Here is a 383,916-nt window from a genome sequence, read left to right as displayed (position 1 = left end):
CTGCTCCCGGCGGATCGGCCCGGACGGCCAGTCTACATCCAAAGGCCGCCACGACCCCCACAAGGGTACAGGGTGGGCAAAGGCGCGCTCTTCGCGCCGTGCCCACCACCTTTCACCATGAGCAAATGGTGGGCACGCTTGCGCTTTGCCCACCCCACGCAGCTACGGCGGCACCACGCTACACCGCCGCGGTCGCCACCACCTGCGCCAGCAGCTGCTCGCGCCTTGCCTGCGAGCGCTGGCCCTTCATGGTCGCGGCGAAGCGCTCGAGGATGCCGTCCTCGAAGGCGGTGACGATGGTGTCGTGGACGTAGCTCTTGCGGCAGATCGCCGGCGTGTTGGAGAGCTTGTCCGCGGCGGCGCGGATTGCGTCCAGCACCTGCTTCTTGCGGCCGCGCTGGCTGGTCGCCGGCGTGATCCGCGACAGCGATTCCACCACGACGGCGGACGCCATCAGGGTGCGAAAATCCTTCAAGGAGATCTTGATGCCGGCGATCTCGCGCAGAAACGCATTGACCTGCGTGGTGTTGACCGCCCGAACGATGCCGTAGGCATCGCGATACTGGAACATGCGCTTGCCGGGAACGCCGCGCAGAATGCCGATGGCGCGCACCAGCTTGGCCGCGTCGCACTCCTTGCGCACCGCCTTGCCGCCCTTGGCCTTGAAGGTCAGCACGAAGCTGTCGTCCTCCAGCGTGACGTTGGACTTCAGCAGCGTGGTGGCGCCGCGGGTGCCGTTGAGGCGGGCATAGGATTCGTTGCCCGGACGGATCGCGGTGCGCGCGATCAGCTCGATCACGGCCGAGAGCGCGAACTCGCGCGTCGGCGCGTCGCCCGACAGGAACGCCGAGACCTTGCGCCGGATTTTCGGCAGCGCGCCGACGAGCTTCTCCAGGCGGTGCGCCTTGCGGTGCTCGCGGACCTTCTCCCAATCGGCGTGATAGCGATATTGCAGCCGGCCCGCGGCATCGCGGCCCACGGCCTGAAGGTGGGAGCTGGGATCGGCGGAGTAGCGCACCTCGCGATAGGCCGGCGGCACCGCCATCGCATGCAGCCGGCGGATGGTGCGGGCATCGCGGATATGCGCGCCATTGGGACGGACGAAGGAGTAGCCCTTGCCGCGCTTGATGCGGCGGATGGTCAGCTCGTTCTGGTCACCGAGCCGCAGGCCCAGTTCCCTGGCAAGCGCCTCGACCGTCGCCGCGGGCGCCGCGTCGAAGACCTTCTTCGGGCTCAGGCGCCTGAAAGGGGCCGGTTTCGGCCATTGTCCGAGGGCTTTGGCGAGGGCAATGGCCGCAGGATCGGCTGACGCGGGCCGCATCGTCCCGAAATTCCGCTGATCCATCATAGTCTTATGCCTTAGCCCTGCCTGTTATCGATCAATGCCAACGTTCTGATTTTTGTTCCGAGGGGTCTCTTTGGGCCCGGGTTGGCCATTTAGGGTGTTCCGAACCGTATTGCGAGTCCCGAATCAGTGAGAAGAGGTCTCTAAATACCTCTATCGATGCATGAGGCTCTGCGCCGGGCTGTTCCGCGCAAAAGGGGTAAACACCCCCAAAAGGCGCCCGCGGGCGTGTTTCAGAGCTGCGACAGTCGCGGCAGGTGGCCTTGATCCTTCGCATGGCCGGCAGCCCGCCGAAGGTCCAGCTTGTGCTCCTTGTCGGGTCCGGCTAGCCCGACGCATAATCAGTCAATGATCAAGTCGGCTCGCCGATCGCTGGCGTTCGGCCTGCCGCATGTGGAGGGAAGCATGTCCGAGAAGATCTACGACGTCCCCGCAGAGTGGGCGAAACGCGCCTGGGTCGACCAGGCCAAGTACAAGGAGATGTACGCCCGCTCGATCTCGGACCCGAACGGTTTCTGGGCGGAGCAGGCCAAGCGCATCGACTGGATGAAGGCGCCGACGAAAATCGAGAACGTCTCGTTCGCGCCCGGCAATATCTCGATCAAATGGTTCGAGGACGGCGTCCTCAACGTCGCCCACAATTGCATCGACCGGCATCTTCACACGCGCGCCAACCAGACCGCGATCATCTGGGAAGGCGACGACCCCTCGCAGTCCAGGCACATTACCTACAAGGAGTTGCACGACGAGGTCTGCCGGATGGCCAACATCCTGCGCACCCGCAACGTCAAGAAGGGCGACCGCGTCACCATCTACCTGCCGATGATTCCCGAAACCGCCTATGCGATGCTGGCCTGCGCACGCATCGGCGCGATCCACTCCGTGGTGTTCGCGGGCTTCTCTCCGGACAGCCTCGCCCAGCGCATCAATGACTGCCAATCCAAGGTCATCATCACCGCGGACGAAGGGCTGCGCGGCGGCAAGAAGGTGCCGCTGAAGGCCAATGTCGACGCGGCGCTCGCCAAGACGGAGGGCGTCGACTGGGTCGTCGTGGTCAAGCACACCGGCGGCAAGGTCGACATGAACCCGACGCGCGACCTCTGGTACCACGAGGCGGCGGCGATGGTGACGACCGAATGCCCGCTCGAGCACATGCACGCCGAGGATCCGCTGTTCATCCTCTACACCTCGGGCTCGACCGGCCAGCCCAAGGGCGTGCTGCACACCACGGGCGGCTATCTCGTCTATGCCGCGATGACGCATCAATACGTCTTCGACTATCACGACGGCGACATCTACTGGTGCACCGCCGACGTCGGCTGGGTGACCGGCCACAGCTACATCCTCTACGGACCGCTGGCCAACGGCGCGACCACGCTGATGTTCGAGGGCGTGCCGAACTATCCGGACAATTCGCGGTTCTGGAACGTGATCGACAAGCACAAGGTCAACATCTTCTACACCGCGCCGACTGCGATCCGCGCACTGATGCAGGGCGGCGACGAGCCGGTGAAGAAGACCTCGCGCGCCTCGCTTCGCCTGCTCGGGTCGGTCGGCGAGCCCATCAATCCCGAAGCCTGGGAGTGGTATTACCGCGTCGTCGGCGACGACCGCTGCCCGATCGTCGACACCTGGTGGCAGACCGAGACCGGCGGCATCCTGATCACGCCGCTGCCGGGCGCAACCAGGCTCAAGCCGGGCTCGGCGACGCAGCCGTTCTTCGGCGTGGTGCCGGAGATCGTCGATGCCGACGGCAAGGTGCTGGAAGGCGAGACCTCCGGCAACCTCTGTCTGACGCGGTCCTGGCCGGGCCAGATGCGCACGGTCTACGGCGACCACGCCCGTTTCGAGCAGACCTATTTCTCGACCTACAAGGGCAAGTATTTTACGGGCGACGGCTGCCGGCGCGATGCCGACGGCTATTACTGGATCACCGGCCGCGTCGACGACGTCATCAACGTCTCCGGCCATCGCATGGGCACCGCGGAAGTCGAGAGCGCGCTGGTCGCGCACGAGAAGGTGTCGGAAGCGGCCGTGGTCGGCTTCCCGCACGACATCAAGGGCCAGGGCATCTATGCCTATGTCACCCTGATGGCCGGCGTGCAGCCGACCGAGGATCTGCGCAAGGAGCTCGTCACCTGGGTGCGCAAGGAGATCGGCCCCATCGCCTCGCCGGACCAGATCCAGTTCGCACCCGGCCTGCCCAAAACCCGCTCCGGCAAGATCATGCGCCGCATCCTGCGCAAGATCGCCGAGGACGAGCCGGGCAGCCTGGGCGACACCTCGACCCTGGCCGATCCCGCGGTGGTCGACGACCTCGTCAAGAACCGGCAGAACCGGAAATCGGCGTAAGTCATCGCCGTCATTCCGGGGGGATGCGTGAGCATCGAACCCGGACCTCGCAGTATTGAACTTCATGCCGGGGCCACGCTTGCGTGGCCCCGTGGTTTTTGGCCCATCGTCGCCAACCCTGCAATGTTGCTCGCGAAAGATTCCCGGACTAACCTGAAGTTGTTATTCCAGGACGATTATTCGAGGGCTGGTGCTTGGCCGATATCTTTTTCAGCTATGCCAAGGTTGATCGCGCGCAGATCGAGCCCATCATTCACGCGCTCGAAACCGAGTGGACGGTGTGGTGGGACGACGATCTTCAGATCGCAAGGTCCTTCAGCGAGGAGATCGAGGAAGAGCTGAATAGAGCTTCGTGCACGATCGTCGCGTGGTCGAAAGCCTCGACGAAATCCAAATACGTTCTTGATGAAGCCGGGCTCGCCAACGAAGCGGGCAAGCTCGTTCCGATCTCGCTGGACAGCGCCAAGCCGCCGCTGGGTTTCCGCGGTATCCAGACAGGCGATTTTTCGAAATGGCAAGGAGAACGCAACGCGCCGGAGTTCATGAAGCTTCGTCAAGCGGTTCAATTGAGAGTGGGAGTTCAACCAGCTCCAGCCAAGCCGACGTCATCGCCTGCCAACGAACTTCCCGGTTCGACCAGCTCCACTCCATTGCAAGAGCGACAGCCCGGAGATGAGCCTGAGCCCTCAAAACCAGGATCGGGCGGAGGAAAGCCAGGATCATTTCAGGGTTGGTTGATCGCATTGGCAATAGTGATGACAGCAAGTGTCGCGGCCGTCATCGTCATGGCGAACTGGCCGCAGGCAGGACGCCCTTCACCTGACGTGACCCCGACGCCGAGCCGTGCGGCCGCATCGACGGCGACTGCCTTCAATGGAATCGCGATCTACCTGCATACCAAACGTCCTCAGCAGCAGATCGATGACCTTTCTGCGAAGCTGCGTGAGGCCGGCTTCGAGCAATTCCATTCGGATGGTGACGTCGACAACGACAACAAGCCGGACAGCGTATCGCCACGTTCGGGGGTTGATTACCGCGCGGGGGATGCGAAGAGTCTCGCTGCCGCCACCAAAGCCGCTCAGATCACCAACGAGTTGCTCGGTACCGGCATCAAGCCGCGGCCGCAGACGATGGAAGCCAACAAGCTCGGCATCTGGCTGCCATACCGGGGCGACTACACAGCCTCGCTCGTATTTGCCGGCGACTTCAACCGCGACCGCGACATCAGGCCGTTCGCGCGCGAGGTGGGGGCGCTTGGCTGGAAATGGCAGGAGCCCACGGCCGGCGGTGGCGCCAGGAACGAGGCGGCGGCGCGGATGTGCGAAGTGCGGTATGGATCCCCGTCCGACCGCCCGTACGCTGAACTGCTGGCCAAGGACATCTCGGGGATCGCCGCCCCTGCCGGAGCCACACGCGTTGCGCCCGGTGGGGTGAGCGTGAAGGTCGATTCCAGCGTCGCCGCGAGCAGTCTGCAGATCTGGATCGGCTCTGGAATCTGCAAATAGCTGCAGGCTCCTCGGACCAAACCGGCTCCTCCGGGCACCTCCTCGCGCAATTGTCAGAGCGGGCGGTGCCCCCCCGCGTCTTTCCCGCCCTGTGTTGTTTTCAGGTCATTTACTTTATTTCGAACATTTCCTTTGTTCCCGCTGCTGACTGGCCCTCGGCGGCCGTGCGTGGAAACCATCCGGTTAACGGGCGCGGTTAACAATGAGCGTTGACGAGGGCGCGGCGGCGATTGCCGGGTTCTGCGTCATTTTGAACGATCCGTTTTGGGCGAGGGGAAGCATCGATGTCGATGAGGATTGCGGTGGCGCTGGCCGCCACCATCGGGGTTGGGGTCTTGATGTCGACGGCGGCAGAGGCACGGCCGGAGCTGGTGGGCGCACACCTCGCCGATTATTCGCCGGGCACCATCGTGGTCAAGACCAGCGAGCGGCGGCTCTATCTCATCCTCGATAACGGCCACGCCGTGCGTTATCCGGTCGGCGTCGGCAAGGCCGGCAAGCAATGGGCCGGCACGACCAAGATCGACGGCAAGTATCTCAATCCGGCCTGGGCACCGCCCGCCGAGGTGAAGCGCGACAAGCCGAATATCCCCGACGTCATTCCGGGCGGCTCGCCGCGCAACCCGATGGGCGTTGCGGCGATGACGCTCGCCGGCGGCGAATACGCCATCCACGGCACCAACGTGCCGGGCTCGATCGGCGGCTTCGTCTCCTACGGCTGCATCCGCATGCTCAACGACGATATCACCGATCTCTATGGCCGCGTCTCCGTCGGCACGACGGTGGTCGTGACGCGCTGATCGCCTGAACCAGTCAAGATGAAAGGCCGCGTCTTTCGACGCGGCTTTTTTGTTACCAGAAGCGCCAGCCGCGCGCGCACCAGCCGTCGCGATGGCCGCCATTGTAGCTGCGCACGTAACCGCTCGCGAGCAGCGTCGCCGCGACGTTGGCGGTGCGCCTGGTGGCAGCATCGGCGAGAACGCGGCCGTACTTGTCCTGACCAAGATTGTAGATCATCACGCCGCCCTGGCCGAGCAGGTTGCGTAGCGCATCGCTGGCGGCTTCGGCCTTGTCCAGCTCGTCCCGGCAGGAGGCTTTCATCTCGGGCGCATCGATGCCGCGCAGCCGAACGCGCGCGACGAGATCGCGGCCGTCGCGCTGATGCACGCGGGCAAGGAACGTATCACCGTCGATGGTGCGGACGACCTCGACCGGTTGCCTCGCATCGGAATTGCCGGACTGCTGCAGGATGATTTCGGCATTTCGCGATTGTTCGTCATCCACACGCGGAATGGGCCAGATCGTTCCGTGGCGGAAGCTGAGCACGACGGCCGTCACGACGCCGACCACGAACATCCACGGCAACAGTCCGGAGAAGCGACGGCCGAACGGCGAGCCGCTGTATGAAGACCGGTATGGTCGACTGGGATCGAAGCGCGACATCCGCGCACGCTAGGGCTGAGTCGGCTGAACCGGCAAGGTGGCTTATGGGGAGCGTGCGTAAAGCGGTGTCTCAAAAGTCCGAAGCGATGCCCTTGCGCTCCCAATCGCCGTAGCGGGTGGGCTCCGGCCCCTGCGGTCCCTGCAACTCCTTCGCCCTGGTCCCGTCCTTGGCCTGGGCGGCCGCAGCCTGCCGACGCGCCTCGGCTTCGGCCAGCGCACGCTGTGCGGCCGGCGACAGCGGCTTGCGCTCGGGAACGGGGTCACTCATCGCCGGTCTTTCTAGCGCAGGACCGGGCGCAACGCGATGCCCAATAACGCATTCCTGAAATCGGCTCAAAGGGCTGAAAAACCCGCAAGCGATTCTTACATTTGGCATATTCGCGTGTCAGAGATCGCCTTCTCAAGGCATGCGCCCTTTGCGGCGGAACTGCCGCTCGCTCAGAACCTTGCTTCCGCATGCCACCTCAACGTTTCGTCCCTCCATCCGAAGTGCCTGGTCTTGCGGCACGGCGGATTGCCGCCGACATCGTCGACGGCGTGCTGCACAAGCACCGCACGCTCGACGACCAGCTCGACGGCGGCGGCGCTCATCCCGGACTGAAGACGCTGGCCGACCGCGACCGCGCGCTGATGCGGCGCCTCGTCGCCACCGTGCTGCGCCGGCTCGGCACGCTCGGCCATGTGCTGTCCCGCCTGCTCGACAAGGGCATTCCCTCCGATGCGCCGCGCGCGCAGAGCGCGCTGTTGATCGGCGCCGCCCAGATCCTCTGGATGGACGTTCCGGATCACGCCGCGGTCGATCTCTCCGTCCGCCTCGTGCAATCCGACCGCCGCGCCGCGCGCTATGCCGGCCTCGTCAACGCCGTGCTGCGCCGCTGTGCGCGCGAGGGCAAGGCGCTGGTCGAGGAAGTTGCCACGCAATCGCTGGATCTGCCGCCATGGCTGCTCGCGCGTTGGAGCGCGCATTATGGCGAGGCGACCGCGCGAGACATGGCGCTGGCGCTCGGCCACGAGCCCTCGCTCGACCTGACAGTGAAATCGGATCCCGCACAATGGGCCAGCCGCCTGCATGGCGAAACACTGCCGACGGGAACGGTGCGGATGCTGCTGCACGGCTCGGTGACCATGCTGCCCGGCTTCGCCGAAGGACAATGGTGGGTGCAGGACGCCGCCGCCGCGTTGCCCGCCCGGCTGTTCGGTGACGTCAAAGGCAAGTCCATTGCCGATCTCTGCGCCGCCCCCGGCGGCAAGACCGCGCAGCTGGCGCTATCAGGCGCGCATGTCACGGCGATCGACCGCTCGCCTGCGCGGGTGGCGCGTTTGCGCGAAAACCTGGCGCGACTGTCGCTCCAGGCCGAGACTGTCGTCGCTGACGCCGTGGAATGGGCCGGCCCGGCCGAAGCCTTCGACGGTATTCTGATCGATGCGCCCTGTACCTCGACCGGCACGATCCGCCGTCATCCCGACGTCGCATGGCTGCGGCAGGAATCCGACATCGTCGCCCTGGCCGCGCTCCAGCAGCGGCTGCTGAGGAAATCCGTCTCGCTGCTCAAGCCGGGCGGCACGCTGGTCTATTGCACCTGTTCGCTGGAACCCGAGGAGGGTGAGCAGGCCGTGGCGGCGCTGCTCGCCGCCGAGCCTGCGCTTCGCCGCGTCCCGATCAAGGCGTCGGAGGTCGCGGGCCTCGACGAAATCATCACCGCCGACGGCGACCTTCGCACCCTGCCCTGCCATCTGCCGAACGCCGATCCCAAGCTCGGCGGCCTCGACGGATTTTTCGCGGCCCGGCTCGTTAAATCCTGATTTTGCACTGGATTTTGCGACCACGACGCTGATTCGCGCCGTTCAAGGTGGTGTCAGGCGTCCGATTTTGGGATTAATAAGGATTCGTCGGAATCCTCTCTCCCCCATCAAGGCAAGGCGTGTCGGTCGCTCAACGCAGACGTATCTCGACGCTGGTCATGAACCGCTTCGCGCGGAACATGCTCGCGCGCGCGAGCGGCGGTTCCGTTGCGTTGTCGCGGGTCTGGCCCAGCCGCACCGACCGGCTGATCATCGCGCCGCATGATCTGCGTACGGCGGATGCGACCCGCGCCGCCGAGATCTATGCCGGCCGCTTCGTCTTCGCGGGCAAGATCGTCAATTGCCACGGCCGTTCGATCTTCGACCTCGAGCCGCCGTCGGAGGATTGGGAGGTCGCGCTGCTCGGCTTCGGCTGGCTGCGTCATCTGCGCGCCGCCGACACTGCGTTGACGCGGGCGAATGCGCGCGCGCTGATCGAGGACTGGATCGCCAACCCCGCCAACAAGCGCCGCCCGGTCGCGCGCCGCGCCGACGTGCTGGCGAGGCGCGTGATCTCGCTGCTGTCGCAGGCGCCGCTGGTGCTGGGCGAGACCGACAACAAATTCTACCGCCGCTACTTGCGCGCCCTCGCACGCGAGATCCGCCTCCTGCGCTATACCATGCTCGACGTTCCCGACGGCGTGCCGAAGCTCCAGGTGCTGATCGCGCTGTGCTACGCGGCGCTGTGTCTCGCCAACCAGACACGTCACATCCGCAACGCCTCGAAGAAGCTGTCCGACGAATTGCAGCGGCAGATCCTGCCCGACGGTGGGCACATCTCCCGCAACCCGGGCGCGCTGATCGAGCTCCTGATCGACCTCTTGCCGCTGCGACAGACCTTCGCCGCGCGCAACATCGCACCACCGCCGGCGCTGCTCAACGCGATCGACCGCATGATGCCGATGCTGCGCTTCTTCCGGCACGGCGACGGCAATTTCGCGCTGTTCAACGGCATGAGCGCGACGCCGTCCGACCAGCTCGCGACGCTGCTCGCCTATGACGACACCCATGGCGCGCCGATGGCGAACATGCCGCATACCGGCTTCCAGCGCCTCGATGCCGGCCAGACCACTGTGATCATCGACACCGGCCCGCCGCCGCCGGCCGGCGTCAGCCATGACGCCCATGCCGGCTGCCTGTCGTTCGAACTGTCGTCCGGCATCAGCCGCATCGTCACCAATTGCGGCATGCCGACCACGGGCCGCGACAACTGGCGGCCGTTCGCGCGCAGCACGGCGGCGCATTCGACGCTGACCTATCACGACACCTCGTCATGCCAGTTCGTCGAGATGTCGGCGATGAAGCGCCTCCTGCACGGCGCGCCCGTCACCAGCGGCCCGGTCGAGGTCGAGAGTTATCGCGAGGTCGTGCAGAACGGCACGCTGCTCACGACCTCGCATGACGGCTATCTCTCCAAATTCGGCGCGATCCATCGCCGCGTGCTGATGATCGCCAATGACGGCGCGCGCATCGACGGCGAGGACACGCTGTCGCCGCCGCAGGGCGGACGCTTCAAGGGCGCGGACGCAGATTTCGCGCTGCGCTTCCATCTGCATCCAGCGGTGAAGGCGAGCCGGCTGTCGGATGCCCGCGGCGTCATGCTGGTGCTGCCGAACCGCGACGTCTGGACCTTCGAGGCGCTCGACGACAAGGTCGACCTCGAGGACAGCGTGTTCCTGGCCGGCAATGACGGCCCGCGCCGCACCGCCCAGATCGTGATCCGGCAGGACGCGCGGCAGGCACCTTCGATCCGCTGGAGCTTTATCCGCTCGACCGCCTCGCCCGCAGTCACCAATGCCCGCCGCAACGCCAGGCGCGAGCCGGAACTTCCGCTGTGAACGCACGAATTCGGCACCATCTCGTCATTGTGAAAACGGCCAAAAGCTGCTATCGAGCCCTCGCTCGCGCGACTGGCGACCTTGGATGGAGCACCATCGGGAAGCGCGGGACATAGCAGCCGCGCGCCTGGGCATAGACACTCCCTGAAGAGGATCTTGCTCATGACTGACCATCCCCGCCGCGTCACCCGCGCACTTCTCTCCGTCTCCGACAAGACCGGCCTGATCGAGTTCGCCAAGGCGCTCGCCGCGCATGATGTCGAGCTGGTCTCGACCGGCGGCACCGCCAAGGCCATCGCCGCCGCCGGCCTCGAGGTGAAGGACGTCTCCGAGCTGACCGGCTTCCCCGAGATGATGGACGGCCGCGTCAAGACGCTGCATCCGAAGGTGCATGGCGGCCTGCTCGCGATCCGCGACAACAAGGAGCATGCGGAGGCGATGAAGGCGCATGGCATCGCGCCGATCGATCTTCTCGTCGTCAATCTCTATCCGTTCGAAGCGACCGTCGACAAAGGCGCCGGCTTCGAGGATTGCATCGAGAATATCGACATCGGCGGACCCGCGATGATCCGCGCCGCTGCGAAGAACCATGACGATGTCGCCGTCGTGGTCGAGGCGCAGGACTATCAGGCCGTGCTCGACGAGCTCGCCGCCAACAAGGGCGCGACCACGCTGAAGCTGCGCCGGCGGCTTGCCGCAAAGGCCTATGCCCGCACCGCGGCCTACGACGCCGCGATCTCGAACTGGTTCAACCGGCAGCTCGAAATCGACGCGCCCGACTTCCGCGCCTTCGGCGGCCGGCTGATCCAGTCGCTCCGCTACGGCGAGAACCCGCACCAGACCGCGGCGTTCTATGCGACCCCGGACAAGCGTCCGGGCGTCTCCACCGCGCGGCAGCTGCAGGGCAAGGAGCTCTCCTACAACAACATCAACGACACCGACGCGGCCTATGAATGCATCGGCGAGTTCGACGCCAAGCGCACCGCGGCCTGCGTCATCGTCAAGCACGCCAATCCCTGCGGCGTCGCGGAAGGCCCGAACCTCGTCGAGGCCTATCGCAGGGCGCTGGCCTGCGATTCCACCTCGGCGTTCGGCGGCATCATCGCGATGAACCGCGCACTCGACGCCGACACCGCGCGCGAGATCACCAAGATCTTCACCGAGGTGATCATCGCGCCCGATGCCAGCGAGGAGGCGATCGGCATCATCGGCGGCAAGAAGAACCTCCGCCTGTTGCTCGCCGGCAGCCTGCCCGATCCGCGTGCGCCGGGCCTCACCGCCAAGACGGTCGCCGGCGGCCTGCTGGTGCAGAGCCGCGACAACGCCGTGGTCGATGACATGACCTTCAAGGTCGTGACCAAGCGTGCCCCGACCGATGCGGAAATGCGCGACCTCAAGTTCGCGTTCCGGGTGGCCAAGCACGTCAAGTCCAACACCATCATCTACGCCAGGGATCTCGCCACCGTCGGCATCGGCGCGGGCCAGATGAGCCGGGTGGATTCAGCGCGGATCGCGGCGCGCAAGGCGCAGGATGCAGCCAATGAGCTGAAGCTCGCCGAGCCGCTGACCAAGGGTTCGGTCGTGGCGTCGGATGCGTTCTTCCCGTTCGCCGACGGCATGCTCGCCTGCATCGAAGCCGGTGCCACCGCGGTGGTGCAGCCCGGCGGCTCCATGCGCGACGACGAGGTGATCAAGGCCGCCGACGAGCACGGCATCGCCATGGTGTTCACGGGAACGCGGCACTTCAGGCATTAGGCCGCGCCACGAGCGTAGCCTGGATGGATCGCAGCGAAATCCGGGTCAGCGCCTCCGCGTCGACAGGTTTCCCGGATTGCGCTTCGCTCCATCCGGGCTACAGGACGACGGCGGGAGTTACGACTCCCGCACCCGCATCAACAGCGCGAGCCCCGCGACGAAGAACACCACCAGCACGGCCATGCCGGCCTTCTGGCTCGCAGTCACCGCGGTGATCATGCCGATCAGGAGCGGGCCGATGAAGGACGTCACCTTCCCGGTCAGTGCGAACAGGCCAAAGTACTGCGCGATGCGGTCTTTCGGTGCGAGGTGGATCAGCAGCGTGCGGGAGGCGGCCTGCAGCGGGCCGCCGGCCGCACCGATCAGGCAGCCCAGCACGAGATAGGCGCGCTCCGCCGCGCTCGAGAACAGGGGAGCGCCTGTTTGCGGCGGCGCGACCTTGATGAAGAAGATCGCGTCCTTATCGACCAGCAGGATCGCCGCCAGCGACAGCAGCAGGACCAGCAAGCTGCCGGCGATGACGCGCTTCGGTCCGAGACGATCGTCGAGCTTGCCGCCGAGCCACGCGCCGAATGCGCCGGCAACCGCGAGCATGATGCCGAATGTGCCGATCTGGATCGTGTGCCAGCCGAACGTACCTGCGGCATAGATGCCCCCAAACGCGAACAGCGACACCAGACCATCGGTGTAGATCATGTTGGCGAGCAGGAATGCCGCGAGCGACTTCCGCTTGGGCAAACCTTTGATCGACCGCCTGAGCTCCGACAGGCCCTCGCGCAGCGCCGCGCGCAACGGGCGCCTCGCCGGATAATCCGGCGTGAACAGGAACATCGGCGTCACGAAGATGATGAACCACAGCGCGGTCAGCGGGCCGGCGGCACGGTCGCCCTGATGCGTGACGGGATCGAGCCCGAATAACGGCGTCAAGCCGAGCAGCGTGCGGCCGGTCTCGGGATTGGCGGCGAGCAAGCCGAGCACGATGATCAGGCTGACGATGCCACCAATGTAGCCCGTGGCCCAGCCGGTGCCGGAGAGCCGGCCGATCCGTTCCGGCGGCACCAGGGTCGGCATCATCGCATTGTTGAAGAGAGTGGCGAACTCGGCACCGACGCTGGCGAGCGCCACTGCGGTGAGTAGCGACGGAATGACGGCGTAGTCGCCGGGTTTGCCGATCCAGAGCGTGCAGGACGCCAGCACCAGCACCGCGCCGAAGCCCGCGATCCATGGCTTCCTGCGGCCAGCCGCGTCGGCGATGGCCCCCAGCACGGGCGACAGCAGCGCGATCGCAAGGCCCGCCGCGGCCATCGCAAAGCCCCACAGCGACTGGCCAGTGGCGGGATTTGGCGCAACACTGGTCGCGAAATAGGGCGCGAACACGAAGGTCGTGATCAGCGTGAAATAGGGCTGCGCGGCCCAGTCGAAGAAGATCCAGCTGACGACAGCGACGCGCGGCGGATAAATCCGCTGCGCGCTGGCCGTGCGCACATCCGGGGCGATCGTCGTCATCACGCAGTCCTCATCACGAACAGTTTTGCCTCTATTTGAGCAAACGGTATAGCATTGCCGCGAGGCGTGTGAACTGGCCCTAGGCCGCGGCGGAAATTTTGATGATGTCATCATATTCGACACGGCGGACATTCTTCGCCTTCATAGCCACTCTGGCGTTTGGTCTCGCTCCCGCGGCCGCTCAGGATGCACGGCGGGGCTATGTCCCGCCCGCACGCGACATGGTGCGCGCCGTCGCCGCCGAGCACGGCATGGTGGTGGCGCAGGAGAAGATCTCCGCGCAGATCGGCGCCGACATCCTGCGGCGCGGCGGCAATGCGGTCGACGCTGCGGTCGCGACCGGCTTTGCGATGGCGGTGACCTACCCGCGTGCCGGCAATATCGGTGGCGGCGGCTTCATGGTGATTCATTCCGCCGATCGCAATGAAGACACCACGATCGACTACCGCGAGACCGCGCCGGCCGCGACCACACCGCAGATCTTCCTCGGCGCCGATGGCAAGCCTGACGCGACGAAGTCACGCGATTCCGCGCTTGGCATCGGCGTGCCCGGCACCGTCGCGGGTCTCGCGCTCGCACTGGACAAATACGGCTCGGGCGAGTTCACGCTGGCGCAACTGCTCGCGCCCGCCATTGCGCTCGCACGCGATGGCTTCATCGTCAGCGACGACATGGCCGATACGCTGCCTGCCTGGCACCGGCGGCTGGCACGCTGGCCTTCCTCGGCCAGGATCTTCTCGCGGCCTGATGGCACGCCGCTGGGCGAAGGCGACCGGCTGGTGCAGGGCGATCTCGCCGAGACGCTGTCCGCCGTCGCCGCACAGGGGCCGCGCGGCTTCTATGAGGGGCCGGTCGCGGAGAAACTCGCCAAGGCCGTGACCGACGCCGGCGGCATCATGACGCCGGCCGACCTCAAGACCTATCAGCCGATCATCCGCGCGCCGGTGCGCGGCACCTATCGCGGCTATGACATCGTCTCGATGCCGTTGCCATCGTCCGGCGGGGTGGTGCTGATCGAGACGCTGAACATTCTCGAAGACTTTCGTCTTGCCGATTTGAAGCAGGGATCGGTGGCGTCACTGCATCTCTTGATCGAGGCCATGAAGCGCGCCTATGCCGACCGCGCGCGCTATCTCGGCGATCCCGCCTTCGTCAATGCACCGATCGAGACCCTCGTCGCGAAGGACTACGCCGCCAAGCTGCGCGCGGGCATTTCTGCCGAACGCCCCACGCCCTCGAAGGAGCTCGTGTCCGCTTCTGCCACGCCGCGCGAGGGCAGCAACACCACGCATTTTTCCGTCGTCGATGCCCGCGGCAACGCCGTCAGCAACACTTACACGCTGAACTTCAGCTATGGCGTCGGGCTCGTCGCCGACGGCACCGGCGTGCTGCTCAACAACGAGCTCGACGATTTCACCGCGGCGGTCGGCGCTTCCAATGCCTATGGCCTCGTCGGCTTCGAGGCAAACCTGCCCGGACCGGGCAAACGGCCGCTCTCGTCGATGTCTCCGACCATCGTGCTGCGGGACGGCAAGCCGGTGCTGGTGACGGGCTCACCCGGCGGCAGCCGGATCATCTCGACTGTGCTCCAGGTGATCGTGAACGTCCTCGACTACAAGATGGATGTTGCGGCGGCCGTCGCAGCGCCGCGGCTGCATCATCAATGGTTGCCGGATGAGGTGCGCGTCGAGCGCGGCTTTCCCGACGACGTGCTGCTCGAGCTGAAGACGATGGGGCACCTCGTCGTCGAGCCGATGGGGCAGACATCCGCCAATTCGATTCTCGTGACGCCGAACGGACCGCTCGGCGCGGCCGATCCGCGCACACGCGGCGCGGAGGCGGCGGGGCAGTGACCTGCTCCCGGAATGACTGGGTATGGGACGTTACCGCCCGACCTGATACGGCCCGCCCCTCTCCAATGCGCGCGCATACGCAGGCCGCGCGTGGATGCGTTCGAGGAACGCCATCGCCTTGGGATGGCCCTGCTCGAGCCCGCCGCGCGCTTGGGCAGCTTCCAGCGGAAAGCTCATCTGGATATCGGCCGCGGTGAATTCGCTGCCGGCGAACCATTCGCTCTTGGCAAGCTCGCCTTCCCAATAGTCCATGTGCTGCTTGAGCTGCGGATTGACCAGCGCGGTCAGCGCCTGGTTGCAGACCTTGCGCACCAGCGGGCGCAGCAGTGCCGGCGCGCGCTTCGGCATCAGCGTGAACAGCAGCTTGAGCAGCAGCGGCTGCATCGCGGATCCTTCCGCATAGTGCAGCCAATAGGTGTAGCGCAGCCGCTCCGGCGCGTTCGGCGGCGGGATCAGCCGGCCGTTGCCATAGGTGGCGATGAGATACTCGATGATCGCGCCCGACTCGGCGATGGTGTTGCCGTTGTCGGTGATGACGGGCGACTTGCCGAGCGGATGGATGGCGCGCAGCTCCTTCGGCGCGCGCATGTCCGGCTGGCGCTGATAGCGCACGATCTCGTAGGGAACGCCCAGCTCCTCGAGCAGCCACAGCACGCGCTGCGAGCGGGAATTGTTGAGGTGGTGAACGGTCAGCATCGCGGGGTCCTCAAGGCTTGGGCGTGTCGATCAGCCGCGCCGTTCGTGCCAGCCCGGAAACACATTGTCGAGCCATCGCTGCGGATATTTTCACCCGGGTATATTGACACAGAGAATTTACCCGGGTATTAAGCTGCCAACACGATCAATATGGCAATGATTCCAATGCAAGGGACCTACACAGCCTTCGTCGGCCAGCGCCGGCTGGCCTCCGGCACGGCGGGCGATGTCGCGCTTGCCGTCAAGCGTGCCACGCAGCCGCTGGACCAGCCAATCATCATCTTCGACGACGGCACCGGGCGGTCGATCGATTTCGACCTGCGCGGCGATGATCGCGAGGTGCTGGCGCGGCTGGCGAAGCTTGCCCCGCCGCCGACCGAGGCGACCGAAGCACCCGCAGAGCCGCGCGGACGCGGCAGGCCGAAACTCGGCGTGGTCGCGCGCGAGGTGACCCTGCTGCCGCGGCACTGGGAGTGGCTCAACGCGCAGGCCGGCGGCGCCTCGGTCGCGCTGCGCAAGCTCGTCGACGAAGCCAGGCGCGCCAGCGGCGACAAGGATCGCGCGCGCCAGGCGCGCGATGCGGCCTATCACTTCATGTCGACCATGGCCGGCGATCTGCCGCAGTTCGAGGAAGCCTCGCGGGCCCTGTTCGCGGACGACCGGCGGCGCTTCAGCGGGCTGATCGCGGACTGGCCGACCGACATCCGCGACCACATCGTCAAGCTCGCCTACAGCGACCGCGCTTAAGCCGCGCACCGCTCTTCACAACCCCATCGACGGCCGAGCCGCGCCTTGCGCGGCAACGGCTTCGCACGCCCTGATGAAAGGCCAATCCATGTCCGCCGCAAAACCGCTCTGGACCACATTCCTCCGCTTCCTTGCTCCCCTGATGCTGAGCAACGCGCTGCAATCGCTGTTCGGCACCGTCAGCAACGTCTATCTCGGCCAGATGATCGGCGTCGACGCGCTCGCCGCGGTCTCGGCGTTCTTCCCGGTGATGTTCTTCCTGTTCGCCTTCGTCATGGGCCTGAGCACCGGTGCCACCGTGCTGATCGGCCAGGCCTTTGGCGCGGGCGACCACGGCCGGATCAAGATCATCGTGGGTACGACGCTCGCAGTCGGCCTGCTGCTGTCGACTTCGATCGCATTGATCGGCGGGCTCTTCAGCCGGCCATTGATGATAGCGCTCGCCACGCCCGCGGACATTCTCGATGAGGCCAGCGCCTATGCGCGCATCATGCTGCTGACCATGCCGCTCGGCTTCGTCTTCCTGCTGATGACGGCAATGATCCGCGGCGTCGGCGACGCAATGACGCCGCTGCTGGCGCTGGCGTTGTCGACGGCGATCGGCCTGATCCTGACGCCATTGCTGATCCGCGGCGCGTCCGGATTTCCGGCGGCCGGCATCACCAGCCCGGCATGGGCGGCTGCGATCTCGAACACGCTCACGCTGATCATGCTGGCCGTCTACCTGCTGCGGAAGAAGCATGCGCTCGCGCCGGACGCTGCATTGCTGGGTCATCTGCGCCTCAATCGCGCCGTGCTCGGAAAAATCCTCGGCATCGGCCTGCCGAGCGCGATCGGCATGATGGTGATGGCGATCGCCGAGCTGGTGCTGCTCGGCCTCGTCAACGGCTATGGCTCCGACGCCACGGCCGCATACGGCGCCGTCAACCAGGTGATGGGCTACACGCAGTTCACGGCGATGTCGATTTCGATCGCGGTCTCGATCCTCGGCGCGCAGGCTGTCGGCGGCGGCGACCGGGCGCGGCTCGACGGCATCGTGCGCACCGGCCTTGCGTTCAATCTCGTCCTGACCGGCGGGCTGGTGGCGCTGATTTACCTGGCACCGCGCGCCGTGCTCGGCATCTTCATCACCGAGGGCGCCGTGCTCGACCTGGCGAAAGGGCTGCTGCACATCGCCTTGTGGAGCTCGGTGCCGTTCGGCCTCGCCACGGTGTTTTCCGGTGCGATGCGCGCGGCCGGCGTCGCCTTCACACCGATGCTGCTGTCGATCTTCGCGATTGTCGCGATCGAGCTGCCGGCCGCGGTGATCCTGAGCCGCACGGTCGGCCTCGAGGGGGTATGGGCTGCCTACCCGATCGTGTTCTGCGCCATGTTCGTCTTGCAGATGGGCTATTACCTCCTGGTGTGGCGCAAGCGGGCGATCCGGCGCCTGACCTGACCCGCAATGTATTATGACCATCATTAAACGGTGGACCTGTGGCGCGGCCTACGCCACAATGGTCGAAAAGCGACGTCAGGGAGAATGATATTGACCCGCACCGCCCCGCAATTCCTGTTCGACTTCGGCAGCCCGAACGCCTATCTCAGCCATCTGGCGATTCCGGCGATCGAGCAGCGGATCGGCGTCAAGTTTGAATATGTGCCGATCCTGCTCGGCGGCATCTTCAAGTCGACCAACAACAAGTCGCCGGCCGAGACGCTGGCCGGCATCAAGAACAAGCGCGAATTCCAGCAGGTCGAAACCGAGCGCTTCATCAAGCGCTTCCATGTCCAGCCCTATGTCTGGAATCCGCATTTTCCCGTCAACACGCTGAATTTGATGCGCGCGGCAATCGCGGCGCAGCTCGAAGGAGTCTTCGAAAAATATGTCGAGGCCGCCTTCCATCACATGTGGCGCGAGCCGAAGAAGATGGACGATCCTGAAATCGCGGCAAAGGCGCTGGCGTCCTCCGGCCTCGATGCGAAAAAACTGTTCGCCCGTGCCGGGGAACCGGAGGTGAAGGGCAGGCTGATCAAGAACACCGAGGAGGCGGTCGCCCGAGGCGCCTTCGGCGCGCCGACCTTCTTCGTCGGCAACGAGATGTTCTTCGGCAAGGAGCAGCTTCGCGAGGTCGAAGAGATGATGAAGGGCGAGTAGGGAATGGCGAGTGGTGGAGACGTTACTCGCATTCCAGGGCGTGCTATCCTATTCGCTACTCCCTATTCGCCATTCGCCTTCTTTCTGAAGAACAACAACAATAACGGAGCTCTCTCATGCGTATCCTCGTGGTCGGCGCCGGCGCCATCGGCGGCTATTTTGGTGGCAGGCTGTTGCAGGCCGGCCGCGACGTCACTTTCCTGGTGCGGCCACGGCGCGCCAGCGAGCTCCAGAGCGCCGGCCTCGTCATCAAGAGCCCGAATGGCGACGTGACCTTGAAAAATCCGCCGACCGTGCAGGCGGGCGCGCTCAAGGACAAGTTCGACGTCGTGCTGCTCAGCTGCAAGGCGTTCGACCTCGAGGACGCCATCCAGTCGTTCGCCGCGGCGGTCGGGCCTAACACGACCATCATTCCGATGCTCAACGGCATGAAGCACCTCGACACGCTGGATAGCAAGTTCGGCAAGGACCGCGTGCTCGGCGGCCTCTGCGCCATCGCCGCGACACTGAACGAGAAGCGCGAGGTGGTGCAGCTCCAGCCGATGCAGTCGATCAATTACGGCGAGCGCGACGGCAAGATGTCGGACCGGGTGAAGGCGATCGACGAAGCCTTCAAGAGCGGCATCACTGGCGCCACCGCCAGCCAGAACATCATGCAGGACATGTGGGAGAAGTGGGTGTTCCTCTCCTCGCTCGCGGCATCGACCAGCCTGATGCGCGCCTCGGTCGGCAACATCCTTGCGGCTCCCGGCGGCCGGGATTTCCTGCTCGGCATGCTGGATGAGACCAGCGCGATCGCCACCGCGTCGGGCTATCCGCCGGGCGGGCCGTTCTTCGAGCGGGTGAAGGGCAACCTCACCACCGAGGGCTCGCCGATGACGGCCTCGATGTTCCGCGACATCAAGGCTGGCCTGCCGGTCGAAGCCGATCACGTCGTCGGCGATCTCATCGCGCGCGCCGATGCGGCCAAAGTGCCGGTGCCGAAGCTGCGCATCGCCTATACGCATCTGAAGGCGTATGAGAAGCAGCGGGCCGGGTAGCTCGCGCTCAACACACCGCTGTCGTCCCGGACAAGCGTAAGCGCCGATCCGGGACCCATAGCCACAGGGTGTGGTTATGAGGCGCGCCGGCAACTCCGAGTCTTCGCCAAACTTGATCCTGCGGTTATGGGTCCCGGATCTGCGCGCGCTTGGGGCGCGCTTGTCCGGGACGACGGTGGAGTTTGTGGCTACACCTTCCGCTACTGCAAATGCGCCAGATAGTGCGAGACGGCGGTGATTTCCTCGTCACTCATGTGATAGGCGACATCGGCCATCGCCGCGACGCCGCCGCCGACGCGCTGGCCGGCCTTGTAATCGTGCAGCGCCTTGACGAGGTATTCCTCGCGCTGGCCGGCGAGCCGCGCAACCGCCTTGGTGCCGGCATAGCTATCCGTATGGCACGAGGCGCAGCGGCGGCCGGCGGCAGCCTGCGCGCCCTTCTTCGACAGGTCAGGGTCCTTGTCCTCGGGTCCCTTCGGCGGCGTCAACGAGGCGAAGTAGGCGCCGAGATTGCGGATGTCCTCGTTGCTGATCTCCTCGACGATCGGCTGCATCTGGTCGTTCTTGCGCGAGCCGGCGCGGAAGAACACGAGCTGCCATTGCAGGAATTGATCGGGCTGGCCGGCGAGCGAGGGGACGTTCTCGGTCTGCGAAATGCCGTTCTCGCCGTGACAGCCGGAGCAAGCGGCGGCCTTCTCCCTGATCGCGGCATTGTCTGCCGCGCTTGCGGAACGTGCGCCGAGCGCCAGGAGCGCAACCACGGTGATTGCGTGCAAGATGAACTGCCGGCGCATGATTGGGATTCCGATCTATCTAGCTGGTCATTCCGAGGCGTGCGAAGCACGAGCTATGATGCGCAATTGCGCATCTGAGAATCCATAACCACGGATCGGGGTTATGAGTTCCGGACTTGCGCGCAAGTCGCGCAATCCGGAACGACAGTGAGTCAAACAGAAGAGGCTGCGGCAGCTGGCGGCCACCGCAACCTCTGTTCTACCCGCGCCGCTACTTCTTGCTGAAGCTGACGCGATAGATCGCGCCGGCCCAATCGTCGGCAACGAGGATCGATCCGTCCTTGGCGAGGATGATGTCGGCGGGACGGCCGAGATAACCCTGATCGCCCTCGAGCCAACCGGAGGCGAAGATCTCCTGCTTGGGGTTCTTGCCGTCGGGCCCGACGATCACGCGCATGATGCGGGCGCCCTGGTACTTGTGCCTGTTCCAGGAGCCGTGCTCGGCGATCAGGATGTTGTTCTTGTACTCGGCGGGGAACTGATCGCCGGTGTAGAACTTCATGCCGAGCGGAGCGACGTGGGCACCGAGGTTCAGCACGGGCGGCGTGAACTCGGAGCATTTGTGACCCATCGCGAACTTGTCGTCAGGCAGATTGCCCTGGTGGCAATAGGGATAGCCGAAATGCTCGCCCATCTTGCTGATCATGTTCAGCTTGTCCGACGGCAGATCGTCGCTGACCCAGTCGCGCGCATTCTCGGTGAACCAGTATTTGCCGGTGCGCGGATCGACGTCGCCGCCGACCGAGTTGCGGACGCCGAGCGCATAAATCTCGGCGTTGCCGGTCTTGGGATCGACGCGCCGGATCTGCGACACGCTGGTCGGCGGGATGCCGATGTTAAAGGGCGGTCCGAACGGAATGTAGAACCAGCCTTCCTTGTCGACCGCGATGTACTTCCAGCCATGCGCGGCATAGGACGGCATGTCGTCATAGACGACCTTGCCCTGGCCGAGATTGTCGAGATTGGCTTCGGCGTTGTCGTAGCGGATCAGCTTGTCGACGGCGATGACGTAGAGCGCGCCATCCTTGAAGGCGAGGCCGGTGGGCATGTTCAGCCCCTTGAGGACGGTCTTGACCTCCTTCTTTCCGTTGTTGTCCTTGATGGCATAGACGTTGCCGAGGCCGAACGAGCCGACGAACAGCGTGCCCTTGTCGCCCCAGGCCATCTGCCGCGCGGCCAGCACGCCCGAGGCGTAGACCTCGATCTTGAAGCCCGGCGGCAGCTTGATCTTCTTGACGATGTTGGCGAGCTCGGCGTCGGAGGCGCCGGTCGGCGGACCCGAGGGCGGCGCAAGGCCCTTCTGCGCCTCGGTCTCGTCGCCGAGGAACCAATCGTCCGGCGGATGGGTCCAGAACTCCTTGGTGCCGGATTCGTATTTCTTCAGCGTCTTGTTCTTGTCCTGCTGTTGCGCGTTGCCCGCGCTGGTCCCCGCGAGAAGGGCCACAGCCGCAAGCGCCAACACGGATCGATGGAACATCGATGTCATCGCGTCACTCCCCTAAGGCAGCCGTCAGGGCTGCGATTTATTTTGTTTTGCTAGTCGAGAGGCGAAGGTTTGAGTCCGTCGGGACGACAGACGCAAAAAGGTTAGCATATCTGCCAACAGTGAGAAGCGCGCTGGGTGCAGCGCGGCCGCGCTCGTCAAAAATTGAGACGGAATGTCAATGAAGGGACGAACGCTGCGACGACGACGCTCTCGCTGCAACGCGGAATCCAATTCTCGCGTGGATCGGTTTCTGTCGGCACGAGGGGTGGACATACAAAAGTGCGAAAACAACCCCATGCACAGTAGAACGCCCCAGGCTGGCCCGCTCCCGGTGACACCGGGCAGACATTTGAAGCGTCGAGCAAAATAGCAATCGCGGCGCTACGAGGCGACGGGGTAGGGCCCATCGTCGAACACCGTGTCATGATAGCCTTTCGATCCGATCTCGCGTGCCAGCGTGCTGCGAAAATCGCGGTCATCTCGCAGGCTGCGCAGCACATGCGCGAAGTCGAATTCGGGCCGCCAGCCGAGCTCCCGCCGCGCGCGCTCGTTGACATAGACGCGGTCGATCGCGGGGAAGAGGCGCCAGCCGCGCGCCGCATAGAGCTGCGCACACTCCGGATAGAGCGCGCGCACGACACTGGCGGCATCGCGCGCGAGCGCGGCGAGATGACGTTGCTCGAACGGGCTCGTGGCCGAGACGATGTAGCGGGCGAACCCGATTCCGGGCGCGCGCTCGACGGCGAGCAGATGCGCGCTCACCGCATCCGCGATATCCAGCCGGCGATAGAGCAGCTCGTTGGCCTGCGCGTTGTCCAGCGGATAGGCCGACCGCATCGCCGGATCGTCGTCGTCCTCCGGAAAGAAGCGCGAGGTCCGCAGGATGACGACCGGCAGGGCGCGCTCGCGAAAGAACAGCTCGCAGAGGTTCTCGGCCATCAGCTTGGTGGTGCCGTAGATGTTCTTCGGCACCGGCGGCAGCTCCTCGGCGACCCACACGGCCGCCTGCCCCGCCTCCGGGCGCAGCTGCGAGCCGAACGCGCTGGTGGTGCTGGTGAAGACGAAGCTCTTCACGCCGGCCGCCGCGGCCGCCTCGAGCAGGTTGAGCGTGCCGGTGACATTGGTGTCGACGAAGTCTTGCTTGCCGTGGGTCGCCACATGCGGCTTGTGCAGCGTCGCCGTGTGAATCACGGCCGTGACACCGTGCATCTGGCGCCGGACGAAATCGGGATCGACGATCGAGCCGACGGCATCGGTAAAGGGGGAGGGCTTCAGATCAAGCCCGCGGGCAGGCGACCCGCGCCCACGGAGCGTCCGCAGAATGGCCTCCCCGAGGTGACCCGCGCTGCCGGTGACCAGGATTGTCATTGCAAACCTAATACAGCGGCGAGCGGCACAGAGAACCACGCTCCGTTCCGATGGATGCTGCGGTCGCGCCTCTGCAAATCAATGCCGACGCTGCTGTTGGGTTAGCCGCTTTTCTGCGCATCACCTTGCCCGCCCTTGCGCTTTGCTTCTTGCGCTTCATATTGCGCCTTGAGCGTTGGATTGCTCGTCTCGCCTGCGACCGTGTCCGCGTTGCCGCCGTCCAACCCCGGCGCGGCCTTGATCGCGTCCGCAATGTCTTTCACCTCCGAGCCTGTGCGGATAAATGGCTTGAGGTGAGCGTCAAGTTTGCCCTTGCTCGGCTCTTCAAGTTCCTGCGTCAGTGCGGCGAGATATTGGTCTTTGTCCGTGGCGCCCCAGTCAATGCCGATGTTTGCCCGGCGCGCAAGTTCGGCATGAACCAGCATGATAGTGCGGCCATTGCCGTCAAGGAAAGGGTGGCCATAGGCAAGATAGCCCATCACTTCGCCGGGCTTTTCCGCCATGAACGCCTTGTCTTGTCCCTTTTCCAGCGCGTAGTCGATAGTTCTGCGGATGTCATTGGGGTGGGCGAAGATGACAGAGCCCTTCTTCACAAAAACATGGGACGCGTTCGCATGGCGATCCTCTCCAGCCCATGGGAACACACCTTCAAAGAGCGTTTTGTGCGTTTTTAGAACGTCGTCGTAGCTCAGCGAAGGCCGCGCCGTGAGATGATCCAAGGCTGCGTCGATGCCGGTCAGGAAAGAATTGTGCAGGAGGCGCTGAACGATTCCGGGATCTTTGGCCTTCGCGACGTTGCGCAAATAGCCGCGCGTCGCAAAGTCCCCGAATGGATCAAACGTCACGGACGGCTTTCGCGAAGATAGCGTGCCTGAAGGCGTACGGCCTGAACACGATCCAAAATCCCGGCGCGCTGGAGCGCGACGATGGTATTCTCGATAGGATCGAAGTTCACGTCATCGCCGGAGAGCCGTGTCACGTGATGGGCAAAGACGTCGTTCGAGGTCACGACCACCGCCACGTTGTTCGCGGCCGCTAACCGCTGGATTACACCAGCAGTATACCGGGCCTTGGTCGCGGAACGTTGGGCGGACATGGATGCTCCTGCCCCTAGAATATAGTGCCCGAAGGCCTGAAAATCCATTGAGTTGCAGCCTTCGAGGCCCTTGCGAGCCCGTAGGCCCCTGAAGACCCTCGAACTTGCTACCAACCTTCGTCCGAGGCAGCTGGGAAAGCGTACATGGCAAAACGCCGTTCGAGATGACGCAAGCCTGACAGCGGCTTGCACTTCCTCATTCGGAATATCTGACGATTTTCATACAGCCCTCCCGGGAATGGAGAGCACTTCACAATACCAGCCTTGGGAAAAACTGGAGCGGGCGAAGGGGCTCGAACCCTCGACCCCGACCTTGGCAAGGTCGTGCTCTACCACTGAGCTACACCCGCATCCTGTGTCGGTCGCGTGACGCGCCGGCAACGGCTGTCGTATGCCAAAAGCGGGAGGGGAATGCAACAGCTACCGGCGGCATAGATTTGCAATTGAGGGCCCTATATGGACCCCGAACGTGGCCAAATCGACCGGAAAAGCCCCGGAACCGGCGAATCGGGGCGCCTGGATTGAAATTCGGCCCATTCGGCCCAATTTAGGAGCCGACAACAAGCATATGATGCGGCGGCGTGCTAAAGAGCGGCCATTCCAGACATGACGAGGGGATCCCGTGACGATCATCGACCAGGGTAACGGAGCGGCGGGCCCGGCTGCGGCCGACCTGATCAAGGACACCACCACCCAGACCTTCGTGAAGGACGTCATCGAGGAATCGAAGCGCCAGCCGGTGCTGATCGATTTCTGGGCGGAGTGGTGCGGCCCCTGCAAGCAGCTCACCCCCGTGCTGGAGAAGGCGGTGAAGGCGGCCAAGGGCAAGGTCAAGCTGGTCAAGATGAACATCGACCAGCATCCGGCGATCCCCGGCCAGATGGGCATCCAGTCGATCCCCGCCGTGATCGCCTTCGTCAACGGCCAGCCGGCCGACGGTTTCATGGGTGCGGTGCCGGAGAGCCAGGTCAATGCCTTCATCGAGCGGCTGACCAAGGGCGTCACCGCGCCGGGCGAGGTCAACGTCGCCGAGATCGTGCAGGAGGCCGAAACGGTGCTCGCCGAGGGCGACACGGCGGCGGCGGCGCAGATCTATGCCGAGGCGCTCCAGCATGATTCGACCAATATCGCGGCGCTTGCGGGCCTTGCGAAGTGCTACGCCGTCTCCGGCGCGATGGAGCAGGCCAAGCAGACGCTGGCCATGGTGCCGGAATCCAAACGCAACGACCCGGCCGTGAAGGCCGTGCAGACCGCGATCGATCTCGCCGAGCAGGCGAAATCGCTTGGACCGGTCGCCGAACTGGAACAGAAAGTCGCCGCAAACCCGCTCGATCATCAGGCCCGATTCGACCTCGCCACCGCGCTCAACGCGCAAGGCAATCGCGCGGCTGCGACCGAGCAGCTGCTCGAGATCGTCAAGCGCGACCGCAAATGGAACGACGAGGGCGCCCGCAAGCAGCTGGTGCAGTTCTTCGAGGCCTGGGGCGGCACGGATGATGCAACCGTCGAGGGACGCAAGCGTTTGTCGACGATCCTGTTTTCGTAAGGCCCTCTTTTGAGCATGATCTGTTCGGAAAACCGCTCGACACTTTTCCGGATCATGCGCTAGCAACGCCAGGGGGACCGGGCAGATGCCGATCAACATCGAATATCGCGGGCCCGCCGACCTCCCGGAGATCGTCCCGGTATTTCCGCTGCCGGGCGCGCTGCTGCTGCCCCGCGGCCAGATGCCGCTCAACATCTTCGAGCCGCGCTACCTCGCGATGGTCGACGATTCCTTCCGCGACGGCCATCGCCTGATCGGCATGATCCAGCCCGACGTGGCGCACTCGCCGAAGAATTCCGACAAGCCGGCGCTGTTCCGCGTCGGCTGCGTCGGCCGCATCACCCAGCTCGCCGAATCCGGCGACGGCCGCTACATCCTCGAGCTCACCGGCGTTGCGCGCTTCAAGGTGGTCGAGGAGCTCGAGGTGCTCACCGCCTACCGGCAGTGCAAGGTGGATTTCTTCGCCTTCGTCGACGACTTTACCGCGCGCATGGGCGAGGACAAGGTCGATCGCGAAGCGCTGCTGGCCGTGCTCGCCGACTTCCTGAAGGCCAACAATCTCAAGGTCGACTGGGAAGGCGTCGAGAGCGCGCCCAATGAGGCGCTCGTCAACGCGCTGGCGATGATGTCGCCCTATGGCCCCGCGGAGAAGCAGGCGATGCTGGAGGCGCCCGACTTGAAGACCCGCGCCGAGATCCTGATCGCCGTCACCGAGATGGACCTCGCCAAGAAGCGCACCAGCGGCGATCCGCCGCTGCAGTGAGGGTCTGAAGCTCACGCAGCGCGGATGGCTGCTTCGTCCCGCCGCAGTGTTCTGGCGATGTCGGATGCAGGCATCGGCCGGCTGAAATAATAGCCTTGCGTTTCGACGCACCCCTCTTCGCGGAGGATATCGAGCTGCTCCTTCGTCTCGACGCCTTCGGCGGTCGTGGTCTTGCCGAGGCTGACTGCGAAACGAACCACTGCTCGCGCGAGATGATTCGCCTCTGCCCGCGCGCTGGAGAGTTCGTCGACGAAACTGCGGTCGATCTTGATCTTGTCGAACGGGAATCTCTGCAGAAAGCTCAGCGAGGAATAGCCGGTGCCGAAATCGTCCAGGGCGATTCGCACGCCGAGCTCGCGCAACTGAGCGAGCACCGTAAAGACGGCTTCGCTGTCATGCATGATCACCGTCTCCGTGACCTCGAGTTCGAGCCTGTGCGGCGCGACTCCTGAACTCGCCAGCGCGCCGACAATGACCGGAACAAGCTCCTTGCTCCTGAATTGAGCGGGGGACAGGTTGATCGCGATCCTGACATGTGAAGGCCATTTGGCTGCTTCCGCGCAGGCGGTCCGCAAGACCCATTCTCCCAGAGGCACGATCAAGCCGGTCTCCTCCGCAAGCGGGATGAATTCGCCCGGCAGCACCAGGCCTCGCTGCGGGTGATGCCAGCGCAGCAAGGCCTCGAAGCCACTGGTCTTGCCGGTCGCGGCGCTGACGAATGGTTGATAGTGAAGCTCGAACTGTCGCCCGGCAAGCGCATCCCGCATCTCGCGCTCCAGGTTGCGTCGCGCATGCATGAGCTGGTCGAGTTCCGGCTCGAAGAAGCGGAATGCACCACGTCCATCGCTCTTGGCGGAGTAGAGGGCGAGATCCGCGCTCTTCAGGATCACATCTGAATCGTTGCCATCTCGCGGCGCGATGGCAATGCCGATGCTGGTGCCCACGGTGACCCGGTGATCGCCGAGATCGAAGGGTTCGCAAAGCGCCTTTCTGATGTTCTCGGCAAGGGCGGCGGCCTCCACGGCCGGGCTGGTCACGTAGTCGATGACCGCGAACTCGTCGCCGCCCAGTCGGGCAATCAACGCGGTTTCCGTGACGCATTCGCGCAGACGCGCGGCGACGGCGCGCAGCAGGGCATCGCCCGCCGGATGTCCAAGCGTGTCGTTGACTTCCTTGAAGCGATCGAGGTCGAGCATGAGCACGGCCAGATCGAGGCCGCCGTTGCGCGTCACCGCAATCGCATGCTCCATCCGTTCCCTGAGCAGCACGCGATTTGGCAGATCGGTCAGCGCGTCGTGCTGTGCCATATGGATGATCTTGGCCTCGGACCGGCGTTGCTCGGTGACATCGAGATGCGTGGCCACCCATCCGCCACCGGCCATCGGCTGTCGCGTCACGCAGATCAGCCTGCCATCCGCAAACTCGTCGATCCTGCTCGAGACTGCATCGAACGGCAAAGCCGCCAGTTTCGAGATGAATCGCTCGGCAGCCCCCTCGCTGGGATCGCCCTTGAGAATTCCCTTCACGATACGGTGCCTGATGATATCGGTGTGCGATGTCCCCGTCCTGAGCAGTTCCGGCGGCAGCTGATAGAGCCGGGCATAACGCTCGTTGCAGACGACAAGCCGCTTGTCGGCATCGAACATGCAAAGGCCTTCAACCATGTAGTTGATGGCCGTGTCCAGCCTGAGCTTCTGTTCCCGCAGTTCGTTCTGCGAGCCTTCGAGTTGCTGCCGGGCGACCGAAAGCTGGCTGATGATCTCTTCAAACTTGGCGGTTCTGGTTGCCAGACGACGATCGGCCAGCACGCCGATCAGGCTCATTCCCAGCATGGACAATGCCACACCGGCGATAGCGAGCGCGAGGAAGGCCGGAGAAAGCGAGAGGGTATCGGTCGCGAGCGTGGGATCTGGCGTGATCTGAACGGCACCCATGGCCGTGAAGTGATGCGACACGATGGCGAGTGTGAGCAGGACGGCCGCTCCCAGCGTGCCCCGATAGTCCTGGTAGGTGAGGGCGACTGCCAGCGCGGCGTAGCCGAAACACATGCCCAGGACGATCGAGGCGAGCACGAGATCCACGGACCAGGAGACTCGACCCGGCACTTCGAGGGCCCACATCCCCAGATAGTGCATGCTGGCAATGCCGCCGCCGATGATGACGCCACCGGCCGCCGCGCGCCACCGGCCGGAGGTGCCGACCGCAACGCGGAAACCGACCGAGGTCAGGAGCATTGCCGCAGCAAGAGAAGACGCCGTCAGCACGATGCCATAGCCCATGGTAACGCCAGGCTCGTAGGCGAGCATCGCGACGAAATGTGTCGCCCAGATTCCGTATCCGATGGCCGCGCCGGCAATCGTGATCCAGATCCACCGCGTTCTCGCGCGCGTCGCGATCGCACGATGAAAGATGCTGACCGCGACAATGCTGGCAACGAGGCAGACCAGGCCAGCGAGCACGACGAGCCGCCAATCGTGCTCGACCGCAAGGCAGGAGAAAACGCGGAACATGCAATATCGCTCCATCGTCAATACTGTCGATGGTGGATGGGCTAAACGTGCTTCGCGTTAATTTTGTGCAACGTATGATTGCATGCTTACCGGCAGGTAAACGTTGGCCGCGCAATCTGACCTGTCGCGCATCTGCGCATGAAGCCGCAGCGCGATCGCGCCCGACCTGAGCGACACGAAAGGCGCGCAACGATTGGCAACGAACTTAGAGATGGCCGCGGATACGCTTGCGTCCGGTGATCATCGCGCGGATCAGGTTCTCGCGCTGCAAAATTCCCATCAGCACCACGCCCGCGACGTGGAGCACGACCAGGACGATGACGGCATCCGATGAATAGCGGTGGGCGTCTTCGACCCACCACACGCCGAAGAATGTGACGGTGACCGACATCGCGCCGGTGATCGTCGAGACCGCGAGCGAAACCAGCAGCGCGACCAGCATCAACGTACCGGCGGGATTGAGCCCGATATAGCGGCCGGTGATGCCGCGACGCAGATTCCAGAGATAGCGAGGCGAGGCGCGCAGCCTGACGCCGACCATGCGGAAGCGCGAATAGCGGCTTCCCCAGAGGCCCCAGGCCACGCGAAAGGCGAGAAGCCCCAGCACCGCATAGCCGACCGCGCGGTGAAGGCCGTCATAAACGGTCGGCGTGAACCACGCGGCCAGAACGCCAGCCGCGAGAGCCCAGTGCCAAAGGCGCAGCGGGAGGTCCCAGACCGCGATCGTCCGCGGAGCGGTTCGCTCGGCGGGGGTCCGGTCGGACACCCCGCGCGGGTCTGACGCTTGCTCGATCAAGCGAGGACCACCCTCAAGTCTTGCCCTGCGCAGATCGCGTCAAGCGATCGGCGCATTCTACTTGGCGATCGTGTGCTTCAGGCTGAGATCTTCGGGGCTGTAGAACAGCTCGTAGAGCTTGCCTTCCTTGACGCCGTAGACCTCGTAGCACGAGCCCTCGACCTTGGAGCGCCGCACCTCATAGCCCAGTGCCTTGGCCTTGGCTTCGGCTTCGCTGGCCGACTTCCACGACGCCTTGTCGAGCTTGGTGCAGTCCTTGAAACCGTCGGCCATGGCTGTCGACCCCGCGCCAATCCCGACCGTCAGTGCAATGGCAACAACACGAATGACCTTCACGAACTTCTTCTCCTCTGTCGTGGGCGCTGCGCGGAGCCGCGAGCGAGACCGAAGGAAGCAAAGGAGGAGGTGAAGTCAATCCGGTTCGGGCATGGATCGCTTTAGATAAGTTCTAACATTGGCCGAAGGCCGAGCTCTCTCCGTGCGCAGTGCGCATTTGACCCGCCTCTGCGGCCTTACGCCTCACAGGCTCGTGGCGCACCGCTGGCCCGGCCAGTTGTGCCAGGCTACGCCTCACGCCGCAGGATAGTTGCGCCGCAGCCAATCCGCCCAAGAGAGCTGTCCGCGAACACCTTGGCTGACGACGAAGCCCATGCCGCGCGCCCTCGCGTCCGACAGGTTCATCGGCAGGATTTTTTGATGCCATCCCCGGGCGTCCTGATAGCGGCGGGCCAACGAGACGAGCTCGAGATCTTCGGGACCACCAATCTCGACACGCTCGCCACGCATTCCGTCGAAGCTGCAGGCCACGACGTGGTTGGCGACGTCCGACGTGTCGACCGGGTTGAACCGTGTCGTCGGCACCGGCCACATCGGAAGCCAGCTGAGGCCCGCGAGCAGCCGGTCGAGAAGATAGTAGAACGGCATCGCGCGAACGACGGACCAGGACAGTGCTGACGCACGCACCAGCCGTTCCCCGGCGAGCTTGACCCGCGCATAGGGCAAGGTTGCCTCATCGAGGCCGACGATCGAGACGTGGAGAAAGTGCCGCACCTTGGCCTCCCCGCAGGACGACAGCAGCCGTTCGGTGCCCTCGACGTCCACGGCGGAGGGCGACGTGAAGAAGTCTCTCGGACGAATGCCGCCGCGCCGCGCGATCGGGGAACAGGTCGCCGCATGGATCACGGTATCGACATCGTGCAGCGCGTCCCGCAACCCGGCGCCCGTCGCGAGGTCGCCGATCGCCCATTCGACATCCGATCGCGTGCCCGGCGCTCGCGCAAACACCCGAACCTGACGTCCGTCGTGAACGAGACGATCGACGATATCCCGGCCAAGATGGCCTGTGCCCCCGGTGACGAGTGTCAGCGTCATGCCTCAACTCCGATTCGATGATCAATAGCCGGCCACCGCCATCGCGACGACCGCACTGAGCATCATCCAGCCGAAGTGCCGGCCGCGCGTCGCCCAGGCGTTGGCGAGAGCGGAGAAGCCGAACACGCAGGCCATGGTGACGACGATCCAGTGGCGCGCCGGCTCCGAGCCCATCCAGGGCGTCGCGATCAGGAGCACGCCACCGCCGATCCAGGCCACGGTCGAGGCCTGCCAGACCAGGCGGATCAGGGTGCGCAGCCGTTCCGGCTCGATGCGGGCGCGGACGAATACCTTGGCCTCGCCGAGGTAGCCGTGGATGAGAGCCGCGGCAACGGTCAGGACGCCGGCGCACTGGAGCAGGAGATCACGCATCAACGCCTCCATACAGTCATGTATGGTGAGATAGGCGCTGGCCTGCCGCCTGTCAATACACTAGTGTATGGTTCATCCCGGGAACCGACATGACCGAGCAGCTCTCCGCCGACGACTGGACCAGCCAGGGCCTGAAGACGCTCGCCAGGAGCGGCTTCACCGCGCTGAAGGCCGATCCCCTTGCCAAGGCCATGGGGGTTTCGCGCGGCAGCTTCTATTGGCATTTTGCCGATCTCGGCGGGTTCCACGCCGCGGTGCTGAAGCGCTGGCGCGAGATCGCGGCCGAGCAGATCATCGCCGACGTCGAGGCCGCCGGCGACGAGCCGCTGCAGGCGCTGCTGCGCAGGTCGTTCGGCGCGCGGCTCGATCTCGAGCGCGCGGTGCGCAACTGGGCAGCGTTCGATGCGGCAGCGCAGGCCGCAGTGCGCGCGATCGACCGCCGCAGGCTCGACTATATCGAAGGGCTGCTGCAAAAGCGTGGGCTCGCCCCGGCGACGGCGCAGGCCCGCGCGCAGATCCTTTATTGGACATTTCTCGGTTTCGCGCTGTCAGGCCCGTCGCTGCCGGCGGCGCGGCTTCAGGCCCTGCTCGACGAGCTCCTGGCGATGGTCTCCGCTTGAGCGGACACGATGGGCGCAGGCAAATTTCTGTGCTAGAGGCAACCGATTGCCGGAGACCCCGATGAATACGCCTACCGAACGTCCCGAAGCCAGCGTCGATCCCAAGCTGCTGGAGATTCTGGTCTGCCCGCTGACCAAGGGCCCGCTGGAGTTCGATTCTGCAAAGCAGGAGCTGATCTCGCGCAGCGCCAAGCTCGCCTATCCCATTCGCGACGGCATTCCGATCATGCTGCCGGAAGAGGCGCGCAAGATCGATTGAGTTGAGGCGCGACGGCCGGGCGGCGCGACCGGTGTCATCCCCGCCTAGTGCGCAATTGCGCACGGGGGGCGGGGATCCATAACCACAGGGCGTAGTTATGGCGCGAAGCTGGTCACTCCGGGTCTTCGCAAAACGATTGCTGCGGCGTATCGGTCCCGGATCTGCGCGCGCTTGGGGCGCGCTTGTCCGGGACGACAGTGGAGGGTGTAGCGCCGGCGCCCCTTACAACGCCTCGCCCTTCAACAGCCGCGGCACCTCGCCGGTGAGCCCCGCGGCCTGGCGGATGAAGAGGTTCTTCAGCGGCGGGGCGCGGTCGACCAGGCCGAGGCCGATGTCGCGCACCGTGCGCAACAGCGTCGACTGGTTGGAGAACAGGAAGTTCAGCGAGTTGGTGGCAACGCCCATCGCCATGGTGTCGAAGCGGCGCCAGCGCTGGTAGCGCTCGAGCACGTCCGCTCCGCCGATGTCCATGCCGAGCCGCGCGGCATCGACCACCACCTCGGCCAGCGCCGCGACGTCCTTCAGCCCCATGTTGAGGCCCTGGCCCGCGATGGGGTGGATGACGTGGGCGGCATCGCCGACCAGCGCGAGGCGCTCGGCGATGAAGGAGCGCGCGACGAAATAGGACAGCGGAAACGCGCGCGGCTTGTCCAGCGCCTTCACCTCGCCGAGATGCAGGCCGAAGCGCTGCTCGAGCTCGCCGTGAAACTCCTCCTCGCTCAGCGCAACGATGCGCGCGGCCTCGGCTCGGCGCTCGGTCCACACCAGCGAGGAACGCTTGCCCGAGAGCGGCAGGATCGCAAAGGGACCTGCGGGCAAGAAGTGCTCTTCGGCGCGGCCTTCGTGATCGCGTTCATGCCCGACGGTAACGACGATGCCGGACTGGTCGTACTCCCAGCCATGGGTGACGATGCCGGCACGCTCGCGCAGCTTCGACCGCGCGCCGTCGGCGGCGACCAAGAGGCTGGCCGCGATCACGCTGCCATCGCCGAGCGTCACGTCGATGCCGTCGCTCCGCGCATCGTAGGATGCGACCATGGTGGCGCGAAGATCGATGCCCTCGGCCTCGGCGCGCAGGACCAGCGCATCGATCAGGCGCCGGTTCTCGACCATATGCGCGAAGGGCTCACCCGGCGCGACATCGCCGGCGAAGTTCAGGAACACCGGACGGGTGGCGTCCTCCAGCTTGGAATCGGTGACCACCATGTCGAGGATCGGCTGCGCTTCGCTCCTGACGTCGTCCCAGGCGCCGATCGCCTCGAACAGGCGGCGGCAGGCGGCCACGATCGCGGTGGCGCGGGGGTCCCGGCTCGGCCGTGTGCTGAGCGCGGGATCGGCGACGATGACGGGAATCTCGGGACCCAGCCCCTGGCGCAGCGCCAGGGCCAGCGCGAGCCCCGCAAACGCGCCGCCACCGATGACAATGCTACCCTGTACCGACATACCCAAGCTTCCCGGTCAATTCTCGGCCTTGCTAGCAGACTTGAGCTGGGCGAAACAGTGCGGTGAAACGAGGGCGGCGGGCCCCTATTGTGTCATTCCGGGGCGCGACGAAGTCGCGAGCCCGGAATCCATAACCACGAGCGGGGGTTATGGATTCCGGGCCTGCGCCGTTCCGGCGCATCCCGGAATGACGACTTCAGAGAGCTGTGTTCATGTCCAAAAGCCTGATCGACCTGATCTCGATCCTCGACCTCGAACAGCTCGAGGTGAATCTGTTCCGCGGCAACAGCCCGAAGACGAGCTGGCAGCGGGTGTTCGGCGGCCAGGTGATCGGGCAGGCGATGGTCGCCGCCTGCCGCACCGTCGAGGGCCGGCTGCCGCATTCGCTGCACTGTTATTTCATCCTGCCGGGCGATCCGCAGATCCCGATCATCTACCAGGTCGAGCGCCTGCGCGACGGCAAGAGCTACTCGACCCGCCGCGTCACCGCGATCCAGCACGGCAACGCGATCTTCTCGATCATGGTGTCGTTCCACGCCGAGGAGGAGAGTCCGTTCGATCATCAGGACAAGATGCCCGACGTGCCGCCGCCGGAAAAGCTCACGGCGGAGGAGGTGGCGAAGCAGCCGATGTTCAAGGAGATGCCGGACTTCATCCGCCGCTACTATGAATCCGACCGGCCGATCGAGCTGCGCCCGGTCGAGCTCGGGCGCTATTTCGGCCAGAAGATCGAGGACGGCCGCATTCACGTCTGGATCAAGACCGCCGCGAAGCTGCCAGACGATCCGGCGCTGCATATGTGCGCGCTCGCCTATGCCTCCGACTTCTCGCTGCTCGATGCGATCATGGCGCGCTACGGCCGCACGCTGTTCGACAAGCGCATGATGCCGGCGAGCCTCGACCACGCGATGTGGTTTCACCGCCCGTTCCGCGCCGACGAATGGCTGCTCTACGCGCAGGATTCGCCGAGCGCGCAATCGGGCCGCGGCCTGACCCGCGGCTCGATCTTCAAGCCCGATGGCACGCTGATCGCCTCGGTCGCACAGGAAGGCTCGGTGCGCGAGCGGAGGAGCTGATCATCTCAGGCGCGGTTCACCGCGCTTGAGATTTCTCGATCACACCGACCCGCGCGGAGCGAGCTCGGTCTGCGACGCGAACCAGTTCATGATCCAGCGATACACCCACGGAATCGGGATGATGAGGCTGCACAGGATCGCAGCCACGATGCCGCGCCAGAGGATGTCGAGACCCGAGCCCTTGAAGACGATCTCGCGCCGCGTGCCTTCGATGCTGCGGCAGAACCAGCGCATCTGCGCAGCGGCGACCCAGGCCCAGCCGATGATGGTGATGATCGAGATCGCGAACAGCAGGTTCCAGCCGATATAGGCCCAGATCGAGCCCGTGAAGCTCAAGCCCAGCGGCTGCTCGTTGGAGGCAAGGTTCGCGACCATCCATTTGATCAGGAGCCAGTAGAGAACGATCTGCACGATGAACAGCAGGTTGCTCAGTATCTCGCTGCCGATGAAGGCGAGCGCGATGGCGAGAACGATGAAGCCGAAATACCAGGGCACCAGCTCCATTTCGTGTACCAGACGAAAACCCACGGCGCCGGGATGATGAAGATCATGCCGATCAGCAGGACAATGCTGCGCCAGGTAAACTCGAGGATGCCGAAATCGACCGAGAGCGATCCTCCGCTGCCGGCCGCAGCGCCGCCATAGCCACCGCCGCTCATCATCGGCGGGCCGCCGCCCGGAATCATCGGCGGCGCACCGCCGCCAATCAGGCCGGGAATCTCGGCGGCCTTCTGCCAGCCGGCCATGCCCTCGGTCCAGACCAGCGTGTCGGGACGGACGATGCCCTGGGCGACCAGATCGCGAAATTGCCCCTCCGGAAAGGGCCCCTGCTGCTTGCCCTCGGATGCGTAGAACCAACTCGCCATGAAGCGTCCCCCTCGAACATATTTATGTGCCGGCCGGGACGCTTCGGTTCACCGCATCCATGCCGAAAATGCATTGTGAAGGATGAACGGATGCCCTGTACAGAGGCGGCCGTTCACATGGCCAGACGTTTTTCCGCTTCAAACTGCAACTTTTTTGTGCCATTTGCCCGGAAAGATGCCAGATTGACGCGGCGCCGGGGACATACGGCGCGGCGCATCCCGGGGAATAGGCCTGACCATGAAACTCGTCGTCGCGATCATCAAACCCTTCAAGCTCGATGAGGTCCGCCAGGCCCTGACGGCGATCGGCGTCCACGGCATGACCGTGACCGAGGTGAAGGGTTACGGCCGGCAGAAGGGCCACACCGAGATCTATCGCGGCGCCGAATATGTCGTGAACTTCCTGCCCAAGCTGCGCATCGAGATCGCGGTCGCCTCCGACGTCGCCGACAAGGCGGTCGCCGTGATCACCGCGACCGCGCGCACCGGCCAGATCGGCGACGGCAAGATCTTCGTCACGCCGATCGACCACGCGCTGCGCATCCGCACCGGCGAGACCGACAGCGACGCGCTTTAAGAGAACTTCTTCGATCGCGCCGGGCAACGACGCCACAGCGTGCGACGTAATTTCTATGCCGGGGGGAACGATATGGCGGGATTGTTGCGCCGCGCAGCTGTTATGGCTGCGCCAATCGGATTTGTGTCCGTCGTAGCTTCGCCGGCGCACGCCGCCGCCTCCGAGATCAACACCGCCGACACCGCCTGGATGATCGTCGCCACCGCGCTGGTGCTGATGATGACGATCCCGGGGCTTGCGCTGTTCTATTCCGGCATGGTGCGCAAGAAGAACGTGCTCGCCACCATGGCGCAGAGCCTCGCTGCGGTGACGATGATCTCCATCCTCTGGGTCGCGTTCGGCTATTCGCTGTGCTTCGTCGGCGATGGCCCGTGGATCGGCACGCTCGACCGCTGGTTTCTCGCCGGCATGACCATGGACAGCGTCAACCCTGCGGCGAAGACCATCCCGGAATCGCTGTTCATGCTGTACCAGATGACGTTTGCCATCATCACGGTAGCGCTGGTCGCGGGCTCGGTCGCCGACCGGATGCGGTTCTCTGCTTATCTGTTGTTCTCCGTCGCCTGGTTCATCTTCGTCTACATTCCGCTGGCGCATTGGGTGTGGGGCGGCGGCTTCCTCGCCAGCATGGGCGTGCTCGACTTCGCCGGCGGCCTCGTGGTGCACCTGTCGGCCGGCACCGGCGGCCTCGTTGCGGCCAAGGTGATGGGACGCCGTCACGGCTACGGCACCGAGAATCTCTCGCCGTTCGATCTGTCGCTCGCGGTGATGGGCACGGGCCTGTTGTGGGTCGGCTGGTTCGGCTTCAACGGCGGCTCGGCGGGCGCGGCCAATTCGCGTGCGGTGATGGCGATCATCGCCACTCATCTCGCCGCCTGCGCCGGCGCACTGACCTGGGGCGCGATCGAATGGTCGACGCGGCGCAAGCCGTCCGTGCTCGGCATGATCTCCGGCGCGGTGGCGGGGCTCGGCACCATCACGCCGGCCTCCGGCTTCGTCGCGCCCTGGCACGGCATCGTCATCGGCATCATCGCCGGTGCGGTCTGCTACTGGGCCTGCACCTGGCTGAAGCACCGCTTCGACTATGACGATTCGCTCGACGTCTTCGGCGTCCACGGCATCGGCGGCCTGACCGGCACCCTGCTTGGCGGCGTGTTCGCGACCAGCGCCATCGGCGGCACCGCCGGCCTGCTGGAGGGCCATCCTCAGCAGCTCCTGATCCAGTTCTACGGGGTCGCCGTCACCTTCGTCTGGTCGGCGGGCGTGAGCTTCATCCTGCTCAAGCTGGTCGGCCTGTTCGTGCCCTTGCGCGTATCCCGTGAGCACGAGCTCGAGGGACTGGATATTTCGCAGCACGGTGAAGCCCTGCAATAGGCGCTGATGCTACGAAATTACCTTCTCGCTGCACGGCACATGAGCAACATTGTGTCGACAGCCTGTCGTGCCCTCGTTTTGAGCAGGTGTGACCACGTTTTGAGCGCGACGTAATAGCGCACTGCACCGCAGTACCCGTCAAACGCGAAAACACCCGCTTTCATAATCCATTAGGCAATACGCCCGATCTGGCACGGCATTTGATTCTAGGGGTCCGGCTGTGCCCGCGTAGTGAAACTTCTCCCTCGTGGCGAACCAGTCGAGAAACGCCCGGCCACGTCCGGACCGGGCCCAAGCGGGGATAGGACCCATGAAAATTGTTATGGCGATTATCAAGCCATTCAAGCTGGAAGAAGTCCGTGACGCCCTGACCGCCATCGGCGTTCACGGTCTCACGGTGACGGAAGTCAAGGGGTATGGCCGCCAGAAGGGCCATACGGAAATCTATCGCGGCGCCGAATATGCCGTGAGCTTCCTGCCCAAGATCAAGATCGAGGTCGCTGTCGCCTCCGACCAGGTCGACAAGACCATCGACGCCATCACGTCCGCGGCGAAAACCGGACAGATCGGCGACGGCAAGATCTTCGTCATCAATCTCGACCATGCGGTTCGCATCCGCACCGGCGAGGCCGATGCCGCGGCCCTCTGATTTCGCGCTCAACCTTATCCAAGCAGGAGTAAACAATATGACGTTCAAGCGTCCCTATGGCGCGGGATTGGCGGCTCTCGCAGTCGGCCTGTTCGCTGCGACCGCAGCCTACGCCGAGCCAACGGTCAACAAGGGAGACAACGCCTGGATGCTGACATCGACAGTGCTGGTGCTGTTGATGACGATCCCCGGCCTCGCGCTGTTCTATGGCGGTCTCGTCCGCTCCAAGAACATGCTCTCCGTCCTGATGCAGGTGTTCTACACCGTCTGCGTCGTCACAGTGATCTGGGCCGTGTACGGCTACAGCCTCGCCTTCACCGGCGGCTCCGACTTCATCGGCGGCTTCTCCAAGGCCTTCATGATGGGCGTCACCACCGATTCGAAGGCCGCGACCTTCTCGGTCGACGCCAACATCTCGGAGCTCATCTATATGTGCTTCCAGATGACCTTCGCGGCGATCACGCCCGCCCTCATCGTCGGCGCCTTCGCCGAGCGCATGAAGTTCTCGGCGATCGCTCTGTTCATTCCGCTCTGGGTCACGCTGATCTACTTCCCGATCGCGCACATGGTCTGGTACTGGCCGGGCCCGGACGTGATCCAGGACGCGGCCAAGGCTCTGGCTGCGGCGGGTGATGCGGCGGCGAAGACCGCGGCGCAGGCCAAGCTCGACGAGATCAACGCCGACGCCGGCTGGATCTTCAAGATGGGCGCGATCGACTTCGCGGGCGGCACCGTGGTGCACATCAACGCCGGCATCGCCGGTCTCGTCGGCGCCCTGCTGATCGGCAAGCGCGTCGGCTACGGCAAGGAGCTGATGGCTCCGCACTCGCTGACCATGTCGATGATCGGCGCCTCGCTGCTCTGGGTCGGCTGGTTCGGCTTCAACGCCGGCTCCAACCTGGAAGCCAGTGGCGGCGCTGCCCTCGCCATGACCAACTCCTTCGTCGCCACCGCAGCCGCCGCGCTGTCGTGGATGTTCGCGGAGTGGATCATCAAGGGCCATCCGTCGGTCCTCGGCGTCATCTCCGGCGCTGTCGCGGGCCTCGTGGCCGTCACGCCTGCGGCCGGCTTCGCCGGCGTCATGGGCGCGATCGTCCTCGGCCTGATCGTCGGCGTGGTCTGCCTGTTCTTCTGCACCGTCGTGAAGAACGCGCTCGGCTACGATGACTCGCTCGACGTGTTCGGCGTGCACTGCATCGGCGGCATCGTCGGCGCCATCGGCACCGGCATTCTCGTCAACCCCGCCCTCGGCGGCGCCGGCATCGTCGACTACACCGCGATCCCGCCGAAGGTCGCCGATTACGACTTCACGGTCCAGGTGCTTGCTCAGCTCAAGGCTGTCGCCACCACGCTGGTGTGGTCGGGTGTCGGTTCGGCGATCCTCTACAAGGTCGTCGATGTGATCGTTGGCCTTCGCGCCAATGTCGAGACCGAGCGTGAAGGCCTCGACATCACCGAGCACACCGAGCGCGCCTACAACATGTAGCTCTCCTCCCGGGCGCGGTCTCCTCGGGAGACCGCGTCTACAACTACGGTTCGGGCACATACCCGGCAATGCCCTGACCGTTGAGGGGCTCCAGCGCAAGCTGGAGCCCCTTTCTTTTGATCGGGGGTTGAAGAAAAAGATTGCCATTCCGCACCGCCGGCGCAGAAATATCGACCATAAAGATAACAACCGGGAGGTCGTCATGCGTTTGGAAGGCGGATGCTATTGCGGCGAGGTGCGCTATGTCGCCGAGGGCGACCCGATGATGCAGGCGCAGTGTCATTGCCGCGAGTGCCAGTACATCTCGGGCGGCGCGCCCAACACCTTCATCGCGATGCCGGCCGCCGGCTTCTCCTACATCACCGGGCAACCCAAGCAGTTCACGCGCAAGGATCTCGCGCGCGCCGTCACGCGGGAATTCTGCGCCGAATGCGGCACCCATCTGGTAACCAAGGTTCCGGGCCTGCCCGCCGCAGTCCTGAAGGTCGGCACGCTGGACGAGCCGGGACAGTTCCATCCGCAGATGGCGATCTACACCTGCGACATGCAGGAGTTCCACGCGATCCCCGCGGGCATGAAGACGTTCGAGAAGCTGCCGGGGCGCTGAGCGCGCTTATGCCGCCAAACTCGTCATGCCCGGGCTTGTCCCGCCTGCGCGGCCGAAGCCGCTTTGGCGAGGCGAAGGCCCGGGCATCCACGTTCTTGGATGTCGCCGGAAAGGCCGTGGATGGCCGGGACAGGCCCGGCCATGACGTCGCCGAAACATCCGTGTCTCGACAAGAGCATGATCAGCATCCCGTTGTTATCCGGCCTCACTATTCCCGCTCTGGACGGCGGCGGTGGCCGATGGTTAATCGCGTCTTAACCTCGCCCTATCTATGGTGAACTGAACCGCTTCCCGCCGGCGCCTTGGTGCGACCGGCCGTTCCAAGAGTACTGGCGCCCAGAATGGCTCTGACCGCTTCATCCCGTGCGCCGCAGGGCGGTGGCAGCTCCGAAACCGAACGCTCGCCCTTCGTCCGGCTGAACGAGCTTTTGGCCCCGCATAAGCCGGGCAAGCCTTTGATTTCGCTTGCGGTCGGCGAGCCCCAGCATCCCGTGCCCGACTTCGTCGGCCCGGTCCTGGCCAAGCACATCGCCGAATTCGGCCGTTACCCCGCGAACAAGGGCACCGATCCCTTCCGCAACGCCGCCGGCGCCTGGCTGTCGTCGCGCTTCAGGCTGCCGCGGCCGCTCGATCCCGAGAGCGAGATTCTCGTCCTCAATGGCAGCCGCGAGGGGCTGTTCCTCGCCGCGATCGCGGCCGCGCGCTATGTCGGTCCGCGCCCCGGCAAGCCTGCCATCCTGATGCCGAACCCGTTCTATCCGGTCTATGGCGCCGGCGCCCTCGCAGCAGCTTGCGAGCCGGTCCATCTGCCGACAACAGTCGAGAACGGCTTCCTGCCCGACCTCGACGCCATCGACGAAGCGACGCTGGCGCGCACGGTCGCGTTCTATCTGGCCTCGCCCGCCAACCCGCAAGGATCGGTCGCCAAGCCCGACTATTTCAGACGCTTGAAGCAGCTCGCCGATCGCTACGGCTTCGTGATTCTCAGCGACGAGTGCTATTCCGAGATCTACACCCGCGAGGCCCCGGGCAGCGCGCTGGAATGCGCCGGGCCCGACTTCACCCGCGTGGTCGCGTTCCAGTCGCTGTCCAAGCGCTCCAACCTGCCGGGCCTGCGCGTCGGCTTCGCCGCCGGCGACAAGAGGTTCATCGGCATGTTCCTCGAGCTGCGCAACATCGCAGCGCCCCAGGTGCCGGTGCCGCTCCAGCATGTCGCGACCGTCGCCTATGGCGACGAGGCGCACGTCGAAGAGAACCGCAGGCTCTACCGGATCAAGTTCGATCTCGCCGACCAGATCATCGGCAATCGTTACGGCTATCGCCGGCCCGATGGCGGCTTCTGCGTCTGGCTGAACACCTCCGAGATCGGCGACGATGTGTCGGTGACGCTGAGACTCTTCAAGGAAGCCGGCGTGCGCGTGGTGCCCGGCAGCTTCTTGGCGCGACAGCAGCTTGACGGATTCAATCCCGGCGCAGGCTACATCCGCCTCGCGCTGGTGCAGGATGGTGAAACGACGGCGCAGGCGCTGCACCGTCTGGTCGAGACTCTGGGTTAGGCGGAGCCCGTGAGCATGTCGGCAATCGAACGTGTCATTCCACTGGTCGGCCATCTGCCGCCCGCGATCCGCGAGGGGCTGGCGCGACGCATGCGCGAGCTCACCGGCCTCGGCCTGATCGCGCTGGCGGGCGTCGCTTCGGCGGCGCTGATGACCTGGTCGGTGCAGGATCCCAGCCTCAGCCACGCCACCTCGCGGCCGATCCGCAACATCCTCGGCTATGCCGGCGCGATCGGCGCCGATCTTGCGATGCAGATCCTCGGGCTCGGCGCGATCATGCTGGTGCTGACCGTCGCGGTCTGGGGCTGGCGCATGATGACGCATCGCCCGTTCGACCGCGAGGCGCTGCGGCTCGGCTCCTGGATTCTCTGCACCGTGATCGCGGCGGGCTTCGTCAGCTGCTGGCCGCATGGCGGCGCATGGCCGCTGCCGACCGGACTCGGCGGCGTGGTCGGCGACGCGCTGGTGCGCGCGCCCGCGGTGATCTTCGGACCGGCCGGCACGATCTATCGCATCGTGCTGGGCACGATCCTGTTCGCCGCGATGACGGCGACCTTCCTGATCGCCTGCGGTCTCGGCGCACGCGAGCATGACGAGGAGCTCGCCGAGATCGAGGATGACGACAAGCCGCTCGACGAGGACGAGGAGAGCGATCGCGGCTCGGTGTCGCTGGGCTGGCTGTTCCATGCGCTGATGAGCACCAAGGCGCGGCTGATCTGGCTGCTCAGCGCGGCCTACCGCTCGCTGGTGTCGAGCGGACCGAAGACCAAGGCCGTCGCGTTCAGCCGCCAGGAGCCGAATCTCGGCGGCGGCCGCGCCGCGCCCTCGATCTCGCCGCAAGCCGAGGACGAGGACTACGAGGAGGAGCACGAGGAAGAAGCGGACGACGAGGAGGAGGAAGAGGAGCAGCCCGCCGCGCGCGCCCCGCGCAAGAAGGCGGCGCCGAAGGCTGCGGCGAAAAAATCCTCCGACAAGTTCGACCTTCCGTCCGTCTCCATGCTGGCCGCGCCGAAGGCCGGCGATCGCCAGCCGCTCAGCAAGGCTGAGCTGGAGACCAATTCCCGTTCGCTCGAAGGCGTGCTGCAGGATTTCGGCGTGCGCGGCGAGATCGTGAAGGCCAATCCGGGTCCCGTCGTCACGCTCTACGAGCTGGAGCCGGCGCCCGGCATCAAGTCCTCGCGCGTGATCGGCCTTGCCGACGACATTGCCCGCTCGATGAGCGCGCTGTCGGCGCGCGTCGCCGTCGTGCCCGGCCGCAACGCGATCGGCATCGAGCTGCCGAACGCGCATCGTGAGAAAGTCTATTTGCGCGAATTGCTGGTGGCGAAGGAGGCGACCGACACGGTTGCGAAGCTGCCGCTCTGCCTCGGCAAGACCATCGGCGGCGACCCCGTCATCATCGACCTCGCCCGCACGCCGCACATGCTGATCGCCGGTACCACCGGCTCGGGCAAGTCGGTCGCGATCAACACCATGATCCTCAGCCTGGTCTACCGGCTGCGGCCCGATCAATGCCGGCTGATCATGGTCGATCCGAAGATGCTCGAGCTCTCCGTCTATGACGGCATTCCCCATCTGCTCACGCCCGTCGTGACCGACCCGAAGAAGGCGGTGGTCGCGCTGAAATGGGCCGTGCGCGAGATGGAGGAGCGCTACAAGAACATGGCCAAGCTCGGCGTGCGCAACATCGACGGCTACAACACGCGCCTGCTCGAATTGAAGGCCAAGGGCGAGGAGCCGACGCGCACGGTGCACACCGGCTTCGACAAGGAGACCGGCAAGGCGATCTACGAGGAAGAGAAGCTCTCGCTCGATCCGCTGCCTTACATCGTCATCATCGTCGACGAAATGGCCGACCTGATGATGGTCGCCGGCAAGGACATCGAAGGCGCAGTGCAGCGCCTGGCGCAGATGGCGCGCGCCGCCGGCCTGCACGTGATCCTGGCGACGCAGCGTCCGTCGGTCGACGTCATCACCGGCACCATCAAGGCAAACTTCCCGACCCGCATCGCCTTCCAGGTGACGTCCAAGATCGACAGCCGCACCATTCTGGGCGAGATGGGCGCCGAGCAGTTGCTCGGTCAGGGCGACATGCTCTACATGGCGGGCGGCGGCCGCATCAGCCGCGTGCACGGACCGTTCGCCTCCGACGAGGAAGTCGAGAAGGTGGTGCGTCACCTCAAGACGCAGGGACAGCCGGAATATCTCGAAGCCGTCACCGCCGAAGAGCCGACCGAGGACGAGGACGGCGCGGTGTTCGACGCCACCGGCATGGGCGGGGATGGCGGCGGCGATCTCTTCCAGCAGGCGGTTGCGATCGTCAAACGCGATCGCAAGGCCTCGACCAGCTACATCCAGCGCCGTCTGCAAATCGGCTATAACCGCGCCGCATCGCTGATGGAGCGCATGGAACTGGAAGGCATCGTCGGTCCCGCCAACCACGCCGGCAAGCGCGAGATTCTGGTCGAGGAAGAAGACAGCCATATGTGAGGCGAGCAGCCTCAATTCATAATTTCACGCGAAATCGTTATCTGCTTTTGCCCGAAATCACGCTAAAAAGGCGCCCAGCCATACAGGACGACGCGTTGATCAGACATCCGGACATTCGATTCGCTGCCATCATCGCCGCGCGAAGCGCGCGCGTGGCCGGCGTGCTTCTCGTCACCGCCGCGATGGTGACCGGTGCGTCGTTCGCGCAGACCGTGCCGGTGCCGAAGCCTGCACCGAAGGGACGCGACGGCGGCACCTCCGCCGGTGGGCCCGCTGTCACCGGCGCGACGCAGACGCCGCCGAATCCGGTGATCCCGGATCCGCGGCGCAACGTGCCGAGCAGCATCTTCCAGACCTTCGACGCCAACCAGAAAGCGCAGGCGGCCAAGGTCAGCGCCTATCTGTCGTCGCTGCAGACATTGGTCGGGAATTTCGTCCAGGTTGGTCCCGACGGCAGCAAGACGCAGGGCGATTTCTACATCCAGAAGCCGGGCAAGGTGCGCTTCGAGTATGACGCACCGAGCCCGATCGACATCATTGCGGACGGATCCTCGCTGGTGGTGCGCGATCGCAAGCTCGCGACCCAGGACGTCTATCCGCTGTCGCAGACGCCGCTGCGTTTCCTGCTGTCCGACCGCATCGACCTGATGAAGGACACCAACGTCGTCAACGTCTCGGCCGACGACGTCTTCGTCAGCGTCACCATCGAGGAGAAGCAGGCGCTGGTCGGTACCAGCCGGCTGCTCCTGATGTTCGGCGCCAAGGACGGCCAGCTCAAGCAGTGGACCGTCACCGACCCGCAGGGCTACGACACCACGATCGCGGTCTACAATCTGGATTCGAGCAAGAGGCTCGACCCCGGCATGTTCAAGATCGATTTCACAAACTACGGCCAGTCGCCGGGTTGACGGTGCGTAGGGTGGGCAAAGGCGCATTTGCGCCGTGCCCACCATCTCTCCCCCTCACGATCGGCACGTGGGCACGCTTCGCTTTGCCCACCCTACGATTCCACGCCTGTGGACAAGCATTTTCCCCGCGCCAATCCATGCTAAGACGCATTTCCCATGCGTCTTTCCCTGACAACCTGGAACATCAATTCGGTGCGGCTGCGCATCGACCTGGTCGCGAAATTCCTCAAGAGCGCGCGGCCGGAGGTGCTGTGCCTGCAGGAGACCAAGTGCATCGACGACGCCTTTCCGCTGAAGCGCTTCAAGCGGCTCGGCTACGAGCACGTCGCGCTGAACGGGCAGAAGGGCTATCACGGCGTCGCCATCGTCTCGAAGGTTCCGTTCGAATCGAAAGACATCCGCACCTTCTGCGACAAGGTGGATTCGCGCCACATCTCGGTTTCGTTCGGCGAAAAGGCGGGCATCGCAAAACCGCTGGTGCTGCATAATTTCTACGTGCCCGCCGGCGGCGACATTCCCGATCCCGCGCTGAACGAGAAGTTCGATCACAAGCTTCGCTTCCTCGACGAGATGACGGCGTGCGGGCCGCTGCATCCGCGCGGTGAGGACCGCCACATCCTGGTCGGCGATCTCAACGTCGCTCCGCACGAGAACGACGTCTGGTCGCACAAGCAGCTTCTGAAAGTCGTCTCGCACACGCCTGTCGAAACCGAGAAGCTGAAGGCGGCGCTCGCGGCCGGCGAATGGGTCGACGTCGCGCGCGAGCGCATTCCGATGTCGGAGAAGGTCTATACGTGGTGGAGTTACCGCTCCGCCGACTGGACCGTCGGCGATCGCGGCCGCAGGCTCGATCACATCTGGGTCTCGCGCGCGCTGAAGGACGCAGTCAGCGATTTCAGGATTCTGCGCGATGCGCGCAGCTGGGAGCGGCCGTCGGACCACGTGCCTGTCACGGTGACGCTGGAGGTGTGAGCCACCGCTGTCATTCCGGGGCGCGTTGCGCGAGCTATGGTGCGCAATTGCGCACCTGAGAATCCATTGAACGGCAGAGACGGTGGATGAATGGATTCCGGGCTCGCGACTTCGTCGCGCCCCGGAATGACAGCGGAGAGACCTACGACGTCAGCTTCGCGCCGGCCATCAATATATCGCTGGCGATCTGGCTGGAGCGCACCGCGAATTCGTCGCGCAGGCGGACGGCGGCGGCGGGATCGCTTTCGAGCACGCGCTGGAACAGGCTGCGCGAGACGCGGATGACGGAGGAATGCTCCAGCGCGATCGCGCTCGACGGCCGCTTCATCGGCACCACCAGCGCGAGCTCGCCGATCAGCGCGCCGGGGCCGGCGATCATCTCGGCGCCGGCGCCGTCTTCCACCCGGAAGGCGCCGCGCTGGACCACGAAGCCGGCATCGGCGTCGTCGCCGAGATTGAACAGGACGTCGCCGCGGACGAAGTCACGCTGCTCGGAACCGATCGCCAGCATGCGCAACGAGGCGTCTCCCAACAGGCGCAGTGTCGGGACACGCTCGAGAAGCGCTACGTCGTCGTCGATTGACATTCAGGTCCGAGGCTCGATGGCACGCGATCTAAAACGATTCGCACGCCGTCGAAGCGTATCACGGCACCAGCTTGTAGCCACCGGCTTCCGTGACCAGGATTTCCGGGTTGGCCGCGTCCTTCTCGATCTTCTGGCGAAGGCGATAGATGTGGGTTTCCAGCGTGTGGGTGGTGACGCCGGAATTATAGCCCCATACCTCCTGGAGCAGGGTCTCGCGCGACACCGGCATCTGGCCGGCGCGGTAGAGGAAGCGAAGGATGGCGGTTTCCTTCTCGGTGAGGCGGACCTTGCGCGCATTGGCGGCGGTCAGCATCTTCGAGCCGGGACGGAAGGAGTAGGGGCCGACCGAGAACACCGCGTCCTCGCTGGCCTCGTGCTGGCGGAGCTGGGCGCGGATGCGGGCCAGCAGAACGGCGAAGCGGAAGGGCTTTGCCACATAGTCGTTGGCGCCGGATTCCAGGCCCAAGATCGTGTCGGAATCGGTGTCGTGCCCGGTCAGCATGATGATCGGGGCCTTGAAGCCGCCCTTGCGCAAGGAGCGGACCACCTCGCGGCCGTCGGTGTCGGGCAGGCCGACATCCATCAGAACCAGATCGGGGGAGTTGGCCTTGGCGGCGCTCGCGCCCTTGGCGCCGGTATCGACGGCGGAGGCTTCGAATTCTTCGTGTAGCGATAATTGCTCCACCAGCGTGTCGCGCAGATCGGTATCGTCATCCACGATCAGGATCTTGCGGGCGTTGGGCATGGGAGGTCATCCTTTTAGGGTCCGGCTCGGCGCGCATCCATGCCGCACCCAGCCGCGAGGGGAAGTTTAGGGTCGCCGTTGTTATTGTTGTTCGTGTTGAAGTAGTGGGCTGCTACCGATTCTCAAGCCAGAAGCACTCTAACCCAGAATAGCAGGGCGTTTTGATGAATGTCCTGTAATGAATCCGACATTGCACGTTCACATGAAAAACAAAGCAGCTTCAGTTGGTTACGTCAGGAATCGAAGCGCCGGGCCGCTTTCCGCGATCCGCGTTAAGCCTGCTGCCGGTAATCCGCGCCGGGGTTGGCTGACAGCCGGAGCGCTGACCATCCCGGTTGCGCTGGGGCGGGGCGGCATTCTCGCCAACAAGCGCGAGGGCGATGGCGGTACTCCGAGGGGTAGCTTCCATCCCAGGCGCCTGTGGTGGCGCGCCGACCGGCACAGCCGCCCCCGAACGTTCCTGCCGGCGCGGATCATCACCGGCGCGGACGCCTGGTGCGAGGATCCACGGGACCGCCATTACAACCAGAGCATCCGGCGCGGCGAGGGGCAGGGCGGCGACCGGCTCGAGCGCGCCGACCATCTCTATGACTTCATCATCGAGATCGACCACAACACGCGCCCGCGCATCGCCGGCCGCGGCAGCGCGGTGTTCCTGCACCTGGCCCGCGACAATTTCGGCCCGACCGCCGGCTGCGTCTCCATGACGAAATCCGCGATGCTGCAATTGCTGCGGCGATTGGGCCCGCGAACAAAAATCATCATCGGGTGAGAGGCATGCTCGACACGGATCAGATCGCCGCGGCCTCACATGTGGGCTCGCACGCCGCCGTCATTGCGAGCGTCACGCTTCGCGCTCGTGCCCCGGACGCAGCGCAGCGCTTCTTCAGCGGTGCGCTGCAGAGCCGGGGCCCATCTCGCCGCAATGTGCATATCGCCCTGGGTCCCGGCTCTGCGCTGCAACGCTTTAAGCGTTGCAGCTTGTCCGGGACACGAGCGTGAGCGTCGGCGATGCACTTTGCTCCGTCATTGCGAGGAGCCGTTGCGACGAAGCAATCCAGACTGCCGCCGCGGAAGACTCTGGATTGCTTCGCGGAGCCTGTCATCGGGCCGCGCTACGCGCGGACCCGGTGGCTCGCAATGACGAACTTGAAAGCTATTGCCGGAGCGAGAGCTTCGCCGACGGCCTCTACCTGTGCCCGAAGATCGCGCTGCCCACGCGCACATGGGTGGCACCTAGCATGATCGCTGTGGCGAAGTCGGCGCTCATGCCCATCGAGAGGTTCTTCAAGCCGTTGCGCGCGGCGATCTTGGCGGTGAGAGCAAAGTGCGCCGCCGGCGGCTCGTCGACCGGCGGGATGCACATCAGTCCGGAGATCGTCAGCCCATAGGTGTCGCGGCAGCTCGCGAGGAAGGCGTCGGCCTCGCCGGGCGCGACGCCGGCCTTCTGCGGTTCCTCGCCGGTGTTGATCTGGACGAAGAGCTGCGGGTGCTTGTTCTGGGATTCGATTTCCTTGGCTAACGCTCGGCAAATGCTCGGACGGTCGACCGAATGGATGGCGTCGAACAGCGCGACCGCCTCTTTCGCCTTGTTGGACTGCAGCGGCCCGATCAGGTGCAGCGCGATATCGGGGTAAACAGACGTTAACGCCGGCCACTTGGCTTTGGCCTCCTGCACCCGATTCTCGCCAAATACGCGCTGTCCGGCGGCGATAACCGGGATAATTGCATCCGCGGCGAAAGTCTTGGACACCGCGATCAGCGTGACGGAGGCGCGATCGCGCTGCGCATCCTTGCAGGCGCGTGCAATTTCGGCTTCGACCGCGGCGAGCGCGTTTGGTGAATGGCCGGTTACCGGCGCGGTGTTGGCTTCTGTCATGACGTCTCTTGGCTGTGATCGTAGCCCGAGTTAAGTCCAATTTTACCGAGTTCAAGAAACAGTTTTTGAACCCTTCGCTTTACCTTAGCCCACGGGGTGGGTAGCGAAGATGGCAAGCGTCAGTCTCAACCGCAAACGAGCGAAACTCAAGCAGGTTCTCGGAATCCGGGCGCGGCTTGCGTTGCTCGCGGTGATTCTCGTGACGCCGTTGATGCTCGAGCGCATCCGTTCGCTCGAAAACACGCGCGTGCGGCAGATCGCGCAAGCTGCGGCCGAATTCACCACGGTGGCAAGGCACAGCGCCGACGCGCAGCGTGAGGTGATCTCGTCGGTCGAGACCATCCTGAAATCGGAGGCCTTCATCCGCGCGTCCGCTGGCGGCATCAGCAAGAGCTGCGACGTGCTGCGCGCGAGCCTGCCGTCGAGCCTTCCCTGGATCCGCACGCTTCTGATCGCCGGCCAGGACGGGCGCATCCAATGCGCCACCAACAACATGTATGTCGGCCTCGATCTCAGCGACCGGCCTTACTTCCAGCAGGCGCAGGAAACCGGCCGCTTCATATTGAGCGACTTCATCATGTCGCGGCCGGTGCCGTCGCCGACGGTGATGGCGGTTTATCCGGTCTCCGCCTTCAGCGGGGTACCCGATGCCGTCGTGCTCGCCACCGTCAATCTCGACTGGATGTCGAAGGTCATGAGCAATCTGGGCGGCCGCGCCGGCATCACCGCGGTGCTGGTCGACAGCGCGGGCACCGTGCTGGCGGCCCCGGCCGATCAGCACAGTGCAGTCGGCCGTCCGCTCGACAACCTGCCCCTGATGTCCGCAATCGCCGACAAGGCGCTGCGGTCCAACCAGGATGAGGGATCACTGTCTTTCCTCGCCGCCGACGGCTCCCGCCGTGCGGTCAGCTATATCCGCATCGCCGGCACCAATGCTCGCCTGATCGCCAGCATCGACGAAGACAAGGTGTCCGAAGCGGTCAGCCGCGACATCCGCACCGCATATCTGCAGCTCGCTTTCGTCCTCATGTTCGTCCTGCTCGGCGCGCTGATCGCCGCCGAGAAGCTGGTGATCAAGCCCATCGAGATGCTCGCCGACATGGCCAAGCGTCTCGGCGAGGGCGACCTGTCGGCCCGCGCAGCACGCAATCGGCTGCCGTCCGAGTTCGTGCCTCTGGCCCGCGCGTTCAACGCGATGGCTGCTCAGCTGAGCCAGCGCGAGCGCGAGCTGATCGCGAGCAACGACCGCCTGACGGTGATGGCTTCGATCGACATGCTGTCCGGTCTCGCCAATCGCCGCGGTTTCCAGAGCCGGCTCGACTTCGAGTGGATGCGCGCGCAGCAATATGGCAGCGAGCTCGCGCTTCTGATGATCGACGTCGACCATTTCAAGCTCTTCAACGACACCTATGGCCACCTCGAAGGCGATTCCTGCCTGACGCGGCTCGGCGAATCGCTGTCCGGCATCGCCGCCGACACGATGGGCTTTGCGGCGCGCTATGGCGGCGAGGAGTTCTGCCTGTTGTTGCCGAACACCGACGTGGTGCGTGCCGTTGGAATCGGCGAGCAGGTGCGCGCGGCGGTGCTGAAGCTGTGCCTGCCGCACATCACCTCCGCCCACATGATCGTCACCGTCTCGATCGGCGTCGCCGCGACGAGGCCGAACGAGTCCTTGCGTCCCGGCGACCTGATCGAAGCCGCCGACGCCGCGCTCTACGCCGCCAAGCATCGTGGCCGCAACAATGTCGTCGAGCACGGCGTGCAGGCGATCGCGACCGGCACGGCCGAGATGATGATGGTGGCGAGCGCCTAACCCACGCGGCCAACTCTCTTCACCTCGCCCCGCTTGCGGGGAGAGGGAGCGCACCGTCATCGTCTCACCCGAAGCTACCCCGCAGCCCCGGCCCGCTCGAGCTCGACCTCCGTCACCACGCGATTGCGGCCGCCGCCCTTGGCGAGATAGAGCGCGCGGTCGCAACGCTCGATCAGATCGGTGATCGCCTCGCCGGTCCGGTACTGCGCCACGCCGATCGACACGCTGATGTTGGGCAGGGTCTCGCCGGTCGAGCGGCGCGTGATCGTGCATTCGGCGATCGCGCGCCTGATGCGTTCGGCGATCTCGGCGCAAGTGGCGAGACCGGCGTCCGGCAGCACCGCGATCAGTTCCTCGCCGCCATAGCGGGCCGGCAGATCCTGCGCGCGAACCTTGTCGCGCAGCACCTTGGCCATCAGGCGCAGCACCTGGTCGCCGACGCCGTGGCCGAAATTGTCGTTGAAGGACTTGAAGTGGTCGATGTCGAGCATCAGCACGCTGAGCGGCTCGCCCCATTCCGCAGTCGTCTGCGCCTTGCGCAGGAATTCATCGAGCGCCCGCCGGTTCGCCAGGCCCGTCAGCGTGTCGGTCCGGGCGCGCTGCTCGGACCTCGACAGCGAATCGCGGATCACGTCGAGCTCGCGGGTCTTTTCCGCAAAGCCTGCCTCCAGCTGCGTCGCCCTTGTGGCGGCCCGCGCCAGCTCGTTCATGAGCTGGGCGACCAGCAGTTTTGGATCGACGCCGGCCCTGCCCTGGTCGGCCACCTGGCTGATGACCTGCATCTGCGAATGATTGTCGGCGATCGCAGTCGCCAGAAACTCCTTCGCGGTCCCCATGAGCGCCTGCAGCCGCTCGGAGGTGTCGACCACGGCGGCACTCACCTGGGGCGCGACGTAGGTCTCGAACAGGTCCTGATTGGTTCGGGCGTCGAAGGGACGATTGTGGTCGATGAGGAGATCGATCGCATTGCGCAGATCGTCATGGCTGCCCTCAAAATACTGGAACCAGACGGCAAAATTGGCCGGGGTCGGTGCAATCCGCTGTTCGGCCATGCTCCGCATCGCCCGTCCGGCGATGGACGCGGCATAGTCGTAATCGGGATCGTCGAAGCTGGAATCCATCGCGCTCATGCGGCCTTGTCGGGCCGCAAATTGGCATCGACCCCTTAATCCCACCCCAACGGCGGCCTCGGTATTTCTGCGGAGCAGTCCAAAAGGTTCCCAGGCTGCGGCAACCCATTGACCCCTTGCGGACTTCTATGGCCTAGTCCGCCGTCTTGAGACGGCCGAATCCACGAAAAACCCAACGATTCCATGACCTCCGAACGCTATAACGCCCGCGACGCCGAACCGCGCTGGCAACGCCTCTGGGACGAGCAGGCGATCTTCGTCTCCAGGAACGACGATCCGCGGCCGAAATACTATGTGCTCGAGATGTTCCCCTACCCGTCCGGGCGCATCCATATCGGCCATGTCCGGAATTACACGCTCGGCGACGTGCTGGCCCGCTTCATGCGCGCCAAGGGGTTCAACGTGCTGCATCCGATGGGCTGGGACGCCTTCGGCCTTCCGGCCGAGAACGCCGCGATCGAGCGCAAGGTCGCGCCCAAGGCCTGGACCTACGACAACATCGCCGCGATGAAGAAGCAGCTCCGCTCGATCGGGCTGTCGCTGGACTGGTCGCGCGAGTTCGCGACCTGCGACCCCAGCTACTACAAGCATCAGCAGAAGATGTTCCTGGACATGCTCGCCGCGGGCCTCGCCGAACGCGAGAAGCGCAAGCTCAACTGGGATCCGGTCGACATGACCGTTCTCGCCAACGAGCAGGTGATCGACGGCCGCGGCTGGCGCTCGGGTGCGATCGTCGAGCAGCGTGAGATGAGCCAGTGGGTCTTCAAGATCACGAAGTACTCGCAGGAGCTGCTGTCGGCGCTGGACGGGCTCGACCGCTGGCCCGACAAGGTGCGGTTGATGCAGCGCAACTGGATCGGCCGCTCCGAGGGCCTCTTGATCCGCTTCGCGCTGGATGCGGCGACGACGCCCGCCGGCGAGAGCGAGCTGAAGATTTTCACGACGCGCCCCGACACGCTGTTCGGCGCGAAGTTCATGGCGATCTCGTCGGATCATCCGCTGGCGCAGGCAGCCGCCGCCAAGAACCCGAAGCTTGCGCAGTTCATTGCCGACATCAAGAAGATCGGCACCGCGCAGGAGATCATCGACACCGCGGAGAAGCAGGGTTTCGACACCGGCATCCGCGCGGTGCACCCGTTCGACCCGAGCTGGAAGCTGCCGGTCTATGTCGCCAACTTCGTGCTGATGGAATACGGCACCGGCGCGATCTTCGGCTGCCCCGCGCACGACCAGCGCGACCTCGACTTCGTCAACAAGTACAGTCTCGGCAACACGCCGGTGGTGTGCCCGGAAGGGCAGGATCCCAAGAGCTTCGTCATCACCGATACCGCCTATGACGGTGACGGCCGCATGATCAATTCGCGCTTCCTCGACGGCATGACCATCGAGCAGGCGAAGGAAGAGGTGGCGAAGCGTCTCGAGAGCGAGCTGCGCGGCAACGCGCCGGTCGGCGAGCGTCAGGTCAACTTCCGCCTGCGCGACTGGGGCATTTCGCGCCAGCGCTATTGGGGCTGCCCGATTCCCGTGATCCATTGTCCGAAGTGCGACGTGGTGCCGGTGCCGGATGCCGACCTGCCCGTGAAGCTGCCTGATGACGCGACCTTCGACAAGCCGGGCAACGCGCTCGATCATCACCCGACCTGGAAGCACGTGACTTGCCCGCAATGCGGCGGGAAGGCGCAACGCGAAACCGACACCATGGACACCTTTGTGGACTCGTCCTGGTATTTCGCGCGCTTCACCGATCCCTGGAACGAGACCACGCCGACGACGCCTGCGGTCGCCAACCGGATGCTGCCGGTCGACCAGTATATCGGCGGCGTCGAGCACGCGATCCTGCATCTGCTCTACAGCCGCTTCTTCACCCGCGCGATGAAGGCAACCGGGCACATTGCGCTGGACGAGCCGTTCGCCGGCATGTTCACGCAAGGCATGGTGGTGCACGAGACCTACCAGAAGGCCGACGGCAGCTATGTGCAGCCGGCCGAGGTGAAGATCGAGGTCGGCGGCAACGGCCGCCGCGCGACGCTGCTGTCGTCGGGCGAAGACATCGCGATCGGCCCGATCGAGAAGATGTCGAAGTCGAAGAAGAACACGGTCGACCCCGACGACATCATCGAGACCTATGGCGCCGACGTCGCACGCTGGTTCATGCTGTCGGACTCCCCGCCCGACCGCGACGTGATCTGGAGCGACGAGCGCGTTCAGGGCGCCTCGCGATTCGTGCAGCGGCTGTGGCGGCTGGTGAGCGATTCCGTCGAGCTCGGCAAGGCTGCGCCGGCAGCCCGGCCGGCCAGCTTTGGCCCGGACGCCACCGCCTTGCGCAAGGCCGCCCACGGCGCGCTGGACAAGGTCACCACCGGGATCGAGCGGCTGCACTTCAACGTCTGCCTCGCCCATATCCGCGAGTTCACCAATACGTTCTCGGAGGTGCTCCAGCGCCCCGCCCAGCCCCCAGCCGATCTCGCCTGGGCAATCCGGGAGGCCAGCCAGATCCTGGTCCAGCTGTTCTCGCCGATGATGCCGCATCTGGCCGAGGAGTGCTGGCAGGTTCTGGGCCCGACAGGGCTGGTTTCGGAGGCCAATTGGCCCCAAATCGAACGCGATTTGCTGGTTGAAGACAGCGTGACCCTGGTGGTCCAGGTCAACGGCAAGAAGCGGGGTGAGGTCACAGTTGCAACAGTGGCCCAGAATCCGGAAATCGAGGCTGCCGTTTTGGCCCTCGATGCGGTAAAGCTGGCCCTGGACGGCAAGCCCGTCCGCAAGGTGATCATCGTCCCCAAGAGGATCGTGAATGTTGTCGGCTAGGATCCGCATCGCAGCCCGCTTGCTCGCGGTCGCCGCCCTCGCGGCGCTGACGGCCGGCTGCTTTCAGCCGATGTATGCCGAGCGTGGCGACGGCACCCCCGGCCTGCGCGAGAAGCTGATGGGGGTCGAGCTGCCGCCGATCAGCAAGCCCAATGCCTCGCGCGAGGCCCGCGTCGGCGTCGAAATCCGCAATGCGCTGGCCTTCAAGCTTTACGGCACCGCGACGGGCATGCCACCGACCCACCGGCTGGACATCCGCTTCACCACCAGCCGCTCCTCACTGATCGTCAGCGCCACGACGGGGCTGCCGACCAGCGAAAATCTCGGCATCGACGCCCAGTACAATCTGGTCGAGGTCGCAACCGGCAGGTCGGTCATGACCGGCTCGACCTTCTCGCGCGTGTCCTATGACATGCCGGGGTCCTATCAGCGCTTCTCGCGCACCCGCGCCGTGCGCGATGCCGAGGATCGTGCCGCCAACGAGATCGCCGAGAACATCACCACCCGGCTCGCCTCGTTCTTCACCGCGGGCACGTAGTTCATTCCCGTCATTCCGGGGCACGCGGAGCGTGAACCCGGAATCCAGAGATTGTTGATCGAGATTCTCAGGCGCGCAATTGCGCGCCGTAGTTCGCGCTTCGCGCGCCCCGGAATGACAGTTGGGCCCGATGGTCGCACTGCGTGGAAAAGAGATCGACGCCTTCCTCGCCCGCCCCGATGCGGGCCGTCCGATCATCCTGCTCTACGGTCCCGATGCCGGCCTCGTGCGCGAGCGCGCCGATGCGCTGATCGCTTCCAGCGTCGACGATCCCAATGATCCGTTCTCGCTGGTCAAGCTCGACGGCGACGAGCTTTCCGCCGAGCCCTCGCGCCTCGTCGACGAAGCCATGACGGTGCCGCTGTTCGGCGGCCGCCGCGCCATCCGCGTTCGCGCCGGCTCGCGCAGCTTTGCCAGCGGCATCGAGACGCTGGCCGAGATGAGCGTGAAGGATTGCCGCATCGTGATCGAGGCCGGCGAGCTTCGCCCGGAATCGCCGCTGCGCAAGGCCTGCGAGAAGGCCAAGACGGCGGTGGCGATCGGCTGCTATCCCGACACCGAGCGCGATCTTGCCAAGCTGATGGAGGACGAGCTCCGCATCGCAAACTTGCGCATCGCGCAGGACGCCCGCGCGGCGCTGATGTCGTTCCTCGGCGGCGACCGCCAGGCCTCGCGCAACGAGCTGCGCAAGCTGACGCTCTACGCCCACGGCAAAGGCGAGGTCACGCTGGACGACGTGATGGCCGTGGTCGCCGATGCCTCAGAGCTGAAGCTCGATCCGATCGTCGACGGCGCCTTTGCCGGTCGGCCCGACATCGTCGAGACTGAGTTTGCAAAAGCCATGATCGCCGGCACCTATCCCGGCGTGATCATCTCCGCCGCGCAGCGCCAGGCTGCGTGGCTGCACAAATCCGCGCTCGCCATCGCCGACGGCACGCCCGCCTCCGCCGTGCTCGATGGCGGCTTTCCGCGCCTGCATTTCTCGCGAAAGCCCGCGGTCGAAACCGCGCTGCGCAATTTCAGCCCGGCGCGGCTCGCCGCCATCATCGAGCAGCTCGCGACCGCCGCGCTCGACACCCGCAAGCAATCCACCCTTGCCGCCGCCATCGCCCAGCGCGCGCTGATGGCGATTGCCGCGAATGCGAAGCGGCGGGGCTGAGTCTCTCCACGTCATTGCGAGCGCAACTGCTTCCACATCGTCATTGCGAGCGCAGCGAAGCAATCCAGAGTCCCTCCGCGGAAAGATTCTGGATTGCTTCGCTGCGCTCGCAATGACGAGTGGAGAGAGCTGGGCCCGCAACGACGGAGCGACGCGTCAAATCCGTCATCCTGAGGTGCGAGCCGCGCGACGCAACGCGGCGCGCGGGGAGCCTCGAAGGATGAACGGCCAAGATGCAGCCGGGCCGTCGCCCTTCGAGGGCCGCTGAAGAAGCGGCCACCTCCAGCGACAACGGCTTCGCCGTTGCGCGGGGGTGACGGTGATAGAGCGTTGCTGCGACCTACAGCGCGCCCTTGGCCAGCCGCTTCATCACCTCGTCGAGCTGGTCGAGGTTACGGTAGTTGATCTGAACCGAGCCGCCGGGGTCGCGGTGATTGACGGTGACCTTGAGGCCGAGCGCATCGCTGACGCGCTTCTCGAGATCGATCGTATCCGGATCCTTCTCCTTGCCCCCGGTGCTGCGTGCCTTCTGCGGCTTGCGCTCCGGCACGCCTTCCTCATGCGCCAGCGCCTCGGCCTGGCGGACGTTGAGCCCCTCCTCGACGATGCGCTTGGCGGCGGCGAGCGGATCGGGCACGCCGATCAATGCGCGGGCGTGGCCGGCCGTCAATTCGCCGGTCGCGATGAAGGCCTGCACCTCGGCCGGCAGCTTGGTCAGCCGCATCATGTTGGCGACGTGGCTGCGACTCTTGCCGACGACCTTTGCGATGTCGTCCTGGCTGCGTTTGAACTCGTTGGCGAGCGCGTGATAGCCCTGCGCCTCTTCCATCGGGTTGAGGTCTTCGCGCTGCACGTTCTCGACGATCGCGAACTCCAGCGCGTCGCTGTCGCTGATGTCGACCGGCACGATCGGCACTTCGTGCAGGCCGGCCATTTGCGAGGCGCGCCAGCGCCGTTCGCCGGCGATGATCTCGTAGCGGTCCTGCGCGCCCTTCACCGGACGCACCACGATCGGCTGGATCACGCCATGCTGCTTGATGGAGTCGGAGAGCTCCTTCAGCTCGGCGTCCGAGAACGTGCGGCGCGGATTGCGCGGATTGGCCTTGATGAACTCGATCGGCACCTTGCGCTGCGCGCGCGGACGATCGACATGCTGGGCCTCGCCGCCGACATCCCCGATCAGACTTGCAAGACCCCGGCCCAGTCGCGAACGCGCTTCGTCGGCCATCGCCAGCTCCCTTGGATTCACGGTGCAGCACTCCAGAACTGAATTATCGTAGGGTGGGCAAAGCGAAGCGTGCCCACCGATTGTGTGCGGAAGACGGTGGGCACGGCGAAGACGCCTTTGCCCACCCTACGAAATCCTCAATGCGTGGTGCGCAGCTCGCGCTCGCGCTGGATCACTTCGGTGGCGAGCCGCAAATACGCTTCGCTGCCGACGCATTTGAGATCGTAGACCAGCACCGGCTTGCCGTAGGACGGCGCTTCCGAGATGCGCACGTTGCGCGGGATCATGGTCTTGTAGACCTTCTCGCCCATGAACTGGCGGACGTCGGCGACGACCTGGTTCGAGAGGTTGTTGCGCGAGTCGAACATGGTCAGCACGATGCCGTGAATCGACAGGTTCGGATTGAGCGTCGAGCGCACCTGCTCGACGGTCTGCAAGAGTTGCGACAGACCTTCGAGCGCGAAGAACTCGCATTGCAGCGGCACCAGGATCGCGTCGGACGCGGCCATCGCGTTGACCGTGAGCAGGTTGAGCGAGGGCGGGCAGTCGATCAGCACATAGGTGTAGTCGGCGTCCGGCGAGACGTTGTTGTTGAGCGCGGCGATGGCGTCGCGCAACTTGAAGGCGCGGCCGGGCGTGGTGCCGAGCTCGAGCTCGAGGCCGGAGAGATCCATGGTCGAGGGCGCGATGTGCAGCCGCGGCACCGCGGTCGAGACCACCGCCTCGCGCAGGGCGGCTTCGCCGACCAGCACGTCATAGGTCGAGCAGGAGCGGTTGCGGCGATCGATGCCGAGGCCGGTCGAGGCGTTGCCCTGCGGATCGAGATCGACGATCAGGACGCGCTCGCCGATCGCCGCGAGCGCCGTGCCGAGGTTGATCGCTGTGGTTGTTTTTCCCACGCCGCCTTTTTGATTCGCCAGCGCCAGGATGCGCGGATGGCCCTGCGGGACTTCGGCTGGCTGTTCCTGGGCGGTCTGGTCTTGGGCGGTCTGGTCTTGCGGCTCGTCAGTCACGCTCATCGAAATTCCCCATTCACCCCTGAACGTCTCAGCTGCGCCGTTCGGCGGCATTCAGCTCCACGATCCAACCGTCGCCGGTGCGGCTTGGGTGGAGCTGCGGCTGAATATTCCAATATTTAGCGGCTTCGGTCAATTCAGCCTCTACATCTTGACCCTTCGGAAATAGCGCCTTTGCGCCTTGCCGCATCAGCGGCTCCGCAAAGCCGATGAGTTGATGTAGCGGAGCCAGCGCACGCGCGGTGACGCAATCGACGGGGCCGGTGATTCTATCCACATTATCCCCGATCTCAGCGAGATGTACGACTCCCGGAGATGTGGTGACGCGAACAGCTTCGCGCAGGAACGCCGCCTTCTTGGCGATTCGCTCGACGAGGTGGACGCTCGCGCCCGGCATCCCCGCCATGGCACATGCGAGCACGACGCCGGGAAAGCCGCCGCCGCTGCCGAGATCGGCCCAGCGCCTTGCGCTCGGCGCCAGATCGACGAGTTGAAGCGAATCGGCGATGTGCCGCGTCCAGAGCTGCGGCAAGGTCGAGGGCGCGACGAGATTGGTCTTGGCCTGCCACTCCCGGAGCAGCGCGATGTAGCGATCGAGCCGGGCTTCCGTTTCATGTGAAACGGGCGCGAGCTTAAGCGCCGCGATCTTGTCGGCGGCGATGATGGCATCGAGCGATTGATCGTTGGCGCTGGCCTTGTCGATCCTCGATCCGACCGACGCCGGCTCGGCTCGGCGATTGGCGCCCTCGCCTGCTCCGGGTCGTCGCGATAGCGGCTTGTCCCCGCCCGATCCGCGCTGTTTCACGTGAAACGCCTATGCGATTGCCTTGGAGCTCTTGCGTGCCTCGCGGCGCAGATAGGCTGCGAGGATGCCGAGCGCCGCGGGCGTCATGCCGTCGATCCGGCCGGCCTGGCCGACGGTGAACGGCCGGGCCTTCTCCAGCTTGGCGCGGACCTCGTTGGAGAGACCCGGGACGAGGCTGTAGTCGACCTCCGACAGCACCATCCCCTCGTCGCGCCGGAAGGCTTCGACGTCGGCGCTCTGGCGCTCCAGATAGACGTCGTACTTGGCATCGATCTCGAGATGGGTGGCGATGACGGGACCGATGGCCGACAGCTCCGGCCAGATCGCGCGGACCTGGCTCCAGCCGATCTCCGGATAGGCCATCAGCTCGAAGGCGGAGCGGCGCTGGCCATCCCGGTTCAGCGACAGCCCGTGCTTGATCGCTTCGTTCGGGGTGATGGTCAGGGCCTTCGAGAGCGTCCTGGCGGCGTTGAGGGCGTCCATCTTGGCGCGGTGATGCCGGGTCCGGGCACTGCCGACACATCCCAGCGCGATCCCCTTCTCGGTCAGGCGCTGATCCGCATTGTCGGCCCGCAGCGTCAGCCGATACTCGGCTCTGGAGGTGAACATCCGATAGGGCTCGCTGATCCCGCGGGTGACGAGGTCATCGATCATCACGCCGAGATAGCCATCCGCACGGTCGAACACCGTCAAAGCGGCGCCGCTGGCGGAGAGCGCCGCGTTCAGGCCGGCCACGATGCCCTGTCCGGCGGCTTCCTCGTATCCCGTGGTGCCGTTGATCTGCCCGGCCAGGAACAGCCCGCGCAGACGCTTGGTCTGCAGGGTCGGATCGAGCTCGCGGGGATCGATGTGGTCGTATTCGATGGCGTAGCCCGGGCGGACCATCTTCACCCGCTCCAGACCCGGGATGCTGGCGAGGATCGCGAGCTGGACTTCCTCGGGGAGCGAGGTCGAGATGCCGTTGGGATAGACTGTGCTGTCGTCGAGCCCTTCCGGCTCCAGGAAGATCTGGTGGCCGTCGCGGTCGCCGAAGCGGACGATCTTGTCCTCGATCGAGGGGCAATAGCGTGGACCGGAGCTCTTGATCTGGCCGGAGTACATCGGGGAGCGATGGACATTGGCCCGGATCACCTCATGGGTCGCGGCCGTGGTCCGGGTGATCCCGCACTGGATCTGCAGGGTCGTGATCCGCTCGGTCATGACCGAGAACGGCTCCGGCGGCTCATCTCCGGGCTGCATTTCGACCGCCGACCAGTCGATCGTGGTGCCGTCCAGACGCGGCGGCGTCCCGGTCTTGAGCCGTCCAAGGGTGAAACCGGCACGCTCGAAGGAGCCCGAAAGGCCCATCGCAGGGGCCTCGCCGACCCGTCCGGCGGGCCAGTTCTTCTCACCGAGATGGATCAGACCGCGCAGGAAGGTGCCGGTGGTGACGACGACGGCCCCTGCCCGAAGCTCCCGGCCGTCGGCCAGACGCAGTCCGGTCACCCGCCCCTCGACCACGATCAGCTCATCCGCCTCGCCTTCGATGACGGAGAGGCCCTCAGTTTCCCGGATCGCGGCCTGCATCGCCGCCGCATAGAGCTTCCGGTCCGCCTGAGCCCTGGGGCCGCGCACGGCCGGACCCTTGCGGCGATTGAGCACCCTGAACTGGATGCCGCCGGCATCACCGACACGGCCCATCAGGCCATCGAGAGCATCGACCTCACGAACCAGATGGCCCTTGCCGAGACCGCCGATGGCGGGATTGCAGGACATGGCGCCGATCGTGGAGAAACGGTGCGTCACCAGAGCGGTCGCCGCACCCATCCGGGCAGCGGCAGCCGCAGCTTCACAGCCGGCGTGGCCGCCGCCAATCACGATGACGTCGAAACTTGCTCGCTCTGTTCGCATGGGCCGACTTCTAACTCAGAGGCGGGACAGCCGGAAGTGGAAACTGGGCGAGGGTGTTTCACGTGAAACAGAATGACTCCAGGGACGAGGCATTTTTTGGCGAAAACAACCCCATGCACAGTAGGAGGCGCGTTGATCCAGCGCATGTTTCACGTGAAACAAAACGGCCCCCAGGAGCCGGACCGGTAACGGCGGGACTGTGATGCCACGATCTTGGGTCGATCGTCGGAGAGCGCGATCGGTATCACTCGCCGTCATTGCGGCCCGGAGCCGGGGCCCGGCGAGCTACAGGTTAAGCTGCGGATAGATGGGCCCCGGCTCTGGAGCGCAGCCTGCCGCACCGCTATCTCCATATCATTGCTTCGTCGCAAGGGCTCCTCGCAATGACGAGACTGAGGTGCGGCCGCGGGCCGCCCACTCCTCGTGAAGCGACATCAATTGACGCGGGGCCATTAAGTCTAATGGAGCGAAGGCGCCGCCGCTGTTTCACGTGAAACAAGCCGCGCGAGCAGATCGGAACTCTCGCCCGCAGTGTTTCACGTGAAATGCAAGAACTGGAACAAGCGCTAGTTCTACAATGAAGAACTAGCGCTACTTTCCGATGCAGAACTTCTGGAAGATGGCCCCGAGGACATCCTCGACGTCCACCCGGCCCAATAGGCGACCCAAGGCGTAGGCCGCAGCACGCAGCTCTTCGGCCGCGAGCTCTTCGCCCTCTTCTACAAGCTCCAGACTCCGCCGCAAGCTGTCTGACGCCTGACGCAACAGGTCGCGTTGGCGGGCCCGGGTCACCAAGGCACCCTCGGTCGTCCCGAAGAAATTGGCGGCGAACTTTACGAGCGCATCGATCAATTCGGGAATGCCATCGCCCCGGCTTGCCGAGATACCGAACTCGCCTGCCAGCTCGGCTCCTCCGGCCCGGCCAAGGGCGATGCCAAGATCGATGCCCGGATCAATGCCAAGGTCGATCTTGTTGCGCACGATCCAGACCGAGCCGCGGGACCGATCGTTTCCGTCGCCGGGCGTCCACAGCGGCGGCCCTGCGCCCTGCTCGACCGACCGACCGCCCTCGACCAGCCACAACACCAGGTCAGCGTCCTCGGCGCGCGCCCGCGCCCGGCGCACGCCCTCCTGCTCCACGGGATCGTCGGTCTCGCGGATGCCCGCGGTGTCGATGACAGTGACGGGATAGCCGTCGAGATCGAGCTGCACCTCGATGACGTCGCGCGTGGTGCCAGCATACGGCGAGACGATCGCGACCTCGCGGCGCGCCAGCTGATTCATCAGCGTCGACTTGCCGACATTCGGCTCGCCCGCGATCGCAACCACGAGGCCATCGCGCAGGCGTTCAGAATGTCCCTGCGCTGCAAGGACTTTTGCAATTTCGTCGTGAAGCGTTTTGATCGCTTTCACCGCCGGCGCCCTCAGCTCCGCCGGCACATCGCCTTCATCGGAAAAATCGATGCCGGCCTCGATCAGCGCGGACGCCCCGATGATGCGCTCGCGCCAGTCGCGCGCGCGGTCGCCGAGCAGGCCCTGCAACTGGCGCAGCGCCTGGCGACGCTGCCGGTCGGTGTCGGCGTGGATGAGGTCGTCGAGGCCCTCGGCCTCGGTCAGGTCGAGCTTGCCGTTCTCGAAGGCGCGCCGGGTGAACTCGCCGGGCTCGGCCGCGCGTGTATTCGGAATATCTGAAATCGCGGCGAGGAGCGCCGCCAGCACCGCCCGACCGCCATGGACGTGAAATTCGACGATGTCCTCGCCGGTCGCGCTGCCCGGTCCTGGAAACCAGAGCACGATCGCATCGTCGATCGGCTGGCCCGCGCCGTCCCGGAGCAGCCGGCGGCTCGCCTGTCGCGGTGCCGGCAGCCGGCCCGCGAGCCTCGTCAGTACCAGGCTGGCCTGCGAGCCCGACACGCGCACCACGGCGATCGCGCTGGGCGCCCGCCCGGATGACAGCGCAAAAATGGTCTGGTCTCGCGGATGCATGGCCTATTTGTCCGGCTCCCGGCGAAAAGGCAAACATCCGTTTTTAGCCAGTCAACGGCGGGATTTTGCTGCACCAGATCTCGCAGCGACGACCTTACTGCAATGCAACATAACCACCGCATTTTTGCTGCAGGAGTGTCTGCTCGCACGGAGGCTAGGCCGAGCAAATTTCTAGTATTATTTTTAAATATCAACAAATTAGAGGAAACCGAGGCGAGGTGGCGAGCCAGTCCCTTCATGCTGCACCTCCGCTGCAGCAAAGCCGCACAAAAAAGGGCGCCCGAAGGCGCCCCCAATTCTTGCTGCAGTGCACTCAGGTGTTCATGGAGTCGAAGAACTCCGAATTGCTCTTGGTCGAGCGCAGCTTGTCGAGCAGGAAGTCGATCGCGTCCATCGTGCCCATCGGATTGAGGATGCGGCGGAGCACGTACATCTTCTTCAGCACCTGCGGATCGGTGATGAGTTCCTCCTTGCGGGTACCGGAGCGCGAGATGTCGATCGCCGGGAAGGTGCGCTTGTCCGAGACCTTGCGGTCCAGGATCAATTCCGAGTTACCTGTGCCCTTGAACTCTTCGAAGATGACTTCGTCCATGCGGCTGCCGGTATCGACCAGCGCGGTCGCGATGATGGTCAGCGAGCCGCCCTCCTCGATGTTACGGGCGGCACCGAAGAAGCGCTTCGGGCGCTGCAGCGCGTTGGCGTCGACACCGCCGGTCAGCACCTTGCCGGATGAGGGCACGACGGTGTTGTAGGCGCGGCCGAGGCGGGTGATCGAATCGAGCAGGATCACGACGTCGCGGCCGTGCTCGACCAGGCGCTTGGCTTTTTCGATCACCATCTCGGCGACCTGGACGTGGCGCACTGCGGGCTCGTCGAAGGTCGAGGACACCACCTCGCCCTTCACCGAGCGCTGCATGTCCGTGACTTCTTCCGGACGCTCGTCGATCAAGAGCACGATCAGATAGCATTCGGGGTGATTGTGCGTGATCGAGTGCGCGATGTTCTGCATCAGAACGGTCTTACCGGTGCGCGGCGGCGCCACGATCAAGGCGCGCTGGCCCTTGCCGATTGGGGCGACGATGTCGATCACGCGTGCAGAAAGGTCCTTCCGCGTCGGATCGTCGATCTCCATGCGGAAACGCTGGTTCGGAAACAGCGGCGTGAGGTTGTCGAAATTGACCTTGTGCTTGGCCTTTTCCGGGTCCTCGAAGTTGAGCGTGTTGACCTTCAGCAGCGCAAAGTAGCGTTCGCCCTCTTTCGGGCTGCGGATATGGCCTTCGATGGTGTCGCCGGTGCGCAGGCCGAAACGGCGGATCTGCGAGGGCGAAACGTAGATGTCATCCGGGCCCGGCAGATAATTCGCATCGGGCGAGCGGAGAAAACCGAAGCCGTCGGAGAGCACCTCGACGACGCCTTCGCCGACGATGTCGGTCTCGGCTATCGCAAGCTGCTTGAGGATGGCAAACAGCAGCTCCTGCTTGCGCATGGTGCTGGCATTCTCGACCCCATGCTCTTCCGCGAACGAGACGAGCTCGGCCGGGGTTTTCGACTTGAGGTCCTGAAGTTTAATTTCCCGCATTGGGGTGGTCCTGTGGGGTAACCTGAAAAAGAGGGGGTGCGAGGAGGCTCTGAAATGCGGACGCGAGCAGGTGCAGGTAAGGTCCGCAGGTCTGGCAAGGTTAAGTGCCGGTGGAGGCTTCAAACCTGATGCGGTGTCCGGCCTCTGGAAAGCTCGGACACAACCACATCCGCCTGCGTTGGGTGGGATATCGACAATATAGAAAATCGCCCCCCACTCCGCAAGCCGAAGCGCTGAGCTAATCGTCGCGCGACCTGCCTAGAACGGCTTCACGATCACCATGATGACGATGAGAATCATCAGGACGGTCGGCACCTCATTGATAATCCGATAGAATTTCTGGCTGCGCGGGCGCCGGTCGGCGGCGAAATCCTTCAGCCAGCGTGAAAAAAAGCCGTGGACCGCGGACAGCACCAGGACCAGTGCCAGTTTTACGTGCAGCCAGCCGAACGTGAACCAATGGCCGGACCAGGCGAGATAGAGCCCGGCGAGCCAAGTAACGATCATGGCGGGATTGATGATCGCCTTGAGCAGCCGACGCTCCATGATCTTGAACGTCTCGGACTGCTTCGAGCCGATTTCGGCCTCGCAATGATAGACGAACAGACGTGGCAGATAGAGCATGCCGGCCATCCAGGAGATGACGGCAATCACATGCAGCGCCTTGATCCAGAGATAGACGTCTTCGAACATTTTCGCGGTCCGGATTGATGCCCAGCTCGGGGAACGCTGGGGATAGTAAGAACTCGTTAAGGCCTTACCCCGCACACATATCCGTCCGCAGCGCCTTCCTCAAATCTAGAATCTTAGATTCTTAAGGTTTGAGTCTATGTGACCGTGGATTGGACTCACGCAATTCCGTCCGCGCGTTCACGCGCGCTTGTTCACATCGATCCACATATCCCTGACAGCTCTGGCGACTTCCGATAAGCCAGTCGGCTACAAGGGCTTGCGCGTTTCTGTCGGCAGCTTATCAAGGAGGTTGTCCGCGTAATCCCGTTTCCGTCTCGGATGGGCGCCGGACTTGTTCTGACGGGCAGCGGTGTGAAGAAAATCGGCCGTTGTCCCGTCCCTGGTGTCGCAGATCCCTTTCCGAGGGGTTAAGCTCCACAGAAATCCACAAACCACCCCAACGAAATTCAAAGGGTTTTTGTGCCGACCTCGAGCAATTATTTCCATCTGCACCTGGTCTCGGACTCCACGGGCGAGACGCTCATCACCGTGGCGCGCGCAGTTGCGGCCCAATACGCCAACGTGACGCCGGTCGAGCACGTCTATCCGCTGGTACGCAGTCAGAAGCAGCTCGACCGCGTGCTCGACGAGATCGAGGAAGCGCCGGGAATCGTGCTGTTCACGCTGCTCGAGAAGGATCTGGTCGCGAGACTCGAGGACAAGTGCAAGCAGATCAACGTTCCGAGCCTGTCGATCATCGGTCCGGTGATGCAGCTGTTCGAAGCCTATCTGGGCGCGGCGACCACGGGCCGCGTCGGCGCCCAGCACGTCCTCAACGCGGAATATTTCAAGCGCATCGACGCCTTGAATTACACGATGATTCACGACGATGGTCAGCACGTCGAAGGTCTCGACGAGGCCGACGTGGTGCTGGTCGGCGTGTCCCGCACCTCGAAGACGCCGACGTCGATCTATCTCGCCAATCGCGGCATCCGCACCGCCAACGTGCCGCTGGTTCCGGGCATCCCGGTGCCCTCGCAATTGGAGACGCTGACGCGGCCGCTGGTCGTCAGCCTGCACGCGACGCCGGAACGCCTGATCCAGATCCGTCAGAATCGCCTGCTCTCAATGGGGGCCGAATCCGGCAGCGATACCTATACCGACAAGCAGTCGGTCACCGAGGAGGTCGCGTTTGCTCGCAAGCTCAGCGCCAAGCATGACTGGCCGCTGCTGGACGTCACGCGGCGCTCGATCGAGGAAACCGCGGCGGCGATCATGAAGCTCTACAGCGATCGCCAGCGCAACCGGCCTTCGGAATAGTCTCCGCCATGGCTCTGTGGCGCGGCACATCCCCGTTGATCCTGGCCTCGCAAAGCAGCGCGCGCAAAATGCTGCTGGCCAATGCCGGGCTCGAATTCGAGGCCGTGACGGCCGATATCGACGAGCGCGGCATTCAGGCGAGCTCCAATCTCAGCAATCCGCGCGAGATCGCCCTGTTGCTGGCGCAAGAAAAGGCCAAGGCGGTTTCGGTGGGCCATCCGGGGAGCTACGTGATCGGCGCCGATCAGACATTGGCTCTTGGGATGGGTCTCTTCAACAAGCCTGCAGGCCGCGCCCAGGCGCTGGCGCAATTGCGGGATCTCGCCGGTCAGACGCACGAGCTGAATTCAGCCGTAGCCGTGGCGCAGGATGGCAGGATCCTGTTCGACTACGTTTCCGTGGCGCGCATGACCATGCGGCCAATGAGTGAAGCCGAGCTCTCGGCCTATCTCGACGCCGCCGGCGAGGCCGTGACCAGGAGCGTCGGGGCCTATCAGCTCGAGGGCCTCGGCATCCATCTGTTCGAGCGCATCGAGGGCGACCATTTCACCATTCTCGGCCTGCCGCTGCTGCCGCTGCTTGCGTTCCTGCGGAGTGAACAGCTAATTGCGGTGTGAATGACAGAGATGACTGGGCGCTGATGCGGATCCTGGGACTGACCGGCTCGATTGGGATGGGCAAATCCACCACCGCGAAATTGTTCGCGGAGGCCGGCGTCCCTGTCTACGATGCCGACGCCGCCGTGCATCAGCTCTATGAGGGTGAAGCTGCCCCCGCGATCGAGGCCGCCTTCCCCGGCACCACCGTGAACGGCAAGGTCGACCGGCAAAAACTGTCGGCGCGCGTCGTGCATGATCCTGCCGCGATCAAGCAGCTCGAGCAGATCGTTCATCCGATGCTCGGCGCCTCCCGGCAAAAGTTCTTTGCCGACGCCGAGGCCGCCAAGGCGCCGGTGGTTGTGCTGGACATTCCGCTGCTGTTCGAGACCGGCGGCGAGAAGCGGGTCGACGCGGTGGTCGTGGTGTCGACGTCGCCGGAGCTGCAGCGCGAGCGGGTGCTGGCGCGCGGCACGATGGACGAGGCGAAGCTCGATGCCATCATCGCCAAGCAGACGCCCGATGCCGAGAAGCGCAAGCGGGCCGATTTCGTGGTGGATACCTCACACGGACTTGAGCCGGTGCGCGCTCAAATCAAGCACATCCTGGCCGAGGTCGTTAAGATGCCGCAGCGGCGAGCCTGATTCGCCGTCTCACACGGCCTCCCGATCATGCGCGAAATCGTCCTCGACACCGAAACCACCGGCCTCGATCCGCTTCGCGGCGATCGTCTGGTCGAAATCGGCTGCGTCGAGATCCTCAATCGCATGCCGACGGGGCAGACGTATCACGTCTATATCAACCCTGAACGGGACATGCCGGCGGAAGCCTTTGCGGTGCACGGGCTGTCGGCCGAATTCCTGTCGACCAAGCCGCTGTTCCACGAGGTCGCCGATGCGTTTCTGGAGTTCATCGGTGATGCGCCGCTGGTGATCCACAACGCCTCGTTCGACATCGGCTTCATCAATGCCGAGCTCGACAAGATCAAGCGCGCGGCGATCCCGCGCGAACGGCTGGTCGATACGCTGTTGCTGGCGCGTCGCAAGCATCCCGGCGTGTCCAACCGGCTCGACGATCTCTGCTCGCGCTACGCCATCGACAATTCACGCCGCACCAAGCACGGCGCGCTGCTGGACGCCGAGCTGCTGGCTGAGGTCTATGTCGATCTGGTCGGGGCGCGGCAGTCGCAACTGCTGCTGGCTTCGGACACCCAGGAGCTTCGCGTCAGTGCGACCGGCGATGCGCCGCGGCGGCAGCGTTTGCAGCCGCTTGCGCCGCGGATTTCGGAGGCCGAGCGCGAGGCCCATCGGGCCTTCATCGCGACGATGGGCGACAAGGCGATCTGGAACGAGTACCTGCCCGCTCCAGCCGCAGCGGCGGCGGGTCAGGCCTGACCGGCTTGTCCCTGAGCGGCCATTTGCCGCTCCATATTCTGGCGATAAAGACCGACGAAGTCGACCGGATCCAGCATCAGGGGCGGGAACCCGCCGTCGCGCACTGCGGTCGCGATGATCTCGCGCGCGAACGGGAACAAGAGACGCGGACACTCGATCATGACCAGCGGGTGCAGGTTCTCCTTGGGCACGTTGACGATCCGGAACACGCCGGCATAGGCGAGCTCGAACGAAAACATCATCTTACCTGCAGTCTCGGCCTTGCCCTCGACCGACAACGTCACCTCGAACTCCTGTTCGCTGAGGTTGTTGGCGCTGACATTGATCTGAATGTTGATCTGCGGCGGCTGGCCCTGCTGCTGGAGCGAGCTCGGCGCGTTGGGATTTTCGAACGAGAGGTCCTTGGTATATTGCGCCAGCACGTTGAGCTGGGGAGCCTGGGCCGCCTCGGGAGGGGTGCCGTTACCGTTGGTCATGAAAGTCTCTCCTTACCCGATTGGGGCTGAATTTCGCGGCGGTTGGCTAACATAGGGCCGCCTCGTTCCACAAGGACGAACGGTCCCGGATCGGGGATCAGGGCCGCGCCCGCGCCTTGGACGTTCATCCTGCCTTTTCCGCGAAATTGCGCCTTAAACGATTGAAGATGCGCGATTTCCGGGCAGGAACGGGTTTCCCCTTAAGCATAAAACGCGCTACACTCGACGCTGTGCCAAAAGGCGCCATTGGCCGGGCAAGATTTCGTGCCTACATCCCACGGACCTGATGTGGATCCAGAATGGTGATGTAGACTTGCCGTTTCCGAAAGGAACGGTCTACTGGCCGGATTGATTTTCCCGGCAACGACCCCTGAAAAGACCAGAAAGCGAATACGACGTGGACATCTACACCATCATATTCCTGGCGCTGGCAGTCTTCATCTTCTTGAGACTGCGCAGCGTGCTGGGGCAGCGCACGGGCAACGAGCGGCCGCCGTTCGATCGGACCGCCGCCCGCAATGCGCTGGGGGGTGCCCAGGACAACAACGTCGTGACCATGCCGGGCAAGGTCATCGACCAGGCCCCGCTGGCGCCGACGGCCGAGCCGACCGCGCCCTCCGATCGCTGGAAGGAGCTGGCAGAGCCGGGCACTGCGCTGGCGCAGGGCCTCGACGCCATCGTCGAGAAGGATTCCAGCTTCGACCCGCGCCATTTCCTGTCGGGCGCCCGCGGCGCCTACGAGATGATCGTGCTGGCCTTCGCCAATGGCGACCGCCGCGCGCTGCGCGACCTGTTGTCGTCGGAGGTCTATGAGAGCTTCGACGCCGCGATCAGGGAACGCGAGAAGAACGAGCAGAAGACCGAGACGCGCTTCGTCTCGATCGACAAGGCCGAGCTCGTCGGCGCCGAGCAGCGCGACCGCACCGCCCAGCTCACTGTGCGCTTCGTTTCGCAGATGATCTCGGCCACCCGCGACAAGGCCGGCAACATCGTCGACGGCAGCGCCGACACGGTCGCCGACATCACCGACATCTGGACCTTCGCCCGCGACACCTCCTCTCGCGATCCGAACTGGAAGCTGGTTGGCACCGGAAGCGCGAATTAAGACTTTCCTGAAGACCGGCGCGACGGCGCTTTGCGCAGGTGCCGTCGTGCTGTCGTCGTTTTCCCTCGGCGCCGAGGCGGCGCGGCGCCACCATCGCAGCCATCGCCATCATCTGCCGCAAGTACCTGCCGCTCCGCCGCGGGCCTTGCCCTATCCGCAGCTCTCCCTGCCGTTCGAGATCTCAGGCGCGCAATATCTGCCGCTGCCCTGGGCGGACGTGAAGGGTTGGGGCGACGACGATCATCTCGCCGCCTACAAGACCTTCCGCGCCAGCTGCCGGTCGATCAATGCGCAGAACGGCGCGGCCGAACCCAAGGTCGAATCCAAGGCTTTGGGCGCCTCGCTGAGCGAGCCTTGCCGGTCTGCCAAAACGCTCGATCTCTCCGACGATGCCAAAGCGAAGACCTTCTTCGAGGAGAACTTTGCGCCGCTGCGGATCTCGCGCCTCGGCGAGCCCGATGGTTTCGTCACCGGCTATTACGAGCCGGTGCTGGAGGGATCGCGCACGCAGACCGACGTCTACAACGTGCCGATCTATCGCCGTCCCTCGAATCTGTTCGTGCGCGGCTACAAGCAGGATTCGGTCAGCCTGCCCAACAAGGGCCCGGTCTATCGCAAGATCGGCCGCCGCAAGCTGGTGCCCTATTATGACCGTGGCGAGATCGAGGACGGCAAGATCGCCGGCCGCGGGCTGGAGATTGCCTGGCTGAAGGACCCGACCGAACTCTTGTTCGCCCAGATCCAGGGCTCGGCGCGGATCAAGTTCGAGGACGGCGGCACGGTTCGGCTCAATTACGACGCCTATAACGGCTATCCCTACACGGCCGTCGGTCGCATCCTGATCGAGCGCGGCATCATCCCGAAAGAGGAGATGTCGATGCAGAAGATCAGGGAGTGGATGGCGCAAAACCCTGACGGCGCCAAGGAGCTGCGCCGGCAGAACCGCGCCTACATCTTCTTCCGCGAGGTCAACCTCTCCGACAAGGACGAGGCGGTGGGTGCGCAGGGCATTCCGCTGACGGCCGGACGCTCGATCGCGGTCGACAAATCGCTGCATGTCTACGGCACGCCATTCTTCATCGAGGGCGAGCTGCCGATCGAGTCAGAGCGCGCCAAGACGCCGTTCCACCGGCTGATGATCGCGCAGGACACCGGCTCGGCCATCATCGGGCCTGCGCGTGCCGATCTGTTTTTCGGGGCTGGCCAGGAAGCAGGCCGCATCTCCGGGCGGCTGCGCCACCCCATGCATTTCGTGATGCTGGTGCCGAAGAGCCTCGATCCTGCCCCGCGCGCCGCGAAGCTGCCGATACCGGACCCCAGGCCCTCGGAGAAGATCGCAAAGCTGTTTCCGCAAACCGGTCCGGCCAAGACGGGCACGCCTGTTGCCGCCGCGGCGCAAGGCAAGAACGAAACGGTCGCCATCGCCGATCCCGTTCCGCTACCGGTGCCGCGTCCCGCGATCGAGCCCGCCTCGGAGCCGCGTCGACCGGTGAAGAATCGTCCTCATCGCCAGCAATGAAACGATCGTCCCGTCCGCCCGTGCTGGAGCCTCGCCCCTCGCCGCGCCGCCGCGCGCTGAGCGAGGAGGAGCGCGAGCTGTGGGACCTCGTTTCGAAACAGGTCAAGCCGCTGCGGAAGCATCGCGTGGCGAAGGCGCATGCCACCCCGCGCGCCGAGTCTTCGTCCGGGACCCAGGTGACCAGGCCTTCGCCACCGGCAAGGCCGGTTGCCGCTGCACCGGCGCCTCGTGTCGCCAGGCCGACTGTCCCGCCCTTGGCGCCGCTCGGCAAGCGCGAGCGGACAAAGCTCTCGCGCGGCCGCAGCGAGATCGAGGCACGGCTCGATCTGCACGGCATGACCCAGACTCGCGCCCATCGCGCGCTGGCCGGTTTCCTGCACCGCGCCCATCAGGACGGCCTGACCTTCGTGCTCGTCATCACCGGCAAGGGCCGCAGCGGCGGCGAGAGCGGCGTGCTCCGCCGCCAGGTGCCGGAGTGGCTCAGCCTGCCCGAATTCCGCACCTTCGTCGTCGGCTTCGAGACCGCGCATATCGGCCACGGCGGCGAGGGCGCGCTGTATGTCCGGATCAGGCGGGCGCGAGGTTAGTGGCCCCAACGCGTGCGGGAGAGGGAGCGCACCTTCTAAAACGGACGAATGATTCCGACACGCGGGATCAGCGTGAGTATCACCCCGAAGATATTCGTCTTCCGGTCCTCCGTCGGAATCAGCGCAGCTTCCTGCTTTGCCGGCAGCATCTTCACCGCATGCAGGATCAGGAACATGCAGACCGCCCAGTTCGAGATCCAGCGTGAATAGTCGAACACCATCGCGAACATCACGAGATAAGCGAGGCTGATGCCGATCAGCGCTGCGATGACGAGCCGCTTGTGCATCTCGCTCACGAGCGCGCCGATCAGGCGCGCGAGATAGCGCCACAGCGGCGTATGCAGCCAGATCAGCAGTACGAACACGGGCACGCCGAGAATGTTGTGCGGCAGGCGGCCCCAGGTGTCGGCAACCTCCTTCGCCAGCGGCTGGTACCAGATGTAGGCGAATTGCAGCAAGTCGGTGCGCGACGGGTCGGCCATCCGGCTCTTCAGATACGCGACGAAATCCGCCTCAGGGATCGGCATCGTTCCCAGGAATTGCGCCGCAAAGAACAGCGCGGAGACGATAAGCAAGGCAACGGCGCCGAAAGCGACGTTGCTGCGGCTGCTGCCGTAGGTCAGGTAATGCCTGATCGCGACGATGGCGATGATCGTCGGCACATACATCAAGAGATGAATGTGATGGATCAGCACCAGCACGATCGAGAACAGCGCGGCCGTGGCAACGAACAGCAGCGAGCCCGCCGGCATCAGCAGCAGCACGATCGCCAGCGCGCAGCCATAGATATCGAAATGGCCGAGCGTGTGCATGAAGTTCTTGAGGAAGAACGGCGAGCCTGCGGTGAAGACGAACAGCGGCAGCGTTCTTGCGGTGAAGCCGAACGTCTTCTGAAACAGTTTTGCATAAAGCCCGAGCGTCACCAGCCAGGTCGCTCCGCCGAGCGCGAACACCAGCCAGACCGGCACCTTCGCCGTGAATAGCGCGACGGCTGCCCCGATCAGCGCGCGCTTGATGAAGCCGAAATGATAGTCGACGAGGAGGTGGATGTAAGGGACGTAAGGCGGCAGCTGGATCTTGTGAATGAACACGCCGACGAGGACGACGACGTTGATCGCGAGCAGGAGGCGCCAGGGGTTTTGCAGGATTCGTACGGTCACGCCGCATCAATAGCGTGACCGCCCCGAATTACAAAATGAACCGGCTCAGATCCGCGTTCTTGGCGAGGTCGCCGATGTGCTTTTGCACGTAGTCCGCATCGAGCCGGATGGTCTCGCCGTTGCGGTCCGGGGCGGTGAAGGAGATCTCGTCCAGCACCCGCTCCATCACGGTCTGGAGCCGCCGGGCGCCGATGTTCTCGACGGTGGAATTGACGGCGACCGCAATGTCGGCCAGCGCATCGATGGCGCCGTCGGTGATGTCGAGCGTCACGCCCTCGGTCTGCATCAGGGCGACATATTGCTTGATCAGCGAGGCCTCGGGCTCGGTCAGGATGCGGCGCATGTCGTCGCGGGTCAGGGCCTGCAGCTCGACGCGGATCGGCAGGCGGCCCTGTAGTTCCGGCAGCAGGTCGGATGGTTTTGCGACGTGGAAGGCGCCGGAGGCGATGAACAGGATGTGGTCGGTCTTCACCGCGCCGTGCTTGGTCGAGACCGTGGTGCCTTCGATCAGCGGCAGGAGATCGCGCTGCACGCCCTCGCGCGAGACGTCGCCGCCGACGCGGCCGTCGCGGGCGCAGATCTTGTCGATCTCGTCCAGGAACACGATGCCGTTGTTCTCGACCGCGCTGATCGCTTCCAGCGTCAGCTGCTCGGTGTCCAAGAGCTTGTCGGATTCCTCGTTGACGAGGATCTCATGCGAGCTCTCGACTGTCAGCCGCCGCGTCTTGCTGCGGCCGCCCAGCTTGCCGAAGATGTCGCCGATCGAGATCGCGCCCATCTGCGCGCCCGGCATGCCCGGGATCTCGAACATCGGCATGCCGCCGCCGGACGACTGCGTCTCGATCTCGATTTCCTTGTCGTTCAATTCGCCGGCGCGCAGCTTTTTGCGGAACGATTCCCGCGTGGCGGAGCTCGCATTGGCGCCGACCAGCGCGTCGAGCACGCGCTCCTCGGCGGCGAGCTGCGCGCGCGCCTGCACGTCCTTGCGCTTCCTCTCGCGCACCTGCGCGATCGCGACCTCGACGAGATCGCGCACGATCTGCTCGACGTCGCGGCCGACATAGCCGACCTCGGTGAACTTCGTCGCTTCCACCTTCAGGAACGGCGCATTCGCAAGCTTGGCAAGCCTCCGCGCGATTTCCGTCTTGCCGACGCCGGTGGGGCCGATCATCAAAATGTTCTTCGGCAGCACCTCTTCGCGCAAGGAGCCGTCGAGCTGTTGCCGGCGCCAGCGGTTGCGCAGCGCGATCGAGACGGCGCGCTTGGCGTCGTCCTGGCCGACGATGAAACGGTCGAGTTCGGAAACGATTTCGCGGGGGGAGAAGTCTGTCATGGCACCTTAGCTAGGGTCAGATGCGGGCCGGGACAAGCCGCTTTTTTCGATCGTCAGATGATCGGCGGGCCGGATTGCCATTGTTTCACGGCCTCGAGCGGATGGATCAGCATCAGGATATTGAGCGTCAGATTGTCGCGAATGTGGAGCGCCAGCATGATCTCGAAGGCGAGTCCGAGCAGGACGGTCGCGGTGACGGGCAGCATGCGGGCAGCAAGGAACCCCAGGATCATGGCCAGATTGTCCGAGACTGAATTGACGATGCTGTCGCCGTAATAATCCAGCGAGATCGTGCCCGCGCGGTAGCGCTCGATGATGAAGGGCGAGTTCTCGACGATCTCCCAGGCGCCTTCGATCAGCATGGCGATGATCAGCCGGGCCGGCCAGGACAAACTTCGAAAAGACAAAGGCAGGAACGGCAGCCTTGCGAACAGCAACCAGGTCAGGCCGTAGAACAGGAAGCCGTGCAGCACGTGCGAAAAGCTGTACCAGTCGGCGATCTGCTGGGAATTCTCCGAGCTGTTCACCACGCCATGCCAGAGCTTGATGGTGCCGCAGGTGCAGATCGGCACCCGCCCCATCGCGAACAGGATCGAGGCCTGTAGTGCCAGCAGCAGCAGCGCGATGCCGGCCCAGGCGAGCGGCGGGACCGCGACCTTGCTGTCGCTCGTCTGCACCAGCGTCACGGTTCGCGCACCATCAGCAGTGCCGGACCGTCCGGCGTCTCGACCATGCGGTCGCGGATGAATCCCGCCTTCTCGTAAGCGCGTATCGCGCGCAGGTTCAGCGGGTCCGGATCGGTGACCATGCGCGGCAGAGCATGCCGAAAACGTTCATCGACGAATTGGCGAATGAACGCCGAGCCGTGGCCGCGCGCGATCATGTCGCCGGCGCCGATGAACAGGTCGATCCCACGCGTGCCCTCCGGTTGCGGCCCGAAGCCCGTATTCCAGGCGGTCAGGCGGTAGCACTGAAGATAGCCGAAGGGCTTGTCGCCGGCCAATACGATGAACTGGTCCATCGCTGGCTCGTCGAGATCGCCGCTGACGAGTGCAAACTGCTCATCCGGATCGCCCCACCACTCCCGCACATGGGCCTCGCCCAGCCAGCGCCGGATCAGCGGCAGGTCGGCCGTGCTCATCGGGTGGAAGGTGTAGGTGGTGGCCATTTAGTTACCACGGCGGTGCTGCGCCCCCTCGCCCGCTTGCGGGAGAGGGTCGGGGGGAGGGTGTCTCGGCAACGGGATAGCCTCCCAGAGGAAAGAGCCCTCACCCGCGCCTTTGGCGCGACCTCTCCCGCAAGCGGGCGAGGTTGCAGCCAGTCCGGAGCTCGGCCGTTCAGCCGCAAAGCCCTACCCGCTCGCCAGGCTCTCGATGGTCACATTCCGGTTGGTGTAGACGCAGATGTCGGCGGCGATGTCGAGGGAGCGGCGGACGATGGTCTCGGCGTCCTTGTCGGTGTCGAGCAGGGCGCGCGCCGCGGCCAAAGCGTAGTTGCCGCCGGAGCCGATCGCCATCACGCCGGCCTCGGGCTCGAGCACGTCGCCGGTGCCCGTCAGCACCAGGGAGACGTCCTTGTCGGCCACGATCATCATGGCCTCCAGACGCCGCAGATACCGGTCGGTGCGCCAGTCCTTGGCGAGCTCGACCGCGGCCCGGGTCAGCTGCCCCGGATATTGCTCGAGTTTGGCCTCCAGTCGCTCAAACAGGGTGAAGGCGTCGGCCGTGGCGCCGGCGAAGCCGCCGATCACATCGCCCTTGCCGAGCTTGCGGACCTTTTTGGCGTTGGACTTGATCACGGTCTGGCCGATCGAGACCTGGCCGTCGCCGCCGACCACCACCTTGCCGCCCTTGCGGACCGTCAAGATCGTGGTGCCGTGCCAGTGAGGCGAGCTGTTCTGGGAAGCCTGCATGAGTGACCCTCGTTGTCCGGCCTGATTTAGGCGGTCAGGGCTGGGCGCACAACGGGCCGCTCCGGGCCCAATTTCGCTCACCATAGGCAGAAGTAGGGCCCCGGCCAGCCGTTCCCGCAGTAGCGAAGGCGTCATTTGGCTGTTAAAAGACCGCCGTTTTCGGCTCCAAGCCAGGATGAAAGCCAGCTTTCAATGCGCACCGCGACGATCAAGCGCAAGACCAAGGAAACCGACATCGAGGTCACCGTGAACCTCGATGGCACCGGCGCGGCCAATATCGCGACCGGCATCGGCTTTTTCGACCATATGCTCGATCTTCTCGCCCGCCATTCCCGCATCGACCTCACGGTCAAGGCGGTGGGCGATCTGCACATTGATTATCACCATACCACCGAAGACACCGGCATTGCGCTTGGCCAGGCGGTCAAGCAGGCGCTCGGCAACATGGCGGGTATCACCCGCTATGCCGGCGTGCACATGCCCATGGACGAGACGCTGTCGCGCGTGGTCATCGACATCTCGGGCCGCCCGTTCCTGGTGTTCAAGGCCGACTTTCCCCGTGACAAGATCGGCGAGTTCGACACCGAGCTGGTGCGCGAATGGTTCCAGGCCTTCGCCATGAACGCCGGCGTGACTCTCCACGTCGAGACCCTATATGGCGATAACAGCCACCATATCGCCGAGTCCTGCTTCAAGGGTCTGGCGCGGGCGCTGCGCACCGCCGTTGCGATCGATCCGAAGGCGGCGGGCGAAATCCCGTCCACCAAGGGCTCGCTCGGCGGCTGACATCTCCGTCTTGCGGCGAACGCCGCCGGCGGCATCACTGAATTCCTAGGAACGGGGCATCGCCATGCCTGTCTACACAGTCCATGCTCCCTACCCTGCCGGAGCCGATCTGCGCGCGACCGACAAATTCGTCTTCGTGCGCGACGGCTTCCATTTCTGGGCGATGATCTTCGGTCCGCTCTGGCTGCTGTGGAATCGGCTGTGGCTGGTGCTGATCGGCTGGCTGGTCTTCATGGCGGCATTCCATGCCGGCCTCTCCAGCCTGGGTCTCGGCCGGAGCTCGATCTTCTTCGCCGACATCGTCGTCGCGCTGTTGACGGGGCTCGAGGCCTCCAGCCTGCGACGCTGGACATTGTCGCGCGGCAAGTGGCGGCAGCTCGACATCGTCGTCGCCGACGACCATGACACGGCCGAGCGCCGCTTCTTCGAGCGCTGGAGCCAGAAGCAGCAGGGCATCGCTGGCGATCAATGGGCCGTCGATCGCGGCGGTCCGCCGCCGACCCGCGGCGTGCCGGGTCAGCAGTTCTCGAACCCGCCGCCGATTCCGGCCGGCGGCATCATTGGATTGTTTCCAGAACCGGGAGGGTCAAGATGAGCGTCGCCATCATCGATTACGGTTCCGGCAATCTGCATTCCGCGGCCAAGGCCTTCGAGCGCGCCGCGCGCAGCCTGGAGAGCCCGCAAAAGGTCTTCGTCACCAGCGATCCGGACCAGGCCTACAGCGCCGACCGCCTGGTGCTGCCGGGCGTCGGCGCCTTCGCCGATTGCCGGCGCGGGCTGGATGCCGTCAACGGCATGGTCGAGGCGATCAACGAAGCGGTGCGCGTCAAGGCGCGGCCGTTCTTCGGCATCTGCGTCGGCATGCAGCTGATGGCGAGCCGCGGCAAGGAGCACGTCATCACCGAAGGCCTGAACTGGATCGGCGGCGACGTCGAGAAGATCACGCCGCGCGATGAAACCCTGAAGATCCCGCACATGGGCTGGAATACGCTCGAGGTGCTCAGGGAGCATCCGGTGCTGAACAAGCTGCCGCTCGGCCCCGGGGGCCAGCACGCTTATTTCGTGCACTCCTATCATCTCAACCCCGCCAGCGAGGCGGACGTGCTCGCCCGCGCCGATTACGGTGGGCCCGTCACCGCGATCGTCGCGAAGGACACCGCCATCGGGACCCAATTCCACCCCGAGAAGAGCCAGCGCTTCGGGCTGGCCCTGATCTCGAACTTCTTGCGATGGAAACCGTGATTCTCTTCCCCGCGATCGATCTCAAGAACGGCCAGTGCGTGCGCCTCGAGCAAGGCGACATGGCGCGCGCGACCGTTTTCAATCTCAATCCCGCAGCCCAGGCGCAGAGCTTTGCCGAGCAGGGCTTTGAGTATCTCCACGTCGTCGATCTCGACGGTGCCTTCGCCGGCAAGCCGGTGAATGCCGAGGCTGTCGAGGCGATGCTGAAGACGATCAAGATCCCGGTGCAGCTCGGTGGCGGCATTCGCGATCTCAAGACCGTCGCAGCCTGGCTCGACAAGGGCATCACCCGCGTCATCATCGGCACCGCCGCGGTGCGCGATCCCGAGCTGGTGAAGGCTGCGGCGAAGCAATTCCCCGGCCGCGTCGCGGTCGGGCTCGATGCCCGGGACGGCAAGGTCGCGGTCGAAGGCTGGGCCGAGACCTCGCAGGTCACGGTGCTGGAAATCGCAAAGCGTTTCGAGGATGCCGGCGTTGCCGCCATCATCTTCACCGACATCGCGCGGGACGGCCTGCTCAAGGGCCTGAACCTCGATGCGACGATTGCGCTGGCCGACGCCATCTCCATTCCCGTGATCGCTTCCGGCGGCCTCGCTTCGATCGAGGACGTCAAGGCGATGCTGACGCCACGCGCCAGGAAGCTCGCCGGCGCGATCGCCGGCCGTGCGCTCTACGACGGCCGGCTCGATCCCGCCGCCGCCCTCACCTTGATCCGCAACGCGCGCGCCTAGGAGCTGACCCATGTTCAAGGTGCGCGTGATCCCCTGCCTCGACGTCAAGGACGGCCGCGTCGTCAAAGGCGTCAACTTCGTCGACCTGCGCGATGCCGGCGATCCCGTCGAAGCCGCGATCGCCTATGACGCCGCCGGCGCCGACGAACTCACCTTCCTCGACATCACCGCGACCCATGAGAACCGCGGCATCATGCTGGACGTGGTCCGGCGCACGGCCGAGGCCTGCTTCATGCCGGTCACCGTCGGCGGCGGCGTGCGCGAGGTCAACGACATCAAGACGCTGCTGCGCGCCGGCGCCGACAAGGTCTCGATCAACAGCGCCGCGGTGGCGCGGCGCGAGTTCGTCAAGGAAGCTGCCGAAAAATTCGGCGAGCAATGCGTGGTGGTGGCGATCGATGCCAAGCGGGTGAAGCGCCCGGGCGGCGACCGCTGGGAGATTTTTACCCATGGCGGCCGCAATTCCACCGGTATCGATGCCATCGAATATGCCCAGGAAGTGGTCGCGCTCGGCGCCGGTGAAATCCTGCTCACCTCGATGGACCGCGACGGCACCCGGCAAGGTTTCGACATTCCGCTGACCCGTGCGATCGCCGACAGCATTCCCGTTCCGGTGATCGCCTCGGGCGGCGTCGGCAATCTCGACCATCTCGTCGACGGTATCCGCGACGGGCACGCCACCGCCGTGCTGGCCGCCTCGATCTTCCACTTCGGGGAATTCACCATTCGCGAAGCCAAGGAGCACATGGCGCGGCGCGGGCTGCCGATGCGCCTGGATGCCTGACGACTCCGGTTCATAACAATGCTACATTGGCAGACGGGAATGGCCGCCGTGGCCAAATGTGTTGCCAAGCGTGTTTCTGAGTAAGTCCGATGCCGCGTTTCACGATCCATGATCTGGCCGAGACCATCGACGCCCGCGCGGCTTCCGGTGGCGAAGCGTCCTATACCCGCAAGCTTCTCGACAAGGGCGCCGAACATTGCGCCAAGAAGTTCGGCGAGGAAGCAGTCGAAACCGTAATCGCTGCAGTCGAAAACGATCGCGCGCATCTGATCGCTGAAAGCGCCGATCTGCTCTATCATTTCCTTGTGCTGCTCAAGGCCCGCGGCGTAAAGCTGGAAGAGGTCGAAGCCGCGCTGGACAAGCGGACGAATATGTCAGGGCTGGAAGAGAAGGCGTCGCGCAAGGGCGGCAACTAGCCGAGGTGGAGAGGTCGCGTCATGGATATCCGCGCACCGGAGCAGCAATATAATCCGTACCGCGTTTATACGCGCGAGGAATGGGCGCGCCTGCGCGACGATACGCCGATGACGCTGGAGCCTGGCGAGTTCGACCGGCTGCGCTCGCTGCACGATCGCCTCGACCTGCAGGAGGTCGAGGACATTTATCTTCCGCTGTCGCGCCTGTTGTCGATCTACGTCGATGCGATGCAGCGGCTGTATTACGCGGAGCGCCAGTTCCTCAACATCCGCGACCGCAAGGTGCCCTATATCATCGGCGTCGCCGGTTCGGTCGCGGTCGGAAAGTCCACCACGGCCCGCGTGCTCCAGGCGCTGCTGGCGCGCTGGTCGCCGCGTCCGAAGGTCGACCTGATCACGACCGACGGTTTTCTTTACCCGAAGGCCCTGCTCGAACAACAGGGCATCCTGCAGAAGAAGGGCTTTCCGGAGAGCTACGACCTGCCGCTGCTGCTGAGCTTCCTCTCCGACATCAAGTCCGGCCGCCGCCATGTGCGTTCGCCCGTATATTCACACTTGACCTACGACATCGTGCCGAACGAATGGTCCGAGATCGACCAGCCCGACATCCTGATCGTCGAGGGTGTCAACGTGCTGCAAACCGGCAAGCTGCCGCGCGACGGCAAGGCAGTGCCCGTGGTTTCCGACTTTTTCGATTTCTCGGTCTATATCGACGCCGACGAAGCGGCGCTGCGGCAATGGTACATCAAGCGCTTCCTGGCGCTCCGCGACACCGCATTCACAGATCCAAAGTCCTATTTCCACCGCTACGCGCTGTTGTCGGACGAGGAAGCCACGGCTACTGCCACTGCGATTTGGGAGCGCACCAACCTCGCCAATCTCGAAGACAATATCTTGCCGACCCGTCCGCGCGCGACGCTCATCCTGAAGAAGGGCGCAGATCACGCAGTGGAGAGCGTGGCGCTCAGGCGGCTGTAATCGCGCCGATGGACGTGGGCCCGAGTTAAATCCGGGCCTTAGCTCATTCTTCAGACTGAGTATCTTTCGTTGCAGACCAACGAAGGGTATTCCGTTATGGCCTTCGAGAACGCGAGGAGGCCCCATGGTTGATCGTCTCAGAAACGCCGCGGAGCAGCTGGAAGCACCGGTCTGCTCGGACTGCCATATCGAGATGAAGTGGTTCCGCTCGGAACTGCTCGCGGACGAGCCGACCCCGATCATCGCGCATCTCTTCGTGTGCCCGCACTGCAAGCGCACGGCGCGGGCTGACACCATCTTCCGGGGAAGCCAGGCGACGCCGGACAAGCTGTCTGCGCCGCGCTTTATTGCCTATGCTGCATAACGTTCCGGGTCGGCCGGATCCCAGGCCCGGCTGGTGCCCATCGCCCACTCCAGGCTCGGAATGACGATCATTTTCGGGCTCCCTGTTGCGCCTTCGAGACGACGAAGATGTGCCACGTCGTCAGAAACATCGCGGCGACGAGCGGGCCGATGACAAAGCCGTTCGCTCCGAAGGTCGCAAGGCCGCCCAAGGTGGCAAGCAGCACGACATAGCTTGGCATCTGGATCGACTGGCCGACCAGGATCGGGCGGAGAAAATTGTCCGCAAGCCCAATCACGAAGGTGCCGAAAGCGAGCAGGATCAGGCCCTTCGTGACTGCGCCTGCCACAAGCAAATAGAGTGCGACCGGAACCCAAGCCAGGGCGGAGCCGAGCACGGGCAGCAGCGAGACCAGCGCCATGAGCGCGCCCGCCAGCAGCGGCGCCGTCAGGCCGAGCAGCCAGAAGATGAGCCCGCCAAGCGCCCCCTGAATCAGGGCGACGAGAACGATTCCCTTGATCGTCCCGCGAACCGCCAGGGTGAACACATCGAGAATTTCGGCGGTGTGGCTCGGGCGCAGCGGGAGTGCGTCCCGAACGCGGGCGTTGAGCTCTTCGCCGTCGCGCAGCAGGAAGAACAGCAGGTACAACATCACGAGCAGGCTTGCGACGAACTCCAGCGTCACCTGACCGATGTTGAGCGCATGCCCGGCCAGCTGTTGGCCGGCAGGGACGACCAGACCCGACAGGCGTTCCTTCAGGGACGAAAGATCGATGCCGGCCAGGCGATCCAAGAGGGACGTAGCCCAGTCGGGCAGCGCGGATTTCAGCTGCTGCAGGGGATGAGTGAGGCTGATCTCCCCGCTCTGAACGCGCTGATACAGCTCCCCGCCCTGGTCGACGAGCGAAGCGATCACGATCGCCACGGGGATCAGGACCATCACGACCACCACGACGACGGTGACCAATGCGGCAAGGTTGGGCTTTCCCGGGAAGGATTTCAGGACCCATCGATAGAATGGGGCGAAGATGATGGCCAGCAGCGTGGCCCACAACAATGCGCCGGAGAACGGCCAAAGCACCCAGGCGAACGCAACGGAGATCGCGCCAAGCAGGATGAGGAATGAACGGTCTTCCGATGCTCTCACGTGTTCGCCAGCTCTTTACTCGTTCGTCAGACGACGTCCGTAGCACAACATCGTGGCGGAGCGGCAATCCGTGGCGGCCCATCGCCCCGTCACGCGAGCACTCGGCGATGCTGGTTGCCGGCAGCCCGGGCCGCGAGGTCCGTGACTGTTCTCGCGATATGGCGCGCCGCCTCCCTGCCCTTGTCGCTGAGCTGACGCCGGGCGTTCATGAGGATGGTGACGCGCAACGCGGCCGATTTCAATTACCGATTGTCGGCCGAAGGAGGTTCCCGTGAGGTTCGGGACTGTCAGATGCAGGGACGCGGCCCAGCTCGGCCAGTGCCTCCTCGAGCTTCTCCCGATCGAGCGGCTTGATCAGAAATCCGTTCATGCCCGCCTCGAAACAGGCATAGCGATCCTCCACCAGCGTGTTGGCGGTCAGCGCCAGGATCGGCGTGTGGTGACCGCCGGTGGCGGCCTCTTGCGCGCGGATGCGTTTTGTCGCCTCGATGCCGTCGAGCTGCGGCATCTGGATGTCCATCAGCACGAGATCGTAGGGCGTGCCGGCGGATGAGGCGGCGAGCCAGGATTCCAGCGCGGCCTCGCCGTGGACGGCGATGACGACGCGATGGCCGAGCTTGGTCAGCAGCGAGCGCATCAACAGGGCATTGATCTCGTTGTCTTCGGCGACGAGGATCGACAGGCCCTTCGCCGGTGCTGTGCGAGCGGATGCAGCCGACGGCTCCGGCGCGAGATCGGGCGAGGCGATCTCCGGCGTCAGGGCGAGGCGTGCGGCGAGCGAGGCCGCGCGCAGCGGCTTGACCAGAAACCCGGTGAAGGCCGGCGACAGCTTCTCGTGGCGCGAGCTCGACGTCAGCAGCACGAGGCGCTGCAACGCATGTGCGCGGGCGGCGTCACCCAGATGGTCGGCGATGGCAGGACCGATCGCGCGATCGATCAGCACCGCGTGCCATGAGCGTTCCGGCAGCAGTGCTTCGGCGACCGCCGCGTCCGCAACCAGGCAGGTCTGGCCGCCCCAGCGCTCGAGACGCCGCGCGATCAACGAGGCCTCGATGCCGTCGGCGACGAGGAGCATCGACTTGCCGGTGAGATCGGGGCTCGGAAATGCAGTCTGCCCGGCGCTGGCTCGCGATGGCGGAAGCGGCACGGCGACCTCGAAGGTCGAGCCCTTGCCCGGCTCGCTCGTGAGCGTGATCCGGCCGCCCATGCGCTTGACGATGCGCTCGCTGATGGCAAGGCCGAGCCCGGTGCCGCCATAGGTGCGGGCGACGCGCTCGTCGGCCTGCTCGAACTCGCGGAAGATGCGCTGCTGTGCTTCGGCTGCAATGCCGATGCCGGTATCGCGGACCAGGAAGCTGATCTCGTTCGGCCAGATGCCGGGCTCGACGATCAGCGCGACGCCGCCATTGCTTGTGAACTTGATGGCGTTGCCGGCGAGGTTCAGCAGCACCTGGCGCAGTCGCGCGGCGTCGCCGACCACTTCCAGCGGCAGGCGCTCGTCGACATAGGCGGCGATCTCGAGCGTCTTCGCCTGCGCGCGCGGCGCCAGCAGCTCGGTGATCTCCTCGACCAGGGTCGAGAGCGCGAAGGGGCGTTGATCGAGGTCGAGCTTGCCGGCCTCGATCTTGGAATAGTCGAGCAGTTCCTCGATCAGCGCCATCAAGGCTTCGCCCGAGGTTTTCACCGCCCTGGCATAGGTCGCCTGCTCCGGCGTCAGAGTGGTGTCGAGCAGGAGGCCGCCCATGCCGATGATGCCGTTCAGCGGCGTGCGGATCTCGTGCGAGGCCATCGCGAGGAAGCGCGATTTGGCGCGGTTGGCGGCATCGGCCTGGTCGCGCGCGTCGGACAATGCGCGTTCGGTCTCGGTCCGGTCGGTGACGTCGCGTCCCACGCTCTGCAATTCGGCGGGCTGGCCGGCATCGAGGCGGACATAGCCCTCGCGCCAGGCGATCCAGCGCGCGCCGAGCGGGGTTGCGATCTTCTGGTCGTGGATGCGCGTGCCGCTGCTCTCGCGGGTACTGTCGCCCTGCTCCAGCACGTCGAAATCGAAGCGCGTGCCGACCAGCGCGCTCCGCGCCTGTGCTGCAAGTAGGCAATAGGCCTCGTTGGCAAAGGTGATGCGGCCCTCTGTGTCGCGCAGCACGATGAGGTCGCCCTGCTGCTCGAACAGGCTGCGGGCGCGCTCTTCCGCTTCCTTCAGCTCCCAATTGCGGTCGATCAACGCCTCATTGTGGGCGGCGAGCGTCCGCAGCCGCTTGCCCACGAAGCGCAGGCGTATGCTCAGCGTCGCAAGGCCGAGGCAGGCGAGCGCGAACAGGAAGCTCGCGCCGATCGCAAAGGCATGGGGATCGTAGCCGGAATTCTCGGACCTGCTGCCGGACACGAAACCATAGGCGCCGCCGAACGTCGCCGAGAAGATCATGAAGGAGCGGATCGCGAAGGCTAGCCTGGGATGCTGCCGCCTGAAGCGGCGCATGCGCACCTTGATCCGGAACGTCCGACCCATCGCAACCGACCCTTGCCTGAAACCCCCGCCGCCGCGTGCGACGATGACCCGCCGACCTTGCGAACAGCTTGAGGTTTTGGCGCTGCCTCCAAACAGGGTTGACGAGGTGTTAACGGTTCAAAGCGAAGCCGCCTGGAAGCGGCCATGGCCGCCGCGGGCGCCGACGATCAGCGCCGCCGCCTCCTGATGCGAGAACGTCTTCGAGCGCACATAGATGCGGTAATCCGCCGGTCCTTCGCTGGAGAGATAGATCACCTGGCCGCCATCGACCGGCTGCGCGGCAATCGAGACCAGGCGGGTCGACGGATTGGCCTGGCAGGAGTCCGGCTCGGAGCCGAGGCCGTCGTCGACGACGGCGAAGTCCGCAGCGTCGGCATCGTCGGTGATCTGGACCCGCACCGTGGCCCGCGCAGGATCGTCGGTGAAGGCGACGTGGACGCCGGCGGTCCAGAACAGGGAGGTGAGCTCGACCGATGTTTCGCCCAGCGCGATGCAGGGATGCGAAACCGATCCGATCTCGGTGCGGGCGAACACCGCAGCCGCCAACAGGGGAACAGCCGAGGCCAGGAACTTGAAACGCAACATGACGCTCTACTCGCCAGGCCCTTGTGAACCTCACAACCGAAACGCGTTGGGCCTTATGGTTTGCAGAGCGTAAAGGAAACTCGTTACCGCCGGGTTGACGCGTGGAATGATCACGCCATCTGGCGCACATCCTCCGCGAGTGCGCGGTAGGACAGGGCTTCGGCGAGGTGCAGCCGGCCGATCTTGTCGGCGTGATCGAGGTCGGCGAGCGTGCGCGCCACCCGCAGCACGCGGTGATAGCCGCGCGCCGACAGCCGCATGGTCTCGGCGGCGTCGCGCAGCAGCTTGGCGCCTTGCGCATCCGGCTTTGCGATCTCCTCCAGCACGGAGGCGGGCGCCTCGGCATTGGTGCGAATCTGGGGCAGGCCCGCATCCGCATAGCGCGCCAGCTGGATGTCGCGCGCCGCCGCCACGCGGGCGGCGACCTCGGCCGAACCCTCCGTCGGCGGCGGCAGGATCAGGTCGGCGGCAGTCACCGCCGGCACTTCGATGCGCAGGTCGATGCGGTCCATCAGAGGACCGGAGATGCGCGCCTGGTAATCGCCGGTGCAGCGGTCGATGCGGCCGCGCTTGCAGGCATAGCCGGGCTCGAACGCATTGCCGCAGCGGCAGGGATTCATGGCCGCGACCAGCATGAAGCGGGCAGGGTAGGTGACGCGGTGATTGGCGCGCGACACCGCGACCTCGCCGTTCTCCAGCGGCTGGCGCAGCGAATCCAGCACGCGCGGATCGAACTCCGGCAGCTCGTCGAGGAACAGCACGCCCTGATGCGCCAGCGAGATCTCGCCGGGCTTGGCGCGCACGCCGCCGCCGGTGAGCGCGGCCATGCTGGCGGAATGATGTGGCGAGCGGAACGGGCGCCGCGCCGTCAGCGCGCCGCCTTCGATCTCGCCGGCGACGGACGCGATCATCGAGACCTCGAGCAGCTCGCCCGGCGACAGCGGCGGCAGGATCGAGGGCAGGCGCGCGGCCAGCATCGATTTGCCGGCGCCGGGCGCGCCGATCATGAGCAAATGATGCCCGCCGGCGGCCGCGATCTCCAGCGCGCGCTTGGCGCTTTCCTGGCCCTTGATGTCGCGCAGATCGAGCGTGAAGGCGGGGGCTTCGTGCACCTTCGGCGAGGGCCGCGACAGCACCTGCGTGCCCTTGAAATGGTTGGCGATCTGGATCAGCGATTGTGCGGCGATGATCTGGATATCAGGGCTCGCCCAGGCCGCTTCGGAGCCGCAAGCCGCCGGGCAGATCAGCCCTTCCTCGCGCATATTGGCGCCGATCGCGGCGGGAAGGACGCCGGCCACCGGTGCGATCGAGCCATCAAGGCCGAGCTCGCCGAGCACGGTGAAGCCGGCCAGCGCATCCGGCGGGATCGCCCCGATCGCCGCCATCAGCCCGAGCGCGATCGGCAGGTCGTAATGGCTGCCTTCCTTCGGGACGTCGGCCGGGGCCAGATTGACGATGATCCGCCGCGCCGGCAACGCCAGCCCCGAGGCGATCAGCGCCGAGCGCACCCGCTCGCGCGCCTCCGACACCGCCTTGTCCGGCAGACCGACGATGGCGAAGGCCGGCAGGCCCGGGGCGACCTGCACCTGCACGTCGACCGCGCGGGCCTCGATCCCCTCAAAGGCGACGGTAGAAACCCGCTGAACCATGCTCAAACCAGCCTGCCCTTTCCTGCAATTAGGGGTAGCAGAGGGCTGCCGTTTTCGCAAGAACAATACGGGAACGATCTGCAGGAGGGCAGCGCAAATCCTAACCAGGCGTAAACGCGGCGCGGAGACTACGTCTCGAATGCGGTCGGCTGTCCTCAGCACATCCCAACGAATGTCCGCTACTCCTGAAGCTGCGGGATGGGCCGTGGTCTAATGGGTGAACAATTCAAATGCTTGCAAATCGCCGGAGAAGCGAACGTCGGGTGTGCAGCCGGCTCGCCAAGATCCATTTTGGGGCGGGCTCGCTGCCGCGGGATTGCACGATCACGGATATTTCGGATGGCGGCGTGAAAGTGGTCGCGGAATTCCTGGAAGTGCCGCCGCAATTCACCATCATCTTCGCGCCCGACTATTCCCGCCAATGCCGCCTGCGCTGGCGCATCGGCTGCGAGTTCGGTGCCGAATTCGTCGACTGAACCTCAACAGGACCGCCTCCTTAACGGGACTTTAGCGTTAATCGGTAAGCATCTCTGATCAGTTGCCGAGTGATCAGAGTATGTCCAAGCGTTCGTTCCTCGCTTTTCCCCCGGCGAGATATCTGTGTTCCGCCGTTCTGATCCTTGCCCTCGGCGGCTGTCAGACCACCGGCATTGAGGACGTCACCGGTGCGCTCGGCGGCAAGCAGGAGTCCGTCGCCAAGGACGCCGCCAAGGCCGACATCAAGGCCGACGCCAGGCCGGAGATGGACGCGCTTCGCGAGCGTTATCGCGCCAAGCCCAGCGATCCCGCAATTGCTATCGAATATGGCAAGGCGCTGCGCACCAGCGGCCAGCGTGCGCAGGCGGTCGCGGTGCTCGAGCAGGCCGTGCTCGCCCATCCCGGCAACAAGGCGCTGCTCGCCGGCTATGGCCGCGCACTCGCCGACAACGGCAATTTCCAGCAGGCCTTCGACGTCCTCGGCCGCGCACATTCGCCCGAGGATCCCGATTGGCGCATCCTGTCGGCGCAGGGCGCGGCGCTCGATCAGCTCGGCCGCAACGAGGAGGCGCAGCAATATTACGCCGCGGCGTTGAAGATCGTGCCGAACGAGCCGACCGTGCTGTCCAATCTCGGACTGTCCTATGTGCTGCAAAACAATTTGTCGAAGGCCGAACAGGTGCTCGGCCGCGCTCATCAGCGCAATCAGAACGATGCGCGGGTCCGCGCCAATCTGGCGCTCGTGCTGGGATTGCAGGGTCGCGAGGCCGAGGCCGAAATCCTCGTGAAGGCAGATTTGCCGCCGGACCAGGCCGCGGCCAAGGTCGCGGCGCTGAGGCAGCTGCTGGCGAAGAAGCAGCAGCGGGCGGACAAGTAATCCGCCCTAGAGCATGATCTGGAAAAGTGTGAAGCGGTTTTCCGAAAAGATCATGCTCAAATAAGCTACGCTTACGACGCCTTGCGATGCGGGGCTGAGCCGCGCCCCGACCGGCCTTTCAGTTTCTTCAAGAGCGGCTCGAGCAGCGAGCGCTTCGGCTTCTTCACCTCGCCGCGGCCGGCGAGTCGGTTCGCCATGTTCTGGAACAGAAGGGTGGTGCGGTGGGTCTTGGAGACCTCCGCGATCATCTGGCCGTTGTTGGCCGCGGTCGAGAACAGTTTCGAATCGAACGGGATCACCGCGATCGGCTGGCTCTCCATGGTCTTGGCGAACGCCTTGACCTCGATCTCCGCGCGCTTGTGCATGCCGACCTGGTTGAGGCAGTACAGCGGCGGCCGGTCGTTCGGCCGCGCCGCCTTCAGCACGCTCAGCATGTTCTTGGTGTTGCGCAAGTTGGCGAGATCGGGCTCGGCCACGATCACGATGTCGTCGGCGTTCACCAGCGCGCGCCGCGTCCAGCCGGACCATTGATGGGGAACGTCGAGCACGATGCAGGGCGTGGTCATGCGCAGCGTGTCGAACACCGCATCGAAGGCCTCGGCACCGAAATCGTAGACGCGGTCGAGCGTGGCGGGCGCCGCCAGCAGGCTGAGGCGATCGGTGCATTTGGCGAGCAGGCGCTCCATCAGCGCCGTGTCCGGCCGGTCTTGCGACAGCACCGCATTGGCGATGCCCTGCACCGGATCCTGGTTGTAGTCGAGGCTCGCCGTGCCGAAGGCGAGGTCGAGATCGATCACGACGGAATCGAGCGAGAGGTCCCGGGCAATGGTCCAGGCCAGATTATGCGCGACGGTGGACGCGCCGACACCGCCCTTGGAGCCGACCACCGCGATGACGCGGCCGGTGATGATGGCCTCGGAGGCCGAAAACAGGCTGCAGATCGAGCGGACGACGTCGAGGGTTTCGACCGGTCCGACCACGTAGTCGTTGACGCCGCGGCGCACCAGCTCGCGATAGGGCGCGGTGTCGTTGGGGCTGCCGATCACGACCACGCGGGTGCCGGGATCGCAGACGCCGGCGAGGTCGTCCAGCCCCTCGAGGATGTCGCGCGTGCCGTCGGACTCGATGACGATCACGTTCGGCGTCGGCATCGATTCATAGGCCTCGATCGCTGCGGCGAGGCCACCGTCCTTGGCGGTGAGGTGGGCCTTGGCGAGCCGGCGATCCTGGCCCGCCGCGGTCACCGCCTTGAGCGTCTGCTCGGTCTCGCAAAAGGCCTGCACCGAAATGCGAGGAACCGGCGCGATGTGTTCCTCGGGGTGCCCTAGATCGTCCGCGTGTTCGTCGTGGATGCCTGTCATTTGCCGGTATCGCTGAGTTTGGCCTTGTCGGATTCAGACGAGGGCGTCGCGATCGGCGTGCCCTTGCGGTAACGCTCGAAGGCGATGTCGCGCCGTGCCGTATAGGCTGGCGTCTCGGCGCGCGGCTGCTCGAGGTCGGCCGGGTTGTCGATCATCGCCGCGAGATTGCGCTGGCTGGCGCAGCCCAGATTGAAATAGGGCCGGTTCTCGTTGTAGCCGGGGTCGAGGATGGTGGGGCCGACGTCTTCCGGCCATAGCCCGCAGGGGCCGGCGACGGCCGCGATCTTCGAATAGCTCAGGCGGATGGTGGGCAGCAGCCCGGGATCCTCGGGACGATAGGGATGCTGGACGATGGCACGCGACGGCACGCCGCCGGACGTGAGCGCGGAGCGGATTTCCTGATAGGTCGCAGCAGCCGCGCGCGAATTGGCGGTGTCGACCGGCACGTCGACGACGACGGAGCCGGTGCCTTCGCGCACCCAGTCCCGCGCGATGCCCGCGACGTCCGCATGCTGTGCGGCCGAGAGGCCGCCTCTTGCCTTGCCGACGAAGATCACGATCGACTTCTTGCCTTCCTGCACCGCGATCGGGTGGCGCTGGCGATAGTCGGTCGGCACCGTCTGGGTGACGATCTCGGTGGTGTTGCAGGCGCCGAGCACGACGGACAGCCCCGTCAGTGCCAGCGCGATCCGCAACTTGCGACGTCGATCGGCTCTCGTCTTCGTCATCGCCTGATCCCCTCTTGCCCCGTTTCTTGCCCCGGTCCCCAAACCGTTCGTTTCAGTCGATGATGAAGCCGAAATCACCGGGCGTGCCGCTGACCGGATCGACACGGCTCGCGATGCCGTAGAGGCGGTTGACCCGCCCGAGCAGCGCCCTCTGCGCGTCCGAGGCCGGCGCGAAGCCGTCGTCAGGCCGCGACAGTTCCTTCTGGGCAACCGCGCGCACCACATAGGGCGTCACGATCACCATCAGCTCGGTCTCGTTGTTGACGAAGTCCTGGCTGCGGAACAGCGCGCCGATGATCGGCACCTGGTCGACACCGGGCAGTCCGTTGATCGCCTGCTTGGTCTGCTGCTGGATCAGGCCGGCCATCGCCATCGAGCCGCCCGAGGGAATTTCCAGCGTCGTTTCGGCGCGGCGGGTCTGGATCGATGGAATGGTGATCGAGTTGTTCGCGAACTGGGACACGGCCTGCGTCAGCGTGATCGAGTTGGTGTTCGACAGCTCCGAGACCTCGGTCATCACGCGCAGGCTGATACGGCCTTCGCTGAGCACGACCGGCGTGAAGTTCAGCGAGATGCCGAACTTCTTGTAGGTGACCTGGGTGGTGCAGACGTGAGTGACCGGATCGCAGGCATAGCCCCCGGGAATCGGGAATTCGCCGCCGGCGACGAAAGTGGCGGATTCGCCCGAGATCGCGGTCAGGCTCGGTTCGGCCAGGGTACGCATGACACCGGCGCTCTCCATCGCCCGCATCGTGGCGTTGACGGTGGCGACGCCCTTGGCGAGCCCGGTGACGCCGAGCCCGTTGCTGCCGACGATCGGCCCGCCGGAGACCGAGAACGGATTTGAATTGTTGAAGTTCACCACCGCCGTGCCGGCATTCAGGCTGGCGCTGAGATCGACGCCGAGCTGCTTGACGATGTCGCGGCGGACCTCGCCGACCACGACCTTGAGCATGACCTGGTCGCGGCCGCGCACGACGATGTTGTTGACGACCTTGTCCGAGCCGCCGACCAGCTTTGCGGCGACGTCGCCGGCCTGCTGGGCCTCGACCGGGCTCGACACCGAGCCGGTCAGCATCACGCTGTCGCCGACGCCTTCGATCTGCACGCCGGGCAGGGACTGGCGCAGCGCTGCACGCATGCCGTTGAGGTCGCGCTTCACCGCGATGTCATAGGAGGCGACCTGCTGGCCGTCCGAGGCGAAGAACACGACGTTGGTCTGGCCGACCTGGCCGCCGATGATATAGGCGCGCTGGGCCGAGCGGATCACCGCATTGGCGATCTTGGGATCGGCCACCAGCACGTCCTTGACCTCGCGCGGCAGGTCGATGACGACGGACTTGCCGATGCCGAGCGACAGAAAGCGCGACCGCGCCGGTGCGATGGTCGCGACCGGCGACACGCTGAGATCCGACGCCTGCATCGGCGCCTGGTCGCCGACCGGCGCCTCCGCAGCAGCCACGGCTACGGGGGCCGCGAGCAGCCCCAGCATCAACATCGTCCCCGCCAAGAACGAGCGCGCGCGCTTCCCCCGAGTGCGCAGGCCCGTCCGATCACCCCCGTAGTTCATGCTGTCCCCATCACCTCTGTGACGTCAGTTGCCGTGCCTGGACGCCGTAACGGATCACGTTCACGCCGCCCGGGCGCCTGATCGCCTGGTCCTCGGGCGTGCCGTCGACTGCGTTGGCATCGACGATGCTGCGCAGCGCGAGTGTCAGAGTGCCGCCCTGGCGTGCGGCCGAAAGCGTGGCGACCTGGTCGGGCCTGAGCTCGAGCGTGACGGTCTTGCCGACCACCGCGTTCTGGCCCTCCTTTTCCTTCGGCGCCTGGTCGATCGCGAGCACGCGGATGTTGGTGAGAATGACCTCGGACAGGATGAGGTCGTTGCCGCCGGTCGGACCGTTGGTGTTGCCGCCGTCGGGATTCTTCAGGCGGCGGGTCAGGACGATGTCGACGCGGTCATTCGGAAGGATGAAGCCGCCGGCGCCGGTTTCGGCTGAAATCTCGGTGGAGACGGCGCGCATTCCGGACGGCAGGATCGCGGCCATGAAGCCGGAGCCTTCGGGCTTGACCAGCTTCTGCTCGCGGATCGGCTCGCCCTGCATCAACGGCACGCGCGCGATCGAGCCGGCGATCTGGGTCTGCGCTTCGGGCCTGCTGTCGCGGCGAATGAAGGCGCTGCTCGCGGTCGCCGCCGGCCAGGCCTGCCATTGCAGGTCGTCGGGCTTGACGGCTTGGCCGAGCTGGATGTCGTTCTTCGCGATGAGGACCTCGACCGTCGGCAGCTTCTCGGCGACGGGGAGGACGGGCGCGGGTGCATTCTGATAGCCGCTCGCCAGATACGCAGCGACGCCGCCGGCGCCGAGCGCGATGACGAGAACGACAATGCGTGCGGTATTCATACGCTTCTACTCTTACGCGGGGCACTCGAACCGCACCTGGCGTGTTCCCCCGCGTCGATGAGTAGGGAGTAAAAGTATAAGGGGTGTTGCAGGACCGAACGCGATGGCCGGCCGCGATGCTGGTTCTCGGCAGATGGTGAACGTCGCGTTATTGGGTCGGCCAACGGCTCCGTAGATTCACCTACGAGGGCACGTCCGTTCGCACGACGCGCGCGGCGTCATGGTGAATACGTCGTTAGCGCGCGATGTGGCCGCGAGCGTCGTCCGTAGCCCGGATGGAGCGCAAGCGTAGTCCGTGGTCGGTGCGAGTGGTAAGCGTCCCGGATTTCGCTAACGCTTCATCCGGGCTACGCGCAGAGCGCTACTTCTTCCGCTTGTGCTCGATCGCGTCCCAGATCTTCGCCGCGACGTCGGGGCCGCCGAGCCGCGAGATGGCGCGGATGCCGGTCGGTGAGGTGACGTTGATCTCGGTGAGGTTGCCGTTGATGACGTCGATGCCGACGAACAAGAGGCCGCGCTCGCGCAGCGCCGGGCCGACGGTGGCGCAGATCTCGCGCTCGCGCGGGGTGAGCTCGGTCTCCTGCGCCGCGCCGCCGCGCACCATGTTGGAGCGCAGGTCGTCGGCGGCCGGCACGCGGTTCACCGCACCGGCGAACTCGCCGTCGACCAGGATGATGCGCTTGTCGCCGTGCTTCACCTCGGGAATGAACTGCTGGATTACCCAGGGCTCCCTGAACGTCACCGAGAACATGTCGAACAGCGAGCCGAAATTCATGTCCTGTGGCATCACGCGGAACACCGCTGCGCCGCCATGGCCGTGCAGCGGCTTCATGACGACGGGGCCGTGCTTGTCGCGAAACGCGTTGATCTCATCCAGGTCGCGCGAGATCAGCGTCGGCGGCATCAGCTGCGGAAAATTCATCACGAACAGCTTTTCCGGCGCGTTGCGCACGGAGGCGGGATCGTTGACGACAAGCGTCTTCGGATGGATGCGCTCCAGGAAATGCGTCGAGGTGATGTAGGCGAGGTCGAATGGCGGGTCCTGGCGGAGCAGCACCACGTCAAAGCCGTTCAGCGCTTCGCGCTTGGACTCGCCCAAGGTGTAGTGGTTGCCGGGCTCGTCGCGCACGGTCAGGAGCTGAACCGGCGCGACCAGCTCTTCGCCGATCATCGAGAGCTTGTCGGGGGTGTAATAGGACAGGCCATGGCCGCGCTTCTGCGCTTCCAGAAGCAGCGCGAAGGTGGAATCGCCCTTGATGTTGATGCGGGCGATGGGGTCCATCTGGACGGCGACGTTCAGTTTCATGGTCTGCCTTTCAGGTCGAGGCGTCGAATGCCGCCAACACATGGCGCGGAAGCGAGCGCGGTGCAATCAGCATGGCGTCGAATCGCAATTCGAATTCGGCATGCTCGGGATGCGCTACGAGCCAGCCTTGCGCCGCGTCGATGATGCGCTGCTGCTGGCGCGGCGTCACGGCGAAGGCGGCGTCGTCCAGCGTCGCCCGCGCCTTGACCTCGACGAAGGCGATCAAATTGCGGCGACGCGCCACGATGTCGATCTCGCCATGCGGGGTGCGGTAGCGTTTGGCGAGGATACGGTAGCCCTTGGCCATCAGATAGGCCGCGGCGCGGCTCTCCGCGGAAATGCCGGTGCGGAACGCGGCGACGCGCTCGGGCGAGGCGACCTTCGGCTCCGCCGGGATCTCAGTCTTCGCCATCGCTGCCTCGCAGATCCTTGTGCAGGTTCTTGTGCAAGTTCTTGTGCAAGTTCTTGGCGAGCTCGAGCGCGCGGGCATAGACCTCGCGGCGCGGCCGGCCCGACAATGCGACCGCATGCGCCACGGCATCCTTGACGCTGTTGGCGGCAAGCTGCTCGCGCAAGAGACCGTCGAGCGCATCCGATGCCATCACGTCGGCGTCGGCGGCAGGCGGACCGATCACCAGAACGAATTCACCGCGCGTCTCCGGCGCGTCCGCTTGCCGCGCGAGCTCGGCAAGGGGAGCACGCCTGACCTCCTCGTGCAACTTGGTCAGCTCGCGGCAGACCGCGGCCTCTCGTTCACCCATGATCTCGCCGAGATCGGTCAAGGTGGCCTGCATGCGATTGCCCGATTCGAACATCACCAGCGTCGCGTCGATGCGCGCAAGCTCGGCCAGGCGTGCGCGGCGCGCCGCAGATTTCACCGGCAGGAAACCCTCGAAGAAGAAGCGGTCGGTCGGCAGCGCGGCGACCGACAGAGCTGCCAGCACCGAGGACGGGCCGGGCAGCGCATGCACCGGATGGCCCGCGGCGCAGACCTCGCGCACCAGCTTGAAGCCGGGGTCGGAGATCAATGGCGTGCCGGCGTCCGACACCAGCGCGACCGAGCCGCCTTGCGCCAGCGCGTGCAGAATCTTCGGGCGCGCCGCTTCCGCGTTGTGCTCGTGATAGGGCTTGAGCGTTGCTGCGATCGCATAGCGTTCGGTCAGGCGGCGCGTGATGCGGGTGTCCTCGCAGGCGATGACATCGACGCCGGCGAGCGTCTGAAGCGCCCGCAGGGTGATGTCGCCGAGATTGCCGATGGGTGTGGCCACCAGATAGAGGCCCGGTGCGGCCTTTGGCGCCGCGAGCCGATGGGCATCGATGGAGAAACCGCGCGAGGCGGCGTCTTGAGCTTCAGGCGTATTTATCGGGGCCGGCTTTGCGCGCATAATGAAGTCAACTTAGGCACGATCCGCAGGGCTGGGAACCGGCTGGCCGAAAAAGATCGCGCTTGAGGTGAGGGCGAGGAACGGACGGGAATGTGATCGATCCAGGATCACGTCGAGAGGGAATGAGGGCCCTCGCGCCATATTCACGACGGAAACGCCGCCTTGATGCTGAATGAGTGACGGCGAACAGCTGCCGGGACGGGACGGATGGCCGCGTTAAGCGGTTGTTATCCTTTTGTTTTGGTTAACTATTTGCCGACAATATGCCTGAATCCGCTGCTTGTGTCGCGGAAGGAATGTCATGACCGGCCGGCGACGGCCGGTCAGAAGAGAAGCTGCCATGGTGGGCCCGCGTCATCCAAAGTCTCCCGTTCCGGGGTCCCGATCGTCGGGGGCGACCCGCCGGAGTGCGCTCGGCCTGTTGCTCGGTGCGCCCGTGCTGTCGGCCTGCGCCGGTGTGCAGCAAAGCCTCAGCCAGTTCTCCAACCCGTTCTCGAGCTCCGCACCGCCGGCCCAGCCGGCAGGTCCCCAGCAACAGGCGACGACCGCCGGCACCGGCGGCGTGAAGGTCGGTCTGATCCTGCCGCTCTCGGCCGCCGGCAATGCGGGCCTCGCCGCGCAATCGATGCGCAACGCCGCCGAGATGGCGCTGGCCGAGTTCCAGAACCCGAACATCCAGCTCCTCATCAAGGACGACAATGGCAGCCCGCAAGGCGCGCAAGCCGGCGCGCAGCAGGCGGTCGACGAAGGCGCCGAGATCATCCTCGGGCCGCTGTTCGCGCAGTCGGTGCCGGCGGTGGCGCAGGTCGCGCGCACGCGCGGCATCTCCGTCATCGCCTTCTCGACCGATTCCAGCATCGCCGGCCGCGGCGTCTATCTGCTCTCGTTCCTGCCGGAGTCCGACGTCAACCGCATCGTCGAATATTCCGCGAGCATCGGAAAGCGCTCCGTGGCCGCGCTCGTGCCCGACAATGCCTATGGCAATGTCGTCGAGGCCGCGGTGAAGGCGGCCGTGCCGCGGCGTGGTGGGCGCATCGTTGCGTTCGAGAAATACGGCGCCGATCGCGCCACGCCGGCGCGCACCGTGGCGCAGCAGCTCGGCAGCGCGGATGCGCTGTTCATCGCCGATGACGGCGATGCCGTCGTGTCGGTGGCGGATGCGATGACGGCCGCGGGCGCGAACCTGCGCAACATCCAGCTGCTCGGCACCGGCTTGTGGGACAATCCGCGCGTCTATGCCAGCGCGAACTTGCAAGGCGGTCTCTACGCCGCGCCCGATCCGGCCGGCTTCCGCGCCTTCTCCGGCCGCTACCGCACCAAATATGGCGGCGAGCCGGTGCGAACCGCCACGCTCGCCTATGACGCGGTCGCCCTCGTCGCCGCGCTCGCGCGCACCCAAGGCACCACGCGCTTCTCCTCCGATGTGCTCACCAACCCTTCCGGCTTCGCCGGTATCGACGGCCTGTTCCGATTCCGCGCCGACGGCACGAACGAGCGTGGGCTTGCAGTGATGAAGGTGACGCAGGGTGGCGGCGTTGCAGTCGCGGGCTCGCCGAAGAGTTTTGGGGCGTAGTTCGGGACGACGGTGCCGTAGGGTGGGCAAAGGCGCGCTTCGCGCCGTGCCCACCATCTGTCCGCAAACGCTGTGAGAATGGTGGGCACGCTTCGCTTTGCCCACCCTACGAGAGCTCGCTACGCCGCGAGATCCGCAACCACCGCATCCAGCACCGGGAATCCGCTGCTGGTCACGCGCAGACGTCCCGTCGCGTCCACCGTGATCGCGCCTTCCTCGCGCAGCAGCGCGATGCGGCGGGGGTCGAGCGGGCGGCCGGCGAGGGCCTTGTAACGCTCGGGATCGATGCCTTCGGCGAGACGCAATCCCATCAGCAGGAATTCGTCGGCGCGCTCCTCGCTGTTGAGGAGATCGTCGGTGACTACGCCGTCGCCGTTGGTCTCGACCCGCATCAGCCAGGCCTCGGGACGCTTCTCGGTGGCGGTGGCATGGCGCACGCCGCCGATGTCGAGGCGGCCATGCGCGCCGGGGCCGATGCCGGCATATTCCTCGCCGCGCCAGTACACCAGATTGTGCCGGCACTCCGCGCCGCGCCGCGCGTGATTGGAGATCTCGTAAGCGGGCAGGCCGAGCTTGTCGCAGGTCTCCTGCGTGACGTCGTAGAGCGCGCGCGCGACGGCTTCGTCCGGCGTCTTCAATTTGCCGGCCCGGTGCAGGCCGAAGAACGGCGTGCCTTCCTCGATCGTCAATTGATAGAGCGACAGATGCTCGGCCGCTTCATCGATCGCGTGCCGCAGTTCGTCGGCCCACATCGCCGGCGTCTGGTCGGGGCGGGCGTAGATCAGGTCGAACGAATAGCGGTCGAACGAGCGGCGTGCGATGGCGACGGCATCGAGCGCCTCGCGCGCGCTGTGCATGCGGCCGAGCACCTTCAACGAGGCGTCATCGAGTGCCTGCACGCCGAGCGAGACGCGGTTGACGCCGGCTGAGCGATAGCCGGCAAAGCGCGTGGCCTCGACGCTGGTCGGATTCGCTTCCAGCGTGACCTCGACGTCGCCGGCGACGGTCCAGTGCTTGCTGATCGCATCGAGCACCGCGCCGACGGTTGCAGGCTGCATCAATGATGGCGTGCCGCCGCCCAGGAAAATCGAGGTGACTTCACGTCCGGGCGCGCGCTCGGCGGTCGTTGCGATCTCACGCGCGAAGGCGGAGGCGAAGCGCGCCTCGTCGATCGCGGCGTGGCGGACATGGCTGTTGAAGTCGCAATAGGGACACTTCGACAGGCAGAACGGCCAGTGCACGTAGACGCCAAAGGCTTCGGATTCCTGTTTTGACGCGTTTTCCTGGCGCGAACCGGTATCCACTTCGCTCGAAAACGCTCTAGCGCGGCTCAAGGCAGATCTCCGCCAGTTTCACGAAGGCGCGGGCGCGATGCGACAGGCCGAGGCCGAGCGGTGGCAGGCCGTGCTTCTCGATGCTTTCCATCTCGCCGAAGGTACGGCTGTGGCCATCGGGCAGGAACATCGGGTCGTAGCCGAAACCTGCAGTGCCGCGCGGCGGCCAGACCAGCGTGCCGTCGACGCGCGCCTCGACCTGTTCGAGATGAGCGTCGGGCCAGGCAACGCAGAGCGCGGAGACGAAATGCGCTCTTCGGCGGTCGGCTGAGGTCGCGCCGCGCTCCTGCAACAGCCGCTCGATCTGGGCCATCGCGGCGTTGAAATCCTTGGTCGGGCCGGCCCAGCGCGCGCTGTAAATGCCGGGCGCGCCGTCGAGCGCGTCGACCACGATGCCGGAATCATCGGCGAAGGACGGAAGCTTCGTCGCCTTTGCGGCCGCGATCGCCTTGATCGCGGCGTTGCTGCGGAAATCGTTGCCGGTCTCGTCCGGCTCGTCCAGGCCGAGCTCACCGGCCGACACCGCCTCGATCCCGTACGGCGCAAGCAACTCCTTCATCTCGGCGAGCTTGCCGGGATTGTGGGTGGCGACGACGAGCCTGTCCGTGATTCGGCGGTGCATGGCCTATTGACTACGCCACAGCCAGTTTCTGCAAGTCCACCAGACGCGCGACGCCCCTGCGGGCCAGCGCCATCAGCGCCAGGAACTCGGCGTCCGTGAACGGCTCGCGTTCCGCGGTGCCCTGCACCTCGATGATGCGGCCATCGCCGGTCATGACGAAATTGGCATCGGTCTCAGCCTCGGAATCCTCGGCATAGTCGAGATCGAGCACCGGCGTGCCGTTGTAGATGCCGCAGGAGATCGCGGCGACGTTGTCGCGCAGCACGTTGGCCTTGACCATGTTGCGTGCCTTCATCCAGTTGACGCAATCGGCGAGCGCGACCCAGGCGCCGGTGATCGAGGCCGTGCGCGTGCCGCCGTCGGCCTGGAGCACGTCGCAATCGACCGTGATCTGGCGTTCGCCGAGCGCTTCGAGATTGATGATGGTGCGAAGCGAGCGGCCGATCAGGCGCTGGATCTCGACGGTGCGGCCGCTCTGCTTTCCGGCGGAGGCCTCGCGGCGGGTCCGTTCCGAGGTCGCGCGTGGCAGCATGCCGTATTCGGCGGTGACCCAGCCGCGACCCTGGCCCTTCAGCCACGGCGGCAGGCGGTCCTCGAGCGTGGCGGTGACCAGCACGTGGGTGTCGCCGAATTTCACCAGGCACGAGCCTTCCGCATATTTGACCACGCCGCGCTCCAGCGTCACGGGGCGCAATTCGTCGGGCGCACGGCGGCTTGGCCGCATGGGAAATCCTCCAAAACTCACGGGAAAAGGCTGTTCGCGGTGCTTGTAGGTGGGGCAGGGGTGGGCGGCAAGGTTTTTTCACCCCCTGATGCCGAGGCTGCAAACGCCACGCTTGTCAGAAGCCCCCCGGATGGACAAATTATGAGCATCTGAGAGGAGTTACCGTCTGTGGCCCATCACGATCCGATCCATCTGATCGCGCCGCGCGCAGGCCTTGCCCAGCTCAACGAGCGTTCCCGCGACATCTTTCGTCAAATTGTCGAAAGCTATCTCGCGACCGGCGAGCCGGTGGGCTCGCGCAATATCTCGCGCCTGATCACGATGCCGCTGTCGCCGGCCTCGGTCCGCAACGTCATGGCGGATCTGGAACAGCTCGGCCTGATCTATGCCCCGCACACCTCGGCGGGCCGGCTGCCGACGGAACTCGGGCTGCGCTTCTTCGTCGATGCCCTGATGCAGGTCGGCGACCTCAACGAGGCCGAGCGGCAGTCGATCCAGGGCCAGCTCTCCTCCGTCGGCGAGGCGCAGTCGGTCGAGGCGGCACTGGACCAGGCCTTGATGCGGCTCTCCGGTCTCACCCGGGCCGCCGCTGTCGTGTTGACGCCGAAATCCAATGCGCGGCTGAAGCACATCGAATTCGTCCGGCTGGAACCCGAGAAGGCGCTGGTGATCCTGGTCGGCGAGGACGGCCAGGTCGAAAACCGCGTGCTGGCGCTGCCGCCCGGAGTTCCCTCCTCGGCGCTCACCGAGGCCGGCAATTTCCTCAATGCCCGGATCCGCGGCCGCACCCTGTCCGAGGCGCGGCTCGAGCTCGAGACCGCGCTCGCCGAGGCCCGTGCCGAGCTCGATCAGCTCACGCAGAAGGTGATCTCGGCCGGCATCGCCAGCTGGTCCGGCGGCGAGAGCGAGGACCGCCAGCTCATCGTTCGCGGCCATGCCAATCTGCTCGAAGATCTGCACGCACTGGAGGATCTTGAGCGCGTGCGCCTGTTGTTCGACGATCTTGAGACCAAGCGCGGCGTGATCGACCTGCTCGGCCGGGCCGAAACCGCCGAGGGCGTGCGCATCTTCATCGGCAGCGAGAACAAGCTGTTTTCGCTGTCGGGGTCCTCCACCATCATCGCGCCCTATCGGGATGCCGCCGGCCACATCGTCGGCGTTCTCGGCGTGATCGGCCCGACGCGGCTGAATTATGCCCGCGTGATCCCGACCGTGGACTACGCCGCCCGCATCGTCAGCCGCCTGTTGGGGGGCTGACCGGCGTTTCCGCCGATCACGGGCGCTTGATTTTCGTGGGCGTAGGCACGATATCCGGGCCAACAATCCCTGAAACGAGTTCGAGATCAGAGCCGATGACCGAGCAAGACCGGCAACCTCAAGACACGACTGCAGCGACCGCCGAGCCCGTGGTGTCGAAACCCTACATCATGCCCGACGATCCCGAGCCCGGTTCGGTCGAGACGTTGCAGAAGGAAGCCGCCGAAGCGCGCGACCGCATGTTGCGGACGCTGGCCGAGATGGAGAATTTGCGCAAGCGCACCACCAAGGAGGTCGCTGACGCCCGCCTCTACGGCATCACCGGCTTTGCCCGCGACGTGCTCGACATCGCCGACAATCTCCAGCGCGCGCTCGATGCCGTTCCGGCCGAGGCGCGTGCCGCGGCCGATCCCGGCCTGATCTCGCTGATCGAGGGTGTCGAGCTCACCGAGCGCTCGCTGCTCAACGCGCTGGAAAAGCACGGCGTGAAGAAGTTCGACCCCTCGGGCCAGAAGTTCGACCCGCACTTCCAGCAGGCGATGTTCGAAGTGCCCGATGCGTCGGTGCCGTCGGGCACCGTGGTGCAGGTCGTGCAGGCCGGCTACACCATCGGCGAGCGCGTGCTGCGCCCGGCCTTGGTCGGTGTCGCCAAGGGCGGCGCGAAGGCGGCGCCGGCGGCGAACAACAATGAGTCGAGCGGGGCGGCGAACTGAGTTTTGATGTCATTCCGGGTTCGGCTCTTCGAGCCGCCCCGGAATGATTGCGCGAAACGCCTACGCGCCCACCGCGATATCCGCGGACTGAATCCGCTTCACGCCCGCCTTGGCCATGTCGGCCCAGGCCTTTGCCAGCGAGCCCTGGGTATCGATACCGCGGCAGGCGTCTTCCACCACATAGACCTCGAAGCCCGCCTTGCGCGCGTCGAGCGCGGTCCAGGCGACGCAGAAATCCGTCGCGAGACCAGCGACGAAGACGCGCTTGATCTTGCGGCCCTTCAGGTAGCCGGCAAGCCCCGTCGAGGTCTTGCCGTCGGCTTCGAGGAAGGCCGAATAGCTGTCGACGTCCTTGTGAAAACCCTTGCGGATGATGAGCTCGGCATGCGGGATCGCAAGGTCCTTCGACAGCGCGGCGCCGTCGGTGCCCTGCACGCAATGGTCCGGCCACAGCACCTGCTTGCCATAGGGCAGGTCGATGGTCTCGAACGGCTTCCTGCCGGAGTGCACTGACGCAAACGAAACGTGGCCTTGCGTGTGCCAGTCCTGCGTCATCACCACGTTGGAAAACGCTTTCGCGATTCTGTTGATGACGGGCACCACCTGCTCGCCCTCTTTCACCGCGAGGCTGCCGCCGGGCAGGAAGCAGTTCTGCACGTCGATCACGAGCAGCGCGGATGCATCGTCCGGCTTGATCGATGCGGCCGCGAACAGCGCGGTTGGCGCCAGCGTCGCAAGCGCCGTCGTTCCAAGCATTGCCAAGACTTGTCGCCGATCCAGCATCGTTCGCCTCCCCTAAAGATGATCCAACGGGAGGGAAGCCTAGTTCCGTTCGTATACGAACAGAAGCCCGAAAATGCGGCCGGTATTGGTGAGGGGTTGGGCTCGCCGCCCCAAACTCGCTGTCGTCCCGGACAAGCGCAGCTCTTGACAACGCGTAGCGTTGTCCAGGGCGGAGCGCTGATCCGGGACCTCCGCGCGAGCGCTTGCGCTCGTCGCGATACCCCCAGGGAGATGTTTGGCGAAGACTCTTCGTTGGTACTGCGACCGACCAAAACTGCGAGATCACGCGGTATGGATCCCCGCGTTCGCGGGGATGACACCGAGTGTGCCGGACCGCCTTCGCCTACCCCTTCGGCTGAATCCCGTCGCGCACGGCGCGGAAGCGGGTGAAGGCGGCTTGCCATTTGTCGCGCGGGGCGCTGGCGATGATGCGCAATGATGCGCCGCCGGTCGAGAAGCGGATCCACTGCACCACGGTCACAGGGACCTTGTCCTTGCCGCTGACGCCGTCGATCCGGGTCTCGAAACCCTGCTGGCCGTTGATGCGGATCGGCTCGGACATGGTGATGCGCGACTCGCGCATGCCGGGAATCTGGAGCGCCGCCTCCCGGGCGAAGCGGGCGCGGTCGTCGGCGGCTTGCGGGGTGGCGCCGATCAGGCCGAGGATCATGAACGGCCTCGACTCGTAGCCCGTGCTCTCGTCGCCGTCGGCCAGGATGATGCTGGAGCCCGGCGCCAGGGTCCGGATGTCCTTGAAGTCGGCGAGATCCGTGATCTTGAACGGCATCAGCGCGATCTGCTCTTCGGCCGAGACCTGCCTGCGCGTGGTGGCGCTCGCAAACATCTGCCGCACCGCTTCATCCGTGTAGATCTTGGTCGCATTCTCCGGGATCTGCACCGCGACATAGCCGGAGAAGCCGGCGCCGGGCACGATCATCGAATAGCGCTTCACCGGGGTATCGCCGGCCTTGCCGCTTTCGGTGGTGAAATAGGCAAGGCCAGCTGGGGTCTCGATCTTGTCCTGCTTGACGCCGCTCGTGCCGGCCGGATTGGAATTGAAGGCGCTCGCGACCTCGCCATAGGCCGCCGGCGGCAGCTCGGTGATCAGCACCTTGACGCTGCCGTCCTCGCTCTCGAAGCCCGGAAAGGTCTTGGCCGTGCTGAGGCCGATCAACGGCACCATGCCGAGACGCAAGCCAGGTGGGAAAACGGCGTCGGCGGCGAGGGCCGGAAACGCGGAGGCGGCGAGGAGGGCGAGCGCGGCGAGGGGGCGGATCAGCTTCATGGGCACTCTGATTGGTTCACATTGAGGCCGTTCGATGGTCGGCCACCGGGCCGCTTTGTCGCGCGGAGCAGCTGCGCTGGATGTCCGGCCGGTCCGCCTTTTAGCGGGTTTGGCCTTGCCGCAACAGGGCGGGGCCGGTTGCGGTCGCGGGGGCTTGCCGAAGCCCGAACCTGTTAATAATTCCTCACCCGCAAGTGCGGTGGAGCCCGGACATGATCTTCCAAAACCCAATGTTTTCGCGGCAGAAACGTAGCTTCGGTCCTTGCGGGCCCCTCCCCCCCTCCTATATGAGCCTCAATCATCGCAATATCGCGGATGTTTGATCTTAGGGGGTTTCGGTTCGGGTGCCTTCTGGGCCCAGCCAACCTGCCGCAAAAAGAAGGATATCAGGACCATGGGAAAGGTCATTGGGATCGACCTCGGCACCACGAACTCGTGCGTCGCCGTGATGGATGGCAAGAACGCCAAAGTCATCGAGAATTCCGAAGGCATGCGCACGACGCCTTCGATCGTCGCCGTCACGGATGACGGTGAGCGCCTTGTCGGCCAGCCGGCCAAGCGCCAGGCCGTCACCAATCCCGAGCGCACCTTCTTCGCAGTGAAGCGCCTCATCGGCCGCCGCTACGACGACCCGATGGTCGAGAAGGACAAGAAGCTCGTCCCGTACAAGATCGTGAAGGCTTCCAACGGCGACGCCTGGGTCGAGGCCGACGGCCAGACCTACTCGCCCTCGCAGGTCTCGGCGTTCATCTTGCAGAAGATGAAGGAGACCGCGGAAGCCCATCTCGGCCAGAAGGTCGACCAGGCCGTCATCACCGTTCCCGCCTACTTCAACGACGCCCAGCGCCAGGCGACCAAGGACGCCGGCAAGATCGCGGGCCTCGAAGTGCTGCGCATCATCAACGAGCCGACCGCGGCCGCGCTCGCCTATGGCCTCGACAAGACCAAGGCCGGCACCATCGCGGTGTACGACCTCGGCGGCGGCACGTTCGATATCTCCATTCTCGAGATCGGCGACGGCGTGTTCGAGGTGAAGTCGACCAACGGCGACACCTTCCTCGGCGGCGAAGATTTCGACATGCGCCTGGTCGGCTATCTCGCCGACGAGTTCCAGAAGGAGCAGGGCATCAACCTGCGCAACGACAAGCTCGCCCTGCAGCGTCTGAAGGAAGCCGCTGAAAAGGCCAAGATCGAGCTGTCCTCGACGACGCAGACCGAGATCAACCTGCCCTTCATCACCGCGGACCAGACCGGCCCGAAGCATCTGACGATGAAGCTCACCCGCGCCAAGTTCGAGGCGCTGGTCGACGACCTCATCCAGAAGACCGTCGAGCCCTGCCGCAAGGCGCTGAAGGATGCCGGCGTCACCGCCGGTGAGATCGGCGAAGTCGTGCTGGTCGGCGGCATGTCGCGCATGCCGAAGGTCCAGGAAGTCGTGAAGCAGCTGTTCGGCAAGGAGCCGCACAAGGGCGTCAACCCGGACGAAGTCGTGGCGATCGGTGCCGCGATCCAGGCCGGCGTGCTCCAGGGCGACGTCAAGGACGTGCTGCTGCTCGACGTGACCCCGCTGTCGCTGGGCATCGAGACGCTGGGCGGCGTGTTCACCCGCATCATCGACCGCAACACCACGATCCCGACCAAGAAGAGCCAGGTGTTCTCGACGGCTGAAGACAATCAGAATGCCGTCACCATCCGCGTCTTCCAGGGCGAGCGTGAAATGGCGGCCGACAACAAGATGCTCGGCCAGTTCGACCTGATGGGCATTCCGCCGGCTCCGCGCGGCATGCCGCAGATCGAGGTGACCTTCGACATCGACGCCAACGGCATCGTCAACGTCTCGGCCAAGGACAAGGCGACCGGCAAGGAGCAGCAGATCCGCATCCAGGCCTCCGGTGGTCTGTCGGAAGCCGACATCGACAAGATGGTCAAGGACGCCGAGGCCAATGCCGCGGCCGACAAGCAGCGCCGCGAGGCGGTCGACGCCAAGAACCATGCCGACGCGCTGGTGCATTCCACCGAGAAGGCGCTGGCCGAGCACGGTTCGAAGGTCGCCGAGACCGAGCGCCGTGCCATCGAGGATGCCGTCAGCGACCTCAAGGAAGCGCTGAAGGGCGACGATGCCGAGGCGATCAAGGCCAAGACCAACACTTTGGCCCAGGCTTCGATGAAGCTCGGCGAGGCCATGTACAAGCAGCAGGCCGAGGCCGACGCCAAGAAGGACGCGGCCAAGGACGACGTCGTCGACGCGGAATTCACCGAAGTCGACGACGACAAGAACAACAAGAAGTCTGCATAAGCCCGAGAGGGTCACGATGCGGACGGCTTGGACCCCACACGCACTACCGGCCTCCTCCTTCGCGGGGGAGGCCGCCGTGTCGGGACGGACGGGCGGTTCGCCCGTTACGATCGATCAATTCCCTATCGTTATGCTGAACGCCGCCACGCTGCCCTCTGCCGCCACGCAGAAGGCTGCCTATATCGTCGTGTGGCGACGTCGTTTCGCTCCGACTTGAATCGCGATTGGATAGACCGAGTCCCACATGTCCACGTCCACCAAGCGCTGCTATTACGAAACCCTCGAAGTCGAGCGCGATGCCGACGAATCCGTCCTGAAATCGTCGTTCCGCAAGCTGGCGATGAAGTTCCACCCGGACCGCAATCCCGGGGATGACACCAGCGAAGTCAAATTCAAGGAAATCAACGAGGCCTACGAGGTCCTGAAGGACAAGGACAAGCGCGCCGCCTATGACCGTTACGGCCACGCCGCGTTCGAGCAGGGCGGCGGCTTTGGCGGCGGCGCCGGCTTCGGCGCGGGGTTCGCCTCCTCCTTCTCCGACATTTTCGAAGACCTGTTCGGCATGGCCGGACAGCGCGGCCGCGGCGGCCGCGAGCGCGGGGCCGATCTGCGCTACAACATGGAAATCACCCTCGAGGAAGCCTTTGGCGGCAAGACCGCGCAGATCGAGATTCCGGTCTCGGTGACCTGCGAGGCTTGTTCGGGCATCGGCGCCAAGGCCGGTACCAAGCCGAAGACCTGCTCGACCTGCGGCGGCGCCGGCCGTGTGCGGCAGTCGCAGGGCTTCTTCACGCTCGAGCGCACCTGTCCCGGCTGCCAGGGCCGCGGCCAGATGATCGAGGACGCTTGCCCGTCCTGCGCGGGCCAGGGCCGGGTCACCCGCGAGCGCACGCTGTCGGTCAACATTCCGCAAGGCGTCGAGGATGGCACGCGAATCAGGCTCGCCGGCGAGGGCGAGGCCGGGGTCCGCGGTGGTCCGCCCGGCGACCTCTACATCTTCCTGTCGCTGGCCCAGCACCAGTTCTTCCAGCGCGACGGCGCCGATCTGCATTGCCGCGCGCCGATCTCGATGGTGACGGCCGCGCTCGGCGGCGAATTCGAGGTGCCGACCATCGACAAGGGCAAGGCCAAGGTGAAGGTGCCGGCCGGAACGCAATCGGGCCGCCGATTCCGCATTGCATCAAAAGGCATGCCGGTGCTGCGGTCGCGCCAGATGGGCGACATGTACGTTCAGGTCGTGGTCGAGACCCCGCAGAACCTCACCAAGAAGCAGCAGGAGTTGCTGGCCGAGTTCGAAAAACTCTCCTCCGGCAACACTCAGCCGGAATCCGAGGGTTTCTTCGCCAAGGTCAAGGATTTCTTCGGTAATCGGGCGAACTGACTCGTCTTGACCGTGCCGCCTTCGGCCTATACGTCTTTATGACCATTTTCTGACACGCCGCGGTCCCGCGGTCCCGTCCGGTCCCGACATGCCATTGCCATCGTCCGCGCGTGCGTTGAAGAAGCCTCGTCTCGATGACGAGGTGCGCTTTCTCAGGTCGTGGATCGAAAAGCCGCTGCACATGGGCGCGGTGATGCCGTCAGGCAAGCTGCTGGCGCGGACCATGGCTCACTATGTTGATCCCGATTCCGACGCGCCGGTGGTGGAGCTCGGGCCCGGTACCGGCGCGATCACCTCGGCGCTGATCGAGCGCGGTGTCGACCAGAAGCGTCTCGTGCTCGTCGAATACAATCCCGGCTTCTGCGCGCTGCTGCGCGACCGCTACCCGCAGGCGAAGGTGGTGCAGGGCGATGCCTATCGCCTGCGCGACACGCTCTGGAATGTCTTGAGCGCGCCGGCTGGCGCGGTCGTCTCGGGCCTGCCGCTCGTCACAAAACCGATGCTGACGCGGCTGCGGCTCATCCGTGACGCCTTCACCGCGCTCGCGCCCGGTGCGCCCTTCATCCAGTTCACCTATGCGGTGGTGCCGCCGATCCCGAAATCGCTGCCCGGCGTGTCCACAGAGGCTTCGGAACGGATCTGGATGAACCTTCCGCCGGCCCGCGTCTGGGTGTATCGCAAGGACTAATTCCGCCGGCTCCTCTTTTTGCGCGGCGGGCTTGTTTCGCCGAGCGCATGGGATCGGATGTCCGCACCCAAAATCCTGATCATTCCCGGTTCGCTGCGCACCGGCTCGCATAATGCGAAGCTGGCGGCGCTGGCTGCCTACGAATTCGCTCAGGCCGGCGTCGACGTCACCCGCATCTCGCTCGCCGATTTTCCGCTGCCGATCTACGACGGCGATCTCCAGGCCAAGTCCGGCGTGCCCAAGCACGCCATCAATCTCAAGCGCATGATCGGCGCCCATCACGGTGTCCTCATCGTCTCGCCCGAATACAACGCCTCGGTGCCGCCGCTCCTCAAGAACGCGATCGACTGGGTCAGCCGTGTGCACGAGCTGCACGAGGCGCGCGGCGAGGTGTTCCGCAACCGCGTCTTCGCGCTCGCCGGCGCCTCGCAGAGCCGGCTTGGCGCCGCCCGCGCGCTCCAGGCCTTGCGGCTGATCCTGACCTCCTGCCACGCCAATGTGATTGCCAGCCAGCTCACGCTCGCCTTTGCCGACCAGGCCTATGACGATATGGACAGGCTCAAGAACGAGGGCGATATCGCCGCGTTGAAGGAGCTGGTCGCGCAGTTGATCGACATTTCCCAACGCATGATGTGAGGTGACATGACGCCAGCCGAGATCGCCCCGAAGGACCGCCTGATCGTTGCGCTCGACCTGCCGAGCGTTGATGCCGCGGAGGCGATGATCGCGAAGCTCGGCGACAGCGTCTCGTTCTACAAGATCGGCTATCAGCTCGCTTATGCCGGCGGACTGCCGTTGATCGGAAAGCTCGCCGACAAAGGCAAGAAGGTCTTTGCCGATCTCAAGATGCACGACATCGGCAATACGGTGACGCGTGGTGTGGAGAGCGTCGCCAGGCTGGGCGCGACCTTCGTCACCGTGCACGCCTATCCGCAGACCATGAAGGGCGCCGTCGAAGGCCGCGGCAGTGCCAGCCTGAAGATCCTCGCCGTCACGGTGCTGACCTCCTACAACGACGACGATTTGCATGCGGCCGGCTATCGGCTCAGCGTGTCGGAGTTGGTCGAGGCGCGCGCGCAGCAGGCGCAGGTGATCGGCGTCGACGGGCTGGTGTCCTCGCCGGAGGAAGTCGGCAGCCTGCGCAAGATCGTCGGCCACCAGATGAGCCTCGTCACCCCCGGCATTCGTCCGGCGGGAGCCGCCAGCGGTGACCAGAAGCGCATCATGACGCCGGGCCGTGCGATCACCGCGGGCGCGGATTATCTCGTTGTCGGGCGCCCGGTGGTGGAAGCCGCCGATCCGAAGGCTGTCGCCGACGCCATCCACGCCGAGATCGCGCAAGCTCTCGGAGCATGATCCAGACCCGAAGGGCCGCGTGAGCGCAAAGTGTGAAGCGGTTTTCCGATCAGATCATGCTCAAATAGAGACCAACAACAAGGGAGAAGAACAATGGCAAAAGGCTACTGGATCGGACGCGTCGACGTGAACAATGACGAGGGCTACAAGCCCTACACCGTCGCCAATGGTTCGATCTTCAAGAAATGGGGCGGCCGCTTCGTCGTCCGCGGCGGCAAGTTCACCACCGTCGAGGGCGCCAGCCGCACCCGCAACGTCGTGATCGAATTCCCGGACTATCAGACCGCGATCGCCTGCTACAATTCGCCGGAATACCAGGCCAACATCAAGGTGCGCCAGCCGCACTCGATCGCCGACCTGATCATCATCGAGGGCTATGACGGCCCGCAGCCGCAGGACGGCTGAGGCACGATCCTGTCTTACCCTCCCCTGGAGGGGGAGGGTCGGCACGCGATCGAGCGAAGCGAGATTGCGTGACGGGGTGGGGTGATCTCTCCACTCGGGCACTGTTCGTCGCGGAGGGACCGTCACCCCACCCCGCTCGCGCTGCGCGCGATCGACCCTCCCCCTCCAGGGGAGGGTAAGCGCGCCTGCGCCCCCGATCCCCCTCGGTTGCCGGAACTGCATCCCCCCGCTACAACGGCCTTTCGAAGAGGATCACACCATGTCCGACATGCGCTTGATTGTTGCTGGGGCCGGTGGCCGGATGGGCCGGGCACTGGTGCGGGCGATTGCCGAGAGCAAGGGCGCGGTGCTGGCGGGCGCGCTGGAGGCGCCGGGCTCCGAGCTGCTCGGCAAGGATGCCGGCGTGCTCGCAGGCCTGCCGGCCAACGGCATCACGCTCTCGGCCGATCTCTGGGCGATGTCGAAGGATGCCGACGGCATCCTCGATTTCACCGTGCCGGCGGCGACCATCGCCAATGTCGCGATCGCCGCCCAGCGCGGCCTCGTGCATGTCATCGGCACGACCGGCCTGTCCGGCTCGGACAATGCCGTGATCAAGAGCGTCACCAATCGCGCGGTGGTGGTGCAATCCGGCAATATGAGCCTGGGCGTCAATCTGCTCGCCGCCGTGGTCAAGCGCGTCGCCAAGGCGCTCGACCAGAGCTTCGACATCGAGATCGTCGAAACCCATCACCGCATGAAGGTCGATGCGCCCTCGGGCACCGCGCTGATGCTGGGCCAGGCCGCAGCCAGCGGCCGCGGCGTCACCCTCGATGACCATTCCGAGCGTGGCCGTGACGGCATCACCGGCGCGCGCCGGCCGGGCAATATCGGCTTCGCCTCCTTGCGCGGCGGCACCGTCGCCGGCGATCACAGCGTGACCTTCCTCGGCCCGTTCGAGCGCCTGACGCTGTCGCATCAGGCCGAGGACCGCATGCTGTTCGCCCATGGTGCGCTCAAGGCGGCGCTGTGGGCGCAGGGCAAGGCGCCGGGGCACTACACCATGGCCGACGTGCTCGGCCTATCCGACATCTGAACCAGAGCATGATCCGGACCCGGAGGGCCGCGTTCGCGCAAAGTGTGAAGCGGTTTTCCGACAAGATCATGCTCAAAACAATAAACGAGATGGAAAGCAGTCGATGAGTGAACGTCTCCTCGTGCTCGTGCGCCATGGCCAGAGCGAATGGAATCTGAAGAACCTGTTCACGGGCTGGAAGGACCCTGACCTCACCGAGCTCGGCGTGAAGGAAGCCAAGGAAGCCGGCCGCAAGCTGAAGGCGCAGGGCCTGGTGTTCGACGTCGCCTACACCTCGGTGCTGACGCGCGCGCAGCACACGCTCGATCTCATCCTCGCCGAGCTCGGCCAGGAGGGTCTGCCGACTTCGAAGGACCTCGCGCTGAACGAGCGCGACTATGGCGATCTCTCCGGCCTCAACAAGGACGATGCGCGCAAGAAATGGGGCGAGGACCAGGTGCTGATCTGGCGCCGTTCCTACGACGTGCCGCCGCCCGGCGGCGAAAGCCTGAAGGACACGCTGGCGCGTGCCTTGCCCTATTACGTGCAGGAGATCCTGCCCGGCGTGCTCAACGGCAAGCGCACGCTGGTTGCCGCCCACGGCAATTCGCTGCGCGCGCTGATCATGGTGCTGGAAAAGCTGTCACCCGAAGGCATCCTGAAGCGCGAGCTCGCCACCGGCGTGCCGATCATCTACCGGCTCAATGCGGATTCGACCGTGGCCTCGAAGCTGGATCTGGCGGGTTAGGCTTTCGCCGCACACGCGGTGCCGTAGGGTGGGCAAAGCGACTTGTCCGCCGTAGCTCGACGAGCGAAGGCGGAAGCGTGTCCCACGCAGCGTCAGCGATTTGAGAAAGATGGTGGGCACGGCGCTATGCGCCTTTGCCCACCCTACGCGTGCTTGTTGCGCCTACTGCACCCCCAGCTGCCCCGCTTCCCAGCCCAGCATCGCCTGCTTGCGGGTAATGCCCCAGTGATAGCCGGTGAGCGTGCCGCTCTTGCCGAGCGCGCGGTGGCAGGGCACGACGAAGGAGACCGGGTTCTTGCCGACCGCCGCGCCGACGGCGCGCGAGGCTTTCGGATTGTCGATGTTGCAGGCGATGTCGGAATAGGACACCGCGCGTCCCATCGGAATTTTCAGCAGCGTCTCCCACACCCGCACCTCGAAATCGGTACCGATCAGGACCACGCGCAGCGGCTGGTCCGGCCGCCACAGCTTTGGGTCGAAGATGCGCGCTGCGAGCGGCGCGGTGCCGTCGTGATCTTCCACATAGGTCGCGCTGGGCCAGCGCCGCGTCATGTCGGCGAGTGCGATCTTCTCTTCGCCGTGATCGGCAAAGGCAAGTCCGGACAAGCCGCGGTCGGTCGCGATCACGATCGCGGTGCCGAACGGCGAGGGGTGGAAGCCGTAGCGCAGGGTGAGGCCGGCACCGCCGTTCTTCCACTCGCCCGGCGACATCGCTTCATGGGTGACGAAGAGATCGTGCAGCCGGCCCGGCCCCGACAGACCGGAGTCGAGCGCCGCGTCGAGGATGCTGGCCGAATCCCTGAGCAGGTTCTTGGCGTGGTCGAGGGTGAGCGCCTGCATGAAAGCCTTCGGCGTGATCGAGGCCCAGCGGCGGAACAGATGGTGCAGCTCATCCGGCGTGACGCCGGCGGCATCCGCCATCGCCTCGATGGTCGGCTGCGCGCGCCAGTTCGCCGAGATGAAGGCGATCGCCCGCCGCACCGAATCATAGTCGCGCAACGCGGCGTTCTGGGTGCCCGGCCTGGCCAGGCGCTGGTCATGTATCGCGAGGGTCATCATGTCCGGAAATGTAGGAGAGGGGCGGGTCTGAAACCACCCGATTTCCGATGCGGGATCAGCTGATCGGGTTGTAGGTCGGCCCGCGTTTGGCGGCGTTCAGGGCCTCAACCAAGCCTTTATAAAAACTTGCCTTTTCCTCGGGTCCCAGGAACCTCGCGATCTGGATCTGGTGGCCGCGCGAGATCAGATAGAGATGCTCGATGCCGAAGTCCTCGTCGATCTCCATGTCGAGGCGGACCCAGAGCGGATTGAAGGTCCATTCGGCGACCTGGCCGCGATGGCTGATGCGTCTCACGCGCAGCTCGGAGGCCGTGACGGTGATCTGCTCGCGCGCCCGCCCGGTGCCGAAATTGACCTTGAAGGCCCACCAGACCACGAGCACGTCGAGACCGAAGAAGCCGAGCACGGGCCAGGCGCCCATCATCAGGAAAGCGAGGCCCGTGACGAAGCTGACGGCGCTCAGGAACAGCATCACGGCGAGAAAGCCGGTGCGGTTCAGCGAGCGGTGCGGCGTCAGCAGTGCGGAGAAGATCTGAGGCTCGTTCTCGCTTTCAGATTGCGCGCGCTCAATTTCGTTGCCTGTGCTCATCGTCCATCAGTATATCCCGATCATGGCGAAAATCACCCGCAAGCCGGTCCCGCGCAAAGCGGCGGTTCCGAAGAAAAAGGCAAAACCGGTCGCGGCCAAGCCGAAAGCGCCCGCAAAGAAATCGCTCAAAGCCACAAGACCCTGGACTCCCGCCGAGGTCCGCGAGGTGTTCAGCCGCTTCCGCAAGGCCAATCCGGAGCCGAAGGGCGAGCTCGAGCACGTCAATCCGTTCACGCTGCTGGTCGCCGTGGTGCTGTCGGCGCAGGCGACCGACGCCGGCGTCAACAAGGCGACGCGCGCATTGTTCGAGGTGGCCGATACCCCGCAGAAGATGTTCGATCTCGGCGAGGAGTCCTTACGCGAGTACATCAGGACGATCGGTCTCTACCGCACCAAGGCGAAGAACGTGATCGCGCTGTCGGCCAAGCTGCTCGGCGAATTCGGCGGCCAGGTGCCGCGCACGCGCGCGGAGATCGAATCGTTGCCCGGCGCAGGACGCAAGACGGCCAACGTCGTGCTCAACATGGCCTTCGGCGAGCACACCATGGCGGTCGACACGCATGTCTTCCGCGTCGGCAACCGGACCGGACTTGCGCCCGGCAAGACGCCGCTGGAGGTCGAGCTTGGCCTCGAAAAGCTGATCCCGGCCGAGTTCATGCTGCATGCGCATCACTGGCTGATCCTGCACGGCCGCTATACTTGTCTCGCCCGCAAGCCGCGCTGCGAGGTCTGCCTGATCAACGATCTCTGCCGGTGGCCGGAGAAGACGGTGTGAGCAGGCCCGTGCGCCGGCCGTCGTCACCGCACCTGGCGCGCCGGCTCGATCAGCTCGGGCCGCGGGCCTGATAGCCGCTTGTGCATGTGAACCATGAAGGCCATGCCGAAGATCGGCGTCGCCAGATTGACGATCGGTATCGAGACGAAGGCGGCGATGAACAGCCCGGCGGTGAAGACGGTCGCGGCATTGTCGCGCCGCATCGCCTTGGCTTCATCCGGGGAGCGGAAGCGCATCGCGGCGAGCTCGAAATATTCACGTCCCAGCAGCCAGGCGGCGGCGAGGAAGAAGATCAGGAAACCTGCGCCGGCGAACAGCACCAGCGGCAAGGCGGCGAGATAGACCAGGATCGTCAAGAGCGCGGTCTTGACGCCCTCGAGGATCGCCTGGCTGAACGGCAGCGCCATGCCCGGCCGCTCGGCGGGATAGTGCTCGCGCTCGACGATGTCGGCGACATCGTCGACGAACAGGCTCGCCACCAGCGAGGTGATCGCGGGCATCAGGAACACGCCGCCGAACACGACACCGAGGCCCGCCGCGATCGAGACGATCCAGGAGAGAACCTCGAGCGACGAATGCCAGCCCGGCCCGAGCAGGCCCTCCAGCCACACCTCGCCAGAGGTCGCAAACCAGCTCAGCAGCCGCTGCAAGCCGATCGCCAGCACGGTGATCAGCACCAGCGCAAGCCCGATCGATCGCCACAGGATCGAGCGCATCGGCGGCGAGATCATTTGCGACAGCGCCTTGATGGCGGCATCCAGCATGGGGGTCCTCTGAGGTAGACACTTTGCGAGAGGTAGAGATGCGAGGCGGCTTCGGCAAGGGCGGCGGTCTGCCGCGAAGGTGGCGCGATCTCTTGCTGACCCTCCCCTGGAGGGGGAGGGTCGGCACGTGATCGAGCGAAGCGAGATCGCGTGACGGGGTGGGGTGATCTCTCCACTCGGGCACGGTTCGTCGCGGAGGGACCGTCACCCCACCCCGCTCGCGCTACGCGCGATCGACCCTCCCCCTCCAGGGGAGGGTAAGATCCAGCCTACTCGTGCCGGTGCCCATGCTTCCTTGCCTTCGCCTGCTTGCCGTCGCCGGTCGGGATCATCACCACGCGGCCGTAGCGCACGCCGCGTTCGGCGATGATGTGGTCGGCGAAATGCCTGACCTCGGAGGCGGCGCCGCGCAGCGCCGTCATCTCCATGCAATTGTTGTCGTCGAGATGGACGTGCAGCGTCGCCAGCGCGAGGTCGTGGTGGCCGTGGAATTCCTGCACCAGCCGTTTCGACAGATCGCGCGCGGCGTGGTCGTAGACATAGACGAGACCGGCAACGCATAGGCCGGTCTGCGCCGTGTCCTCGGTGCTCTGCTGCAGTCCGGCGCGCGCGAGGTCGCGGATGATCTCGGAGCGGTTCTGGTAGCCGCGCGCTTCGGCTGCGGCATCGATCTCCGCCAGGAGATCGTCCTCGATCGTGATCGTAATCCGCTGCATCAGATAGTCCCCGTGGGTCTCGCCTGTGTCCCGTGAACCGTAGCCCGGATGGAGCGAAGCGCAATCCGGGGCGATGCCAATATGTGGGCAGGACCCCCGGATTTCGCTTGCGCTCCATCCGGGCTACGCAGGGTCCTTACAGCCGCGTCGCACGAAGCCGCAGCGCGTTGCCGACCACGCTCACCGAGGACAGCGCCATCGCCGCCGCGGCGATGATCGGGGAGAGCAGCAGGCCGAACGCCGGATAGAGGACGCCGGCCGCGATCGGAATGCCGCCGGCATTGTAGATGAAGGCGAAGAACAGGTTCTGGCGGATGTTGCTCATGGTCGCCTGCGACAGCTTTCGCGCCCGCACGATGCCGACGAGGTCGCCCTTGAGCAGGGTGATGCCGGCGCTTTCCATCGCGACGTCCGTGCCGGTGCCCATGGCGATGCCGACCTCGGCGGCCGCCAGCGCCGGCGCATCGTTGACGCCGTCGCCGGCCATCGCGACGCTGCGGCCGGCCTTTTGCAGCTTGGTCACCACCGCGCTCTTCTGGTCCGGCAGCACCTCGGCTTCGACATCGGCGATGCCGAGCCGGCGCGCCACGGCCTCGGCCGTCGTGCGGTTGTCGCCGGTCAGCATGATGACCTTGATGCCTTCCGCCGCCAGCGCCTTCAGCGCCTCCGGGGTCGAGGCCTTGACCGGATCGGCGATCGCGAACAGGCCGGCCAGCCGGCCGTCGACGGCCATGTTGATCACGGTCGCGCCGTCGCCGCGCAGCCGTTCGGCTTCCGCGTCGAGCGTCTTGGTGTCGATGCCGATCGACGTCAGGTATCTGGCATTGCCGAGCACGATGGTCTTGCCGTCGACCTTGCCGGTCGCGCCCTTGCCCGTCGGCGAATCGAATTGCTCGACCTGGCCGAGGGCGAGCTGCTTCTCCTTCGCCGCGCGCACGATGGCGTCAGCCAGGGGATGCTCGCTGGCGCGCTCGACGGTGGCGGCAAGCCGGAGGATGTCGTCCTCCGCAAAGCCGGCCGCCGGCACGATCGCGACCACCTTGGGCTTGCCCTCGGTCAGCGTGCCGGTCTTGTCGACCACCAGCGTGTCGATCTTCTCCATCCGCTCCAGCGCCTCGGCGTTCTTGATCAGGACGCCCCCTTGCGCACCGCGGCCGACGCCGACCATGATCGACATCGGGGTCGCGAGGCCCAGCGCGCAGGGGCAGGCGATGATCAGCACGCTGACGGCAGCGACGAGGCCGAAGGCCAGCCGCGGCTCCGGTCCGAACCAGGCCCAGGCGCCGAAGGCGGCGAGGGCGACGACGATCACCATCGGCACGAACCAGCCGGAGACCTGGTCGGCCAGGCGCTGGATCGGCGCACGCGAGCGCTGTGCATCCGCAACCATCTGCACGATCTGCGACAGCAGCGTCTCGCGCCCGACCTTGTCGGCGCGCATGATGAAGCTGCCGGACTGGTTCAGCGTGCCGGCAATGACCTTGGCGCCGGTCTCCTTGGTGACCGGCATGGATTCGCCTGTCACCAGCGATTCATCGAGCGACGAGCGGCCTTCGAGAATGATGCCATCGACCGGCACCTTCTCGCCGGGACGAACGCGCAGGCGATCGTCGGCATGGAGCGTGTCGATCTCGACCTCGTGCTCGCTGCCGTCAGCGTCAACGCGGCGCGCGGTCTTGGGCGCGAGCTGCAGCAGCGCCTTGATCGCGCCCGAGGTCGCGTCGCGGGCGCGCAGCTCCAGCACCTGGCCGAGCAGCACCAGCACGGTGATGACGGCCGCAGCCTCGAAATAGACCGCGACCGCGCCCTCATGCTCGCGGAACGTGGCGGGGAAGATCTGCGGCGTGACGGTGCCGAGCACGCTGTAGACATAGGCAACGCCGGTGCCCATCGCGATCAGTGTGAACATGTTGAGGTTGCGCGTCAGCAGCGACTGCCAGCCGCGGACGAAGAACGGCCAGCCCGCCCACAGCACCACGGGCGTGGCGAAGACGAGCTGGATCCAGTTCGACAGCGTCGGATCGATCCAGCTGTGGGGGCCCGCGAGATGGCCGCCCATCTCCAGCGCCACCGGCGGCAGCGACAGCACGCCGCCGATCCAGAACCGGCGCGTCATGTCGGCGAGCTCCGGATTGGGGCCGGTCTCCAGGCTTGCGACCTCCGGCTCCAGCGCCATGCCGCAGATCGGGCAGGTGCCGGGTCCGACCTGACGGATTTCCGGGTGCATCGGACAGGTGTAGATCGTGCCCGCGGGCATCTCGGGCTCGGGCGCCTTCTCCTTGGCGAGGTATTTGGCGGGATCGGCGGCGAATTTGGTGCGGCATCCGGCCGAGCAGAAATGGAAGGTCTCGCCGTGATGTTCGAAGCGATGCTTCGAGGTCGCGGGATCGACCGTCATGCCGCAGACGGGGTCTTTGACCTTGGTTGCGGCGTCACCATGGTCATGGCCGTGATGATCGCCATGTCCGCCGCAGCACGAGGAGGTCGCGGGCTTGGCTGCCGGCGCTGCAGCCTTCGTGGAACAGCCGCATCCGGAATGCGTTTCCGCCTCGTGATGATGCCCGTGTTCGTTGTTCATTGCCATGCTCCGGCCCCTGTGGCTGGTCTTTTACTTGGATCTTGCAACCCATACCCGGTAGGGGTATATAGACCGCATGCGCAAGGACATCAAGGCATCTATCGGAAAACGTCTCGGCCGGATCGAGGGTCAGGTTCGTGGCCTCTCGAAAATGGTAGAGGAAGACCGCTACTGTATCGACATCGTGACGCAGATTTCGGCGGTGCGCGCCGCGCTGCGCCGGGTCGAGGAGGAGGTCCTGAAGGACCACGTCGCCCATTGCGTCGAGCACGCCATCACCAGCGGCGACAAGGCCGACCAGCGCGCGAAGATCGCGGAACTGATGGCGGTGATCGGGCGGGCGGAGCGGTAACGCGCGCTCGTAGCGTTCCCGGAGCCGGCGACCACAGTCTCGTAGGGTGGGCAAAGCGGAGCGTGCCCACCATCCATCAGTGATCGCGTGAGAATGGCGCTTCGCGCCTTTGCCCACCCTACGAGACCGGGCGAGATCTTCCGCACGTCGTCCTGGCCTTCGCCGGGACGACGGTGAACCTAAGCCGCCATCTCCCGCGCCCGCGGGCGATACATCGCGAGCTCGCTCAGCTGCACGAAATGTTCGGAGAAAGCCAAGCTGGCTTGCGCAGGCTGCGCGCTCACTTCTTCAGCCGGAATCTCAGCCGGCGCTTCTTCGTCAATCGCCTCAGGAACGAGCGGCGGCGCACAGTTCGTTTCTGGAAACACACTGAACGCGCCCGCTACCTCCTCGAGCGGCTTCTGCTTGTCGGCCCAGTGCAAGGCCGTGTAGTCGAACCCGTGCACGATGGTGGGTTTGACGACTTCGAAATAGGGCGAGATGTCGAAGTCGCGGGGCATGTAGAGCGAGGAATCGCGGATGTGCAGGATCTCGCGGCGGGCGGCGCGGCTGCCGGCCTTGGTGATCTTCGGCAGGATCGGATAGCGCACCGCGTCGAAGGCCTGCGCGATCAGCGCGGAGCAGATGATCTTGGTCGGGTCGCCCGAGCCGATCGCGATCATGCGCCGCCGCCAGCGCTGCGGTATCGGCAGCGGGAACAGGTAGCGCATGAGATCAACGATGTTCTTGGTGTCGTAGCCGAAGCCGATGCGGTTGATCGCATAGCGGCAGACCGTGGTGCGGTCCTCATAGGACAGCCCGACCGGGCGGCAGACGCGGGTGTGATAGGAGAAATATTTCGACAGCGGTGCCGAGGTGACGCCTTCGCCGATATTGGCCTCGATCAGCACATGCGGCTCACCGTTAGGCTCCTGGGCGCCTTCGATCAGACCGACATAGAGCGCGGCATGCGACCAGGTCGACTGCGTCAGATATTTGATGATGCCGGAGATGCGGTTGTTGCCTTCGACCAGCAGCACGTCGCCGGGCTCGATGAGGCCGCGCAGATGCTCCGGGTCGCTCGGCGTGAACGGCTCATAGCCCGGCACATCCTTCGAGAGGTACGCGGCAATCAGCTTGCCGACTGAATCCAGGACCGTCCCCATTTCGAACTCCCCCACGGCCTTGTCCAGCCTTCGTTTTTCCTTCTCTATCATGGTCGAAACGTGTTGCAATTCGGTTCATCACTCTGTGAGATCAAGCATGATTGATTCACCATGATGGTTGCTGCGCAACATCAGATACGGCAAGGTTCGCGGGCTGTTCCCGTTCGCCGCAAGTCTCCGGAAACCATGACATGACAATCACGCGCCGCGGTTTCCTTGTCGCGTCGGCGGCACTTGCGGCGATCCCGGTCTCGCGCGCATCCGCCGCGCCACTGCCACGCGAGGCCGACATCGTCGTGATCGGTGCGGGCGCTGCGGGAATTGCCGCGGCGCGGCGCATCATGGCGACGGGCCGCAGGGTCATTGTGGTGGAAGCGGCATCGCAAGTCGGCGGCCGCTGCATCACGGACAGCACCACCTTCGACACGCCATTCGACCGTGGCGCGCGCTGGATGCACAATCCCGACACCAACCCGATGATCCGGCTGGCGCGCGGCCTCGGACTCGACGTGCTGCCGGCGCCATCGGGCCAGAAGATGCGCATCGGCCGCCGCAACGCGCGTGCAGGCGAGACCGAGCAGTTCCTGGCCGCGCTGGTGCGCGCCAACCGCGCCATCGACGAGGCCGCACGCGGCAAGCTCGACACCTCCTGCGCGTCCGTGCTGCCGAAGGATCTCGGCGACTGGGTCGGCGCGGTCGAGTTCATGCTGGGCGCGAGCTTCGCCGGCAAGGACCTGAAGGAGCTGTCCGCGATCGACAAGGGACGCGCGCAGGACCGCAACGCGGCGATCGCCTGCCGTCAGGGCCTCGGCACGCTGATCAGCAAGCTCGCCGAGCAGACGCCGGTGGCGCTGTCGACGCCGGCGAGCCGCATCGCCTGGAGCAATCGCGACGTCAGTGTCGAGACCCAAGCCGGCAAGATCGCCGCGCGCGCCGCCATCGTCACGGTCTCGACCAACGTGCTGACATCGGGCGCGATCAAGTTCGCGCCCGACATTCCCAAGCGGACGTTGGACGCGGCATCGAAGCTCAGCCTCGGCAGCTACGATCGCATCGTGCTGCAATTGCCGGGCAATCCGCTCGGCCTGTCGCGCGACGATATCCTCATCGAGCAGAGCAATTCGACGCGCACGGCGCTCATGTTCGCCAATATCGGCGGCTCCTCGCTGTGCTCGATCGATGTCGGCGGCTCCTTCGGCCGCGATCTCTCCGAGCAGGGCGAGAAGGCCATGGTCGCCTTCGCCAAGGAGTGGATCACAAAGCTGTTCGGCAGCGAGGCCGCGGCCGTCGTGCAGAAGACCAGCGCGACGCGCTGGAACGCCTCGCCCTATGTCATGGGTGCGATGTCGGCAGCCTCGCCCGGCGGCCAGCTCTCGCGAAAGACCTTGGCCGACCCGATCGGCAACATGTTTCTCGCCGGCGAAGCCTCCCACGAGACGCTGTGGGGCACCGTTGACGGTGCCTGGGAAAGTGGCGAACGCGCCGCGGATGCAGCCTTGCGCAAGATCGGCGCGATCAAGGACGATCCCGCGGATGTCCCAACGCAGTCGACGAAGAAGCGCAGGGCCAAGCCGCAGTAGGGCAAGCAAGCGGCGACAAACTCCGCCGTCGTCCCGGACAAGCGCGCCCCTCAGGCGCGCGCAGATCCGGGACCCATACCCACAGGGCCTGGTTTGGCGAAGACTCGTGGTGACCAGCTTGCACCACAACTTCTCCCTGGGGTTATGGGTCCCCGCCTTCGCGGGGACGACCCGTGGAGAGAGCTACCGCAACACGCCGTCCAACGCGGGCAACCCAAAGATCACCGCCATCGCAATCAGCGCGTAGCAAATGCCGCGAAACACTCTCTCGCTCGCGCGGCCGAACAGCGATGCGCCGAACGCAACGCCAGCTGCGTAGACCGGGCCGACGATCAGCGACAGCACCAGCGATTCGCGGCTGATCAGGCCGGTCGTCGCATAGCTGACCATCGAGAAGAAATCCGAAGCGCCGAAGAACAGCAAGATATTGGCGCGCGCGACGATCGGGGCGATCGGGCGGCCGAGCCAGTAGCCGACGATCGGCGGGCCGCCGGTCTGCGCGAGGCCGCTGCAGAAACCGGAGAGGCCGCCGATGCCGACCGACAGCCAGGCGTGGTCCTTGCCGCGATAGCGCCAGCCCGACAGCAGCAGAAGGAGCAGCGCCGCGACGAAGCAGGAGATGATCCAGCGCGTGGTGACGGGCTCGAGCACGCTGAGGAAATAGGTGCCGACGGGCACGCCGACGAGCGCGCCCAGCACGATCACCGCGGTGGCCTTGCGGTCGGCCTTCCGCCAGGCGTCAGGGAGCAGCGGCGCGGCCGCGATGAAATCGATCACCAGCAGCAGCGCGGCAACGAGCCGCGGCGCCGCGATGCTGCTCGCCAGCGGCATGAAGATCAGCGCCGAGCCGAAGCCGGAGAAGCCGCGGGCAGCCCCCGAAACGAAAGCGACGGCGCAAAGCGCCGCCGCAATCGTGAGGTTGACGTCCTTCGGAAGGAAGTCAGCGAGCGTCATCCGCGCAAAATACCGCCAGTCTTCTTCGTGACCTCGGCCACGATCTTGGCGCCGACGGCCTCGATCTCCTGGTCGGTGAGCGTCTTCTCGCGCGGCTGGAGCGTCACCGCGATCGCGATCGACTTTCTGCCGTCGTCGATGCCCTTGCCCTCATAGACGTCGAAGACGTTGACGCCGGTGATCAGCTTCTTGTCGACGCCTTGCGCGGCGCGGACGATGTCGCCAGCCTTCACGCTGCGGTCGACGATGAAAGCAAAATCGCGCGTAACGGGCTGGAAAGCGGAGAGCTCGATCAGCGGCTTGGCGCGGGTCGGCTTCTTCTTCGCCTCCGGGATGCGGTCGAGGATCACCTCGAACACCATCAGCGGCCCGTCGGCGCCGAGCGCCTCGAGCGCTCTGGGGTGCACCTCGCCGAAATGGCCGAGCACGTTCTGCGGCCCGATCTGGATCGTGCCGGAGCGGCCCGGATGCAGCCAGCCGGGCCCGCCCGCCACGATCTGAAGCGCCTGCATCGGCGCACCGGCCGCAGCCAGCACCGCCAGCGCATCGGCCTTGGCGTCGAACACATCGGCCTGCGCCGAGCCGGTCCAGTGCCGCCCGAGACCTTCAGAGGAGGCGAAGCCGCGACGCACGCCGCTTGCCGCCATGAACTGGTCCTGCGGACGGTCGCCCTTGAAGATTTGACCAACCTCGAACAGCGCGACATCGCCAAAGCCGCGATCGGCATTGGCCTGCGCGGCCGCGATCAGGCCCGCGATCAGGGTCGGGCGCATGTCGGAGAGATCAGAGGCGATCGGGTTCGCCACTTCGAGCGCGCGCTGACCGCCACCGAACAATTCTGCCGCAGGCTTGGCAATGAACGACCACGTCACGGCCTCGACCATGCCGCGGCTCGCGAGCGCGCGCCGCACGCGGCGGGTGCGCAGCTGCAGCGGCGTCAGCACCGGTTTGCGCGCGTCCTCGCCGCGCTCGAACGGCGTCTCCGGCAGCTTGTCGACGCCGAAGATGCGGACGATCTCCTCGACGATATCGGCCTTGCCGTGCACGTCGGAGCGCCACGAGGGCACCGCGACCTTCACCACCGGGCCGGGGCCCGCCATCATGAAGCCGAGATGGGTCAGGATGCGCTTCATCTCGACCTGCGGCACCTCGATGCCGGACAGGCGCTTCACTTCCGTGACCGGGAAGTCGATGACGCGGTCATCGGCAAAGGCTTTGCCGACCACGACGGTCTCGGACGGCGCGCCGCCGCACATCTCCATCACCAGCTTGGTCGCGAGCTCGAGGCCGGGCACCATGAAGGCCGGATCGACGCCGCGCTCGAAGCGGTAGCGCGCATCCGAATTGATGCCGAGCTTGCGGCCGGTCTGGGCGATGTTGATCTCGTTCCACAGCGCCGATTCGATCAGCACGTCCGTGGTGTTCTCGTCGCAGCCCGAGGCTTCGCCGCCCATGATGCCGGCAAGCGATTCGACGCCGTGCTCGTCCGCGATCACGCAAATGGCGGGATCCAGATTGTAGGTGCGGCCGTCGAGCGCGAGCAGGCTCTCGCCGTCGCGGGCGCGGCGCACGACGAGATTGCCCTTGACCTTCTTGGCGTCGAACACATGCAGCGGCCGCGCGCGGTCGAAGGTCATGAAGTTGGTGATGTCGACCAGCGCGTTGATCGGGCGCAGCCCGATCGCGGTCAGCCGCTTCTGCAGCCATTCCGGCGACGGCTTGTTCTTGACGCCGCGCACGAGGCGGAGCGCGAAGCCCGGACACAGCGTGGAATCCTCGACCGTGACCTTCACGGGGCAGGGGAATTCGCCTCTGATTGGCTTGATCGCGGGGTCTTTGAACTTGCCCATGTCGGCAGCGGCGAGATCGCGCGCGATGCCGTGCACGCCGGTGCAGTCCTGCCGATTCGGCGTCAAATTGATCTCGACCGCGGGATCGCCGAGGCCGGCCCATTCGGCGTAAGCAGCGCCGATCGGCGCGTCCGCCGGCAACTCCATGATGCCGTCATGGTCGTTGGAGATCTGCAGCTCGGCCGCCGAGCACAGCATGCCGCGGCTCTCGACGCCGCGAATGGTGCCGATGCCGAGCGTGATGTCCTTGCCGGGAATGTAGGTGCCGGGGGCTGAGAACACGCTGACGAGCCCGGTGCGCGCATTCGGCGCGCCGCACACGACCTGCACCGGCGCACCACCGTCGCCGGTGTCGACCATGCAGACGCGCAGGCGATCCGCGTTCGGATGCTGCTCGGCCGAGACCACCTTCGCAATGGTGAACGGCTTAAGCGCCTTCGCCTTGTCCTCGATGTTCTCGACCTCGAGCCCGATCATGGTGAGCTTCTCGGCGAGCCTGTCCAGCGGTTCGTCGGTCTCGAGATGATCCTTCAGCCAGGAGAGAGTGAATTTCACGAGCTCAGCCCTCCGGCAAGCGTTGGTACTTCGAGCGGCTTGAAGCCGTAGTGGGACAGCCAGCGGACGTCGCTGTCGAACAGCTGTCGCAGGTCGGCGATGCCGTATTTCAGCATGGCGATGCGGTCGATGCCCATGCCCCAGGCAAAGCCCTGGTACTCGTCGGGATCGATGCCGCAGGCGCGCAGCACGTTCGGATGCACCATGCCGCAGCCGAGAATCTCGAGCCAGTCCTCGCCCTCGCCGAAGCGGATCTCGCCCTTGTCGCGGCGGCACTGGATGTCGACTTCCAGCGACGGCTCGGTGAACGGGAAGAACGAGGGCCGGAAGCGCATGTTGATGTGGTCGACCTCGAAGAACGCCTTGCAGAACTCGTGCAGGATCCATTTGAGGTGGCCGAGATGCGAGCTCTTGTCGATGACGAGGCCCTCGACCTGGTGGAATTGCGGCGTGTGGGTCGCGTCCGAATCGATGCGATAGGTGCGGCCCGGGCAGATCACGCGGATCGGCGGCTTCTGGCTCAGCATGGTGCGCACCTGCACCGGCGAGGTGTGGGTTCGCAGCAGCATGCGCGAGCCGTCCTCCTTCGGATGGAAGAAGAAGGTGTCGTGCATCTCGCGCGCCGGATGGCCTTCCGGGAAATTCAGTTTTGTGAAGTTGTAGTCGTCGGTCTCGATGTCCGGGCCCTCGGCCACCGAGAATCCCATGTCGGCGAAGATCGTGGTCAGCTCGTCCCAGACCTGGCTCAGCGGATGGATGCGGCCGGCATCAGTCGGCGTATCGCGCAGCGGCAGGGTAACGTCGACGGTCTCGGAGGCGAGCCGGGCATCGAGCGCCGCCGACCTCAGCACGTCGCGTCGCGCCGCAAGCGCCTGGCTGACTTCGTCCTTGGCCTGGTTGATCGCCGCTCCTTGCGTCTTGCGCTCGTCCGGCGACATCTTGCCGAGCGTGGCGAGGAGCGCCGAGATCGAGCCCTTCTTGCCAAGGGCTGCAACACGCACGGCTTCGAGCGCGGCCTCGTCGGAGGCGGCGGCGATGTCGGCGATGATCTGGGCTTGGAGCTGGGCAAGATCGGTCATGGCAATCCCTTTTGGCCAGGATGCTGAGCCGATGATCCTAGCCCGTCACGCCCGGCCCAAAAGCGCGAAGCGCGTCTTCGCGTTAGATTCGCCGGGCATCCACGTCGGAGAAGTGTTTGTGCGAGAGACGGCCGGGGCAGTACGGCGCGAGACGCGCCCTTGCCCTGGCCATCACAAGCTGAATGCTGCGCAGAGCACAGTGGGGCAGCTTACGCCGCCAGCGCGGCCTTGGCCTTCTCGGCGATCGCCTGGAATGCCGCGGGCTCGCTGATCGCGAGATCCGACAGCACCTTGCGGTCGACGGTGATCCCCGACTTGGCCATGCCGTCGATAAACTTGCTGTAGGTCAGGCCGAACGGACGGACGGCAGCGTTGATGCGCTGGATCCAGAGCGCGCGGAAGGTCCGCTTCTTACGCTTGCGGTCGCGGAAGGCGTATTGCTGGGCCTTCTCCACGGCCGGCTTGGCGGCGCGGATGGTGTTCTTGCGGCGGCCGTAGAAACCCTTGGCGGCCTTGTAGACTTTCTTGTGCTTGGCGTGGGCGGTCACACCGCGTTTGACGCGAGACATGACGAAATCCTTCAGAGATGACTTTGGTTAGCGGATTGCCGCACGGAATGCGGCAGGGATGGCAGTGATCGTGGACGCGATCAGGCGTTCGGCAAGAAGTACTTCTTGACGTTGTCGCCGTCGGTCTTGAACAGCACGCGGGTGCCGCGGAGCTGACGGATCTGCTTCTTCGTCCGCTTGATCATGCCGTGACGCTTGCCGCGTTGGGCGTGCATCACTTTGCCGGTGGCAGTCACCTTGAAGCGCTTTTTAGCGCCCGATTTGGTCTTCAGCTTGGGCATTTGGCTCTCCTAATGGCCACAGAGATCCGCCCGCAAAGGCGGCTGGCCGTCAAAAATGCTCGTTAGAGCGTTGATTGTGCTCAGGTTTTACGAACAAGCGCGAAACCCGCACGAAACACCGCCACGGCAGCCCTTAATCAGCCGGGCGATGAAGGCTGGGCTTATGACAGAGGACAAGCCAATTGGCAACGATGAACCGCCGAAACCTGCCCGCCGACTATTGGAGGTTGCCACCCCCAATGTCCAAACCTTGTCGCCTGAAGCAGGACCAAAATGGCCCATTTCCCGCAATTTCTTTCTTCGCTGGCGAATTTCGCCCGTCCGCGCCGTCTGGCGCTGTTCGCCGTGCTCGCCACGGCGTCGCTGCCGTCAACTGCCGATGCTCGCGCCAGCGGCTATGACGGCATCTGGAACGTCACCTTCGCCACCACCCGCGGCAATTGCAGCTCGGGCTACAGCGTTCCCTTCACCGTGACAGGCAGCCGCGTCTCGTCCGCCGGCGGTGGCCGGGTCTCGGGCCGGATCAACCGCGCCGGCGCCGTCGCCGTCCAGGTCTCGGTCGGCGCCTCCCATGCCAGCGGCGGCGGCCGGCTCGCCGGCGTGAATGGCGCCGGTTCGTGGAAAGGCATCATTTCCGGCGACCAGTGCAGCGGCACCTGGCAGGCGACGCGGACGTAAGATCATAATCACGGAGACGGTGCGCTCCCTCTCCCGCTTGCGGGAGAGGTGAAAAACAAAACGGCCCGCCGGAGATCCGGACGGGCCGTTGAACTCTTAAAGTTCCAAAGCGCTTGGCGTCAGCGCGGCGCCAGCACCATGACGACCTGACGGCCTTCGAACCGCGCGTCCTGCTCGACCTTGGCGAGCTCGGCGACGTCGGTCTTGATCTTGTCCAGCAGCTTGGTGCCGATCTCCTGGTGCGCCATTTCGCGGCCGCGATAGCGCAAAGTGATCTTGACCTTGTCGCCCTCTTCGAAGAACCGCTGCATCGCGCGCATCTTCACGTCGTAATCGTGATCGTCGATCATCGGGCGGAGCTTGATCTCCTTGATCTCGACGGTCTTCTGCCGCTTGCGGGCTTCCGCGGCCTTCTTCTGAGCGGAATACTTGTACTTCCCGTAGTCCATGATCTTGCAGACGGGAGGGCTGGTATTCGGCGAAATCTCGACCAGATCCATGCCAGCTTCCTGGGCCATCCGGATGGCGACGACGGTCTCGACCGTGCCTTTGTTATCACCGGTCTGGTCGATCAGCTGGATCTGCGCATTGCGGATATCATCATTGATGCGCGGCCCGTCTTTGCTGGCAGCGGGCGGAGCTTTATTAGGACGGCGAATGGGTGGTTCTCCAAAGTTGTGAAAGAAGCGGCTATTTTGAAGGAAGATGCGTTTGCCGGCAAGCAAGTCGCTCGTGCGAGGAGCGAAAAACCCTCAAATGCGAGGCATTTTGGTCACGCCCAACGGCACGGTGCTCGACATAGACACCTTGCTTCTGTTCCGCAAGCGTCCCAAAGGGACAATGCTGATGCCCGGCGTGCTTTCGGAATGAGCCCGGACAGCTCAAACCGCACAGCCAGAGTAAACGTTCCATGACCGATGCAATTTCCGATGCCGTGCTCGACTTCATCGAATTGGGCGAAGGCCCGTCCGCGCGCCGGATCGCGGTGCGCCACCGCGCCGGCAAGGGTCCTGGCCTCGTCTGGCTCGGTGGCTTCAAGTCGGACATGCAGGGCGGCAAGGCCGTGGCACTGGACGCCTGGGCCAGAGACAACGGCCGCGCGGTGGTTCGGTTCGACTATTCCGGCCACGGCGAATCCAGCGGCGATTTCGCCGACGGAACCATCGGAAGCTGGCTCGAGGACAGCGTCGCCGTGTTCGAGCGGTTCTGCGACGGCCCGCAGATCCTGATCGGCTCCTCCATGGGCGGCTGGATGGCGCTGCTGCTCGCGCGCGAGATCAGGAAGCGGAGCAGCAAGGGGTCGTTGGCCGGACTCGTGCTGATCGCGCCGGCGCCCGACTTCACCGAGGAACTGATGTGGAAGAATTTTTCACCTGCGGTGAAGAAGGAGATCGAGACCAAAGGCTTCTGGCTGCGGCCATCGGACTATGGCGACGGCTCGCCCTATCCGATCACGCGGAAGCTGATCGAGGAGGGACGCAATCATCGCGTGCTCGGCAGCGCCATCGATCTCGGCTGCCCCGTCCGTATCCTGCAGGGCGCGCAGGATCCCGACGTGCCCTGGCAGCACGCGTTTGCGCTGACCCACCGCCTGCCGGCCGACGACGTCGTCCTGACCCTGATCCAGGACGGCGACCACCGCCTCTCCCGCCCGCAGGACATCGCGCGCATTCTTGCCGCAGTGGCCGAGATCGGGTGAAGTTGCTGCCCAACATTCGGTGTCATCGCCCGACTTGATCGGGCGATCCAGTACTCCGAGACGGCTGTGATTGAACCGATGGGTTGCGGCGTACTCGATTCCCCGCCCCCGTGCGCAATTGCGCACTAGGCGGGGAATGACAGCGGAGAGTTAGGAGGCGGCTTGCCACTCCTCGCGTACACCCTCGTCGAGTTCGTTGGCGACCGCATCTGTCATGAGCGCCTCAAACTCATCTCGCTCCACCAGCTGCGCCAGCGCCCACACCGCCGCGCCCCGCACCAGTGGGCTCTCGTCATCCAGCAATCTCCGCGCCTCCTCAGCCAGCGCCACCTCACCCGAGTTGCCGATCGCAATCAGCACGTTGCGCAAGAACCGGTCGCGGCCGATGCGCTTGACCGGCGACTTCGTGAACAGCGCACGAAACGCGGCATCGTCGAGCCGCGCCAGCTCGGCGAGATCAGGTGCGCGCAATTCGTCGCGCGCGGCGAGTTTTACCTCGCGCCCCTCTTGCGCAAACTTGTTCCAGGGGCAGGCGGCAAGGCAATCGTCGCAGCCATAGATGCGATTGCCGATGCTCTTGCGAAACTCGCGCGGGATCGGCCCCTTGCTCTCGATGGTGAGATACGAGATGCAGCGCCGCGCATCGAGCTTGTAGGGCGCGGGGAACGCCGCAGTCGGGCAGATGTCGAGACACGCCCGGCACGAGCCGCAATGATCGATCTCGGCAGCATCGCGCGGCAGATCGAGCGTGGTGTAGATCGCGCCGAGGAACAGCCACGAGCCGAATTCGCGCGAGACCAGATTCGTGTGCTTGCCCTGCCAGCCCAGATGCGCGGCCTGCGCCAGCGGCTTTTCCATCACGGCCGCGGTGTCGACGAACACCTTCACGTCCGATGGCGCGGTCGCGACCAGCCAGCGCGCCAGCGCCTTCAGCCGCTTCTTGATGAGGTCGTGATAGTCGTCGCCCTGCGCATAGACCGAGATCGCCGCGCGCGTGCGCTGCTTCAGGATCGCCAGCGGATCGGAGTCGGGACCGTAGTTGACGCCGAGCATGATCACGCTGCGCACGTCGCTCCACAGCCCGCGCGGATCGACGCGGCGCTCCGGCTGAGCTGCGAGCCAGTCCATGTCGCCATGGCCGCCCGAGGCGATGAACTCGAGGAAGTGTTTCCCGGCGTTCTCGATCGTGCCGGGTGCGGTGATGCCGATGCAGTCGAAGCCGAGCGCGCGCGCCTCGCGTTCGAGCGCCGCCTTCAGTTCAGTCGGATCGGTGCTCAGAAATCCAGGTCCACGTAGGTCCGCGACGCCGGCACGCCGGCCAGCCATTCGCTCAGCAGCGGGCGGAACGACGGGCGGGATTTCACCCGCGCGTACCACGCCTTTGCTGCGTCGTCCTCGCTCCATGGCACGTCGCCCAGATAGTCGATCGCCGAGAGATGCGCCGCGGCGGCGAGATCCGCGTAAGTGAGCCGGTCGCCGGCGAGGAAATTGCGCGTCTGCGCCAGCCAGCCGATATAGGCCAGATGATAGCGCACATTGGCTTTCGCTGCGCGCATCACGTCGGCCGAGGGCGGGCCGCCGCCGTTCTCCTCGCTCATGAAACGCTTGTAGATGCGCTCGGTGACGAGGGGATGCGAGACCTCCTCGAAGAATTTTTCGTTGAACCAGGCCATCAGCCGGCGCACCTCGACGCGCTCGGCAAGCGTCTCCGGCATCAGGCGCTTCACGCCCATCCCGCCGCCATAGGCCTCGTCGAGATATTCGGCGATGATGGCCGCGCCCGGAATCGGCGGCTGCTCCTCGTCCACCATGACAGGCGTGGTGCCGGCCGCATTGAGCAGCAGAAACGCCTCGCGCCGTTCCCAGCTGCGCTCTTCGACCAGCTTCAGGTCGAGCCCGTATTCGCCCGCGATCAGGCGGATGAAGCGCGAATGCGGACAGAACGGATGATGAAACAGCGTAAACATGAAGCCTTTGACTATTTGATGGTGCTTAAGAATCCATCAATGTTTGTGCGGCGCCACACTAGTTCCTCAAAACCGCGAAGCAAGAGCGTGATGCCGCATTTTGCGATTGCAGCATTGGGGGGAATAGGCGAGAAGAGCCCCCGCTTTTCCAGCCGAAATGGACCGTAAATATGTCAGACGCAATACGGGCAGTGATCCTCGGCATCATCGAGGGTGTGACCGAGTTCCTTCCCGTATCCTCGACCGGCCACCTCTTGCTCGCGGAGCGCTTCTTCCATCTCGGCGAGGGCGATTTCTGGGATTCGTTTACGGTTCTGATCCAGCTGGGTGCGATCCTCGCGATCGTCGGGTTGTATTTCAGGAAGTTGTGGGAGGTCGTGATCGGCCTGTTCACGGGCGATGTCTATGCGCGCCGCTTCGTGATCGGCGTGCTGGTGGCGTTCCTGCCGGCCGTGATCGTCGGCCTCGTCGCCGGCAAGTACATCAAGAGCGTGCTGTTCAATCCCTGGGTCGTCTGCTTCACGCTGATCGTCGGCGGCGCCGTCCTGCTCTGGGTCGACAAGCTCAATCTCAAGCCGCGCGAGTACGACGCCACCAAGTTCCCGCTGCTGATGTATCTCTATATCGGCATCGCGCAATGCGTGGCGATGATCCCGGGCGTGTCGCGCTCCGGCGCCAGCATCGTCGCTGCGATGCTCCTGGGAGCCGACAAGCGGGCGGCGGCGGAGTTCTCGTTCTTCCTCGCCATCCCCACCATGATCGGCGCGTTCGCCTACGATTTCTACAAGAGCCGCGCCGAGATGACGATGGACCACATGAACGTCGTCGCGATCGGCTTCGTGGTCTCGTTCATCACCGCTATCATCGTGGTGAAGACGTTTTTGACATACGTCACCCGTCACGGCTTCGTGCTGTTCGCCTGGTGGCGCGTCATCGTCGGCACGCTCGGCCTGATCGCGCTGGCGATCGGTCGGTAGACTTTAAGGTCTGTAGATCCGGATGGAGCCAACGGGTCGGCGCGAAGCGCCGCCCGATGACAGGCTCCGCGTAATCCGGGGCTGGTATCACTTGGGGCACGATCCCGGATTACGCTGGCGCTCCATCCGGGCTACGCTTCGACTCCCGGATGGCTCTGCGCCTTCAACGCAAAATAAGCTTTTGATCGCTAGTCAGTTTCCAATGCAGGGCGGCGCGCCCGGCACAGGAGCTGAACCATGACCCTCGTCAGCGGCTGGGGGCGTTTCCCGGTCGTCGATACCGAGATGCTGCGACCGCGGTCGTTCGAGGCCGTAGGTGAAGCCGTGGTGTCCGGCACGGTGGCGCGCGGCAATGGCCGCGCCTATGGCGATGCCGCGATCGGCGCCGCCAGGACCGTCGCGATGACGGGGTTCGACCGGGTCAGGTCGTTCGATTCGGCGACCGGGCGCATTCGCCTCGAGGCCGGCATGCTGCTGTCGGACCTGATCGACACTTTCGGCCCGCGCGGTTTCCTGCCCTTCGTCGTGCCCGGCACGCGCTTCGTGTCGATCGGCGGCGCCATCGCCGCCGACGTGCACGGCAAGAACCATCATTGTGAAGGCGGCTTCGGCCGTTATGTCGACAGCATCCTGCTGCGCACGGGCCAGGGCGAGGTGATCGAAGCCTCGCGCGAGCAGAACTCCGATGCGTTCTTTGCGACCGTCGGCGGCATGGGCCTGACCGGGGTCATCCTCGAGGCGACGATGCGGTTGCGCAAGGTCGAGACGGGATGGATCCGCGAGCGCGTGATCCCGGCATCCGATCTCGATGCCGCGATGCGCGCGCTCGATGCCGGCGATGCCGCGACCTATTCGGTGGCGTGGATCGATTGTGTCGCGCGCGGCAAGGATCTCGGCCGCTCGCTGATCTATCTCGGCGAGCACGCCGGCAAGGACGAGCTCCCTGCCGGCGCCGCCGCGTTTCCCGCCGGGAAGGATCCCGGCCTCGCGGTGCCGATGGATCTGCCCTCGATGACGCTGAACCGCTTCAGCATCCGCGCCTTCAACGAGTTGTATTACCGCATGGGCGTGCGGCGCGCCGGCCGCAGCCATGTGGTCTCGCTCTATCCCTATTTCTTCCCGCTCGACAGCATTGCCGACTGGAATCGCATCTATGGCAAGCGCGGCTTCCTGCAGCACCAATGCGTGATTCCTGAAAACGGCGCGCGCGCCGTGCTCGGCGAGATCCTCGATCGCGTGGCGCGGCGCGGCGATGCTTCCTTCCTCGCGGTGCTGAAGAAGCTCGGCCAGGGCGACGGCATCCTGTCGTTCCCGCTGCCCGGCTACACGCTGGCGCTCGATTTCCCTGTGAAGGGCGACATCCTGACCTTCCTCGACGAGATCGATCGTCTCGTCGTCGCGGCCGGCGGACGGCTTTATCTCGCCAAGGATGCGCGCCAGTCGCGTGCGACGCTCGAAGCCGGTTATCCCGCGCTGTCGCGCTTCAACGCGATCCGCAAATCGCTCGATCCCGCCGGCAACATCCGCTCGAAGCTTTCACAACGTCTGTTTGATGAGGTCTAGGCCGTGACGTCGCGCAAGTCCGTTTTGGTGCTGGGTGGCTCCTCCGATATCGGCCGCGCCGCCGCGCGCGCCTTTGCCAGGTGCGGCTACGATGTCGGCCTCGCTGGCCGCGACGTTGGCGTGCTCGAGCCTGATGCCGCCGATCTGCGCGCGCGCTACAATGTCGATGTCGGCGTCTACAGGTTCGACGTGCTCGACACCGCCTCGTTCGAAGGCTTTGTCGGCAGTCTCCCGGTATTGCCCGATGTCGTCATCTCGATCGTCGGCCTGCTCGGTGTGCAGCAAAATGCCGAGAGCGATCTCGCCCAAGCCACCGCGATCATGCGCTCGAACTACGAGGGACCGTCGCTGATCCTCGGCTTGTTCGCGGAACGATTCCTGGCGCGCGGCAGCGGCACGCTCGTCGGCGTGTCGTCGGTTGCCGGCGATCGCGGCCGCGCCTCGAACTATGTCTATGGTTCGGCCAAGGCCGGCTTCTCCGCCTTCCTGTCGGGCTTACGCGCCCGCGCCAGCCGCGGCGGTGTTCACGTGGTCACGGTGAAGCCCGGCTTCGTCCGCACCAGGATGACGGAAGGCATGAAGCTGATCGGCCCGCTCACCGTCGAGGCGAGCGTGGTTGGCGACGCGATCCTTCGCGCCGTCGAGAACAAGACCGACGTCGTCTATGTCAGCGGCAAATGGCGCCTCGTGATGCTGATCATCAAGACGCTGCCGGAAGCGGTGTTCAAGAAGCTGAAGTTTTGACGCTGTGGGACGGATCAGTCGTCGCGCCAGCGGCAGTGCGCCCCCTCGCCCCGTTCTTACGGGGAGAGGGTTGGGGTGAGGGGCCTCTCTCCACACGTGAGATCGTCGAGGGATCTGTACCCCCTCACCCGGATTGCTGCGCAATCCGACCTCTCCCCGCAAGCGGGGAGAGGTGAAACTCACAGGCTCATGCGCTGGAACTGACCGGCCGCGCGGAAGCGCCAGAGATATTGCGGGGCGATGGCTTCCAGCGAATCGGGCGTGATGCCGAGGCCTTCCAGCGTCAGCCCGGCCGCCTTCGCCGCATCCGACACGACATTGTCGCGCTCGAGCAGCGTGACCTGGTCGGGCGTCAGCTTGAACGCGCCCGGCGCGAATTGCAGGACGTGGGCCTGGAAGCGCGCGAGGCCGAACGGCAGCGGCACCAGCAGCCGCTTGCGGGCGGTCATGTCGAGGATGGTCTGGATGATCTCGCGCATGGTCAGCACCTCCGGCCCGCCGAGCTCGTAGGTGGCGCCCGCCTTGGCCTTGCCGTCGACGGCATCCGCGACCGCGGTGGCGACGTCGCCGACATAGACCGGCTGCATCCGGGTCGTCCCGCCGATCAGCGGCAGCACCGGCGACATCCGGGCCAGTGCGGCAAAGCGGTTGGTGAACTGGTCCTCGGGGCCGAACATCACGGAGGGGCGGAAGATCGTGGCGGAGGGAACCGCGGCCAGGACCGCGGCTTCGCCGGCCGCCTTGGCCCTGGCATAGCGCGAGGGCGATTCGGCGTCGGCGCCGATCGCGGAGACATGCACCAGCTGGGCCCCGGCGGCGGCCGCCACCTTGGCGACGGTCTCGGCGCCCTTGGCCTGGACGGCGTCAAAAGTCTGCTCGCCGCTCTCGGTGAGGACGCCGACGAGGTTGATCGCGACATGCGAATCACGCAGCGCCGCCTCGACCGAGGCCGGATAGCGCAGATTCGCCTGCACGGTGTGGACCTGCCCGACCCGGCCGAGCGGCTGGAGGTATCCGGCGAGTTCCGGCCGCCGCACCGCGACCCGGACCCGGTAATCCCGCTTGCACAGGGCGCGGACGACGCTGCGGCCCAAAAACCCCGATCCCCCGAAAACCGTGACGAGCGTGTCCAGATTCGATGCCATGGGAGCCGTTCCTGCGGAAAAGAGTGCGTCTTGTCAGGCTTGTATCGGGCCGGTTTGCGATGCGCAATCGGCATCCTGAACCGGGCCTCAAGCATGAATTGACAACGGCGTCACCGAACCGTAGTAACCGCCTCCGTGCCCCAAACGGCATGCCCAGGTGGTGGAATTGGTAGACGCGCTGGCTTCAGGTGCCAGTGGCTTAACGGCCGTGAAGGTTCGAGTCCTTTCCTGGGCACCATTGTTTCCGTCCGGATTCCCTTCGAAACGCAAGGCAGGGGACGGCGGGTTGATCCGGTCCGAACCAACACCGCGAAATTGGTCAAATTGGTCCAGGATCGTCAGATCCTGCCCCTTTCCGTGGGCTGCCGCAGTGACGATATTTTCTCGACGAGACCGCGAAGGTTGTGATTTCGTTGGCAAAAGGGCCAAAGGGTTCGGATCATGGCAACGCTCGACATCAGTCGCTTGACGCCCAAGGAACGGCTCGACCTCATCAGTGAGCTTTGGGACAGCCTCTCCGCTGCCGACGTGCGGTTGACCCCGGCGCACGAGGCCGAACTCGACCGTAGGCTTGCGACTTTTGACGCGGACCGCAGAGAAGCGATTCCTTGGGAAGATATTGAAGCCGAGCTTGATCGCCGGTCACGATAGGTGGCCAGGCTCCTCTTTACGACGGCGGCACGAGCCGATCTCGCCGATGCAGTCCGCTGGTACGACACCCACGCCCCACATGTTGTACGGCAATTTCGGGATGCCTTGCGCGCAGCGCTGATCCGGGTCGCGGACAATCCCAAGCAGTTTCCGCTGGCCTACAAGGACACGCGCTGCGCTTTGCTCCGGCGCTTCCCCTACATTCTGGTGTTTCGTGAAACGCAAGATGCCGTCTACGTCGTTGCGGTGTTTCACACGAGCCGCGATCCCCTGACCTGGATAAGCCGCACGTAGCATCTCCGCCGCTGCGAGACGCCCTCACACCACCCGCTTCCCCGTCCGCTCCGCCACCGCCTTCTGCACAAAATACATCGCCACCAGCGTGACCATCGTCGTGGTCACGACGACGTAGCCGATCCGGTCGAAATGGATCAGCGCGCCGTCAGGCGCCTGCGCGATGATTGCGCCGGCGAGTACCGAGCCGAGCCCGCCGGAGAGCTGCTGGAGCGAGGCGCTGACCGCGCTGAACGAGCCGCGCTGGCTCGGGTCGGGGATCGCCGACATCACCGCCTGCGAGGGGATCATCCGCGAAAAGATGCCGACGAACATCAGCACGTTGACGAGGATCGCGGTCGCCAGCGAGACGTGGCCGAGATTTGTGTAGATCAGCACCATGACCACGGTCATCGCGCAGCCGAACACGAAGGTCGGATATTTGCCGAATGCGTCGCTCGCCCTGCCGACCAGCGGCCCCGTGACGATGCTGAACAGGCCGGAGACGAGATAGATCGTCGGCAGATGCGTGATGTCGATGCCGAGATTGTGCACGGTGAAGGCGCTGGAGAACGGCATCAGCATGTAGCCGCCCGTCGCCAGCAGTGTCGTGACGGCGAAGGCGAGCGTATAGCGCGGCTCTGCGACCGTCGCGACCAGATGGTGGAACGGGTTTCTGTCCTGCTTCAGCTTCAGATGCGCGTCGACCGGCGCCATGGCGAAGGCGATGATCGCGATTGCCGCGATCGACAGCACGACGATCGCAACGAAGCAGACTTGCCAGCTCCAGTGATTGGCGAGAAACAGCCCGGCGGGAATGCCGAGCACCTGGCTCGCCGCGAACGCCGTCTGAATGAAGCCCATCACGCGGCCGCGCAGGTGCAGCGGGAACAAATCGGTGATGATGGCGAGCACCACCGAGCCGATCACGCCGCCGAACAATCCGGTCACGATCCGGCCGAGCAGCAGGACATGATAATTCTGCGCGGCGGCGCAGAGCAGGGTGCCGAGCGTGAAGCCGACATAGAAGAACAGCAGCAGGCGCTTGCGGTCGAAGCGATCTGCAAAGCCGGCGGCGAGGATGCCCGATACTCCCGCACTGAACGCGTAGGCCGACACCGCGATGCCGAACTGCCCGGCCGTGATGTCGAGCGCGGGCATCAGGATGGCGCCGAGCGGCGACATGATGATGAAGTCGAGGATGATCGTGAACTGCGTGAACGCCAGCAGAGCGATCAGAAGCACCTGGTAGCGTGAGAAGCCACGCTGGCGCTCTGATGGATCGTCGATCGGCGCGGCGAGCGTCTGTTCGGTCATGGATCTCGATTCATGGTGTGGAGAGAAACTGGCAGATAGGGTGGTTTGGGCCGATTTTCAGGGGCCGCAGGCCACTCGTTGCGTCGGAACATGAAGCTCGCGCCGAGTTGTGGGATCCGTGCAACAGCCGGGCATCCGGCAAACCGTCCGCCTCCTCGCGAAGGGGATGCGCGGACTGAGAAGTTGGGGCATCGGGCAAGCCCCATGAACATGCCCCCATGAATATGGGGGGACGGAATGCCGCGCAGGTCTTCGCGTATCGAGCGTCTTCCCAAAACCACAGCTCGCATGCATTGAGTGTCGCACAAGCGTCAATCGCGTTGACGCAGTGGCGGGGCTGGGGCTGGAAGTGACGGCGGTCTTCATTCTTTCTCTTCTTGCCGGTTGCGAGTTTGGAAGACCGTGGGGAACGAGCATGACGATTTCACCGCGAGCGCCAGTCACCGCTTTTCTCGCAACAGCGCTCATTGCCGTGATCGCGGCCTGCGCCGGCGGGCCGGAAGCCCGGGCTCAGCTCGTGTGCGTGGATGGTGCCGCGTCTGAGCAAGGCGCCACGGCGGCCGGCTCAGGGAGCAATGTTGCCTGCGGGCCCTCCGCTTCCGCTGTGGGTGCGGGCAGCAACAACTCCGCGATCGGGAGCGGTTCTAACGCCAGCGGAAATGCCAGCAGCAATACCGCCGTCGGTTCCGCCAACGCCAGCGGCGACAGCAGCTCCAATATTGCGATGGGAAACAATGCCAACGCCAGCGGCAACAACAGTTTTAACAGCGCGACCGGGACGGAAGCCATCGCCACCGGCGAGGGCAGTCATAATATGGCGTCCGGAAACAACGCCACCGCCAGCGGTGATAACAGCTCCAACAGCGCGTCCGGGTTCAACGCCCTCGCCGCCGGCAACAACAGCAACAATCTCGCGTCCGGATTCAACTCCCAAGCCCAGGGCGATAACAGCAGGAACGTCGCGACGGGTCGCAACGCCATCGCCAACGGCGCCAACAGCGCCAATATTGCAACCGGCTGGAGCTCCAGAGCCAACGGCGACAACAGCAGCAACATTGCGACGGGTCGCAACGCCAATGCTGTCGGCAGCGCCAGCAACAACATTGCGACCGGGGGCAATTCCAACGCGAACGGAGATTCCAGCTCGAACATCGCGTACGGCCTGAACACCAACGCGAGTGGATCCGGGAGCTACAACGTCGCGACCGGCAACGCCGCCATCGCGTATGGCGCCAACAGCTCGAACGCGGCGACCGGCTATGTGGCGAATGCCAGTGGCGCCAATTCGAGGAATATTGCGAACGGTACGCTATCTAATGCCAGCGGGACCGGCAGCTTCAACATTGCGGTCGGAAACGGCGCCAACGCGAGCGGAAACGGTGTCGCGAACACCGCGGTGGGCAACGGCTCCAACGCCACCGGCGCGAATTCCTCGGCCTTCGGCAATGGCGCGTCGGCGACCTTCGCGAACGCCACCGCGATCGGCAATGGCGCCACCGCGACGCGCGCGAACCAGCAGGTCTACGGCACCGCGAGCAATACCTACACGATGACAGGCGTCACGTCGGCCGCGAGCACGGCCGCGCAGTCCGGGCCCGTGCAGCTCGTCACCACGGACGCTGCCGGCAATCTCGCCTCCACCTCGCTCAGTGCGCTCGGGTTTGCGAGCCCCGCGGATATCGCAAACATCAACAGCCAGCTCGCAGGCATCAATGCCCGCCTCAACGACCTCGACGGCAGGACCGGCAAGGCGATCAACGGTGTCGCGATGGCCTTTGCGATGTCCGGCTCGCCCTGGCTGATGCCGTCCGAGAAGATCGCGATGAGCATGAACTGGGGGACGTTCCAGAACACCAATGCGCTCTCCATGAGTGCGGCGCTGCGCGTCAGCGAGCACGTGCAGGCCAGCGGCGGCCTGACCTATGGCACCAATGGCGGCGGATTGGGCGGCCGCGTCGGAATGCGCGTCGGCTGGTAGTGGCGGGCTTTGGCAATTCGATGCGATCGATCGCGCGAGCCGTGATGGCACTGGCGCTGCTGCTGTGCTGCGGAAATGACAGGGCGATGGCGCAGCAGAAGACGCCTGTTCCTGTGCCTGCGCCGGCTGCCGCGCAGCCGTCGCTGCCCGTCACGCTGGAGCAGGCGCTCTATCTGATCCGCTCGACGCTGCTCACGCTCAACGATGCCAACCGCACCGGCAATTACACGGTGCTGCGCGACCTCGCTGCGCCCGACTTCCAGGCGCGCAACACCGCCGCCGATCTCGGGCTGAATTTTCTCGACCTGCGGCGCCGCAATTTCGATCTCTACGGTGCGGCATTGCTGGCGCCGCAATTCGGCGACGCGCCCGCGCTCGATCAGCGCGGAATGTTGCGCCTTGCGGGTCACATCCCGACCCGGCCGCAGCAGATCCAGTTCGATCTCACCTTTCAGATCGTCGCCGGACAATGGCGTCTGTTCGCGATCGCGATCGCGATCGCCACGCCGGAAGCCGCATCAGCACAGCCGCAAGCCCAGGCGACGCCCGCGAAGCCGGCCGTGCCTGCACAGAAGAAGACGCCGTGAGCGTTGTTTGGCGATAACCTATTGATAAGTCTGTGTTTGTCGCCGGATCGGCGGCCGCTCCCCACACCCTTCCCGCTGCGCCTCCAGCCCCGGTTAAGCCGCCTTTAGCGAATGCCCCCTAGGCTCGCGGCCGTCCCTTTCCCTGCTCCCCGGCCGGATGCCGGTCATGTCGCGGCAAGTAAGAGCGTTTTCGGATGGAGCAGCCTGCCTGGAGTTACGATCCTGGCCTGTCCGAGCCGTCGGCAACCCCGGCGGCTGCGCGGACACTCGTGATCGATCTCGAAGGCGCGCTGTTGCGCTCCGAGCTGCTGATGGAGGCGCTGTTCTCCAGCCCGGGCCGCATGCTGGCCCGCTTCGGCGCTGGCGGACGCCCGGGCATGGCGGCGCTCACGGAGATCCTGGCGCGGGCCGAAATCGACTACGCCCATCTGCCCTATGATTCCGACGTGATGAACCGGGCGCTGGCGGCGCGGGCGCGGGGTGAGAAGATCTATCTCGTCGCGGGACGCTTCGCCGGTCATGCTGCTGCCATCGCGGCGCATCTCGGCTTCGACGGCGTCGTCACGCCGGCCGACCTCGCTGCGGGCAGCTTGCCGTTCGATCGTGCCTCGATCGAGCGCATCGAAAATCGCGACGTCCGCAAAGCCAGTCTCAAGACCAGTCTCAAGATCTGGGCCAAGGCGCTGCGCGTCTATCAATACGCCAAGAACACGCTGGTGTTCGTGCCGGCGCTCACTGCGCATCAGATGAGCCTTTCGGCGCTCGGCGACGCACTGCTCGCGTTCCTGGCGTTCTCGGCCTGCGCCTCGGGCGCCTATCTGATGAACGATCTGCTCGATCTCGCTGCGGACCGCCAGCATCCGACCAAGCGCCATCGCGCGCTCGCGGCCGGCGATCTGCCGATCTCGTCGGCGCTGTCGGCGATCCCTGCGCTGTGGTCGTTCGCGGTCGCAGCCAGCCTCTGCATCTCGCCTTTGTTCCTCGGCGTGCTCGGCGTCTATCTCGCCACCACGATCGCCTATTCGCTCGTGCTCAAGCGCAAGATGCTGGTCGACATCGTCACGCTCGCCGGTCTCTACACGCTTCGCATCGTCGCCGGCGCGGTCGGTGTCGGCGTGGTGCTGTCGGAATGGCTCCTGATCTTCTCGCTGTTCGTGTTCACCTCGCTGGCGCTGATCAAGCGCTTCAGCGAGCTCAGCATGCGCGAGAGCGCGGGGCTCGCCGATCCCTCCAACCGCGACTATCGCGTCACCGACCTGCAAATCATCGCCGCGATGGCGGCGGCGAGCGCGATGAACGCGGTGACCGTGTTCTCGCTCTACGTCTCTTCCTCGGCGGTGACGCCGCTCTACAGCCGTCCCTGGATGCTGTGGCTGCTCACTCCGCTGCTGCTGTACTGGTTCGGCCGCGCGTTGATGATGGCGCATCGCCGCGAGATGCCCGATGACCCCATTCTGTACGCCTTCCGCGACGGCCCCAGCCGCATTGCGGTTGCGGCGATGATCTGCATCATGCTGGCGGCGATCTGACCGAACCCCGTGCTTGCGCGGCCCGCCGGCAATGGCTACATCGCGGGCAATCCGAATTAGCTATTGTGCCGACGCAACCGATTCGACCCGAGGTTTTGACCCGCCATGACCGTACGCCTGCACCGCGGCGACCTGCCCGACCTGTCCCGCTACACCGGAGCGGTGGCGATCGACACCGAGACCATGGGGCTGAACCCGCACCGCGACCGGCTCTGTGTGGTGCAGCTCTCGCCCGGCGACGGCAGCGCCGACGTGGTGCAGATCCCCAAGGGTCACACCGACGCGCCGAACCTGAAGGCGCTGCTGGCCAACCCGGCCGTCACCAAGATCTTCCACTTTGCGCGGTTCGACGTCGCGGTGCTGTACCAGACCTTTGGCGTCATGACCGGGCCGATTTATTGCACCAAGATTGCCTCCCGCCTGACCCGTACCTATACCGACCGCCATGGCCTCAAGGACCTCGTGCGCGAGGTGCTCAACATCGACCTCTCCAAGCAGCAGCAGTCCAGCGACTGGGGTTCCGACAGCCTGACCGAGCCGCAGCTCGCCTACGCCGCCTCCGACGTGCTGCATCTGCACGGCTTGCGCGAGCGGCTCGATGCCATGCTGGTGCGGGAAGGCCGCAGCCAGCTGGCGCAGGCCTGTTTCGATTTCCTGCCAACCCGCGCCCTGCTCGACCTCCAGGGCTGGGCGGAAGAGGACATTTTCGCGCATTCCTGAAGGCCTGCGCGGCGATTGGCCTGAGGTTGCCGCCCCGTTTCGGACACTTTCGTAACGGCCTGTCCCCGGCTGCATATTTGGGCGCCGCCGGATAGAATGGGGTGCCCCTCGACCGGACGAGGCGAGCGATACGTCAGGAGCCAGGTAAATAGGACCCCAGTGAATTCGGCCCAGAATCCCACCTACGACGCCGCGCTTGCGGCGAAGTTTGCCAGCGCGGCGCGCCACAGCCGCCTGGTGCGGATTCTGCGCATCGCGGTGCCGGGTGCGGTGCTGTTGTCCATGGCCGCCATCGTCGGCGTCTCCATCTTCAATCCGTTCCGCATGCTGATGCCGAAGCTGCCGCTCGATTCCGGAAACCTGGTCGTGTCCGGCACCAAGATCACGATGGAATCGCCGCACCTCGCCGGCTACACGCCGGACCAGCGGCCCTACGAGCTCTGGGCCAAGACTGCGACGCAGGACATCACCGATCCCGATCATGTCGATCTGTCGGATTTGCGCGCGAAGGTGCTGATGGAGGATCAATCGACCTTGTTCCTCGACGCCCGCACCGGCCGCTTCGACAACAAGCAGCAGCAGCTGGACTTGCACAAGGACATCTACCTGCGCACCTCGACCGGCTATGAGGCGCGGCTGAACTCGGCCTTCGTCGACATGGGCAAGGGCACGGTCACCTCGGACGAGCGCGTCGACGTCAAGCTGACCAACGGCACGGTGAGCGCGGATCGCCTGCGAATTACCGAAGGCGGTGACGTCATTCGCTTCGAGGGCAATGTGGTGATGCACCTGGACAAGCTGGACGAGCCCGCCGCAACTCAGCCTGCGCCGCCCGAACCCGCGCCGGCGAAGACACGCACGCCTCAGAACAAGTCTGCCAATTCGAAGTGATTTTCATGATGTACTGTTTTCCGCGCGACGCTGTTGTCAGCAAGGCCGCGCTCGCCGCCGGGCTCGCGCTGCTCGTCACGGGTGCGGCCCTTGCGCAGAGCACGATGCAAGGCGTGCCCAACGCGATGCAGGGTTTTTCGCAGAACCGCGATCAGCCGATCCAGATCGAAGCCGCCTCGCTCGAGATGCGCGACAAGAAGAAGGAGGCGACCTTCGCCGGCAATGTGAAGGTCGTGCAGGGCGACACCACCATGACCTCGAAGACGCTGGTGGTGTTTTACGAGTCGGGCGGCGGCGACAAGCCGGCCGCCCCGCAGCCTGCGGCGAAGGGCACGAAATCGGCGCCGATGCAGTCGGCGACGCCCGGGCCGGGCGGCAGCTCCTCGATCAAGCGGCTGGAGGCGCGCGGCAATGTCGTGGTCACCCAGAAGGACCAGGTGGTGACGGGCGAGACCGCGGTGTTCGACACCAAGACCAACCTCATCACCATGCTCGGCGGCTCGGGCCAGGTGGTCCTGACCCAGTGCAGGAACGTGCTGCGCGGTGACCGCCTGATGGTCGACATGACGACGGGCGTCTCACGTGTGGAATCCGACAACGGCCGGGTGCAGGCATTGCTGCCGCAGGGCGGCAGCAATGATTGCGGCCAAGGGGGACAGGGGGCCAAACCCGGCGCGGCGCCGCCCTTGCAACTGCCCGGCGCAAGTAAACAAAAGTAAATTCAATCACTTGTCTCGGGTGCTCCCGATCCGAGGTTGAAGCCTGGCGAGCGAGACTGTATCTAGCGCGCAGGGCTTTCGAAGCGGGGCCGCCGCTTTTCGGGCGTGTTTCACTGGGCATGAGACATCCCTTCACTCATGCTGCATCGGCGAATCGAAAGGCCGGTGCGGCAGGTCGCGCGAATTCGCGCAGGATCGTCGCGAAAGGCTAGAAGGCGGGGATGGTCGATCTCTTCAGCATGTTCCGTCGGCGCCCCGCCAAGCGCGGCCGGCCAGGATTTGCGCGTCAGGACATCACCGCGCTCGGTGACAGCGTCGGCGGCCTCGTGGCCAGCCCTGTCAGGGACGCGCCGCCGATCGCCCGCGACCAGCCGCGCGCGCCCGACCAGTTCCAGGGTGACTACGAGGCCGACTATCAGGCCGAGCCGCGTCCGCAGGCGGTTCATCCCGTCAGGAGCGCCGCCAGGTCCAACGGCGCCGGCGGGCCGCAGCTCCTGAAACGGCCGGGCTTCCTGGCTGTGCATAGCGTGGAAAAGGCCTTCGGCAGCCGCCAGGTGGTGCGCGGCGTCAGCATCTATGTGCGCCGGGGCGAGGCGGTCGGCCTGCTCGGGCCGAACGGCGCCGGCAAGACCACCGTGTTCTACATGATCACCGGCCTGATCAAGGCCGATCGCGGCGCGATCGAGCTCGACGGCCACGATGTGACGAAGCTGCCGATGTATCAGCGCGCGCGGCTCGGCATCGGCTATCTGCCGCAGGAAGCCTCGATCTTCCGCGGCCTCACCGTCGAGCAGAACATCCGCGCCGTGCTCGAAGTGGTCGAGCCCTCGCGCAAGAAGCGCGAGCAGCAACTCGATTCCTTGCTCGACGAGTTCAACATCACGCGCCTGCGCAAATCGCCGTCGATTGCGTTGTCCGGCGGCGAGCGCCGCCGCGTCGAGATCGCACGCGCGCTGGCAACGCGTCCGAACTACATGCTGCTCGACGAGCCCTTCGCCGGCATCGATCCGATCGCGGTCGGCGACATCCAGGACCTCGTCCGCCATCTCACCAATCGCGGCATCGGCGTGCTCATCACCGACCACAATGTTCGCGAGACGCTCGGCCTCACCGATCGCGCCTATATCGTTTATGCCGGGGAAATCTTGACCGAGGGGACCCCGGATGAGATCGTTGCCGATCCGGACGTGCGCCGCCTCTACCTTGGCGAGGAATTCCGCCTCTAGCCCTTTTTTCCAATACGTCAAGCCGTGTACATCGTGCCAAGACTAGGATAAGCAAAAATCGGACCAATTTTTGGGAACGGTTCTTGCTTCATGGCTCTCACGCAGAGATTAGAGTTCCGGCAATCGCAGTCGCTGGTCATGACGCCGCAGCTGATGCAGGCGATCAAGCTGCTGCAATTGTCCAACCTCGATCTCACGACCTTCGTGGAAGAGGAGCTCGAGCGAAACCCCCTGCTGGAGCGGGCCAGTGACGAGGCCCCCGCGGGCGACGCTCCGGCCGAGGCCGGCCAGTACAGCGATAACGACGATTTCGGCGGCGGAAGCAGCGACGAACCGGGCGGCGGTCCGGGCGAGGCGTTCGAGCCGGGCCAGGAAGAATGGATGAGCAAGGATCTCGGCACCCGCGCCGAGATCGAGCAGACCCTGGACACCGGCCTCGACAACGTCTTCTCCGAAGAGCCGGCCGAGGCCGCGGCGCGCAACGCCCAGGATGCCGTGCCGACCACCTATACCGAATGGGGCGGCGGCGCCTCCGGTGACGAAGACTACAATCTCGAGGCTTTTGTCGCGGCCGAGACGACGTTGTCGGATCATCTCGCCGAGCAGCTCTCGGTCGCCTACACCGCACCCGCCCAGCGCCTGATCGGCCAGTACCTGATCGACCTCGTCGACGAGGCCGGCTATCTGCCGCCCGATCTCGGCCAGGCCGCCGAGCGTCTTGGCGCATCGCAAGCCGAGGTCGAGGACGTCCTCGCCGTGCTGCAAAAATTCGACCCGCCCGGCGTCTGCGCGCGCTCCCTGAGCGAATGCCTGGCGATCCAGCTGCGCGAGCTCGACCGCTACGACCCCGCGATGCAGGCCCTGGTCGAGCATCTCGATCTGCTTGCCAAGCGCGACATCGTCGCCTTGCGCAAGATCTGCGGTGTCGACGACGAGGACATCGCCGACATGATCGGCGAGATCCGCCGCCTCAATCCGAAGCCGGGCATGAAGTTCGGCTCGGCGCGCCTGCAGACCATGGTGCCCGATGTCTATGTCCGCCCCGGTCCGGACGGCGGCTGGCACGTCGAGCTCAACAGCGACACCTTGCCGCGTGTGCTGGTCAACCAGACCTACTATTCCGAGCTGTCGAAGAAGATCGGCAAGGACGGCGACAAGTCCTATTTCACCGACGCGCTCCAGAACGCGACCTGGCTCGTGCGCGCGCTCGACCAGCGCGCCCGCACCATCCTGAAGGTTGCAACCGAGATCGTGCGCCAGCAGGACGGCTTCTTCACCCATGGCGTCGCGCACCTGCGGCCGCTCAATCTGAAGGCCGTCGCCGACGCCATCCAGATGCATGAATCCACGGTATCGCGCGTCACCGCCAACAAATATATGGCGACCAACCGCGGCACGTTCGAGCTGAAATATTTCTTCACGGCCTCGATCGCCTCGGCCGACGGCGGCGAGGCGCATTCGGCGGAAGCCGTGCGTCACCACATCAAGCAGCTGATCGATTCGGAGCAGCCCTCCGCGATCCTGTCGGATGACACCATCGTGGAACGCTTGCGCGCCTCGGGCATTGATATTGCCCGCCGCACGGTCGCGAAGTACCGCGAAGCCATGCGCATACCCTCCTCGGTGCAACGCCGCCGCGACAAGCAGAGCGCTCTTGGTAACGTCCTCTCCACCGCCTTGTCCGATCGCTCCCGCAATCCCGAACCGGCCTGATTGCGCTGGCGGCAAATCGCGCTACTCTCGATTTCCCATCGAGACCGATCCAAGCTGGGCACCAACCAAGCGAGGCATCACATGACTCTCAGAATCTCGGGAAAAAGCATCAGCGTCGGCGAGGCCCTGCGCGGCCGCGTTGCCGACCGCACCGACGAGGTGCTGCGCAAATATTTCGACGGCAACTATTCCGGCCACATCACGCTCAGCAAGGACGGCTTCGGCTTTCGCACCGATTGCGCCCTGCATCTCGATTCGGGAATCACGCTGGAGGCCGATTCGAACGCGCCGGATGCTTATGCCAGCGCCGACCAGGCGCTGCTGATGATCGAGAGGCGGCTGCGCCGCTACAAGAACCGGCTCAAGGACCGCTCCGCTCGCAAGGCCCATGCCGCCTCCGAAGCGATGGCTGCACTCGACGCCACCAGCTATGTGCTGGAAGCGCCCGGAGAGGGCGAAGAGGACGTCACCGGCTACAGTCCCGTCATCATTGCGGAGCAGACCACGTCGCTGAAGCGTCTCTCGGTCAGCGAAGCGGTCATGGAACTCGACCTCAGCGGGGCACCCTGCCTGGTGTTCCAGCACGGTTCGTCCGGCCGGGTGAACATCATTTACCGCCGGGCGGACGGCAATGTGGGCTGGATTGATCCGCCGGGGGCGAAGGTGGACGGCCGGTCGGACGGTTAGGCCCGTGACCCGGGCCCGTACCATCCCGGCCTTTAACAATGACGGGGGCAAAGCCGCATGCGGGAGTTGGCACCGGGATTGCGTTGGAGTAGAAGCCCCCCACATCTGGACTTGGTGGGACTTTGGGCTAAGTCCCCCTCCTGCTTCATGTTATTGACGCCGGCTCAGCTTGGTCTATCAAGCTGGCCAATTCGGAACCTGACGGTTTAATTCACCTCGGAAACCCTCCATGCCGATTACCGATCTGGTCGCACCCGAGGCGATTCTCCCGGCATTGAAGGTCAACAGCAAGAAGCAGGCCTTGCAGGAGCTCGCGGCCAAGGCCGCCGAGCTGACCGGGCAGAACGAGCGCTCGGTATTCGAGGTGCTGCTGCAACGGGAGAAGCTCGGCACCACCGCGGTCGGCTATGGCGTCGCCATTCCGCACGGCAAGCTGCCCAAGCTGGAAAAGATCTTCGGCCTGTTCGCCCGGCTCGATCGCCCGATCGACTTCGAGGCGATGGACGGCCAGCCGGTCGATCTCGTCTTCCTGCTGCTCGCGCCCGAAGGCGCCGGCGCCGATCACCTCAAGGCGCTCGCCCGCATCGCCCGCCTGCTCCGCGACCAGGACATCGCCAAGAAGCTCCGCGCCTCGCGCGATGCCCAGGCGATCTATTCGGTGCTCGCGCTGCCGCCGGCGACCGCGGCCTAGAGCCGATCGTCGATATCGCCAGGGGCCGGACTGCACCTTTGCCGCGCACTCCGTCCTCATCTTGAGGAGCCCGCCTCAAGCGGGCATCTCGAAGGATGGCCGCAGGGAAAAGCGCTCAAATGCGATAGCCCTGCGCGCGAAAGCGATCGCGGTATTAAGCAAAATATTAACCGTGCTTCAGGAAGGTCAGCTCATGACCAGCCTGCACACCGTCGCGGATTCCGAGGCATACGACAGCGCGATCCGGAAAGCGCCCAGTGCCGGCGTGGAAAAGCTTGCCAGAACCGTGATCCGCGGCTCGATCACCATCAACGTTGTCGCGTCGATGGGCGTCTTCAATCCCGCGCTGCTTCCCGCAGAGTGGAGCTATGTGCAACAGGCCGTTGCGCTCTTGATGTGGATCGTCCTGATCTACGCCAGTGCCTTCGTGCGTCCATGCGTGCGCGTGCAGCCCAATCCCGATCTCATCGCGCTGGTCGCATTCTATGCTCTCGCCGCCGTTTCCGTTCTCTGGACCGGCCTCGCCACCGCGGCGATCATGAAGAGTGCGGCCCTCGTGGTGACGACCTTCGGTGCGTACTGCCTCATCACGCGGATCGACATCGACGAGATCGTCGGATCGACGGCGCTGGGGCTCTTCATGCTGGTCGCCGCCTCGGCCCTGTGTGCGGTCTTCGTGCCCGAGATCGGCGTCGACCAGAGCTGGATGCACAATGGCCAGTGGCAAGGAATATATGAATCGAAGCAGACGCTCGGCTTCATCAGCGCATATCTGATGTTCTTTGCCTGCTATCAGAAGATGACGGGCCAGGGGTGGAGCGTTTTTCTCCTGACGTTTCTCCTGGCATCGACGTGCGTGATCGCTTCGGAATCTCGTGGTGCCGGCGCCGTTGCAATTGCCGCGGGTGGACTGCTCGTGACCTCGATGTGGTCGATCCGCTGCATGAGAGTTTACGCGGTGCTGCCGGTCGTCATGTGCATCCTGGCTGCCCTGCTGATCCTGTATTTCTATGTGACGGGATACGATTCCATCCATCTCGGCGAATCGACCATCAATCTGACCGAGCGGACCTTCATCTGGCAGTACGCCATCAGCCATTTCAACGATGCGCCGCTGCTGGGCTTTGGCATCAACGGATTCTGGACACGCCCTGCGATTTACGACTATTTCAACCAGAACCATGGCTGGGTGCTCGACAATTATCATAGCGGCTACATCGCGGTGGCGATGGAAACGGGATTTCTGGGATACGTGCTGTTCGTCGCGAGCGTCTATCTGTTCTCGGAAAAGGTCCTGTATTTGATCGCCACGCGGTCGATCGATCGGCGCCACTGCGCTCTCATCATCGGATTTGTCGTCCTCAGCTTTCAATCGAATTTCACGGAGACGATGTTCCTGCGCTCGACGATGTTCACGTCGGTGCTGCTCGTCGCATTCTTCTTCGCAGTGTGCAGGCCGGTGCCGCAGCAACCCCTGCAGCCATGATGGAGCAAGCGGGATGAATGCCATCTGCGCCCGCTGGTCGGTAACGTTCGGTCTCGCCTTGGCACTATCCGTGCTTGCGATCCTCTCCCGGGCCGAGGCAGCCGGGCAGGCCACCGCGCCCGCTCCCCCAAAATTGGGGCGCGGCATCAACATTCTTGGCTACGACGGCATCTGGGAGGGAGGCCGGAACGCGCCATTTCGTCTGGACAACCTCACTGCGATCAGGCGCGCCGGGTTCTCGCACGTTCGGATCAATTTCTTCGGCTTCAAGTTCATGAACCCGGGGAACTCGCTGGACGAAGTCGTCTTGGGGCGGCTCGATGCCGTCATCGAGGAGGTGCTCGCCCGAAATCTCATCCCCATCCTGGACGAGCACGATACCCATGTCTGTCAGCGCGACGTCTCCGAGTGCGCCGAGAAGCTGAAAGCATTCTGGACGCAAATCGCCGCGCGCTATGCCGGAAAATATCCGAGGCTTGTCTTCGAGGTCCTCAATGAGCCGGGCGGGCAGATGACGTCCACCAGCTGGAACGCCCTTCTGAACGAGTGTCTCGGCATCATCCGCATCACCAACCCCCGGCGGACGGTCATCGCTGCGGTTCTCAACGTCGATGCCATGCCTGTCGAGGACCTGGTCCTGCCGTCGGATGACCGAAACCTCATCGTGACGTTTCACTATTACGCGCCGATCCGTTTCACCCATCAGGGCGCACCGTGGTCGCCGACGTTCTCGCGGATAGGCCCGCTTGATTGGGGCACTCCGGAGGACGAACGGAAGGCTCGCGCCGATTTCGAGAAGATGCGCATCTGGTCCGAACGGGAAAAGCGCCCGATCTATCTCGGCGAGTTCGGCGTGTACGAGGCCGCTCCAGCCGAAGCTCGGACGAGATATCTGTCGTTCGTGGCGCGAAGCGCGGAGCGGCTCGGCTGGGCATGGGCCTACTGGCAGTTCGACCATGATTTCGCCGCCTTCGACAGCGCGCGTCAGACTTGGAAGCCGGAGATCATGCGGGCGCTGATCCCGGCGGCGCGTTGAGGCGGGAAGCGTTCGCGAGTTGAGCTTCGCCGCGCCGGGCTGTGTCCGCAGGGCTCGCTTCCGCGCTTCAGCAGACCGTCGGCAGCAGGCGCCGGACTTCGTCGAGCAGTTCGGGAACCGCCCTCTTGTCACCCGCGAGGTGCTTGAGCAGTGCACTCTGGAATAGACCGTCGAACAGCGCATAGAGCGCGCCTGGCGATGACGCCGGCCGCTTGCCGCCGAGCTCGGCATAGCGAGAGGCAATGCGCCAGATCATCGCTTCCAGGCTCTTGTCGATCTCGAGTACATCCTTGCGAAACGCCGCCTCGAACATCGCCTGCGAGCGCAGGTCGTACCAAAGCCGGTGCATGCGGGCTTCGTTCTGCAGCGTTGCTGCGAGCTTGGCGAGGAAGCCCTCCGTCAATTCGTCGCGGCTCGTTGCTGTTGCGACGACCTCGTCATAGCGCGTCACGCACTTCGCCTTGTAGTGGCGAACGCAGCAGCAGATCAGGTCGAGCTTGTCGCTGAAATAATAGTGAAACACGCCGTGCGTGAACGCCGAGTTCTGCGCGATCTCCCGCAGGCTGGTCCGGGCGAAGCCAAGCTCTCCAAGCGTTTCGAGCGCGGCCTCGGCAAGCTCGATGCGTCGCGCGTTGAACTTCTCGTCGCGCAGCGCCTCGGCCGCCTCGGCCACACGCCGGGCCGCCCCCGTCACCTGCCGCGCCATGTCGTCCCTTCCTCAGTCCCGTTCTTTCAAGGACTTATACCGCGTCGACCGCGGAATAGCTCCATCCCCTCACAACCACTTCCTTAGACAACTGTCAAATTCGATCTTGACAAGTGTCAAGATTCTGGCGGAGGTTCGCGTCAATAATTTTGGACAGTCGTCAAGACGTCCGACCATGGAGGAACGCTTCGCTGGGTGCGGTCGAAAGGCCTGCGCCTATCGACCTGGCGCGCGCGCCGATTGGCGCAGCACGAATCAATCACCAGCAACGGAGGAGTGCGTCATGAGTGGGAAGAGCCTTGCAGGAAGGAAAGCCCTGGTCACCGGCGGTGCCCGGGGAATCGGCGCGGCCATCGCGCAGGCGTTGGCGCGCGCCGGCGCCTCGATCATGATCGCCGACATTCTGGAGGAGACCGGCCGCGCCAGCGCAGCGGGAATCGCGAAAGAAGACGTCGCGACGGGCTTCGTCCAGCTCGACGTCACCGACGACGCGCAATGGGAGCGGGCGGTGGCCAAGACTGTCGCCACCCTCGGCGGCTACGACATCCTCATCAACAATGCCGGCATTGAGATCACGTCGCTGGTCAGCGAGATCAGAGCGGAGGATGCGCGGCGGATGTGCGACGTCAACATCGTCGGCACCGTGCTCGGCATGAAGCACGCCTTCCGCGCGATGCGGCCGGGCGGAGCGGCGGGCAAAGGCGGCGCGGTCGTCAACATCGCTTCTGTCGCGGCGACGATCGCTTTCCCGAGCATCGCGGTCTATTCCGGCACGAAATCTGCGGTCGATCGCATGACGCGGGTCGCTGCGATGGAGGCCGGCAAGCTCGGTTATGGCGTGCGCGTCAACTGCATCTATCCCGGCTTGATCCCGACCGACATGGGCCTGCAGCTGGCCAACGACATCGTGAAGATCGGCCTCGCGCCCGACGTCAACGCCGCGGTCGGCTCGGTGGTGGAGCAGACGCCTCTCGGCAAGCTCGCGGAGGTCGGCGACATCGCCGACGCCGCGGTGTTCCTGTGCTCGAACGAGGCGCGCTTCATCACCGGCATCGGACTGCCGGTCGATGGCGGCATGGGAATGTGAGCTGCAAACCTGACAACGAACATTTCGGAGGAACGAGAATGAGCGCGAAGAAGCCCGTCATCGTCTATGGCGCGTCCGGCTACACCGGCCGGCTGGTCTGCGAATATTTACGCGAGTACAACATCCCCTTCATCGCCGCTGGCCGCAGCGCGGAGAAGCTCGACGCCGCAATGAAGGCGAACGTGGCCGGCATCGAGACCGCCGACTACGAGGTGGTGGAAGTGCCGCACACCGCGAGCGCACTGACGGAATTGTTCAACGGTGCCTCGGTGGTGCTCAACACCGTGGGCCCCTTCGCCAGGTTCGGCGCCGAGGTGGTGCAGGCGTGTTGGGCGTCCCGATGCCACTACACCGACACCACCGGCGAGCAGGACTGGCTGATCACGCTCGAGCAGGAATGGGGCACCAAGTTCGCCAATGCCGGCCTGCTGCTCGCGCCGGGCATCGCGCAGATGTACACCACCGGCGAGATCGCCGCGCAGCTGTGCCTGGAGACGCCCGGCCTCGACACACTGGATATCGCCGTGTTCTGGGGCGGCAGCCCGACCATCGCCTCGACGCAGACCATCCTGGTCAACGCCGCGATGGCAAAGGCCTACTACTTGGAACAGAACAAGTATGTCGAGCATCAGCCCGATGCTGGTCTCTACAACCTCGCCATCCCCGGCCAGCATGAGTTGGCGCTGGCGCTGCCCTGGGGCGGCACCTCGCACCCGGTGTGGTTCAAGCGCGATCCGCGCGTGGCCAACGTGAAGGTGCTGGGCGGCGTGTTCAACCGCGCGCTGATGCTGGGCGTGCCGCAGATCGTCGCCGCCGCGCTGGAGGCGACCAAGGACATGAACCCCGACGACCGCTATGCCGCGCTGGCGCAGACCGCCGCAGGTGTGATGAACACCATGCCGCCGCGGGAGAACCCGCGCGTCAACAAGTCGCTGGATTCGGTGCATGCCTCCGGCCCGTTGGGGCGCGCGCACTGCGTCATCAACGGCAACAGCAACTACAAGCAGACCGGCTTGCTGCAGGCCTATGCCGCAGCGCACCTGCTGCAGCAGCCGCCCAGGCGCGTGGGCTTCGCCTCTGGTTGCCAGGCGTTCGGTCACCACGAGTTGCTCGGCCAGCTGCGTAGCTTCGGGCTGGTCAGCAGGCCGATCCTCACCGTGCACGACTGAGCAAGATCGCGGGTGGCGCGGTCGCGCGCCACCCGCCAGCTGTTTCGGGGATTGATCATGCGCTTTATCGATTACCTCGACAAAGGTGCCTCGCTCGGCGCCGATGCGCCGTGCCTGACCATGGACGGGCGCGATCTCAGCTATCGCGAGGTGCAGTTGCTGAGCTACCGCGTCGCGCGCGGGCTCGCGCGATCGGGTATTGCTGCTGGCGAGAAGGTCGCAATCCTTTCCGGCAACGATCCGGTCGCGTTTGCATGCGTGTTCGGCATTTCCCGCGCGGGCTCGGTTTGGTGCCCAATCAATCCGCGCAACGAGGCGGCCGAAAACCGGCTCATCCTCGACCAATTCGACTGCAGCCTGCTGCTGTTTCATTCAAGCTTCGCGCCGATGGTCGAGGCGGTGCGTGCAGAGCTGCCGAAGCTGCGCGTCCTCGTCTGCCTCGATGCCGAGTTGTCCTTCGCGCCCTCGTTCGACAGCTGGCTCGCTGGCCTCCCCGCCGACCAATATCAACGCGAGACGGTCGACGATCTCGCGATGATTCCCGGCACCGGCGGCACCACAGGAAAGCCGAAGGGAGTCATGCTGTCGGGCCGCAACATCGAGGCCATGACGGCACTGACGCTGATGGGCTATCCCTTTAGGGGTCGTCCGGTCTATCTCGCGCTCGCGCCGTTGACCCATGCGGCCGGTGTGCTGTGTTTCCCGATCATGGCGCTCGGCGGCCGCATCGTGATCATGCATCGCCCCGACATCGCCGAATTCCTCGATTCTATCGAGCGCTACCATGTCACGCACACCTTCCTGCCGCCGACCGTGATCTACATGCTGCTCGATCATCCCAGGCTCGACTCCGCGAAGCTCGGGTCTCTGCAATGCTTCTGGTACGGCGCGGCGCCGATCTCGGCCGCACGGCTTGCGGAGGCGCTCCAGCGCATCGGGCCTATGGCGCAGTTGTTCGGTCAGACTGAAGCGCCGATGATGATTTCGATGATGGCACCTGGCGAGCACTACAATGCCGATGGCACGATCGCGATGGAGCGTCTCGCCTCGGCGGGGCGGATCAGCCCGTTGGTGCAGGCCGGCATCATGGATGGCGAGGGCAATTTGCTGCCGACCGGTTCACGCGGCGAGATCGTGGTTCGCGGCTCGCTGGTGATGGAAGGCTATTACAAAAATCCCGAGGCCACGGCGGAGGCTTCCGCGCATGGCTGGCACCACACCGGCGACATCGGCTACATCGACGACGATGGCTACCTCTATATCGTCGATCGCGCCAAGGACATGATCATCACCGGCGGGTTCAACGTCTACTCGATCGAGGTCGAGAATGCGCTGCGGGCGCATGAGGCGGTACAGGATTGCGCCGTGATTGGCCTTCCGGACGAGAAATGGGGTGAGCGGATCGTCGCCGTGGTGCAGCCCCGCGCCGGCCAGAGCGTCGATGCGACGGCGCTGGCGGCCTTCGTCAAGCAGCGGATCGGCAGCGTCAAGACACCGAAGCAGATCGAAGTCTGGGACGATCTGCCGCGCTCCAAGGTCGGCAAGGTGCTGAAGCCGGATATCCGTGCGCGGCTGGCAGGTCGCTCAGGCGACTAGTTAGTTAGTTCGAAAGCCGCTCCAGCACGTCGCGCACCAGCCCTTGCAGAAGATCGAGCTTGTAGGCCGTCATCGGCAATGGTTTGGCACCCGAGCTCGCCACTTTCGCCGCTTCTGCGATCGATGCCGCATTGGCAATCTTGCCACTGAGCTGGACTTCCGCGGCGGTGAGGCGAAGCGGCACGGGCGCGACGCCGCCTGCAGCGAGACGCACGAGCTGGAACTTGCCGCCGGCGATCACGACGCGGGCGCAGAGTTCCACCAGCGGCCATTCCGCATAGGTCCGGCTGATCGCCCGCTTGTAGGAAGCGCGCTCGCCCTCGAGCGGAGCAGGAAGCGCAATGCTCTGGATCATCTCGCCTGCTGCGAGTGTATGATCGGCGTGCGCGACCGAGCCGTCGCCGAGCAGGCCGGCAATCGTCAATCCGCTGCGCCGGTCCGTGGTGATGGTCGCATCATAGGCGAGCAGAGCCGCCGCCATGGTCGAGGGATGAGGCGCGACGCACGGGCCGAGATCGAAGGCAACGCCATAGAGATGATTGCCCGAGCGGGCAGGGCAGGTGCCGCCGCCCTTCTTCAGGCAATCGATGTCGGCCCTGCGGAAATACCAGCAGCGCGAACGCTGCGCGAGATTGCCGCCGAGCGTTGCAACCTGGCGCACCTGTGGCGTGGCCAGCCCTTGCGCGCTCGCCGCAATACCGGGATAGGCAGCGGCGATGCGCGCGTCGGTCGCGATCGTGGCGATGGTGGTCAGCGCGCCGATCTGGGCTGCTCCGTCGGCGTCCCAGATGATCGTCTTGTCGCCGGTGGCCGAAATATCGATCAGCATTCCCTGTGACACGCCGCTGCGGCGGCGTTCGCTGAAGTCGGTGCCTCCAGCGCGGAATTCAGGCATGGGACTGGCGGTCATGACGGCGACACTCATGCTGCATCCCTCCCTTTCAGCGCGGCCACCAGACGATCGGGCCGGAACGGAATTTCGGTCAGTCTCACGCCGATCGCATCGCGGATGGCGTTGGCGATCGCGGGCGAGGTCGGCACGGTGGCGACTTCGCCGATGCCAACGCTGCCGCCCGGCACATGCTCGAAACCGGCCTCGTCGAAATGCACTTCCAGTTTCGGCATGTCGGCAATCCCCGGAATGCGGTAATCCTCCATGCTGCCGCTCAGGATGTGGCCGCTCGAAGGATCGGTCTCCCGCGACTCATAGAGTGCGTAGCCGATGCCCTGGATCACCGCGCCCGCGGCCTGGCTTCGCGCCAGCGTCGGCGCGGCGAGCTTGCCGATCGCGAGGCCCGTATAGGCGTTGAGCACGCGCACATGGCCGAGCCAGGTATCGACTTCGACCTCCATCACCTGCACCGAGCTCGGCACGCCGGCGCCGACCACCATGTGGTTCATCAGACGCAGCACCCAACCGAACACCCGGCCCATGATGCCCGCCTCGTGCAGCGCGGGCCTGACGCCGGGCGGCGGCTTGCCGTCCTCCTGGCGTCTCGCCGACACGGCGATGTCGGGAGAAGCCGCGATCATCTCACGCCACGGCGCGTTCGAGCCCGGAGCAGGTGTGCGAGACGCGGTGCGCTTGATTTCCGCTTTCAGCTTGTCGATGGCGAGCAAGGTCGGCGGCACCACCGAAGCGGTGACACGGCTGCCGCCGGAGCCCGGTCCGGGCGGCAGGTTGGAGCGGCCGATGCGAACTTCCACATCCTGCGGATCGAGATCGAACGCCTTCGCGACGGTGTTCGCGATCACGCTGCGCGTGCCCGTGCCGATATCCTGTACCGCGCAGCTTGCGACGATACGCCCGCCCTCAACCGCGAGTTCGACCGAGGAGCCGGTCTGCCAGAGATAGAGCCAGTAGCCGGTGGCGACGCCGACGCCGCGCCGGTAGCGGCCGGTCTGCGAGGCGGCCGGCGTGCGGCTTTTCCAGACGTCGAGGCCGGCAGCCCAGTCGTACAGCCGCTGTCGGTTGGGATCGGGGTCCCAGAGCTTGCGCAGGTGAATCGGATCGATCTTCATGCGCAGCGCCGCTTCGTCGACCGCCTGCTCCAGCGCAAACGACATCGGCGGACCGCCGGGGCCGCGGAACGGCGCGCCGGGCGGCAAATTGCTGAGCACGTCGAAGTCGACGAGCTCTTTTGCTTCGGCCGGATAGATCAGCCGCGCCAGGCCGGCGATCAGCGAGTTCACGGCGGCGCCGGTATCGGCATGGGCGGTGAGCGACAGCGCCTTGAGGCGGCCTTCCGCCGAAGGCAGCAAGGACAGCTTCAGCTCGGCGGCCGGACGATAGCCGGCGACGGAAAGCTCCTCTTCACGATCGAAGGCGACACGCACCGGCGCCTTCGCGGCGCGCGCAAGCTCGATTGCGGCGATGGTCTCCAGCCCAACGCTGCCCTTGGATCCGAACCCGCCGCCGACATGATCGGCGATCACCCGCACCTTGTGGTGCGGAAGGCCATAACGCTTGGCGATCTTCTCCATGCTCTCGTGAATGGCCTGGGTCGAGATGTGCACGGTGAGCTGATCGCCATCGAACCTGGCCACGGCGGCATGTGGTTCGAGGCTTGCGTGCTGTTGCGTCGAGACGCGGAAGGTTTCCTCGACCAGCAGCGGATTGCGTTGCTGACGCGCCTCGTCAAGCCAGCTCTTGGCCTGCTTGGCTTTTTGCGAGAACGGCGCCGAAGGCCCGCGCACGTTGCCCTTCCACGACACCGGAGCGCCGCCGGCGCCTTCGGACACGTTGCCGGCACGCTTGCGGTCCTTCTTTTCGAACACGACTGGTGCATCGTCGCGTCGCGCTGCATCGAGCCCGATCACCGCGGGCAAAGGCTCGGGCTTGAAGCTGATCGCGGCAATTGCCTTCAGTGCGGTGCGGCGATCCTTGGCCGCGACGGCTGCAATCGGCGCGCCGACGAAGCGCACCATGTTGTCGTCGTCGAGCAGCGGAACGACCGCGGCAACACCGGCAATGGCGCGCGCCGGCGCCAGATCAAGCCCGGTGATCCTCGCATGCGCGACGTGCGCGCGCAGGATGACGCCTTCGAGCTGGCCGTCATGGTGGATGTCGACTGTGTAGCGGGCCAGTCCCGTCACCTTGTCGCGGGCTTCCAGTCGCGGCGCGATGGGATCGTTGCCGTCGAAGCGGCCCGAGCATGCTTCGGCGACGGCGCGATAGATGCCTTCATAGGCGCCGCAGCGGCAGAGATGTCCCGATAGCGCGGCGGCGATCTCCTCGCGCGAGGGTGTCGCCGCGCCCTTGGTCGCGCGCCAGCTGTCATGGAAGGCGGTGGCTTCGACGACGAAGCCGGGCGTGCAGAAGCCGCATTGCAGGGCGTCGTGCGCCATGAACGCCTTCTGCACCGGATGCAATCCGGCTGCTCCGACGCCCTCGATGGTCGTCAGCGATTTGTCGGCGGCCGCCTGCGCCGGCAACAGGCAGCTCACGACGGGCGTGCCGTCGAGCAGCACGGTGCAGGCGCCGCAGACGCCGGAGCCGCAGACGAGTTTGGTGCCGGTGAGGCCGCCATCGCGGATCACGTCGATCAAGAGCGCATCCGGATCGTCGGGTAGCACCAGAGGCCGTCCATTGATGGTCGTGGTGGTCATTTTCGAACTCCCGTTTTGCGGTGGGACTTCTTTCCGGACGGCGCCATCGCGCCGGCGATCAGCATGCGCAGCATGGTCTCGAGCTGTTTCAGGAACGCGTCGACCGGCTGCATGGAAGGGAAAGCGGATTTGGTGCCGTGGATCGCCATCTCGACGCAGCGCGCGAGCTCGCGCACGCTGACGCCGCTTTCGAGCGTGAGCTTTCGCTTGCGGCACACCCGCGCGATCGTGGTTGCGATCTCGTCGGCGAAACGATTGGAATAGCTCTGGTAGAGGTCGCGCGCCTGCGCGAGGTGCTCGGAAAACAGCTCCTCGGTATGGGGCGAGTCCTTGAGCGAAGCGAGCAGCGACTGCATTCGCGCGCCGATCTCGGCGACCAGGATGTCGGCAAGCTCGAGGCCCGCTTCTTCCGCCGCCTTCGCTGCCGCGATTTCGGCAGCGAGCCCCTGCTCGTAGATCCGCTCGAGCACGGCGCGAAACAGCGCCTCCTTGGAGGCGAAGTGATGATAGAGCGCCTGCCGCGTCAGTCCGGCTTCCTCCGCCGCCTGCTCGATCGAGGAGCGGCGGAAGCCGTGGCGCCGGAACACGCGCAAGGCGGCGTCGAGGATACGGTCCTGGGGAGGGGCCTTGGCCTGCATTTTGTCAGATTTGACAAATACGATCGAAATGTCAAATCACGGATTGATGACGGTCTCCTGCGCGGCAGGGCAGCGCATATGCCTTCAAGGGGATTGCTGCTGGCTTGCTCCGCCTCTCCCGCTTGCGGGAGAGGCCGACGCGCTCGCAGAGCGCGGCGGGTGAGGGCTCTCGCCGCGCAGGGACATGCTCGGCAAATTCTCAACATCCCCAACGCGGAGACACCCTCTCCCCAACCCTCCCCCGCAAGCGGGGGAGGGAGCCCTCCGCCAATGCCGCCGCATGGTGCACCCTAAGCCCTGCGTGCGCGCACTAGCCAACGCCGCCCCGCACGCGGGCAGGGGCATCACCGAATTCCTGCTGTGGGCCGCGCTTTGCGCGGACCCGCTGGCTCACAATACCGACGCGAAAACATCACCTCTCAAATGAAAACGGGCACGCCTTCGCGTGAAGGCGTGCCCGTTTGAAACCCTATTCGTGCGACGCGTGCGCGCTCAGTGCACGCTCACCGCTTGCAGCTCGTTGCTCCAGGCGTTGGCGACCGCGGCTTCGCGGCTGTCGGTCAGCATGATCGGCGTGCCGTCGGCGGCGTGGAGCGCGAACAGCTTGAGGCCCGGCGCAATCTTGGGCGCCTCGGGAAACAGGTCCGGCACGTCCTCGGAGCGGATCTGCTTCACATAGGCGATATGGCCTTCGCCCAGGGTTGCCAGCGTCTCGGGAGAGACGTTCTTGGCTTCGTATTCGAACGCAACGTGACCTTCACTCATGGTCTCGACTCCTCTGGAACACTAAGCGGTCGAGTCCGCTACTCGTTCCATTATTCGTGCTCATTGATAGCGATTGTCTTAACGATCCGCTCCGGTTCAGGCCGGGCAAGATCGATCGACAACAGCCCGTTCTTCAGATCCGCACCCAGCACCAGCATCCCCTCCGCCAGCACGAAAGTGCGCTGGAAGTGGCGCGCGGCGATGCCGCGATGGATGTATTGCCGGGTCTTGTCGTCCTGCTGCCGCCCGCGGATCACGAGCTGGTTTTCCTCAATGGTTACATCGAGTTGGTCGCGGGTGAATCCGGCAACCGCCAGCGTGATGCGCAAACGCTCGGGCTGGCCGTCCGTGCGGTCGCACCTCTCGATATTGTAGGGAGGGTAGCCGTCGGCGCCTTTGACGACACGGTCGAGCACGCGCTCGATCTCGTCGAAGCCCAGCAGGAAGGGACTGGAGAGCGTTGGAACACGAGACATAGTTTACAAAGTCCTCGCAGAAGCGACTTTGGTGTTTCAGGGCCCGCGAGCGGCACCCCTTGGTCAGCAATATGGGCATATCCCCGTGTAGGTTCAAGGACGTAGCCCGGGGGGCTGTGGATGGGGCATGTCCGTCGCGGTCAGTCCCGATCATCGCCAAGCTGTTTCCGGAGCGTCTGGCCCGGGGGTTGTCCCGGCCGAATCTGCGGACGATTTATCCCAACGAAAACAAGCCCCCTTCTACTGTGCATGGGGTTGTTTTCGCGGTTTTGATTGAGCTCCTTACGGACCCGGTCAGGCCTCGATCCGCTGTCGCCCGTCGCCGCTGAACAGATGCAGCTTCGCCCGCACCGCCGCGACGCGGATTTTCGCGCCGATGGCGGGGGCCTCGGTTCCGGGAATGCGGACGATGACCTCGCCGGGCGGCAGCTCGCCGGGCGTGGCGGCGACCCGCTGGTCCTCCTGCTGGCGCGAGCCGTAGACGAAGGTTTCGGCGCCGACGCGCTCGATCGCCTCCACGGTGAGCGGCAAGGCGACGCCGCCGGCGGGCGTCTCGTCGGTGATGACGAAATCTTCCGGGCGGATGCCGAGGATGCCGGCGTCGACCGCAGCGCTGCCGGCGAGCTGCGAGCGGATCTCCTCGGGCCGCGTCGACATCAAATTCATCGGCGGCGCGCCGATGAAGGAGGCGACGAAGGTCGTCGCCGGCTTCTCGTAGATATCCAGCGGATTGCCGACCTGCTCGACCTCGCCGCCATTCATCACGACGAGAATGTCGGCGAGCGTCATCGCCTCGAGCTGGTCGTGGGTGACGTAGATCGACGTCGTGTTGAGCCGGCGCTGCAATTTGCGGATCTCGACCCGCATCGCGATGCGCAGCTTGGCGTCGAGGTTGGAGAGCGGCTCGTCGAACAGGAACACCTTCGGCTGGCGCACGATGGCGCGGCCCATGGCGACGCGCTGGCGCTGGCCGCCGGAGAGCTGGCGCGGCTTGCGCTCCAGCATCGCGGACAGCTCGAGCACGCGCGCGGCTTCTTCCACGCGGGTCTTGATCTCGGCCTCCGCCATGCCGCGGTTGCGCAGGCCATAGGCCATGTTGTTGTAGACGCTCATATGCGGATAGAGCGCGTAGTTCTGGAACACCATCGCGATGTCGCGGTCGGCGGGCTCGATCTGGTTGACGATTCGGCCGCCGATGTCGATCTCGCCGCCGGTGACCGTCTCCAGTCCTGCGACCATGCGCAGCAGCGTGGACTTGCCGCAGCCGCTTGGCCCGACCAGCACGCAGAACTGTCCGTCGCCGACATCGACGTCGACGCCTTTGATGGCCTCGAAGCCGCCGGGATAAGTTTTGCGGACCTTGCGCAGGGTGACGTTAGCCATGGGTTTTTCCAGCGAATAGCGAATGGGGAGTGGTGAATAGGGAAGGCAAGGAGGCGATGGCGCTATCTTCCATTCGCCATTCGCTACTCACGATTCGCTCTCTCATTTTTCCGTCTCGACCAGGCCGCGCACGAACAGCTTCTGCATGGCGACGACGACGAACACCGGCGGCAGCATGGCCAGCACGGCGGTTGCCATCACGATCGGCCATTCGGTCAGCGCGTCGGTGGTGGTGATCATCTTGCGGATGCCGATCTGGATGGTCTGCATGTCGTCGCGCGTGGTGATCAGCAGCGGCCAGAGATATTGATTCCAGCCGAGGATGAACAGGATCACGAACAGCGCCGCCATGTTGGTGCGCGACAGCGGCACGAGCGTATCCCAGAAGAAGCGCAACGGACCGGCGCCGTCGATGCGTGAGGCCTCCAGCAATTCGTCCGGCACGGTCATGAAGAATTGGCGGAACAGCAGCGTCGCGGTGGCCGATGCGATCAGCGGCAGCGACAGGCCGGCATAGCTGTCGAGCATGTGCAGATCGGCGACGATCTTGTAGGTCGGATAGATGCGCACCTCGACCGGCAGCATCAGGGTGATGAAGATGAGCCAGAAGATCGGCATCCGGAACGGGAAGCGGAAATACACGATGGCATAGGCCGAGATGATCGAGATCGCGATCTTGCCGACGGCGATCAAGAGCGCCGTTATCAGCGAGTTCAGCATCATGTTGCCGACCGGCTCCCGGGTCGAGCCGCTCGTGCCGACGAAGATGGTCTGGTAGTAGGTCTGGAAGAAATGACCGCCGGGCAGCAGCGACATCTGCCCGTTCGCGATCAGCGCGTTGTCCTGGGTCGAGGCGACGATCGCGATGTAGACGGGAAACGCGACGATCGCGATCCCGATCCAGAGGATGATGTGGGCGACGTAGCGCCGAAAGCCCTCTTCCTCGACCATCAGTAGGTCACCTTGCGTTCGACGAAGCGGAACTGGATGCCCGTCAGCACGATCACCATGATCATCAGGATCACCGACTGCGCCGCCGAGCTGCCGAGATTGCCGCCGAGCAGGCCGTCGGAATAGACCTTGTAGACCAGCGTTTCCGTCGACTTGCCGGGACCGCCGCGCGTCATGGTGTCGATGATGCCGAAGGTGTCGAAGAAGGCGTAGACGATGTTGACGACCAGGAGGAAGAAGATGGTCGGCGACAGCAGCGGGAAGGTCACGGTCCAGAACCGCCGCATCGGGCGCGCGCCGTCGATCGCGGCGGCCTCGAGCACGCTTCGGGGGATGCTCTGCAGGCCGGCGAGGAAGAACAGGAAGTTGTAGGAGATCTGCTTCCAGGCGGCGGCGAGGATGATCAGCGCCGCGGCCTGGTCGCCGTCGAGCAGCGGATTCCAGTCGATGCCCAGCGCCCGCAGGTAGCGCGAGAGCACGCCGAGCGAGGGGTGCAGCATGAAGATCCAGAGCACGCCGACGACCGGCGGCGCCACCGCATAGGGCCAGATCAGCAGCGTGCGGTAGAGCATCGAGCCGCGCAGCGGCTTGTCCGCCATCACGGCGAGCAGCAGCGCAAACGACAGCGACGACACCGCGATCGCGAACGAGAAGAAGAAGGTGCGCAGGATCGCCTCGAAATAGGCGCGCTCACTGAACAGCTCGAGATAGTTGTCGAACCAGACGAAGCTGGTCGACAGGCCGAAGGCGTCCTGGAGCAGGAAGGACTGGATCACCGCCTGCAGGGCCGGCCAGTAGAAGAATATCAGGACGATCGCGAGCTGCGGCGCAACCAGCGCATAGGGCAACAGCTTCGACTGGAAAATGGCTTGCTTTTGCATGATGCCCGCGGGGGGCGGCAGGCCGGTCGACCGGCCTGCCGCTTGTCGCCTTACTTCACGGCGGTCTTTTCGAACTGGCGCAGCATGGTGTTGCCGCGCTCGACGGCCGCGTCCAGCGCCTGCTTGGCGGTCTTCTTGCCGGCCAGCGCCTGCTCGATCTCTTCCGCCCAGACGTCACGGAGCTGCACCATGTTGCCGAGGCGCAGGCCGCGCGAATTCTCGGTCGGCTCCTTGTTGGTCAGCTCGAGCAGCGGCGTCTCGAGATAGGGCTGGTCCTTGTAGAAGCCCTCGGCCTTGGCCTTCTCATACGCCGCCTTGGTGATCGGCAGATAGCCGGAGGCCTTGTGGATGTAGACCTGGCGATCGGTGTCCGAGAGGAAGGTCAGGAATTTTGCGACGCCCTTGTACTCCTCGGCCGACTTGCCGCCCATCACCCAGAGCGAGGCACCGCCGATGATCGAGTTCTGCGGTGCGCCCTTGGCGTCCGGATAATAGGGCATCGGCACTGCGGTGAAGGCGAACTTGGCCTGCGCCTTGACGTTGCCGAAGAACGCCGACGAGGTCAGGTAGAGCGGGCATTCGCCTGAGGTGAAGCGGCCTTCGCCGGTGTTGGTGCGGCCGGCATAGTCGTAGGTCTTGTCCTTCTGGAGCTCGACCAGGTTTTCGAGATGCTTGACCTGGAGCGGTCCGTTGAAGGAGAGCACGGTGTCGAAGCCGTCGAGGCCGTTGGCCTTCGTCGCCAGCGGTACGTTGTGCCAGGCGGAGAGCTGCTCGAGATTGACCCAGGTGACCCAGGAGTTGGAAAAGCCGCAGGTGGCGTGCCCGGCCGCCTTCAGCTTCTTGGCGGCGTCGAACACTTCAGGCCAGGTCTTCGGGATCGCGACGTTGGCCTTCTTCAGCTCATCGAGGTTGACCCACATCACGGTCGACGACGAGTTGAAGGGGAAGGACAGCATCTCGCCCTTCGAGGTCGAATAGTAGCCGGTGATCGCGGGCAGATAGGCCTTCGGATCGAACTTCTCGCCGGTCTCGGCCATCAGCTTGTAGACCGGCTTCACGGCGCCGGTCGCGGCCATCATGGTGGCGGTGCCGACCTCGAACACCTGCATGATGTGCGGCGCATTGCCGGCACGGAACGCGGCGATGCCGGCGTTCATCGTGTCGGCGTAGTTGCCCTTGTAGGTCGGGATCACCTTGTAGTCGCTCTGCGCGCCGTTGAAGTCGTTGGCGAGCTTGACGATGACGTCGTTGTTGGCGCCGGTCATCGCGTGCCACCACTGGATTTCGGTGACGGCGAGCGCCGGCGAGGCGCCGAGACCAACCGTGAGTGCGACAGCAGCAGCCGCGCCAAAATGTCGAAGAGCCATCAAGAAAACCTCCCTTGCCCGTCACTAAAGAAGCGCTTGCGCTAGCAGCGCCATATGACGTTCACATGACTGTGTAAGCGGCCGAAACGAAAGCGGCAAGCGCTGGAAAAGGAAAGCCGGAAAATAGGCGAATGCGCAGCGACAGCCGCATCCGTTCGCGCTGCACAGGCGTGCACGCGCCGCAGTGCGGCATTGGTGGCTGTGAAGGTGCGGCGCCCTAGCGCTTGCGCTCGGGGCCGCAGACGGTGCCCTTTTCGACCATCGCGTCGATCTCGGCCTTGGAGTAGCCGAACTCGCCCAGCACCTCCGCGGCGTGCTGGCTGAATTTCGGCGGCAGCCGGCGCAGGCTGGGCTTGCTGCGGTCGAGCCGGATCGGCGAGGCGACGCCCTTGTACCAGTCCTTCTCGATAATATCGCCGCGGTAGATCGTGTGCGGGTTGGTCAACGCCTGGTCGATCTTCTGCACGGGCCCTGCGGGCAGGCCCGCTGCGAGCAGGCGGTTGCACAGCGGCTCGGCCTCGTGCTGGCTGAACACCGCGGCCAGCTCGGCGCGCAGCGCCTCGCGATTGGCGATGCGGTCCTTGTTGCGGGCAAAGCGCGGGTCGGTGCCGAGCTCGGCCTTGCCGATCTCTTTCGCCAGCTTGCGGAAGGTGCCGTCATTGCCGACGCCGATGAAGATGTTGTCGGTCTTGGTCGGGAAGATCGCATAAGGCACGAGGTTCGGATGCTCGTTGCCGGTGAGGCTCGGCGGCTTGCCATGCATGAAATAATTCGCGGTGTGCGGATGCATGATGGCAAGGCCGGTCTCGTACAGCGTGGTCTCCAGGAACTGGCCCTTGCCCGACCGCTGCCGCTCCGAGAGCGCCATCAGGATGCCGATCGCGGCATAAAGCCCGGTGGTGATGTCGACCAAGGGCACGCCGATCCGCATCGGCCCGCTCTCGGGCGAGCCGGTCGCCGCGATCATGCCGGTCATGGCCTGGATGATGGCGTCATAGCCGGGATTGCCGCCGCGCGGGCCGTCGGCGCCGAAGCCGCAGATCCGGCAATGCACGAGGCGCGGGAATTTTTCGCGCAAGCTCTCGTTGCCGATGCCCCATTTCTCCAGCGTGCCCGGCTTGAAGTTCTCGATCAGGACGTCGGCCGTCTCCAGCATCTTCAGCAGCACGATGCGGCCGCCCTCGGAAGCGAGGTCGAGCCCGATCGAGCGCTTGTTGCGGTTGATGCCGACGAAATAGGCCGCGTCCTCCTCGTGGAAGGGAGGGCCCCATTCGCGCACCTCGTCGCCCGCGGGCGGCTCGACCTTGATCACGTCGGCGCCGTGGTCGGCGAGGATCTGGGTGCAGTAGGGACCGCCGAGCACGCGCGTGAGATCGATGACGCGCAGTCCGCTCATTGCGCCCAAAACGGCTTCAGTCATGCCTTCGCTTCCCCTGTGTCGATCTTCGGATCACAGGCCTAGCGAGGTTTGTTTGCGCCAGCAATGGGCCCTCGCGGGGGGCCGTATGCGCCGCTGTGCGGCCTTCCCGCGAGGTGGGAAATCAAGCGGAAGCGGCCGGCCCGAGGGGGATCCCGGGCCAGCCAATCCGCCGTTTCGATCAGACGACCGTCAGGCGAACGTCGACATTGCCGCGCGTGGCATTGGAGTACGGGCACACCTGGTGCGCCTTCGCGACCAGCGCCTCGGCCTCCGCGCGGGCAAGGCCCGGCAGCGAGACGGCGAGGTCGATGTCGAGGCCGAAGCCGCCTTCGGAGCGCGGGCCGATGCCGACGGTCGAGGTGACGGAGGCGTCGGCGGGCACCTTCGGGCCGCCTTGCGAGGCCACGAACTTCATCGCACCGATGAAGCAGGCGGCGTAGCCGGCCGCGAACAGCTGCTCGGGATTGTTGCCGGCGCCGCCCCCGCCGCCGAGCTCCTTCGGCGTGGTGAGCTTGACGTCGAGCGCGCCGTCGAGCGTCGCGGCATGGCCGTCGCGGCCGCCGGTGGCCTTTGCGCTGGTCTTGTAGAGGACGTTCACGGACATTTTCGTCTCCTCGGGTCTTTCCGGGTTGGGGTGCGATCTTTATTGCAGACAATTAGATTGTACGCAATCGAAATATGCATGCCTCACATTTAATTGTTCGCAATTGAATGTTTCCCCGGTCGGCCCCAGAATGGGAAAAACCCGTGAGGTTCTCTATGGCCCGGAAATCATCGGCGGTGGACCCGCTTCGCCTCGACAACCAGATCTGCTTCGCGGTCTATTCCGCCACACATGCCTTCAACCGCGTCTACAAGCCGCTGCTCGATCGGCTCGGCCTGACCTATCCGCAATATCTGGTGATGCTGGTGCTGTGGGAGCACGACGACGTGCCGGTCAAGGAGATCGGCGAGAAGCTGTTCCTGGATTCGGGCACGCTGACGCCGCTGCTCAAGCGGCTCGAGGCCGCCCATCTCGTCAAGCGCACCCGCTCGAGCGAGGACGAGCGTCAGGTGCTGATCGCGCTGACGCCGCAGGGCCATGCGCTGAAGGAGAAAGCGCGCAGCGTGCCGCAGTCGATCCTGGCGGCATCGGACTGCTCAGTATCGGAGCTGGTCGCGATGAAGGACGAGATCGTGGCGCTACGCGATCGGCTGAATGCGGTGATTGGGGAGTAGGGGGATCACGCGATCAAAAGTGCCTCTTCGCGAAAGCGCGCCCTGAGCCCGATTTCAGGTATCGCTCGAACGCGACAGCACGCGTGGCATCATCGAACGCGAAATAGGTCCGAATTCGCCAAGGCCCATATTTCGACGTGTGCGGCACCTCGCCGGCATTATGCTTCGCCAAGCGGCCCCGCAGATCGTCGGTGATGCCGACGTAGAAGTGTTCGGAATCGAGACTTTCGAGGATATAGACGTATTTCATTCTGCTTCCTCCCAGAGGGCAGGATAGCAGGTTGGAGCCAGTCCGGGGCTTGTAGGTGGATCTTGGATAGAGTCCGCCGTCGCCCTTCGGGCTATGGCGGGACAGCCTTCGCTCACTTCGCTACGAGAGAGCAGGGCTGGCTTGCCCAGCCGAAGCTCGCGAAGGCTGGTGGAGCCAGGCGGGATCGAACCGCCGACCTCTTGCATGCCATGCAAGCGCTCTCCCAGCTGAGCTATGGCCCCTTAGTCTTCCAGTTGGGAGGATCCTGGGGGATCCGTCCCGGCCGGCGAGCCTAGGCGACTCGCGCGGTGCACCCTTTTTCACAGATCAGGGCTGATCTCAAGTCTCTTCATCACCTCCGACATCACCAATGATGTCTGTCACGTCCTCATCGCCCTCTTCCTCGTCGGCAATGAAGGTCGAATCATCGTCATCATCGTCGTCGAGGGTCTCATCGACCTCGATATCGTCCTCGGATTCGGGGACGACGGCCTTGACCTTGCCGGTGTTCTCCTCGGCATCGGCCTCCTCGAGCGACACCTCTTCGACCTCTGCCGGCTCCGGCGCGGTATCCGCTGTCGCGGCGTGCCGGGCTTCGGCGCCGCGGGGGACGCGAGCGGGCGCCACCGGGGCGATCGGCACCACTTCGCCGGTGTAGGGCGAGATCACCGGATTCTTGTTGAGGTCGTAGAACTTCTTGCCCGTGGTCGGGCAAATACGTTTGGTTCCGAGTTCGGACTTGGCCACGGCAGGAATCCTGGGAATGTCTGAAAAGCGGTGTTTCACTTGGCTAGTTGGCGGCCCGCTGTCAATAGCGCATTACGGGAGAACGACATGCCCGTGACGGGGGCCAGACCATGTGGTACCTGCGCGCCAGCCCACAGGGCCTATTCAAGGACACAATCTTGACCCATTCCGACCAACCGAGGCCGCTCCAGTCTCGCGCCAGCGGTCCCCTGACCGGGAAAGTACGGGTGCCCGGGGACAAGTCGATCTCCCACCGCGCGCTCATCCTGGGCGCGCTTGCCGTCGGCGAGACCGGGATTTCGGGCCTGCTCGAGGGCGAGGACGTCCTCAACACCGCCAAATCCATGCAGGCACTCGGCGCCAGGGTCGAGCGGACCGGCGATTTCGCCTGGAAAGTGAACGGCGTCGGCGTTGGGGGCTTCGCCCAGCCCAAGGCGCCGCTCGATTTCGGCAATTCCGGCACCGGCTGCCGGCTGGTCATGGGCGCCGTCGCCGGTTGCCCGATCTCGGCGGTGTTCGACGGCGACGCCTCGCTGCGCAGCCGTCCCATGCGCCGGATCCTCGATCCGCTCGAAAAGATGGGCGCGAAGGTCATCTCCGGCGGCGAGGGCGGGCGTCTGCCGCTGACGCTCCAGGGTGCACGCGATCCGCTGCCGATCGCCTACAAGACCCCGGTCGCGTCGGCCCAGATCAAATCGGCCGTGTTGCTGGCGGGCCTGGCTGCCCCGGGCGTCACCACTGTCATCGAGACCGAGGCCAGCCGCGACCATACCGAGCTGATGCTGAAGCATTTTGGTGCGGATATCACCTCGGTGCAGGAAGGTCAGCACGGCCGCCGCATCACGCTGGTGGGCCAGCCCGAGCTGCATGGCGCCAATGTCGTGGTGCCCGCCGATCCCTCGTCGGCGGCCTTCCCAATCGTCGCGGCGCTGATCGTCGAGGGCTCCGATGTCGTGCTGTCTGACGTCATGACCAATCCGCTGCGCACGGGCCTTTTCACGACGCTGCGCGAAATGGGCGCTTTCATCGAGGAGAGCGAAGTGCGGGGCGATGCCGGCGAGCCGATGGCGCGCTTGCGCGTGCGCGCCTCAAAGCTGCGCGGCGTCGAGGTGCCGCCGGAGCGCGCGCCCTCGATGATCGACGAATATCTGGTGCTGGCGGTGGCGGCATCCTTCGCCGAAGGCACGACCATCATGCACGGCCTGCAGGAGCTGCGCGTCAAGGAATCCGATCGCCTGGAGGCCACCGCCGCCATGCTCCGCGTCAACGGCGTCGAGGTCGGGGTCTCCGGCGACGATCTGATCGTCGAGGGCCGCGGCCATGTCCCCGGCGGCGGCACCGTCGCCACCCACATGGACCATCGCATCGCGATGTCCGCGCTGGTGATGGGCTGTGCCTCCGACCAGCCCGTGACCGTCGACGACACCGGCTTCATCGCCACCAGTTTTCCGGACTTCATTCCGATGATGCGCTCGCTAGGAGCCGAGTTTTCATGAGGCCGCGGCTATGAGCGTAGCCTTCGATCGTGACGCCTTGCTGGACGCTTTCGATTCGATCGGCCGTGCTGCGGCCGACGCCGGAACAAAGCTTCAGATCGCGGTCTATGGCGGCTCGGCCCTCAATTTCCGCTTCGCGACCGAAGATGTCGACGTCTCGAAGCTCGAGCGTCCGCTGCCGGATTGGCTGGAAAGAACAACGGCAGATATTGCCGCAAGGAATGGATGGGGTGCCGACTGGTTCAACGACCACGTCGTATTTCATCTCAGCCCACTCGCCGACCGCGCCGCGGATCATCTGGAATTTGGGACCTTCCCGCGCGATGGCACGCCGCCGGGGCTTGAGGTTTGGGTGCCGTCCGCTGAATATCTTCTGGCACTGAAATTGAAGGCGTTCCGCATTACGGATCCCGTTCGAGGGGAGACGGAACGGCTGGATATTTTGAACTTGATGAAAGTAGTTGGAATCTCGACCGCAGAGGAAGCCATCGCTCTGCTTGGCCGGTATTTTCCCGTCAGCGCGGCATCCTCGGAGAAGCAACGCTTCTTGCTGAAGAACATGGATCTCGGGGGAGGAGCGGATGCGCCCGAATACCCTCGCTGAAGCCGTCGATCGCATTCGGGCCGGCGCGCCGCGGGACGCGGTCCTGGCCGAATTCGTGGACACGTTCGATCTGGCAGGGACCGCCCGCGCTCAATACGAGACGATCGAGGACGAGCCGGCGCTGACGCAGGACGATCGGCTCGACGCTCTGGTCGGTGCGATCGCCGAGTATCTGGCCAAGCAACGTCGTCTTGGTCGGGTGCCGGCGTGGGTCTGCGATCCTGCGCGGCGCCTTGCCGAGCCATGGTTCACGACGTCATCGCCGTCCGACGCGATGCGCGAATATCTCACTTTTGCGAGCCCCGCGGAGTTCGCGTCTCGCAACATTTTTACGGAAGAGCGGCCATTGCGACGAGCGCGCGGGCCACAGACAGCCAAGGTTTGAGTAACATGATCATCGCCATCGACGGGCCCGCGGCTTCGGGCAAGGGGACGCTCGGCAAGCGTCTCGCCCACCATTACGGCTATCGTCATCTCGATACCGGCGTGATCTATCGCGCGGTGGCCTACGAGTTGATGCAGTCCGGCCATGATCTCAGGGACGAGGCGGCCGCGGTGCAGGCCGCCTTGGAGCTCGATCCCGAAAAGTTCGGCAATCCCGCGCTGAAGACCCAGGAGGCCGGCGAGGGCGCCTCGATCGTTTCGGCCATCCCCAGGGTTCGCGAGGTCCTGGTCAATTTCCAGCGGCAATTCGCCGCCGACCCGCCCGGAGCCGTGCTGGACGGTCGGGACATTGGAACCGTGATCTGTCCCCATGCCGACGTGAAGATCTTCGTCGTCGCCGACCCCAAGGTTCGTGCCCGCCGCCGGACCATGGAGGCTAGGGCAAGGGGCGAGGAGGCCGATGAGGCCGCCGTGCTCGCCGACATCATCCGGCGCGACGAACGCGACAAGAACCGGCCGATTGCGCCTTTGAAACCGGCCCCGGATGCTTACTTGCTAGATAACTCCCAACTCGATATAGAAGGCGGCGTCCGGGCCGCCATCGACATTATCGAGGCCGTCCGAGCGGGCCGGTTGCGGGGTTAAGCCGCAGCCGTCATTGGAGGAAGCGCCCGCTCCCGCCTCTTTGATGTCGATATCTTCGGCCCCCTCGTTTCGGGGCCGACGCGATCCAGGCTCCGGACATAACATTTCCACGTATCGAACGCGCGGGCCTCAGCCGGCCCGCTTCCGCTGTTCCGCTGCAAAGCCGGAGCAGCGAGCGGTCGCTCGAAGGTCTTGCGGACCTTCCGACACTGCGTGTGCGATGCGCCCATGAACCCAACGGCCGGCAAGACATCCGCAACTGGAGAACAAATGGCTTCGATTTCTGCTGATACCTATAGCCCCTCGCGCGACGATTTCGCCGCGATGCTCGACGAGTCCTTCGCAGGTGGCAACCTGCAGGAAAGCTCCGTCGTCAAGGGCAAGGTGGTTGCAATTGAAAAGGACATGGCCGTCATCGACGTCGGCCTGAAGACCGAGGGCCGCGTCGCCCTGCGCGAATTTTCCGGCCCCGGCCGTGAGAGCGACCTCAAGGTCGGCGACGAGGTGGAAGTGTTCCTCGATCGCATCGAAAACGCCCTCGGTGAAGCCGTGCTGTCGCGCGACAAGGCGCGCCGCGAAGAGAGCTGGGGCAAGCTCGAGAAGGCGTTCCAGAACAACGAGAAGGTCAACGGCGTCATCTTCAACCAGGTCAAGGGCGGCTTCACCGTCGACCTCGACGGTGCCGTGGCCTTCCTGCCGCGCTCGCAGGTCGACATCCGTCCGATCCGCGACGTTGCGCCGCTGATGAACAACTCGCAGCCGTTCCAGATCCTCAAGATGGACCGCCGCCGCGGCAACATCGTGGTGTCCCGCCGCACGGTTCTCGAAGAGACCCGCGCCGAGCAGCGCCAGGAGCTGGTGCAGAACCTCGAAGAGGGTCAGGTCATCGACGGCGTGGTCAAGAACATCACCGATTACGGTGCGTTCGTTGACCTCGGCGGCATCGACGGCCTCTTGCACGTCACCGACATCGCGTGGCGCCGCGTCAACCATCCGACCGAGGTGCTCTCGATCGGCCAGACCGTGAAGGTCAAGATCATCAAGATCAACCACGAGACGCACCGCATCTCGCTGGGCATGAAGCAGCTGCTGGACGATCCGTGGCAGGGCATCGAAGCCAAGTACCCGCTGGGTGCCCGCTTCACCGGCCGCGTCACCAACATCACCGACTACGGTGCGTTCGTCGAGCTCGAGCCGGGCATCGAAGGCCTGATCCACGTCTCCGAGATGTCGTGGACCAAGAAGAACATGCACCCCGGCAAGATCGTCTCGACTTCGCAGGAAGTCGACGTGCAGGTGCTGGAAGTCGATTCCGTCAAGCGCCGCATCTCGCTCGGCCTCAAGCAGACCATGCGCAACCCCTGGGAGGTCTTCGTCGAAGGTCACCCGACCGGTTCGGTGGTCGAGGGCGAGGTCAAGAACAAGACCGAGTTCGGTCTGTTCCTGGGTCTCGAGGGCGACGTCGACGGCATGGTCCATCTCTCCGATCTCGACTGGAAGCTTCCGGGCGAGCAGGTGATCGACAACTACAAGAAGGGCGACATGGTGAAGGCCGTGGTGCTCGATGTGGACGTCGAGAAGGAGCGCATCTCTCTCGGCATCAAGCAGCTCGAAGGCGACCCCTTCGCCGAGCCGGGCGATGTCAAGAAGGGCGCGGTCGTGACCTGCGAAGTGCTCGAAGTGAAGGAGAGCGGTATCGAGGTGAAGATCGCCGGTACCGACTTCACCACCTTCATCAAGCGCTCGGAGCTCGCCCGTGACCGCAACGACCAGCGCGCCGAACGCTTCGCCGTCGGCGAGAAGGTCGATGCCCGCGTGATCCAGTTCGACAAGAAGGCCCGCAAGGTCCAGGTGTCGATCAAGGCGCTCGAAGTCGCCGAAGAGAAGGAGGCCATCGCGCAGTATGGCTCCTCCGATTCGGGTGCGACGCTCGGCGACATCCTCGGCACCGCGCTGAAGAACCGCGACAACAAGTAAGCGAAACGCGCGTTTCGCTGCATCGAAGCCCCGGCGCGAGCCGGGGCTTTTTTGTTGTTGCCTCCACGAACTCCGCTGTCGTCCCGGACAAGCGCGCTCAAAGCGCGCGTAGATCCGGGACCCATACTCCCAGGGAGCGATTTGGTGCGGGCTGGTAACTCCAAGTCTTCGCCAAACTCAATCCTGTGGGTATGGATCCCGGATCAGCGCTCCGCTTTGCTGCGCTTGTCCGGGATGACGAGGAGTGTGGCAGCGTCCGGGCCTCCACCCTGCCCAGGCCTTGTTTTCTTCAAATTGCGCCGCAATTGATGTATCCAGATAAGCCGATGGTCACGCTGTGACGGCACAACGCGCCCAGCCTTTCATTTGGAGATATTCCGATGTCGCTCGATTCGGACATCATCGTCGATCGCCGCAGGATCCGCCGCAAGCTGACGTTCTGGCGTGTGATGGCCGCGCTGATCGCGATCGCGGCGATTGCGAGCTTTGCGCTGATTGCGACGCCCGGAGCGCGCGGCACCTTCGTAGCCGCCGGCTCGATCGCGCGCGTTCATATCGATGGACTGATCCGCAGCGATTCCGATCGCACGCAGGCGCTGGAGCGGCTTGAGAATTCGCAGGCCGCCGCCGTCATCGTTCATATCAACTCGCCGGGCGGCACCACCGCCGGCTCCGAGCAGCTCTACGATTCGCTCGTCCGGCTCAAGGCGAAGAAGCCGCTCGTCGTCGTGGTCGAGGGGCTCGCTGCCTCCGGGGGCTACATCACGGCGATTGCGAGCGATCACATCATCGCCCAGCAGAGCTCGCTGGTCGGATCGATCGGCGTGCTGTTCCAGTACCCCAACGTCTCCGAGCTGCTGAAGACCATCGGCGTCAAGGTCGAGGAGGTGAAGTCCTCGCCGCTGAAGGCCGCGCCCAACGGTTTTGAGCCGACCAGTCCCGAGGCGCGCGCCGCGCTCGATGCGCTGGTGAAGGATTCCTATGCCTGGTTCAAGGGAATGGTGAAGGAGCGGCGTGGCATGGATGACACGCAGCTCGAAAAAGTCGCCGATGGCCGCGTCTTCACCGGCCGCCAGGCGATCGATCTCAAGCTGGTCGACCAGATCGGTGATGAGAAGACGGCCGTGACCTGGCTGGTCGAGCACAAGAGCGTCAAGAAGGGGCTTCCCGTGCGCGATTACAAGCTCCAGCCGCGCTTCGGCGACCTGCCGTTCCTCAAGGCCGCCGCCGCCGTGACGCTGGAAGCGCTGGGTTTGGGCTCGATTGCGCATCAGATCGGGCAAACCGGCGTCGCGCAGGCTGTCGATCGGCTCGGAATGGATGGAATGCTGGCGTTGTGGCAGCCGGCCGCGTCAAACTGACCGGAGACAGGCGAGTTCCGAAAGCTTTTCCCGTCTTGCGCGTGCCGGCTCAGCCTGCTTTTTTGGCATTTGTCACGTATTTTCACGACGCTCAACCTTGATTTAGCGTCTTGACAGATCACGGTATTTTCACGGAAATGGTCATCCGCACGCTTCCGGGTCCTATCTCTCGATGATCAAATCCGAACTTGTTCAGCGTATCGCCGAGCACAACCCGCATCTGTACCAGCGGGATGTCGAGAACATTGTGAATGCGATTCTCGAAGAGATCGTAGCGGCGCTTGCACGCGGCGACCGCGTCGAGCTGCGCGGCTTCGGTGCCTTCTCGGTCAAGCATCGCCCTGCGCGCGCAGGGCGCAATCCACGCACCGGCGCCCATGTGCCCGTCGACCAGAAGAGCGTTCCGTTCTTCAAGACCGGCAAGGAAATGCGCGAGCGGCTGAACCGCGACCATCCGGATCCCGGCGCGCCCGATTAAAGTAGCCGCTGTCGTCCGGGCTTAACCGAACGGCCGCATGATGCGGCAGCAAGCTTGATTCAAGACGAGCGATCGCGATGCGAAAGTTCCTGACCGCGCTGATCGTGATTCCGCTGGGCCTGATCCTGGTGGCGTTTGCCGTCGCCAACCGGCATTTCGTCACGGTATCCTTCGACCCCTTCATTTCCGACGACCCGTCACTGTCGATGACGTTGCCGCTGTTCCTGCTGCTGATCCTGGTGGCGGCGCTCGGGGTTTTCGCAGGCGGCTCTGCCGTCTGGTTCGGCCAGCGGCGCTGGCGGCGCGCAGCGCGCCGGAACGATGCGGAGGCCCGGGCCGCCAGGGCCGAACTGGCCGATCTGCGGGCCCAGGCGACCGCAGCGAAACCCGGGTCCCAGCGCCTTCCCGTTCCCTCCGGGGTCGGCCTGTACGGGCCCGTCGGGCGAGACAAGCAGCGCGCGACGTTGTAGAAGCGGCCCGACCGAAAAACCCTGCTTTCCGGCCGGCTTGCGGCCTCCATTTGCTTTGAGACCATGTCCCTGCTCGTCAAGATCTGCGGCCTGTCCACGCCCGAGACGCTCGAAACGGCGCTCGAGGCGGGTGCCGACATGGTGGGGTTCGTGTTCTTTCCGCCGTCGCCGCGGCATCTCTCCCTGGAGCTCGGCCGTGACCTCGGCCGTCAGGTGAAGCGGCGCGCGCTCAAAGTGGCGCTCACGGTCGATGCCGACGACGCCACGCTCGACAACATCATGGACGCACTGTCGCCGGACATTTTCCAGCTCCACGGCAAGGAGAGCGTGGCGCGGCTGCGCGACATCAAGCAACGCTTCGGCCGCCCCGTGATGAAGGCCGTGCCGGTCGCGACAGCGGCCGATCTTGCCGTGCTGCCCGGCTACGCCGCGGTCGCCGACCGCATCCTGTTCGATGCGCGCGCGCCCAAGGATGCGACGCGGCCCGGCGGCTTGGGCGAGCCGTTCGACTGGCACCTGCTGGAAAATCTCGATCTGAAGCCGCCCTACATGGTCTCGGGCGGGCTGCACGCCGATAACCTGGCCGAAGCCCTTCGCGTCACCCGTGCCGGCGGCGTCGATGTGTCCTCGGGTGTCGAGAGCGCCCCCGGTGTCAAGGACCCCGAGATGATCAAGGCCTTCATCCGCGCCGCGCGCGCTAGCCAAGATACAAGCCAAGAGTTGAGCGTTCGATGAACATCGCCAAACCAAACTCCTATCGCAGCGGCCCCGACGAGCGCGGTCATTTCGGCATTTTCGGCGGCCGCTTCGTGGCCGAAACCCTGATGCCGCTGATCCTCGATCTGGAGAAGGCCTACACCGCGGCCAAGGCCGACCCGGCCTTCCAGGCCGAGATGAACGGCTATCTCAAGAACTATGTCGGCCGCCCTTCGCCGCTCTATTTCGCCGAGCGCCTCACCGAGCATCTCGGCGGCGCAAAAATCTACCTCAAGCGCGAAGAGCTCAACCACACCGGCTCGCACAAGGTGAACAACGTGCTCGGCCAGATCATGCTGGCGCGGCGCATTAGCAAGAAGCGCATCATCGCCGAGACCGGCGCGGGCCAGCACGGCGTCGCCACTGCGACGCTATGTGCGCGCTTTGGCCTGGAATGCGTGGTCTATATGGGCGCCGTCGATGTCGAGCGGCAGCAGCCCAACGTCATCCGCATGGAGATGCTGGGCGCCAAGGTGGTGCCGGTGCAGTCGGGCACGCGCACGCTCAAGGACGCCATGAACGAGGCGCTGCGCGACTGGGTCACCAACGTGCACAACACCTTCTATTGCATCGGCACGGTGGCCGGCCCGCATCCCTATCCGACCTTGGTCCGCGACTTCCAGTCGGTCATCGGCAACGAGACCAGGGCGCAGATGCAGGAGATCGAAGGCCGCCTGCCGGACTCGCTGGTCGCCTGCATCGGCGGCGGCTCCAACGCGATGGGCCTGTTCCATCCATTCCTCGACGATCCCTCGGTCGAGATCTTCGGCGTCGAAGCTGCCGGCCATGGCCTCACCCAGCTGCATGCCGCCTCGATCGCAGGCGGCCGCCCCGGCGTGCTGCATGGCAACCGCACTTATCTCCTGATGGACGCCGACGGCCAGATCCAGGACGCGCATTCGATCTCGGCCGGCCTCGATTATCCCGGCATCGGCCCCGAGCATTCCTGGCTGCACGAGGTTGGCCGCGTGAACTATCTCTCCGCGACCGATGACGAGGCGCTCGCCGCGTTCCAGCTGCTGTCCAAGCTCGAAGGCATCATCCCCGCGCTCGAGCCCGCCCACGCCATCGCCAAGGTGATGGAGCTCGCGCCGAAGCGGCCGAGAGATCACCTGATGGTCGTCAACCTCTCCGGCCGCGGCGACAAGGACGTCCCGCAGGTCGGCGACATCCTGAGGGGCAAGAGCAAGTGACCACGCGTATCGATACCCGTTTTGCCGAGCTTGCGAAGCAGGGCCGCTCGGCTTTCGTCACCTTCCTGATGGCAGGCGACCCCGATCCCGCCACCTCGCTCGAGATCATCAAGGCGCTGCCGAAGTCCGGTGCCGACGTGATCGAGATCGGCATGCCCTTCACCGATCCGATGGCCGACGGGCCGTCGATCCAGGCCGCCGGGCTTCGTGCGCTGAAGGCCGGCATGACGCTGAAGAAGACGCTCGAGCTCGTGCGCGGCTTCCGCAAGGACGACAACGCGACGCCGATCGTGCTGATGGGGTATTACAATCCGATCTATATCTACGGCGTCGACAAGTTTCTCGCCGACGCAAAGAGCGCCGGCGTCGACGGCCTCATCATCGTCGACCTGCCGCCGGAGGAAGACGACGAGCTCTGCCTGCCCGCGATGAAGGCCGGCCTCAACTTCATCCGCCTGGCGACGCCGACCACCGACGACAAGCGCCTGCCGGCCGTGCTCGCCAACACCTCGGGCTTCGTCTACTACGTCTCCATCACCGGCATCACCGGTGCGGCGGCCGCAGACTCCACGGCCGTCAGCGAGGCGGTTGCCCGCATCAAGCGGCACACAAAACTGCCGGTCTGCGTCGGCTTCGGCATCCGCACGCCGGAGACGGCCCGCGCCATCGCGTCCCACGCCAACGGCGCGGTGGTCGGGACCGCGTTGGTGGATGCGCTCAAGAACAGCCTCGACGCCGAGGGGCGCGCGACCGCCAAGACCGTCAACGCCGTCGCGGAATTGACGGCGGCCCTGGCCCAGGGCGTCAAGGGCGCACAGCAGGCGGCGGAATAGGCCATAATTCCGCTCTTGGGACGGGTGACACGGCGGCTTGCCGGGCAGATGTCCGGCCGCCATATATCCTTTCAGGCGATTCCCAGCGGGATCGCACATCGGAGCAAACCATGAACTGGCTTACCAATGTGGTCCGGCCGAAGATCCGCAACATGCTGCGGCGGGAGACGCCGGAGAATCTGTGGATCAAGTGCCCGGATTCCGGGCAACTCGTGTTCTACAAGGACGTCGAGGCCAACCAGTTCGTCATTCCCGGCTCGAACTACCACATGCGCATGGGCGCGGTGGCGCGCTTGAAGTCGATCTTCGACAACGAGACCTGGTTCGACGTAGCGCTGCCCGAGGTCACGCCCGACCCGCTCAAGTTCCGTGATGAGAAGAAATACGTCGACCGCATCAAGGACGCGCGGGCGCGGACCAATCTGAACGACGCGGTCAAGGTCGGCTACGGCAAGCTCGAAGGCTCCGCCGTCGTCGTCGCCGTGCAGGATTTCGACTTCATGGGCGGCTCGCTCGGCATGGCCGCGGGCGAAGCCATCGTGCGCGGGATGGAGCTCGCGGTCGAGAAGAAGTCGCCGTTCATCGTGTTCGCGGCTAGCGGCGGCGCGCGCATGCAGGAGGGTATCCTGTCGCTGATGCAGATGCCGCGCACCACCGTGGCGGTGCAGATGCTGCGCGAAGCAAAACTGCCCTATATCGTCGTGCTGACCAACCCGACCACCGGCGGCGTCACCGCGTCCTATGCGATGCTCGGCGACGTCCAGATCGCCGAGCCGGGCGCGCTGATCGGCTTCGCCGGCGCACGCGTGATCGAGCAGACCATCCGCGAAAAACTGCCCGAGGGCTTCCAGCGCGCCGAGTACCTCAAGGAGCACGGCATGGTCGACATGGTCGTGCACCGGCATGAGCTGCGTCCGACGCTGGCGCGGCTCTGCCGCCTGCTGACCAAGGCGCCGGCGCAGGAAGGCGCTTCGAAGCCGGCGCAGCCGGTGACGAGCCCGGCGCAGATCGTATCGGCCGCCGAGACGGCGCCGGCCGCGCCGCACGCGTGAACGCGTCTCCTGACACTGCAAAAACACCGCTCGGCGAATTGATCGGGCGGCTGTCGGCCCTGCATCAGAAGCGCATCGATCTCGGGCTGGAGCGGATGCACCGTCTGCTCGAGCGGCTCGGCCACCCCGAACGCAAGCTGCCGCCGGTGATCCACATCGCCGGCACCAACGGCAAGGGCTCGACGGTCGCCTATCTGCGCGCGACGCTGGAGGCTGCCGGCCAGCGCGTGCACACCTACACCTCGCCCTATCTCGTCCGCATCAACGAATGTTTTCGCCTTGGCCGCGTCGGTGGCGGCGTGCTCGTCGGTGACGACGAATTGCGCGCCGCGCTGGAGGAGGTCGAGCGCGTCAATGCCGGCGAGCCCGCGACCGTATTCGAGCTGAAGACAGCGGCAGCCTTCCATCTGTTCGCGCAGAACCCCGCCGACGTCGTGCTGCTCGAAGTCGGCCTCGGCGGCCGGCTCGATTCGACCAATGTGGTCGACACGCCGGCGGCCTGCGTGATCTCGCCTGTCAGCATGGATCACATGGATTTTCTCGGATCGACGCTGGCGTCGATTGCCGGCGAGAAGGCCGCGATCGTCAAACGCGGCGTGCCCGTGATTTGCGCCGAGCAAATGCCGGAGGCGATGGCCGTGATCGAGGCGCAGGCGAAGCGCATGCGTGCGCCGCTGTTTGCCGCAAACGAGAGCTGGCACGTCAATGTCGAGCGCGGGCGTCTGGTCTATTCCGACGATCGCGGCTTGATGGATCTGCCGGCGCCGCGTCTGTTCGGCCGCCACCAATTCGCCAATGCCGGGCTCGCGATCGCGACGTTGCGCGCGATTCCGACCATCAAGATCCCTCACGCCGCGTTCGAGGCGGGCATCGTCGGCGCCGAATGGCCGGCGCGGATGCAGCGCCTCACCTCGGGTGAGCTGCTGTCCTGGGGTCCGCAGGGCTCGGAGATTTGGCTCGACGGCGGCCACAACGCCGAGGGCGGGCGCGTTGCGGCGGCCGCGCTCGGCGATCTCGAAGAGCGCGTGTCGCGGCCGCTGGTGGTCATCGCCGGCATGATGGCCAACAAGGACGCGCAGGGCTTTCTCGCCAATTTCGCCGGCCTCACCCGTCACATCATCGCAGTGCCGATTCCCGATACCGAGAACGCGATGCCGGTCGACCGTCTCGCCGATGCCGCGCGCAGCCTCGGCATGCGCGTCGAGCCGGCGCCCGGCATCGAGGCCGCCCTGCGCGCGTTGGCGAAGCTCGCTTATGAGGTGCCGCCACGTATTCTGATCACCGGCTCGCTGTATCTCGCCGGCCACGTGCTGGCGATCAACGGCACGCCGCCTGCATAGGTGGTTTCGTGTCCCGGACGCGGCGCGTCATGCCATGACGCGACGCCGAGCCGGGACCCAGAATGCCGCGGCATGGGCCCCGGCTCTGCAGCGCACCACTGAAGAAGTGATGCGCTGCGTCCGGGGCAAGAGAGAGACCGCCAATGCGTTTTGCCGCGATCGCCGACATCCACGGAAATGACCTCGCGCTGGAAGCCGTCCTCGCCGACATCCGCGCCCACGGCATCGCCGACATCGTCAATCTCGGCGACATGCTGAGCGGCCCGCTCGATGCCCGCCGCACCATCGAGATCCTGATGACGCTCGACGCCGTGCACGTGCTCGGCAATCACGACCGCTATCTGCTCGACCGTCCGCCGGAGAAGATGGGTTCGTGGGATCGTCCGGCTCATGCGCAGCTCAACGCCGCGCAACTCGACTGGCTGCGCGCGCAGCCGATGACGCGTGTTTTCCGCGACCAGGTTTTCCTCTGTCACGCCACGCCCGAGAATGACGAGGTCTATTGGCTCGACACCGTGCACCCTGATGGCACCGTTGCGCTGTCGCCGCTCGATCGCATCGAGGAGCTCGCGCAAGGAGTCACGCAATCGCTGATCCTTTGCGCCCACACCCATCTCGCCCGTGCCGTGCGCCTGCGCGACGGCCGGCTGATCGTCAATCCCGGCAGCGTCGGCAGCCCCGGCTATCGCGACAAGCATCCGTTCCCACATGTCGTCGAAGCCGGCACGCCGCACGCGCGCTATGCGATCCTCGAACGCGTCGATGGTGCCTGGCAGGTGACGTTCCGGCACGTCGCATACGATCACGAGACGATGGCCGCGCTGGCACGGCGCAATGGTCAACCGGAGCTGGCGAACGCACTCGCGACGGGATGGATTGCGTAGTCATGCCTCGTGTCCCGGACGCGGCGCGGCATGAAATGACGCGACGCAGAGCCGGGGCACGAGCGCGGCTCACTTCAACAGCTTCATCGGATCGGCCAAGGGCGGGACGGAACATGTCCCATCAACGCAAAACGGCCGGCTTTCGCCGGCCATTGTCGAAAATTATCCCGCGCAGGGCAGATCAGACCGCGGAGGTGATCCACTGCTGGAGCTTCGCCTTCGGCGCGGCGCCGACCTGGCGCGAGGCCATCTCGCCGCCCTTGAAGATCATCAGGGTCGGGATCGACATCACGCCGTACTTGGACGCGGTCTTCGGGCTCTCGTCGACGTTGAGCTTGACGATCTTGACCTTGTCGCCCATCGCACCGGCGATTTCGTCGAGGGCGGGCGCGATCATGCGGCAGGGGCCGCACCACTCGGCCCAGAAATCGACGACCACGGGGCCGTTCGCCTTGAGCACTTCGGCTTCGAAATCGGCGTCGGAAACCTTGCTAACGGCCATTGGGAGTACCTCACTCGGTTGAAAGAGAATCGGCGCGACTGGGAATCGCGCCCGGGATCATGCGGTCAACCTATGAACGGCTCCTTGCCGGGTCAAGGACGCTCACACCGAGATGAAGGGATGCCAGCGCCGCGTCCAGCGCGGGGGCCGAAATCTCCATATATTCAAGGGCCTCGGTCCAGAGCAGCACGGCCCGGATGGGCTTTTGGGGATAAAGCCGCGCCAGCACCGCGCGGTACAGCGCAAGCTGGCGAACGTAGGCGGCGGGTGCCTCGGCCGCGCTCTTGGGAGCTGCCTGGTTGGTCTTGAAATCGACGATCAGGACCTCCTCGGGGCCAACGACCAGCCGGTCGATCTGCCCCGACACCAGCGCCGGGGTGCGGCCCGGGCGCTCCAGCCGGCCGACGATCGAAGCCTCGGCCCGGCTGCCGGCGGCAAACACCGGGGCGAAACGCGGTTCAGCGATCAAGGCGAGCACCTTGTCGGCCAGTGCGGTGCGGTCGGCCTCCGCCCAGTCCGAGGCGTTGCGCGCCATGAAGCCGAGCGCGGCCTCGCGCCGGCGCTCCATGGCGATGTCGGGCAGGGATTGCAGCAACCGGTGCACCAGCGTGCCGCGTTGCAGCGCGAGGGCGCGGGACTGGATTGATTCGCCCGATCGTACGCTGCGGCCCTCCTCGGCAGACTGGCCGGAGGGACGCACGGGATCCTCGTCAATGGTCTCGCGCGGCGCCGGTGTCCGCAGCCAGTCCGGCAACGCGATGGTCTGGTGCACTGCCGTCGCGGGCGCGCCCAGCGCCGCGACATCCTCCGGCCGGGCGAACCGGGTCACCTTGCCGAGCGGCGTCTCGATCGCCTGCTTGTCCAGGCCCGAGCCGGCGAGCCCGGTGTCGACGAGGTCGTACCAGCTCAGCTTGCGCACCGTCTTCATGTTGCCGGGCATGCAGCCGCCGACGATCAGCCGGTCTGCCGCGCGCGTCATCGCGACATAGAGCAGGCGGCGATACTCGTCCTCGGTCTCCTCGATCATCGCCTTGCGCGCCTCGGCAACGGGCTTGGGATCGTCCGCCTTGCGCCCGGCCCAGACCACGATCTCGCCGCCATTGCCGCGCGGCACCTGGATCAGCCGCAGCCGCTGCGAGTCCGCAGGCGACGACGTCGTGTCGACCATGAACACGACCGAGGCCTCGAGGCCCTTGGCGCCGTGCACGGTCATCACGCGAACCTCGTCGCGCGAGATCTCCATGTCGCGCTTCACCTCGGTGTCGGCCGAGCGCAGCCAGGCCATGAAACCTTGCAGCGAGGCCGGCGCCTTGCGCTCGTAATTCAGCGCCAGCTCCAGGAATTCGTCGAGCGCATCGTTGGCCTCGTGGCCGAGCCGGCGCAGGATGCGGGCACGGCCGCCGTCGCCCCCTAACAGCCAGGCGTAGAACGCGAACGGCGTCTCCTCGCGCGCACGACTCTCGCAGGCCTCGAGCCGGCGCAATGCGGTCGCGAATTTCTCGCTTGTGGCCGCATGCTCGCCGAGCGCGCGGCGCAGCGATCCCTTGCGGTCCCAGGCGAGCCGGAACAGGTCGTCGTCATCGAGCCCGAACAGCGGGCTCTTCAGCGCCACCGCGAGCGCGAGATCGTCCTGGGGCAGCAACAGCGCGTCGGCAAGGTTCATCAGATCGATGATGCCGATGTGCTCGGTGAGCTTGAGGCGGTCGGCGCCGGCGACCGGGATGTTGGCGTGCTTCAGCGCCTGGATCACGGCGTCGAAGGCGTTGCCGCGCCGCCGCACCAGGATCAGCATGTCGCCATAGCGCAACGGGCGGCGCTCGCCCTCGTGCCCCGTCAGCGTGCCGCTCTCGACCAGCCGCTTGATCTCGGCCTGGATGCGGCGCGCGAGTTTTACTTCGGGACTGGTGACGGCAACGCCGTCGAACGGAGCGCGCCATCCCTCGATGTCCTGCCGATCGTCGGCCTCGGCGAGATCCCACAGCTCGATCACGCTCGGCCCGGCATCGGCAAGCGCATTGTGCAGGGGATGACCGATCTCGACCGAGTGGATGCTCTTGTAGATCTCCGGCTCGCGGAAGACGTGGTCGACCGAATGCAGGATCGTCGCGCCCGAGCGGAACGAATAGGTGAAGGCGACCGGATCGAATTTCAGCCCGGCCGCGGTGAACTTGCGGTGCAGCTCGCGCCGGCGCGCGTCGAATTCGTGGGGGGCCGCGCCCTGGAACGAGAAGATCGACTGCTTCTCGTCGCCGACGGCGAAGATGGTGCGGTTGAGCCCTTCGCGCGCGCCTGCGCCGGCCGTGAACTCGGAGATGATGTGCGCGACGATGTCCCATTGCCGTGGACTGGTATCCTGCGCCTCGTCGATCAGGACGTGATCGACGCCGCGGTCGAGCTTGTAATGCACCCAGCCCGAGGAGACGCGGTCGAGCATCGCCAGCGTCTTGTCGATGAGGTCGTCATAGTCGAGCAGCCCGCGCTCCTGCTTCTCGCGGCGGTAATTCGCGGCAGCCGCGGTCGCGATGTGCAGCAGGGCCGCGGTGCGGTCGCGCATGGTCACTGCGCGGCGCTTCTCGATCAATCCGCTGAGGCGCTGCGCTTCGGCTTCGAACAGGCGGGCGACGGACGGGCTGTGGTCGCAAAACTTCTTGGTCAGGACCGCCTTGCGCGGCAGCTTGTCGTCGGTGAGGAAGACGCAGAGATAGGCATCGACCTGCGCGCTGCCTGAAAACACCTTGGCCTCGCGCAGGCGACTCGCCTGGTCGTTGTCGGATTTGCTGCCGTCTTCCAGCGCGAATGCGATGTCGTCCCAGCGCGATCGCGGCAGGAACGGGCCATCCAGAATTTCCGTCTCGACATCCTCGATGCGATCGCTCGCGTCGACGCCCAGCACCGCCGCCATCTGCGCGGCAGCGGCCTCCGCGTTGCCGGCCTCGTCGGTCCAGGCCATGAAGTGATCGCGGCTCAGGCACGCCTCGCGCACGACCTCCTTGAAGGTGACATCGGCGGCGCTTGCCATCGCGGTCAGCAGCGCGCGGCCGGTGACGCTCTCCGGATGGCGCGCGGCCTCCAGCAGCACCTTCAGATTGGCACGCTCCATCATGTCGGTCTGGTCGCGCTCGTCGATCACGGCAAAGCGCGCCGGAACGTTGGCCTCGAACGGAAATTGCTGGAGCAGGCGCGTGCACAGCGCGTGGATGGTCTGCACCTTCAGCCCGCCCGGCGTCTCCAGCGCGCAGGCGAATAGCTTTCTCGCGTCGCGGCGCAGTTTTCGATCCGGATGCGGGATGCCGACGGCGCGGATCGCTGCGTCGAGCCCGGCATCGTCCAGCGTCACCCAATGGCCGAGCGTGGTGAACACGCGCTCCGCCATGTTGGCGGCGGCGGCCTTGGTGAAGGTGATGCAGAGGATCTTTTCCGGCGGCACGCCCGACAGCAGCAGACGGATCACCCGCTGCACCAGCACATGGGTCTTGCCCGAGCCGGCATTGGCCGAGACGAAGGCCGATGCGGTCGGATCGGACGCGCGCGCCTGCCGCGCGCGCACTTCATCCGGGATCGGGCGCGGCAACTTCACCATTCCTCAATCCCCAATCCGCCGGCCGCCGACCATTCCTTGATCCGGGCGAGATCGTCATAGGCGCCGTAGCGGTTGGTCCACATCGGCAGGTTCAGCGAGGTGTAGGCCTGGTTCTCGTCCTCGAAGGCACGGATCAGCGCTTCCAGCTTGGCGCGTGCCTCGGCCGCCGCGATATCCGGAGGTTGCGGTTCATCACCTTGCTTGAACTTGAGCTCGAGGACGCGCTCCTCGCCCGGCGGATTGTTGCCGCTGAGACGGACATAGACGAGCTGGCTCACGGAGGCGCCGGCGTCGATATCGGGAAAACCGCCTTCGCGCAGAATCGCGGCTTCCAGCGTGAGCTGCGGCGACAGGCCCATGCGGACCTGCTTGCCGGTCGGCGGCTGCCCGGTCTTGTAATCGAGAATGGCGTAGCTGCCGCCTTGGCGGCGCTCGATGCGGTCGGCGCGCGCGGAGAGGCGGAAGCTGCGCTGATGATCGAGCATGATCGAGATCTCGCCATGGGTCTCAGCATTGATCGCTTCGATCGCATCGCGCCGCGCCGTCTCCCATTCGCCGAACCAGCGCGCGATGCGCTGGAAGCGCGGCCACCACAGCGCCCTCGCCTCGGGCCGTTCCATCAGCGGCGCAAAATGCTTCTCGCCGATCGCGCGCAGCACGCGCGCAGGATCGTCGGGCAGACGCATCGCATAGCTTTCCGTGAATTCGCCGATCGCTTCGTGGATCGCGGAGCCGCGGTCTGCGGCCGACAGCGGCATGTCGACGGGATCGAGCGCATCGAGCCGCAGGATGTACCTGGCATAGATCGTGTAGGGATCGCGCAGCCAGTCCTCGATCGCGGTGACGGACATCTTCAACGGCCGCGTCGCGCGTGGCGGCCGCGGCTCCGGCTGCTTGATGGGCCTGACCTCGTCGGGCTGGTCCAGTGCGCCGGCGAACTGCACATATTTCTCACCGGCGCGAATGGCTGCCTTCCAGAGCTCGTCGCCTGCCACCGCCTCCAACCGATGCAGAAAGCGCGAGGCCACGGCCGGCGCTCCGCCGGCCTTGGCGGAGTGGGTGAGGATCACTTCATCCCCGCCGAGCAGCTGCGCGAAGTCATGGGCGGAGAGGCCGATACGGCGCTCCGGCAGATCGAGACCGAGCTCGTGCCGCATCGGCCGGCTGAGCCAGGGATCGATGCGCGGTGCCGGCGGCCAGACGCCTTCGATCAGGCCGCCGACGATGATGCGGTCGGCCTGCATCAGGCGCGATTCCAGCGGGCCGTATATTTGCAGGCGCGCGCCCGGCCTGTCGCGTCGCCGCACCGCGCGATCGCCGAACGCGGTCTGGAAGACGTCGGGGTAATCCGGCAGCGGCACCATCAATCCGCTGGTCGTGCCGCCGCGCAGGAGATCGTCAAAGGCGCTGGCGAGCGAAAGACCATCGCGCTCCTCGAAGGCGAGCGGGATGCCCTGCTCGTCGCGCGACAGCTCCATCATGATCTCGCGATGACGGTGCGCGAGCTCGGCGAAGTCATACGGCTTCGACGGCGGCAGGCTCTCGATCGGCGCCAATGCCTTTTGCAGGGCATCGACCAGAGCTTGGATGCGATCGAGATCCTCGGCCTTGAGACGCGCGCGCGGCTCGGCCTTGTGGAGCGCGGAGACCTCGCTGCGCCACAGCTTTGCCAGCTCCTCGCGAAAGCGGTTGAATTCGCGCAGGAGGCCCGCGGTGCCCGCAGGCGGGCGTGTGCCCCGCAGCACCGCCAGCTCGAGGCCCTCGATTGCCATCTTCCACGCGCCGGGCGCGCGGCCGAGCCGGCATAACGGATGCTTCAGCATCGCCAGCAATGTCGGCGGCTCCAGGCCCTTGGTCGCCGCCTCTGCCGCGAGACGCGCAAAAGTGCCGGCGGACGTCTCCATCAAGACGTCGCCGCCGGAATCGTCGAAGGCGAGATCCCATCGGGTCAGCGCCGCCATCACCCGCCGCGCCAGCGCGCGGTCGGGCGTCACCAGCGCCGCAGATTTGTCGAGATGCCGCGCCTCGCGCATCGCAATGGCGATCGCGAGCGCTTCCATTTCCGGGTTGGGGGCCTCGACGACCGCGAGACGTTTCATGCCGCCGGAGATTTTCGCGGCGACCTCAGGCTGCTTCAGCCGGTCGTGCCAGACTTCCGTCTTGGCGGACGGCCGCATCGACTCCGACGCGAGCAGGTCGCGGCCGCCTTCCGCCGGCGGCTGGAGAATCTCGACATCGCTGCGCTTGATGCCGAAGCGTTGCAACAGCGCGTGCATGGCATATTGCGGATGGTTCGAGGCCGGATGCTCGGCGAATTTGCCGAGCGAATCGCGCACGCCGCCGATGGTGCGCCAGGCGTCGTCGTCGAGATCGGTGTCGAGGCCCGGCAGCACCACGGCGCCATGCGGCAGCGAGGCGACCGCGCGCAGGAATTTCGCCGTGGCCGGCATCGACCCGGTCGAACCCGCTGCGATCACCGGCCCGTTCGGATGCGCGGTCAGCCGCTTTGCTTCCGCTTCGATCAGCTGGTCGCGTCGCGCCGCAGGCTCGATCCGGTTGATCTCGGCGAGATGAGCGGGCCAGGCGATGCGTGCGATGCGCAAAAATTCGAGCGAGTGCTGCCAGTAGCGATCGAGGTTATCAGGCACCAGGCCGTCGAGCGCGCTCCAGTCGACGCCGCGCGTCACCATGTCGTCGATCAGGCGGGCGAGATCGCCGGCAAGAGCAAGCGTCGAGGCGGGGCCGCCGACCACCAGCGGTGCCAGCACCGGGCCCTTGGCCCAGGCCGCGACGAGCTGTGCCAGCGTCAGCCGCCGTTCGAGCTCGCCCAGCCGTGGCGGAATGTCGAGCGGCGTTGCGCCGGAAAACTGCTCGCTCTCGCCCGCGAAAGCGAGCTCGTCCTCGTCGATGTCGCCGAGCGCGACGATGCGCGGCAGCACGACGGCGTCCGCCTTCATCTCGTCGAGGAAGATCTCGCGCACGACGCGCATCGCGCGCCTGGTCGGCAAATAGAGCGTGGCATCGGCCAGCCGCGCCGGTTCCTTGCGCGCCTCGAATCCCTCGACCAGCCGGCCGTCGAGCAGCGCCGTGACGACCGTGCGCAGAAACGGAACCGAGATGGGAACGTTGAAAACGCGCATGAGCTGCCTGATTCGAGGGATCAGGCAATATAGGGAAGCGGACTCGAATGGTCATGAGGTGGGGAGGAATCGTCCCCGCTGTTCGCGAGGCTGGCACAGGTGCCGTAGGGTGGGCAAAGCGAAGCGTGCCCACGCATTTTTGCGATCGAGAGAGATGGTGGGCACGGCGCAAGGGCGCCTTTGCCCACCCTACGGCACCGTCTTCAGAGCGCCCTACGCCACGCTCTCCAGGAACGCTTCTTCCGCCGCATGCACCGCATCGGGCGTGCCGACATGCATCCAGACGCCGTCGAGGCGCAGGCCGAACAGCCGCTCCTGCTCGTTGGCGCGGTCGAACATCCTGGTCAGCGAGAATTCGCCCTTGGGCGCGTCCGCAAAGATCGCCGGCGATATGATTGCCGCACCGGCATAGACGAACGGAACGACCTCTTTTTCCTTGCGCTTGCGCAGGGCGCCGTCAGGCAGCATGCCGTAATCGCCGCGGCCGCCATAGCCGATGCTGGTTGCGGTCGGCGCCATCAGCAGCAGGATGTCCATCCGTGCGGGATCGAAGTTTTCGGCAAGGCGCGTCAGATTGGAGCGTACGCCGTCGATCCACAGCGTGTCGGAATTGACGTGGAAGAACGGCGCGTCGCCGAGCAGCGGCAGCGCCTTGACCACGCCGCCACCGGTGCCGAGCACCTGATCGCGCTCGTCGGAGATGGTCACGCGCGGAAGCTGACGCGATGCGGTGTGGTCGATGATCTGGTCCGGCAGGTAATGCACGTTGACCACTGCTTCGGTCACGCCCGCCTGACCGAGCTTGTCGAGCACGTGGTCGAGCAGCGGCTGGCCCGCCACCGGCACCATTGGCTTCGGCATCTTGTCCGTCAGCGGACGCATGCGCAGGCCAAACCCTGCGGCGAGCACCATGGCTTTGGTCGGTTTGACGGACATCCTTTGCTTTCTCAGACCTTTCGCGTTCGCAGCAAATCCTAGCACGGGACTTGATCAGCCGCACCGCGCCTCAACCGCCTTAACCACCCGCCGTGACGGTTGTACGACGGGTGTTGCCGTCACGCCCCAACGGCTGTGGAACGCGCCTTTTTCCTCTTGTCGCCGACCTTGAGGAAATTGACGCCGATCTGGTCGCCATTGACCCAGGCCAGCTCGCAGCGCCGGTACGCAAGTCCCGTGGACGACAGCAGGAGAAAGAATTCCTTCAAGTGCAGGCCTTCGACCGAGCCGTCGATGGTCAGCTTGGCGCCGCTCTCGGAGACGTCCTCCATGGTGCAGTCGCGCCGCCAGGTGCCGTCGATTCCCATCATCTGGGCCGGAATCCCGCGTTCGAAAACAACCCGGCTGTTGCCGCGCTGGTCCGTCTTCACCGCCATCTGCACCGCTCCAGCCCCGTATTTATCCGGCTGCCTCGCCGTCAGAATACCGAGGTCTTGGCTAACAGCCGGTAAATCGGCCCCAAATCAGGCTTGAGACGCCGGTTGCGACGGTTCTTGAGACGGTCCTTGGGGCGGCGGGACGTTGGCGAGATACCAGTCGCGCAAACGGGTGAGGGCGGGATGCGCCAGCGAGCGCTGGAGATAGGTCCAGATCCGCGGCTGATGGCGCAGATAATGCGGCTTGCCGTCGCGGCGGTTGAGCCGGGCGAAGGTGCCGAGCAGGCGCGTATTCCGCTGCGCCGACATGATGGCGTAGAGCTCGGCGAAGCCGGCGGCGTCGAAGCTGGTGTCCTGCGCCCGCCGTGCCTTGATGTAGCGCGACAGCAGCGTCAGCTCGAGACTTTCCGGCACGTCGATGCGGGCGTCCTGGAGCAGCGACACCACGTCGTAGGATTGCGGCCCGAGCACGGTGTCCTGAAAATCGATCACGCCGACGCGTTCGATGCCCGAGCGGCCAGCGAGCCAGATCAGATTGGGCGAATGATAGTCGCGGATGATCCACGTCTTCGGCGCCGCCAACGGCGTCTTCAGCAGTTCGCGCCACATCGCGACGAATTCGGCGCGCTTCTCATCGCTTAGCGGCGCGTTGCGATCGGGCAGATACCATTCCGGCATCAATCCGATTTCGATCAGCAGCGCCTCGATGTCGAAGAGGGGGATCTCGTAAGTCTGCCCGTCCAGCGGCAGCGTCTCCGGCAACGCCCTGCCGTGCAGCATCGCCAGCACGTCGGTCGCGGCCTCGTAGCGCTCGGCGATCGGGCGCGGCGGATCGCCCTCGATCACACCTTCGCTGCCAAAGTCCTCGGTGATCAGGAAGCCGTGGTCGAGATCGGAATGATGGATCGCGGGCGCGGAGATGCCCTGGGCCCGCAGGCCCTCGTCGATGGCGACGAACGGCCTCACGTTCTCGGCGAGATGCACCGCAGCGCTGTAGGATTTTCCGCTGTAGAGGGCCGCGCCGTCGGGCCGCTGCGGGAAGTTCATGAGGATGACGACTTCGTCGCCGCGCAGCAGCCGCGCATAGGAGCGCGTCGAGGCGTCGCCATTCATACGCCGTCGCGTCGCGTCGATATAGCCGGATGCATCGAGGAATTCGCGCAGCGCCTTCAGCCGCGCGACCTGCGCAGCGCCCTTGCCATGGCCGGTGATGTCGGCGGCGCGCGCATTCGATCCCAGCGCCGGCCGGTGCGTCAGCGCGATGTCGATGCGATCCGCGGGCATCGCCGACGGTGCGCGCTCGGGCCATTCGATCAGCACCAGCGTGGCATCGGGGAACGGCGACAGCCCGATCTCCTCGAGCTCGCTCTCGTCCTCGACGCGGTAGAGATCGGCATGCAGCACCGGGAAGGGCGGCAGCTCATAGCCCTGCACCAGCGTGAAGGTCGGGCTCGGCACCTCCAGCGCCTGGTCGTCGGCGAGGTAGCGGATCAGGCTGCGCGCCGCCGCGGTCTTGCCGGCGCCGAGATCGCCGGTGAGGGTGATGACGTCACCGGGACCGACCAGCAGCGCGAGGTCGGCCATCAGCTGCGCAGTGGCCGTCTCGTTGTGAAGCGCGACGGAGAATGTGGTTGTTTCAGTCATTCGGCGGCGTCGCGATGCGCCGCCTGGTCGGTCGGGAAATCGCAGATCACGACCGTGCCCCGGCCGACGATCGAATCCACCCGCACCTTGCCGCCATGCAGCTCGACGAAGGAGCGCACCAGCGATAGGCCGAGCCCGGCGCCGCGGTGACGCGAGCCTTGCGAGCGGCTTTCGAACCAGTTGAACACCTTGTCCTTCATGTCGGCGGGTATTCCAGGTCCGGAATCTGTCACGGTGAAGACCACGCTGCGTTCGGTGCGCCGCGCGCTGATGCCGACGGTGGAATCCTGTGGAGAAAACCCGACGGCGTTGGCGAGGAGGTTATAGAGCACCTGCACCACGCGCTTTTCGTCCCCGATGAAGCTGCCGACATCGGGCGCGATCTCGACCTTGAGGCGGATGCGGTCGGTGGCGAGCCGGTCCTGGATGCCCTCGGCGGCGAGCTCGATGGCCTTGCTGACGTCGACTTGGCCGAGTTCCAGCTTCATCGCGCCGGCGTCGATGGTCGCGAGATCGAGGATGTTGTTGGTGAGCGCGAGCAGCGCGTTGGTCGATTTGGTGACGTAGTCGAGATATTCGGCCTGCTTCGGCGTCAGCGGCCCGGTCGAGGGATCGCTGAGGAAATGTGCAAAGCCGATGATGGTGGTGAGCGGCGAGCGCAGCTCGTAGGAGACGTGGTGGACGAAATCCACCTTCATCTGGTCGGCGGCCTCCAGCGCCTCGTTGCGCTCGCGCAGCGCGCGCTCGACATTCTCGGTGTCGGTGATGTCCTGGAACGTCAGCATGGTGGCGCCGTCGGGCAGCGGCCGGATCATGCCGTCGAGTACGCTGCCGTCCTTGCGCTCCAGCTTCAGCGGCACGTCGGCGCGGTTTTCGATCGAGGTGATGGCCTCGCGGATCTGGCGCCAGACCACGGGTTCGTCGAACAGCTGATGGCACCAGCCTTCCACCGTCTGGATATGCGGCTCGTCGCGCATGGCATCGCTCGACAGCTTCCACATCCGGACGAAGGCCGGGTTGAACAGCTGCGCCTTGCCGTTGCTGCCGAACACCGCAACGCCTTCGGCGAGGCTGTCCAGCGTCTCGCGCTGGACGCGGATCATGCCGTCGAAGCGGCGGGCCAGCTCGAGGCTCTCGGTGACGTCGTCGAATAGATAGGTGACGCCGCCTTCCGGGTTCGGCGTGGTGACGACGGAGAGCGCGCGGCCGTCGGGCAGGTACCAGGTGTCCTTGGCGGTCTCGACCGCGCGATAGGCGTCGTGCAGCTTGGCTTTCCAGGCGCGGAAGTCCGGCTGCTCCGGCAATTTGCGCGCGGCGCGAAGCTGGTCGAGTATGCTGGAATCGTCGGGGTCGGCGTCGAGGAAGGTGCGGTCGAGGTCCCACAGCCGCCGATAGGAATCGTTGTAGAAGGCGAGACGGCGATGGCCGTCGAACACGGCGACGCCGGAGGAGAGCTGGTCCAGCGTGCGGCGATGCGCCTCCGCCATTCGCACCAGCGCCGAGCTCAGCGCATCCGCCTCGCTGGCATCGATGGCGACGCCGACGCTGCCGCTGCCGACATTGAAGGCGCGTACGTCGTAGATGCGCCGCTCGCCGCCGATCACGATCGGTAGCCGCGAGCTGAAGTTGGCCGCGTCCTTCAGCCCCCGCTCCATCGCGGTGCGGTCGGCGCTGTCGAGCAGTTCGAGCTTGCGCTCCTGCGCATCGGTGACGCTGGTCGCCTCGGTGGCACGGACATAGGCCGGGTTGGCGTAGGCCAGCGCGCCGTTCTCGCCCTTGGCCCAGATCGGCCAGGGTGCGGCGGCGGCAAAGCCGCGCAGCATCTCGCTCTCGTCGGAGAGCGCCTTGTAGCGCAGATTGGTCTCGGCCAGATCGCGGCGTAGTCCTGAGAGTTCGCGAATCCGGACAATGGCCTGGCCGCCGATGGCGCGGCCGATGGCTTCCAGCGTGTGGCCGTGCGCCGTGGTCAGCGTCAGCTGGAACCCGTCGCCGCGGTCGCGCAGCGCATCGACCGCGTGGTCCATCTGCAGCGCGGGTTCCGGCGGCAGCCAGGTTCCGAACGCCAGCACGCGCTGCGGCGAGGAGTCGCGCGCCAGCACCATCGAGACGTCGCCGGAAATCTGGGCGCGATTGTCGCCGGCGGGCCAGGAGATCAGGATCTGCGGCTCGGCGAACAGCAGCGCGCCGAAGCGGTCGGCCTGGAGTTGCAGTTCCCCGATCCGGGCGCGCAGCCGCGCCTCGTTCTGCGCCGTGCGCACCCGCGTGCGCATCAACAGGATTGCGGCCATGACCGAGAAGCCGAGCAAGGCCAGCGCGGTGGCGAGCACCGCGAGTTCCTGCCGGTTGAAATCCAGCATGATGGAGAGGGTGTCGACGAGGTCGGCGGCCTCGGCCGGCGCAGCCGGCAGCAGCGCTGCGAGAGCGCCTCCCACCAAGCCGTTGCGCGCCAGCGATGTGCACGACAGCAGCGTCCGACGCATCGACACGATCACGCCTGACATAGTTGCCCCAAGACCGCACGAATTGACGCGCGGCGACCCCCGTCGCGCGCGAATCAAAAGACAATACCCTCACCGCGACTCCGCCGGTAAGAGTCCAGATCGTGAACGCAAAGGAGGCCCCCCAAAAATGCCGGACGCGGTGTTCCGAGTCACGTAATTCTGCGGGTGATTCGGCTGGGATTGCCGTGCGTTAGCGGCCGGTGGAGCCGAAGCCGCTGGCGCCGCGGTCGGTCGCGGACAAGGTCGTCACCGGAACCAGCGCGGCCTGCACCACGGGGGCGATCACCATCTGGGCGATGCGTTCGCCGCGCTTGATCACGAAGGGCGCCGCACCGTGGTTGATCAGGATCACCTTGATCTCGCCGCGGTAGTCCGCATCGATCGTGCCCGGCGAGTTCAGCACGGTGACGCCGTGCTTGGCGGCAAGCCCGGAGCGCGGCCGCACCTGCGCCTCGTGCCCGGGCGGCAATGCGATCACGAGCCCCGTCGGCACCAGCGCATATTGGCCCGGCACGAGCGTCATCGGCTCGGCGTCCGGAACCGCGGCCATCAGATCGAGGCCGGCTGCCTCGTTGGTCTGATAGGCCGGCAGCGCCAGACCTTCGGCATGGGCGAGGCGTTGCAGTTCGACCGTGACCTTCGTGCTCAAGATGCCGTCTCCCGGGATTTTTCGGTCACGCTCCTTGCTATGTGCGCGACCAGTTCGATGGCGACCTGTTCCTTGGTCATCACCGGCCAGGAATCAACTGCAATCTCGCCGTCCTTCGCACCGTTCTTGCGGCTGAGGAGGTGGACCGTGTTGCGGTCGCCGCCCATCACGCCGGTCGCCGGCGAGACGTCGTTGGCGACGATCCAGTCGCAGCCCTTGCGCGCGAGCTTGGTCTTGGCGTTGTCGATGAGATGCTCGGTCTCGGCGGCAAAGCCGATCACCAGCGGCGGGCGCTTGTCGCTGAGTTTTGAAATCGTGGCGAGGATGTCGGGGTTCTCGACCAGCTGAAGCGGCGGCATGCCGGCCGCGGTCTTTTTCAGCTTCTGCTCGCCTTCGTTGGCGACGCGCCAGTCGGCGACCGCGGCGGCGAAGATCGCGATGTCGGCGGGGAGTGCGGCCTGCACCTGCTCCAGCATCTGCCGCGCCGATTCGACATGCTTCACTGTGACGCCAGCGGGATCATCGAGTTCGACCGGACCGCTGACCAGAATCACTTCAGCGCCGGCGGCCTGCGCGGCGGCGGCAATGGCAAAACCCTGCTTGCCGGAAGAGCGGTTGGCGATGTAGCGCACCGGATCGATCGGCTCGTGCGTGGGGCCTGCGGTGATCAGCACGCGCTTGCCGGCGAGCGGCTTCGGCACCGGCGGCCGCAGCAGGCGCTCGGCGGCATTGGCGATCTCGATGGCTTCCGACATGCGGCCGATTCCGGCTTCACCCGCTTCGGCCATCTCGCCCGAGTTCGGGCCGATCAGCACGACGCCGTCGCGCTGGAGCTGCGCGACGTTGCGGCGCGTCGCCGCGTTGTTCCACATCAGCGGATTCATCGCCGGTGCCAGCAGGATTTTTCGGTTGGTCGCGAGCAGGATGGCGCTGGCGAGATCGTCGGCGTGACCGTTCGCCATCTTCGCCAACAGGTCGGCTGTCGCAGGCGCCACCACGATCAGGTCGCAGTCGCGCGCAAGGCGGATGTGCCCGGCGTCGAACTCGCTCTGCGGGTCGAACAGGTCGGTATAGACGCGCTCATGGGAGAGTGCGCTCACCGCCAGCGGTGTCACGAATTGCTGCGCCGCCTTGGTCAGCACGCAGCGGACCTCGATGCGGCGCTCCTTCAGCCTGCGGATCAGGTCGAGCGATTTGTAGGCCGCGATCCCGCCGCCGATGATCAGGGTGACGCTGGCCTCAGGGACGGCGCCGGTGCGCTGAGGCGCCGGGGTGGCAGACGCTGCCGGCGGTACCGCAAACGGCGTCAGCGGCTCCTCGCGGCCCTCGATCAGCTCCCGCAGGATGACCCGGACCTCTTCCTCGACCGACCTGCGGTTCTTGGCCGAGCGCAGCCGCAAATAGGTTTTGACGGCCTCGTCGAGCTTGCGGATGGTCAGGCTTGCCATGACGCCCCTCCAGCACGGAATGATAGCGATGCTATCATTCGCATGATTGCAGTGCAATCATAGATTCCGGACGGCGATCAGGATCCCGATGAAGGTCGCGGCGATGATCCAGAGCGCCACGGTGCGCCAGCGGTTCTTGCGGCCTTCGCTGCGCCCCATCGCCGCGATGCTCTCCGGCGACAGGCTTATGCCCTCGCGCGTCATGGTCTCGAGCTGCTCCAGCACCTTCACCGACCGCTCGGCGATCTCCGGCAGGCGCATCAGCACGCGCGCGATGTCGCCGGTCCCGGCAAGTGCGCCCTGCACCCGGCCGATCGGCCCGAGATTGCGCTCGATCCATTCGCGCACCACGGGGTCGGCGATCTTCCAGATGTCGAGCTTGGGATCGAAGCCGCGCGCCACGCCCTCGACCACCACCATGGTCTTCTGCAGCAGGATCAGCTCGGGCCGCGTCCTCATGTCGAACAGGCCGGTGACCTCGAGCAGCAGCGTCAAGAGCCGCGCCATCGAGATCTCCTCGGCGGTGCGGTTGTGAATGGGCTCGCCGATGGCACGGATCGCCTGCGCGAAATTCTCCACCGAATGGTGCGCGGGCACATAGCCCGCCTCGAAATGCACCTCGGCAACGCGGCGGTAGTCGCGGGTGATGAAGCCGAGCAGGATCTCGGCAAGGAAGCGCCGCTCCTTCATGCCGAGCCGGCCCATGATGCCGAAATCGACCGCGACGAGACGGCCGGTATCATCCAGGAACAAATTGCCCGGATGCATGTCGGCGTGGAAGAAACCGTCGCGCAGCGCATGGCGCAGAAAGCTCTGGATCACCTTGCGGCCGAGATCGGGCAAATCGACCTGCGCCTCTGCGAGGCGCTTGTGATCGTTGAGCGCGATGCCGTCGATCCACTCCAACGTCAGCACGTTGTGCGTGGTGCGATCCCAGTCGACGGTCGGCACGCGGAAATCGGGATCGCCCTGCGTGTTCTCCGCCATCTCGGACAGCGCGGCTGCTTCCAGCCTCAGGTCCATCTCCATCGCCACCGAGCGCGACATGGTGTTGATGACTTCGACGAGGCGCAGCCGCCGCGCCTCGGCCGAATAGGTTTCGGCCCTGTGCGCGACGAAGAAGAAATCGGAGAGATCGCGGCGGAAACGTGCGGCGACGTTGGGCCTGAGCACCTTGATCGCGACCGGCTTGCGGACGCCGTCGCGCAAGACTTCGCCGCGATGCACCTGCGCGATCGAGGCGGCGGCGACCGGCGGGCCGAAGCTCGCGAAGATGTCCTTCAGCGGCCGCTCCAGCGAGGTGGTGATGGCGGCTTCCGCCTCGGCTTGCGAGAACGGCGGCAGGCGGTCCTGGAGGCTTTCGAGGTCGCGCGCCATGATGACGCCGACCACGTCGGGGCGCGTCGCCAGGAATTGACCGAGCTTGAGATAGGCCGGGCCCATCCGTGTCAGCGCGCGCGAGATCCGCGGGCCGTGCTTGACGCCGCGCCGTTCGACGATGCGCGCAAGCTTCAGCGCAAGTTGTCCCGGCGGCGGCACCAGGCTCGGGTCGACCGAGCCGAACACGCCTTCGCGCGCAAACACGAACGCGGCGCGGATCAGGCGCGCAATGTGGGTGAAAGCAGAGATCACAAACGCCAGCCCGAGTGCAGTGCGACGATGCCGCCGGAGAGTGTCTGCCAGCTGACGCGGGAAAAGCCCGCCTCGCGGATCATGTCGGCGAAGGCGGCAGGCTTCGGAAACTTGCGGATCGATTCGACGAGATATTGGTAGGATTCGGCATCGCCCGTGACCATGCGCCCGAGCGGCGGGATCACCCTGAACGAGAATAGATCATAGAGCTTGTCGAGCCCTGGCATCTCGACGGTGGAGAACTCCAGGCACAGGAAGCGGCTGCCGGGCCTCAGCACGCGATAGGCCTCGCGCAGCGCAAGGTCGATCCGCGGCACGTTGCGAATGCCGAAAGCGATCGTATAGGCGTCGAAGCTGCGGTCGGCGAAGCCGAGCGATTCGGCATTGCCTTCGACGAAATCGACCTGGGTCTCGAGATGGCGCTTGGCGGCGCGCTCGCGCCCCACCGCGAGCATGTCCGAATTGATGTCGCAGACCGTGGCATGGAAGCCGGGGCCGGCCACCTTGGCGGCACGGAACGAGATGTCGCCGGTGCCGCCGGCGACGTCGAGCAGGGCGAACGGCCGGTCGCCCTTGGGCGGGTCGAGCGCGGTGATCATGATGTCCTTCCAGACCCGGTGCAGGCCGCCGGACATCAGGTCGTTCATCAAGTCATAGCGCGACGCCACGCTGTGAAACACATCGTTCACCAGCGTCTGCTTGTCCCCCAGGGGAACGTCTTTGAAGCCAAAATGCGTGGTTTCGCCCGGCCGATCCATTACTCTACTCCACTGGGCGGACCATAGCCTGCCCGCCGCAATGGCGCTATCACACCGCCCTCATAAGGTGAATGCCTGACCATGCCCGAATTGCCCGAAGTCGAGACCGTCCGCCGTGGCCTTCAGCCCGTCATGGAGGGTGCGAAGATCCTCAATGCGGAGGCCCGCCGGCCGGATTTGCGCTTTCCGTTCCAGCCGGACTTCGTGGCCCGGCTCAAGGGGCAGGTCGTCACGGGCCTCGGCCGCCGCGCAAAATATCTCATGGCCGATCTCGCCTCCGGCGACGTGCTGCTGATGCATCTCGGCATGTCGGGCTCGTTCCGCGTCATCAAGCCGGAGAGCGACGCGCAGCCCGGCGAGTTTCACTATCCGAAGGCCAAGGATTCCGCGCACGATCATGTGCTGTTTCGGATGTCCTCAGGCGCCGACATCGTCTTCAACGATCCGCGCCGCTTCGGTTACATGAAAGTGATTGCGCGCAATGCGCTTGAAGACGAGCCGCTGCTGCGCGGGCTCGGACCCGAGCCGCTCGGCAACGAATTCGATGCGGCGATGCTGGCGCGTTCCTGCCAAGGCAAGACCACGAGCCTGAAGGCCGCGCTGCTCGACCAGCGCGTGGTGGCTGGCCTCGGTAACATCTATGTCTGCGAGGCGCTGCACCGCTCGCATCTGTCGCCGCGCCGGATCGCCGCGACACTGTCGACCAAGAAGGGCGAGCCGACGGACCATGCAACGCGACTGGTCGGCGCGATCCACACGGTGCTGAACGATGCCATCAAGGCCGGCGGCTCCAGCTTGCGCGATCATCGCCAGACCACGGGCGAGCTCGGCTATTTCCAGCACTCGTTCAGGGTTTACGACCGCGAAGGCGAAAAATGCACGACGCCGCGTTGTGGCGGCACGATCAAGCGGTTCACGCAGAACGGCCGCTCGACCTTCTGGTGTCCGAAATGTCAGAAGTGACGTAGCGCCGTAGCCCGGATGGAGCCACCGGGTCCGCGCAAAGCGCGGCCCGATGACAGGCTCCGCGAAGCAATCCGGCCGGGCTGGTGGCCGGACCGCTTCGTCGCTCGGGCTCTTTCACCGGATGGCGAAGAGCCCGCCTGTCGTCCGAGCGGTCGCCCCGCTCAGGACGCCAGGGTCGTGGTCTCGTCTGCCGCACGCTCGGTGGCGATGTGCGGCATGCCATCCGTAGCCGACATGACCTGGTCGATCAGGACATTGCTCGGCGCTTCGAGCTCGAGCCGGGTCTCGATCCAGTGCCAGAGGCCGCGGATCTCGTCCGCCGACTTGCCGTTCGGCGCGAATTCGCTCACGGCAAGGCCGCTGGCGAGCGCGTCCTGATGGTCGTTGCGCATCACGATCAGCGGGCGCGCGAGCACCTCGGCGAGATCGAGCGCGGCTTCCTCGGCGAGCGCGCCCGCGGCGTTGTCGATACGCTGGCCGCGGATCGGCGTCTGGTTCAGCACGAAGCTGTAGGGCCGCTTCCAGGCGCGCGCGGCGCTGAGCGTCGAGGCGGTGGCCTCGATATCGGCGACGCTCGGGCGGGCCGGGATCAGGCAGAGATCGGAATGGCGGATCGCGGCGGCGGTGGCGGCGCTGAGGCCGGCCGCGGTGTCGACGATCGCGAGCTGGAGGCCGCCGTCGGCGAGCATGTTCAGGCGCGGCGCGATGTCGGCGGCATGGTAGATCGGCTCGACCACGAGATCATCGGCGGCGCGGCGCCGCTGCCAGTTGGACAGGGTGCCCTGCGGGTCGGTTTCGATCAGGCGAACGGTGAAGCCGGCCTGCTTGGCCGCCAGCGCGAGGCCGATGGCGAGCGTGCTCTTGCCGCTGCCACCCTTTTGGGTGGCCAGTACGATCGTGTGCATTGAAGATCAATCCTTTGGAGTGCTGGGTCAGGAATACGCCACGCGAACGTGCATCGCTTCTCGATGCTGAGCCCTTCTCGCTCAGGACGTGCCGGCCCGATCCAAAGGGGATCGCGGAGGTCCGAATCAACGGTAGCGATGATGGCGGAATCGCGAATGCCAGCGAATCCGTACCATTACCGGACCCGTAGTCGTACGTGGGATGGTGCGCAACCGTGCCCCGGACAAAGCGCAGCATGCGCTGCAGCGCCGGGGCCCAGAAAGCCACCTGCACGGAATTCGAGGAAGCATGGGTCCCGGCTCAGCGGAGCGGCATTTCATGCCGCACCGCGTCCGGGACACGAGAATGGAGTGCTTGCAGCGCTTACTTCCGCACGCAGATCACGCGCACGACGGCGGCTTTCGCATCCGTCGACGTGCCGTTTGCGGTGACGGCGTTCGCCTTGACGAAATTGCGCACCGTCTCCGCGGAGACCATCAGCGCCTGTGATGCCGGCACCGACGTTGCGGGCCCTGCGACCATTGCCGGCTTCAGCAGCGCGATGCCGGCGAACTTGCCGTCGCCGTCGATCGCCGGACCACCGGAAAATCCCACCGCCGGTGGCGGAGACAGTGCGGAGTTGCTTGAGGTGACCGGCGCCAGCGACGCCTTGAGGCTCGACACGCCGGCCGCACCGCCCTGGCTCTGCGGATCGGCGATGCCGACGACATCGACATTCGCCTTCGCTGCACCGCCGGCGAGGCTGAGCGGCTTCAGGCCGCGCGCGCCGTAGATGTGCAGGAGCGCGAGATCGTGCTCCTTGTCCTCGGCGAGACGGTCGGCGCTGCCGTGGCCGGCGATCGTGATCGCGAGGCAGCCATCGGTGACGAGGCGGTCGGTGACGATCGCACCATCGTCGCTGACGACGATTCCGGTGCCGTATTCGACGGTCTTGCGCGGCGGCGGCCCGGCCAGCACTCCCGACGGAAATGCATTGAACGCGCTCGACATCGCGATCACGACCGGATCGATCGTGTTCTCGGTCGCCTGGTCGTAGAGGATCGTCATGGTGCGGACCTCGTCGCCCTTGAAGGTGCCGCGAACGTAGAATTTCTTCAGGCCCTGCAATCCCGACAGCACGAAGAAGTCGGGCTTCACCACGGTGTAGTTGACCTTGCGCCCGGACGGTTCCTTCTCCAGGTCGGCAAGCTTCGCCGAGGTCGGGTTCGCCTCCTTGCGGCGGCTGAGCAGCACCTGAACCGTGCCGGTCGGCGAGGTCCATTTCGAGCCGTTGGCGTCGCTTGCCTGCTGCGGCACCAGCTTGCCGGGGATGCCGAGCCGGGCGCCGCTGGTCGGCTCCGTCACGATCTTCCAGCCGACCCCCTCCTGCTTCTTTCGCGCCGTCTCGGCGAGCGCGGCGCGCTCCTGCGGATTGAGCACGCCGGTCGGCTTGCCGCCCTTGGCCTTCTGGTATTCCTTGATGGCGTTGACCATGCGCTCGCTGACGTCGCCGGTGATGGCGCCGTTATATTGGCCGGCCCAGGCGAGGTCGGACTGGAGCGCCAGCCGCTCCGCTCTTGCCATGGCATCGGCCGTCGCCGACGGCGTCTGCATTGCGGGAGGCTGAATCGGTACGGTCTGGACCGTTTTCGGCTTGGCGCCGGGGACCTGTGGCGCCGTCATCTGGGCGTTCGCGCCTGTGGCGGCCGCAAACATCAAGGTTGCCGCAAGCATCGATCTCATGACAAATCCAGCCAGCCCATTGAACGCCAAAACATTGAAAAGCATGCCATTCAAGCACATCTCGTTGGTCGCGAACAATGTTGCGGTGGTTCAGGTGGCTTAGAGAGTCGCGAACTCAAGCCCTCATCCTGAGGAGCGGCCTGAAGGCCGCGTCTCGAAGGATGGCCACAAGCGAGATCGGGGCCTTCATGGTTCGCCCGGCGATGCGGAGCATCGTCCGGAGAGCGCGTTCCGCGCTCCTCACCATGAGGATCGAGAGCGAAGGCGCGATAGGAGAGGCGTACGACGATGCTGAGCCCGGACGAACTCGAACGCTATGCCCGCCATATCGTGCTGCGCGATGTCGGCGGTCCCGGCCAGGCTGCGCTGAAGCGGGCCTCCGTGCTGGTGATCGGTGCCGGCGGGCTCGGCGCGCCCGCTTTGATGTATCTGGCCGCCGCCGGCGTCGGCACGCTCGGCGTGGTCGACGACGACGTGGTGTCGTTGTCCAACCTGCAGCGCCAGGTGATCCATACGACGCCCGATATCGGCCGCCACAAGGTCGAGAGCGCGGCCGAGCGGATTGCGGCCCTTAATCCGCATGTCCGCTTTGTCGGTCACGCCACCTGGCTCAACGCCGACAATGCGCTCAGCCTGATCGGCGACTACGACCTCGTGCTCGACGGCTCCGACAATTTCTCGACGCGCTATCTCGTCTCCGACGCCTGCTTCTTCGCCAAGCGGCCGCTGATCACGGCGGCGCTCGGCACCTTCGACGGCTCGCTCACCACCATCCGTGCGCACGAGACGAACGAGCAGGGCGAGTTCAATCCGACCTACCGCTGCCTGTTTCCGGAAGCGCCACCGCCCGGAACCGTTCCGGCCTGTGCCGAGGCCGGGGTCATGGGCGCACTGGCGGGCGTGCTCGGCTCGATGATGGCGCTGGAGGCGATCCGCGAGATCGTCGGCTTCGGCGACGGCCTCGTCGGCCGCCTCCTGATGATCGATGCGCGCGCGATGCGCTTCGAGACGCTGCGCTACGCGCGCGACCCGGCCAATCCGCTCAACGGCGACGGGCCTGTGTTCGAGGATCTCAGCGTCCATCGCACCTGATTGCTGCGGTTACGCCGTCGCCGGCTTCTCGCTGTCGAGATGCGCCATCTGCTCGGCAGCATAGCGCGTGCCGGCTGCAACGTTTGGCGGGAAGGCTTTTGCCAGCGCCGCCAGATGAGCCTGTGTCAGCGTGACCCTGGTCGCGCCGAGCGCTTCGGTGAGGCGGATGCGGGTTCTTGCGCCGACCAGCGGCACGATCTCCTTACCCTGCGCCGCGACCCAGGCAATCGCGACCTGCGCCGGCGTTGCGCCGATCTCGGTGGCGATCGTACGCAGGGAGTCCGCCAGCGCGAGATTGGCGTCGAGATTTGCGCCCTGGAAGCGTGGCGTCATCAGCCGGTAGTCCCTGCCGGCCTTGCCGCTGTCCTTGGTCCAATGGCCGCTGATCAGCCCGCGCGCGAGCACGCCATAGGCCGTGATGCCGATGCCGAGCTCGCGGCAGGTCTTGAGGATGTCGCGCTCGATGCCGCGCTCGATCAGCGAATATTCGATCTGGAGATCGGCGATCGGATGCACGGCGTGCGCGCGGCGGATGGTGTCGGAGCCGACCTCCGACAGGCCGATATTCCTGATGTAGCCGGCCTTCACGAGATCGGCGAGGCCGCCGATGGTCTCCTCGATAGGCACGCTCGGATCGAGCCGTGCCGGGCGGTAGATGTCGATGTAGTCAGTGCCGAGCCGTTGCAGCGAATAGGCAAGGAAGTTCCTGGTCGCAGCCGGCCTGGTGTCCATTCCCGCGAATTCGCCGGCGGGGCCGCGCAGGGCGCCGAACTTCACGCTGATCTGCACCTTGTCGCGCGCGACGTCCTTCAGCGCCTCGCGGAGCAGCATCTCATTGTGGCCCATGGCGTAGAAGTCACCGGTGTCGAGCAGCGTGATGCCGGCATCGAACGCCGCATGGATGGTGGCGATGCTCTCGCCGCGATCGGAAGGACCATAGGCGTCCGACATGGCCATGCAGCCGAGACCGAGGCTTGAGACGGTGGGGCCGGTTGAACCGAGTGTGCGTTGTTCCATGATGGCTCTCCTCGAAAGGCGGCAAGCTGATTGCGCCGCGTGACGAGGCTGATATGCGTCTGCCCGATTGGGCCGATAAGCTGGACAATCCAGAATGGCTTGTTCACAATGGTGAACAATGGCCGAGCCTGACCTGCGCGATCTCGATGTCTTCGTGGCGGTTGCCCGCACCCGCAATTTCCGGCGCGCGGCGGTCGAAATGCGCGTGTCGGTATCGAGTCTTAGCCAGCGCCTGCGCGACCTGGAGGAGCGTCTCGGCGTCCGCCTGATGAACCGTACCACCCGCAGCGTCGCGCTGACCGAGGCAGGCGAGCTGCTGCTGTCGCGGGTGGCGCCGGCGCTACGCGATGTCGGCGATGCGCTGGACCAGATGCGGGGCCTGCGCGAGGTCGCCTCGGGCCGCCTGCGCATCAATGCGCCGCCGCCTGCGGTCGATCTGGTGCTGGCGCCGATGGCCGGGCCGTTCCTGAGCGCCCATCCGCAGGTCGATCTCGACATCGTCAGCGAAAGCGGCTTCGTCGACATCGTCAGCGCCGGTTACGATGCCGGCGTGCGCTATGGCGAGCATCTCGCGCAGGACATGGTGGCGATCCCGCTGAGCGGCCCGCAGCACTATGTCGTCGTCGCATCGCCCGACTACCTCGCGCGCCGCGGCAGGCCGAACCATCCGAAGGATCTGCTGGAACATGATTGCATCCGCGCGCGCTATTCGAGCGGCGTCATGCACGATCTGGAATTCGAGAGAGCCGGGCAGGTCGTGAAGGTCGATCCGCCGGCGAAGCTGATCTCGACCAATATGAACCTTGCGATGCGCGCCGCGCTCGACGGCGTGGGCATCTGGGCCACGCTCGACGGCTATGTCGGCGATGCCGTGAAGTCCGGCGCTCTGGTCAGCCTGATGGAGGATTGGTGCGAGCCGTTTCCAGGTCCGTTCCTGTACTATCCGAGCCGGCGCCAGACGCCGCCGGCACTGCGCGCGTTCATCGATTTCGTCGCGGATTGGCGCAAGCGCGAAGGGCGCGGAAAGTAAACCTCACAGCATGCTCGGCAGCACGCGGTCCGGCGGCTTGTGGGCGTCGAGGAAGGTGCGGATGTTGATGATCACCTTCTCGCCCATCTCGACGCGGCCCTCGATCGTGGCCGAGCCCATATGCGGCAGCAGCGTCACCTTGCCGGCCTTGGCGAGCCGTACCAATTTTGGATTGACCGCGGGCTCGTGCTCGTAGACGTCGAGGCCGGCGCCGCCGATCTCGCCACCCTCGATCAGCTTGATCAGCGTGTCCTCGTCGGTCACCTCGCCGCGCGCGGTGTTGACGATGTAGGCGTCCTTGCGGATCAGCTTCAGCCGCCGCGCCGAGAGCAGATGGTAGGTCGCGGGCGTGTGCGGGCAGTTCACCGAGATGATGTCCATCCGCGCCAGCATCTGGTCGAGGCTTTCCCAGTAGGTCGCGCCAAGCTCTTCGGCGATGACAGGGGCGACGGGACGGCGGTTGTGATAGTGGATCTGCAGGCCGAAGGCACGGGCGCGGCGCGCCACCGCCTGGCCGATGCGGCCCATGCCGACGATGCCGAGACGTTTTCCCCCGATGCGGTGGCCGAGCATCCAGGTCGGCGACCAGCCCGCCCAGGGCTTTCCTTCCGTCAGGATCGAGGCACCTTCGATCATTCGCCTGGGCACGGCGAGGATCAGCGCCATGGTCATGTCGGCGGTATCTTCGGTCAGAACCTTCGGCGTATTGGTGACGGTGATGCCGCGGGCATGGGCGGCTGCGACGTCGATGTTGTCGACGCCGTTGCCGAAATTGGCGATCAGGCGGAGCTTGCAATCAGGCTGGTTCACGACATCGGCGCTGATCTGATCGGTCACGGTCGGAACCAGCACGTCGGCGGTGCGCGCGGCTTCCGCGATCTGATCGGCCGACATCGGCGTATCGTCGAGATTGATCCGCGCGTCGAACAGCTCGCGCATCCGCGTCTCGATCGAATCCGGCAGCTTGCGCGTCACTACGACGAGGGGCTTTTTCTTCACCGACATGTCCTGCTCTCATGAGGCGTCGCAGGCCGCCTCTGTCGTCAAAGGCCGGTCGTTGAGGCCTCATTAACCCGGTTGTTCGACACTGCCCTTGCCGTGTCCGTCCCCGGCGTTTCCTCCAAGCTCTCCCGACATTTCCGGCTGGAAAATCGGGGCAAACTGGTTGTTCAAGTGCTCGTCCTCTCTAGCAGAAGGCCGGGCCAAGACAAGAACCACGGGCTCAAGGGTTGGAACCCGCGTGGGGCGGGATGCAGGGGCAGACGCGGCAGGGTTTTTGGAATTCGGGGTGAGGATCCGGCCTGGCCGGGTCTTCGACAGGAGACAGGTTGATGGCGTTGGGGCGTTTTTGTTCGGTGTTGGCGCTCGTTTGCACTTGGTTGAGCGCCTCGATCGGCCCCTCGCATTCGGCGAAGGATACTACCCCGCAGACCGCCAGCGGCTTGCCGGTGCCGCGCTATGTCAGCCTCAAATCGGATCACGTGAACGTCCGCGCCGGCCCGACCAAGGACAATGACGTCGCCTGGGTCTACACCCGCGCCGGCCTGCCGGTCGAAATCACCGCCGAATTCGAGAACTGGCGCCGGGTGCGCGATTCCGAAGGCGCCGAGGGCTGGGTCTATCACTCGCTGCTGTCGGGCCGCCGCACCGCGGTCGTCACCATGAAGCACAAGGACGACCTCGCCCCGATCTATGACCGGCCCGATCCCGACAGCGCGGTTGCGGCAAAGCTCCAGGCCGGCGTCGTCACGCAGGTCAAGAAGTGCACCGCAAGCTGGTGCCGCGTCATCGGCAACGGCTTTGACGGCTGGATCCAGCAGGAACGCCTCTGGGGCGTTTATTCGGACGAGCAGGTGAATTGACGCGATAGAAGCGAGCTATTGCTCCAGCGTCATGCTCGGGCTTGTCCCGGGCATCCACGCTCTTCTGACTAGTCCCAAGACGTGGATGGCCGGGACAAGCCCGGCCATGACGACTAAATCAACGGTTTAGGACTGATGCTTCAGCGCTTCTTGCGCAGGCGCACGACCATATCGATGCGGGAGATCTCGTAGCCCTCGGGCACCTCCGGCATCTTCGACAGCGCCAGATGCGGATCCTCGATGTCGACCAGCTCGTGGCTGTTCTCGAGGTAATAATGGTGGTGGGTGGTGACGTTGGTGTCGAAATAGGTCTTGGTGCCGTCGACACTGACCTGGCGGAGCAGCCCGGCATCGGTGAGCTGGTTCAGCGTGTTGTAGACGGTCGCCAGCGACACCGGGACCTTGGCCAGCGTCGCTTCCTCGTAGAGCATTTCAGCCGTGAGGTGGCGTGCGCCCTTGCCGAACAGGAGCCAGCCCAGCGCCATGCGCTGGCGCGTCGGACGGAGCCCCGCGGACTGGAGCATTTCGTTAACGTCGTGCCAGGGGCAGCCGGTCAGGGCCGGCTGGCGGCCGGACAGAAGGGCCGCGGCATGGACGTCGTCGTCGTGATGGGGCGCGGTATTCTCGCTCATTTCCAGATTTCGGGCACGCGTGAACAATATCTCTCTGTAATATAAGAACAGAAAGATGCAGATGCAAGTTTCTCGCAACTAGAGAGGTTCTAATCAGGCTTGGAACCGCCCGGGGAGCGCGTCATTTTAACTTCATGGATGCGCTTTGCCACCCGAAATAGCCTGTGTTAGAGAGCGCGCGGTTCCGCTCAGCCGATTTTGGCGCAGCCGGGCATGAAAGCTTGGGGCGCAGTCCATTCGGGGCTTGCGCGAGTCGCGGCCGGCGGTGGCAATTGGCGTTGCTCCCCGATCGAGACGGGGCCCATTTCGCCAAAAAAACGCCGCTCAACCGGGATTTGAACAGAGGCTCGTGAATGCTGAACAGGCGCAACGGTTACGAATACGAAGATCTGCTGGCCTGTGCCCGCGGCGAGATGTTCGGCCCGGGCAATGCCCAGCTGCCGCTGCCGCCGATGCTGATGTTCGATCGCATCACCGATATCAACGACAATGGCGGCGAGTTCGGCAAGGGCCTGGTGCGCGCCGAGCTCGACGTGAAGCCCGACCTCTGGTTCTTCGGCTGCCACTTCAAGAACGATCCCGTCATGCCCGGGTGCCTCGGCCTGGATGCGCTGTGGCAAATGGTCGGCTTTTATCTGGGCTGGACCGGCGGCGAAGGTCGCGGTCGCGCGCTCGGCCTGAACGAGCTGAAGTTCAGCGGCCAGGTGCTGCCCGAGGCCCGCAAGGTTGTGTACAACGTCGACATCAAGCGCGTGATGCGGTCAAAGCTGGTGCTCGGTATCGCCGACGGGTGGCTTTCGGTCGATGACCAGATTATCTATCGCGCCAAGGATCTGAAGGTCGGCCTGTTCAAGCAGGGCACGAGCCTGGGCTGAGGCGCATCACCAAGAGAGACAACGATTTAGGCGAGGCTGTCATGAGGCGGGTTGTGGTCACCGGGATGGGCATTGTCTCGTCCATCGGAAACAACACCCAGGAAGTGCTTGCGAGCCTTCACGAGGCGAAATCGGGCATTTCGCGGGCTGAGAAATATGCCGAGCTCGGCTTCCGTTCGCAGGTGCAAGGTGAGCCGACGCTCGATCCCTCGACCGTGGTCGACCGCCGCGCGATGCGTTTCCTCGGCCAGGGTGCGGCGTGGAATCACATCGCGATGGAGCAGGCGATTCAGGATGCCGGCTTGTCGCCTGACGAGGTCTCCAACATCCGCACCGGCATCATCATGGGCTCCGGCGGTCCCTCGGCGCGCACCATCGTCGAAGCCGCCGACATCACCCGCTCCAAGGGACCGAAGCGCGTCGGCCCGTTTGCGGTGCCGAAGGCGATGTCCTCGACCGCCTCCGCGACGCTTGCGACCTGGTTCAAGATCAAGGGCGTGAACTATTCGATCTCCTCGGCCTGCGCGACGTCGAACCATTGTGTCGGCAATGCCTATGAGACCATCCAGATCGGCAAGCAGGACGTCATCTTCGCCGGCGGCTGCGAGGAGCTGGACTGGTCGCTGTCGGTGCTGTTCGACGCCATGGGCGCGATGTCCTCGAAGTACAACGACACGCCGGCCACGGCCTCGCGTCCCTACGACCTCAATCGCGATGGCTTCGTCATCGCCGGCGGCGCCGGCGTGCTGGTGCTGGAAGAGCTCGAGCATGCCAAGGCGCGCGGCGCGCGCATCTATGGCGAGATCGTCGGCTACGGCGCGACGTCGGATGGTCACGACATGGTCGCGCCATCAGGCGAAGGCGCCGAGCGCTGCATGCGCATGGCGATGTCGACGGTGAAGACCAAGGTCGACTACATCAATCCGCATGCGACCTCGACACCGGCCGGCGATCCGCCGGAGATCGAGGCGATCCGAAGAGTGTTCGGCGTCGGCGAGAAGTGCCCGCCGATCTCGGCGACCAAGGCGCTGACCGGCCACTCGCTGGGCGCCACCGGCGTGCAGGAGGCGATCTATTCGCTGCTGATGATGAACAACGGCTTCATCTGCGAGAGCGCGCATATCCAGGAGCTCGACCCTGTCTTCGCCGACATGCCGATCGTGCGCAAGCGCATCGACAACGCCAAGATCGGCACCGTGCTGTCGAACTCGTTCGGCTTCGGCGGCACCAACGCCACGCTGGTGTTCAGCCGGCTGGATGCGTGAGGCCAGCACTCTGTCATGCCCCGCCTAGTGCGCAATTGCGCACGGGGGCGGGGCATCCAGTACGCCGCGGCTTCTCGACTTATAACGAACGTCTCTGGAATACTGGATCGCCCGCCTGCGCGGGCGATGACCCCGGAATAGTGGGAGTAAAGAGGCAATGGAAGGACTGATGAAAGGCAAGCGCGGTCTGATCATGGGCATCGCCAATGATCATTCCATCGCCTGGGGCATGGCGAGGACGCTGCATGCCCACGGCGCCGAGCTCGCCTTCACCTTCCAGGGCGAGGCCCTCGGCAAGCGCGTCAAGCCGCTGGCGGAGCAGCTTGGCGTGGATCTGGTGCTGCCTTGCGACGTCGAGGACATCGCCAGCGTCGATGCGACCTTCGCAGTGCTTCGCGAGAAATGGGGCCGGCTCGACTTCGTGATCCACGCGATCGGCTTTGCCGACAAGAACGAGCTGAAGGGCCGCTACGCCGACACCAGCCGCGAGAATTTTTCGCGCACCATGGTGATCTCCTGCTTCTCGTTCACGGAGGTCGCAAAGCGCGCCGCCGAGCTGATGACGGAAGGCGGCAGCATGATCACGTTGACCTTCGGCGCCTCGGAGCGCGCGATGCCGAACTACAACGTGATGGGCGTGGCCAAGGCGGCGCTGGAAGCCTCCGTGCGCTATCTCGCCGCCGATTTCGGACCGCGCGGCATCCGCGTCAACGCGATCTCCGCCGGCCCCATCCGCACGCTCGCCGGCTCCGGGATCGGCGAGGCGCGGGCGATGTTCGCCTTCATGCAGAAGCATTCGCCGCTCCGCCGCGGCGTCACGCTGGACGAGCTCGGCGGCTCGGCGCTGTATCTGTTGTCGGATCTCTCCGGCGGCGTGACCGGCGAGATCCATTATGTGGATTCCGGCTACAACATCATCCTGATGCCGAGGCCGGACGACCTGAAGGCGGAATGAGACGCGCGGCCGATTGAGGTCGTGACGTTTTCTCCCCCACGATCATGGGGCAGACTCAGCCACGAGATCGTGCTTCATCCGCCCCGGGGCGCTGGGTGAATGGCGCGTCGCGCGGTTTTGGGAGTGACGATCTTGCCGAGTGGGCAGGCGATCTGGCGCGCAGGTGCGATGGCATCGGCCGTCGGCGCCGTGTTGCTCTGCGGCAGCCCTCGGGCCCTGGCGCAATCGGCGGTCTGGGATTCGACCCTCTCCAACACGAACTGGTACGTACCGACGCCGCAGCTGCTGGCCTATGCCGCGCCGAGGACCGGCTTTTCCAATCCGATCCCGATCGGCGACCAGACGCTGTGGTCGCTCGCGACCGCGACGAACGGCTCCTTCACCGGCACGAGCGTGGCACAGCTCAAGATCGGGCCCGCGCTCCTGACCGACACCTCGACCATCCAGGGCTTCGTCACGACCTCGGGCCAGATCACGATGCTGTTCACGCCGACCTCGGGCGGCGCTGCGACGGTCGGCCTTGGCCACATGAGGACCGTTGGCGGCGTGACCTCGATGGAGATGCAGATGATCACGGGCGACAGCGTGCTCGTCACTCATTGGGCTTACATGCTTCCTTACGATCCCGCGACCTTCACGCCGCCCGCTTCGCAGCCCGTTCCTGCCAACTCCGTGCCGCAATGGGCGTGGACGTCAGGCACGCCGTGGCGGATCACCAGCAACGCCTTGTTCGGCACGTCGGCGCCCGGGCGCTTCGTCATCACGAACTACCAGAATGGATATTTCTGGGGTGCCGGAGTGGCGCCCGCAGGCAGCAGCGCCGCCAATTTCACCCTGCTGGGCTCGGTGACGCCGGAGGGCAACGTGCTCTTCAACACGCTCTCGCGCGGCACGCTCGCCAGCCTCTACGGCACGGCCAGCGGCGATGCATCGGGCGCGCAGATGCTGGTCAGCACCTATGATCTCTCTGGCAATCCGACCGGCGGCATCGCCTATCTGTCATTGGTGCGGCCGTACGCCGAGACGCTTCAGGCGCAGAACAGCCGTGCCGGGTTAGGCGCGGCCGATATCCTCTACCGCCTGTCTGCGACGTCGCTTGGCTGGACCGGCAGCATGGCCACCGGTTTCACGGCGCTGGACAATCTCAGCGGCTCCGGTCTCGTCAACGCAGTCAACCAGACTTTGCCTGTTCTCACCGGTGCGGCATCGCAGGCGACCTACGCCACGCAGCGAATGTTTCAGCAAGCGATGACGGGACGACTGGACGACGTTCTCGGACTGAACACGGACGTCACACCTGAACGGAATGTCTGGATGAAGCCGCTCGGCGGCAGTATCCGGCAAGGCAGCGTCGACGGCGTCCCCGGCTACAATGCCTCCGGTGGCGGCATGGCCGTCGGTGCGGACGCGATGGTCTCCGCGCGCGCGATGCTCGGCGGCGTGTTCGCTTATTCCCATCAATCCATCACCGGAAGCGAGGACGCGGTCCCGAACCGGCTTGCCATCGACTCATATCAGGCGGGGCTTTACGGCGCCTATGCGCTCGGCCACGGCGTCCAGGTCGACGGCCAGATCGACGGCGCGTTGAACGACAATGGCGAGAGCCGCTCGCTCAGCTTCATCAACGGCACGGCCGGCGCCGGCTATCGATCCTACAGCGGCCATGCGGGCGCCGGCATCCGCAAGCTGATCCCGATCGAGCCGGGACTTGCGATCGCGCCGTCGCTGCGGCTGGACTATGGCAAGGTTCGCTCGCCCGCTTATCAGGAAGGCGGCGCGGGCGGCTTCAGCCTCAACGTGGATTCGCAAACCTATCGCGAGCTGACGCTCACGGCGGGACTGAAGGGCGCCTATAGGATCGCGAAGCAGGTCCATCTCACCGGCGATGTCGGCGTCGGTTACAACACGCTGAACCAGGGACTGCAGATCAAATCCGCGTTTGCCGGCGGCGGCGACAGCTTCGTCACCAACGGTCTTGCGTTGTCGCCGTGGATCTACTCGACCGCGCTGGGCCTCGTCGCGGCGGACGGCAAAGGCTTCGATCTCGGCATCCGCTATGGCGTTGCGGCGACATCCTCCGGACTGCTTCACCAGTCCGGACTGGCCGTCCTCAAGATCAGGCTGTAGGCGGCGGGCTGCTTCATCCCGCCGCGATCTTCTCCGCGCGCTGGAACGCCGGCCGTGCCATGCAGCGCGCCAGATAGGCGTCGAAGGCCGGACGCGACGGCACCATCTTGAACAGGCGTACCGCGAAGTTCAGGCCTGAGCCGACGGTGATGTCGGCTGCGGAAAATTCCTCGCCGAGAATCCAAGGTCCCTTCGCGAGCGCGGCCTCCAGCACGTCGAACACCTGGGTCGCGCTGCCCCAGGCCGCGGTCGAGGTCGGGATCTCGATCTTGGTGAAGATCTGGATGATGGCGGGCTCGATGCAGCCCGGCGAGAAGAACAGCCATTGCAGATAGCGCGCGCGGCGCGGGTCGGTCACAGCGGGCGCGAGCTTGGTCTCGGGATAGCGATCGGCAATGTAAGCACAGATCGCGGCGGCTTCGCCGAGCGCGGCATCGCCGTCGGTCAGCGCCGGCACCTTGCCCATCGGATTGATCTTCAGATAGTCCGGCGCCTTCTGCGCGCCGGTCGAGATGTCGGTCAGCACGCGCTCATAGGGCAGGCCGCTCTCTTCCATCAGCCAGAGCGTCGTGAACGAGCGCGAGCGGGGCGACCAATAGAGCTTGATCATGGAAGTGGACCTTTCATCGGCGCGAAGTGGGCCGGCGCAATTCATCGCGCTTTTGCCGCGCATTCGCAACGCACCACGCCTAGGCAGAAGGCAAGCGGCGTGAACGACATGTGGGTCAACGTTCTTTGGTGTCGCTTTGACGCGCTGCTGGTCGAACCTCGAGCATGAACGGAAGCGTTTTGTCCAGGCTTTCCGCCAGCATGGCGCGCACGCCGTCGCGCAGTGCGGGATTGTCGGCGGCATCTTCAGGGCGCGTTGGAAACGTTTCTGCGGGTAGTTCGCGATAGGGGCCGCTGATTTGCCTGCCCAGAAGCCTCTGCACCACCAGGGAATGATGCACGTTGATCAGCGCAGAGCTCTGTCTGACAACGGAGAAGTCGCGTCCGTCAAAGATGCGGATAAACGCCAGGGCATAAAGATAGATGCGACGCCCTAGCACTACATCCTGGTTGAGGATGCCGAACCCGCGGATCGTATAATTCGATGTCCCGATAGGGCTGATTGAATTGAGGATCTGGATGTAGTGCCGGCAATTCGTTCCTTTCACGACCTCGCGCATGTATCCGGCCAGCTCCGCGTTGAGATCGCGGAATAACCTGTCCTTCAATGTGTCCTTGGACTCATCGCGGGGAGGAAATTTCGCCGGGTTGTAGGGGATTCTCAGAACGGACACGCCGGCAGGGATCGCCGCGCGAGTCCGCGCGAAGATCAGATCGTTGAGCCCCCAGCCCGGGATCGGGATCACCATCTTCTTGTTCTGGAATACGGTGAGGCCGGTCGTCAGCACGGTGAACTCATCGCCGGTGGTGACCACGACACCGAAGCCGCACGAGCCGCCGGCCACGGGAGCGGGCTTGCCCGTCGCTTCACGCCTCGTAGTCGACTTGCTTTTGGCTTGCTTGACGGCCGGTCCTGCCGTCTGCGTCCCTGGTGGTCCCGATTTGGTCTGCGCCGAAGCAGATGTCGAAAAGCACCACAGGACAGCCGCAACGACGACCAACCGGGCCAGAACGTCAAATGCGGCCCGGTCGCAGGAAGCGGACGAGCGGTATTCTTTGTCGCGTCCCGTCGCCAAGGGTGCTTACTCGCCCTTGATGTATGCGGGTAGATACTTGTCCAGCTGGGCCGTGAGCAGGCTGCGTGTGCTGTCACGCAGCAATGCACTGTTGGTCACCTGTTCAGGAGTCTTGGGAAACTCGAGATTGTTGAGGATTTGCATATTGTCGTTCTTGTTGGAAAAACTCGAAGCAAGCACATCTCCGAAGCTCCGGGTGGGCGCTCGATGGATGTCGAAAGTCCGTCCGTCAAAAACGTTGATACGGAAATAGGCAACCACGACGCCGCGCCCGGAAGGGCTCGCCCAATTCTTATAGACCCCGAGGCCCTCGATTGACTGATTGGTGCCATCAACCGAAACGCGGGCTTTCGTGGCTACGACGTAGCGTTCGCAATTTGCAGTTCCGGCGATCTGCCGCACCAGGGCCGTCAGGTCGTCGCGGTCATTGCGGAACAGTTTAGCTTCCGGATGATAGTAAGGCTTGAAAGCTCCGCTTGCGTAAGCGATTTTTCGGACAGCCGTGCCGGGAGCCGCGGCTCGAACCTTCGCGACGAACAGATCATCGATGCCCCACGTCTCGATCGGCGCCTCCAAATACTCGTTGCCGAACATCGTAAGGCCGACATGTTGCACCGAGAAACGGTCTCCGATCGCGGAAATGACGCCGATCTGACACGGGCCGCTCTCCGCCGCGACAGGCTGTTGTGCAGCCGGTTTGGCCTTCGGCGCTGCCTTCTTGACCGCCGGCTTGGCCGGCGCCGCAGTCCGAGCGGGAGGCGCTGCGGGTGTTGGAGGAGTTTGCGCGACTGCCGAGGTCCAAATGGACGAGAGCACGATCAGCGAGACTGCAATGCGGAGCATGGATTCCGGGAGATCAGAGGCAGGAGGTCATCGGTCTCGCCACACTAGGTGGGGATCGTGACAACCGCAAGCTGCAGCCGGAGATCGCTATCTATTCGCCGGGCCGCTGCCGCTTCCACCGGTAGTATTTCATCACGAAGCCGTTCGACGGTTCGAGCTCTTCGTTCTCGAACACAAAACCTTCGCGTTCGTACCAGCGCCAGGCCTTTTCGTTCTCGCGGACGCAGCGCAGACAGATTTCGTCGGGCAGCTGCGTGCGGGTGAAGGCGAGCAGCTGCCGCCCGAGCGATCGGCCCTGATAGTCGGGCGCGACGAAGAGCATGTCGAGATAGAGCTTTGGCAGATGCAGCGCCAGCATCGCAGCGATGGTGCCGTTGTCGTCGGCGACGAACAGGCTCCAGCCGCTCTCGATCTCGCGCCTGATGCGCGCACGCAAATTGGCCAGGAGGAAGTCGCTCGCTTCGGCAAGCCCGGTCGAGACCCAGCTCTCCATCCAGACACGGCCGACCTCGTCATATTCATCCGCGCGGGCGGGACGGATGATCGGATCCGACATGCGCCGCTCAAGCCCGCTGGCTGCGCACGGATTGCCGCGCGCGCACCTTGCCGGCCGACAGGCACACCACCTCGGAAATCTGCAGCAGCTGCCGCGCCAGCGGGCTGGTCTTGCGCCAGACCATGCCGATGGTGCGCGACGGCTCGGGGTCGCGGAAGCGCGCCAGCGAGACCGAGGCCGATCGCGTCTCCACCGGCACCGCCATCTCCGGGATCAAGGTGACACCGATGCCGGCGCTGACCATCTGCACCAGTGTCGACAGTGAATTGGCATCCAGCATCTCGCGCGGCGGCGCCGATTGCATGTTGCAGAAGGAGAGCGCCTGGTCGCGGAAGCAGTGCCCCTCCTCGAGCAGCAGCAGCCGCATCTCGCGCATCATCTCGCGCGACGGCACCGGTGTGCCTTCATCCGCGCCCGGCCGCACCAGCAAAAATTTCTCCTCGAACAGCGCGACCTCGGTGAGCGAGGGCTCGGACACCGGCAACGCCACGATGGCGGTGTCGAGCCGTCCCTCCACCAGTTCCTGGATCAGCCGCGGCGTCATGGTCTCGCGCACGCGGATGTCGAGCTCCGGATGCATGCGCGTGAGATTCTTGGTGATCTTGGGCAGCAGGTAAGGCGCGATGGTCGGGATCATGCCGATGCGCAGGCGGCCGGCGAAGCGGTCCTGCGACGCCCGCGCGAAATCGCCGAGCTCGTCGACCGAGCGCAGGATGTCGCGAACCCGCTGGGCGAGCTCCTCGCCGAACCGGGTCAGCGCGACCTGCCGCGCGCTCCGCTCCAGCAGCAGGCCGCCGAGCGTCTCCTCCAGCTCCTTGATCTGCATCGACAGGGCCGGTTGCGAGATCGAGCAGGATTCAGCCGCACGGCCGAAATGGCCGTGGCGCGCCAGCGCATCGAAGTACCGGAGCTGGCGCAGCGTCAGATTTATCATAAGAAAATCCTATCGCAGCGATCATTAAAGTCAACTTCCCCTGATAGGAGGCGGCGCTTAGAGTGGTTCTACCTGGTCAATGGCGCCGTCGGACGCCACCAGAGGAGGTAATCATGGATGACACTTCGAAGTGCCCGTTTTCGGGCGGAAAACCCACGCGCGTGAACCGCGACTGGTGGCCAACCCAGCTCAGCATCGAGATGCTGCACAAGAATTCCGACCTGTCCGACCCGATGGGCAAGGAGTTCGACTACGCCAAGGAATTCAAGTCGCTGGACCTGAACGCGGTCATCAAGGACCTGACCGCCCTGATGACGGATTCGCAGGAATGGTGGCCCGCCGACTTCGGCCACTATGGCGGCCTCATGATCCGCATGGCCTGGCACAGCGCGGGCACCTACCGCATCACCGACGGCCGCGGTGGCGCCGGCGCCGGTCAGCAGCGTTTCGCGCCGCTCAACAGCTGGCCTGACAACGCCAACCTCGACAAGGCCCGCCGGCTGCTCTGGCCGATCAAGCAGAAATACGGCCGCAAGCTCTCCTGGGCCGATTTGATGGTGCTCGCCGGCAACGTCGCGCTGGAATCGATGGGCTTCAAGACCTTCGGTTTCGCCGGTGGCCGCGCCGACGTCTGGGAGCCGGAAGAGCTCTATTGGGGTCCGGAAGGCACCTGGCTCGGCGATGAGCGCTACAGCGGCGAACGCCAGCTCGCCGAGCCGCTCGGCGCGGTGCAGATGGGCCTCATCTACGTCAATCCGGAAGGTCCGAACGGCAAGCCGGATCCGATCGCCGCGGCCAAGGACATCCGCGAGACCTTCGCCCGCATGGCGATGAATGACGAAGAGACCGTCGCGCTGATCGCCGGCGGCCACACCTTCGGCAAGACCCATGGCGCGGGCGATCCCTCGCTGGTCGGTCCGGAGCCGGAAGCGGGCGCGCTGGAGGATCAGGGCCTCGGCTGGAAGAGCAAGCACGCTTCGGGCATCGCGGGCGATGCCATCACCAGCGGTATCGAGGTGACCTGGACGACGACGCCGACGAAGTGGAGCAACAACTTCTTCGAGAACCTGTTCAAGTACGAATGGGAGCTGACGAAGAGCCCCGGCGGCGCGAACCAGTGGACGGCCAAGGGCGCCGACGCGATCATTCCCGATGCCTTCGACAAGTCGAAGAAGCATCGGCCGACCATGCTGACGACGGACCTGTCGCTGCGTATGGATCCGGCCTACGAGAAGATCTCGCGCCGCTTCCTCGAAAACCCCGATCAGTTCGCGGATGCCTTCGCCCGCGCCTGGTTCAAGCTGACCCATCGCGACATGGGTCCGATCCAGCGTTATCTCGGACCGCTGGTGCCGAAGGAAGCACTGATCTGGCAGGATCGGATTCCGGCAGTGGATCACGAGCTGGCCAACGAGCAGGACATCGCCGCGTTGAAGACGAAGATCCTGGCCTCGGGCCTCTCGGTCTCCGAGCTGGTCTCGACCGCCTGGGCGTCGGCCTCGACGTTCCGCGGCTCGGACAAGCGCGGCGGCGCCAACGGCGCGCGCATCCGACTTGCCCCGCAGAAGGACTGGGACGTGAACCAGCCGGCCCAGCTCGCCAAGGTGCTCGGCAAGCTCGAAGCGATCCAGAAGGACTTCAACGCGTCGTCCGGCGCGAAGAAGGTCTCGCTTGCGGATCTGATCGTGCTCGGCGGCACCGCCGCGGTCGAGAAGGCCGCCAAGGATGCCGGCGTCGACGTCAAGGTCGGCTTCACGCCGGGCCGCATGGATGCCTCGCAGGAGCAGACCGACGCGGAGTCCTTCGCGCCGCTGGAGCCGCGGGCCGATGGCTTCCGCAACTACATCGGCAAGAAGCATCAGTTCCTGCAGCAGGAAGAAGCCCTCATCGACCGCGCGCAGCTGCTCAAGCTTACCGGGCCTGAATTGACCGTTCTGGTCGGTGGCCTGCGCGTGCTCGGCGCCAATGCGAACGGTTCGAAGCACGGCGTCCTCACCGCGAAGGTGGGAACGCTGAGCAACGACTTCTTCGTCAACCTGCTCGACATGAGCGCGCAGTGGACGCCGGTCGCTGACGGCACCTACGAGGCACGCGACCGCAAGACCAACGCGGTGAAGTGGACCGGCACCCGCGCCGATCTCATCTTCGGCGCGCACTCGCAGCTCCGCGCCTTCGCCGAGGTCTATGCGACCTCGGACGCCAAGGAGAAGTTCGTCAAGGACTTCGCCAAGGCCTGGACCAAGGTGATGAACCTCGACCGCTACGATCTCGCGGCGTGAGTGTGCCACCTCTCCCGCTTGCGGGAGAGGTGGCTCCGTAGCCCGGATGGAGCGCAGCGCAATCCGGGACGCCGGTCCCGCATTCCGCTTCGCTTCATGCGGGCTACGGTTGATCGACAAAACGGCCCAAACAAAAAGGGCGGCCTTTCGGCCGCCCTTCGTTTTTCTGGACTGTCGCGAGACCCTACTCGCCGGCCGCTTCGCGCGGGGCCTTCTCGCCCTCGGCGGCCTTGTCCTTGGCCTCGAGGTCCTCGCCGGTGGTCTGGTCGACCACCTTCATCGACAGGCGGGTCTTGCCGCGATCGTCGAAGCCGAGCAGCTTGACCTTGACCTTGTCGCCTTCCTTGACGACGTCGGAGGTCTTCTGCACGCGCGCCGAAGCGAGCTGGCTGATGTGGACGAGGCCGTCCTTGGAGCCGAAGAAGTTCACGAAGGCGCCGAACTCCATCACCTTGACGACGGTGCCGTCATAGATCTGGCCGACTTCCGGCTCGGACGCGATCGACTTGATCCACTTGATCGCGGCCTTCATGGCCTCGCCGTCGCTGGAGGCCACCTTCACGGTGCCGTCGTCCTCGATGTTGACCTTGGCGCCGGTCTTTTCGACGATCTCGCGGATCACCTTGCCGCCGGTGCCGATCACTTCGCGGATCTTGTCGGTCGGGATCTTGAAGGTCTCGATGCGCGGTGCGTATTCGCCGAGCTCGGCGCGGGCGTTGGTGAGCGCCTTGGCCATCTCGCCGAGGATGTGGATGCGGCCTTCCTTGGCCTGGCCAAGGGCGACGCGCATGATCTCCTCGGTGATGCCCTCGATCTTGATGTCCATCTGGAGCGAGGTGATGCCCGCTTCCGTACCGGCCACCTTGAAGTCCATGTCGCCGAGATGATCCTCGTCACCGAGGATGTCCGAGAGCACCGCGTAGCGCTTGTCTTCGAGGATCAGGCCCATCGCGATGCCCGCGGTCGGCCGCTTCATCGGCACGCCGGCGTCCATCAGCGCGAGCGAGGCGCCGCAGACCGAAGCCATCGACGAGGAGCCGTTGGATTCGGTGATCTCCGAGACCACGCGCACCGTGTAGGGGAACTCGTGATGCGGCGGCAGCACCGGATGGATCGCGCGCCAGGCCAGCTTGCCGTGGCCGATCTCGCGGCGCTTGGTGCCGCCGAGGCGGCCGGTCTCGCCGACCGAATAGGGCGGGAAGTTGTAGTGCAGCAGGAACGTTTCCTTGTACGTCCCCGACAGCGCGTCGATGTACTGCTCGTCCTCGCCGGTGCCGAGCGTGGTCACGACCATCGCCTGGGTCTCGCCGCGGGTGAACAGCGCCGAGCCGTGGGCGCGGGGCAGCACGCCGACCTCGGCGATGATGTTGCGCACGGTCTTGACGTCGCGGCCGTCGATGCGCTTGCCGGTGTCCAGGATGTTCCAGCGAACGATCTTGGCTTCGAGCTCCTTGAACACGGCGGCGACGCGGAGCTTGTCGTATTTCGGCTCTTGCCCTTCGGGGAAGTAGTGGGCGATCACCTTTTCCTTGACCTTGCCGACCGCGGCGTAGCGATCCTGCTTGACCGGAATGGCGTAGGCGGCGCGCAGCTCCTGCTCGACGAGGCCGAGCATCTCCTTCTCGAGCGCGGCGTTGTCGATCGCGGTGACTTCGCGCGGCTCCTTGGCGGCCTTCTCGGCGAGCTCGATGATCGCGTTGATCACCGGTTGGAAGTGGCGGTGACCGAACATCACCGCGCCGAGCATGATGTCTTCGTTCAGCTCCTTGGCTTCCGATTCCACCATCAGCACGGCGTCGGCGGTGCCGGCGACGACCAGGTCGAGCTGGGTGTCGACCATCTCGTCGAGCGTCGGGTTGAGGATGAACTCGTCATTGGCGAAGCCGACGCGCGCAGCGCCGATCGGGCCCTTGAATGGAGCGCCGGAGAGCGTCAGCGCAGCCGACGATGCCACCAGCGCGACGATGTCAGGATCGTTCTCCATGTCGTGCGACAGCACGGTGACGATCACCTGGGTCTCGTTGCGCCAGCCGTCGACGAACAGCGGGCGGATCGGACGGTCGATCAGGCGGGAGACCAGCGTCTCCTTCTCGGTCGGACGGCCCTCGCGCTTGAAATAGCCGCCGGGAATGCGGCCCGCAGCGTAGGTCTTCTCCTGGTAGTCGACGGTCAGCGGCAGGAAGTCGACGCCTTCGCGCGGCGCCTTCGCCGCGACGACGGTGGCGAGCACCACGGTCTCGCCATAGGTGGCGATGACGGCACCGTCGGCCTGACGGGCGATCTTGCCGGTTTCGAGCTTGAGTGGGCGTCCGCCCCAGTCGATCTCGACTGAATGCTTATTGAACATGGAGGTCTTCTTTCATGGGTTCTCGAAAGAAGGGACGGCTCTCGAAAAACAAAAACCATGCGCAAGATTGCGGGGCGCTGATCGGAGCGGATGATCAGCGTCCTGCGATCCTGCCATGGTTTTTGGATGTCGGATGGCGTCCATCCTTTCGGGTCATACGGGCGCCTTGCCCGTTGTGCCCAGCCGCCGGATTGCTGCTGGACTGTCAGTCGGCACGAACGCGAACACCGAACCGCGGTCTTCGCTCTTCATGCCCGGATGCGAATCGTCACTCAAGCATGATCCGGAAAAGTGCGAAGCGGTTTTCCGAAAAGATCATGCTCAAACAACAATCCAAAGTGCGCTTCTTATCGCGCTTTGGGCCCGCATCCGACGCGCACGCAGCCTCGATCAAAAAGCTTTAAGGAAGCGCTTTCGTTCGAAACCACGCGCGAAAACGCGCGCCAGTGGCGCGCGCAGGAACTTAACGACGAATGTTGTGCTTCTCGAGCAGCGCCTTGTACCGCGCCTCGTCCTTCTTCTTGAGATAGTCGAGGAGCGAGCGGCGGGTGGAGACCAGCTTCAAGAGGCCGCGACGCGAATGGTTGTCCTTCACGTGGGTCTTGAAATGGTTGGTGAGGTTGTTGATGCGTTCCGACAGGATCGCGACCTGAACCTCGGGCGAGCCGGTGTCGCCGGCCTTGGTGGCATTCGTCTTGATGACTTCCGCTTTGCGTTCCGCGGCAATCGACATCGTCAATTTCTCTCGTTGCGACCGGGGCTGGCAGTCAGGCCGGTCAGGTTGAACACACGCTTGGGGATGATTTCGCCATTGCCAACTTCGGCAAGCGCCAAAAGACGGCCTGCCACCGTGACATAGACTGTGCCGCTACAAGTGGGCGCATCCCGTCCGCGCAACAAAACGGCCTGGCCCCGATGGAGCCTTGCCGCATCAGCCCGAGTGACGGCCAGTGCCGGGATGTCGTCCAGCGCGGTCTCAACGGGCAAAAGCGCGTCGGCGAGGCTGCCCTCGCCGGACGCGGCTCTATCGCACAAAGCCTCCAGCTGATCCAGCGGAATCATGTCGTTTTCGCCAAATGGGCCGACCAGGGTCCGCCGCAGCGCGCAGATATGGCCGTAAGTGCCGAGAATCCGGCCCATATCGCGGGCCAGCGCCCGGACATAGGTGCCCTTGCCGCATTCGGCCTCGAATACGGCCCGGTCGTTATCTGGTTGATCCACAAGGGTTAAATGGTGAATCTCGACCGGGCGTGGCGCCAGTTCCACGACCTCGCCGTCGCGGGCGAGATCATAGGCGCGTTCGCCCTGGACCTTGATCGCGGAATAGCGCGGCGGGATCTGCTCGATCACACCGGTGAAGCGGGGCAGCAGGGCCAGGATCGCCTCCCGGGTCGGGCGCTGGTCGGAGGTCGCCGTCACCCGGCCCTCGATATCGTCGGTGTCGCGCTCCTCGCCCCAGCACACCGTGAACTGGTAGCGCTTGCGGCCGTCCATCACGAAGGGGACGGTCTTGGTGGCCTCACCGAGCGCGATCGGCAGCCCGCCCGAGGCGAGCGGATCGAGCGTGCCGGCGTGGCCGGCGCGCTTGGCGTTGAACAGGCGCTTGAGCACGGCGACCGCCTGTGTCGAGGTCATGCCGATCGGCTTGTCGAGCACGACCCAGCCATGGACGTCGCGGCGGTCGCGGCGAGGCTGGTTGCCCTTCTGCTGCTTGGCGCGCGGATCGTTGTTGACGCGGCGCGGCTCCTGATGCGGCTGAGAATTGCCGCCCATGCCCGCAAAATTATCGTCCGCAAAATTGTCCTTCTGCACATCGCGCTGATCGGCGCCGTTGCCGTCGATCGTGCCGTGAGCCGGGTCCATCGTCATTGCTCTTCTTCCCGATCCGAAGCCGGATTCTGTTCCAGATCCTTGTCCAGGTCTTTGTCCAAGTCCTTCTGCACCGCAGGTGTTCGCAAAAGTTTCTCGATCCGTTCCGCCTCGTCGAATCGCTCATCGACGCGGAAGCGAATGTCAGGTGCAAATTTCAGGTTAACGCGCCGCGCGACCTCGCCGCGCAGGAATTTCTTGTTGCGCTCGAGCGCCGCGATCACGATCTCGGTGTCGCGGCCACCGAGCGGCATCACGTAGACCGTCGCGAGCTTCAGGTCGGGCGACATCCGCACCTCCGGCACGGTGATGATGTGACCTTCGAGATCCGCATCATGCACGTTGCCTTGCGCCAGAATATCGGCCATCGCGTGGCGAACCTGCTCGCCGACGCGCAACTGGCGCTGCGAGCCGCCGGGCGCGGAACTCTTCTTCTGATGATGGCGTGGCATTTTTCGAAAATCACCTCGTCATGCCCGGGCCTGGGGCACGGGCATTGTCATTTGTCCTGTTGAAACGAAGTGGGGTGGATGGCCGGAAAAAACCGGCCATCGCACTCCGCAATTTCAGCTCAAAAAGATCCGAACGCTTCGGTAAGATTTGGACTTACAGGGAGCGCTGGATCGTCTCCACGCGGTAACACTCGATCACGTCACCGGCACGCATGTCGTGATAGTTCTCGAAGGCCATGCCGCATTCCTGGCCGGACTGGACTTCCTTCACTTCGTCCTTGAAGCGCTTGAGCGTCGACAGCTTGCCTTCATGCACGACGACGTTGTCGCGGATCAGGCGCACATTGGCGCCGCGTTCCACGGTGCCGTCGGTGACGCGGCAGCCGGCGACCTTGCCGACCTTGGAGATGTTGAAGATCTCCAGGATCTCGGCATTGCCCAGCATGGTTTCGCGCAAGGTCGGCGCGAGCAGACCGCTCATCGCTTTCTTCACGTCGTCCACGAGGTCGTAGATGATGTTGTAGTAGCGGATTTCGATGCCGTTGCGCTTGGCGGCCGCAGCGGCTTCCTTGTTGGCACGAACCGAGAAGCCGATGATCGCGGCGTTGAAGCCTTCGGCCAGCGTCACGTCGGATTCCGAGATGCCGCCGACGCCGGCATGCAGGATGCGGGCGGCGACTTCGTCGGTACCGAGCTTCTCCAGCGAGCCGAGGATGGCTTCCAGCGAGCCCTGCACGTCGGCCTTGACGATCAGCGGGAATTCCTTGCGGCCCGCCGTCTTCAATTGCGACATCATCTGCTCGAGCGAGCCGCGCATGCCGGAGATCGAAGCTGCCGCGTTCTCGCGCTTCTGGTGCGCACGGTAGCTGGTGACCTGGCGGGCGCGGGCTTCGTTCTCGACCACCGCGAGACGATCGCCGGCCTCCGGCGGACCGTTGAAGCCGAGCACTTCGACCGGCACCGAGGGACCCGCCTCCTGCACCGTCTCGCCCTGATCGGAGATCAGCGCGCGGACACGGCCCATTTCGGCGCCGGCGACGATGATGTCTCCGACGCGGAGCGTGCCGCGCTGCACCAGCACGGTCGCGACCGGACCCCGGCCGCGATCGAGCTTGGCCTCGATCACGGTGCCTTCGGCCGGACGCTGCGAATTGGTCTTCAGGTCGAGGAGTTCGGCCTGGAGCGCGATCATCTCGAGCAGCTTGTCGAGATTGGTCTTGTTCTTGGCGGACACCTCGACGTCGACGACCTCGCCGCCGAAGGACTCCACCTGCACCTCGTGCTGGAGCAGCTCGGTGCGCACGCGCTCGGGCTTGGCGTCGGGCTTGTCGATCTTGTTGATGGCAACGATGATCGGCACCCGCGCCGCCTTGGCGTGGTTGATGGCTTCGACCGTCTGCGGCATGACGCCGTCGTCGGCCGCGACCACCAGCACGACGATGTCGGTGACCTTGGCGCCGCGGGCGCGCATCGCGGTGAACGCGGCGTGGCCGGGCGTGTCGATGAAGGTGATCTTCTTGCCGCTTTCGGGCGACACCACCTGATAGGCGCCGATGTGCTGGGTGATGCCGCCGGCTTCGCCCGAGACGACGTTGGCGTGGCGGAGCGCATCGAGCAGCGACGTCTTGCCGTGATCGACGTGACCCATCACGGTCACGACCGGCGAGCGCGTCTCGGTGTCGGTGGAATCGTCGACGGTGTCGAACAGGCCTTCCTCGACGTCAGATGCGGCAACGCGCTTGACGGTGTGGCCCAATTCTTCGGCGATCAGCTGCGCGGTGTCGGCGTCGATCACGTCGGTGATCTTGTGCATCGCGCCCTGCTTCATCAGCATGCGGATGACATCGACCGCGCGCTCGGCCATGCGGTTGGCGAGCTCCTGGATGGTGATCGCTTCCGGAATGACCACTTCGCGAATGAGCTTTTCCTTCGGCTCGTTGGAGGCATGGCCCTTCAGGCGCTGGGTGCGGCGGCGGAACGAGGCGATCGAGCGCTCGCGCACCTCGTCGGCGTTGAGCGCGGTGACGACGGTCAGGCGGCCGCGCTCCTTCTGCGGGCCGGGCTTGTGGGTGGTCTTGGGGGCTGCCGCGGGACGCGCGGCGCCGCCGGGACCGCGACGGATCTGGCGCGGCGCCTCATCGTCTTCCGGTTCGGCCGCAACTGCGGGGCCGCGACCTGCCGGCCCAGCCGGCCGCTGCGCGGTCGTCGTTGCAGGACGCGCCGTCGTGGTTCCCGGGCGTGCCGTGGTGGTGCCGGGCCGCGGCGCAGGAGCGGTCGGTGCCGCGGTCGCGGGACGCGCGGCGGCCGGCTGCTCGCCTTCCCCGAAACGCTTCTTGGCCTCGGTCTCGGCCTTTCGCTTGGCTTCGTCCTCGTGGCGATGGCGCTCTTCCTCGGCCTTGCGACGGGCTTCGGCGGCTTCGCGCTCGGCGCGTTCGGCGGCCTCGCGGACGGCGCGGCGCTGGGCCTCTTCCTCGGCCTGGCGGCGTTCCTCGACTTCGCGCAGCTTGGCATCGGCCAGCGCGCTGGCGCGAGCCGAACGCTCGTCCTCGGTCAGGGTGCGCAGCACCACGCCGGAACCGGCGTTGCGAGGCGGGGGCGGAACCGGACGCGACGGCGCCGCGGGTGCGGCCGGCGCGGGCTTTGCAGTCACTTCGGGCGCGTGCGGCTCGGGCCCGTCGCCAATGCGGCGCTTGCCGCGCTTCTCGACCACGACCTGCTTGCTGCGGCCATGGCTGAAGCTCTGGCGCACGGTCCCCGTTTCGACGCGCGGCTTGAGCGATAGCGTCTTGCTCGGAACGCTCAGCTTCTTGTCGCCAGGGGTCTTGGTATCAACCATTCAGCAGTCCTAATCCTGATTTATCAGTGTTGTGCGTTGCCGCACCGTCCTATTGGGTCGTCGTTGTCTCTCAGAAATCCTGGCCGGGCTTTTCGGCAGTCTTGTCATCGTCCGCCATCCGGTATCGGACCAGCATCTGGCTACGTGACAGGAATGACTTGCTCGCCGGGCCCGCGAGCAGGGCAGCATGTATCACATTTGACCGGGTCAGTGCCAAATCCAATTCTATCGATTTCAGTGCGGTGACGACGGGAATCTGCGGCTGAGGGCCGTGATTTCCGGCATTTTGACGTGCCAGCATGTCCAATTTGCGGATTCCGTCCGCGGCCCCGTCGCTGGCATGGATCAGGACCTCGACCGTGCCTTCCCGAAGGGCGCTCTCGACCTTGCCGAAGCCGATCACGACCTGGCCCGCCTTGGCGGCGATCCCAAGGGCTTCCGTCACGCTCCGGACCAGGAGCGCCTCGATATCGGTGGGAAGCGTCTGAGGAATGCGCAGGTCGCGCTTGAAGGCCTTGCTGAATTGGTGACGCCGCACGGCTTCCGCAACCACCTTGCGTGAGGCGGTGATCCACATGCCCCGTCCGGGCAGCTTGCGCTTGAGATCGGGAACTATGTCGCCTTGCGGCGAGACGACGAAGCGGATCAGCTCGTCGATCGGCCGGACCTCCCGATTGACCGCGCACATGCGCATGGTCGCGGACCTTTCGGTCCGCGGCCCATGGTCGAGTTCGGGGTCAGTATCGGTGAGCATCCGGGCGACATTCTCCTTCGCCCTTAAGCCGGCTGATCTTCGGTCGCCTCAGCCTCTAAAGCAGGCTTGGCGAGATCGGCCTCGGTGATCCAGCCGGCCTTGACGCGGGCCTGCATGATCATCGCCTCGGCATCGTCACGGGAGATGTCGATGCCGTCGAGCGCACCCGCATATTTGGTCTGCTCGCCGCCTTCCTTGCGCTCGGTCCAGCCGACCAGATCGTCGGTGGCGCAGCCGGCGAGGTCGTCGACGGTCTTGATGTCGTTCTCGCCGAACTTCACCAGCATCTTCGAGGTCACGCCGGGCACGTCCTTGAGCGCGTCCTCGACGCCGAGCTCCTTGCGCCGGGCCTCGAGCTCGGCTTCCTGCTGCTCCAGATATTCGCGGGCGCGGTTCTGCAGCTCCTGCGCGGTCTCCTCGTCGAAACCCTCGATGCCGGCGAGTTCCTTGACGTCCACCATCGCGAGTTCCTCGACCGAGGTGAAGCCCTCGGACGCCAGCAGCTGGCCGACCACTTCGTCGACGTTGAGCGATTCCATGAAGACGCGGGTGGAGTTCTCGAAGTCGGCCTGGCGGCGCTCCGATTCCTCCTGCTCGGTCAGGATGTCGATATCCCAGCCGGTGAGCTGCGAGGCCAGGCGCACGTTCTGGCCGCGGCGGCCGATCGCCAGCGAGAGCTGGTTGTTGGTGTCGGGCACCACGACCTCGATGCGCTCGCGGTCTTCGTCGATGACGACCTTGGAGACTTCCGCAGGCGCCAGCGCGTTGACCACGAAGGTCGCGATGTCGGGCGACCAGGGAATGATGTCGATCTTCTCGCCCTGCAGCTCGTTCACCACCGCCTGCACGCGCGAGCCGCGCATGCCGACGCAGGCGCCGACCGGATCGACCGAGGAATCGCGGGAAATCACGCCGATCTTCGCGCGCGAGCCCGGATCGCGGGCCACCGCCTTGATCTCGACGATGCCGTCATAGATCTCCGGCACTTCCTGGGCGAACAGCTTTGCCATGAACTGCGGATGGGTGCGGGAGAGGAAGATCTGCGGGCCTCTCGTCTCGCGACGGACATCGAAGATGTAGGCGCGGACGCGGTCGCCGTTGCGGAATACTTCGCGCGGCAGCATCTCGTCGCGACGGATGATGGCTTCACCGCGGCCGAGATCGACGATCACGCTGCCATATTCGACCCGCTTGACGACGCCGTTGACGATGTCGCCGATGCGGTCCTTGAATTCCTGGTACTGCCGGTCGCGCTCGGCCTCGCGCACCTTCTGCACGATCACCTGCTTGGCCGATTGCGCGGCGATGCGGCCATATTCCAGCGGCGGCAGGGTGTCGGCGATGGTGTCGCCGACCTGGGCGCCGGGATTGGCGCGCTGCGCGTCGACCAGCGAGATCTGGTTGGAGTGATTCTCGACCTTGTCGACCACCAGCATGTGGCGCGACAGCCGCAGCTCGCCCTTCTTCGGGTCGATCTCGGCATGCACGTCAGTCTCGCTGCCGTAACGGGCCCTGGCGGCCTTGGCGATGGCGTCCTCCATCGCCGCGATGACGATGCCGCGGTCGATCGATTTTTCGCGTGCGACGGCGTCCGCGATCTGAAGCAATTCAAGTCGGTTGGCGCTGACTGCCATGGCTAGTCTCCTTGGTCAGGCTCGGTCTCGCCGCGCCGCGCGCGTTCGGCGGCAAGGCGATGTTTCTTCGTGTTGGTCGGGGCCGGCTTCTTCTTCGGCTTGGTGTTCTTGGTGGTCTTCTCGCTGACCTTGGCGTGCGGCGCCTGTGGCGGCTCGAGACCGAGATTGCGGCGCATCTCGCGCGCCTCGGCCTTGCCGCGGCGCATGGATTCGGCGATCAGCTCGTCGGTCAGCACCAGCCGGGCCTCGCCGATATCCTCCATGGTCAGGAGAACGTCGGGATCATCGCCCGCCTTGACGTCGTCGCGATGCAGATGCACGCGATCGCCCTCGACCGCGCCGAGCGTGCCGCGGAAGCGCTTCCGCCCCTCATGCGCGACCGCCATCTCGATCCTTACCAGATGCCCGGAATAGCGCTGGAAATCGGAGCGGCGCACCAGCGGGCGGTCGATGCCCGGCGAGGAGATCTCCAGCCGGTAGGCGCGATCGATGGGATCGGCGACGTCGAGCACGGGCGACAGTGCCCGCGAGATCGCCTCGCAATCCTCGATCTGCATCGAGCCGTCCGGCCGCTCGGCCATGATCTGCACGGTGCAGCCGGCCTCCCCGGAAATGCGGATCCGCACCAGGCGGTAGCCCATGCCCTGGAGCACGGGAGCTGCCACCGCGGACACCCGTGCCGCGACGCCAGGCTCGACCACGAGCCGCGGCTCGGCCAGCAATTCGGCATCCATGGAACCAGGGTTCGGTTCGGTCATGTCCAGGGTCAGGGCGCTCGTTGGTTAAGGCTTGGGTTAAGGCTTGGTTACGACGTCAAAGCCCGTTTCGGAACTTTCCCGACAGCGCGTCGGGCCGCATCTCCCGCCAAGCCGCGTTCAGGTAATAAAAAAGAGCGGGTCCTTGCGGGCCCACTCTCACTACGCGGATCGTATGAGAAGATGAATTGGCGCAGATATAGCGCTTTCTCCATTCCCGGACAAGGCCCATTGCAGCGGGAACGGGGCCTTTTTACGCCGATCTGCGGACCCTGCTCAACGCTTCCTTCATCAAGCAGGCCTAAATTCCCGGATTGTGGGGCGGCTTGAACCAAGGGCGCACCCGCGGCGTGCCCCGTTCGAGTTGCGTTTCATGACCGTTGCCACGTCGCTCATTCCTGGACTGGACGATATCGTAAAACGCGGCGATCCGCGGCGACGCGGCGAGATCGCGCGGGCCATCGCCCAGTTGTTCTTCCAGGATGCGGACAAGCTCCGCCCCGAGCTGATCGATCTCTTCGACAATCTCCTGATCGATCTCGTCCCGCATGCCGAGCTCGCATCGCGCATCGATCTGGCCGAGCGCTTCTCGTGCCTGAACAACGCGCCGCCGCACCTGGTCAATCAGCTCGCGCGCGAAAACGAGATCATGGTGGCCGGTCCCGTGCTGCGCCGCTCGCCCGTGCTCGACGACGCGGCTCTGGTCGAGATCGCGCGTCTGAAAGGCCAGGGCCATCTCCTGGCGATGACGGAGCGCCCCGCTTTGTCTCCCGTCGTCACCGACGTGCTGGTCGAGCGCGGCGATCGCGACGTGGTGCGCCGCGCCGCAGGCAATGCCGGTGCGGTGTTCTCGCCGAGCAGCTACTCCGAGATGATCAAGCGCGCGGCGCAGGACGGCGTCCTGACGCTCAGGATCGGCCAGCGCAACGATCTTTCCGGCGAGCACCTGAAGCAGCTGCTCGACGGGACGCTCGACGTCATCCGCCGTCGCCTCTCCACCGTGGTCAATCCCGCGCGCCAGGTCGAGATCAAGCGTGCGATGGCGGCGATCGAGGAGGCCGCGCTGCCGCCGGGGCCGCGCCGCGATTTTTCGGGCGCGCAGCGCACCGTGCTGGCCTTGCATCGCGAGGGCCATCTCGGCGAGAGCGCGCTGCTCGGCTTCGCCAAGGCGCACAAATACGAGGAATCGATCGCCGCGCTCTCGGCGATGTCAGGCGTTCGCCTCTCGGTTCTCGACCGCCTCATCGCGGGCGATCGCTACGATCCGCTTCTGATCTTGGGCCGTGTGCTGAACCTCGGCTGGCCCACGGTGCGCGCGCTCATCCTGCTCTGGTACGGTCCGCACCGCACGCCGGCCGATGCCGACATCGAGGCCGCGCGCCTGAACTTCACGCGCCTGATGCCGGCAACCGCCGAACGCGTCGTGAATTTCTGGCGCAACCGGCAGACGATTTAATCAAAGTCCAAGTCTGCGTCGTCATGGCCGGGACAAGCCCGGCCATGACGATCGCGGATGGGGCTCACGAGAAATCTACACCCGCCTGAACCGCAAGTAAGCCGTCTTGCGTCCCTCGCGCGCGGCCTTTCGGCCGTAGCGCGTCATGGTGTAGCCCGGCCATGGCTGCCTGAAATCGTCGGCGCGTTCGGCAAGCCAGACGAAGTCCTGCGAGCGCGAAAGATGCGACAGCGTCCAGGCGCAGTAATCGTCGATGTCGCAGACGAAACGGAACTCGCCGCCGCTCCTGAGCACGCGCGCCATTGCGGCGATCGTCCTGTCCTGGACGAAGCGCCGCTTCCAGTGCCGCCGCTTCGGCCAGGGATCCGGATGGATCAGGTCGATCCGCGACAGCGAAGCCTTCGGCAGCCACGCCAGCAGCTCGGCGGCATCGCCCGCGAACAGGCGGATGTTGCCGATGTTGGCGGCCTCGATCTGTGCGAGGATCTTTGCCATGCCGTTGACATAGGGCTCGCAGCCGATGAAGCCGATGGCAGGGAAGTTTTGGGCCTCGGCCGCAAGGTGCTCGCCGCCGCCGAAGCCGATCTCGAGCCTGACATCTTCGGCTGCGGGCTCGAAGATTTCGCGGGCGTCCGCCGGCGCCTCGCCGTCGATGTTGAGGGCAAGATGCGGCAGCAGCTGCTCGATCAACCCGGCCTGGTGTTGCCTGAGCTTGTGACCCTTGCGGCGTCCGAAGAAGGCGCGCTCGCTGTCCTCGCGATCGGGGTCTGACTTACGTTCGCTCATCGCAGCGTCTGATACAGGCGATGGAGCAGCCGCGCGCGCGGCGCGAGCGAGGAAACATAGAGCTGCTCATAATGGGTGTGCGCGCCCTTGCCGTCGACGCCGAGCCCGTCGAGCGTCGCGGTGTGCGCGGCGGTGAAATTGCCGTCCGAGCCGCCGCCGGTGTGGGTGTCGATCAGCTCGAAGCCGATCTCGCCGGCGAGCGCCTTCGCATGCTCGTACAGCGAGGCGCCTGCATTGCTCTTCTCGTAAGGCGGTCGATTGAGTTCGCCTGTGACCGTGACGGTGACGCCGTCCGTCTTCGATGTCAGGGCGAGAATCTTGCCGGCGAACTCGTCTGCGTCCTCGAGGCTCACGACGCGCAGATCGACTTCGGCGTAAGCCTGTTCCGGCGTGACGTTGGGGCGCGTGCCTCCGCGCACCACGCCGACATTGACGGTGACGCCGCGCGTCAGATCGTTCATCCCTTCCAGCGTCAGGATGACGTTGCCGAGCTCGCGGACGGCGCTGCGGCCGTCTTCGGGCCGGGAGCCGGCATGCGCCGGCACGCCTTTGATGAACACCTGGAAGCGTCCGACGCCCTTGCGTCCGGTGACGATCTTGCCGCCGTCACGCGCCGGTTCGGTCACCAGCACGTATTTGGCCTTGCGTCCCTCCCGCTCGATCAGCGCGCGAGAGGTGGGGCTGCCGATCTCCTCGTCGGAGGTGAACAGGTGCGTGATGCCGAGCGGCGAGCGATCGGCCGTCGCACAAAGCGCGCGAAAGGCGTGATGGGCGATGTAGGCGCCGCCCTTCATGTCGTAGATGCCGGGACCGAACGCGACGTCGCCTTCGACCTTGAACGGCAGGCGCTCGATGAAACCGATGGGGTGAACGGTATCGAGGTGGCTCAGCACCAGGATGCCTGGCCGATCCTGCCCCCAATTCGTGCGCGCCACGAGATGATCGCCGCAGCCATCCACGCCGGCGATGCGCTCGAGCGTGACAGGCAGGTCGCGATATTGCTCCGCGACCACGGAGACCAGCTTGTTGACCTGTTCAGGTGCTTCCGTCGGCGTCTCGATCTCCACCCAGCGGCGGATGCCATCGAGAATAGTTTGTGAATCGAACCAATTGGGGCCGGTCATGGACGCATCTGTGCCTTTGAATCGCATCATCGAAGCGGACGCGCATCAAGGCGCGGTCGTAAATGACGACATAGGACAGATCTGGCGCAGTCTCAAATCGCCATGGACATGCGCTTCAGCGCTTGTCGGGGCCCTCGCGGGCCGCAATCTGCTCGACGAGATCGACGATCGAGCGGCGCATCTTCGAATCGGTGATTCGCGTGAATGCCTTGGTCAAGGCGAGCCCTTCGGAGGTCGCGAGAAAGTCCGAGACGTAAGAGGGCGAGGCGCCTTCGCTGAAGCCATTCGGACCCGGCACGCCGCTCGGGCCGCCCTCGAACAGGAAGGACACCGGCACCTGGAGAATCTCGGCAATTTGCTGGATGCGGCTCGCGCCGACCCGGTTGGTGCCCTTCTCGTATTTCTGAATCTGCTGGAAAGTCAGGCCCAAAGCTTCACCGAGCTTTTCCTGGCTCATGCCCAACATGATGCGGCGCATACGCACGCGGCTGCCGACATATTTGTCAACAGGGTTGGGCGCTTTCGACATTTCCTCAGCCCTCCAAACATCACCTTCGGCGCAATGATCAAGCATGCCTCGGGTGCAACATCGCAAAATCAAACCCTGTTATTGGGAAACATTGCGGAGAAATTTAGCAACGCACCGCTGTCTTTCGCAGCCGGTGCAGAATGGGGAGCCCGCGTGCAGTCTGTCAACCGTGGGACTACGGTTGTCAAAGGATTCCGGCCGCTTCGGCGGCGGTACGATCAGGGCTTGCGCTTGGCGACGCGTCGGCGGACCGCCAGGAGCACGGCCACCGCGACGAGCATGGCTGCGGGCGCATCACCCACCCGTGCATAGACGGTCGGTGGAATCGCGGCCGGCAGGTTTGCATCCAAAACGCCTTCGAGGCCGAGGCCGAGGCTCGCGATCGTGCGCCCGACCGGATCGATCACTGCGGAGATACCGGTATTGGCAGAGCGGACCAGCGGCAATCCGAGCTCGATCGCGCGCATCCGCGACTGCTCCAGATGCTGATAGGGACCTGTCGAGATGCCGAACCAGCCGTCATTGGTGAGGTTCACGATCCAGCCCGGACGTTCGTTGCGTCCAGCCACTTCGCCGGGAAAGATGGCCTCGTAGCAGATCAGCGGCAGCGCAGGCGGCGCGCCGGCGACCGGCAGTGCATGCCGCACGGTGCCGGGAATGAAGCCGCCGCGCACACGCGTCAGTTGCTCGAAACCGAGCTTCTCCATCAGCGCCTGGTAGGGAAGAAATTCTCCGAACGGTACCAGATGCAGCTTGTCGTACACTGCAAGCACGCTGCCGTCGTGATCGATCACGTAGATCGAGTTATAGGCGCGCGTGATCGGCGTGCCCCGCGGCAGGTCGGGCGCGCGGACCGACCCCGTGATCAGCACGGTGCCCTTCGGCAGGAGGTCGGCGATTTGCGCCATCGCGTCGGCTTCGCGGGTCAGGAAGAACGGAAAGGCGGATTCCGGCCAGATCAGGATGGTGGCATCGCGCACGCCGGTGGATTGCGGGCCGGAGGCGCGGTCCGACAGCGCGAGATACGTCTTCATCACCTGCGCTTTGGCGGCGTAGTTGAATTTCGCGTCCTGCTGCAGGTTCGGCTGCATCAGGCGCAGCTTGGCGCCTGATACAATCGTGGTCGGATGCAGCGACAGGCGGATTGCGCCGAAGATGCTCATGGCAATCAGGAGCGTGACGGCGGCGGCCGGCACACGCCATTGCAGGCGGCCATCGGGCGTGCGGTCGATCAGCGTCGCTGGGCTTGCGAAGATCGCAACCGTCAGGAATGTCATACCCCACAGGCCGATCAGCGAGGCCGTCTGCGCCAGCGGCAGTGGCTCGGAGAGCGCGTAGCCGAACGCGTTCCAGGGAAAGCCGGTCAGCGCGTGACCGCGCAGCCATTCGCTGATGGTGAGGCTCGCTGCGAGCGCCAGCACGCGCGTGGCGTTCTTGGTCCAGAGCAGGCGCGCCAGCGCAAAGCCGATCGCCGTGAAGATCGCAAGATAGGCCGGCAGGCCCAGCACGGCGAACGGCGTCAGCCAGGCGAACATGTCGGCGTCGACGAAGAAGGCGTAGCCGATCCAGTAGAGGCCGGGCACGAAATAGCCGAGCCCGAACCAGTAGCCGGTCAACGCGGCGGCGGGGACGCCGCCATAGCGGCCGCCCCCGGCGCCGTCGATCAGCCAGACCAGCACCGGGAAGGTGACGAACAGCACCGGGAAGAGGTTGAACGGCGCCAGCGCCAGCACCGACAGTGCCCCGGCCGCCATGGCGATGACGGCGCGCTGCCATCCCCAGGTGAGGATGACGGCAAGCGCAATCTGCCGAAGTCGCTGCGATGGACTCACTGCGGGCCGGCCCCGTCGCTCGGCGGCGGCGTGGGCGTGTCGCTGGCCGGCGGTTGTCCGCTCTCCGGCGGGGCTTCACGGCGCCGGCTCTCGCGCTGGGTGCGCGGCGCCGGACGCTCCTTCCGCGTCGAGATGCGCAGCCGCTTGACGCGGCGCGGATCGGCATCGAGCACCTCGACCTCGTAAGTGCCGGGGCCCGAGATGACCTCGCCGCGCACCGGCAGACGTCCGACGAAGCTGACGAGATAGCCGCCCAGCGTCTCCACCTCCTCGCCGGCCTCGCCGGTGACGAAGTCTTCGCCGATCACCGAGCGGACGTCGTCGAGGCTGGCGCGGGCGTCGGCGATGAAGGCGTTGTCGGGCAGGCGCACGATCGAGGGCGGCTCGTCGCTGTCGTGCTCGTCGTCGATCTCGCCGACGATCTGCTCGACGATGTCCTCGATCGAGACCAGCCCGTCGCTGCCGCCATATTCGTCGACCACCAGCGCCAGATGGATGCGCGAGGCCTGCATCTGCGCGAGCAGGTCGATCGCCCGCATCGACGGCGGCACGTAGAGCAGCTTGCGGATGATGTGCGCGTCATGAAGCGGCAGCGCGAGATCGACCGCGCGCAGGTCGAGCCCGGCCGGCAGCGGCTTCTTGCGCTTGGTCTTGGTGGCTTCCGACACGCGGGCGCGTGCGGTCATGAAGGCGAGCAGGTCGCGGATGTGGACGATGCCGACGGGATCGTCGAGCGTCTCGTTGTAAACGACGAGGCGGGAATGGCCGGCGCTCTCGAAGCGGTCCATCAGTTCCCCGAGCGGGATGTCGCGCTTCACTGCGACGATGTCGGCGCGATGCACCATGACGTCGGCGATACGGCGCTCATGCAGGCCGAGGATGTTGCGCAGCATGGTGCGTTCGACCGCCGAAAACCCGGTGTCGTCGGGTGTCGTCGCATTCAGCACGATCTGCAGGTCGTCGCGGACCGATCCCGCCTTCCAGCCGAACAGCGTCCGGATGGCGCGCAGCAGCCAGTTGTCCGCCGTCGGGCGCATCACCTCGCCCTGTGTCACCACGGCCGGCAAATTGGCCGTGTTGCGCGGATTGTCGTGGATCGGATCGGAATCCGGCATCTCAATGCGTCCCCGGGCGGTCTGCATAGGGATCGGGTATGCCGAGATGGGCCAGGATCTCACGTTCGAGCGCTTCCATCTCCTCGGCGTCGCCGTCGTTTTCGTGATCGTAACCGATCAGGTGCAGGAACCCATGCACGGCGAGATGGCTCAAATGGTGGTCGAACGGCTTTTGTTCCTCGTCCGCCTCGCGCCGCATGGTCTCATAGGCGATCGCGATGTCGCCGAGCATGCGCGGCGCATCGCCTTCTTTCCATTCGCCTTCCGGCTGCAGCGCGGGGAACGAGAGCACGTTGGTCGGCTTGTCGATACCGCGCCAGTTGCTGTTGAGGGCACGGATGCCGGCGTCATCGGTCAGCATCACAGCCACTTCCGCGTCGGCAACGTCGTCATCGACGCTCTCGGCGGCGGCCGCCACCGCGCGCTGGATCACGGCTTCGGAATCGGGCTCGTGCTGCCAGCAATCGGCGACGACGAGGACCTCGGTCATGGGAAGGTTGGGATGGGACATTGTGTTGTCTCGGACGAAAGGCGCCGTGTTCGCGCCCTCTGGGTCCGGTGTTGCCTCGTCAGGATTGACCGGTGGCCGGCCGCTGCGGCGGCCCTTCGTAGGCGGCGACGATCCGCGCCACGAGTTCGTGGCGGATCACGTCCTCGGCCTTGAAATGAACCTGGGCAATTCCCTCGACGCCGCTCAAGAGGCGGGTCGCCTCGGCCAGACCCGAGGTCTGGCCGTTCGGCAGGTCGATCTGCGAGGGATCGCCTGTCACGATCATGCGGCTGTTCTCGCCGAGACGCGTCAGGAACATCTTCATCTGCATCGACGTGGTGTTCTGGGCCTCGTCCAGGATGATGGCGGCGTTGGTGAGCGTGCGGCCGCGCATGAAGGCGAGCGGCGCGATCTCGATCTCGCCGGTCTGGAGCGCACGCTCGACGATGCGCGCATCCATGAGGTCGTAGAGCGCATCGTAGATCGGCCGCAGATAAGGATCGACCTTCTCGCGGAGATCGCCCGGCAGGAAGCCGAGCCGCTCGCCGGCTTCCACCGCCGGACGCGACAGGATGATGCGATCGACCTCCTTGCGCTCGAACAGCTGCGCGGCGTGGGCGACGGCGAGCCAGGTCTTGCCGGTGCCGGCGGGACCGACGCCGAACACGAGCTCGTGCCGCTTCAGCGCGCGGATGTAGGAGTCCTGCGCGGCCGTGCGCGCGCGCACCGGACGTTTGCGCAGATTGATGCTGTCGAAGGTCGATTTGGCCGATTTGGCGTCGAACTCGAACAGCGAGCCCTGCGCGATCACGGCGCGGATCGCGCCTTCGACCTCGCCCTGGTCGAGATCCTGCCCCTTCACCGCTTGCGTGTAGAGCATCTCCAGCACGCGGCGCGCGGCGTCGCAGCCGTCGCGGGTGCCGCCGATGGTGATGTGGTTGCCCTTGGAATCGACGACCACGCCGAGCCGCCGCTCGATCTGCGCCAGATGCTGGCCATACGGGCCGACCAGCGCGGAAGCGGCGCGGTTGTCGTCGAAGTCGATGACGACCTGGGTCTCGGGCGGAACTTGCATGTCGCGGTCAAATTTGCGGCTGGGAGCGATAGAAGACGAATCCGATGCACTTTTTGGCAAGGGTTCAGGCTCCAGTGGCTTGCGATAAAGCGGGCTCGCGCGCGCCACGCGGCGTCACGAGCTCGCCGAGAAAACTGTAGCGCTCGAGGCTGCCGATGTGGACCGGCAGGATTTGTCCGATGATCTCGGGCGACGCCATCACATGGGCGGGCTGGAGGTAGGCGGTGCGGCCGACAATCTGGCCCTCCTTGCGCGCCGGACGCTCGAACAGCACATCGACCGTTGAGCCAATCGCGGCCTTGTTGAAGGCCGATTGCTGGCTGTCGATCAGTTCCTGGAGCCGCTCCAATCGCTGGTCCATCTCGGCGGGGGACACCGTCTCCTGCATGTCCGCAGCCGGCGTTCCCGGCCGGGCGGAGTATTTGAACGAATAAGCCGCAGCGTAACCGATTTGCGTGACAAGCGCGAGGGTCGCGAGAAAATCTTGCTCGCTTTCGCCGGGGAAGCCGACGATAAAATCTGATGAAAAAGCAATGTCTTGGCGTGCGGTGCGAAAACGGTCGATGACGCGCCGGTAATCATCGGCAGTATGTTTGCGGTTCATGGCCGCCAGAATCCGGTCCGAGCCCGACTGCACCGGCAGGTGCACGAACGGCATCAGGGCATCCAGATCGCGATGGGCTGCGATCAGGCTGTCATCGACGTCGCGGGGGTGGCTGGTCGAATAGCGCAGCCGCGCGATTCCCGGAATCGTCGCCAAATGCTCGAGCAGCCGGCCGAGCGGCCAGGTTTTTCCGTCCGGCCCCTCGCCGTGATAGGCGTTGACGTTCTGCCCAATCAAGGTGAGCTCGCGCACGCCGTTGTCGGCAAGCCGCTTCACGTCGTCGACGATCTTCGCCACGGGGCGCGAGACTTCGGCGCCGCGCGTGTATGGCACGACGCAGAAGGTGCAGAACTTGTCGCAGCCTTCCTGCACCGTGACGAAGGCGGAAATACCGCGCGCGCGGATCGCATCGGGTTTCGGCTGGGCCAGGAAGCCGAACTTGTCGGCGGCCGGAAATTCGGTCTCGATCGCACGGCCTTCATCGCCGGCGCGTTTCAACAGCTCGGGCAGATGATGGTAGCTCTGCGGTCCGACCACGACGTCGACGACCGGCGCCCGGCGCACGATCTCCTCACCCTCGGCCTGTGCCACGCAGCCCGCGACCGCAATCTGCATCGCGCGGCCCCCGCGCGCGGCCTCGTCCTTGGCGACGCGTAAGCGCCCGAGCTCGGAATAGACCTTCTCGGAGGCCTTTTCGCGGATATGGCAGGTGTTGAGGATGACGAGGTCGGCATCCTCTGCGCTCGCCGTCTCCACGAATCCTTCCGGCGCCAGCGTGTCCACCATGCGCTGGGCATCGTAGACGTTCATCTGGCAGCCATATGATTTGATGTGCAGCTTGCGCGGCGGCGTCATGGAACCCGAAAATGGCGGTGGAGGACGGCCATCAGATATAGGCTGAAGGGACGAAAATCCAGCGATTGGGGGCCTGAGCCTGTCATTCCGGGGCGCGACGCAGTCGCGAACCCGGAATCCGGAGGTTTTGGCGCGAGATTCTCAGGTGCGCAGGGGCGCACCAGAGTTCGCCTCTTCGAGGCGCCCCGGAATGACGGCAATCATCAGCCCGCCAGGACGTCCGTCTCGACCCGCCGGACCAGCTCCGGCAGCTGACGCATGTCGGCAAAGGTCAGGTCGGCGCCCGCCTGGCGCAGCGTCTGGGCATAGCCGTCGCGGCAGTGGCTGCCCCCGTAAAAGCCGAACACGGTCATGCCGGCGGCGCGGGCGCCGGCAATCCCGGCCAGGCTGTCCTCGATCACGACGCAGCGCCCGGGCGATACGCCCATTTCGTTCGCCGCGAACAGGAACAGGTCCGGCGCCGGCTTGCCGTTCTTGACCTGTGAGGCCGAGAAGATATTTGGCGCGAGACGCTCATAAAGCCCCGTGCTTCCGAGGCTCACCCGCATGCGCGGATGCGAGCCGCTGGAGGCGACACAGACGGCTTGCGTGACGACATCGAGCACGTCGTGGATGCCGCGGATGGCTTCGAGGTCGGCCTCGAACGATCGGAACAGCTCGTCCTGGAGATCGCCGTGATAGGCCTCGGGCAGCTTGCGGCCGAGCTCGGTTTCGATCTCGAGATTGGCCTGTTTTGTCGAGCGGCCAAGGAAGCGCGCGAACACCTGCTCCGACGTGATCGGATAGCCGTGCCGGGTCAGCACGTCAGCATGCGCACGACAGGAGATCACCTCGCTGTCCACGAGCACGCCGTCACAATCGAAGATGATGAGGTCGATCGGCACTAAGGCATGACCCGGAAAAGTGTGAAGCGGTTTTCCGACAAGGTCATGCCCAATCAAGACGTCGGCTTGTCGTCGTCGAGCGGGACGCAATAGAGCTCGAGCCGGTGGTCGACCAGACGGTAGCCGAGCTTGCGGGCGATCTCCGCCTGGAGCTTCTCGATCTCTTCGGAAGTGAACTCGATCACCTTGCCGTCACGCAGATTGATGAGGTGGTCGTGATGGCTGTCGCGCATCTGCTCGTAGCGCGCGCGGCCCTCGCGGAAATCGTGGCGCTCGATGATGCCGGCATCCTCGAACAGTTTCACGGTGCGATAGACGGTCGAGATCGAGATCTTGTCGTCGACCGCAACGCAGCGCCGGTACAGTTCCTCGACATCGGGATGATCGGCAGCTTCCGCGAGCACGCGGGCGATGACGCGGCGCTGCTCGGTCATGCGCATGCCCGTGGCGGCGCAGCGCGACTCGATATCGGACGCCTTGGATGCAGGAGAAGGTTTCAGTGTGGTCATAGCGTTGTCTGCCTGGCGGGCCGCTTTCTGCCACCAATGTTACGACAAGTCACGTCGCATCAGAAGGGCGTTCAATTGTTCCCCGTCGGGCTGCTTATAGTAGCGATCGCGGCGTCCGACCACCACGAATCCGCACCCGGCGTAGAGCCGCCGCGCCGGCTGGTTATTTTCCTCAACTTCGAGAAATATCGTGCGTACGCCGCGCCCGGCGAGATGGCCGAGGTGGGTCATCAGCAGCGTGCGGGAGAGGCCGCGGCCGCGGTAAGCCCCGTCCACTGCAATCGAGAGAATTTCCGCTTCGTCCGCGCCGATCCGCGACACGGCAAAGCCGATCGTCTTGCGGCCGAGACGCAAGCGATGCACCAGCGTGTTGCGCTCGCTCATCATGCTCTCGAACTCGCCTTCGCCCCAGCCGTGCGCGAAGGAGGCGCCGTGCAGCTGCGCCAGCCGTGCGGCGTCGCGCATGGTCGCGGGCTCGACGGCGGCCGTGCCGCCGCGCCACCATTCCGACAGCCATTTCATCATGAGCTCGCGGCTTGTGCGAGCGGCGTCTGTGCAGCCGGCTTGGCGTCCGGCGCCTTCAGATAGAACGGCCGCGCCGGGTTCGTTTCGGGATCGGCTGCGGCTCCGAGCCATGCGACCCAGCCGATGTCGGGCGCGGGCTGCGCGTCGACCGCGACCGGCTGCGGTCCGTCCTTCGGCCAACGCTCGGCGAGGATGTTTGCGGCATTGCCGACCAGATGCGGCGCGCCGAATTGCGAGGCCGCAATCGCCTCGTCGATGGGCGCGATGCCCGGCCGCACCAGCTGGCTGCCGTCGCCGGCGACGATCTGGAAATAGACGTGATCGTGCCGCGCATCGATCGCAGAGATCACCGGCGCCGGTTTGCCCTGGCCGACGACGGTGGCGGCATAGGCCGACAACGTCGTCAGCCCGACCGCCGGCCGATTCGCCGCAAGCGCAAGGCCGCGCGCCGCCGAGATGCCGACGCGCAGGCCGGTGAAGCTGCCGGGGCCGACGGTGACGGCGATGCGGTCGAGCGAGGTGAAGGCGAGGTTGGCGGATCGCATCACGCGCGCGATCAGCGGCATCAGCGCCTCGGCATGGCCGCGCTTCATGAGCAGCGATTCCTGGGCGAGAAACTCGCCGGCGTCGGTGTCCAGCACGGCCGCCGCGCAGGCCTCGAGCGCAGTATCGATGGCAAGGATCAGCATGAAAAAGCGAATGGCGAGTGGCGAATAGCGAATAGTCTAGCCGATCGGAATGCCATTCGCCATTCGCTACTCGCCATTCGCGGATCGATCACATCGGCCGGACTTCGACCACGTCGGGCACGAAGTGCTTCAAGAGGTTCTGGATGCCGTGCTGCAGCGTCGCGGTCGAGGACGGGCAGCCGGAGCAGGCGCCCTTCATGTTGAGATAGACGATGCCGTCCTTGAAGCCGCGGAAGGTGATGTCGCCGCCGTCATTGGCGACGGCCGGCCGCACGCGGGTCTCGATCAGGTCCTTGATCATGTCGACCGTCTCGGCATCGGCCTCGTCGAAGAACTCGTCCCCGTCGTCGAGATCGGCATCGCTGTGCGCTTCGCCGCCGGCGAGCAGCGGCGCGCCGGACATGTAGTGCTCCATGATGGCGCCGAGAATCGCAGGCTTGAGCTGCTGCCATTCACCGCTCGCCTTGGTCACGGTGATGAAGTCCGATCCGTAGAACACGCCGGTGACGCCGGGCACGTCGAACAGCTTTTCGGCGAGCGGCGAACGGCCAGCGGCTTCGCGGCTCGAAAACTCCACCGGGCTGCCGTCGACCACGACGCGGCCGGGAATGAACTTCAGCGTGGCGGGATTGGGGGTGGCTTCGGTTTGAATGAACATGGTTTTCTCCAGACGTCGCCGGTTCAAGGCCGGCGCGTACGCTCTTCCCTAGCAGATGGCGACGACGAACGCACGATCAAGGGGATGTGAGGCGGTTTCGCCGTTATATCAGCGGGTTAGGTGGGCTCTTACCCTTCCCTGGAGGGGGAGGGTCGATCGCGCGAAGCGCGAGCGGGGTGGGGTGATCTCTCAACACGGGCACTGCCGGATGAGGAGGGACCGTCACCCCACCCCGTCTCATATCTCGCTTCGCTCGACATGAGCCGACCCTCCCCCTCCAGGGGAGGGTAAGGAGCTACGACAGCGAATCCACGCTTTGGTCGCTCAGCGCGCCCGAAATGACCGTCACCGGTACCGGGAAGGTGCCGAGCGCATGCGCTAGCAGCGAGACCAGGGGACCTGGGCCCTCCGCGCCGGGATTGGCGGCGAGCACCAGCATGGCGATGTCGGGGTCCTCGTCGATCACCGCGAGCAGCTGTTCCATCGCCGCGCCTTCGCGGATCACCCGTTCCGGCGTGATCGCGGCGATGCCGTTGGCTCTACCGGCGGCGCGGTCGAGCGCGGCCTCCGCTGCCTCCTGCGCCTCGGCGCGCATGATGTCGGCGACGCCCAGCCATTCCTGGGTCTGCTCCTCGGGCTCGATGATACGCAGCATCACGACGCCGCCGCCGGCACGGATCGCCCAGCGGCTGGCGTAATAGACCGCGCGATCCCATTCGGCGCTGTCGTCGACGATGACGAGGCATTTGGGCTTGTGACCCGGCTCGAAGCAAAGTCGCCTGCTGGTCATGCATGTCCCGGCGTGTGCATGGCCGCATGCTGCCACACTCCCTCCCGCTTGGGGAGAGGAGACGGCCGGCGCCTTGGCGCCTAGCGCCGGCGGATGAAGCCGACGATGTCCTTGGAGAGCTTCATCGTCTCGTCGGCGATGGCGCGGGCCCGGTCGGAACCGTCGTTCAGGATCGCGTCGATATGGCCGGGGTCGGCGACGAGGCGCTTCATCTCGCCGGCGATCGGCGCGAGCTTGGTGACGCACAGCTCGGCCAGCGCGTTCTTGAAGCTGGAGAACTGGCCGCCGCCGAAATCGCGCAGCACGTCGGGCTTGGAGCGGCCGGAGAGCGCAGCGAAGATGCCGACGAGATTGTCGGCCTCGGGGCGCGCTTCCAGGCCCTTCTCTTCCGTCGGCAGCGGCTCCGGATCGGTCTTCGCCTTGCGGATCTTCTGCGCGATGGTGTCGGCATCGTCGGTCAGGTTGATGCGCGAATTGTCCGAGGCATCCGACTTCGACATCTTCTTGGTGCCGTCGCGCAAGCTCATCACGCGCGTCGCCGGGCCCGTGATCAGGGGTTCCGGCAGCGGGAAGAACAGGCCGTCATTGGCGCCGTGGTTGCGGATCGAGTCGCCGAAATCATTGTTGAACTTCTGCGCGATGTCGCGCGAGAGCTCGAGATGCTGCTTCTGGTCCTCGCCCACGGGAACGTGGGTGGCGCGGTACAGCAGAATGTCGGCCGCCATCAGCACGGGATAGTCGAACAGTCCGACGGACGCGTTCTCGCGGTCCTTGCCGGCCTTCTCCTTGAACTGGGTCATGCGGCCGAGCCAGCCCATGCGGGCGACGCAGTTGAAGATCCAGGCGAGCTCGGCATGGCCCGAGACCTGGCTCTGGTTGAACACGATGTGCTTCTTGGGGTCGATGCCAGCCGCGATGAACGCCGCTGTGACCTCGCGGGTGTTGCGCGTGAGCTCGGCCGGTCCGCCCCAGACGTCTACCCCTTGCGTGATCGCGTGCATGTCGACGACGCAATAGATGCAGCTGTGAGTTTCCTGCATCTTCACGAAGTTGACGATAGCGCCGAGGTAGTTGCCGAGGTGCAGATTGCCCGTCGGCTGGACGCCCGAAAAGACCCGTTCAACGAATGGCATGGTCAGCCTTCCCATAGGTATTCGGCCGTCGTTTCCAACAGCGGCGCTGCCCCGTCAAGGGCCTTTCGCCGGGGACGTGGTTCAGCTGGGTCGTTTCAGCGCGTTAACCGCCTCGCGCCAGGAGGCGGCGCCGAGGATTTGCAGCAGCAGGCCGTAGACGACGATCCCCGCCGCGATCTGCACACCCAGCACGACGAATTTGATCAAGCCATGGATCTTGAAGCTATGGATCTTGAAGCTATGGGTCTCGGCAGGCACCAGTCCCGTGGTCAGCCAGAGCAGGGCGCCCATGGTGACCGCGGCCAGCACGATCCGCGGCAATCGCGTGCGGGCGGCCGCGTCGATCGAGAAGCCGAATTCGCTCGTACCTTTCCGGAGCAGCGAGAGCGCGCTGCTCCAGGCGCCGGCCGCGATGCTCGCCGCGATCCCGCTCGCGCCGAAGACATGGCCGAGCAGGACGGCCAGCACGACAGCGACCATGAAACCGATCGCGGTGGCCAGCAGCGGCGTCATCGTGTCGCTGCGGGCATAGAAGGCCGGCGATAGCGCCTTGATCAGCACATGCGCCGGCAGGCCCAGCGCCAGCCACATCAGCGCGCGCGCGGTGGCCGTGCTGTCCTCCGCGCCGAACGCGCCATGCTCGAACAGCAGCCGCACGATCGGCTCGGCCAATACGATCAGGCCGAGGGTCGCCGGCAGCGCCAGCCCGGTCGCAAGCTCCAGTGCGCGGGATTCGGCATGCGCCACCGCGTCGCGATCGCCGCTACTCACGGCGCGCGTCAGCTCCGGCACCAGCACCGTGCCCATGGCGACGCCGACGATGCCGAGCGGCAGCTCGATCAGGCGGTTGGCGAAATAGAGCCAGGACACCGCGGACGGCGTCGCCGAGGCGATGATCGCGCCTGCCACCATCAGCCATTGCGGGCCCGAGCTTGCGATCATGCCGGGGATCGCCTTGGCGAAGAAGCCGCGCATCTCCTTGTCGAAACTGGCGCGCAGCGGCGTGGCAAGGCGCGCGCTCCGCTGCGACAGCAGCATCAGCAGCTGCAGCAGGCCGGCGATGCCGACGGTGGCCGCCAGGATCCACGCGGCGAAGCTGGCGTCTGCGCGCCAGACGAGCAGCATCGCGATCGCGGCGATCAGCGCAATGTTGAACAGCAGCGGCGAGAATGCCGTCAGCGCGAAGCGTCCTTGCGCATTGAGCAATCCCATCAGCACGGTGACGGGGCCGGCGAAGGCGAGATAGGGCAGCATCAGGCGCGCGTTCTCAACCGCGAGATCGAGCGTGCCGCTGCCAAGAAATCCCGGCGCGACGACTGTGATGACCAGCGGCATCAGCAATGCGAGCAGGATCGACATCGCGATCAGGGCCGCGCTGACCGTGCCGAGCACGCGCCCGGCGAACGCCGCTGCGGCCGCCGCCCCGTCGCGATCCCTGATGCGCAGCCAGGCCGGGATCAGCGCCGCGTTCAGCGCGCCCTCGCTGAGCAGCCGGCGTACCACGTTGACGAGCTGAAACGCCGCCAGAAACGCATCCGCCACGGCGCCGGTGCCGAGCAGCGCCGCAATCAGGGAATCGCGGGCAAAACCCAGCAGCCGCGAGGCCAATGTTCCAGTCGAGACGGTGAGAAAGGAGCGGATCATTGCTCTCGAGAATACCGTTGCTTGCCCGCGAAGGCCCGGTCGTGATAGGCCGCGAGCTTGGATTTCAGGCTGACAGGAAGCGGATTTTCCCGGGTATCGCAATCCGGCAAACAGGATCAAGGTGAATGGCTGACGTGAAATATGACGTTCTCGGCATCGGCAACGCGCTGTTCGACGTGCTGGTTCGGACCGACGAGGCCTTTCTGGCCAAGCATGGCATGGCCAAGGGCAGCATGTCGCTGATCGACGAGGCGCGCGCAGCCGCCATTTACAAGGACATGGGGCCGGCCACGGAAGTCTCGGGGGGATCTGCCGCCAACACCATCGTCGGCATCGGCAGTTTGGGGGCACGCGCCGCCTATGTCGGCAAGGTCAAGGACGACCAGATCGGCAACCTCTATGTCCATGACATCCGTGCCGCCGGCGTCGCCTTCAACACGCCCGCCGCCACGGACGGCCCCGCCACCGGCTGCTCCTACATCCTGGTTACCGGCGACGGCGAGCGCACCATGAACACCTATCTCGGCGCGGCGCAGGATTTGTCGCCCGCCGACATCGACCCGGCCGAGATCGCGAGCGCTGCAATCGTCTATCTCGAGGGCTATCTCTGGGACCCCAAGAACGCCAAGGATGCCTTCGTCAAGGCGGCCAAGATCGCCCATGACGCCAGGCGCAAGGTCGCGCTGACGCTGTCGGATTCCTTCTGCGTCGACCGCTATCGCGACGAGTTTCTCTCGTTGATGCGGGGCGGCACCGTCGACATCGTCTTCGCCAACGAATCCGAGCTGCATTCGCTCTACATGACCTCGGACTTCGACACCGCGCTGAAGCAGCTGCGCAACGACGTCAATCTCGGCGTCGTCACCCGCAGCGAGAAGGGCTGCATGGTGGTCTCGGTGGAAGACGCCGTCGCAGCGCCGGCATTCCCGGTCGACAAGGTGGTCGACACCACCGGCGCCGGCGATCTCTTCGCGGCAGGCTTCCTCTACGGCCTGGCGCGCAACCTTGCGTACAAGCAGTGCGGCGAGCTCGGCGCGCTCGCAGCCGCCGAAGTGATCCAGCACATCGGCGCACGGCCGCTCGTGTCGCTGAAGGAGCTGGCGCAGCAGCGCGGGTTGACGGTTTAAGGCGAGGTCGCGCCTAACGCTCCACTGTCATCGCCCGCGAAGGCGGGCGATCCAGTACGCCGCGGCTTCTCGATTTATCACTGCCGCCTCTGGAATACTGGATCCCCCGCTCCAGTGCGCAATTGCGCACAAGGCGGGGGATGACAGTTGCCGTGTGGTGAGAGCCGCGCGTGAAGTCGTCGCCTAAGCCGCCTTCTGCCCGCTCCCCGCATCCAGCCCGGCATAGACCCCGCGCTCGAAGCCCGCGAACGTCTCCAGGCATTTCGCGTCGGCGAACGGCAACAGCTGCATCAGGATCACGCCGGTGACGTCGCGCGCCGGGTCGATCCAGTAATAGGTGTTGGCGAGCCCTGCCCAGGCGAGGCTGCCGGCGCTGCGACCTTCGGCCGTCTTGGCGGTGTTGATCATGAAGCTGAGGCCCCATTTCTTCACCTGCTCCGGATAGAGATCGACGTCGTTGGTATACATCGGCGCCGCCGACGTCATCTTGCCCATGGCGAGGTCGCCGATGTGGTTCTGCCCCATCGTCGCGACCGTCTCGGCCTTCAGCACCTGGTTGCCGTTGCCGCGGCCCTTGTTGAGAATCATCTGGGTGAACTTGATGTAGTCGGCGGCGGTCGAATAGAGGCCGCCGCCTCCCATGTGGAATTCCGGCTCCTGCTCGAGCTCGAACGGGATCGATGCGAGCTGGCCGTCCTCGCCGCGCGCATGCATGCCGACGAGGCGCTTGCGCATGTCGTCGGTGATCTTGAAAGCGGTGTCGCTCATGCCGAGCGGGGTGAACAGATTGTCGCGCAAATAGGCGTCGAGCCGCTTGCCGCTGACGGCTTCCACCGCCTTGCCGACGAAATCGATGTTGGTGCCGTATTCCCAGCGCGTGCCGGGGTCGGTCATGACAGGGGTCTTCAGCGCCGCATTCTGGCAGGTGGTGATGGCGGGAATGCCGTTCTTGTCCAGATAGACCGCGAGATCGCCGTTCCACATATTGTAGCAGAAGCCGGCGGTGTGGGTCATGAGCTGGCGCAGCGTGATCGGCCCCTTGGCCGGGCGCAGCTTGGCCTCGCCCTTGGCATCGAAACCTTCGAGCACTTGCGGCTTGGCGAGATCGGGCAGCACATCGCCGATCGGCGCATCCAGCGACAACTTGCCCTGCTCGACCAGCTGCATCGCGCCTGCTGCGGTCACCGCCTTCGTCATCGACGCGATCCAGAACACGCTGTCGATTGTCATCGCATCAAGCTTGGACAGGTCGCGCTTGCCGAATGCGCCCTGATACAGCACGTCGCTGCCGCTGGCGGCGATGGCGACGACGCCCGGAATCTCCTTGGTCTCGCTCTTCTGACGCAGAATCTCATCGATCTGTGCTTGGCTTTGCATGGCGTTTCCTCGGGTTTGATTATTGTTGGAAGTGATCGATTGTCCTCCCGCATGTCCGGCGCGGCAAGCGCATCGATGGACCTGCGCCGGTCGCGATGTCGTGACTTGACGGTCTTGGTCCCACGCAGGACGACAACGGGGCTGAATGGCGACGCTGCTTCACAATCTGTGGTGGATCGCCGAACTTCGCCCTCACCTGAGGCGGGCTGCAGGCGATATGTTTCGTGAGTTTTCGGACACCTGAAACATTTCGTGAGCTGCCGCGTTCAGCGCCCGGCCCAATCCATGGGCCGATTAAGACTTGATGCAAATGTTGCCGGCCGTGGAAGGGCCGGCGAGGGGGACCTCAGATGATTTCGACCTGGAGCGAATGGAAGCGCTATCCCCGTCCGGGACGCGGCGAGAACCTGGAAGCGCCGATTTCGCCCGGTATTTACGAGGTCCGCACCGCCGGCACCGGCGCACTCTATTCCTTCGGCGCCGTCGACAATCTGGCGCAGGCACTGGCGCTGCTGCCGGTCGGCTCAAAATCCTGGTTCGGCCGCCGCGACACCTCTCACGTCCCCGATCTCGAATATCGGACGTGCGCGACCTCCACCAAGGCGGACGCCAAGGCCGCAGCCGAACGCATGATCGGCCGCCGCGAGACTTACATGAGCGGCGCGGCCTGACGGCTTCCTCGGTCGCGATGCCAAACTTCTCCCTTAGGGAGAGGTAAGGGACCCACGGCTCTCAGTTTAATTCCCAGCAGATGTGCGTTGCGGGGCGGTGCATTGTGCGCCGTCTGTCCCTATATTCCGGCCCGATCGGATCGCCCAGGGAGAAACGCCATGACCCAGACCGCCGCCGCACGCGCCCCGCAAGCCACGTCCAGTTTGCGCGACCGGTTGAAGGACCCCTCGCTCTTGAAGGAGGCCTGCTATATCGACGGCGCCTGGGTCGGCACACCGGTCTTTGCCGTCAACAATCCCGCCACCGGCGTCGAGCTGGCAAAGGTTCCGCAGCTTGGCGCGGACGAGACCACCAGGGCGGTCGAAGCCGCCGCGCGCGCCTTTCCGGGCTGGGCCAAGCACACCGCCAAGCAGCGCTCCAACATCTTGCGCAAATGGTTCGAGCTGATCGTCGCCAACCGCGAGGATCTCGCGCTCATCCTCACCTCCGAGCAGGGCAAGCCGCTCACCGAGGCACTCGGCGAGGTCGATATCGGCGCCGCCTATATCGAGTTCTTCGCCGAGGAAGCGAGGCGCGTCTATGGCGAGACCATCCCGACGCAGCGGCCCGATGCGCGCCTGCTCGCGATCAAGCAGCCGATCGGCGTCTGCGGCGCGATCACACCATGGAATTTCCCGAACTCGATGATCACGCGCAAGGTCTCGCCGGCGCTGGCCGCCGGCTGCACCGTGGTGCTGAAGCCCGCCAACGAGACGCCGCTATCCGCGCTGGCGCTGGCTGTGCTTGCCGAGAAGGCCGGCATCCCCAAGGGCGTGCTCAACATCATCACGGGTGACGCGCCGCCGATCGGCAAGGTGCTGTGCGAGCATCCGGCAGTGCGCTTCGTCGGCTTCACCGGCTCGACCGCGGTCGGCAAGATCCTCTATCAGCAGGCCTCGGTCGGCGTGAAGCGGCTTGGCCTGGAGCTCGGCGGCAACGCGCCGTTCATCGTGTTCGACGACGCCGACATCGACGCCGCGGTCGAAGGCGCGATCGTCTCGAAATATCGCAACATGGGTCAGACCTGCGTCTGCGCCAACCGCCTCTACGCCCAGGACAGGATCTACGACGAGTTCGTGCAGAAACTGTCGAAGAAGGTCGCGGCGATGAAGATCGGCGACGGCACCGAGAGCGGCGTCACGCAAGGCCCCCTGATCAACATGAAGGCGGTCGACAAGGTCGAGCGCCACATCGCCGATGCGGTCAAGCGCGGCGCCAAGGTCGTCACCGGCGGCAAGCGCAGCGAGCTCGGACGCTCGTTCTTCGAGCCGACGGTGCTCGCCGACGTCAAGCCAGATTCGCTGGTATCGCAGGAGGAAACCTTCGGCCCGCTCGCGCCGGTGATCCGCTTCAAGGACGAGGCCGACGTCATCGCGATGTGCAACGCCTCGCCGTTCGGTCTCGCCTCCTATTTCTATTCCCGCGATCTCGGCCGCGTCTGGCGCGTCGCCGAAGCGCTGGAATCAGGCATGGTCGGCGTCAACACGGGTCTCATCACCACCGAGGTCGCGCCGTTCGGCGGCGTCAAGGAAAGCGGCCTGGGCCGCGAGGGCTCGCATCACGGCATGGAAGAATATGTCGAGATCAAATACGTGATGATGGCGGGGGTGTGAGCGGCTCGCTCGCTCCATCATCGTCGAGGAGCACCGATCTCTCCACGTCATTGCGAGCGCAGCGAAGCAATCCAGAATCCCTCCGCAGAGGCAGCCTGGATTGCTTCGTTGCAAGAGCTCCTCGCAATGACGGAGCAAGGGGACTCCGAAGCCTAAATCTTCAGCTCTTTCCCCGTCACGCGCCGATACGCTTCCAGATATCGCTTGCTGGTCGCCTCCACCACGCTCGCGGGCAGTGGCGGCGGCGGGGCGTCGCCGTTCCAGCGGCCGGCGCGGCGTTCGACGTCGAGATAGTCGCGCAAGGGTTGCTTGTCGAAGCTCGCCTGCGGCTGGCCGGGCTTGTAGGCATCCACTGCCCAGAAGCGCGAGGAATCCGGCGTCATCACCTCGTCGATCAGGATGATGCGGCCGTCCTTGTCGCGGCCGAACTCGAACTTGGTGTCGGCGATGATGATGCCCTGCTCGCGGGCGAGTTCCTCGCCGAGCGTGTAGATCGCGCGCGTCATGCTCTCCAGCGTGTAGGCGACCTCATCGCCGACCGCCTCGCGCATCTTCGCGATCGTGATGTTCTCGTCATGGCCGGTCTCGGCCTTGGTCGCCGGGCTGAAGATCGCCGGCTCCAGCTTCTTGCTCTCGACCAGGCCTGGCTTCAGCTTCTCGCCGGCCAGCGTGCCGCTCGCGGCATATTCCTTCCAGGCGGAGCCCGACAGATAGCCGCGGATCACGCACTCGATCGGGAACACGGTGGTCCGCTTGCACAGCATGGCGCGGCCGAGGATCTCGGCGCGGTGCGGTTTCAACGCCGGCACGGCCGCAACGATCTCGTCGGTGTCCGCGCTGATCATGTGATGCGGCACCACGCCTTCGAGCTCGTTAAACCAGAACGCGCTGATCTGCGTCAGCACTGCGCCCTTCATCGGAATGGTCTCGCCCATCACCACGTCGAAGGCGCTGATGCGGTCGGTGGTGACGAGCAGCAGGCGGTCATCGTCGACGGCGTAGATATCGCGCACCTTGCCGCGTCCGATCTTGGGCAGGGGCAGGTCGCTGGAGAGCATTGTGGTCATCGGCAGATCTTTCGCAGGCGAATCTTTTGCAGGCAAATCTTTGCAGATATGGCCTTCGGGCAGGGAGTCCGGACGCGCCGGAGGGCGCAGCCGGAAACCGGATTAGCCTATTCCGGCAGCGGAATGAACTCGTGTTCCTGCGGAACTGCGGCAAAGCGGCCGGTTTTCCAGTCCTGCTTCGCCTGCTCGATCCGCTCCTTGCTGGAGGAGACGAAATTCCACCAGATGTGGCGCGGGCCTTCCAGCGCATCGCCGCCGAGAAACATCATCCGCGTCGCCCTCAGCGCCTTCACGGTGATGCGGTCGCCGGGCCGGAAGATCAGCAGCCGCGGCCCCTCGTAGCGCTCGTTCGCGATCTCGACCTCGCCGTCGACGATGTAGATCGCACGCTCCTCCTGATCGGGGTCGAGCGGCACGCTCGCGCCTTCCGCGGCCGTGACCTCGGTGTAGAACCAGGGCGACACCATCGTGACAGGCGAGGCGATGCCGAACGACGAGCCCGCGATCACGCGTGCCGTAAAATCGCGCTCGGAGATCATCGGCAAGTCGCCCGCCGCATAATGCTGGAACGACGGTTCAATCTCTTCGGAGCCCGCTGGCAGCGCGATCCAGCTTTGCAGGCCGAGCATCTTCTGGCCCGAGGCGCGCTGCGCATCCGGCGTGCGTTCGGAATGGGCGATGCCGCGGCCGGCCGTCATCAGGTTCATCGCGCCCGGCGCGATCTCCTGGACGTTGCCCTCGCTGTCGCGATGCATGATCGCGCCGTCGAACAGATAGGTGACGGTGGCGAGCCCGATATGCGGATGCGGCCGCACGTCCATGCCCTTGCCGGAGACGAACTGCACCGGGCCGAAATGGTCGAAGAAGATGAAGGGCCCGACCATCTGCCGCTTGCCATGCGGCAACGCGCGGCGCACGGCGAATCCGTCGCCGAGATCGCGCGTGCGCGGCACGATGACGAGATCGAGCGCATCGCAGGATTTGGGATCGCCGAGCACGGGATCGTTGTCGGGCATCCAGCTCATGGGTAGGCTCCTTTTTGACTTTCTTGAGCGCGATGGTAGCAGGATTTCGCATCGCCGTCGCGGCAAAGGCCGCTCCACATCCACCGCTGTCATGCCCCGGCTTGACCGGGGCATCCAGTACGCCGCGGCCCATCGATTCAATCACAACCGCCTCGGAGTACTGGATCGCCCGGTCAAGCCGGGCGATGACAGCGGTGGATGCCGCCCTGGCGTGTGGATGGTCCTTGAAAAAAGGGTCGCAACGAACGATGTTCGGCTGATTTCAACCGCGACCGATCGCATCGCCCGATGACACTCGCTGCAACCGAGCTTGCCTTTCGCGCCGCGTCCGTCGCGCTGCTGCTCGTGCTGGCGGCGTCATTGGCCTCCGATTTTCGCAATGTCCTCGCCGCCCGCCTCGGCGCGGCCTTCGCGCTCGGCTCGGCCGCGCACGCCGCGAGCTATTCGGTCGGCGTATCGTCGCTGGTCCCGGCGTGGCACGCACCGCTGATTGCGCTCTCGACCGGCAACATCGTGGTGTTCTGGCTGTTCACACGCGCGCTGTTCGATGACGAATTTCGCCCGCAATGGTGGCACGGGTTGATCTGGGCGGCAGTGACGGCCTTCAGCTTTGTCGGGTGTCTCTGGATCGCACCCGGCGGGAACGCGCGCTTCTCCGTGGTCGCGGTCGATCTGATCGTGCTCGGCTTCATCGCGCTCGCGATAGCGCAGACGGTCAATGCGTGGTCCGTCGATCTGGTCGAGCGCCGCCGCAATGTTCGCGTCTTCATCGTCTGCGCAGCCGCGCTCTATGGCGGGTTGAATGCGCTGCTCCAGATCCTCGTTGCCGGCAGTGCGGGCGAGGTCGCCAATACGATCAATACAGGCGTGCTTGCCGGCATCGTTGCGGCCATTGCCTATGCGATGATGCGCGTCGACGGCGCCGATCTGTTTCCGGTGACGGCCGAGCCCGCACCGGCGACCGCGCCGATCCAGCCCGTGGCCGAAGACGCCGTCGACCAAAAGCTCATCGATGCCCTGATGCGCCTGATGGCGGACGAGCGGATCTATCGCCATGAGAACATCACCATCGGCGTGCTCGCGACCCGGCTCAAGATTCCCGAATACCGCCTGCGCCGGCTGATCAACCAGCGGCTCGGCTACCGCAACTTCAATGTGTTCCTGAACAACCACCGCATCGAGGAAGCCAAGGCCGCGCTCGCCGATCCCGCCCAGGCCGAGGTCCCCGTCATCACCATCGCCATGGATGCCGGCTTCCAGTCGCTGGGGCCGTTCAACCGCGCCTTCAAGGCCGTCACGGGCGTCACGCCGACGGAATATCGGCGGCTGAAGATGAATGCGGCATGAGTTACAAGTCATTGTAATCAAAACGATATTTCATAATCGGCGAGCTTTTCGCGGTTTCAGTAAGGCCATATTCCAAATCCGGCGAGCGCTCCTCCCTTCACGCCAGGCTTCCTCCCGGCACGCACCCAAGCCGGAGAAAGCCCGTGACCCGCCGCCGCAAGATCATCCTCCTCGCCACCACCATGGCCTGTGCCGGCCTCGCGCTCGGCGCAGCCCGCGCTCGCGACGTGCCGAAGGTCGCCACCGGCTTCGTCGCCGATATCCTCTGCTCCGAGACGTTCGTCTCCGGCCTCGATGTCAGGCGCAACTTCGCGGAGACCACCGACGCCATGCCCGGGACCGGCCTGATCAGCTGGGCGATGGACTACAGGGTCGACCTCGTCCGCAAGGATGTCACGGTGACATTGTTCGGCCTCGGCCGCAGCCATGCCGTGTATCGCGGGGGCCTCGGCTGCACGCTCGAGCACGGCGCTGGCGTTGCCGCCGTCGAGCCGCCCGCAGGCGACAGGCAGCCGGCATTGTTGCCCGAGATCGCCGGCCCCGCGATCGTGCCGCCGCAAAGCCCCTCACTGGCCGCCGCGCTCGACCGTGCCTTCACCGAGCCCGCGCAGCCGCCTTTCCGCCGCACCCGCGCCATCGTCGTGATGAAGGCCGGGCGCGTCATCGCCGAGCGCTACGCCGATGGCATCGGGCCTGAGACGCCGCTGCTCGGCTTCTCCATGACGAAATCGGTGGTCTCCGCCCTGATCGGCGTGCTGGTGCGCCAGGGCAAACTGAAGCTCGACGGCCCCGCGCCGGTCGCGGCCTGGAAAGATCCCGATGATCCGCGCCATGCCGTCACCGTCGATCAGCTCTTACGTCACACCGCGGGCCTTGCGCTCGGCAGCTCGCTGCAGGCTTCGCTCAGCTCGGCCTTCGAGCCCGTCAACCGGATGAAGTTCGTGGAGACCGACATGGCCGCCTATGCCGAGAGCATCCCGCTCGAGACCGCGCCCGGCACGGCGTGGAATTACCACGACGGCAACATCATGATTCTCTCGCATCTCATTCGTAACGCCGCCGGTGGCAATCCCGTTGACGCGCTCGCCTTCGCACACCGCGAATTGTTCGCTCCGCTCGGCATGCGCCATGTCGTGCTCCAGCTCGACGGCTCGGGCACGATCGAGGGATCGAGCGAGATGCTCGCGTCCGCGCGCGACTGGGCGCGCTTCGGCCAGCTCTATCTCAATGACGGCGTCGCCGGCAGCAAGCGCATCCTCCCCGAGGGCTGGGTGAGCTACACCGCCACGCCCACGCCAAACGCGTGGGTCGGCATCGGTGCCGGGTTCTGGACCAACCAGGGCGACAGTTTTGGCGCGACGTTTCGCGTGGAGCACGGCTGGCCGCGCGATGCCTTCTTCGCCAAAGGCACGATCGGGCAATACACCATCGTGATCCCGTCGGAGAAGCTGGTGATCGTGCGGATGGGCCGCTCGCCGAACGCGCCGCCGGAGGCGGATGGCGTGTTCGATCTCGTGCGCGACGTGGTGGCAGCGACGCGCACCACCTCTTCGCCTCTCCCCGCAATCGGGGAGAGGCGAAGAGACGGCTCCTACCGCCCCAACTCCGTCGCCTTGGCCACGCGATCGAAGCGCTCCAGCGTCATGATCGCATCGGCAAACTTCTCCGCGCGCGCGTTCAGCACCGGGCGGGCCAGCGTCAAAAACTTCTGCTGCATCGCCTGCGTGTCCGGGAACGAATTCGGCTCTCCCGACGGATCGGCATAGAGCCGCTCATGCACACCATCATCGGTGGTGATGCTGACGCGGGCGCCGAACGGGTGGGTGCGGCCGATCTCGAGGCGATCGTCCTGCACCACGTCGAACTTGTCGGCAAGCGCGTCGATGGCGGCATCGCCGAGCCGGTTGTAATCGTCCCAGCCGAACGAGCCCTGGTCGAGCGCGAGCGCACCGGTGAAGAACATCGAGAACTGGCCGCCGACGATCGAGCGCGGATGCCGCTTGGTCGCGGCGTCGCCGGTCAGCGTGATGCCGTTGCGGTGCAGGCCGATCTCGACGCGCTTGACCTGGTCCGGCGTCAGATTGTGCTCGCGCCGCATCGCGATCAGCGCGTCGATCGCCGCATGGGTGTAGCGGCAGCTCGGATAAGGTTTTACGCCGATCTTCATGGTCTCATAGGTCTTGCCGAGCTCGGCCACCGCCTTGTCCGGATGCGCATCGTCGGTATAGCCGGCGAGCAGGCCGTGCTTGCCTTCGACTGACTCGGTCGCGCCGACGAAATCGTTGCGCGCCAGTGTCGCGGCGATCACCCCGTTCATCGCGGCGGCGCCGACCTGGTAGCGCTTGTTCCAGGCGCCGTTGACCAGAAATTGCAGCGAGCCCGCGGCCTGGCTGCCGGAGACGCCGAGCGCGGCGATCAGCTGCTGCTCGCTGAGGCCGAACAGCTTGCCCGCGGCCGCGGCCGCCCCATAGGTGCCGGCGGTCGCTGTGGGGTGGAAGCCGCGCGCGTAATGCGAGGTCGGGTCGAGCGCATTGCCGAGCCGGCAACAGACCTCGTAACCAGCAACGATCGCCGTGAGCACGTCGCGGCCCGACGCGCCCACCATCTCGCCGACGGCGAAGGCGGCCGGAACCACCGGCGCGCTCGGATGCAGCGAGGAATCGGCATGGGTGTCGTCGAAATCGAGGGAGTGGCCGAGCGCGCCGTTGAGCAGCGCCGCCACTGCCGGCGTCCAGGTCTTGGCATCGCCGAACACGGTGGACTCGCCCCTGGTGTCGAGCGCCAGCGCCTCCAGCATCTTCAGCATCGACGGGGTCGATTCCGCCTCGCGCCGCGCCCGGATCGCGCTGCCGAGGAAGTCCAGCGTCAGCACTTTGGCGCGCTCCAGCACCTCCGCCGGAATATCCTGGTATTTCAAATTGAAGACATAGGCAGCGAGCGTTGCGGTTTCGTGGGCCATCGTGTTTCCTCGTTTTGGCGGGCAAGTTAGGCGGGCTGATTTGGCCTTTCAAGCGGCCTCGCGGGGGCGGGGATCAGCCATGCTTTTGCTCGGCTCAAGAGGATCGGGATATTCCGTATGACGCGCGCAAGGCAGCTGTTCGAGCGGATCCGGTCGCGGCGCACGCAGCTGGGGCTCGCGATCCGGGTCACGGTGGCCGCCACCGCGGCCTATGCGATCGCCACCGCGCTGCATCTGTTGCTGCCGCTCTGGGCGGTGCTGACCTCGCTGATCGTGACCCAGATGAGCGTCGGCCGCTCGCTGAAGGCGACGCGCGACTACATGCTCGGCACCATCGGCGGCGCCGTCTATGGCGGCGCCATTGCGATCCTGATCCCCTATTCCAGCGAAGCCGGCCTTCTCGGCCTGCTCGTGCTGTCGGTCGCCCCACTCGCCTTCATCGCCGCGATCAATCCGAGCCTCAGCGCGGCCACGGTTACCGCCGTGATCGTGCTCCTGGTTCCGACCATGCATCACTCCGATCCCATGGCCTCGGCGATCGACCGCGTCAGTGAGGTCGCGGTCGGTGCCGTCACGGGACTGCTGGTCTCGTTCCTGGTGCTGCCCTCGCGCGCGGTGCGGCAGATCCGCACCAGCGCGGCGACGCTGCTCGAATTGATCGCGGATGCCTTCACCGAGCTGCTCGCGGGTCTCACGCGCGGCCGCGACAGCGACGCGCTGCACCGGATCCAGGATGGCATCGGCACGGCCATGGTCAGCCTCGATGCGATCGGCTCCGAAGCCGAGCGCGAGCGCGCCGCGCGCCTGTCGAGCGGCCCGGACACCGGCCCGTTGTTGCGAACGATCCTGCGGCTGCGTCATGACGTCGTGATGATCGGCCGTGCCACGGTGGTGCCGCTGCCGGTCGAGGTGCAGATGCGGCTGGCAGTACCCCTGACCGAGGTCTCGACCATGATCGCGCGCTTCCTGCGCTCGGCCGCCGCGGCCTTGCGCGAAGGCGCCGGCGCGCCGCCGATCCATCCCGTGCATGTCGCGCTCCAGCATTACGCCGAGGCGGTCGCGTCCGTCCGTCAGGACGGCCTGATCCGCGGCCACCCCGGCGACACCGCCGAGCGCTTCTTCGCACTCGGCTTCTCCCTGGAGCAGATGCACCAGAATCTCCGCGACCTCGACCGCGTCGTCGGGGAGTGGTCGGAGGCCGCAGGCGACGAGTCCGTGCGTGTGGCGGAATAGTGCGCGCTCGGAAGCTTCGGCTTCCGATAGCTGCGCGGACACGATCGGCCGTGTCTCGTGCCGCAGGACAGGTAAATGAGGTCAGACAGAGGAGGAGAGCATGTTGAGAAACGCGAAGGTGGCAACTCGGCTTCCGGCCAAGGACTTGAACCGCGCGCGGGCGTTCTACTCCGAGAAACTCGGGCTAGAGCCGATCGAAGAACGCCCGGGCGGACTTCGCTACATCTGCGCAGGGGGCGAGTTTGCGCTGTTCGTCTCGGCAGGAATTCAATCCGGCACGCACACGCAGATGGGCTGGGAGGTCGAGGATATCGAAGCAACCGTACGCGAGCTTCGCGCGCGAGGGGTCGAATTCGAGGAGTATGACATGCCGGGCCTAAAGACCATTGGGGGAATTGCCGAGATTGCCGGGAACTATCCCAGCAAGGGTGCCGGAGAGCGGGGCGCGTGGTTTCGCGACAGCGAAGGCAACCTGCTGGGAATCGGGCAACCGGTGTGAACTCATAGCTGCCGTAGGAGGTCGACGGACAGCGTCATCGGGCCGGCTCCACGATGCGTCCCATCATGCTGCGGACCACCAGCTTGTGGAAGGGCATGATCAGCGCGAGATAGGTCCGGCCGAGCAGATTGTGCGTGCGCACCAGCGTGGTCGAGGTTACCCGGCGGCTCGCGGCATCGCCTGAAACGTCGACGACGAGGCGGAAGTCGAGATGAGAATCGTTGAAGCCCGCGACCAGCTGCTCCGGCGTCTCGCTCACCACCGGAAACAGGCCGATCAGGCCGTGCGGCGCCGGCGCGCCTTCGCCCGATGTCTTCAGCCCGAACGGCGTCACCAGGATGTTGCGCAGGCGCAGCAGCATGTCGATCCAGCGCGGTCCGTGCAGCACCATCCGGACGCAGGCCTCGCGCGCATCGATCCTCGCCGCGCCGATCTCGACGCGAAACGCATCGATGAATTGGGCGCCTGCCAGCACCGCGCCGGCGTCGACCTCAGGCGTGACTTCGCGGACCGTTCCCTTCATTCCGCCAATCTGCGCGCCAGCATCCGGAAGCGCAAGATCAACAGGGCGGCATAGACGAACGAGCCGATCGAGAACCCGATCCAGACGCCGACCGCGCCCAGTCCCGCGTGGAAGGCAAGCACCCAGGCGATGGGAAAGGCGACGCACCAATAGCCGATCGCCGCGAACACCAGCGTCATCCTGGTGTCATTGATGCCGCGCAGCGCCCCGCCCATGATGGTCTGGAGGCCGTCGGCGATGAAGAAGCTCGCGCCGACCAGCAGCAGCGTTGCCGTCAGCTCGACCGTTGCCGCGCTGGCCTCGCTGCGGCCGAAGAACAGCCGTCCGAGCTCGTAGCGGCCGAGAATGATCGCAACGGTCAGGGCGGCGACGAACGCGATCCCGAGCACCGCTGCGACGAGCCCTGCACGCCGCACCGCGACCATGTCGTCGCGGCCGAAGGCATGGCCGACGCGCACCGTTGCCGCCATGCCGATGCCGAGCGGCACCATGAACAGCACGGCGGTGACCTGGAGCGCGATCTGGTGCGCGGCGAGCGCCGCGGTCGAGATCAACCCCATCAACAGCGCGGCGGAGGAGAACAATCCATATTCCAGCAGCAGCGAAAACGAGATCGGCGCACCGACCGCGACGAGCTGACGCATCAAGGGCCAGTCGATCCGCCAGAGACGGGCGAGCGGATGATAGTCCGCGAACGGCTTGCGCAGTCCTGCGATCGCGAGTGCGGCGAGGAAGGTGCCGAGGTTGACCAGCGTGGTCGCAAGCCCCGCGCCGAACAGGCCGAGCTCCGGCAGGCCGAACAGGCCATGGATCAGCGCATAGACCAGCGCGGCATTCACCGGGATCGCCGCAACCGTGATCCACAGCGGCGCCTGCGGCCGGTTCACCGCGCTCATCATGCTGCGCAGCGCGATGAAGCCGAGCGCCGGCGCAATGCCCCAGGCGAGGCCGTTCAGGTAGCGCTGCGCCAGCGCGGCCGATTGCGGCATTTGACCGAGCGCGAGCAGAATCTGCTCGCCATAGAGCGGCGAGGCCATCATCGGCAGCGAGATCAGGAGCGCGGCCCACAGGCCGACGCGCAAGGAGCGGCGGATGCGCCTGACATCGCCGGCGCCGAACGCCTGCGCCGCCAGCGGCGACACTGCGGACGTCAATCCGAGCCCGAAGGTGAAGCTGACGAAATAGACCGTATGGGCCAGCGCCGCCGCGGCCACCGCATCTTCGCCGAGCCGCCCGATCATCGCGAGATCGGTCGTGATCATCGCGATCTGCCCGAGCTGGGTCAGCATCATCGGCACGGCGAGGCGCAGCGTCTCGACGAATTCTTCGGCAAGATGATTTGGCGGCACGCCGGCTTGCGGCTGCGCATGATGGTGGACGGTGTCGAGCATGGCCGGTCAATAGCACAGCCGGGCGACGAAAACATGGTCACGTGTCCCGGACGCGCGCAGCGCGAGCCGGGACCCAGCAGCTACAGGCTCCGATGTTGCAGCATGGGCCCCGGCTCAGCAGCGCATCACTGACGTGCTGCGCTGCGTCCGGGGCACGAGATGGGTGTGGGATGCTCTATCCGCTAGCTCGGAATCGTAGGGTGGGCAAAGGCGCACTTGCGCCGTGCCCACCATCGATCCAACACCGCAACAGAAGCCGTGGGCACGCTTCGCTTTGCCCACCCTACGATATTGTGGCGCGGAGAGAACGCCTCAGCTCTTCCGCTCCGGCACGCGCTTGATCTTCGCACCCAGCGCGTTCAGCCGTTCCTCGATGCGCTCATAGCCGCGCTCGATCTGGTCGGCATTGTTGATGGTGGAGGTGCCCTCGGCGCAGACGGCGGCGAGCAGCATCGCCATGCCGGCGCGGATGTCGGGCGATGTCATCGGCGCGCCGCGCAGGCGGCTGGGGCCGGCGATGATGGCGCGATGAGGATCGCAGAGAACAATTCTTGCGCCCATCGCGATCAGCTTGTCGACGAAGAACATCCGCGATTCGAACATCTTCTCGAACATCAGGATCACGCCCTCGCATTGCGTGGCCGTGACGATCGCGATCGACATCAGGTCGGCCGGGAAGGCCGGCCAGGGCTGGTCCTCCAGCTTCGGCACGTGGCCGCCGAAATCGTCCTGGATCTTCAAGGTTTGATTGGAGGGCACGATGAGATCATCGCCCTCGACGCGGCAGACGATGCCGAGCCGCTCGAAACCCATGCGGATCGAGCGCAGATGCTCGACACCGGCGCGCGTGATGCGCAGCGGCGAGCGCGTCACGGCGGCAAGTCCGATCAGCGAGCCGACCTCGATGTGGTCGGGCTGGATCCTGTAGGTCGCCTCCCCCAGCGTCGCCTGTCCGTGCACGATCATGGTGTTGGTGCCGATGCCTTCGATCCTGGCACCGAGCGCGACCAGGAAATAGGCGAGGTCCTGGACATGCGGCTCGGAGGCCGCGTTGCGCAAATAGGTGACGCCGTCGGCGGCGACCGCCGCGACCAGCGCATTCTCGGTGGCGGTGACGCTCGGCTCGTCCAAAAACACGTCCGCGCCGGCGAGTTTTGGCGCGCGGAATTCGAGCCGGTCGGTCGCGGTGACCTTTGCCCCCAGCTGCTCCAGCGCCAGCACATGGGTGTCCAGCCGGCGCCGGCCGATGACGTCGCCGCCGGGCGGCGGCAGCATCACTTCGCCGCAGCGCGCGAGCAGGGGTCCCGCAAGCAGGATCGAGGCGCGGATGCGCACGCACAGCTCGGGGTCGAGATCGGCGGCGCGGATGCTCTTGGCATGGATGTGAAGCGTGTTGCGGGCAGTCCATTCCGCCGACGCGCCGACCGAGCGGATCAGCTCGACCAGCGTCTCGGTGTCGCGGATCCGCGGCACGTTCTCCAGCGTGACCGGATGCTCGGTGAGCAGCGCGGCGGCGATGATCGGCAGCGCCGAATTCTTGTTGCCGGACGGCTCGATCGAGCCCGAGAGCCGGTGACCGCCCTCGACGATATATTGGATGGGCGCCACGTCGGTTTTCTCCGTCCTGTTGCGGTGGGGCGGGCTGCTTCGGAGGCGGAAACTACCGAGAATTGAGCAGGGTAGCAATTCTGCACTTGCCGCGGCGGAGCGCCGCTCATCGGACCCGAACGGTCCCGCTGCACCGGGCGTTTAGAACAAGCCGATGATATTCGCCACCACATAAAGGATCACGATCAGCATCAAGACGCCCATGGCCAGGAACGAGATCTCGATGGCGATGGCGCCGGTCCCGAGCGCGGCCGCGACGCCGGCCAGCAGCCTCTCCTCGCGGAATACGAGGGCAAGGACCGAGAACAGGATGGCGAGCAGGCCGAGCGAGATCGCGCCGATCGAGGCTGCCTCCCTCAACTGGCTTCCCGTCGATTTCTCGCGCGGCGGCGCTTGATATTCGACGCCCTTGACCCGCGCGATCAGGCGGTCCTTGAGGCGGTGACCGGTGTCGACGATCACCTTGTCAGCCGGCGGGGGCGGATAGAGCGCCGGCACGACCCAATGCGGCAAGACGGCCGCGACCAGCGCCAGCACGCCGACGATGCTGCCGATGATGCCGAGCCGGCGCGAGGGGAGGGCAGGGCTGACGGTCGCAGAGCTGGTCATGGCATGGCGTTTCCCGGCCGGAGCCGGCCTTGCGGGTTCATGCCGTTTCGTCGCGATGGCGGCTGGTGAGGTTCAGGGGTGCTGTCGCCATGACGGTGGTGTGCTCCCTCCCCCGCTTGCGGGGAGGGTCGGGGAGAGGGTGTCTCAACGGGACAACCCCAAGAGCCCTCACCCCCGACCCTCTCCCGCACGCGGGAGAGGTGCAGCGAGTGCTTGGCTGACAGATCAAACCTAAAGGCAACCGCCTCAAATATCGATCGTCGCGCTCAGCGAGTGTTCCTGGATGAAATCGCGGCGCGGCTCGACCACGTCGCCCATCAGCTTGGTGAAGATGTCGTCGGCCTCGTCGACCTCCTTGACCTTCACCTGCAGCAGCGAGCGCGCGTCGGTGTTCAGCGTGGTCTCCCAGAGCTGCTCCGGGTTCATCTCGCCGAGGCCTTTGTAGCGCTGCAAGGTGATGCCCTTGCGGCCGGCGTCGGTGACCGCCTCGAACAAATCGGCCGGGCCGTGCACCACGTGCTCGGCGTCCTTGCGCCGCAGCTTGCCGGAGCGGGCGTAAACGTCCTGGAGCTTCGTCGTGTACTCGTCGAGCTTGCGGGCCTCGACCGAGCCGAGCAGCGCATCGTCGATGACGGCGGCTTCCTTGACGCCGCGCACGGTGCGCTCGAACAGGAAGCCTTGGCCCTCGACGAACTGCCCGACCCAGCCGCGCTCGACCTCCTCGGCCTGGGTGTCCAGCCGGCTCGCGATGTATTGCGCCGCGGCCGCCGCCTTCTCGGGATCGCCGTAGATTTCCTTGTTCAGCACGCCGGTGATGGCGGCCTGCTCGACCACCTTGCGGTTATAGCGGCTGTGAAGGTTGCGCAGGATGCTGCGGACGACGCGGGCATCGTCCACCAGCGCGCGCAAATCGCGCCCGGAGCGATCGCCGCCGGTGCCGGGGATGTACACGCAATCGTCGAGGCCGGCGTCGATCAGATAGTCTTCCAGCGCCCGCTCGTCCTTCAGGTACTGCTCGGACTTGCCGCGTGAGACCTTATAGAGCGGCGGCTGGGCAATATAGAGATAGCCGCCATCGATGATGTCGCGCATCTGCCGGTAGAAGAAGGTCAAGAGCAGCGTGCGGATGTGAGCGCCGTCGACGTCGGCGTCCGTCATCACGATGATTTTGTGATAGCGCAGCTTCTCGACCGAGAACTCGTCGCTGATGCCGGTGCCGAGCGCGGTGATCAGCGTGCCGATCTGCTCTGACGACAGCATCTTGTCGGGACGGACGCGTTCCACGTTCAAGATCTTGCCGCGGAGCGGCAAGACGGCCTGGAATTCGCGGTTGCGGCCCTGCTTGGCGCTGCCGCCTGCCGAGTCGCCCTCGACGATGAAGAGTTCGGACTTGGCCGGATCCTTTTCCTGGCAGTCGGCGAGCTTGCCGGGCAGCGAGGAGACCGAGAGCGGGCTCTTGCGCGTCAGCTCGCGCGCCTTTCGCGCGGCTTCACGGGCCGCCGCGGCCTGGATCACCTTGCCGACGATCATCTTGGCCTCGCTCGGGTGCTCCTCGAACCAGGCCTGCAGCGCCTCGTTGAGGACGTTCTCGACCACGGGACGCACTTCCGAGGACACCAGCTTGTCCTTGGTCTGCGACGAGAATTTCGGGTCGGGCACCTTCACCGACAGCACGGCCGTCAAGCCTTCGCGGCAGTCGTCGCCGGTGAGCGCGATCTTTTCCTTCTTGGCGTTGGCCTCGGCATAGCCGTTGACCTGGCGCGTCAGCGCGCCGCGGAAGCCGGCCAGATGGGTGCCGCCGTCGCGCTGCGGGATGTTGTTGGTGAAGCACAGCACGTTCTCATGGTAGCTGTCGTTCCACCACAGCGCGGCTTCGACGCCGATGCCGTTGGCTTCCGAGCGCACCATGATCGGCGCCGGCACCAGCGCCTTCTTGTTGCGGTCGAGATATTTGACGAACTCCTCGACGCCGCCGGAATAGTACATTTCCTCGCGCTTCTCGACCGCGTGGCGCATGTCGGAGAGCGCAATGTTGACGCCGGAATTGAGGAAGGCGAGCTCGCGCAGACGATGCTCGAGCGTGGCGAAATCATATTCGATGTTCTTGAAGGTCCCGGTCGAGGCCAGGAACGTCACCTCGGTGCCGCGCTTGCCCGGGGCGTCGCCGACCACCTTCAGTGGGGCGACGGCATCGCCATGGGCGAACTCGATGTAGTGCTCCTTGTTGTCGCGCCAGATCCGCAGGCCGAGCTTGCTCGACAGCGCGTTGACGACGGAGACGCCGACGCCGTGCAGGCCGCCGGAAACCTTGTAGGAGTTCTGGTCGAACTTACCGCCGGCGTGCAGCTGGGTCATGATGACCTCGGCCGCCGAGATGCCTTCGCCCTTGTGGATGTCGACGGGAATGCCGCGGCCGTCGTCGCGCACGGTGACGGAATTGTCGGCATTGAGGATCACGTCGACGCGCGTGGCGTGGCCGGCGAGCGCTTCGTCGATCGCGTTGTCGACGACCTCGTAGACCATGTGGTGCAGGCCCGATCCGTCGTCGGTGTCGCCGATATACATGCCCGGGCGCTTGCGGACGGCGTCGAGACCCTTGAGCACGCGGATCGATTCCGCACCGTATTCGCTCGGATTGGAGGGCTCGTTTTCGGCAGCGGGCTGCCGAGCAGGTTCTGTCATGAGAGGCCTTCGAGATGTCGCCCGAATCAGCGGCGCAAAAGGCGCTGATTTGCGGGGCTATTTGTGCCACGAAAGACCGCTTGCGCCTAGCGCAAAGTATCTCCCGGCAACCCTTTGAGCAGATAGGGTTTTTTGACCAGTTTTCAAGGCTTTTGAAGGGCGATTTCGGGCGCTGCAAAAAGCGCGATTCGAGGGGCCGTTTGGGGCCTCGAAGGGTGTGGATTTTGCGGGGTCAGGAAGGGTGGTTCCGGGCACCTTAAGCTGTATTCATCGGTCGTCGTCATGCCTGGACAAGCCCGGCCATGACGATACCGCGAATCTGAAAGCGCCCAGCCTCAATACATCTGCAGCGGCAGCACGTCGCCGCTCGGGCCCACCAGAAGGCCCCAGGCCTCGCCGGCGGCAACGGTCAGGGACTCGCTACGCGCAGGCCGTCCGGGCAGGCGTAGCGAGTACTGGTACTTGCCGGGCGGCAGGTCGAGCATCGGGCCTTTCGGCGATTGCGGGCCGCCGGCGCCGGCCGCGATCTTCACGGTCTGATTGTTGATCGTGAGCGAGGCTTCCTTCGGGCCGATATTGCCGAGCATGAGCTTCGCCTGTCCTGCCTTCGGCATGATGTCGGCCTTGACCGCGGCCTCCGCATTCTTCTGCGCCAGATTGACCGTGGTCTCGCCCGTGGCGCGGCCGAGCTTGAGCACGGCGGGACCTTGCGGCGAGGTGAAGTCGATCTGCGCGCGTTCCGCGGACACGGCCGCGCCGTCGGTCTTTTCCTGCCAGCCGAGCTTGGACAGCTCCGCACGGTAGAAGGCGAGGACCTCGTCGAGCGAAGCGGGGATGCTGGCTTCCAGCTCGCGGCGCAATGGCGTCTCGCTGCCCGGCGTCTTTGTGGTGGCGAGCGATTTCGACGAACGCTGCGTCGGCACCGGCAGCTGGGATTCGGGATCGGGCTTGAGCGGCTCGGCGGATTTGGCCTGAACCTCCACCTCCGCGCCGGCCGCAGGCTTGGCCGCTTCCGTCACCAGGCCCGATCCGTCGGCGCGAACATTCACCTTCGGGCCCATCTGCATCACCGTCATCGAGATCGACTTGCCGCCTTTCGAGAACGCCATCACCGCCATGTTAGGCTGGTTGATGACGGAGGGTTGCTCCTTCCAGCCCGCACTCTTCAGTGTGGTGCGGTAGAACGCGCTGAGCGCCTTCACGCTCGAGGTGGACGAGAATTCGAGCCTGCCGTCGCCGCCTTCGAACGTCACGTCTTGTGCGGTCTCGGGCAGCGGCACCGGCGTCTTGCTGTCGGCGCGTGCATTGAGCGGCGCATCGGACAGGGAGGCGGCCTGCGTCTTGCGCCGGGCTTCATCGGCAGCAATGAGCTGCTGAGCCGCACCCAAGGCATCGCCGAGGAACCTCTCGTCGGCCTCCTTCTTCGCCTTGGCGCGGGCGGCGAGCGCCGATTCCTTCACCTGCGCGATCAGGCTGATCATGGTGAAATCATATTTGCGGCCGAGCCGCAGCACGCCGGTTTCCTCCGCCGAGGAAATCTTGATCGCGACCTCGTCGCCGGGTGCGAGCGGCGCGCTGCCATCCTCCTGCCAGCCGCGCGCGGCGAGCTCGCGATGATAGAAGGCGCGCACGGCAGGCAGCTCGGCCATCGCGGCGGCCGAGATCTCGCGCTTGTTGGAGCTTGCGCTGCCAAGGCTCCGCGCAGATTTGGTCGGCTTGGGCCGCGGCAGGCCGGCCATGTCATCGTCGGCCTCGAGCACCTCCGGCAGCGCGAACGGCGCCACCCGGATCTCGACATTGGTCCTTCCGTCGTCGCGGCGCGTCAGGGTCAGCATCGCCGGCTTCCGCTTGTAGAATTGCGTCGTGTCGCCGTCGGGATGGTCGTAGAAGACGCGCACGCCGTTCGGCACCGCCCCGCCGAGATCGGCGTTCGGCCAGCGCGCCGCCGTCTCGGGCGTGAGCTTGCGCCATCCCATCGCCGCCATCTCCTTGGCAAAGAACTCCGCGGTCGCATCGAGCGCGCCGGGCGCGATGCAGCCGAGATAGGGCCGGGTCTCGTCGAACACGAGCTCGGTCGCGCCGCCCGGAAACGGCACGTTGGAATAGATCCGGTTCGGCGTGTAGGAGACGGCGGACTGGTCGGGGCGCCCGCGCGCCTGCGTGAAGGAGATGCGCAGTCCCTGCCGCCCTTTCTTGAAAGTCAGCGCGGTGCTCTGCTCGTCCAGCGGATACACATAGGGCACCCAGCCGTCCGCGCTCAGCAGCTTCTTCGTAGCCTCCGACGTGGCGGCAACCGCGGTCGGCACGGTGTACGTCACGCGGTAGGTGTCCGGGCGCGAGGTGTCCTCCACCGCGCCATCCAGCCGCGGCAGGGTATGGACGTCGACGATGCCCTCGTCGGCTGCGCTCGCGGGACGTGGGGCAGGCGCCATTGCGAGCACGCCGCAGGCGAGCAGCAGCCATCTTGCCGGGGCTTGCGCCCCGCGCCGGATCATCGGCATCGTCGAAACTCCCGGATTTTGGCGCGTCGTCATGCCCGCGCAATTGCAGGCTGCGACACCATCGGCGCGGCCTCAGACGAGAAGTCGCGACAGGAACCGGCCAGGTTCAACAGGCGCGGTGGGCGAACAGCCGACAGGGCTCAATACAGCTGGAGCGGTGGCCACGCCTCTCCATCGCGCCCGACTGTGAGCTCCCAGGTATCGCCAGCTGCAACGGTGAGCATGTTCGTGGTGGCCGTGCGGCCCGGCACGCTCAGTCCGTAGGCGTATTTGCCGGGCACGAGGTCCAGCGCGACGGCATTTGCGCCGGCGGGGCGCGGGATCGTCCGCTCGTTGATCGCAAGCACGGCTTCGGTCTCGCCGATGTTGCTGAACACCAGCTTGGCCTGGCCGGGTTCGGGCAGGACGTTCGCCCGGGCCGCGACCTCCGAATTCTTCTGCACGAGCTGCACCGCGGTGCTGCCGTCCTTGCGGTCGAGCTCCAGCGCGGCCGGCCCGATCGGGGAGAGGAAGGCGAGGCGCGCGTGATCGGCGCCGACCACCGCGTCATCCTGCCGTTCCTGCCAACCGAGCTTCCGAAGCTCGGTACGATAGAACGCGAGGACGTCGCTGAGCGCTGCGGGCACGCGCGCTTCGAGCCTGGTCCGGAGCGGAGCTTCGATGCCGGGCATCACCGTGGTGTGGATCGCACGATGGCTGTAGCGGGTCGGTGCGGGCAGCTTGGCAGCGGGATCCAGCGTGAGCGCGGCCGAGAACAGCGGCGGCAGGGTAGACACGAAGGCGCCGGCGCTTGCCGCGAGCAGGCAGCTTGCGACGAGAGCAAGGCCGCACGCAATAAGTTGCCATCGTGCCGGAGCCTGCGCCCCACGCCCCGCCGTCGCCATGCTCACGCTCCAAGGATATCGCGAAGGATATCGCGCCAGTCTGAATCCTGCGCGAGGGCCGCTTCTTGCAGCCACAAGCAGCTAGTCGCGGCCGCAAACGGGCGGGTTCAATGCGCGAGGCTAGCGTCGGGCCGAGACTCGTCCGCTCTCGACGTCAAAGACTTCGCCGCCTGCGCCGATCTCGGCGAAGGCGGCAGGATCCGCGCCGGTCAGCCACACCTGCGCGCCGAGCTTCTTCAGCTCCTCGAACAGCGCCGCACGGCGGTTCGGATCGAGATGCGCGACCACCTCGTCGAGCAGCAGCAGCGGCACGATGCCGGTCATCTCGGCGACCAGCGTCGCATGCGCCAGCACGAGGCCGATCAGAAGCGCCTTCTGCTCGCCGGTGGAGGCATCGCGCGCCGGCATGCTCTTGGGCGCATAGACGACCTGCAGATCGGTGAGATGCGGGCCGTCGGTGGTGCGGCCGGCGATCGCATCGCGCGGGCGGTTGTCGCGCAGGATCTGGCGGTAGCGGTCCTCGACCGAGGTTGCGGTCTCCTGGAGCAGCGCGTTCTCCATCCAGCCGTCGAGCGCGATTTGCGCCGAGGGGAAGGCGGAGGCCTGCGCGCGCGCATTCAGCATGCCGGTCAGCCTTGCCGCGGTCTGGCCGCGCGTGGCCGCGACCGCGACCGCAAGCTCCGCCGTCTCGCGCTCGATCGCGTCGCACCAATGGTCGTCGTAATTGCGCGTCTCCAGCAGGCGATTGCGCGAACGCAAGGAGCGCTCGAGTGCGTTGATCCGGCTGGAATGCTCGCTGTCGATGGCGAGCACCAGGCGGTCGAAGAAGCGCCGTCGTTCGGACGCAGCCCCCATGAACAGCCCGTCCATGGCCGGCGTCAGCCACACCATGCGGATGTGGTCGCCGAAGGCGCTGGCCGAACCCACCGGCTCGCGGTCGATGCGGCAGCGCCGGCTGACTGCGCTGTCGGGGCGCGGCGCGTCGATGCCGGTGCCGAGCGTGGCGAGGCCCAGCGCGCCCTCGACCTGCGCCGACACCGCCCAGGAGCCGTCGCCCTGGTTGTCGGCGACATCCTCCAGCGTCGCGCGGCGCAGGCCGCGGCCCGGCGACAGGAACGAGATCGCCTCGATGCAATTGGTCTTGCCCGCCCCGTTCGGCCCGACCAGCGCCACCATGTCGGCCGTCGTCTCGAGCCCCGCCGCCCGATAATTGCGAAAATGCGTCAGCGTCAGGCGATGAATGCGGGAGGGGGTCATGGGCTATTCGTCATGGGCGCGCGCTCTCCCCTTTGCGGGAGCATGCCGTAGGGTGGGCAAAGGCGCGCTCTGTGTGCGCTGTGCCCACGTCTCGCCGCGATCCGTGCCGCTGCATGGTGGGCACACTTCCGCCTTCGCTCTTCGAGCTACGGCGCAAGCTTTGCCCACCCTACGTTTTCCTCGGGGGGCCGAGAGAGCGTCCCTCACACCCGCATCGGCATCAGCACGTACAGCGCGCTCTTGTCGTCGCGGTCTTGCACCAGGGTGGGCGAGCCGGGGTCGGCGAGGCGGAGCGTTGCGACGTCGCCTTCGATCTGGGCGGCGATGTCGAGCAAATAGCGCGAGTTGAAGCCGATATCGAGGGCATCGGCGGCGTATTCGACCTCGAGCTCTTCGGTCGCGCTGCCGGAATCCGGATTGGTCACCGACAGCACCAGCTTGCCCGCCGACAGCGACAGCTTCACCGCCCGCCCGCGCTCGCTCGAGATCGTCGAGACGCGGTCGACCGCGTTCTCGAAATCCTTCTTGTCGACGACGAGCTCCTTGTCGTTGCCTTGCGGAATCACGCGGCCATAGTCGGGGAAGGTGCCGTCGATCAGCTTCGAGGTCAGCACGACGTTCCCGATCGTGAAGCGGATCTTGGCCTGCGACAGCTCGATCGTCATCTCGGCGTCGGTGTCCTCGATCAGGCGCTGCACCTCGCCGACGGTCTTGCGCGGCACGATCACGCCGGGCATGCCCTCGGCGCCCTTGGGCAGCACCAGGTCGAGCTGGGCGAGGCGGTGGCCGTCGGTGGCGACGCCGCGCAGGGTCGCGGCCTTCGCCGTGCCGGCGGCGTGCAGGTAGATGCCGTTGAGGTAGTAGCGCGTCTCCTCCGTCGAGATCGCGAACTGAGTGCGGTCGATCAGCCGCTTGACGTCCTTGGCGGCGAGATTGAACGAATGCGACATGTCGCCGGCGGCCAGATCCGGAAAATCATTCTCCGGCAGCGTCTGCAGCGTGAAGCGGGAGCGGCCGGCGCGGATCGCCAGCACCGCGCGGTCGCCGTCGGCCTCCAGCACGATCTGCGAGCCGTCAGGCAGCTTGCGGACGATGTCGTAGAACATGTGCGCCGGCACGGTGGTGGAGCCCGCGGTCGCGGTTTCCGCCGGCAGCGTCTCCGTCACCTCGAGGTCGAGGTCGGTCGCCTTCAGTGACAATTTCGCGTTCTCGGCGCGGACCAGCACGTTGCCGAGGATCGGGATCGTGTTGCGGCGCTCGACCACGCGGTGGACGTGGCCCAGCGATTTCAGGAGTTGCGCGCGTTCGACCGTAACCTTCATTGCACTACTCGCCCGATCCCCAAGGAAAACTCAGCGTTGAGAAGGCCGGGCGGCGGGACGCGCGCCACGGCACCGAAGACCCCGACCAAGCCGGATCATCCAGCCGATATGACCAAAGCTGTCAGGGTCGCGCAAGGTGGCGCGGATGGCCCCCGGATTCAAGGGATTGGAGGCAGTTCCCCACGATTTACCGATGTTTCCGCGACGAGCTGAACGTCTCGCCGGGCATGGAGGTCTCCGCACGCGTCATGGCCGGGCTTTGTCCCGGCCATCCACGTCTTGGTCGGCCGTCCGAAGAACGTGGATGCCCGGGACAAGCCCGGGCATGACGGTCTCCGATGCGACTTGGGGGTGCGGTCACCCCCGCGCGAGAGAAATAGGCCTTTATTCCTGAAGCTGGCGCTTCAGCGACTCGACCTCTTCGGACAGCGCGGTGTCCTTGGAGACCAGCGCCTCGATCTTGCGCACCGCGTGCAGCACGGTGGTGTGGTCGCGCCCGCCGAAGCGGCGGCCGATCTCGGGCAGCGAGCGCAGGGTCAGCGTCTTGGCGAGGTACATCGCCACCTGGCGCGGGCGGACCACGTTGGCGGTGCGGCGCGAGGAGAGCAGGTCGGAGCGGCTGACATTATACTGCCGCGCCACCACGCGCTGGATGTCCTCGATCTTGATCCGCTTGGGCTCCTGCGGCCGCACCAGGTCGCGCACCTCGTGCTCGGCCATCTCCAGCGTCACCGGCCGGTTATTGAGCTTGGAATGCGCGAGCAGACGGTTGATCGCGCCCTCGAGGTCGCGGCCGTTATGGGTGATGGTGCGCGCCAGATAAAGCAGCACCTCCTCGGGCACCTCGAACGTCGCATGATGGGCGCGGGCCGCGGCGACCCGCGACTTGAGGATGCCGTGGCGCAGCTCCTCGCCGAGCGAGCCCATCTCGACCACGAGCCCGCCGGCGAGCCGCGAGCGCACGCGGTCATCGAGGCTTTCGAGATCGGACGGCGGACGGTCGGCCGCGATCACGACCTGGCGGCCGGCGTCGATCAGCGCGTTCAGCGTGTGACAGAACTCGGCCTGGGTCGACTTGCCCTGCAGGAACTGGAGATCGTCGATCACGAGCACGTCGATGCCGCGCAGCGCTTCCTTGAAGGCCAGCGCCGTCTGAGTCTTCAGCGCAGCGACGAAGCCGTACATGAATTTTTCCGCCGTGAGATACAGCACCTTGCGCTCGTTGCCGGAATTGCCGGCCCAGGTCACCGCCTGGAGCAGGTGCGTCTTGCCGAGGCCGACGCCGGCATGGATGTAGAGCGGGTTGAACATCACGGGGTCGCCGCGACGCCCTTCGGCGACCTGACGCGCGGCGGCATGCGCCAGCGTGTTGGAGCGGCCGACGACGAAGCTCGCGAAGGTCAGGCGCGGATCGAGCGGCGAGCCGCCGAGCGCGTCGTGATTGGCCGAGACCGGCGCGGTCGCGGTCGAGCGCAGCTCCGGCGTCGGCGTGCGTCGCGTCTCGATTGGCGCGGGGGCTTCCTTCGCCTGCACCACCGGGCGCACGGCCGAACGCACCGTGAGGTCGATGCGATGCACTTCCGGCATCTCGGCCTGCCAGCACGACAGCACGCGCTCGGCATAATGGGCCTGGATCCAGCTCTTCAGGAATCGCGTCGGCACCGACAGCCGCACGCTCTCGTCCTGCACGCCTTCGAGATCCATGCGTGCAAACCAGCTGGTGTAGACGTCCTCGCCGACGCTCGAGCGCAGCCGACCCTTCACGCGTGACCAGCGATCCTGTTCCATTGTCATAGTCAGAAAACTTCTCTTGAGAGATATAGTTGCGTTGTGAGCGCCATGCAGGGTTCCTGCCACGGTCCCTGAAGTGGCGCGACCTCGAGCGAGTCCATCGTCAGGCATGGCTCGACCATTCGGCGCGAACGCCGCAGGTCAGATCAGCGATGTCAGAGATGGAGGGGTCGCGAGGTCAGCGCGTACTCGGCGCTCCGTCACACGCGGGGGGCTGGAGATCCGACGGAGCTGGAACGGCATCGCTTGAATAGGAAACGTGCTTCAATACCGCGTTGAGTCCGTAAGACATGATACCTCCCCGTCCTGCCGTGATCGCCCACGACAAGGTCCTGCGTGTCCTGAAGACAACCGCGCCGTACTCCTGTCGCGGATGCCTGCCCAATGTACTGGTCGTCCGCTCGACTTCGCCACCTTGCGGCGCCGGGGTAGCGTTGCGATGTCTCTCATATGCGCTTGGCGCGAGCGGGAAGATCCCGCTTGGAGACATTCAGACAAAGAGCTACCATTCCCATATTGCTATGGGTTTTGAACCGACATCGCTTGTTGAAGCGTCGCCTACGTGCACACCGCCGCCGATTTGCACGCCCGCCCCGTTTCCTAAACCGCGCTGGTCTGAAGATCGTGGGCGCCGCTGACGACTTAAGGAATACACTAAGCGGAAAGACTCGCAACGAAATTGATTCACACTTGAGCCACCAAAAAACTTGACCTCGGTTAACGCCGCGCGCGACTTGTTCACAGGCTGCGAAGCAAGTTTTTGAATCCGTGCACAGAATCGAGAATGCCGTGCGTCATGTGACAATTCTCGGCCACCGCCAAAATTTTTTTACAAATTCGTCACGCGCTCGACGTGTGAGCGAATTTTCCAAATGCTTGTCGCTGCTATGTTGATAAGTGATTATTGAGTCATCGCTTTTCGAGACTCGTTTTGCAGGGTAACTCCACCGTGACACACATCCGGTGAATCTACGGAGTGCAGAACGCTCCTCGGCTGCCGATTCAATTCGAGCCCGCAGCACAGGGGTTTTTGCAACGCGGTGAAGTTTGCGCTGTTGCAGTACACCGTCCGGTAGAACTACGGGACGAAGAATAACGCAGACGATGCAAATCGTCCAAGCGAAGATCGAGCTTCGCGTGACTGCTTGCGTGAATATGACAGTCAACAAAAAAGCCCGGCGCGATGCCGGGCTGTTTGACGCACTGACCGGATCGACCGATCAGATGATGCTGCGAGATTTCTTCGCGCGATTTCTTCGCGAGATTACTTGGCAAGATTACTTGGCGAGCTTGGCGATCTGCGCGGTGAGGCGCGAGACTTTGCGGCTGGCGTTGTTCTTGTGAATGATGTTGCGCTGGGCGGCGCGCATCAAGGCGGGCTCGGCAGTCGCCAGTGCCTTCACGGCAGCGGCGCGATCGCCGGTCTTGATGGCTTCCTCGACGGTGCGCACGGCGCCGCGCATCTGGGTGCGGCGCGACTTGTTGACGGCGGTGCGGCGGGCGATCTTGCGCGTCGCTTTCTTGGCGGAAGTGGTGTTGGCCATGGTCTCAATGTCCTTTGCGGGTACCGGTCGCGTCTTGGTCGGGTAGCGCCGGCTTGCTTGACCGCGTAATCGACGCTCGGATTTAGGGTGTTCGGTTGCTGGGCCGTTCCCGGAACATGAGCGACGGCCTTGCGGCTGTCTCTGAGGCTCCAAAGCGTCTTCAAGCTCAAGGTGCCTGAAGCTCAAGGTGCCTGCAACTGCTCAAAGAACAGCGGCGGCAGGATTGCGCCCACCGCCAATTGGCGCCCTTATAGAGAGGGTCTTTGGCACCGTCAACGCTTTCGGAGCTGGAAATCCGACCCTCGGCGGCTTTGATGGGCGCCGTAACGCCCTGAAGAGGTTGAATTTCTGCCGTCGCCCGGCTATTGGCTGGCAACGTTCCAAGAGGTCGTCCGACCGGACGACCATCGTAGGTGAGGCATGATCCGCGGCTTTTTCCGACTGATTGGGCTGTTGCTGCTCGCCGGCGGGTTCATCTTCATGGTCTATGACGGCGCCCGCTGGGTGGCCGACCAGACCCTCAAATTCACCCGGTTCGGCCAGTTCTGGAATGACATCAATCAGGCCAGCCAGTCGGCCTTCCGCACCTGGGTCGAGGCCAAGGCGCCCTGGCTCTGGACCTCGGTGATCCGCCTGGTGCTGGAGCAGCCGGTCTTCGCCGTCCTCGGCATTCTCGGCATCCTCCTGATGATCCTGTTCCGCCCGCGCAAGCCCTTGATCGGCTATTCCCGGGATTGAGCCTGGAGCTGGCGGCCGCGTAACATGGCGTGTCCTGTCCGATCGGCCGTGCGTAAGTTCGCCGCGAACGAAGGTGTTGCTTACCCTCCCCTGGAGGGGGAGGGTCGGCGCACATTGAGCGAAGCGAGATGTGTGCCGGGGTGGGGTGATCTCTCCACTCGGGCAGTGCACCTTGCGGAGAGACTGTCACCCCACCCCGCTCGCGCTGCGCGCGATCGACCCTCCCCCTCCAGGGGAGGGTTGGAGCCCCCCCACTCAACGCTTTATTAACCATAACCGGTGCATCACTGGAGCCGTCTCGTTTCGAGGGATAGGTCCGGTGCCGGTTGCACGCGCGTTTCGATGGTCGAACTTGGCGTCCTTGGCAGCGTCCGCCGCGCTTGCCCTGGGTGGCTGCATGCAGACGACAGGTCCCGTCGCGGTAATGCAGCCCCGTCCCGATCTCGATGCGATGGCCTATGGCCAGCCCTATAGCGCGCCGCAACCGGTTGCCGTCGCCGACGGCGCCATCGGCGCGCTGCGCAATTCCTTTGCCGCCGCGCCCGCACCGATGCCGGTCGGCTACGCCGTGCCGATGGCGGCGCCGGTGCGCAATGGCGCCTCCTATCATCTCGACGCCGGCGACAGGCTTCGCGTCGTGGTCTACGGCCAGGAAGGTCTCACCAACAGCTATTCGATCGACGCCGGCGGCTCCATCACCATGCCGCTGATCGGCGCCGTGCCGGCCCGCGGCCGCACCACCGCGGGCCTTGCCGGCGAGATCGCCGCACGCCTGCGCAACGGCTACATCCGCGAGCCGTCGGTGGCGGTCGAGATCGAGACCTATCGCCCGTTCTTCATCCTCGGCGAGGTCCTCGCGCCCGGCCAATATCCTTACGTGCCGAACATGACGGTCGAGAGCGCGGTCGCGATCGCCGGCGGCTTCTCGCCGCGCGCCAAGCGCGACATGGTCACCGTCACGCACACCGAGAACGGCGGCGCCATGCGCGCCGTGGTGCCGCTCGGCACGCCCCTGGCGCCGGGCGACACCGTGTTCGTCGGCGAGCGCTGGTTCTAGGGTTTTCTCCCCTCGTCATTCCGGGGCGCGCGCAGCGCGAACCCGGAATCCATTTCTCCACCATCTCTGTGGCCCGATGGATTCCGGGCCTGCGCCTATCGGCGCATCCCGGAATGACGGTGGAGAGAGACGCGCCCTCATTTCAAATGCTTCGCGAAAAATGCCATGCTGCGCGGCCAGGCGATGTCGGCGCTGGCCTTGTCGTAGCTGGCGCGCTCGTCGCAATGGAAACCATGCTGGGCGCCCGGATAGACGAAGACTTCGACATCCGGCCGCTTCGACTTGACGGCTTCGACGTCGGCCAGCGGGATGCCGGCATCCTTCTCGCCGAAATGCAGCTGCGTCGGCACCTTCGGCGTCTCGTCGGCAAAGCGCACGACCGCGCCGCCGTAATAGCCGATCGCGGCCTTCAGGCCGGTCAATCGCGTCGCCGCGACGAAGGCGACGCTGCCGCCTAAGCAAAAGCCGATGATGCCCACGGGCCCGACGCTTCTGGCCGCGTCGATCGCCGCTTGCGTGTCGCGCAGCATCGCGGCCCAGTCCGGATTGGCCACGAATTTGCGTGCCTCCGCAATCTCGTCCGGCGAATAGCCCGACTGGAAGTTCGGCGACGTCCGGTCGAAGATCGACGGTGCAATCGCGACATAACCTTCCCCCGCAAGGCGGTCGCAGACAGAGCGGATGTGGTGATTGACCCCAAAAATCTCCTGGATCACCACCACCGCGCCTTTCGGCGTGCCCGCGGGATCAGCGCGATAGGCGCCGAGCTCGAAATTGTCGGAGGCCGTCAGCTTGATGTCCTGTCCCACGCGGGTTGTCCTTCTTGGTTGGTCTTCGATTGGGAATTCTGCTCGCTCCACAAACTCGTCATGCCCGGGCTTGTCCCGGGCATCCACGTCCTTCGTGCCGTACGAAAGATCGTGGATGGCCGGGACATAGGCGAGCGGAAGCGACGCCGTCCTTCGGACGGCTATGCCCGGCCATGACGATGTGGCAACATCAACGCATGACGGCGCAGATGCGATTACCTTGCGTCACGAAGGGGCACCTCACTCCCACATCCAGTTCTCGCCGTAATCCTCCTTCCATCCTGCCAGCCGTCCGTGGCGGAATTGCAGGAACAGGCGGTGGCGGTAGGGGATCAGGCCGCTGCCGCCGATGTTGCGCAAAGCGAGATAGATCTCGTTGCCCGGACGTCCCCGCACATATTGCAGCGGCTGGCCGAGGGCGCGCGCGGTCTGTTCGGCATCCATGCCGAAGGCGAGCGGCGTGTTGTTCGACAAGGTCACGACGAAGGGCTGGCGCGGAGCGGCGCCGAACGGCTCGGCCTGCGCAGAGATCGACAGCAACATCGTGCCCGCGGCCAGCATCATCAGCTTCATCGCCCAAATCCTTGCTTGATCGACCTATGCCGGCAAGTTCTTTAGGAAAGGCGCGACCGCGTCAACAAAAGCCTGGGGCTGATCGATGTTGACGGCGTCGCGATCGATCTTCGGCATTGTTTCCGCCCCTTTCTTTTTTCGCCGCTAACTCGGTGCTTCACCCTCCCCTGGAGGGGCAGGGCTATCGCATATGAGCAGTACACTTTTGGGCACGATACTCTCCACATCGTCATGGCCGGGCTTGTCCCGGCCATCCACGCCTTGCTACGCAGCACAAAGAACGTGGATGCCCGGGACAGGCCCGGGCATGACGACCTCTGGTGAAGGTTCATATGCGATTGCCCTGCCTGGAGGGGGAGGGTCGGCTCACATGAAGCGTAGCGAAATGTGAGACGGGGTGGGGTGACGGTCTCTCCACCTCCAACAGTGTTCGTGTGGAGAGATCGCCCCACCCCGCTCGCGCTGCGCGCGATCGACCACGGGCGAGCTACGCTCGTCCCGGACCCCTCCAGGGGAGGATAAGGGTTTGCGTGCGGCTGCACTCTAGCCCGCCAAGTTACCTCGAAGAAACTGCCTGAATGCGATGGCACGCATGTCGGACGCACGCGCTGTTGTGTCCAGTGGCTGCGTCGGTGTCGTTGGCGCGGCGCACAACGAGTGGGTGTGGTGGTGGCTTTTTTCGACTGCTTCCAAATTGCATTTGCTTCCGCGTCTGAACGTGATCATTCTCGCGGGCAAGGCTGACGCCAGCCCGGTGGGCGTCCGCTGCACAAGTTGCCGCCGTAAGCGGCTTCATGCACCGGCAGGGGAAGACGCCTATGCCAACACTCACCATCAACGGGCGGAGTCTGTCCGTGGATGCGGCGAACGACACGCCGCTCCTCTGGGCGATCCGCGAGCAATTGCAGATGACCGGCACCAAGTTCGGCTGCGGTGCCGGGCTGTGCGGTGCGTGCACCGTGCACGTCAACGGCGAAGCCGTGCGCTCGTGCCAGACCATGCTCAGTGACGTCGCCGGCAAGAAGATCACCACCATCGAAGGCCTCTCCGCCAAGGGCGATCATCCCTTGCAGAAGGCGTGGATCGCCGAGCAGGTGCCGCAATGCGGCTACTGCCAGTCCGGCCAGATCATGCAGGCGGCCTCGCTGCTCGCGAAGAATCCGAATCCGACCAGGGAAGAAGTGGTCGCGCATATGGACGGCAATCTCTGCCGCTGCATGACCTATTCGCGGATCCAGAAGGCGATCATGCGCGCCGCATCCGAGATGCGCACCGCGTCCGCCACCTCCAGCGAGCGGAGGCCCACATGAACAGCCACGTGAAGAACCTCACGCCCGAGACGACCGATCTCAGCCGCCGCTCCTTCCTGGTCGGCACCGCCGCCGCCGGCCTCGTGCTCGGCTATGCCGGCGTGCCCGGCATCGAGTCCGCGGCGGCCGCCGCGCCCGCCAATTTCGAGCCGAGTGTCTGGTATGCGATCTCGCCGGACGGGCTCGTCACCGTGACCTGCGGCAAGGCCGATATGGGCCAGCACATCGCCTCCACCATGGCGCAGATCGTCTGTGAGGAGCTGGGCGCGAAGTGGAGCGACATGCGCGTGCAGCTCGCCTCCAACGATCCCAAGTTCAACGATCCCGTGCTGGGCGCGCAGATCACCGGCGGCAGCTGGTCGACCATGATGAACTTCGAGGCGATGAGCCGCGCCGGCGCTGCCGGTCGCATCGCACTGACCGAGGCGGCGGCCGCCGCCATGGGTCTGCCGCCCTATTTTAGGGATCAGCTCGTGGTCCGCGATTCCGTGATCTCGCATCCGAAGTCGAAGAAGCAGATGAGCTTTGCCGAGATCGTCCGAAGCGGCAAGGTGACGAAAACCTTCACGCCGGACGAGCTGAAGGCAATCAAGCTGAAGACGCCGGACCAATACACCATGATCGGCGTCTCGGTGCCGCAGCTCGACATCCCCTCCAAGACCAACGGCACGGCCAAATATGGCATCGACGTGATGCTGCCGGGCATGGTCTACGGCAAGGTGGTGACCCCGCCGGTGCGCTTCGGCGCGACCGTGAAATCGGTCGACGACAGCGAAGCCAGGAAGGTGCCCGGCTTCCTGAAGGCGGTCATCCTCGACGACAAGACCGGAACCACCTCCGGCTGGGTGGTCGCGGTCGCTAACACCTATGCCAACGCCCGCAGGGCGGCGGATGCGCTGAAGATCGCTTATGACAGCGGTCCGAACGCCAAGCTGTCGAGCCAGTCGCTGCTCGATGAAGCCAAGCGGCTTCAGAAGCTGGATGATTCCGGCCAGTTCTTCGTCAAGGACGGCGATCCCGTTGCTGCCTTCGGTTCGGCGGCCAAGGTGGTGGAGGCGGAATACACCACCAGCATCAACATCCACGCGCCGCTGGAGCCGATGAACGCCACCGCGGAGTTCAAGGGCGACATCCTGCACATCTATTCCGGCAACCAGTTCGCGACGCGCTCCGGCGCGATCGCGGCGGGCGCGGCCGGGATCGATCCGAAATTCGCCGTCATGCACCAGATGTGGCTGGGCGGCGGCTTCGGCCGGCGTCTCGATGCCGACATGATGATTCCCGCCGTGCAGGCGGCGAAGGCAGTCGGCAAGCCGGTGAAGGTGATCTATTCGCGCGAGAACGACATGACGATGGATTTCTCGCGTCCGCTCACCTATCAAAAGGTCAAGGCCGGCGTGGACGGCGATGACAAGCTCATTGCGATCAGCCACGATGTGGTCTCGGCCTGGCCGACCGCGCGCTGGGGAATCCCTGACTTCCTGACGCCCTCGGTCGACAAGAAGGGCCCGCTCGATTCCTTCACGGTGAACGGGGCGGACTTCTTCTACACCGTGCCCAACCATTATGTGCGCGCGATCAAGAACGAGCTCGCGCACAATGCCACGCCGTCCGGCCAGCTCCGTTCGGTGGCGCCGGGCTGGACCTTCTGGGCGGTCGAAAGCATGATCGACGAGATCGCGGCGGCGACGGGCAAGGATCCCGCCCAGTTCCGCATCTCGCTGCTCGACGGCGCCGGCAAGAACGACGGCGGCGCGCAGCGCTTGCGCAACACGCTGCTCGCCGCGATGGGACTGTCCGGCTACGGCACCAGGCAATTGCCGAAAGGCGAGGGCATGGGCGTCGCCTGCGTCTCCTCGCAGGAGCGCGCGTCCGCGAGCTGGACGGCGTGCGTCGCTCACGTCGCCGTCGCGGCGTCGGGGGCGGTGACCGTGAAGAAGCTCACGGTCGCAACCGACGTCGGCACGCAGGTGCATCCCGACAACATCCGCGCCCAGGTCGAGGGTGCGGCGCTGTGGGGCCTGTCGCTGGCGATGTACGAGAAGGCGACGCTGAAGGACGGTGGCATCGAGCAGACCAATTTCGACAGCTACACGCCCTTGCGCATGAGCCAGACGCCCGAGGTCGCGATTGCCGTGATCGCCAATGGCGAGAAGGCCACCGGCGTCGGCGAGCCCGCGGTGACGGTGGTGGCGCCGGCCATCGGCAACGCCATCTTCAACGCCAGCGGTGCCCGCGTCCGCGCTCTGCCGATCACGGCGGAGGCCGTGAAGGCGAGCATGAAGGCGTAGGCTGATTGCCGAATGAGATGATCCGCCGGAGGCGAGCCTCCGGCGGATTTGTTTTGGTGTTTGCACTCCACGCTCGGTGTCATGCTCCGCCTAGTGCGCAATTGCGCACGGGGGCGGGGCATCCAGTACGCCGCGGCTTCTCGGCCCTAGCCGCGCCGTCTCGGAGTACTGGATCGCCCGGTCAAGCCGGGCGATGACAGCGGAGGGTGGGGCGGATAGCGTCCAAAATTCCTCTTTCCGATCAATGCCCTTTCTACTGTGCATGGGGTTGTTTTCGCGGTTCTGGTTTGGAGCCGCCACGGAATCCAAATCCCTAAAATTGCACCGAATTCCCCAAGGTCCCATTGAGCACGCCTCTTAAGGCCCGGAGAACCTGATCCGGCTTAGGCTGACGCCAAATCCAGTCCGTGCTTTGGGGAAGTCATGAACGCCTCAGCCAAACCCGCCGCCAACCGTCGGCTTCTGCTCGCCTCCGATCGCAGCGACGGCAGCAGCGAGCTCGCCAGCATCTTGAAAGCGGTTGGCGACGTCTCCACCGTGAAGACGGAGGAGATCCCCGACCAACCGGCGCGCGATCTCTCCGGCCTCGTGGTCGACATCAACCTGCGCTCGCCCGAGAGCGTGCAGCGGGTGCGCAACAAGCTGCGCGGCGATGCCTACCGTTCGATGCCGCGGCTGTTCGTGCTCGCGGACGCCCTGCATCACGGCACCATGCAGGCCTGGGCGCTAGGGGCCACCGACACCATCTCACGGCCGCTCCAGGCGGACGCCATCCTTCAGCGCATCCGCGCCGCCTTCCCGGACACGGCCGCCTATGACGCGACCGATCGCGGCAAGACGCTCAACCGCGGCGTCGAGGCGGCGCATGCGGTGCTGACCAAGATGTTCGAGAAGCTGCCGCTCGGCGTGCCCCTGACCTTCGACGACGTCATCGCCGCCGAGAGCAAGATCCTGAAGGCGATCAAGCATTCCTCGCTGCGCGAATGGCTCACCACGGTCGGCTGCCATCATGTCGGCAGCTATCGCCACTGCCTGTTCGTCACCGGCTTCGCCGTCGCCTTCGCGCAGCATCTCGGCATGCGCGAGGACGACCAGCGCCGCCTGACCCGCGCCGCGCTGCTGCACGACGTCGGCAAGGCCTTCGTTCCGGCCTGGCTGCTCGACAAGCCGGGCAAGCTCAACGACGAGGAGACGGCCGAGGTCCGCCAGCATCCGCGCCGCGGCTATGACGCGCTCGCCGCTCAAGGCGGCTTCCCGCCGGAGATGCTCGACGTCGTGCTGCATCATCATGAATTCCTCGACGGCTCCGGCTATCCGAACGGCCTGTCGTCGAACCAGATCAGCGACATCGTGCGGCTGACGACGATCGTCGACATCTACGCCGCCCTGGTGGAGAAGCGCGCCTACCGCATGCCCTTCACCCACTCCCGCGCCTTCACGATGATGGAAGGCATGGGCGGCAAGCTCGACCAGCAGCTGCTGCAGGCGTTCCGCCCGGTGGCGCTGGGGTCGTTCTGATTTCGGTATCGTAGTATCGTAGGGTGGGCAAAGGCGCGCCCTTCGCGCGCCGTGCCCACCATGCATCCGCGTTCGTGAAATGAATGGTGGGCACGCTTCGCTTTGCCCACCCTACGGCACCTCGCTCACCCCACCAGCTTCCGCAGCTCCGCCTTCGCCACCTTCTCCAGCGTCGAGCGCGGCATGTCGTCGACGAGCCTGATCTCGCGCGGCAGCTTGAAATCGGCGAGGCCCTTGCGGCAGGCTTCCATCACGCGATCATGCAGGTCGGGCGCAGCACCCGCGACGCCGCCCTGCGGGATGATGAAGACGACCGGCACCTCGTCCAGCATCGGATGCTTCTTCGCCACCACGGCGGCCTCGCGCACGCCCGGCACGAGCGCGATCACCTGCTCGATCTCGGAGGCCGCGACGTTCTCGCCGCCGACCTTCAGCATGTCCTTGGCGCGGTCGCCGAACTTGATGAAGCCGTTCTCGAGCCGCTCGACGCGGTCGCCGGTGAGGAAGAAGCCGTGCTCGTCAAAACTCTCGCGCGTCGCCTTCTCGTTGTGCAGGTACTCGGCGAACAGCGACAACCCCGGAATGCCCTTGATCGCGAGATTGCCGGTGTCGCCGACTGCGGTCGGCCGTCCCTCGTCGTCCGTGATGCGGATCCGATACTCGGGCGCGGCGCGCCCGATCGACATCGGGATGTTGGGCTGGTCGACCTCGCCGACGATGCCGTGGGTGATGGTCTCGGTCATGCCCCACCAGCCGATCATCTTGACGCCGAAGGCGGCGAACGCCGGCGGCTCGTTGATCGCGGTGCCCCACAGGCGGAATTTATGGTCCTTCGGGATCTCCTGCTCGAGCAGCGCCTTCATGCAGAACGGAATCGTCGAGGTCCAGGTCGCGCCATGCTCGCGCGCGACGCCCCAGAACCGGCTTGCGGAGAAGCGCGGCTGGATCACGCAAGTCGCCCCGACCCACAGCGTCGCCAGCATGGAATAGGCCAGCGCGTTGGTGTGGAACAGCGGCAGATAGGCCTGGTGCACGTCGCCGGCGTGAAGGTCCTCATGCGCAGCGTTGATCTTGGCTCCCCACAGCGCGTTGGCATGGGTCCACAGCACCGCTTTGGGGCGCGATGTCGTGCCAGACGTGTACTGCACGCTGCATGGTGCGAGCGGATCGGTCGCGCGCCCGGGACGGGCGGCGCTGTCGGCGAACAGCGATTCGAAGCTGTCGCCGCGCGAGACCGCTTGCGCCGGCGCCGCGCCCGCATCGTGCGAGGTCACAGCCAGCCAGCGAATGTTGCGGCAGTTCTGCGCGACGATTTCCGCATAGGCCGGCTGCGTGATCGCGGCGACCGCGCCGCAATGATCGGCGAAATATTCGATCTCGGCCGGCGCCGAGCGGGTGTTGGTGGTGACCGCGATGGCGCCGAGCTCGACACAGGCAAACCAGGCCAGCATCGCCTCGATGCAATTGTCCAGATGAATGAGCACATATTCGCCGGGCTTGACGCCGCGCCTGGCGAGCCCTGCCGCGAGCGCACCGACGCACTCGTGAAACTCGCCGTAGCTCCAGCGCCGCGCCGGCGCGTCGAACGGCGCCCAGATCAGGAACGGATGATCACGCCGGACCTCGGCGCGCAGCTTGAGCAGCCAGGGCACGTCGAGCCCCTCGAACGGTCCGACGATTCCGGGTGTGGTCTGTTGAACTGGCATGGCTCCTCCCCGTGCAGCCCGCATCTTGCTGGCGGCTGTCTTTTGATGATTGCGTCTTCCTGCCATCGGATGACGCCGGGTGCAAATCGGATGATGCGTGTAGGGCTGCGCTCTCTCCCCGTCATTGCGAGGAGCCCTTGCGACGAAGCAATGACGGGTGGGGCTAGGGGCGGAGGCCTCAATCCTCGTACGACGAGATCTCGATCAAGCTGCCATCCGGATCCCGGCAATAGACCGAGCGCAGCGTGCCGCGGGCGCCTTGCCTCGGGCCCGGGCCTGCTTCGATCGCGACGCCATGTGCCCTTAAATGCGCCACCACCTCGTCGGGTGTGGCCGAGGTGAGAAAGCACAGATCCTCGCTGCCGGCGGTCGGGTGGCCGGCGGTGAACCACTCCACTTTATCTGCATCGCGTTGCCGGACGTTGATCTTCTGGTTACCGAATTCAAGCAAAGTGCGGGGCGGCCTGCCGCCGCCGGGATCGAACACCTTGACTTCCATGCCGAGAATCTTGCGATACCACTCCGCGGTCACCGCGACATCGCTGACATTGATCACGAGATGATCCAGTGCATGAACCTTGACCGGCATGTCTCATCCTTTCGTCGTGATGCGCCCCGCGCACTTTCCGCCTGCGACAAGCTTTGTTACAACCGCACCGACGCGACTTTCAAGCTATCGGACTTTCAAGAACAACACTGGGAGAACCCTTGAAATGATCACTCGCCGTACCGCGCTGGGCCTGCTCGCCGCCAGTCCGCTTGCAGCCACCCCGCTGTCGAAGGCCCTTGCCGCCGATTATCCGGCCCGTCCGGTGAAATGGGTGGTCGGCTATCCGCCGGGCGGGGCCACCGACATCCTGGGCCGGCTGCTCGGCCAGCGCCTGTCGGAAAGGCTCGGCCAGCAGTTCGTGATCGAGAACAAGCCGGGCGCCGGGAACAATATCGCGACCGAATCGGTCATCAATGCCGAGCCCGATGGCTACACGCTGCAGCTGGTCAATCCGGCCAACTACATCAACGCCTCGCTCTATGCCAACCTGAAGTTCAACTTCGTGCGCGACATGGCGCCGGTCGCTTCGTTCCAGCGCGTGCCGAACGTGATGACCGTCAACAAGGACGTGCCGGCCAAGAACGTCGCCGAGTTCATCGAATATGTGAAGGCCAATCCCGGCAAGGTGAACATGGCCTCGTCCGGCAACGGCACCTCGGTGCATCTGTCCGGCGAGATGTTCATGGCCATGACCGGCTGCAAGATGCAGCACGTGCCCTATCGCGGCGCTGCGCCCGCGATCACCGACATGATGGGCGGCCAGGTGCAGGTGATCTTCGACAACATGCCCTCGATCATCCAGCACATCCGCTCCGGCTCGCTGCGCGCCATCGGCGTCACCTCGGCGGAGCGTTCGCCGCAATTGCCGGACGTGCAGACGGTCGCCGAGACCGTCAAGGGCTACGAGGCGAGCGCGCTGTTCGGCATGGGAGCGCCGAAGAACACGCCGAAGGAGATCATCGCCAAGCTCAACGCCGAGGTCAACGCGCTGATGAAGGAGCCCGACATGGCCAAGCGCCTGGTCGAGCTCGGCGGCGAGCCTCGCGTGCAGACGCCCGAGGCGTTCGGCGAGGAGATCAAGGCCGAGACCGAGAAGTGGAAGAAGGTCGTCGAGTTCGCCGGCCTGAAGGTCGAGTAGCGATCTTGTGATGCCCGAGAAGGGAGCCCTGCCGTTCGGCAGGGCTTTTTTCTTGTCTGCGTTGCTTCGTTGATCTGGAATAAAACGCTGCGGCGAAACCTGATGATATGTGGGGCCGTACCTCGCACCACGAAGAGAGGAGTTGGAATCATGCGCATGGTGCAATCGGCGTTGCCGGCGCTGGCCACCATGGTTCTCGTCGGTCTCGCCACCAGCACCCCCGCCACGGCGCGCGATTATCCCTGGTGCGCGCAGGGCGGCGAGTATGACTATCCCGGCGAATGCGCCTACAGCACCTATGAGCAATGCCAGGCCAGCGTGTCCGGGCGGCTGCTGTACTGCGATCGCAATCCTCGCTTCGCCTACGGCCAGCAACAAATCCCACAGCCGCGTCCGCACCGGCGCGCGCGGCCTGTCGCGCCCTACTGATCGCGCTTCGTACTGATCGCAACCTGATCACGCAGTCGTGCGCACCCGTGCCCGCGGGTTCGGGCTTGACGGCTTTCCGCTCGCGTCTATACTAAACCAAATGGTTAAGTATCAGGACGAGACGCTGGACCGGACCTTTGCGGCGTTATCCGACCCGACGCGGCGTGCATTGCTGGCGCGCCTAGGCGAGCAGGACGGCCTGTCGGTGAGCGAGCTGGCCGCGCCGTTTCCGGTCTCGCTGCCGGCGATCATGAAGCATCTCGACGTGCTCACGGATGCCGGCCTGATCGTGCGCGAGAAGACCGGGCGCACGGTCGCCTGCCGGCTCACCGCGCGGCCGATGGAGCAGGCGATGAACTGGCTCAATCGCTATGCGCAGTTCTGGTCCCACAATCTCGATCGCCTTGCCGCCTTCGTGGAGGAAGAGACATGGCCAACGCAGCCGCCAACGCCGCCGAACGCCCCGCAGAGCGTCCAAGCCTCACGCTCACGCGCCGGCTCCGCGCGCCGCCGGCAAAGGTCTACGCCGCCTGGACGCAAGCCGCGCAGCTAGCGCAATGGTTCGGCCCGCCGAACATGAAGCCGGCGACGCTTCAAGCGGAGCTCGACGTGCGCGTCGGCGGCAGCTTTCGCATCAGCTTCACCCGCGACGACGGCGAATATTTCGAGGCCGGCGGCTTTTATCGCAAGGTGGTGCCGAACGAGCTGCTCGTCTTCACCTGGGCCTGGCACTCGACGCCGGAACGTGAATCGCTGGTGACGATCTCGCTGAAGCCGGACGGTGCCGGCACCTTGATGATCTTTCATCACGCCCAGTTCTTCGACGAGACCGCACGCGACAACCACCAGCGCGGCTGGAGCTCGTTCTTCGACAAGCTCGATGCCTTCGTCGCCTGAGTTCCAAAGGAGAGTGTCATGCAGCAACATCAGATCGTTTCGCGCGAGCAATGGATTGCGGCGCGCAAGGCCCTTCTGGCCCATGAGAAGGAGTTGACGCAGGCCCGCGAACGGGTGGCCGACGAGCGCCGCCAGCTCCCCTGGGTGAAGGTCGACAAGACCTACGTCTTCACCGGGCCGAACGGCAAGGTCACGCTTGCCGACCTGTTCAAGGGCCGCCCGCAGCTCGTCGTCCAGCACGTGATGTTCGCGCCCGATTGGGACGCGGCCTGCAAGAGCTGCTCGTTCTGGGCCGACGGTTTCGAGCGCATGGTGCCGCATCTGGCCGCGCGCGACACGTCCATGGCCGCGGTCTCGCTGGCGTCGAGCGCAAAGCTCGAGGCCTTCAAGACGCGGATGGGCTGGACCTTCGACTGGGTCTCCTCGGGCGACAACGATTTCAACCGGGATTACGGCGTTACGTTCTCGCGGGAAGAGATCGAGACCGGAAAGCCGATGTACAATTTCGGCACCACGCCGATCTACGGCCCCGAGCTGCCTGGGATCAGCGTGTTCTACCGCGACGAGGCCGGTCAGATCTTCCACACCTATTCCTGCTTCGCCCGCGGCCTCGACATGATGAACGCCGCCTATCAATATCTCGATCTCACCCCGCTCGGCCGTCACGAGGAAGGCCTGCCCTATCCGATGGACTGGGTCCGCCTTCGCGACCAGTACGAGCCGCAGCCGGCGAAGGCGGCGTGCTGCCACGGGTGAGGTTGTACGCCGGATCGGCAACATCGGTGTCATCGCCCGGCTTGCCGCCTTCGCTGAAGCTTCGGCGCGCCGAGCACCCGTGTGAGCCTCGGCGTAGCCTTGGCGGAGCCGGGACCGGGCGATCCAGTACTCCGAGACGGCAGTGATGAATCGAGAGGCCGCGGCGTACTGGATTCCCCGCCTTCGCGGGGAATGACAGCCGAGGGTGATGTGCGGGGTGTGCCTTGCCTCGATAGCTACCGCTTCGCGTCCGCCTGCTCCGTGGCATTGCACGAGATCAGCATCGTGTAGGGCCGGGCGTTGGTGGCGATGTCGGTGGTCTTGAGCTCGCTCTTCGGTTCGGCGGTCTGATAGGGCACAACGGAATTGTCGAGGAAGTCGCGCAGCACGCCGGTCTTGATGGCGAAGTTGATGTTCTCGGGAATGTTGCCTGTCGCTACGGCGATGCGCAATGCCGGGATCTTTGCGGTGACCACGCCCACGACCTGACCGGTGTTATCGAACAGCGGCCCGCCGCTATTGCCGGGCTGTACGGGTGCACTGATCTGCAGGAAGCGCGAGTCGTTGCGCATGCCGCTGAGCGAGCTCACGATGCCGGTCGTCACGGTGAAGTCCGAGGTCAGGATTCCGTGATAGGGAAAGCCGATCGCGACCACGGAATCGCCGGAGCGGATCGAGCGGTCGCGGATCCGGGCAAAGTCCTTGAATGTCGTCGTCGACGGCGCCTGCAACAGGGCGAGATCGTTGTTGGCGTCGCTCGACACCAAGCGCAGCACCATTGCGGCCTCGCCGGTGAGGTTGCCCTTGATGTCGCCGACGCAGCCGTCGATCACATGGTGGTTGGTGACGATGTGCCCGCTCGTGCTCACCACGAAGCCGGTGCCGCTCTTGGCTCTGGCGGGTTTGCCGCCGGCCGGCGATGCCGCCTGCTTGTCCGACGCGGCCTGCGGCTTGGCGGTCATCTTGGTGAAGTCGCCGACCTTGTCCAGCCCGTCGGCCTTGACCCGGGTCACACAATTGCTGACGGCCGCAAGCAGAGGGGCAGTCGATGTCAGGCTGAATTGGAAAGGCGTGCCTCTCGCCACCGCCACCATCAGGCTCGCCTTCTGGAAGGCACGAGCGACGTTCGTAGGCAGAACTGCCGAGACCATGACCTCGGAAAAGGCAGTCGCAAAGAGCCTCACCTCGGCCTGACCGTCGAAGGTCACGTCGATCGTCAGGTTCTCGCCCTTCTTGAACCGAAACGCTGGATTGGCAAAACCGAGCAGCCACGCGTTGCTCGAATCCTGGCCGACAAGCAAAGTCATGCCATTGGCGTAGGGCGTGCTTGCAGCGCAGTGAGTGAACGCGCCGGTCGAGTCATTGGTGAAAGCGCCACCGTTCCAGTTGCCGATGTGGATGGTGCCGAAAGGCCCCGCCGCCTGAACGAGCCCGGCGAGCATCATCTGGAAAACAAACGCGACGACAAACGACCTCAGCCACATGCCAGCCCCCTGGAACGCTTTTGAATCCATCTTATCCGTGAGGGCAGGTGACGCGCAACCGCCAGTTGTCCGTTCGGGCTCGATCCGGCTGGCGCAACATTCGGGCTTGCATTTGCTTTGCAGCGCCATATACTTTGCAATACAAAGTAACGGGGCCCGCAGTCCCGGAACGCCCCGGGTGGAACGAGGTTTTGGCGTTGCCAATGCGCGATCTCGACAAGGCGCTCGCCGATATCGTGGCGATCCGCAGCCAGATCGCGGCCGGCACCGCCTTCCGCGGCTACGGCCCGGCGACGATGGCGGCGACCGGCGCCGTCGCGCTCATCACCGCGGTTCTGCAATTCTGGCTGCTGGACGATCCCACCGGTGAGCCGCTCGGCTTCTTCATCGGCTGGTTCATTGCCGCCGTGCTCTCGGGGCTGATCATCGGGATCGAAATGCGTGCGCGCTCGCAACGCCATCATTCCGGTCTTGCCGACGCCATGATCCACCAGGCGGTCGAGCAGTTTCTGCCCGCCGGCGTTGCCGGCGTGCTGCTCGCGGTGGTGATGTGGAAGTTCGCTAGCGAGACGCTGTGGCTGCTGCCGGGCCTGTGGCAGATCCTGGTGTCGCTCGGCATTTTCGCCTCGGTCCGCTCGCTGCCGCGCACCGTCGCGCTCGCCGGCGCCTGGTATTTCGTGTCCGGCTTCGCGGTCGTGGTGCTCGCGAGCCGAACCCATACGCTGTCGCCGTGGACCATGGGGCTGCCCTTCGTGATCGGGCAATCGGTGATGGCGGCCATTCTGCATTTCGCGTCCGGAGACAACGATGTCGAAGACTGACAGCGCGCCCTTCTCTTATGAAGGACTCGACCGCGTGATCCACGAGAAGGCGAGGCTCGGGCTTCTGACCTCGCTGATGGCGCATCCCAAGGGGCTGGCATTCGGCGATCTCAAGCAGCTCTGCGGCCTCACCGACGGCAATCTCAGCCGGCACCTTGCCGTGCTCCAGGAAGCCGGCCTCGTCGAGGTGACCAAGGGCTACGAGGGTAACCGCCCGCACACGACCTGCCGCCTGACCAAGGCCGGCCGCCGCCGTTTCCTCGACTATCTCGCCGTGCTCGAGCGGCTGGTGCGCGACGCGGCGAAAGCCGCCGGCCGCGAGGCGCCGCCGCTCGGCCGCCTCGGCGTGGTCTCGACCTGATCTTCCCCTTTTTGACCGGAGACTTTGCAATGCAAAGTGAAATCACGTCACGCAACGACAAGCTTCATGTCGGCATCATCATGGACGGCAACGGCAGATGGGCGACGCGGCGCGGCCTGTCGCGCGTACGTGGCCACGAGGCCGGCGTCGAGACCATCCGCCGTATCGTCGAGACCGCGCCCAAGCAGGGCATCGGCACGCTGACGCTTTACGCCTTCTCCACCGACAATTGGCGGAGGCCGAAGGCCGAGGTCGCCGCGCTGATGACCTTGCTGCGCTTCTATCTCGCGAGCGAGGTGCAGAGCCTGGTCAGGAACGGCGTGCGCCTGACCGTCATCGGCCGCCGCGATCGCCTGCCCGAAGGCATCGCCACCGCGATCACCCGCGCCGAAGCGGCCACCGCCGATGGCGGCGCGCTGCATTTGCGCATCGCCGTCGATTATTCCGCGCGCGACGCCATCCTCAATGCCGCGGCGAAGGCGGCCGCGTTGACGAGCCTCACCCGGGAAGCCTTCTCGCAGCTCGTGACCGGCGAGGCTGGCCTTCGCGACGTCGATCTCATCATCCGCACGTCCGGCGAGAAGCGGCTGTCGGACTTCCTGCTCTGGGAAGGCGCCTATGCCGAGTTGCACTTCACCGAGCGGATGTGGCCCGAATTCGAGGCGAGCGATCTCACTGAGGCGCTGGCGGCCTTCCACAACCGTGAGCGTCGCTTTGGTGGCCTGCAGGCCATCCTGCCCGGAGAGGTGCCTTCGCTCTCCCGGGTGTGACGCGCCTCTCGCGCCAGCCGCACCCCCGTTGATTGCCGCGTGGCACGGATCGTGCTCTAGTATTCCGGCGTTGGGTATCCCCGGCGATGGGAGCTTTCGCAAGATGCGCGCGGTCCTGGACTATTGCACTGGCGGAACGGATCGGCAGTTTGCCGCCGACACGATCATCGTCACCGAGGGGGGCACCTCCGGCCATCTCTACGTGCTGATGCAAGGCAAGCTCGAGGTGCTCAAGGGCGAGATGGTGGTCGCCACCGTCACCGAGCCCGGTGCGGTGCTGGGTGAAATGTCCGTGCTGCTGGGCCAGCCGCACACCGCAACCGTGCGGGCCTGCTCCGACGTGGTCGTCTATGAGTTCGAGAATGCCGCCTCGTTCCTCGAGAAGGAGCCGGGCGTGGCCCTGCTGATCGCGAAAATGCTGGCGCAGCGGCTCAATGTCGCCAACACCTATCTCGCCGATCTCAAGCGGCAATATGCCGGCCACGGCACGCATCTCGCCATGGTCGGCGAAGTGCTCCAGAGCATGATCAACCTGCCGCCGCTGGAGGTCTCGCCAGGCTCGGATCGGCAATCCGATCCAAGAATGTGAGCCAGTCGGGCGGCGCCTCGATGGGAGCGGCGGGGCGCTTCAGCGGTGCATTCAGGTCGATCCACTGGGCCTCGCCGGCCGCCAACCAGAATGCCTTGTCCGCACCGAGGTCCAGCACGATGTAAGTCGGCGGCCGGCCCGGTTGCAGGCCCGTATTGAACACCCAGGTCTGGCCCAGTCGGTCGAACCACGAGCCGCCGGTGACGAACGGCGACTGATGCACATGGCCCGAGATCACCATCGACGGCTGGTGCTGCACGATCCATTGCACCAGCTCGACGTCGCCGAAGAAGCGCTTGCCGCCCCAGCTCGTCGGTGAATCCGCCGGCGGCGCGTGATGCGCCCAGATCCAGCGCGGCGGCCTGACGGCCGCGGCATCGCGCAACTGCTCGATGAGACGTTGCTTGACCTGAGGTCCGTCCCACCACGGGCACACCGTGAACAGGGTTTCGCCGATGCTGAGGCTGTCGCCATCGCAGGCAATGCCAAGCTCGCGCACCTCCGAGATCCAGCGCGAAATCTTCTCGCCTTCGGCGTTGCGCTCGTCGAGGTCGTGATTGCCGGAGCAGAGGATCACGCGGGTCGTCGCGGCCAGCAGCGCGAGGTATTTCTTCACCACCACGATCTGGGCGCGGAAATCCACCATCGAGCCGATATCGAGCGCATCGCCGGCGAAGATCACGAGGTCGAATTGCGGCGCCGCGCTGACCAGCCAGTCGAGCTGAGGCAGCGAATAGTGCAGGTCGGCCACGACCAGGCAGCGCATGGAAAATCCGACGGCGAGAGATCAAAATGTCAGGGAATTCCAAAAACGGCATAAAGCAAGAAGCAGACCAGCCCGGCCGCCCCGTCGCGTCAATCCAACGGGCGACAGCATGCTGCGGCGCGTCGCGGAGCGCAAGGGGCGGCAACGCGAGGGCTGGACCGGATCGCCAAATTCTGGTGTCGTGGCCTACCCTCAATAGCTGTCTCCACATGACCCCCTTCAAGACCATTCGCGCCCGCGCCGAGAAGCGCAAGGGCGGGCCCAAGGCGCTGGAGAGACTGATGCCGGCCAAGCCGGACCTCAAGCGGCTGGCCAGGCTCGGCGACGACCATATTCTCGCCGAAATGACCAAGCGGGTGTTCTGCGCCGGCTTTGCCTGGAGCGTGATCGATTCGAAATGGGACGGCTTTGAAGACGCCTTCCTGCATTTCCAGCCCGCCAAGCTCACCTTTCAGCCTGAAGAGTATTGGGAGGGCCTGCTGCGCGATGTGCGCATCGTGCGCAACGGCGCCAAGATCATGTCGGTGCGGGACAACGCCGCCTTCGTGCAGGAGATTGCGAAGGAGCACGGCAGCTTCGGCAAGTTTCTGGCGAAGTGGCCGTCGTCCGACGAGATCGGCCTGCTCGATCTCCTTAACAAGCGCGGCAGCCGGCTAGGGGGCAATACCGGCCAGATGCTGCTGCGCTTCGTCGGCTGGGACGGTTTCGTGACGTCCAAGGACGTGGCGGTTTGCCTGCGCGGTGCAGGTCTCGACATTGCTGAAGAGGTCAAGTCAAAGGGCGATCTCGCCAAGGTGCAGGCGCAGTTCAACGCCTGGGCCGAGGAGACCGGCCTGCCCTACACCTATCTGTCACGTATCTGCGCGCTGTCGGTCGGCGAGAACGGCGAGTAGCGCGCGCGGCCCACCGCCAGATCGTGTGCATCCTGTGGCGATCTTGTGCCGCGAGCGCGGCGGACGGCGCGTGTGATCACGAAATACATTTTGCGGGAACATTTGTCCGCAGCGCCTGTTCGGGACATTGAGCCAGGCGGACAAGGGCGCAGGGAACGCATGCTCCCGCCTGGGTCAAGGAAAACCGGATATAGAAACGGAGCAGCTCATGAAGCTCACATCTGAACAGGTGAAGCAGACCGTCAACCAGCTCGGCGCTCAGGTGCTGCCCGACGAACATCCAGCGATGCCGCAGCTCAACAGCATGTTCGGCGAGCACACCTTCTTCGTCGACGAGATGGGCCTGAAGGTCCTCGAGCCCACGGGATCGCTCGGCAGCGACCGCCAGAGCGGCGAGGTCGTCAGCCTCGCCGATTGGGGCGATTCCGACCTGACGCGCCTGATGGCGCATGAGCCCGAACCGACCGGCGTGATCGTGGTGTTCGAGCATATGAAGCATTGAGCGGTCCGAGCGGATCGACTGTCATCGGTGGCGGATCTGAGGATCCGTCACCGTCAGCCGCGCACGGCGCGCACGTTGTTTGCGTCGTCCGAGGCGGCTCCAACATGGCGGCTGGATCATGCCTGGAGCGGGATCTCGATGGCGATCTGCGTCCCCGGGCCCGTCGTGCTCTCGAGCCGCAGGCGCCCGTTCAGAGATGAGGCCACGAGATTAAAGGCGATGTGGAGCCCCAGGCCGGCATGGCCGCTCTCCCGACTTGTCGTGACGAACGGATCGAAGACATGCGCCTGTAATTCGTCGGGGATGCCGACGCCTTCATCGGTGCAGACGAGGCGGACTGATGCCGGGTCCGGCTGGCTGGCCGTGATGACAAACCGGCCGCCTCTCTTGTCGGGATAGGCATGCGCTGCGGTGTTGAGGGCGAGATTGCTGATCACCTGAGCCAGCGCTCCGGGGTAGCTGTTGAGCCTGACTCCCGCCGGGCATTGGACCCCGACCGTCAGGCCATGGTGCGCCAGCAATGGCCCGAGCTTCGACATCAACTCCGACAGCCAATCCCTGAGCTCGAAACTGCGCCGGTCCTCATCGGCTTGATGGACGGCAACCTGCCTGAAGCTGTGCACCATCTCGGATGCGCGGTGCAGATTGTCGAAGGTCAGGTTGAGCCCCTGCTTGAGCCTGTCGATGCCCTTGGTCAGATCGGAGCGCCGGACCGAGGCTCCGCCCAATGCGTCAGCCATGGCTTGCAGGTCGGCCTGCATGGTCGTCGAGGTCGTCAAGGCGAGGCCGAGCGGGGTGCTGACCTCGTGAGCGACACCTGCCACCAATTGCCCGAGCGAGGCGAGCTTTTCCGCCTGCACGAGGTGCTCCTGGGTCGCGCGCAGATCGCGCAGCGATTTCTCCGAGCGTTCTTTCTCACGCTGCAGCGCCTCGGATGTCCGGAATTGCCTTCGTGCCCGGTATTCGCGCGCAGCCACGGCGTAGAGCGACAATGCGTAGGCGTTGCCGACGAGCGAATGGTTGATGAACCTCAGGCCCTCCGGCATCGTCGGCGCGAATGTCTCGGCGACCAGCAGCGCCACCCACGAGAGCAGGCAGAAGATCGCCAGCGAGCCGATCCGCAACGGCAGCATGGTCGAGACGAACAGGATGATCATCATCATGCCGGGCGCGGCAAACGTGAAGCCTGACGGCAGCACGAGATAGATGCTGGGCAAGAGGCAGCCGGGGATGACGCAATAGACGAGGAAGATCGTCTCCGCCCATGGTTTCATCCAGCGCCGGGACAGCAGTGCGGTCAGCGGGAGCAGGACGAACACGGCGGTGCCACCGCGGATTGCGAGCGTCGTCGGCACGACTTCGGGGTAGAGCACCCAGTCCCAGAGCGTGTAGCCGGCATAGGTGGCGGCGCCGAGCAGCATCGCGATCTGGGTCCATCCGAGACTGCCCCGGACATATTGGTCGACGAACCGGCGTTCCTCGATGCGGTCTTCGAAGCGCAGTCCGAGGCGTATCAATAAGGCAAGCATACCAACTCAATCGGGAAAAAGGCGTGTCTGGTGTCTCTACGACAGGTTTGGAGCCGCGTCGCGGATAAAGATGCCGCGTCCGCCGAAGCGGCCTCCAGCCCCGTTCAGATGCCCAACGTAAGCTGCGGCTCCGCATCGTCCCCGACCTGGAGGGACGACAGCGAGACCCCCAGCAGCCTGACGCGCTTGGGCAGCGGCATCTCGGCTTCGAGCAGGCCGCAGGCCAGCCGCTCCAGATCGTCCCGGCCGGCAACGGCCGCTGCGACGGACCTGCTGCGCGTGACGATCTCGAAGTCGGCGAACTTGATCTTCAGGGTCACGGTGCGGCCGCGGCTGCCGGTCGCCTCGCAATGGCGCCAGACCTTGTCGACGAGCGGCCTGAGCTCGGCGACCAGCGCGTCGAATGCGTCGAGGTCGGTCGAGAATGTATTCTCCGCGCCGATCGACTTGCGGATCCGGTTGGCCCGGACCGGCCGCTCGTCGACACCGCGCGAGATCCAGTAATAATACGCACCGGATTTGCCGAAATTCGCATTCATGAACTCCAGCGTCTGGTTGCGGATGTCGAGACCGGTGAACATGCCGAGCGCGTTCATCTTCGCAGCTGTCGCCGGACCGATGCCATGGAATTTGCCGACGGGCAGCGTCTCGACGAAGGCCGGGCCCATCTCCGGCGAGATCACGAACTGACCATTGGGCTTGCGATGATCGGAGGCGAGCTTGGCCAGAAACTTGTTGTAGGAGATGCCCGCCGACGCGTTGAGACCGGTCTCGGCCTTGATCTTCGCGCGGATCTTCAGCGCGATGTCCCGCGCCAGCGGGATGCCTTGCAGGTTCTCCGTCACGTCGAGATAGGCTTCATCCAGCGACAGCGGCTCGATAACGGGCGTGTGCTCGGCAAAGATGTCGCGGATCTGCCTACTGATCGCCTTGTAGACCTCGAAGCGCGGCCTGACGAAGATCAGGTCGGGACACTGCCGCTTCGCGGTCACCGACGGCATGGCGGAGCGAACGCCGAACTTGCGGGCCTCGTAGCTGGCCGCCGCAACGACGCCGCGTTCCGCGGAGCCCCCGACCGCGACCGGCTTGCCGCGCAGCTCCGGGTTGTCGCGCTGCTCCACCGACGCATAGAACGCATCCATGTCGATATGGATGATCTTGCGCACCGGCGCCGCCTTGCCGGTCACCGTGTCGGATTCGCTCATGGCAAGATGATACAATCGCGCAAGCAGAAGTGCGAGGTGATGGATGGGTCAGGTGTCGCTGTTCGTCGTTGCCGGGATCGCGTTTGCCGGCGTGCTCAATGCGGCCACTGGCGTTTGAATCGAGGCGTTCAGCCTCGACGGGTTCAAAGATCAATCTCAGCCTTGTGAGTGGCAAGCCTTGGGATGTGGTCCCATATGAGCCCGCGGAGGACAGTCCATGCAACACAGCTCCGAACTCATTCAGACGATGCGTCAAGCGCTGGAGACCGTGATGGCGAGCGTGCCGGCCCATCAATCGGTCTTCGGTCTGAAAGCGGCCGTGGCCGAATGCATTCTAAAGACTGCCGCGCATGGTCAGACCTCATATGAGGGACTGGTGACGTCCGCCTCTGATCAGGTCCAGACAATCATCTCGGTGCTGACGTGAGTGCCGGCATGAAAGCGGCTGCAATCTGGCGCACCCGACACGATTCGAACGTGTGACCTTTGCCTTCGGAGGGCAACGCTCTATCCAGCTGAGCTACGGGTGCTAGTCGAGTTCATTTAGCCGATTGGCGCGGGGCGGGCAACCGCTAGGTTTGCCTGGGGTGGCTCGGTCGGATGGTTGCGGCGCCCTCCTCAGGCAAAGGTCACACGTTCGAATCGTGTCGGGTGCGCAGGGAAAGCACGTGCCGAACGTGCCGGGACTGTGGCGGATCTGGATCGCTGCTTTGCAGCGATCCAGCCCACGTCGTTACTCCGGCTCAGGGGCCGAAGGTCGGCTCTTACGAACCGCCTTAACCGCCGATTCAATGAGGGGTTCATTCCATAGCAGCGAATACATTTGGTCGCGGCTCGGATGTTCCGGGTGGAGATAGTTTATCAAGAACGTCGTGCATCTTGCGATCGATTTCAGCTCTTCAACGATTTCGACAAAGTCCGTCTCGCGGTAAACCAATATTCGTGAGCTATCAGGTTCGAACCGGCTTTTATTCAGCGTCTCAAACCTTGGATCTAGATTTGCTTCAGAAACCGCGACGAATATGTCGAGGTATGCCGCAGGCTCAACTAACAAGAGCGCGTCCGGAAGTTCGTCACAATAAGCCCAGATGTGGTGCGCAACATTGTTTCGTTTTCGGGCGGCGAATCGAGCAAGCCTTATGACCGCCTCGAACATCTCCAATTCAGGATCCATTAGCTTTATTTTGCCCGCAGATAGAATCATGTCCATCTGCGCGCTCGTGCTTCGAACACTCTGCAGCATCGCCATCGTAGGTCCTGCCTCAGCTGCAAGTAGGAAAGCTAAAATCGAACCGACGTTGGCTTCGATATCAGCCCACCGAGCTACAATCTCCGCAAGGAATGGCGCCAAGTGGGGGCGCCGTTGGATAGCCTCGGGGCTTGCGAATACCTTGGCGCTAGATCGCACTCTTGAGAGGGGTTGTGGAGCCATCATCAATCCAAAGAGAGTCGTCTGAGTGGCCTCGGAATACCTGCCGTTTCTAAATCTAGCATTTAGTTGTGTGGCGCAATGCCCGCAACTATTGTCCTATCCGATCTATTGAAGCTGATCTGGAAGCATTGATGGCGGGGAAACTTGAGGCGGGGGCCTTTGTGGAGCTCCGGGGGCGGCCTTGGCTGGTCGAGGAGACCGTAAAAGGGGAGGGTGAGTTCGAGTCGCTGCGGCTTTCCTGCATTGCCGACGACGCGCAGGGCGAACAACTTGAGGTAATTTGGGATGCCGAGATCGGGCCCAGAGTCCTAGGGGAAGATAACTGGCAGAACGTCGGCGCAGGCGGACCGGATTCGGCCGATGTGTTCGCGGCCCATCTGCGAGTAATCCGTTGGAATTCCTCTACCGCCGCTGAGCGGGACTTGTTTCAAGCGCCCTTCCGGGCGGGAATTCGGCTGGATACCTACCAGCTCCTGCCCCTACGGAAAGCCCTTCGCCTTCCGAGAGTAAATCTGCTGATCGCGGATGACGTCGGGCTTGGTAAGACCGTTGAAGCCGGCTTGATCGCACGGGAGCTCTTGCTGCGCCGCCGCATAGACTTCATCGTTGTGGCAGCGCCGCCCTCTATGACTTTGCAGTGGAAGGACGAGCTGCAGGCGAAATTTGGCCTGTCCTTCCAGATCGTCGACCGAGAACATCTCGCCGAGATGAGGCGCTTGCACGGCTTTGGTGTCAATCCGTGGCGAACAGGTTCGCGCTTCATCATTTCTCACCGTCTTCTTACGGACGAGACCTATGTCTCCGGCCTTAGGGATGTCTTGGGGGAGTTTCGTGCCCGTGCCTTGTTGATCCTTGATGAAGCCCATCATGCGGCCCCCGCTGGAGGATCGCGTTATGCGATCTCGAGCCAGTTCACCAAAGCGGTCCGCAACATCGCAGAACGCTTTGAACATCGCTTGTTCCTCTCCGCAACTCCGCACAATGGTCACAGCAACAGCTTTTCTGCCTTGTTAGAGATGCTCGATCCACAGCGGTTTACGCGCGGAGTGGAGGTGCGACCGAGGGATTTGGAGCCGGTCATGGTCCGCCGGCTGAAATCAGACCTTCGACGACTCGGCGAGGCGTTTCCAGAGCGGCGGATCGAAGCAATTCCGATTGCGGGCCTCCCGGCGGACGCGCCGGAACTTGATCTAGCTCGCCGACTTGCGGCTTACGGCGAGCTTCGCATGGCGCGCATATCGACGCTGCCGAGCCAGAAGGCTGCCCTAGCCAAGCTTGCCTTTGTTGGCTTGCAGCAACGCCTTCTTTCATCAGTCGCTGCATTTGCCAAAACGCTCAAAGTTCATCGCTCTTCACTCGCCACGCTGATTGATGGGGAGATTTCAGCTCGTGAAACCCAGGCTGCCTTAACATTCGTCATGTCATCGAGTGGCGAAGTTACGGCAGAGCTTGATCTCGATGATGCGGACGCCGAAACCACGATCGATCAGGATGAGAAATCTGCGACTGAGGCGGCCTCAAGCGCGGGAGCGCTTGGAGCTACCAAAGGCGCCCTTGAAGCAGAGCTTTCCGCAGTCGATGATATGTTCGCGATTGCTGAGGCTTCCGCAAGCCGTCCCGACGCCAGGGTTCGCTGGCTCGTCGAATGGATCAAGGGCAATATGCTCTCGGGTAAGGCCTGGAACAACCGACGCCTGATCATTTTTACTGAATACGAAGACACGCGTCGATGGTTGGAACGACGGCTGCTTGAGGCAATCGATGCCACCGATAAATCGGACGAACGCATCCTTGTGTTCTCGGGTGCCACCGGCACGGACAAGCGCGAAGCCGTCAAGCGCGCCTTCAACACCGATCCCGCGATCGAACCCGTCCGGATACTGCTTTGCACCGACGCCGCCCGCGAAGGTATCAATCTCCAGACTTATTGCTCGGATTTGATCCACTTCGACTTGCCTTGGAACCCTTCTCGTCTTGAGCAGCGCAACGGGCGCATTGATCGCAAGCTGCAGCCGGCAAAGCTTATCATTTGCCGCTACTTCAGATATGAGCAGCGCGAAGCGGACATCGTTCTCGACGCCCTTGTGCGCAAGACCGAGTCGATCCGCAATCAGCTCGGCTCGGTCGGTCAGGTGATTGAAGAGCGTGTGACGAAGCGGCTAGCGGAAAGCGGCATTCGTCAGGGCGCAGCGGCGGAGATCGCCAAAGCCATCGAAGCGGAGAGCGATGCCGAGCGTCTGACTCGGGCGCGGGCCGAAATGGACGATAATGAGCGCGTCCGCTTCGAGAAGATCACCAAGGAGCAGCGCGAGCTGCAAAGGGTGCTGGAAGACTCGCAGGAGAAGGTCGGCGTCAACCAGGATGATTTGAGGCATGTGGTGGCCGTTGCCCTTGAACGGGCTGGTTATCATTTCGACGAGGCCCGGGCGGAAGCCGTCGGCGCGGTCGAAACCTATCGTTTCGATTCCTCTCATCTGGCCTTCAAGGGCGAGGGCGGCTGGGGCGATGCGTTCGACGATCTGCGAATCCGGCCGCGAAAGCGCGGCGAACGTTATTCGGATTGGCGGCGGAACGCGCCGATCCGCTCGATTTCCTTCAAACCGCCGGTGCTGGCGGACGGGCGCGACGCGCCGAACGTCGTCCAGGTTCATCTCGAACACCGTCTTGTCCGAAGGCTGTTGTCACGATTCATTTCGCAGGGCTTCGAATCGAGCCTGTCACGCGTTTCCGTGATCATGGGGCCGGGCGCGCAGCCGCGCATCGTCCTGATGGGGCGTCTCAGCCTGTATGGTAGCGGCGCGACACGCTTGCACGAGGAGGTAATTCCAATCGCTGCGATCTGGTCCGAGGCCGAGCGTGCCCGGAAGCCGTTGAAAGCTCTGGGCGAGAGCGGCGAAGCGCGGACGCTTGATCAGCTGGAGCAGGCGTTGAGAACGGCTACGCCGGCGCCCGCGATGGCGGTTGCGCGCGTTCAGGCATTAATTGAGCAAGACATCACGGATTTGCGTCCCGCACTTGAGAGCATCGCGGGCGAGCGCATTGCAACCAATACCAAGTTGTTGCGCAAGCGTGGCGAGGAGGAGTCAAAGTCGCTGCGCGAATTGCTGGAGCGCCAGCGTGGCCGAATTTCCAAGGCGGCGGACGAATTCGACCCCAATCAGCTTTCTCTCCCGGGAATCGCCGAGGAGGAGCGGCGGGAACAAGAGGCGGATCGTCGTCATTGGCGAACGCGGCTTGAACGGCTCGATCAGGAAATGAAAACGGAGCCGGAGCGCATCATGCATTCTTACGACGTGACGGCGCATCGACTCGAACCGGTCGGCATTGTCTATCTCTGGCCGGTTTCAGGTTAAACGATGCAAGAGACATACCGCGATCCCGCGCTTGAATGGCTGGACCACGTGCAGCCGGTTGGCCTTGTGGTCGCACCAGCCGTGGTCAAGGACCTGATCCTAGAGCCGACACCGCAGAGCCAGATTGACAGCGCCGAGGTTGAACTGCTTGTCGATCCCGATCCGGCCAAGCCAGCTCTGGCTGATCCATGGGCCTTTGCGGAAGGGATCCTCGGCTGGGAAGCGCGGATGGTTGCCGGTGCGCCCGGCGGCCCCGTTCTACCCGATAGCCTTAGCCTGCGCCTGCCAGAGTATGACACGACACTTTCGCCCGATTGGGCCGTCCTCGATCCCTCGGGTGGCGAGCAGAAGTGGCAGATACTTGTCAGGTTGGAAGGGCCGGGCATCGATCCCGATCGGCGCGGTGCGCTCGACGGATGGGAGGCGACCCCGCATCAACGTTTCGAGCGGCTGTTACGGGAGACCGGAGTTTCCGCCGGACTAATGATCACCGACAAGGACATCCGGCTGGTTTACGCCCCGAAAGGCGAGACTTCCGGGTGGCTGGCCTTCCCGATCCGGTCGCTTGCGACAGTCGGCGGGCGCGCCATGCTCGGCGGGCTCAAGCTGATGCTCGATCGCGGACGGCTCTTCACCGATGCTGAGGATCGCCGTCTGCCGGCAGTCCTGAAGAAGAGCCGCGAGGCACAGGCGGCGGTATCGACCGCACTCGCGGAGCAGGTGCTCGGTGCGCTGCATGAATTGTTACGTGGCCTCAATGCCGCCGATCCGGACGCAATCCGGACGCTCGCGACCGAACAGCCCGGCCATCTTTACGAAGGCCTGCTCACCGTCTTGATGCGACTGGTGTTCGTGCTCTACGCCGAGGATCGCGATCTCCTACCGTCGCGCAATGACGGTCGATCGCGCGCACTCTATGACAACGGCTATTCCGTTCGGGGGCTCTACGCCAAGCTGGCTGAGGACGCTGCGCTCAACCCCGACACCATGGACGAGCGGCGCGGCGGCTGGGGCCGCCTCTTGGCCCTATTTCGGCTGATCCATGGCGGCCACTCCTCACACCTTGTTCAGGCACGTGGCGGCAAACTATTCGATCCGGATGCCTTCCCGTTTCTCGAAGGGCGCTGGGCACCTGCCGTTAAACCAGCGGTTATCACAGTCTCCGACGGCTGCATTCTGCGCGTGCTCGAAGGTCTGATGACGCTTGAGTCCAAAGGACGTGGCTCGGATCGAGCACGTGAGCGCCTGTCCTATCGCACCCTCGATGTCGAACAGATCGGCTCAGTCTATGAGACTGTGATGGGTTTTACGGTCGAGCGAGCGGCAGGGCGCGTGCTCGCGATCAAGGCCGGAAAGAGTAACCGCACGCCAGTCTTTGTGAATCTTGATGAGTTGTTGGCTAAGAGGGGCAAGGATCGCGTCAAGTATCTCAAGGATGACGGCGATCGTGCGGTTACCGCAGCGCAGGCCAAGCCAATCGAGGCCGCCAAAAGTGTCGCTGAAATTGTTGCTGCGCTGGACTCGATTATTGACGAGCGCGCCTCGCCCCGCAAGCGCGAAATTTCCCCCGGCACCCCGATTCTGCAGCCGACCGACGAACGCCGTCGCACCGGTAGTCACTACACGCCGCGCAGCCTCACCGAGCCGATTGTGCGTTACGCGTTGGAGCCTGCTTTTGAGCGGCTTGGGCCGGATGCGACGTCGGAGCAAATTCTTAATCTGAAGGTTTGCGATCCTGCCATGGGCTCGGGCGCGTTTCTAGTTGAGGCCTGTCGCGCGATCGCGGCCAAGCTTGTCGCCGCTTGGGCGCGCCGGCCGGATAAAAGGCCGATTATTCCGGTCGACGAGGACGAGGAACTACACGCTCGGCGGCTCGTAGCGCAGCGCTGCCTCTACGGCGTCGACAAAAATCCGCTCGCCACGGATCTCGCAAAGCTATCGTTGTGGCTGGCGACCTTGGCGCGAGATCATGAGTTCACCTTTCTCGATCACGCGCTCAAGTCGGGCGATAGTCTGGTTGGCCTGACAGAAGCGCAGATCGCGGCGACCCACTGGGATGCATCGCAGCCGCCAACATTCGTTGGAAAGCTTGTTTCAGATCATATTCGTGAGGCCGAAGCAGGGCGTCGCGAAATTCGCGAGCTCGCCGAATTCGAGGATGAAAAGGCGCTCCGAGGCCGCTTACGCGCGGTTGATGCCAAGACTCAAGTAGCCAAGCTGATCGGTGATGGGATCGTTGCTGCCTTTTTTGCAGAAGATAAGCCCAGGGCGCGGATCGAGAAGCTTGTCGCATTCCAAAAGCAGCTCCAAAGCGGATTGGGCGGGACCAATTGGTCCGAAGCAATTCAGCCTTTCGTTGCGTCGCTTCGGTCAGGCGCGCATGCCGTTACACCTTTTCATTGGGAGATCGAATTTCCGGAAGTGTTTGCAAGACAAAATGGCGGTTTCGACGCCGTTGTAGGAAACCCCCCGTTCCTGGGTGGCTCCCGAGTATCTTCAGAGATCGGAGATCGCTACTTACAATACATCCTGTCAGCATTCCCAACAGCCGGCGACAAGACCGACCTTGTTCTATATTTCTTCGCACGATCCTTCGCGCTCTTGAGAGACAAGGGTATTGCGGGGTTAGTCGCAACAAATACAATTGCTCAAGGAGACAGTCGATCGACGTTACGCATCCTAAAATCTTTAGGATTTCACCTCTTTCGAGCGCGCCGCCGTCTTCCTTGGCCTGGAGATGCCACGGTCATCGTTTCCGTCCTACATTTAGCAAAACTGGACGATCTTCGTCCTCAATTCATCGACGATCGTTCATGTGCGGCGGTCTCAGTCTATCTAAAGCCCAACGCAATGAACGATGATCCCGAAGCGCTGCGCCAAAATGCTGGTCTCATATATGAGGGTTTTGGGCCATATGGAGCAGGGTTCATTCTGCAAGAAGGCAGTGAAGAACTCGCGGCGCTGATGTCGGACAGCCGCTATCACGATATCGTATTCGAGTATGTTGGTGGCGAGGATGTCTTGACCGAGCCTACTGGAAGATCAGAACGAAAGATTATTTACATAGGCAAAATGGAACGAGCTGATTTCGAACGGCGATATCCTGCCGCTTATCGCTTAATTGAGCGAACAGTAAAAGAGGAGCGGGCAAAGAAATCGAAGCGTGTATCTGATATGCCGTGGTGGCAGTTTCTCTGGCCGCGACCAGAATTAAGGGCCAAGATGAATCAACTCACAGAAGTATTGGTCCGACCTCGAGTTGCCAAGCACCACGCCTTTATGAAGGTTCCTGCTGGTTGGATTATAAGCGGTTCTGCCAACGTCATTTGCTCAGATCGCTTGTCGTTGTTTGGGGCGTTGCAATCAAGGGCTCATGAGCTTTGGAGCCGGTTCTTTTCCTCAACGCTCGAAGACCGTCTACGTTACACTCCGTCTGATTGTTTTGATACCTTCCCATTCGCTTCCGGGGTCAAGGACTCTGCGCCGCCAGTGGAAGATGCCGGGCAAGCTTACCACCGCTACCGCTCCGAGGTTATGGTCGCTCGAAAAGAGGGCATGACAAAGATATACAACCGCTTTCACGATCGAACCGAAGCCTCTGAGGACATTCGGCGCTTGCGCGAGCTACATGCCGCCATGGACCGAGCCGTTTTGGAAACCTATGGGGCCGATTGGCACGATATCGCCGCGCGTGCCCAGGCAATCTTCCTCGACGAGACCAACGAGGACGACCACACCTATCAGGGTCGTTTGTTCTGGCCGTCCGATTTCCGCGATGAAGTCCTGGCCCGCCTCCTTGCCCTCAACGCCGAACGCCACGCCGAGGAAGTCCGCCTCGGTATCGCGCCGGGCGTGAAGGGCAAGAAGAGTGATGACGAGGTGGGGTTCTTGGACCTCGAATAGAGAGCGAACAAGAGACAGCAGAGAGTGCGCGCGTGGAAATTCAAACGAATTTCGTGGGCGCAGCTTGCAGACAAGCTCGGACGGCCATGAGAGAGAAGGGCATAAATGCCGAATAGCAATGAAATCCGGGGTGGCATCGTCAACACCTTCCGCCGTGACTTGATCGGCCCGTTGCCCGTCAGTGTCGCGCCGACTGACGCGGAGCTGGAGCGAGAACGGCTCAGCGACCGGCCGTCGCGTTGGTATCTCGCTGGATTCATCGCGCCGACCGACGATCCTATGGCGCTCGACGCTGCAGAGGATGAGGTCGTTGATCCCAGCGCCCAGGAGGAGCTTGATCCGGAGACGGATGCTCCCGATCCGGCAGGGGCGGGTGGAGCGGCGGGAGATAACGAGACCCCAGATGCGCCGAATACGTCGCGCCGGTTCTTGCCGTCGTCGATCGGGCTTACAGTTCTGCTCGACCCAGACGTGACCGAAATCGAAGCAAACGTCAGTTGGGGAGACTATCGGACAGAGCCCCCGCTTCCTGAGAGCGTGTTGATCGGCGAATCCGAGCCTGAGGAGGTAAGCGCGGACGGAAAACGAAGGCGGAAGACTCGCGTCGCGGTCGAATGGGTCCGTATTCCCAAGGCACGCACCGAAACGATCAAACTGACGAAGGAGGGCCGAGCTAATCCGATTGTTGTTCGGGAAAGCGCCGCTGAGCAACGACGTGGCGGCGGGCTTCAGCTCGAATCCCATTCGCGCATTTTCGACTATGTGACGCCGGATGGCACACCTGAGCGGGTGCGGGCGCTAACCGTTTTTCTCGTCAATAGGCGGGCCATCGTGCCTCAGAGCAGTTACGCCGACGTCTCCTTTGCATTTCAGGCACGGCTTGAACTTGTCTGTCCGTCCGGGTTTCAGCCGCGCCGTGATTTGTCAGGCATGAAGACCAAGGATAGCGATCTGCAACTTGCTGATCTGCACTATCGCGACATCCGCGAATGGGCCGTTGGGCGCAATGCAGCCGCGGGTTGGAGCGCTCCGGAGAACGCGGCAGTAGCTGTTCAGCGCGTCTGGACCGACCCGCTTCCGATTGCAGAAGTCGAACGTGTGGCGCCCAATGAGGATGAAACGCTGACATCTCGCGTCGCTTTCGGCATGGAGGATCTTGTCGAGAAGGCCATTCAGGGCGAGAGGCCACTCGCCGATGCTCTCGCGGCTCTTCCAGACCTATACGAAGTGTGGATCGGGCTCGAGCGCGTGAAAGCCAAGAGTCTTTCAGGGCAACGTCAAGCGACCGCTGATCGCCTGATCGCGGATATGGAGGCCGCTCGCGACCGCATCGCGGCCGGCATCAATCTCGTAAGCTCAAACAGCATTGCGCGGACGGCATTTCGCTTCATGAATGCATCCATCACTATGGCTGCCCGCCGGCGCAACGCCGGTCCGAATGGAGACCCGGCGGCCCAGCGCAAGCCCGAATGGCGACCGTTTCAGCTCGCCTTCATTCTATTGAATCTGTCCGGTCTCGTGGAGAAGGCGCATCCCGATCGAGAGAAGGCGGACTTGCTGTTTTTCCCGACGGGGGGCGGCAAGACCGAGGCCTATCTGGGTCTTGCTGCTTTCGTCATCGCGTTCCGGCGGCTGACCGGCCCAGGCATTCTGGGCGCCGGCGTGGCTGTCATCATGCGCTACACGTTGCGCCTCCTGACGCTCGACCAGCTTGCCCGCGCCGCGGGCGTGGTCTGTGCCCTCGAGCTAATGCGGACAAATCCGGCCAATCTCGATGAGAAGGGAAGGCGACTCCTGGGCGATTGGCCGATCGAAATCGGGCTTTGGGTCGGGTCCGATGCGTCCCCCAACAAACTGGGTGGCAAAGGCAACACGGACGAACACACGGCGGTTGGACGCGTTCGCCGGTATCGAAACAACAAAGACAAAAGGGCGCCGGCTCCCCTAAAAGCCTGTCCATGGTGCGGAACGCCTTTCACGAAAAATTCCTTTGCTTGCCGTCCCAACGAGACGGCCCCGACCAACCTTGAGATCCGCTGTGACAACCTTTCCTGCGAGTTTACGGGTAACCGCGCTTTGCCCGTGCTCACCGTTGACGAGCCGATCTATCGTCGATTACCCGCGTTTCTGATAGCTACGGTCGACAAATTCGCGAGCTTGCCTTGGGAAGGGCAAACAGGCGCGTTCTTTGGACACGTTGATCGATATCAAGAGGGGCTCGGCTTCTTTGGAGCAGCTGAACCTCGACAAGGACAGCCGCTAGGGAACGGTTGGTCGCTCGATCCGCCGGACTTGATCATCCAGGACGAGCTTCATCTAATCGCTGGGCCACTTGGCACCGTCGCGGGTCTCTACGAATGCGCGATTGATCAGCTTGCGACGCGCACGAAAGGCGACAAGCGTATCCGACCGAAGATTGTTGCCTCAACCGCCACCGTTAGACGCGCTGCCGCGCAGATCGAGGCGCTTTTCGACCGGCCTTCGACACAGATTTTTCCGCCTCCGGGGGTCGACCGCACGGATAGCTTTTTTGCCCAGACGGTCCCCTCTTCCAAGAACCCTGCACGCTGGTATCTAGGCATAGCCGCGCAAGGCAAAGGTCCCAAGCTTGTCTATCTGCGAGCCCTCACGACCCTGTTGTCCGCGGCGCAAGCTGCTTACGACCGGGCCGCGGAATCTGTTCCGCCGGGCAAGAACAATCCGGCCGATCCATACATGACGGCGCTATGCTACTTCAACGCTCTCCGCGAACTGGGTGGAGCCAGACGGATAGTCGAAGACGAAGTCCGCGATCGCGTCAGCCGTTATGGCACACAGCGATGCCGGGTCGAACAACCGGACGTCATTTTCGCAGATCGACAAATCAAAGCTCCGATGGAGCTGACATCGCGCGAGTCGACCGACAAAGTCGCCGAGGCCAAGCAGCGCCTTGAAGCCGTCTTCGGTTCGCCGAATGAGGTCGTGGACGTAGCGCTTGCCACCAACATGATTTCGGTCGGTCTGGATATCACCCGACTAGGCTTGATGCTGGTCCAGGGCCAGCCGAAGACTGCGGCAGAGTATATTCAGGCTACGAGCCGCGTCGGTCGCGATCACGACCGTCCTGGTTTGGTGGTTGTTGTGCTTAACGTGCACAAGCCACGCGACCGAATGCATTTTGAGCAATTCTGCCAATTTCATCGAACTTTCTATCGAGCGGTCGAAGCCACCAGCGTAACACCGTGGGCAGCGAGGGCACTCGACAGGGCCTTGGCCGCAATCGTGGTCGCCGCCGCCCGTCACGTGGATGAGAGCCTAACTCCGGATACTGCTGTCGGGGTGCTTAAGGATCATCCTCTGACGCGACAGCGCGTTCGTGATGCAATTCTCAGTCGGGCTCCTGACAAGGCAATTGCCGGGGGCAAGACGGCTCTCGCCTTTCAGATTGACGCCATTCTCGACGCATGGATAGCGACCGCGCAAGATCAGGCCGCTGGCGGAAACGTTTTCGCCTACGCCCACAAAAAGAGTCCAAACCGACTGCTTCATATGCCGCTCGCGCCGGAAATACCCAACCTCTCGCAAGGCCATCAGCTTTTCATTGCGGGTCGGTCGATGCGCGATGTTGAACCCAGCGTGACGCTGAAGGTGAAAGACCCCGATGGAAAAGTCATAGCCAACGCGGATGACGTCTGATGAGCAAGAATACACAGCGCCTCAGCCAGGTCATTTCCACGTTCGGCCCGGGGGCTATGGTGGATTTGCCAACTCGATCCGTTGTCATCGGTGGACTCGAGCAATGGGACATGAAGGGCGGCGGGTTCACAACTTTATCAGAGCCGAGGCTTCAGGAGCGTCTCGAAAAGCTCCTGAAGGAGCGGAACCGGCTGGAACAGAGCAAGAGTCTTTCCCTTCGAACGCCCCCGACCACCGAAGCGGCGCCTAACGGAGAGCCTCGCGGCATATCATCGGCGATATTTCCGGCCTGGTTCGTCTGTGAGGAGGTCGACGTCGTGGGAACGGGGCCTGCGGGGTTTCGTCGCCGGAGGCTGGTGCGATGGAGAGATTTGGATGCCACGGGCCGCAAGCGTTTCAACTTCGACGATGGCCGAAAGAGCGAAGTAACGCCAATCCGCTTCGTTTGCGCCTGCACAAAGGGGCACTTGCAGGACATCGATTGGCGCTGGGTCGTGCATGGCACCACGGTTTGCCAGGAGCCGATGTGGGTAGAAGAAAAGGGGACCAGCGCCGACCCCGCAGATACTTCCGTCGTGTGCGCCTGCGGCAGGCGGCTATCCCTCCAAGAGGCGTTTATTCCAGGCAGGCTTGGAAAATGCCGAGGTGAGCGCCCATGGTTGCTCGACAAGGACCCGGATGGGTGTGATCTGAATCTAAAGCTTCTCACCCGAACGGCCACGAATACCTATTTTCCCCAGGTTCTAACGATTATCTCGCTCCCATCAGAAGAGGATGAGCTAACGAAGTTGGTTGCGGATCTCTCAGGGGAGCTCACCAACGTGAAATCAGTTGAGCATGTCGTCGGAGCAAAGCTGTTCAATCCCAAGGTTGCTGCTTCGCTCGGAGAGTTCGCCGATCAAGACATTTTTGATCGCCTTGTCAGAATTCGCGAAGGGGCAAAAGCCGATGCTTCAAAGTCCCCCAAGGTGGCCGAGTTCGATGTTTTCGCCAGCGGCCGCGACGAGATAGGGCAGAACCACCCGGCCGCCAAACTTTACGCTCAAACCTTGAAGCGGGAGACCTGGGCCGGCGCGCCGGATATTGATCTATCGAGCGTAAAAAGCCTCGTCGCAGTCCACAGGCTTCGAGAGGTTTCTTGCCTATATGGGTTTACGCGATTCGAAGCCGCACCCACGTCTAGCGATGGCGACATCGAGGACGTGAGCCTAGCGGTCGACGGTGCGCCAATATCGAGAGACGCTGATTGGTTACCTGCGATCGAACAGTTTGGCGAAGGCCTGTTTGTGCACTTTGACGAGGCCAAAATCCGCGCTTGGATGAACGGGGAGCCGGCTAAGGAACGAGATTCGAAGCTGATCGCTGGGTTTCAGCATTGGTCGCTCCGATTTGGAGGTAAAGGTCCGAAGTATCCCGGTCTGCCCTATGCACTACTGCATAGCCTGTCGCACGCGCTCATGTCTGAAATTGCCCTTGATTGCGGATATCCAGCCAGTGCCCTCAAGGAAAGGATTTACGCGCTGCCTGAGGTCGACGGAGGCCGCTTCGGGCTACTGATCTATACCGCGACGGCTGGAGCACAGGGAACTTTGGGAGGCCTCGTAGCGACTGCTCCTCGATTCGCCTCCATCCTCAAATCGGCCTTGGATCGAGTTGCGATATGCTCGAACGACCCGGTTTGCTCTGATCACGAGCCCGACACTCAGAGCGGTGATCGCGCAACCCACGGAGCCGCTTGCCACAGCTGTTTGCTCATCGCGGAGACGAGCTGCGAAAGCCGAAATCTATACCTCGATCGAGCGCTTCTGACCGCGACGATGTCTGCGGCGGGCGAAGCGTTTTTCTAAGTCGATCGAGCAACAAAATTGCGCGCATGGACCGAGAGCTGAAACATTGATTCCGAGAATCATGTTGACTACTCGCTTGAACAAACTCCCAAGGGCAATCGAAGGAACTCGGCCGCGTTAGATATCAGCAGCTGACGTAGCGAAGTTCAGCCATCTTACTCGGACTCGTTTCGAGTCTCTCGCTCGTTGTGAGCTCGCACGTTGATTTGGAGCGCGTGAGCGCTGGAATGGTGCCTCCGGCCGGAAATAATTTGCGCCTGCTACCCGCGCAGCGAATATGCATTCGAGCTTGTGCCAACGCGTTTCCGGAGATTGTCAGGCTTGGCCCAGGCTGATCCGCTACAAAAAAACTGAACCTATTTTCAGGAGGTCATTCTCCGCAATTATGGTCTTCTATCCGCCTAGGACGTCTTCCACCTGCCCGCTAGCTGGGAACATAATGCAAAATTTCCTCCCGTAATTTGGTGTCCAGTTCGCAAATTCTGCGGAAATCGCACGCTATATTTCTATGAGATAACGTTGTAACGCCATTTTTCTTGTCACTTCATACAGATTGGGGTGCCGGTTTCTGTGCGAAGTGCACAGAAATTCTGTGCGGCCCCTACAGAACTTTCAACTCGTTCTGTCTAACCGCTCCCATCTGTTGCGCGGGCGGGAGCTCGCGTTGCGGACATCACGACGCGGTCCGATCGATTAACGTGTTCAGCGTGTGGTGGAACTCTGGCCTCCGACTTCCAACTCCATCGCGGCTGGGCGGCAAAGCGGATCATCTCGCGCAACAGTTCGGCATGAGAGGTCTTCTCCATTGCGTGCGCAGGTTCATCGAATGGGAACTCAGGATCCGAACTTGGCGACTGATTCTCGCTGCGCTAGGACGTGACGTCCAGTTTCTGAGACAATCCAACATGCCGCTAACAGTCACGTTCCATCGCACTCGAACAACGACCGCATTGGTCCTCTCGAAAACGATCGCAATGAGGGTTGCGAGCAGTTTCCCAAAGGTCGGGGCAATAACGAGCTCCCGGACCACTACCTCGACGATCTCACCGACCGGGGCCTTAAGATCGGCGCCGAAGCAGTCGAAGAGGCGGTGATCGTGGCGCTGGACGAGGATCCCGATCCGGAGCAGGCCGCAGATCAGGCACAGACCTCGACGCCCGAGAATAAAGCGAACGAGGATCCCTCAACATCGAAGCCCTTTGCGACCCCGCCAAGTCCTGGACCGGCGAGCCAAGCAATGGACCCCGACGATGTCGCCGCTATCGAGGAGCTCGATGACCACCCGTCTCATCACACCGGGAGGCCTGATTGGCGACGCGTGGCGAAGCTCGCCGGGCAGTCGAAGACTGTCAGGAAGGAACGCACCCGCGAGCGCGACCTACACCTCAAAGAGCTAGAGAATGCCGCGTTGCTCCGCATCAGGGCGGATCGAAAGCGCACAACGGATAGCCAGCGCCAGCAGCGTCACCGTGCTTCTAAAGATGCCCAAAACCAGAAGGCGCTCGAACGGCTCATGCGGGCGACCTCGAACCCGGCCGCGCACCCCCAGCAGGCCAAGAGGCTGGAGCAACTCCGGGGGAATGAAGTCGCCTATACCCGCTTCTACGGCGAATTCTGCGAGGCCAGAGAGAGCGGTGCGAAGACCTCAGGCCAGAAGTTGGCCGACCTTTACAATGACGCCTGGGGCGAGAATATCAACCGGGATACAGCCATACGTTGGAAGCAGATTTGCCTCGATTTGGAGGCCAAAGGAGGGCCTTGGTTTGTCCGGCAGGGTCCAACAAAACGGTCTAGCTAAACCGGCAGGGTCCAACAAAATCTAACCCGGCTTGTTGGACCCTGATATCTGCTAGGATAGGAATAATGGGTGGATATTCAGATGCTTCGTGCTTCATTGGTCGGCGAACTTCGTGTCACGATTTTTTCAATACTAGTTTAGTTGTTAGTATAGAGGTTACTTAAAGAGAGGGGACAAGCGTGACAGCGAAACTCGCGGTCTCCCTCGCTACGCTCGGTCGCTTCGCTCCTGGGGGCTGCCGCCCCCAAACCCCGGCCGGCCTGCGGCCGGCTCTTGATCCCATCTCCGGAGATGAAGATCCTCCCGGAGACGAAGATCCTGCTTCAGGAGACGGAGCCCTTCCGGCCATGCTCGCCGCCTTCAGCGGCTCACCCACCGACCGTCGGGTTGACTGGAGGCCTTCCGCGCCCCGCGCCGTGACTCAGAAACCGGCCCAGGATTCGTTGTTTCAGCCCCGGGGTGTCCCAAACGGCGACGGACCTCTCCGCGCCATCAGCGACCTTCTAATCGCGTTCGGCCCTACCTTGGGAATGTCCCAGGTATCAGCTGCGTAAGTAGCCACGCTGTGACGGTATCCCTCCATTGAGGGCCGCCTTGCCTGATGAGCGGGGTCGCTGCAGGTCCTAGGGGTAATCCAAGGGCAAGCACGCTGAAGCGAGTAGAGCGCCGTTCGTGCCGGTCGAGATTGGGTCGTGTGTGCCGCCACGGGAAGTGGCCGAAGCGCCATTGACGGCAGCGGCGGCGCGTCGATCGACCACGGCCCCTCTGCGCAACTAGTGCTCTGCAGATAGAAGACTAAAGGCCAAGGGTAAAGCGGAAAAGTTTGGTGGACCCGTTACGCAATGGATTGGGCTTCCTAAAAAGGTTCTAGGACCTCGCTCGTCGCGAAGCCCTAGAAGGGACGACCGCAAAGGCAGGTTACTGAAATCTATAACCACCGATCGCGCAAAATTCGCTTGCTGTATCATTCATCATCGAACTGCTTTCGGCACCCATTTTGTAGTGATAGCCAACGATAGTGCCGTTCCGCTGTGTTACCGAGCCCAACACAGTCTGAAAACCTACATAACCACCGTAAGAGTTCTTGGCGTTGACCTGGAAGCAGTAGTCGGGCGCATCTGCCCGAGCCTTGATTAGATTGGGCCACCGGTATTGAGCCGATAGTGGATCCTTTAGCCGGCTCCCATACGTGCTCGTGATGATCTTCTTCTCAGCATCCGTCAGCTGGCGTTGTTGCGCGGAGCTAGTGCCCACCGCAAAGGTAGTTAGGACGACGAGCGCAAGTGTGGTTCTGAGCATTCTCTCTTTTCCTGTTTACTCGGTGAAGTGAGTGGATGGAGCGCTACCCAAGGCGTGCGACCAGATCGACCGCGCGCAAATGCGTGTATCTCTGCAGCATTTTGAGCTCGCGATGTCCCGAGATCGCGCTGACTTCGGCGATATTGAGACCCTTCTCGAAAAGCCGAGAGATCGCCTCATGTCGCAAGTCGTGGAAGTGAAAATCCGACATTCCGGCGCGGACCCGCAGGTGCTCGAACGCCAGCCGCACCGAGTTGCCTGTCACCGGAAAAACTCGCTCTACCTTTGCGCCGTTCGTTCGAAGGTCCTGCAGTGTCTGGACTGCCCGCCGTGACAAGGGCACATCGCGGCTATCACCATTCTTCGTCAATGGAAGATGCGCAACGGCCTGCTTCAGGTCGACGTGTTCCCACTTGAGATCCAGCAGCTCTCCCCGCCGCATACCTGTTTCGATCGCAAGGATAATCAGCGGCTTGAGCAGCGGGGTGCGTCCGCGGTCGCAGGCATCAAGCAGTCGTTGCTCTTCGCCGTCCTTAAGCCTGCGTGTTCGACCACGCGGGACTGGTGGACGTCTGACCAACTTGACGGGATTGCGAGGGACCCAAAGACCCCACTCGCGGGTCGCGACTTCAATTGCGTGCGATACGGTGTTGAGCTCTCGAACGACCGTCGCGGGGGCAACAGTCTTGAGCCGCTCGTCTCGATAGGTCGCGACGTCTGAACTGGTAAGCTTGGCGAGCGTGCGGTGAGAGATGGGGCAGCGCACAATAGTATTGATTCGCGCTTTCTCGGAGACGGCACCACGCTTGGTAGGTGTCACCTCATTCGCGTAACGGGACAGAAGCTCCCCTAGCGTCGTCTTCTCGGCAGCGCGCGTATCAGCGACCCAGCCAGACCGATCAGCTTCTGCCTCAAGATCGCGGGCCCAACGTTCCGCTGCAGTCTTGGTATCGAACGACTTGGCGCGGGGAGGGACGCCTCGACGACGCACCTGCGCCTGCCAACGTCCTCTGAGCTTTCTGATAGTCGCCACGGTCGTCGCTCGGATCACCTTGTTTTCTCGATACAAGGACGCCGGCGACTCGGTGCCAAGGATTATCCCGGCGCGGTCTAGGAAAAGCTGGGTGTGCCGCTTCTGTGCCTATTCCAAGCCACGGTCCGAGCCAGGACGCGGAAATGCCTATGGGATCAATGGGGACCGAGCAGGCTTAGCTGCGATTGAGCTTCTGCCGCGTTGCCGTGATGAGGCAGCGCTCTCATGCTGCCCCGAATACGGTCGGGGAGTAAAAATGCTGCGACTGCGAGATGCAACGCAATCTACGACGAACCTACGAGACAATCACAGATTGTTGTTACCACAAGTCTGTGGTCGACTAGCCGGCATTGATTCACTCCATGAGGCTTTATGGCAACCAATCCTGGCGTAAATCCAATTTTTCCAATGGTCGCCTTTTCGCTTGCAGAACGGCAAGCAATTATGCGTCTCTCCCGTCACTTCTATCTTACGCGGGCAGCTGACCCCCTTCAGATCGGAAATAGCCCTTATCGTTCGTTCTTGATGCGCCCAACGGAGGCGGTCTCCACCGTGCTCAGCGTCGAGCGCAAGATTGGTGTTTTGTTTTCGGACTATGAGACTTTCGAATCTAGAACTTTGCGCGCCATCGATATGGTTTGCGACCAATTCGATGATGTGAGGGTCGACAGGTCTTTGCGATTCTTGATCAGCAGGGACAAAAATATCGAAAACAGCATTCGCCACTAAGTTCAATTGAAATGACAGACTCGCCGTTCGGTCCACGAGACTTGCTTTTGGCGGAGCGATGGTCCTCGTTGTTGTTCACAACCTACTCTTTGAGTTTGTCCTTCGTGGAGTCCGCCATCGTCTCTGCTGTCGCTCGCAATTACCGTGGGCTCACCATACTAGCCGACATCGAAGGTTACAGAACGTCTCTTGCTGATGCAGGAGCGGTAGGTGCTGGACGAAATTACGATGTCGTTCCCGTGGGCGTTAAGCCGGCAGGCGTATTCCATCCCAAAATCAGCGTCCTCGTTGCGGAAAACGGCGCTGTGCGCGCAACGATTGGCTCAGGAAATCTAACCTTCGGAGGGTGGGGCTACAACACGGAGGTGTTGGACGTTCTTGCCCCCGAACGCGACAGTGCTTGCTTTGGAGACATTGCACAGTTCTTTGAGGCGTTTGGAGATCATCGCGATCGTATAAGCGTCGAACGCATGCCTGATCTTTCACCTTTCATCGCGGCATGCCGCCAGTCCTCTCGCGCGAGAGAAGCTGGTAATTCGCGTGTGCTCCATACGATGTCTGAGCCCTTGGACAAGCAGCTTGCGGACATGGCAGCGGATGCCGGCGGTGCAGTGTCGTTGACCGTCGTGTCGCCGTTTTTCTCGCTGCATCATGGAGTGAAGCAGTTGGCGCAAAAGCTGTCTTGCGATGAAGTGTTTGTAGCCGTGCCACCAAGGGCGCCAGAAATATTCGACTTTGCCGCAAGTGCCGAGGTTGGCTTCAGGGTCGCGCCAGTAGCTGCCGACTTGTTCAATGACACACGATCGCTCCACGCCAAGCTCTTCGAGATCAATTGTCGGCGCGGAAGCTTCGTTGTGACAGGTAGTGCTAATGCCACTACTGCAGCGTTGTCGGGTAGGAATATTGAGGCAGTCGTTGTTAGAAGGTTCGATAAGTCCTACTCATTCGGTTGGCGCCCCTCTGGTTCGCACAGCGGTAAAGCCACGGGGGAAAGAGCTCCAGATGAATTGCGGGGACCCTGCATCGTCGCGCATCTCAACAGCCGACGTATTAGCGGCCGTATCCTTGGATTGGCAAATACCAAGGGCGCCTGGAGTGGTCTGCTTTCATCGGGCGCCCGGCGCGATCCGATAGGCGGCATTACGGTGGATGAGGAGGGCCGTTTTAACGCCTTGGTTCCGGCCGAGGTTGACCCAATTGCCCGAGCATCGTCGGTTCAGCTCATATTGGAGCGTCAGGATACCGAGCTGCGCGGATGGCTTGTAATTGAAGAGATGCTCGGCGCCGTTCGTGAAAAGGGGCCGATCGCGCGGTCCTTAGGTCGGATACTGAGCGGCACGAGCGCGAGCGCCGATATCGCCGCTATTCTGCAATACCTTGCGCGCTCGCCAGAGGCCGCGCTCGATGCGGCGGATCGTCAGTGCGGTGCACGCGCGGATCGAACTATGCCGCCTAGCTTGACGTCCAATATTGACGCATCCACGTTCAATCCGATCAGCGCATTCGACATGAATTCGAGATGGCGGGGTGGGGCCCTGCAGGGTGGTTTTGATGGGTTGTTCGACGCGTTGCTCCGTCGCTTCGCATCGTCTCTTCCCGATGTCGAAGATGATGCGCTCGACGATGAAGATGAGGAGGAGCTTACGGCTTCCACGCGGTCATCGAGCAGAGATGCAAAGAAGCGTGCCAAGCGTCCTGCGATTTCATTGGCAAGGAAAGCATTTGCCGCAATGTTCGCACTACTTGAGCAGCGTCCGCGAGGAGCCGATCGTGTCTCGGGTTTATACGCGCTTTTTGACATGATTCTGCAAATCGCGCCCCGTTGCGACAGCGCCGACGAACTGACCAGCGAATGCTTTGCTAAGTGGCTTGCAGCCGCCAGAGGCTGCAGGAGCGGGCAGGGTCAATTCTCGCCTCTCGATCGTTCTGTTGCCGCCGTTCTGACAAAGATAGTCATGGAAGATCCGAAGCAGGCGACGGTGGCCCATGCGCAGTTGCAGGAATGGCTCGGATCAGAAGTAGATGAGGCGACGAAACAGTCTCTCACTCCGAACGCGGAGAGAATCGATGAACGCCGGATTGCACCGGGGGTGGGGCAAACAAGCTGGGATGCGGCTTGGAATGGGATGCTTGCGACGACAACGCCGTGGGCGGCAGCCAAGGCGCTTGAAAGGTCAATGGGCGGGGGCGGGCCATTGCTCTTTCCCAATGGGCTAACTGTAGACGAAATCAACGAGATCCGAGCCGTAGTAAATAAAGATACGAAGAAAGACAGTGTGTTGATTGGACCGATAGCCCGAGGCCGCAAGGCAGCTTGTCCGAGATGCAACTACTTACTTCCTGCCGTGCAACGCGCCCGGCTGTGGGAGTGTCACGTCGCAACGTGCGACAACCCACGTTGTCACCGCGTCATCATAAATACATCGCATTGAGAAACGTATGTCCTCGCTCTCCGAAATTGACGCGGCCTTCAGCGAACCGCCTGGCTTTCGAATTGTAGATAGACTTGCAATAGCAGAAAGCGGAGTTGATCCGATCGGCCTTAGGCAATTGAACCTTGACCTGATGGACGAAACCGTTCCGGGTATAAATAACGTAACGATGCTCGTCCGACCTTACTGCTTCATGGCGTGGGCATGGTGGAAGGCTCGCCAAGTCGCCGCGGTTGATGGCGAGGTCGACCCTAAAGAAATGGCGGAACTGGTCGCTCGATACGAGGCAATCTATGCCTGGGCCCATTGCCTTGCAGAGAATCCGTTTCGTGGGGCAGCGGCTGTGCGAGCATATCTGCCATTGAAGGGCTCATCTGAATCATTTTCCTTTAAGGGAGAGAAGTGGGAGCAATATAAGAAGCGCATGACGAGCATAATGGCACCGACAGAATACGGTCCTTCGCTAAAATCGCTTCATTTCCTGCAAAGCGAAGGGCAGGGCACTTTCCGCTGCTCACAAGAGGCAGAAGCCGCAGTCGTTCAGATCGACAAAGCTGTAAGTTCTTGCATCCCAACGCATATACTGGCGAGGAAGCCACCAAGCGTCACTTGTGAGCAGGTAGAGCCAATTGCGATTAAGCTGCCAATTCAAGAGGCAAGCAAGAAAGAGCGAGATGTGTTCCGCTTCTTGTTCTATCAGGCCGGCGCAAGCGATCGTGCTCACAGAGACATGCGTCGGCGAAAGGCGACTATCGATCTCATCCATGACGTGATGCCCCCTTCTGGAAGAGAAGTCTCGGTAAGTGAGATCCGACGAAGGCTTGCGGCTGGAGGTAGTTCGCGCAAGGATCAAGAGGTTCAGATCTCGTCGATCCTACTCGCTATTCTTCAGGCCCGACAACTGCAACGATTGGCGGTCGAAAGTATGATGCTTTGGGTGGAACAGAGTCTTTCCCATAATGTCGCTGAGGGCAAGCGCACCGAGCAATTAGCGATAGAAGCCAATTCTGAAGCATCCAAATATGATGACATGATCGCATCATCCAAGTCGGTGGCCGAATATGTAGACGCGGTTTTGGCGGCCGGAAACGGAATTGGATGGCCTAAAGCGGCGGCATCGGCAAAGACGGATATCGTTGAGTTGATGGGACGTCTTCAGGAAGCGCAACGGCGTGACATACCCAAGATACCAGGACTTGCGCTTCGTGCATTTGCGGTTGTCTATGCCGTCACTCAAGCGATGAGAGAGTCGGTGGACAAGCTTCCTGAAACGCCTAATCCTGTAGAGGCTCGACCTGACCGGCTACCGATGGGACTAATGGTCCGGCGCATCGATGCGATCCGAAACAAGCCGCTCGTTTCGCTATGGTGCGACGTCATTGAGAATTGGATAGTTGCGCAGCATGTCCATTGGTCCGCAATCCGCAGCATAGACGGGAAAAAGAGACTGCGCATAGCGTTAGAGACGTCCGGTTGGATCAGAGTGCGCTCTAGCCCTAGCCGAGCATTTGTCCCCACCCCAGACAGGTTGCTAACGCTTCTGTCCCTCGGGTCTGAATGTGGTTTGTTCAAGAGGCAGGACGGCGATCAGCCGCTCTTCGGCAGAACTGTGGGTTAGGGCATCTGATAATGTTCCGGTGCCCCCCCGACCGTCAAAGTGGGCTTATGTATCGCGAGTTTAAGACCTCAGAATGCAGGGGTTCCGCACCTTGGAAACTAGTATCGTGGAGCACAGGTTTTCGCGACATCGAATTTGCCCCCGCACGGAGACGCTCATCATTGGAACATTCAATCCGGAGACGTCGAGCAATAAGGCGGAGTTCTTCTATAACACCGGCCGCAACTATCTTTGGCGCTTGCTTCCTGGAGCTTTTGGAGAGAAGTCCCTGCAGCAAAGTAATGTGACGGATAAGATTGAGTTCATTCGGGCGAAGCGTATAGACTTCATCGATCTCATTGCGAGCGTTGAGGTGAAAAGCGGCCGAGAAGGAGTTCGAAGCGACGTTTATCTCTCTTCCAGAGTTCGATCGTGGACGGATGTAATCAGAGAGACTGATCGACTTTCAGAGTTGCGGCGTGTTTGCTTCACGCGGAAAACGTTTCACAAGATTCCAGAGATAAGGAGTAGGATCGAGGCGGTCTCCGAGAAGTTGAGAGAGCGAGCCATCGAGCTGAAGTATATCGTATCACCGGCTCGATACTACAGTCTCGATAAGCAGAGAGAATGGACGGAATTCGTCACGTCCAGGTAAAGCACATTGATCGATCTGCTGCTGAAGGAGCGGAGCAAACTTCGGGGATCGAGTTGGGTCTGAACGCTCCATGAGCGAGGATGCGCCTGCGATGTGGCGTGCCGTTCGGACAAGACGCTCGAGATCTTCATCAGGCTTGCTGCTGCAGAGATAGAGAACCTTGCAGGCGCAAGCTTAATTGAGTCCTGCTTCAGTAGCGGCAAGCTCGACTCGCGTGCCGTTGGCGTGGTCATACACGAAAGCAGATCGTATCTACTCGTCTAAGTTCTTGACCTCTTGTCAAATCCGACCGGAAGAGCGTTGCCCTGCCAGTGCCATGGTCCATCGTGGGATATGCGTCTGCCGCAAGTCGCCTAATGGCCGCGCAATCTTGTTAGTGTGCTGGAGAGCGCCAACTGCAAAGTTTAGGACCAGCGTTTCATAAAACTGCGCAAACTAACGGCTGCATGAGAGCGTTTTTCCGTCGGCTTGTTTTGTGCAATACTTCATATCACTCCAGAACTCCTCAGCGATCTGCCAAGAGCTTCCATTCGGCTGCCATATTACGTCTCTTTGACCGATAACTAAGCGTGGAGGACTTTCATCGACGGTCATCTCAAACTTGCTCTCTTCTGTCCAGAAGCCCTTACCCGCTCCCGGTGCGGCTAGTGCCTCCTGAACATCGATTCTCACGCTGGAGATTCTCATCTGCGACCAATAATTCAAAACTTCTTCTCTGTCCTGCAGAGGTAACGAGGATTGCTCAGCGGTCAGGTTGGTCGAAAGAAACGGTTTTGAAACATACCAAGTCCTCAGCTTCGCGGTGTCTCGAGTCTTGAGGTCGGTCGCAAATCTATTCGCCAGTGATTGAAAGTCGGGCGTCGTTTCGCTTAGCGCGATATTGCAAGCGGCAAAGAGGGCGAAACGCATCGTTGCGGACGCGAGACCTAAACAACGTTTGCCCGCTCCAAAGGCAAATTGCTCCACTGTTTATTACTCCTTCCTCTGTTAGAGAATTTATTGCTTGTGGTCGAATTTTCGCGTTGCTGGTCATCTTAGGTTCAAAAAAAATGTAGACAATCTTTGATTGCGCGATAGTCTCAACGTCGGAATGGGATGATGCGCCGTCGCATCCATCGCGGGCAGTGAGTTCTGCCAGCGAGGGCGGTGCTAGATTTTTTGACGCCTTACCTATTTGATAGTTCGTCCGAGTTGTCGGGGGATAACTCATTGCTTTGCCGAATTAAATTTGGCGCATGTCGCACTCTGAGCTGGGTAAATTTGTCTCTGCTCCTCGCCATACTTTCGTTGCTGACTTTAAGGTGCCACGCTGCCGCACTTGATGATGTTCGAGACCGTGATGCGCTTCTATGGCGCCCGAACGGGATGTATTGCGCTAAACAACTTCCCCAAACGAATCTGGCAAGCGCCTTTCGAGAATGTCCGGCCGGCGAGACGTGCTTTCCTAGCGCGACTATTGCTGGAGCTGCCGGGGCGCCGCAGTGCGAAGATGGCGATATGACTCTCTTCGCCGGCCTGCTGTGCTTCAGCGGCGAAGAATTAGGTTGTTCGTCAGTCAAAGACTCTCAGAATACTACAACGGGGCAATGGTATCGATCGCCTCGTCTTCGCCAATTTCCAAGGCTCCACAACGTAAACAGCTTCTCTGCCGACCATTCTCTCGGTGTCATGCTTTGGGTCACGATCAGGCCGGCTCCCGAACACCTGAAGCGCTTTAAGTGGTGGATCGACTGGTTGGGTCGAAATCAAAGGTGCGTGGAAGAGGGATGCACCAAAAAGGCGGCGCGCTTCTGTCCCGACGATGACGTCGATGGCAATCCGGATGCGGTCTTGGGTTGCACGCTAAAGCCAGGAGATTTTGCGGTGCTCGGCGCAGTCGTCAAGCACTTAAAAGTCTCAGTAGATGACGCCACGTTCGCAGATGCGCTGAAGCGGGCAGAGCCCGACGCGCTAGCTTGGGTGTTGCAGAACGCTCAGACCAATGCGCCAGGATATGCGCAGCATCTTGCGGCAGTTTCAATTCTGCTGCTGGCGAATATTGGGATGCCAGCAGATCAAGGAACTCCGCTTGGAATGGCCGCGCTTCATATATCTCGGCAGCAACCGAAGAATCCATTTTTTAGCTGGCTAGCGAAGCGTCCTGCTTCGGAGACTGCGCAGCTAGCCTTGGATCAATGTCCAAGAACTGCGAGGGATGTTCCTCCCGAGACGGACCGTTTTCAGTGGTCGTGGCAGAGGGAAGACGCCGAGGAGGCGTGGAAGCGCACGATGCTTTGGGAATGCCATTTCATAAGCAAGCTATTACTCGAAAAGTGAGGGGCTTAGATGAGCGCTCGGAACTACCGATTCCTTCTTGCCGCCCTTTCTCTGTGGATATCACACGAAGCGAAGGCCGACATCTTATACGACAGCATAACGCAGGCCATCGAGTCGGTGGAAGCGCAAGCGTATGTATACTTGGAGCGAGGAAAATATGCCTTCGACAACGGTCGCTCTCGCATAGTTTGGACGATACCGAGGGACATCCGCAGCACTATCAGTTTTCGATATGCCGAGGGAACAATTCAGAAAGGACTCATCGATTTTCAGCGAGCCGGCACATCCTTTCTAATTCGAACGCCAGAACTTTGTTCGAAGGTGATGGTCAAGAAGATAGCGGTATTGCCGGGAGGAGCGATCGACGAGGCGGAAAGCGACTACACTCTAGATCCCGCCAGTCCGGAGTGTCGAGAGCCGCGTTCTCAATTGGAGGCGGCTTTAGAGGGAGTTGTGTCGCTCCAGATTGATCCTGCAAAAACATTTGCTGGAAAGGTATTTGCCGGTTCGGAGGCCCTAAGAAAGTGCCCAACAGACCTTTGCGACGGGCCAGTTGCAAGGATGCCGCTTGGGCAACCAGTGACCAAATTTGTCGCGTTTTCCACAGACGGGCCAGACTCGAAGAAGGCCTTTGCGGTCTCCTTGCGCACGGGATCGAGCCTACTCTTTCCCAACAACGCAGGCTACGTGAAGCTGTCAAACGGCAGTGGTGTTCAGATTCAGCAAGCCACGTATGATTTGGGATTAAAGAGCGGAAGCGGAGTGATGAAAAAGTTGCTCATCGCCGCGGATGAAGGCAATCTGAATTTCGGCAGCGCAATCCTTAGCCCCACAGTTGGATCTAAGATTGCGTTTGAAGACGTTGCGATTGCGCAGGAAGCTGACGTCACAACTGTAACGCGCGGTAGTTTTTCGGGAACCCTGGGCGGTAATTCGTTCATTACGTTGAACTCAAACGGACCGCGCAAGTCACTAATCTCAGTCGCGCAAGCCTCAGTCACGATTGCGGAGCTTAACATGGAATTCAGAGGATCGAAGGCCACAATCTCCGGCGCAAGCGGTGATTTCAAGCTATTGGCCGAATTCGGCGGATCTCTATCTGTCAGATGATTTTCGTCTCCTTCTTGGAGCTACAAATCTGGGAGTTGTTTTCGCGTGCAAAACGGGTGAGACATGTAGGCCGCTATCTTGGTCAAGCGATGGATCATTCGTCGCAGTTGGTCGAATTCTCCCCGTCTCGACGACTTTGAAGGGTGGATACATCAGCTTTCCTGGTCAAAACCAGCTGCAGCTAGAGTCTGGAGAGCTCCAGACAGCAGATCTGCAACTGGACTCTCGCGAAAAAGTAACGCCAATCGTGGGGAACATTCAGAAGCTTGAACTGAAGTTGGCGTCACAAAATTGGCAGGTCGATCAAAACGTTCGAATCGGTGCCGCGAGCCTCAGGCTTACAAGTCAAAATATGGCGGTAGTCGACGACGATAAGTATCCGATTGGGAAGCTGAAAGTTGAAGGAAATATTTCTGAAGTCACAGCGAATGGCATAGGTCGGGTCATTCTCGCCGCAGGTCAAACGCAGTTTACGATCGAAGCGTCCCGAAAATCGAAAGATGATTTGAAGATCGATAGTGGATCCATAGTTGGCAAATTGAATGTGCGAAGCGATGATCATTTGACGGAGGCTCTTGCAACATTCTCTATGGAGCAATTGCTCTACTATAGAGGCGTTGGATCTGCCAAATTTAGCTTCCATATCGAAAATGCCTCGAGCCACGTGATAACTCCGTCCGACCATTCCGAGCAGGGTTTTCCGGGTGGTCGAACTGTCGTTGATGTTCATAGCCGCGACATAGCGCTCAAGCTGAGCAGCAGGTTTGGCTTCGCTGATGCTGACGTGAAAGTTAACAACGGGGCTTGGTCAATTTCAGAGCAGAAGGACATTCCGATCACGGTCGCCGCATCCGTGGATACAGGAGAGATCGTCTACCTGAACGTTCAGACCGGCGGCGGAGACCTTAATGTGCCCTATAAAACCGTGTGCGGCCCACATGTGAACATCAATCGAGGTGACTATGTATTCCGAGCGAAATCGGATCTCACTTTGTCGGATAAGTCGCGCCGATTCTCGATACGAAACGTGACGATTGAACCAGACTTCGATGCAGACGTTGATGATCGAAACTGTGGCCTTATCGTCGAAGGCATTTGCGGGATTGTGGGTGGATTGATTACCGGCGGGGTTGGCGCTATTGGCGCGGCCATCGCATGCGGTAAGGAGGTCGCGAAAAAGAAGAAGGAGATGCACGAGAAGATGCGGTCGTTGGCCAGCGAGAAAGTAGGAAGTCTGAAGCTCGATCTCTCGTTCTAAGTAACGACTTCAAATTAAACCCTTTCGTGCTGCTTGTCCGACGATTCTCTGCTCGGGGCGAAGGGCGGTCATCGACATCCACGCTCGACACGCTTGTCGGAACAAATACTAGTGATGCTACCTCTCGCGAAGCTCTGGACGTTTGTGGGTCAATCATTTGTTCCATTCGCCGCGGCGTGGATCTACTTCGTGCGCAACGGTTCGAATGAAGGAGTATTGATTTCGAAAGCATACTTTGGTGTTTTGATAACGCTGTGTGTTGGGGCAGTGCTCGTGTGGACCTTAGCCCTCTACGTCAGGGCCGCCAAACTTCAGCACTCGTCCGTGATAATCCCTCCTAACACAACCTTCGAGGAGCTTGGCTCTCGCAATCTGGTGGTGTCCTGGGGGACGCTGATTGTTTTCGGTCTGGCTGTGATTGTCTCGCTTGCGGCTTTCGGTCTGCGTTATGGAGAAAGCCGCATCCACTATTGGGACGACAATAAGCCGCTGGCTGGAAGCTTCTTCGAGAGTCGCAAGGCTGCTCATCGCATTGGGTGCGCGCGGCAGCCTTGTTTCGCGGTAAGCTCTCGCTCCGGCACCTCCGAAGGTGTTGCCGAATACATCCCGTATGTAACGGATGGCTTTGTTGCCTTCTTAATTGCGCTTTGCTGCGGGGGGAACGGGGTTATTGTTAGCTTCCGCCATTAGGAATGTCCCTAACCCCACATCCGAATTGTAATGTGGTGGGGCAGGGCTTCTAATCTCAAAACGCTCATACAAGTGCCTCCGTCTAGAGTCATGCCTATCGTGCGGAAAGATTGTCGCCGACTCGTTGCGGGCGCCCGGATCTCTTTACAATGCTGTCTTCTGATCAGCAATTCGGACGATTAAACCTCCATCTTAGCGTCTGGCGCCCTTGGAAGACCGCTGAACGTAGCCTGATGTTGCCTCTGAGCGCAGATGATGCTGGGGAGTCGGAGGGGCCGCGGCCCGTAGAACTGCATCTGCTGCGCCCTGGAAATGCCGCGCTGCGGCGACGAGAGGGAAGCGCTCTCCTCGCCTCAATTTCTTAGTCCTACGATAATCATTGATTTCATCAAGCCTCGGGCGTGATGATGCTTCTGAGTGGCCCCAGCGTGCCGGTAGCGAAAAATCGATGCTCGGGGCACGCGGAATCTGTAGGCCGCTAGCAAATAAGTGCGCCACCGGCTCTAGCTTCGGAGGGCAACGCTCTATCCAGCTGAGCTACGGGTGCAGTGAGGCTTGATGTAGCCGATTGGCGAGGAGCGGGCAATGCCTTTGCACGGGCGGTCATCGACAAAACTGTGCCGGGCTCGACATGAATGAGTTTGATCATGCGAAGATACAAGTCGCCAAATGTGTTCTGAGGCCACCTAGATTACTCAATAACCCAAGGTAGTCCGAATGGAATGGGCATAGCGGTGGTTGACATCGGAAGCTTTGAGAGTAAGCTTCGCCAATTCATAAAATTATTTGCGAGCATGAAATATGAAATCGGCTCTCTTGTTAGCCCTGTTTCTGTCGGTCATCAGTTTTCAAGGGGCAATTGCGCAAAGCCCAATACAAGCGATCGAGCTTAGAAGACCAACTGGATCATATGATGAGAATTGGCATTATGGAAATGTCCACTTCAGGCTGTTGAGCTTCAGCAACAACCAGAAAGCAGCTCAAGTCGAATGGTATGAAACGTTGTTTCGGAAATTTCTGCTAGACAAAAAGAAGTACGGGACATTCTCGCTTATTCTGGATCTCTGTGGCAAGGATGGTTGCACTTCCAAACCGCTCGTGAGAAAGCCGATTGCGGTTTTTACCAAAAATCCTAAGCAAGAGGTGAAACAAGACTTCTTCAAGGATGCAGCGGACTTTATCTTTGGTGCCTCGGTGGACACGACTGAAAAGGCGACGGCCATTGCAGAGTCCACATATCTCAATACTGGGGCGCCTCTGCTGTCCTACAAGCGAATCGCAAGCTTCGATACGGATAACATCTACACAGTTAGGCTGGGCTTATTGTCCCTAGATAAGACGCTTGTCGAAAAGGGGGTCTTTTCTGATCTCTTGACAATCTATAATTCGGCTGCGGCGAACCCACTCATCAAAGCCGGAATTGGTGCAGTTCCGGGAGCCGCAACGGCGGGAGAGATCGCAAATGTTGCTTATGGCATGGCCGAAAAACTGGTGATGGACCCGAGCCTACTGACCACTGTTACGCAGGACAATTCGATGCAGTTCATCTTCACCGGGAACAGCATCACTTATCCCCGCTATCAGAGATTTGCGATGTCGATAGATGGGGGACCTTCAGATTGCAGGAAGGACCTAAAGGACAGAAAAAATTGCGTCATCATTGAGATCGATTTCAGCACGGTTAGATCGATCACAAAACTTTTTGATATCCAAAAAGGGAGTTTCATAAAGCCGGTTGCTCCTGAAGCTATTTGGACAAACGCAGCCAATGCAATGAAGGTGTCAACGATGGACGAATTCCTGGGCGCCGCTGACCCGCTTAAGACATTCTTTGTTGATGTAAAAGCTGGACCCTACACGAAGTCTGATCTGGGTATGATGTGCGTAGCTCTAAAGAACAAATTGAATTCGACATTTACCTATTGGGACTCGAAGGCTCTTTGGTGGTCTTTTGCCAAGCAACATTGGTTTAATCTCGTAGGAAACAAGGACTTCAAGCAGTGTATCGGCGACCAAAACGATCGGAAACAGATGGCGGAGATGGGATTGGAGTTTGCGTCGATACCTTAATCGGAGCATTGGGTAAGGCGACAGCGGCTGTTCGGGTTGTGAAAGGCTTGGACATTTACAAAACCATCTTGCGCCGGAAGGGGCTCGGAATCGCCACAGCCTCCCGGTCGAGGGCGGCGATTTCGGCAAGCACCCGTTCGGCGCAGATGACGCGGTTGCGGCCGAGGCGTTTGGCCACATAGAGCGCCTCGTCGGCGGCACCGAGCAGCCGGTCCGGGCTGCCGTCGGCACCACCAGGAATTTGGCTGGCGACGCCGACGCTGAGGGTGACGTGGTCGCCGGCGCCCATGGCGCCATGGGCGATCTGCAAACCCATGACGGCACAGCGGATCTCCTCGGCCACCATGCAGGCGCTGTCGCAATCCATGTCCGGCAGGATCAGCGCAAACTCCTCGCCGCGATAGCGGTTGGCGAGGTCGAGCGGGCGCACGGCGTGCCGGCTGACGGCGGCGGCGACCGCACGGCATGGAGTCCGCGACGTCGACGGCTTTGGCCGGAGCTGCCCTTGACTTCGCCGTCAGGCCACCGCCGCGACGCGCACGGCATCGCCGGGGCCGAACAGTTTTCGCACCTCGCTGGCCGGCTTCGGCGCGCTGAACAGGTAGCCCTGCATCTGCGTGCAGCCGAGCGCGCGCAGCATGTCGCGCTGCGCCTCGGTCTCGACGCCCTCGGCGACCGTGGTCATGCTGCTGGCGGCCGCGATGTTCACCACCGCCTGCACGATCACGGGCGAGCCGCTCGCCTCTGCGATGTCGGCGACGAAGCAGCGGTCGATCTTGATCTTGTCGAACGGGAAGCGCTTCAGATAGCTCAGCGAGGAATAGCCGGTGCCGAAATCGTCGAGCGCGATGCGCACGCCGATCGAGCGGAGCTGATGCAGGATCGAGAGCGCCGCCTCGTCGTCGCGGATCAGCACGGCCTCGGTGATCTCGAGCTCGAGCCGGCGCGGGTCCAGCCCGGAGGCGGCGAGTGCGCCCGCAATCCGCAGCGCCAGCGTGTCGCATTTGAGCTGCACCGGCGAGACGTTGACCGCGACACGCACATGCGCCGGCCAGGTCGCGGCCTCGTTGCAGGCCATGCGCAGCACCCAATCGCCGAGCTCGGTGATCAAGCCGGTGTCCTCGGCGACCGGAATGAACTCCGCCGGCGACACCATGCCGCGCTCGGGATGCCGCCAGCGCAGCAGCGCCTCGCAGCCCGACACCTCGTTGGTGCGCAGGTCGACCAGTGGCTGATAGTGAATCTCGAAGCCGCCATTCACCAGGGCCTGCCGCAGATCCAGCTCCATGCTCAGGCGCGCCCTGGCGCTCGCATCCATTTCCGGCTCGAAGAAGCGGTGGGTGCGGCGTCCCTCGGCCTTGGCGCCGTACATCGCGAGGTCGGCGTTCTTGATCAGCTGGTCGAGATCGGCGCCGTCCTGCGGCGCCAGCGCGATTCCGATGCTGGCATCGGTGGAGAGCTGGTGGCCGAGGCAATGATAGGGTTGCCGAATAGCCTGGTAGATCCGCGTCACGAAGGATAGCACGTCGGCGGACGATCCGATCCCGGTCTGGATGACCGCGAATTCGTCGCCGCCGAGCCGCGCGATCAGGTCGCCCTGCTTGAGGCAGCCGCGGATACGGCCTGCGATCGCCTTCAACAGCTCGTCGCCGACGTGGTGGCCGAGCGAATCGTTGATGCCCTTGAATTCGTCGACGTCGATGTAGAGCAGCGCGAACCGGCAGCCATCGGCGACCTTCGCCAGCTCGCGTTCGATCTGCTCGCGGAACAGGGTCCGGTTCGGCAGGTCGGTCAGAGCATCGTAATGCGCCATATGCGCGATCTTCTCGTCGGCGTAGCGCCGCTCGGTGACGTCCTCGACGACACTGATGAGGTAGCGCGGCTCGCCGGACTTGTCGCGAATGCCGATCCGGGTCGAGGTGATATAGCGCGGTCCCTTGGTCTGGCTTCGCCAGGCATGCTCGTCCTTGAACAATCCCTCGGCGGACTGCAGCGCTCTGCTGTCGTCCTCGGTGACGAGCCTGGCCGCCTCATCCGGGTAGAGGTCGAAGGGGGTCTTGCCGACGATCTCTTCGCTGGACTGGCCGAACTGCTCCTCGGCGGTCCGGTTGACCAGCAGATATTGCCGCGTTCCGGCGTCCTTCACAGTGATCTGGGAGGGGATGTGATCGATGATCTCGCGCAGGAACATGTAGTTGCGGTCGCGCTCCTGCTCCAGGTTGCGCCGCTCGGTGATCTCCTCGATCGTGGCGACCCAGCCGCCCTGCGCGAGCGGCGTGTTGATGACCTGGAAGGCGCGGCCGTTGGCCAGCTGATGGGTTCTCGTCGAGACAGTGCCTTCGGCGACGATCCGCATGACGTCGGCGCAAAATTCCTCGACATCGCCGTCGAACGCGTCACGCTCCTTGCGATGATACATCGCCTCGCGGATGTGGCAGCCGGGCTTGATGACGTCGTGGGACAGGCCGAACATGTCGGCGTAGCGACGGTTGCAGGTGACGATGTAGCCGCTCGCGTCGTACAGGATCAGCCCTTGCGACATGTTGTTGAGGGCGGTGTCGAGCCGCAGTCGTTCCGCTTCCAGCCGCTCCTGGGCGTCGCGGTTCTGCCGGTTGATCTGCCGGATGATCAGATACAGGATCAGCGCGATGACGGCGGCTGAAAACGCGGCGGTCGTGACCATGAAGCCGGTCTGCTGCCGCCAGTCCGCAAGGGCTGCTGCCGTGGTGTTGGTTGCGACGATGACCAGCGGGAAATGCGTCAGCGACGCGGCCGAGCCGAGCCGCTCCTCGCCATTGATGGGGCTCTTGCCGCGGAGCGTCAGCTGGCCGCCTTCGGCCAGCACCTTCTGCATCAGCGGCGCGTCCTTGAAGTTCCGTCCGATCAGCTCCTCGCGATGCGGATGACGCGCCAGCATCTTGCCTTCGCGATCGAATAGCGAGATGGCCGTGCCCTCGGCAAGCGCGACGGATGCGAAATAATGCTGGTAGCTGTCCGGATCGATCCGGCGGACCATCGCGCCGAGGAAGGTGCCGTCGGCGCCGGTCAACCGGCGTGCGACGATCGTGGTCCATTTGTTGATGATGAAGCTGCGGACGGATTCCAGCAGCACCGATTGGGACTGGGGATTCGACTTGAACGTCTGAAAGTAGGCTCGGGACGAAATGTTGATCTTGGGCAGTGGCTGGACTCGCGACCAGTTGATCAGTTCGCCGTCGGCATCATAGATCGCGATATCGCCGAGATAGGATACGGAGCTGATCTTGTTGCGCAGCATCTGGTTTGCCGCGGGCCCGGACATGCGCTCACGGAAGATCGCCGGCGAGGCGGTCTCCGCCAAGTCCATCTGGGAGATCAGATCGGCGGCAACGACATCCGAGTCTTCAAACTGCTGATCGAAGTGCCGCGCGATCAGCTGCACCGTGTTTTCCAGCTCGCGTTCGCGGTTTATCAGGGTCCGTTCGCGAAATTCGCCGACGGCCACAGCGGTGACGGCGAAGATTCCAGCGACCAGCAACACGCCGCACAGGGTCAACCACAGGACAGGACCACGCCGCACCAAGGCTTCCCAGCCGTTCCTTGCGGCTAGAGACATTCCGGCGGCCACCGTGGAAAAGACCTGGCGCATTCCCCCTCCCTGATGGAACAGGAATACACCGCACAAATGGCGCAAAGCTTAGGAAAACCAGTTACCTAAGCATTAATGCGGTTGTGTAATCGCGTCCGTAGGCAGCGAAGCGGGAATCTCGTTGCGGTTGTGCGGCGCGCGCAGCAATCGCCGCGCTGCATCATTAACGACGGCTTAATGCGGGCTGTCCGCACCCTTGCCGCCGCTGACCTTGCGCAGCCGTCCGACCACGCCGGTCGGGAAGAAATAGACGCTGGCGATGAACAGCAGCCCGAGCCACAGCAGCCAGCGGTCGGGATGCAACAGCCCCGGCAGCAGCGGCAGGCCGGCTTCCCCCGCCGCCGTGGAGGCGACACCCATCAGCGACTGCAGATAGTTCTGGGCAAGGATGAAGATGGTGGCACCGATGATCGCGCCGTAGATCGTGCCCATGCCGCCGATCACCACCATCAGCAGGATGTCCAGCATGATCGAGAAGCTGAGCGAGGTGTCGGGACCGGCATAGCGCAGCCACAGCGCGTTCAGGATGCCCGCGCCGGCGGCGACGAGCGCAGCGAGGCAGTTGGCATAGGTCAGGTGGAACACGGTGCGGAAGCCGAGCGCCTCGGCGCGAAACCGGTTCTCGCGGATCGCCTGCAGCACGCGCCCGAACGGCGAGTTCACGACGCGCAGCAGAGCGAGGATCATCAGGGCCGAGATCGCGAACACCAGGTAGAAGGTCAGGATGCGGCCGTTGATCTCGAAGCCGAACAGGTTCTTGGAGATCAGCACGGTGCCGGGGCGCAGCAGCTCCGGCAGCTGGAAGCTGCGTCCGTCCTCGCCGCCGGTCAGCCAGGACAGCTGCGAGGCCAGCACCTGGAAGGCGGAGGCGACCGCGAGCGTGATCATGGCAAAGAAGATCGCGGCGACGCGCAGCGAGAACAGTCCGATGGCGAGCGCGAGCAGGGCTGCCAGCGGCAGGCCGGTGACGATGCCGGTGGCGACTGCGGCCCAGTTCGGGCCCATGCCGTACAGCGCGATCGCGATCGCGTAGCTGCCGATGCCGTAGAACATGGTGTGGGCGAACGACACCGAGCCGGTGTAGCCGAGCAGCAGGTCGTAGGAGGCGACCAGTGCGGCGAAGACGCAGATCTTGGCCGCGACGTTCAGCGCCTTGGCACCCGGGAACAGGAACGGCGTTGCCGCCAATGCCAGGATGATGACGACGAGAACGAGCGTGAGCACGCGGCTACGCGGCGGATCGCCTGAGAGGATCATCATCGGCTGGTCACCGCATAGAGGCCGCGCGGCCGCCACATCAGAATGGCGACCATCAGCAGGATGTTGGAGACGAGGGCGAGTTTCGGCACCAGGAAGCCGCCGTAATTGGCGACCATGGCGACGAGAATCGCGCCGATGAAGCAACCGCCGATCGACCCCAAGCCGCCGATGATGACGACGATGAAGATCAGCACGGTGAGGTCGTCGCTCATGGAGGCGTGCACCTGCTCGCGATAGAGCGCCCACATCACGCCGCCGAGGCCCGCGAGCGCCGAGCCCGTCATGAACACGCCGAGGAACAGGCGGCGGATGCGATAGCCGAGCGCCTCGACCATCTCGCGGTTCTCGACGCCGGCACGGATCAGGAGGCCGAGCTTGGTGCGGTTGAGCACGAGCTGGATCGCGATGAAGACGGCGAGCCCGATCAGCATCGCCAGCACGCGATATTTGGCGATGGCGACGTCGCCGAGGATGAAGGAGCCGCGCAGCGAGGCCGGCAGCGGCATCGGGATGATCTGCGGTCCCCACAGCGCATAGAGCGTCTGCTCGGCGACGATCAGGCCGCCGGTCGTCATCAGGATCTGCTTCAGGTGCTGGCCGTAGACCGGCAGGATCAGCACCCGCTCGACGACGAGGCCGAGCGCGCCCGAGACCGCCATCGACAGCAGCGCGGCCGGGGCCAGCACCGCGAGATTCGTCCAGAGCGAATCGGCCTGGATGGACGCCGCAAACGGCGCCAGCACCAGGGTGGCGACATAGGCGCCGACGGCGATGAAGGCGCCATGGCCGAAATTGAGCACGTCCATCAGGCCGAACACGAGCGTGAGGCCTGAGGCCATGATGAAGATCATCATGCCCATGGCAAGGCTCGCGGCGGTCAGCGTCAGCCAGGTGCTGGGCGAGCCGATCAGGGGAATCATCAGAAGCGCGAGGGCGATCGGCAGCAGGATCGGCGCGAGATCGCGCTTCGGCTTCGGCAGCGGATCGGTTGCGGCAAGGTCTGTCACTGATGCGCCTCCAGGCTCAGGCCGAGCAGCCGCTCCTGCAGCGGCACGTCGGCGGCGAGCGTCGCCATCTCGCCGCGATGAACGATGGTGCCGTTGTCCATGACCAGCACGTTGTCGCCGAGCTCGCGGGCGGCGAAGAAGTTCTGCTCGACCAGCAGGATCGTCGCGCCCTTGCGCTTGATCTCCTTCAGGCACTCGATCAGCGCCATCACGATGGCGGGCGCCAGCCCCTTGGTCGGCTCGTCGATCAAGAGCAGCTTGCGCGGTTCGATGATCGCGCGCGCGATCGACAGCATCTGCTTCTGCCCGCCCGAGAGACTTCCCGCGCGCGACAGCCAGAACCGGCGCAGTGCCGGAAAGAAGCCGAAGATCCAGTCGAGCTGGGTGTCGTCGAGCGGCCCGTCGCGGGCGGCGAGCACCAGGTTCTCCCTCACCGTGAGGTCGGAGAACACCGCCATGCTCTCCGGCACATAGCCGACGCCGAGCCGGGCGATGTCGGGCGTCGCAAGGCTCTCGATGCGCTGACCTGCGAGGGTGATCTCGCCCTTCGAGGCCTGCCACAGGCCCATGATGGTGCGCAGCGTCGTGGTCTTGCCCGCGCCGTTGCGGCCGAGCAGCATCGTGACCTGTCCTTGCGGCACAGTGAGATCGATGCCCTGGAGGATGTGATAGCGCCCGATATGGGTGTGCACGCCGGAGAGCTTGAGCAGGTCAGTCATGCTGCGCTCCCTGCAGCGTCTCCTGCAGTGTTCTTGGGCGCAACGCCGAGATAGGCCTCCTGCACGATGGGCGAGGCGATCACCTCAGCCGGCGGGCCATCGGCAACGAGCTGGCCGTTATGCAGCACGATGATGCGGTCGGCGAGCGAGCGCACCACGTCCATCTTGTGCTCGACCAAGAGGATGATCTTGCTCCTGTCCTGCTTGAGCTGCGCGATCAGGTTGAGGACGACAGGCACCTCGTCGATGCTCATGCCGGCGGTCGGCTCGTCGAACATGAAGACTTTCGGCTCAAGCGCGATCATCAGCGCCACCTCGAGCTTGCGCTGGTCGCCATGCGACAGCGCGGTCGCGGCGACGCCGCGGCGATTGCCGAGCGCGACCTGGTCGAGAATGGCGTCGGCGCGCGCGATCAGGTCGCGGCGCACCATCCAGGGCCGCAGCATGTCGTAATGGGTGCCGTTCGCCGCCTGCACGGCGAGGCGGACGTTCTCTTCCACGGTGAGATTCGGAAAGAGATTTGTCAGTTGGAACGCGCGTCCGAGACCCGCGCGGGTCCGTAGCGGTGCGGAATGCTGGGTGATGTCGGTGCCGTCGAACAGGATGCTGCCGTGTGAAGCGCGCAGCTGGCCCGAGATCAAATTGAAATAGGTGGTCTTGCCGGCGCCGTTCGGCCCGACGATGGCGGTGAGCTCGCCCGGGCGAAACGTGCAGGAGACATTGTTGACCGCGACATGGCCGCCGAAGCGAATGGTGAGATCGCGGGTTTCGAGGGTGAGAGACATTGGAGTCCGGCGAATGATGGAACGGCAATATGTCCGCGGTCGCAGTGCGCCCCCTCCCCCGCATGCGGGGGAGGGCAGGGGAGAGGGTGTCTCCGCAGGCGAGAGCCCCCAAGAGGACAGAGCCCTCTCCCGGCCTCTCCCGCAAGCGGGAGAGGTGAAGCAAGAAAGCTCACCGCTTGTTCTTGATCGGGACGTTCATGTCCTCGATCTTCAGCTCGCGCACCGGCTCGAGCACGGCCCAGGCGACGTTCGGATCGACCTTGACCTTGAAGTGATACATGCTCTGCAGCGCCTGATGATCCTCTTTCCGGAACACCATCTTGCCCTTCGGCGTGTCGAACTCGAGGCCCTCCATCGCCGTGATCAGCTTCTCGGTGTCGGTCGACTTCGCCTTGGTGACGGCGGCGACGACGGACATCGCGGCGGCAAAGCCGCCCGCGGTGAAGAAGTCCGGCGGCGCGTTGAAGCGCTTCTGGTGCTCGGCGACCAGCCAGTCGTTCACCGGGTTCTTCGGGATCTCATAGAAGTAGTAGGTCGCGCCTTCCATGCCGGGCAGGCCCTTATAGGCCGCGAGCGCCGGCAGGATGTTGCCGCCGGTGGAGAGCTCGATGCCGTAGCGCTTCGGGTCCATGTCCTGGAGCTTGGCCAGCGGATTGCCGGCGCCGGCCCAGATCACCCAGATCACCTTGCGGCCCGGCTTGTCCTTCAGCGCGTCGAACAGGCGCTGGCCGACCGCGGTGAAGTCGGTGGTCGAGGTCGGGGCATATTCCTCGGCGGCGAGCGTCGCGCCGGTCTTGGCGAGCGCTTCCTTGAAGGCGGCGACGCCGTCGCGGCCGAACGCGTAGTCCTGCGCCAGCGTTGCCACGGTGACGCCCTGCTTGCCGATCGCGACCGCGTTGGAGATCGCGTCTTGCGACGAGTTGCGCGCGGTGCGGAAGATGTAGCGATTCCACTTCTCGCCGGTAATCTGGTCCGCGACCGCGGGCTCGACGATCAGGATCTTCTTGTTCTCCTCGGCGACGGGAAGAATGGCGAGCGCCGCGGCCGACGAGGTCGTGCCGATCGCGATGTCGGCCTTGTCGTCCTGATAGGCTTCAGCGAGTGCAGCCTTGGCAAGGTCGGGCTTGCCCTGGTCGTCCTTGGTGATGACGACGATCTTACGGCCGTCGAGCGTCATGGTGCCCTTGGTGGCGTATTCAAAACCCATCTTCAGGCCGGTCTCGGTCTGCTTGGCGTAAGCCTCGAGCGGGCCGGTCTTGCCGTGGATCAGCGCGATCTTGAGATCGTCCGCTTGCGCGGAGGTGCTCGCGGCGAGCGCGAGAAGGGTTGTTGTTATGATGAGTGATCGACGCACGATGGTCCCTCCTGATTCAAAGTTTCTCGGTAACAGCGATTTGCACAACACTACGAACATTGCAATTGAACCTTCCGCCCGAGCATGTCGGCCTTTCGAACATGTATCATTTTCGAGCTGGCCGCGCATCGCCTGCTGCCTCGGCCTGACGCCGATCGAACTGCGCCTCCTCCGCGCTTTCGAAAATATGCGGCGCGACGCCGCGTTTCTCCAGGGCTTCACCAAGCTTGATGCGCAGGAAGCCCGACGTGGTGTAGCGCGACACGCCGGAATAGAAGCGGTCGACGAGGCTGCGGACCATGGCGGAGTAATCGTCCATCAGCTCCGGCAGGATGGAAAAATTGTCATAATTGACGATAGCGTAGACCCGGCGTCCGAGCGGCGCCAGGCGGGCCTCGACGATGGCAGCGATGGTGTCGATCTCGGCCTTGCTGCGGAGCGGATAGCGTTCGAGGTTGACGAAGAACAGGTTCTGCTGCTCGTCCAGCGTGAAGCGCTGGTCGAGCGGGATGGTGAGCAGGCGCTCGCGCAGATCCATCAGGCCGTCGCCGAAGATGCGCGCGTCCATCGGAACCGGGTCGCGCGGGATCAGCGGCTTGAAATCCATCAGGCGCAGGATGTCGCGCTCGATGTCGATGCCGGGCGCGACTTCGGTGAGCTCGAGCCCGTCCGCCCTCAGCTCGAACACGCAGCGCTCGGTGACGTACAGCGTGCGTTGCTTGCGCGCGGCGGCAAACGGGCCGCTGAAGGTGACGTGCTCGACCTTGTCGACGAACTTGCGCGACTTGGCTTCGTCGAGGATGACGAGCTTGCCGTCGCGCACCGCGACGCGTTGCTTGCCCGCGCCGAACGTGCCGACGAAGACGACTTCCTTGGCATTCTGGCTGATGTTGATGAAGCCGCCGGCCCCGGCAAGCTTCGGTCCGAACTTGCTGACATTGAGGTTGCCCGCGCGGTCGACCTGGGCAAGCCCGAGGAAGGTGGCATCTAAACCGCCGCCGTCGTAGAAGTCGAACTGGTAGGGCTGGTCGATCACCGCCTGCGTGTTGATCGCCGCGCCGAAATCGATGCCGCTCGCCGGGATGCCGCCGATCACGCCAGGCTCCGCCGTCAGCGTGATGAGGTCGATGATCCGCTCTTCATTGGCGACCGAGGCGATGCCCTCCGGCATGCCGATGCCGAGATTGACGACGCTGTTGGCCTTGAGCTCCAGCGCGGCGCGCCGCGCGATGATCTTGCGCTCGCTGATCGGCATCACGGGCAAAGAGGCCGCGCGGACGCGGATCTCGCTCGAGAAAGCCGGATTGTATTGCGTGCCAAAAGTCTGCCAGTGGTTCTCGGGCCTCGCCACGACGACGCAGTCGACGAGAATGCCGGGAATCTTGACCTGGCGCGGATTGAGACTGCCGGCCTCGGCGACGCGTTCGACCTGGGCGATGACGATACCGCCGGAATTATGCGCCGCCATGGCGATGGCGAGCGCCTCCAGCGTCAGTGCCTCCTTCTCCATGGTGAGATTGCCGTCGGGATCGCCGGTGGTGGCGCGGATGATCCCGACATCGATCGGAAACGTCTTGTAGAGCAGGCAGTCCTCGCCACGCAGCGCGATCAGCTCCACCATGTCCTCGGTGGTGCACGCATTCAGCTTGCCGCCGCCGTGCCGGGGGTCGACGAAGGTGCCCATGCCGACCCGGGTGATGTGGCCGGGCCGGTGTGCGGCGATGTCGCGAAACAGGTGCGTGATCACGCCCTGCGGCAGGTTATAGGCCTCGATCTGGTTCGCGATCGCGAGCTGCTGCAGTTTCGGCGCAAGGCCCCAATGCCCGCCGATCACGCGCCGCACCAGGCCTTCATGTCCGAAATGATTGAGGCCGCGCTGCTTGCCGTCGCCCTGACCGGCCGCATAGACCAGCGTCAGATTGCGCGGCTTGCCCTGCGTGTAGGGCGCATCGCCCTCGTGGGACAGATAGAGCTCCTCCAGTGCGATCGCGATCTCTTCGGCAAAGCCGATGCCGACGAAGCCGCCGGTCGCCACCGTGTCACCGTCGCGGATCAGCATGACGGCTTCATTCGCCGAGACGACCTTGCCCTTCTCGGAGTTGCGCAAGTAAGGCAGAGCTGGATGATGGCTCACGGCGTTCCTCCCGCTCCCTGGACCGTAGGCCTTGTTGTGCTTGATCTTATCGCGAAGAGCTGCCCCGGAACAGGTTGCTCCTCGCGAATGAAAGACGGCAAAGCGGAGAGCAAGGTCCGCGCCAGATCCCGAAACGTCGCGCAAAATCGCTGAAATCTGCGGCAATTGCCTGCAATTCACCCCGGAAGAGCAGCCGGGTGGGGTGTCCGGAATCCGAGACTCCGGACAGTCCGGTGTCTCGAAAGTCAGACGGGCGCCGATCCCGAGGCGAGACCGAACTTGGCGAGCTTCTTGTAGAAGGTCGCGCGCGAGATCCGCAGCATCCTGGCGGCCTCGGTGATCTGGCCGTTGCTGGCGGCGAGTGCCTGCTCGAGCATGTGCTTCTCGAACTCGGCCTCGGCTTCGGCATAGGGCACCACTGTTCCGGCCGGGCGCTCGGGCGGTGCAAGCCTGACCTCGGTGCCGACGGGGAGGATGCGGGCGACATCCTCAGCCGTAAGCCGCCCGGAATCGCTGAGGATCAGCGCGCGCTCGAGGATGTTGCGGAGCTCGCGGACATTGCCCGGCCAATCATAGCGGCCGAGCGCGGCGAGCGCGCTCGGCGTGATCTTCGCCTTGACGTAGTCGCCCGACGCGCTGATGTCGTCGAGCAGCCGGGCACAGATGTCAGGGAGATCGTCGAGGCAATGACGTAGCGGCGGCAGGTCGACCGAGAGCACGTTGAGGCGGTAGTAGAGATCGGCGCGAAATGCGCCGTCGCTGACGCGTTTGCGCAGGTCCACATTGGTCGCGGCGATGACGCGGACGTCGACCCTGGTGATCTTGTCCGAGCCGAGCGGCTCGATCTCGCGCTCCTGGAGCACCCGCAGGAGTTTTGCCTGGAGCTGCAGCGGCATCTCGCCGATCTCGTCGAGGAACAGCGTGCCGCCGTCGGCAATGCGGAATTTGCCCTCGCGCCCCCTGCGGTCGGCGCCGGTATAGGCGCCCGGCGCAGTGCCGAAGAACTCCGACTCGATCAGCGTCTCCGGGATCGCGGCGACGTTGACGCTGACGAACGGCTTCTCCGCACGCGAGGAGGCGTTGTGGATCGCCTGCGCCAGCATCTCCTTGCCCGTTCCGGTCTCGCCGGTGAGCAGAACCGTGACGCTCTGCCGCGCGGCGCGGCTTGCCAGCTCCTTGGCGCGCGCGATTGCCGGCGTCGTGCCGACGAAATCGGCGAAGGTGAAACGCGCCGCGCGGGCGTTGGACAATTGCCGCCGCGCCAGCCGCAGATCGCTCTCGAGCTGGGCGACGCGGGCGAGCAGCGGCTTCAGGCTTTCGAGATGATCATAGAGCACGAAGCCGATCGCGCCGATCAGCGTCCCGTTCTCGTCCTCGATCGGCATGCGGGTGACGACGAGCTGCTCGCCGCCGAGCTCCATGATGTCGAGCAGGATCGGCTCGCCGGTCTCGGCGACCTTCCGCATCAGGCTGTTCGGGATGACCTCCTCGATCGACCGGCCGATCGCCTCGCTGGTGTGGTCGAGACCGAGCGCAGCAAGATATTTCTCGTTGACGTAGACGACGCGTCCGCCGCGGTCGATCGCGATCGCGCCCTCGCAGAGCTTTTCCAGCCGCTCGAACAGCGTCTCCATCGCGCGCGCACGGAGATAGGCGGGATCGCTGATGGAGGAGGAAGAGGCAGACATGAGATACCTCGGGGAGGTCCGCCTGTGTATTACCAAAAGGCCAGCAATTTCAAAGGGGGAAATGGGCATTGAGGTGCCGCCCCACCCACCACTGTCATGCCCCGGCTTGACCGGGGCATCCAGTACGCCGTGGCCCATCGATTCAACAACGACTGTCTCTGGAATACTGGGTCGCCCGGTCAAGCCGGGCGACGACAGCGAGATTGGAGCGGCGCCGCCCCTACCGCCGATACCCGCTCGCCCGTGAATAGCCCTGGCGATTCTGCTGGTGGGGGCGGCTCGCCACGCTGACCCGCGCCTCGCTGGAGGCGGGCGTTGCGAGCTTCAGCTCCTCCAGGAAGATCGGCCGCGAGAAGTAATAGCCCTGCGCGTAGCGGATCTTGGTCGCGGCCTGCAGATAGGCCAGCTCCTCGTAGGATTCGAGGCCTTCGGCGATCACCGTCATGCCGAGCGCCTCGCTCAAGGATTCGATCGCGCGCAGGATGCCCTGGCTGCGCGGGCGCTTGTGGATGTCGGTGATGAAGGAGCGGTCGATCTTGATCTCGTCGGCGGTGATGTCGGCGAGCGCCGAGAGCGAGGAATAGCCGGTGCCGAAATCGTCGATGGAGATGCCGACGCCGAGCTTGCGGAACATCGGCAGGATCTCGGCCTGGAAATGATTCTTGGCGACGAAGGCGTCTTCCGTCACCTCGATCATGAAGCGATGGGGAAAGCCGGTGTCGTCCAGCGCCTGCGCAAAGCTGCGCATGAACTCGGGATTGCCGGCCTGCTTGGCGGCGACGTTGATGCTGATGGTCGCTTCCGCGCCGAACGTGTCGTTGATCAGGTCGATCGATTTGACGATCTCGGCGAGCACGAGATGGGTCAGCTCGTCGATCAGGCCGAGCTCGCCGGCGAGGTTGATGAACGAGCCCGGCGCCTGGATCACGCCTTCGTCGTCGCGCAGGCGTACCAATGCCTCGATGCCCTTCACGGCCTGTGTGCGGATGTCGACCTTGGACTGGAAGGCGCAGCAGAAGCGCTTTTCCAGGATGGCGAGCCGCAGCGACTGCTCGACCTTCATCCGTGCCTGCGCCTCGCGCTCCATGCTGGCGTCGAAGAAGGCGGCCAGTCCCTTGCCGTTGTTCTTGATGCGGTACATCGCGATATCGGCGTTCTGCCGCAGCGTCTCGAAGCTGCGTCCGTGGTCGGGATAGAGGCTGATGCCGACCGAGGTCGAGGCGAAGACTTCCGAATTGTCGATGAAGAACGGCGCGGTCAGCCGCTCCAGCGTCGATTGCATGAACTCGGCGACTTCCTCCTGGCTCTGGATCGGGGAGAGCAGCAGCAGGAATTCGTCGCCGGAGATGCGCGACAACATGTCGGAATCGCGCAGGTCGCGCCCGAGCCGCTTCGACAGCTCGACCAGCAGCGCGTCGCCCACGGTGTGGCCGTAATAGTCGTTGATGTGCTTGAAATTGTCGACGTCGAGAAAGGCCAGCGCAAAGCGCTCGCCGCTGCGATCGCGCGCGAGCAGGCTGTTGGCGCGATGCTCGATCACGCGTCGCGAGGGCAGCCCGGTCAGCTCGTCGAAATATGCCGAGCGAAACAGCTGGTCCTCGAAATTCTTCTGCTCGGTGATGTCGGAGGACGCCGAGATCAGGAGCTCGCGCCCGGCGAGGCGAACGGGACGATGGGTCGTGAGCAGCACCTGGCGCGCGGCGCCGTCGTGCAGCGCTTCCTCGGCGACGACGGCCTGGCCGGCGCTCAGCGCCTTCCGGCAGGCTTCACGGCGCGGCGCCAGATCGGGCGAGGGACGGCTGCCGTCCATCCCGAGCTGCGCTGCGGCGGCATCGTTAACCAGCAGAAGCTCGCCATGCGCGTCCTGCACGGTGAGGCCGGCAGGCAGCATTCTAACGATTTCCTTGAGAAAACCGAGCTCGGCTTCAGTCGCGCCGGAATATCTATTGTCGTTCATAGAAGTCATGAATCTTGTTGTTTCAGCGCGCCTTTGCAATGGGCGCGATCTTGCGCGGTTCCCTCTTAAGTTTGGTTAAGGGGTGCGGAGAAATACGGGGGTGTTTTGGAGAAAACTTGCGGCGATGCGACACGCGCAGAAAATCGTCATTAACAGAGCGTCAACGACGCATGCGAAAGCGCGCGTGACCTTCGCGCTTTTCTTTCGTTTGTTTCAAGTCTAGCGCGGAATTTTCTCGGCTGGGTGATGACCGCGACATCGGCCTGCGCGCACGCCTCATCCTTCGAGACGGCGCTTACGCGCCTCCTCAGGGTGAGGCTCATCGGCGTCAGTGCCCGTTGAAACTGCAGCCACGCACTCCGTCCTCATCCTGAGGAGCCCGCCTAAAGCGGGCGTCTCGAAGGATGGCCGCAGGGAAAAGCTCTCAAATGCGATAGCCCTCCCCCGCAAGCGGAGGAGGGAGCACACCTTTCACTGTGCGACATTTGAACCTAATTGCTAGCCGCTTTTAGGAATTCGGCATTGCATGATGCAATGCAGCCCGGTTTTCAGATACGCGATCTCGGTCCTGCCATCGAAGGCCGACAGTGCCGATTTCAGCAGCTTGGTGCCGAAGCCGGGCTCGGACACCTTGTCCACGCTCGGCCCCTCGGTTTCGTCCCAGGTGATGGTCAGGCGATCGTCGTTGATGGTCCAGGACACCTGCAGCAGACCGCGCGGTGAGGAGAATGCGCCGTACTTGCCTGCATTGGTAGCGAGCTCGTGAAACATCAATGACAGCGTGACCGCGAGCTTCGGCGGCAGGAACAGCCGCTCACCGTTGAGCGTGAAGCGGACATGGCCATAGGGCCCGAGCTCGGAGATCAGGAGGTCGCGGATATCGCAGCCCCGCTTGTCGATCCGCGAGATCAGATCGTCGGTCGCGGCCAGCGAGCGCAGCCGGGGATCGATCCGGGCCCAAACCTGCGGCTGGTCGTGCAGCACCTGGTGCAGCACGGCATGCACTGTCGACAGCTTGTTCTTCAGCCGGTGCTGGAGCTCGTCGACCAGCAGCTTGCGATAATCTTCTTCCTCGATCAGGCGTTTGGAGATCCGGCGCTGCTCCGCCAGCATGGTGCGATAGTGCTCGACACCCCAGATGGTGATCGCGCAGACGGCCCAGTAAAGCGCCAGCAGCGCAAATCGCGCGCGATCGGCAATGGCATCGCCGAAATTCAGGACGACGCCGAGCACGCCGCCGACCAACGCCGTCATGATGCCGATCCGAAATCCTCCCAGGGCAGCGGCGAAGAACACGGCCGGGAAGTACGGCGTGAAGTAGATGTCGGGGCGAACCTGAGCGAGACCCCAGCGGACCAGGGTCGCGCCCAACAGGCAGATCACCGCAAACGAGATGCTCAGACCCAGCGAGGGCGGCGCCGCGCCTTGCCAGCTCTTGCGGAACTCGTCGATCAGCTTCCCCATGCAGAGCCCGGTTGCGATAGGCGTTCGAAACTCGAGCGGCCCGCGAGGATGTTACGCATGCCGCCCGCACAAGCATAGCTTGCCTTGTCGGAAGCGGGCAGGGATAGTGACCGCTGCGGCGACGGCGGCGGCCGACATTCGCCATTTGGCATCAAATCGCTCGAAAACAGGAACATTCCATGGGCAGGCTGGACGGCAAGGTTGCGGTGATTACGGGGGCGACAAGCGGGATCGGATTGCGCACTGCGGAAGTCTTCGTTGCCGAAGGTGCCAAAATTGTGATCGCGGGTCGGCGCGTAGCGGAAGGCGAGGCGCTGGCGAAGCAGCTGGGGCAGAATTGCATCTTCCGCCAGACCGACGTGACGGTCGAAGCGCAGATGCAGGCGCTGATCGCGCTCGCAGTCGAGAAATTCGGCAGGATCGATTGCCTGTTCAACAATGCCGGCGGGCCGGCGCAGACCGGCGGCATCGAGGGCCTCGAGGTCGAGCGGTTCGACGCGGCCATGGCGACGCTGGTGCGCAGCGTCATGCTCGGCATGAAGCACGCCGCGCCCTACATGAAGAAGCAGGGGGCGGGCAGCATCATCAACAATGGCAGCATCGCCGGACGCCTCGCCGGCTTCTCGTCGTCCATGGTCTATAGTGCGGCCAAGGCCGCGGTGATCCACCTCACCAAATGCGTGGCGATGGAGCTCGGCGAATCCAACGTCCGCGTCAACTCGATCTCGCCCGGCGCGATCGCAACCGGCATCTTCGGCAAGGCGCTGGGGCTCTCGACCGACGCCGCGGAGAAGACGCCGGCGGTGATGCGCGAGGTCTACAAGACCGCGCAGCCGATCCCGCGCGCCGGCCTTCCCGATGATATCGCCCATGCCGCGGTGTTCCTGGCCAGCGACGAATCCAGCTTCGTCAACGGCCACGACCTCGTCGTCGACGGCGCCATGACCGGCGGCCGCAACTGGAGCCAGCAGCAGCAGGGCTATGTGGCCCTGCGCAAGGCGTTCGATCAGGGGGCGTAGGAGCTCCGGGCGCGGAAATCGTAGGGTGGGTTAGCGGAGCGGATGCGCGAAGCGCAGTCCGTTACGCGTAACCCACCACTTTTGTCTCCGCGGAAATAAAAGAGGTGGGTTACGCTAGCGGACCGCGCTTTGCGCGGCCGCGAGCTAACCCACCCTACAAGAGCGGAGGCGCTAAACCGCCTTCACCCGCACCCGCAACCCGTCCCGCGGCTTCGGGATCGGCCACATCTGCCAGTCCGGCTTGTAGCCCGGCTCCAGCGACACCTCGATGTTCTGCAAAAGGTGCCGCGCGAAGCATTTCGCCTGCATGTAGGCGAAGTGCAGGCCGAGGCACATATGCGCGCCGCCGCCGAACGGCACGAAAGCGAAGCGGTGGCGGTTGCGCTGCGCGTCCTCGGTGAAGCGCAGCGGATCGAAGCGATCCGGCTCCGGCCAGATCTCCTTCATGTGGTGCGTATAGAGCGGATTGACGCCGACCGCCGTGCCGGCGGGGATCGCAAAACCCTTGAAGCTGAAATCGCGCATCGCACGGCGCGGCATCGACGGCACCGGCGGCTTGATCCGCAGCGCTTCCTTGAAGGCCATCTCGGTCAGCGGCATCTTCTCGAGATCGTCGAAGCTGCTCGGCGCCCCCGGGGCAAGTCCGAGCGCGAGCACCTCCGCGCGCAGCCTGTTCTGCCAGTCCGGATTGGCGGCGAGCTCGCCGATGAAGGAGGTCAGCGACGAGGTCAGCGTGTCGTGCGCCGCCATCATCAGGAAACTCATATGGTCGATGATGTCCTGCTCCGAGAGCAGCGCGCCGTCCTCATGGGTGGCGCGGCAGAGCTGCGAGAACAGATCGTCGCCGCCATGATTGCCGCGGCGGAGCGGAATCTGCTCCCGGAAATAGGCGACGATGCGCTTGCGTCCCTTCACCCCTCGCGCCATCTGGGTGCCGGGCAGGGGGCGGCGGACCGGCGAGACGGAGGCGGCGACCATGTCGACGAAGGCGCGGTTGATCTCGTCGACCTCCGGCCCGATATCGGCGCCGAGGAACGAGGCCGCGGCGAGATCGAGCGTGAGCTGCTTCATTGCCGGATAGAGCAGCATCTCCCCCGGCTTTGCCTTCCATTGCGCGACGCGGGCGGAAATGCCGCGGTCGAGATCGCCGAGATAGGACTTCATCGGCCCGGACTTGAACGCGACCGACAGCGCCTTGCGATGCAGCCGGTGCTCGTCGAAATCGAGCAGCATCAGCCCGCGCGGAAACAGCAGGCCCAGAACCTTGTTCCAGCCATGCGTCGAGGAGAACAGCTTCTGCTGGTCGAACAGCGCGAGCTCGTTGGCCTCGGGCCCGAGCAGCACGACATTGGTCTCGCCGAAAAAATGCGTGCGATAGACCAGCCCGTATTTGGCGCCGTTCGCTTCGATATGGCCCTTGGGATCGGCGAGCACCTGAAAGGTCTTGCCGATGAACGGCCAGCCTTCGTCGCCGGGGATGTGGGTCAGCTCATTGCGCCTCGGCGGAGTAAACTGAAGCGCAGGGGCAGCCACATTCTGCATCGACATCAGGATTGCTCCGGTTGGCACCGGGCCAACATAGCACATCCGCGCACGATGACGCTGCGGCCGTCTTGCGCACTAGGCCGGGACGACGAGTGGAGGTCGGGACTTGCCTACGATCGCCTATCGCTTCGCCGCTTCCTTCTGCAGATCCGGAGCGTTGACGGCGGGAATGGCGACGCGGCCGGGGCCGGTCACCTTCAGCGCCTCGGCGGCCTTCTCGTTCTCCATGATCTTGGCCATCACGGCCTGACCCGCACGCTCGAAGATCGCACGGTTCTCGATCACGAATTTTTGCGACTTGCGGAGACCGTCGATATAGCCGTTGATCTCGGGCACGACGTAGCGCGCCACCATGTCCCAGCTCCGCCGCGTCGCCTCCGGATTGGCCCAGTCGTGCACGAAGCCGATGATGGCGCCGACTCCGCCGGAGACTTCCATCACGTTCTTGATGGTTTTGACGAGATCGTCGGGTGTGCCGATGGTGGACGCGGCCCCCTCGACGAAGGCGGTCTTGTCGACGGCCTCGTCGGGGGAGGAGAACGCGGTGAGGCCCGGCCGCTGCAGCGTGCCGACATTATATTCGTTGTGCCAGCGCATCAGACCCGCGCCGGCCTCGCGGCGGGCTTGTTCACGCGTTTCGGCGATGTGCCAGGTCAGGAGCACACGCCAATCGGCACGGTTCACCGTGGTGCCATGCTTCCTGGCGGCATCCTCGGCGAACTGCCATTGCTGCTGCAGCGACATCAGACCCTGCGTCGTCATCGATCCCAGCGAGATGATGCCGATGCCGTATTTGCCGGCGAGCGTCATGCCGGAGGGCGAGATCTGCGAGGCCACCACGAACGGCATCTCCTCCTGCAAGGGCAGGATCTGCAGCGCGGCGTCGTTCATGGTGAACCAGTCGCTCCTGGCGGTGACGCGCTCGCCGTTGAAGAGGCGGCGGATGATGCCGATCGCCTCGTCCTGCCGGTCGCGCTGCGTCATCGGGTCGATGCCGAGCGTATGCGCATCGGAGGCCAGCGCGCCGGGACCGGAGCCGAAGATGGCGCGGCCGCCGGTCATGTGGTCGAGCTGCACCATGCGCTGGGCGACGTTGAAGGGATGGTGATAGGGCAGCGACACCACGCCGGTGCCGAGCTTGATCCGCTTGGTGCGCTCGCCGGCGGCGGCCAGGAACATCTCGGGCGAGGCGATCATCTCCCAGCCCGATGAATGATGCTCGCCGCACCAGAACTCGTCATAGCCGAGCGCGTCGAGCTGCTCGACCAGGTCGAGATCGCGCCGGAACTGCAGCATCGGATGCTCCCCGATCGGGTGATGCGGGGCAAGGAAGGCTCCGAACTTCAGGCGCGCCATGGCGTTCTCTCCGGATTTCATTTTCTGTTTGTTGGTGGCGTGAGGCTACGTGTCGGAGACGACGAACGCAATCGCACGATGTCCCGTGTTGCGGAATGTCAAACATGTGGGAAAGCGACTGCTCGGCCTGCAGCTCGCAACCGAGATCAGTTGCGCATGAACGCGCATCGCGGCGTTCGGCTTCGCCGCGATCGATCATCGCAGGTGTCAGATTCCGGACAGGCCCACCTTCCAGCACCGCTCTCGGGCGCAGTGCTCTCGACGGCAAAACCTGCTGCCGCAGGTTCGGCCTCCGGCATCCACGGCACGACAGCACAGATCGGAAATGCGGCCGGAGTGGCCGCAATCGGCGCGGTGTTCTTCGCCATCGAATCAATGCAATCAGCGCGGGCAGGATTTTTCGTCTCGCTCGCGCCGTTTGTGACGTTAATCATGATCTGCACCGCATTTCTGACGTGGATGTGCCGCGCATCTGCATCAAGTTGAGGCAGTGCGGTTAATACATGCGAATTTCCGCGGGATTTCCGGTGATTTTCGCGAGATCGACAGCACACGGTCTTTTTATTTCGCAATGCAGCAACTATCTGGTTGGGCTGTACGTTGAAAGTCGCCCACCAGGAACTTGCCGTGTCGTTAGCCAGAAATGTCGATTTGTTGAGACGTCTGCCGAAGCTGGACGGTCTGCGCTTCGCCGAGCTCGGCCGCAGCGCGGATTCATCCAGCCCGCTGCAAGAGGTCACGGGCTTCGGCGACAATCCCGGCGCCTTGCGCATGTTCGCGTTCGTGCCGGCGCAGCTCCAGAAGCCGCGCGCGCTCGTCGTCGTGCTGCATGGCTGCGGGCAGACGGCAGCCGCTTACGATCTCGGCGCCGGCTGGTCGACGCTCGCGAAGCATTACGGCTTCGCGCTGTTGATGCCCGAGCAGCAGCGCATCAACAACGGCAACACCTGCTTCAACTGGTTCAATCCGGAGGACACCGCGCGGGACAGCGGCGAGGCGCATTCGATCCGCGAGATGATCGCGCATATGGTCGAGGCGCACCGTATCGATTCCAGGCGCATCTTCATCACCGGCCTCTCCGCCGGCGGCGGCATGACGTCGGTGATGCTCGCGACCTATCCGGAGGTCTTCGCGGCCGGCGCTGTCATCGCCGGATTGCCCTACGGCATCGCCTCGAATTTGCGCGAGGCGCTGGACGGCATGTTCCATTCCCCGGCGCGTCCCGCGCGCGAGCTCGGCGATCTCGTGCGCAGCGCCTCCGATCATCGCGGGCCCTGGCCGAAGGTGTCGGTGTGGCACGGCAGCGCCGACCGCACCGTCAATCCCGGCAATGCCAACGAGATCGTCAAGCAGTGGCTCGATTTGCACGATCTGCCCGACGTGCCGATGGCGGAGACCAATGTCGACGGCTATCCGCGCCAGGCCTGGTGGAACAAGGACGGCGAGACGCTGGTCGAGTCCTACGCCATCACCGACATGGCCCACGGCACGCCGCTGGGGCTCGCCGACAACGACCAGCGCTATGGCGTCGAAGGCGCGTTCCTGATCGAGGCCGGCATCTCCTCGTCCTACCACATCGCAAAGTTCTTCGGCCTCACCGGCTGGATCGCGGAGGCGGCAAAGCCCGCAAAGCCGGCGCTGTCGCCCGCGCCGCATCTCGCCCGCTCGATCCGCACCGCGGTCGCGGAGCCTGCCGAGCCGAAGCGAGAAAAGTCTCACGGCTTCGATCTCGGCCAGATCATCACGCGCGCGCTCACGGCGGCCGGATTGATGAAATAGCTCCATCCCCACTGTCGTCCCGGACAAGCGCGCCCCAAGCGCGCGCCGATCCGGGACCCATACTCCCGGGAGCAAGTGAAGCGCGAAGGCGTAACTCCGAGTCCCCGTAACCACGTCTCCCTGTGGCTATGGGTCCCGGATCTGCGCGGACGCTTGTCCGGGACGACGGCGGAGTTTGTGGCTACGCCGTCTGATCGATCCATTCGATCGGCGTCACCGTCACCTCGCCGCCCGCAACCTTCCGCGTCATCTCCTGATAGGCCCTGAAGAAGTCGCGCGATTGCAGCGCCTTCTGCGCGGCATCGTCGCTGGCGCTCGCAAGATGGAAGTAGCTGCGGTCGTCGCGGGCCTTCAGGACCCGATAGCCGATCCGTCCCTTCAGCTCCGGATCGCCGTCGATCGCCTTGATGAAGCGGCCGATCTCCCGGTGCCAATCCTCCGTCGTGCCGTTCTTGAACTGGTATCTGATCATGAAGTGCTTCATGTGACGCTCCCTGTTCGTCTCGTGCGTCATCATCTGCGGCTTGCGCGCGATCCCGCAAGTATGGACAAAATTGATAGTATGGACTTTTTCGCCGTCGCTCCTATTCTTATCGCGTAGCGTTTTCGAGCGAAGTGGACGCCGGTTCGCGTAAAGAAAACGCGTCAAAAAAGAATGGCTGGATGCTCGTGGAGGAGACGACATGGCAAAGGCAATCCCGGCGCGCACCTGTCCGGTCGCGGCGTTTCAGAAGATGATCAGCGGCAAGTACAAGCTGCGCATCGTCTGGGATCTCAAGGACGGCCCGCGCCGCTATGGCGAGATCAGAAGCGGCCTGCTGCGCGGCGCTGAAGGCACTGCGGAAATCACCCCGCGCGTGCTCAGCCGCGAATTGAAGGCGTTGACGATGAGCGGCCTGATCGACCGCAAGGATTTCTGCGAGGTGCCGCCGAAGGTGGAGTATCGCCTCACCCGCAAGGGCAAGAGTTTTGTGCCCGTCGTTGCCGCCATCCGCGAATGGGGCGAGCGTAACCTGAGCGAGACGGCGGCGCTCGCAGACGCTGCCGAATAAGCTCACATCTCGCCGGTGATGAACGGGTTGGTCATCCGCTCCTGGCCGATGCTCGAGCCGGCGCCGTGGCCGCAGATGAAGCCGACATCATCGCCGAGCGGCAGCAACTTCGTCTTGATCGAGTTGATCAGCGTGGCGTGACTGCCGCCGGGCAGATCGGTGCGCCCAACCGAGCCCGCGAACAGGACGTCGCCGACAAGGGCAAAACGCAGATCCTTGTTGAAGAACACCACGCTGCCGGGCGAATGACCGGGGCAGTGCAGGATGTCGAACGACAGGCCGCCGATCGACACGCTGTCGCCTTCCTCGAGCCAGCGGTCCGGCGCGAAGTTGCGCACGCCCGTCATGCCGAAGCGCGCGCCGCTCTCGACCACGTTGTCGAGCAGGAACTTGTCGGCCTGATGCGGACCCTCGATCGGCACCTTCAACGCATCGCGCAAGTCCGCCGCGCCGCCGACATGATCGATATGGCCGTGGGTCAGCCAGATCTTCTCCACGGTGACGCCGGTCTGCGTGATTGCATCCAGAATCTTCGGCACGTCGCCGCCGGGATCGATCACCACGGCCTTCTTGGAAGGCTCGTCCCAGATGATGGTGCAGTTCTGCTCGAACAGCGTCACGGGAACGATGATCGCGCCGGCCTTGGCTTGCGACGATTCTTGCGAGGAATTTTGGGTTTTATTTTGCTCGGTCATGGGCGCCACAATGCCGATTTTTGCCATGCCGCCAAGCAAAAGATTGGTGCCAGGGACCGGGGAACACGTCACACGGCCGTCCCAATTGGCTCGCCAATCTGAACCGGGGCGTTGCTTCCGCGTTCTCCCGCGCGAGAGACAGTCTTTGGATGGTATTCCGACATGGCTCAGGGCGAGTACTGGTGGCGCGACGGCATCTTCTATCAGATCTATCCGCGCTCGTTTCAGGACTCGGATGGCGACGGCGTCGGCGATCTCGCCGGCATCCTCAGGCGGTTGCCTTACGTCAAATCGCTCGGTGTCGATGCGATCTGGCTGTCGCCGATCTTTCCCTCGCCGATGGCGGATTTCGGTTACGACATCTCGGATTATGTCGGCATCGAGCCGCTGTTCGGCACGATGGCGGATTTCGATGCGCTGCTCGCGGCCGCCCATGACAATGGCCTGAAGCTGATCCTCGACCTCGTGCCGAACCACACATCAAGCCAGCATCCATGGTTCATCGAGAGCCGGTCCTCGCGCGACAATCCCAAGCGCGACTGGTACATCTGGCGCGACCCGAAGCCGGACGGCAGCGCGCCAAACAACTGGCTGTCCGAATTCGGCGGCAGCGCGTGGGCTTTCGACGAAACCACGGGGCAATATTTCTACCACGCCTTCCTCGCCCAGCAGCCGGATCTCAATTGGCGCAATCCGGACGTCCGCGCCGCGATCTACGATGTGATGCGGTTCTGGCTGGACAAGGGCGTCGACGGCTTTCGCGTCGACGTGATCTGGCACCTGATCAAGGACGCCGAATTCCGCGACAATCCGCCGAACCCGCATTATGTCGAGGGCCGGCCGCCGAACGAGAAGATCCTCACGCAATATTCCACCGACCAGCCGGAGGTGCATGACGTGATCGGCGAAATGCGGCGCGTCACCGACGCGTATTCTGCCCGCGTCTTGATCGGCGAGATCTATCTGCCACTGCATCGCCTGATGGCCTATTACGGCAACGATCTCACCGGGGCGCAGATGCCGTTCAATTTCGCGCTGCTCTCGACCTTCTGGAGCGCGCGCTCGATCGAGACAATCATCGAGGACTACGAGAAGTCGCTGCCGCGCGGTGCCTGGCCGAACTGGGTGCTCGGAAATCACGATCGCCCGCGGGTGGCGAGCCGCGTCGGGCCGGAGCAGGCCCGCGTCGCGGCCATGCTGCTGCTGACGCTGCGCGGCACGCCGACGCTTTATTATGGCGACGAGATCGGCATGCATCAGCTCGCGATCGCGCCGGAGGACGTGCGCGATCCCTTCGAGAAGAACGTGCCCGGCATCGGTGTCGGCCGCGACGGCTGCCGCACGCCGATGCAATGGGATTCGTCGGGCTTCGCCGGTTTCTCGGAAGTGAGGCCGTGGCTGCCGCTGCCGGAGGATCATATCCGCGAGAATGTCGCCAATCTCGAAGCCGATCCGCGCTCGATCCTCAATCTCTACAGGCGCCTGATCGGCTTGCGGAAGAGCTGTCCCCCATTGATCGCGGGCGATTATCATCCGATTGCCGCGCAAGGCGATCTCCTGATCTACCGCCGCGAGGACGGCGGCAAGGCCGTGATCGTGGCGCTCAATCTCGGTCCTGATCCGATCGCGGTGACCACCAGCGCGATCCGTTTCGGCAGCAGGATATTGCTGTCGACGTTTCTGGATCGCGAGGGTGAGGGGATCGAAGGCGTGCTGGATTTGCGCGGCAATGAGGGCGTGGTGGTGGCGCCGCCGTAAACTGTCGTCCCGGACAAGCGCGCCCCAAGCGCGCGCCGATCCGGGACCCATAGCCACAGGAAGCAGTGTTGCGACGACTCGGAGTTGCCAGTTCGCGCCAAACTTCTCCCTATGGTTATGGGTCCCGGATCTACGCGCGCTTTAGGCGCGCTTGTCCGGGACGACAGCGGAAACTGAGGCTGTCGCTCGCTTCCATCGGACAGTGTCCGCCCCTCCCGGAATCGGCTATCCTCCCCCTATGGACAACACCGCCCGCATCACCCTCGTGCCGCCGCCGGATCGCCGCCAGTCGGAGACGGCGCTCGCCATCGCGCGTGGCACGGCGCGGCTGCTGCGCTCGCTCGGCTTCTCCTGCATCAGCGAATTGCCGCTGCCGTCGGGCCGGCGTGCCGATCTCGTGGCGCTGAACGAGCGCGGCGAAATCTGGATCGTCGAGATCAAGTCGTCGGTGGAGGATCTGCGCGCCGACCAGAAATGGCACGAATACCGCGCCCATTGCGACCGGCTGTTCTTCGCCTTCACGCAGCATCTGCCGTGCGAGATCTTCCCTAAAGACACCGGCCTGATCATCGCCGACGCCTACGGCGCGCACCTGCATTGCGAGGCGCCCGAGCACAAGCTGGCTGCCGCCACGCGCAAGCAGATGACGGTGCGTTTCGCGATGGCGGCGGCCCTGCGGATCAACCGCCTGGTCGATCCGCAGGGGCATGCGGATTTTTGGGAGTAGCGGCGCCGCAACCACAGGTGCCGTAGGGTGGGCAAAGCGAAGCGTGCCCACCAAACCAGTCGATCATGATCCGAGAGATATGGTGGGCACGGCGCTTCGCGCCTTTGCCCACCCTACGAGACCGTTACCTTGGCGCGCGCTTGGCCAAAATCCGCTGCAGGGTACGCCGGTGCATGTTGAGCCGGCGCGCCGTTTCCGAGACGTTGCGATTGCACATCTCGTAGATGCGCTGGATGTGCTCCCAGCGGACGCGGTCGGCCGACATCGGGTTGGTCGGTAACTCGGATTTCTCCGCGCTGGTCGAGAGCAGTGCCGCGACGACGTCGTCGGCGTCCGCGGGCTTGGAGAGATAATCGATCGCGCCCATCTTCACCGCGGTGACGGCGGTGGCGATATTGCCGTAGCCGGTCAGCACGATCGCGCGCGCATCCGGGCGCTTCTTCTTCAGCGCCGAGACCACGTCGAGGCCGTTGCCGTCGCCGAGTCGCAAATCCACCACCGCGAAAGCCGGCGCCGACTTGCCGATCTGCGCCAGTCCGTCCGAGACGGTGTCGCATGATGTCACGGCAAAGCCCCGTGTCTCCATGGCACGCGACAGCCGCTCCAGAAACGGCTTGTCGTCTTCCACGATGAGAAGCGAGCGGTCGGTCTGTTCGTTCAGTTCGGCAATGGCGTTCAAGGTGTTGTCCTCTTTCCAGCGCATTGACATATGGCGTCGCCATCGCGCAGTGCCAAGGCAGCAAATGGTCGGTCCGCCCCGTTGTGCGACGCAAGGTCGCGCCTATCCTATTGTTTCTTCGAGCGTCTCGATAGCCTCAAAACGCTGTCTCGGCCATGTGATCTGAACCACCGCACCGTGGTCCGGAAAGATCCGGTTGGTAAACGAGACCTTGGCGCCGGTGCGCTCCAGCAAGGTGCGCGCGATGAACACGCCGAGGCCGAGGCCACGCCGTTCGCCGCCGCCATCGTCCTGGGTGCGGCGCCGCGACAGATAGGGCTCGCCGATCCGGTTGAGAATATCGGGCGGAATGCCCGGTCCGTCGTCGGAGATCACGAGTTCGATATTGTCCTTGTTCCACCAGGCGCTCACCTCGACGGTGGTGCGGGCGAAATCGACCGCGTTCTCGACGATGTTGCCGATGCCGTAGAGGATCGCCGGATTGCGCGAACCGACCGGCTCGGCCGCCGCGGCCACCGCGATCCGCACCTTGATCTCGACGCCGAAATCGCGGTGCGGGGCCACCACCTCCTCGATCAGCTCCGACAGCTTCATGCGGTCGAACGGTGCGCCGGTGGAGGAGAGCTGGGTGATCTTGCTGAGGATGTCGCGGCAGCGCTGGGTCTGCTCGCGCAGCGTCTTCAGGTCCGCGGCAAAGGTCGGATCCTTCACCGTCTTCTCCAGCTCGCGCGAGATCAGGAAGATCGTTGCGAGCGGCGTGCCGAGTTCATGCGCGGCCGCGGCAGCGAGGCCGTCGAGCTGGGTCAGGTGCTGCTCGCGCGTCAGCACCAGCTCGGTCGCGGCCAGCGCGTCCGCGAGCTTGCGCGCCTCCTCGGTCACCTGGAAGGAGTAGAGGCTGGTGACGCCGATCGCAAGCGCGATCGAGAGCCAGACGCCGACGAGATAGATCGGCGGCAGCACCAAGGGATCGTCGAAATCCCACGGCAGTGGAAAATGGAAGAAGAACAGGATCGACGCGCAGGCAACCGCGAGCAGGCCGAGGCCGAAGGTGAAACGGGCCGGCAGCGCGGTGGCCGAGATCAGCACGGGCGCGAGGAACAGGAACGAGAACGGGTTCTGCAGTCCGCCGGTGAAGAACAACAGGCCTGCCAGCTCCACGATGTTCAGCGCGAGGAGGCCGGCCGCCTGCATCGGCTCCAGCCGCTGCATCGGATTGGCCGCGGTCTGGAGCGCCAGGTTGAGCGCCGCCGACAGGGCGATGATGCTGACACAGGGGACGATCTCGACGTTGAACTCCAGCCCCTGCGCCACGATGAAGATCGCAGCGAGCTGACCCAGCACCGCGAGCCAGCGCAGCCGCAGGATCGTGTCGAGCCGGATATGCCGCTGCGTGTGGCGGAAGTCGGAATCGGCAATTTCGGTCATGTCGGCCAATGTGGCGGCGCCTTCCAAGGTCACGAACGCCGGGCTGACGGAACCGCCCGAAGACAAGCCCTTACATCAAGCCTTGCGCTCCCCGATGCAATAGCAGAAGAACGGCCAGCATGACCGAGAATGACAAGGCTTCAAGTCGGCCGACTGTCGCGGATCGAATTTCGTCCGCGGCAATCGCGGTCGATCACCTCGTCAAGGTCTACAAGCAGACCCGCGCCGTCGACGATATCTCCTTTTCGCTTCCGCACGGCAGCATCACCGGGCTTCTCGGCGGTAATGGCGCCGGCAAGACCACGACCATCGCGATGATCATGGGCCTGGTGCTGCCGACCTCCGGCCGCGTCCAGGTGCTGGGGTATCGGATGCCCGAGGACAGCGCGTCCGTGCTGGGGCGGATGAATTTCGAGAGCCCCTATGTCGATATGCCGATGCGGCTCACGGTGCGGCAGAACCTCACCGTGTTCGGCAAGCTCTATGCGGTGAAGAATCTCGCTGACCGCATCGCTGAGCTCGCCGAGGATCTCGACCTCGGCGATTTCATCGATCGCGCCAACGGCAAGCTCTCCGCCGGGCAGAAGACCCGCGTTGCGCTGGCGAAGGCGCTGATCAACCGGCCCGAGCTGCTGCTCCTGGACGAGCCGACCGCCTCGCTCGATCCCGATACCGCCGACTGGGTGCGCGCGCATCTGGAGCGGTACCGCCGGGACAACAACGCCACCATCCTCCTGGCCTCGCACAACATGCTCGAGGTCGAGCGGCTCTGCGACCGCGTCATCATCATGAAGCGCGGCCGCATCGAGGACGACGATACGCCGGAGGCGATCATGGCCCGCTACAACCGCACCACGCTGGAGGAGGTGTTCCTGGACGTCGCGCGCGGCCGCGTGAACGGCGCGAAGGAGGCGGCGAGGTGAAGAGGCGGAGCCGTAATCGTAGCCTGAATAGAGCGTCGTCATTCCGGGGCGCGCGGAGCGCGAGCCCGGAATCCATAACCACAAGCGGCGGTTATGGACCGAGACGGGCAACTCCGAGTCTTCGCCAAATTCAATCCTGTGGTTATGGATCCCGGGCTCACGACTACGTCGCGCCCCGGGATGACACGCTCCATCCGGGCTACGGGAGCGCGCCATGACCGACATCTCCCTCCACCGCGGCATCTCCGTCCATCGCATCGGCGCGATGATCCTGCGCTATTGGTACCTGCTGATGTCGTCCTGGCCGCGGCTGCTCGAGCTGTTGTACTGGCCGGCGCTGCAGGTCATCACCTGGGGCTTTCTCCAGCTCTACATCGCCGAGAACGCCAATTTCTTCGCGCGTGCCGGCGGCACGCTGATCGGCGCCGTCATCCTCTGGGACATCCTGTTCCGCGGCCAGCTCGGCTTCTCCATCTCCTTCCTGGAGGAGATGTGGGCGCGCAACATCGGCAACCTCATGATGAGCCCGCTGAAGCCGATCGAGTTTCTGCTGTCGCTGATGGTCATGAGCCTGATCCGGCTTGCGATCGGAATTATCCCGATGACCCTGCTGGCGCTGGTCCTGTTTCACTTCAACGTCTATGCCCTCGGCCTGCCGCTGATCGCCTTCTTCTGCAATCTGATCTTCACGAGCTGGTCGGTCGGCATCTTCGTCTCGGGCCTGGTGCTGCGAAACGGCCTCGGCGCCGAGAGCATCGTCTGGACCTTGATGTTCGCAATCCTGCCGCTGGCCTGCGTCTATTATCCCGTCAGCGTGCTGCCTGCCTGGCTGCAACACGTCGCCTGGGCGTTGCCGCCGACCTACGCCTTCGAGGGAATGCGCGCGCTCCTGATCGAGCGCACCTTCAGGACCGATCTGATGCTGGAGGCGTTGGCCCTCAACGCGGTGCTGCTGGTTGCCTCTTTTTGGGCATTCCTTGCCCTATTGCGCAGCGCCAGAAAGCACGGCTCCCTGCTCTCGGGCGGCGAATAATGTCACTTTCCCGTGGATTCAGGCTGATTTAGTCGTTTCGGCTACGTAGATCTACGGAACCATGCATTGACGCAATATTGCGCATTCGGCAGTATGTTGCGATGCGAAGAGGAATATAGCGATGCCCATTGGTGAGTTCGGCGGCGCTCCGCCCCTGGCGGCAGAAGGCAGTCCGGCCCTGACGACGCCGATGTACTGGATGTATGAGATGGCGCACGCCTCTCTCAATCCGGCCCGTGCGGTCACCGACGCGACCAAGTTGCTGTTTCAGAATCCGCTCAATCCCTGGGCGCGCACCGAGGTCGGCAAGTCGGTCGCCGCGGCCTGCGAATTGTTCGAGCGCACCACGCGCCGCTACGGCAAGCCGGAATGGGGTCTCAACGACACCGAGGTCAACGGCATCCGCGTCCCCGTCGAAATCCGTTCGGTCTGGGAAAAGCCGTTCTGCAAGCTGCTCTACTTCGATCGCAAGTTCGCCCGTCCGCTGCGCAGCCCGCAGCCGCGCGTGCTGATCGTGGCCCCGATGTCCGGCCATTATGCGACGCTTCTGCGCGGTACGGTCGAGGCCTTCCTGCCGGCGCATGAGGTCTACATCACCGACTGGGCCGATGCCCGCATGGTGCCCTTGAGCGAAGGCCGCTTCGATCTCGACGACTACATCGACTATGTCATCGAGATGCTGCATGTCCTCGGCGGCAACACCCATGTGATGGCGGTGTGCCAGCCATCCGTGCCCGTCGTCGCGGCCGTCTCCATCATGGAAGCGCGGCGCGATCCGTTCGTGCCGACCTCGATGACGCTGATGGGCGGCCCGATCGATACGCGCCGTAATCCGACCGGGGTGAATGACCTCGCCCAGCAGCGCGGCATCGACTGGTTCCGCAACCACGTCATCACCAAGGTGCCGTTCCCGCATCCGGGCATGATGCGCGACGTCTATCCGGGATTCCTGCAGCTCAACGGCTTCATCAGCATGAATCTCGACCGGCACATGGATGCGCACAAGCAGCTGTTCGCCAATCTGGTGAAGGGCGACGGCGACCTCGTCGACAAGCATCGCGACTTCTATGACGAGTATCTCGCGGTGATGGATCTGTCGGCCGAGTATTACCTGCAGACGGTCGACACCGTATTCGTGAAGCACTCGCTGCCGAAGGGCGAGATGACCCATCGCGGAACCCGCGTCGATCCCTCCAAGGTCAAGCGCGTCGCGCTGATGACGGTCGAGGGCGAGAACGACGACATCTCCGGTCTCGGTCAGACCGAAGCGACGCACACATTGTGCAGCGCGATTCCCGATCATCGCCGCGTTCATTACGTCCAGAAGGGCGTCGGACATTACGGCGTGTTCAACGGATCGCGTTTCAAGTCGGAGATCGTGCCGCGGATTCACGACTTCATGGTTTCGGCTGCGAATCCTGCTTCGTTGCAGGCCCTCGCGGCCGAATAACCGGGAATTTCGGCTTTCCCGTCGAAATTTCAGCCCCAGCCGGGGCCTCCGGCAGAGGCAAGTTCCCGTCAGATCCACGGTATTTAGGTAGCTTTGTAGGAGTGAGTCCTCCCTCACCCCTTGGGGGTGTCGCATGCATTCAGCGGGGGCGAAAAAAGCCGGTTCCAACCCCAGTCTGTAGGGTCTCCCGGACGCTTGACCGCTGTATATTGGGCAAATGATTTGTTTTTGCGCCGAGCGCTTTCCCTGGCGGCGGTTATGGCAGAATCCGGGCGCTCTCCTGCCCCCCGGACTGACAGACATGGCCACTCGCGCACTCCTCTATCGTCGGCCCCACGAACCGAAGACCCTTGTCATCACCCACGGATCGCAATTTTTTGCCATCCGATTGCGCCGGCACCGCCGCGCACGCCGCTACACGCTCAGAATTCACCCGAGCGATCGCGAAGCCATCCTCACCATGCCGCCGCGCGGCACGCTCTCGGAGGCGAAAGATTTCGCCCAGCGTCACGGTGCGTGGATTGCGGCGCGTCTCGGTCGCTTGCCGAAGGCTGCGCCGTTCCAGCCGGGCACGGTGATACCGCTGCGTGGCGTTCCTCATCGCATCGTTCATCGCGCAGGCACCCGCGGCACGGTGTGGACCGAAGTGCGCGACAGCGGTGAACGCATTCTCTGCGTGGCCGGTGGGGTCGAACATGCCGACCGTCGTGTGCATGACTTCCTCAAGCGCGAGGCGCGCCGCGACCTGCAGCGCTCGGCGGAAGCCTACGCCGCCGAGCTCGGTGTCAGGGTCAAGCGGCTCTCGATCCGCGACCAGTCCAGCCGCTGGGGCTCCTGCACCTCGGCCGGCTCGCTGTCGTTCTCCTGGCGCCTGATCCTCGCGCCGCCCTTCGTGCTCGACTATCTCGCCGCCCACGAAGTCGCTCATCTCGTCGAGATGAACCACTCGGCGCGGTTCTGGCGCGTCTGCGGCAAGATCTGCCCGTCGATGGAACGCGCCAAGAAGTGGCTCGATACGTACGGCAATGATCTGCACCGGTATGGTGTCGAGGATTAGGGGGGCTCCAGCCAAGGTATTTGCGATGCTCACAGCCAGACGGGTGGCAGTCGTATTGCTGCTGCTCGTTCTGCCTGTGGCTTATAATGTGATGGCGGACGCCGTCACCCCGGCCTGCATACCCCCTCGACAAGCAGCTCCTGTTCCGTTTGAGCATGTGCCGTCGGTATTGTTGAGGTCATTGAGCGATAGGCTTGGCAAGGTTGCGGAACCAGGGACAAGCTTTAACGCCACCGATGTGGTCTGGCTCGAGAGTCTGCCGTTTCGCCGCTTCAACTTCTTTTGGACGGCTGGCCGCAGGTGGGTCATCGCGACTGAACATGGCGGCTTCGTCTACAACAATCCGATCCTTGTCTTTGACCTTGGCGAAGACCAGCGGGCCGCCACTTTCATTGTCGAGAAGATCGCATCGCCCGATACGGTGTGTGCCGCCGCGTCTGATCTGATCGCTGCGCCGTGACGCGGCTCGGCTTAGGCCTCGCTGCCAGCCCAGCAAAGGCCGTCATCGCCCACGAAGGCGGGCGATCCAGTACGTCGCGGCAGCCGTTTTAAATCTCGATGTCTCGGAATACTGGATTCCCCGTCTTCGCGGGGAATGACAGGGGAGGGTGGAGAGACATCGGCGCGTCTCGCTCGATTCTCGCCACACTTCGCAACGATTGCGCAGGGCGCCCGATTAGCCCCGCCGCATCAAACGCTTCGAGCGATCCACCCAGCATCGCGCCGGACGTCGTGTTCTACTGTGCATGGGGTTGTTTTCGCAGTTTTTGTTTTGAGACCCCGACTGGCCTCAGCCTGCGGCTACCGATTCCCGCCGAACAGCCGATCCATCAGCCAGCCATCGAGCCCAGCGGCTGCTTCCGGCCGCACATTGGCGCGCGTCGGAGGCGGCGGGCGATAGCCGCCGACGTTCGCGGGTGGCGGTGCCGCGGGCGTGGGCGGCGACACTTGCGAGGCCGCCTGGGCGAGGTTCGACAGGCCCCAGCCGCCGGGTGAGCTCGGCAAGTTCGCGACCGGCACGCCCTCGTGCGCGGTGCGCATGAAGCGCGACCAGACTTCCACCGGCAGGCCGCCGCCGGTCGCCTTCTTGGTCGGCGAGTTGTCGTCATTGCCGAGCCAGACACCGGTGACGAGGTTGGCGGTGTAGCCGATGAACCAGGCGTCGCGGTAATCCTGGCTGGTGCCGGTCTTGCCGGCCGCCGGCCAGCCCGGGATCTCCGCCTTCTTGGCGGTGCCTGATATCAGCGTCTCCCGCATCATCGCATTCATCATGCCGACATAGCGGGGGTCGATGACCTGGTTGCGTTCCTCGGGCTGGCGCATGTAGAGCAGCTTGCCGCTGAGCGTCCTGATCCGCGTGACGACATGCGGCGCCACCGCGAAGCCGCCATTGGCGAAGGGCGCATAGGCGCCGACCAGCTCGACCACAGAGACTTCCGACGTGCCGAGCGCGATCGAGGCGTTGGGCTCGAGCTTGGAGGAGATGCCGAGCCGGTGCGCGGTGCGCACCACGTTCTTCGGCCCGACCTCGAGGCCGAGGCGGATCGCGACCGTGTTGAGCGACATCGCCAGCGCCTGCGTCAGCGTCACCGCGCCGAAATACTCATGGGTATAGTTCTCAGGTCGCCAGCCCTTGACCTCGATCGGCGCGTCCTGGCGCACGGTGTCGGGCGTCAGGCCTTGCTCGAGCGCGGTGAGGTACACGAACGGCTTGAACGAGGAGCCCGGCTGGCGTTTGGCCGTGACCGCGCGGTTGTACTGGCTGTCGGAATAGTTCCGCCCGCCGACCATGGCGCGCACCGCGCCGTCAGGCGTCATCGCCACCAGCGCGCCCTGGCTGACATTGAACTTCACGCTCTTGGCCGCGAGCTCGTCGATGATGGCGGCTTCCGCCACGCCCTGGAGCTTCGGATCGATCGTGGTCTCGACCTTGATGCTCTCGTCGATCTGGCCGACCAGGTCATCCAGCACCTCGCCGATCCAATCCGCGACGTAGTTCACCGTGCCGGCGCCGGCCGGCTTCACATTGTAGGAGGGATGACCGATCGAGGCCTTGGCCTGCGCGTCGGTGATGAACTTTGCATCCGCCATCGCCGCCAGCACGATCTGCGCGCGCGCTTCGGCTCCTTCGGGGTTGCGGTTCGGCGCAAGGCGCGACGGCGATTTGACGAGGCCGGCCAGCATCGCGGCCTCGGCGATGGTGACGCCCCTCGCCGACTTTCCGAAATATTTCTGCGCGGCGGCTTCGACGCCGTAGGCGCCGGAACCGAAATAGACGCGGTTCAGATAGAGCTCCAAAATCTCGTCCTTGGAGTGCTTGCGCTCCAGCCAGATCGCGAGCTCTGCCTCCTGCAGCTTGCGCTGCATGGTGCGCTCCTGGGTCAGGAACAGGTTCTTGGCAAGCTGCTGCGTCAAGGTCGAGCCGCCCTGCGAGACGCCGCGATGGAGCACGTTGGTGACCAGCGCACGCAGGATGCCGACGGGATCGATGCCGAAATGCGAATAGAAGCGGCGGTCCTCGATGGCGATGAACGCCTTCGGCAAGTACGGCGGCAAATCCTTCAGCGCGACATTGGCGCCGGCCATCTCGCCGCGCTGGGCCAGCATGCTGCCGTCGATCCCGACGATCTGGATCGTCGGCGGGCGCTTGGGAATCTCCAGCGACTGGATCGGCGGCAGATGCGCGCCGACATAGATCACGACGCCGATCACGGCGATGACGCCCCACAGGCTCAGCACCGCGCCCCAATAGACCAGGCGACCGAGGCTGAAGCCTCCCCGCGACTTTGCGCGCCGCTTGGCGCCGCTGCGGCTGGCTTGCGCTTTCCGCTCGCGCGGCGGCTCGTCGCCGACATCGTCGCTCTTGCGCTTGGCGGATGTCTTCGTAGACTTCTTCGGCTTGTCGTCGCCGCCGGGAATGCGGTCCGCAGCCGTCAGGCGCAGATCGGCGAGCGCGGCGGGCAAGCCGAACAGCGGCTCCTTCCGCGCACCCTTTTTCTTTCCCCACGCCATACGCAATACGCCCGGTCAGCCCGCCCCGCCGAGACGCTAGCGGTCGCTGTTTAAGGCCCGGTTACCCTGACGTTAACGCGTGATTAGGAGGTGGGGCATTCGCCCGCCGCAGTTCCGCTTCCGGGGCCGCAGGGCTAGGATCGTTGACATAAAGCAACAGGGAACTCAGGACGGGAGCACCATGGGCCACATCGATCCAACCAAGGAGATCTTCGCGCAATTCCGGGAGAACGATCGCCCGGGCCCGATCCACATGCTCAATCTGGTGCGCTTGCGGAAAGAAGCGGCCTATCCCGACGGACGCAAGGCCAGCGGCGCGGAGGCCTATGCGGCCTATGGCCGCGAGAGCGGCCCGGTGTTCGAACGCCTCGGCGGCCGCATCGTCTGGCAGGGCAAATTCGAGCTGATGCTGATCGGCCCGCAGGAGGAGCGCTGGGACCATTGCTTCATCGCCGAATATCCAAGCGTTGCCGCCTTCGTCGAGATGATCCGCGACCCCGTCTATCGCGAGGCGGTGAAGCACCGCCAGGCCGCGGTGGAGGATTCGCGGCTGATCCGTCACGCCGTGCTGCCGGTGGGCAAGAATTTTGGGGAGATACCGACCTGAGTTCGTGGGCAAAGCGCCGGGTGCGCGAATGCGCATCCCGGAGCGTGCCCACCATGTCTGTCGCGGAGAGGATGGTGGGCACGACGCTTGCGCGTCTTTGCCCACCCTACGAAGAGGCCCTCTCTTCGCCTAACCCGACGGGCCCGTGTCCTCGATGATCGGCCCGAACAGCTCCCAGCGTTCGCCGTTGAACCTCATCATCTGCATCTGCTTGTTGATGCGGAAGTCGTTCGGCCCGGTGTTGATCTTGATGCCGGGCAGGGCGAAGCTCGGCGTGAAGTCCTTGATGTTGGCGACCTGCCTCATGATGTTCTCACGCGTCAGGTCGTCGCCGCATTGTTTCAGCACCTGGACCAGCAGCTCGGCCACCGAATAGGCATAGGTGTTGACCGTGTTGAGCTTGTCGCCTTCCGGGAAATACTTGTCCATGAAGGCGAAGAAGGCCTTCACGCCGGGATCGTCCTTCCACTGCGGATCGCTGGGCTCCTTGCCATATTGCGTCGAGATGATGCCCTTGGAGATCTCGAGGCCGGCCGGCTTCAGCGTTGCCGAGATCGGGCTCGCATTGATGTCGAGGATGTGCACCGGCGTCCAGCCGAGGTCGGCGAGCTTCTTGATCGCCTGTGCCGCAAACTTCGGCGTCGAGGCATCGAAGAACACGTCGACACCCATCGACTTCAGCTTCACGACCTGCGAATCCACCGTGGGGTCGGTGACCTCGTAGGAGACCTCGCCGACGATCATGCTGGCGGCCTTGTTGCCGAGACCGCTCTTCAGACCGGCCAGATAGTCGCGGCCCATGTCGTCGTTCTGGTAGAGCACGCCGATCTTGGCGTTGGGATGATTGGCGAGAATGTATTTTGCGTAGATCCGCCCCTCGGACACGTAATTGGGATTGTAGGCGATGGTCCAGGGAAAGTTCTGCGGATCGTTGAAGCGCGCGGCGCCGGTCGAGGCGAGGAGCTGGGGGACCTTCTTGCCGTTGAGGTACTTCTGCACGGCGGCGTTCGCGGCAGTGCCGATCAGCTGGAAGGTGAACAGCACTTCGTCGCCTTCGACGAGCTTGCGCACCTGCTCGACGGTCTTCGGCGGCGAATAGGCGTCGTCATATTGGATCAGGTTGATCTTGCGGCCGTTGATGCCGCCCTGATCGTTGATCATCTTGAAGTAAGCGGCCTGGGTCTTGCCGATATTGGCGTAGACGGAATAGGCGCCGGAGAACGGCACGGTCTGGCCGATCTTGATCTCGGTGTCGCTTGCGCCGGTGTCGTATTTCTTCTGGGCGAGGGCCTGGCTGGTCGAGGCTGCGAAGGCGAGCGCCGCCGTGGCAGCTATGAAGGCTCTGCGATTGTTCATGTTGGATCGTTCCTCCTGACGGAATTTTAGGCCGATGGTCTTTCTCCGTTGATTGCAACGGTCGCCATCGCTGCCGAAGATTGTGGAGGAAGGTTCGCCGCCGCGCAAGGATTGCGGCGCTGCGCCGTAGCGTCTCAGGCGAGAAACAGTGCAATCAGCGCCATCGCCGCCGGCAGCGCCTGCACGATCAGGATCCGCGTGCTGACGGTCGCCGCGCCATAGGCGCCGGCCACGATCACGCAGAGCAGGAAGAACACCCTGATCTGGAACGCGAAGGCCGGGTTGCCATAGAACAGGCCCCAGACCAGGCCGGCAGCGAGGAAGCCGTTATAGAGGCCCTGATTGGCGGCCAGCACCTTCGTGATCGCGGCCTTGTCCGGCGTATTGCGAAACACCTTCAGGCCCAGCGGCTTGTCCCAGAGAAACATCTCCAGGACCAGGAAGAAGACGTGCAGCGCTGCGACCAGCGCCACCAGGACATTGGCGATCAGGATCAAGGTGAGCTCCCCCAAAGCGTCAGCTTTCGGGTGGACGTTAGCACGGCCGGCATGGCAAGTGCGATGGAAGTGTTACGATCCAATGGTGTCGCAATGGCCGGCCGATCAACCAGACCATCTGCAAGCTTCGGTCTCGACCGCCTGGCGACGCCGATCGGGATCGCGCTGCTCGTCACGGATGCCGAGGGCGCGTTACGTGCGCTCGACTGGGAGGATTACGAGCACCGCATGCGCGGGCTGTTGCGCCTGCATTACGGCGCGGTGGATCTGGGTAATCAGCCTGCGCCCGCTTGTATGCGGACGGCGTTGTCAGGATATTTCGAAGGCGAGCTCGGTCAGCTCTCGGACATCGCGTGGCGCACTGCAGGCACGCCGTTCCAGCAAAAGGTCTGGGCCGCGCTTGCGCAAATCCCCGCCGGCACGACGCTGAGCTACGGTGCACTCGCCGCAAAGATCGGCATGCCCAAAGCGATTCGCGCCGTCGGCCATGCCAACGGCTCCAACCCGATCAGCGTGGTGCTGCCGTGTCATCGCCTGATCGGCGCGGATGGCTCGCTGGTGAAGTACGGCGGCGGGCTGGAGCGCAAGCGGTGGCTGTTGCGGCATGAGGGGGTGGAGGTTTGAAGGCGTAGCGCGCCAATCTCTCCACTCGTCATTCCGGGGCGCGCGTTGCGCGAACCCGGAATCCGTTTTTCCGCGTCCCCGGTCGCGCAATGGATTCCGGGTTCGCCGCTGCGCGGCGCCCCGGAATGACGAGTGGAGAGAGACGCCCGATCGCCCTACGCCGCCGGCTGCACCGCCTTGTCGCCGGCCATCACATGGGTCAGCGCGCTCTTGATCGCGGCCTGCCGCGTCGGCGCGTTGATCTGCGCGCCCAGCAGGTCGGTGACATAGAACACGTCGCGGGCGCGCTCGCCGAAGGTCGCAACATGAGCTGACGCAATGTTGAGATTGAGCTTGGAGATCGCCGTGGTCAGCTCGTAGAGCAGGCCGGGCCGGTCGAGGCCGGAGACCTCGATCACGGTATAGCGGTCGGACCACTGGTTGTTGATGGTCACCTCCGGTTCGATCACGAACGGCCTCGCCTTGCTGCGTACGGTGCGCCGCGCCACGGCTTCGGGCAGGCGCAGCTTGCCCTCCAGCACGTCCTCGATCATCTCGCCGATGCGCGTGGCCCGCCGTCCCTCGTCCTCGTCGCGGTCGTATTCCCTGGAGATCGAGATCGTGTCGAGCGCGCGGCCGTCGGTCGTGGTGTAGATCTGGGCGTCCACGATGTTGGCGCCGGCCGAGGCGCAGGCGCCCGCGATGATCGACAGCAGCCAGGGATGGTCGGCGGCGAAGATCGTGAGCTCGGTGACGCCGCGCACCTCGTCGAAGCCGACATTGATCGCGAGCTTGTGGCCGGCCTGCTCGCTGGAGCGGACGAAGCGGGCGTGGCGGATCTTGCGCGGCAGCTCGACCTTGAGCCAGTAGGCCGGATAGTGCCGGCCGATATAGGCATCGAGCTCGTCCTTCGGCCATTCGGCGAAGGCCATGCGGAATTCGGCGTGCGCGGCCGCGAGGCGCTTTCCCCGATCGACTTCCGAGAAGCCGCCTGTGAGCACCGGCTCGGTCTCGTAATATAGCGAGCGCAGAAGCTGCGCCTTCCAGCCGTTCCAGACGCCGGGACCGACGCCGCGGATGTCGGCGGTGGTGAGAATCGTCAGCAGCTTCATCTGCTCGACCGACTGCACCACGGCAGCGAAATTCTCGATGGTCTTGCGATCCGAAAGGTCGCGCGACTGCGCGACCGTGGACATCGTCAGATGCTCCTCGATCAGCCATGCCACGAGCTCGGTGTCGGCTGGGCTGAAGCCGAGCCGCGGGCAGAGCCGGCGGGCCACCTTCGCGCCGGCGACCGAATGATCCTCGGGCCGGCCCTTGGCGACGTCGTGCAGCAGCGTGGCGATGTAGATCACCGCGCGGTGCTCGGGCCGGGACTTGCGCATGAGGTCGCTGGCGAGCGCGAACTCCTCGATGCCGCCGCGCTCGATGTCCTGGAGGAAGCCGATGCAGCGGATCAGGTGCTCGTCGACGGTGTAGTGATGATACATGTTGAACTGCATCATCGAGACGATCTTGCCGAAGGCGCGGATGAAATGGCCGAGCACGCCGGTCTCGTTCATCCGCCGCAGCACGATCTCGGCATTGTCGGAGGTCAGGATCTCCATGAACAGCCGGTTGGCCTCGGGATTTTCGCGCAAGCCCGCGTTGATCAGGCCGAGCGAGCGCGTCACGTCGCGCATCGCATCCGGGTGGAAGGCGAGGTTGTTCTTCTGCGCGAGGCGGAAGATGCGGATCAGATTGACCGGGTCGTGCTTGAAGACGTCGGGTGCGGCGACGTTGATGCGATTGTTGTCGACGATGAAGTCGTCGCTGTCGGGGACACGACGCTTCACCGCGCTCGGTCGCAGCCGCGCCATCATCCGGCTCAGCACCGGGGCGGGCTTGGCCTGCTGGTCCTCGAGCTTGGCGCAGAGGATGGCGGTGAGGTTGCCGACTTCCTTGGCGACCAGGAAGTAGTGCTTCATGAAGCGCTCGACGTCCTGCATGCCGGGATGCGAGGTGTAGCCGAGGCGTATCGCGATCTCGCGCTGGAGGTCGAAGGAGAGGCGCTCCTCGGCGCGGCCGGAGTAGAAGTGCAGATTGCAGCGCACCGACCAGAGGAAGTCGGCGCAGCGGCGGAAGGTGCGATATTCCTGCGCGTCGAACACGCCGCGCCCGACCAGCTCGTTCGTATCGCGCACGCGGTAGACGTATTTGGCGATCCAGAACAGCGTGTGCAGGTCGCGCAAGGCCCCCTTGCCGTCCTTGACGTTGGGCTCGACCAGATAGCGCGACTGGCCGCCGCGGCGGTGGCGCTCCTCGCGCTCGGCGAGCTTTGCGGTGACGAATTCGGACGCGGTGCCCTGCACCACTTCCTTGTCGAAGCGCTCGACCAGCTCCTCATAGAGCGGCTTGTCGCCGGTGAGGAAGCGCGTCTCCAGGATCGCGGTGCGGATCGTCATGTCGCCGCGCGCCTGCCGGATCGATTCGTCGACCGAGCGCGTGGCGTGACCGACCTTCAGCCCCATGTCCCAGAGGCAATAGAGGATCGCTTCGGCGACCTGCTCGCCCCAGGCGGTCTGCTTGTAGGGCAGGATGAAGAGCAGATCGATGTCCGATTCCGGCGCCATCAGGCCGCGGCCGTAACCGCCGGTGGCCACGACCGCCATGCGCTCGGCGCCGCTCGGGATCGGCGAGCGGTAGAGATGGCGCGTCGCGGCCGAATACAGGATGCGGATGATCTCGTCCTGCACGTGGCACAGCCGCTCGGCGCAGCGGCGGCCGTGGCGGTCCTTCAAGAGGATCGCCTGGGCTGCGGCGCGCGCCGCAATCAGCTCTGCCTTGAGCAGTTGCGCCATCGCCGTGCGGAACGCGTCCTCGCGTCCCTCGTGCTTCTCGGCAAGGGCATCGACCGCTGCGGTGATCCGCGCGGTATCGAAGCGGTCATCCACCCCTGCCTTGTGCTCAGTCGCGACGCTGTCCATGTTTCACCGGATATAAGAGGTGACAGGCGCTGTCACGAGACATTCGTGAGAGGGCCACAGATGAGCTTGGTTGCACAGGTGGGAGGGGCGCGGGACCGGTCTCGATAGCCTGATTTAACATATTGAATATATTAGATTTTCTGGCTTGAACTCCGGACGTTCATGGCAGCTCCCATCAATCATGGGCTGACACGAAACGGATCGACTTCTATACATCTCGTCAGATGCGGTTTTTCCGGGAGAGAACAAGATGGACGCTGCAGAGCTGCGCCAGATGCAGGCTCCGATCAAGGAGCGCTACAAGACCGATCCCAAGACCGCGCTGATCACGTTGAAGGCCAAGGGCTCCACCGACAGCGAAGGCATCGCCTGCAAGGTCGAGACCGGCCGCGCCATCGCGATGGCAGGCCTGCACCCCGCCACCGGCGGCTCCGGCCTCGAGCTCTGCTCCGGCGACATGCTGCTCGAAGCCCTGGTCGCCTGCGCCGGCGTCACGCTGAAATCGGTCGCGACCGCGATCGAGGTGCCCTTGAAGACCGGCAACGTCTATGCCGAGGGCGATCTCGATTTTCGCGGCACGCTCGGCATCGACAAGGAGACCCCGGTCGGTTTCGCCGAGATCCGTCTCCGCTTCGAGGTCGACACACCGGCGCCGCAGGACAAGCTCGATCTCCTGCTGAAACTTACCGAGCGCTATTGCGTGGTCTACCAGACCATCAAGAACGGCCCGAAGGTTTCGGTGTCGATGCAACGGATGTGACTTTTGCTCACCCTCCCCTGGAGGGGGAGGGTCGATCGCGCGTAGCGCGAGCGGGGTGGGGTGATCTCTCCACTCGGGCACCGTGTCCGTCGAGAGACTGTCACCCCGCCCCGCCTCATATTCCGCTGCGCTCCATATGAGCCGACCCTCCCCCTCCAGGGGAGGGTAAGAAGCCAAAAATGCCCCTCGACCTCCACTTTCTCCTTTTCCTCCTCCTGCGCATGGCGATCGCGGCGGCGTTCGTGGTGACGGCGTCGATCATCACCGAACGCGCGGGGCCGGTGATCGGCGCGCTGGTTGCGACTCTGCCGGTGTCGGCTGGTCCCTCCTACGCCTTTCTCGCGCTCGACCACGACGCCGCCTTCATCGCGCAGGGGGCGCTGGCGAGCCTGCCGGTGAATGCGGCGACGATCTTCATGGGCCTCACCTATGTCGTGCTGGCACAGCGGCACAATCTCGTGGTGAGCTGTGGAAGCGCGTTCGCGGTCTGGATCGTGCTTGCCTCGATCACCCGCCAGTTCGACTGGTCGCTCACCGCCGGCCTTGCCGCCAATTTGATCGCGTTCGGCATCTGCATTCCGCTGCTCGCGGGCTATCGCCACGTGAAGATGCCGCTGGTGACGCGCCGCTGGTACGATGTGCCGATGCGCGCTGCGCTGGTTGCGACCCTCGTCGCCATCGTGGTCTCGACATCGAGCTGGGTCGGCCCGCGCATCAGCGGCATCATCGCACTCTATCCCGTGGTGTTCTCCAGCATCATGGTGATCCTGCATCCGCGCATTGGTGGACCGCCGACCGCCGCCGTGCTCGCCAACTCCGCCTGGGGCCTGCTCGGATTTGGCATGGCGATTGCGGTGATGCACGTTGCAGTCGTGTGGTTCGGCTCCGCCGCCGGCTTGTGCCTCGCGCTCGGGACCTGCGTGGTCTGGAACCTGACGCTGTGGGGAATTGGCCGGCGCCCGGTGCGCAAGGCGCGGCCGACGCCGTGACACTACGGATATGCACGACACGGCGTCGCGAAAAGCCAATGCGGCAAGCGCGCCTCACGCTGTGACGAGGCGCCTCCTCAAGCCGTTGAGTGAGAAGCATCATTTCAAGTCCTGCCGGGCGTTTCCGGTCTGAGCTCCAGGCGCCCATCGCGTGGACAGGCTCATCGCTCCCGTGGAATTCCCGCCAGTAAAATTAGAACTTTATTCGAGCTTTTCCCGTACAGAATCAGGCTGCGCATTCGCTTCCGTTGCTGTCCGCACGAATCGTGACGGGCCTGCACTCAGGTCATTGGACTGCGGGAGAGGCCGATTTGGAATACGGCAGCACTGCCGCATGGTCAGTTCCTTGATACCGACGGGCGTATCCCCCTTCGGCGTTATTTCGAGATGGAGATTTCCTGATGTTTGGTCGCAAGTCCCGCGGTGATGCCGACGCAATGCTCGCGGCCATTGGTCGTTCGCAAGCCATGATCGAATTCGCGATGGATGGCACGATCCTGACGGCCAACCACAACTTCCTCAACGCGCTCGGCTACACCCTCGACGAGATCAAGGGGAAGAAGCACGCCATGTTCATGCCGGCCGATCAGCGTGATAGTGCCGAGTATCAGGCGTTCTGGGCGCAGCTCAATCGAGGCGAGCCCCGAGCGGCCGAATTCAAGCGGATCGGCAAGGGCGGCCGCGAGGTCTGGATCGAGGCGTCGTACAATCCGGTGCTCGATGATGCCGGCAAGCCCGTCAAGGTCGTGAAGGTCGCGACCGATATCACCGCGAAGAAGATCCACGCCATGACGGAGGCCTCCAAGGTCTCCGCCATCGGCCGCGCCCAGGCGGTCATCGAGTTCAAGCTCGACGGCACCGTCGTTACCGCCAACGAGAATTTTTGCAAGGCGCTCGGCTACTCGCTGGCCGAGATCGAGGGCAAGCATCACAGCATGTTCGTCGACGCCGCCGGCCGTGACGGCGCCTCCTATCGTGAATTCTGGGCCGCGCTCAACCGCGGCGAATACCAGGCCGGCGAGTTCAAGCGCATCGGCAAGGGTGGCCGCGAGGTCTGGATCCTCGCCTCTTACAATCCGCTGCTCGACGAGAAGGGCAAGCCGTTCGGCGTCGTCAAGTTCGCAACCGAAATCACCGCGGAGAAGCTGAAGAACGCCGATCTCGCCGGTCAGATCGCGGCGATCGACAAGGCCCAGGCCGTGATCGAGTTCAGCATGGACGGCACGATCATCACCGCGAACGCCAACTTCCTCGCCGCGCTCGGCTATTCGCTGGCCGAGATCAAGGGCAGGCATCACAGCATGTTCGTCGACGCCGCCGAGCGCGACGGCGTCGCCTATCGCGAGTTCTGGGCCGCGCTCAACCGCGGCCAGTACCAGGCGGCCGAGTACAAGCGCATCGGCAAGGGCGGCAAGGAGGTCTACATCCAGGCCTCCTACAATCCGATCCTCGACCTCAACGGCAAACCGTTCAAGGTCGTGAAATATGCCACCGACACCACGCGGCAGGTGCTGGTCCGCATGGGCAACGAGCGCGTCCGCGGCATGATGGAATCGGTCGCCGCCGGCTCCGAGGAGCTGAACGCCTCGGTGCGGGAGATTTCCGAGGCGATGACCAAATCGCGCGAGACCGCGATGAGCGCGGTCGATCAGGTCGCCGCCGCCGACGCCCAGGCGCAGCGCCTCACCGAGGCCGCGCAGGCGATGAGCGGCATCGTCGAGATGATCAACAGCATCACCGGACAGATCAACCTGCTCGCGCTCAACGCCACGATCGAATCCGCCCGCGCCGGTGAGGCCGGCCGCGGCTTCGCGGTGGTCGCCTCCGAAGTGAAGAGCCTCGCCAACCAGGCCAAGCAGGCGACCGACAAGATCGGCCAGGAGATCGGCAGCCTCAACGGTATCTCCGGCGACGTCGTCAGCGCGCTCAGCTCGATCAAGCAGGCGATCAACAATGTCAGCGAGTACGTCACCTCGACCGCCGCTGCGATCGAGGAGCAGAGCACGGTGACGAACGAGATGTCGACCAGCATGCAGCGCGCGGCCGCGGAAGCCGCGGCGATCGCGGCGGGGGCGTAGGCAGAATCGTAGGGTGGGCAAAGGCGCGCACTTCGCGCGCCGTGCCCACCATCCTTCCGCGAATTCGCATTTGCATGGTGGGCACGCTACGCTTTGCCCACCCTACGGCACCGTCACTGCTTCGGCAGCTTGGCCTTCAACGCATAGAGCGCATCGAGCGCTTCGCGCGGCGACATCTCGTCGGGGTGCAGCGCCTTCACGGCTTCCATCAACAGCTCGGCCTCGGTTGGCGGCGCGGCTTCCGCGGCGGCGCGGGAGGGGACTGCGAACAGCGGCAGATCGTCCACGAGGGCTCGCGCGGTCTGGCCGCGGTCCTGCGCCTCCAGCTTGGAGAGCACGGATTTGGCGCGCGTGATCACCGCCGGCGGCAGGCCCGCGAGTTTTGCGACCTGGATGCCGTAGGAGCGGTCGGCCGAGCCCGGCAGCACCTCGTGCAGGAACACGACGTTCCCCTGCCACTCCTTCACGCGCACCGTGGCGTTGAACATGCGCGGCAGTTTTGCCGAGAGTGCGGTCAGCTCGTGATAGTGCGTCGCGAACAATGTGCGGCAGCGGTTGCTCTCGTGCAAATGCTCGATCGCGGCCCAGGCAATCGAGAGGCCGTCGAAGGTCGCGGTGCCGCGGCCGATCTCGTCGAGGATCACGAGCGAGCGCTCGCCGGCCTGATTGAGGATAGCCGCGGTCTCGACCATCTCCACCATGAAGGTGGAGCGGCCGCGGGCGAGATCGTCGGCCGCGCCGACGCGCGAGAACAGGCGGTCGACGATGCCGATCCGCGCACGCGTGGCCGGCACGAAGCTGCCGATCTGAGCCATCAAGGCAATCAGCGCGTTCTGGCGCAGGAAGGTCGATTTGCCCGCCATGTTGGGACCGGTGAGCAGCCAGAGCTGGCCGGATTTTTGTGCGGGGCTAGGTGAGAGATCGCAGGCATTGGCGATGAACGGCTCGCCGTTGCGCTTGAGGGCCTGCTCCACCACGGGATGGCGGCCGGCTTCGATCGCGAAGCTGAGCGAGCCATCCACCTCGGGCCGCACATAGTTCTCGTCGACCGCCAGTTTTGCCAGCGACGTCGCGACGTCGAGCAGCGCAAAGCCCTGCGCGGCGGCGCGCAGATCGTCGCTGATCTCGAGCGCCTTGGCGCAGAGCCGCTCGAAGATCTCGAGCTCGAGGCCCAGCGCACGGTCGCCGGCATTGGCGATCTTGGCCTCGATCTCGCCGAGCTCGGAGGTGGTGAAGCGCACCTGTCCTGCCAGCGTCTGGCGATGGATGAAGGTCGCGTTCAGCGGCGGCGACATCAGCTTGTCGCCGTGCTGCGCGGTGACCTCGACGAAATAGCCGAGCACGTTGTTGTGGCGGATCTTGAGGCCCTTGACGGAGGTCGTGTCGGCGTAGCGCGCCTGCATCGAGGCGACCACGAGGCGCGAGGCATCGCGCAGGTTTCGTGCCTCGTCGAGTGCGGGCTCGTAGCCCTGGCGAACGAAACCGCCGTCGCGCTTGATCAGCGGCAGCTGCTCGTCGAGCGCGCCGGCGAATTCGGATGCGAGCTCGCGCGACGGCCTTTGCAGCGCCGCCATCACCGCCGCGATCTCCTGCGGCGGCCGATCCATTTCGCCGAGCCGCGTCAGCACCTGGTCGGCAGCGATGATGCCGTCGCGGATGCCGGCGAGGTCGCGCGGTCCGCCGCGGCCGACCGAGAGCCGCGCCAAAGCGCGCGACATGTCGGGCGCGCCGCGCAGGATGCTGCGGATGTCCTCGCGCGCCGCGGAATCGGCAACGAAGGCGCTGACCGCGTCGAGCCGGCGGGCGATCGCCGGTGCATCGGTCAGCGGTGCCGCCAGACGCTGCGCCAGCAGGCGCGAACCCGCAGAGGTGACAGTGCAGTCGATCGCGTCGAGCAGCGAGCCGCGGCGTTCGCCGGCCAGTGTCCGCGTCAGCTCGAGATTGGCGCGGGTGGCCGGATCGATCGCCATGGTCGCGCCCGAGGCCTCGCGCGCGGGCGGCGACAGCGGCGGATGCTTGCCGACCTGGGTGCGGTCGACATAGGTGACGGCGGCGGCCGCAGCGGTGGCCTCCAAGCGGGTGAGCTGGGAGAGCCCGTCCATGGTCGCGACCGCAAAGTAGTCGCACAGCCGCTTCTCGGCAGTGGCGCCGTCGAAGACGTCGCGGGTCAGCGGGGTCACCGCCGGCAGCTCGCGCAAGGTCTGTCCGAGCTCGCTGTCATTGTAGAGCGCGTCGGTGACGATGGCCTCGTTCGGGTTGATGCGCGCCAGCGTCGCGGCGAGCTCGCCGCCCGAAACTTCGGTGACCATGAATTCGGCGGTCGAGATGTCGATCCAGGCGAGACCGAAGCGGTCGCCGCCGGTAGACGAACGTGCCCGCGCGATCGCCAGCAGATAATTGTTGGCACGCGCATCGAGCAGCGTGTCCTCGGTCAGCGTGCCCGGCGTGACCAGCCGCACCACGCCGCGGCGCACCACGCTCTTGTTGCCGCGCGCTTTCGCCGCCGCCGGATCCTCGGTCTGCTCGCAGACGGCGACGCGGTGGCCGGCACTGATGAGACGATGCAGATAATCCTCTGAGCGCTCGACCGGCACGCCGCACATCGGGATGTCGGCGCCCTGATGCTTGCCGCGCTTGGTCAGGACGATCCCGAGCGTTCTGGAGGCGATCTCGGCGTCCTCGAAGAACAGCTCGTAGAAGTCGCCCATCCGGTAGAACAGCAGCAAGCCCCGATGCGCAGCCTTGATCTCGAGGTACTGTTCCATCATCGGCGTGACGCGCGTAGCGGCTTCCGCTGGTTGGGCGGGGGCTTCGTCGGGCGGCGGGACAGGTATCGGCTGTTGCATCGTCATGGGCGGCGCAACCTACAAAATTTCGGCACCTGCTCCTATCGGTTTGGCCGGGAAGGGAAGGTTTTCCACGTTGTCCGCGTGGCGGAAGCGGCTGCCACATTTTCCGCTGTCATTCCGGGCTCGCGCCAAATGGCGCGCCCCGGAATGACGGCTGCCCCGCGAAACCGTCAATTGACCTGCCGTGGGCGCCCCCCTAAAACTCCGCCGACATTGAAGAATTTGGCCGGATCGCCGCATTCAGGGAGAACAACGATGCGTGACGTCTTTATCTGCGATGCCGTGCGGACCCCGATCGGCCGTTTCGGCGGCTCGCTCGCCAAGGTGCGCGCCGACGATCTCGCCGCAGCCCCGATCAAGGCGCTGATGGCCAAGCACCCTGGTCTCGACTGGGCGCAGGTCGACGAGGTCTTCTTCGGTTGCGCCAACCAGGCCGGCGAGGACAACCGCAATGTCGCGCGCATGGCGCTGCTGCTGGCGGGTCTTCCGGATTCGGTTCCCGGGCAGACCCTGAACCGGCTCTGCGCCTCGGGCCTCGATGCAGTCGGCGCCGCGGGCCGCGCCATTCGCTCCGGCGAGATCGAGCTTGCGATCGCCGGCGGTGTCGAGTCGATGACCCGCGCGCCGTTCGTGATGGGCAAGGCCCAGGAGGCCTTCTCGCGCTCGGCCGAAATCTTCGACACCACCATCGGCTGGCGCTTCATCAATCCGCTGCTGAAGGCGCAGTACGGCGTCGACGCCATGCCCGAGACCGGCGAAAATGTCGCTGAGGAATTCCAGGTTTCGCGCGCCGACCAGGACGCCTTTGCCATCCGCTCGCAGCAGCGCGCCGGTGCGGCGATCGCGGCCGGCTATTTCGCCGAGGAGATCATCCCGATCACCATCCCTGGCGGCAAGGCCGGTCCGATCACGGTCGACAAGGACGAGCATCCGCGTCCCGAGACCACGCTGGAAGGTCTCGCCAAGCTGAAGCCGATCGTGCGCAATCCCGGCACCGTCACCGCCGGCAACGCCTCCGGCGTCAATGACGGCGCCGCCGCCATGATCCTGGCCTCGGAAGCTGCGGTGAAGAAGCACGGCCTGACGCCCCGCGCCCGCATCCTCGGCCTCGCCTCGGCCGGCGTGCCGCCGCGGATCATGGGCATTGGTCCCGTTCCGGCGACCCGCAAGCTGATGGAGCGGCTCGGCAAGAAGATCAGCGATTTCGACCTGATCGAGCTGAATGAAGCCTTCGCCTCGCAAGGCATCGCCTGCATGCGCCAGCTCGGCGTCGCCGACGATGCGGATTTCGTCAATCCGCATGGCGGCGCCATTGCGCTCGGCCATCCGCTCGGCATGAGCGGCGCCCGCCTCGCGCTCACCGCCGTGCACGGCATGGAGAAGCGCGGCGGCAAGCTCGCCCTCGCCACCATGTGCGTCGGCGTCGGCCAGGGCGTCGCGGTCGCGATCGAGAAGCTGAACTGACGGTCTTTCCTCTCCCTCTCCCCGCTTGCGGGGAGAGACAGGGAGAAAATAGCCCATGATCATCGAGCGCGAGCAGGACGTCACGGCCGCGGCACTGGCGGTGATGGCGCGGACATCCGATCCGCGGCTGCGCCAGATCATGGTCTCTCTCGTCGAGCATTTGCACGCCTTCGTCCGCGATGTCAGGCTGACCGAGAAGGAATTCCGCGACGCCACGGCGATCGTGGCCGAGCTCGGCAAGCTGACCACCGACACGCATAACGAAGTCGTGCTGATGGCGGGGTCGCTCGGCGTCTCCTCGCTGGTGTGCCTGCTCAACAACGGCGATCAGGGTAATACGGAGACCGATCAATCATTGCTCGGGCCGTTCTGGCGGTTGAATTCGCCCCGGGTCGAGAATGGCGGATCGATCGTGCGCTCGGAGACACCGGGGGCCGCGCTGTTCGTCAGCGGCCGTGTCGTCGACAAGGGCGGCCAGCCCGTCGCGGGTGCCGAGGTCGATGTCTGGCACGCTTCGCCGGTTGGCCTCTATGAGAACCAGGACCCCGATCAGGCCGACATGAACCTGCGCGGCAAGTTCACAACCGACCGGGATGGACGCTTCGCCTTCCGCTCGGTGATGATGGTCGGCTATCCCATTCCGACGGACGGCGTGGTCGGCCGCCTGCTCGAGGCGCAGGGCCGGCATCCCTATCGACCCGCGCATCTGCACGCCCTGATCTTCAAGCCCGGTTTTAAGGTGCTGATCTCGCAGGTCTACGACCCCGCCGATCCGCATATCGACAGTGACGTGCAGTTCGGGGTGACGCAGGCGCTGATCGGCAAGTTCCGGCGCCACGATACGCCGCATCCGACCGCGCCCGACGTCGCTACGCCCTGGTATTCGCTGGATCACACCTACCG

334 protein-coding genes, 4 tRNA genes, 5 pseudogenes and 1 riboswitch (1 of these 344 cut by a window edge) are annotated in these 383,916 nt (G+C 64.5%); of the genes and pseudogenes, 166 read left to right on the top strand and 177 right to left on the bottom strand.

What is annotated here, in order from left to right; all coding sequences use genetic code 11:
• Nucleotides 1-178: 178 nt before the first annotated feature.
• Nucleotides 179-1,348: a DNA topoisomerase IB gene (locus JQ566_RS15035; protein ID WP_212373079.1), complete on the bottom strand. Its 1,170-nt coding sequence runs from the start codon at nt 1,346-1,348 to the stop codon at nt 179-181.
• Nucleotides 1,349-1,750: 402 nt separating this feature from the next.
• Between JQ566_RS15035 and acs the strand changes: the two genes are divergently transcribed.
• From acs to JQ566_RS15020, 3 genes are all read left to right on the top strand, one after another.
• On the top strand, nt 1,751-3,697 hold the full coding sequence (acs, locus tag JQ566_RS15030; protein ID WP_212373077.1) for an acetate--CoA ligase: 1,947 nt from the start codon (nt 1,751-1,753) through the stop codon (nt 3,695-3,697).
• A gap of 194 nt (nt 3,698-3,891) precedes the next feature.
• Nucleotides 3,892-5,202 (top strand): toll/interleukin-1 receptor domain-containing protein, encoded by a 1,311-nt coding sequence (locus tag JQ566_RS15025; protein ID WP_212373075.1) that lies wholly within the window; start codon nt 3,892-3,894, stop codon nt 5,200-5,202.
• A gap of 284 nt (nt 5,203-5,486) precedes the next feature.
• Nucleotides 5,487-6,002 (top strand): L,D-transpeptidase, encoded by a 516-nt coding sequence (locus JQ566_RS15020; RefSeq protein ID WP_212373073.1) that lies wholly within the window; start codon nt 5,487-5,489, stop codon nt 6,000-6,002.
• A 52-nt stretch (nt 6,003-6,054) separates the two neighbouring features.
• Here the strand turns inward: JQ566_RS15020 and JQ566_RS15015 are convergent, their stop codons facing one another.
• Both JQ566_RS15015 and JQ566_RS15010 read right to left on the bottom strand, forming a co-directional pair.
• Nucleotides 6,055-6,645 (bottom strand): thermonuclease family protein, encoded by a 591-nt coding sequence (locus tag JQ566_RS15015; RefSeq protein ID WP_212373071.1) that lies wholly within the window; start codon nt 6,643-6,645, stop codon nt 6,055-6,057.
• 70 nt (nt 6,646-6,715) lie between these two features.
• Nucleotides 6,716-6,913: a DUF1674 domain-containing protein gene (locus JQ566_RS15010; protein WP_212373069.1), complete on the bottom strand. Its 198-nt coding sequence runs from the start codon at nt 6,911-6,913 to the stop codon at nt 6,716-6,718.
• Between the two features lie 188 nt (nt 6,914-7,101).
• On the opposite strand from JQ566_RS15010, the gene JQ566_RS15005 reads away from it, so the two are divergent.
• The 3 genes from JQ566_RS15005 (at nt 7,102) to purH (ending at nt 12,080) form a co-directional block, all read left to right on the top strand.
• Entirely contained in the window at nt 7,102-8,448 is a 1,347-nt protein-coding gene (locus JQ566_RS15005) for an RsmB/NOP family class I SAM-dependent RNA methyltransferase (RefSeq protein WP_212373067.1), read from the top strand.
• A 158-nt stretch (nt 8,449-8,606) separates the two neighbouring features.
• Nucleotides 8,607-10,325, top strand: a complete 1,719-nt coding sequence (locus JQ566_RS15000) for a heparinase II/III family protein (protein WP_212373065.1) — start codon at nt 8,607-8,609, stop codon at nt 10,323-10,325.
• A gap of 58 nt (nt 10,326-10,383) precedes the next feature.
• Nucleotides 10,384-10,465, top strand: a riboswitch (ZMP/ZTP riboswitch).
• Between the two features lie 22 nt (nt 10,466-10,487).
• Nucleotides 10,488-12,080, top strand: a complete 1,593-nt coding sequence (purH, locus tag JQ566_RS14995) for a bifunctional phosphoribosylaminoimidazolecarboxamide formyltransferase/IMP cyclohydrolase (protein ID WP_212373063.1) — start codon at nt 10,488-10,490, stop codon at nt 12,078-12,080.
• Nucleotides 12,081-12,197: 117 nt separating this feature from the next.
• Here the strand turns inward: purH and JQ566_RS14990 are convergent, their stop codons facing one another.
• On the bottom strand, nt 12,198-13,586 hold the full coding sequence (locus JQ566_RS14990) for an MFS transporter (protein WP_212373061.1): 1,389 nt from the start codon (nt 13,584-13,586) through the stop codon (nt 12,198-12,200).
• Nucleotides 13,587-13,687: 101 nt separating this feature from the next.
• On the opposite strand from JQ566_RS14990, the gene ggt reads away from it, so the two are divergent.
• Nucleotides 13,688-15,439 (top strand): gamma-glutamyltransferase, encoded by a 1,752-nt coding sequence (gene ggt / locus JQ566_RS14985; RefSeq protein ID WP_212373059.1) that lies wholly within the window; start codon nt 13,688-13,690, stop codon nt 15,437-15,439.
• Nucleotides 15,440-15,469: 30 nt separating this feature from the next.
• Here the strand turns inward: ggt and JQ566_RS14980 are convergent, their stop codons facing one another.
• On the bottom strand, nt 15,470-16,135 hold the full coding sequence (locus JQ566_RS14980) for a glutathione S-transferase family protein (protein WP_212373057.1): 666 nt from the start codon (nt 16,133-16,135) through the stop codon (nt 15,470-15,472).
• Nucleotides 16,136-16,300: 165 nt separating this feature from the next.
• Here JQ566_RS14980 and JQ566_RS14975 point away from each other — a divergent pair, with 165 nt between their 5' ends.
• The 4 genes from JQ566_RS14975 to panE all read left to right on the top strand — a co-directional run bounded on the left by JQ566_RS14975 (nt 16,301) and on the right by panE (nt 20,059).
• Entirely contained in the window at nt 16,301-16,882 is a 582-nt protein-coding gene (locus tag JQ566_RS14975; RefSeq protein ID WP_434057819.1) for a DUF2239 family protein, read from the top strand.
• An 88-nt stretch (nt 16,883-16,970) separates the two neighbouring features.
• Nucleotides 16,971-18,320, top strand: coding sequence for an MATE family efflux transporter (locus tag JQ566_RS14970; RefSeq protein WP_212373054.1), 1,350 nt, complete (start codon nt 16,971-16,973; stop codon nt 18,318-18,320).
• A gap of 90 nt (nt 18,321-18,410) precedes the next feature.
• The gene (locus JQ566_RS14965; protein ID WP_212373052.1) at nt 18,411-19,019 is read left to right on the top strand and encodes a 2-hydroxychromene-2-carboxylate isomerase; all 609 of its coding nucleotides are present in this window, start codon (nt 18,411-18,413) and stop codon (nt 19,017-19,019) included.
• A 116-nt stretch (nt 19,020-19,135) separates the two neighbouring features.
• Nucleotides 19,136-20,059: a 2-dehydropantoate 2-reductase gene (panE, locus tag JQ566_RS14960; protein WP_212373050.1), complete on the top strand. Its 924-nt coding sequence runs from the start codon at nt 19,136-19,138 to the stop codon at nt 20,057-20,059.
• A 200-nt stretch (nt 20,060-20,259) separates the two neighbouring features.
• On the opposite strand, the gene JQ566_RS14955 is transcribed toward panE, so the two are convergent.
• The 6 genes from JQ566_RS14955 to JQ566_RS14930 all read right to left on the bottom strand — a co-directional run bounded on the left by JQ566_RS14955 (nt 20,260) and on the right by JQ566_RS14930 (nt 25,153).
• Nucleotides 20,260-20,853, bottom strand: coding sequence for a c-type cytochrome (locus JQ566_RS14955; RefSeq protein ID WP_212373048.1), 594 nt, complete (start codon nt 20,851-20,853; stop codon nt 20,260-20,262).
• A 211-nt stretch (nt 20,854-21,064) separates the two neighbouring features.
• A complete protein-coding gene (locus tag JQ566_RS14950) occupies nt 21,065-22,339 on the bottom strand; it encodes a PQQ-dependent sugar dehydrogenase (protein WP_212373046.1) in 1,275 nt (424 codons plus the stop codon).
• A gap of 381 nt (nt 22,340-22,720) precedes the next feature.
• The gene (locus tag JQ566_RS14945; RefSeq protein ID WP_212373044.1) at nt 22,721-23,707 is read right to left on the bottom strand and encodes an NAD-dependent epimerase/dehydratase family protein; all 987 of its coding nucleotides are present in this window, start codon (nt 23,705-23,707) and stop codon (nt 22,721-22,723) included.
• Nucleotides 23,708-23,808: 101 nt separating this feature from the next.
• The gene (locus JQ566_RS14940) at nt 23,809-24,552 is read right to left on the bottom strand and encodes a Fic/DOC family protein (RefSeq protein WP_212373042.1); all 744 of its coding nucleotides are present in this window, start codon (nt 24,550-24,552) and stop codon (nt 23,809-23,811) included.
• The gene (locus JQ566_RS14935; protein ID WP_212373040.1) at nt 24,549-24,803 is read right to left on the bottom strand and encodes a hypothetical protein; all 255 of its coding nucleotides are present in this window, start codon (nt 24,801-24,803) and stop codon (nt 24,549-24,551) included. The genes JQ566_RS14940 and JQ566_RS14935 overlap by 4 nt, the downstream gene beginning before the upstream one ends.
• Before the next feature lie 275 nt (nt 24,804-25,078).
• Nucleotides 25,079-25,153, bottom strand: a tRNA-Gly gene (locus JQ566_RS14930).
• Nucleotides 25,154-25,425: 272 nt separating this feature from the next.
• Here JQ566_RS14930 and trxA (JQ566_RS14925) point away from each other — a divergent pair.
• Together trxA (JQ566_RS14925) and JQ566_RS14920 are read left to right on the top strand one after the other, a co-directional pair.
• A complete protein-coding gene (trxA, locus tag JQ566_RS14925) occupies nt 25,426-26,349 on the top strand; it encodes a thioredoxin (RefSeq protein ID WP_212373038.1) in 924 nt (307 codons plus the stop codon).
• Between the two features lie 85 nt (nt 26,350-26,434).
• Nucleotides 26,435-27,112, top strand: a complete 678-nt coding sequence (locus JQ566_RS14920; protein WP_212373036.1) for an LON peptidase substrate-binding domain-containing protein — start codon at nt 26,435-26,437, stop codon at nt 27,110-27,112.
• An 11-nt stretch (nt 27,113-27,123) separates the two neighbouring features.
• Here the strand turns inward: JQ566_RS14920 and JQ566_RS14915 are convergent, their stop codons facing one another.
• A complete protein-coding gene (locus JQ566_RS14915; RefSeq protein ID WP_349643326.1) occupies nt 27,124-29,571 on the bottom strand; it encodes a bifunctional diguanylate cyclase/phosphodiesterase in 2,448 nt (815 codons plus the stop codon).
• Between JQ566_RS14915 and JQ566_RS34575 the strand changes: the two genes are divergently transcribed.
• Nucleotides 29,515-29,667 carry a hypothetical protein gene (locus JQ566_RS34575; protein ID WP_249139457.1) on the top strand — a complete coding sequence of 51 codons (153 nt, stop codon included), beginning with the start codon at nt 29,515-29,517 and terminating at the stop codon, nt 29,665-29,667. The two genes, JQ566_RS14915 and JQ566_RS34575, sit on opposite strands and share 57 nt — an antisense overlap.
• Nucleotides 29,668-29,827: 160 nt before the next feature.
• Here the strand turns inward: JQ566_RS34575 and JQ566_RS14910 are convergent, their stop codons facing one another.
• From JQ566_RS14910 to JQ566_RS14895, 4 genes are all read right to left on the bottom strand, one after another.
• Nucleotides 29,828-30,388, bottom strand: a complete 561-nt coding sequence (locus tag JQ566_RS14910; protein ID WP_434057818.1) for a cytochrome b/b6 domain-containing protein — start codon at nt 30,386-30,388, stop codon at nt 29,828-29,830.
• Between the two features lie 87 nt (nt 30,389-30,475).
• A complete protein-coding gene (locus JQ566_RS14905; RefSeq protein WP_212373030.1) occupies nt 30,476-30,754 on the bottom strand; it encodes a PepSY domain-containing protein in 279 nt (92 codons plus the stop codon).
• Nucleotides 30,755-30,988: 234 nt separating this feature from the next.
• The gene (locus JQ566_RS14900; protein ID WP_212373028.1) at nt 30,989-31,789 is read right to left on the bottom strand and encodes an SDR family oxidoreductase; all 801 of its coding nucleotides are present in this window, start codon (nt 31,787-31,789) and stop codon (nt 30,989-30,991) included.
• A 21-nt stretch (nt 31,790-31,810) separates the two neighbouring features.
• Complete coding sequence (locus tag JQ566_RS14895) at nt 31,811-32,161, bottom strand: hypothetical protein (RefSeq protein ID WP_212373026.1); 351 nt, start codon at nt 32,159-32,161, stop codon at nt 31,811-31,813.
• An 89-nt stretch (nt 32,162-32,250) separates the two neighbouring features.
• On the opposite strand from JQ566_RS14895, the gene JQ566_RS14890 reads away from it, so the two are divergent.
• On the top strand, nt 32,251-32,781 hold the full coding sequence (locus JQ566_RS14890) for a TetR/AcrR family transcriptional regulator (protein WP_212373024.1): 531 nt from the start codon (nt 32,251-32,253) through the stop codon (nt 32,779-32,781).
• A 61-nt stretch (nt 32,782-32,842) separates the two neighbouring features.
• Nucleotides 32,843-33,040, top strand: a complete 198-nt coding sequence (locus JQ566_RS14885) for a Trm112 family protein (protein WP_194405294.1) — start codon at nt 32,843-32,845, stop codon at nt 33,038-33,040.
• A 222-nt stretch (nt 33,041-33,262) separates the two neighbouring features.
• Here the strand turns inward: JQ566_RS14885 and JQ566_RS14880 are convergent, their stop codons facing one another.
• Nucleotides 33,263-34,483 carry a ubiquinone biosynthesis hydroxylase gene (locus JQ566_RS14880; protein WP_212373022.1) on the bottom strand — a complete coding sequence of 407 codons (1,221 nt, stop codon included), beginning with the start codon at nt 34,481-34,483 and terminating at the stop codon, nt 33,263-33,265.
• 212 nt (nt 34,484-34,695) lie between these two features.
• Between JQ566_RS14880 and tesB the strand changes: the two genes are divergently transcribed.
• A complete protein-coding gene (tesB, locus tag JQ566_RS14875) occupies nt 34,696-35,559 on the top strand; it encodes an acyl-CoA thioesterase II (RefSeq protein WP_212373020.1) in 864 nt (287 codons plus the stop codon).
• A gap of 39 nt (nt 35,560-35,598) precedes the next feature.
• Here the strand turns inward: tesB and JQ566_RS14870 are convergent.
• A pseudogene (locus JQ566_RS14870) lies at nt 35,599-36,425 on the bottom strand (DUF4339 domain-containing protein).
• A 238-nt stretch (nt 36,426-36,663) separates the two neighbouring features.
• On the opposite strand from JQ566_RS14870, the gene JQ566_RS14865 reads away from it, so the two are divergent.
• The 9 genes from JQ566_RS14865 to JQ566_RS14825 all read left to right on the top strand — a co-directional run bounded on the left by JQ566_RS14865 (nt 36,664) and on the right by JQ566_RS14825 (nt 47,044).
• On the top strand, nt 36,664-37,002 hold the full coding sequence (locus JQ566_RS14865; RefSeq protein WP_008142802.1) for a P-II family nitrogen regulator: 339 nt from the start codon (nt 36,664-36,666) through the stop codon (nt 37,000-37,002).
• Between the two features lie 72 nt (nt 37,003-37,074).
• On the top strand, nt 37,075-38,376 hold the full coding sequence (locus JQ566_RS14860; RefSeq protein ID WP_212373018.1) for an ammonium transporter: 1,302 nt from the start codon (nt 37,075-37,077) through the stop codon (nt 38,374-38,376).
• 310 nt (nt 38,377-38,686) lie between these two features.
• On the top strand, nt 38,687-39,025 hold the full coding sequence (locus tag JQ566_RS14855) for a P-II family nitrogen regulator (RefSeq protein ID WP_008142813.1): 339 nt from the start codon (nt 38,687-38,689) through the stop codon (nt 39,023-39,025).
• 37 nt (nt 39,026-39,062) lie between these two features.
• Nucleotides 39,063-40,511 (top strand): ammonium transporter, encoded by a 1,449-nt coding sequence (locus tag JQ566_RS14850; RefSeq protein ID WP_212373016.1) that lies wholly within the window; start codon nt 39,063-39,065, stop codon nt 40,509-40,511.
• A 202-nt stretch (nt 40,512-40,713) separates the two neighbouring features.
• Nucleotides 40,714-41,118: a GFA family protein gene (locus JQ566_RS14845; protein ID WP_212373015.1), complete on the top strand. Its 405-nt coding sequence runs from the start codon at nt 40,714-40,716 to the stop codon at nt 41,116-41,118.
• 341 nt (nt 41,119-41,459) lie between these two features.
• A complete protein-coding gene (locus JQ566_RS14840) occupies nt 41,460-42,674 on the top strand; it encodes an aminotransferase class I/II-fold pyridoxal phosphate-dependent enzyme (RefSeq protein WP_212373012.1) in 1,215 nt (404 codons plus the stop codon).
• Between the two features lie 9 nt (nt 42,675-42,683).
• A complete protein-coding gene (locus tag JQ566_RS14835; RefSeq protein WP_212373011.1) occupies nt 42,684-45,164 on the top strand; it encodes a DNA translocase FtsK in 2,481 nt (826 codons plus the stop codon).
• A gap of 152 nt (nt 45,165-45,316) precedes the next feature.
• The gene (locus JQ566_RS14830; RefSeq protein ID WP_212373110.1) at nt 45,317-46,072 is read left to right on the top strand and encodes an outer membrane lipoprotein carrier protein LolA; all 756 of its coding nucleotides are present in this window, start codon (nt 45,317-45,319) and stop codon (nt 46,070-46,072) included.
• A gap of 156 nt (nt 46,073-46,228) precedes the next feature.
• Nucleotides 46,229-47,044 (top strand): exodeoxyribonuclease III, encoded by an 816-nt coding sequence (locus JQ566_RS14825; RefSeq protein ID WP_212373008.1) that lies wholly within the window; start codon nt 46,229-46,231, stop codon nt 47,042-47,044.
• Nucleotides 47,045-47,186: 142 nt separating this feature from the next.
• Here JQ566_RS14825 and JQ566_RS14820 read toward each other — a convergent pair whose 3' ends face one another.
• Complete coding sequence (locus JQ566_RS14820; protein WP_212373006.1) at nt 47,187-47,630, bottom strand: Crp/Fnr family transcriptional regulator; 444 nt, start codon at nt 47,628-47,630, stop codon at nt 47,187-47,189.
• Nucleotides 47,631-47,688: 58 nt separating this feature from the next.
• A complete protein-coding gene (locus tag JQ566_RS14815) occupies nt 47,689-48,375 on the bottom strand; it encodes a response regulator transcription factor (RefSeq protein ID WP_024338712.1) in 687 nt (228 codons plus the stop codon).
• A 202-nt stretch (nt 48,376-48,577) separates the two neighbouring features.
• Between JQ566_RS14815 and JQ566_RS14810 the strand changes: the two genes are divergently transcribed.
• The gene (locus tag JQ566_RS14810; RefSeq protein WP_212373004.1) at nt 48,578-49,147 is read left to right on the top strand and encodes a L,D-transpeptidase family protein; all 570 of its coding nucleotides are present in this window, start codon (nt 48,578-48,580) and stop codon (nt 49,145-49,147) included.
• 417 nt (nt 49,148-49,564) lie between these two features.
• Here JQ566_RS14810 and JQ566_RS14805 read toward each other — a convergent pair whose 3' ends face one another.
• Complete coding sequence (locus JQ566_RS14805) at nt 49,565-50,254, bottom strand: YggS family pyridoxal phosphate-dependent enzyme (RefSeq protein ID WP_212373002.1); 690 nt, start codon at nt 50,252-50,254, stop codon at nt 49,565-49,567.
• Between the two features lie 109 nt (nt 50,255-50,363).
• Here JQ566_RS14805 and JQ566_RS14800 point away from each other — a divergent pair, with 109 nt between their 5' ends.
• Nucleotides 50,364-52,067, top strand: coding sequence for a sensor domain-containing diguanylate cyclase (locus JQ566_RS14800; RefSeq protein ID WP_212373000.1), 1,704 nt, complete (start codon nt 50,364-50,366; stop codon nt 52,065-52,067).
• Nucleotides 52,068-52,141: 74 nt separating this feature from the next.
• On the opposite strand, the gene JQ566_RS14795 is transcribed toward JQ566_RS14800, so the two are convergent.
• Nucleotides 52,142-53,188 (bottom strand): GGDEF domain-containing protein, encoded by a 1,047-nt coding sequence (locus JQ566_RS14795; RefSeq protein WP_212373108.1) that lies wholly within the window; start codon nt 53,186-53,188, stop codon nt 52,142-52,144.
• Nucleotides 53,189-53,380: 192 nt separating this feature from the next.
• Here JQ566_RS14795 and leuS point away from each other — a divergent pair, with 192 nt between their 5' ends.
• From leuS to holA, 3 genes are all read left to right on the top strand, one after another.
• Nucleotides 53,381-56,005: a leucine--tRNA ligase gene (gene leuS, locus JQ566_RS14790; protein ID WP_212372998.1), complete on the top strand. Its 2,625-nt coding sequence runs from the start codon at nt 53,381-53,383 to the stop codon at nt 56,003-56,005.
• Entirely contained in the window at nt 55,992-56,543 is a 552-nt protein-coding gene (lptE, locus tag JQ566_RS14785) for an LPS assembly lipoprotein LptE (protein WP_212372996.1), read from the top strand. The genes leuS and lptE overlap by 14 nt, the downstream gene beginning before the upstream one ends.
• 130 nt (nt 56,544-56,673) lie before the next feature.
• Complete coding sequence (holA, locus tag JQ566_RS14780; protein WP_212372994.1) at nt 56,674-57,702, top strand: DNA polymerase III subunit delta; 1,029 nt, start codon at nt 56,674-56,676, stop codon at nt 57,700-57,702.
• A 340-nt stretch (nt 57,703-58,042) separates the two neighbouring features.
• Here the strand turns inward: holA and JQ566_RS14775 are convergent, their stop codons facing one another.
• From JQ566_RS14775 to hemJ, 7 genes are all read right to left on the bottom strand, one after another.
• Complete coding sequence (locus JQ566_RS14775) at nt 58,043-58,930, bottom strand: ParB/RepB/Spo0J family partition protein (RefSeq protein WP_212372992.1); 888 nt, start codon at nt 58,928-58,930, stop codon at nt 58,043-58,045.
• A 137-nt stretch (nt 58,931-59,067) separates the two neighbouring features.
• Entirely contained in the window at nt 59,068-59,949 is an 882-nt protein-coding gene (locus JQ566_RS14770) for a ParA family protein (RefSeq protein WP_212372990.1), read from the bottom strand.
• A gap of 28 nt (nt 59,950-59,977) precedes the next feature.
• The gene (rsmG, locus tag JQ566_RS14765; protein ID WP_212373106.1) at nt 59,978-60,610 is read right to left on the bottom strand and encodes a 16S rRNA (guanine(527)-N(7))-methyltransferase RsmG; all 633 of its coding nucleotides are present in this window, start codon (nt 60,608-60,610) and stop codon (nt 59,978-59,980) included.
• 150 nt (nt 60,611-60,760) lie between these two features.
• The gene (gene mnmG, locus JQ566_RS14760) at nt 60,761-62,641 is read right to left on the bottom strand and encodes a tRNA uridine-5-carboxymethylaminomethyl(34) synthesis enzyme MnmG (RefSeq protein WP_212372988.1); all 1,881 of its coding nucleotides are present in this window, start codon (nt 62,639-62,641) and stop codon (nt 60,761-60,763) included.
• A gap of 591 nt (nt 62,642-63,232) precedes the next feature.
• Nucleotides 63,233-64,627, bottom strand: coding sequence for a tRNA uridine-5-carboxymethylaminomethyl(34) synthesis GTPase MnmE (mnmE, locus tag JQ566_RS14755; protein ID WP_212372986.1), 1,395 nt, complete (start codon nt 64,625-64,627; stop codon nt 63,233-63,235).
• Nucleotides 64,628-64,940: 313 nt separating this feature from the next.
• Complete coding sequence (gene rho / locus JQ566_RS14750; RefSeq protein WP_212372984.1) at nt 64,941-66,206, bottom strand: transcription termination factor Rho; 1,266 nt, start codon at nt 66,204-66,206, stop codon at nt 64,941-64,943.
• A 258-nt stretch (nt 66,207-66,464) separates the two neighbouring features.
• Nucleotides 66,465-66,899, bottom strand: a complete 435-nt coding sequence (hemJ, locus tag JQ566_RS14745; RefSeq protein WP_212372982.1) for a protoporphyrinogen oxidase HemJ — start codon at nt 66,897-66,899, stop codon at nt 66,465-66,467.
• Between the two features lie 459 nt (nt 66,900-67,358).
• Here hemJ and JQ566_RS14740 point away from each other — a divergent pair, with 459 nt between their 5' ends.
• Genes JQ566_RS14740 through dnaQ form a run of 4 tightly spaced genes read left to right on the top strand, consistent with a single transcriptional unit; the run spans nt 67,359 to nt 70,188 of the window.
• On the top strand, nt 67,359-68,198 hold the full coding sequence (locus tag JQ566_RS14740; protein ID WP_212372980.1) for a pyruvate, water dikinase regulatory protein: 840 nt from the start codon (nt 67,359-67,361) through the stop codon (nt 68,196-68,198).
• Between the two features lie 8 nt (nt 68,199-68,206).
• Nucleotides 68,207-68,815, top strand: a complete 609-nt coding sequence (locus JQ566_RS14735; protein WP_212372979.1) for a Maf family nucleotide pyrophosphatase — start codon at nt 68,207-68,209, stop codon at nt 68,813-68,815.
• A 23-nt stretch (nt 68,816-68,838) separates the two neighbouring features.
• Nucleotides 68,839-69,438, top strand: a complete 600-nt coding sequence (gene coaE / locus JQ566_RS14730) for a dephospho-CoA kinase (protein WP_212373104.1) — start codon at nt 68,839-68,841, stop codon at nt 69,436-69,438.
• 27 nt (nt 69,439-69,465) lie between these two features.
• Nucleotides 69,466-70,188 (top strand): DNA polymerase III subunit epsilon, encoded by a 723-nt coding sequence (gene dnaQ / locus JQ566_RS14725; protein WP_212372978.1) that lies wholly within the window; start codon nt 69,466-69,468, stop codon nt 70,186-70,188.
• On the opposite strand, the gene secB is transcribed toward dnaQ, so the two are convergent.
• Complete coding sequence (secB, locus tag JQ566_RS14720) at nt 70,179-70,664, bottom strand: protein-export chaperone SecB (protein ID WP_212372977.1); 486 nt, start codon at nt 70,662-70,664, stop codon at nt 70,179-70,181. The two genes, dnaQ and secB, sit on opposite strands and share 10 nt — an antisense overlap.
• A gap of 397 nt (nt 70,665-71,061) precedes the next feature.
• On the opposite strand from secB, the gene JQ566_RS14715 reads away from it, so the two are divergent.
• Genes JQ566_RS14715 through JQ566_RS14705 form a run of 3 tightly spaced genes read left to right on the top strand, consistent with a single transcriptional unit; the run spans nt 71,062 to nt 73,875 of the window.
• Entirely contained in the window at nt 71,062-71,769 is a 708-nt protein-coding gene (locus JQ566_RS14715) for a Tim44/TimA family putative adaptor protein (RefSeq protein ID WP_212372976.1), read from the top strand.
• A complete protein-coding gene (gene mltA, locus JQ566_RS14710) occupies nt 71,747-73,288 on the top strand; it encodes a murein transglycosylase A (protein WP_212372975.1) in 1,542 nt (513 codons plus the stop codon). The genes JQ566_RS14715 and mltA overlap by 23 nt, the downstream gene beginning before the upstream one ends.
• Nucleotides 73,285-73,875 (top strand): Smr/MutS family protein, encoded by a 591-nt coding sequence (locus JQ566_RS14705; protein WP_212372974.1) that lies wholly within the window; start codon nt 73,285-73,287, stop codon nt 73,873-73,875. The genes mltA and JQ566_RS14705 overlap by 4 nt, the downstream gene beginning before the upstream one ends.
• Nucleotides 73,876-73,910: 35 nt before the next feature.
• Here JQ566_RS14705 and JQ566_RS14700 read toward each other — a convergent pair whose 3' ends face one another.
• From JQ566_RS14700 to hslV, 5 genes are all read right to left on the bottom strand, one after another.
• Complete coding sequence (locus JQ566_RS14700; RefSeq protein ID WP_212372972.1) at nt 73,911-75,035, bottom strand: hypothetical protein; 1,125 nt, start codon at nt 75,033-75,035, stop codon at nt 73,911-73,913.
• Between the two features lie 28 nt (nt 75,036-75,063).
• Entirely contained in the window at nt 75,064-76,368 is a 1,305-nt protein-coding gene (hslU, locus tag JQ566_RS14695; protein WP_212372970.1) for an ATP-dependent protease ATPase subunit HslU, read from the bottom strand.
• 53 nt (nt 76,369-76,421) lie between these two features.
• Nucleotides 76,422-77,054, bottom strand: coding sequence for a DUF2585 domain-containing protein (locus tag JQ566_RS14690; protein WP_212372968.1), 633 nt, complete (start codon nt 77,052-77,054; stop codon nt 76,422-76,424).
• Complete coding sequence (locus tag JQ566_RS14685) at nt 77,051-77,536, bottom strand: GNAT family N-acetyltransferase (RefSeq protein WP_212372966.1); 486 nt, start codon at nt 77,534-77,536, stop codon at nt 77,051-77,053. The genes JQ566_RS14690 and JQ566_RS14685 overlap by 4 nt, the downstream gene beginning before the upstream one ends.
• Before the next feature lie 183 nt (nt 77,537-77,719).
• Nucleotides 77,720-78,280, bottom strand: coding sequence for an ATP-dependent protease subunit HslV (hslV, locus tag JQ566_RS14680; protein WP_212372964.1), 561 nt, complete (start codon nt 78,278-78,280; stop codon nt 77,720-77,722).
• 192 nt (nt 78,281-78,472) lie between these two features.
• Here hslV and hisB point away from each other — a divergent pair, with 192 nt between their 5' ends.
• The 8 genes from hisB to JQ566_RS14640 all read left to right on the top strand — a co-directional run bounded on the left by hisB (nt 78,473) and on the right by JQ566_RS14640 (nt 83,581).
• Complete coding sequence (hisB, locus tag JQ566_RS14675; protein WP_212372962.1) at nt 78,473-79,066, top strand: imidazoleglycerol-phosphate dehydratase HisB; 594 nt, start codon at nt 78,473-78,475, stop codon at nt 79,064-79,066.
• A 64-nt stretch (nt 79,067-79,130) separates the two neighbouring features.
• Nucleotides 79,131-79,661: a DUF2628 domain-containing protein gene (locus JQ566_RS14670; protein ID WP_212372960.1), complete on the top strand. Its 531-nt coding sequence runs from the start codon at nt 79,131-79,133 to the stop codon at nt 79,659-79,661.
• Nucleotides 79,658-80,308, top strand: coding sequence for an imidazole glycerol phosphate synthase subunit HisH (gene hisH / locus JQ566_RS14665; protein WP_212372958.1), 651 nt, complete (start codon nt 79,658-79,660; stop codon nt 80,306-80,308). The genes JQ566_RS14670 and hisH overlap by 4 nt, the downstream gene beginning before the upstream one ends.
• Nucleotides 80,305-81,039, top strand: coding sequence for a 1-(5-phosphoribosyl)-5-[(5-phosphoribosylamino)methylideneamino]imidazole-4-carboxamide isomerase (hisA, locus tag JQ566_RS14660; protein ID WP_212373102.1), 735 nt, complete (start codon nt 80,305-80,307; stop codon nt 81,037-81,039). The genes hisH and hisA overlap by 4 nt, the downstream gene beginning before the upstream one ends.
• Nucleotides 81,040-81,049: 10 nt before the next feature.
• Nucleotides 81,050-81,823 (top strand): imidazole glycerol phosphate synthase subunit HisF, encoded by a 774-nt coding sequence (hisF, locus tag JQ566_RS14655; RefSeq protein ID WP_131870592.1) that lies wholly within the window; start codon nt 81,050-81,052, stop codon nt 81,821-81,823.
• Nucleotides 81,824-81,912: 89 nt separating this feature from the next.
• On the top strand, nt 81,913-82,239 hold the full coding sequence (locus tag JQ566_RS14650) for a phosphoribosyl-ATP diphosphatase (RefSeq protein WP_100233258.1): 327 nt from the start codon (nt 81,913-81,915) through the stop codon (nt 82,237-82,239).
• A gap of 21 nt (nt 82,240-82,260) precedes the next feature.
• Nucleotides 82,261-83,217: a type I pantothenate kinase gene (coaA, locus tag JQ566_RS14645; protein ID WP_212372956.1), complete on the top strand. Its 957-nt coding sequence runs from the start codon at nt 82,261-82,263 to the stop codon at nt 83,215-83,217.
• Between the two features lie 124 nt (nt 83,218-83,341).
• Nucleotides 83,342-83,581: a hypothetical protein gene (locus JQ566_RS14640; RefSeq protein WP_212372954.1), complete on the top strand. Its 240-nt coding sequence runs from the start codon at nt 83,342-83,344 to the stop codon at nt 83,579-83,581.
• Nucleotides 83,582-83,648: 67 nt separating this feature from the next.
• Here the strand turns inward: JQ566_RS14640 and JQ566_RS14635 are convergent, their stop codons facing one another.
• The 4 genes and pseudogenes from JQ566_RS14635 to JQ566_RS14620 form a co-directional block, all read right to left on the bottom strand.
• A complete protein-coding gene (locus tag JQ566_RS14635; RefSeq protein WP_212372953.1) occupies nt 83,649-84,707 on the bottom strand; it encodes an AI-2E family transporter in 1,059 nt (352 codons plus the stop codon).
• Nucleotides 84,708-84,989: 282 nt separating this feature from the next.
• Nucleotides 84,990-87,213, bottom strand: a pseudogene (locus JQ566_RS14630) (ATP-binding protein); the annotation flags it as partial.
• Nucleotides 87,214-87,330: 117 nt separating this feature from the next.
• Nucleotides 87,331-87,798, bottom strand: coding sequence for a hypothetical protein (locus JQ566_RS14625; protein ID WP_212372952.1), 468 nt, complete (start codon nt 87,796-87,798; stop codon nt 87,331-87,333).
• A 110-nt stretch (nt 87,799-87,908) separates the two neighbouring features.
• The gene (locus JQ566_RS14620) at nt 87,909-89,447 is read right to left on the bottom strand and encodes a YifB family Mg chelatase-like AAA ATPase (protein WP_212372951.1); all 1,539 of its coding nucleotides are present in this window, start codon (nt 89,445-89,447) and stop codon (nt 87,909-87,911) included.
• A 230-nt stretch (nt 89,448-89,677) separates the two neighbouring features.
• On the opposite strand from JQ566_RS14620, the gene JQ566_RS14615 reads away from it, so the two are divergent.
• Together JQ566_RS14615 and JQ566_RS14610 are read left to right on the top strand one after the other, a co-directional pair.
• Entirely contained in the window at nt 89,678-89,923 is a 246-nt protein-coding gene (locus JQ566_RS14615) for a PilZ domain-containing protein (protein ID WP_018644993.1), read from the top strand.
• 80 nt (nt 89,924-90,003) lie between these two features.
• The gene (locus JQ566_RS14610) at nt 90,004-90,801 is read left to right on the top strand and encodes a tetratricopeptide repeat protein (protein WP_212372950.1); all 798 of its coding nucleotides are present in this window, start codon (nt 90,004-90,006) and stop codon (nt 90,799-90,801) included.
• A gap of 71 nt (nt 90,802-90,872) precedes the next feature.
• Here the strand turns inward: JQ566_RS14610 and JQ566_RS14605 are convergent, their stop codons facing one another.
• The 7 genes from JQ566_RS14605 to rsmI all read right to left on the bottom strand — a co-directional run bounded on the left by JQ566_RS14605 (nt 90,873) and on the right by rsmI (nt 97,983).
• On the bottom strand, nt 90,873-92,162 hold the full coding sequence (locus JQ566_RS14605) for a CpaE/TadZ family protein (protein WP_212372949.1): 1,290 nt from the start codon (nt 92,160-92,162) through the stop codon (nt 90,873-90,875).
• Nucleotides 92,159-92,890: a CpaD family pilus assembly protein gene (locus JQ566_RS14600; RefSeq protein WP_212372948.1), complete on the bottom strand. Its 732-nt coding sequence runs from the start codon at nt 92,888-92,890 to the stop codon at nt 92,159-92,161. The genes JQ566_RS14605 and JQ566_RS14600 overlap by 4 nt, the downstream gene beginning before the upstream one ends.
• Before the next feature lie 52 nt (nt 92,891-92,942).
• On the bottom strand, nt 92,943-94,460 hold the full coding sequence (locus JQ566_RS14595; RefSeq protein ID WP_212372947.1) for a type II and III secretion system protein family protein: 1,518 nt from the start codon (nt 94,458-94,460) through the stop codon (nt 92,943-92,945).
• A 10-nt stretch (nt 94,461-94,470) separates the two neighbouring features.
• Complete coding sequence (cpaB, locus tag JQ566_RS14590) at nt 94,471-95,292, bottom strand: Flp pilus assembly protein CpaB (protein ID WP_212372945.1); 822 nt, start codon at nt 95,290-95,292, stop codon at nt 94,471-94,473.
• Between the two features lie 361 nt (nt 95,293-95,653).
• A complete protein-coding gene (gshB, locus tag JQ566_RS14585) occupies nt 95,654-96,598 on the bottom strand; it encodes a glutathione synthase (protein ID WP_212372943.1) in 945 nt (314 codons plus the stop codon).
• 10 nt (nt 96,599-96,608) lie between these two features.
• A complete protein-coding gene (locus JQ566_RS14580; RefSeq protein WP_100233271.1) occupies nt 96,609-97,010 on the bottom strand; it encodes a YraN family protein in 402 nt (133 codons plus the stop codon).
• Entirely contained in the window at nt 96,997-97,983 is a 987-nt protein-coding gene (rsmI, locus tag JQ566_RS14575; RefSeq protein ID WP_212372941.1) for a 16S rRNA (cytidine(1402)-2'-O)-methyltransferase, read from the bottom strand. Before rsmI ends, JQ566_RS14580 begins: the two co-directional genes overlap by 14 nt.
• A gap of 340 nt (nt 97,984-98,323) precedes the next feature.
• Here rsmI and JQ566_RS14570 point away from each other — a divergent pair, with 340 nt between their 5' ends.
• Entirely contained in the window at nt 98,324-99,556 is a 1,233-nt protein-coding gene (locus tag JQ566_RS14570) for a penicillin-binding protein activator (protein ID WP_212372940.1), read from the top strand.
• A 119-nt stretch (nt 99,557-99,675) separates the two neighbouring features.
• On the opposite strand, the gene hemW is transcribed toward JQ566_RS14570, so the two are convergent.
• Genes hemW through rph form a run of 3 tightly spaced genes read right to left on the bottom strand, consistent with a single transcriptional unit; the run spans nt 99,676 to nt 102,236 of the window.
• Nucleotides 99,676-100,860, bottom strand: a complete 1,185-nt coding sequence (hemW, locus tag JQ566_RS14565; RefSeq protein WP_212373101.1) for a radical SAM family heme chaperone HemW — start codon at nt 100,858-100,860, stop codon at nt 99,676-99,678.
• Nucleotides 100,861-100,876: 16 nt separating this feature from the next.
• Entirely contained in the window at nt 100,877-101,512 is a 636-nt protein-coding gene (gene rdgB, locus JQ566_RS14560; protein ID WP_212372938.1) for an RdgB/HAM1 family non-canonical purine NTP pyrophosphatase, read from the bottom strand.
• 10 nt (nt 101,513-101,522) lie between these two features.
• Nucleotides 101,523-102,236, bottom strand: a complete 714-nt coding sequence (gene rph, locus JQ566_RS14555) for a ribonuclease PH (protein ID WP_212372936.1) — start codon at nt 102,234-102,236, stop codon at nt 101,523-101,525.
• A 168-nt stretch (nt 102,237-102,404) separates the two neighbouring features.
• Between rph and hrcA the strand changes: the two genes are divergently transcribed.
• Nucleotides 102,405-103,493 (top strand): heat-inducible transcriptional repressor HrcA, encoded by a 1,089-nt coding sequence (gene hrcA, locus JQ566_RS14550; protein WP_212372934.1) that lies wholly within the window; start codon nt 102,405-102,407, stop codon nt 103,491-103,493.
• A 95-nt stretch (nt 103,494-103,588) separates the two neighbouring features.
• Nucleotides 103,589-104,206, top strand: coding sequence for a nucleotide exchange factor GrpE (gene grpE, locus JQ566_RS14545; protein ID WP_212372932.1), 618 nt, complete (start codon nt 103,589-103,591; stop codon nt 104,204-104,206).
• 60 nt (nt 104,207-104,266) lie between these two features.
• Here the strand turns inward: grpE and pncA are convergent, their stop codons facing one another.
• The gene (pncA, locus tag JQ566_RS14540) at nt 104,267-104,989 is read right to left on the bottom strand and encodes a bifunctional nicotinamidase/pyrazinamidase (protein WP_212372930.1); all 723 of its coding nucleotides are present in this window, start codon (nt 104,987-104,989) and stop codon (nt 104,267-104,269) included.
• A 343-nt stretch (nt 104,990-105,332) separates the two neighbouring features.
• Nucleotides 105,333-106,274: a hypothetical protein gene (locus JQ566_RS14535; protein ID WP_212372929.1), complete on the bottom strand. Its 942-nt coding sequence runs from the start codon at nt 106,272-106,274 to the stop codon at nt 105,333-105,335.
• A 394-nt stretch (nt 106,275-106,668) separates the two neighbouring features.
• On the opposite strand from JQ566_RS14535, the gene dnaK reads away from it, so the two are divergent.
• From dnaK to JQ566_RS14495, 8 genes are all read left to right on the top strand, one after another.
• Nucleotides 106,669-108,570 carry a molecular chaperone DnaK gene (gene dnaK / locus JQ566_RS14530; RefSeq protein WP_212372928.1) on the top strand — a complete coding sequence of 634 codons (1,902 nt, stop codon included), beginning with the start codon at nt 106,669-106,671 and terminating at the stop codon, nt 108,568-108,570.
• Nucleotides 108,571-108,814: 244 nt separating this feature from the next.
• Nucleotides 108,815-109,951, top strand: coding sequence for a molecular chaperone DnaJ (dnaJ, locus tag JQ566_RS14525; protein ID WP_212372927.1), 1,137 nt, complete (start codon nt 108,815-108,817; stop codon nt 109,949-109,951).
• Nucleotides 109,952-110,039: 88 nt separating this feature from the next.
• Nucleotides 110,040-110,639 (top strand): class I SAM-dependent methyltransferase, encoded by a 600-nt coding sequence (locus JQ566_RS14520; RefSeq protein ID WP_100233284.1) that lies wholly within the window; start codon nt 110,040-110,042, stop codon nt 110,637-110,639.
• A 57-nt stretch (nt 110,640-110,696) separates the two neighbouring features.
• The gene (locus tag JQ566_RS14515; RefSeq protein WP_212372926.1) at nt 110,697-111,275 is read left to right on the top strand and encodes an NADPH-dependent FMN reductase; all 579 of its coding nucleotides are present in this window, start codon (nt 110,697-110,699) and stop codon (nt 111,273-111,275) included.
• A gap of 6 nt (nt 111,276-111,281) precedes the next feature.
• On the top strand, nt 111,282-111,995 hold the full coding sequence (pyrF, locus tag JQ566_RS14510; RefSeq protein WP_212372925.1) for an orotidine-5'-phosphate decarboxylase: 714 nt from the start codon (nt 111,282-111,284) through the stop codon (nt 111,993-111,995).
• A 93-nt stretch (nt 111,996-112,088) separates the two neighbouring features.
• A complete protein-coding gene (locus JQ566_RS14505; RefSeq protein ID WP_212372924.1) occupies nt 112,089-112,400 on the top strand; it encodes a DUF1330 domain-containing protein in 312 nt (103 codons plus the stop codon).
• A gap of 259 nt (nt 112,401-112,659) precedes the next feature.
• On the top strand, nt 112,660-113,475 hold the full coding sequence (gene dapB, locus JQ566_RS14500; RefSeq protein WP_212372922.1) for a 4-hydroxy-tetrahydrodipicolinate reductase: 816 nt from the start codon (nt 112,660-112,662) through the stop codon (nt 113,473-113,475).
• Between the two features lie 103 nt (nt 113,476-113,578).
• On the top strand, nt 113,579-114,202 hold the full coding sequence (locus JQ566_RS14495; protein WP_212372920.1) for a 2,3-bisphosphoglycerate-dependent phosphoglycerate mutase: 624 nt from the start codon (nt 113,579-113,581) through the stop codon (nt 114,200-114,202).
• Between the two features lie 162 nt (nt 114,203-114,364).
• On the opposite strand, the gene JQ566_RS14490 is transcribed toward JQ566_RS14495, so the two are convergent.
• Nucleotides 114,365-115,261 (bottom strand): methylated-DNA--[protein]-cysteine S-methyltransferase, encoded by an 897-nt coding sequence (locus tag JQ566_RS14490; RefSeq protein WP_212372918.1) that lies wholly within the window; start codon nt 115,259-115,261, stop codon nt 114,365-114,367.
• 55 nt (nt 115,262-115,316) lie between these two features.
• Nucleotides 115,317-115,850, bottom strand: coding sequence for a DUF2244 domain-containing protein (locus JQ566_RS14485; RefSeq protein ID WP_212372916.1), 534 nt, complete (start codon nt 115,848-115,850; stop codon nt 115,317-115,319).
• 22 nt (nt 115,851-115,872) lie between these two features.
• Here JQ566_RS14485 and nth point away from each other — a divergent pair, with 22 nt between their 5' ends.
• Nucleotides 115,873-116,625 carry an endonuclease III gene (gene nth, locus JQ566_RS14480; protein ID WP_212372914.1) on the top strand — a complete coding sequence of 251 codons (753 nt, stop codon included), beginning with the start codon at nt 115,873-115,875 and terminating at the stop codon, nt 116,623-116,625.
• Between the two features lie 23 nt (nt 116,626-116,648).
• Here nth and JQ566_RS14475 read toward each other — a convergent pair whose 3' ends face one another.
• The 3 genes from JQ566_RS14475 to JQ566_RS14465 all read right to left on the bottom strand — a co-directional run bounded on the left by JQ566_RS14475 (nt 116,649) and on the right by JQ566_RS14465 (nt 120,683).
• Nucleotides 116,649-117,389 (bottom strand): sulfate transporter family protein, encoded by a 741-nt coding sequence (locus JQ566_RS14475; RefSeq protein ID WP_212372912.1) that lies wholly within the window; start codon nt 117,387-117,389, stop codon nt 116,649-116,651.
• Between the two features lie 269 nt (nt 117,390-117,658).
• Nucleotides 117,659-118,105, bottom strand: coding sequence for a nickel-responsive transcriptional regulator NikR (nikR, locus tag JQ566_RS14470; RefSeq protein WP_212372910.1), 447 nt, complete (start codon nt 118,103-118,105; stop codon nt 117,659-117,661).
• A 136-nt stretch (nt 118,106-118,241) separates the two neighbouring features.
• On the bottom strand, nt 118,242-120,683 hold the full coding sequence (locus JQ566_RS14465; protein WP_212372908.1) for a heavy metal translocating P-type ATPase: 2,442 nt from the start codon (nt 120,681-120,683) through the stop codon (nt 118,242-118,244).
• A 76-nt stretch (nt 120,684-120,759) separates the two neighbouring features.
• On the opposite strand from JQ566_RS14465, the gene JQ566_RS14460 reads away from it, so the two are divergent.
• Nucleotides 120,760-121,035 carry a metal-sensitive transcriptional regulator gene (locus JQ566_RS14460; RefSeq protein WP_212372906.1) on the top strand — a complete coding sequence of 92 codons (276 nt, stop codon included), beginning with the start codon at nt 120,760-120,762 and terminating at the stop codon, nt 121,033-121,035.
• Nucleotides 121,036-121,214: 179 nt separating this feature from the next.
• On the opposite strand, the gene JQ566_RS14455 is transcribed toward JQ566_RS14460, so the two are convergent.
• Nucleotides 121,215-122,180 (bottom strand): YiiX/YebB-like N1pC/P60 family cysteine hydrolase, encoded by a 966-nt coding sequence (locus JQ566_RS14455; protein WP_212372904.1) that lies wholly within the window; start codon nt 122,178-122,180, stop codon nt 121,215-121,217.
• Between the two features lie 191 nt (nt 122,181-122,371).
• On the opposite strand from JQ566_RS14455, the gene JQ566_RS14450 reads away from it, so the two are divergent.
• Nucleotides 122,372-123,760 carry a flavin monoamine oxidase family protein gene (locus tag JQ566_RS14450; RefSeq protein ID WP_212372902.1) on the top strand — a complete coding sequence of 463 codons (1,389 nt, stop codon included), beginning with the start codon at nt 122,372-122,374 and terminating at the stop codon, nt 123,758-123,760.
• Between the two features lie 183 nt (nt 123,761-123,943).
• On the opposite strand, the gene JQ566_RS14445 is transcribed toward JQ566_RS14450, so the two are convergent.
• The 5 genes from JQ566_RS14445 to rpmI all read right to left on the bottom strand — a co-directional run bounded on the left by JQ566_RS14445 (nt 123,944) and on the right by rpmI (nt 129,048).
• Nucleotides 123,944-124,714, bottom strand: coding sequence for a sulfite exporter TauE/SafE family protein (locus tag JQ566_RS14445; protein ID WP_212372900.1), 771 nt, complete (start codon nt 124,712-124,714; stop codon nt 123,944-123,946).
• Complete coding sequence (pheT, locus tag JQ566_RS14440) at nt 124,711-127,119, bottom strand: phenylalanine--tRNA ligase subunit beta (protein ID WP_212372898.1); 2,409 nt, start codon at nt 127,117-127,119, stop codon at nt 124,711-124,713. Before pheT ends, JQ566_RS14445 begins: the two co-directional genes overlap by 4 nt.
• Nucleotides 127,116-128,198, bottom strand: a complete 1,083-nt coding sequence (gene pheS, locus JQ566_RS14435; RefSeq protein WP_212372895.1) for a phenylalanine--tRNA ligase subunit alpha — start codon at nt 128,196-128,198, stop codon at nt 127,116-127,118. Before pheS ends, pheT begins: the two co-directional genes overlap by 4 nt.
• A gap of 209 nt (nt 128,199-128,407) precedes the next feature.
• Nucleotides 128,408-128,767, bottom strand: coding sequence for a 50S ribosomal protein L20 (rplT, locus tag JQ566_RS14430; protein ID WP_008143961.1), 360 nt, complete (start codon nt 128,765-128,767; stop codon nt 128,408-128,410).
• Nucleotides 128,768-128,847: 80 nt separating this feature from the next.
• Complete coding sequence (rpmI, locus tag JQ566_RS14425; RefSeq protein WP_008539890.1) at nt 128,848-129,048, bottom strand: 50S ribosomal protein L35; 201 nt, start codon at nt 129,046-129,048, stop codon at nt 128,848-128,850.
• Nucleotides 129,049-129,321: 273 nt separating this feature from the next.
• On the opposite strand from rpmI, the gene JQ566_RS14420 reads away from it, so the two are divergent.
• Nucleotides 129,322-129,726: a hypothetical protein gene (locus tag JQ566_RS14420; RefSeq protein ID WP_212372893.1), complete on the top strand. Its 405-nt coding sequence runs from the start codon at nt 129,322-129,324 to the stop codon at nt 129,724-129,726.
• A 119-nt stretch (nt 129,727-129,845) separates the two neighbouring features.
• Here JQ566_RS14420 and infC read toward each other — a convergent pair whose 3' ends face one another.
• Entirely contained in the window at nt 129,846-130,385 is a 540-nt protein-coding gene (gene infC / locus JQ566_RS14415; RefSeq protein ID WP_080134054.1) for a translation initiation factor IF-3, read from the bottom strand.
• Nucleotides 130,386-130,437: 52 nt separating this feature from the next.
• On the opposite strand from infC, the gene JQ566_RS14410 reads away from it, so the two are divergent.
• Together JQ566_RS14410 and JQ566_RS14405 are read left to right on the top strand one after the other, a co-directional pair.
• Nucleotides 130,438-130,596, top strand: coding sequence for a hypothetical protein (locus JQ566_RS14410; protein WP_212373112.1), 159 nt, complete (start codon nt 130,438-130,440; stop codon nt 130,594-130,596).
• A gap of 40 nt (nt 130,597-130,636) precedes the next feature.
• A complete protein-coding gene (locus JQ566_RS14405) occupies nt 130,637-131,425 on the top strand; it encodes an alpha/beta hydrolase (RefSeq protein WP_212372889.1) in 789 nt (262 codons plus the stop codon).
• A gap of 150 nt (nt 131,426-131,575) precedes the next feature.
• Here the strand turns inward: JQ566_RS14405 and queG are convergent, their stop codons facing one another.
• Entirely contained in the window at nt 131,576-132,751 is a 1,176-nt protein-coding gene (queG, locus tag JQ566_RS14400) for a tRNA epoxyqueuosine(34) reductase QueG (protein ID WP_212372887.1), read from the bottom strand.
• Complete coding sequence (locus JQ566_RS14395; protein WP_212372885.1) at nt 132,700-133,392, bottom strand: glutathione S-transferase family protein; 693 nt, start codon at nt 133,390-133,392, stop codon at nt 132,700-132,702. The genes queG and JQ566_RS14395 overlap by 52 nt, the downstream gene beginning before the upstream one ends.
• 170 nt (nt 133,393-133,562) lie before the next feature.
• On the opposite strand from JQ566_RS14395, the gene JQ566_RS14390 reads away from it, so the two are divergent.
• From JQ566_RS14390 to JQ566_RS14380, 3 genes are all read left to right on the top strand, one after another.
• Nucleotides 133,563-134,369, top strand: a complete 807-nt coding sequence (locus JQ566_RS14390; protein WP_212372883.1) for an undecaprenyl-diphosphate phosphatase — start codon at nt 133,563-133,565, stop codon at nt 134,367-134,369.
• A gap of 237 nt (nt 134,370-134,606) precedes the next feature.
• A complete protein-coding gene (locus JQ566_RS14385) occupies nt 134,607-135,932 on the top strand; it encodes an FAD-binding oxidoreductase (protein ID WP_212372881.1) in 1,326 nt (441 codons plus the stop codon).
• Nucleotides 135,933-135,935: 3 nt separating this feature from the next.
• The gene (locus JQ566_RS14380) at nt 135,936-136,676 is read left to right on the top strand and encodes an SDR family oxidoreductase (RefSeq protein WP_212372879.1); all 741 of its coding nucleotides are present in this window, start codon (nt 135,936-135,938) and stop codon (nt 136,674-136,676) included.
• Between the two features lie 179 nt (nt 136,677-136,855).
• Here the strand turns inward: JQ566_RS14380 and JQ566_RS14375 are convergent, their stop codons facing one another.
• A complete protein-coding gene (locus JQ566_RS14375; protein ID WP_212372877.1) occupies nt 136,856-137,821 on the bottom strand; it encodes a complex I NDUFA9 subunit family protein in 966 nt (321 codons plus the stop codon).
• Between the two features lie 151 nt (nt 137,822-137,972).
• Here JQ566_RS14375 and JQ566_RS14370 point away from each other — a divergent pair.
• The 3 genes from JQ566_RS14370 (at nt 137,973) to JQ566_RS14360 (ending at nt 138,766) form a co-directional block, all read left to right on the top strand.
• Nucleotides 137,973-138,059 (top strand) — tRNA-Leu (locus tag JQ566_RS14370).
• Nucleotides 138,060-138,262: 203 nt separating this feature from the next.
• Nucleotides 138,263-138,472: an addiction module protein gene (locus JQ566_RS14365; protein ID WP_249139452.1), complete on the top strand. Its 210-nt coding sequence runs from the start codon at nt 138,263-138,265 to the stop codon at nt 138,470-138,472.
• Nucleotides 138,473-138,766, top strand: a complete 294-nt coding sequence (locus JQ566_RS14360; RefSeq protein WP_212372875.1) for a type II toxin-antitoxin system RelE/ParE family toxin — start codon at nt 138,473-138,475, stop codon at nt 138,764-138,766.
• Nucleotides 138,767-138,790: 24 nt separating this feature from the next.
• Here JQ566_RS14360 and JQ566_RS14355 read toward each other — a convergent pair whose 3' ends face one another.
• Nucleotides 138,791-140,062, bottom strand: coding sequence for an MFS transporter (locus JQ566_RS14355; RefSeq protein ID WP_212372873.1), 1,272 nt, complete (start codon nt 140,060-140,062; stop codon nt 138,791-138,793).
• A 349-nt stretch (nt 140,063-140,411) separates the two neighbouring features.
• On the opposite strand from JQ566_RS14355, the gene JQ566_RS14350 reads away from it, so the two are divergent.
• From JQ566_RS14350 to JQ566_RS14295, 12 genes are all read left to right on the top strand, one after another.
• Complete coding sequence (locus JQ566_RS14350; protein ID WP_349643324.1) at nt 140,412-142,040, top strand: YadA family autotransporter adhesin; 1,629 nt, start codon at nt 140,412-140,414, stop codon at nt 142,038-142,040.
• Between the two features lie 20 nt (nt 142,041-142,060).
• Complete coding sequence (locus tag JQ566_RS14345; RefSeq protein WP_249139451.1) at nt 142,061-142,627, top strand: hypothetical protein; 567 nt, start codon at nt 142,061-142,063, stop codon at nt 142,625-142,627.
• 194 nt (nt 142,628-142,821) lie between these two features.
• A complete protein-coding gene (locus JQ566_RS14340; protein ID WP_212372872.1) occupies nt 142,822-144,156 on the top strand; it encodes a UbiA family prenyltransferase in 1,335 nt (444 codons plus the stop codon).
• A gap of 105 nt (nt 144,157-144,261) precedes the next feature.
• Entirely contained in the window at nt 144,262-144,876 is a 615-nt protein-coding gene (locus JQ566_RS14335) for a ribonuclease D (protein ID WP_212372871.1), read from the top strand.
• Nucleotides 144,877-145,035: 159 nt separating this feature from the next.
• Nucleotides 145,036-145,767 (top strand): LPS export ABC transporter periplasmic protein LptC, encoded by a 732-nt coding sequence (gene lptC / locus JQ566_RS14330; RefSeq protein WP_212372870.1) that lies wholly within the window; start codon nt 145,036-145,038, stop codon nt 145,765-145,767.
• A 5-nt stretch (nt 145,768-145,772) separates the two neighbouring features.
• The gene (locus JQ566_RS14325; RefSeq protein ID WP_212372869.1) at nt 145,773-146,486 is read left to right on the top strand and encodes an LptA/OstA family protein; all 714 of its coding nucleotides are present in this window, start codon (nt 145,773-145,775) and stop codon (nt 146,484-146,486) included.
• Nucleotides 146,487-146,707: 221 nt separating this feature from the next.
• Complete coding sequence (gene lptB / locus JQ566_RS14320) at nt 146,708-147,712, top strand: LPS export ABC transporter ATP-binding protein (protein WP_212372868.1); 1,005 nt, start codon at nt 146,708-146,710, stop codon at nt 147,710-147,712.
• A gap of 90 nt (nt 147,713-147,802) precedes the next feature.
• Complete coding sequence (gene rpoN, locus JQ566_RS14315) at nt 147,803-149,425, top strand: RNA polymerase factor sigma-54 (RefSeq protein WP_212372867.1); 1,623 nt, start codon at nt 147,803-147,805, stop codon at nt 149,423-149,425.
• Between the two features lie 81 nt (nt 149,426-149,506).
• Nucleotides 149,507-150,112 (top strand): ribosome hibernation-promoting factor, HPF/YfiA family, encoded by a 606-nt coding sequence (hpf, locus tag JQ566_RS14310; RefSeq protein WP_212372866.1) that lies wholly within the window; start codon nt 149,507-149,509, stop codon nt 150,110-150,112.
• Nucleotides 150,113-150,341: 229 nt separating this feature from the next.
• Nucleotides 150,342-150,803 (top strand): PTS IIA-like nitrogen regulatory protein PtsN, encoded by a 462-nt coding sequence (ptsN, locus tag JQ566_RS14305; protein WP_008141251.1) that lies wholly within the window; start codon nt 150,342-150,344, stop codon nt 150,801-150,803.
• A 193-nt stretch (nt 150,804-150,996) separates the two neighbouring features.
• On the top strand, nt 150,997-152,289 hold the full coding sequence (locus JQ566_RS14300; RefSeq protein WP_212372865.1) for an O-antigen ligase family protein: 1,293 nt from the start codon (nt 150,997-150,999) through the stop codon (nt 152,287-152,289).
• A gap of 13 nt (nt 152,290-152,302) precedes the next feature.
• Nucleotides 152,303-153,325, top strand: coding sequence for a glycoside hydrolase family 5 protein (locus JQ566_RS14295; protein WP_212372863.1), 1,023 nt, complete (start codon nt 152,303-152,305; stop codon nt 153,323-153,325).
• A 67-nt stretch (nt 153,326-153,392) separates the two neighbouring features.
• Here JQ566_RS14295 and JQ566_RS14290 read toward each other — a convergent pair whose 3' ends face one another.
• The gene (locus JQ566_RS14290) at nt 153,393-154,031 is read right to left on the bottom strand and encodes a TetR/AcrR family transcriptional regulator (protein ID WP_212372861.1); all 639 of its coding nucleotides are present in this window, start codon (nt 154,029-154,031) and stop codon (nt 153,393-153,395) included.
• Between the two features lie 283 nt (nt 154,032-154,314).
• Between JQ566_RS14290 and JQ566_RS14285 the strand changes: the two genes are divergently transcribed.
• Genes JQ566_RS14285 through JQ566_RS14275 form a run of 3 tightly spaced genes read left to right on the top strand, consistent with a single transcriptional unit; the run spans nt 154,315 to nt 157,883 of the window.
• Nucleotides 154,315-155,118, top strand: coding sequence for an SDR family NAD(P)-dependent oxidoreductase (locus JQ566_RS14285; RefSeq protein WP_212372859.1), 804 nt, complete (start codon nt 154,315-154,317; stop codon nt 155,116-155,118).
• 38 nt (nt 155,119-155,156) lie between these two features.
• Entirely contained in the window at nt 155,157-156,287 is a 1,131-nt protein-coding gene (locus tag JQ566_RS14280; protein ID WP_212372857.1) for a DUF5938 domain-containing protein, read from the top strand.
• Nucleotides 156,288-156,344: 57 nt separating this feature from the next.
• The gene (locus tag JQ566_RS14275; RefSeq protein WP_212372855.1) at nt 156,345-157,883 is read left to right on the top strand and encodes an AMP-binding protein; all 1,539 of its coding nucleotides are present in this window, start codon (nt 156,345-156,347) and stop codon (nt 157,881-157,883) included.
• 4 nt (nt 157,884-157,887) lie between these two features.
• Here the strand turns inward: JQ566_RS14275 and JQ566_RS14270 are convergent, their stop codons facing one another.
• The 11 genes from JQ566_RS14270 to JQ566_RS14220 form a co-directional block, all read right to left on the bottom strand.
• Nucleotides 157,888-158,808, bottom strand: a complete 921-nt coding sequence (locus JQ566_RS14270; RefSeq protein WP_212372853.1) for an FAD binding domain-containing protein — start codon at nt 158,806-158,808, stop codon at nt 157,888-157,890.
• Nucleotides 158,805-161,492, bottom strand: a complete 2,688-nt coding sequence (locus JQ566_RS14265; protein ID WP_212372852.1) for a molybdopterin-dependent oxidoreductase — start codon at nt 161,490-161,492, stop codon at nt 158,805-158,807. The genes JQ566_RS14270 and JQ566_RS14265 overlap by 4 nt, the downstream gene beginning before the upstream one ends.
• Nucleotides 161,489-162,130: a TetR/AcrR family transcriptional regulator gene (locus tag JQ566_RS14260; RefSeq protein WP_212372851.1), complete on the bottom strand. Its 642-nt coding sequence runs from the start codon at nt 162,128-162,130 to the stop codon at nt 161,489-161,491. The genes JQ566_RS14265 and JQ566_RS14260 overlap by 4 nt, the downstream gene beginning before the upstream one ends.
• 492 nt (nt 162,131-162,622) lie before the next feature.
• Nucleotides 162,623-162,895 (bottom strand): BQ00720 family protein, encoded by a 273-nt coding sequence (locus tag JQ566_RS14255; protein ID WP_018645064.1) that lies wholly within the window; start codon nt 162,893-162,895, stop codon nt 162,623-162,625.
• Between the two features lie 50 nt (nt 162,896-162,945).
• Nucleotides 162,946-163,371 (bottom strand): Hsp20 family protein, encoded by a 426-nt coding sequence (locus JQ566_RS14250; protein ID WP_024338612.1) that lies wholly within the window; start codon nt 163,369-163,371, stop codon nt 162,946-162,948.
• Between the two features lie 294 nt (nt 163,372-163,665).
• Nucleotides 163,666-164,754 carry a sn-glycerol-3-phosphate import ATP-binding protein UgpC gene (locus tag JQ566_RS14245; protein ID WP_212372850.1) on the bottom strand — a complete coding sequence of 363 codons (1,089 nt, stop codon included), beginning with the start codon at nt 164,752-164,754 and terminating at the stop codon, nt 163,666-163,668.
• A 102-nt stretch (nt 164,755-164,856) separates the two neighbouring features.
• The gene (ugpE, locus tag JQ566_RS14240; RefSeq protein WP_212372849.1) at nt 164,857-165,705 is read right to left on the bottom strand and encodes a sn-glycerol-3-phosphate ABC transporter permease UgpE; all 849 of its coding nucleotides are present in this window, start codon (nt 165,703-165,705) and stop codon (nt 164,857-164,859) included.
• Nucleotides 165,705-166,586, bottom strand: a complete 882-nt coding sequence (gene ugpA / locus JQ566_RS14235; protein ID WP_212372848.1) for a sn-glycerol-3-phosphate ABC transporter permease UgpA — start codon at nt 166,584-166,586, stop codon at nt 165,705-165,707. Before ugpA ends, ugpE begins: the two co-directional genes overlap by 1 nt.
• Before the next feature lie 50 nt (nt 166,587-166,636).
• Nucleotides 166,637-167,953: a sn-glycerol-3-phosphate ABC transporter substrate-binding protein UgpB gene (ugpB, locus tag JQ566_RS14230; protein WP_212372847.1), complete on the bottom strand. Its 1,317-nt coding sequence runs from the start codon at nt 167,951-167,953 to the stop codon at nt 166,637-166,639.
• 217 nt (nt 167,954-168,170) lie between these two features.
• A complete protein-coding gene (locus JQ566_RS14225; protein WP_212372846.1) occupies nt 168,171-169,373 on the bottom strand; it encodes a CaiB/BaiF CoA transferase family protein in 1,203 nt (400 codons plus the stop codon).
• A gap of 178 nt (nt 169,374-169,551) precedes the next feature.
• Nucleotides 169,552-169,977: an organic hydroperoxide resistance protein gene (locus tag JQ566_RS14220; RefSeq protein ID WP_018645071.1), complete on the bottom strand. Its 426-nt coding sequence runs from the start codon at nt 169,975-169,977 to the stop codon at nt 169,552-169,554.
• A 155-nt stretch (nt 169,978-170,132) separates the two neighbouring features.
• Here JQ566_RS14220 and JQ566_RS14215 point away from each other — a divergent pair, with 155 nt between their 5' ends.
• Nucleotides 170,133-170,591: a MarR family winged helix-turn-helix transcriptional regulator gene (locus tag JQ566_RS14215; RefSeq protein ID WP_212372845.1), complete on the top strand. Its 459-nt coding sequence runs from the start codon at nt 170,133-170,135 to the stop codon at nt 170,589-170,591.
• Nucleotides 170,592-170,604: 13 nt separating this feature from the next.
• On the opposite strand, the gene JQ566_RS14210 is transcribed toward JQ566_RS14215, so the two are convergent.
• From JQ566_RS14210 to JQ566_RS14200, 3 genes are all read right to left on the bottom strand, one after another.
• Nucleotides 170,605-170,841 carry a GIY-YIG nuclease family protein gene (locus JQ566_RS14210; protein ID WP_212372844.1) on the bottom strand — a complete coding sequence of 79 codons (237 nt, stop codon included), beginning with the start codon at nt 170,839-170,841 and terminating at the stop codon, nt 170,605-170,607.
• Nucleotides 170,842-171,007: 166 nt separating this feature from the next.
• Nucleotides 171,008-171,083: transfer RNA gene (locus JQ566_RS14205), tRNA-Ala, on the bottom strand.
• Nucleotides 171,084-171,180: 97 nt separating this feature from the next.
• Nucleotides 171,181-171,588 carry a TIGR02300 family protein gene (locus JQ566_RS14200; protein WP_212372843.1) on the bottom strand — a complete coding sequence of 136 codons (408 nt, stop codon included), beginning with the start codon at nt 171,586-171,588 and terminating at the stop codon, nt 171,181-171,183.
• A gap of 158 nt (nt 171,589-171,746) precedes the next feature.
• Between JQ566_RS14200 and aroA the strand changes: the two genes are divergently transcribed.
• The 14 genes from aroA (at nt 171,747) to JQ566_RS14130 (ending at nt 185,061) form a co-directional block, all read left to right on the top strand.
• Nucleotides 171,747-173,084 (top strand): 3-phosphoshikimate 1-carboxyvinyltransferase, encoded by a 1,338-nt coding sequence (gene aroA, locus JQ566_RS14195; protein WP_212372842.1) that lies wholly within the window; start codon nt 171,747-171,749, stop codon nt 173,082-173,084.
• Between the two features lie 10 nt (nt 173,085-173,094).
• A complete protein-coding gene (locus JQ566_RS14190; RefSeq protein WP_212372841.1) occupies nt 173,095-173,688 on the top strand; it encodes a hypothetical protein in 594 nt (197 codons plus the stop codon).
• On the top strand, nt 173,666-174,073 hold the full coding sequence (locus JQ566_RS14185) for a hypothetical protein (RefSeq protein ID WP_212372840.1): 408 nt from the start codon (nt 173,666-173,668) through the stop codon (nt 174,071-174,073). Before JQ566_RS14190 ends, JQ566_RS14185 begins: the two co-directional genes overlap by 23 nt.
• A 5-nt stretch (nt 174,074-174,078) precedes the next feature.
• Entirely contained in the window at nt 174,079-174,717 is a 639-nt protein-coding gene (gene cmk, locus JQ566_RS14180) for a (d)CMP kinase (protein ID WP_212372839.1), read from the top strand.
• Nucleotides 174,718-174,987: 270 nt separating this feature from the next.
• Nucleotides 174,988-176,694, top strand: a complete 1,707-nt coding sequence (rpsA, locus tag JQ566_RS14175) for a 30S ribosomal protein S1 (RefSeq protein ID WP_212372838.1) — start codon at nt 174,988-174,990, stop codon at nt 176,692-176,694.
• Nucleotides 176,695-177,074: 380 nt separating this feature from the next.
• Nucleotides 177,075-178,055: a signal peptide peptidase SppA gene (sppA, locus tag JQ566_RS14170; RefSeq protein WP_212372837.1), complete on the top strand. Its 981-nt coding sequence runs from the start codon at nt 177,075-177,077 to the stop codon at nt 178,053-178,055.
• Nucleotides 178,056-178,227: 172 nt separating this feature from the next.
• Complete coding sequence (locus JQ566_RS14165) at nt 178,228-178,533, top strand: integration host factor subunit beta (protein ID WP_007598410.1); 306 nt, start codon at nt 178,228-178,230, stop codon at nt 178,531-178,533.
• Nucleotides 178,534-178,610: 77 nt separating this feature from the next.
• The gene (locus tag JQ566_RS14160) at nt 178,611-179,003 is read left to right on the top strand and encodes a lipopolysaccharide assembly protein LapA domain-containing protein (protein WP_212372836.1); all 393 of its coding nucleotides are present in this window, start codon (nt 178,611-178,613) and stop codon (nt 179,001-179,003) included.
• 63 nt (nt 179,004-179,066) lie between these two features.
• On the top strand, nt 179,067-179,738 hold the full coding sequence (locus JQ566_RS14155) for a phosphoribosylanthranilate isomerase (RefSeq protein WP_212372835.1): 672 nt from the start codon (nt 179,067-179,069) through the stop codon (nt 179,736-179,738).
• On the top strand, nt 179,735-180,952 hold the full coding sequence (trpB, locus tag JQ566_RS14150) for a tryptophan synthase subunit beta (RefSeq protein ID WP_212372834.1): 1,218 nt from the start codon (nt 179,735-179,737) through the stop codon (nt 180,950-180,952). The genes JQ566_RS14155 and trpB overlap by 4 nt, the downstream gene beginning before the upstream one ends.
• Nucleotides 180,949-181,785, top strand: coding sequence for a tryptophan synthase subunit alpha (gene trpA / locus JQ566_RS14145; protein ID WP_212372833.1), 837 nt, complete (start codon nt 180,949-180,951; stop codon nt 181,783-181,785). Before trpB ends, trpA begins: the two co-directional genes overlap by 4 nt.
• 110 nt (nt 181,786-181,895) lie before the next feature.
• A complete protein-coding gene (gene accD / locus JQ566_RS14140) occupies nt 181,896-182,837 on the top strand; it encodes an acetyl-CoA carboxylase, carboxyltransferase subunit beta (protein ID WP_212372832.1) in 942 nt (313 codons plus the stop codon).
• Complete coding sequence (locus JQ566_RS14135; RefSeq protein ID WP_212372831.1) at nt 182,834-184,177, top strand: bifunctional folylpolyglutamate synthase/dihydrofolate synthase; 1,344 nt, start codon at nt 182,834-182,836, stop codon at nt 184,175-184,177. The genes accD and JQ566_RS14135 overlap by 4 nt, the downstream gene beginning before the upstream one ends.
• 143 nt (nt 184,178-184,320) lie before the next feature.
• Nucleotides 184,321-185,061, top strand: a complete 741-nt coding sequence (locus tag JQ566_RS14130; RefSeq protein ID WP_212372830.1) for a metallophosphoesterase family protein — start codon at nt 184,321-184,323, stop codon at nt 185,059-185,061.
• A 181-nt stretch (nt 185,062-185,242) separates the two neighbouring features.
• Here JQ566_RS14130 and trxA (JQ566_RS14125) read toward each other — a convergent pair whose 3' ends face one another.
• The 11 genes from trxA (JQ566_RS14125) to ubiE form a co-directional block, all read right to left on the bottom strand.
• A complete protein-coding gene (gene trxA, locus JQ566_RS14125; RefSeq protein ID WP_008540017.1) occupies nt 185,243-185,563 on the bottom strand; it encodes a thioredoxin in 321 nt (106 codons plus the stop codon).
• 70 nt (nt 185,564-185,633) lie between these two features.
• A complete protein-coding gene (addA, locus tag JQ566_RS14120; protein WP_212372829.1) occupies nt 185,634-189,143 on the bottom strand; it encodes a double-strand break repair helicase AddA in 3,510 nt (1,169 codons plus the stop codon).
• A complete protein-coding gene (addB, locus tag JQ566_RS14115) occupies nt 189,137-192,283 on the bottom strand; it encodes a double-strand break repair protein AddB (RefSeq protein ID WP_212372828.1) in 3,147 nt (1,048 codons plus the stop codon). Before addB ends, addA begins: the two co-directional genes overlap by 7 nt.
• Before the next feature lie 213 nt (nt 192,284-192,496).
• Nucleotides 192,497-193,219, bottom strand: coding sequence for a nucleotidyltransferase family protein (locus tag JQ566_RS14110; protein WP_212372827.1), 723 nt, complete (start codon nt 193,217-193,219; stop codon nt 192,497-192,499).
• A gap of 119 nt (nt 193,220-193,338) precedes the next feature.
• Nucleotides 193,339-193,656: a PilZ domain-containing protein gene (locus JQ566_RS14105; protein WP_100235234.1), complete on the bottom strand. Its 318-nt coding sequence runs from the start codon at nt 193,654-193,656 to the stop codon at nt 193,339-193,341.
• Between the two features lie 87 nt (nt 193,657-193,743).
• Nucleotides 193,744-195,300, bottom strand: a complete 1,557-nt coding sequence (gene tsaE / locus JQ566_RS14100; RefSeq protein ID WP_212372826.1) for a tRNA (adenosine(37)-N6)-threonylcarbamoyltransferase complex ATPase subunit type 1 TsaE — start codon at nt 195,298-195,300, stop codon at nt 193,744-193,746.
• On the bottom strand, nt 195,297-197,801 hold the full coding sequence (locus JQ566_RS14095; protein WP_212372825.1) for a sensor histidine kinase: 2,505 nt from the start codon (nt 197,799-197,801) through the stop codon (nt 195,297-195,299). The genes tsaE and JQ566_RS14095 overlap by 4 nt, the downstream gene beginning before the upstream one ends.
• A gap of 190 nt (nt 197,802-197,991) precedes the next feature.
• Complete coding sequence (gene dut, locus JQ566_RS14090) at nt 197,992-198,450, bottom strand: dUTP diphosphatase (protein ID WP_212372824.1); 459 nt, start codon at nt 198,448-198,450, stop codon at nt 197,992-197,994.
• Nucleotides 198,447-199,898, bottom strand: a complete 1,452-nt coding sequence (gene coaBC / locus JQ566_RS14085; protein ID WP_212372823.1) for a bifunctional phosphopantothenoylcysteine decarboxylase/phosphopantothenate--cysteine ligase CoaBC — start codon at nt 199,896-199,898, stop codon at nt 198,447-198,449. The genes dut and coaBC overlap by 4 nt, the downstream gene beginning before the upstream one ends.
• A 57-nt stretch (nt 199,899-199,955) precedes the next feature.
• Entirely contained in the window at nt 199,956-201,530 is a 1,575-nt protein-coding gene (ubiB, locus tag JQ566_RS14080; RefSeq protein ID WP_212372822.1) for a 2-polyprenylphenol 6-hydroxylase, read from the bottom strand.
• Nucleotides 201,527-202,288 (bottom strand): bifunctional demethylmenaquinone methyltransferase/2-methoxy-6-polyprenyl-1,4-benzoquinol methylase UbiE, encoded by a 762-nt coding sequence (gene ubiE, locus JQ566_RS14075; RefSeq protein ID WP_212372821.1) that lies wholly within the window; start codon nt 202,286-202,288, stop codon nt 201,527-201,529. The genes ubiB and ubiE overlap by 4 nt, the downstream gene beginning before the upstream one ends.
• Nucleotides 202,289-202,369: 81 nt before the next feature.
• Here ubiE and mutM point away from each other — a divergent pair, with 81 nt between their 5' ends.
• Entirely contained in the window at nt 202,370-203,251 is an 882-nt protein-coding gene (gene mutM / locus JQ566_RS14070; protein ID WP_212372820.1) for a bifunctional DNA-formamidopyrimidine glycosylase/DNA-(apurinic or apyrimidinic site) lyase, read from the top strand.
• Between the two features lie 164 nt (nt 203,252-203,415).
• On the opposite strand, the gene JQ566_RS14065 is transcribed toward mutM, so the two are convergent.
• Together JQ566_RS14065 and JQ566_RS14060 are read right to left on the bottom strand one after the other, a co-directional pair.
• Nucleotides 203,416-204,159, bottom strand: coding sequence for a ParA family protein (locus JQ566_RS14065; RefSeq protein ID WP_212372819.1), 744 nt, complete (start codon nt 204,157-204,159; stop codon nt 203,416-203,418).
• 364 nt (nt 204,160-204,523) lie between these two features.
• Nucleotides 204,524-205,882, bottom strand: a complete 1,359-nt coding sequence (locus JQ566_RS14060) for a serine protease (RefSeq protein ID WP_212372818.1) — start codon at nt 205,880-205,882, stop codon at nt 204,524-204,526.
• 288 nt (nt 205,883-206,170) lie between these two features.
• Between JQ566_RS14060 and JQ566_RS14055 the strand changes: the two genes are divergently transcribed.
• The gene (locus JQ566_RS14055) at nt 206,171-206,974 is read left to right on the top strand and encodes a HesA/MoeB/ThiF family protein (RefSeq protein ID WP_212372817.1); all 804 of its coding nucleotides are present in this window, start codon (nt 206,171-206,173) and stop codon (nt 206,972-206,974) included.
• A 9-nt stretch (nt 206,975-206,983) separates the two neighbouring features.
• Here JQ566_RS14055 and JQ566_RS14050 read toward each other — a convergent pair whose 3' ends face one another.
• Complete coding sequence (locus JQ566_RS14050) at nt 206,984-207,991, bottom strand: aldo/keto reductase (protein WP_212372816.1); 1,008 nt, start codon at nt 207,989-207,991, stop codon at nt 206,984-206,986.
• A 118-nt stretch (nt 207,992-208,109) separates the two neighbouring features.
• Between JQ566_RS14050 and JQ566_RS14045 the strand changes: the two genes are divergently transcribed.
• On the top strand, nt 208,110-209,021 hold the full coding sequence (locus tag JQ566_RS14045) for a LysR family transcriptional regulator (protein WP_212372815.1): 912 nt from the start codon (nt 208,110-208,112) through the stop codon (nt 209,019-209,021).
• A gap of 3 nt (nt 209,022-209,024) precedes the next feature.
• Here JQ566_RS14045 and JQ566_RS14040 read toward each other — a convergent pair whose 3' ends face one another.
• Nucleotides 209,025-210,026: a 2-hydroxyacid dehydrogenase gene (locus JQ566_RS14040; protein WP_212372814.1), complete on the bottom strand. Its 1,002-nt coding sequence runs from the start codon at nt 210,024-210,026 to the stop codon at nt 209,025-209,027.
• A 326-nt stretch (nt 210,027-210,352) separates the two neighbouring features.
• On the opposite strand from JQ566_RS14040, the gene JQ566_RS14035 reads away from it, so the two are divergent.
• Nucleotides 210,353-210,883 (top strand): SH3 domain-containing protein, encoded by a 531-nt coding sequence (locus JQ566_RS14035; protein WP_212372813.1) that lies wholly within the window; start codon nt 210,353-210,355, stop codon nt 210,881-210,883.
• 140 nt (nt 210,884-211,023) lie between these two features.
• Here JQ566_RS14035 and irrA read toward each other — a convergent pair whose 3' ends face one another.
• Nucleotides 211,024-211,515, bottom strand: coding sequence for an iron response transcriptional regulator IrrA (gene irrA, locus JQ566_RS14030; RefSeq protein WP_027546833.1), 492 nt, complete (start codon nt 211,513-211,515; stop codon nt 211,024-211,026).
• A gap of 353 nt (nt 211,516-211,868) precedes the next feature.
• On the opposite strand from irrA, the gene fabA reads away from it, so the two are divergent.
• The 4 genes from fabA (at nt 211,869) to JQ566_RS14010 (ending at nt 216,737) form a co-directional block, all read left to right on the top strand.
• Entirely contained in the window at nt 211,869-212,390 is a 522-nt protein-coding gene (gene fabA, locus JQ566_RS14025; RefSeq protein WP_212372812.1) for a bifunctional 3-hydroxydecanoyl-ACP dehydratase/trans-2-decenoyl-ACP isomerase, read from the top strand.
• A gap of 41 nt (nt 212,391-212,431) precedes the next feature.
• Nucleotides 212,432-213,655: a beta-ketoacyl-ACP synthase I gene (gene fabB, locus JQ566_RS14020; protein WP_212372811.1), complete on the top strand. Its 1,224-nt coding sequence runs from the start codon at nt 212,432-212,434 to the stop codon at nt 213,653-213,655.
• Between the two features lie 157 nt (nt 213,656-213,812).
• Nucleotides 213,813-214,610: an enoyl-ACP reductase FabI gene (gene fabI / locus JQ566_RS14015; RefSeq protein WP_212372810.1), complete on the top strand. Its 798-nt coding sequence runs from the start codon at nt 213,813-213,815 to the stop codon at nt 214,608-214,610.
• A gap of 168 nt (nt 214,611-214,778) precedes the next feature.
• Entirely contained in the window at nt 214,779-216,737 is a 1,959-nt protein-coding gene (locus JQ566_RS14010) for an autotransporter family protein (RefSeq protein ID WP_212373092.1), read from the top strand.
• A gap of 13 nt (nt 216,738-216,750) precedes the next feature.
• Here JQ566_RS14010 and JQ566_RS14005 read toward each other — a convergent pair whose 3' ends face one another.
• The 5 genes from JQ566_RS14005 to JQ566_RS13985 all read right to left on the bottom strand — a co-directional run bounded on the left by JQ566_RS14005 (nt 216,751) and on the right by JQ566_RS13985 (nt 220,755).
• Nucleotides 216,751-217,347, bottom strand: a complete 597-nt coding sequence (locus JQ566_RS14005; RefSeq protein ID WP_212372809.1) for a glutathione S-transferase family protein — start codon at nt 217,345-217,347, stop codon at nt 216,751-216,753.
• Between the two features lie 115 nt (nt 217,348-217,462).
• A complete protein-coding gene (locus tag JQ566_RS14000) occupies nt 217,463-218,422 on the bottom strand; it encodes a hypothetical protein (protein ID WP_249139450.1) in 960 nt (319 codons plus the stop codon).
• 6 nt (nt 218,423-218,428) lie between these two features.
• Nucleotides 218,429-219,265 carry a hypothetical protein gene (locus tag JQ566_RS13995; RefSeq protein WP_212372808.1) on the bottom strand — a complete coding sequence of 279 codons (837 nt, stop codon included), beginning with the start codon at nt 219,263-219,265 and terminating at the stop codon, nt 218,429-218,431.
• A gap of 91 nt (nt 219,266-219,356) precedes the next feature.
• Entirely contained in the window at nt 219,357-219,821 is a 465-nt protein-coding gene (locus tag JQ566_RS13990; protein ID WP_212372807.1) for a GNAT family N-acetyltransferase, read from the bottom strand.
• Between the two features lie 7 nt (nt 219,822-219,828).
• Nucleotides 219,829-220,755: a hydrogen peroxide-inducible genes activator gene (locus JQ566_RS13985; RefSeq protein ID WP_100235275.1), complete on the bottom strand. Its 927-nt coding sequence runs from the start codon at nt 220,753-220,755 to the stop codon at nt 219,829-219,831.
• 113 nt (nt 220,756-220,868) lie between these two features.
• Here JQ566_RS13985 and katG point away from each other — a divergent pair, with 113 nt between their 5' ends.
• Nucleotides 220,869-223,034 (top strand): catalase/peroxidase HPI, encoded by a 2,166-nt coding sequence (katG, locus tag JQ566_RS13980; protein ID WP_212372806.1) that lies wholly within the window; start codon nt 220,869-220,871, stop codon nt 223,032-223,034.
• A gap of 184 nt (nt 223,035-223,218) precedes the next feature.
• Here katG and pnp read toward each other — a convergent pair whose 3' ends face one another.
• The 8 genes from pnp to rimP all read right to left on the bottom strand — a co-directional run bounded on the left by pnp (nt 223,219) and on the right by rimP (nt 233,684).
• Nucleotides 223,219-225,381 (bottom strand): polyribonucleotide nucleotidyltransferase, encoded by a 2,163-nt coding sequence (gene pnp / locus JQ566_RS13975; protein WP_212372805.1) that lies wholly within the window; start codon nt 225,379-225,381, stop codon nt 223,219-223,221.
• A gap of 463 nt (nt 225,382-225,844) precedes the next feature.
• A complete protein-coding gene (gene rpsO, locus JQ566_RS13970; RefSeq protein ID WP_008540131.1) occupies nt 225,845-226,114 on the bottom strand; it encodes a 30S ribosomal protein S15 in 270 nt (89 codons plus the stop codon).
• A gap of 2 nt (nt 226,115-226,116) precedes the next feature.
• The gene (truB, locus tag JQ566_RS13965) at nt 226,117-227,250 is read right to left on the bottom strand and encodes a tRNA pseudouridine(55) synthase TruB (RefSeq protein WP_212372804.1); all 1,134 of its coding nucleotides are present in this window, start codon (nt 227,248-227,250) and stop codon (nt 226,117-226,119) included.
• Nucleotides 227,247-227,702, bottom strand: a complete 456-nt coding sequence (rbfA, locus tag JQ566_RS13960) for a 30S ribosome-binding factor RbfA (RefSeq protein WP_212372803.1) — start codon at nt 227,700-227,702, stop codon at nt 227,247-227,249. The genes truB and rbfA overlap by 4 nt, the downstream gene beginning before the upstream one ends.
• A 154-nt stretch (nt 227,703-227,856) precedes the next feature.
• A complete protein-coding gene (gene infB / locus JQ566_RS13955) occupies nt 227,857-230,538 on the bottom strand; it encodes a translation initiation factor IF-2 (RefSeq protein ID WP_212372802.1) in 2,682 nt (893 codons plus the stop codon).
• 70 nt (nt 230,539-230,608) lie between these two features.
• Nucleotides 230,609-231,292 carry an RNA-binding protein gene (locus JQ566_RS13950; RefSeq protein ID WP_212372801.1) on the bottom strand — a complete coding sequence of 228 codons (684 nt, stop codon included), beginning with the start codon at nt 231,290-231,292 and terminating at the stop codon, nt 230,609-230,611.
• Nucleotides 231,293-231,315: 23 nt separating this feature from the next.
• Entirely contained in the window at nt 231,316-232,926 is a 1,611-nt protein-coding gene (nusA, locus tag JQ566_RS13945; RefSeq protein WP_212372800.1) for a transcription termination factor NusA, read from the bottom strand.
• A gap of 2 nt (nt 232,927-232,928) precedes the next feature.
• Nucleotides 232,929-233,684, bottom strand: a complete 756-nt coding sequence (gene rimP / locus JQ566_RS13940) for a ribosome maturation factor RimP (RefSeq protein WP_212372799.1) — start codon at nt 233,682-233,684, stop codon at nt 232,929-232,931.
• A 370-nt stretch (nt 233,685-234,054) separates the two neighbouring features.
• Here rimP and JQ566_RS13935 point away from each other — a divergent pair, with 370 nt between their 5' ends.
• On the top strand, nt 234,055-235,137 hold the full coding sequence (locus tag JQ566_RS13935; protein ID WP_212372798.1) for a DUF2336 domain-containing protein: 1,083 nt from the start codon (nt 234,055-234,057) through the stop codon (nt 235,135-235,137).
• Between the two features lie 75 nt (nt 235,138-235,212).
• On the opposite strand, the gene trmB is transcribed toward JQ566_RS13935, so the two are convergent.
• The 16 genes from trmB to murJ form a co-directional block, all read right to left on the bottom strand.
• The gene (gene trmB, locus JQ566_RS13930) at nt 235,213-235,923 is read right to left on the bottom strand and encodes a tRNA (guanosine(46)-N7)-methyltransferase TrmB (protein ID WP_212372797.1); all 711 of its coding nucleotides are present in this window, start codon (nt 235,921-235,923) and stop codon (nt 235,213-235,215) included.
• Nucleotides 235,920-237,077 (bottom strand): M20 family metallopeptidase, encoded by a 1,158-nt coding sequence (locus tag JQ566_RS13925; RefSeq protein ID WP_212372796.1) that lies wholly within the window; start codon nt 237,075-237,077, stop codon nt 235,920-235,922. The genes trmB and JQ566_RS13925 overlap by 4 nt, the downstream gene beginning before the upstream one ends.
• Nucleotides 237,078-237,162: 85 nt before the next feature.
• A complete protein-coding gene (locus tag JQ566_RS13920; protein WP_183248336.1) occupies nt 237,163-237,576 on the bottom strand; it encodes a helix-turn-helix domain-containing protein in 414 nt (137 codons plus the stop codon).
• Nucleotides 237,577-237,794: 218 nt separating this feature from the next.
• Nucleotides 237,795-239,408, bottom strand: a complete 1,614-nt coding sequence (lnt, locus tag JQ566_RS13915) for an apolipoprotein N-acyltransferase (RefSeq protein ID WP_212372795.1) — start codon at nt 239,406-239,408, stop codon at nt 237,795-237,797.
• On the bottom strand, nt 239,405-240,523 hold the full coding sequence (locus tag JQ566_RS13910; protein ID WP_249139449.1) for a hemolysin family protein: 1,119 nt from the start codon (nt 240,521-240,523) through the stop codon (nt 239,405-239,407). Before JQ566_RS13910 ends, lnt begins: the two co-directional genes overlap by 4 nt.
• A gap of 1 nt (nt 240,524) precedes the next feature.
• A complete protein-coding gene (gene ybeY, locus JQ566_RS13905; RefSeq protein ID WP_212372793.1) occupies nt 240,525-241,034 on the bottom strand; it encodes an rRNA maturation RNase YbeY in 510 nt (169 codons plus the stop codon).
• Between the two features lie 58 nt (nt 241,035-241,092).
• Complete coding sequence (locus JQ566_RS13900) at nt 241,093-242,088, bottom strand: PhoH family protein (protein WP_212372792.1); 996 nt, start codon at nt 242,086-242,088, stop codon at nt 241,093-241,095.
• A gap of 64 nt (nt 242,089-242,152) precedes the next feature.
• Nucleotides 242,153-243,547: a tRNA (N6-isopentenyl adenosine(37)-C2)-methylthiotransferase MiaB gene (gene miaB / locus JQ566_RS13895; RefSeq protein ID WP_212372791.1), complete on the bottom strand. Its 1,395-nt coding sequence runs from the start codon at nt 243,545-243,547 to the stop codon at nt 242,153-242,155.
• Between the two features lie 203 nt (nt 243,548-243,750).
• On the bottom strand, nt 243,751-244,431 hold the full coding sequence (locus JQ566_RS13890) for an HAD family hydrolase (protein WP_212372790.1): 681 nt from the start codon (nt 244,429-244,431) through the stop codon (nt 243,751-243,753).
• 53 nt (nt 244,432-244,484) lie between these two features.
• The gene (locus tag JQ566_RS13885; RefSeq protein ID WP_212372789.1) at nt 244,485-244,940 is read right to left on the bottom strand and encodes a Fur family transcriptional regulator; all 456 of its coding nucleotides are present in this window, start codon (nt 244,938-244,940) and stop codon (nt 244,485-244,487) included.
• 39 nt (nt 244,941-244,979) lie between these two features.
• Complete coding sequence (rimI, locus tag JQ566_RS13880; protein WP_212372788.1) at nt 244,980-245,465, bottom strand: ribosomal protein S18-alanine N-acetyltransferase; 486 nt, start codon at nt 245,463-245,465, stop codon at nt 244,980-244,982.
• Nucleotides 245,462-246,154: a tRNA (adenosine(37)-N6)-threonylcarbamoyltransferase complex dimerization subunit type 1 TsaB gene (gene tsaB, locus JQ566_RS13875; protein ID WP_212372787.1), complete on the bottom strand. Its 693-nt coding sequence runs from the start codon at nt 246,152-246,154 to the stop codon at nt 245,462-245,464. Before tsaB ends, rimI begins: the two co-directional genes overlap by 4 nt.
• 88 nt (nt 246,155-246,242) lie before the next feature.
• Nucleotides 246,243-246,812, bottom strand: coding sequence for a NifU family protein (locus JQ566_RS13870; protein ID WP_212372786.1), 570 nt, complete (start codon nt 246,810-246,812; stop codon nt 246,243-246,245).
• Between the two features lie 295 nt (nt 246,813-247,107).
• Nucleotides 247,108-247,602 (bottom strand): universal stress protein, encoded by a 495-nt coding sequence (locus JQ566_RS13865; protein WP_212372785.1) that lies wholly within the window; start codon nt 247,600-247,602, stop codon nt 247,108-247,110.
• Nucleotides 247,603-247,682: 80 nt separating this feature from the next.
• Nucleotides 247,683-248,735: a tryptophan--tRNA ligase gene (gene trpS, locus JQ566_RS13860; RefSeq protein ID WP_212372784.1), complete on the bottom strand. Its 1,053-nt coding sequence runs from the start codon at nt 248,733-248,735 to the stop codon at nt 247,683-247,685.
• Between the two features lie 81 nt (nt 248,736-248,816).
• On the bottom strand, nt 248,817-250,379 hold the full coding sequence (gene murJ / locus JQ566_RS13855) for a murein biosynthesis integral membrane protein MurJ (protein WP_212372783.1): 1,563 nt from the start codon (nt 250,377-250,379) through the stop codon (nt 248,817-248,819).
• Between the two features lie 125 nt (nt 250,380-250,504).
• On the opposite strand from murJ, the gene JQ566_RS13850 reads away from it, so the two are divergent.
• On the top strand, nt 250,505-251,506 hold the full coding sequence (locus JQ566_RS13850) for an adenosine kinase (protein WP_212372782.1): 1,002 nt from the start codon (nt 250,505-250,507) through the stop codon (nt 251,504-251,506).
• Nucleotides 251,507-251,689: 183 nt separating this feature from the next.
• On the opposite strand, the gene JQ566_RS13845 is transcribed toward JQ566_RS13850, so the two are convergent.
• Nucleotides 251,690-252,883 carry a serine hydrolase domain-containing protein gene (locus JQ566_RS13845; protein ID WP_212372781.1) on the bottom strand — a complete coding sequence of 398 codons (1,194 nt, stop codon included), beginning with the start codon at nt 252,881-252,883 and terminating at the stop codon, nt 251,690-251,692.
• A gap of 350 nt (nt 252,884-253,233) precedes the next feature.
• Here JQ566_RS13845 and JQ566_RS13840 point away from each other — a divergent pair, with 350 nt between their 5' ends.
• Both JQ566_RS13840 and JQ566_RS13835 read left to right on the top strand, forming a co-directional pair.
• Nucleotides 253,234-253,554: a hypothetical protein gene (locus JQ566_RS13840; RefSeq protein ID WP_212372780.1), complete on the top strand. Its 321-nt coding sequence runs from the start codon at nt 253,234-253,236 to the stop codon at nt 253,552-253,554.
• Nucleotides 253,555-253,713: 159 nt separating this feature from the next.
• Nucleotides 253,714-255,207, top strand: a complete 1,494-nt coding sequence (locus JQ566_RS13835; protein ID WP_212372779.1) for an NAD-dependent succinate-semialdehyde dehydrogenase — start codon at nt 253,714-253,716, stop codon at nt 255,205-255,207.
• A gap of 152 nt (nt 255,208-255,359) precedes the next feature.
• Here the strand turns inward: JQ566_RS13835 and JQ566_RS13830 are convergent, their stop codons facing one another.
• Both JQ566_RS13830 and JQ566_RS13825 read right to left on the bottom strand, forming a co-directional pair.
• Nucleotides 255,360-256,274, bottom strand: coding sequence for a phosphoribosylaminoimidazolesuccinocarboxamide synthase (locus tag JQ566_RS13830; protein ID WP_212372778.1), 915 nt, complete (start codon nt 256,272-256,274; stop codon nt 255,360-255,362).
• A gap of 107 nt (nt 256,275-256,381) precedes the next feature.
• Entirely contained in the window at nt 256,382-257,299 is a 918-nt protein-coding gene (locus JQ566_RS13825; RefSeq protein WP_212372777.1) for a pirin family protein, read from the bottom strand.
• A gap of 288 nt (nt 257,300-257,587) precedes the next feature.
• On the opposite strand from JQ566_RS13825, the gene JQ566_RS13820 reads away from it, so the two are divergent.
• Complete coding sequence (locus JQ566_RS13820) at nt 257,588-258,646, top strand: AraC family transcriptional regulator (RefSeq protein WP_212372776.1); 1,059 nt, start codon at nt 257,588-257,590, stop codon at nt 258,644-258,646.
• A gap of 143 nt (nt 258,647-258,789) precedes the next feature.
• Nucleotides 258,790-260,187 (top strand): annotated as a pseudogene (locus JQ566_RS13815) (serine hydrolase domain-containing protein); the annotation flags it as partial.
• Nucleotides 260,188-260,237: 50 nt separating this feature from the next.
• Here JQ566_RS13815 and JQ566_RS13810 read toward each other — a convergent pair.
• On the bottom strand, nt 260,238-261,605 hold the full coding sequence (locus tag JQ566_RS13810) for an MmgE/PrpD family protein (RefSeq protein ID WP_212372775.1): 1,368 nt from the start codon (nt 261,603-261,605) through the stop codon (nt 260,238-260,240).
• A gap of 117 nt (nt 261,606-261,722) precedes the next feature.
• On the opposite strand from JQ566_RS13810, the gene JQ566_RS13805 reads away from it, so the two are divergent.
• Together JQ566_RS13805 and JQ566_RS13800 are read left to right on the top strand one after the other, a co-directional pair.
• Nucleotides 261,723-262,838, top strand: a complete 1,116-nt coding sequence (locus tag JQ566_RS13805; RefSeq protein WP_212372774.1) for an FUSC family protein — start codon at nt 261,723-261,725, stop codon at nt 262,836-262,838.
• Nucleotides 262,839-262,938: 100 nt separating this feature from the next.
• Entirely contained in the window at nt 262,939-263,337 is a 399-nt protein-coding gene (locus tag JQ566_RS13800) for a VOC family protein (RefSeq protein WP_212372773.1), read from the top strand.
• Between the two features lie 34 nt (nt 263,338-263,371).
• On the opposite strand, the gene JQ566_RS13795 is transcribed toward JQ566_RS13800, so the two are convergent.
• The 11 genes from JQ566_RS13795 to rpsT form a co-directional block, all read right to left on the bottom strand.
• Nucleotides 263,372-263,860 (bottom strand): DUF2867 domain-containing protein, encoded by a 489-nt coding sequence (locus JQ566_RS13795; RefSeq protein ID WP_212372772.1) that lies wholly within the window; start codon nt 263,858-263,860, stop codon nt 263,372-263,374.
• The gene (locus JQ566_RS13790) at nt 263,857-265,251 is read right to left on the bottom strand and encodes an MATE family efflux transporter (protein ID WP_212372771.1); all 1,395 of its coding nucleotides are present in this window, start codon (nt 265,249-265,251) and stop codon (nt 263,857-263,859) included. The genes JQ566_RS13795 and JQ566_RS13790 overlap by 4 nt, the downstream gene beginning before the upstream one ends.
• Nucleotides 265,252-265,563: 312 nt before the next feature.
• Entirely contained in the window at nt 265,564-266,859 is a 1,296-nt protein-coding gene (gene murA, locus JQ566_RS13785) for a UDP-N-acetylglucosamine 1-carboxyvinyltransferase (RefSeq protein WP_212372770.1), read from the bottom strand.
• Nucleotides 266,860-267,000: 141 nt separating this feature from the next.
• Nucleotides 267,001-267,468 carry a hypothetical protein gene (locus JQ566_RS13780; protein WP_212372769.1) on the bottom strand — a complete coding sequence of 156 codons (468 nt, stop codon included), beginning with the start codon at nt 267,466-267,468 and terminating at the stop codon, nt 267,001-267,003.
• A 246-nt stretch (nt 267,469-267,714) separates the two neighbouring features.
• Nucleotides 267,715-270,150 (bottom strand): DNA topoisomerase (ATP-hydrolyzing) subunit B, encoded by a 2,436-nt coding sequence (gene gyrB / locus JQ566_RS13775; RefSeq protein WP_212372768.1) that lies wholly within the window; start codon nt 270,148-270,150, stop codon nt 267,715-267,717.
• Nucleotides 270,151-270,485: 335 nt separating this feature from the next.
• Nucleotides 270,486-272,651, bottom strand: coding sequence for a hypothetical protein (locus tag JQ566_RS13770; RefSeq protein ID WP_212372767.1), 2,166 nt, complete (start codon nt 272,649-272,651; stop codon nt 270,486-270,488).
• A 140-nt stretch (nt 272,652-272,791) separates the two neighbouring features.
• Nucleotides 272,792-273,535, bottom strand: a complete 744-nt coding sequence (locus JQ566_RS13765) for a hypothetical protein (protein ID WP_212372766.1) — start codon at nt 273,533-273,535, stop codon at nt 272,792-272,794.
• Nucleotides 273,536-273,655: 120 nt separating this feature from the next.
• On the bottom strand, nt 273,656-274,792 hold the full coding sequence (gene recF / locus JQ566_RS13760) for a DNA replication/repair protein RecF (RefSeq protein WP_212372765.1): 1,137 nt from the start codon (nt 274,790-274,792) through the stop codon (nt 273,656-273,658).
• A gap of 203 nt (nt 274,793-274,995) precedes the next feature.
• Nucleotides 274,996-276,114, bottom strand: a complete 1,119-nt coding sequence (gene dnaN, locus JQ566_RS13755; protein WP_212372764.1) for a DNA polymerase III subunit beta — start codon at nt 276,112-276,114, stop codon at nt 274,996-274,998.
• Nucleotides 276,115-276,498: 384 nt separating this feature from the next.
• Nucleotides 276,499-277,908, bottom strand: coding sequence for a chromosomal replication initiator protein DnaA (gene dnaA / locus JQ566_RS13750; protein WP_212372763.1), 1,410 nt, complete (start codon nt 277,906-277,908; stop codon nt 276,499-276,501).
• A gap of 1,274 nt (nt 277,909-279,182) precedes the next feature.
• On the bottom strand, nt 279,183-279,449 hold the full coding sequence (gene rpsT / locus JQ566_RS13745; RefSeq protein WP_035704405.1) for a 30S ribosomal protein S20: 267 nt from the start codon (nt 279,447-279,449) through the stop codon (nt 279,183-279,185).
• Nucleotides 279,450-279,869: 420 nt separating this feature from the next.
• Here rpsT and JQ566_RS13740 point away from each other — a divergent pair, with 420 nt between their 5' ends.
• Both JQ566_RS13740 and JQ566_RS13735 read left to right on the top strand, forming a co-directional pair.
• Complete coding sequence (locus JQ566_RS13740) at nt 279,870-280,187, top strand: hypothetical protein (protein ID WP_025033220.1); 318 nt, start codon at nt 279,870-279,872, stop codon at nt 280,185-280,187.
• A gap of 319 nt (nt 280,188-280,506) precedes the next feature.
• Nucleotides 280,507-281,244 (top strand): polysaccharide biosynthesis/export family protein, encoded by a 738-nt coding sequence (locus JQ566_RS13735; RefSeq protein ID WP_212372762.1) that lies wholly within the window; start codon nt 280,507-280,509, stop codon nt 281,242-281,244.
• A 137-nt stretch (nt 281,245-281,381) separates the two neighbouring features.
• On the opposite strand, the gene JQ566_RS13730 is transcribed toward JQ566_RS13735, so the two are convergent.
• Both JQ566_RS13730 and JQ566_RS13725 read right to left on the bottom strand, forming a co-directional pair.
• A complete protein-coding gene (locus JQ566_RS13730; RefSeq protein WP_212372761.1) occupies nt 281,382-282,053 on the bottom strand; it encodes a dienelactone hydrolase family protein in 672 nt (223 codons plus the stop codon).
• 240 nt (nt 282,054-282,293) lie between these two features.
• Nucleotides 282,294-282,626: a hypothetical protein gene (locus JQ566_RS13725; protein ID WP_212372760.1), complete on the bottom strand. Its 333-nt coding sequence runs from the start codon at nt 282,624-282,626 to the stop codon at nt 282,294-282,296.
• Nucleotides 282,627-283,444: 818 nt separating this feature from the next.
• Here JQ566_RS13725 and JQ566_RS13720 point away from each other — a divergent pair.
• The 3 genes from JQ566_RS13720 to JQ566_RS13710 all read left to right on the top strand — a co-directional run bounded on the left by JQ566_RS13720 (nt 283,445) and on the right by JQ566_RS13710 (nt 287,745).
• Nucleotides 283,445-283,936 carry a (2Fe-2S)-binding protein gene (locus JQ566_RS13720; protein WP_212372759.1) on the top strand — a complete coding sequence of 164 codons (492 nt, stop codon included), beginning with the start codon at nt 283,445-283,447 and terminating at the stop codon, nt 283,934-283,936.
• On the top strand, nt 283,933-286,227 hold the full coding sequence (locus JQ566_RS13715; protein WP_212372758.1) for a xanthine dehydrogenase family protein molybdopterin-binding subunit: 2,295 nt from the start codon (nt 283,933-283,935) through the stop codon (nt 286,225-286,227). The genes JQ566_RS13720 and JQ566_RS13715 overlap by 4 nt, the downstream gene beginning before the upstream one ends.
• A 423-nt stretch (nt 286,228-286,650) precedes the next feature.
• Nucleotides 286,651-287,745: an HD-GYP domain-containing protein gene (locus tag JQ566_RS13710; protein WP_212372757.1), complete on the top strand. Its 1,095-nt coding sequence runs from the start codon at nt 286,651-286,653 to the stop codon at nt 287,743-287,745.
• Between the two features lie 125 nt (nt 287,746-287,870).
• Here the strand turns inward: JQ566_RS13710 and JQ566_RS13705 are convergent, their stop codons facing one another.
• Nucleotides 287,871-289,451 carry an AMP-binding protein gene (locus tag JQ566_RS13705; RefSeq protein WP_212372756.1) on the bottom strand — a complete coding sequence of 527 codons (1,581 nt, stop codon included), beginning with the start codon at nt 289,449-289,451 and terminating at the stop codon, nt 287,871-287,873.
• 178 nt (nt 289,452-289,629) lie between these two features.
• Nucleotides 289,630-290,040 carry a VOC family protein gene (locus tag JQ566_RS13700; RefSeq protein WP_212372755.1) on the bottom strand — a complete coding sequence of 137 codons (411 nt, stop codon included), beginning with the start codon at nt 290,038-290,040 and terminating at the stop codon, nt 289,630-289,632.
• 124 nt (nt 290,041-290,164) lie between these two features.
• Between JQ566_RS13700 and JQ566_RS13695 the strand changes: the two genes are divergently transcribed.
• The 5 genes and pseudogenes from JQ566_RS13695 (at nt 290,165) to JQ566_RS13675 (ending at nt 293,221) form a co-directional block, all read left to right on the top strand.
• Entirely contained in the window at nt 290,165-291,139 is a 975-nt protein-coding gene (locus JQ566_RS13695) for a Bug family tripartite tricarboxylate transporter substrate binding protein (protein ID WP_212372754.1), read from the top strand.
• Nucleotides 291,140-291,289: 150 nt separating this feature from the next.
• A complete protein-coding gene (locus JQ566_RS13690) occupies nt 291,290-291,568 on the top strand; it encodes a DUF3551 domain-containing protein (RefSeq protein WP_212372753.1) in 279 nt (92 codons plus the stop codon).
• A gap of 100 nt (nt 291,569-291,668) precedes the next feature.
• Nucleotides 291,669-292,121, top strand: a complete 453-nt coding sequence (locus JQ566_RS13685; RefSeq protein WP_212372752.1) for an ArsR/SmtB family transcription factor — start codon at nt 291,669-291,671, stop codon at nt 292,119-292,121.
• 8 nt (nt 292,122-292,129) lie between these two features.
• A pseudogene (locus tag JQ566_RS13680) lies at nt 292,130-292,465 on the top strand (SRPBCC family protein); the annotation flags it as partial.
• A gap of 18 nt (nt 292,466-292,483) precedes the next feature.
• Nucleotides 292,484-293,221 carry a DUF899 domain-containing protein gene (locus JQ566_RS13675; RefSeq protein WP_212372751.1) on the top strand — a complete coding sequence of 246 codons (738 nt, stop codon included), beginning with the start codon at nt 292,484-292,486 and terminating at the stop codon, nt 293,219-293,221.
• A gap of 236 nt (nt 293,222-293,457) precedes the next feature.
• Here JQ566_RS13675 and JQ566_RS13670 read toward each other — a convergent pair whose 3' ends face one another.
• Nucleotides 293,458-294,705, bottom strand: coding sequence for a S1C family serine protease (locus tag JQ566_RS13670; protein WP_212373087.1), 1,248 nt, complete (start codon nt 294,703-294,705; stop codon nt 293,458-293,460).
• 203 nt (nt 294,706-294,908) lie between these two features.
• Between JQ566_RS13670 and JQ566_RS13665 the strand changes: the two genes are divergently transcribed.
• From JQ566_RS13665 to JQ566_RS13650, 4 genes are all read left to right on the top strand, one after another.
• Complete coding sequence (locus tag JQ566_RS13665) at nt 294,909-295,526, top strand: hypothetical protein (protein ID WP_212372750.1); 618 nt, start codon at nt 294,909-294,911, stop codon at nt 295,524-295,526.
• Nucleotides 295,513-295,887: a transcriptional regulator gene (locus JQ566_RS13660; RefSeq protein ID WP_212372749.1), complete on the top strand. Its 375-nt coding sequence runs from the start codon at nt 295,513-295,515 to the stop codon at nt 295,885-295,887. The genes JQ566_RS13665 and JQ566_RS13660 overlap by 14 nt, the downstream gene beginning before the upstream one ends.
• Before the next feature lie 29 nt (nt 295,888-295,916).
• Entirely contained in the window at nt 295,917-296,657 is a 741-nt protein-coding gene (locus tag JQ566_RS13655; protein WP_212372748.1) for a di-trans,poly-cis-decaprenylcistransferase, read from the top strand.
• Nucleotides 296,658-296,760: 103 nt separating this feature from the next.
• Entirely contained in the window at nt 296,761-297,246 is a 486-nt protein-coding gene (locus JQ566_RS13650; RefSeq protein WP_212372747.1) for a Crp/Fnr family transcriptional regulator, read from the top strand.
• Here JQ566_RS13650 and JQ566_RS13645 read toward each other — a convergent pair.
• A complete protein-coding gene (locus JQ566_RS13645; RefSeq protein ID WP_212372746.1) occupies nt 297,185-298,012 on the bottom strand; it encodes a metallophosphoesterase family protein in 828 nt (275 codons plus the stop codon). The two genes, JQ566_RS13650 and JQ566_RS13645, sit on opposite strands and share 62 nt — an antisense overlap.
• A gap of 209 nt (nt 298,013-298,221) precedes the next feature.
• Here JQ566_RS13645 and JQ566_RS13640 point away from each other — a divergent pair, with 209 nt between their 5' ends.
• Together JQ566_RS13640 and JQ566_RS13635 are read left to right on the top strand one after the other, a co-directional pair.
• Nucleotides 298,222-298,905: a DNA-3-methyladenine glycosylase I gene (locus JQ566_RS13640; protein WP_212372745.1), complete on the top strand. Its 684-nt coding sequence runs from the start codon at nt 298,222-298,224 to the stop codon at nt 298,903-298,905.
• Nucleotides 298,906-299,113: 208 nt separating this feature from the next.
• Nucleotides 299,114-299,407, top strand: a complete 294-nt coding sequence (locus JQ566_RS13635; protein WP_036038628.1) for a hypothetical protein — start codon at nt 299,114-299,116, stop codon at nt 299,405-299,407.
• 116 nt (nt 299,408-299,523) lie between these two features.
• Here JQ566_RS13635 and JQ566_RS13630 read toward each other — a convergent pair whose 3' ends face one another.
• Nucleotides 299,524-300,936, bottom strand: coding sequence for a sensor histidine kinase (locus JQ566_RS13630; RefSeq protein ID WP_212372744.1), 1,413 nt, complete (start codon nt 300,934-300,936; stop codon nt 299,524-299,526).
• Between the two features lie 104 nt (nt 300,937-301,040).
• The gene (gene dinB, locus JQ566_RS13625; RefSeq protein WP_212372743.1) at nt 301,041-302,141 is read right to left on the bottom strand and encodes a DNA polymerase IV; all 1,101 of its coding nucleotides are present in this window, start codon (nt 302,139-302,141) and stop codon (nt 301,041-301,043) included.
• Nucleotides 302,142-302,358: 217 nt separating this feature from the next.
• Here dinB and JQ566_RS13620 point away from each other — a divergent pair, with 217 nt between their 5' ends.
• Complete coding sequence (locus tag JQ566_RS13620) at nt 302,359-302,568, top strand: hypothetical protein (RefSeq protein WP_212372742.1); 210 nt, start codon at nt 302,359-302,361, stop codon at nt 302,566-302,568.
• Between the two features lie 26 nt (nt 302,569-302,594).
• On the opposite strand, the gene JQ566_RS13615 is transcribed toward JQ566_RS13620, so the two are convergent.
• Nucleotides 302,595-302,671, bottom strand: a tRNA-Arg gene (locus JQ566_RS13615).
• 203 nt (nt 302,672-302,874) lie between these two features.
• Nucleotides 302,875-303,390: a hypothetical protein gene (locus JQ566_RS13610; protein ID WP_212372741.1), complete on the bottom strand. Its 516-nt coding sequence runs from the start codon at nt 303,388-303,390 to the stop codon at nt 302,875-302,877.
• 314 nt (nt 303,391-303,704) lie between these two features.
• Between JQ566_RS13610 and drmD the strand changes: the two genes are divergently transcribed.
• From drmD to JQ566_RS13585, 5 genes are all read left to right on the top strand, one after another.
• Nucleotides 303,705-306,926 carry a DISARM system SNF2-like helicase DrmD gene (gene drmD, locus JQ566_RS13605; protein WP_212372740.1) on the top strand — a complete coding sequence of 1,074 codons (3,222 nt, stop codon included), beginning with the start codon at nt 303,705-303,707 and terminating at the stop codon, nt 306,924-306,926.
• Between the two features lie 3 nt (nt 306,927-306,929).
• Entirely contained in the window at nt 306,930-310,829 is a 3,900-nt protein-coding gene (locus tag JQ566_RS13600; protein WP_212372739.1) for an Eco57I restriction-modification methylase domain-containing protein, read from the top strand.
• A gap of 105 nt (nt 310,830-310,934) precedes the next feature.
• Entirely contained in the window at nt 310,935-314,504 is a 3,570-nt protein-coding gene (gene drmA / locus JQ566_RS13595) for a DISARM system helicase DrmA (RefSeq protein ID WP_212372738.1), read from the top strand.
• On the top strand, nt 314,504-316,351 hold the full coding sequence (drmB, locus tag JQ566_RS13590; protein ID WP_212372737.1) for a DUF1998 domain-containing protein: 1,848 nt from the start codon (nt 314,504-314,506) through the stop codon (nt 316,349-316,351). The genes drmA and drmB overlap by 1 nt, the downstream gene beginning before the upstream one ends.
• 1,096 nt (nt 316,352-317,447) lie before the next feature.
• Nucleotides 317,448-318,149 carry a hypothetical protein gene (locus JQ566_RS13585; protein ID WP_212372736.1) on the top strand — a complete coding sequence of 234 codons (702 nt, stop codon included), beginning with the start codon at nt 317,448-317,450 and terminating at the stop codon, nt 318,147-318,149.
• Nucleotides 318,150-319,067: 918 nt separating this feature from the next.
• Here the strand turns inward: JQ566_RS13585 and JQ566_RS13580 are convergent.
• Together JQ566_RS13580 and JQ566_RS13575 are read right to left on the bottom strand one after the other, a co-directional pair.
• Nucleotides 319,068-319,448, bottom strand: a complete 381-nt coding sequence (locus tag JQ566_RS13580) for a hypothetical protein (RefSeq protein WP_212372735.1) — start codon at nt 319,446-319,448, stop codon at nt 319,068-319,070.
• Between the two features lie 43 nt (nt 319,449-319,491).
• Nucleotides 319,492-320,481, bottom strand: a complete 990-nt coding sequence (locus tag JQ566_RS13575) for a site-specific integrase (RefSeq protein ID WP_212373085.1) — start codon at nt 320,479-320,481, stop codon at nt 319,492-319,494.
• 372 nt (nt 320,482-320,853) lie between these two features.
• Between JQ566_RS13575 and JQ566_RS13570 the strand changes: the two genes are divergently transcribed.
• From JQ566_RS13570 to JQ566_RS13560, 3 genes are all read left to right on the top strand, one after another.
• On the top strand, nt 320,854-321,210 hold the full coding sequence (locus JQ566_RS13570; RefSeq protein WP_212372734.1) for a hypothetical protein: 357 nt from the start codon (nt 320,854-320,856) through the stop codon (nt 321,208-321,210).
• Between the two features lie 104 nt (nt 321,211-321,314).
• Nucleotides 321,315-323,642 carry a phospholipase D-like domain-containing protein gene (locus tag JQ566_RS13565; protein ID WP_212372733.1) on the top strand — a complete coding sequence of 776 codons (2,328 nt, stop codon included), beginning with the start codon at nt 321,315-321,317 and terminating at the stop codon, nt 323,640-323,642.
• Nucleotides 323,643-323,649: 7 nt separating this feature from the next.
• Nucleotides 323,650-325,260 (top strand): hypothetical protein, encoded by a 1,611-nt coding sequence (locus tag JQ566_RS13560; RefSeq protein WP_212372732.1) that lies wholly within the window; start codon nt 323,650-323,652, stop codon nt 325,258-325,260.
• A gap of 1,069 nt (nt 325,261-326,329) precedes the next feature.
• On the opposite strand, the gene JQ566_RS13555 is transcribed toward JQ566_RS13560, so the two are convergent.
• Nucleotides 326,330-326,860, bottom strand: coding sequence for a hypothetical protein (locus tag JQ566_RS13555; RefSeq protein ID WP_212372731.1), 531 nt, complete (start codon nt 326,858-326,860; stop codon nt 326,330-326,332).
• Between the two features lie 531 nt (nt 326,861-327,391).
• Between JQ566_RS13555 and JQ566_RS13550 the strand changes: the two genes are divergently transcribed.
• The 5 genes from JQ566_RS13550 (at nt 327,392) to JQ566_RS13530 (ending at nt 333,338) form a co-directional block, all read left to right on the top strand.
• A complete protein-coding gene (locus JQ566_RS13550) occupies nt 327,392-328,210 on the top strand; it encodes a hypothetical protein (protein WP_212372730.1) in 819 nt (272 codons plus the stop codon).
• A gap of 9 nt (nt 328,211-328,219) precedes the next feature.
• A complete protein-coding gene (locus JQ566_RS13545) occupies nt 328,220-329,320 on the top strand; it encodes a hypothetical protein (RefSeq protein WP_212372729.1) in 1,101 nt (366 codons plus the stop codon).
• A complete protein-coding gene (locus JQ566_RS13540) occupies nt 329,271-330,578 on the top strand; it encodes a hypothetical protein (protein WP_212372728.1) in 1,308 nt (435 codons plus the stop codon). The genes JQ566_RS13545 and JQ566_RS13540 overlap by 50 nt, the downstream gene beginning before the upstream one ends.
• A 111-nt stretch (nt 330,579-330,689) precedes the next feature.
• Nucleotides 330,690-331,268, top strand: coding sequence for a hypothetical protein (locus JQ566_RS13535; RefSeq protein WP_212372727.1), 579 nt, complete (start codon nt 330,690-330,692; stop codon nt 331,266-331,268).
• Between the two features lie 801 nt (nt 331,269-332,069).
• The gene (locus JQ566_RS13530; RefSeq protein WP_212372726.1) at nt 332,070-333,338 is read left to right on the top strand and encodes a hypothetical protein; all 1,269 of its coding nucleotides are present in this window, start codon (nt 332,070-332,072) and stop codon (nt 333,336-333,338) included.
• A 55-nt stretch (nt 333,339-333,393) separates the two neighbouring features.
• Here JQ566_RS13530 and JQ566_RS13525 read toward each other — a convergent pair.
• From JQ566_RS13525 to JQ566_RS13475, 11 genes and pseudogenes are all read right to left on the bottom strand, one after another.
• Nucleotides 333,394-333,783 (bottom strand): annotated as a pseudogene (locus JQ566_RS13525) (diguanylate cyclase); the annotation flags it as partial.
• Between the two features lie 72 nt (nt 333,784-333,855).
• Nucleotides 333,856-336,966, bottom strand: coding sequence for an EAL domain-containing protein (locus JQ566_RS13520; RefSeq protein WP_212372725.1), 3,111 nt, complete (start codon nt 336,964-336,966; stop codon nt 333,856-333,858).
• Nucleotides 336,967-337,140: 174 nt separating this feature from the next.
• Entirely contained in the window at nt 337,141-338,226 is a 1,086-nt protein-coding gene (locus tag JQ566_RS13515) for a branched-chain amino acid ABC transporter permease (RefSeq protein ID WP_212372724.1), read from the bottom strand.
• A complete protein-coding gene (locus tag JQ566_RS13510) occupies nt 338,223-339,233 on the bottom strand; it encodes a branched-chain amino acid ABC transporter permease (protein WP_212372723.1) in 1,011 nt (336 codons plus the stop codon). The genes JQ566_RS13515 and JQ566_RS13510 overlap by 4 nt, the downstream gene beginning before the upstream one ends.
• A complete protein-coding gene (locus JQ566_RS13505) occupies nt 339,230-339,952 on the bottom strand; it encodes an ABC transporter ATP-binding protein (protein WP_212372722.1) in 723 nt (240 codons plus the stop codon). The genes JQ566_RS13510 and JQ566_RS13505 overlap by 4 nt, the downstream gene beginning before the upstream one ends.
• Nucleotides 339,949-340,737: an ABC transporter ATP-binding protein gene (locus JQ566_RS13500; RefSeq protein ID WP_212372721.1), complete on the bottom strand. Its 789-nt coding sequence runs from the start codon at nt 340,735-340,737 to the stop codon at nt 339,949-339,951. The genes JQ566_RS13505 and JQ566_RS13500 overlap by 4 nt, the downstream gene beginning before the upstream one ends.
• A 169-nt stretch (nt 340,738-340,906) precedes the next feature.
• Nucleotides 340,907-342,091 (bottom strand): substrate-binding domain-containing protein, encoded by a 1,185-nt coding sequence (locus JQ566_RS13495; protein ID WP_212372720.1) that lies wholly within the window; start codon nt 342,089-342,091, stop codon nt 340,907-340,909.
• A gap of 106 nt (nt 342,092-342,197) precedes the next feature.
• On the bottom strand, nt 342,198-344,225 hold the full coding sequence (locus JQ566_RS13490) for an acyl CoA:acetate/3-ketoacid CoA transferase (RefSeq protein WP_212372719.1): 2,028 nt from the start codon (nt 344,223-344,225) through the stop codon (nt 342,198-342,200).
• Between the two features lie 245 nt (nt 344,226-344,470).
• Nucleotides 344,471-345,913, bottom strand: coding sequence for a sigma-54 interaction domain-containing protein (locus tag JQ566_RS13485; protein WP_212372718.1), 1,443 nt, complete (start codon nt 345,911-345,913; stop codon nt 344,471-344,473).
• Nucleotides 345,914-346,133: 220 nt separating this feature from the next.
• Nucleotides 346,134-347,870 (bottom strand): putative bifunctional diguanylate cyclase/phosphodiesterase, encoded by a 1,737-nt coding sequence (locus JQ566_RS13480; protein ID WP_212372717.1) that lies wholly within the window; start codon nt 347,868-347,870, stop codon nt 346,134-346,136.
• A gap of 498 nt (nt 347,871-348,368) precedes the next feature.
• Nucleotides 348,369-349,334: a sensor histidine kinase gene (locus JQ566_RS13475; protein ID WP_212372716.1), complete on the bottom strand. Its 966-nt coding sequence runs from the start codon at nt 349,332-349,334 to the stop codon at nt 348,369-348,371.
• 179 nt (nt 349,335-349,513) lie between these two features.
• On the opposite strand from JQ566_RS13475, the gene JQ566_RS13470 reads away from it, so the two are divergent.
• Nucleotides 349,514-350,353 (top strand): SDR family NAD(P)-dependent oxidoreductase, encoded by an 840-nt coding sequence (locus tag JQ566_RS13470; RefSeq protein WP_212372715.1) that lies wholly within the window; start codon nt 349,514-349,516, stop codon nt 350,351-350,353.
• Between the two features lie 171 nt (nt 350,354-350,524).
• Here the strand turns inward: JQ566_RS13470 and JQ566_RS13465 are convergent, their stop codons facing one another.
• Both JQ566_RS13465 and JQ566_RS13460 read right to left on the bottom strand, forming a co-directional pair.
• Nucleotides 350,525-351,901, bottom strand: coding sequence for a cytochrome P450 (locus tag JQ566_RS13465; RefSeq protein WP_212372714.1), 1,377 nt, complete (start codon nt 351,899-351,901; stop codon nt 350,525-350,527).
• Nucleotides 351,902-352,018: 117 nt separating this feature from the next.
• Nucleotides 352,019-353,254, bottom strand: a complete 1,236-nt coding sequence (locus tag JQ566_RS13460; protein WP_212372713.1) for an LLM class flavin-dependent oxidoreductase — start codon at nt 353,252-353,254, stop codon at nt 352,019-352,021.
• A 156-nt stretch (nt 353,255-353,410) separates the two neighbouring features.
• On the opposite strand from JQ566_RS13460, the gene JQ566_RS13455 reads away from it, so the two are divergent.
• Nucleotides 353,411-353,740: a hypothetical protein gene (locus JQ566_RS13455; protein WP_249139445.1), complete on the top strand. Its 330-nt coding sequence runs from the start codon at nt 353,411-353,413 to the stop codon at nt 353,738-353,740.
• A gap of 141 nt (nt 353,741-353,881) precedes the next feature.
• The gene (locus JQ566_RS13450; protein WP_212372712.1) at nt 353,882-355,033 is read left to right on the top strand and encodes an extracellular catalytic domain type 1 short-chain-length polyhydroxyalkanoate depolymerase; all 1,152 of its coding nucleotides are present in this window, start codon (nt 353,882-353,884) and stop codon (nt 355,031-355,033) included.
• 181 nt (nt 355,034-355,214) lie between these two features.
• Here JQ566_RS13450 and JQ566_RS13445 read toward each other — a convergent pair whose 3' ends face one another.
• Nucleotides 355,215-355,517 (bottom strand): hypothetical protein, encoded by a 303-nt coding sequence (locus JQ566_RS13445; protein ID WP_249139443.1) that lies wholly within the window; start codon nt 355,515-355,517, stop codon nt 355,215-355,217.
• A 199-nt stretch (nt 355,518-355,716) separates the two neighbouring features.
• Here JQ566_RS13445 and JQ566_RS13440 point away from each other — a divergent pair, with 199 nt between their 5' ends.
• Nucleotides 355,717-356,085: a winged helix-turn-helix transcriptional regulator gene (locus JQ566_RS13440; RefSeq protein WP_212372710.1), complete on the top strand. Its 369-nt coding sequence runs from the start codon at nt 355,717-355,719 to the stop codon at nt 356,083-356,085.
• A gap of 2 nt (nt 356,086-356,087) precedes the next feature.
• On the opposite strand, the gene JQ566_RS13435 is transcribed toward JQ566_RS13440, so the two are convergent.
• Nucleotides 356,088-356,780 (bottom strand): MBL fold metallo-hydrolase, encoded by a 693-nt coding sequence (locus tag JQ566_RS13435; protein WP_212372709.1) that lies wholly within the window; start codon nt 356,778-356,780, stop codon nt 356,088-356,090.
• Nucleotides 356,781-356,942: 162 nt separating this feature from the next.
• Here JQ566_RS13435 and JQ566_RS13430 point away from each other — a divergent pair, with 162 nt between their 5' ends.
• Both JQ566_RS13430 and JQ566_RS13425 read left to right on the top strand, forming a co-directional pair.
• On the top strand, nt 356,943-358,538 hold the full coding sequence (locus JQ566_RS13430) for an alpha-amylase family glycosyl hydrolase (RefSeq protein WP_212372708.1): 1,596 nt from the start codon (nt 356,943-356,945) through the stop codon (nt 358,536-358,538).
• A gap of 238 nt (nt 358,539-358,776) precedes the next feature.
• The gene (locus JQ566_RS13425; protein ID WP_212372707.1) at nt 358,777-359,265 is read left to right on the top strand and encodes an MmcB family DNA repair protein; all 489 of its coding nucleotides are present in this window, start codon (nt 358,777-358,779) and stop codon (nt 359,263-359,265) included.
• Nucleotides 359,266-359,389: 124 nt separating this feature from the next.
• Here JQ566_RS13425 and JQ566_RS13420 read toward each other — a convergent pair whose 3' ends face one another.
• Together JQ566_RS13420 and JQ566_RS13415 are read right to left on the bottom strand one after the other, a co-directional pair.
• Nucleotides 359,390-359,944 carry an ActR/PrrA/RegA family redox response regulator transcription factor gene (locus JQ566_RS13420; RefSeq protein WP_164934823.1) on the bottom strand — a complete coding sequence of 185 codons (555 nt, stop codon included), beginning with the start codon at nt 359,942-359,944 and terminating at the stop codon, nt 359,390-359,392.
• Nucleotides 359,945-360,046: 102 nt separating this feature from the next.
• Complete coding sequence (locus JQ566_RS13415) at nt 360,047-361,369, bottom strand: ActS/PrrB/RegB family redox-sensitive histidine kinase (RefSeq protein WP_212372705.1); 1,323 nt, start codon at nt 361,367-361,369, stop codon at nt 360,047-360,049.
• A gap of 119 nt (nt 361,370-361,488) precedes the next feature.
• Between JQ566_RS13415 and JQ566_RS13410 the strand changes: the two genes are divergently transcribed.
• The 5 genes from JQ566_RS13410 to JQ566_RS13390 all read left to right on the top strand — a co-directional run bounded on the left by JQ566_RS13410 (nt 361,489) and on the right by JQ566_RS13390 (nt 366,292).
• Nucleotides 361,489-362,292 (top strand): ABC transporter ATP-binding protein, encoded by an 804-nt coding sequence (locus JQ566_RS13410; RefSeq protein WP_212372704.1) that lies wholly within the window; start codon nt 361,489-361,491, stop codon nt 362,290-362,292.
• Between the two features lie 214 nt (nt 362,293-362,506).
• Nucleotides 362,507-363,325 carry an ABC transporter permease gene (locus tag JQ566_RS13405; RefSeq protein WP_212372703.1) on the top strand — a complete coding sequence of 273 codons (819 nt, stop codon included), beginning with the start codon at nt 362,507-362,509 and terminating at the stop codon, nt 363,323-363,325.
• A gap of 121 nt (nt 363,326-363,446) precedes the next feature.
• Complete coding sequence (locus tag JQ566_RS13400; RefSeq protein ID WP_212372702.1) at nt 363,447-364,775, top strand: polyhydroxyalkanoate depolymerase; 1,329 nt, start codon at nt 363,447-363,449, stop codon at nt 364,773-364,775.
• Nucleotides 364,776-364,992: 217 nt separating this feature from the next.
• On the top strand, nt 364,993-365,832 hold the full coding sequence (locus tag JQ566_RS13395) for a M48 family metallopeptidase (protein ID WP_212372701.1): 840 nt from the start codon (nt 364,993-364,995) through the stop codon (nt 365,830-365,832).
• A 25-nt stretch (nt 365,833-365,857) separates the two neighbouring features.
• On the top strand, nt 365,858-366,292 hold the full coding sequence (locus JQ566_RS13390) for a hypothetical protein (RefSeq protein WP_212372700.1): 435 nt from the start codon (nt 365,858-365,860) through the stop codon (nt 366,290-366,292).
• 341 nt (nt 366,293-366,633) lie between these two features.
• On the opposite strand, the gene JQ566_RS13385 is transcribed toward JQ566_RS13390, so the two are convergent.
• The gene (locus JQ566_RS13385; RefSeq protein WP_212372699.1) at nt 366,634-368,844 is read right to left on the bottom strand and encodes a transglycosylase domain-containing protein; all 2,211 of its coding nucleotides are present in this window, start codon (nt 368,842-368,844) and stop codon (nt 366,634-366,636) included.
• A gap of 181 nt (nt 368,845-369,025) precedes the next feature.
• On the opposite strand from JQ566_RS13385, the gene JQ566_RS13380 reads away from it, so the two are divergent.
• Nucleotides 369,026-369,451, top strand: coding sequence for a DUF1330 domain-containing protein (locus tag JQ566_RS13380; RefSeq protein WP_025033272.1), 426 nt, complete (start codon nt 369,026-369,028; stop codon nt 369,449-369,451).
• A gap of 129 nt (nt 369,452-369,580) precedes the next feature.
• Here the strand turns inward: JQ566_RS13380 and JQ566_RS13375 are convergent, their stop codons facing one another.
• Nucleotides 369,581-370,807 (bottom strand): ABC transporter substrate-binding protein, encoded by a 1,227-nt coding sequence (locus tag JQ566_RS13375; RefSeq protein WP_212372698.1) that lies wholly within the window; start codon nt 370,805-370,807, stop codon nt 369,581-369,583.
• Between the two features lie 134 nt (nt 370,808-370,941).
• Complete coding sequence (locus tag JQ566_RS13370) at nt 370,942-371,304, bottom strand: DUF1304 domain-containing protein (protein ID WP_212372697.1); 363 nt, start codon at nt 371,302-371,304, stop codon at nt 370,942-370,944.
• Between the two features lie 93 nt (nt 371,305-371,397).
• On the opposite strand from JQ566_RS13370, the gene JQ566_RS13365 reads away from it, so the two are divergent.
• Entirely contained in the window at nt 371,398-371,928 is a 531-nt protein-coding gene (locus tag JQ566_RS13365; RefSeq protein ID WP_212373083.1) for a methylated-DNA--[protein]-cysteine S-methyltransferase, read from the top strand.
• A 155-nt stretch (nt 371,929-372,083) separates the two neighbouring features.
• Here JQ566_RS13365 and JQ566_RS13360 read toward each other — a convergent pair whose 3' ends face one another.
• The gene (locus JQ566_RS13360) at nt 372,084-374,873 is read right to left on the bottom strand and encodes a [protein-PII] uridylyltransferase (RefSeq protein WP_212372696.1); all 2,790 of its coding nucleotides are present in this window, start codon (nt 374,871-374,873) and stop codon (nt 372,084-372,086) included.
• 250 nt (nt 374,874-375,123) lie between these two features.
• Between JQ566_RS13360 and JQ566_RS13355 the strand changes: the two genes are divergently transcribed.
• The 3 genes from JQ566_RS13355 to JQ566_RS13345 all read left to right on the top strand — a co-directional run bounded on the left by JQ566_RS13355 (nt 375,124) and on the right by JQ566_RS13345 (nt 378,700).
• Nucleotides 375,124-375,633, top strand: coding sequence for an OsmC family protein (locus JQ566_RS13355; protein ID WP_212372695.1), 510 nt, complete (start codon nt 375,124-375,126; stop codon nt 375,631-375,633).
• 179 nt (nt 375,634-375,812) lie between these two features.
• The gene (locus tag JQ566_RS13350; RefSeq protein WP_212372694.1) at nt 375,813-376,622 is read left to right on the top strand and encodes a hypothetical protein; all 810 of its coding nucleotides are present in this window, start codon (nt 375,813-375,815) and stop codon (nt 376,620-376,622) included.
• A gap of 401 nt (nt 376,623-377,023) precedes the next feature.
• Nucleotides 377,024-378,700 (top strand): methyl-accepting chemotaxis protein, encoded by a 1,677-nt coding sequence (locus JQ566_RS13345; RefSeq protein WP_212372693.1) that lies wholly within the window; start codon nt 377,024-377,026, stop codon nt 378,698-378,700.
• Nucleotides 378,701-378,813: 113 nt separating this feature from the next.
• Here JQ566_RS13345 and mutS read toward each other — a convergent pair whose 3' ends face one another.
• Nucleotides 378,814-381,552 carry a DNA mismatch repair protein MutS gene (gene mutS, locus JQ566_RS13340; protein ID WP_212372692.1) on the bottom strand — a complete coding sequence of 913 codons (2,739 nt, stop codon included), beginning with the start codon at nt 381,550-381,552 and terminating at the stop codon, nt 378,814-378,816.
• 252 nt (nt 381,553-381,804) lie between these two features.
• On the opposite strand from mutS, the gene pcaF reads away from it, so the two are divergent.
• Nucleotides 381,805-383,013, top strand: a complete 1,209-nt coding sequence (gene pcaF, locus JQ566_RS13335) for a 3-oxoadipyl-CoA thiolase (RefSeq protein ID WP_212372691.1) — start codon at nt 381,805-381,807, stop codon at nt 383,011-383,013.
• A 55-nt stretch (nt 383,014-383,068) separates the two neighbouring features.
• A protein-coding gene (locus JQ566_RS13330; RefSeq protein ID WP_212372690.1) for a dioxygenase family protein crosses the window boundary here: on the top strand, nt 383,069-383,916 show its 5' portion. It continues 46 nt past the right edge of the window; 848 of the gene's 894 nt are visible here — the first part of the coding sequence; it begins with the start codon at nt 383,069-383,071; its stop codon lies beyond the right edge, outside the window.

It is taken from the genome of Bradyrhizobium sp. SZCCT0231 (assembly GCF_018130245.1).
Classification (GTDB): Bacteria; Pseudomonadota; Alphaproteobacteria; order Rhizobiales; family Xanthobacteraceae; genus Bradyrhizobium; species Bradyrhizobium japonicum_F.
Note: the sequence above shows the minus strand (reverse complement) of the source record. Positions and strands in the feature narration are given on the sequence as shown.

Coding starts and splice junctions, on each gene's coding strand:
- JQ566_RS15035 (WP_212373079.1), bottom strand. CDS start 1,348: ATGATGGATCAGCGGAATTTCGGGACGATGCGGCCCGCGTCAGCCGAT.
- acs (WP_212373077.1), top strand. CDS start 1,751: ATGTCCGAGAAGATCTACGACGTCCCCGCAGAGTGGGCGAAACGCGCC.
- JQ566_RS15020 (WP_212373073.1), top strand. CDS start 5,487: ATGTCGATGAGGATTGCGGTGGCGCTGGCCGCCACCATCGGGGTTGGG.
- JQ566_RS15015 (WP_212373071.1), bottom strand. CDS start 6,645: ATGTCGCGCTTCGATCCCAGTCGACCATACCGGTCTTCATACAGCGGC.
- JQ566_RS15010 (WP_212373069.1), bottom strand. CDS start 6,913: ATGAGTGACCCCGTTCCCGAGCGCAAGCCGCTGTCGCCGGCCGCACAG.
- JQ566_RS15005 (WP_212373067.1), top strand. CDS start 7,102: ATGCCACCTCAACGTTTCGTCCCTCCATCCGAAGTGCCTGGTCTTGCG.
- JQ566_RS15000 (WP_212373065.1), top strand. CDS start 8,607: ATGAACCGCTTCGCGCGGAACATGCTCGCGCGCGCGAGCGGCGGTTCC.
- purH (WP_212373063.1), top strand. CDS start 10,488: ATGACTGACCATCCCCGCCGCGTCACCCGCGCACTTCTCTCCGTCTCC.
- JQ566_RS14990 (WP_212373061.1), bottom strand. CDS start 13,586: ATGACGACGATCGCCCCGGATGTGCGCACGGCCAGCGCGCAGCGGATT.
- ggt (WP_212373059.1), top strand. CDS start 13,688: ATGATGTCATCATATTCGACACGGCGGACATTCTTCGCCTTCATAGCC.
- JQ566_RS14980 (WP_212373057.1), bottom strand. CDS start 16,135: ATGCTGACCGTTCACCACCTCAACAATTCCCGCTCGCAGCGCGTGCTG.
- JQ566_RS14975 (WP_434057819.1), top strand. CDS start 16,301: ATGCAAGGGACCTACACAGCCTTCGTCGGCCAGCGCCGGCTGGCCTCC.
- JQ566_RS14970 (WP_212373054.1), top strand. CDS start 16,971: ATGTCCGCCGCAAAACCGCTCTGGACCACATTCCTCCGCTTCCTTGCT.
- panE (WP_212373050.1), top strand. CDS start 19,136: ATGCGTATCCTCGTGGTCGGCGCCGGCGCCATCGGCGGCTATTTTGGT.
- JQ566_RS14955 (WP_212373048.1), bottom strand. CDS start 20,853: ATGCGCCGGCAGTTCATCTTGCACGCAATCACCGTGGTTGCGCTCCTG.
- JQ566_RS14950 (WP_212373046.1), bottom strand. CDS start 22,339: ATGACATCGATGTTCCATCGATCCGTGTTGGCGCTTGCGGCTGTGGCC.
- JQ566_RS14945 (WP_212373044.1), bottom strand. CDS start 23,707: ATGACAATCCTGGTCACCGGCAGCGCGGGTCACCTCGGGGAGGCCATT.
- JQ566_RS14935 (WP_212373040.1), bottom strand. CDS start 24,803: ATGTCCGCCCAACGTTCCGCGACCAAGGCCCGGTATACTGCTGGTGTA.
- JQ566_RS14920 (WP_212373036.1), top strand. CDS start 26,435: ATGCCGATCAACATCGAATATCGCGGGCCCGCCGACCTCCCGGAGATC.
- JQ566_RS34575 (WP_249139457.1), top strand. CDS start 29,515: ATGAAAGATGCTGACCGCGACAATGCTGGCAACGAGGCAGACCAGGCC.
- JQ566_RS14900 (WP_212373028.1), bottom strand. CDS start 31,789: ATGACGCTGACACTCGTCACCGGGGGCACAGGCCATCTTGGCCGGGAT.
- JQ566_RS14895 (WP_212373026.1), bottom strand. CDS start 32,161: ATGCGTGATCTCCTGCTCCAGTGCGCCGGCGTCCTGACCGTTGCCGCG.
- JQ566_RS14890 (WP_212373024.1), top strand. CDS start 32,251: ATGACCGAGCAGCTCTCCGCCGACGACTGGACCAGCCAGGGCCTGAAG.
- JQ566_RS14885 (WP_194405294.1), top strand. CDS start 32,843: ATGAATACGCCTACCGAACGTCCCGAAGCCAGCGTCGATCCCAAGCTG.
- JQ566_RS14880 (WP_212373022.1), bottom strand. CDS start 34,483: ATGTCGGTACAGGGTAGCATTGTCATCGGTGGCGGCGCGTTTGCGGGG.
- tesB (WP_212373020.1), top strand. CDS start 34,696: ATGTCCAAAAGCCTGATCGACCTGATCTCGATCCTCGACCTCGAACAG.
- JQ566_RS14865 (WP_008142802.1), top strand. CDS start 36,664: ATGAAACTCGTCGTCGCGATCATCAAACCCTTCAAGCTCGATGAGGTC.
- JQ566_RS14860 (WP_212373018.1), top strand. CDS start 37,075: ATGGCGGGATTGTTGCGCCGCGCAGCTGTTATGGCTGCGCCAATCGGA.
- JQ566_RS14855 (WP_008142813.1), top strand. CDS start 38,687: ATGAAAATTGTTATGGCGATTATCAAGCCATTCAAGCTGGAAGAAGTC.
- JQ566_RS14850 (WP_212373016.1), top strand. CDS start 39,063: ATGACGTTCAAGCGTCCCTATGGCGCGGGATTGGCGGCTCTCGCAGTC.
- JQ566_RS14845 (WP_212373015.1), top strand. CDS start 40,714: ATGCGTTTGGAAGGCGGATGCTATTGCGGCGAGGTGCGCTATGTCGCC.
- JQ566_RS14840 (WP_212373012.1), top strand. CDS start 41,460: ATGGCTCTGACCGCTTCATCCCGTGCGCCGCAGGGCGGTGGCAGCTCC.
- JQ566_RS14825 (WP_212373008.1), top strand. CDS start 46,229: ATGCGTCTTTCCCTGACAACCTGGAACATCAATTCGGTGCGGCTGCGC.
- JQ566_RS14820 (WP_212373006.1), bottom strand. CDS start 47,630: ATGTCAATCGACGACGACGTAGCGCTTCTCGAGCGTGTCCCGACACTG.
- JQ566_RS14815 (WP_024338712.1), bottom strand. CDS start 48,375: ATGCCCAACGCCCGCAAGATCCTGATCGTGGATGACGATACCGATCTG.
- JQ566_RS14810 (WP_212373004.1), top strand. CDS start 48,578: ATGAAAAACAAAGCAGCTTCAGTTGGTTACGTCAGGAATCGAAGCGCC.
- JQ566_RS14805 (WP_212373002.1), bottom strand. CDS start 50,254: ATGACAGAAGCCAACACCGCGCCGGTAACCGGCCATTCACCAAACGCG.
- JQ566_RS14800 (WP_212373000.1), top strand. CDS start 50,364: ATGGCAAGCGTCAGTCTCAACCGCAAACGAGCGAAACTCAAGCAGGTT.
- JQ566_RS14795 (WP_212373108.1), bottom strand. CDS start 53,188: ATGGATTCCAGCTTCGACGATCCCGATTACGACTATGCCGCGTCCATC.
- leuS (WP_212372998.1), top strand. CDS start 53,381: ATGACCTCCGAACGCTATAACGCCCGCGACGCCGAACCGCGCTGGCAA.
- lptE (WP_212372996.1), top strand. CDS start 55,992: ATGTTGTCGGCTAGGATCCGCATCGCAGCCCGCTTGCTCGCGGTCGCC.
- holA (WP_212372994.1), top strand. CDS start 56,674: ATGGTCGCACTGCGTGGAAAAGAGATCGACGCCTTCCTCGCCCGCCCC.
- JQ566_RS14775 (WP_212372992.1), bottom strand. CDS start 58,930: ATGGCCGACGAAGCGCGTTCGCGACTGGGCCGGGGTCTTGCAAGTCTG.
- JQ566_RS14770 (WP_212372990.1), bottom strand. CDS start 59,949: ATGAGCGTGACTGACGAGCCGCAAGACCAGACCGCCCAAGACCAGACC.
- mnmG (WP_212372988.1), bottom strand. CDS start 62,641: ATGCGAACAGAGCGAGCAAGTTTCGACGTCATCGTGATTGGCGGCGGC.
- mnmE (WP_212372986.1), bottom strand. CDS start 64,627: ATGCATCCGCGAGACCAGACCATTTTTGCGCTGTCATCCGGGCGGGCG.
- rho (WP_212372984.1), bottom strand. CDS start 66,206: ATGCGGGAAATTAAACTTCAGGACCTCAAGTCGAAAACCCCGGCCGAG.
- hemJ (WP_212372982.1), bottom strand. CDS start 66,899: ATGTTCGAAGACGTCTATCTCTGGATCAAGGCGCTGCATGTGATTGCC.
- JQ566_RS14735 (WP_212372979.1), top strand. CDS start 68,207: ATGGCTCTGTGGCGCGGCACATCCCCGTTGATCCTGGCCTCGCAAAGC.
- coaE (WP_212373104.1), top strand. CDS start 68,839: ATGCGGATCCTGGGACTGACCGGCTCGATTGGGATGGGCAAATCCACC.
- dnaQ (WP_212372978.1), top strand. CDS start 69,466: ATGCGCGAAATCGTCCTCGACACCGAAACCACCGGCCTCGATCCGCTT.
- secB (WP_212372977.1), bottom strand. CDS start 70,664: ATGACCAACGGTAACGGCACCCCTCCCGAGGCGGCCCAGGCTCCCCAG.
- JQ566_RS14705 (WP_212372974.1), top strand. CDS start 73,285: ATGAAACGATCGTCCCGTCCGCCCGTGCTGGAGCCTCGCCCCTCGCCG.
- hslU (WP_212372970.1), bottom strand. CDS start 76,368: ATGACAGACTTCTCCCCCCGCGAAATCGTTTCCGAACTCGACCGTTTC.
- JQ566_RS14685 (WP_212372966.1), bottom strand. CDS start 77,536: ATGGCCACCACCTACACCTTCCACCCGATGAGCACGGCCGACCTGCCG.
- hslV (WP_212372964.1), bottom strand. CDS start 78,280: ATGCAGGCTTCCCAGAACAGCTCGCCTCACTGGCACGGCACCACGATC.
- hisB (WP_212372962.1), top strand. CDS start 78,473: ATGCGCACCGCGACGATCAAGCGCAAGACCAAGGAAACCGACATCGAG.
- JQ566_RS14670 (WP_212372960.1), top strand. CDS start 79,131: ATGCCTGTCTACACAGTCCATGCTCCCTACCCTGCCGGAGCCGATCTG.
- hisH (WP_212372958.1), top strand. CDS start 79,658: ATGAGCGTCGCCATCATCGATTACGGTTCCGGCAATCTGCATTCCGCG.
- hisF (WP_131870592.1), top strand. CDS start 81,050: ATGTTCAAGGTGCGCGTGATCCCCTGCCTCGACGTCAAGGACGGCCGC.
- JQ566_RS14650 (WP_100233258.1), top strand. CDS start 81,913: ATGCCGCGTTTCACGATCCATGATCTGGCCGAGACCATCGACGCCCGC.
- coaA (WP_212372956.1), top strand. CDS start 82,261: ATGGATATCCGCGCACCGGAGCAGCAATATAATCCGTACCGCGTTTAT.
- JQ566_RS14640 (WP_212372954.1), top strand. CDS start 83,342: ATGGTTGATCGTCTCAGAAACGCCGCGGAGCAGCTGGAAGCACCGGTC.
- JQ566_RS14625 (WP_212372952.1), bottom strand. CDS start 87,798: ATGTTGCGTTTCAAGTTCCTGGCCTCGGCTGTTCCCCTGTTGGCGGCT.
- JQ566_RS14620 (WP_212372951.1), bottom strand. CDS start 89,447: ATGGTTCAGCGGGTTTCTACCGTCGCCTTTGAGGGGATCGAGGCCCGC.
- JQ566_RS14615 (WP_018644993.1), top strand. CDS start 89,678: ATGCTTGCAAATCGCCGGAGAAGCGAACGTCGGGTGTGCAGCCGGCTC.
- JQ566_RS14610 (WP_212372950.1), top strand. CDS start 90,004: ATGTCCAAGCGTTCGTTCCTCGCTTTTCCCCCGGCGAGATATCTGTGT.
- JQ566_RS14605 (WP_212372949.1), bottom strand. CDS start 92,162: ATGACAGGCATCCACGACGAACACGCGGACGATCTAGGGCACCCCGAG.
- JQ566_RS14600 (WP_212372948.1), bottom strand. CDS start 92,890: ATGACGAAGACGAGAGCCGATCGACGTCGCAAGTTGCGGATCGCGCTG.
- JQ566_RS14595 (WP_212372947.1), bottom strand. CDS start 94,460: ATGAACTACGGGGGTGATCGGACGGGCCTGCGCACTCGGGGGAAGCGC.
- cpaB (WP_212372945.1), bottom strand. CDS start 95,292: ATGAATACCGCACGCATTGTCGTTCTCGTCATCGCGCTCGGCGCCGGC.
- gshB (WP_212372943.1), bottom strand. CDS start 96,598: ATGAAACTGAACGTCGCCGTCCAGATGGACCCCATCGCCCGCATCAAC.
- JQ566_RS14580 (WP_100233271.1), bottom strand. CDS start 97,010: ATGGCGAAGACTGAGATCCCGGCGGAGCCGAAGGTCGCCTCGCCCGAG.
- rsmI (WP_212372941.1), bottom strand. CDS start 97,983: ATGCGCGCAAAGCCGGCCCCGATAAATACGCCTGAAGCTCAAGACGCC.
- JQ566_RS14570 (WP_212372940.1), top strand. CDS start 98,324: ATGGTGGGCCCGCGTCATCCAAAGTCTCCCGTTCCGGGGTCCCGATCG.
- rdgB (WP_212372938.1), bottom strand. CDS start 101,512: ATGCACCGCCGAATCACGGACAGGCTCGTCGTCGCCACCCACAATCCC.
- rph (WP_212372936.1), bottom strand. CDS start 102,236: ATGCGGCCAAGCCGCCGTGCGCCCGACGAATTGCGCCCCGTGACGCTG.
- grpE (WP_212372932.1), top strand. CDS start 103,589: ATGACCGAGCAAGACCGGCAACCTCAAGACACGACTGCAGCGACCGCC.
- pncA (WP_212372930.1), bottom strand. CDS start 104,989: ATGCTGGATCGGCGACAAGTCTTGGCAATGCTTGGAACGACGGCGCTT.
- JQ566_RS14535 (WP_212372929.1), bottom strand. CDS start 106,274: ATGAAGCTGATCCGCCCCCTCGCCGCGCTCGCCCTCCTCGCCGCCTCC.
- dnaK (WP_212372928.1), top strand. CDS start 106,669: ATGGGAAAGGTCATTGGGATCGACCTCGGCACCACGAACTCGTGCGTC.
- dnaJ (WP_212372927.1), top strand. CDS start 108,815: ATGTCCACGTCCACCAAGCGCTGCTATTACGAAACCCTCGAAGTCGAG.
- JQ566_RS14520 (WP_100233284.1), top strand. CDS start 110,040: ATGCCATTGCCATCGTCCGCGCGTGCGTTGAAGAAGCCTCGTCTCGAT.
- JQ566_RS14515 (WP_212372926.1), top strand. CDS start 110,697: ATGTCCGCACCCAAAATCCTGATCATTCCCGGTTCGCTGCGCACCGGC.
- pyrF (WP_212372925.1), top strand. CDS start 111,282: ATGACGCCAGCCGAGATCGCCCCGAAGGACCGCCTGATCGTTGCGCTC.
- JQ566_RS14505 (WP_212372924.1), top strand. CDS start 112,089: ATGGCAAAAGGCTACTGGATCGGACGCGTCGACGTGAACAATGACGAG.
- dapB (WP_212372922.1), top strand. CDS start 112,660: ATGTCCGACATGCGCTTGATTGTTGCTGGGGCCGGTGGCCGGATGGGC.
- JQ566_RS14495 (WP_212372920.1), top strand. CDS start 113,579: ATGAGTGAACGTCTCCTCGTGCTCGTGCGCCATGGCCAGAGCGAATGG.
- JQ566_RS14490 (WP_212372918.1), bottom strand. CDS start 115,261: ATGATGACCCTCGCGATACATGACCAGCGCCTGGCCAGGCCGGGCACC.
- JQ566_RS14485 (WP_212372916.1), bottom strand. CDS start 115,850: ATGAGCACAGGCAACGAAATTGAGCGCGCGCAATCTGAAAGCGAGAAC.
- nth (WP_212372914.1), top strand. CDS start 115,873: ATGGCGAAAATCACCCGCAAGCCGGTCCCGCGCAAAGCGGCGGTTCCG.
- JQ566_RS14475 (WP_212372912.1), bottom strand. CDS start 117,389: ATGCTGGATGCCGCCATCAAGGCGCTGTCGCAAATGATCTCGCCGCCG.
- nikR (WP_212372910.1), bottom strand. CDS start 118,105: ATGCAGCGGATTACGATCACGATCGAGGACGATCTCCTGGCGGAGATC.
- JQ566_RS14465 (WP_212372908.1), bottom strand. CDS start 120,683: ATGAACAACGAACACGGGCATCATCACGAGGCGGAAACGCATTCCGGA.
- JQ566_RS14460 (WP_212372906.1), top strand. CDS start 120,760: ATGCGCAAGGACATCAAGGCATCTATCGGAAAACGTCTCGGCCGGATC.
- JQ566_RS14455 (WP_212372904.1), bottom strand. CDS start 122,180: ATGGGGACGGTCCTGGATTCAGTCGGCAAGCTGATTGCCGCGTACCTC.
- JQ566_RS14450 (WP_212372902.1), top strand. CDS start 122,372: ATGACAATCACGCGCCGCGGTTTCCTTGTCGCGTCGGCGGCACTTGCG.
- JQ566_RS14445 (WP_212372900.1), bottom strand. CDS start 124,714: ATGACGCTCGCTGACTTCCTTCCGAAGGACGTCAACCTCACGATTGCG.
- pheS (WP_212372895.1), bottom strand. CDS start 128,198: ATGACCGATCTTGCCCAGCTCCAAGCCCAGATCATCGCCGACATCGCC.
- rplT (WP_008143961.1), bottom strand. CDS start 128,767: ATGTCTCGCGTCAAACGCGGTGTGACCGCCCACGCCAAGCACAAGAAA.
- rpmI (WP_008539890.1), bottom strand. CDS start 129,048: ATGCCCAAGCTGAAGACCAAATCGGGCGCTAAAAAGCGCTTCAAGGTG.
- JQ566_RS14420 (WP_212372893.1), top strand. CDS start 129,322: ATGGCCCATTTCCCGCAATTTCTTTCTTCGCTGGCGAATTTCGCCCGT.
- JQ566_RS14405 (WP_212372889.1), top strand. CDS start 130,637: ATGACCGATGCAATTTCCGATGCCGTGCTCGACTTCATCGAATTGGGC.
- queG (WP_212372887.1), bottom strand. CDS start 132,751: ATGGCTGGCCGGCGTGCCGGCGTCGCGGACCTACGTGGACCTGGATTT.
- JQ566_RS14395 (WP_212372885.1), bottom strand. CDS start 133,392: ATGTTTACGCTGTTTCATCATCCGTTCTGTCCGCATTCGCGCTTCATC.
- JQ566_RS14390 (WP_212372883.1), top strand. CDS start 133,563: ATGTCAGACGCAATACGGGCAGTGATCCTCGGCATCATCGAGGGTGTG.
- JQ566_RS14385 (WP_212372881.1), top strand. CDS start 134,607: ATGACCCTCGTCAGCGGCTGGGGGCGTTTCCCGGTCGTCGATACCGAG.
- JQ566_RS14375 (WP_212372877.1), bottom strand. CDS start 137,821: ATGGCATCGAATCTGGACACGCTCGTCACGGTTTTCGGGGGATCGGGG.
- JQ566_RS14365 (WP_249139452.1), top strand. CDS start 138,263: ATGGCAACGCTCGACATCAGTCGCTTGACGCCCAAGGAACGGCTCGAC.
- JQ566_RS14355 (WP_212372873.1), bottom strand. CDS start 140,062: ATGACCGAACAGACGCTCGCCGCGCCGATCGACGATCCATCAGAGCGC.
- JQ566_RS14345 (WP_249139451.1), top strand. CDS start 142,061: ATGCGATCGATCGCGCGAGCCGTGATGGCACTGGCGCTGCTGCTGTGC.
- JQ566_RS14340 (WP_212372872.1), top strand. CDS start 142,822: ATGGAGCAGCCTGCCTGGAGTTACGATCCTGGCCTGTCCGAGCCGTCG.
- JQ566_RS14335 (WP_212372871.1), top strand. CDS start 144,262: ATGACCGTACGCCTGCACCGCGGCGACCTGCCCGACCTGTCCCGCTAC.
- JQ566_RS14325 (WP_212372869.1), top strand. CDS start 145,773: ATGATGTACTGTTTTCCGCGCGACGCTGTTGTCAGCAAGGCCGCGCTC.
- lptB (WP_212372868.1), top strand. CDS start 146,708: ATGGTCGATCTCTTCAGCATGTTCCGTCGGCGCCCCGCCAAGCGCGGC.
- rpoN (WP_212372867.1), top strand. CDS start 147,803: ATGGCTCTCACGCAGAGATTAGAGTTCCGGCAATCGCAGTCGCTGGTC.
- hpf (WP_212372866.1), top strand. CDS start 149,507: ATGACTCTCAGAATCTCGGGAAAAAGCATCAGCGTCGGCGAGGCCCTG.
- ptsN (WP_008141251.1), top strand. CDS start 150,342: ATGCCGATTACCGATCTGGTCGCACCCGAGGCGATTCTCCCGGCATTG.
- JQ566_RS14300 (WP_212372865.1), top strand. CDS start 150,997: ATGACCAGCCTGCACACCGTCGCGGATTCCGAGGCATACGACAGCGCG.
- JQ566_RS14295 (WP_212372863.1), top strand. CDS start 152,303: ATGAATGCCATCTGCGCCCGCTGGTCGGTAACGTTCGGTCTCGCCTTG.
- JQ566_RS14290 (WP_212372861.1), bottom strand. CDS start 154,031: ATGGCGCGGCAGGTGACGGGGGCGGCCCGGCGTGTGGCCGAGGCGGCC.
- JQ566_RS14285 (WP_212372859.1), top strand. CDS start 154,315: ATGAGTGGGAAGAGCCTTGCAGGAAGGAAAGCCCTGGTCACCGGCGGT.
- JQ566_RS14280 (WP_212372857.1), top strand. CDS start 155,157: ATGAGCGCGAAGAAGCCCGTCATCGTCTATGGCGCGTCCGGCTACACC.
- JQ566_RS14275 (WP_212372855.1), top strand. CDS start 156,345: ATGCGCTTTATCGATTACCTCGACAAAGGTGCCTCGCTCGGCGCCGAT.
- JQ566_RS14270 (WP_212372853.1), bottom strand. CDS start 158,808: ATGAGTGTCGCCGTCATGACCGCCAGTCCCATGCCTGAATTCCGCGCT.
- JQ566_RS14265 (WP_212372852.1), bottom strand. CDS start 161,492: ATGACCACCACGACCATCAATGGACGGCCTCTGGTGCTACCCGACGAT.
- JQ566_RS14260 (WP_212372851.1), bottom strand. CDS start 162,130: ATGCAGGCCAAGGCCCCTCCCCAGGACCGTATCCTCGACGCCGCCTTG.
- JQ566_RS14255 (WP_018645064.1), bottom strand. CDS start 162,895: ATGAGTGAAGGTCACGTTGCGTTCGAATACGAAGCCAAGAACGTCTCT.
- JQ566_RS14250 (WP_024338612.1), bottom strand. CDS start 163,371: ATGTCTCGTGTTCCAACGCTCTCCAGTCCCTTCCTGCTGGGCTTCGAC.
- JQ566_RS14245 (WP_212372850.1), bottom strand. CDS start 164,754: ATGGCTAACGTCACCCTGCGCAAGGTCCGCAAAACTTATCCCGGCGGC.
- ugpE (WP_212372849.1), bottom strand. CDS start 165,705: ATGGTCGAGGAAGAGGGCTTTCGGCGCTACGTCGCCCACATCATCCTC.
- ugpA (WP_212372848.1), bottom strand. CDS start 166,586: ATGCAAAAGCAAGCCATTTTCCAGTCGAAGCTGTTGCCCTATGCGCTG.
- ugpB (WP_212372847.1), bottom strand. CDS start 167,953: ATGGCTCTTCGACATTTTGGCGCGGCTGCTGCTGTCGCACTCACGGTT.
- JQ566_RS14225 (WP_212372846.1), bottom strand. CDS start 169,373: ATGACTGAAGCCGTTTTGGGCGCAATGAGCGGACTGCGCGTCATCGAT.
- JQ566_RS14220 (WP_018645071.1), bottom strand. CDS start 169,977: ATGTCCGTGAACGTCCTCTACAAGACCAGCGCAAAGGCCACCGGCGGC.
- JQ566_RS14215 (WP_212372845.1), top strand. CDS start 170,133: ATGGCCCGGAAATCATCGGCGGTGGACCCGCTTCGCCTCGACAACCAG.
- JQ566_RS14210 (WP_212372844.1), bottom strand. CDS start 170,841: ATGAAATACGTCTATATCCTCGAAAGTCTCGATTCCGAACACTTCTAC.
- JQ566_RS14190 (WP_212372841.1), top strand. CDS start 173,095: ATGAGCGTAGCCTTCGATCGTGACGCCTTGCTGGACGCTTTCGATTCG.
- JQ566_RS14185 (WP_212372840.1), top strand. CDS start 173,666: ATGCGCCCGAATACCCTCGCTGAAGCCGTCGATCGCATTCGGGCCGGC.
- cmk (WP_212372839.1), top strand. CDS start 174,079: ATGATCATCGCCATCGACGGGCCCGCGGCTTCGGGCAAGGGGACGCTC.
- rpsA (WP_212372838.1), top strand. CDS start 174,988: ATGGCTTCGATTTCTGCTGATACCTATAGCCCCTCGCGCGACGATTTC.
- sppA (WP_212372837.1), top strand. CDS start 177,075: ATGTCGCTCGATTCGGACATCATCGTCGATCGCCGCAGGATCCGCCGC.
- JQ566_RS14165 (WP_007598410.1), top strand. CDS start 178,228: ATGATCAAATCCGAACTTGTTCAGCGTATCGCCGAGCACAACCCGCAT.
- JQ566_RS14160 (WP_212372836.1), top strand. CDS start 178,611: ATGCGAAAGTTCCTGACCGCGCTGATCGTGATTCCGCTGGGCCTGATC.
- JQ566_RS14155 (WP_212372835.1), top strand. CDS start 179,067: ATGTCCCTGCTCGTCAAGATCTGCGGCCTGTCCACGCCCGAGACGCTC.
- trpB (WP_212372834.1), top strand. CDS start 179,735: ATGAACATCGCCAAACCAAACTCCTATCGCAGCGGCCCCGACGAGCGC.
- accD (WP_212372832.1), top strand. CDS start 181,896: ATGAACTGGCTTACCAATGTGGTCCGGCCGAAGATCCGCAACATGCTG.
- JQ566_RS14130 (WP_212372830.1), top strand. CDS start 184,321: ATGCGTTTTGCCGCGATCGCCGACATCCACGGAAATGACCTCGCGCTG.
- trxA (WP_008540017.1), bottom strand. CDS start 185,563: ATGGCCGTTAGCAAGGTTTCCGACGCCGATTTCGAAGCCGAAGTGCTC.
- addA (WP_212372829.1), bottom strand. CDS start 189,143: ATGGTGAAGTTGCCGCGCCCGATCCCGGATGAAGTGCGCGCGCGGCAG.
- addB (WP_212372828.1), bottom strand. CDS start 192,283: ATGCGCGTTTTCAACGTTCCCATCTCGGTTCCGTTTCTGCGCACGGTC.
- JQ566_RS14110 (WP_212372827.1), bottom strand. CDS start 193,219: ATGTCCGTCAAACCGACCAAAGCCATGGTGCTCGCCGCAGGGTTTGGC.
- JQ566_RS14105 (WP_100235234.1), bottom strand. CDS start 193,656: ATGGCGGTGAAGACGGACCAGCGCGGCAACAGCCGGGTTGTTTTCGAA.
- tsaE (WP_212372826.1), bottom strand. CDS start 195,300: ATGACTGAAACAACCACATTCTCCGTCGCGCTTCACAACGAGACGGCC.
- JQ566_RS14095 (WP_212372825.1), bottom strand. CDS start 197,801: ATGTCAGGCGTGATCGTGTCGATGCGTCGGACGCTGCTGTCGTGCACA.
- coaBC (WP_212372823.1), bottom strand. CDS start 199,898: ATGGCAAGCCTGACCATCCGCAAGCTCGACGAGGCCGTCAAAACCTAT.
- ubiE (WP_212372821.1), bottom strand. CDS start 202,288: ATGGATCGGCCGGGCGAAACCACGCATTTTGGCTTCAAAGACGTTCCC.
- mutM (WP_212372820.1), top strand. CDS start 202,370: ATGCCCGAATTGCCCGAAGTCGAGACCGTCCGCCGTGGCCTTCAGCCC.
- JQ566_RS14065 (WP_212372819.1), bottom strand. CDS start 204,159: ATGCACACGATCGTACTGGCCACCCAAAAGGGTGGCAGCGGCAAGAGC.
- JQ566_RS14060 (WP_212372818.1), bottom strand. CDS start 205,882: ATGAGATCGATGCTTGCGGCAACCTTGATGTTTGCGGCCGCCACAGGC.
- JQ566_RS14055 (WP_212372817.1), top strand. CDS start 206,171: ATGCTGAGCCCGGACGAACTCGAACGCTATGCCCGCCATATCGTGCTG.
- JQ566_RS14050 (WP_212372816.1), bottom strand. CDS start 207,991: ATGGAACAACGCACACTCGGTTCAACCGGCCCCACCGTCTCAAGCCTC.
- JQ566_RS14045 (WP_212372815.1), top strand. CDS start 208,110: ATGGCCGAGCCTGACCTGCGCGATCTCGATGTCTTCGTGGCGGTTGCC.
- JQ566_RS14040 (WP_212372814.1), bottom strand. CDS start 210,026: ATGTCGGTGAAGAAAAAGCCCCTCGTCGTAGTGACGCGCAAGCTGCCG.
- JQ566_RS14035 (WP_212372813.1), top strand. CDS start 210,353: ATGGCGTTGGGGCGTTTTTGTTCGGTGTTGGCGCTCGTTTGCACTTGG.
- irrA (WP_027546833.1), bottom strand. CDS start 211,515: ATGAGCGAGAATACCGCGCCCCATCACGACGACGACGTCCATGCCGCG.
- fabA (WP_212372812.1), top strand. CDS start 211,869: ATGCTGAACAGGCGCAACGGTTACGAATACGAAGATCTGCTGGCCTGT.
- fabB (WP_212372811.1), top strand. CDS start 212,432: ATGAGGCGGGTTGTGGTCACCGGGATGGGCATTGTCTCGTCCATCGGA.
- fabI (WP_212372810.1), top strand. CDS start 213,813: ATGGAAGGACTGATGAAAGGCAAGCGCGGTCTGATCATGGGCATCGCC.
- JQ566_RS14010 (WP_212373092.1), top strand. CDS start 214,779: ATGGCATCGGCCGTCGGCGCCGTGTTGCTCTGCGGCAGCCCTCGGGCC.
- JQ566_RS14005 (WP_212372809.1), bottom strand. CDS start 217,347: ATGATCAAGCTCTATTGGTCGCCCCGCTCGCGCTCGTTCACGACGCTC.
- JQ566_RS13995 (WP_212372808.1), bottom strand. CDS start 219,265: ATGCTCCGCATTGCAGTCTCGCTGATCGTGCTCTCGTCCATTTGGACC.
- JQ566_RS13990 (WP_212372807.1), bottom strand. CDS start 219,821: ATGTCGGATCCGATCATCCGTCCCGCCCGCGCGGATGAATATGACGAG.
- JQ566_RS13985 (WP_100235275.1), bottom strand. CDS start 220,755: ATGATAAATCTGACGCTGCGCCAGCTCCGGTACTTCGATGCGCTGGCG.
- katG (WP_212372806.1), top strand. CDS start 220,869: ATGGATGACACTTCGAAGTGCCCGTTTTCGGGCGGAAAACCCACGCGC.
- pnp (WP_212372805.1), bottom strand. CDS start 225,381: ATGTTCAATAAGCATTCAGTCGAGATCGACTGGGGCGGACGCCCACTC.
- rpsO (WP_008540131.1), bottom strand. CDS start 226,114: ATGTCGATTGCCGCGGAACGCAAAGCGGAAGTCATCAAGACGAATGCC.
- truB (WP_212372804.1), bottom strand. CDS start 227,250: ATGACGATGGACCCGGCTCACGGCACGATCGACGGCAACGGCGCCGAT.
- rbfA (WP_212372803.1), bottom strand. CDS start 227,702: ATGCCACGCCATCATCAGAAGAAGAGTTCCGCGCCCGGCGGCTCGCAG.
- infB (WP_212372802.1), bottom strand. CDS start 230,538: ATGGTTGATACCAAGACCCCTGGCGACAAGAAGCTGAGCGTTCCGAGC.
- JQ566_RS13950 (WP_212372801.1), bottom strand. CDS start 231,292: ATGCTCACCGATACTGACCCCGAACTCGACCATGGGCCGCGGACCGAA.
- nusA (WP_212372800.1), bottom strand. CDS start 232,926: ATGGCAGTCAGCGCCAACCGACTTGAATTGCTTCAGATCGCGGACGCC.
- rimP (WP_212372799.1), bottom strand. CDS start 233,684: ATGACCGAACCGAACCCTGGTTCCATGGATGCCGAATTGCTGGCCGAG.
- JQ566_RS13935 (WP_212372798.1), top strand. CDS start 234,055: ATGACCGTTGCCACGTCGCTCATTCCTGGACTGGACGATATCGTAAAA.
- trmB (WP_212372797.1), bottom strand. CDS start 235,923: ATGAGCGAACGTAAGTCAGACCCCGATCGCGAGGACAGCGAGCGCGCC.
- JQ566_RS13925 (WP_212372796.1), bottom strand. CDS start 237,077: ATGATGCGATTCAAAGGCACAGATGCGTCCATGACCGGCCCCAATTGG.
- JQ566_RS13920 (WP_183248336.1), bottom strand. CDS start 237,576: ATGTCGAAAGCGCCCAACCCTGTTGACAAATATGTCGGCAGCCGCGTG.
- JQ566_RS13910 (WP_249139449.1), bottom strand. CDS start 240,523: ATGCCGGATTCCGATCCGATCCACGACAATCCGCGCAACACGGCCAAT.
- ybeY (WP_212372793.1), bottom strand. CDS start 241,034: ATGTCCCATCCCAACCTTCCCATGACCGAGGTCCTCGTCGTCGCCGAT.
- JQ566_RS13900 (WP_212372792.1), bottom strand. CDS start 242,088: ATGCAAGTTCCGCCCGAGACCCAGGTCGTCATCGACTTCGACGACAAC.
- miaB (WP_212372791.1), bottom strand. CDS start 243,547: ATGACGCCGCCGCGCAAGCTGCACATCAAATCATATGGCTGCCAGATG.
- JQ566_RS13885 (WP_212372789.1), bottom strand. CDS start 244,940: ATGACCACACTGAAACCTTCTCCTGCATCCAAGGCGTCCGATATCGAG.
- rimI (WP_212372788.1), bottom strand. CDS start 245,465: ATGATGAAATGGCTGTCGGAATGGTGGCGCGGCGGCACGGCCGCCGTC.
- tsaB (WP_212372787.1), bottom strand. CDS start 246,154: ATGCTGATCCTTGCCATCGATACTGCGCTCGAGGCCTGCGCGGCGGCC.
- JQ566_RS13870 (WP_212372786.1), bottom strand. CDS start 246,812: ATGTTCATTCAAACCGAAGCCACCCCCAATCCCGCCACGCTGAAGTTC.
- JQ566_RS13865 (WP_212372785.1), bottom strand. CDS start 247,602: ATGACCAGCAGGCGACTTTGCTTCGAGCCGGGTCACAAGCCCAAATGC.
- trpS (WP_212372784.1), bottom strand. CDS start 248,735: ATGCCATTCGTTGAACGGGTCTTTTCGGGCGTCCAGCCGACGGGCAAT.
- murJ (WP_212372783.1), bottom strand. CDS start 250,379: ATGATCCGCTCCTTTCTCACCGTCTCGACTGGAACATTGGCCTCGCGG.
- JQ566_RS13850 (WP_212372782.1), top strand. CDS start 250,505: ATGGCTGACGTGAAATATGACGTTCTCGGCATCGGCAACGCGCTGTTC.
- JQ566_RS13845 (WP_212372781.1), bottom strand. CDS start 252,883: ATGCAAAGCCAAGCACAGATCGATGAGATTCTGCGTCAGAAGAGCGAG.
- JQ566_RS13840 (WP_212372780.1), top strand. CDS start 253,234: ATGATTTCGACCTGGAGCGAATGGAAGCGCTATCCCCGTCCGGGACGC.
- JQ566_RS13835 (WP_212372779.1), top strand. CDS start 253,714: ATGACCCAGACCGCCGCCGCACGCGCCCCGCAAGCCACGTCCAGTTTG.
- JQ566_RS13830 (WP_212372778.1), bottom strand. CDS start 256,274: ATGACCACAATGCTCTCCAGCGACCTGCCCCTGCCCAAGATCGGACGC.
- JQ566_RS13825 (WP_212372777.1), bottom strand. CDS start 257,299: ATGAGCTGGATGCCCGACAACGATCCCGTGCTCGGCGATCCCAAATCC.
- JQ566_RS13820 (WP_212372776.1), top strand. CDS start 257,588: ATGACACTCGCTGCAACCGAGCTTGCCTTTCGCGCCGCGTCCGTCGCG.
- JQ566_RS13810 (WP_212372775.1), bottom strand. CDS start 261,605: ATGGCCCACGAAACCGCAACGCTCGCTGCCTATGTCTTCAATTTGAAA.
- JQ566_RS13805 (WP_212372774.1), top strand. CDS start 261,723: ATGACGCGCGCAAGGCAGCTGTTCGAGCGGATCCGGTCGCGGCGCACG.
- JQ566_RS13800 (WP_212372773.1), top strand. CDS start 262,939: ATGTTGAGAAACGCGAAGGTGGCAACTCGGCTTCCGGCCAAGGACTTG.
- JQ566_RS13795 (WP_212372772.1), bottom strand. CDS start 263,860: ATGAAGGGAACGGTCCGCGAAGTCACGCCTGAGGTCGACGCCGGCGCG.
- JQ566_RS13790 (WP_212372771.1), bottom strand. CDS start 265,251: ATGCTCGACACCGTCCACCATCATGCGCAGCCGCAAGCCGGCGTGCCG.
- JQ566_RS13780 (WP_212372769.1), bottom strand. CDS start 267,468: ATGACCAGCTCTGCGACCGTCAGCCCTGCCCTCCCCTCGCGCCGGCTC.
- gyrB (WP_212372768.1), bottom strand. CDS start 270,150: ATGACAGAACCTGCTCGGCAGCCCGCTGCCGAAAACGAGCCCTCCAAT.
- JQ566_RS13770 (WP_212372767.1), bottom strand. CDS start 272,651: ATGCCGATGATCCGGCGCGGGGCGCAAGCCCCGGCAAGATGGCTGCTG.
- JQ566_RS13765 (WP_212372766.1), bottom strand. CDS start 273,535: ATGGCGACGGCGGGGCGTGGGGCGCAGGCTCCGGCACGATGGCAACTT.
- recF (WP_212372765.1), bottom strand. CDS start 274,792: ATGACCCCCTCCCGCATTCATCGCCTGACGCTGACGCATTTTCGCAAT.
- dnaN (WP_212372764.1), bottom strand. CDS start 276,114: ATGAAGGTTACGGTCGAACGCGCGCAACTCCTGAAATCGCTGGGCCAC.
- dnaA (WP_212372763.1), bottom strand. CDS start 277,908: ATGACAATGGAACAGGATCGCTGGTCACGCGTGAAGGGTCGGCTGCGC.
- rpsT (WP_035704405.1), bottom strand. CDS start 279,449: ATGGCCAACACCACTTCCGCCAAGAAAGCGACGCGCAAGATCGCCCGC.
- JQ566_RS13740 (WP_025033220.1), top strand. CDS start 279,870: ATGATCCGCGGCTTTTTCCGACTGATTGGGCTGTTGCTGCTCGCCGGC.
- JQ566_RS13725 (WP_212372760.1), bottom strand. CDS start 282,626: ATGAAGCTGATGATGCTGGCCGCGGGCACGATGTTGCTGTCGATCTCT.
- JQ566_RS13720 (WP_212372759.1), top strand. CDS start 283,445: ATGCCAACACTCACCATCAACGGGCGGAGTCTGTCCGTGGATGCGGCG.
- JQ566_RS13715 (WP_212372758.1), top strand. CDS start 283,933: ATGAACAGCCACGTGAAGAACCTCACGCCCGAGACGACCGATCTCAGC.
- JQ566_RS13710 (WP_212372757.1), top strand. CDS start 286,651: ATGAACGCCTCAGCCAAACCCGCCGCCAACCGTCGGCTTCTGCTCGCC.
- JQ566_RS13705 (WP_212372756.1), bottom strand. CDS start 289,451: ATGCCAGTTCAACAGACCACACCCGGAATCGTCGGACCGTTCGAGGGG.
- JQ566_RS13700 (WP_212372755.1), bottom strand. CDS start 290,040: ATGCCGGTCAAGGTTCATGCACTGGATCATCTCGTGATCAATGTCAGC.
- JQ566_RS13695 (WP_212372754.1), top strand. CDS start 290,165: ATGATCACTCGCCGTACCGCGCTGGGCCTGCTCGCCGCCAGTCCGCTT.
- JQ566_RS13690 (WP_212372753.1), top strand. CDS start 291,290: ATGCGCATGGTGCAATCGGCGTTGCCGGCGCTGGCCACCATGGTTCTC.
- JQ566_RS13685 (WP_212372752.1), top strand. CDS start 291,669: ATGGTTAAGTATCAGGACGAGACGCTGGACCGGACCTTTGCGGCGTTA.
- JQ566_RS13675 (WP_212372751.1), top strand. CDS start 292,484: ATGCAGCAACATCAGATCGTTTCGCGCGAGCAATGGATTGCGGCGCGC.
- JQ566_RS13670 (WP_212373087.1), bottom strand. CDS start 294,705: ATGTGGCTGAGGTCGTTTGTCGTCGCGTTTGTTTTCCAGATGATGCTC.
- JQ566_RS13665 (WP_212372750.1), top strand. CDS start 294,909: ATGCGCGATCTCGACAAGGCGCTCGCCGATATCGTGGCGATCCGCAGC.
- JQ566_RS13660 (WP_212372749.1), top strand. CDS start 295,513: ATGTCGAAGACTGACAGCGCGCCCTTCTCTTATGAAGGACTCGACCGC.
- JQ566_RS13655 (WP_212372748.1), top strand. CDS start 295,917: ATGCAAAGTGAAATCACGTCACGCAACGACAAGCTTCATGTCGGCATC.
- JQ566_RS13650 (WP_212372747.1), top strand. CDS start 296,761: ATGCGCGCGGTCCTGGACTATTGCACTGGCGGAACGGATCGGCAGTTT.
- JQ566_RS13645 (WP_212372746.1), bottom strand. CDS start 298,012: ATGCGCTGCCTGGTCGTGGCCGACCTGCACTATTCGCTGCCTCAGCTC.
- JQ566_RS13640 (WP_212372745.1), top strand. CDS start 298,222: ATGACCCCCTTCAAGACCATTCGCGCCCGCGCCGAGAAGCGCAAGGGC.
- JQ566_RS13635 (WP_036038628.1), top strand. CDS start 299,114: ATGAAGCTCACATCTGAACAGGTGAAGCAGACCGTCAACCAGCTCGGC.
- JQ566_RS13630 (WP_212372744.1), bottom strand. CDS start 300,936: ATGCTTGCCTTATTGATACGCCTCGGACTGCGCTTCGAAGACCGCATC.
- dinB (WP_212372743.1), bottom strand. CDS start 302,141: ATGAGCGAATCCGACACGGTGACCGGCAAGGCGGCGCCGGTGCGCAAG.
- JQ566_RS13620 (WP_212372742.1), top strand. CDS start 302,359: ATGCAACACAGCTCCGAACTCATTCAGACGATGCGTCAAGCGCTGGAG.
- JQ566_RS13610 (WP_212372741.1), bottom strand. CDS start 303,390: ATGGCGATGCTGCAGAGTGTTCGAAGCACGAGCGCGCAGATGGACATG.
- drmD (WP_212372740.1), top strand. CDS start 303,705: ATGGCGGGGAAACTTGAGGCGGGGGCCTTTGTGGAGCTCCGGGGGCGG.
- JQ566_RS13600 (WP_212372739.1), top strand. CDS start 306,930: ATGCAAGAGACATACCGCGATCCCGCGCTTGAATGGCTGGACCACGTG.
- drmA (WP_212372738.1), top strand. CDS start 310,935: ATGCCGAATAGCAATGAAATCCGGGGTGGCATCGTCAACACCTTCCGC.
- drmB (WP_212372737.1), top strand. CDS start 314,504: ATGAGCAAGAATACACAGCGCCTCAGCCAGGTCATTTCCACGTTCGGC.
- JQ566_RS13580 (WP_212372735.1), bottom strand. CDS start 319,448: ATGCTCAGAACCACACTTGCGCTCGTCGTCCTAACTACCTTTGCGGTG.
- JQ566_RS13570 (WP_212372734.1), top strand. CDS start 320,854: ATGGCAACCAATCCTGGCGTAAATCCAATTTTTCCAATGGTCGCCTTT.
- JQ566_RS13560 (WP_212372732.1), top strand. CDS start 323,650: ATGTCCTCGCTCTCCGAAATTGACGCGGCCTTCAGCGAACCGCCTGGC.
- JQ566_RS13550 (WP_212372730.1), top strand. CDS start 327,392: ATGACTCTCTTCGCCGGCCTGCTGTGCTTCAGCGGCGAAGAATTAGGT.
- JQ566_RS13545 (WP_212372729.1), top strand. CDS start 328,220: ATGAGCGCTCGGAACTACCGATTCCTTCTTGCCGCCCTTTCTCTGTGG.
- JQ566_RS13530 (WP_212372726.1), top strand. CDS start 332,070: ATGAAATCGGCTCTCTTGTTAGCCCTGTTTCTGTCGGTCATCAGTTTT.
- JQ566_RS13520 (WP_212372725.1), bottom strand. CDS start 336,966: ATGCGCCAGGTCTTTTCCACGGTGGCCGCCGGAATGTCTCTAGCCGCA.
- JQ566_RS13515 (WP_212372724.1), bottom strand. CDS start 338,226: ATGATGATCCTCTCAGGCGATCCGCCGCGTAGCCGCGTGCTCACGCTC.
- JQ566_RS13505 (WP_212372722.1), bottom strand. CDS start 339,952: ATGACTGACCTGCTCAAGCTCTCCGGCGTGCACACCCATATCGGGCGC.
- JQ566_RS13500 (WP_212372721.1), bottom strand. CDS start 340,737: ATGTCTCTCACCCTCGAAACCCGCGATCTCACCATTCGCTTCGGCGGC.
- JQ566_RS13485 (WP_212372718.1), bottom strand. CDS start 345,913: ATGTCTGCCTCTTCCTCCTCCATCAGCGATCCCGCCTATCTCCGTGCG.
- JQ566_RS13480 (WP_212372717.1), bottom strand. CDS start 347,870: ATGAACGACAATAGATATTCCGGCGCGACTGAAGCCGAGCTCGGTTTT.
- JQ566_RS13475 (WP_212372716.1), bottom strand. CDS start 349,334: ATGGGGAAGCTGATCGACGAGTTCCGCAAGAGCTGGCAAGGCGCGGCG.
- JQ566_RS13470 (WP_212372715.1), top strand. CDS start 349,514: ATGGGCAGGCTGGACGGCAAGGTTGCGGTGATTACGGGGGCGACAAGC.
- JQ566_RS13465 (WP_212372714.1), bottom strand. CDS start 351,901: ATGTCGATGCAGAATGTGGCTGCCCCTGCGCTTCAGTTTACTCCGCCG.
- JQ566_RS13460 (WP_212372713.1), bottom strand. CDS start 353,254: ATGGCGCGCCTGAAGTTCGGAGCCTTCCTTGCCCCGCATCACCCGATC.
- JQ566_RS13455 (WP_249139445.1), top strand. CDS start 353,411: ATGAACGCGCATCGCGGCGTTCGGCTTCGCCGCGATCGATCATCGCAG.
- JQ566_RS13445 (WP_249139443.1), bottom strand. CDS start 355,517: ATGAAGCACTTCATGATCAGATACCAGTTCAAGAACGGCACGACGGAG.
- JQ566_RS13440 (WP_212372710.1), top strand. CDS start 355,717: ATGGCAAAGGCAATCCCGGCGCGCACCTGTCCGGTCGCGGCGTTTCAG.
- JQ566_RS13435 (WP_212372709.1), bottom strand. CDS start 356,780: ATGACCGAGCAAAATAAAACCCAAAATTCCTCGCAAGAATCGTCGCAA.
- JQ566_RS13430 (WP_212372708.1), top strand. CDS start 356,943: ATGGCTCAGGGCGAGTACTGGTGGCGCGACGGCATCTTCTATCAGATC.
- JQ566_RS13425 (WP_212372707.1), top strand. CDS start 358,777: ATGGACAACACCGCCCGCATCACCCTCGTGCCGCCGCCGGATCGCCGC.
- JQ566_RS13415 (WP_212372705.1), bottom strand. CDS start 361,369: ATGACCGAAATTGCCGATTCCGACTTCCGCCACACGCAGCGGCATATC.
- JQ566_RS13410 (WP_212372704.1), top strand. CDS start 361,489: ATGACCGAGAATGACAAGGCTTCAAGTCGGCCGACTGTCGCGGATCGA.
- JQ566_RS13405 (WP_212372703.1), top strand. CDS start 362,507: ATGACCGACATCTCCCTCCACCGCGGCATCTCCGTCCATCGCATCGGC.
- JQ566_RS13400 (WP_212372702.1), top strand. CDS start 363,447: ATGCCCATTGGTGAGTTCGGCGGCGCTCCGCCCCTGGCGGCAGAAGGC.
- JQ566_RS13395 (WP_212372701.1), top strand. CDS start 364,993: ATGATTTGTTTTTGCGCCGAGCGCTTTCCCTGGCGGCGGTTATGGCAG.
- JQ566_RS13390 (WP_212372700.1), top strand. CDS start 365,858: ATGCTCACAGCCAGACGGGTGGCAGTCGTATTGCTGCTGCTCGTTCTG.
- JQ566_RS13385 (WP_212372699.1), bottom strand. CDS start 368,844: ATGGCGTGGGGAAAGAAAAAGGGTGCGCGGAAGGAGCCGCTGTTCGGC.
- JQ566_RS13380 (WP_025033272.1), top strand. CDS start 369,026: ATGGGCCACATCGATCCAACCAAGGAGATCTTCGCGCAATTCCGGGAG.
- JQ566_RS13375 (WP_212372698.1), bottom strand. CDS start 370,807: ATGAACAATCGCAGAGCCTTCATAGCTGCCACGGCGGCGCTCGCCTTC.
- JQ566_RS13365 (WP_212373083.1), top strand. CDS start 371,398: ATGGCCGGCCGATCAACCAGACCATCTGCAAGCTTCGGTCTCGACCGC.
- JQ566_RS13360 (WP_212372696.1), bottom strand. CDS start 374,873: ATGGACAGCGTCGCGACTGAGCACAAGGCAGGGGTGGATGACCGCTTC.
- JQ566_RS13355 (WP_212372695.1), top strand. CDS start 375,124: ATGGACGCTGCAGAGCTGCGCCAGATGCAGGCTCCGATCAAGGAGCGC.
- JQ566_RS13350 (WP_212372694.1), top strand. CDS start 375,813: ATGCCCCTCGACCTCCACTTTCTCCTTTTCCTCCTCCTGCGCATGGCG.
- JQ566_RS13345 (WP_212372693.1), top strand. CDS start 377,024: ATGTTTGGTCGCAAGTCCCGCGGTGATGCCGACGCAATGCTCGCGGCC.
- mutS (WP_212372692.1), bottom strand. CDS start 381,552: ATGACGATGCAACAGCCGATACCTGTCCCGCCGCCCGACGAAGCCCCC.
- pcaF (WP_212372691.1), top strand. CDS start 381,805: ATGCGTGACGTCTTTATCTGCGATGCCGTGCGGACCCCGATCGGCCGT.